This is a genomic window from Candidatus Thiodictyon syntrophicum, from assembly GCF_002813775.1.
Taxonomy (GTDB): Bacteria; Pseudomonadota; Gammaproteobacteria; order Chromatiales; family Chromatiaceae; genus Thiodictyon; species Thiodictyon syntrophicum.
Genome location: NZ_CP020370.1, coordinates 4640082 through 5101454 on the forward strand (window position 1 = coordinate 4640082; position 461373 = coordinate 5101454).

General features: G+C 65.4%; 402 protein-coding genes, 5 tRNA genes, 7 pseudogenes and 1 CRISPR repeat array (2 of these 415 running past the window's edge). Of the genes and pseudogenes, 229 read left to right on the forward strand and 185 right to left on the reverse strand.

Annotation, left to right across the window (positions count from 1 at the left end):
* The 3 genes from THSYN_RS19470 to THSYN_RS19480 all read left to right on the forward strand — a co-directional run.
* A protein-coding gene (locus THSYN_RS19470; protein WP_100920585.1) for a vWA domain-containing protein crosses the window boundary here: on the forward strand, window positions 1–258 show its 3' portion. Its footprint begins 408 nt before the window's first position; 258 of the gene's 666 nt are visible here — the last part of the coding sequence; its start codon lies beyond the left edge, outside the window; the stop codon is at window positions 256–258.
* A gap of 30 nt (window positions 259–288) precedes the next feature.
* The gene (locus THSYN_RS19475) at window positions 289–2544 is read left to right on the forward strand and encodes an SUMF1/EgtB/PvdO family nonheme iron enzyme (protein ID WP_100920586.1); all 2256 of its coding nucleotides are present in this window, start codon (window positions 289–291) and stop codon (window positions 2542–2544) included.
* 185 nt (window positions 2545–2729) lie between these two features.
* The gene (locus THSYN_RS19480) at window positions 2730–3668 is read left to right on the forward strand and encodes a formylglycine-generating enzyme family protein (protein ID WP_157817796.1); all 939 of its coding nucleotides are present in this window, start codon (window positions 2730–2732) and stop codon (window positions 3666–3668) included.
* A gap of 403 nt (window positions 3669–4071) precedes the next feature.
* Here THSYN_RS19480 and THSYN_RS19485 read toward each other — a convergent pair whose 3' ends face one another.
* The 4 genes from THSYN_RS19485 to THSYN_RS19500 form a co-directional block, all read right to left on the reverse strand.
* Window positions 4072–4647, reverse strand: a complete 576-nt coding sequence (locus tag THSYN_RS19485) for a hypothetical protein (RefSeq protein ID WP_157817797.1) — start codon at window positions 4645–4647, stop codon at window positions 4072–4074.
* An 81-nt stretch (window positions 4648–4728) separates the two neighbouring features.
* Window positions 4729–4965, reverse strand: coding sequence for a hypothetical protein (locus THSYN_RS19490; RefSeq protein WP_100920589.1), 237 nt, complete (start codon window positions 4963–4965; stop codon window positions 4729–4731).
* 79 nt (window positions 4966–5044) lie between these two features.
* A complete protein-coding gene (locus tag THSYN_RS19495) occupies window positions 5045–5812 on the reverse strand; it encodes a fibronectin type III domain-containing protein (RefSeq protein WP_157817798.1) in 768 nt (255 codons plus the stop codon).
* A 14-nt stretch (window positions 5813–5826) separates the two neighbouring features.
* Window positions 5827–9255: a carboxypeptidase regulatory-like domain-containing protein gene (locus THSYN_RS19500; protein WP_100920591.1), complete on the reverse strand. Its 3429-nt coding sequence runs from the start codon at window positions 9253–9255 to the stop codon at window positions 5827–5829.
* A gap of 230 nt (window positions 9256–9485) precedes the next feature.
* Between THSYN_RS19500 and THSYN_RS19505 the strand changes: the two genes are divergently transcribed.
* Window positions 9486–9899, forward strand: coding sequence for a helix-turn-helix domain-containing protein (locus THSYN_RS19505; RefSeq protein WP_100920592.1), 414 nt, complete (start codon window positions 9486–9488; stop codon window positions 9897–9899).
* A gap of 294 nt (window positions 9900–10193) precedes the next feature.
* Here the strand turns inward: THSYN_RS19505 and THSYN_RS19515 are convergent, their stop codons facing one another.
* The 5 genes from THSYN_RS19515 to alaC all read right to left on the reverse strand — a co-directional run bounded on the left by THSYN_RS19515 (window position 10194) and on the right by alaC (window position 14072).
* On the reverse strand, window positions 10194–10418 hold the full coding sequence (locus THSYN_RS19515) for a hypothetical protein (RefSeq protein WP_216644587.1): 225 nt from the start codon (window positions 10416–10418) through the stop codon (window positions 10194–10196).
* Entirely contained in the window at window positions 10415–10627 is a 213-nt protein-coding gene (locus THSYN_RS19520) for a type II toxin-antitoxin system HicB family antitoxin (protein ID WP_100920593.1), read from the reverse strand. Before THSYN_RS19520 ends, THSYN_RS19515 begins: the two co-directional genes overlap by 4 nt.
* A gap of 97 nt (window positions 10628–10724) precedes the next feature.
* Window positions 10725–10946, reverse strand: coding sequence for a type II toxin-antitoxin system Phd/YefM family antitoxin (locus tag THSYN_RS19525; protein WP_100920594.1), 222 nt, complete (start codon window positions 10944–10946; stop codon window positions 10725–10727).
* Between the two features lie 370 nt (window positions 10947–11316).
* Window positions 11317–12633: a homoserine dehydrogenase gene (locus tag THSYN_RS19530; protein ID WP_100920595.1), complete on the reverse strand. Its 1317-nt coding sequence runs from the start codon at window positions 12631–12633 to the stop codon at window positions 11317–11319.
* A 206-nt stretch (window positions 12634–12839) separates the two neighbouring features.
* Window positions 12840–14072 carry an alanine transaminase gene (gene alaC, locus THSYN_RS19535; RefSeq protein ID WP_100920596.1) on the reverse strand — a complete coding sequence of 411 codons (1233 nt, stop codon included), beginning with the start codon at window positions 14070–14072 and terminating at the stop codon, window positions 12840–12842.
* A gap of 230 nt (window positions 14073–14302) precedes the next feature.
* Here alaC and THSYN_RS19540 point away from each other — a divergent pair, with 230 nt between their 5' ends.
* Window positions 14303–16606: an NADP-dependent malic enzyme gene (locus THSYN_RS19540; RefSeq protein WP_100920597.1), complete on the forward strand. Its 2304-nt coding sequence runs from the start codon at window positions 14303–14305 to the stop codon at window positions 16604–16606.
* 170 nt (window positions 16607–16776) lie between these two features.
* Here the strand turns inward: THSYN_RS19540 and THSYN_RS19545 are convergent, their stop codons facing one another.
* The 3 genes from THSYN_RS19545 to THSYN_RS19555 all read right to left on the reverse strand — a co-directional run bounded on the left by THSYN_RS19545 (window position 16777) and on the right by THSYN_RS19555 (window position 19120).
* The gene (locus tag THSYN_RS19545) at window positions 16777–17553 is read right to left on the reverse strand and encodes a tRNA threonylcarbamoyladenosine dehydratase (RefSeq protein ID WP_236848618.1); all 777 of its coding nucleotides are present in this window, start codon (window positions 17551–17553) and stop codon (window positions 16777–16779) included.
* Complete coding sequence (locus THSYN_RS19550) at window positions 17550–18455, reverse strand: glycosyltransferase family 2 protein (protein ID WP_157817799.1); 906 nt, start codon at window positions 18453–18455, stop codon at window positions 17550–17552. The genes THSYN_RS19545 and THSYN_RS19550 overlap by 4 nt, the downstream gene beginning before the upstream one ends.
* A 242-nt stretch (window positions 18456–18697) precedes the next feature.
* A complete protein-coding gene (locus THSYN_RS19555) occupies window positions 18698–19120 on the reverse strand; it encodes a hypothetical protein (protein ID WP_100920600.1) in 423 nt (140 codons plus the stop codon).
* Between the two features lie 479 nt (window positions 19121–19599).
* Between THSYN_RS19555 and THSYN_RS19560 the strand changes: the two genes are divergently transcribed.
* From THSYN_RS19560 to THSYN_RS19575, 4 genes are all read left to right on the forward strand, one after another.
* Window positions 19600–19980 (forward strand): HEAT repeat domain-containing protein, encoded by a 381-nt coding sequence (locus THSYN_RS19560; RefSeq protein WP_100920601.1) that lies wholly within the window; start codon window positions 19600–19602, stop codon window positions 19978–19980.
* Window positions 19981–20317: 337 nt separating this feature from the next.
* Window positions 20318–20986 carry a PEP-CTERM sorting domain-containing protein gene (locus THSYN_RS19565; RefSeq protein WP_157817800.1) on the forward strand — a complete coding sequence of 223 codons (669 nt, stop codon included), beginning with the start codon at window positions 20318–20320 and terminating at the stop codon, window positions 20984–20986.
* A 290-nt stretch (window positions 20987–21276) separates the two neighbouring features.
* Window positions 21277–24048: an XrtA/PEP-CTERM system TPR-repeat protein PrsT gene (prsT, locus tag THSYN_RS19570; RefSeq protein ID WP_157817801.1), complete on the forward strand. Its 2772-nt coding sequence runs from the start codon at window positions 21277–21279 to the stop codon at window positions 24046–24048.
* Window positions 24049–24051: 3 nt separating this feature from the next.
* Window positions 24052–24909 carry a hypothetical protein gene (locus THSYN_RS19575; protein WP_100920604.1) on the forward strand — a complete coding sequence of 286 codons (858 nt, stop codon included), beginning with the start codon at window positions 24052–24054 and terminating at the stop codon, window positions 24907–24909.
* Between the two features lie 127 nt (window positions 24910–25036).
* On the opposite strand, the gene THSYN_RS19580 is transcribed toward THSYN_RS19575, so the two are convergent.
* Complete coding sequence (locus THSYN_RS19580; protein ID WP_100920605.1) at window positions 25037–25597, reverse strand: hypothetical protein; 561 nt, start codon at window positions 25595–25597, stop codon at window positions 25037–25039.
* 177 nt (window positions 25598–25774) lie between these two features.
* Between THSYN_RS19580 and THSYN_RS19585 the strand changes: the two genes are divergently transcribed.
* The 6 genes from THSYN_RS19585 (at window position 25775) to THSYN_RS19610 (ending at window position 31170) form a co-directional block, all read left to right on the forward strand.
* Window positions 25775–26092 (forward strand): BolA family protein, encoded by a 318-nt coding sequence (locus THSYN_RS19585; protein ID WP_100920606.1) that lies wholly within the window; start codon window positions 25775–25777, stop codon window positions 26090–26092.
* Between the two features lie 160 nt (window positions 26093–26252).
* On the forward strand, window positions 26253–27392 hold the full coding sequence (locus THSYN_RS19590; protein WP_100920607.1) for a branched-chain amino acid ABC transporter substrate-binding protein: 1140 nt from the start codon (window positions 26253–26255) through the stop codon (window positions 27390–27392).
* 21 nt (window positions 27393–27413) lie between these two features.
* Window positions 27414–28337 (forward strand): branched-chain amino acid ABC transporter permease, encoded by a 924-nt coding sequence (locus THSYN_RS19595; RefSeq protein ID WP_100920608.1) that lies wholly within the window; start codon window positions 27414–27416, stop codon window positions 28335–28337.
* Between the two features lie 205 nt (window positions 28338–28542).
* Entirely contained in the window at window positions 28543–29670 is a 1128-nt protein-coding gene (locus THSYN_RS19600; RefSeq protein ID WP_100920609.1) for an ABC transporter permease subunit, read from the forward strand.
* Window positions 29654–30463 (forward strand): ABC transporter ATP-binding protein, encoded by an 810-nt coding sequence (locus THSYN_RS19605; protein WP_100920610.1) that lies wholly within the window; start codon window positions 29654–29656, stop codon window positions 30461–30463. The genes THSYN_RS19600 and THSYN_RS19605 overlap by 17 nt, the downstream gene beginning before the upstream one ends.
* Entirely contained in the window at window positions 30460–31170 is a 711-nt protein-coding gene (locus THSYN_RS19610) for an ABC transporter ATP-binding protein (RefSeq protein WP_100920611.1), read from the forward strand. The genes THSYN_RS19605 and THSYN_RS19610 overlap by 4 nt, the downstream gene beginning before the upstream one ends.
* A gap of 127 nt (window positions 31171–31297) precedes the next feature.
* Here the strand turns inward: THSYN_RS19610 and THSYN_RS19615 are convergent, their stop codons facing one another.
* The gene (locus THSYN_RS19615; protein ID WP_100920612.1) at window positions 31298–32410 is read right to left on the reverse strand and encodes a glycosyltransferase family 2 protein; all 1113 of its coding nucleotides are present in this window, start codon (window positions 32408–32410) and stop codon (window positions 31298–31300) included.
* A gap of 265 nt (window positions 32411–32675) precedes the next feature.
* Between THSYN_RS19615 and THSYN_RS19620 the strand changes: the two genes are divergently transcribed.
* The 3 genes from THSYN_RS19620 (at window position 32676) to THSYN_RS19630 (ending at window position 34719) form a co-directional block, all read left to right on the forward strand.
* A complete protein-coding gene (locus THSYN_RS19620; RefSeq protein ID WP_100920613.1) occupies window positions 32676–33350 on the forward strand; it encodes an inner membrane-spanning protein YciB in 675 nt (224 codons plus the stop codon).
* A 1-nt stretch (window position 33351) separates the two neighbouring features.
* Complete coding sequence (locus tag THSYN_RS19625; RefSeq protein ID WP_100920614.1) at window positions 33352–33654, forward strand: YciI family protein; 303 nt, start codon at window positions 33352–33354, stop codon at window positions 33652–33654.
* 117 nt (window positions 33655–33771) lie between these two features.
* A complete protein-coding gene (locus THSYN_RS19630; protein WP_100920615.1) occupies window positions 33772–34719 on the forward strand; it encodes a peptidylprolyl isomerase in 948 nt (315 codons plus the stop codon).
* Window positions 34720–34957: 238 nt separating this feature from the next.
* Here THSYN_RS19630 and THSYN_RS19635 read toward each other — a convergent pair whose 3' ends face one another.
* Together THSYN_RS19635 and htpX are read right to left on the reverse strand one after the other, a co-directional pair.
* Entirely contained in the window at window positions 34958–36121 is a 1164-nt protein-coding gene (locus THSYN_RS19635) for a glycosyltransferase family 4 protein (RefSeq protein WP_100920616.1), read from the reverse strand.
* Between the two features lie 202 nt (window positions 36122–36323).
* Window positions 36324–37217: a protease HtpX gene (htpX, locus tag THSYN_RS19640; protein ID WP_172965312.1), complete on the reverse strand. Its 894-nt coding sequence runs from the start codon at window positions 37215–37217 to the stop codon at window positions 36324–36326.
* 180 nt (window positions 37218–37397) lie between these two features.
* Between htpX and THSYN_RS19645 the strand changes: the two genes are divergently transcribed.
* Both THSYN_RS19645 and THSYN_RS19650 read left to right on the forward strand, forming a co-directional pair.
* Window positions 37398–37473, forward strand: a tRNA-Ala gene (locus THSYN_RS19645).
* Window positions 37474–37564: 91 nt separating this feature from the next.
* Window positions 37565–37640 (forward strand) — tRNA-Glu (locus THSYN_RS19650).
* A 99-nt stretch (window positions 37641–37739) separates the two neighbouring features.
* Here the strand turns inward: THSYN_RS19650 and THSYN_RS19655 are convergent.
* Together THSYN_RS19655 and THSYN_RS19660 are read right to left on the reverse strand one after the other, a co-directional pair.
* Window positions 37740–38138: an acyl-CoA thioesterase gene (locus THSYN_RS19655; RefSeq protein WP_100920617.1), complete on the reverse strand. Its 399-nt coding sequence runs from the start codon at window positions 38136–38138 to the stop codon at window positions 37740–37742.
* A gap of 86 nt (window positions 38139–38224) precedes the next feature.
* Window positions 38225–39706, reverse strand: coding sequence for a helicase HerA-like domain-containing protein (locus THSYN_RS19660; protein WP_100920618.1), 1482 nt, complete (start codon window positions 39704–39706; stop codon window positions 38225–38227).
* Window positions 39707–40322: 616 nt separating this feature from the next.
* Here THSYN_RS19660 and THSYN_RS19665 point away from each other — a divergent pair.
* From THSYN_RS19665 to THSYN_RS19725, 13 genes are all read left to right on the forward strand, one after another.
* A complete protein-coding gene (locus THSYN_RS19665; RefSeq protein WP_100920619.1) occupies window positions 40323–41117 on the forward strand; it encodes an SDR family NAD(P)-dependent oxidoreductase in 795 nt (264 codons plus the stop codon).
* A gap of 158 nt (window positions 41118–41275) precedes the next feature.
* Window positions 41276–41719 (forward strand): rhodanese-like domain-containing protein, encoded by a 444-nt coding sequence (locus THSYN_RS19670; RefSeq protein WP_236848619.1) that lies wholly within the window; start codon window positions 41276–41278, stop codon window positions 41717–41719.
* An 8-nt stretch (window positions 41720–41727) separates the two neighbouring features.
* Window positions 41728–42249 carry a GspH/FimT family pseudopilin gene (locus THSYN_RS19675; RefSeq protein WP_100922502.1) on the forward strand — a complete coding sequence of 174 codons (522 nt, stop codon included), beginning with the start codon at window positions 41728–41730 and terminating at the stop codon, window positions 42247–42249.
* A gap of 203 nt (window positions 42250–42452) precedes the next feature.
* A complete protein-coding gene (locus THSYN_RS19680) occupies window positions 42453–43955 on the forward strand; it encodes an FAD-linked oxidase C-terminal domain-containing protein (RefSeq protein ID WP_100920621.1) in 1503 nt (500 codons plus the stop codon).
* A 14-nt stretch (window positions 43956–43969) separates the two neighbouring features.
* Window positions 43970–45067 (forward strand): Holliday junction branch migration DNA helicase RuvB, encoded by a 1098-nt coding sequence (gene ruvB, locus THSYN_RS19685; RefSeq protein WP_100920622.1) that lies wholly within the window; start codon window positions 43970–43972, stop codon window positions 45065–45067.
* A gap of 91 nt (window positions 45068–45158) precedes the next feature.
* Window positions 45159–45527 (forward strand): hypothetical protein, encoded by a 369-nt coding sequence (locus tag THSYN_RS19690; protein WP_100920623.1) that lies wholly within the window; start codon window positions 45159–45161, stop codon window positions 45525–45527.
* Window positions 45528–45857: 330 nt separating this feature from the next.
* Window positions 45858–46532, forward strand: coding sequence for a protein TolQ (tolQ, locus tag THSYN_RS19695; protein ID WP_100920624.1), 675 nt, complete (start codon window positions 45858–45860; stop codon window positions 46530–46532).
* A gap of 31 nt (window positions 46533–46563) precedes the next feature.
* A complete protein-coding gene (tolR, locus tag THSYN_RS19700; RefSeq protein ID WP_100920625.1) occupies window positions 46564–47007 on the forward strand; it encodes a protein TolR in 444 nt (147 codons plus the stop codon).
* Window positions 47008–47009: 2 nt separating this feature from the next.
* Window positions 47010–48359: a cell envelope integrity protein TolA gene (gene tolA / locus THSYN_RS19705; RefSeq protein WP_100920626.1), complete on the forward strand. Its 1350-nt coding sequence runs from the start codon at window positions 47010–47012 to the stop codon at window positions 48357–48359.
* A 327-nt stretch (window positions 48360–48686) separates the two neighbouring features.
* On the forward strand, window positions 48687–50000 hold the full coding sequence (tolB, locus tag THSYN_RS19710) for a Tol-Pal system beta propeller repeat protein TolB (protein WP_100920627.1): 1314 nt from the start codon (window positions 48687–48689) through the stop codon (window positions 49998–50000).
* Complete coding sequence (gene pal, locus THSYN_RS19715) at window positions 49997–50590, forward strand: peptidoglycan-associated lipoprotein Pal (RefSeq protein WP_100920628.1); 594 nt, start codon at window positions 49997–49999, stop codon at window positions 50588–50590. The genes tolB and pal overlap by 4 nt, the downstream gene beginning before the upstream one ends.
* Before the next feature lie 153 nt (window positions 50591–50743).
* On the forward strand, window positions 50744–51634 hold the full coding sequence (gene ybgF / locus THSYN_RS19720; protein WP_100920629.1) for a tol-pal system protein YbgF: 891 nt from the start codon (window positions 50744–50746) through the stop codon (window positions 51632–51634).
* 127 nt (window positions 51635–51761) lie between these two features.
* Window positions 51762–51837: transfer RNA gene (locus THSYN_RS19725), tRNA-Lys, on the forward strand.
* A gap of 226 nt (window positions 51838–52063) precedes the next feature.
* On the opposite strand, the gene THSYN_RS19730 is transcribed toward THSYN_RS19725, so the two are convergent.
* Window positions 52064–52288 carry a hypothetical protein gene (locus tag THSYN_RS19730; RefSeq protein WP_100920630.1) on the reverse strand — a complete coding sequence of 75 codons (225 nt, stop codon included), beginning with the start codon at window positions 52286–52288 and terminating at the stop codon, window positions 52064–52066.
* Between the two features lie 389 nt (window positions 52289–52677).
* On the opposite strand from THSYN_RS19730, the gene THSYN_RS19735 reads away from it, so the two are divergent.
* Window positions 52678–54000 carry a hypothetical protein gene (locus THSYN_RS19735; RefSeq protein ID WP_100920631.1) on the forward strand — a complete coding sequence of 441 codons (1323 nt, stop codon included), beginning with the start codon at window positions 52678–52680 and terminating at the stop codon, window positions 53998–54000.
* 175 nt (window positions 54001–54175) lie between these two features.
* Entirely contained in the window at window positions 54176–55012 is an 837-nt protein-coding gene (locus THSYN_RS19740; protein WP_100920632.1) for a shikimate 5-dehydrogenase, read from the forward strand.
* Window positions 55013–55092: 80 nt separating this feature from the next.
* On the opposite strand, the gene THSYN_RS19745 is transcribed toward THSYN_RS19740, so the two are convergent.
* The 3 genes from THSYN_RS19745 to THSYN_RS19755 form a co-directional block, all read right to left on the reverse strand.
* A complete protein-coding gene (locus tag THSYN_RS19745) occupies window positions 55093–55377 on the reverse strand; it encodes a hypothetical protein (protein WP_100920633.1) in 285 nt (94 codons plus the stop codon).
* A gap of 356 nt (window positions 55378–55733) precedes the next feature.
* Window positions 55734–55925, reverse strand: a complete 192-nt coding sequence (locus tag THSYN_RS19750; RefSeq protein ID WP_100920634.1) for a hypothetical protein — start codon at window positions 55923–55925, stop codon at window positions 55734–55736.
* Window positions 55926–56051: 126 nt separating this feature from the next.
* The gene (locus tag THSYN_RS19755) at window positions 56052–56369 is read right to left on the reverse strand and encodes an addiction module protein (protein WP_100920635.1); all 318 of its coding nucleotides are present in this window, start codon (window positions 56367–56369) and stop codon (window positions 56052–56054) included.
* 218 nt (window positions 56370–56587) lie between these two features.
* Between THSYN_RS19755 and THSYN_RS19760 the strand changes: the two genes are divergently transcribed.
* From THSYN_RS19760 to THSYN_RS19780, 5 genes are all read left to right on the forward strand, one after another.
* Window positions 56588–57991: a M16 family metallopeptidase gene (locus THSYN_RS19760; RefSeq protein ID WP_100920636.1), complete on the forward strand. Its 1404-nt coding sequence runs from the start codon at window positions 56588–56590 to the stop codon at window positions 57989–57991.
* Window positions 57992–58112: 121 nt separating this feature from the next.
* On the forward strand, window positions 58113–59486 hold the full coding sequence (locus THSYN_RS19765) for a M16 family metallopeptidase (RefSeq protein ID WP_236848620.1): 1374 nt from the start codon (window positions 58113–58115) through the stop codon (window positions 59484–59486).
* A complete protein-coding gene (gene rsmD / locus THSYN_RS19770) occupies window positions 59473–60081 on the forward strand; it encodes a 16S rRNA (guanine(966)-N(2))-methyltransferase RsmD (RefSeq protein ID WP_236848621.1) in 609 nt (202 codons plus the stop codon). The genes THSYN_RS19765 and rsmD overlap by 14 nt, the downstream gene beginning before the upstream one ends.
* Window positions 60082–60375: 294 nt before the next feature.
* On the forward strand, window positions 60376–60852 hold the full coding sequence (coaD, locus tag THSYN_RS19775) for a pantetheine-phosphate adenylyltransferase (RefSeq protein ID WP_100920638.1): 477 nt from the start codon (window positions 60376–60378) through the stop codon (window positions 60850–60852).
* A gap of 170 nt (window positions 60853–61022) precedes the next feature.
* Window positions 61023–61271, forward strand: a complete 249-nt coding sequence (locus tag THSYN_RS19780; protein ID WP_100920639.1) for a YfhL family 4Fe-4S dicluster ferredoxin — start codon at window positions 61023–61025, stop codon at window positions 61269–61271.
* Between the two features lie 248 nt (window positions 61272–61519).
* On the opposite strand, the gene THSYN_RS36730 is transcribed toward THSYN_RS19780, so the two are convergent.
* The 4 genes from THSYN_RS36730 to cysM all read right to left on the reverse strand — a co-directional run bounded on the left by THSYN_RS36730 (window position 61520) and on the right by cysM (window position 64492).
* Window positions 61520–61645 (reverse strand): hypothetical protein, encoded by a 126-nt coding sequence (locus THSYN_RS36730; protein ID WP_257791193.1) that lies wholly within the window; start codon window positions 61643–61645, stop codon window positions 61520–61522.
* Window positions 61646–61724: 79 nt separating this feature from the next.
* Window positions 61725–62192, reverse strand: a complete 468-nt coding sequence (locus THSYN_RS19785; protein WP_100920640.1) for a CYTH domain-containing protein — start codon at window positions 62190–62192, stop codon at window positions 61725–61727.
* Window positions 62193–62217: 25 nt separating this feature from the next.
* A complete protein-coding gene (rlmD, locus tag THSYN_RS19790) occupies window positions 62218–63540 on the reverse strand; it encodes a 23S rRNA (uracil(1939)-C(5))-methyltransferase RlmD (RefSeq protein WP_100920641.1) in 1323 nt (440 codons plus the stop codon).
* A gap of 49 nt (window positions 63541–63589) precedes the next feature.
* Complete coding sequence (gene cysM, locus THSYN_RS19795; protein WP_100920642.1) at window positions 63590–64492, reverse strand: cysteine synthase CysM; 903 nt, start codon at window positions 64490–64492, stop codon at window positions 63590–63592.
* 202 nt (window positions 64493–64694) lie between these two features.
* Here cysM and THSYN_RS19800 point away from each other — a divergent pair, with 202 nt between their 5' ends.
* The 5 genes from THSYN_RS19800 to THSYN_RS19820 all read left to right on the forward strand — a co-directional run bounded on the left by THSYN_RS19800 (window position 64695) and on the right by THSYN_RS19820 (window position 68402).
* Window positions 64695–65051, forward strand: a complete 357-nt coding sequence (locus THSYN_RS19800) for an Hpt domain-containing protein (protein WP_100920643.1) — start codon at window positions 64695–64697, stop codon at window positions 65049–65051.
* Window positions 65052–65363: 312 nt separating this feature from the next.
* Complete coding sequence (locus THSYN_RS19805; protein WP_100920644.1) at window positions 65364–66005, forward strand: NUDIX hydrolase; 642 nt, start codon at window positions 65364–65366, stop codon at window positions 66003–66005.
* 87 nt (window positions 66006–66092) lie between these two features.
* On the forward strand, window positions 66093–66410 hold the full coding sequence (locus THSYN_RS19810) for an ATPase (RefSeq protein WP_100920645.1): 318 nt from the start codon (window positions 66093–66095) through the stop codon (window positions 66408–66410).
* Window positions 66410–67456 carry a V0D/AC39 family V-type ATPase subunit gene (locus THSYN_RS19815; RefSeq protein WP_100920646.1) on the forward strand — a complete coding sequence of 349 codons (1047 nt, stop codon included), beginning with the start codon at window positions 66410–66412 and terminating at the stop codon, window positions 67454–67456. The genes THSYN_RS19810 and THSYN_RS19815 overlap by 1 nt, the downstream gene beginning before the upstream one ends.
* Before the next feature lie 103 nt (window positions 67457–67559).
* Window positions 67560–68402, forward strand: coding sequence for a Uma2 family endonuclease (locus THSYN_RS19820; protein WP_100920647.1), 843 nt, complete (start codon window positions 67560–67562; stop codon window positions 68400–68402).
* 27 nt (window positions 68403–68429) lie between these two features.
* On the opposite strand, the gene THSYN_RS19825 is transcribed toward THSYN_RS19820, so the two are convergent.
* The 4 genes from THSYN_RS19825 to THSYN_RS19840 all read right to left on the reverse strand — a co-directional run bounded on the left by THSYN_RS19825 (window position 68430) and on the right by THSYN_RS19840 (window position 75443).
* Complete coding sequence (locus THSYN_RS19825; protein WP_100920648.1) at window positions 68430–69266, reverse strand: hypothetical protein; 837 nt, start codon at window positions 69264–69266, stop codon at window positions 68430–68432.
* Window positions 69267–69296: 30 nt separating this feature from the next.
* Entirely contained in the window at window positions 69297–71642 is a 2346-nt protein-coding gene (locus THSYN_RS19830; RefSeq protein ID WP_100920649.1) for a 5'-nucleotidase C-terminal domain-containing protein, read from the reverse strand.
* Between the two features lie 208 nt (window positions 71643–71850).
* Window positions 71851–72423: a cohesin domain-containing protein gene (locus tag THSYN_RS19835; protein ID WP_157817803.1), complete on the reverse strand. Its 573-nt coding sequence runs from the start codon at window positions 72421–72423 to the stop codon at window positions 71851–71853.
* Window positions 72424–72479: 56 nt separating this feature from the next.
* A complete protein-coding gene (locus THSYN_RS19840) occupies window positions 72480–75443 on the reverse strand; it encodes an ExeM/NucH family extracellular endonuclease (RefSeq protein ID WP_100920651.1) in 2964 nt (987 codons plus the stop codon).
* A 492-nt stretch (window positions 75444–75935) separates the two neighbouring features.
* Here THSYN_RS19840 and THSYN_RS19845 point away from each other — a divergent pair, with 492 nt between their 5' ends.
* Entirely contained in the window at window positions 75936–78293 is a 2358-nt protein-coding gene (locus THSYN_RS19845; protein WP_100920652.1) for a PKD domain-containing protein, read from the forward strand.
* Between the two features lie 149 nt (window positions 78294–78442).
* Here the strand turns inward: THSYN_RS19845 and THSYN_RS19850 are convergent, their stop codons facing one another.
* The gene (locus THSYN_RS19850) at window positions 78443–79252 is read right to left on the reverse strand and encodes a hypothetical protein (protein WP_100920653.1); all 810 of its coding nucleotides are present in this window, start codon (window positions 79250–79252) and stop codon (window positions 78443–78445) included.
* Between the two features lie 268 nt (window positions 79253–79520).
* Here THSYN_RS19850 and THSYN_RS19855 point away from each other — a divergent pair, with 268 nt between their 5' ends.
* Window positions 79521–81326, forward strand: coding sequence for a diguanylate cyclase domain-containing protein (locus THSYN_RS19855; RefSeq protein WP_100920654.1), 1806 nt, complete (start codon window positions 79521–79523; stop codon window positions 81324–81326).
* A gap of 138 nt (window positions 81327–81464) precedes the next feature.
* Here THSYN_RS19855 and THSYN_RS19860 read toward each other — a convergent pair whose 3' ends face one another.
* Both THSYN_RS19860 and THSYN_RS34150 read right to left on the reverse strand, forming a co-directional pair.
* Window positions 81465–87266: an alpha-2-macroglobulin family protein gene (locus tag THSYN_RS19860; RefSeq protein WP_100920655.1), complete on the reverse strand. Its 5802-nt coding sequence runs from the start codon at window positions 87264–87266 to the stop codon at window positions 81465–81467.
* Window positions 87236–87532, reverse strand: coding sequence for a hypothetical protein (locus THSYN_RS34150; protein ID WP_157817804.1), 297 nt, complete (start codon window positions 87530–87532; stop codon window positions 87236–87238). Before THSYN_RS34150 ends, THSYN_RS19860 begins: the two co-directional genes overlap by 31 nt.
* Before the next feature lie 259 nt (window positions 87533–87791).
* Between THSYN_RS34150 and msrA the strand changes: the two genes are divergently transcribed.
* The 13 genes from msrA to THSYN_RS19925 all read left to right on the forward strand — a co-directional run bounded on the left by msrA (window position 87792) and on the right by THSYN_RS19925 (window position 98207).
* Window positions 87792–88445, forward strand: coding sequence for a peptide-methionine (S)-S-oxide reductase MsrA (gene msrA, locus THSYN_RS19865; protein ID WP_236848622.1), 654 nt, complete (start codon window positions 87792–87794; stop codon window positions 88443–88445).
* Between the two features lie 175 nt (window positions 88446–88620).
* Window positions 88621–88998 (forward strand): hypothetical protein, encoded by a 378-nt coding sequence (locus THSYN_RS19870; RefSeq protein WP_172965208.1) that lies wholly within the window; start codon window positions 88621–88623, stop codon window positions 88996–88998.
* 78 nt (window positions 88999–89076) lie between these two features.
* Window positions 89077–90975, forward strand: coding sequence for a V-type ATP synthase subunit I (locus THSYN_RS19875; protein WP_100920657.1), 1899 nt, complete (start codon window positions 89077–89079; stop codon window positions 90973–90975).
* Between the two features lie 120 nt (window positions 90976–91095).
* Window positions 91096–91476 (forward strand): clan AA aspartic protease, encoded by a 381-nt coding sequence (locus tag THSYN_RS19880; RefSeq protein ID WP_100920658.1) that lies wholly within the window; start codon window positions 91096–91098, stop codon window positions 91474–91476.
* A 146-nt stretch (window positions 91477–91622) separates the two neighbouring features.
* Complete coding sequence (locus THSYN_RS19885) at window positions 91623–92078, forward strand: ATP synthase subunit C (RefSeq protein ID WP_100920659.1); 456 nt, start codon at window positions 91623–91625, stop codon at window positions 92076–92078.
* 11 nt (window positions 92079–92089) lie between these two features.
* Window positions 92090–92464: a V-type ATP synthase subunit F gene (locus THSYN_RS19890; RefSeq protein WP_100920660.1), complete on the forward strand. Its 375-nt coding sequence runs from the start codon at window positions 92090–92092 to the stop codon at window positions 92462–92464.
* Complete coding sequence (locus THSYN_RS19895; RefSeq protein ID WP_100920661.1) at window positions 92461–93102, forward strand: V-type ATP synthase subunit E; 642 nt, start codon at window positions 92461–92463, stop codon at window positions 93100–93102. The genes THSYN_RS19890 and THSYN_RS19895 overlap by 4 nt, the downstream gene beginning before the upstream one ends.
* A gap of 4 nt (window positions 93103–93106) precedes the next feature.
* Window positions 93107–94903 (forward strand): V-type ATP synthase subunit A, encoded by a 1797-nt coding sequence (locus THSYN_RS19900; RefSeq protein ID WP_100920662.1) that lies wholly within the window; start codon window positions 93107–93109, stop codon window positions 94901–94903.
* A 104-nt stretch (window positions 94904–95007) separates the two neighbouring features.
* The gene (locus tag THSYN_RS19905; protein ID WP_100920663.1) at window positions 95008–95295 is read left to right on the forward strand and encodes a helix-turn-helix domain-containing protein; all 288 of its coding nucleotides are present in this window, start codon (window positions 95008–95010) and stop codon (window positions 95293–95295) included.
* A gap of 431 nt (window positions 95296–95726) precedes the next feature.
* On the forward strand, window positions 95727–97118 hold the full coding sequence (locus tag THSYN_RS19910; protein WP_157817806.1) for an ImmA/IrrE family metallo-endopeptidase: 1392 nt from the start codon (window positions 95727–95729) through the stop codon (window positions 97116–97118).
* A 109-nt stretch (window positions 97119–97227) separates the two neighbouring features.
* Complete coding sequence (locus THSYN_RS19915) at window positions 97228–97560, forward strand: DUF433 domain-containing protein (protein ID WP_100920665.1); 333 nt, start codon at window positions 97228–97230, stop codon at window positions 97558–97560.
* Window positions 97561–97562: 2 nt separating this feature from the next.
* Window positions 97563–97916, forward strand: coding sequence for a DUF5615 family PIN-like protein (locus tag THSYN_RS19920; RefSeq protein ID WP_100920666.1), 354 nt, complete (start codon window positions 97563–97565; stop codon window positions 97914–97916).
* A 33-nt stretch (window positions 97917–97949) separates the two neighbouring features.
* Window positions 97950–98207 (forward strand): hypothetical protein, encoded by a 258-nt coding sequence (locus THSYN_RS19925; RefSeq protein WP_100920667.1) that lies wholly within the window; start codon window positions 97950–97952, stop codon window positions 98205–98207.
* A 516-nt stretch (window positions 98208–98723) separates the two neighbouring features.
* Here THSYN_RS19925 and THSYN_RS19930 read toward each other — a convergent pair.
* Complete coding sequence (locus THSYN_RS19930; RefSeq protein ID WP_100920668.1) at window positions 98724–100430, reverse strand: IS1634 family transposase; 1707 nt, start codon at window positions 100428–100430, stop codon at window positions 98724–98726.
* 171 nt (window positions 100431–100601) lie between these two features.
* Between THSYN_RS19930 and THSYN_RS19935 the strand changes: the two genes are divergently transcribed.
* Window positions 100602–102968, forward strand: coding sequence for a DUF262 domain-containing protein (locus tag THSYN_RS19935; RefSeq protein WP_100920669.1), 2367 nt, complete (start codon window positions 100602–100604; stop codon window positions 102966–102968).
* 15 nt (window positions 102969–102983) lie between these two features.
* On the opposite strand, the gene THSYN_RS19940 is transcribed toward THSYN_RS19935, so the two are convergent.
* The gene (locus tag THSYN_RS19940; protein WP_100920670.1) at window positions 102984–103394 is read right to left on the reverse strand and encodes a hypothetical protein; all 411 of its coding nucleotides are present in this window, start codon (window positions 103392–103394) and stop codon (window positions 102984–102986) included.
* A gap of 304 nt (window positions 103395–103698) precedes the next feature.
* Here THSYN_RS19940 and THSYN_RS19945 point away from each other — a divergent pair, with 304 nt between their 5' ends.
* The 14 genes from THSYN_RS19945 (at window position 103699) to THSYN_RS20005 (ending at window position 117968) form a co-directional block, all read left to right on the forward strand.
* Window positions 103699–104838: an AAA family ATPase gene (locus THSYN_RS19945; protein ID WP_100920671.1), complete on the forward strand. Its 1140-nt coding sequence runs from the start codon at window positions 103699–103701 to the stop codon at window positions 104836–104838.
* A gap of 2 nt (window positions 104839–104840) precedes the next feature.
* Window positions 104841–105797: a hypothetical protein gene (locus THSYN_RS19950; protein ID WP_100920672.1), complete on the forward strand. Its 957-nt coding sequence runs from the start codon at window positions 104841–104843 to the stop codon at window positions 105795–105797.
* A gap of 51 nt (window positions 105798–105848) precedes the next feature.
* Window positions 105849–107483 (forward strand): DUF262 domain-containing protein, encoded by a 1635-nt coding sequence (locus tag THSYN_RS19955; RefSeq protein WP_236848623.1) that lies wholly within the window; start codon window positions 105849–105851, stop codon window positions 107481–107483.
* A 1-nt stretch (window position 107484) separates the two neighbouring features.
* Window positions 107485–108702: a type II toxin-antitoxin system HipA family toxin gene (locus tag THSYN_RS19960; RefSeq protein ID WP_100920673.1), complete on the forward strand. Its 1218-nt coding sequence runs from the start codon at window positions 107485–107487 to the stop codon at window positions 108700–108702.
* A gap of 291 nt (window positions 108703–108993) precedes the next feature.
* A complete protein-coding gene (locus tag THSYN_RS19965) occupies window positions 108994–109296 on the forward strand; it encodes a hypothetical protein (protein WP_335582465.1) in 303 nt (100 codons plus the stop codon).
* A 54-nt stretch (window positions 109297–109350) separates the two neighbouring features.
* Entirely contained in the window at window positions 109351–111060 is a 1710-nt protein-coding gene (kaiC, locus tag THSYN_RS19970) for a circadian clock protein KaiC (protein WP_100920674.1), read from the forward strand.
* Window positions 111057–111383: a circadian clock protein KaiB gene (gene kaiB, locus THSYN_RS19975; RefSeq protein WP_100920675.1), complete on the forward strand. Its 327-nt coding sequence runs from the start codon at window positions 111057–111059 to the stop codon at window positions 111381–111383. The genes kaiC and kaiB overlap by 4 nt, the downstream gene beginning before the upstream one ends.
* Window positions 111384–111396: 13 nt before the next feature.
* Window positions 111397–111738: a circadian clock KaiB family protein gene (locus tag THSYN_RS19980; RefSeq protein WP_100920676.1), complete on the forward strand. Its 342-nt coding sequence runs from the start codon at window positions 111397–111399 to the stop codon at window positions 111736–111738.
* The gene (locus THSYN_RS19985; protein ID WP_172965313.1) at window positions 111739–113925 is read left to right on the forward strand and encodes a putative bifunctional diguanylate cyclase/phosphodiesterase; all 2187 of its coding nucleotides are present in this window, start codon (window positions 111739–111741) and stop codon (window positions 113923–113925) included. It begins immediately after the preceding gene.
* Window positions 113926–114387: 462 nt separating this feature from the next.
* Complete coding sequence (locus THSYN_RS19990) at window positions 114388–115767, forward strand: V-type ATP synthase subunit B (protein ID WP_100920677.1); 1380 nt, start codon at window positions 114388–114390, stop codon at window positions 115765–115767.
* Window positions 115768–116000: 233 nt separating this feature from the next.
* Window positions 116001–116480, forward strand: a complete 480-nt coding sequence (locus tag THSYN_RS19995; protein ID WP_236848624.1) for a DUF29 domain-containing protein — start codon at window positions 116001–116003, stop codon at window positions 116478–116480.
* A gap of 49 nt (window positions 116481–116529) precedes the next feature.
* Window positions 116530–116733, forward strand: coding sequence for a hypothetical protein (locus THSYN_RS34155; RefSeq protein ID WP_157817807.1), 204 nt, complete (start codon window positions 116530–116532; stop codon window positions 116731–116733).
* 20 nt (window positions 116734–116753) lie between these two features.
* Complete coding sequence (locus tag THSYN_RS20000) at window positions 116754–117056, forward strand: YkgJ family cysteine cluster protein (protein WP_100920678.1); 303 nt, start codon at window positions 116754–116756, stop codon at window positions 117054–117056.
* Between the two features lie 282 nt (window positions 117057–117338).
* On the forward strand, window positions 117339–117968 hold the full coding sequence (locus THSYN_RS20005) for a V-type ATP synthase subunit D (protein ID WP_100920679.1): 630 nt from the start codon (window positions 117339–117341) through the stop codon (window positions 117966–117968).
* 197 nt (window positions 117969–118165) lie between these two features.
* Here the strand turns inward: THSYN_RS20005 and THSYN_RS20010 are convergent, their stop codons facing one another.
* Complete coding sequence (locus THSYN_RS20010; RefSeq protein WP_100920680.1) at window positions 118166–118792, reverse strand: Rieske 2Fe-2S domain-containing protein; 627 nt, start codon at window positions 118790–118792, stop codon at window positions 118166–118168.
* A gap of 215 nt (window positions 118793–119007) precedes the next feature.
* Here THSYN_RS20010 and THSYN_RS20015 point away from each other — a divergent pair, with 215 nt between their 5' ends.
* Window positions 119008–120147 carry an AI-2E family transporter gene (locus THSYN_RS20015; protein ID WP_100920681.1) on the forward strand — a complete coding sequence of 380 codons (1140 nt, stop codon included), beginning with the start codon at window positions 119008–119010 and terminating at the stop codon, window positions 120145–120147.
* Between the two features lie 153 nt (window positions 120148–120300).
* Here the strand turns inward: THSYN_RS20015 and THSYN_RS20020 are convergent, their stop codons facing one another.
* The 9 genes from THSYN_RS20020 to pepN all read right to left on the reverse strand — a co-directional run bounded on the left by THSYN_RS20020 (window position 120301) and on the right by pepN (window position 128403).
* Window positions 120301–120900 (reverse strand): DNA-3-methyladenine glycosylase I, encoded by a 600-nt coding sequence (locus THSYN_RS20020; RefSeq protein WP_100920682.1) that lies wholly within the window; start codon window positions 120898–120900, stop codon window positions 120301–120303.
* The gene (locus THSYN_RS20025) at window positions 120897–121589 is read right to left on the reverse strand and encodes a type 1 glutamine amidotransferase (RefSeq protein ID WP_100920683.1); all 693 of its coding nucleotides are present in this window, start codon (window positions 121587–121589) and stop codon (window positions 120897–120899) included. Before THSYN_RS20025 ends, THSYN_RS20020 begins: the two co-directional genes overlap by 4 nt.
* 11 nt (window positions 121590–121600) lie before the next feature.
* A complete protein-coding gene (locus THSYN_RS20030; protein ID WP_100920684.1) occupies window positions 121601–122167 on the reverse strand; it encodes an NUDIX domain-containing protein in 567 nt (188 codons plus the stop codon).
* A gap of 127 nt (window positions 122168–122294) precedes the next feature.
* Window positions 122295–123656 carry an ATP-binding protein gene (locus THSYN_RS20035; RefSeq protein ID WP_100920685.1) on the reverse strand — a complete coding sequence of 454 codons (1362 nt, stop codon included), beginning with the start codon at window positions 123654–123656 and terminating at the stop codon, window positions 122295–122297.
* Window positions 123653–124336 carry a response regulator transcription factor gene (locus THSYN_RS20040; protein ID WP_100920686.1) on the reverse strand — a complete coding sequence of 228 codons (684 nt, stop codon included), beginning with the start codon at window positions 124334–124336 and terminating at the stop codon, window positions 123653–123655. The genes THSYN_RS20035 and THSYN_RS20040 overlap by 4 nt, the downstream gene beginning before the upstream one ends.
* A 17-nt stretch (window positions 124337–124353) precedes the next feature.
* Window positions 124354–124587 (reverse strand): hypothetical protein, encoded by a 234-nt coding sequence (locus THSYN_RS20045; protein WP_100920687.1) that lies wholly within the window; start codon window positions 124585–124587, stop codon window positions 124354–124356.
* Between the two features lie 323 nt (window positions 124588–124910).
* A complete protein-coding gene (locus THSYN_RS20050; RefSeq protein WP_157817808.1) occupies window positions 124911–125399 on the reverse strand; it encodes a hypothetical protein in 489 nt (162 codons plus the stop codon).
* On the reverse strand, window positions 125396–125686 hold the full coding sequence (locus tag THSYN_RS34965; RefSeq protein ID WP_172965314.1) for a hypothetical protein: 291 nt from the start codon (window positions 125684–125686) through the stop codon (window positions 125396–125398). Before THSYN_RS34965 ends, THSYN_RS20050 begins: the two co-directional genes overlap by 4 nt.
* Window positions 125687–125745: 59 nt before the next feature.
* Complete coding sequence (gene pepN, locus THSYN_RS20060; RefSeq protein ID WP_100920690.1) at window positions 125746–128403, reverse strand: aminopeptidase N; 2658 nt, start codon at window positions 128401–128403, stop codon at window positions 125746–125748.
* A gap of 151 nt (window positions 128404–128554) precedes the next feature.
* Here pepN and grxC point away from each other — a divergent pair, with 151 nt between their 5' ends.
* The 3 genes from grxC (at window position 128555) to THSYN_RS20075 (ending at window position 130462) form a co-directional block, all read left to right on the forward strand.
* The gene (grxC, locus tag THSYN_RS20065; protein WP_100920691.1) at window positions 128555–128809 is read left to right on the forward strand and encodes a glutaredoxin 3; all 255 of its coding nucleotides are present in this window, start codon (window positions 128555–128557) and stop codon (window positions 128807–128809) included.
* Window positions 128806–129198, forward strand: a complete 393-nt coding sequence (locus THSYN_RS20070; protein WP_100920692.1) for an RNA-binding S4 domain-containing protein — start codon at window positions 128806–128808, stop codon at window positions 129196–129198. Before grxC ends, THSYN_RS20070 begins: the two co-directional genes overlap by 4 nt.
* A gap of 274 nt (window positions 129199–129472) precedes the next feature.
* A complete protein-coding gene (locus THSYN_RS20075) occupies window positions 129473–130462 on the forward strand; it encodes a hydrolase (RefSeq protein WP_100920693.1) in 990 nt (329 codons plus the stop codon).
* A gap of 494 nt (window positions 130463–130956) precedes the next feature.
* Here the strand turns inward: THSYN_RS20075 and THSYN_RS20080 are convergent, their stop codons facing one another.
* The gene (locus THSYN_RS20080) at window positions 130957–131412 is read right to left on the reverse strand and encodes a hypothetical protein (protein WP_100920694.1); all 456 of its coding nucleotides are present in this window, start codon (window positions 131410–131412) and stop codon (window positions 130957–130959) included.
* 793 nt (window positions 131413–132205) lie between these two features.
* Here THSYN_RS20080 and THSYN_RS20090 point away from each other — a divergent pair.
* From THSYN_RS20090 to THSYN_RS20110, 5 genes are all read left to right on the forward strand, one after another.
* Window positions 132206–133768 carry an ATP-binding protein gene (locus tag THSYN_RS20090; RefSeq protein ID WP_100920696.1) on the forward strand — a complete coding sequence of 521 codons (1563 nt, stop codon included), beginning with the start codon at window positions 132206–132208 and terminating at the stop codon, window positions 133766–133768.
* Between the two features lie 285 nt (window positions 133769–134053).
* Complete coding sequence (locus THSYN_RS20095; protein WP_100920697.1) at window positions 134054–134674, forward strand: hypothetical protein; 621 nt, start codon at window positions 134054–134056, stop codon at window positions 134672–134674.
* 174 nt (window positions 134675–134848) lie between these two features.
* Window positions 134849–135499 carry a CDP-alcohol phosphatidyltransferase family protein gene (locus THSYN_RS20100; RefSeq protein WP_100920698.1) on the forward strand — a complete coding sequence of 217 codons (651 nt, stop codon included), beginning with the start codon at window positions 134849–134851 and terminating at the stop codon, window positions 135497–135499.
* Window positions 135496–136137 carry a lysophospholipid acyltransferase family protein gene (locus tag THSYN_RS20105; protein ID WP_100920699.1) on the forward strand — a complete coding sequence of 214 codons (642 nt, stop codon included), beginning with the start codon at window positions 135496–135498 and terminating at the stop codon, window positions 136135–136137. Before THSYN_RS20100 ends, THSYN_RS20105 begins: the two co-directional genes overlap by 4 nt.
* 304 nt (window positions 136138–136441) lie before the next feature.
* Window positions 136442–137389, forward strand: a complete 948-nt coding sequence (locus THSYN_RS20110; RefSeq protein ID WP_100920700.1) for a phosphatidate cytidylyltransferase — start codon at window positions 136442–136444, stop codon at window positions 137387–137389.
* Between the two features lie 91 nt (window positions 137390–137480).
* Here THSYN_RS20110 and THSYN_RS20115 read toward each other — a convergent pair whose 3' ends face one another.
* Window positions 137481–137957 carry a universal stress protein gene (locus THSYN_RS20115; RefSeq protein WP_100920701.1) on the reverse strand — a complete coding sequence of 159 codons (477 nt, stop codon included), beginning with the start codon at window positions 137955–137957 and terminating at the stop codon, window positions 137481–137483.
* A 308-nt stretch (window positions 137958–138265) separates the two neighbouring features.
* Here THSYN_RS20115 and THSYN_RS20120 point away from each other — a divergent pair, with 308 nt between their 5' ends.
* Both THSYN_RS20120 and oadA read left to right on the forward strand, forming a co-directional pair.
* The gene (locus tag THSYN_RS20120; RefSeq protein ID WP_100920702.1) at window positions 138266–139684 is read left to right on the forward strand and encodes an acetyl-CoA carboxylase biotin carboxylase subunit; all 1419 of its coding nucleotides are present in this window, start codon (window positions 138266–138268) and stop codon (window positions 139682–139684) included.
* A 232-nt stretch (window positions 139685–139916) separates the two neighbouring features.
* A complete protein-coding gene (gene oadA, locus THSYN_RS20125; RefSeq protein ID WP_100920703.1) occupies window positions 139917–141740 on the forward strand; it encodes a sodium-extruding oxaloacetate decarboxylase subunit alpha in 1824 nt (607 codons plus the stop codon).
* Between the two features lie 267 nt (window positions 141741–142007).
* Here the strand turns inward: oadA and THSYN_RS20130 are convergent, their stop codons facing one another.
* Entirely contained in the window at window positions 142008–143579 is a 1572-nt protein-coding gene (locus THSYN_RS20130; RefSeq protein ID WP_216644588.1) for an efflux transporter outer membrane subunit, read from the reverse strand.
* 350 nt (window positions 143580–143929) lie between these two features.
* Between THSYN_RS20130 and THSYN_RS20135 the strand changes: the two genes are divergently transcribed.
* Both THSYN_RS20135 and THSYN_RS20140 read left to right on the forward strand, forming a co-directional pair.
* On the forward strand, window positions 143930–144166 hold the full coding sequence (locus tag THSYN_RS20135) for a DUF433 domain-containing protein (protein ID WP_216644589.1): 237 nt from the start codon (window positions 143930–143932) through the stop codon (window positions 144164–144166).
* 14 nt (window positions 144167–144180) lie between these two features.
* Window positions 144181–144528 (forward strand): DUF5615 family PIN-like protein, encoded by a 348-nt coding sequence (locus THSYN_RS20140; protein WP_236848965.1) that lies wholly within the window; start codon window positions 144181–144183, stop codon window positions 144526–144528.
* A gap of 308 nt (window positions 144529–144836) precedes the next feature.
* On the opposite strand, the pseudogene THSYN_RS20150 reads toward THSYN_RS20140, so the two are convergent.
* Both THSYN_RS20150 and THSYN_RS37390 read right to left on the reverse strand, forming a co-directional pair.
* Window positions 144837–145184, reverse strand: a pseudogene (locus THSYN_RS20150) (Rpn family recombination-promoting nuclease/putative transposase); the annotation flags it as partial.
* A gap of 70 nt (window positions 145185–145254) precedes the next feature.
* Window positions 145255–148349, reverse strand: a pseudogene (locus tag THSYN_RS37390) (multidrug efflux RND transporter permease subunit).
* Window positions 148350–150100: 1751 nt separating this feature from the next.
* Between THSYN_RS37390 and THSYN_RS20165 the strand changes: the two are divergent.
* Complete coding sequence (locus THSYN_RS20165; protein ID WP_100920707.1) at window positions 150101–150775, forward strand: histidine phosphatase family protein; 675 nt, start codon at window positions 150101–150103, stop codon at window positions 150773–150775.
* A gap of 203 nt (window positions 150776–150978) precedes the next feature.
* Here the strand turns inward: THSYN_RS20165 and THSYN_RS20170 are convergent, their stop codons facing one another.
* The 3 genes from THSYN_RS20170 to THSYN_RS20180 all read right to left on the reverse strand — a co-directional run bounded on the left by THSYN_RS20170 (window position 150979) and on the right by THSYN_RS20180 (window position 155754).
* On the reverse strand, window positions 150979–154119 hold the full coding sequence (locus THSYN_RS20170; protein WP_100920708.1) for an efflux RND transporter permease subunit: 3141 nt from the start codon (window positions 154117–154119) through the stop codon (window positions 150979–150981).
* Window positions 154116–155345, reverse strand: coding sequence for an efflux RND transporter periplasmic adaptor subunit (locus THSYN_RS20175; RefSeq protein ID WP_172965315.1), 1230 nt, complete (start codon window positions 155343–155345; stop codon window positions 154116–154118). The genes THSYN_RS20170 and THSYN_RS20175 overlap by 4 nt, the downstream gene beginning before the upstream one ends.
* A gap of 232 nt (window positions 155346–155577) precedes the next feature.
* On the reverse strand, window positions 155578–155754 hold the full coding sequence (locus tag THSYN_RS20180) for a site-specific integrase (RefSeq protein ID WP_236848626.1): 177 nt from the start codon (window positions 155752–155754) through the stop codon (window positions 155578–155580).
* Window positions 155755–156921: 1167 nt separating this feature from the next.
* On the opposite strand from THSYN_RS20180, the gene THSYN_RS34160 reads away from it, so the two are divergent.
* On the forward strand, window positions 156922–158049 hold the full coding sequence (locus THSYN_RS34160; protein WP_157817809.1) for a hypothetical protein: 1128 nt from the start codon (window positions 156922–156924) through the stop codon (window positions 158047–158049).
* Between the two features lie 282 nt (window positions 158050–158331).
* The gene (locus THSYN_RS34165) at window positions 158332–159237 is read left to right on the forward strand and encodes a hypothetical protein (RefSeq protein WP_157817810.1); all 906 of its coding nucleotides are present in this window, start codon (window positions 158332–158334) and stop codon (window positions 159235–159237) included.
* 132 nt (window positions 159238–159369) lie between these two features.
* On the opposite strand, the gene THSYN_RS20195 is transcribed toward THSYN_RS34165, so the two are convergent.
* Window positions 159370–160380 (reverse strand): IS1 family transposase, encoded by a 1011-nt coding sequence (locus tag THSYN_RS20195; RefSeq protein WP_100917404.1) that lies wholly within the window; start codon window positions 160378–160380, stop codon window positions 159370–159372.
* Window positions 160381–160615: 235 nt separating this feature from the next.
* On the opposite strand from THSYN_RS20195, the gene THSYN_RS20200 reads away from it, so the two are divergent.
* Window positions 160616–161098, forward strand: a complete 483-nt coding sequence (locus THSYN_RS20200) for a type II toxin-antitoxin system VapC family toxin (RefSeq protein WP_100920711.1) — start codon at window positions 160616–160618, stop codon at window positions 161096–161098.
* Window positions 161091–161264, forward strand: coding sequence for a hypothetical protein (locus THSYN_RS34170; RefSeq protein WP_157817811.1), 174 nt, complete (start codon window positions 161091–161093; stop codon window positions 161262–161264). Before THSYN_RS20200 ends, THSYN_RS34170 begins: the two co-directional genes overlap by 8 nt.
* Window positions 161265–161496: 232 nt before the next feature.
* On the opposite strand, the gene THSYN_RS20205 is transcribed toward THSYN_RS34170, so the two are convergent.
* The gene (locus tag THSYN_RS20205; RefSeq protein WP_100917404.1) at window positions 161497–162507 is read right to left on the reverse strand and encodes an IS1 family transposase; all 1011 of its coding nucleotides are present in this window, start codon (window positions 162505–162507) and stop codon (window positions 161497–161499) included.
* A 249-nt stretch (window positions 162508–162756) separates the two neighbouring features.
* On the opposite strand from THSYN_RS20205, the gene THSYN_RS20210 reads away from it, so the two are divergent.
* From THSYN_RS20210 to THSYN_RS37395, 5 genes and pseudogenes are all read left to right on the forward strand, one after another.
* Window positions 162757–162996 carry a hypothetical protein gene (locus tag THSYN_RS20210; RefSeq protein WP_216644591.1) on the forward strand — a complete coding sequence of 80 codons (240 nt, stop codon included), beginning with the start codon at window positions 162757–162759 and terminating at the stop codon, window positions 162994–162996.
* 52 nt (window positions 162997–163048) lie between these two features.
* The gene (locus THSYN_RS20215; protein ID WP_216644592.1) at window positions 163049–163624 is read left to right on the forward strand and encodes a DUF6398 domain-containing protein; all 576 of its coding nucleotides are present in this window, start codon (window positions 163049–163051) and stop codon (window positions 163622–163624) included.
* Between the two features lie 112 nt (window positions 163625–163736).
* Window positions 163737–163991 (forward strand): annotated as a pseudogene (locus tag THSYN_RS35435) (transposase); the annotation flags it as partial.
* Window positions 163992–164373: 382 nt separating this feature from the next.
* Window positions 164374–164589 (forward strand): DUF4160 domain-containing protein, encoded by a 216-nt coding sequence (locus tag THSYN_RS20225; protein WP_236848627.1) that lies wholly within the window; start codon window positions 164374–164376, stop codon window positions 164587–164589.
* Window positions 164590–164592: 3 nt separating this feature from the next.
* Window positions 164593–164823, forward strand: a complete 231-nt coding sequence (locus THSYN_RS37395; RefSeq protein ID WP_100920715.1) for a DUF2442 domain-containing protein — start codon at window positions 164593–164595, stop codon at window positions 164821–164823.
* A gap of 146 nt (window positions 164824–164969) precedes the next feature.
* On the opposite strand, the gene THSYN_RS20235 is transcribed toward THSYN_RS37395, so the two are convergent.
* Window positions 164970–165197, reverse strand: a complete 228-nt coding sequence (locus THSYN_RS20235; protein ID WP_216644593.1) for a hypothetical protein — start codon at window positions 165195–165197, stop codon at window positions 164970–164972.
* A 92-nt stretch (window positions 165198–165289) separates the two neighbouring features.
* On the opposite strand from THSYN_RS20235, the pseudogene THSYN_RS20240 reads away from it, so the two are divergent.
* From THSYN_RS20240 to THSYN_RS20250, 3 genes and pseudogenes are all read left to right on the forward strand, one after another.
* Window positions 165290–166107, forward strand: a pseudogene (locus THSYN_RS20240) (transposase).
* Between the two features lie 107 nt (window positions 166108–166214).
* Window positions 166215–167147 carry an Rpn family recombination-promoting nuclease/putative transposase gene (locus THSYN_RS20245; protein WP_100920716.1) on the forward strand — a complete coding sequence of 311 codons (933 nt, stop codon included), beginning with the start codon at window positions 166215–166217 and terminating at the stop codon, window positions 167145–167147.
* Window positions 167148–167499: 352 nt separating this feature from the next.
* The gene (locus tag THSYN_RS20250) at window positions 167500–167751 is read left to right on the forward strand and encodes a hypothetical protein (RefSeq protein WP_100920717.1); all 252 of its coding nucleotides are present in this window, start codon (window positions 167500–167502) and stop codon (window positions 167749–167751) included.
* A 335-nt stretch (window positions 167752–168086) separates the two neighbouring features.
* Here THSYN_RS20250 and THSYN_RS20255 read toward each other — a convergent pair whose 3' ends face one another.
* The 3 genes from THSYN_RS20255 to THSYN_RS36055 all read right to left on the reverse strand — a co-directional run bounded on the left by THSYN_RS20255 (window position 168087) and on the right by THSYN_RS36055 (window position 169083).
* Window positions 168087–168347 (reverse strand): BrnA antitoxin family protein, encoded by a 261-nt coding sequence (locus THSYN_RS20255; protein ID WP_100920718.1) that lies wholly within the window; start codon window positions 168345–168347, stop codon window positions 168087–168089.
* 227 nt (window positions 168348–168574) lie between these two features.
* Entirely contained in the window at window positions 168575–168919 is a 345-nt protein-coding gene (locus tag THSYN_RS20260; RefSeq protein WP_172965316.1) for an HVO_A0114 family putative DNA-binding protein, read from the reverse strand.
* Window positions 168916–169083 carry a toxin-antitoxin system TumE family protein gene (locus tag THSYN_RS36055; RefSeq protein WP_236848628.1) on the reverse strand — a complete coding sequence of 56 codons (168 nt, stop codon included), beginning with the start codon at window positions 169081–169083 and terminating at the stop codon, window positions 168916–168918. The genes THSYN_RS20260 and THSYN_RS36055 overlap by 4 nt, the downstream gene beginning before the upstream one ends.
* 373 nt (window positions 169084–169456) lie before the next feature.
* On the opposite strand from THSYN_RS36055, the gene THSYN_RS37400 reads away from it, so the two are divergent.
* The 3 genes from THSYN_RS37400 (at window position 169457) to THSYN_RS34175 (ending at window position 170566) form a co-directional block, all read left to right on the forward strand.
* Window positions 169457–169585 (forward strand): hypothetical protein, encoded by a 129-nt coding sequence (locus tag THSYN_RS37400; RefSeq protein WP_100920720.1) that lies wholly within the window; start codon window positions 169457–169459, stop codon window positions 169583–169585.
* Between the two features lie 247 nt (window positions 169586–169832).
* A complete protein-coding gene (locus THSYN_RS20275) occupies window positions 169833–170084 on the forward strand; it encodes a hypothetical protein (protein ID WP_100920721.1) in 252 nt (83 codons plus the stop codon).
* A 2-nt stretch (window positions 170085–170086) separates the two neighbouring features.
* Window positions 170087–170566, forward strand: a complete 480-nt coding sequence (locus tag THSYN_RS34175) for a hypothetical protein (protein ID WP_157817812.1) — start codon at window positions 170087–170089, stop codon at window positions 170564–170566.
* Window positions 170567–170740: 174 nt separating this feature from the next.
* Here the strand turns inward: THSYN_RS34175 and THSYN_RS20280 are convergent, their stop codons facing one another.
* The 5 genes from THSYN_RS20280 to THSYN_RS20300 all read right to left on the reverse strand — a co-directional run bounded on the left by THSYN_RS20280 (window position 170741) and on the right by THSYN_RS20300 (window position 175010).
* Window positions 170741–171121, reverse strand: coding sequence for a type II toxin-antitoxin system prevent-host-death family antitoxin (locus THSYN_RS20280; protein ID WP_100920722.1), 381 nt, complete (start codon window positions 171119–171121; stop codon window positions 170741–170743).
* Between the two features lie 44 nt (window positions 171122–171165).
* Window positions 171166–171585, reverse strand: coding sequence for a hypothetical protein (locus THSYN_RS20285; protein ID WP_100920723.1), 420 nt, complete (start codon window positions 171583–171585; stop codon window positions 171166–171168).
* 441 nt (window positions 171586–172026) lie between these two features.
* Window positions 172027–173238: a cysteine desulfurase NifS gene (nifS, locus tag THSYN_RS20290; RefSeq protein ID WP_100920724.1), complete on the reverse strand. Its 1212-nt coding sequence runs from the start codon at window positions 173236–173238 to the stop codon at window positions 172027–172029.
* Window positions 173239–173559: 321 nt separating this feature from the next.
* Window positions 173560–174435, reverse strand: a complete 876-nt coding sequence (nifU, locus tag THSYN_RS20295) for a Fe-S cluster assembly protein NifU (RefSeq protein WP_100920725.1) — start codon at window positions 174433–174435, stop codon at window positions 173560–173562.
* 251 nt (window positions 174436–174686) lie between these two features.
* Window positions 174687–175010, reverse strand: coding sequence for a HesB/IscA family protein (locus THSYN_RS20300; RefSeq protein WP_100920726.1), 324 nt, complete (start codon window positions 175008–175010; stop codon window positions 174687–174689).
* Between the two features lie 227 nt (window positions 175011–175237).
* On the opposite strand from THSYN_RS20300, the gene THSYN_RS20305 reads away from it, so the two are divergent.
* Window positions 175238–175513 (forward strand): nitrogen fixation protein NifZ, encoded by a 276-nt coding sequence (locus tag THSYN_RS20305; RefSeq protein ID WP_100920727.1) that lies wholly within the window; start codon window positions 175238–175240, stop codon window positions 175511–175513.
* A 138-nt stretch (window positions 175514–175651) separates the two neighbouring features.
* Complete coding sequence (locus THSYN_RS20310; RefSeq protein WP_157817813.1) at window positions 175652–176092, forward strand: EamA family transporter; 441 nt, start codon at window positions 175652–175654, stop codon at window positions 176090–176092.
* 162 nt (window positions 176093–176254) lie between these two features.
* On the opposite strand, the gene THSYN_RS20315 is transcribed toward THSYN_RS20310, so the two are convergent.
* Window positions 176255–176836 carry a hypothetical protein gene (locus THSYN_RS20315; protein WP_100920729.1) on the reverse strand — a complete coding sequence of 194 codons (582 nt, stop codon included), beginning with the start codon at window positions 176834–176836 and terminating at the stop codon, window positions 176255–176257.
* Window positions 176837–176928: 92 nt separating this feature from the next.
* Here THSYN_RS20315 and THSYN_RS20320 point away from each other — a divergent pair, with 92 nt between their 5' ends.
* The 3 genes from THSYN_RS20320 to THSYN_RS20330 are packed head-to-tail and all read left to right on the forward strand — an operon-like array spanning window position 176929 to window position 179033.
* Window positions 176929–177243, forward strand: a complete 315-nt coding sequence (locus tag THSYN_RS20320; RefSeq protein ID WP_100920730.1) for a GTP 3',8-cyclase MoaA family protein — start codon at window positions 176929–176931, stop codon at window positions 177241–177243.
* Window positions 177244–177263: 20 nt separating this feature from the next.
* The gene (gene murU / locus THSYN_RS20325; RefSeq protein ID WP_100920731.1) at window positions 177264–177950 is read left to right on the forward strand and encodes an N-acetylmuramate alpha-1-phosphate uridylyltransferase MurU; all 687 of its coding nucleotides are present in this window, start codon (window positions 177264–177266) and stop codon (window positions 177948–177950) included.
* Between the two features lie 36 nt (window positions 177951–177986).
* Window positions 177987–179033, forward strand: coding sequence for a M14 family metallopeptidase (locus THSYN_RS20330; RefSeq protein WP_100920732.1), 1047 nt, complete (start codon window positions 177987–177989; stop codon window positions 179031–179033).
* A 99-nt stretch (window positions 179034–179132) separates the two neighbouring features.
* Here THSYN_RS20330 and THSYN_RS20335 read toward each other — a convergent pair whose 3' ends face one another.
* From THSYN_RS20335 to THSYN_RS20390, 12 genes are all read right to left on the reverse strand, one after another.
* A complete protein-coding gene (locus THSYN_RS20335) occupies window positions 179133–179795 on the reverse strand; it encodes an AEC family transporter (protein ID WP_100920733.1) in 663 nt (220 codons plus the stop codon).
* A gap of 15 nt (window positions 179796–179810) precedes the next feature.
* On the reverse strand, window positions 179811–180404 hold the full coding sequence (locus THSYN_RS20340; RefSeq protein ID WP_100920734.1) for a hypothetical protein: 594 nt from the start codon (window positions 180402–180404) through the stop codon (window positions 179811–179813).
* A gap of 624 nt (window positions 180405–181028) precedes the next feature.
* A complete protein-coding gene (locus THSYN_RS20345) occupies window positions 181029–181712 on the reverse strand; it encodes a hypothetical protein (RefSeq protein ID WP_100920735.1) in 684 nt (227 codons plus the stop codon).
* 164 nt (window positions 181713–181876) lie between these two features.
* A complete protein-coding gene (locus tag THSYN_RS36060; RefSeq protein ID WP_100920736.1) occupies window positions 181877–182275 on the reverse strand; it encodes a helix-turn-helix domain-containing protein in 399 nt (132 codons plus the stop codon).
* Complete coding sequence (locus tag THSYN_RS20355) at window positions 182272–182559, reverse strand: type II toxin-antitoxin system HigB family toxin (RefSeq protein WP_100920737.1); 288 nt, start codon at window positions 182557–182559, stop codon at window positions 182272–182274. Before THSYN_RS20355 ends, THSYN_RS36060 begins: the two co-directional genes overlap by 4 nt.
* 42 nt (window positions 182560–182601) lie before the next feature.
* Window positions 182602–183663, reverse strand: a complete 1062-nt coding sequence (gene truD, locus THSYN_RS20360; protein WP_100920738.1) for a tRNA pseudouridine(13) synthase TruD — start codon at window positions 183661–183663, stop codon at window positions 182602–182604.
* Window positions 183664–183697: 34 nt separating this feature from the next.
* Window positions 183698–184186 carry a 2-C-methyl-D-erythritol 2,4-cyclodiphosphate synthase gene (ispF, locus tag THSYN_RS20365; RefSeq protein WP_100920739.1) on the reverse strand — a complete coding sequence of 163 codons (489 nt, stop codon included), beginning with the start codon at window positions 184184–184186 and terminating at the stop codon, window positions 183698–183700.
* Window positions 184180–184887, reverse strand: a complete 708-nt coding sequence (gene ispD, locus THSYN_RS20370) for a 2-C-methyl-D-erythritol 4-phosphate cytidylyltransferase (RefSeq protein WP_100920740.1) — start codon at window positions 184885–184887, stop codon at window positions 184180–184182. The genes ispF and ispD overlap by 7 nt, the downstream gene beginning before the upstream one ends.
* A gap of 6 nt (window positions 184888–184893) precedes the next feature.
* On the reverse strand, window positions 184894–185367 hold the full coding sequence (gene ftsB, locus THSYN_RS20375) for a cell division protein FtsB (protein WP_335582466.1): 474 nt from the start codon (window positions 185365–185367) through the stop codon (window positions 184894–184896).
* The gene (gene eno, locus THSYN_RS20380; RefSeq protein WP_100920741.1) at window positions 185348–186625 is read right to left on the reverse strand and encodes a phosphopyruvate hydratase; all 1278 of its coding nucleotides are present in this window, start codon (window positions 186623–186625) and stop codon (window positions 185348–185350) included. Before eno ends, ftsB begins: the two co-directional genes overlap by 20 nt.
* Before the next feature lie 366 nt (window positions 186626–186991).
* Window positions 186992–187828 carry a 3-deoxy-8-phosphooctulonate synthase gene (gene kdsA / locus THSYN_RS20385; protein ID WP_100922512.1) on the reverse strand — a complete coding sequence of 279 codons (837 nt, stop codon included), beginning with the start codon at window positions 187826–187828 and terminating at the stop codon, window positions 186992–186994.
* 17 nt (window positions 187829–187845) lie between these two features.
* Window positions 187846–189528: a CTP synthase gene (locus tag THSYN_RS20390; protein WP_100920742.1), complete on the reverse strand. Its 1683-nt coding sequence runs from the start codon at window positions 189526–189528 to the stop codon at window positions 187846–187848.
* Window positions 189529–189808: 280 nt separating this feature from the next.
* Between THSYN_RS20390 and THSYN_RS20395 the strand changes: the two genes are divergently transcribed.
* The 17 genes from THSYN_RS20395 (at window position 189809) to brxL (ending at window position 211640) form a co-directional block, all read left to right on the forward strand.
* Window positions 189809–190357 (forward strand): sulfur globule family protein, encoded by a 549-nt coding sequence (locus THSYN_RS20395; RefSeq protein ID WP_100920743.1) that lies wholly within the window; start codon window positions 189809–189811, stop codon window positions 190355–190357.
* Window positions 190358–190505: 148 nt separating this feature from the next.
* Window positions 190506–191264, forward strand: coding sequence for a fumarate/nitrate reduction transcriptional regulator Fnr (gene fnr / locus THSYN_RS20400; protein WP_100920744.1), 759 nt, complete (start codon window positions 190506–190508; stop codon window positions 191262–191264).
* Window positions 191265–191281: 17 nt separating this feature from the next.
* Window positions 191282–191893, forward strand: a complete 612-nt coding sequence (locus THSYN_RS20405; protein ID WP_100920745.1) for a DUF1819 family protein — start codon at window positions 191282–191284, stop codon at window positions 191891–191893.
* 143 nt (window positions 191894–192036) lie between these two features.
* A complete protein-coding gene (locus tag THSYN_RS20410) occupies window positions 192037–192612 on the forward strand; it encodes a DUF1788 domain-containing protein (protein WP_100920746.1) in 576 nt (191 codons plus the stop codon).
* 347 nt (window positions 192613–192959) lie between these two features.
* Window positions 192960–193241, forward strand: a complete 282-nt coding sequence (locus THSYN_RS34180) for a hypothetical protein (protein ID WP_157817814.1) — start codon at window positions 192960–192962, stop codon at window positions 193239–193241.
* Window positions 193242–193244: 3 nt separating this feature from the next.
* Complete coding sequence (gene brxC / locus THSYN_RS20415; protein ID WP_100920747.1) at window positions 193245–196829, forward strand: BREX system P-loop protein BrxC; 3585 nt, start codon at window positions 193245–193247, stop codon at window positions 196827–196829.
* Between the two features lie 188 nt (window positions 196830–197017).
* Entirely contained in the window at window positions 197018–197347 is a 330-nt protein-coding gene (locus THSYN_RS20420) for a UPF0175 family protein (RefSeq protein WP_100920748.1), read from the forward strand.
* A complete protein-coding gene (locus THSYN_RS20425; RefSeq protein ID WP_100920749.1) occupies window positions 197348–197860 on the forward strand; it encodes a PIN domain-containing protein in 513 nt (170 codons plus the stop codon).
* 67 nt (window positions 197861–197927) lie between these two features.
* On the forward strand, window positions 197928–198125 hold the full coding sequence (locus THSYN_RS20430) for a YgiT-type zinc finger protein (protein ID WP_216644595.1): 198 nt from the start codon (window positions 197928–197930) through the stop codon (window positions 198123–198125).
* Window positions 198126–198426: 301 nt separating this feature from the next.
* The gene (locus THSYN_RS20435; RefSeq protein WP_216644596.1) at window positions 198427–199353 is read left to right on the forward strand and encodes a BREX-1 system adenine-specific DNA-methyltransferase PglX; all 927 of its coding nucleotides are present in this window, start codon (window positions 198427–198429) and stop codon (window positions 199351–199353) included.
* A 125-nt stretch (window positions 199354–199478) separates the two neighbouring features.
* A complete protein-coding gene (gene pglX / locus THSYN_RS20440) occupies window positions 199479–202865 on the forward strand; it encodes a BREX-1 system adenine-specific DNA-methyltransferase PglX (protein WP_157817815.1) in 3387 nt (1128 codons plus the stop codon).
* Window positions 202866–202974: 109 nt separating this feature from the next.
* Complete coding sequence (locus THSYN_RS20445) at window positions 202975–204051, forward strand: Rpn family recombination-promoting nuclease/putative transposase (protein ID WP_236848629.1); 1077 nt, start codon at window positions 202975–202977, stop codon at window positions 204049–204051.
* 93 nt (window positions 204052–204144) lie between these two features.
* Window positions 204145–205380, forward strand: a complete 1236-nt coding sequence (locus THSYN_RS20450) for an AAA family ATPase (RefSeq protein ID WP_100920752.1) — start codon at window positions 204145–204147, stop codon at window positions 205378–205380.
* Between the two features lie 94 nt (window positions 205381–205474).
* On the forward strand, window positions 205475–205774 hold the full coding sequence (locus THSYN_RS20455; protein ID WP_100920753.1) for a nucleotidyltransferase domain-containing protein: 300 nt from the start codon (window positions 205475–205477) through the stop codon (window positions 205772–205774).
* A 159-nt stretch (window positions 205775–205933) separates the two neighbouring features.
* A complete protein-coding gene (pglZ, locus tag THSYN_RS20460) occupies window positions 205934–208540 on the forward strand; it encodes a BREX-1 system phosphatase PglZ type A (RefSeq protein WP_100920754.1) in 2607 nt (868 codons plus the stop codon).
* A 378-nt stretch (window positions 208541–208918) separates the two neighbouring features.
* Window positions 208919–209290 (forward strand): GxxExxY protein, encoded by a 372-nt coding sequence (locus THSYN_RS20465; RefSeq protein WP_100920755.1) that lies wholly within the window; start codon window positions 208919–208921, stop codon window positions 209288–209290.
* Window positions 209291–209615: 325 nt separating this feature from the next.
* Window positions 209616–211640 carry a protease Lon-related BREX system protein BrxL gene (gene brxL, locus THSYN_RS20470; protein ID WP_100920756.1) on the forward strand — a complete coding sequence of 675 codons (2025 nt, stop codon included), beginning with the start codon at window positions 209616–209618 and terminating at the stop codon, window positions 211638–211640.
* Window positions 211641–211661: 21 nt separating this feature from the next.
* Here the strand turns inward: brxL and dnaQ are convergent, their stop codons facing one another.
* The 3 genes from dnaQ to THSYN_RS20485 are packed head-to-tail and all read right to left on the reverse strand — an operon-like array spanning window position 211662 to window position 213632.
* Window positions 211662–212390 carry a DNA polymerase III subunit epsilon gene (gene dnaQ, locus THSYN_RS20475; RefSeq protein WP_100920757.1) on the reverse strand — a complete coding sequence of 243 codons (729 nt, stop codon included), beginning with the start codon at window positions 212388–212390 and terminating at the stop codon, window positions 211662–211664.
* A gap of 11 nt (window positions 212391–212401) precedes the next feature.
* Entirely contained in the window at window positions 212402–212833 is a 432-nt protein-coding gene (rnhA, locus tag THSYN_RS20480) for a ribonuclease HI (RefSeq protein ID WP_100920758.1), read from the reverse strand.
* Window positions 212826–213632: a methyltransferase domain-containing protein gene (locus THSYN_RS20485; RefSeq protein WP_100920759.1), complete on the reverse strand. Its 807-nt coding sequence runs from the start codon at window positions 213630–213632 to the stop codon at window positions 212826–212828. Before THSYN_RS20485 ends, rnhA begins: the two co-directional genes overlap by 8 nt.
* A 305-nt stretch (window positions 213633–213937) precedes the next feature.
* Here THSYN_RS20485 and THSYN_RS20490 point away from each other — a divergent pair, with 305 nt between their 5' ends.
* The 3 genes from THSYN_RS20490 (at window position 213938) to THSYN_RS34185 (ending at window position 216951) form a co-directional block, all read left to right on the forward strand.
* The gene (locus tag THSYN_RS20490; protein ID WP_236848630.1) at window positions 213938–215389 is read left to right on the forward strand and encodes a transglycosylase SLT domain-containing protein; all 1452 of its coding nucleotides are present in this window, start codon (window positions 213938–213940) and stop codon (window positions 215387–215389) included.
* Window positions 215390–215733: 344 nt separating this feature from the next.
* Window positions 215734–216300, forward strand: a complete 567-nt coding sequence (locus tag THSYN_RS20495; RefSeq protein ID WP_100920761.1) for a L,D-transpeptidase family protein — start codon at window positions 215734–215736, stop codon at window positions 216298–216300.
* A 333-nt stretch (window positions 216301–216633) separates the two neighbouring features.
* On the forward strand, window positions 216634–216951 hold the full coding sequence (locus THSYN_RS34185) for a hypothetical protein (protein ID WP_157817816.1): 318 nt from the start codon (window positions 216634–216636) through the stop codon (window positions 216949–216951).
* A 62-nt stretch (window positions 216952–217013) separates the two neighbouring features.
* On the opposite strand, the gene THSYN_RS20500 is transcribed toward THSYN_RS34185, so the two are convergent.
* From THSYN_RS20500 to THSYN_RS20510, 3 genes are all read right to left on the reverse strand, one after another.
* Window positions 217014–218777, reverse strand: coding sequence for a B12-binding domain-containing radical SAM protein (locus THSYN_RS20500; RefSeq protein ID WP_100920762.1), 1764 nt, complete (start codon window positions 218775–218777; stop codon window positions 217014–217016).
* Window positions 218778–219038: 261 nt separating this feature from the next.
* Window positions 219039–220304 carry a PilT/PilU family type 4a pilus ATPase gene (locus THSYN_RS20505; RefSeq protein ID WP_216644597.1) on the reverse strand — a complete coding sequence of 422 codons (1266 nt, stop codon included), beginning with the start codon at window positions 220302–220304 and terminating at the stop codon, window positions 219039–219041.
* A gap of 86 nt (window positions 220305–220390) precedes the next feature.
* Window positions 220391–221428, reverse strand: a complete 1038-nt coding sequence (locus THSYN_RS20510; protein ID WP_100920763.1) for a type IV pilus twitching motility protein PilT — start codon at window positions 221426–221428, stop codon at window positions 220391–220393.
* A 221-nt stretch (window positions 221429–221649) separates the two neighbouring features.
* On the opposite strand from THSYN_RS20510, the gene THSYN_RS20515 reads away from it, so the two are divergent.
* The 4 genes from THSYN_RS20515 to THSYN_RS20525 all read left to right on the forward strand — a co-directional run bounded on the left by THSYN_RS20515 (window position 221650) and on the right by THSYN_RS20525 (window position 224861).
* Window positions 221650–222459 carry a CBS domain-containing protein gene (locus tag THSYN_RS20515; protein WP_100920764.1) on the forward strand — a complete coding sequence of 270 codons (810 nt, stop codon included), beginning with the start codon at window positions 221650–221652 and terminating at the stop codon, window positions 222457–222459.
* A gap of 123 nt (window positions 222460–222582) precedes the next feature.
* Complete coding sequence (locus tag THSYN_RS20520) at window positions 222583–224127, forward strand: ATP-binding protein (protein WP_100920765.1); 1545 nt, start codon at window positions 222583–222585, stop codon at window positions 224125–224127.
* Entirely contained in the window at window positions 224108–224284 is a 177-nt protein-coding gene (locus tag THSYN_RS34190) for a hypothetical protein (RefSeq protein ID WP_157817817.1), read from the forward strand. Before THSYN_RS20520 ends, THSYN_RS34190 begins: the two co-directional genes overlap by 20 nt.
* A 1-nt stretch (window position 224285) precedes the next feature.
* Window positions 224286–224861: a hypothetical protein gene (locus THSYN_RS20525; RefSeq protein ID WP_100920766.1), complete on the forward strand. Its 576-nt coding sequence runs from the start codon at window positions 224286–224288 to the stop codon at window positions 224859–224861.
* A gap of 58 nt (window positions 224862–224919) precedes the next feature.
* Here THSYN_RS20525 and THSYN_RS20530 read toward each other — a convergent pair whose 3' ends face one another.
* From THSYN_RS20530 to THSYN_RS20550, 5 genes are all read right to left on the reverse strand, one after another.
* Entirely contained in the window at window positions 224920–225276 is a 357-nt protein-coding gene (locus THSYN_RS20530; protein ID WP_157817818.1) for a phospholipase D-like domain-containing protein, read from the reverse strand.
* A gap of 7 nt (window positions 225277–225283) precedes the next feature.
* Entirely contained in the window at window positions 225284–225505 is a 222-nt protein-coding gene (locus THSYN_RS20535) for a hypothetical protein (protein ID WP_157817819.1), read from the reverse strand.
* A 143-nt stretch (window positions 225506–225648) separates the two neighbouring features.
* Window positions 225649–226182: a 5-(carboxyamino)imidazole ribonucleotide mutase gene (purE, locus tag THSYN_RS20540; RefSeq protein WP_100920769.1), complete on the reverse strand. Its 534-nt coding sequence runs from the start codon at window positions 226180–226182 to the stop codon at window positions 225649–225651.
* Complete coding sequence (locus tag THSYN_RS20545) at window positions 226179–227333, reverse strand: 5-(carboxyamino)imidazole ribonucleotide synthase (RefSeq protein WP_100920770.1); 1155 nt, start codon at window positions 227331–227333, stop codon at window positions 226179–226181. The genes purE and THSYN_RS20545 overlap by 4 nt, the downstream gene beginning before the upstream one ends.
* A gap of 91 nt (window positions 227334–227424) precedes the next feature.
* Window positions 227425–228165 (reverse strand): superoxide dismutase, encoded by a 741-nt coding sequence (locus tag THSYN_RS20550; RefSeq protein WP_100920771.1) that lies wholly within the window; start codon window positions 228163–228165, stop codon window positions 227425–227427.
* 540 nt (window positions 228166–228705) lie between these two features.
* Between THSYN_RS20550 and THSYN_RS20555 the strand changes: the two genes are divergently transcribed.
* Complete coding sequence (locus tag THSYN_RS20555) at window positions 228706–229023, forward strand: Uma2 family endonuclease (RefSeq protein WP_157817820.1); 318 nt, start codon at window positions 228706–228708, stop codon at window positions 229021–229023.
* Between the two features lie 175 nt (window positions 229024–229198).
* On the opposite strand, the gene THSYN_RS36065 is transcribed toward THSYN_RS20555, so the two are convergent.
* The 8 genes from THSYN_RS36065 to THSYN_RS20595 form a co-directional block, all read right to left on the reverse strand.
* Window positions 229199–229714 carry a formylglycine-generating enzyme family protein gene (locus THSYN_RS36065; protein WP_100920772.1) on the reverse strand — a complete coding sequence of 172 codons (516 nt, stop codon included), beginning with the start codon at window positions 229712–229714 and terminating at the stop codon, window positions 229199–229201.
* Window positions 229632–230504, reverse strand: coding sequence for a hypothetical protein (locus THSYN_RS34970; protein WP_100920773.1), 873 nt, complete (start codon window positions 230502–230504; stop codon window positions 229632–229634). Before THSYN_RS34970 ends, THSYN_RS36065 begins: the two co-directional genes overlap by 83 nt.
* 91 nt (window positions 230505–230595) lie before the next feature.
* Complete coding sequence (locus tag THSYN_RS20570) at window positions 230596–231354, reverse strand: PP2C family serine/threonine-protein phosphatase (RefSeq protein ID WP_100920774.1); 759 nt, start codon at window positions 231352–231354, stop codon at window positions 230596–230598.
* Window positions 231351–231629: a hypothetical protein gene (locus tag THSYN_RS20575; RefSeq protein ID WP_100920775.1), complete on the reverse strand. Its 279-nt coding sequence runs from the start codon at window positions 231627–231629 to the stop codon at window positions 231351–231353. Before THSYN_RS20575 ends, THSYN_RS20570 begins: the two co-directional genes overlap by 4 nt.
* A 402-nt stretch (window positions 231630–232031) precedes the next feature.
* Window positions 232032–234338 carry a type I DNA topoisomerase gene (gene topA, locus THSYN_RS20580; protein WP_100920776.1) on the reverse strand — a complete coding sequence of 769 codons (2307 nt, stop codon included), beginning with the start codon at window positions 234336–234338 and terminating at the stop codon, window positions 232032–232034.
* A 62-nt stretch (window positions 234339–234400) separates the two neighbouring features.
* Entirely contained in the window at window positions 234401–234877 is a 477-nt protein-coding gene (locus THSYN_RS20585; RefSeq protein WP_100920777.1) for a Smg family protein, read from the reverse strand.
* Between the two features lie 50 nt (window positions 234878–234927).
* Window positions 234928–236091, reverse strand: a complete 1164-nt coding sequence (dprA, locus tag THSYN_RS20590; protein ID WP_100920778.1) for a DNA-processing protein DprA — start codon at window positions 236089–236091, stop codon at window positions 234928–234930.
* 212 nt (window positions 236092–236303) lie between these two features.
* Window positions 236304–237578, reverse strand: coding sequence for a LysM peptidoglycan-binding domain-containing protein (locus THSYN_RS20595; RefSeq protein ID WP_100920779.1), 1275 nt, complete (start codon window positions 237576–237578; stop codon window positions 236304–236306).
* Window positions 237579–237783: 205 nt separating this feature from the next.
* Between THSYN_RS20595 and def the strand changes: the two genes are divergently transcribed.
* The 6 genes from def to THSYN_RS20625 all read left to right on the forward strand — a co-directional run bounded on the left by def (window position 237784) and on the right by THSYN_RS20625 (window position 245047).
* Window positions 237784–238317, forward strand: a complete 534-nt coding sequence (gene def / locus THSYN_RS20600; protein WP_100920780.1) for a peptide deformylase — start codon at window positions 237784–237786, stop codon at window positions 238315–238317.
* Window positions 238318–239250: a methionyl-tRNA formyltransferase gene (gene fmt / locus THSYN_RS20605; protein ID WP_100920781.1), complete on the forward strand. Its 933-nt coding sequence runs from the start codon at window positions 238318–238320 to the stop codon at window positions 239248–239250.
* A 241-nt stretch (window positions 239251–239491) separates the two neighbouring features.
* Window positions 239492–240850, forward strand: coding sequence for a 16S rRNA (cytosine(967)-C(5))-methyltransferase RsmB (rsmB, locus tag THSYN_RS20610; RefSeq protein WP_100920782.1), 1359 nt, complete (start codon window positions 239492–239494; stop codon window positions 240848–240850).
* A 59-nt stretch (window positions 240851–240909) separates the two neighbouring features.
* On the forward strand, window positions 240910–241452 hold the full coding sequence (locus THSYN_RS20615; RefSeq protein ID WP_172965317.1) for a DUF4390 domain-containing protein: 543 nt from the start codon (window positions 240910–240912) through the stop codon (window positions 241450–241452).
* Window positions 241434–243683 carry a sensor histidine kinase gene (locus THSYN_RS20620; RefSeq protein WP_100920783.1) on the forward strand — a complete coding sequence of 750 codons (2250 nt, stop codon included), beginning with the start codon at window positions 241434–241436 and terminating at the stop codon, window positions 243681–243683. Before THSYN_RS20615 ends, THSYN_RS20620 begins: the two co-directional genes overlap by 19 nt.
* Complete coding sequence (locus tag THSYN_RS20625; RefSeq protein WP_100920784.1) at window positions 243680–245047, forward strand: sigma-54-dependent transcriptional regulator; 1368 nt, start codon at window positions 243680–243682, stop codon at window positions 245045–245047. The genes THSYN_RS20620 and THSYN_RS20625 overlap by 4 nt, the downstream gene beginning before the upstream one ends.
* Before the next feature lie 262 nt (window positions 245048–245309).
* On the opposite strand, the gene THSYN_RS20630 is transcribed toward THSYN_RS20625, so the two are convergent.
* A complete protein-coding gene (locus tag THSYN_RS20630) occupies window positions 245310–247016 on the reverse strand; it encodes an IS1634 family transposase (protein ID WP_100920785.1) in 1707 nt (568 codons plus the stop codon).
* Window positions 247017–247201: 185 nt separating this feature from the next.
* Between THSYN_RS20630 and THSYN_RS20635 the strand changes: the two genes are divergently transcribed.
* Window positions 247202–248047 (forward strand): FRG domain-containing protein, encoded by an 846-nt coding sequence (locus tag THSYN_RS20635; RefSeq protein ID WP_100920786.1) that lies wholly within the window; start codon window positions 247202–247204, stop codon window positions 248045–248047.
* A gap of 83 nt (window positions 248048–248130) precedes the next feature.
* On the opposite strand, the gene THSYN_RS20640 is transcribed toward THSYN_RS20635, so the two are convergent.
* Window positions 248131–249621 (reverse strand): ATP-binding protein, encoded by a 1491-nt coding sequence (locus THSYN_RS20640; RefSeq protein ID WP_100920787.1) that lies wholly within the window; start codon window positions 249619–249621, stop codon window positions 248131–248133.
* 111 nt (window positions 249622–249732) lie between these two features.
* Window positions 249733–250323 (reverse strand): class I SAM-dependent methyltransferase, encoded by a 591-nt coding sequence (locus THSYN_RS20645; RefSeq protein ID WP_100920788.1) that lies wholly within the window; start codon window positions 250321–250323, stop codon window positions 249733–249735.
* An 87-nt stretch (window positions 250324–250410) separates the two neighbouring features.
* Between THSYN_RS20645 and THSYN_RS20650 the strand changes: the two genes are divergently transcribed.
* The 4 genes from THSYN_RS20650 (at window position 250411) to hypE (ending at window position 254169) form a co-directional block, all read left to right on the forward strand.
* The gene (locus THSYN_RS20650) at window positions 250411–251589 is read left to right on the forward strand and encodes a Ni,Fe-hydrogenase I large subunit (protein ID WP_100920789.1); all 1179 of its coding nucleotides are present in this window, start codon (window positions 250411–250413) and stop codon (window positions 251587–251589) included.
* A gap of 156 nt (window positions 251590–251745) precedes the next feature.
* Window positions 251746–252018 (forward strand): HypC/HybG/HupF family hydrogenase formation chaperone, encoded by a 273-nt coding sequence (locus THSYN_RS20655; protein WP_100920790.1) that lies wholly within the window; start codon window positions 251746–251748, stop codon window positions 252016–252018.
* Window positions 252015–253133 carry a hydrogenase formation protein HypD gene (hypD, locus tag THSYN_RS20660; protein WP_100920791.1) on the forward strand — a complete coding sequence of 373 codons (1119 nt, stop codon included), beginning with the start codon at window positions 252015–252017 and terminating at the stop codon, window positions 253131–253133. The genes THSYN_RS20655 and hypD overlap by 4 nt, the downstream gene beginning before the upstream one ends.
* Window positions 253123–254169, forward strand: coding sequence for a hydrogenase expression/formation protein HypE (gene hypE, locus THSYN_RS20665; protein WP_100920792.1), 1047 nt, complete (start codon window positions 253123–253125; stop codon window positions 254167–254169). The genes hypD and hypE overlap by 11 nt, the downstream gene beginning before the upstream one ends.
* Window positions 254170–254290: 121 nt before the next feature.
* On the opposite strand, the gene THSYN_RS20670 is transcribed toward hypE, so the two are convergent.
* A complete protein-coding gene (locus THSYN_RS20670; protein ID WP_100920793.1) occupies window positions 254291–255373 on the reverse strand; it encodes an adenylate/guanylate cyclase domain-containing protein in 1083 nt (360 codons plus the stop codon).
* A 190-nt stretch (window positions 255374–255563) separates the two neighbouring features.
* Between THSYN_RS20670 and THSYN_RS20675 the strand changes: the two genes are divergently transcribed.
* Complete coding sequence (locus THSYN_RS20675; protein ID WP_100920794.1) at window positions 255564–256130, forward strand: hypothetical protein; 567 nt, start codon at window positions 255564–255566, stop codon at window positions 256128–256130.
* Window positions 256131–256439: 309 nt separating this feature from the next.
* Here the strand turns inward: THSYN_RS20675 and rpmG are convergent, their stop codons facing one another.
* The 3 genes from rpmG to radC all read right to left on the reverse strand — a co-directional run bounded on the left by rpmG (window position 256440) and on the right by radC (window position 257677).
* On the reverse strand, window positions 256440–256607 hold the full coding sequence (gene rpmG, locus THSYN_RS20680) for a 50S ribosomal protein L33 (protein WP_005222974.1): 168 nt from the start codon (window positions 256605–256607) through the stop codon (window positions 256440–256442).
* 11 nt (window positions 256608–256618) lie between these two features.
* Window positions 256619–256855, reverse strand: a complete 237-nt coding sequence (rpmB, locus tag THSYN_RS20685) for a 50S ribosomal protein L28 (protein WP_100920795.1) — start codon at window positions 256853–256855, stop codon at window positions 256619–256621.
* 147 nt (window positions 256856–257002) lie between these two features.
* On the reverse strand, window positions 257003–257677 hold the full coding sequence (gene radC, locus THSYN_RS20690) for a RadC family protein (protein WP_100920796.1): 675 nt from the start codon (window positions 257675–257677) through the stop codon (window positions 257003–257005).
* A 229-nt stretch (window positions 257678–257906) separates the two neighbouring features.
* On the opposite strand from radC, the gene coaBC reads away from it, so the two are divergent.
* From coaBC to argB, 4 genes are all read left to right on the forward strand, one after another.
* A complete protein-coding gene (coaBC, locus tag THSYN_RS20695; RefSeq protein ID WP_100920797.1) occupies window positions 257907–259154 on the forward strand; it encodes a bifunctional phosphopantothenoylcysteine decarboxylase/phosphopantothenate--cysteine ligase CoaBC in 1248 nt (415 codons plus the stop codon).
* Window positions 259138–259596, forward strand: coding sequence for a dUTP diphosphatase (dut, locus tag THSYN_RS20700; protein ID WP_172965318.1), 459 nt, complete (start codon window positions 259138–259140; stop codon window positions 259594–259596). The genes coaBC and dut overlap by 17 nt, the downstream gene beginning before the upstream one ends.
* A 70-nt stretch (window positions 259597–259666) precedes the next feature.
* The gene (locus tag THSYN_RS20705) at window positions 259667–262318 is read left to right on the forward strand and encodes a phosphomannomutase/phosphoglucomutase (RefSeq protein ID WP_236848631.1); all 2652 of its coding nucleotides are present in this window, start codon (window positions 259667–259669) and stop codon (window positions 262316–262318) included.
* Between the two features lie 547 nt (window positions 262319–262865).
* Window positions 262866–263762 (forward strand): acetylglutamate kinase, encoded by an 897-nt coding sequence (gene argB, locus THSYN_RS20710; protein ID WP_100920798.1) that lies wholly within the window; start codon window positions 262866–262868, stop codon window positions 263760–263762.
* 185 nt (window positions 263763–263947) lie between these two features.
* Here argB and THSYN_RS20715 read toward each other — a convergent pair whose 3' ends face one another.
* Together THSYN_RS20715 and pyrE are read right to left on the reverse strand one after the other, a co-directional pair.
* Window positions 263948–264928: a DUF4124 domain-containing protein gene (locus THSYN_RS20715; RefSeq protein WP_157817822.1), complete on the reverse strand. Its 981-nt coding sequence runs from the start codon at window positions 264926–264928 to the stop codon at window positions 263948–263950.
* A 138-nt stretch (window positions 264929–265066) separates the two neighbouring features.
* On the reverse strand, window positions 265067–265708 hold the full coding sequence (gene pyrE / locus THSYN_RS20720) for an orotate phosphoribosyltransferase (RefSeq protein ID WP_100920800.1): 642 nt from the start codon (window positions 265706–265708) through the stop codon (window positions 265067–265069).
* A gap of 219 nt (window positions 265709–265927) precedes the next feature.
* Between pyrE and THSYN_RS20725 the strand changes: the two genes are divergently transcribed.
* Window positions 265928–266608 (forward strand): sulfite exporter TauE/SafE family protein, encoded by a 681-nt coding sequence (locus tag THSYN_RS20725; protein WP_100920801.1) that lies wholly within the window; start codon window positions 265928–265930, stop codon window positions 266606–266608.
* Between the two features lie 60 nt (window positions 266609–266668).
* Here the strand turns inward: THSYN_RS20725 and THSYN_RS20730 are convergent, their stop codons facing one another.
* The 5 genes from THSYN_RS20730 to THSYN_RS20745 all read right to left on the reverse strand — a co-directional run bounded on the left by THSYN_RS20730 (window position 266669) and on the right by THSYN_RS20745 (window position 270206).
* Window positions 266669–267121 (reverse strand): DUF4426 domain-containing protein, encoded by a 453-nt coding sequence (locus THSYN_RS20730; RefSeq protein WP_100920802.1) that lies wholly within the window; start codon window positions 267119–267121, stop codon window positions 266669–266671.
* Between the two features lie 77 nt (window positions 267122–267198).
* Entirely contained in the window at window positions 267199–269166 is a 1968-nt protein-coding gene (locus tag THSYN_RS20735; protein ID WP_100920803.1) for a dynamin family protein, read from the reverse strand.
* A gap of 140 nt (window positions 269167–269306) precedes the next feature.
* Window positions 269307–269594 (reverse strand): DUF167 domain-containing protein, encoded by a 288-nt coding sequence (locus tag THSYN_RS20740; RefSeq protein ID WP_100920804.1) that lies wholly within the window; start codon window positions 269592–269594, stop codon window positions 269307–269309.
* Between the two features lies 1 nt (window position 269595).
* Window positions 269596–269745, reverse strand: a complete 150-nt coding sequence (locus THSYN_RS34195; RefSeq protein ID WP_157817823.1) for a hypothetical protein — start codon at window positions 269743–269745, stop codon at window positions 269596–269598.
* Window positions 269742–270206 (reverse strand): CBS domain-containing protein, encoded by a 465-nt coding sequence (locus THSYN_RS20745; protein WP_100920805.1) that lies wholly within the window; start codon window positions 270204–270206, stop codon window positions 269742–269744. The genes THSYN_RS34195 and THSYN_RS20745 overlap by 4 nt, the downstream gene beginning before the upstream one ends.
* A 202-nt stretch (window positions 270207–270408) precedes the next feature.
* Here THSYN_RS20745 and THSYN_RS20750 point away from each other — a divergent pair, with 202 nt between their 5' ends.
* From THSYN_RS20750 to THSYN_RS20805, 13 genes are all read left to right on the forward strand, one after another.
* Entirely contained in the window at window positions 270409–271221 is an 813-nt protein-coding gene (locus THSYN_RS20750; protein WP_100920806.1) for a hypothetical protein, read from the forward strand.
* 361 nt (window positions 271222–271582) lie between these two features.
* A complete protein-coding gene (locus THSYN_RS20755) occupies window positions 271583–274507 on the forward strand; it encodes a ribonucleoside-diphosphate reductase subunit alpha (protein WP_100920807.1) in 2925 nt (974 codons plus the stop codon).
* A 327-nt stretch (window positions 274508–274834) separates the two neighbouring features.
* The gene (locus tag THSYN_RS20760) at window positions 274835–275947 is read left to right on the forward strand and encodes a GIY-YIG nuclease family protein (RefSeq protein WP_100920808.1); all 1113 of its coding nucleotides are present in this window, start codon (window positions 274835–274837) and stop codon (window positions 275945–275947) included.
* A gap of 541 nt (window positions 275948–276488) precedes the next feature.
* Window positions 276489–277439 carry a hypothetical protein gene (locus THSYN_RS34200; protein WP_157817824.1) on the forward strand — a complete coding sequence of 317 codons (951 nt, stop codon included), beginning with the start codon at window positions 276489–276491 and terminating at the stop codon, window positions 277437–277439.
* 203 nt (window positions 277440–277642) lie between these two features.
* Window positions 277643–277972: a nucleotidyltransferase domain-containing protein gene (locus THSYN_RS20770; RefSeq protein ID WP_100920810.1), complete on the forward strand. Its 330-nt coding sequence runs from the start codon at window positions 277643–277645 to the stop codon at window positions 277970–277972.
* A gap of 154 nt (window positions 277973–278126) precedes the next feature.
* On the forward strand, window positions 278127–278345 hold the full coding sequence (locus THSYN_RS20775) for a hypothetical protein (protein WP_100920811.1): 219 nt from the start codon (window positions 278127–278129) through the stop codon (window positions 278343–278345).
* Window positions 278346–278760: 415 nt separating this feature from the next.
* Window positions 278761–278913 carry a plasmid pRiA4b ORF-3 family protein gene (locus tag THSYN_RS34205; RefSeq protein WP_157817825.1) on the forward strand — a complete coding sequence of 51 codons (153 nt, stop codon included), beginning with the start codon at window positions 278761–278763 and terminating at the stop codon, window positions 278911–278913.
* 16 nt (window positions 278914–278929) lie between these two features.
* Window positions 278930–279583, forward strand: coding sequence for a PBPRA1643 family SWIM/SEC-C metal-binding motif protein (locus THSYN_RS20780; RefSeq protein ID WP_216644598.1), 654 nt, complete (start codon window positions 278930–278932; stop codon window positions 279581–279583).
* A gap of 363 nt (window positions 279584–279946) precedes the next feature.
* The gene (locus THSYN_RS20785; RefSeq protein ID WP_100920812.1) at window positions 279947–280615 is read left to right on the forward strand and encodes a cysteine hydrolase family protein; all 669 of its coding nucleotides are present in this window, start codon (window positions 279947–279949) and stop codon (window positions 280613–280615) included.
* 18 nt (window positions 280616–280633) lie between these two features.
* Window positions 280634–281593, forward strand: coding sequence for an urea transporter (locus THSYN_RS20790; RefSeq protein WP_100920813.1), 960 nt, complete (start codon window positions 280634–280636; stop codon window positions 281591–281593).
* Between the two features lie 40 nt (window positions 281594–281633).
* The gene (locus tag THSYN_RS20795) at window positions 281634–281990 is read left to right on the forward strand and encodes a cupin domain-containing protein (RefSeq protein ID WP_100920814.1); all 357 of its coding nucleotides are present in this window, start codon (window positions 281634–281636) and stop codon (window positions 281988–281990) included.
* Between the two features lie 14 nt (window positions 281991–282004).
* Window positions 282005–282481, forward strand: a complete 477-nt coding sequence (locus THSYN_RS20800; RefSeq protein WP_100920815.1) for a hypothetical protein — start codon at window positions 282005–282007, stop codon at window positions 282479–282481.
* A 27-nt stretch (window positions 282482–282508) separates the two neighbouring features.
* Window positions 282509–283573, forward strand: a complete 1065-nt coding sequence (locus THSYN_RS20805) for an OmpA family protein (RefSeq protein WP_100920816.1) — start codon at window positions 282509–282511, stop codon at window positions 283571–283573.
* Between the two features lie 211 nt (window positions 283574–283784).
* Here THSYN_RS20805 and THSYN_RS20810 read toward each other — a convergent pair whose 3' ends face one another.
* The 6 genes from THSYN_RS20810 to gyrA form a co-directional block, all read right to left on the reverse strand.
* On the reverse strand, window positions 283785–284690 hold the full coding sequence (locus tag THSYN_RS20810) for a prephenate dehydrogenase/arogenate dehydrogenase family protein (protein ID WP_100920817.1): 906 nt from the start codon (window positions 284688–284690) through the stop codon (window positions 283785–283787).
* The gene (gene hisC / locus THSYN_RS20815) at window positions 284687–285802 is read right to left on the reverse strand and encodes a histidinol-phosphate transaminase (protein WP_100920818.1); all 1116 of its coding nucleotides are present in this window, start codon (window positions 285800–285802) and stop codon (window positions 284687–284689) included. The genes THSYN_RS20810 and hisC overlap by 4 nt, the downstream gene beginning before the upstream one ends.
* A 77-nt stretch (window positions 285803–285879) precedes the next feature.
* A complete protein-coding gene (pheA, locus tag THSYN_RS20820) occupies window positions 285880–287016 on the reverse strand; it encodes a prephenate dehydratase (RefSeq protein WP_100920819.1) in 1137 nt (378 codons plus the stop codon).
* Window positions 287017–287029: 13 nt separating this feature from the next.
* Window positions 287030–288199: a 3-phosphoglycerate dehydrogenase family protein gene (locus THSYN_RS20825; protein ID WP_100920820.1), complete on the reverse strand. Its 1170-nt coding sequence runs from the start codon at window positions 288197–288199 to the stop codon at window positions 287030–287032.
* 151 nt (window positions 288200–288350) lie between these two features.
* A complete protein-coding gene (gene serC, locus THSYN_RS20830) occupies window positions 288351–289433 on the reverse strand; it encodes a 3-phosphoserine/phosphohydroxythreonine transaminase (protein WP_100920821.1) in 1083 nt (360 codons plus the stop codon).
* A gap of 55 nt (window positions 289434–289488) precedes the next feature.
* Window positions 289489–292173, reverse strand: coding sequence for a DNA gyrase subunit A (gene gyrA, locus THSYN_RS20835; protein ID WP_100920822.1), 2685 nt, complete (start codon window positions 292171–292173; stop codon window positions 289489–289491).
* Window positions 292174–292534: 361 nt separating this feature from the next.
* Here gyrA and THSYN_RS20840 point away from each other — a divergent pair, with 361 nt between their 5' ends.
* The 13 genes from THSYN_RS20840 to THSYN_RS20900 all read left to right on the forward strand — a co-directional run bounded on the left by THSYN_RS20840 (window position 292535) and on the right by THSYN_RS20900 (window position 304063).
* Window positions 292535–293047, forward strand: a complete 513-nt coding sequence (locus THSYN_RS20840; protein WP_236848632.1) for a hypothetical protein — start codon at window positions 292535–292537, stop codon at window positions 293045–293047.
* A 2-nt stretch (window positions 293048–293049) separates the two neighbouring features.
* Window positions 293050–294327 carry a hypothetical protein gene (locus THSYN_RS20845; RefSeq protein WP_236848633.1) on the forward strand — a complete coding sequence of 426 codons (1278 nt, stop codon included), beginning with the start codon at window positions 293050–293052 and terminating at the stop codon, window positions 294325–294327.
* Window positions 294328–294849: 522 nt separating this feature from the next.
* A complete protein-coding gene (locus THSYN_RS20850) occupies window positions 294850–295914 on the forward strand; it encodes a linear amide C-N hydrolase (protein ID WP_216644599.1) in 1065 nt (354 codons plus the stop codon).
* Between the two features lie 483 nt (window positions 295915–296397).
* Window positions 296398–296760 carry a TIR domain-containing protein gene (locus THSYN_RS37405; protein ID WP_418219945.1) on the forward strand — a complete coding sequence of 121 codons (363 nt, stop codon included), beginning with the start codon at window positions 296398–296400 and terminating at the stop codon, window positions 296758–296760.
* A 17-nt stretch (window positions 296761–296777) separates the two neighbouring features.
* Entirely contained in the window at window positions 296778–297026 is a 249-nt protein-coding gene (locus THSYN_RS20860) for a hypothetical protein (RefSeq protein WP_236848634.1), read from the forward strand.
* 366 nt (window positions 297027–297392) lie between these two features.
* On the forward strand, window positions 297393–297656 hold the full coding sequence (locus tag THSYN_RS20865) for an FmdB family zinc ribbon protein (RefSeq protein ID WP_100920824.1): 264 nt from the start codon (window positions 297393–297395) through the stop codon (window positions 297654–297656).
* Window positions 297657–297900: 244 nt separating this feature from the next.
* Window positions 297901–298119 carry a YgaP family membrane protein gene (locus tag THSYN_RS20870; protein WP_100920825.1) on the forward strand — a complete coding sequence of 73 codons (219 nt, stop codon included), beginning with the start codon at window positions 297901–297903 and terminating at the stop codon, window positions 298117–298119.
* A gap of 117 nt (window positions 298120–298236) precedes the next feature.
* Window positions 298237–298470: a YgaP family membrane protein gene (locus THSYN_RS20875; RefSeq protein WP_100920826.1), complete on the forward strand. Its 234-nt coding sequence runs from the start codon at window positions 298237–298239 to the stop codon at window positions 298468–298470.
* Window positions 298471–298680: 210 nt separating this feature from the next.
* Complete coding sequence (locus THSYN_RS36070) at window positions 298681–299052, forward strand: hypothetical protein (RefSeq protein WP_236848635.1); 372 nt, start codon at window positions 298681–298683, stop codon at window positions 299050–299052.
* Between the two features lie 26 nt (window positions 299053–299078).
* Complete coding sequence (locus tag THSYN_RS20885) at window positions 299079–301853, forward strand: sensor histidine kinase (RefSeq protein ID WP_100922523.1); 2775 nt, start codon at window positions 299079–299081, stop codon at window positions 301851–301853.
* A gap of 46 nt (window positions 301854–301899) precedes the next feature.
* A complete protein-coding gene (locus THSYN_RS20890; protein WP_100920827.1) occupies window positions 301900–302295 on the forward strand; it encodes a response regulator transcription factor in 396 nt (131 codons plus the stop codon).
* 3 nt (window positions 302296–302298) lie between these two features.
* The gene (locus THSYN_RS20895) at window positions 302299–303795 is read left to right on the forward strand and encodes a DUF294 nucleotidyltransferase-like domain-containing protein (protein ID WP_100920828.1); all 1497 of its coding nucleotides are present in this window, start codon (window positions 302299–302301) and stop codon (window positions 303793–303795) included.
* 28 nt (window positions 303796–303823) lie between these two features.
* Window positions 303824–304063 (forward strand): DUF1289 domain-containing protein, encoded by a 240-nt coding sequence (locus THSYN_RS20900; RefSeq protein WP_100920829.1) that lies wholly within the window; start codon window positions 303824–303826, stop codon window positions 304061–304063.
* Between the two features lie 177 nt (window positions 304064–304240).
* Here the strand turns inward: THSYN_RS20900 and THSYN_RS20905 are convergent, their stop codons facing one another.
* The 16 genes from THSYN_RS20905 to THSYN_RS20985 form a co-directional block, all read right to left on the reverse strand.
* Complete coding sequence (locus tag THSYN_RS20905; RefSeq protein WP_100922524.1) at window positions 304241–304786, reverse strand: M48 metallopeptidase family protein; 546 nt, start codon at window positions 304784–304786, stop codon at window positions 304241–304243.
* Window positions 304787–304791: 5 nt separating this feature from the next.
* Window positions 304792–305553 (reverse strand): M48 family metallopeptidase, encoded by a 762-nt coding sequence (locus THSYN_RS20910; RefSeq protein WP_100920830.1) that lies wholly within the window; start codon window positions 305551–305553, stop codon window positions 304792–304794.
* Entirely contained in the window at window positions 305553–308675 is a 3123-nt protein-coding gene (locus tag THSYN_RS20915; protein WP_100920831.1) for a type I restriction endonuclease subunit R, read from the reverse strand. Before THSYN_RS20915 ends, THSYN_RS20910 begins: the two co-directional genes overlap by 1 nt.
* A complete protein-coding gene (locus tag THSYN_RS20920; RefSeq protein WP_100920832.1) occupies window positions 308672–309658 on the reverse strand; it encodes a nucleotidyl transferase AbiEii/AbiGii toxin family protein in 987 nt (328 codons plus the stop codon). The genes THSYN_RS20915 and THSYN_RS20920 overlap by 4 nt, the downstream gene beginning before the upstream one ends.
* On the reverse strand, window positions 309658–310266 hold the full coding sequence (locus THSYN_RS20925) for a DUF6088 family protein (RefSeq protein ID WP_100920833.1): 609 nt from the start codon (window positions 310264–310266) through the stop codon (window positions 309658–309660). Before THSYN_RS20925 ends, THSYN_RS20920 begins: the two co-directional genes overlap by 1 nt.
* A 178-nt stretch (window positions 310267–310444) precedes the next feature.
* Window positions 310445–310942, reverse strand: a complete 498-nt coding sequence (locus tag THSYN_RS36075) for a UPF0175 family protein (RefSeq protein ID WP_236848637.1) — start codon at window positions 310940–310942, stop codon at window positions 310445–310447.
* A gap of 799 nt (window positions 310943–311741) precedes the next feature.
* Window positions 311742–312329 (reverse strand): AAA family ATPase, encoded by a 588-nt coding sequence (locus THSYN_RS20940; protein ID WP_100920835.1) that lies wholly within the window; start codon window positions 312327–312329, stop codon window positions 311742–311744.
* On the reverse strand, window positions 312326–313510 hold the full coding sequence (locus THSYN_RS20945) for a restriction endonuclease subunit S (protein WP_100920836.1): 1185 nt from the start codon (window positions 313508–313510) through the stop codon (window positions 312326–312328). The genes THSYN_RS20940 and THSYN_RS20945 overlap by 4 nt, the downstream gene beginning before the upstream one ends.
* Window positions 313507–314649, reverse strand: a complete 1143-nt coding sequence (locus tag THSYN_RS20950) for a PDDEXK nuclease domain-containing protein (protein WP_100920837.1) — start codon at window positions 314647–314649, stop codon at window positions 313507–313509. Before THSYN_RS20950 ends, THSYN_RS20945 begins: the two co-directional genes overlap by 4 nt.
* Window positions 314646–317054, reverse strand: a complete 2409-nt coding sequence (locus tag THSYN_RS20955; RefSeq protein WP_100920838.1) for a type I restriction-modification system subunit M — start codon at window positions 317052–317054, stop codon at window positions 314646–314648. Before THSYN_RS20955 ends, THSYN_RS20950 begins: the two co-directional genes overlap by 4 nt.
* 303 nt (window positions 317055–317357) lie before the next feature.
* A tRNA-Ile gene (locus THSYN_RS20960) sits at window positions 317358–317433 on the reverse strand.
* A 56-nt stretch (window positions 317434–317489) separates the two neighbouring features.
* A complete protein-coding gene (gene rpoD / locus THSYN_RS20965) occupies window positions 317490–319364 on the reverse strand; it encodes an RNA polymerase sigma factor RpoD (protein ID WP_100920839.1) in 1875 nt (624 codons plus the stop codon).
* Window positions 319365–319516: 152 nt separating this feature from the next.
* Window positions 319517–321259, reverse strand: a complete 1743-nt coding sequence (gene dnaG, locus THSYN_RS20970) for a DNA primase (RefSeq protein ID WP_100920840.1) — start codon at window positions 321257–321259, stop codon at window positions 319517–319519.
* Window positions 321260–321314: 55 nt separating this feature from the next.
* Window positions 321315–321758 carry a GatB/YqeY domain-containing protein gene (locus THSYN_RS20975; RefSeq protein WP_100922526.1) on the reverse strand — a complete coding sequence of 148 codons (444 nt, stop codon included), beginning with the start codon at window positions 321756–321758 and terminating at the stop codon, window positions 321315–321317.
* 175 nt (window positions 321759–321933) lie between these two features.
* Window positions 321934–322149 carry a 30S ribosomal protein S21 gene (rpsU, locus tag THSYN_RS20980; protein ID WP_100920841.1) on the reverse strand — a complete coding sequence of 72 codons (216 nt, stop codon included), beginning with the start codon at window positions 322147–322149 and terminating at the stop codon, window positions 321934–321936.
* Window positions 322150–322277: 128 nt separating this feature from the next.
* Entirely contained in the window at window positions 322278–323447 is a 1170-nt protein-coding gene (locus THSYN_RS20985) for an ATP-binding protein (protein WP_100920842.1), read from the reverse strand.
* A gap of 381 nt (window positions 323448–323828) precedes the next feature.
* On the opposite strand from THSYN_RS20985, the gene tsaD reads away from it, so the two are divergent.
* Entirely contained in the window at window positions 323829–324863 is a 1035-nt protein-coding gene (gene tsaD, locus THSYN_RS20990; protein ID WP_100920843.1) for a tRNA (adenosine(37)-N6)-threonylcarbamoyltransferase complex transferase subunit TsaD, read from the forward strand.
* A gap of 73 nt (window positions 324864–324936) precedes the next feature.
* Here tsaD and THSYN_RS20995 read toward each other — a convergent pair whose 3' ends face one another.
* Complete coding sequence (locus THSYN_RS20995; RefSeq protein WP_100920844.1) at window positions 324937–326007, reverse strand: alpha/beta fold hydrolase; 1071 nt, start codon at window positions 326005–326007, stop codon at window positions 324937–324939.
* 66 nt (window positions 326008–326073) lie between these two features.
* Window positions 326074–326706: a glycerol-3-phosphate 1-O-acyltransferase PlsY gene (gene plsY / locus THSYN_RS21000; protein ID WP_100920845.1), complete on the reverse strand. Its 633-nt coding sequence runs from the start codon at window positions 326704–326706 to the stop codon at window positions 326074–326076.
* Between the two features lie 314 nt (window positions 326707–327020).
* On the opposite strand from plsY, the gene THSYN_RS35450 reads away from it, so the two are divergent.
* On the forward strand, window positions 327021–327245 hold the full coding sequence (locus THSYN_RS35450; protein ID WP_216644600.1) for a tunnelling fold family protein: 225 nt from the start codon (window positions 327021–327023) through the stop codon (window positions 327243–327245).
* A 21-nt stretch (window positions 327246–327266) separates the two neighbouring features.
* On the opposite strand, the gene THSYN_RS21010 is transcribed toward THSYN_RS35450, so the two are convergent.
* The 6 genes from THSYN_RS21010 to THSYN_RS21035 all read right to left on the reverse strand — a co-directional run bounded on the left by THSYN_RS21010 (window position 327267) and on the right by THSYN_RS21035 (window position 333053).
* Complete coding sequence (locus THSYN_RS21010; RefSeq protein ID WP_100920846.1) at window positions 327267–327851, reverse strand: phospholipase D-like domain-containing protein; 585 nt, start codon at window positions 327849–327851, stop codon at window positions 327267–327269.
* The gene (locus THSYN_RS21015; protein ID WP_157817827.1) at window positions 327814–328698 is read right to left on the reverse strand and encodes a hypothetical protein; all 885 of its coding nucleotides are present in this window, start codon (window positions 328696–328698) and stop codon (window positions 327814–327816) included. Before THSYN_RS21015 ends, THSYN_RS21010 begins: the two co-directional genes overlap by 38 nt.
* A 65-nt stretch (window positions 328699–328763) precedes the next feature.
* Window positions 328764–330479, reverse strand: coding sequence for a hypothetical protein (locus tag THSYN_RS21020; protein WP_100918684.1), 1716 nt, complete (start codon window positions 330477–330479; stop codon window positions 328764–328766).
* Between the two features lie 202 nt (window positions 330480–330681).
* The gene (locus tag THSYN_RS21025; protein WP_100920848.1) at window positions 330682–332346 is read right to left on the reverse strand and encodes a helicase-related protein; all 1665 of its coding nucleotides are present in this window, start codon (window positions 332344–332346) and stop codon (window positions 330682–330684) included.
* Between the two features lie 26 nt (window positions 332347–332372).
* The gene (locus tag THSYN_RS21030) at window positions 332373–332807 is read right to left on the reverse strand and encodes a type II toxin-antitoxin system VapC family toxin (RefSeq protein ID WP_100920849.1); all 435 of its coding nucleotides are present in this window, start codon (window positions 332805–332807) and stop codon (window positions 332373–332375) included.
* A gap of 3 nt (window positions 332808–332810) precedes the next feature.
* The gene (locus tag THSYN_RS21035; protein WP_100920850.1) at window positions 332811–333053 is read right to left on the reverse strand and encodes an antitoxin; all 243 of its coding nucleotides are present in this window, start codon (window positions 333051–333053) and stop codon (window positions 332811–332813) included.
* A 438-nt stretch (window positions 333054–333491) separates the two neighbouring features.
* Here THSYN_RS21035 and THSYN_RS21040 point away from each other — a divergent pair, with 438 nt between their 5' ends.
* The 4 genes from THSYN_RS21040 to THSYN_RS21060 all read left to right on the forward strand — a co-directional run bounded on the left by THSYN_RS21040 (window position 333492) and on the right by THSYN_RS21060 (window position 338235).
* Entirely contained in the window at window positions 333492–334085 is a 594-nt protein-coding gene (locus tag THSYN_RS21040) for a malonic semialdehyde reductase (RefSeq protein ID WP_100920851.1), read from the forward strand.
* Between the two features lie 157 nt (window positions 334086–334242).
* The gene (locus THSYN_RS21045; protein ID WP_100922527.1) at window positions 334243–334449 is read left to right on the forward strand and encodes a twin-arginine translocation signal domain-containing protein; all 207 of its coding nucleotides are present in this window, start codon (window positions 334243–334245) and stop codon (window positions 334447–334449) included.
* Window positions 334450–334855: 406 nt separating this feature from the next.
* Window positions 334856–335842, forward strand: a complete 987-nt coding sequence (locus THSYN_RS21055) for a hypothetical protein (protein ID WP_100920852.1) — start codon at window positions 334856–334858, stop codon at window positions 335840–335842.
* 326 nt (window positions 335843–336168) lie between these two features.
* Window positions 336169–338235: a glycoside hydrolase family 44 protein gene (locus THSYN_RS21060; protein ID WP_236848638.1), complete on the forward strand. Its 2067-nt coding sequence runs from the start codon at window positions 336169–336171 to the stop codon at window positions 338233–338235.
* Window positions 338236–338324: 89 nt separating this feature from the next.
* Here THSYN_RS21060 and rpsT read toward each other — a convergent pair whose 3' ends face one another.
* Window positions 338325–338588: a 30S ribosomal protein S20 gene (rpsT, locus tag THSYN_RS21065; protein ID WP_100920854.1), complete on the reverse strand. Its 264-nt coding sequence runs from the start codon at window positions 338586–338588 to the stop codon at window positions 338325–338327.
* Window positions 338589–338967: 379 nt separating this feature from the next.
* Here rpsT and murJ point away from each other — a divergent pair, with 379 nt between their 5' ends.
* Window positions 338968–340524 carry a murein biosynthesis integral membrane protein MurJ gene (murJ, locus tag THSYN_RS21070; RefSeq protein WP_100920855.1) on the forward strand — a complete coding sequence of 519 codons (1557 nt, stop codon included), beginning with the start codon at window positions 338968–338970 and terminating at the stop codon, window positions 340522–340524.
* A 423-nt stretch (window positions 340525–340947) separates the two neighbouring features.
* Here the strand turns inward: murJ and THSYN_RS21075 are convergent.
* Window positions 340948–341862 (reverse strand): annotated as a pseudogene (locus THSYN_RS21075) (Rpn family recombination-promoting nuclease/putative transposase).
* A gap of 227 nt (window positions 341863–342089) precedes the next feature.
* Here THSYN_RS21075 and THSYN_RS21080 point away from each other — a divergent pair.
* From THSYN_RS21080 to THSYN_RS21090, 3 genes are all read left to right on the forward strand, one after another.
* Entirely contained in the window at window positions 342090–342416 is a 327-nt protein-coding gene (locus THSYN_RS21080; protein WP_157817828.1) for a lipid II flippase MurJ, read from the forward strand.
* Window positions 342417–342672: 256 nt separating this feature from the next.
* Window positions 342673–343023 (forward strand): UPF0175 family protein, encoded by a 351-nt coding sequence (locus tag THSYN_RS21085; RefSeq protein ID WP_157817829.1) that lies wholly within the window; start codon window positions 342673–342675, stop codon window positions 343021–343023.
* Window positions 343024–343237: 214 nt separating this feature from the next.
* Window positions 343238–344569, forward strand: coding sequence for a PDDEXK-like family protein (locus THSYN_RS21090; protein WP_100920857.1), 1332 nt, complete (start codon window positions 343238–343240; stop codon window positions 344567–344569).
* A 393-nt stretch (window positions 344570–344962) separates the two neighbouring features.
* Here the strand turns inward: THSYN_RS21090 and THSYN_RS21095 are convergent, their stop codons facing one another.
* From THSYN_RS21095 to THSYN_RS21125, 7 genes are all read right to left on the reverse strand, one after another.
* The gene (locus THSYN_RS21095; protein ID WP_100920858.1) at window positions 344963–345922 is read right to left on the reverse strand and encodes an Rpn family recombination-promoting nuclease/putative transposase; all 960 of its coding nucleotides are present in this window, start codon (window positions 345920–345922) and stop codon (window positions 344963–344965) included.
* A gap of 549 nt (window positions 345923–346471) precedes the next feature.
* Complete coding sequence (locus tag THSYN_RS34975) at window positions 346472–346942, reverse strand: RpnC/YadD family protein (RefSeq protein ID WP_236848639.1); 471 nt, start codon at window positions 346940–346942, stop codon at window positions 346472–346474.
* Window position 346943: 1 nt separating this feature from the next.
* Complete coding sequence (locus tag THSYN_RS21105; RefSeq protein ID WP_100920859.1) at window positions 346944–347240, reverse strand: Rpn family recombination-promoting nuclease/putative transposase; 297 nt, start codon at window positions 347238–347240, stop codon at window positions 346944–346946.
* A gap of 217 nt (window positions 347241–347457) precedes the next feature.
* On the reverse strand, window positions 347458–348417 hold the full coding sequence (locus THSYN_RS21110) for an Rpn family recombination-promoting nuclease/putative transposase (RefSeq protein WP_100920860.1): 960 nt from the start codon (window positions 348415–348417) through the stop codon (window positions 347458–347460).
* Between the two features lie 212 nt (window positions 348418–348629).
* Entirely contained in the window at window positions 348630–351083 is a 2454-nt protein-coding gene (locus tag THSYN_RS21115; protein WP_100920861.1) for a bifunctional diguanylate cyclase/phosphodiesterase, read from the reverse strand.
* Between the two features lie 4 nt (window positions 351084–351087).
* Window positions 351088–352158 (reverse strand): polyamine ABC transporter substrate-binding protein, encoded by a 1071-nt coding sequence (locus THSYN_RS21120; protein ID WP_100920862.1) that lies wholly within the window; start codon window positions 352156–352158, stop codon window positions 351088–351090.
* Window positions 352155–352433, reverse strand: coding sequence for a hypothetical protein (locus THSYN_RS21125; RefSeq protein ID WP_100920863.1), 279 nt, complete (start codon window positions 352431–352433; stop codon window positions 352155–352157). The genes THSYN_RS21120 and THSYN_RS21125 overlap by 4 nt, the downstream gene beginning before the upstream one ends.
* A 345-nt stretch (window positions 352434–352778) precedes the next feature.
* On the opposite strand from THSYN_RS21125, the gene THSYN_RS21130 reads away from it, so the two are divergent.
* From THSYN_RS21130 to THSYN_RS36080, 4 genes and pseudogenes are all read left to right on the forward strand, one after another.
* Window positions 352779–355406, forward strand: a complete 2628-nt coding sequence (locus THSYN_RS21130) for a PAS domain S-box protein (RefSeq protein ID WP_172965319.1) — start codon at window positions 352779–352781, stop codon at window positions 355404–355406.
* A gap of 64 nt (window positions 355407–355470) precedes the next feature.
* Window positions 355471–357567 (forward strand): GAF domain-containing protein, encoded by a 2097-nt coding sequence (locus tag THSYN_RS21135; RefSeq protein ID WP_100920865.1) that lies wholly within the window; start codon window positions 355471–355473, stop codon window positions 357565–357567.
* Between the two features lie 305 nt (window positions 357568–357872).
* Window positions 357873–358841 (forward strand): bifunctional riboflavin kinase/FAD synthetase, encoded by a 969-nt coding sequence (ribF, locus tag THSYN_RS21140; protein WP_100920866.1) that lies wholly within the window; start codon window positions 357873–357875, stop codon window positions 358839–358841.
* 320 nt (window positions 358842–359161) lie between these two features.
* Window positions 359162–359644, forward strand: a pseudogene (locus THSYN_RS36080) (type IIL restriction-modification enzyme MmeI); the annotation flags it as partial.
* A 706-nt stretch (window positions 359645–360350) separates the two neighbouring features.
* On the opposite strand, the gene THSYN_RS37410 reads toward THSYN_RS36080, so the two are convergent.
* Window positions 360351–360560 (reverse strand): helix-turn-helix domain-containing protein, encoded by a 210-nt coding sequence (locus THSYN_RS37410; protein ID WP_157817830.1) that lies wholly within the window; start codon window positions 360558–360560, stop codon window positions 360351–360353.
* A 60-nt stretch (window positions 360561–360620) separates the two neighbouring features.
* Between THSYN_RS37410 and THSYN_RS21150 the strand changes: the two genes are divergently transcribed.
* From THSYN_RS21150 to THSYN_RS21210, 13 genes are all read left to right on the forward strand, one after another.
* The gene (locus THSYN_RS21150; protein WP_100920867.1) at window positions 360621–361589 is read left to right on the forward strand and encodes a DNA-methyltransferase; all 969 of its coding nucleotides are present in this window, start codon (window positions 360621–360623) and stop codon (window positions 361587–361589) included.
* Between the two features lie 166 nt (window positions 361590–361755).
* On the forward strand, window positions 361756–362502 hold the full coding sequence (locus THSYN_RS35460) for a hypothetical protein (protein WP_216644603.1): 747 nt from the start codon (window positions 361756–361758) through the stop codon (window positions 362500–362502).
* Window positions 362503–362648: 146 nt separating this feature from the next.
* On the forward strand, window positions 362649–364031 hold the full coding sequence (locus THSYN_RS21160; protein ID WP_100920868.1) for a DUF4139 domain-containing protein: 1383 nt from the start codon (window positions 362649–362651) through the stop codon (window positions 364029–364031).
* Window positions 364032–364140: 109 nt separating this feature from the next.
* Window positions 364141–365976, forward strand: coding sequence for an HIRAN domain-containing protein (locus THSYN_RS35465; RefSeq protein ID WP_100920869.1), 1836 nt, complete (start codon window positions 364141–364143; stop codon window positions 365974–365976).
* Window positions 365977–366619: 643 nt separating this feature from the next.
* Window positions 366620–366820 carry a DUF2283 domain-containing protein gene (locus tag THSYN_RS21170; RefSeq protein WP_100920870.1) on the forward strand — a complete coding sequence of 67 codons (201 nt, stop codon included), beginning with the start codon at window positions 366620–366622 and terminating at the stop codon, window positions 366818–366820.
* 244 nt (window positions 366821–367064) lie between these two features.
* Complete coding sequence (ileS, locus tag THSYN_RS21175) at window positions 367065–369896, forward strand: isoleucine--tRNA ligase (protein ID WP_100920871.1); 2832 nt, start codon at window positions 367065–367067, stop codon at window positions 369894–369896.
* A 90-nt stretch (window positions 369897–369986) separates the two neighbouring features.
* The gene (locus THSYN_RS21180) at window positions 369987–370238 is read left to right on the forward strand and encodes a type II toxin-antitoxin system Phd/YefM family antitoxin (RefSeq protein WP_100920872.1); all 252 of its coding nucleotides are present in this window, start codon (window positions 369987–369989) and stop codon (window positions 370236–370238) included.
* Window positions 370238–370408: a type II toxin-antitoxin system VapC family toxin gene (locus THSYN_RS21185; RefSeq protein WP_216644604.1), complete on the forward strand. Its 171-nt coding sequence runs from the start codon at window positions 370238–370240 to the stop codon at window positions 370406–370408. Before THSYN_RS21180 ends, THSYN_RS21185 begins: the two co-directional genes overlap by 1 nt.
* Window positions 370409–370444: 36 nt before the next feature.
* Entirely contained in the window at window positions 370445–371302 is an 858-nt protein-coding gene (locus THSYN_RS21190; RefSeq protein ID WP_157817831.1) for an FkbM family methyltransferase, read from the forward strand.
* Between the two features lie 58 nt (window positions 371303–371360).
* A complete protein-coding gene (lspA, locus tag THSYN_RS21195) occupies window positions 371361–371885 on the forward strand; it encodes a signal peptidase II (protein ID WP_100920874.1) in 525 nt (174 codons plus the stop codon).
* Complete coding sequence (locus tag THSYN_RS21200) at window positions 371882–372937, forward strand: hypothetical protein (RefSeq protein WP_100920875.1); 1056 nt, start codon at window positions 371882–371884, stop codon at window positions 372935–372937. Before lspA ends, THSYN_RS21200 begins: the two co-directional genes overlap by 4 nt.
* Before the next feature lie 9 nt (window positions 372938–372946).
* Entirely contained in the window at window positions 372947–373852 is a 906-nt protein-coding gene (rimK, locus tag THSYN_RS21205) for a 30S ribosomal protein S6--L-glutamate ligase (protein ID WP_100920876.1), read from the forward strand.
* A 209-nt stretch (window positions 373853–374061) separates the two neighbouring features.
* On the forward strand, window positions 374062–374667 hold the full coding sequence (locus tag THSYN_RS21210) for a hypothetical protein (RefSeq protein ID WP_100920877.1): 606 nt from the start codon (window positions 374062–374064) through the stop codon (window positions 374665–374667).
* Here the strand turns inward: THSYN_RS21210 and THSYN_RS21215 are convergent.
* Complete coding sequence (locus THSYN_RS21215; protein ID WP_100920878.1) at window positions 374664–375497, reverse strand: Fpg/Nei family DNA glycosylase; 834 nt, start codon at window positions 375495–375497, stop codon at window positions 374664–374666. The two genes, THSYN_RS21210 and THSYN_RS21215, sit on opposite strands and share 4 nt — an antisense overlap.
* 126 nt (window positions 375498–375623) lie before the next feature.
* Here THSYN_RS21215 and THSYN_RS21220 point away from each other — a divergent pair, with 126 nt between their 5' ends.
* Window positions 375624–375965, forward strand: coding sequence for an HPF/RaiA family ribosome-associated protein (locus tag THSYN_RS21220; RefSeq protein WP_100920879.1), 342 nt, complete (start codon window positions 375624–375626; stop codon window positions 375963–375965).
* Window positions 375966–376099: 134 nt separating this feature from the next.
* Here the strand turns inward: THSYN_RS21220 and THSYN_RS21225 are convergent, their stop codons facing one another.
* The 3 genes from THSYN_RS21225 to THSYN_RS21235 form a co-directional block, all read right to left on the reverse strand.
* Complete coding sequence (locus THSYN_RS21225) at window positions 376100–377221, reverse strand: general secretion pathway protein GspB (protein WP_100920880.1); 1122 nt, start codon at window positions 377219–377221, stop codon at window positions 376100–376102.
* On the reverse strand, window positions 377218–379137 hold the full coding sequence (locus THSYN_RS21230) for an ExeA family protein (protein WP_100920881.1): 1920 nt from the start codon (window positions 379135–379137) through the stop codon (window positions 377218–377220). The genes THSYN_RS21225 and THSYN_RS21230 overlap by 4 nt, the downstream gene beginning before the upstream one ends.
* Before the next feature lie 463 nt (window positions 379138–379600).
* Window positions 379601–383530 (reverse strand): beta strand repeat-containing protein, encoded by a 3930-nt coding sequence (locus THSYN_RS21235; protein WP_157817832.1) that lies wholly within the window; start codon window positions 383528–383530, stop codon window positions 379601–379603.
* Window positions 383531–384021: 491 nt separating this feature from the next.
* On the opposite strand from THSYN_RS21235, the gene THSYN_RS21240 reads away from it, so the two are divergent.
* On the forward strand, window positions 384022–385035 hold the full coding sequence (locus THSYN_RS21240) for a glycosyltransferase (protein ID WP_157817833.1): 1014 nt from the start codon (window positions 384022–384024) through the stop codon (window positions 385033–385035).
* On the forward strand, window positions 385032–386756 hold the full coding sequence (locus THSYN_RS21245) for an asparagine synthetase B family protein (protein WP_157817834.1): 1725 nt from the start codon (window positions 385032–385034) through the stop codon (window positions 386754–386756). Before THSYN_RS21240 ends, THSYN_RS21245 begins: the two co-directional genes overlap by 4 nt.
* A gap of 204 nt (window positions 386757–386960) precedes the next feature.
* Here THSYN_RS21245 and THSYN_RS21250 read toward each other — a convergent pair whose 3' ends face one another.
* From THSYN_RS21250 to ettA, 4 genes are all read right to left on the reverse strand, one after another.
* Window positions 386961–387965: a hypothetical protein gene (locus tag THSYN_RS21250; protein ID WP_100920885.1), complete on the reverse strand. Its 1005-nt coding sequence runs from the start codon at window positions 387963–387965 to the stop codon at window positions 386961–386963.
* A 227-nt stretch (window positions 387966–388192) separates the two neighbouring features.
* Window positions 388193–389053, reverse strand: a complete 861-nt coding sequence (locus THSYN_RS21255) for an ATP-binding protein (protein ID WP_100920886.1) — start codon at window positions 389051–389053, stop codon at window positions 388193–388195.
* 187 nt (window positions 389054–389240) lie between these two features.
* Complete coding sequence (locus THSYN_RS21260) at window positions 389241–391247, reverse strand: putative bifunctional diguanylate cyclase/phosphodiesterase (protein ID WP_100920887.1); 2007 nt, start codon at window positions 391245–391247, stop codon at window positions 389241–389243.
* A gap of 27 nt (window positions 391248–391274) precedes the next feature.
* The gene (gene ettA / locus THSYN_RS21265; RefSeq protein WP_100920888.1) at window positions 391275–392942 is read right to left on the reverse strand and encodes an energy-dependent translational throttle protein EttA; all 1668 of its coding nucleotides are present in this window, start codon (window positions 392940–392942) and stop codon (window positions 391275–391277) included.
* A gap of 230 nt (window positions 392943–393172) precedes the next feature.
* Between ettA and mobB the strand changes: the two genes are divergently transcribed.
* Window positions 393173–393712: a molybdopterin-guanine dinucleotide biosynthesis protein B gene (gene mobB / locus THSYN_RS21270; RefSeq protein ID WP_100920889.1), complete on the forward strand. Its 540-nt coding sequence runs from the start codon at window positions 393173–393175 to the stop codon at window positions 393710–393712.
* On the opposite strand, the gene THSYN_RS21275 is transcribed toward mobB, so the two are convergent.
* On the reverse strand, window positions 393691–394530 hold the full coding sequence (locus THSYN_RS21275) for a class I SAM-dependent methyltransferase (protein WP_100920890.1): 840 nt from the start codon (window positions 394528–394530) through the stop codon (window positions 393691–393693). The genes mobB and THSYN_RS21275 overlap by 22 nt on opposite strands.
* 174 nt (window positions 394531–394704) lie before the next feature.
* Between THSYN_RS21275 and THSYN_RS21280 the strand changes: the two genes are divergently transcribed.
* A tRNA-Ser gene (locus THSYN_RS21280) sits at window positions 394705–394795 on the forward strand.
* A gap of 93 nt (window positions 394796–394888) precedes the next feature.
* Here THSYN_RS21280 and zapE read toward each other — a convergent pair.
* Window positions 394889–395992, reverse strand: coding sequence for a cell division protein ZapE (gene zapE, locus THSYN_RS21285; protein ID WP_236848640.1), 1104 nt, complete (start codon window positions 395990–395992; stop codon window positions 394889–394891).
* Window positions 395993–396155: 163 nt separating this feature from the next.
* On the opposite strand from zapE, the gene THSYN_RS21290 reads away from it, so the two are divergent.
* Complete coding sequence (locus THSYN_RS21290; RefSeq protein WP_100920891.1) at window positions 396156–396494, forward strand: hypothetical protein; 339 nt, start codon at window positions 396156–396158, stop codon at window positions 396492–396494.
* Between the two features lie 329 nt (window positions 396495–396823).
* On the opposite strand, the gene THSYN_RS34215 is transcribed toward THSYN_RS21290, so the two are convergent.
* The 17 genes and pseudogenes from THSYN_RS34215 to THSYN_RS21370 all read right to left on the reverse strand — a co-directional run bounded on the left by THSYN_RS34215 (window position 396824) and on the right by THSYN_RS21370 (window position 417238).
* Window positions 396824–397237 (reverse strand): hypothetical protein, encoded by a 414-nt coding sequence (locus THSYN_RS34215; RefSeq protein WP_157817835.1) that lies wholly within the window; start codon window positions 397235–397237, stop codon window positions 396824–396826.
* A gap of 84 nt (window positions 397238–397321) precedes the next feature.
* On the reverse strand, window positions 397322–399055 hold the full coding sequence (locus THSYN_RS21300; RefSeq protein ID WP_100920893.1) for a hypothetical protein: 1734 nt from the start codon (window positions 399053–399055) through the stop codon (window positions 397322–397324).
* A gap of 83 nt (window positions 399056–399138) precedes the next feature.
* Window positions 399139–400518 (reverse strand): putative O-glycosylation ligase, exosortase A system-associated, encoded by a 1380-nt coding sequence (locus tag THSYN_RS21305; RefSeq protein ID WP_100920894.1) that lies wholly within the window; start codon window positions 400516–400518, stop codon window positions 399139–399141.
* Window positions 400519–400620: 102 nt separating this feature from the next.
* The gene (locus THSYN_RS21310) at window positions 400621–401832 is read right to left on the reverse strand and encodes a TIGR04063 family PEP-CTERM/XrtA system glycosyltransferase (protein ID WP_100920895.1); all 1212 of its coding nucleotides are present in this window, start codon (window positions 401830–401832) and stop codon (window positions 400621–400623) included.
* Window positions 401829–403745 carry an XrtA/PEP-CTERM system amidotransferase gene (locus THSYN_RS21315; protein ID WP_100920896.1) on the reverse strand — a complete coding sequence of 639 codons (1917 nt, stop codon included), beginning with the start codon at window positions 403743–403745 and terminating at the stop codon, window positions 401829–401831. Before THSYN_RS21315 ends, THSYN_RS21310 begins: the two co-directional genes overlap by 4 nt.
* A 132-nt stretch (window positions 403746–403877) precedes the next feature.
* Window positions 403878–405422, reverse strand: a complete 1545-nt coding sequence (gene xrtA / locus THSYN_RS21320; protein WP_100920897.1) for an exosortase A — start codon at window positions 405420–405422, stop codon at window positions 403878–403880.
* A 73-nt stretch (window positions 405423–405495) separates the two neighbouring features.
* Window positions 405496–406722 (reverse strand): TIGR03087 family PEP-CTERM/XrtA system glycosyltransferase, encoded by a 1227-nt coding sequence (locus tag THSYN_RS21325; protein ID WP_100920898.1) that lies wholly within the window; start codon window positions 406720–406722, stop codon window positions 405496–405498.
* A 22-nt stretch (window positions 406723–406744) separates the two neighbouring features.
* Window positions 406745–406906, reverse strand: a pseudogene (locus THSYN_RS36085) (FemAB family XrtA/PEP-CTERM system-associated protein); the annotation flags it as partial.
* Between the two features lie 50 nt (window positions 406907–406956).
* A complete protein-coding gene (locus THSYN_RS21330; RefSeq protein ID WP_100917404.1) occupies window positions 406957–407967 on the reverse strand; it encodes an IS1 family transposase in 1011 nt (336 codons plus the stop codon).
* Between the two features lie 11 nt (window positions 407968–407978).
* Window positions 407979–408977, reverse strand: coding sequence for a FemAB family XrtA/PEP-CTERM system-associated protein (locus THSYN_RS21335; protein WP_100920899.1), 999 nt, complete (start codon window positions 408975–408977; stop codon window positions 407979–407981).
* Window positions 408977–409807, reverse strand: coding sequence for an XrtA system polysaccharide deacetylase (locus THSYN_RS21340; protein ID WP_100922530.1), 831 nt, complete (start codon window positions 409805–409807; stop codon window positions 408977–408979). The genes THSYN_RS21335 and THSYN_RS21340 overlap by 1 nt, the downstream gene beginning before the upstream one ends.
* A gap of 138 nt (window positions 409808–409945) precedes the next feature.
* Window positions 409946–411127 (reverse strand): non-hydrolyzing UDP-N-acetylglucosamine 2-epimerase, encoded by a 1182-nt coding sequence (gene wecB / locus THSYN_RS21345; protein ID WP_100922531.1) that lies wholly within the window; start codon window positions 411125–411127, stop codon window positions 409946–409948.
* On the reverse strand, window positions 411114–412151 hold the full coding sequence (locus tag THSYN_RS21350) for an XrtA/PEP-CTERM system-associated ATPase (RefSeq protein WP_100920900.1): 1038 nt from the start codon (window positions 412149–412151) through the stop codon (window positions 411114–411116). Before THSYN_RS21350 ends, wecB begins: the two co-directional genes overlap by 14 nt.
* 6 nt (window positions 412152–412157) lie before the next feature.
* Window positions 412158–413693: a TIGR03016 family PEP-CTERM system-associated outer membrane protein gene (locus tag THSYN_RS21355; protein WP_157817836.1), complete on the reverse strand. Its 1536-nt coding sequence runs from the start codon at window positions 413691–413693 to the stop codon at window positions 412158–412160.
* 141 nt (window positions 413694–413834) lie between these two features.
* Window positions 413835–414794: an XrtA-associated tyrosine autokinase gene (locus tag THSYN_RS21360; RefSeq protein WP_100920902.1), complete on the reverse strand. Its 960-nt coding sequence runs from the start codon at window positions 414792–414794 to the stop codon at window positions 413835–413837.
* 217 nt (window positions 414795–415011) lie between these two features.
* The gene (locus THSYN_RS21365) at window positions 415012–416595 is read right to left on the reverse strand and encodes an XrtA system polysaccharide chain length determinant (RefSeq protein ID WP_157817837.1); all 1584 of its coding nucleotides are present in this window, start codon (window positions 416593–416595) and stop codon (window positions 415012–415014) included.
* 28 nt (window positions 416596–416623) lie between these two features.
* A complete protein-coding gene (locus THSYN_RS21370) occupies window positions 416624–417238 on the reverse strand; it encodes an XrtA/PEP-CTERM system exopolysaccharide export protein (RefSeq protein WP_100920904.1) in 615 nt (204 codons plus the stop codon).
* A gap of 894 nt (window positions 417239–418132) precedes the next feature.
* Between THSYN_RS21370 and dksA the strand changes: the two genes are divergently transcribed.
* The 3 genes from dksA to THSYN_RS21385 all read left to right on the forward strand — a co-directional run bounded on the left by dksA (window position 418133) and on the right by THSYN_RS21385 (window position 422021).
* Window positions 418133–418582: an RNA polymerase-binding protein DksA gene (dksA, locus tag THSYN_RS21375; protein WP_100920905.1), complete on the forward strand. Its 450-nt coding sequence runs from the start codon at window positions 418133–418135 to the stop codon at window positions 418580–418582.
* Between the two features lie 37 nt (window positions 418583–418619).
* Window positions 418620–419513, forward strand: a complete 894-nt coding sequence (gene gluQRS / locus THSYN_RS21380) for a tRNA glutamyl-Q(34) synthetase GluQRS (RefSeq protein WP_100920906.1) — start codon at window positions 418620–418622, stop codon at window positions 419511–419513.
* Between the two features lie 117 nt (window positions 419514–419630).
* Complete coding sequence (locus THSYN_RS21385; protein WP_100920907.1) at window positions 419631–422021, forward strand: phosphoketolase family protein; 2391 nt, start codon at window positions 419631–419633, stop codon at window positions 422019–422021.
* Here THSYN_RS21385 and THSYN_RS34220 read toward each other — a convergent pair.
* Complete coding sequence (locus THSYN_RS34220) at window positions 422000–422137, reverse strand: hypothetical protein (RefSeq protein WP_157817838.1); 138 nt, start codon at window positions 422135–422137, stop codon at window positions 422000–422002. The genes THSYN_RS21385 and THSYN_RS34220 overlap by 22 nt on opposite strands.
* Window positions 422138–422215: 78 nt before the next feature.
* Between THSYN_RS34220 and THSYN_RS21390 the strand changes: the two genes are divergently transcribed.
* Window positions 422216–424723: a glycogen/starch/alpha-glucan phosphorylase gene (locus THSYN_RS21390; RefSeq protein ID WP_100920908.1), complete on the forward strand. Its 2508-nt coding sequence runs from the start codon at window positions 422216–422218 to the stop codon at window positions 424721–424723.
* 171 nt (window positions 424724–424894) lie between these two features.
* On the opposite strand, the gene THSYN_RS21395 is transcribed toward THSYN_RS21390, so the two are convergent.
* A complete protein-coding gene (locus tag THSYN_RS21395) occupies window positions 424895–425170 on the reverse strand; it encodes a hypothetical protein (protein WP_157817839.1) in 276 nt (91 codons plus the stop codon).
* 101 nt (window positions 425171–425271) lie between these two features.
* Between THSYN_RS21395 and THSYN_RS21400 the strand changes: the two genes are divergently transcribed.
* The 3 genes from THSYN_RS21400 to THSYN_RS21410 all read left to right on the forward strand — a co-directional run bounded on the left by THSYN_RS21400 (window position 425272) and on the right by THSYN_RS21410 (window position 427991).
* Window positions 425272–425694 carry a hypothetical protein gene (locus THSYN_RS21400; protein ID WP_236848966.1) on the forward strand — a complete coding sequence of 141 codons (423 nt, stop codon included), beginning with the start codon at window positions 425272–425274 and terminating at the stop codon, window positions 425692–425694.
* A gap of 198 nt (window positions 425695–425892) precedes the next feature.
* Complete coding sequence (locus THSYN_RS21405; protein ID WP_100920910.1) at window positions 425893–426483, forward strand: Hsp20/alpha crystallin family protein; 591 nt, start codon at window positions 425893–425895, stop codon at window positions 426481–426483.
* A gap of 197 nt (window positions 426484–426680) precedes the next feature.
* Complete coding sequence (locus THSYN_RS21410; RefSeq protein WP_100920911.1) at window positions 426681–427991, forward strand: MiaB/RimO family radical SAM methylthiotransferase; 1311 nt, start codon at window positions 426681–426683, stop codon at window positions 427989–427991.
* A gap of 164 nt (window positions 427992–428155) precedes the next feature.
* Here the strand turns inward: THSYN_RS21410 and THSYN_RS37415 are convergent, their stop codons facing one another.
* A complete protein-coding gene (locus tag THSYN_RS37415) occupies window positions 428156–428578 on the reverse strand; it encodes a BrnA antitoxin family protein (protein WP_236848641.1) in 423 nt (140 codons plus the stop codon).
* A 441-nt stretch (window positions 428579–429019) separates the two neighbouring features.
* On the opposite strand from THSYN_RS37415, the gene THSYN_RS21420 reads away from it, so the two are divergent.
* The 7 genes from THSYN_RS21420 to tnpC (THSYN_RS21450) all read left to right on the forward strand — a co-directional run bounded on the left by THSYN_RS21420 (window position 429020) and on the right by tnpC (THSYN_RS21450) (window position 437735).
* Window positions 429020–431125 carry a type I restriction-modification system subunit M gene (locus tag THSYN_RS21420; RefSeq protein ID WP_216644802.1) on the forward strand — a complete coding sequence of 702 codons (2106 nt, stop codon included), beginning with the start codon at window positions 429020–429022 and terminating at the stop codon, window positions 431123–431125.
* 148 nt (window positions 431126–431273) lie between these two features.
* On the forward strand, window positions 431274–431945 hold the full coding sequence (locus THSYN_RS21425) for an Abi family protein (protein ID WP_100920913.1): 672 nt from the start codon (window positions 431274–431276) through the stop codon (window positions 431943–431945).
* Between the two features lie 70 nt (window positions 431946–432015).
* Window positions 432016–433344 (forward strand): restriction endonuclease subunit S, encoded by a 1329-nt coding sequence (locus tag THSYN_RS21430; RefSeq protein ID WP_157817840.1) that lies wholly within the window; start codon window positions 432016–432018, stop codon window positions 433342–433344.
* A complete protein-coding gene (locus THSYN_RS21435; protein WP_100920915.1) occupies window positions 433341–433751 on the forward strand; it encodes a Fic/DOC family N-terminal domain-containing protein in 411 nt (136 codons plus the stop codon). Before THSYN_RS21430 ends, THSYN_RS21435 begins: the two co-directional genes overlap by 4 nt.
* 272 nt (window positions 433752–434023) lie before the next feature.
* Window positions 434024–435613, forward strand: coding sequence for an IS66 family transposase (gene tnpC / locus THSYN_RS21440; protein WP_100920916.1), 1590 nt, complete (start codon window positions 434024–434026; stop codon window positions 435611–435613).
* A gap of 144 nt (window positions 435614–435757) precedes the next feature.
* A complete protein-coding gene (locus tag THSYN_RS37420) occupies window positions 435758–435925 on the forward strand; it encodes a Fic family protein (protein ID WP_157817841.1) in 168 nt (55 codons plus the stop codon).
* Window positions 435926–436148: 223 nt separating this feature from the next.
* Entirely contained in the window at window positions 436149–437735 is a 1587-nt protein-coding gene (gene tnpC / locus THSYN_RS21450) for an IS66 family transposase (protein ID WP_100918359.1), read from the forward strand.
* A 217-nt stretch (window positions 437736–437952) separates the two neighbouring features.
* A CRISPR array of direct repeats spans window positions 437953–445118; the repeat unit is 36 nt; unit sequence GTTTCCGCGGCGAATTCGCCGCGGCCTCATTGAAGC.
* Between the two features lie 80 nt (window positions 445119–445198).
* On the opposite strand, the gene THSYN_RS21455 is transcribed toward tnpC (THSYN_RS21450), so the two are convergent.
* A complete protein-coding gene (locus THSYN_RS21455; protein ID WP_100920918.1) occupies window positions 445199–445684 on the reverse strand; it encodes a phage virion morphogenesis protein in 486 nt (161 codons plus the stop codon).
* An 88-nt stretch (window positions 445685–445772) separates the two neighbouring features.
* Window positions 445773–446660: a PBECR2 nuclease fold domain-containing protein gene (locus THSYN_RS21460; protein ID WP_100920919.1), complete on the reverse strand. Its 888-nt coding sequence runs from the start codon at window positions 446658–446660 to the stop codon at window positions 445773–445775.
* Window positions 446661–446701: 41 nt separating this feature from the next.
* Here THSYN_RS21460 and THSYN_RS21465 point away from each other — a divergent pair, with 41 nt between their 5' ends.
* The 4 genes from THSYN_RS21465 (at window position 446702) to THSYN_RS21480 (ending at window position 448237) form a co-directional block, all read left to right on the forward strand.
* The gene (locus THSYN_RS21465) at window positions 446702–447115 is read left to right on the forward strand and encodes a structural protein (protein WP_100920920.1); all 414 of its coding nucleotides are present in this window, start codon (window positions 446702–446704) and stop codon (window positions 447113–447115) included.
* 57 nt (window positions 447116–447172) lie between these two features.
* Window positions 447173–447565, forward strand: coding sequence for a hypothetical protein (locus tag THSYN_RS21470; protein ID WP_157817842.1), 393 nt, complete (start codon window positions 447173–447175; stop codon window positions 447563–447565).
* A 6-nt stretch (window positions 447566–447571) separates the two neighbouring features.
* Entirely contained in the window at window positions 447572–447919 is a 348-nt protein-coding gene (locus THSYN_RS21475) for a hypothetical protein (protein ID WP_100920922.1), read from the forward strand.
* 81 nt (window positions 447920–448000) lie between these two features.
* Window positions 448001–448237 carry a hypothetical protein gene (locus tag THSYN_RS21480; RefSeq protein WP_157817843.1) on the forward strand — a complete coding sequence of 79 codons (237 nt, stop codon included), beginning with the start codon at window positions 448001–448003 and terminating at the stop codon, window positions 448235–448237.
* An 850-nt stretch (window positions 448238–449087) separates the two neighbouring features.
* On the opposite strand, the gene rnhB is transcribed toward THSYN_RS21480, so the two are convergent.
* Both rnhB and THSYN_RS21490 read right to left on the reverse strand, forming a co-directional pair.
* A complete protein-coding gene (gene rnhB, locus THSYN_RS21485) occupies window positions 449088–449678 on the reverse strand; it encodes a ribonuclease HII (protein ID WP_100920924.1) in 591 nt (196 codons plus the stop codon).
* Window positions 449679–449855: 177 nt separating this feature from the next.
* Window positions 449856–454493: an Lhr family helicase gene (locus THSYN_RS21490; RefSeq protein ID WP_100920925.1), complete on the reverse strand. Its 4638-nt coding sequence runs from the start codon at window positions 454491–454493 to the stop codon at window positions 449856–449858.
* 1822 nt (window positions 454494–456315) lie between these two features.
* Here THSYN_RS21490 and THSYN_RS21500 point away from each other — a divergent pair.
* Window positions 456316–457821 carry a GAF domain-containing protein gene (locus THSYN_RS21500; protein ID WP_100920927.1) on the forward strand — a complete coding sequence of 502 codons (1506 nt, stop codon included), beginning with the start codon at window positions 456316–456318 and terminating at the stop codon, window positions 457819–457821.
* 371 nt (window positions 457822–458192) lie between these two features.
* Here the strand turns inward: THSYN_RS21500 and THSYN_RS21505 are convergent, their stop codons facing one another.
* Window positions 458193–461373: the 3' portion of a hybrid sensor histidine kinase/response regulator gene (locus tag THSYN_RS21505; RefSeq protein ID WP_100920928.1), read on the reverse strand. 1478 nt of this gene lie beyond the right edge of the window; the window shows 3181 of its 4659 coding nt (coding positions 1479–4659); its start codon lies beyond the right edge, outside the window — the gene reads right to left on this strand; the stop codon is at window positions 458193–458195.

Here is a 461373-nt window from a genome sequence, read left to right on the forward strand (position 1 = left end):
GGCGACCTGTGGCAGGAGGCGGCGCGGCGCGTGCAGGCGGCGGAGGCGGCCAAGAAGGTCGCCTTCTTCGCGGTGGGGGTCGGCGGGGCCAACCTGGACATCCTGGCCCAACTCGGGCCGCGCCAGCCGCTGATGCTCAACGGACTCAAGTTCCGCGAGATGTTCCAGTGGCTCTCCACCAGTATGCGCAGCGTCTCCCACGCCGAACTGGACACCGAGGTACCCCTGCAGGCCCCCATCGGCTGGGCCAGCGCCTAGTCTGGCGCACCCGCGGGGCCGCACCGGATCATGACCCTGCTCACCGGCACGGACGGCGAGACCTACCGTACCCAGGACGAGCTGGCCCGCGGCGGCGAGGGCATCATCCTGACCCTGGAAGGACGCGCGGATTGCCTGGCGAAGATTTATCTGTCCGGGCAGGCCACCGAGGCGCGCGCGGCCAAGCTCCGGGCCATGCTCGCCGACCCGCCGCGCGACGAGATGCGCGAGCGCTTCAGCCACGCCTCCATCACCTGGCCGCTAGCCCTGCTCCAGGAGGACGGGCACTTCGTCGGCTATCTGATGCCCCGCATCGACGGCGGGCGCTCCCTGCTCAACGCCTACAATCCCCGCGCCCGCGACGCGCTGGAGCTGGACTGGCACGCCCGGCACCAGGTCGCGAAGAACCTCTGCACGGCCCTGCACGCACTGCATGTGAAGGGCTACGTCATGGGCGATGTCAATCCGCGCAACATCCTGGTCACCACCAGGGGCCTGGTGACCCTGGTCGATACCGATTCATTCCAGGTACGCGCCGGTCAGACCCTGTACCGCTGCCCGGTGGGGGTGCCCGAATACACCCCGCGCGAGTTGCAAGGGCTGCGCTTCGACCAGGTGGACCGCAGCCCGGAACACGACCGCTTCGGGCTGGCGGTGCTGGTCTTTCAATTGCTCATGGACGGCTTCCACCCCTTCGCCGGGGCCTTGCGCGACCCGCGGGACTCGCTGCCCGGCAAGGCAGACGAGTGGTGCATCCAGCACGGCATCTTCCCGTGGCGCAAGGACCGGCGCTTTCGCAAGCCACCGGCCGCGCGCGGCCTGGACACCCTCGACCCGACGCTGCGACACCTGTTCGACCGCTGCTTCGTGGGCGGCCACACAACACCGGCGCTGCGCCCGAGCGCGAAGGAGTGGCTGGACGTGCTCAACCTGGCCCAGCAGCGCCTGGTACGCTGCGCGGCCGGCACCCATTGGCGCTATCCGGAGGGCGAGTTCTGCCACGCCTGCCGGACGCCGTCCCACCGGCCGGCGCCACGGCGGCCGCGGGCGCGCGCCCCGGCGACGGCGCCGATCGGACCGACCGGGCCGGGGGCGGTGTCGGCGGTGCCAGTGACGCCGCCGCCGTCGGCGCCGATCCGCCCGCTACCGCCGCGACCCGCCGCGACGCCGGTCCCGGCCGTCGCCAGGGTCCTCCCCGCCTGGTGGCCGGTGTGGCTCAACCGCGAGCGGGTAGTCGCCGTCGGCGGCGCCCTGGCACTGACGGCCCTGGCCGCCCTCGTCTATTACCGCTGGAGCACCCAGCCCGCGGTGCTGGCCGCGTCCTATCTGGCCCAGGCACGCGCGGCACTGGCCGGCGGGTCCGCGACCGCCGCGGACCTTGCGCTGCAACGGGCCGCGGTGTCGGCCCCCGCGCAGGTGGCGGCCTTCGCCGCCGATCGGGCCGACCTCTATCGCGAGCTCGCCCGCCGCGCCCAGGCCGACGGCGAGACGGACAAAGTCGAACTGGCCCTGGACCAGGCCGGGCACTGGGACGCCAAGGCGCGCGCGGCCAAGCGTCTCTTTCTCGCGACAGGGCCGCGGCGCGGACCCGTCGGCGCCCTGGCACAGGAACTGGTCGAGGTCCCGGGCGGCAGCTTCCTGATGGGTTGCAGCCCCGGGGAGCCGCGCTGTCCGGACGATGAGAAACCGGCCCGCCGCGTCAACCTCCGACCCTTCCTCATGGGCCGCTACGAGGTCACCCAGGCCCAGTGGAAGGCGGTGATGGGCGAGGACCCGGCGCGCTTCAAACGCGGCGACCGGCCGGTGGAGGGCGTCTCCTGGGACGACGCCCAGGAGTTTCTGCAGCGCCTGAACGCTGAGGGCCAGACCCCGCCGTACCGTTTGCCCACCGAGGCCGAGTGGGAATACGCGAGCCGCGCCGACACCCGGACGATCTACTGGTGGGGCCAGGGTCCGGGCCAGGGCCAGGCCGACTGCACCGGCTGCGGCGGTCCCTGGGATGGCAGGAAGACCGCCCCGGTGGGGTCATTCAAACCCAACCCCTTCGGGCTCTATGACACGGCGGGCAACATCGCGGAGTGGGTACAGGACTGTTACCACGCAAACTACACGGGCGCCCCGGCGGACGGCACCGAATGGCGCGAGACCTGCGTCGAGTCGACCCGGGTGTACCGCGGCGGCTCCTGGGATGACCCGCCCGACCGGTTGGGCTGCGCCCGCCGCGCCTGGGGCCCACCGGCACTGCGGGGCGACCACCTCGGCTTGCGCGTGGCGCGGGATCTGTGATCCCGGAAAGAGCAGTCATCCACAGATGAACACAGATGAACACAGATGAATACAGATGATTCATTGGCTTACGCTTGGTCGCGGCTCATCTTGCAGGTGATTGTGACAGTACCGATAAGCGTATGACAATGCTAAAGGACATCTGTGTTCATCTGTGTTCATCTGTGGATTTTTGGGGTGACTGCATGATATCCCTGCCCGTCGCACTCTATCTGGCCTTGACCCTGGCCTGGCTGCTGCACCCGGCCCCGGCCGCCGCCTGGACGGAAGAGGAGCTAAAGGCGGCCGAGCGCCTCCTGGAGCGCGAGTTGGATCAACGTTGGACGGCCGAGGCGGACGCTCGCGACCGCACCGCGGCGGACGCCAAGGCGCGCGCCCAGACCGCAAGCGAGGCCGCGGCGCGGGCGGCAGTGGCGCGTCGGCAGATGATCGAGACGCTGGCGCAGACCCTGGTGGAGATCCCCGGCGGCAGCTTCGAGATGGGCTGCGGTCCTGGCGACGACGCCTGCGAAGGCGACGAGCGACCGGCCCACCGGGTCAGTGTCAAGCCCGTACGGATCGGCCGCCACGAGGTCACCCAGGCCCAGTGGACGGCGGTCATGGGCGCGAATCCGGCGCAAATCCAGGATGATCAGCGGCCGGTGGAGATGGTCTCCTGGGACCAGGTCCAGCAGTTTCTCAAGCGCCTGAACGTCGAGACCGAAGGCCCGCCCTACCGCCTGCCGACCGAGGCCGAATGGGAATACGCCGCCCGCGCCGGGACCCGCACGGCCTGGTGGTGGGGCGCGGAGATCGGTCGCGGCAACGCCAACTGCGACGGCTGCGCCGGACCCGCTGCCGACCGCGAGACCGCCCGCGTAGGGACCCTCACGCCTAACGCCTTCGGTCTCTACGACACCGCGGGAAACGTCGCTGAGTGGGTCCAGGACTGCTACCACGAGACCTACAGCGCGGCCCCGACGGACGGCTCCGCATGGCCCGGCCCCTGCCCCGACGGCTACCGGGTGGTCCGCGGCGGTTCCTGGCTCGGCCGCCCGGCCTCGGTGCGCAGCGCCGACCGCCAAAGCGTCTGGCCCTCGGACCGCAGCGGGGATCGGGGGTTTCGGCTGGCGCGGGACCTGTGACCCGCGCCCCAGGGCGCGGCGGCAATCGCCCCGCTCGGCAGCCCCGCGGTTGGCCGCACGCCCGTAGGGTCCGCTGTGCGGACCAACCACCGCGCCGGCGTGACACCGTCCCGTAGGGTCCGCTGTGCGGACCAATCCACCGCGCCCTCGTGACGCCGTCCCGTAGGGTCCGCTGTGCGGACCAATCCACCGCGCCCTCGTGACGCCGTCCCGTAGGGTCCGCTGTGCGGACCAATCCACCGCGCCCTCGTGACGCCGTCCCGTAGGGTCCGCTGTGCGGACCAATCCACCGCGCCCTCGTGACGCCGTCAGAGGTTAGGCAAGGATTCTCGTAGGTTGGGCTGAGGAACGAAGCCCAACAAGCCGCCCAACGCAAGCCTATGAGCCGCCCCCTGGCGAATCCTCAACGACCCCTGACCCGCCGCACGAGCCACGGCAAACCGCCGATCAACAACACCAACGTCCCAGGCAGCGGCGCCTGCCCCGCCCCCTGGATGGTCACTTGCGTGGCGGCAGTCAGATCACGCGCCGCCTCGGTCACGTAGATCAGCCCCTCGTTGAGGTCCCCAAGGTTCGAGAAGATCCCCAGGTCCAAGACCCCCTCCCCGGTCGCGACGAAATGCAGCACCGCCAGGGTAAAGGCCGGATCGGTGATGCCGGGCCCGGCGCCGACCAAACCCGCCACCCCCGTGTCGATCAAGTCAGCGCTGAGATCGTCCGAAAAGGGCGGCATCGCCACCTCCGCCCCGGTCCAGGACACCAGCAACGGATTGCCGATCGCCACATCGAAGCCGAAGGCAATCACCTCGTCAGCGGAGTAAACACCGTCCCGCGCGTCATTCACCCCGACCAAGAGATTGAAATGGTCGCCCACCCGGATCTGGCTGCTGGACGGGGTGAGGCTGATGCCCATGGCAAAGACCCCGGCCGACGCCAGCCCCAGCACCAAGGCGGCCATGGCCGCAACAAATGTTTTCATAGACACTCCGCCTGTTCCATTGAAATGAAAGAGTCGAAAAAAGACCTGCCACGCCCCAGCGCCCAACCGGAGGTCGAGGCTTTAGCCGGTCGCGCCCGCGCCTTGGCCGACGACAATGCGTGCCTCGATCATCGTTCCGGCCACCGCGGTGTGTCGGTCGGCCTTCAGGCCGACCGACTGGGAGCGCCGCACCCCAGTGCGGCCCGGCCTGTCCGCAACACGCAACGCCGCGCTCGCCAGCGAGATCGCGCCGCACTGGGGTGCGGCGCTCCCAGTGGCCGGGACTATGATCGAGGCGACAATGCGTAGTGCCGACATGTCCGACCGGCTAAAGCCTCGACCTCCGGTTGCTGATGCTCCGCGACTGCCAGGAACGATGGCCGGGCGCGCCAGATTGTCACGGCCGAACCAGGAAGCTGCGGTAGAAGCCATACCAGATCCGATAGTCGCCGGTCGTCACACACCCGTCACGGTCATAGTCGGAGGCCAATCGGTAGCGCGCGGCCCCGCTACAGGCCCCAAGCGCCGCACGAAAGACCGTGTAGTCGCCGTTGTCCACGTCACTGTCGCCATCCAGATCGGCCGCCAGGGTGAACCTGGCAATACAGCTCGCGTCCCCGGTCAGGGCGAAGGCGACGCCGCAACCGGTCGGCGTCCAGCCGGCGAAGCTGGACCCGGATGCCGCGCTGGCCGTGGCCGTGACGCTGGTGTCGACCGGCCAGGTCCCGCCGCCGCCGACCGCGCCGGACCCGGCGCCGCTCTTACTCACCGTCAGGGTGAAACTGGGGACCGCCGCGACGAAGTCGCCGATACTGCTGCTGGTCGCGTTACCCATCGGATCGACCGAGGTCACCTGGTAGTAATAGGTCGCGCCCGGCACCAGCCCGGCCAGCCTGACGCGATGCGCAAGGCCGTACTCGATATCCCCCGCCACCCGCGACAGCAGCGCCGGCGAGTCACCGAAGTTCACCCGCGAATCCGCCGCCTCATCGGTGGTCCACACCACCTCCATCAGGCCGCCGGGAATCGCCTGCACCTCCGGGGCCGTAGTCAATACCGGCGACGTGACATCCACGCTGGACGCCGTGACGAATGAGACTGCCCAGGCGGACGGCATGGACAGCACGCCGACGAGCGTTAGAATCGATCTGATCGTTGAAGTCATTGCCTGCGCCCCCTTTAGAAGTCACTCACCACCCGCTGACCATCGACATCGGTCGCGGTGACGCGGAACTGATAGGCCGTACCGGGGGCCAGGTTGGTGATCACCAGGCTGTGCCTCGTCAGCAGACGGCCGTCGCTGACCCGCAGGGGGAAGCCCCCCACGGTGCCCTCGACCAGCGCATGACAGGGGCGGTCGGTCTCCCATTCGATGACCACCCGGTCGCTGCCTTCATAGGTCACGGTCGGTGCCTGCACAAACACCGGGACGGGCCTGGCGCTGGCGAGCGTGGTCGCCTGGAACAGCGGGCTGATCGACTCGTTACCCGCCTGATCCCGCACCTTGGCGCGCATGAAATAGCTCGTCTTGGCCGTCAATCCGTTGATGGACAGACTGTGCTGGGGATCGAGCCGGGCGCGCGCCGCGGTCCAGGTCAGGGCGTCCGGCGCGAGGCCGTACTCGATCACCAGGCTGGCCGGTTCGTCGGTCCGCAGGCACACCTGAATGAGTCGATCGGTGACATTGCAGACCGTCGGCGGTTCGACGAAGACCGGCGGCTCGGTGTCGGCCGTGCCCAGGGTACGCACCGCCAACGGCTGGGACAGCGTGGGGCCGTTGCCGAAGGCGTCGGTGGACGAGACAGTCACCTGATACAGCGTATTCGCGTTCAGCCCGACCATGGACACGCTGTGGTTCTGGGTCAGGGCATCGTCGTTGAGCACACCATAGGCAACGCCGTCGTTGTAGGACACGCCGCTATTGGCTGGCTCATCGGTCTCCCAGGCGACGGTGGCACCGGTTTCGGTGACATCCACGAACCAGGGTCCCTTGGTAATCACCGGCGCAGTCAGGTCCGCCGCGGCGAGGGTCTTGAAACTGATCGCGCGCGTGGTGGGGCCGTTGCCGGCCTGGTCACTGGACGCCACACTGATCTGGTAGATCGTCAGCGCGGACAGCCCGGTCAGTTCGACACGATGCAGGGTGCGCAGGCCGGCGATCGTGGCCGACAGGTCGCCGCTCACTTGGGTCGTGGCCGGCTCGTTGGTCTCCCACTCCACCACCGCGCTCTGGTGGGTCAGCGTATTCACGGTTGGGCCCGCGATGATCAGCGGCGCCGTCGTATCGGCCGGGCCGGTCGTGAATGTCACGTTTGCCGTCGTGGGGCCGTTGCCCGCGTCGTCGGTCGAGGAAACCGTGACCGTGTAGGGTGTGGCGACCCCGAGTCCGGTCATCTGGATCGCGTGCTGGGTCTGATAGCCGGTCTCGCTGGCGCTGCCGGTGCCCCAATTGGCACTGCCGGTCGCGGGCTCGTCGGTCTGCCAGGCAACCGTCGCCTCGGTCGCACCGATCTGGGTGACCAGGGGGCCGGAGAGGATGCGCGGGGCGAAGCTATCGGATCGTTGCAAGATCACGCTTAGGAGGGTCGGGCCTGAGACGTTCAGACCGCTGAGTCTGGTCTGGCCAAAGCCGCTGCCGGTGGGCGGCAGGATGGTTATCGTGTATTCAAAGCCATCAAACAGAGCCATGCTGTAGTTGCCGCTGGCATCCGACTTGTTGTTGCCATTATAGTGTATGATCTCGTAATAGGCCCCATCGGGCTTCGTGCCATCGAAAGTAGTCCGCAACTCCACCCCGCCGACTCGCGCCCCGTTGCTGTCCGTGGTCTTACCACTCATCTGCGTCAGCGGTAAGATCAGGTCCTTAATGGTCGCCGCCGAGACGACCGTGTTCTCTGAGAAATTTGATATACTTAGACGGGAAGGACTCCCCGGAAAGCTCATTCCACCAGATTCGCTGCCGCTCAGAATGTAGCTATAAGTGCCCGGAGCAACGGAAAACGAATAAGCCCCATCGTTCCCCGTGGTCAGATATCCGACAGTAACCCCCTCGATCTGATCCTGCAAAAGGATTTGCACCCCCGCCACCGGCGTGCCATCCGGCAATCTGACGACTCCAGAAAGCGTGGTCCCGTTCCTTAAGGCAAAATCTCGCGCCGTGTTGCCTGACACTGCGACAGCATCAAAAGCCGTCTGCGCCATTCCGCTTCCTGTAGGGGGGATTGCTGTAATCGTATAGTTCAAGCCATCGAACAAGGTCATGCTGTAGTTGCCGCTGGCGTCCGACCTGGTGTTCCCATCATAGTGAGCGATCTCGTAATAGGCGCCATCGGGCCTCCAGCTACCAAAGAGAATGGTCTGCAACTCTACCCCGCCGACTTGCGCCCCGTTGCTGTCCGTGGTCTTACCACTCATCTGCGTCAGCGGCAAGACCAAGTCCTTGATGGTCGCCGCCGAGACGACCGTGTTCTCTGCGAAATTTGATATGCTTAGATAGGAAGGACTCCCCGGAAAGCTCATTGCACCAGAGTTGCTGCCGCTCAGAATGTAGCTATAAGTGCCCGGCGCAACGGAAAACGAATAAGCCCCATCGCTCCCCGTCGTCAGATATCCGACAGTAACACCCGCGATCTGATCCTGCAAAAGGATCTGCACCCCCACCACCGGCGTGCCATCCGGCAATCTGACGATTCCGGAAAGCGTCGTCGCGCTCCTTAAGGCAAAATCTCGCGCCGTGTTGCCAGACACTGCGACAGCATCAAAAGCCGTCTGCGCCATCCCGCTTCCTGTAGGGGGGATTGCTGTAATCGTATAGCTGAAGCCATCGAACAGGGTCATGCTGTAGTTGCCGCTGGCGTCCGACTTGGTGTTGCCATTCTGGTGCATGATCTCGTAGTATGCGCCATCGGGCTTCGAGCCACCAAGAATGGTCTGCAACTCCACCCCGCCGACTTGCGCCCCGTTGCTGTCCGTGGTCTTACCAGTCATCTGCGTCAGCGGCAAGACCAAGTCCTTGATGGTCGCCGCCGAGACGACCGTGTTCTCTGCGAAATTTGATATGCTTAGAGAGGAAGGACTCCCCGGAAAGCTCATTGCACCAGAGTTGCTGCCCCACAGGCTGTAGCTATAAGTTCCCGGAGCAACGGAAAACGAATAAGACCCATCGCTCCCCGTGATCATATATCCGACAGTAACCCCGCCGATCTGATCCTGCAATAAGATGCCCACCCCCACCACTGGCGTTCCGTCAAGCAACTTCACAACACCTGAAAGGGTAGTCGCCCCAGTGACCAACGCCACATTCTGAGTGACATTGGCGCCGGCAACCACGATGCCGTTCACCGGCGAGTTACCATAACCGACCGCACTGCTGGGCGGTTCTACCAGCAGGTTATAGGTGCCGTCATCGACCGCCAGGGTATAATACCCGCTGCCGTTCGTCGCGGTCTGCCCGACCGCGGACCCGTCCGACGCCAGAAAGAGCTTGACGCCGGCATTGGGCATCGGTGTCCCGTTGCCGAACACGGTCCCGGAGAGGGTCCAGGCAAAGGCCCCTTGCGAGACGAGCAGGAACCAGCCAAGCAACAAGAATCGAATGAACGGCATCATAAATGGGCACCCGTTGAACGAGCGGAGGTCTACTGGAACGAGATCGGGTCGCGCCCGTCGGCGTGCCGGGGGCGAGCCTCGGCGGGCGCGGCGGGTCGGCGCGCACCTGAGATCGGGCGCGCGGGAGATCGGGACTTGCGTCCCAAGCGGCCGTGTGGTGAGACTCGCATGGACACCAGCAAGATGACAGCCCCAAAGTTGGGGATTTCCACCACGTTTCGGGGTATCCGATGCACGTTCACGAAAAACTCAGGACGCTGCGGTTGAGCAAGAACTGGACGCAGGAGGGCATCGCCGAGAAGCTCGGGTGGGCGGTCAACACCTACGCCAAGATCGAGCGTGGCGAATCGGATGTGAAGCTGGAGAAGTTGAAGGAGATTGCCGACGTGATCGGTGTGGACGCCACCGAGCTATTGGACTGCGACGACAAGAGGATATTAAACTTCACGGGAAATTCCGGTCACAGCAATCTGGCGCAGAGCAGTCTTGCCAACTGCACTATCCTCCTGAGCGAGGCGCAATGCGCCCACCAACTGGACAAGGCGCTGTTGATTGCCGCGCAGCACGAAAAGGAGATCGCTTGGCTGAAAGAGGAAAACCTGCGCCTGAAAGAGATCATCGCCCTGCTGAAAAAAGATGGGTGAGTGCGTAGGGTGGATAAGCGCAGCGCATCCACCATACCGCCGGGGTCGGTGGATGCGGCGCGGGCCTTGATCATAACTCCGGCCACCCCCCTGGACGGGAGGTCGCTGGTCCGCACAGCGGACCCTACGGCCCCGCGCCCGTAGGGTCCGCTGTGCGGACCACAGACAGCGCCGCCACGTCCGGTCGGTTGGCGCCTCCGCCATGTTGGGCGGCACCCGCACCGCTGGTTGGCGCGAACGCCCATTTGGGCGTGTGCATGCGGTAGACGGTCAGGGCGTCCAGCCGGGTCAAGATCATCCCGCTGCCCCAGTCTCCAGGGACGCGATGTAGCGCAGGAGGTCGTCGGTGCGGCCATCGCTGACCAGTTGCTCAGCCGTCTTGTAACCGAACGGCGGCAGGGGCTCGTTGCGATACCAGAAAAGCGCTCGGTCCAGGTCCCCGCACTGATCCGCCGCCGCACGGATCGCGCGCAGCGCCTCGCGCAGGAAGCAGTGGCAAATGAGCTGGCCCCGCTTCATATCACCAAGACGACTTCTTCACAATCCGAATCTGCCTCTCTCAACGCGGCTAAACGGTGCAGGTCGATAATATCCCTGGCCGCCTCCCGGAGACTGATCATCAGCTCATCTTTGCTCTTTTCCTGGGCATTGACGCCGGGTATTTCCTCAATCCAGCCAACCCACCAATCACCGTCCTTTTTTACGATAGCCGTGAATTCTGCTTTCATTGCCGCCGATACCTCTGGTGTTATTTGGAGACAAAATCTGTCGCCAACTCATGCACATAGCGCGCGACCAGCACCGCGGAATCGAACAAGACCCGCATCAGGCATCGCGCCACGCCAGTATCAGGTCACTGACGGTGGCTCCATCAGTGGTTAAGGGCTTGGCCGCGCGCCGCTTCCAGGATGGGCGCCCCGGTTGGATCGGGCGGATCTCGGCAATCGGCTGGCCTTTTCGCAGGACCCTGACGGTCTCGCCGGCCTCAACCAGGTCGAAGTAGCGCCGGGTCTTGCTTCGTAGCTCGGAGAAGCTGGTCTCACGCATGGTCGTCGCCCCGCTTATCCCATTGAATTCTGTATGCTCATGGCCGTTCAGTTGCGGCCAACCCCTCCTTCACGGGCGGTCGCCCGGCCAACTCACCCCGTGCCGCGATCATAGTTCCGGCTGCGGCCGGTCGTCCCGCACTGGAGGTCGAGGCTTTACCGTGAAAGTCGCGCCGGGAGCGCGCTCTAAATCTCCCTCCCCCGCTGGGGGAGGGCCGGGGAGAGGGAACGGCCATGGCGCCCGCACTTTCATCTTTCGGGGTGGCGCGGGCGCCATGGCCGTTAGCCGGACCAGGGCCGCAGAAACGCACTGTCGACCGGCTAAAGCCTCGACCTCCTGTCTACCTGCGGCCGGAACGACGATCGAGGCCTCACCCCGCCAGGTTCTCCATCCGAATGCGCATCACCGCCCCCTGCACCGACCCCTGCGCCTCAATGCGGGCGATGGCCTGGTTCATCTGGCCCTCGCGTACCCGGTGGGTGAGCATGACGAGCGGGACATGGGTGTCGCCCTCGCCGGGCTCCTTCTGCTGGATCGCCTCAATGCTGATGCCCTGCTCGCCCAAGATGCTGGCGATGCGGGCCATGACGCCGGGTTCGTCGCGGGCCATCATGCGCAGGTAATAGGCGGTCTCCACCTGATCCATCGGCAGGATCGGGGTATCGGCCAGCTCGTCCGGCTGGAAGGCGAGGTGCGGTACCCGGTTGTTGGGATCGGTGGTCAGGGCCCGCACCACGTCCACCAGGTCGGCGACCACCGAGGAGGCGGTGGGGAGCGAACCGGCACCGGCACCGTAATAGAGGGTGGGACCGACCGCATCGCCCTTCACCAGGACGGCGTTCATCACCCCGTCCACATTGGCGATCAGACGCCGATGGGGGATGAGGGTCGGATGCACCCGCAGTTCGATCCCCTCCGGGCAGCGGCGTGCAATACCTAAGTGCTTGATGCGATAGCCGAGTTGTTCGGCATAGGCGACGTCCTGCGCCTCGATGCGCGAGATGCCCTCGGTGAAACAGCGCTCGAACTGGAGCGGGATGCCGAAGGCGAGCGAGGCCAGGATGGTCAGCTTGTGGGCGGCGTCGATCCCCTCCACGTCGAAGGTCGGGTCCGCCTCCGCATAGCCGCGCGCCTGCGCCTCCTTGAGTACGTCGGCGAAGTCCCGGCCCTTGTCGCGCATCTCGGTGAGGATGAAGTTGCCGGTGCCGTTGATGATGCCGGCGATCCATTCGATATGGTTGGCGGCCAGGCCCTCACGCAGGGCCTTGATAATGGGGATGCCGCCGGCCACCGCCGCCTCGAAGCCGACCATGACCCCGCGCGCCCGGGCGGCGGCGAAGATCTCATTGCCGTGGCGCGCGATCAGGGCCTTGTTGGCGGTGACGACATGCTTGCCGTTGGCAATGGCCCGCAGCACCAGTTCCTTGGCTGGGGAATAGCCGCCGATCAGTTCGACGACGATCTCGACCTCGGGGTCGTCGACGACTGCAAAGGCATCCTCCCCGATGCGCCCGATGTGCTCGATTCCGGTGATGGCATCGCGTTTGTATTCCCGCGCCGCGGCATGGGCGATCTCAATCCCGCGACCCGCGCGCCGCGCGATCTCCCCGGCGTTACGGGTGAGCACGATGACCGTGCCGCTGCCGACAGTGCCTAAACCCAACAGACCGATCTTGACCGGTTCCATACCTATCCCCTCTGCCATACAATCAATCGAAAAAGAAATTCAGCCGCAAATGAACGCAAATAAACGCAAATAATCCCTGGTGCGATTGCGTCAGCCTGCTCACAGCCCGAGTTTGGCAGGGGCTTCACCAAGCTGACGGACTATTTGCGCTCATTCGCGTTCATTTGCGGCCAAATGCTCTTCTTAGGCTGAGCGGTGCCCCGCCCTCAGGCCCCCGCCCGCGACTCGCGCCGGAACATCTCCTTGATCCCGCGCACCGCCTGGCGGGTGCGGTGCTCGTTCTCGATCAGGCCGAAGCGTACATACTCGTCACCATAGTCGCCGAAACCGATCCCCGGGGCCACCGCGACCTTGGCCTCGACGATCAGACGCTTGCAGAACTCCAGCGAGAGGGAGGCCCCGTCCTGAAGGTGCGGGCGGAGCTGCTCCTGGATAAAGCCGGGGATGCGCGCCCATACGAACATGGTCGCCCGCGGCAGCGCGACCTCCCACCCGGCCTCGTTCAGGCCCTTGCACAGGACATCCCGACGGCCCTGGTAGGTCGCGGCGATCTCGCGCACGCACTGCTGGGGGCCTTCCAGCGCGGTGATCGCCGCCACCTGGATAGGGGTGAAGGTACCGTAGTCGAGATAGGACTTGATGCGCGCCAGGGCCCCGACCAGGGTCTTGTTACCACACATGAAACCGACCCGCCACCCGGGCATGTTGTAGCTCTTCGACAGGGTGAAGAACTCCACCGAGATATCCTTGGCCCCAGGGACCTGGAGGATCGACGGGGCCTGGTAGCCGTCGAAGACGATGTCGGCATAGGCCAGATCGTGCACCACCCAGATGCCGTGCTCACCGGCGATGTCGATCACCCGCTGGAAGAAGTCCAGTTCCACGCACTGGGTGGTCGGGTTACCGGGGAAATTCAGCACCAGCATCTTCGGCTTGGGCCAGGACTCCAGGATGGCGCGCTGCAATTCCTCGAAAAAATCGGTGTCCGGGGTCAGGCGGACATGGCGCACGTCGGCCCCGGCGATGATGAACCCATAGGGATGGATCGGGTAGGCCGGGTTGGGCACCAGCACGGTGTCTCCGGCCCCCATGGTCGCGAGCGCCAGGTGCGCCAGGCCCTCCTTGGAGCCGATGGTGACGATCGCCTCGGCGTCCGGGTCCAGGTGCACGTCGTAGCGGTCCCGGTACCAGTTGCAGATGGCCCGGCGCAGGCGCGGGATGCCGCGCGAGACCGAGTAACGGTGGGTGTCCTTGCGCCCCGCCGCCTCGATCAGCTTCTCCACGATGTGCGGTGGCGTTGGCTGGTCCGGATTGCCCATCCCGAAATCGATCACGTCCTCCCCGCGGGCCCGGGCCTCGGCCTTCAACTCGTTGACGATGTTGAAGACATAGGGCGGCAAGCGCTTGATGCGGCGAAAATCCGAATCAGGAATGACCACGGCGACCTCGGGCTGGCGGCAAAGCCCGGAAGTTTACCGTTGCGCCCCGGGGATTGAAACCGCGGTCGGCGACAACGGCCTGCCGCGGCGCACCGCCACGCCGGGCGCCCCGGGTTTTTCCGGCAGTGACCTTGTGATTCCCGGGCTTGCGTTGCATATTGCCAGTCCGCGCGGCCCCCAGCGGACGACCCGATCGCGCCGGCCCATTCAGCATCAAGCCCGAGTTTTTTATGACCCAACATCTGTCCGCCGCCGAACAGGCCCTCCGCGACGCAGCCCTTGAGTATCATCGCAGCCCCAGTCGCGGCAAGATCTCAGTCACGCCCACCAAGCCGCTGTCGAACCAGCACGACCTGGCGCTGGCGTACTCGCCCGGCGTGGCCTACCCCTGCCTTGCCATCCAGGCCGATCCGGGGCTTGCGGCGGAATACACCTCACGCGGAAATCTGGTAGGCGTAGTGACCAACGGCACGGCCGTGCTGGGTTTGGGCGACATAGGCCCGCTGGCGGGCAAGCCCGTGATGGAGGGCAAGGGGTGCCTGTTCAAGAAATTCGCGGGGATCGATGTCTTCGATATCGAGCTGGCCGAGCACGACCCGGACAAACTGATCGATATCATTGCCGCGCTCGAGCCGACGTTGGGCGGCGTCAACCTGGAGGACATCAAGGCCCCGGAGTGCTTCTATATCGAGCGCGAGCTGAGCCGGCGCATGAACATCCCGGTGTTCCATGACGATCAGCACGGCACCGCCATCATCTCCAGCGCGGCCCTGCTCAACGGCCTGGAACTGGTCGGCAAGGCCATCGGCAGCGTGAAACTGGCGGTCTCGGGTGCCGGCGCGGCGGCCATCGCCTGTGTGGATGTCATGGTCGGCCTGGGCGTGCGGCCCGAGAACGTCTTCATGGCCGATTCCAAGGGCGTGATCTACGAGGGCCGCCCCGGCGGCTTCGACGAATCCAAGGCCCGCTATGCGCAGGCGACGCCGGCGCGCACCCTGGCCGATGTCGTCCGGGACGCCGACGTCTTCCTGGGCTGCTCCGCCGCCGGGGTACTGACGGTCGATATGGTCAAGACCATGGCCGCGCGGCCCATCATCCTGGCCCTGGCCAACCCCGAGCCCGAGATCCGCCCGGAACTGGCCAAGGCCGCGCGCCCCGACTGCATCATCGCGACCGGCCGCTCGGACTACCCGAATCAGGTCAACAACGTCCTGTGCTTCCCCTATATCTTCCGCGGCGCACTCGACTGCGGCGCCACCAAGATCACGCCCGAGATGAAGCTCGCCTGCGTCTATGAGATCGCGGCATTGGCCAAGCGCGAGACCACCGATGTCGTGGCCGCCGCCTATGCCGGGGAGGAGCTGAAATTCGGACCCGAGTACCTGATCCCCAAGCCGTTCGACACCCGCCTGATCCTGACCATCGCACCCGCCGTGGCACAGGCCGCCGCCGACTCGGGGGTGGCCACCCGCCCCATTGCCGACATGCAGGCCTACCGGGACAGCCTGTCGCTCTTTGTCTACCGGACCGGCATCCTCATGCGCCCGGTCTTCAATGTCGCCAAGGCCCTGCCTGACGCCGGAAAGCGCATCGCCTTTGCCGACGGGGAGGACGAGCGGGCGTTGCGCGCCGCGCAGATGGCGATCGACGGACAGGTCGCCCGGCCCATCCTGATCGGACGCCCGGCCGTGATCAACGCCCGCATCGAGAAGGCCGGACTGCGGATGCGCCTCGGGGTCGATGTGGAAAACGCCAACCCCCATGAAGACCCGCGCTTCCGCCAGTATTGGACCCATTATCACCAGCGCATGAGCCGCAATGGGGCGACGCCCGATGAGGCCAAGGCGGCGGTGCGTCGCTCCAATACCCGCATCGCCGCGCTCATGGTCACGCTCGGCGACGCCGACGCCATGCTCTGCGGCCTGGTGGGCACCTACGAGGCCCATCTCGAATGCATCGACAGCATCATCGGTCTGCAACCCGGCGTCAGCAATTACGCGGCCGTCAATGTCCTGATGACTGACCGCGGACCGCTCTTCATCACCGACACCTATGTCAATGAAGACCCCGGTGCGCAACAGTTGGCCGAAATCGCCTGGATGGCCGTGCAGGAGGTGCAGCGCTTCGGCCTGCCGCCCAAGGTCGCCTTTCTGTCGCATTCCAGCTTCGGCGGGTCCAGGCGCGCCTCGGCCAGGAAGATGCGTCTGGCGCGCGACCTGTTCGTCGCCGGCCACCCCGGCATTGAATGTGATGGCGAATTGCACGGCGACGCCGCGCTCGACGAGGGCATCCGCAACCGCTACCTGAGCGATTCGACCTTGAGCGGTTCGGCGAACCTGCTGGTCTGCCCCAACCTGGATGCGGCCAACATCCTCTACAACGTACTCAAGACCACGATCAGCAGCGGTGTGACGGTGGGCCCGATCCTGATGGGTGCCGCCGCCGCGGCCCATATCCTCACCCCCGCGACCACGCCGCGCCGGATGCTGAACATGACGGCCCTGGCGATGGCGAGCGCGGCGGCGGCGCGTTAGTACCACCTGACGCAATTGCCCGGACCATTGGCGTAGGGTGCGCCGTGCGCACCTTGAGAGGCTGCGGTTGATCGCCGCGGCCTAGGGTTTCGATTGGCGCGATGGTGCGCACGGCGCACCCTACGGTCGCGGTGCGGCGCGGCTTTCACGGTTAAGCCGCGGCCGCCGCTTCATTCGCGGTCGCTGCGCAGGAGCCGCAGCGCTTCGGCCGCGAGCGCCATGCCGAAGCTCGCGGTGACCATGACGCAGGAGCCGTAGCCATGGCAGTTCAGGGAGCCGTCGACCATGCAGTCGCCCGCGGCCGGCAGGGTGATGGGCTCACGCGAGAAGACGCAAGGCAGGCCGATCCTGCCGCGACCCGGGGCGCCGAGCTTGCGCAGGCGCTGGCGCAGCGCGGCCAACAGCGGGTCGTGCGTCACCAGCGCCAAGTCATCGACCTCAATGCGCTGCGGCTGCGACTTGCCGCCGGCCGCCCCGGCGCAGACCAATGAATGCCCGCCGCGCCAGGCCCAGTGCGCCATGGCGAGCTTGGCGTGCCCCTGGTCGCAGGCGTCGATTACGACATCCACCGGCCCCGGCAGCAGCGCCGGCCAGTTCTCCGGGGTAACGAACTCCTCCACCGCCGTGACCTCACAGTCGGGGTGGATGTCCGCGATCCGCCGCCGCAACGCCTGCACCTTGGCCGCACCCAGGGTGCTGTCGAGCGCCTGCACCTGGCGGTTGATATTCGACTCGGCGACCTGGTCCAGGTCGATCAGCACCAGCCCGGCCACGCCCGAGCGCGCCAGGGCCTCCGCCGACCAGGACCCAACCCCGCCGACCCCCACGACCGCGATGCGGGCCGCGCGCACCCGGGCATAGTGCGCGTCGCCCCAGAGGCGGCGCAGACCGCTGAAACGGCGTTGGGGATCGATCAGGCCCTCGGTCGCACCGATCGTTGCGCTCACCGCGTGCTCATGTCGAGCTGGCCCGCATAGTAGTCTTGCCAGAACTTGTTGATCCCTTGCCTAAAACTGCGTGCGGGATGCCCGTCGATCACGTCGTCATCATTCAGCGTATACAGGCGACCCGAGTACCACTGGTGGTAGACGACTGCATCCCGCACGTCGCGATAATAACCGACACAACCAAGTCCGTACTGGGTCGGATGGGTGTCCAGGTAGCCGATGCTGTGCGGGTCCTGGAGCAGGGCTTTGCAGCTCAGGGCATGGTAGGGTTCTTGCTGGCCGATCTCGTAACCCTCATATCCCGGTCGCTCGCCGACGAAGAATGGCGGCTGCAGGCGCGCGCTGCATCTCGTCTTGTTGATCAACAGAAAGGATGGGTGCACCATCCGGGGACTGTGGCGGTTGATATGCTGATCCCTCATGCCGATGAGAGTCAGGCGCAGATCGCGCTGGAATTCGTCAAGCAAGGTCTCCCATCGATTCGATAGCAGGAGGGTATCCTGATCAAGGATCAGGACGTACGGTGATCGGGCCTTGCGGTAGAGCCACTCGAGCACGAACGAATGCCCGTGCGGGGTCCGGAAACGGTAGAGTCTCAGATACGGTTGCCGAATCGCCAGCAATTCTGAAAACGCCGGCGCAGCGGAGCAGTCATCGGCGACGATGATCTCGTAGGTGGTCTGTATCGTGTGCGTCGCAATGCTTTGCAGGCATGCCTTCACGAACTCCGGGGCATTCTTGTGGGCAATTACGATGGTGCAGCAGGGACTGTTCCTGCGCCGTGTGCTTGTGTATTTCTTCGGCGAAGTCAACCAGAATTCTTGCGTTGCCACCCAGGTCCGCACCCGGCCGGCGACCCGCTGCGCAATAGTCCTAACCGTATCCCTCTCAAGATGGCTCATCCCCGGTGATCTCCTGTCCTCGGTCGTCTGCGGCGGTAGCGGTGCCGCGAACTGCCGGCTATCAGGTGACCATCGCCCGCCAGCAGCGCAGCCGCCCGAAGCCGATGCGGCGGTGCTGCTGGGGCGGGTCGGTCGTCGGTCATGGTCCTGGTTCCGGATGGCGGGCGCGCGTGGGGCTATCACATCGCAGGAGGACGGGATACGGACGCGACCGCCAGGTAATGGCATTTGGCGGCAGATTATCAGCAACGGCAGGCGCCAACAACGGGCAACTCGCAGACGATCTGCGGCACCTGCGTCACCAAGTCCATGCCGAAGCCGGCGGTGTCCATAACGCTGGAGCCGCGGCCGTGGCAGTTCAGCGTGCCGTCAAGCGCGCCGTCCCCAGCGCCCGGGGGTACGATCGGATCGCGCGAAAACACGCGGCCCACGCCGATCGTGCCGTTGGCGAGCGCCCCGAGGCTGCGTCGGGCGCTGGCGCGGCACGACCAGCAACGGAGCATGCAGCACCGCCGCCAGCTCGTCGATATCGATGCGCTGGGGCTGCGACCTACCGCCCGCCGCCCCGGTACCTGATCCGAGTGGTTGATATTGGACTCGACCGCTTGGTCCAGGTCGATCAGCACCAGCCGCTCGAATAATGCCTGGCCGGTACCGGGTTCCATACGTCGGAAATTTCTGACAGGTTTCAGGCCATTATCTGCGCTTGCCAGGGACTTTTTCACTATCGGGGGATGGGCGATGCAGCTATCTTTAGCCGCGACAGGACGGACACCGGGTCGGTCACTCATTGCGGCAGGTGAGCGGCCAGTAAGCTTCACTGCTGGTCAGGATAGTGCCGAGGTGCTCGATAGACCTGCCGCGGGGCGAGGTCTGGCGGCCACCGCGCCCGCCGGCGCGGCCGACCCGCAACGACGGAGTCTTTCTCGACCAACGCGATGTGACAGGAGACATCAATGTCAGATATCGACGTGAAATACGCTGCCCTGGGCGGCCCCGGGGGCTGGCTCGGTCCCGCGACCACGCCCGAATTGGTGGCACCGGACGGTGTGGGTCATTACCGGCACTTGCTGAAATCGACCGCGAGGAGCCCGACTACGCGGCCTTTCCGAAACTTGGACCCGCGGCCCTGCCCCATCTGCAGATGATCGCCGAGGCCACTGATCCGCTCAAGGCGGCCAAGGCGGCCTACGCGGCCAGCCTGATCGGCGGCCTCGCGGCGATCGAGCTGCTGCGGGTTGCAGCCCGACACCATGACCCGCAGGTGCGCATCGCCGTCGCGGATGGACTGAAAAACCTGGCGGCGGCAGCCCCCACTGACCTCGTGATGAATGCGCTCAATGACCCCGACGTGGGGGTACGCAAACTCGCCTTGAGCACGGCCGACCGACTCAAGCGCGCTGACTTCGCCCAACGGGTGGCCGAGATCGCCAAGGCCGATCCGGCCGAGCATCTGCGCAGCGCCGCCACCGTGACCGCCAAGCACCTGTCGACGCTCGCGCCGGGCACGCCGACGGGACCCTGACCGGCCGGGCGGGGCCCGGGCGCCGCGATGGCGTTCACCTCGCCCGCCAAGTCCGGGCGGCCGCCGCGGTATCCTCGATCAGGGGTTTCTTTGCGCCGACAAGCGCCGCTTGATCGCAGCTACCAGCTTCCCAGCCGTAAGGTCTTCGGTTATGATTGGACCTGGTATTTGTCGGCGCAGTCCCGGTGCGTCGTCGCTCGACTGGGTCAACCCCGCGCCCGGTGGCAGTCCGGGGGCCGCGCTACAAGCGTTAAGTGGCTCGAAATTTGCAGTGTCCGCGCGCAACCGCGGCCATCAATGTCCCCTGGTACGCACTGGCAGTGGAGCACATCGTTCGATGAAAAAGATTGATCTCGCGTTGGCCCTCTGCGGCGTTCTGGCAGCATGTAACGCCGGCGCCTTGACCATCGACAGCTTCGACACGACGCAGTCCAACAAGCGGGTCGCAAACGGGGCAAGCGTTGACATCCCCATCAACACCTCGGGCGCCGGGGTGACCTATATCGGCACCTCCCGTACCCTCTCGAGCCAGGCCGCCACCGGCGAGACCTCGTGGACGGACGCTCGCATCGCGACAGCGTCTTATCCGTCTGCGCTTTATGTTGCCAACAATGCATCGCCCGGGACCGTCTATGTCCAATGGAACGGGATTTCGGGGTCCGACAGGGATTTCACCGCCGGCAACGCACTTGGCCTCCGCATCAGCCTGCCCGCACTGGTCAATAACGCGTTGACCGTCACCTTTCTCGTGAACGGAACCTCCAGCGCATCGCGGACCTTCACCAGCAGCACGTCCGATGACCTCTTCACGTTCGCCTCGTTCACCGACCGGAGCGTTTTCGCCGACGTCAGCACGCTCAGGATGACCACGACCATGACCCTGGGCACGAGTGATCCGACGGGCTGGGCGGCCATCGGTCTTGTCGAGACCGTTCCTTTACCGGGCACCCTAATGCTGGTGGGCATCGGTCTGGCTGGGCTGGCCCGCAGCGTCAAGCGCGCCTGACCCCTGCCGTGGGTCGCCCGACCAGCCCTGCTGATCCGCATGGCCAACGACGGGACCCCGGAGCGGATCGGCGCCTCGATGGCATGTGCGCCGCACAACGGATGGTGCCGCAACCAATTGGGGGCCCCGTATACCACCCCTTCTCACTCGACCCCGGTGCTGACCGCGATTAGTCCTTTAGTTCTGCTGCCACAGGCCCGGGCGCCGCAAGCGGTGGTTCCGCGGGCATTGTCCAAGCGGCCTGACCCCAGCGTCGGGCACCATCGGGCATGACGCAGGAGATCCCTCCAATGACGAGCCAACGCGGTTTGCAGCCCGCTCTGGTGTCGGGCGTGCTCGCCTTATTGATCCTCATGCCGGTCGCTCAGGCGGACCCCCTCGCGGATGCCCGTAGCCAATGGCAGTCCGGGGATGGGCGCGCCGCGGTCCGGACCCTGAAGCACTATCTGAGGCAGGGCGGCAACGACCCCGCCGTACGGGCGCTGTTGGGGCAGGTCTATCTGGACCTGGCGTCCGGCGCTGCGGCCGAGCAGGAACTCAAGCGCGCCATCAAGGAAGGCCGCCTCAATGCCACCGAGTATCAGACGGACGTGGCCCAGGCGCAGTTGCTTCAGGGCAAGTACGCCGAGATCCTGGAGGACCCGGCGATCGGTTCACCAACGGACCCGCGCAAGCAGGCCGAACTGCACGCCATCCGGGGTGAAGCCTACCTGGCCCTGGGCCAGCCAGATCAGGCGAACCAGGCGTTTGACAAGGCCCTGGACCTGATTTCCACCTATCCCCGCGCCCTGCTCGGCCTCGCCAGGCTCGCCGCGCGCCAGGATGACATGACGCGCGCGCGCGCCCTGGTGGACCAGGCGATCACGGCCAACCCCGGGGACTCCACCGGGTGGGAGGCGCGGGGTGATTTAGCGCTGTCCAACCGCATGCCGCAACCGGCAGAGGAGGCGTTCGGACATGCGATCGAGACTGCGCGCGCCACCTGGATGCCACTCTATAAGCGCGCCCTGGCACGCCTGGAGTTGGAAAAGCTGGTGGAGGCCCAGGCCGATATCGACTTGGCCAGCCAACAGGTTCCGCAATTCCCCGGCCTGAATTACGCCCGCGGTTTGCTGCTGCTGAAGCAGAATCAACCGGAACCGGCCCTGGCGCAGCTCAATCTGTACCTCCCCTATCGCCCCGAGGATCCCCAGGCGCTCTACCTGGCGGGGGTGGCGCTGTTCCAACTTGCGCGCTACCAGGAGGCCGACGAGTACCTGACGCGCGCCTGCCGCACCGCCCCGGACTCGTCCACGGCGGCCACCCTGCTGGCGCGGGCGCGGCTCGCCCGCGGGGATCTCAAGGGCGCCGAAACCGCGCTGCGCCCGTTCGCGGACCAACAAGCCACGAATCCGGACGTGCTTGAGATTCTCGGCGATGTCATGGCGCAAGACGGCCGGCCGGGAGAGGCCGGGGCCTTGCTGCGTCAGGCACTCGCCGCCCGTCCGGACGATGCGCAGACACCGGTGAAACTGGCCGCCGCCCTGTTGGCCGACGGGGAGCGCGAGGCCGCGGAGCTGGAGCTGCGCGCGCTGCTGGAGAAGAACCCCGCGGACGAGACGGCCCAGGTGCTGTTGGTCCGACTGCTGCTGGCCAAGCCCGATGGCGCGGCCGCCCAGGCCCAGGCACTGGCCTATCTGGCGGCGGTGCCGGACAGCCCGCGCGCCCAGGTTGCCCTGGGCCTCGCGCATCTCGCCTTGGGCGACGAGCCCGCGGCGCGCCAAGCCTTCGCGCGCGCCCTGGAGCTCAAACCCGGGTTTGCCGATGCGGCCTTCAACCTCGCCACCCTGGAGCGACACGCCGGGCGGACGGAGGCGGCGCGCGCGCTCTATGGGCAGGTCCTGGCAGTGGACCCGCGCGATGCCGACGCAACCCTGCTGCTGACTCAGCTGGACGTGGACGCCGGGCACCAGGCGGCTGCGCTGGCCCGCGTGCGCGAGGCCGTGACCAAGGACCCCGCCAACCTGAACCTGCGGCTCAACCTGGCCCAGGGCTACCAGTCCGCGGGGCAGACGCAGGAGGCCCTGCGCACCCTGCAGGACGCCGTGCCGACGCTCGCCGACGACCCGCGCCTGCTGCTGGCGCGCGGCCAGTTGGAACTCGCCGCGGGGCAGCCATTCAAGGCCGCGACGACGCTGGAGACCCTGGTGAACCGGCAGCCCGGATCGGCGCAGACGCGGCTGCTGTTGGCAAACGCTTACGCGGCGGCCAAGCAGGCCGGCGCCATGCAGGGGCACCTGTTGGCCGGCTTGAAGGTCGATCCGAGTTCACCCCTGGTGGGCCCGACCCTGCGCAACGTCTACCCCGCCCTGCCGGACCCGGCGGCGAAGGCCGCGCTGATCGAGCGTTTGTTGGCATTGGGGGTGCCACTGCCCGGGCTGCCGCTGCTGCAGGCGCGCCTGAGCCTCGATGAGGAGAAATACGAGGAGGCCCAGAAACGGCTCGGCGCCCTGCTCCAGTCCGACCCCGCGGACCGGGAGGTGCTGCTGCTGCTGCTGAGCGCCCAGGTCAAGGCGCCGGCCCTGGAGTCGGCCACCGCGACGGCCGACACCTGGCTCGCGGTCCACCCCGACGATGCGGAGGTGCGGCGCCGCTTGGCCCAGATCTACGAACGGCGCGGACAGCCGCAACAGGCGATCGAAATTTACCGGTCCCTGCTGCAGGCGCAGCCCGACGACCCGGTGACCAACAACAACCTGGCGATGCTGTTGTTGGAGCAGGACCCCGCCCAGGCGCTGGACCATGCGCGGGCCGCGGCGCGCGCGGTGCCGGCCGATCCCGCGGTCGGCGATACCCTGGGGCAGGCGCTGCTGGCCAGGGGCGAGGCCCAGGCCGCCGCCCAGGCCTTCGCCCAAGCCTCACTGGCGGCGCCCAAGGACCCCACCATCGCCTACCATCACGCCCGCGCCCTGCTGGCCGCCGGTGAGCCTGAGCGGGCGCGCGCCGCGCTCCAGCCGATCCTGGGGCAGCCATTCCCCGAGGAGGAGGCGGCGCGCACGCTGCTCCTGCAGACCTGGCAATGATCCATGCCCAACCTGCGCGACAAGATGGCCCGCTACGGATTCGAGTCCAACGACGACTATGAATTCCAGGTCCGCTGCCTGCTCGAAGGCCCGACGCGCACCTTGCGTACGCTCAACATTGAGGGCGACTCAGAGCGGCGCAAGAGCGCCTTCGCCACGGCCCTGGGCCGGGCACTGGAGTTCCCCCATCTGCTGTATCTCGACTTCACCGAGGCCCACCCGCCCCTGCCCGACGTGCTGCTGCCGCCGAGCCAGGACGAGATGGGCCGCGCGGAGCCGCCCATCGACCCCTTGGACCTGACGGTGAGCGAGGCCTGCGCCCAGAGCGAGGGGGAGCCCACGGTGCTGATCCTGGATCAGTTGCAGGCGGCGGACTTCCGCGAGCACATCCGGCTGCACCGCTTCATCAACGACTGCTTCTGGGAGGTGCGCGGCGGGCGCTATTACGCCAACCCGCGGCATCTGCTGCTGTTCCTGATCTCGGAGTCCCCCCTCTACCACTCGCTGCAGAAGGAGAGCTTCCGGGTCTGGGTCGGGCGGATTTCCGAACACCAGGTGGAGTACCGGCCCGCCGATTTCGGGCTGGGCGCGGCGGCCGTGCCGCTGTTCGCCGCCCTGGCGGAGCTGTTCCGCGCCCTGGGCAGCGCCCCGACCCATAGCGAGTTCGGGCACATCCTGACCGACCTGCAACTGCATGTGCGCACCAGCGAGCACCTGCGCCTGTGCCTCTACGGCCGGGCGGAGGGGATTATGCGGGACGCGCTCGCCGCGCCGGCCCTGAGAGCGCCCCTGGACGCCGTGGTCGCGGCCGCCGCGACGCTGCTGGTGGCCGAGCACATCGAACTGCGCGGCGACTGCTGAAAACCGCCCGCCGGGCGACTTTTCAAGGGTTATTTGGGGTCCGCGAGCCGGGGGAGTTGCGCGAGTGCCTTCACCCGAAAGCTGCGCGCCGCCAGGATGCTGCACGGGACGAAGCCGACATCGTGGCTCATGGTCTGGAGCGGTTCACCGGGCGCAGATAATCGAGGTTCGCGACCGCCGCTCCCAAGAGCCGCGCCTGGACCACCTCGTCCGGCTGGGTCCCCGGCAGGAGTGCCGCCGTCTCTTGGGCGAACTGCGGACGCAGCAGGGCGCTGAGCGGCTGGCCGGTCACCTGCGCCGCGGTCACGCCCGCGAAGGCGATGAAAAAGGGCTTATCGATCAAATTGTCGACAAAATCCGGCTGCGCCTCCAGAAAGGAGTGCGCGGTGGCCCCGGTGATGTCGTAGGGCCCGGACATGGCCGTGATGAAACTCGGCCGCAGCGCCGGGTCCCGGGCCTCCTCCAGCAGGCGGCCGAGCCACAATGCGTTACCTCCGCCCTCGCTGTAACCGGTGACATAGAGCGCCGCGCCCGTCTTGCGCCCGAGTCGCGCCAGGAGTTCACGGGCGGCATGGATCAGGTCCCGGCCCGCCGGGGCATTGAGCCGGCCCAGGGCAAAGGGGTGCGGTCCGCGGTTCACCCCATAGCCGAGATAGTCCGTGGCCATCGGCAGTTCGGTGCCGGACAAAGAGCGGGTTCGGCCCGGATTGTAGGCCCCTGACGCCCTGCCCGTCTCCCGCCATAGGCACCGACCGGGGCACGCGCACGGGTACGGGGGAACAGGAACGCTTGCCGCAACGCCGGGGCGACCGCACCTAACGGGGCATCGGGGTGACGCCCCGCCCTCACGACCCGGGACCTCAGCATGAACCGACAGACCCGTATCACGACCGTCCTGACACAAGCCCTGGGGCCGCTGCACCTGGAAGTGGTCGACGAGAGCCACCTGCACGCGGTGCCGGTGGGGGCCCAGTCACACTTCAAGGTGTTGGTGGTCAGCGAGCAGTTCGCCGACCATGGGCTGGTCATGCGCCACCGGGTGGTCAATCGGCTGCTGCGCGACGAGTTCGACCACGGGCTCCACGCCCTGGCCCTGCACACCTGGACCCCGCGGGAGTGGTTTGAGAAGGGCGGTACGGCCCCGGAGTCGCCCCCGTGCCAGGGCGGATCGCACGCAGACTGAGGCGGGGGAACCGGCCGGCGCCAACATCGGCGAGGTAAGGAAGCGCCGCTATTGATACTATTGCCGCCCGGCCGGCCTGCACCTGGCCGGGCAAGTCTTAAAACGGGGGCCCTGCGCTTCCCATCGTCAATCCTGTCGGCACGGCATCGGGAGCAGACTCATGAGATCCAAGTTATTGATTGCGTGTATTCTTGGCGCCTCCTACTGGACGGCGCCCGCCGGGGCCGCCGATCCGGCGACGGTCAAGATCGGCTGCGTGGCGCCGCTGACCGGTCCCCAGGCGCACCTGGGAAAGGACATCGAGAACGGGGCCCGCCTGGCGGTGGACGCGATCAACGCGACCAATCCCCGGCTCGGCGGTCAGCCGGTCCAGTTCGTCCTGCAGGTCGAGGACGACGCGGCGGACCCCAAGACCGCGACCGTAGTGGCGCAAAAGCTGGTGGATGAGGGCGTCAAGGGCGTGGTCGGGCACCTGAACTCGGGGGCCAGCATCCCGGCCTCACGCATCTATGCCGACAACGACATCCCCCAAATCTCCCCCGCCTCCACCGCGGTGGCCTACACCCACCAGGGGTTTAAGACCACCTACCGGGTGATGGCCAACGACTCCCAACAGGGTCAGGCCTTGGGCAAGTACGCGACCAAGCTCGGCAAGCGGGTGGCGGTGATCGATGACCGCACCGCCTACGGCCAGGGCCTGATCGACGAGGTGGTGAAGGGGGTCGCGGCGGCCGGCGGGGAGGTCGTGGGCCGGGAATACACCACCGATAAGTCGACCGACTTCACCGCCATCCTCACCTCGCTCAAATCCAAGAAGCCGGACGTGGTGGTGTTCGGCGGCATGGACCCCCAGGCCGCCCCCATGATCCGGCAGCTGCGCACCCTGGGGATGAAGACCGCCTTCATGGGCGGCGACGGCATGCAGTCGGCCGAATTCCTCAAACTCGCGGGACCCGCCGGGGAGGGGGCCATCGGGTCGTCGCCTGGGCTGCCGCTGGCGAAGATGCCCGGGGGGGCAGACTTCAGAAAGCGCTTCAATGAGCGCTTCGGCAAGGTCCAGATCTATGCCCCCTTCGCCCACGACGCGGCCGTGGTGATGATCCAGGCGATGCTGCGGGCCGACTCGACCGAGCCTGAGAAGTACCTGCCGGAACTGGCCAAGACCCGCATCGACGGGGTCATCGGCCCCATCGCCTTCGACGACAAGGGGGATCTGAAGGACGGCCCCGTCACCCTCTATCAGGTCAAGAAGGGCCACTGGGAGCCGGTGGAGACCGTCGGCGGCCAGGCGGCGCAGTAGCAACCACCCGCCGCGCCGCGCATGGACGTCCTGCTCCAGCAACTCGTCAACGGCCTGATCCTGGGTAGCCTGTACGCCCTGGTGGCCTTGGGCTACACCATGGTGTACGGCATCCTGGAGTTGATCAATTTCGCCCACGGCGAGATCGTGATGCTGGGGGCCATGGTGTCGGTGACGGTCCTCGGCCTGCTGGTGGCGGCCGGGGTGCCGGTGCCGCTGGCCCTGGCGGTGGCCCTGGCCGCGGCCGTGCTGGTATGCATGGCGACCGGGGTCCTGGTGGAGCGGGTCGCCTACCGGCCCCTGCGCAATGCCCCGCGTCTGGCCCCGCTGATCACCGCCATCGGGGTCTCGATCGTCCTGCAGAACCTGGCGATGATCATCTGGGGCCGCCAATATCTCTCCTTCCCGCCGGTGCTGGCCCCCCATGTTTATGAGTGGCACGGGGCCACGGTGTCGAATGTCCAGTTGCTCATCGTGGCGGTGGCAGCCCTGACCATGGGCGCCCTGCTGCTGCTGGTGCAGCGCACCCGGCTGGGGCGGGCGATGCGCGCCACTGCCCAGCACCGGGAGGTGGCGGGGCTCATGGGGGTGGACGTGAACCGGGTGATTGCCGCCACCTTTGCGGTGGGCTCGGCGCTCGCGGCGGTGGCGGGACTGCTGATCGCCGCCTATTACGGCATCGCCCACTACAATATGGGCTTCCTCCTGGGGCTGAAGGCCTTCAGCGCGGCGGTGCTCGGGGGCATCGGCAACATCCCCGGGGCCCTGCTGGGCGGGCTGCTCCTGGGGGTGATCGAGAGCCTGGGGGCGGGCTATATCGGGGATCTGACCGGCGGCTTTCTGGGCAGCCACTACCAGGACATCTTCGCCTTCTTCATCCTGATCCTGGTGCTCGTCTTCCGCCCCTCCGGGCTGTTGGGCGAGCGCGTGGCGGACCGTGCCTAAGGGTTTTGTCCGCAAATGAACGCAAATAAACGCAAATTAAGATCTTGGCTGGGTTGTTGCGGTGCTCGCCCGAACCGTCACTCCCCTCCAGCGCTGCCACGGGTTTTGCAAGACGCGATGGATATGGCGAGGGCGTGCCGGACAGGGCACGGAATTTTCTTCATTTGCGTTCATTTGCGTTCATTTGCGGACAACAATTCTCAGTATGCCTGACCTGCTGCCCGAGCGTTTCTACCGCGACCCGCGCCTCGCCTGGGGTGCCTATGCGGCCCTGGCGGTGCTGCTGGTCGCCCTGCCCTTCCTGGTGGACGCCGGGATGGGGCGGTCCTGGGTGCGGATACTCGATTTCGCGCTGCTCTATGTGATGCTGGCGCTCGGGCTCAACATCGTGGTGGGGTTTGCGGGGCTGCTGGATCTCGGCTATGTCGCCTTCTATGCGGTGGGGGCCTATTTCTACGCCATCCTGGCCTCGCCCCAACTCGGCATCCACCTGCCTTTCTGGGCCTTGCTGCCGCTGGGGGCCGGGGTCGCCTGTCTCTTCGGGGTGCTGCTAGGCGCCCCGACACTGCGCCTGCGCGGTGACTATCTGGCCATCGTGACGCTCGGCTTCGGGGAGATCATCCGGATTTTTCTGAACAACCTGAATGCCCCGGTCAATCTCACCAACGGCCCCCAGGGCATCAACATGATCGACCCGGTGCGCATCGCCGATGCGTCCCTGCGGCGGCCAAGCGAATGGCTGGGGGTCACGCTGCCCGGCACACACACCCACTATTACCTGTTTCTCCTTCTCACCCTGGCGGTGATCTTCATGGCCCTGCGGCTACAGGGGTCGCGCATCGGGCGCGCCTGGGCGGCGATCCGCGAGGACGAGGTCGCCGCCGAGGCGATGGGTATCAACACCCGCAACCTGAAGCTGCTGGCCTTCGCCATGGGGGCGACCTTCGGCGGCCTGGGGGGCGGACTCTTCGCCGCCTTCCAGGGTTTCGTGAGCCCCGAGTCCTTCACCCTGATGGAGTCCATCATGATCCTGTGCATGGTGGTGCTGGGGGGCATGGGCCACATCCCGGGGGTCATCCTGGGGGCCATCCTGGTGACCGTGCTGCCGGAACTGCTGCGCTACATCGGCCCGCTGCAGGAGGGGCTGCTCGGACGGGTGCTGGTGGACCCGGCAGATCTGCGGATGCTCCTCTTTGGTCTCGCGCTGGTGGTGGTGATGCTGTTCCGACCCCAGGGGCTCTGGCCCTCGCCGGTGCGGGCGCGGGAGTTGCACCCGGACAACCCGGACCTGGTCCGGCAGGAACAAGAGGCACTCTATGACGCCGAACGCTGAGACCGCCGCCCGCCCGCCGCCGCTGCTCGACGCCCGCGCGGTGACCAAACGCTTCGGTGGGCTGACCGCGCTCAGCGAGGTCTCCATCGCGGTCCAGGCGGGCGAGATCGTCGGACTGATCGGGCCTAACGGGGCCGGCAAGACCACCTTCTTCAACTGTCTCACCGGGCTCTATCACCCGAGCAGCGGCAGCGTACACCTGGATGGCGTGCCGCTGGCCGGGCTCAAGCCCCACGCGGTGGCGGCCCTGGGGCTGGCACGCACCTTCCAGAACATCCGGCTGTTCGCCAACATGAGTGTCGTGGAGAACGTGATGGTCGGACGCCATGTGCGCTCGCGCGCCGGGGTCTTGGGGGCCGTGCTGCGCGGCGCGCGCACCCGTGCCGAGGAGCGCTCCATCCGCGAGCGGTCCCGGCAACTCCTGGAACGGGTGGGGCTCGCCGCACGCGCTGACCAACTCGCCCGGCAACTGCCCTATGGCGACCAACGGCGCCTGGAGATCGCCCGGGCACTCGCCACCGACCCCAAGGTCCTGGCGCTCGACGAGCCGGCCGCGGGGATGAATCCGATCGAGACCCAAGCCCTCAAGGGGCTCCTGGAGGCGATCCGCGCCCGGGGCCTGACCCTGCTCCTGATCGAGCACGACGTGCGTCTGATGATGGACCTGTGCGACCGGGTCGTGGTGCTGGACTACGGGCGCAAGATCGCCGATGGGCCGCCCGCTGCGGTGCAGCGCGACCCGGCCGTGATCGAGGCCTATCTGGGCGCCGGGGCGGGGGGGGCCGCGGCATGAGCCTGCTCGAAGTCCAGGGCCTCGAGGTGCATTACGGCGGCATCCGCGCCCTCAAGGGGATCGACCTTGCGGTCACGCAGGGGGAGGTCGTTTGCCTGATCGGCGCCAACGGGGCGGGCAAGACCACGACGATGCGCGCACTCGCGGGCCTCCTGCCGGCCGCCGCCGGGACCATCCGCTACGCCGGCAGCGAGGTGACGGGACTGCCGGTACACCGGCGGGCGCGGCTCGGGATCAGTCTGGTCCCGGAGGGCCGCGGGGTCTTCCCGCGCCTGACGGTGGCGGAGAACCTGCAAATGGGGGCCTATTTCCGTACTGATATGGCTGGTATTGCCGCGGATCTCGCGCGTGTCTACGGGCTCTTTCCGCGCCTGGAGGAGCGTCGCGCCCAGACCGGCGGCACCCTGTCCGGGGGTGAACAGCAAATGCTGGCCATCGCCCGCGCCCTGATGAGCCGCCCGCGCCTGCTGCTGCTCGACGAGCCCAGCATGGGGCTGGCCCCCCTGGCGGTGCAGACGATCTTCGCGACCATCCGGCTCATCGCCGACCAGGGCATGACCCTGCTCTTGGTGGAGCAGAACGCCCGCCTGGCCTTGGAGGTGAGCGGCCGCGGCTACGTCCTGGAGGGCGGGCTGATCGTCCACCAGGACGCCGCCGCCGCGCTGCTCGCAAGCCCCAAGGTCCGCGCCGCTTATCTGGGGGCCTGACCCGGGTTCCTTGCGCATCAGTCGTTGTCGTTGTCGTTGTCGTAATCGAATAATCCGACCACGATTACGACAACGACAACGACAACGACAACGACAACGCTTGGGGCGTCGGTCTGGCGGGAAGACGTCAGGCGCCCTTGACCTTGTTCCAGGTATACACGGACGTCACGGCATAGTTCCATACTGCCCCCACGATGATACCGGCAATGGCCGACAGGACCCAGGCAGTCTGGCCGACCAAGTGAGTCTCGAAGGCGTAGGTGGCGATGCCGACGTTGGCGACGGCGCCGAGCGAGCAGGCGAGCGTGAAGGAAACCCAGCCGCGCAGCAGCCCCCAGCCGCGCAGTTGTCGGTCGCGGTAGGTGACGACGTTATTGATGAAGAAGTTGAACGTCATCGCCACGACCGCGGCGACAGTCTGACCGACGGCAAAGCGGGCACCACCCAGGTCAAAGACCAGCCACAAGACGAACAAGTGGACAAAGACCCCGGCCCCACCGACCAAGGCAAAGGGGATGAAGCGGATCGGGACATAGCGCCCCAAGGTCTTGTCCAGCAGCATCATCAGAAAGTCCCAGAGGACCGCCGTATCGAACTTGCTCTCGCCCGCCTGCCGGGTCCGGAACTCATAAGGCACCTCAATGAACCGCAGGGGCTTGGGGCTTGAGGCGAACAGGTCCAACAGAATCTTAAAGCCGATTCCCGACAGGTCATGCACCGCCCCTTCCAGGACTCCGCGTTTCAGCAGGAAGTACCCGCTCATAGGGTCCTGCACCGCCGCCTTGAGGAGCAACCGGGACACCCGGGTCGCAAAGCGGCTGGCAAATTGCCGATCACCCGCCCATTGGCCCAGGCCGCCGCCGACGACATAGCGGCTGCCGATGGCAATCTCAAAGCCCCCCTCTTTCACCCCTCGCAGCATGGCGGGCAGGATCGACTCATCATGTTGCAGATCCCCATCCATCACCGCCAGGTAGGGGGCGGAAGAGGCCAGCATGCCCTCCACACAGGCGGTGGAAAGGCCCCGTCGGCCGATCCGCTGCAGCACCCGCACCCGCGGGTCCTGCCGCGCGACCTCCCGCACCAGCGCGGCGGTGCCGTCCGGTGAGTCGTCGTCCACGAAGATGACCTCCCAGGCGACGCCATCAAGGACCGCGGTGAGCCGTTTCACCAGTTCCTGGACATTCTCCCGCTCGTTGAAGGTCGGGACTATTACTGATAGCTCAGGGCTTGGGGACACGTTGACCTCGGGGGTTAGCGGTTAGGAGGACCGGTACTGACGCCGCGACGGGGCTCTTGCCGACCGGTCGGCTTGCCGGCGATTGTACTATTCGTCGGCGCAGGGCTCCTCTTTCCCGGATCGAGCCCGGCTTTACCTAGAACCCGGCAAGGGCTTATGCTCCGCGTCCCGCGCTGTCGGCGACGCCGGCAGGAGCACATCACCGCGTCGCTGCCGCCACCGACACCCAGCGGTCCCGGTTAGCCGCAACCCTTAAGGACTCCTCATGAAGATCCTGTTCGACCTGCTCCCGATCGTGCTCTTTTTCGTTGTCTACAAGTTTGCCGGCATCTACTGGGCGACCGGGGCGGCCATCGCCGCCGCGGGGCTCCAGGTCGCCTGGGTGTGGTGGCGCGAGCACCGGGTGGACAAACTGCTGCTTGCAACCCTGGGGCTGATCGTCGTCTTCGGCGGCTTGACCATCGCCCTGCGCGACCCGATCTTCGTGATGTGGAAGCCGACCCTGGTCAACTGGCTGTTCGGGGCAGCCTTCCTGGGTAGCCAGTGGATCGGCAAACGCCCCCTGACCCAGCGCATGATGGGCCAGGCGATCAGGGTCCCCGCCCCCGTCTGGCGCCAGCTGAACCTGACCTGGGCGCTGTTCTTCGTCGTCCTGGGGCTGACCAATCTCTTCGTGGTCTATTGGGCCAGCGGCTTCTACCAGGCCCAGCACGCGCTGCTCCAGGCGACCGGACTGGACGCGATCGATCTGGCGACCTGTGCCGCCCAGTTTTCCGACGCCCTGCTGGCGCTGTGCAACGAGGCCCATGTCCGCGAAGGGTACTGGGTCAATTTCAAGCTGTTCGGTATGATGGGACTCACCCTGCTCTTCGTGGTCGCCCAGGCCCTCTATCTGGGACGCCACCTCGAGGACGAACCCACGGCCGTGGAGACCGACTGACGTGCTGTATGCCATTATCGCCGCCGACGTGCCGGGCAGCCTCACCGCCCGCCTGAGCGCCCGTCCCGCCCACCTGGAGCGCCTGCGCGCCCTCCAGGAGGAGGGGCGCCTGGTCCTGGCCGGACCCCATCCCGCCATCGACAGTCCGGACCCGGGGCCCGCGGGCTTCACCGGGTCGCTCATCGTCGCGGAGTTTCCGGACCTGGCGACGGCCGAACGCTGGGCGGGCGCGGACCCCTATGTCACGGCCGGGGTCTACGCCCAGGTCCAGGTCAAGCCATTCAAACAGGTGTTCCCCGCCTGACCAATCGACACCGGCCGGTACCGCACCCCGGCGGCCAGACCGACGCTGCGCCGGTACGCAGCGCGGGCCGCGGCCTCTCACCTAACCACTGAAACCAACCTACGGAACCGTAACGACATGCTCAAGAATCGTATTTCACTCGTGGTCGGCGCCCTGCTCGCCTCCGGTCTGTGCCTGGCGGACGACGCCAAGGTGGCGCCCAAGGGTGCCGCGCCGGCCGCCGCCGCCGCCGCGCCGGCCGCCCCTGGGGCCAACGTCAACATTGCCACGGTCAACGGTGTCGCCTATCCCCTGGATCTCTTCCGCATGTTCTTCATGGAGCGGCTGCAGGAGACCCAGGCCCAGAATGACCCGGCCTTCCAGCAGCAGGCGTTCAATGAGTTCATGACCATGGTCGTCGCCGCCCAGGAGGCGCAGAAGCGCAAACTCCAGGACGCCCCGGACGTCACCGCGGCCATCGAGGTGCAGCGCCTGAAGGTCCTGTCCAACGCGGCCCTGGCCGCCATGGCCCAGGACCTGAAGGTCACGGATGACGAGTTGAAAAAGGCCTACGAAGAGGTCAAGAAAAACGCGGCCCGCACCGAGTTCAAGGCGCGCCACATCCTGCTCAAGGACGAGGCCGCGGCCAAAAAGGTCATCAAGGACCTGGAAAAGGGGGCGGACTTCGGCGAACTGGCGAAAAAGAACTCGGAGGTCTCGACCGCCAAGACCGACGGTGGCGTGCTCGATTGGTTCGACGCCAATTCGATGCCCAAGCCCTTTGCCGATGCCGTGGCGAAAATGAAAGCGGGTACCAACTCCAAGGAGCCGGTACAGACCCAGTTCGGCTGGCACGTCATCAACCTGCAGGAGACCCGCACCGGCGAGCCGCCCAGTTTTGAAGACGCCAAGCAAAAGCTCACCGCCTTGGTCCAGCGTCAGAAGCTGGCGGTTGAGGTCAACAAGCTGCGCGAAGGGGCCAAGGTGGACTTGAACGAGGAGGTGGTCAAGGTCACCCCCAAGACGGACGCGGCGGCACCGGACGCGGCACCGGCGAGCCCGGCCAAGAAGGACGACAAGAAATAGTCTGCACCCCAAGCGCGGTGCGATTTCCGGCCGCCCTGGTTGATCGGGGCGGCCCTTAATTTTATTAAAAAGAAGAAGTTTAGCCGCAAATGAACGCAAATTGACGCAAATAATCGAAGACTTAGCCTTTGGTGCGTGTTAATCATCCGGGTGACGCCCGCGACGATGCTAACCAGCAGATTTATTTGCGCTTATTTGCGTTCATTTGCGGCCAAATACTCTTTCTTGGTTCAGCGGATCAGCGCCGCTTGCGCTGCATCAGCTCAGCGTAGAGGGCCTCGTAGCGGGCCGCTACGATATCGATGTCGAAACCCGCCTGCACCATCAGCCGGGCCGCAGCCCCCATCCGGCGTCCGCAATCACCCTGCACCGCTTGCAGCGCCGCGGCCAGCCCGGCCGCGTCGTCCACCTCGAAGGCGGCGCCCGTGACCCCGTCGCTTACCAGTTCGTTGCAGCCGCTGACCCTGGTCGCCACCGCGGGCAGACCGCTGGCTATCGCCTCCAGCAGGGCGTTGGGAAGCCCTTCGTTGGCCGAGGGGAAGACAAAGCAATCGCTCGCCTGATAGTAGGGCACCACGTCCCGCACATGCGGATGGATTCGCAGCAGAGTCGGGTACGCCGCCGCCCACTGCTCCAACTTGCACCGCAGCTCGGCACCGTAGGACTCCCGACTGGTCGGGCCGACGGCCAGAAGCAACATGCCGGTGCCGAAGCCCTGGGTACTGATCCACCGCTCACACAGCCACTCGATACGCTTGCGACGGTCGAACACGCCGACGAACAGAGCGACCGCGCGCTCGGGCGGCAACCCGAGCGCCGCCGCCGCCTGTCGCTTCTGTTCTGGGGTGGCCGGATGGAAGCGCTGCATATCCACCCCGTTGGGAATGCGCCGAACCTTGGCGGTGGACAGCCCCCGTAGTGCGAATTCCTCCTCAAGATCGGCGCTGATCGCCACATAGGCGTCGATCATGCCGAGAAAGGCCCGGTGGATGGGGGCGACGCGTGAGCCGCTCAGGCTGCTCAGGTCGTCGTTGGCCAGGCTCGCCTTGACCAGACTCGGTTTGCCCAGCAGACGGCCCACGGGGCCCACGATGCTCTGGGTGTAATTGGCGCCCTGCCCATGCACGATGTCGATCTCCCGACGCCGCTCCCACAGGTGGGCCAGCAGCGAGCGCCACACGCTGAACTCCTGGTGGACCGCCCGCAGGTTGATGTGGACCCCGGTGACCTCAAAGCCGTCGACCTCATAGCGCCGGGGGACGCCGGTCCAGGCCGGCGACACAAACGCGATGCGATGGCCGCGCTCGCGCAACCGCCTGGCCAGCAGCAGGGCCTGGGACGCCGCGCCGCTGTATTCCGGCGGGAGATAGCGCGCGAACATCAGGATGCGGAAGCTGCTCACGGGGAATGGGGGCCTTCTCGTCGAGTTGGATAGGCGCACTGCAAACCCCGCGATGCTACACAAAAACCACCGCCGCCGCCCCTGGAGAACGCACGGCAGGCGCCGACGGCCGCCGGACGGTGATGACAGCGCCGACCCTCCCGGAGCCCGATTGCGCGCACCGACCGCTGCGGGGGGCCGCCGGACCTCGTCCGAAACAAGCTCAATCGCGACCGGACTCCAGGGCTGCGATGCGCACCTCCAGGGGCGGGTGGCTCATGAACAGGGCCGCGAGCCCCTGGCCGATGCCGCCGCTGATACCGAAGGCGGCGAACTCGCGCGACGGCAGGTCAGCTGTCGCATGGCCGCGCTGCAAGGCGCGCAGGGCATCGACCATCTGGCGCCGGCTGGTGAGCCGGGCACCACCCGCGTCGGCGTGGAATTCGCGGTAGCGGGAGAACCACATGACGATCATGGTCGCGAGGAAGGACAACAATACCTGTGCGATCATCGAGGCGACAAAATAGCCGATCCCGGGACCTGAGCGCTGATCGTTGGGACCGCGCAGGGCCTGGTCCACCAGGCTGCCGATGATCCGCGACAAGAACACCACGAAGGTGTTGACCACGCCCTGGATCAAGGTCAGGGTCACCATGTCGCCGTTGGCTACGTGGCTGATCTCGTGGCCGACCACCGCCTCCACCTCGTCCTTGGTCATGGACTGGAGGAGTCCGGTGCTGACCGCGACCAGGGCCGCGTTGCGGTTCCAGCCGGTCGCAAAGGCATTGGGGTCGGGCGAGTCGAAGATGCCGACCTCCGGCATCCTGATCCCGGCCGCCGCGCACTGGCGCGCGACCGTGTCCACCAGCCAGCGCTCGAAGGGGGTGCCCGGTTGCTCGATGATCTGCACCCCCATGCTGCGCTTGGCCATGGACTTGGAGAGAAAAAGCGAGATGAGGGACCCGGTGAACCCGATGACGGCGGACATCACCAGCAGGGACGTCAAGTCGAGGCCGCCGTTGGCATTGACGCCGCTCAGGCCAAGCAGGTTGAAAACCAGGCTGATGACCACCAGCACGGCGACATTGGTCGCCAGAAACAGGAAGATTCGCATCATGAGTCGAGACTCCGGCTTGAGGGTTGCGACGGTGTGCATACCATGCGCGCAAGGGCGGTCCGCACGCAATTGTGAGATGTTACTTGAGATCCGGCACTGAGGGCGATGCCGACTCGGCCAAGAAAAAACGGGCTGGACAAGCGGCACGCCCGCCGCTAAAATTTCCGTCTCGATGTGATCGGGGCCATAGCTCAGCTGGGAGAGCGCAACACTGGCAGTGTTGAGGTCGACGGTTCGATCCCGTCTGGCTCCACCAACCAAGAATCCGGTCTTCCACGGAAACACAGGAAGACCGGATTTTTTTCTGGTCCTGGACATGGACCGCCGAGACCAGAAAAGCCGTTTCAGTCCCCATCGTCTAGAGGCCTAGGACACCGCCCTTTCACGGCGGCGACCGGAGTTCGAATCTCCGTGGGGACGCCAATCAAACCAACGGGTTGCACCGGATTTCGGGCAACCCGTTGTGCTATCCGAGGGCCTGTTCCCGACGCAACGACCGGGTGGCATCGCAGGATCGATCCCCTAGGCCAACAGCGCCTCCAACTCAGCCGGCAGATGGGGTCGGCCGCGGGCATTGAGCGCGGTGCCGATGATCCGGGCGGCCAGCACCGGCTTCTCATCCGGGAGCCGCAGGATCGCCTGGTCGAAGGCAAACCGCAGCCGCGATTCACGCACGAAATCCAGATCGACACGGAACCGGTCCCCGCTGGTCAGCGGGAACTTGTAGTCCAGCTCGGCGCGCACCACGACCAGGTTGACACCGCTCCTGGTGTATTCGGCGAAGTCGATGCCGATGGACTTGAGATACAGGTGGCGGACGTGCTCCAGATAATTCTGGTAGACGCCGTTGTTGACGATACCCTGGATGTCGCACTCGTAATCGCGCACGGCCATCTCATGGCTGAAGGCATGGGAACCCATGGAACCTCTCCCGAGTCGTTATGTAAGTCAGTAATTTAGCCGCAACCGGCTGGTGCGCGGAAGCCCGCGCGCGGCCCCGCGGGCGCTCAACCCTTAGCGCCGGTCTTGCTCCCGAACAGCGAACCCATGACCCCGCGCAGTAACTGGCGCCCGACCTGGCTACCCAGGGCGCGGGCCGCGCTGGTCGCGAAGGCCTCCAGCGGGGTTTGGCGCCCGCGGGACCCGCCGCCCGTCCCGCGCGCCCCGCCCGGCAGGTCAGTCCCACCCGTCGGCACCGCCGCCCCGGTCGCACGTTGCGCCAGCATCTCATAGGCCGACACCCGGTCGATGGTGATGTCATAGACGCCCTTGAGCAACGATCCGTCCAGCACCGCCTGGCGCTCCGCGGCCGCGACCGGACCCAGCCGACTCCCCGGCGGGGCGACGCTCACCCGCTGCACCATCCCCGGGACCCCCTCCGCGTCCAGGGTCGAGACCAGGGCCTCACCGAGCGCGAGCGCGGTAATCACCGCCTCGGTGTCCAGGGCCGGGTTCGGGCGGAAGGTCTGGGCGGCCACCCGCACCGCCTTCTGGTCTTTCGGCGTGAAGGCGCGCAGGGCATGTTGAACGCGGTTGCCGAGCTGACCCAGCACCGCCTCCGGCACGTCGAGCGGACTCTGCGTCACGAAATAGACCCCGACGCCCTTGGAGCGGATCAGCCGCACCACCTGCTCGATCTTATTTAACAGGACCTTGGGCGCATCGTTGAACAGCAGGTGCGCCTCGTCGAAGAAAAACACCAGCCGCGGGCGGTCCGCGTCGCCCACCTCCGGCAGGGTCTCGAACAGCTCCGAGAGCAGCCACAGCAGGAAGGTCGAATAGATGGCCGGGGTGTGGATGAGCCGGTCGGCCGCCAGGATGTTGATGTAGCCGTGGCCCCGCGGGTCGGTCTGCATCAGGTCCGCCAGGCTCAGGGCCGGTTCGCCGAACAGGCGCGTCGCCCCCTGCTGCTCCAGGGCCAGGAGGCGGCGCAGGATGGCCCCGACGCTCGCCTTCGACACATTGCCCCAACGGGTCTGAAGCCCATCGGCGGTGTCCGCCGCATGGGTCAGGAGCGAGCGCAGGTCTTTGAGATCCAGCAGCAGCCAGCCGTTCTCGTCCGCCAACTGGAAGACGATGTTGAGCACCCCCTCCTGGACCTCGTTGAGCCCCAGGAGCCGCCCCAGCAACAGCGGCCCCAAGGCGCTGATGGTCGTGCGCACCGGGTGGCCCTGGACCCCGTGCAGATCCCAGAACTGCACCGGATTGGCGGCGTAGGTGAAGCCTTCGGCCTGTTCCAGACCCATCTCGGCCACCCGCTGCGTCACCTTCACGTTGGCCCCGCCGGCCTGGCTGAGCCCGGCCAGGTCCCCCTTCACGTCCGCCAGGAAGACCGGCACGCCAGCCCGGCTGAACTGCTCCGCCAGGCGTTGCAGGGTCACGGTCTTGCCGGTGCCGGTCGCACCGGCGACCAGGCCATGGCGGTTGGCCATGCGCAGGTTGATCGCGACCGGCACGGTACCGGTGCCGATGAGAATGGAATCGGTCATGGGGGCGCTCCGTTGGGGCTGGCGTCGATGGGGTGGCAGTGTATACCGAGCGGACTGACAAGTTTCGGTGCGCCCGGGCCGCGGGGGTGCCGACCCGTGGGGACCACACAAGGGGTCGATCGTGGGAACGATCAGAACTGATGTGGTGGCCGAAATCCCGGGTACGCTGTCGTTGTCGTGGTCGTGGGCGTGGTCGTTGTCGTAATCGAATGATCCGAGCACGATTACGACAACGACAACGACAACGACGCCCGGTCCGTGAGAACGTCCGGTCACCAGGGACGGGCAAGACGCCCGTCCCTCCGGCTTTGCCGTGAGGGGCGCGCCGGGACCCAGCCGGAGCGGCTTGCAGCCGCGACTGCGCCCCGTAAAATGCCGTGCGCCGCAGGTTACCGCGGCCTCGCAGCGCGGCTGCAAGCCGCTCCCACGGGGAGCCTTTATCTTCCGGGGACGAACGGGGAGTCTTCGGCTATACTCCGGCCGGGCCGGGGGGCGTGCCGCGAGGGGCCTTACGCCGCAGCGAGCGCGCCACCACCCTGGCACCGATTACAAACGGACGCCGTCTCTGACTGGGGCGGCGCATCGATCATCAAGAAGTAACGCGGAGGTTAACGACATGTTGGAAATCAAAGGTTCGGTCGCGGTCATCACCGGCGGCGGCGGCGGCATCGGCTATGCCATCGCTGAACACTGGGTCAAGAACGGCGGCAAGGTGGTGCTGGCCGACGTGGCGCAGGAGCCCTTGGAGAAGGCCGCGGCGGCGCTCGCCGCGCTGGGCGGTGAGGTGGTCACGGTGGTCGGCAACGTCACCAGCGAAGAGGACACCGCCCGGCTTGCCGATACCGCCATCGAGAAATTCGGTGCCATCAATCTGGTCGCGCCCTTTGCCGGCATCATCAAGGACGGCATGATGGTCTCCCCGGACCGGGAAACCGGCAAGGTCACGCGCAAGCTGTCGTTCGACGACTTCAAGAAGGTCATCGACATCAATCTGAACGGCGTCTTCCTGACCGTGCGCGAATGTGCCGCGCGCATGATCGACAACAAGTGCAAGGGGCTCATTTGTCTGGTCTCCTCCACCGGCTCACTGGGCACGGCCGGCCAGATCAGTTACTCCTCCACCAAGGCCGCCATGTCGGTGATGCCCAAGGTGATCACCGCGGAGTTCTTCCGGCGCGGTCTGTCCAATCAGATCCGCTGCGTGGCCGTAGCCCCGGGCTACGTCGGCACGCCGATGGTGAAGAACATGAATCAACAGGCCCTGGACAAGATCCTTCAGGACATTCCCATCGGCCGCTTGATCGAACCCGAGGAAGTGGCGCAACTGGTCGCGGACATCTACCGTAACGAGGCGCTGAGCGGCGACGTGTATTTCATCCACGGCGGCCTGCGCCTGGGCTCCAAGGGCTGATCCGGGCGGGACGCCAACCCCCCTGGAGCAGACCTCAGTCAGTGACTCCTGAGCCGCCGGCGGTTACCCACCGCCGGGGGACTTGGAGTCTCTTTCCGATTATGACGAGCGTGAAGACCCGCCGACGCGGCGGGTCCCCACGCCGATGGAGAAGCGCCGTGTCTGGTTACCTGCGATTGCCCGCGCTCGCCCTGGCGACGGTCACGCTGTTCTGCGGTTGCCTCGCGCAGCCCGGCCCCACGCTCACCGCCGCGGCGGCGCACGACCAGGCCAAGGCCGGCACGCTCACGCTGATCGACATCCGCACCCCCGCCGAATGGCGCGAGACCGGGATCGCCGCCGGCGCCGCGTCGATCATGATGCAGGACCCCAAGGGTCCGGACGGCTTCGCCGCTGCGGTCCTGGCCCAGGTCCGGGGTGACTACGCAGCCCCGATCGCGCTCATCTGCCGCACCGGCAACCGAAGCGCTCACATGCAACAAACGCTTGCAGATCATGGATTTACTCGGGTCTACAGCGTCGCCGACGGCATGGCGGGCAGCGCGGCCGGGCCCGGCTGGATCAGGCTCGGCCTGCCCGTGACTTCGTGCAAGGACTGCTGACCAGAGCGATGCGTGCCAAGCGCGGGGTCACGTTGATCGAACTGATGATCACGTTGGCCATCATGGTGATCGTGCTGATGTTCGCCGCCCCCCCGTTCGGCGCCTTGATGGCCCGCAACAGGATGTCCACGACGGTGAACAACTTTGTCGCGACCCTCAGCCTCGCCCGTTCGATGGCGGTCATGGGCACGGCGCCGGTCAGCATCTGTTCCGATGACGGAAATGGGGCCTGCGGCGGCACCGGCGATTGGGCCAAGGGTGCGCTACTTTTCAGGGATGATGATTCTAATCAAATACTTGATGGAACGGAAGCGGTAACGAAGCGCCTGAACGCTTCCGAGAGCACGACGATTGTCGCCAATGTCGCGGCCGTGACCTTCAGTCAGGACGGTACGGCGACGACGACGGCTGCAGGCGCCAACTCGACGTGGGTCTTCTGTGATCCTTCAGGCCGTGTCAGTCCACGACTCGTTGCGGTCCAAGGGGGTGGCTCCAACTACCTCTATCAACATGCCGCCTGTTCGCTATGACGCGATGGTCGACGCACGGCAGCAGCCCAGCGTACCGCCGGCGGGCGGGTGGACCCGCGGCAAGGCGCCCGGTGCTGGTGGGCCGCGGGAACCCGAGGGTCCGCCGACGGGCCTGATCGAGTGTCCGTGTAGGCGGTTGATGCGGCTCCTGATGTACCGCATCTTCAGACCTACCCGACCTGGTTTGTACGAGTGCCTGTCCGATGAGCCTGCTTGAATCCTCTCAGACCGATTTCCATGACCCCCGGCTGGCGACCTCCCGGGCCGACCTGTTAGCAGCGTTGCGTGCCTTCCTGCCGACGGACGCGGTACTGGAGCACGAGGAGCAGGTGCGGCCCTACGAGTGCGACGGGCTTTCGGTCTATCGACAGCTCCCCCTGCTGGTGGTGCTGCCGCGCACCGTCGCGGAGGTTCAGCGGGTCTTGCGTCTGTGCCACGAGCGCCAGGTGCCGGTGGTGGCGCGCGGGGCCGGCACCGGGCTCTCGGGGGGCGCGCTGCCGGTCGGTGATGGGATTGTACTCAGTCTGGCGCGGTTGAATCGCATCCTGGCCCTGGACCCGGCGGCGCGCACCGCGCGGGTGGAGCCGGGCGTGCGTAACCTGGCGATTACCGAGGCGGCGGCACCCCACGGACTCTACTATGCGCCGGACCCCTCGAGCCAGATCGCCTGCACCATCGGGGGCAATGTGGCGGAGAATTCGGGGGGCGTGCACTGCCTGAAGTACGGACTGACGGTCCACAATGTGCTCGCGGTGAAGTTCGTCACCATGGCGGGGGAATTGATCGAACTCGGCGGGGCGGCACCGGACGCACCGGGCTATGACCTGTTGGCCCTCTATATCGGTTCGGAGGGGATGCTGGGGGTGACGGTGGAGGTGACGGTGGCGCTGCTGCCGGTGCCCGAGCGGGCCCAGGCCCTGCTGGCCGCCTTCGATGACACCGAGCGCGCCGGCCACGCGGTGGGCGACATCATCGCGGCCGGCATCATCCCGGCTGGCCTTGAGATGATGGACGGACCGGCGATCCAGGCGGCCGAGGCCTTTGCCCACGCCGGGTACCCGACCGACGCGGCGGCGATCCTGCTGTGCGAGCTCGACGGCACCCTGGAGGAGGTGGCCGAACTGACGCAGCAGGTGCGGGACCTGCTGCTGGCGAGCGGGGCGACCCTGGTGCAGGTGTCGCGCGACGACGCCGAGCGCCTGCGCTTTTGGAAGGGGCGCAAGTCCGCCTTCCCGGCGATAGGGCGCCTCGCCCCCGACTATTACTGTATGGACGGCACCATCCCCCGCCGCAAGCTGCCGGAGGTGCTGCGCCGCACGGCGCAGTTGGCCGCGGAATATCGCCTGCCGGTGGCCAACGTCTTCCACGCGGGGGACGGTAACCTGCACCCGCTGATCCTGTTCGACGCCAACCGGCCCGGTGAACTGGAGCGCGCCGAGGCACTGGGTGGGCGGATCCTGGAACTGTGCGTGGAGGTGGGCGGCACCATCACGGGTGAGCACGGGGTCGGGATCGAGAAAATCAACCAGATGTGCGTCCAGTTCAGCCCGGCGGAGTTGGCCCAGTTCCGCGGCGTGAAACAGGCCTTCGACCCGCTGGGGCTGCTCAATCCCGGCAAGGGGGTGCCGACCCCGCGGCGCTGTTCGGAGTATCGGCAATTGTCTGGGAGCGCCGGGCACCAGCACGGCGCGGGCGCGTCGCACTGACGAATTCGCCCCCCATGCACGACAACCCGGACCGACTCATCAGCCCCCTGGCCGCGGGGGACGACGGCGCCATAGAGCGGGCGATCCGCCCGCGCCGGCTCCAGGACTATGTGGGCCAGCCGGCCGTCAGCGAGCAGATGGAGATCTTCATCGGCGCCGCCCGCGCCCGGCGCGAGGCCCTGGACCATGTGCTGATCTTCGGTCCCCCGGGACTGGGCAAGACGACCCTGGCCCACATCATCGCCCATGAGATGCAGGTCAACCTGCGCCAGACCTCGGGGCCGGTGCTGGAGAAGCCGGGGGATCTGGCGGCCCTGCTGACGAACCTGGAGCCGGGCGACGTGCTCTTCGTCGATGAGATTCACCGCTTGAGCCCGGTGGTGGAGGAGGTGCTGTATCCGGCGCTGGAGGACTTCCAACTCGATATCATGATCGGCGAGGGCCCGGCGGCCCGCTCCATCAAGCTCGATCTGCCGCCCTTCACCCTGGTGGGCGCGACCACCCGGGCGGGACTCCTGACCTCGCCGTTGCGCGACCGCTTCGGCATCGTCCAACGGCTGGAGTATTACTCGGCGTCGGACCTGGCCACCATCGTGCGGCGCTCCGCGGAGATCCTGGCGATCCCCACGGACCCGGAGGGGGCGGCGGAGATCGCGCGGCGCGCCCGCGGCACCCCGCGCATCGCCAACCGGTTGCTGCGGCGCGTGCGCGATTTTGCCCAGGTGCGGGCCGCCGGGCGCATCACGGTACCGGTGGCGGATCAGGCGCTGGCGATGCTCAAGGTGGATGCGCTGGGCTTCGACCACATGGACCGGCGGCTGCTGGCGGCGGTGATCCAGATGTTCGACGGCGGACCGGTGGGGGTGGAGAGCCTGGCGGCGGCGATCGGCGAGGAGCGAGGGACCATTGAGGACGTGCTGGAGCCCTATCTGATCCAACAGGGGTATCTGATGCGCACCCCCCGCGGACGCATGGCGACCCCGGCCGCCTATCTGCACCTGGGCCTGCGGGTCCCGGTACGGGTGCCGCCATCGGGCGCGGCGGGTCCCGGACCGGCCATCGGAGACCTCTTTGCGGGGGCAGGGACCGAGGGCCTCGGACCAACAATATAGAGCATTGAGACAGGACCGTAGATTCCGCGCCTCTTAACACTAAGAATTAAGTTAAGAGACAAGTGAGGACAACATCGAGGTTCCTAGTATCATGGCCACGCTGCACACCACTAACACGCTGCGACCGACCAAGATCCCGCTCGGCAATCCCTGGGAGGCGTGGCGGCTGGGCTGGGTGGCGTCCGAACTCTGGATGACGTCCGCCTATACCATGATGAGCCGCACCAACTGGCTCGCCGGCGCCGACCCGAGCCAGCGGGCGGTCCAACAGGAATGGCAGCGCCTGTGGGGCGAGAAGGTCGCGGCCGGGCTGGAGGTCGCCATGGAGGTCCAGCGGGCGGGTTATGACCTGTGGCTGGGCCAGTTCAATCCCTGGCGCAGCGGCCGCCGGGTGCTGCGGCCCCTGCACCGGCGCACGCTCGCCAATGCCCGGCGGCTGGCGCGCCGGGACTTGGCCTGAGAACACCGCCAAACGCGACGCCCGCTGCCGCTCGGCGGCCCGGAGCTGCGCGCTGCCGTTAAGTCAAGCGCCTGGAGTCCAAGGATTGCGCCTTGGCGCGCTCCAAGACGCAATCCTTGGACTCCAGGCAGCGGCGGCGTCGTCTGCGAGTGCGCCTTGACTTAATGACCCTGAGGTGCCCCCAGGGATCTTCTTCCGCCCATGATCCGCGGTTTGCGGTTAAGCTCCCCGCCCTAGCGACACCGGACTTCATGGCTCGCCGGTCCGCCCGCCCTGCCCCCGCCCCACGCCGGGGAGGCGATTGCCGCGCCCACTGCCCTGAGAGACCCGATGAGTTCCGACCTTTCCCTCCTCAACCTGATCCTGCACGCAAGCTTCGTGGTCCAGTTGGTCCTGTTGGTCCTGGTGCTGGCCTCGATCACCTCCTGGACCCTGATCCTGGACCGCGGCCGGGTGCTTGGCAATGCGCGCAAGGCCGCCAATGCATTCGAGGAGCGCTTCTGGTCCGGCGGGGACCTGAGCGTCCTCTACAAGGACTTGAGCGCGGACGATCAGGGGAACTTCGGCCTGGCGGCCATCTTCCGCGCCGGCTTCAAGGATTATGTGCGCCTGCGCAAGATCGAGGGCAGCGACATGATGGCGGTGCTGCAAGGCGCCGAACGCTCGATGCGGGTGGCCCTGAGCCGGGAGATGGACCGGCTGGATGCCAACCTGTCCTTCCTTGCCACGGTGGGCTCCACCAGCCCCTATGTGGGCCTGTTCGGTACCGTCTGGGGCATCATGCACGCCTTCCACGCCCTGGGTAATGTCGACCAGGCGACCCTGGCGCTGGTCGCCCCCGGGATCTCCGAGGCCCTGGTCGCCACCGCCATCGGACTCTTCGCCGCCATCCCGGCGGTCATCGCCTTCAACCGCTTCTCCAACCAGGTGGAGCGGCTCAACAACCGCTACGAGGAGTTCATGGAGGAATTCTCCACCCTGCTGCAGCGCCAGGGCCGCGGTTGACGCGCCCACCCCGCCGAGACCCTGAAAGCCAATGCTCAAGCGCTCGCGCCGCCACGGCCGCCGCCGCCCCATGTCCGACATCAACGTGGTGCCCTACATCGACGTGATGCTGGTGCTGCTGGTGATCTTCATGGTCACCGCGCCCCTGATCACCCAGGGCGTCAAGGTCAACCTGCCCCAGGCGCGGGCGGGCGGCATCCCCAGCCCCACCGTGGCCTCGGTGATCATCACGGTCGACCGCATGGGTGATTTCTATCTCGACGCCGGGCAGGACAAGCACCTGCCGGCGTCCGACAAGACGCTCTATGAGCGCATCCGCACCGTCCTTGCGTACAAGCCCGAGACGCCGGTGCTGGTGCGGGCGGACAACGAGGTGGACTACGGCCGGGTGGTGCGCGCCATGGTGGTGGCACAGGCGGCCGGGGCGCCCAACGTCGGCCTGATCACCGCCCCGCCGGCCCACCGTGAACCCTGACCATGTGGCAGGTCCTGCGCGAAAACCGGCGCGCCCTTTACTGGTCACTGTTGCTGCACCTGCTGTTCGGGCTGCTGCTCTTCGTCAGCGTCCGCTTTCTGGCGGACCCCTCGCTTGGCGGTCAGACGCCCAAGCTGGTGCAGGCGACCCTCCTGGGCGACCGCGCCATGGAGGAAATGGTCTCTCGCTTCCGGGCGGAGCAGACCCGGCGCGCCGCTGACAAGCAGCCCCAGGAGGCCAAGGCCCCACCGCCGCCACCCGCCCCTGACGCGACCACCCTGGCCGCCGAGGCGGCGGCCGCGCAGGCCAAGCGCGAGGCGGACGAGGCGGCGCGTCAGGTAGCGGCGCAGGCGCAGCAGCGCGAGGCCCAGCGCAAGGCCGAGGCCCAGGCTCAAGCCGCGGCTCAAGCTCAAGCCGCGGCTCAAGCTCAGGCCGCGGCTCAAGCCCAGGCCGCGGCTCAAGCCCAGGCGCAGGCCGCGGCGCAGCGCGAGGCGCAGGCCGAGGCCCAACGCCAGGCCGAGGCCCAGGCGCGCCGCGAGACCGAGGCCCAGGCGCGCCGCGAGACCGAGACCCAGGCGCGCCGCGCGGCCGAACTCGCCGCCCGGCAGTATGCCGCCGAGGAGGCCCGCCGCCAGGCCGCGGCCGCCGAACGCCAGGCCCAGGCCCAGGCGCGCCAACAGGCCGCGGCCGAGGAACGCCAGGCCCAGGAGGCCGCGGCCATGGCCGCGCAGATACAACGTCAGGCCGAAGAGGCGGCGCGCCGGATGCACTCCGAGCGCGAGCGCATCCGCCAGGAGCAGGCGCGCCTGGAGGCCGAGGCGCAACGCCGACAACAGGCCGAGTTGGCCTTGCAGCGCCGAGCGGAGGCGCAGCGCCTGCGCCAGATCGAGTCCGAGGCCGAACGCATGGCCGTGGAGGAAGAACGCCGTTTGGCGCAAGAGGAGTCGCAACAGCGCATTGAGGAGGAGGCGCGCGCCTTGGAGCAGGAGGACCGCGAGCGCCTGACGATGGCGCAGGCCCAGCGCACCCGTGAGTCCGACGCCGCCTCGCAGTCATCCTCCGAGCAGATCGCCCGAGAGGTGGACCGCTACATCCCGGTGGTCAGAGACCGGGTCCGCCAGTTCTGGACCCACCCGCCCGGCCAGTCCGCCGACCGGCTGACCAAAGTCTCGCTGCGGGTGATGCCGGGGGGCGAGGTGATACCGAACTCGGTGCGGGTGGTGCGCAGCAGCGGCAATACGGCCTTCGATCAATCGGTGATCGCGGCCATCTACAATGCCTCCCCGATCCCGGTGCCGTCCGGCCCCGCCTTCGAGCAATTCCGGGAGTTCGATTTCGATTTTTCCCCCTGATCCTGGAAAGAGCAGTCATCCACAGATGAACACAGATGAACACAGATTATTCATTGGCTTACGCTTGGTCGGGGGCTCACCTTGCAGGTGACTGTGACAGTAGCGATAAGCGCATGACAATTCAAAGAACATCTGTGTCTATCTGTGTTCATCTGTGGATTTCAGGCTGACACAGCACGGCCCGAGTCCAGCGTGCCGCGGCGCCGATCCCGGGCCTTCCGAACCATCCTGTCTTGTTTCCGACCGCCTTTTGCGGCCGTTGATTCTGGCACAATAGACAACTATCGCGGCGCTCGCGCGCTGATCCGGCCCGGAGACCACAGCCCCATGACCACCGGCAGATTACCCACCCTCATCGCCGCCCTCGTCGGCGCGGCGCTGGGCGTCCTGGGCCTCACCGCCCCCGCCCAGGCGCGGCTCACCATCGAGGTCACGGGCGGGGTCGCGGCCGCCCAGCCCATCGCCGTGGTGCCCTTCGGGGTCGCCGCGGGGCTGATCACCAAGGACGATGTGGCCGCGGTCATCAGTGCGGACCTGGTACGCACGGGCAAGTTCCGCGCCCTGCCCACGCGTGACATGATGTCCATGCCCAGCACCGCGGCCGAGGTGGACCTGCGCGACTGGAGCCTGCTCAACATGAACAGCCTGGTGATCGGCCAGGTGGAACAGGAGGGCAGCGGCTACCGTGTGAGTTACACCCTCTTCGATGTCTTCGGGGGCAAAGAGATCGCCTCCGGGAATCTCAGTACCACCGCCGGCGGGCTGCGCCTCACCGCCCACCGCATCGCCGATCAGATCTTCGAGAAGCTCACCGGTCAACCCGGGGTCGCCGCCACGCGCATCGCCTACATCACCTCCAGCGGCCGCGGCAACAGCCAGACGGTCACGCTGCGGGTGGCCGACGCCGACGGCTCCAACCCCCAGACCATCGTCTCGTCCAATGACCCGCTCATGTCCCCCGCCTGGTCGCCCGACGGGCGGCGATTGGCCTACGTCTCCTTCGAGAACCGGCGCGCCGCCATCTACCTCCAGGACTTGGCAAGCGGCAGCCGCGACCTGGTCGCGAGCTACCCGGGCATCAACGGCTCACCGGCGTTCTCGCCCGACGGCCAGCGGCTCGCCCTGACCCTGTCCAAGGACGGCAACGCCAATATCTATATACTGAACCTGCAGACGCGCGAACTGACGCAGGTCACCGACCACTTCGCCATCGACACGGAGCCCGCCTGGTCCCCGGACGGCACTCAACTGATCTTCACCTCCGATCGCGGCGGCAGCCCCCAGATCTACCGCATGGCCGCGGCGGGCGGGCCCGCCGAGCGCATCAGCGCCGAGGGCGACTACAATGCCCGGGCCTCCTATGCCCCGGACGGCAAGTCCGTCACCATGGTGAGTCGGGTCAATGACCAGTTCCGCATCGCCGTCCTGGACCTGGACCGCGGTTTGACCAAAGTTCTGAGCCAAGGCGACCTGGACGAGTCCCCAAGTTTCGCGCCGAACGGCAGCATGGTAATTTACGCGACGATTCAGGACGGACGCGGGGTGCTCGCGACCGCCGCGGTGGATGGCGGCGGGAGCCAGCGGCTCTCCCAGGACACGGGTGAGGTGCGCGAGCCCGCCTGGTCGCCGATGATGAAATGAAGAGGCCCTCCGTGATATCGACCCCGATCCGATCCCGCGCCGCGCCGCGCCGCGACCTGTCCGCACTGCCCGGCGCCCCGCTGGTGCTGGCCTTGCTCCTGGCTGGCTGTGCGAGCACCCAGCCGCAACCCGAGCCCCAGACCCTCGGGGCCGGCCTGCCGCCGCCCCTGCCCCTGAACGCCGCCCCGAGCGTCGCCGACACGGCGCGAACCGAGCCCGCGCGTCCCACCTACCGCGGCCCCTGGGAGGACCCGGCCAACCCGCTCTACCGGCGCACCATCTACTTCGACTACGACAGCACCGAGATCAAACCCCAATTTCTAGACGTCATTCGCACCCACTCGACCTACCTGGGCACGACCAAGGGCCAGCGTGTCACCCTGGAAGGCAACACGGACGAGCGCGGCACCCGCGAATACAACCTGGCCCTGGGCGACCGCCGCGCCGAATCGGTGCGGCAACTCATGGTGGCCGAGGGCGTCAGCGCGGACCAGATGGCCACCTTGAGCTACGGCGAGGAAAAGCCCGCCGACCCCGGCCACAGCGACGCCGCCTGGCGACTGAACCGGCGGGTCATCATCCACTACTGAGGCAAGGGGCCGGACGAGGACCAAGACGCTCGTCCGCCCATGAACGCGGCCAAACCTGCATGATCGCCACCCGCAACGCCTTCCGCCCGCCGCGGGGGCCGCAGAGCGGGCACGAACCTCATGACGACCTCAACCTCACACGCGAAACCCAGCATGAACCACGCCCACCCTGTCCCGCTCCTTCTCACCGCCCTGCTGGCGTCCACCCTGATCGGCGCCGCCGCCGCCGATCCGCTCCTGGAGGACCGCGTGGCGCGCATCGAACGCATCATGGACAACCAAAGCGCCTCCGGTCTCACGCTTCAGATGCAGCAACTCCAGCAGGAGGTGCAGGAATTGCGCGGTCTGGCGGAGACCCAGAAATTCGAGATCCAGAAGCTCCAGCGGCAACTGCGCGACCAGTATCTCGACATCGACTCCCGCCTGGGCACCGGCAAGGGCCTGGACACCCCGGCCGTCGGCACGCCCGCCGTCGGCCCCGCGGGCGCGGCACCACCCCCCCGACCCGGGGCCCTCGACCTGAGCGGCAAGGACCTCAAGCCGCCGGTCGGCAGCGAGACGGCGGCCCCGGTCACCGCCCCCAGCCCCTCCTCCCCCGGCGCCGTCGGCATCCCCTCCCTGCCGAGCCCGGAGACCACCGGCGGCAACGAGCGTGACGCCTACCGCGACGCCTTCGAGCTCCTCAAGCAGCGCAAGTACCCGGACGCCGCCGCCGCCTTCACTGACTTGATGGCCCGCTTTCCGCAGGGCCAATACACCGATCAGGCCCGCTACTGGCTGGCCGAAACCTACTATGTCCAGCGCAACTACCCGGCGGCCCTGGCTGAGTTCGACCGCCTGGTCCAATTGAACCCCACCAGCGCCCGGATCCCCGAGGCCATGCTCAAGATCGCCAACATCCAGTCCGAGTTGGACGCCCGCGAGCAGGCGCGCGCCGCCTATCGACTGCTTATCGCCAAGTACCCGAACAGCACCGAGGCACGACTCGCCCAGACCCGCTTGCAGAAGCTTGGAGCGGAGCGCACCGGGACGGAGCAAAAATAGTCCGGCGGCGCCCGGCCGGCAGTGCCGCAGCCAGGGCGGCGGCGGGGCGCAAGCGCCCGCCCCCGCGGGAGCGCCGCGACACCGGGCTTCAAAAGCAAGTCCAAGGCGTCTATACTGAGCGGTCTTCGCGCCCTTAGCTCAGTCGGTAGAGCATCTGACTTTTAATCAGGTGGTCGCGCGTTCGAGTCGCGCAGGGCGCACCAAAAAAAAACAACGGCTTAGGCGCTTCGGCCCTAGGCCGTTTTCTTTTGAGTCCCGTTAAAATCACCACGTCGGGGCAGGTTTCCGCCGACCTTGAGCCCATCGGCCGGAGCCATGAGACTGGCCCTCACGGGTGCCGCTGCCACCCGCCCGGGGCGCCGACGATCCGCCGGCCGGGTCGCGGACACAGTGGCCAGGCGGGGAGACGGACGCGGGCTTGGGGCTGGATCAACTCTCGGACAGTTCCAAGCGCCGCTCGATGCGCTCAACGCGCCGCCGCAGTCCGTCCAAGTCGGACTTGCCCGAGTAAACCGCCGTCGTCAGGGCGCCGACTTGCTGTCCGAGCGTGGCAAGGTGCAGTTCAATACTCGTGAGTCGTTCGCCGTGGTCGGCCTGAGTCGCGCGGATCGCGCGCAGATGCTCAAGGACCAGGCTTTCAATGTCTGCCGTCATCGTGGTGTCCTCTTGTGTTACACCAGCTTTGCCACCTTGAGCAATACGCCGATGATGATGCGTGTCTGCAATATCCCTGCACCAATAACCCAGCGCCTTAGCTCGCCTTTACTGCTTCATCAGTGACCCCTGAGTCACCACGCGGGGGCGAATCAGGCGGTATTATAGCGTAAAGGATAGCACGGGTCCGCGGGCTAAGGCGTTGTTGTAGCGTAGGGAAAAGCATACAGGAGGAACCGGGAGCAGGACTACTCGGTTTCGATCGCACCCGACCAAAGCCCGCCAAGCGCACCACACCCAGGACCCCGCATCGGCTTACAATCTGCGCCACCCGCTCACGGCCGCCCCGCGGCAACAGGCGCCGCCGACACCTTCGACACAGGGCTCACATGTCTCATCCCCTAACGCGCACCGCCTGGCCCCTGCTCGCCCTCCTGCTCAGCTCCCCGGGCGCCCCGAGGGGCGCGGAGGGCACCCCGCTCGCCCTCCCGCCCCCGCCCGGCGCGGCCCCAGCGCCCACCGCGCCGGCCCCGGACCGCACCGGTAACGCGGCCGACCTCTGGCAACGCACCCGCGACACGGCCGGGACCTGGTGGCAGCGCTCGCGCGACCTGGCAGGGCAGGCGGTCCAGGACGCGGGCGGCCTGATGGGTCCCAAGCCCCAGGGCTTTCCCCAGGTCTGGGAGGGCGTGGTCCCCAAGCTACAGGAGACCCTGGTCCTGGAGGAGCGCCGCGCGGCCCTGCCCGACAGCGCCTGGTTCAGCGCCGACAAGGTCTCCAACCAGGCGCAGATCGAGGCCCTGCTCGATGATGCCGTCACCATCCTCTCGACCTCGCCGGTGCAGCGCTTTCGCGAGCGCATCCGTGCCATCCAGGGCGAGATCGACGCCGCGCGCGCGGCCATCGCCGACTACCGGCAGAACCGGGTCGCCGCCCCCACCGAGTCCACCATCAAGCGCACGGTGGCCGACTACGACCGCCTGATCGCGGAGAAGGAGGCGCAGATCAAGCGGCTCAATGAGCAACTCGGCCAGGTGAAGCGTGAATTCGCCGCGGCGGTGCGCCAGTTGGGGGTGGACCTGAGCGATGAACAGGTGGAATTCCTGCTCTCCACCGTGGTCGGCGACAACATGGTCGATCTCGGCATCCTGTTCGACAATGTCAAATCAGTGACCAACCAATTGGAGCAACTGGTCGCGCAGAGCGGTGAGGACCTGCAGAGCGCGCGGCGCTATTACGGCATGTATGTGGTCCTGCTGCGCGCCCTGGAGCGGATGCACCAGAAGATCGAGGAGGCGATCGGCGAGCAGTATATCCCCCAGATCAACGCCATCATCACCCGTGCCGAGCAACTCACCGGCGAGACGCGCGACCTCCAGCGCAGTTCCCCGGGCAAGGGCGAGCTGCTCGCCGCCAACCTGGAGGCACAGCGGCTCACCATCGAGGCGGCCGGGGTCTATCGCCAATATCTCAACGACCAGAAGGCGCAGGTCATACGCGCCCGGCTGGAATTGGAAAAGGACATCGCCGCCGCCTGGAACACCTTCGAGACGGTGCGCGTCTCCGGCGAACTGGTCGGGCTCGTCAAGTCCAGCCGGCGGCTGCTGGAAGGGCTGATGAACCGCCAGGTACCGGCCCTGCGGCCCTTCGAGAACCTGGAGATGCGCCGCGAATTTGAAAAGCTCACCGAGCAATTGCGTCGCGGTGGGTGACGTGAAAGAGTAATTCTCTCACAGAGACACAAAGATCACAAAGATCTTCAAAGCGAAATGTTGGTCCAGAAGATTAGCCGGGCGATGATCGGCCCAATGCCTTCAATGATCTGTTTTTCTTTGTGTTCTTTGTGTCTTTGTGTGAGACGCTTCTTACCCCATCAGGAGCCACGCCATGCCCGCCAGACCCATCAGCAAAGACACCCTCCTGTGCATGTCACTCTCCGCGCGACCGGGGCAGTTCGGCACCCGCTTCCAGAACTTTCTCTATGAGGCCCTGGACCTCGACTACATCTACAAGGCCTTCACCACCACCGACCTGCCGGCCGCCATCAACGGCATCCGCGCCCTGGGCATCCGCGGCTGCGCCATCTCCATGCCCTTCAAGGAGGCCTGCATCCCGCTCTTGGACGAGGTGGACCCCGCCGCCGCCGCGATCGGCGCGGTCAACACCATCGTCAACGACGCCGGGCGGCTGCGCGGCTACAACACCGACTACATCGCCATCCGGCGCCTGCTCGATCGGCATCAGGTCCCGCCCAGCACCCGCTTCGCCATCCGCGGCAGCGGCGGCATGGCCAGGGCGGTGGTCTGCGCCCTGCACGATGCCGGATTCCGGCACGGCTGCGTCATCGCCAGAAACCGGACCGCCGGGCAGTCACTGGCCCAGGGCTATGGCCTGGAATGGCGCGCCGCCGCCGACCTCGCGGCCGGGCTATTGATCAACGCCACCCCCATCGGTATGACGGGCGGCCCGGAGGCGGCGGCCCTCGCCTTTGAACCCGCACAAATCGCGACCGCGACGACCATCCTCGACGTCGTCGCCATCCCGCCCGAAACCCCGCTCATCCGCGCCGCCCGCGACCTGGGCAAGCAGGTCATCACCGGCGCCGAGGTCATCGCCATCCAGGCCCTGGAGCAATTCGTACTCTATACCGGACAAAACCCGACCGGGGAACAGGTCCAACAGGCCATCGCCTATGCCGGGGAGGCGCCGGTCGCGCAGCGCTGATGCGATTGCGGTCGGTGAGGCCGCATTCAGGAGTCCCAGCCGCTACCCTGAACCTCAGGCCAGCCCCCGTGGGAGCGGCTTCAGCCCCCTGAAGCCTGTCCGGTGTGACCGCGCATTTGCCAGTGGCAGCCGCCGGCGGCGAGATGGTCAGCCAGGGCCTCGTGGAGCTTCAGCGCGTCATCGCGTTCCTTCTCGGCATAGATCAGCAGATAGGATGGCTCGATCCCCTCGGACTGGACGCTGACGTATTGGTCCTGAAGGTCCGCCGGGAGGCCCTGGATGGCGCCCTCGTTGAAGCGGGTGATGCACTCGACGGTGTCGTCGTCGATTGGTCGCGGGAGCGGCTCGGGTGTATCGGACGGCATGATTCACTCCGTATTCTCTGCGTCTCTGCGCCTTGCGTGATCGATCCAGGGTTCGGCTGGAAGCCGCGGATTGCATGCCTGTCTGCGAGACCGCACCCGGATTGTGCCGGCGCTTCATCCGTCCTGCGGGCTTCTGCGGTCGGGCAGCCTTGATCATAGCTGCGGCCATGCGCCCTTGCGGTAACCCGTCGCGGCCGGGGGGCCGCTCCTACGCGGTAGGAGCGGCCCCCTGGCCGCGGCGGATATCACCCTCGAAGGAGGAAGGTCCGCACAGCGGACCCTACGGGAGGCGTCGGCGGCCCACCGGACGGATGCGGCGTCGCGTAGGGTCCGCTGCGCGGACCGCTGCCGACGCATCAGTCGGCGCCCCGCGGTAAGCCGCCCCGCAGCTTGGCAAACATCGCGGCGACAAGCTGATCCGCGAAGGCCTCGCGGATGTGGCCGCCGGTCTGGCTGAACCAGCGCCCGCGGTCATCGCGGAAGACCTGGACGTGCTGTAGGCCCTTCAAATCCGCGCTGCCGTCGAGCGGGACCGGCTTGAGGCCCACCGGGACCAGGGGCTTGTGGATGGCGACGGTCCTGGGACCAAGGGGCTCGATGAAGTGAGGGATCTCGTTCGCGGCGATGAAGTCACTGGCGAAGAACTCCGGGGAGAGCAGCAGGAGTCCAAGGCTTCAGCCTTGGCGCGCTCCAAGGCTGAAGCCTTGGACTCCAGGCGCTTGGGCTGCGGCGCTTGACCTGACAGCAGTGGGGGCTGACTGGGGTCCGTATTTCGCCCGCAGACCGGCCAGCACCAAGTCTCCGGGGATCAGCGCGACGTCACCGGCGTCGATCTGGGCGCAACGGCGCGCGAGTTCCTGGCGCCATTTCTGAGAGACCTCAAAATGCGCTTTAATATCAATTCTTTCAAGCAATGTCTGCGCGATCGTCGCGCGTGCATGGGAGTCCAGTCGCAGGGCGTCGTCGATGATCTGCTGAGCCTTGGTTTGCATCACCTGGGCCTCCCTTGGGCGTGGTAGTCAGTTGGCAGCTATGACGTGTTCGGTTCGATCCGTTGACAAAGATACGCGCGGGCTCGCTGGGGGACAACCCGCGGACACCAGCCCCTCCAAGGCCGCCCCCATGACCAAACTGTCATCCGCAAACCTGGCAGGACCCGGCCGCCGCCCCCACCATGGGGAGCCAGTCAAGCCCGACACCGGAAGCCCCCATGCACCGACGACCCATTGCCCGCGCCCTCCTCGCACTACCCCTGATCCTGGCCCTGCCGGCGCCCCTGACGGCCCTGGCCGATCCCCCGAAGGTCTTCGAGCGGCAGCTCGGCAATGGCCTCAAGGTCCTGGTCAAGCCGGACCACCGGGCACCGGTCCTGACCTCCCAGGTCTGGTACAAGGTCGGCTCCAGCTACGAGTACGGGGGCATCACCGGGGTCTCGCACCTCTTGGAACACATGATGTTCAAGGGCACCGCGGCGCACCCGGCCGGTGAGTTCTCACGCATCGTGGCGGAGAACGGCGCGGAGGAGAACGCCTTTACCGGGTCCGACTACACGGCCTATTTCGAGAACCTGGCGAGCGATCGGCTGGCGATTGCCTTTGAACTGGAGGCCGACCGGATGCGCAACCTCCGGCTCGATCCGGACGACTTCGCCAAGGAGCGCGACGTGGTCACGGAGGAGCGGCGGATGCGCACGGACGATGACCCCCAGGCCCTGACCGGGGAGCAGTTCGAGGCGGTCGCCTTCGCCGCCTCGCCCTACCGCAACCCCGTCATCGGCTGGCCCGGCGACCTGGAACAGCTCAAAGTGGAGGACCTGCGCGACTGGTACCGGCTCTGGTATGCACCGAACAATGCGACGGTGGTGGTAGTCGGGGACGTGGACCCGGAGCAGGTCTTTGCCCTGGCCGAGCAGCATTTCGGCCCGCTCAAGGCGGAGACCGTGGCCCCGCCCAAGACCCAGGCGGAGCCGGAGCAGCGCGGTGAGAAGCGGCTGCAGGTCAAGGCCCCGGCCAAGGAGCCCTACCTGCTGATGGGCTACAAGACGCCGGCCGTGGTGGATGCCGCGGCGCCCTGGGAACCCTATGCACTGGAGGTCCTGTCCTCGATCCTGGACGGTGGCAGCAGTGCCCGTCTGGAGCGTGAACTGGTGCGGGGCAGCCAGATCGCCTCCTCGGCCGGCGCCTCCTACAGCGCCTTCAGCCGGCTGCCCGGGCTCTTCCAGCTTGACGGGGTGCCGGCCAAGGGGCACGACATCCCGGCCCTGGAGCAGGCCCTGCGCGCCCAGGTGGAGCGCCTCAAGCAGGAGCCGGTGGCGGCGGCCGAACTGGAGCGCATCCGCACCCAGTTGATCGCCAACAAGGTCTATGAGCAGGACTCGGTCTTCAACCAGGCGGTGAAGCTGGGGCAACTGGAGACGGTCGGGCTCGGCTGGGAACTGGCGGAGCAGTATGTGGAGCGACTCGCCGCGGTGACCCCGGAGCAGGTCCAGGCGGTGGCGCAGAAATACCTGACCCAGGACCGGCTCACGGTCGCCGTCCTGGACCCCCAACCGGTGGACGGCAAGCAATTGAAGAAGGCCCCGGCAGGGGTGGGAGGACATGGCAATGTACGTTGAGACCAGTCGCTTGAACCCGGTTCGCTGGAGCGCGGAGCAGCGGGGTGTTTGCGGGTCCGCTGGTCCGCGCAGCGGACCCTACGGGCGCGCGCAGCGGGCCGCTGTCTTGGTTGGCGTTCATTTGCGTTCATTTGCGGCCAATCTCTTCCCCGCCACCCTCACCGCCGCCCTGCTGCTGCTCGGCACCACCGCCCAGGCCACCCCCAAGATCGAGACCTGGCAGACGGCCAACGGCGCCCGGGTGCTGTTCGTGGCGGCGCCGCAACTGCCGATGGTCGATGTGCGGGTGGTGTTCGACGCCGGTGCGGCGCGCGACGGCGAGCGCCCGGGGCTGGCCGCCTTTACCGCCGGCATGTTGAACGAGGGCGCCCGGGACTGGAACGCCGACACCATCGCCGAGCGGATGGAGAACGTCGGCGCCTCGCTCAGCGCCGCCACGGACCGGGACATGACCTCGGTCGCCGTGCGCAGCCTGACCCGGGAGCCGGCCCTCACGACCGCGTTGGAAACCCTGGCCGGGGTGCTGGCAGCCCCGAGCTTCCCGGCGGACGCCCTGGAGCGCAACCGCGAGAACGCCCTGATCGGCCTGCGTCAGGAGCAGGAACAGCCGGCCAAGGTCGCCCAGAAGGCGCTCTACCGTCAGGTCTTCGGCGCCCACCCCTACGCCTCCGACCCGAGCGGGACCGAGGAGTCGGTGCGCGCCCTGACCGCCGCGGACCTGAAGGCTTTCCATGACCGCTACTACACCGGGGCCAATGCGGTGGTCGCCATCGTCGGCGCCCTGGACCGGCCGGCGGCGCAGGCCCTGGCGGAGCAGGTGGTCGGCACCCTGCCGGCCGGGGAGCGCGCGCCCCCCCTGCCGGCGGTCCCGGACCTGAGCGCGGCGGCCCTGGAACAGCTCGCCTTCCCCTCCAGCCAGACCCACGTCCTGGCCGGTCAGCCCGGCATGGCGCGGGGCGACCCGGACTATTTCGCGCTCTATCTGGGCAATCACATCCTGGGCGGGAGCGGGCTGGTATCGATCCTGATGGACGAGGTGCGCGAGAAGCGCGGGCTGTCCTACAGCACCTTCAGCTATTTCATCCCCCTGGCCCAGCCGGGGCCCTTCCTGATGGGGCTCCAGACCAAGAACGAGCAGGCGGGGCAGGCGCTCGGGGTCCTGGTCGATGCGCTTAAGCAATTCGCCGCCGCGGGACCGACGGACGCGCAACTGACCGCCGCCAAGAAAAACCTGACCGGCGGCTTTCCGCTGCGCATCGCCGAGAACGCCGAGATCATCCCGTATCTGGCGGTCATCGGCTTCTACGGGCTGCCGCTCGACTATCTGGACCGCTTCACCGACCGCATCAACGCCATCAGCGCGGAACAGATTCGTGACGCCTTTGCGCGGCGCGTCCACCCGGAGCGGCTCGCCATCGTCACGGTCGGGGGCGAGCAGGCGCCGGTTGCGGTTCCTGATCCGGCCGCGGCCCCGGCCGCCGGTGGGCCGGGTTAAGGGGGTCGCCGGCCGGTCCGGTCCCGGGCACCTGCGCATCATCGGCGGGCGCAACCGGGGCCGGCGCCTGCCCATCCCGGATCAGCCGGGGTTGCGGCCCACCGCCGACCGGGTGCGCGAGACCCTGTTCAACTGGCTCACCCCGGTGCTGCCCGGGGCGCGCTGTCTGGATCTCTTCGCCGGCAGCGGCGCACTGGGGCTGGAGGCCGCCTCCCGCGGCGCCGGCCGGGTGGTGCTGGTCGAGCGCAACGCGGCGGTGGCGCGGCAACTCCTTGCCAATGTGGAGACGCTCGCCGCCGCGAATGTGGAGGTGATCGCGGCGGATGCGCTCGCCTGGCTCGCCGGGGAGCCCAGGCCCTTTGATATCGTGTTCCTGGACCCGCCCTTTGCCGACGGGCTGCTCGCCCCCGCCTGCGCCCTGCTGGACGCGCGCGGGTGGCTCGCGCCCGGCGCCCGGGTCTATCTGGAGAGTGCCGAGCGGGCGGGCTTCCCGGCGCTGCCGCAGGCTTGGGAACTGGTGCGCGAGGGCACCGCCGGGCAGGTGCGGTATGGGTTGGCGCTGGTACGGGGGGGCTCGTCACCGCCTCCCGGCTGACCGTTACCCGACAGTCGCGCAGCGATGCTGTGGGAGCGGCTTTAGCCGCGACGAGGCCACGGCGGCCTGCGAGGTCCCTACGGCCTGGGCGCACGGGCAGCGGTCCGCGCAGCGGACCCTACGGGGTTTGCGCGAGCGGCGGTCCGCGCAGCGGACCCTACGGGCTCCCACAAGCGTCGCCGCGCGACGCGCCGGCCCCATGCGCCCAGGGGCACGCCTGTGCTATCGTTCGCACCCATTTGACGGTCGCGGCCCCGGGGCGCGCCGGTCCATCCCAGAACGGAGTGCCGCCTCGTGCGCAGTGTGGTCTATCCCGGGACCTTCGATCCCATCACCAACGGTCACGCCGACCTGATCGTGCGGGCCGCACAGCTCTTCGACCGGGTGGTGGTCGCGGTCGCGGCGGACACCGGCAAGACCCCGACCTTCACGACGCAGGAGCGCGTCGCCCTGGTCCATGAGGTGCTGGACGGCCAGCCGCGGGTGGAGGTCGTCTCCTTCAACGGCCTGCTGGTAAACTATGCCCGCGAACTGGGCGTCCACGTGATCATGCGCGGCCTGCGCGCCGTCTCGGACTTCGAGTATGAGTTTCAACTGGCCGGCATGAACCGCCGTATGGCCCCGGACATCGAGACCCTGTTCCTGACCCCGGCGGAACAGTATTCCTATATCTCGTCCTCCCTGGTGCGCGAGATTGCGCGCCTGCGCGGCGATGTCTCGTCCTTCGTCGCCCCCGGCGTGCAGGCTGCATTGCGGGCGCGCTTTGGGTAATATCTGCCGCCCGGGACCGCACCGGGCAGCTTGACAACAGGCCGCGTGGGCGCTTATACGCAACTGCGTTCCGCGCCGGGTGCCCGCCGCGGGTACCGATCGTTTCTCCACCACTCACCCCAACGACCACCAGGCGTGATCCCGCGCCTTTGAACTAGAGGAGTCTTCTCATGGCTTTGCTGATCACCGACGAGTGCATCAACTGTGACGTCTGCGAACCCGAGTGCCCCAACGGCGCCATCTCCCAGGGCGACGAGACCTATGTGATCAACCCCGACCTGTGCACCGAGTGCGTCGGCCACTACGAGACCTCCCAGTGCGTGAAAGTCTGCCCGGTCGACTGCATCATCAAGGACCCGGCCCACGAAGAGACCCATGACGAGCTGCAGGCCAAGGCCGACCGCATCAGCGCGGGCTGAGCCCCGCGGCCCGCGGCGGGCGCACGCTTAGATTCGGCTTGGACCAGGGGCGCCTCAGGGCGCCCCTGGGCGTTTGGGTGGTCTGTCTTCTCGTTCCCACGCGCAAGCAGCACTGCCATTGAGTTGAAGCGCCGCAGCCGAAGCCCCTGGAGTCCAAGGCTTCAGCCTCGGTAGATGTCAAAACACATTGGCGGCTGAGCGCCAACGCATCCTCACGCACGATCCACGCGCGCCGGGTGCTCGCAGGCTCAGTCCGGACTTTTTTTCAACCAGTCCAGTTCCATCTTCAGCCGCCCGATCTCGCTGCAGAGACACTCGGGCTCCGCCTGCTCGTCCACTTTCTGGCGTCCACGCTTGGTTTCAAACTGCCCCACCTGGGCTGCGGCGGCGCCGCAACGGCCACCGGCTGAAGCCTCGACCGCCGGTTGACCGGCGACTGACTGCCGTGCCCGTTTACCACTCCTTGAACGGCCGCCGCGCCAGGTTGGCGTTGGAGTAGCGGGGGTCGCCGGTGACCTCAAGCCCAGCCCAGTCGGGCAGGTCGAAGGGCTCGTGCTCGCGGGTCAGTTCGATCTCGGCCAGGACCAGGCCAGCGTTGTCGCCGGTGAAGACGTCGAGATCCCAATGGTGCTGGCCGCCGGGTATCCGGTAACGGACCTTCTCGACCACCGGCAGGATGGCGAGTTCGCGCAGCAGGGCCTCGCCGTCCGCGGGTGGGATCTGGTACTCGAACTCGGAGCGCGCCAGGCCCAGGGGCGGGCCCTTGAGGGTCAGGTAGGCGCTGTCTTCGGTCAGGCGCACGCGCACCGTCAGGGTCCCGGTGGTCGCCAGATAGCCCTGGCGGATGCGCGTCTCGCCCTGCGCGAGGGCGCGCCAGGTGTCGTTCCTGACGAGAAATTTACGCTCGATCTCAATCCCCATGATGCAAGACTCCCGTGGTGCGGGTTCAAGGGCGTTCGAACAGGGCCATGGACTCGACGTGCGCGGTGTGCGGAAACATGTCCATCACCCCGGCACTGACCAGCCGGTAACCCAGGGCGTTGACCAGGCGGTCAGCGTCCCGGGCGAGCGTGCTGGGATAACAGGAAACGTAGCAGATCCGCTGCACCCCCAGGCGCGGCAGCCAGTCCAGGACCGCCAATGCGCCACTGCGCGGCGGGTCCAGCAGGACCTTGTGATACTGACCCCGCAGCCAGGGGGCATCGGTGAGGTCGGCATAGAGGTCGGCCGTCTCGAAGCGGACATTGGTGATGCCGTTGCGTTGCGCGTTGGCGGCGGCGCGGGCGATGAGGCCCGCGTCGGCCTCGATCCCCAGCACCGCGGCGGCGCGGCGCGCCAGCGGCAGGCTGAAGTTGCCGAGGCCGCAGAACAGATCCAGCACCGACTCGTCCGGCTGGGGGTCCAGCAGGTCCAGGGCCTGGTCCAACATCAGACGGTTCAGTTCCAGGTTTACCTGGGTGAAGTCGGTCGGCTCGAACGCCATGCGCAGGCCATAGCGGGGCAGGTCATAGTGTAGTTCAACGCCCTGCCCCGGCAAGGGTCGGATGCTGTCCACCCCGCCCTCCTGGAGATAGATATGGTAGCCCCAGTCCTCCCCGAGGCCCTGGAGGACGCCCAAGTCCGCCGCGCTCGGCGGCGCCATCACCCGGAAGATCAGCACGCAGGGCGCCTCCCCCACCGCCATCTCGATCTGCGGGACCTGGTCGCGGATGCTCAGGCGCCCGACGGCCTCCGCCAGCACCTGCAGGCGCTCGCCCACACTCGGGTGCAGCACCTCGCAGCGGGTCAGGTCGGCCAGATAGGGCGTGCCGCGCTCGCGGAAACCGACCAGGGTGCGGCCCTTCTTGATGACGTGGCGCGCCCCCAGGCGCGCCTTGCGCCGGTAGCCCCAGTGACCGGCGACCAGCGGCGGGAGCCAGGCGGCGGGGCTGACCTTGCCGATGCGGGTGAAGACGTCCGCGAGGGTCTCCTGCTTGATGCGGATCTGGGCCGCGGGGTCGACATGCTGGAGGTTGCACCCGCCGCAGACGCCGAAGTGCGGGCAGCGCGGCGCCACCCGGTCGGGCGAGGCGCGCAGCACCGCGACCGCCGCCCCCTCGTCGAAGCGGCGCTGGACCCGGGTGTAGCGCATCCGCACCCGCTCCCCAGGCAGGGCATAGTCGACGAAGATCGCCTTGCCGTCGAAATGGGCCAGGCCGCGGCCCTCATGGGTCAGGCCCTCGATCTCGAGCTCGATCTCCGGCGGAAGCGGTTTGCGCTTTTTTGACAAGTGGCTGTTCCTATGCGTTCATTTGCGGACAAAAATCTTCACCGCCCGCTCAATCCGGAAAGACCCCGGTCGAGAGATAGCGGTCGCCGCGGTCGCAGGCGATGGCGACGATGACCGCGGCGCTGACCTCGGCCGACAGCAGGAGCGCCGCCGCCACGGCCCCGCCGGAGGAGACGCCGGCGAAGATGCCCTCGCGCGCCGCCAGGTCCCGGGTGGTCTGCTCGGCCAGGGGCTGCGCGATGTCGATGATCCGATCCACCCCGGCGGGGTCATAGATCCGCGGCAGATAGGCGGCCGGCCAGCGGCGGATACCGGGGATATTCGCGCCGTCCGCGGGCTGCACGCCGACGATCTGCACCGCGGGGTTCTGCTCCTTGAGATAGCGCCCGGTCCCCATGATGGTCCCCGTGGTGCCCATGGCACTCACGAAATGGGTGACGCGTCCGGCCGTGTCGTGCCAGATCTCGGGGCCGGTCGCGGCATAGTGGGCGGCCGGATTGTCCGGGTTGGAGAACTGATCGAGCCGCACCCCCTCCCCGCGCGCCTGCATGGCATTGGCCAGATCGATGGCCGCCTCCATACTGCCCGCGCGCGGCGTCAACACGATGGTCGCGCCGAAGGCACGCATGACCGCCCGGCGCTCCACGCTCATGTGCTCCGGCATGATCAGCACCATGCGGTAGCCCATGATGGCCGCGGCCATGGCGAGTGCGATCCCGGTGTTGCCGCTGGTGGCCTCGATCAGGGTATCGCCGGGCCTGATAGTGCCCCGCTCCTGGGCGCGGCGCAGCATGTTGAGCGCCGGGCGGTCCTTCACCGAGCCGGCCGGGTTGTTGCCTTCGAGCTTGACCAGGATCAGGTTGTCGGTGGGGCCGGGCAGGCGTTGCAGGCGCACCAGGGGGGTGGTCCCGACGCAATGCTCGATGGTGGAACCGATAGGACGCTTATTCATAGGGTTACCGGTGGGATCAATGGCCGGATGGGCGCGGCGGGCTGGGGCATGAAGGTGCGGGCGGACCGGCAGTGACTTCGGTCCCGCGATTGTGCACCAGCGCCGTCATGCAACCAAGCCGGAGCGCGGGTGGACGGCCCCGGGGCCAAGCTATAGAGTAGTCGGCAGAGTAGTCGGCGACCCACCCCGCAGGAGCCAGACCTTGGACCAAGCGCCCGTCACCCCCCTCTCCCAACTCCCCGCTCGCGACCGCGTGTCCGCCCTGGCCGTCGCCGGCGGTGATGCGGACCTGGCCGCCGAACTGTTCGCCGCCCTGCTGGCCGGACTGCCGGGTGAGCTGGCGGCCCTGCGCACCGAGGTCGCGGCGTCCGACTGGGAGGGACTCGCCGAACTCGCCCATCAGGTGCGCGGGGCCACCCGCTACTGCGGTGTCCCGGCCCTCGACGAGGCGGCCGAGTCCCTGGAGCGCGCCGCCCGCGCCGCCGACCCGCCGCGCGTCGCCGCGGCCTTCGCCAGCCTGGAGGCGGAGGCGCTGCGGGTGCAGCAGGCGGACGACTGACCTCAATGCCGGACGGGGCATTCGCCCCGTCCGCAAGGTTTTCGACGCCCCGCGAAGGCCACGGGCGGCTGCCGGGCCCGAAACGTTCAGGACGGGGTTGCAAACCCCGTCCCGCTCGCAATCGTTGTCGTTGTCGTTGTCGTTGTCGAGATCGTAATCGAAGAAGCGATGCAATTTGGCGTGCGAGAGAATCCCGGACGCTACGATAACCTCGATTACGACAACGACAACGACGCGACAAACCTTCCCTGATGGGCTTGTTTAACCTATTGTTGAACCGTTCCTTATCCACCCTGCAAGGTACCTGCTTCGTTGACAAAAGGTTTTCCGAGAATCGCTCTGGCACCAGATCGACTCACCGGCGAGCGCATCCGCGAGCGCCTGAGCCCGGACGCCTGTCGCGGCACCCCGCGGGCGGAACTGCCCGGGGCGGGCGCGGACGCGGCGGCGGAGCAGGCCGCCGTCCTGTTGCCGCTCTATTGCCGGGACGGCGCCTGGCACCTTATCTTCATCCGCCGCGCCGTGCGCCTCGCGGACCGGCACAGCGGCGAGGTCGGTTTCCCGGGCGGCCGCCGCCAGCACGCGGACCGCGACAGCACCGCCACCGCCCTGCGCGAGGCGCACGAGGAGATCGGCCTGGCGCCGGAGCAGGTGCGGGTCCTGGGCGCATTGCGGCCCTTGGCGACCGTCAGCCGGTTCCTGGTCACCCCGGTGGTGGGCGAATTCCCCTGGCCCCAGCCCTTGCGGCCCGACCCGCGGGAGGTCGCGCGCATCTTCAGCATCCCGCTCGCCTGGCTCGGGACCCCCGGCCACCATCGGGTGCGCGCCTACCCGGCCCCGGACCACCCCGAGGCCCGGGAGATCGCCTTTTTCGACCAGTACGACGGCGAACTGCTGTGGGGCGTCACCGCGCGCATCACACTCGATTTCCTGGGGTGTCTGATGGGGCCTTGAGCGCTGCCGATGATGACCAGCCCGCGCAATCCGCCGGTGCTTGTCGTAAGGTATGCAGGGCATAAACGAACGCGCGAGGTATCCCCGATGGAAGACACCCTGCAACGCCTGCTGGCCGCCGAGCTGCAGGCGGAGAAGATCGCGAGTCTGGCCGAAGAGGAGCAGGACCGCATCATCCAGACGGCGCTGGCGGACGCCAAGGCGGAGAACGAGCGCTTCACCGGGCGCCTCCCGGAGCTGCACCGCTCCTTCCTCGCCAAGGCGCAGGAGCGCGCCGAGCAGAACATCGCCGAGCTGCGCCGCCGCTACGACGAGCGCCATGTGCAGTTGCGCGACCAGGCCGAGCAGCGCGAGGAGCAGGCCCTGGAGGCCGCCTTCGCGATCCTGATCGACCCGCACCGCTGATGAGTACCGCCGCCGACCAGGCCTATCTGAACACCCGCGTGTCGGTGATGGCGACGCGCCTCTTTGATCCGGACAGCATCGGGCAACTGTCCCAACTGCAGCTGCCGGAGTTGGCCAAACGCTTCGGACTGGCGGCGCTGCTCGACGAGCAGCAGAGCGCCCAAGTCCGCGGTCGCGCGATCGAACAGTCCCTGATCCAGGTCCTGCTCGCCGAGTTGCAGGTCCTGGTGCGGCCCATGAGCGCGCCCGCGCGCGCCATCGTGGTCGCCTGGGGACGCAAGTATGCCCTGTTCAATTTGAAGACCCTGATTCGCGGCAAGCTCTACGACCTGGACCAGCAGACGATCCGCGACAGCCTGTTCGAGCTGCCGGCCATCGTCGCCCTGCCCGACGAGGAGATGCTGCGCGCCGAGAATGTCCTGGAACTGCTGCGCCAACTCGAGGCCGGACCCTTGCGCCTGATCGCCCGCCAGGCGCGCGAGGTCTACGAGCAGCGCCGCGACCCCTTCGCCCTGGAGGCCGCCATCGATCAGCGCTATTACACCCGGCTCGCGCGCGGCCTCCTGCAGTTCCACGACGCCGACCTGCACCCCCTGCAACAGTTGATCGGCGCCGACCTGGACCGGGTGGCCCTGCTGTGGCTGCTGCGCTTTCGCTTTTCCTACCAGCTCTCACCCTCCGAGACCTTCTACCAACTCGTGCCGTCCATGCGCCTGCTGCACCGCGAGCGGCTCCTGGCACTGGTCAACATCGAGACCTTCGCCGGGGTGCTGGCGGCCCTGCCGCCGCCGCTCGACACCCTGGCGGCCGACTGCACCACGGTCATGGACGTGCAGCGGCGCATGAGCCGCTACCGGGCGCACGCGGCGCGGCGGCTCCTGCACCAGAGCCAGTCGGGGGTGGCGCGCGCCCTGGCCTACCTGATGCTGCGCGAGATGGACCTCTTTTTCCTGTTCGCCCTGGTCCAGGGACGGCTCCTGAACCTCTCCGCGGAGGTGGTGGACATCGCCCTGGAGGTCGCCGAACCGACCTGTAGCACGCGTTAGGTCTACTGTCCCCGCCATTCCCCCGGTGTCGTTCCCCCTGGCCGCTGCTATTCTTAGCAGCGAGTCAGACCGACCCAGCGCCCCCCGGCCCGGAGCCAGCACCATGAACCCAGTGCCCCGTTTCGACCCCGCCGACCCCTATCCCGACAGCGACGGAGCCCCGATGGCGGAGAATACGCTGCAATTCGACTGGATCGTCAAGATCAAGGAGAACCTGGAAATCCTCTTCGCCGACCGGCCGGATGTCTTCGTCGCCGGTGACCTCTTCTGGTATCCGGTCCAGGACCGGCGCCTCGCCAACCCCATGGCCCCGGACGCCATGGTGGTCTTCGGCCGACCCAAGGGACCGCGCGGGTCCTACAAACAGTGGGAGGAGGACGGCATCGCCCCCCAAGTGGTCTTCGAGGTCCAGTCGCCGTCGAACGGGCCCAAGGAACTCAGGGACAAGCTGGAGTTCTACGACACCCACGGCGCCGCCGAGTATTACCTCTACGACCCCGAGCGAAACCGTCTGGAGGTCTGGCTGCGCCAGGACGGGCGGCTCGCCCCCGTGGCCTACGTCAACGGCTGGACCAGCCCCCGGCTCGGCATCCGCTTTGCCCTGCGCGCCGAGACCCTGGAGATCTTCGACCCCGCCGGCCGGCCCTTCCTGAGCCCGGTCGAACTGGCCCGCCGCGCCCGGCAGGCCGAGAAGCAGGCGCGAGAGGCCGAAGAGCAGGCGCGGGAGGCCGCTGCGCGCGCCGCGCAGGAACGCGCACTCGCCGCGCAGGAACACGCCCGCGCCGAGCAGGAACGCGCCCGCGCCGAGCAGGCGGATGCCCGTGCCGAGCAGGAACGCATCTGCGCCGAGCAGGAACGCGCCCTCGCCGGGCAGGAGCGCGCCCGCGCCGAGCGGCTTGCCGAGCGCCTGCGCGCCCTTGGCATCGACCCCGACGCCGTGGGCTGACGGCCGCCTTGCCCGCGCCGGTACCCTCTAGAGCCTCGACCGGCGGGCGCGGCGTGCAATGGCAGGGGAGGCTGCACCCGCTGTGCCGCCTTCAGAGGGTCGGCGACCGCTGCAAGCGGCGCCGAGATAGCCGAACAGCCCGGCCGCGATCAGCCAGATGCCGGCGGGCGCGGGCACGCCGCGGACGTCGTCGATCAGCAGCGCGGATGAGTTGACGTAGTCGTTGAGGTCGAGCACGCCGACGGCGAGGCGGTGCAGACCGCTGCTGGTGAAGGGGTCCGAGACGAAGGTCTTGAACCCGGTCTCGCCGCCGAATGGGCTGCCGCTCGCGATCAGGGTGGCACTCAGGCTGTCGGCGAGCAGCCGCACGATGCCATCCACGGCGACGAAGGCGAAGTCCGCGGCGCTCGTGTCGTTGCTCAGGAAGTTCCAGTCGAAGGCGATGCGGCTGCCGGTGTCGGCGGTGAAGGTCTGGACCAGCCCGGAGCCCTCGGTGGGGGCCGCGGCCAAGAGGGCGTCCAGGGCGCCGATGGCAAGGCCCAGTTGTTCCTCCAGCCCGCCGGCCCCGCCGACCTCCACCGGGGCATTGCCGGAGGCGTTGTAGTTCGTGCCGCTCAGGTCGTCGTCGGCGTTGAGGGCGTTGGTCAGCAGGGCCTGGTTGGCGCCCGCGCTGGGGCCGGAGCCGAAGGCGGCGGTGGCGACGCTGGCATCGCCCGCCGCGGTCCAGCCGTTGAGCCCGGCCTCGAAGCCGCCATTGGCGATCGACGCGGCGCTGGCCGTGGTGCCCAGGGTGATCAGACCCAGCGTGATCAGGCCGAGCCCAATCAAACCAGATGCGCGCAGGGTGTTCGGGGTGTGGTTCATGTGGGCGGTTCCTTGGTCGGTGCGGCGAATCTAAAGACCCAGGTCCCGCGCCGGGACCAGCTGGGCGGCGGTGAGGCCCCGCAGCGTCAGCAACGGGCGCGGGGCACCGCGGCCGGCAAGGCCGTCGGCGTCGATGCGCAGGCTGACCCCGCCGGTCACATCGGCAAAGACCAGATGGCCGTCGGCCACCGCGCGGGCCGGGGCGATGCCGAGGCTGCTGAGCAGCGCGGTCAGGTCGATACGGTCGGCATAGGGGGTGAAGTCGCTGATCACATCGCCGGCATCGCGCATGCTCTGGTAGACGAAGGTATCGCCGCCGGCACCGCCGGTGACCAGGTCACCGCCGACGCCGGGGGTGATCCGATCGTCTCCGGCCGTGCCCACCAAGGTGTCGCGCCGCGGGGTGCCGGGGATGATGTCGCCGGGGCTGGCCACGGCGACGGCCAGGTCCACCAGGCGTCCCTGCAGGTCAAAGGCGTTCTCGGTGCCGTAGAGGTTGGCGGTGACCTCGTCGCCGTCGGCCGCGTCCAGGCGCTGCAGGCCGCCCTGGGCCTTGGGGGTCTCGATCAGGTCGGCGAGGGCCTCCTGATACAGGATGGAGTTGGTCGCGTTCTCGAACACGACGCCGTTCGCGGCATAGGGATAGCCGTCGCCGCCGTTGGCCAGGAAGTCGATGGTGGCGAGTGCAAAGGTCGTGGCGGGATCCACCACCACGCCGTTATCGATCAGGAGGGTACCGTCGTCCAGCACCACGCGGCGGATGCGCTCGCCGGTGCCCAGCGTGGTGCGGGCGGTGCGGCTGCTGTCGTAGAAGACCTGCATCCCGGAGACCTGCGCGAAGCGGCCCTGGGTGGCCCCGCCCGGACTGGTTGCGTTATAGGCCTGCTCCAGGACGTCCTTGAGCTGGGCCGCGTTCACGCTGCGGGCGGTCTTCACCAGGTTGGTGAAGGGCAGTACGTTGAAGGTGTCGCCCATGGACAGGGTACCGGGGCCGGCGATGCTGGTGCGGATGCCGCCGCCGTTCTGCAGGGCCACATCGGCCTCGCCGGCGAAGCGGATCGCGTCGGCGACCAGGTTGCCGAGCCCGGTCTCGGCATTGCGCGTACCCTCGGTGTACTGACAGGGGGTCGGCGTGCAGGCGACGTGGGTGGGGCCGTTCAGGGTCATCGCGGTACTGCCGATGATCTCGGCGTTCAGGGCCGAGACATAGTCCAGCACCGGCTGCACCACCGCGGCGCTCAGCGTCGCATCGCCGGTGACGGCATCGGCGTCGGTGGCGAAGCGCCCGGAGACGCGGATCATCCGGCTGCCGGTGATGGTCAGCGCGCCGGTGGCGTCGTCGAGACTGGCGTTCAACTCACCCAGGTAGCGGTTGCCGAAGTGGCCGGTGACGACCGGCACCTGCGCACCGTCGGCGTCGCGGGCATAGACCGGGTGGCTGGTGAAGGTCGCCGCGACGCCACCATTGATGAGCTGATCATCCGGGTCGGTCATCAGCTCGTGGCCGCCCCCGGAGATGACCAGATCCACCCCGCGCAGGGCCGGCACCATCACCGTCAGCTCGTTGTTGGCGTTCTGCAGATGGCTCATGACGATGATGGTCTCGACCCCCTGCTCCGTGCGCAGACGGGTGACTTCGGCCTGGATCAGCGGCAGCAGGGCGGCCAGATTGGCCGCGTCGGTGGCGTTGGCATCCCAGGCCTTCATGATCCCGTCCGGCGGCGAGGAGATCTTCGGCAGCAGCGGCGTGGTGGCACCGATGATGCCGATCTTATTGCCGCCGGGCGTGGTGATGACCTTGGACGGGGCGACCTGGCCGACGGCGGCCAGCGCGGCGAACGCGGGCGTCACCGAGAAGTCCAGGTTCACCGACAGGTAGGTCGTCCCGGAGACCGCGGCGAAGCGGGCCGCGACCGGCCCGGTGTTGTCCAGGTCGAACTCGTGGTTGCCGAACACGGCGGCATCAAACTGCATCCGGCGCAACGCAATGGCGTCGTAGAAGTCCTGACCACCGTCCGGATGGGCGGTGACCAGGCCGTCGAGGCTCGCGCTCAAGCGCGGCCCGGGCAGGAAGGAATCCCCGGCGTTCAGCTTCAGCACCGCCCGTCCGGCGCCCGCGGCGGCCGTCTCGGCGTTGGCCATCACGCTGGCCAGGCGGTCGATCCCGCCGTAAAACGAGATGAGCTGGCTGGTGTCGTCACGCAGATTCCCCTGGGCCGACAGCAGCCAGGACTCTTGGTCGCCGAGGTGCAGGACGGTCACCTCCTCGGCACCGGCGCTGCTGAACAACCCGGCACCGAGGGCCAGGGCGAGGGCTGGACCGATGGCGTAGCGGCACAGGACCGGGCTGATCTTCAGGGGCAGGATGGGCTTCATCGAGGGCTCCTGGGTTGGGGCGGACAGGGAAGTTCGGCGTCGGCCGGGCAGCGGGAGCGCCGTGGGGCGGGGTCGGCGCGCTATCGAGGTAACCGCAGCGCCGGAGTCTGCGGTGAGCAGATGACGGCGATCTTAAGGTTCGGTGAATCTTTGCGGACAGCCGGCGTGGAGCGCTGCGGGCGCCGTGCTCAGCCGTCCGGCGACCGGATCACCGCGTCATCTCGCGACGGCGGGCGGCGAGGAGTCCGGCGCCGACCAGCAGGGCCGTACCGGGCAGCGGGATGTCGGCGGCGGTGACCAGGATCGCGGCGCCGCCAAGACTCAGGGGGCCATAGGCGACCCCCTGGCTGTCTGAGAGGGTCGCGTTGCCCAGGTCGAGTTGGCTCAGGCCCAGCCCGCCGGCGGTGAACCCGATGATGGCGATCAAGGTGTCGACATCGGCCGTAACGCCGCTGAGATCGAGGCTGTACTCGGCGAAGGTGATGGTCCCGTTGCCGATGGAACTGGCGGCGGTGTCGGTGAAGGGGTCGAAGACACCCGCTGAGAAGATGCCGGTGGCGGTGAGGATGGCGGGGTCGAAGCTGAGGTCGAATTGGAAGGCGGCCAGGTCCATCGCACCCGACGCCAGTACATTGACCGTGAAGCTGGTCCCCTGGATGAGGACGCGCGTCGGGTCGACCAGACCGCCGGGCACGGCGTCCAGCTTGATACCGGCCGCCCCGACGGCGTTGGCCCCGAGCAGCAGGGCGGCCCCGCACAGTGACATGAGTCGTTGATTCATGGAAAACTCCGCAAAGATCAGACATGGCCCCGCGGCCGTGATCATTGTTCCGGCCACTAGCGCGCGCACTTAGGGCGGTCGCACAGGAGTACCAGACGGCGGAGGTCGAGCACCGTGATACGCCCGTCGCCGTCCAGGTCGCCGGTCGCATTGGCCGCGGTGACATCCTGATTGAAGCTGAGCTTGAGGGTGTCCAGGTCGTCCTGGTCCACTGCCCGGTTGCCGTCCAGGTCGCCGGGACGCGGGGCGGGTGGGTCGAGCAGGAGCCCGACCAACACCGGGTCATGGTCGGCGATACGGAACTCGTCGCTGGCGAAGTAGGTGCTGTGTTGGTTGGTAGTCTTGAACTCGAGGTTGTAATCGAACACCACCGGCTCGTCGGCGTTGATGTGGTATTCCGCCGCGCCCGTCACCTGTTCGACCAGGCTCGCGCTGGCAAGTGCATGATCCAGATGACCCCAGCGTCCGTTGAAGGTGTAGGAATAGGCGCTCGGGTCGCCTGCAACCAGGTTGGCGTAGCCGCCGCTTTCCAGGGTGCGGAGCGGGTCCTCCTGGAGGTAGGAGTTGAGATCGCCCAGGATCAGATAGTCGGCATCACCGGCCCCGGTGGGATCGGTCGCCAGCCAGTCCACCAGTGCGTTGGCCATGCTGGTGCGGGTGAGGTTGCAGTTGCCCTGACCGTCGCCGGTATCCGGATCGACGATCTCATGGGTGCCGCCAGTGGCGGTGTTGCAGTCCGAACCCTTGGATTTGAAGTGATTGACAACTACCGTGAGCCGCGCCCCATCCGCGACCTGGGCGAACGACTGGGCCAGTGCCGGACGGTTCCTGGTGTCGATGGCGCGCGGGTCCACGCCGTCGTCGAGGATGGCAAAGTCACCCACCAGGGTTACCCGTGCCGGACGGTAGATAAAGCCGTTGCGGATGGCGTCGCCACCATAGACCCCGGTCTCCACATAGGCATAGGTGGGCGCCCCGGTCAGTTCATTGAGGCCATCCACCAGGTCGGCGAGCGGCTCCACACCGGGGGTGTTCTCAAGTTCCACCAGGGCCAGGATGTCCGCGTCGAGCCGGGTCAGGGCAGCGAGCTTCTTGGTGCGCTGCCGCTCCTGCTCGGTGAGGCCATCGATGTCCACCAGCGCATCGGCGCCGCGGCACTCCATGTTGGCGGTGGCCCCGCAGATGTCGTTGACCCCATCGTCGACGGTGACGAAATAGTTCTCCACGTTGAGCCCGGCGACCCGCAGGGTGCCGCCGACCGCCGGTGCCGCGTCCGGACGCGGGTTGCTGACGAAGACCGGCAGGTCGACCGTCGCGATCGATAGCGGGCGCACCCGCCAGGCGTTGGGGCTCGCGCTGTTGCCGCCCCAGGTGTAGGTGAGCACGCCGGTGAGGCCGGTGGTGGTGTCGCCGCCGCGGATCGGATTGGCGACGCTTAGACCCGGATCGGGAAAGACGACGGGGTCGGCATTCTGCGCCTGCGACAGGTCGTCGAGCCAGATCAGGTGCAACAGGTTGGCCGCCTCGAAGGCCTGGGCCGCGGCGCCCGGCAGCGCGGCCTCGGTGCCCTGCATCAGGCGCCCGTTGGCGGATAGCTCCAGGGTACCGAAGCGCCCCAGTTGGAAGTGATTGGTCACCGTAAGGGTCTGCGGGAAGCGCACCAGCATGCCCTCGTAGCGTTCCAGATAATCGACCCCGCCGACCGCTGCCGGGACCGGCAGGGCGACCTCCACCGGGGCGACGGTGGCCCCGACGCCACAGTCCAGGACCTCGGTCACGCCGCTCAACTGCGTCTGACCCTGATACTCACCCGCGCTGCCGACCACCCGGACCCGCTGGCCCAGGCTGACACTGTCGGTATCGCCGTGGAAGACAAAGATGGCGTCCGCGGTGGTCTCATCGCCATCCCCGACAGGGTCTTGGAGATAGAAGCCGCGCAGGGCCGGCGACGGACCCTCGTAGTCTCCGACCACAACCCCCTCGGTGGTGACGGCGCCGGTGATGGCGGCGGCGGACCCGCTGCCCTGGATGGCGGGGATGGGTGTGTAGGTGCCGCCACAACCGGCCAGGGCCTCGGCGGTGGTGAAGCTTAAGGCCGCGCTGGCCGCGGGATTGCCGGCCAGGTCAGTGACGGCCCCCGCCGGGACGCTGAGGCTGCACCCGGTGGCGGTCGGCAGGTCGCCGATGTCGATCAGCAGGCGACTGCCCTCGACCCTGGGTATTACGGGCTGGTACTCGGCCGCCGGGCATTCCAGGGTCAGCCCGGTCAGGTTGCCCGCCCGAATCGCCTCGCTATAGGTGAGCGTCAGGGTACCCAGGACGGGGTCGACACCGACCGCGCCCGACGCCGGGTCGGTGCCGGTGAGAACGGGCGCCTCGAGGTCCGGACCGGCGGTGCCGATGGTGCCGGTCAGGCGGATATCGCCGGTCGTGCTGTCGGCGACCAGCCGCAGGGTGCCACCCGCGGCCGTGTCCCCGCTCCCGTCGGCCTGGGTGTTGCCGATCTCGATCAGACGGAACTCGATGGTGCCGGTCAGACCGGCCAGACCGCTCAGGTGGGCCAGGGTATAGAGGGTGTTGGTGTTGTTCTGGGTGAGCGTGGTCAGCGCGGTCGTGAAGCCGTCGAGGCTGGTGTAGAGGCCCAGGGTGCCGGGCCCGGTGCCCGAGGCACGGGTGCCGATAGCCAGTTCGGTGAGGGTGACCGACTGCCCGGCGCCGACGCTGAGTCCAAAGCTGTAGTACTCGAGGGCGTCCGCCCCCGTGGCCGTGCCCTCCCAACCATTGCTGCTCATGCAGTCGCTGCACGTGCTGGTGCCCAGTCCAGTACCGCGGGTGATTGCCAGACCCGTGATGCCGGTGGCGGTGCCAGTGACGGGGGTGCTGATCTGGTTGCCACCCAAACCGCTGAGGTCCCAGGAGACCAGGGTGTCGGCCGCCACGGGGGAGACCGCGAAGGCGGCGAGCCACAGGAGCAGGGGTCGGCGCATCGACCGGACGCTGTAGGGGCTGGTGTCAGTCATGCTGCAAGCACTCCGGGACGCACCCGGACCATCGGGGCCTTCCCACTGTAAGGGGGGATGCAACCGTCTGGACCGGCGGTTACGCGCACCAGCAGTGTGACAAGGTTCAGTGACGGGAAATCGAAGCCGCGGTTAAGGCACCATGCCCGGTTGACTACAGCGCGGTTACGCGAACCCCGGCGCCGTCAGGCGCAGCGATCGTCGCGGGGTGGCGGTCCAGTGATCGGTCAGTGGTAAGCCCGGTAGTGGTCCCTGATTACCGCAACGGCTTGGGTGCGCGCCTCACGGCGCCACCGGGGCCGAGAAACAAGGGCGCTACGGGGTCCAAGTGCCGATCCGACGGACACAAATCTTTACCGATCAATACATGCTGATAGGCTAATATTCGACGGCGGCTGAGCGAACTCAGATTGTTCGTGGGTACCGGGGCTCGCCCCCGCAGGCCCCGCCCGGGAAGATCGCGGCAGTCGCGTCAACCTGGAGCCCACCAGCATGTGCTTGCGTCGTCCCCTGGCGGCCATCGCCGCGTTCACCATCGCGCTGTTGTCCATACCCATCGCTGCCCCGGCCGCGGACTGGCATGTGTCGCCCACCGGCAACGACACCGGCGACGGCTCCGCCGCCAACCCCTGGCGCACCATCGCCCGGGCCGCCGCCGCGGCCCTGCAACCCGGCGATCAGGTGCTGATCGCCCCCGGCACCTATGCCGAAGCGATCGCGCTGACCCGCTCCGGCGCACCAATCGTCCCGGTCACCACCGGGGTCGCGGTCGCCGGAACCGATAGCATCCGCTTCCCGGTCGGCACCGACCTGTCCGGGATCGATCTGGCGGGGCATCCGGGTGAATACCGGCTCTATGTCTATCGCAGTTGGCGTGCCAACAACGGCGTCTTCGTGATCCTGGCGACTGGCAGTGACGCGGCCGGACCCTGGGTCCGGGTCGCCGGGGCCGCCTTCAACGACGAGTCCGGCACCGCCGGCGATACCCGCTATCTCAGCGCCGCGGTCGGCCGGCCGATCGTGCTGCGCAATGCCTCCCCGGACCCGGCGAATCATCGGGTACTGCTCGATGCGAGCACCAAGCCCGCCATCTATACCATGATCTATATCGGCCGCTATCTCGATGACGACGATGCGCTGCCGGTCGACTGGAACATCATCGACGGCATCGACGCCACCGGCTCGCACCAGGGCGGCGGCGTGCATATCCAGGATTCGAGCTTCAATGTCGTCATGAACGGCCGGTTCTATGATCTGCAGGGGGCCGGTATCCTCATCGCCGGCAACCAGGGTGAGCCGTCGCGCTACAACCTGATCTGGAACAACACCCTCTACAACACCCCGAGCGAAGGCATCTATGTCGGGGCCGGCGGCCATGGCCCGGCGGCCAATCACGACTATTACACCCATGTGATCGGCAACGACATCTCCACCCAGGGCAGCTCCGCCAACGCGATCATGGAGAACGCGATCGACTTGAAGGAGTACAACTTCGGCGATGTAGTCGCGGGCAATGTCATCCATGACTATGCCCTGATCAGCCAGTCCAACGGCGCCTTGGACATCCGCGACGGCAAGCGCGACGTACTGGTCTACCACAACCGCTTCCGCAACATCGGCAAGGCCAACACCGGTACCAACAGCCTCATCCATCTGTATGCGGACAGCGACGACATCTACATCTTCGATAATGTCCTCGTCGATACCACCGGCGTGGGGGCCGGGATCTATGCCTTCAACGTAGACGGCGGCGGGTCGAGCGGCGTGCTCATCGCCCACAACAGCGTGAGCGGACTCACGCGCGGCATTCTGCTGGAGCAATACGGCGGCATCACCGATGTGCGCTTCGTCAACAACGTCTTCGATTTCGGTAGCGGCGGCATCGTCGAATGGGGTACGGCCGGGCGTTTCACCTTCTCCCATAACCTTTATGCCGCCAACCCCGGGGCCTATGCGAGCGAGCCGCAACGCCTGATTGCCAATCCCCAGTGGCTCGCGCCGACCGCCGGCGACCTGCGCCTGACCGCCACCAGCCCGGCGGTCGATTCAGGTCTGGATCTGCCCGCCGTCGCCATCGATCTGGCGTCGGCCCCCAGGCCCTCCGGCAGTGCCTGGGACCGCGGTGCCTATGAGTTCCAGGGCGGACCGGTGCCGCCGCCGAGCGCGGGATTCAATGCCACACCGACCGCCGGGCCCGCCCCGCTCCTCGTCCAGTTCAGCGACCTTTCCAGCGCTGCCGCCACCTGGTCCTGGACCTTCGGCGACGGCGATAGCTCCACCCTGGCCGCGCCGACCCATGTCTATACCACCCCAGGTGTCTACAGCGTCACCCTGACGGTCGGCAACGGCAGCGGCAGCGACAGCCTGACCCGCACCGGCCTGATCCAGGTCGCCCCACCCGCGGCCCGCCAAACGGTCTTCGCGACCGGCTTCGAGACCGGGCTCGCGGGCTGGTACCGGCAGGGCAAGGTCACCTGGTACGCGGGCGACCCCAAGCACGCCACCCACGCCATGCGCTTCACCGGCAACAATGTCTGGGTCGAGCGCGGCCTGTCCACCGCGGGTTATCGGGATCTCGTGCTGTCGGTCTACCTGGGCGCCAAGTCGTTCGAGAATTGGGAGTACCTGGTTCTTTATTGGACCGACGGCCAGACCTGGTACGAACCAGTGACGATCGACAACCACCACCCGGCCAGCGACGGGCAATTGCACCTGATCGAGGTCACCCTGCCGGCCGCCGCCGCCAATAACCCGGCGTTCAGCATCGCCTTCGGCATGTGGGATACCGACACCAGCGACTTCGCCTACATCGACGACGTGCTGCTGACCGGCGTGCCCATCAGCCCCTAGGCCGCGACAGACATCCTCCATCCACTCCGCGGAGGGCGGAACGCGATGGCGGTTCCGCCATGTTGATGGCAAGCGGCGGCGGATCGCCCTGCGGGCATCCGCCCTGCGGCGCTGGAACATACGGCCTTGCCAGGCCGTACTGTCCCCTCTCAGGCCGCGACCTGGCCCGGCGGCAGCACCGCCGGCTGGGCCTCGCAGCCGATGGCACCGCAGATGCACTCCAAGACCTCGAGCAGCGTGTCCTCGTCCATGCTCGCGTGGGCGCTGCTTGGGCGCCCCCGATACCGGTTGCTGAGGTCGCGGTTCTGGACCAGCGTAGCGCGGGTATTGTGGGCCTCGTTCGGTCCCCCGTGGGAGCCGATGCTGGAGGGGTGGATCTGGTGGAGGTTGAGGTTGCGGCGCACGTTGGGTGGGATGCGCCGGAACATCAGGGACGAGGTCGGACCCACCGCGCCGTCCACCGTGATCAGGCGATCAACGCGCACGTAGCCCACCGTGGCCGAGCCGCCGCCGGCGAACATGCCCAGGAAACGCCGCGCTCCGGTGTCGTAGAAGGTACGGTTCTGCCACAGGCTCCAAACGAGATTGAGCGCATCGGACACCCCGGCGCTGTAACCGTAGACGATTAGCTGGGCGCGCGGGTCGAAGCGGGCGGCGATGTCGCGGTCGGCGCCGGCCGCTCCCGAGGTGAAGACCAGCGACCCCTGGTAGGCGCGCACCAGCAGGTCCATACCGAGCATGCGCTGGCCGAGTGCGACCTGGCGCACCTGCTCGGCGAGGCGCGCCGCGCCGCTGGGGTCTTGCTGCGGCAGGGGGTCGCCACCGTCGATGACCCCGCCCCAGCCGCCGAACAGCACGATGGTGTGTCGGAGCGGGCCGCTGCCCGGGACGCTGGGGCTGGTAAGCGGCGGCTCCGAGCGTAAGTCGGAATAGCTTGTGACACCGAGATCGACCGACATGGCGATTGCTCCTCGCGCGGCCCGACCGCAGCCGTGCAGCGCTGGGGGATGGGGATAGATGTGCCTAAGTATAGAAGCGGCTGGGGCCGCCGGTCACCAGGAGTCAGTCGGCAGCTTACCGACCAACGCTGACGATCCGGCCACGGTCATCATCCGGTAAGCGATCAGTGAGATAGTGTGCGATAGCCCACTGCCGACGCGGCGCCGACCCCCGGTCGCCAGGGGTGCAGCGTTTCCCCCACCAGACCGCTCTCGGTCTAAGTCGACCATGCCCGAACCCCTGCCCCCCGTCGTCTTACCCAATGTTTGCGAGGCCTGCGCCGGCGGGCTTGCGGCACTGTTGGCGGCGCCGGAGGGGGCGGGCCTGGTCGCGCGCTTTCGTCCGCTGGCCGATCTCACTGCCGGCGGGCTGTTCGGCCACCTGGCCGATCTGCACGGGCCGCCGGATGCGCTGCTGCGGACCTGGCGCCGGCTGTTCGAGACCGCCTGTCTCAGCGGGCTGGCGGAACCGCTGTTTCGCTGCTACTGCCGCACGGTGGTCGAGACCTTTGTGTCGCAGCGGGGCCAGGGCCTGCTGCTGCTGCCCCTCGGTGCCGCCGCGGGGGTGCTTGGGGAGGGGGCGATCCGCCTGATCGTAGCGGTCTGCGAGCGCCATGGCCTGCCCGTCGGGCGTGTGCTGCTGGTATATGACGGCCTGCCATCCATGGCGGCGGAGCCGTTGCGCCGCGTCATCGATGCCGCTGTCGCCGCGCGGCGCGCCGGCTTCCCGCTGGCCGCCGGGGTGTTGCACTGCCCGCGGGCCGAGACCCTGCTGTGGGGCCAGGTGCGCCCGGACTATGCCCTGATCGAGGACGGGGTGCTCAGCCTGCTCGACGCCCATCTGATCGCGGGCAGCGGCTACGGGGCGCTGATCCACGCGGTGGCCGCCGACGGGCGCCGGGTCCTGGCACTGGGGGTGGATTCCGCCGCGCGGCTCGAGGCGTTGCAGCGCCTGCCGGTGACCGCCGCGGCCGGGGACTTCATCGGACGCCCGGCGGCGGTGCCGACCCGCACCCTGTCCGCGGCGGCGCACCGGGCCATCGCCGCGCGGGTGAGCCCGCCCGCCGGCGAGACGCGACCGGGCCCGCACCTGCTGGAGCGGCTGCTCCAACCGGTTCCGCCGGTCTCCCCCCAGGCCAAGGCCGACGAGGTGTTCGCGCTGTTCGAGCAAAACCCTGATCTGCGCGGCGTGGCGGTGGTACGCGATGGCACGCCGCTCGGCATGATCTCGCGCTACGACATGATCGATAATATGGCCCGGCCCTATCGCCATGAGCTCTACGGGCGCAAGTCCTGCACCCGCTTCATGGATGCCCAGCCGCTGATCGTCGATCTGCACCTGCACCTGGCGGACCTCTCGGACCTGCTGGTGCAGGCCCATCCGCGCCATCTGATCACCGGTTTCGTGATCTGCGATCAGGGCGCCTATCTCGGCATCGGCTCGGTGCAGGACCTGGTGCGTGAGGTCACCGTGATGCAGCTGGAGGCGGCCCGCTACGCCAATCCGCTGAGTCAGTTGCCAGGCAATGTGCCGATCAACCAGACCATCGACCGGCTGCTCGCCAGCGGGCGGGATGGCGCCATCGCCTGGTGCGATCTGGACCACTTCAAGCCCTTCAACGATGTCTACGGCTACGCCCGGGGCGATGAGGTGATCCGCCTCACCGCGCGCCTCCTGGGCGAGGTCTGCGACCCGGAAGCGGACTTTCTGGGCCACATCGGCGGGGACGACTTCGTGCTGGTGCTGCAGAGCGCGGACTGGCAGGGGCGCTGTCGGCGGGCGCTGGCGGCCTTTGGGCAGGAGATCTGCGGGTTCTTCTCCAGGGACGATGCGGAGCGCGGCGGCTACGTGACGGCCAACCGTCAGGGCCGCCCGGAGTTCCATCCCCTTACCTCGCTGTCCATCGGCGTGGTGCTGGTGCGCCCCGGGCGTTTCGCCTCCCATCTCGAGGTCTCGGCGGTGGCCGCCGAGGTCAAGAAGATGGCCAAGGGCCTCACCGGCAACAGCCTGTATGTGGATCAGCGCCAAGGCTGATAGCGCATTCGCTTGGACCCGGCCGACAACTTCAGGAGCCCCGCGATGCCCTTAGCACCGACCCCGGCCGCCCCCGCGGCGGTACCTCTGGTCTGGACCCGCTCACATCTCGACCGTCTTCGGTGCCGCGACGCGGGCTCATTCAGTGACCTCAATCGGCGCATTGGGCCACTCGGCGAACAGCTCCGGCAGGTAGAGCGCCTCCACCCGGGTCGGCGGCAGGGAGAAGTCCCCCGCGTTGTTCAGACGCAGGCGGTAGCTGAGCGTCCAGTGCCCGGCCGGAACCTGGGCGTAATAGGCCCGCAGGCCGTCGAAGCGCCGTTCCTCGTAGGTTGGCGTCGGCCGCCACTCGGACGCGTCGCGCGACGGCGCCGGGGTGTCCCCACCGAACCCGCTGCCCAGGATCGTGGCCCCGGCCGGGATCGGGTCATTGACCACCACCCAGCCCATCGGGGCGGCGGCGGTGAGGTCGAGTCGCACCTCGGCCAAGTCGCCGCGGCTCCATTGGCCCGGCCGACGCTGCGCGACCGGGGTCAGGGTCCGCGCGATCGTATAGCCGGCGAAGAGCGGGGCCTTGAGCGGGACTGCGGCGCGGCTCTGGATCAGCGCCCAGGGTTGCCCCTGGCCCTGATGGGTCAGGGCCAGGGTCAGGGTCGGGCGCGCGGGGCCGTCCGGCCAGGGGAACAACCAGTCGGCCGCGGAGCCGGACCCGGCCCCGGACCCGGACCCGGGGCCGCGCTGGGTCCAGGTATGGCCGCGGGTCTCGCCACCCAGGACCGCCTCCGTGCGCCCGGTGACCGGTTGCTGCTCGAACGCGGCGCTGAAACGCTCCAGTGCGAGCCGCCCCCAGGCGTTGGCCGTGGTGAGGTCCCAATGGCCCTGCCGCTGCCGGGCCAGGGCACCGCGCAGGAGGCGCGGCAGGTCGGCGCGCCAGTCCGCCTCCGGCAGCAGGGTCAGGACCGCCCGCACCGCATCCACATCCTGCGAGCCCATGAGCCACCACAAGGGATCGGCCTGCGGGGTCGTGAACACGAGTCCAGCACCCTGCACCACGCGGCGGGCGCGCAGCAGCCGCTGCGCCTGCGCCCGCCTGGCCGCGTGCTCCGGGATGCCATCGACGCGGCCGAGGATCGCGATCCAGTCGAGCAGGGCCGAGGTCGGCCAGTGCTGCGGCTGCCAGTCGAGATCGGCCACCAGGTCCGGCGTGGCCGCGCCATAGCGCGACAGGGCCTCGATGACCAGGAGGCGGCGCAGGGTCCGGTCGGCGAACGCCGAGTGGCGGGGGCCGCCGTCGCCGGCCTTGAGGAAGGCATTGAGGCCCGCGATGAGGGTGTCCCGGGTGTCCGTCGGCAGCGGCCAGCCGGCCTCGTCCGCGATGGCCAGGACATAGGCGGTCAGCACCTCGTCGCCCGGCAATGCGCCAGGGAAAAACCTGAGCAACGCGCCCCTGCCCTGGGTGTCCAGGTAGTCGCCGAGCCGCCCCACGATCGCGTCCCAGCGCGCGTGATCGCGCAGTGCGACCGCCACCGACACCTGCTGCTCCAGGCAGCCATAGGGGTAGTGCGACATATAATCGACGAGGCCATCGACCCCGTCGCCCAGCCGGCCCCGCAGGGCGACGCCAAGACCCCCCTGACCCGGGACGGCATCGGCCGGTGCCTGCACCGCGAGCACGAAGGGTTGTTCCAGCGACGCGAGTGTCGCCTGGTAGGTGCGCACCGGCACGAGCGCCCGCACCTCCTGCGCGACCCGCAGGCGGTCCGTGGCGCTTGCCCCGAGCGCCTGCAGACCCGCCTCCCAGGTCAGCGCCGTGCTGTCGGCGGGGACCGCGATCGGCCAGCTGAACTCCCGCGAGGCACCGGGCGCGAGGCGCAATTGCTGCTCCGGCAGGGCGGGCAGGTCGCCGGTCGGCGTGCCGACCCGCGCCGTCGCGGCGACCGTCAGGGGCCGCGGCCCGCCGTTGTGGGCGGTGAAGACCGCGGCGAAGCGGTCGCCCGCGCGCACCACCGGGGGCAGGCCCGCGTAGAGTGCCAGGTCCTGGGCGGTGCGGACTCTGGCCTCGCCGGTGCCGAAGAGGCTGGTCCCCGCGGTGGCGACCGCGACGATCCTGAAGGCGCTGAGCGAGTCGTTCAGCGGGACCTCGATGTGCGCCTCACCCCGGTCGTCGAGCCGGACCCGGCCGCGCCAGAGCAACAGCGTATCGAAGCGCGAGCGGACCGTCCCCAGTCCGGTCGGCACGTCCGGGCCGCGCATCATGATCTTCTGGTACATCCGGTCGAGCCGCTCCGAGAGGGTCTCGAATAAGTCCGTCGCCTCGCGCTCGGCCGGTCCCTGGCGCCGCAGGCCCAGGACGCGACCGAACGCAACGGCGGTGTCCACCCCCATCGTGTGGCGCCGGGACAGCATGGCGTCCTCGATCGCCCAGGAGCGGTTCGGCACCAATTGCAGCAAGGCCTCGTCCACCGCGGCCACGGCCACTTCGGCGTCATGCGGGAGCGGCCCGCCGTCGGCCTGCCGGACCTGGATACGCACCGGGACCCGGGCGCGCACCGGATAGACCTCGGCGGCCGGGTGGACCTGGACCTCCAGGCGATAGGCGCGCGGATCGACCCGCAGTTCGATGGTGCCGCGGACATAGTCCGGTTTACCCGGATCGGAGAGTCCGGTGGGCGGAGCGGCATCGGCCTGCCGGCCATGCACCGCCAGCACCGATACCCGGACATTGGGGGCATCGTGGGCCTTGATGGGGATCGAAAGTGTCGGCCGCTCCCCGGCGAGCCGCGTGACGAAGGCGCGCATGATCCCTTCCCGCTCGACGGTCACCAGTGCGGTCGCGCTGGGGAAGGGCATGCGCAGCACCAGGCGTGCGGTCTCGCCCGGGGCATAGTCGGTCTTGCCGTTGTCGGCCTCCAGGTCCCCGCGGTCGAAGACCTCCGGGGCCCACTCGGCCATCCGTTCGAGCCGCTCGACCACGGCCTGTTCATCGGGGGTGACGGCCCGGTCTCGCACTGCCTGCAGGTCCAGGTCGTCAAAGGGGTCGCTGGCGCTGTCTCGCACTGCCCTCAGGTCCAGGCGCGGCCAAGGTTTCCGGGGGCTGGTCTGGCTCAGTGGTCGGGCAGTGATCGCGGGCCGCTGGCGCGCATCGCGGGTCGCGGCGCGCAGGACCAACCCATCGCCGATCGCGGTCGGCGGGAGACGGGATTCGCACCGCATCAGTCCCTGCCGGTCGGTGCGGCCGGTGCATAGGGTCGCGACCTGCTCCACCCAGGCCTCCCCGTGATCGCGGAAGAGACCGTTGCCGAGCGCCTCGCGCTGGTGGCGGGACTGGCGCCGCAGCAGGTCCAGGGTGATCGTCTGTCCGGCGGCCGGTTGTCCCGCGTGGACCAGGGCCAGGACCGCGACACGCAGCGGGTCGCCGGGTGCCCGGGGTTCGTCCTCGAGGTCCAGACTCACTGCGGCCGGCCACAGGCTCAGACTGTGGGTCGCCGTGAGCTGCTGCCCGTTCGGGTCCTGGTAATCCAGCATCGCCAACAGCGTGCGCGGCTTGCATACCTGGGGCAAGGGCGGCAGCGACACCCGGGCCCGGCCCGCGGCGTCCAGCGTCGTCCGGACGGGTGGCGCCGCGTCGCGCTCCGGGTCTGGGTCCGGGCGGCACAGTGCGGCGGCGGGATCATCCCCGGTCTCGCCGGAGGGTCCGTACAGGTAAAAATCGAACCCGTCGCGGTGCGCGTCCTCCAACCGGGTGCTCAGGCTGACCGGCCAGTCGGCGGCGGGCGCCCCCGAGAGATACTTGACCGAGAGGTCGAACGCCGGCGCGTCGCCACTCACCAGGGTCCCGCCGGGCGCATCAATCCGTGCCGTCATGGCCGGGATGCGGAATTCCGCCACCTCGAATTGACCCTCCTCGTCGAATACCGTTTCCGGGTCATCCACGCCGACCGAGTAAGGGCCCAGCGGGGCATCGGGAGGGATGGTCCAGGTACTCTCGGCGATCCCCTGGGCGTCCCACACCAGCGGCAGTTCGTACGCGGAGTCGCTGCCGAGGTGCGTGATCTTCAGGGTGTCCGGCCAGCCCGATGGAACGACCAGACCGTCCATCACCGGACGGCGCAGGATATGTTTCATGGACAGGGTCTCGCCCGCCCGCAGCAGGGTCCGGTCATAGACGGTGTGCAGGATCGGCGCCGCGCCCGAGCGGTCGCCGCGCGACTGCCGCTCGCTGAGCAGCGTAAAGCTCAGGTCCTCGCCGGTGCGTACACTCACCAGAATGCGGCAGCGGTCGTCCGTGGAGTCGGACGGCCGCCGTGGATCGATGCGTGCGATCCCGTCCGGGTCCGTGCGCCCCTCGCCCAGCCGGGTGCCGGTACAGGCATCGGTCAGGGCGATGCTTGCGTCTGCGACCGGCTGGGCCTCGTCGAGCGTGGTCACCCAGACCAGCCAGGACCCTTCGTCGGCCGTCTTGACGTTCACCGCCAGGTTCGTCACCAGCACCAGGGTCGCGGGATAGGGGTCCTGCGTCTCGACCCAGGGGGTGTCCGCCTCCACGACATAGACCCCGGGCCCAGGCAGCGGGATGCCGGCCCTGATGAGCCCCCGGTTGCTCGGGACCTCGATCGCGAAGGGCTCGGTCGGCGCACCCGCGGCGAAGGGCGAGGGCCGCACCCCGGCCGCGCTCGCGGTGGGTTCGGCGAGCCGCCGCACCCCGTCGAGCAGCGCGCCATCCTCCTGCGCCGGGTCCGGCGGAGCCCCAGCGGCGGGCGACAGCCGCAGGCGGCGTCCGCGTAGCGGGCCGTCGAGATCGCGCACCATGACCGGCAGGACCGCACCCGTGCGCGCCTCCAGGATATCGCCCGCCGGGAACCGGACCAGGGGTGAACGCGGCACCTGCCCGGTCCTCACCGTCAACGCCGCGGGCGGCGGCTCGACCAGCGGGCGGCCGGTGGCGTCGGTGAGCCCGGGCGGGACCTCCACCCGCAGGGTGGTCTGCTCCGCGAAGGGGGCGGCGAACCAAAGGGTCTCGATAAACTCCCCCGCCGGTTCGTCCGGCACCGGTGTCCGCACGCCCCCGGGACCACGCAGGCGCAGCCCCGCCGCGGCCGCGGCAGCGACCGGGACGCTGAAGCGCACCCCGATGCGCCACTCGGGGTTGCAGCGGTCGATGGGCTCCCCGTCGGCCTCACACTCGGTGTGCAGGGTAAAGGGCGGGCGCACCCGGAACGGCAGCGGCTGCGCCGTGCCCATCGCGATCCCGCCCGGCGTGCGGATGCCTGCCCCCCAGGACAGCGTGACATCAGTATCGGCGGGCAAGTCCCCGGTACACTGCACCATGACGAGCCGCGGTTCGTCCGTCCGCCCCAGCCGCGCCAACAGGTCTGTGCGCCGCTGACCGGTCAGCAACTCGATGCGGCGCGGTGCCGGCTCACCCGCGACGACACAGCGCGCCTCCTCGCGGATGCTGTCGGCATCCGCCTCGGCCGCGAGGGTCAGCAGGAAGATCTGACGCTCGTCGATGGGCTCTCTGATATCCGGCAGAGTTCCTGTGATGCGCGGACCGCCGGTATCGAAGGCGTAGTCGTTCTCACCCTCGACCGGGTGTCCGGCCAGTGTGCGCAGCCCTTCCCGCAGCCGCAGCCGACAGGCGATGCCGGCCGGCAGCGGTCCATCGAACCCATAGGCCCAGGTCGTGGGATCGACCCAGCGCGCGGCACCCGGCACCGGACAGTCGACGACGAAGGGCTCTGGCCCCCGCGGATCGCCGAAGGCCACCATGGGCTCGGAGAATCCGGCCTCGATCTGCGCCACGCCATCGACCCGCCCGGTCGGCGAGAAGCGCTCGATCCGCGCGGCGGGCGGTGCCGCGAGCACGACAAGCGCCGCGATCAGCCCGCCGCAGATCGCGGCGGCAACCGTCAACCATCGTCCGATGCGACCGATCGACATGACAGGATCACCCGCGGCACCGGCCAAGCAGGTAATCCCCAAGCAGATGATCCAAGCGATGAGCCATCGCACTCATGAGGAATCTCTCGGTGGGGTTGCGAATTCGGGACTGATGCGACGGCCCCCGCACCCAACCACCGCGGGAGGGCCTGGGCGGGATCGAAATCCGGGTCGGCGTCAAGGCCCTGCTCCAGGGCCTCGCCCAGGGTCGCGCCCTGCTCGATCGCACGCAGGGCCGCCGGCTCCGGCTCGCGCGTCTCTTGCATCTCATGCCTCTGGCCGCCATGAGGGTATGAGGGCGAAGGCCCTCGATTGCGACCCGGGGTGCGCGGCCCGGGCCGCCACCCGCACCCGCTCGCGACCGTCGCCGATCGGTCGATCGGAGGATCAGGGTCTGCCCGCGCGCCCTGCCCCCTGAGGTAGAGCCCGGGCCTTCGATCTGAACCGGTTCCGTGCCGACCATGGTACCCCGCGACATGTCGCGGGACCACCGCTATCCATTCACCGACCGAGAGATCTCTTTTCATGATCAAGCCGATCATTGCAGTGGGGCTACTTCTTTTGTCATCACTGGCGAACGCGGAAACCATTGTCCTCGGCATGGGATGCTTCTGGGGCGCAGAGAAGCGGATGGCAGAGCTACCCGGCGTGCTCGACGTCGAGAGCGGCTATGCCAATGGGGATGTGCCTGGCACCTATGAGGCCGTGATCGTCCATGAACGGCGGCTCAAGATGGGTAAGGCCAGCGGTCGCAACCATGCCGAGGTGATCAAGGTGACGTTCGATCCGCAAGCGGTCGGACTGGAACAGGTGCTCGCGCGGTTTTGGGAAAGCCACGATCCCACCCAAGGCGACCGGCAGGGTAACGACATCGGCAGCAACTACCGCAGCGCGGTATACACCTACGATGACGCACAACGGGTGATCGCGCAGAAAACCCGCGACACCTACCAGGCGGCGCTCAAGGACGCTGGTCGCGGCGCCATCACCTCCGAGATCGCGCCGCTGCAGACCTACACTCGGGCCGAGGACTACCACCAGGACTACCTGAAGAAGAATCCGAGCGGCTACTGCGGTCTCGGCGGCACCGGCGTAAAATACCCCGGCTTGGTGTCGGCGGCCAAGGCGCCCGCGCCGGCCACGCCGCTCGACCCCAAGGCGCTCGACGCGCAACGCTAGTTGATTGTCTTCGAGGCCGGCGACTGTGCCTACTGCAGGCAGTTCAAGGCCGAGATACTTGACGGCTGGCGGTCGGAGGTCGTTCCGGCCACCGAACGGGTGGGGTGCGCGACGCGCACCTGTAACGCCCGCGCAGTTCGGAGTCGTCGATTCATCAACATGCGGGGAGATTGCGATGCGGCCTCTGATCAGATTTTCCGCCCTTGCGCTGCTCGGCAGCCTGGTTGCCGCCACCGGCGTCGCGCTGCAGGAGACGGTAGTCCTTGACTCCCAAACCCAGGTGCGCGTGACACGCGCACCCGGGGATGGCCTGGACGAACTGGCGGGGACGCGGGTCGTTTTTGGGCCGCCGCCGGCCCTGGCGGCCTGTGCGTCCTGGGACGTGGAAGAAAACTGTTGTCCGGCCGGATGCGCCGCAAAGAATGGCACCCACTGGGCGAAGGCCGACGACATCCTGCGCGGCTGCATGCGCGGCCTGGGTTGCAACGAGAGTGATATCCAGGGTGCCACGGTCTTCATGCGCTGCAATTGCGACCAGAAACCGGCGCGATGACGGGCGACCCACCGCCCGAATCCGCGTATATTAGCCGATCATGTTGTTCCTGGTCCTGGGTCCCCGAAGGTCACGCCGATGCTGCGCCCGCGTCTCATGAAGCATGTGCGCCTGCTGGTCCTCACCGAGGACCTGCCGCAGGCGTCCCTGGCCCTGGCGCAGACGGAGAGCTTCCACCCCGACACCCGGGCGCCGCTGGCGGCCGCACTCTGCGGCCTGCCCGCCCACGACTATCGTGACGCCTACACCCAGGCCCACTCCCGCCTGGAGAAGGTCGCCAAACTGATCGCGCTGCCGCGCTTCCCGGCGCTGGAGACGGTGCGGGTGGTGCCCTACCCGGAGCTGACCGAACTCAACCGGTGGCTCGGTGAGATCTGGGACCAGGCCTCGCGCTATGAGGAGGACCTGCGGCGCCTGGACGACCAGGACCGGCTGATCCGGGAGCAGGAGGCGGCCCTGGTCAACTTCCAGCATCTCGACATCGACCTCAAGCTGCTGCGCAGCAAGACCCGCTTTCTGGACTTCTATGTCGGCATAGTCCCGCGCGAGAACCTGCGCCGACTCGAGGGGGCGGTGGGGCTGGCCGACCACCTGCTGCACGTCTATATGCAGCGCGGCGACCATGTACATGTGGTCATCGTCGGCCCCGCCGGCGACACCGAAGCCCCGCTGGCCGCGGTGCTGCGCGCCGCCGGCTTCCAGGCCCTGGCGATCCCGGCGGACCTGGACCAGGAACCGGAGCAGTTGCGCCAGACCCTGAGCACCCGCCACGCGCAGGTCGGGGCCGAACGCCAGGCGCTGCACGCGCGGCTGGCGGACTGGTCCGACCCCTTCCGCGAGCGCCTGCTGGAGGCCCGCCGCACCCTGCTGATGGCGGAGCCCCTGGTCACCCTGGACCCGTCCATCCGCAGTTCGGGACACCTGGCGCACCTGGCCGGCTGGGTCCCGGCGCGGTGCGTGGCGGCACTGAGCGAGCGCCTGGCGGGCTCACTCGCCCTCCCCTTCGATCTGCTGGCCCGGGACCCGCTGCCCGCCGAGCGCCTGCTGGTCCCGACCGTGCCGGTCAAGAACCGGCTGCTGCAATCCTTCGCCCTCCTGGTGGCGCCCTACGGTACCCCCGAATACGGTGAGATCGACCCGACGCCGCTCTTCGCCGTCACCTTTCTCGCCATGTTCGGTGCCATGTTCGGCGATGTGGGCCAGGGGGCGGTGATCGCAGTGCTCGCCTGGGTCTTTCGCGCCCGCCTCGGCCGTCTGTGGCCCTTCGGGCTGCTGGCGGGTCTCTCCTCGGTCGGGTTCGGCCTGCTCTACGGCAGCGTGTTCGGGTACGAGAAGGTGCTGCCGGCCCTGTGGATGAGCCCCATCCGTGACCCGATCCTGATGCTCAAGCTCGCCCTGGGCTATGGGGTGGTCTTTCTCACCATTGCCTGCCTGCTCGCCATCTACAACCGGCTGGCGATCGGCAACTGGTGGGGGGCGCTCTTGGGGCAGCACGGCATGGTGAATCTGCTGTTCTATCTCTCATTGATCTGGGGCGGGTTGAATGTCGGACGCGGCGAGTCGTTCGGGACCGCCCCGCTGCTGCTGGTGGTCGCCGCCCTGCTGGCACTCGCCGGCTTCGCCTGGCGGCACTTCAGCGCCCCCTTCGGGGAAAAGGTCCTGGTGGTCTCCATCGAGACCCTGGAGACCGTCGTCGGCTATGTCTCCAATACACTCTCGTTCCTGCGGGTAGCCGCCTTCAGCCTCAATCATGTCGCCCTGTCGATCGCCGTCTTTACGCTGGCCGAGATGATGGGGCACTTCGGCCAGGTGGTCACGGTGGTCCTGGGCAACGTCTTCGTGCTGGTCCTGGAGGGCGGGATCGTCATGATCCAGGTGATGCGTCTACAGTATTACGAGGGATTCTCGCGCTACTTCTCCGGCGAGGGGCATGAGTTCGCACCGCTGCGGCTGCGGCGGGGACCGGCGGCACCGTAGGGTCCGCTGTGCGGACCAAAAGATCGCGTAACGGCCAAGAAATTGGACAGGATTAACAGGATTTTGCAGGATTTACAGGAAAACCAGCTTTTCCAGACAATGATTGATCGAGAACCAGCCATGGGTCAGGTATTCGCAGACATCGAACTGAGCAACCCCCGGGAACCCGGGCTGCGCCCGGTATCGGTACACGCCACGATGGACTCGGGGGCCATTACGCTATGCATCCCTGAACACGTCGCCTTGCAGCTCAACTTCGCGGAACTCGAGAAACGGGAAGTGACCATCGCGACCGGCCGCGCAAGCCTGGTCCCCTATGTCGGTCCGGTGCAGATTCGCTTCGACAACCGCAATTGCTTCACCGGTGCCCTGGTGCTCGGCGATTCGGTATTACTCGGCGCCGTGCCCATGGAGGATATGGACCTGGTGATCAACCCGCGGCGCCAGCAATTGACGGTCAACCCGGCGAGTCCGAATATAGCGGCCGCGGCCGTGAAATAGCCGCGTAATCACCAATTCAGCCGCGCGAGTGGTCCGCACAGCGGACCCTACGGGCCGACAGTGACCCCGGCAAGTCCGACTGGACCGGCGGCGGTTGTCAACCAGCCTGCCATCGCACCACATTATCAACCGGAGATCTGCATCCTATGTACTGGCTCGTCGCCCTCATGTCCATCGCCATCCTCGGCCTCGTCGTCTCCGGCGTCCTGCTGGAGTTGCGCCCAACCCTGGCCGGCCGCATCCGGCCCTGGTACAGGCCCGCGCTCGGGACCCAACTCCTGGTCTTCGTCGGTGCCCAACTCGGCCTCTTGCTGCTCGGTGTCAATGAGGCCCTGGCCGCACCCGAGGCCGCGGCGGCCGGCGCCGGACACCTGGCGGAGATGTCGACCGGCATGGGGCTGGCCATCATCGGTGCCGGTATCCCCACCGCGCTGTCCACCATCGGCGCCGGGATCGCCGTCGGTCCGATCGGCGCGGCCTCCCTCGCCGCGATCACCGAGAAACCGGAGACCCTGGGCCGCACCCTGATCTATCTGGGTCTGGCCGAGGGTATCGCCATCTACGGCCTGGTCATCTCGATCCTCCTGCTCAACAAGATCTGAACGGGCCCGCCATGACCACCGCACACGAATCGGTCCGCCCGACCCGGATGCTGTTCCTGGGCGAGCAGAGCCTGGCGGACGGCTTTCGGCTGATCGGCTTCGAGACCCTCGCCGACCCGACCCCCGAGGCGGCCGATCAGGTCTTCCGCGACCTGTCGCGCAACCGCGAGAAGGCCTTCGTCATCCTGGACGACCGGCTGATGCGCGCGGACTGCCCGAACCTCAAGCGGGTGCGCCGGGAGGGCGGGCGGGTCGTCGTGATCTCGGTCCCGCCGTTGAGTGCCCCGACCCTGCTGGCCAGCGAGGTCGCGGACCGGCTGACCGCCCTGTTCGGGGCCGGCGCCGTGCCGGACGGGCAGCCCGGGCACGCGGGGGGTGCGACGTGAATCAGGTCGAAGCCCTGGAACAGGCGATCCTGAGCCGGGCGGAGCGCCTGGCCGAGGAGTTCCGTGAGCGCGCCAACCGCGGTCGCGACAGTATCCTGCGGGAGGCGGCGGAGCGGCTGCGCCTGCGCGAGGAGCGCGAAGAGGCCCTGGCCCGGGCGCTCACCGAGCGCAGCTTCCGCCAGCAAGTCCAGGCGAGCGAACTCAAGATGCAGAGCCACTTGGATCTGCTGCGCTGGAACCTGGTGCAGGGCGTGGAGCGGCGCCTGCAAGCGCGGATGCAGCGCTTCATGCAGGACGAGGCGGCCTACTTCCAGTGGCTCCTGGCCCTGATCGGGGAGGCTGCCGGGCGGATCGAGCGCGAGTCGCTCATCGTGCGCGTCAACGCCCGCGACCACCAGCGACTCTTCGCCCGTTGGGACGACGTGCTCGAACGGCTGCCCAAGGGCCATAGCGCCACGCTGGCCGATGACCACCTCGAGACCCTGGGCGGCTGCCTGCTCCTGAGCGACGACGGGCGCATCCGCGTGGACCAGACCTTCGAGGGCCGACTCACCCGGCTGAGCGCGCGCGTCCAGCAGGTGATCCTGGAACGCCTGCTGCCCGGCGGCCTCGACACCGGCAACCTCTTCTGCGGATGAGACTATGACAGAACCCAGCAGAATCGGCGTCATCCGCGACATCAACGGACCCATCGTCACGGTCGAGATGCCCGGCGCCCGCAATGGCGAGCAGGTCAAGATCGGTGAATTGGGGCTGTTCGGGGAGGTGATCTCGCTCAGCGGCCTGCGCGCTGTGGTCCAGACCTACGAATCGACCGACGGGGTGCGCCCCGGGGAGGTCTGCGTGGGGCTGGGCTTCCCGCTCTCGGTAGAGCTTGGCCCCGGCCTCATGGGCGGGATCTTCGACGGGGTGCAGCGCCCCCTGGAGAAGATCGCCCTGCAATCGGGCGACTACATCCGCCGCGGCATCAACGTACCGGCCCTGGACCGCGCCCGCCAGTGGGCCTTTACACCCAATCCCGACCTGGAACCCGGGGCCCAGGTGGGGAGCGGCAGCGTGCTGGGCACGGTGCAGGAGACCCTGGCGGTCCTGCACCGCATCCTGGTCCCGCCGGGGATCGCGGGTGAACTGGAGGACCTGGCACCCACCGGCAACTATGACATCGAGGCGTCGATCGCCCGGGTGCGCACGGCCAAGGGCCATAGCCTGACGCTCAGCATGTACCAGCGCTGGCCGGTACGCAAACCCCGCCCCTATCGCAAGCGCGACGACGGGATCGCGCCGCTCATCACCGGGCAGCGGGTCATCGACTCCTTCTTTCCCCAGCTCAAGGGCGGCAAGGGCGCCGTCCCCGGCCCCTTCGGCGCCGGCAAGACCGTGGTACAGCAGCAGATCGCCCGCTGGTCCAACGCCGACATCGTCGTCTATGTCGGCTGCGGCGAGCGCGGCAACGAGCTGGTGGACGTACTGGAAACCTTCCCCCAGCTCACCGACCCCTACTCAGGGCGCAAGCTGATGGAGCGCACCCTGCTCGTCGCCAATACCTCCAACATGCCGGTGGTGGCGCGCGAGGCGTCCATCTATGTCGGCATCACGATGGCCGAGTATTACCGCGACATGGGCTATGACGTCGTGATGCTGGCCGACTCCACCAGCCGCTGGGCCGAGGCCCTGCGCGAGGTCTCGGGCCGGCTCGGACAGATGCCGGTGGAGGAAGGCTATCCCGCCTATCTCGCCTCGCGCCTGGCGGCCGTCTATGAGCGTGCCGGACGGGTGGAAACCTACGGCGCCGGCTCCGGCTCGGTCACCCTCATCGGCGCCGTCTCCCCCCCGGGCGGGGACTTTTCGGAGCCGGTAACCAGCCACACCAAGGACATCATCGAGACCTTCTGGGCCCTGTCAAAAGAATTGGCCGACGCCCGTCACTACCCGAGCATCGACTGGGTCACCAGCTTCTCCGGCCATGTCCACACCGCCGCTACCTGGTGGCACCAGGAGGTCGACCCCAACTGGGAACGCCACCGCACCGCCGCACTCGCGCTGCTGGCGCGCGACGCGGAACTCTCGCGCATCGTCAACCTGGTCGGCCCCGAGGCCCTGTCCGACGCCCAGCGCTGGGAACTGGAGGGCGCCTCACTGGTCAAGGAAGGCGTCTTGCAGCAAAGCGCACTGGATGAGGTCGACACCTTCTGCTCGCCGCAGAAGCAATTCGCGCTGCTGGATCTCGTCATCGCCATCTACCGCGACGGTGCGGCCCTGATCGAATTGGGCGTGCCGGTCGCCGAACTGCAGAATCTGCCGATTCTGGCCAAGATGCGGCGTATCAAGTCCATGTACAGCAGCGAACAGATGGATCAGATCCAGGCGTTTCGGGCCGAGGTGAATACCGCCATGGAGGAGATCCGCGGGGAGTATGCCAAGCAGGGCGATGCCGCGTAGGGTCCGCTGCGCGGACCTTGGCCCGGCTACCGGCCGCCGCAGCGGCGTCCCCGTAAGGTGCGCCGCGCGCACCCGTGACGGCAGGAACCTGATAAGGCGCAGATATGAGCAAAGCCTACACGGACATAGCGGCGGGACTTGCAGATGCCCTGGTTCACGCCAAAGGCGAGGCTACCGGCGTGGTTGAACACCAACCGGAACCTTTGGATGTCAGGGCGATTCGCGAGAAAACCGGAATGACCGAACAGCGTTTTTGTGCCACGTTCGGAATCTCGCTCGGCACGCTACGGCATTGGGAGCAAGGGCTGCGCGCGCCGCGCGGGCCGGCCAGAGTGCTACTCAAGGTGGTGGCGAGCGACCCACAGGCCGCAGTCAAGGCAGCGACCCAATAGTTTCGATAGTTCACTGCGCGGTTACCCTTGCGCGGAAATTCTCGGTCGCGATACCGGAAGCCCCGCGCGCCCTCAAGCGACCGCGGCGTCGCGTCCTGCGGATAGGCTGGGCCGCACTGGGGTACGGCGCCCCCAGTCGGTCGGCCTGAAGGCCGACCTACACGCCTTGGTGGCAGAAATGATGATCAGGGCGCCGGGGCGGCGTCCGCGTAGGGTGCGCCGCGCGCACCCGCCACGGCGCCAACCTGATAAGATCCCGATCTTGACTTTGGATGATCAAAGCTGTCCTGGACACGAGCGTCAACAGCAAGTCGAATCCACCGATGACATGCAAGCATTCAACCAATGGCTAAGAAAGTACGGGGGCGGCAGAATTGATCGGCCCTGCCGAGGGCCTGCAATTCGAGCTGGCGCTGGAGACCGGTCCGACGATGGACCTGGCCTGGGGTCATTGTGTGCTCCGTTTTCAGGCAGAAGCGGTCTGGTCCGGCGAAGACGCGGCGGGCCGAGAAACCGCGTTGCGCTGGACCTGGGTCGATCTGTTGGAGTTCCTCGCCCGCAATTGGCCCTGGCTGGTGCTGGAGGAATCCTACCCGATCCCCGTGACCCCACTATTCCCCGGCTCGCTGCGACGCGAAGCCGAGCACCGTTGGGAGAGCGGCGACCTCCCGGAGGAGACCATCGACCGGGAAGACGAGGCAGTCTATCGCTTCCTCTGCCGACACGACCTCGCGATGGCATTGACGGGCCTGTTCGTGCCATCCCTGATCTTGATGCGCCAAGGTAATCAATATCTCGTGTCCTGCCCGGCACTGGGGTTCAACGTATTGCGACCCTATCGGGAGATTATCGACACCTTGACCGCGTTAGGGGATCGCTTGGCAGCAGCGGTCGCGGACAGTCCGCAGCCGCGCGCCAAACTCGCGAACGCCCTCTGGCAAGAGCGTAGCGCGCGCCTATGGGCACAAGTCGTTCCGCTGCGTACCGGGCTGCAACCCGCTTGGCTCGAGCAATTGGCTGGCGACACTGCGGCCAACGACGACTGGGAGATCGACCCCGAGCAACCGGACGCGGATACTGAACTGCTCGCCGCCGCGCGCATGAGCACCGGCCACATCAGCATCGACAACCAGCGCACCCTGCTGCAACGGCTGCGCGCGGCGCCGCCAACTCAGAGCCCAGCACTCGACGCCCTCAGTGCGCGGCTAAGCAGCGACTTCTCCGAGATCGGACGCCCCTTCGAGCAAGGCTACTGGCTGGCCGATTGGCTAAGAGGCGCGCTAAGCCTTGCACCCGACGAACCAGCACATCCGGCAGAGCTACTCAAGCAATGGGGTGTCACCGTGGACCCCATTTCGCTCCCTCAGTGTGCGTTGGAAGCCATTGCTGCCTGGGGGCCGCGACATGGCCCGGTGATCCTTCTCAACCAGGCCGCGAACCAGCAGACCGAGCAGGTCAAGCCCGCCAATCTCTATCGCGAACGCTCGACGCTCGCCCATGAGATTTGCCACCTGCTGATCGACCGGGAGCGCGCGCTGCCGGTGGCCGAGGTACTGGGCGGCGGCGCCCCCGAATATGCGGAGAAACGCGCTCGCGCCTTCGCGGCTGAATTCCTATTACCGCGAAAATCCGCTGCGGCTGTCATCCGCTCCGCGGCGACGCTCACCGCAGCCATCGGGCAACTGCAACAACGGTTCCAGGTCAGCCGCGAACTGACCGCCTGGCAAGTGACTAATTCCAGTGCGTTTACGGCCTTAAGTCCCGAAGAACAGGCGCTGTTGAGCGAGATTCGGCTGGCCGGAAGCGCCGAATACCGGCACTGAGAGGCCGCAAGACCGCACGAACCTGCTAAGATTTCCCCCCGAAGCGCAGGAGTCCCGGCTCATCCGCCGTTCTCCGGTCCCTCGTCCTAACAAATTCGCAGGTACCCCGATGTCCATTGTACTCAAGGCCGAACCCTTGCCCTTGGTCGCCGATGCAGAGGGCCTGATCCGCGTCGGCACGACGCGCGTCACCTTGGACACCGTCGTCGCCGCGTTTAAGGACGGTTTAGCGGCCGAAGAAATCGCGGAGCAGTACCCCTCGCTGCCGCTGGGCCAAGTCTACGCCGTCATCGGCTATTACATTGACCACCAGGCCGAGGTAGACGCCTACCTTGCTGCCAGAGAAGATCGCGCCAAGGAAGTCCGTCAAGCAAACGAAAGGCTGTTCAGTCCGGTAGGGGTCCGAGCCCGTCTCTTGGCCCGCCAAGCGTCGCAGGGCTGAGGATGTTACCGCTGCTCGCCGACGAGAATTTCAACAACAACATCGTTCGCGGTGTTCTGCGGCGGGCCGATGACACCGACATAGTCCGCGTCCAAGACGTCGGGCTTTCCGGGGCCGACGATCCGACAGTGCTGGAGTGGCCCGCTCAGCATCAGCGGGTATTACTAACACATGATGTGAGCACGATCACTGCGTTCGCCTATGACCGCATTCGCAAGGGCAAACCCATGCCGGGTGTCTTTGAAGTCAATCGTAAAGTCGCCCTGAGTTTAGCCATTGAGGAAATCCACGCGCTGTCAACATGCAGCGAGGAAGGTGAGTGGGAGGGGCAGGTTCGGTATTTGCCGCTCAGGTAGTCTGAGAGAAATGAAGCGCAAGTGTTACCTGGAATGACTATAAGCAAGCACACCGACAAAGCCCCAGCGTATGTTGTCTGTATCGACAACTCCGATTATCCCGCATCCCTGGAATTGCATAAAATTTATCGTGTCCTTCCCGACGAAGATGCCGGCACGGACGCCGACCTGAGGATCATCGACGAGAGCGGCGAGGACTTTCTCTATTCTGCGGATCGGTTCGTTCCGATTGCCGTACCAATCGCGGCAAGGAAATCCATCGAACTGACGGTGCTTCCCATGAGGCTCTGATGAATAAAGTATACTGTGCCCAGAACTCCCCCTGTCCCCAGAACTCCCGAGCAAGTATGCCTTCCTGGCACGCGATACCGTCGCCCCTTATGTCGACAACCGGCCCCTGCGCGACTCCACCAAGCCGGGGTTGCGGCGCTATACGGCGGTGTATGTCGTCGGGGATGAGGAAGTGGGGCAGTATAGCGATGAGTTGGTGATGAATTGCGCCCCTTGAGGGCGGGCACTTCGATTGAGTCGGGCGCAATTAGGGTGTCCGGGAATAGTACCTGCTGAAAAGCCAGGTATAGATTTCCCACCTAATGCGCCCTATGTGCTGAGCGAATTGAAGCGGAAACAATGCGATCCTGCCCCCTTTATCAGTGTTGCGCCGGTTTCGCGCCCACTTCCCGAAGTTGGATGCAGACATCTACTTGCCCACACTACGCGATGCTCTAGTCCGAAGTTCCAGCATCGCCTAAGCGATAGGCTATTGATTCTCTTTATTTTTCAGAAAATCGTCGTGCAAACGTCTGGCTACACGCGGATCGTTTTGATCAAATCGAATGCCGTCTGCTGCTTGGGGTTAGGAGTGGTGTCGATGTTGAACAGCGCCTCATCGGCACTGGCCTGTTTACGTCGGCAGGTATTGCGAACGATGGTGGCTAGTTCATTGAGAAGGGTCCGGAAGCTGTGCGCCGGTGAGCCGTCGGCGAGTCGCTTGCTCGCCACTTTTTCCAAAGCCGCGTCCGAACGGGTCGCGGGCGCCACGGGATCGCGCTGGGTGAGACGCTCCTGATCTTCATCGGCGAACAGAAGACTGCGCCACGCCTCGCCCATGTGCCATTTGACGTAATAGGCGAGCATGCATAGAAACAGATGGGCACGCACCCGCTCTTCGGTATGGTGGTAGATCGGACGAATCTGTAGATCATCGCTTTTCAACGAGCGGAACGCCGCCTCGACGTGACTCAACCCCTTGTAATGGAGTACGACCTCGGCGCTGCTGACCTGCGCGACCGGCAGGGGCGTGCGAATGACGTAGAGCCCGTCCAGCGCCGCCTCTGCGGCCACCGACTCCTCATCGATATGGAAAACGAACTGCGTGGCGGTGATGTCCAGCACGACATGCTTGGCCATCTTGTACTTGTTGATCACGCGCCCGACCCGCACGCCGATCTTGTCCGGATCCTTCAGTCGGCCATTGGCGACCATCCGTTGTACCGTCTCTAATTCGGTGGTGGTGGCCGCGAGGAGCTGGCGCCGCTTAGCCGCACGCAATTTCGCCAGTTGCGGATTGCGACACGCGATCAGCCGCTCGCCGGGAAAGTCCTCGTCGGTGCATTCAAAGAGATTGCGCTCGTCGAATAAATCCATCTGGAGCGTACCGGCCGCCGCCAGTTGGCGAATCGCCCCGCTCTTGAGTGCCGTGATCCACGCCACTCCGGCACGCTCCCGCAGGGCCTCAACCTGGGTTTGCGAGATCATTCCGCGATCCCCCACCAGGATGACCGATTGCAGGGCAAAGTCGTGTTGCAGCTGATCCACCTGCGCCATCAAGGTCTCGGGGTCAGTGGTATTGCCCGCAAAGGCCGAGATGGCCACCGGACAACCGCGCGCATCAGTCAGCAAGCCGTAGTTGACTTGCAGCAGCCCCTTCTTCCCGTCACGGGAGTAGCCACGCGCGGCCAGGGGGCAGGACTCACCCTCGAAATAGCTCGACGAGAGGTCGTAGAGCACGCGGCCCCCCTCGTGCAGGTGGCGCTTGGCCAATCGTTGCTCAATGACCGCCTGACGCTCCCGCAGCCAATCCAAGGCCGCGTACAGCTCATTTTCATCAGCATCACTGACCCCGAACAGCTCGCCCAGGGTGCTGTGCTCCCAACTGCGCGTGGTCGCCAGTTTGCTTTGCGGGTCTAGCACCCGGGCGGCGATCATCGCCAGCACCAGATCCCGCTCTCGGCAGGCTTCGCGCCCCAAGAGCGCACTCAGCCGCAGGTGCTCCATCGCCAGCCTGATCGCATTGACCGCACCATGCGCGCGCGAGCGGATGATTTCAAAGACCTCATCAACGGCGGCCAACGGCTTGCCTTTGAGAACGGCACGAATCGCCTCGGCTTGTGACAGCGACAAGGCCGAGAGGTTGGCGATGGTGCGCTTAAGGATCTTCTTGCCTTCGCGAAACGACTCGCGGAGCAAGATGGCAGGGGGCGAGCTGCGGTTTGGAACGATGTCGATGTACATGGGAAAAAATATAGCAGGAAAACTCGAAATAACAAGCTATCTACGACCGTTTACATGGGTACACTTTAGAGCGGAATGACGGCAACAAGTACCTATTGAACAAAAATTTCAAGGGCTTGCGACGAAGATGAGAATGGTTCTCGCTGGAACTTCGGTCTAGTAGAGGAAACTATGCCCTGGTTTGACGAGCGCGGAATTGAGGAAGTCGGGCTTTTTGATGTTCGTAAAGCATATTCTAATAAGACGCTTATGCTACCCTTGTATCAGCGCAACGCGGTCTGGTCGGAAGGCCGCATCTGTGTCTTATGGGATTCTCTATTGAGAGGCTTCCCACTGCCTTCATTTTTGCTGACAAGAGGAAACGGTACCAGCCGACGTCTCAGCGAAAATGGAGTTATAGGGACGGTCATCGAAAAAATAGAAAACAAATATTTTGATGTACTGGACGGGCAACAGCGGCTTGCGGCTATTATTGCGGGTATTGAGCCAAATCCAAGCATCCGCTTGTGGATCGATCTCGCGCCACCTAGCGGGGCCGCCCATCCTTTACGGTTCAACTACTGGTTGCACCCCTGCACAAAGATATTCCCGTTTGGGTTTCACATGCTGGCAAGTGGCGAACATGACTTTGAAGCTCCGAGCGATCGCACACTTCGAGAGATATGGCGAGCAATCCAACCCATAGGGGACTTGCAGGGTAAAGATTATTACCAGTTACCCCTGGGGCGCACCTTTCCTTGGGAGGCGAAGTGTCCGGTCCCTTTAGCTGACTGCCTTGGCTTATGCCACTTGCAAGATTTAGAATTGGCATTGGAAATTCGAGTACTTGTTCGCGAGCATCAACAAGCGATGCATATCTTTAATAGGCCAACATTAACCGAAGACGAGATTCAAGCCCTCGATCTCGCGCCTCTGACCCGCGGTCTGAGGCGCGTGAAAAATGCAAAATTGGCTCTTCAGTTAATTTGCCTTGAGAACATAATCGAACAAGGCGAAGGCGAATATGAAGACGTTAGCTACGAGATTTTTCAGCGGATTGGCCGTGGCGGTGTGTCGATAACCCCTAGGCAACTCGCAGTTTCAAAGCTAATGCTGATGCTCGGCAAACCAGGCCATGATGCTCTTGCTGGCTTTCAGCGGTCTTATTATGGGCAAATGATCGAAGCGGAAGATGTCATCCACGCGCTGACCCGCGTTGCCTTGGCAAGCGCCTTGGCAAACAACCCGGTAGCAAATAATCACGAAACCGCCGATGATTGCGACATGCTTCACCTGAGTGCGGGTCGCTTGCACACGATAAAGAGTAAACACGCGGAAATCTGGCGAAAACTCGAAAATAAACTGAACGATTATTGTGAGCCTCTGAATGGTGCCAATGAAACCCGACTAAGCCACGGGCTCACGCATATTTTCGATCTATTGAGGTTTCGTCCCGATACCGACGCCGCCTCCAATCCCAACGGTTTTTCACTGCTTCAGCTTTCCTGCTCTACGGATAGCGAGGAAGGCATTGCACCGATCACGCTCCACCCGCTCTTGCTACGGGAATTGGAATTTTTCAATGGTGAACCGCCGGACATACAGCAGCAGGACGATATGCGTCGTTGGATTCTTTTTGCCAATGGAATTACTCGCGCCCGGCGAGATGACGCATTAAATCGCAAGGTATTCGATCAAGTCAGGAACGGCCCGCGGTTTTCTTTCCAGGCGATGAACGCCCTGGTTTTTGATGGTGTTGATGAGAATGGTCGTTGGCGTGAAACGCTAGGCTTCCGATGGAGTGAGCCCACGTTGAACGCAGATCAAACGGTCGGCGACATAAGCCGAGATCATCCGTTGTCGCTGCCTACGCCACGGGACATGGCAGTCCGGTCTGCCAGGCGTCTATTACTGAGAAGTGGGGCAGACTCCAGCGTGAACCGTTTTCTTTTGATGTGGAACCAGCGGGTCGGACTGGAGGCGATGTATGGCGAAACCGCGCATGAAGATATCCCCGCCCTTTTCGGCAAAGGCAGTCCATTCGAGGCAGATCACATCGTTGCGCGTAATCAGCTTCTTGGTAGAGGTATGACGATAGATGACGCCATATTGCAGCAAGGATGCAGTGCATTCTTCGGGAATGACGCCGATGTCGTCAATCATTTTGTTAGGGACTGGTGCTTTCGGAAGCATCTCCCTTCTATGCAAGGCAATTACCGCTTCTGGCCAAAGCGATTAAATCGTGCGGATCGAGACGATGAAGTAGCTACAAAAATGGATATGGAACAGATCCTTAGTCACCTTCAAGGGCATCCTTTACATGATCGCTTCAACCAAGCGCAAGACGCCAGCCGCCCTTGGCGTTGGAGCGGGATACCTCCGGAAGATCACGTGGAATGGAGCCCATTGCCACCGCACGGTAGGATTTGGACCGCTGATTTAGTAGAGCAATTTATCCGATGCGTGCTGAAACGTGAACATTTTCTCTACGGGAATGCGTACGGATTTTTGACCGGCAATGCGGTTGATGAGCTTAACTGCGAGGGAATCATTGACTGAATTATTTGAGGCGCACTAGGTCCCCATCACCCTATGAGTCGGCGTAGTACGGCTGACGCGCAGCGGAACCCGGCTACGCGACGTCACCAAAGAGTCAACACCGCCTAACAGGCGCCCAACCGTTCGTCGCTCTTCACCAACGGCGTCCTTGTAAGCGTTGCGGAGATTCGGGAGCTCCGGGAACAGTATGCTTAATTCGCCGGGAATCCAAGATAGCCTAACGGACGGCCCAAGAGCGAGCGCGCGCCATCGGGGTTCGTGGTAACTGATGCTGGCCGCACCCTGGAAATGGCCGTCTTTCCAGGCCCCGTCCAGGAGTTCGATGGGGCGCACCCCAAGGTTGAAGTTGTAGTGGGTGGAGAGGAATTGCTGGAAGTGACCGGAGACCGTGTTAAAGGCGAGCAGGGCGATGTAGGAGGGGTCCATGACAGGGTTGGTCCCTTGGCTGATCCGGGTTGGCAATTATAGTCCGAGCGGCGTTGCAGAGCACGATCCGCAACACCGACGGCGCTGGGACGCTCGCGTCGATGTCTGCCGCTAGCCGTTTTACAACAGTCGGTTGCAAAATGTGTCGTGCTCGCCCATCACGTCAGGGACAATGCGGGCTTCCAGCCAACCGCGACGGGCGGCTCTGATCGCCCAGGGTGCGCCGCGCGCACCCGTGGCCACACGAACCTGATAAAATTCCGGGAGAAACCCAGGAATTCCTGCCGAATCCGGAAGCCGACTCATGAGCCAAGTGACACTCAGCGCGAACAGATTCCGAGTCCTTGAGAACCTGAACTGGTCTCCGGACGGCCTCTGCCTCCTCGTCGGCGCCAATGGTTCAGGCAAGACGACGACGCTTGATCTGCTGCGCTTCCTGCGTAATTTCTTCGAGCGAGGGCAGGAGAATGCCTTCCTCAGTATCGACGGCGGCCATATCCGAACCCGTGGTCTGGCGGAAGGCGAGCCGGTCGAACTGGAGTTCGCGATCGGCGAGATCCGCTGGCGATTAAGTTTGCCGCTCTCCGATTCGGGCTTCACGGGCACTTATGGCGAGACCCTGCTGCGCGGTGACGAGACTATCCTGCATACTGAAATGTTTTCCGATTATTGGCTTCTCGGCCAGACGCGGATTCCACGCGACGGGCAGCGCTGCGGTGCCGCTTTGTATTGGGATCGTCACGAACCGGAGTCGAAATGGATGCAACCATTGGCGTCTGCCTTGAAGGGCACTCGCGTCTACAAGTCGTTTTCTCTTAATAAGGTTCAGCATCCGGACAGCCGGGACCATCCGATACAATTTCTGCACGGAACCGGCATTAATTTATGGTCGGTTCTAAATAGCTGGAAAGGCGCGCCGATGATGTACGGCGGACAATACGAATGGGTAATGACGCAAGCCCGCAAAGCGTTTCCGGACCTGATCGGTAGCATCGAGTTCGACCGAGGGTTACCCTATCTCTTCCCACCGGACTCCACCGACCCGGCGGATGGGCTGCCACCGGCCCGCGCAGCCGATGGCCTACTGACCGGATTGCTCCAACTAACCGCGGTAGCCGGCGCGCAGCGGGGTGCGCTCATTGCATTCGACGAGATCGAGAACCAACTGCACCCGCACGCGATCCGTAAGATCCTGGGCGCGATGCGCGAGCGCGCCGAAGAACATGACTTGACGATCATCATCACTTCGCACTCACCGGTCGTCATGAACGCCTTTCGACGTGAGCCGGACCAGTTCTACGTCTTCGAGCCGGGCGCGGCGCGGATGCCGGTCGCACTGACCGATCTGCACGACGAGGATTGGCTGTCGGCATTTATGTTGGGTGATCTCTATGATCGACTGGAGTTTGCCGCACCGGCGACTCTGCACGCCGGAGATGATTGAGCGTGCGCATTGCGATCCTACCGACCGGCCGCATGGAATGGCAGGCACTCCCGGGCGCCCTGGGTCGGCTTTTCCCCGAGCATGAGTTCTACAGTCTGCCGACGCAAGAGGAAGTTGAGTCGAATGAGGCAATCGACTTTCCCGTACCGTCTTTTACCTCCTGCGACGTGTTGCGCCTCGCCGGTAAGCTTTGCGCAGCAGATAAGCTGATCGAGCGTGCAGTTGCCGAGGCGATCGGGGACCGGCGATCCCAACCCGCCGACCTGGTCCTGATCATCGACGACCTTGAACTCGATAATATCCACCAGCCCGCCGCGGTAGTTGGCATCATTCGCCAAGCCGCTCAACGATACCTGGAACGGATTGCAGCCGACGGTGTGAATACTTACCGCCATACAGAGGCCCTGCGCGAGCGGGTTTCGTTTCACCTGGCCAAGCCGATGATTGAAGCCTGGCTTTTCGCTGACCCGGCCGGACCAACCAATGCCGGCGTATCCGTATCGCGGATACCGAGACTGAAGACCCCGAACGATCCGGAGTGCTTTTGCAGCGATGACCCGGCGTTCGCGGCCGACTCAGGTGCCGACTGCATGGCATGGCATGCATTACCCGACGACACGCTGAAACAGCGGAAGAAAAAGCAAGATTCTCGACCAATCTGGCTGAAGTGCAGCAGTCGGCGGTCCCTGCACCCGAAGGCGTACCTCGCCTGGCTGTGTCTGGATGGTGCCGAAAAGAAGTGCAGCACCTATTCCGAGAGCAAAGGAGGTGCCTATGCACTGGAGCGAATTGCTTGGGACAGCCTGTTGGCCGAGATCGACCACTGCTGCTTTGTCCGGTCCATGGTCAACGATATCGCATCTTGCTTAGGCGTTACCCCAGCGTTCGCGGGCGCCTGCGCACCGGAAACCGATCTCGCCGACAAGCGTCGCCGGAATCGGCTGCTGCGCAATGTTTGAAACATTCAGTGCTGTCCCATCTATCCACCAACAGGCCGATACCGCCCATCAATGACCCACATGCTGGAAGAACGCCACGACCCCGAGCCCCTGGAGCGCCGCCCCGAGGCGCGCACCTTCAAGGTCGAGGACCTGCTGGCCGAACTGCGCCTCGGACGGGTACGCATTCCACCCTTTCAGCGTGGCATCAGATGGAAGTGGCAGGATGCCGCCAAGTTCTTCGATAGCCTCTACCGCGGTTATCCGGTCGGTACCCTGTTATTCTGGGAGACTGGCGCGGAGCCGGCGGACGTGCATTTCGGCTCGGTCCACATCAGCGCGCAGGCACGCACCGACGCACTCTGGGTCGTGGATGGTCAACAGCGGCTCGTCTCGCTCGCCCGGGTGATGCTGGCGCCGGAGCCCAACCTGGATGACTTTGCACTCTATTTCGATCTCGATCAGCGCAGCTTTGTTCGACCGCCGGAAGACCTTACCGAGGACCCCTCCCGCTGGCTGCCCATGACCGAGGTCTTGGATTCGGAACGGCTGATGCAGTGGGCCTTCGAGCATGTCACGAACAACTCGGTGCGACGCGAGCGGGCCTTCACCCTGGGCCGGCGTATCCGGGATTACGAAATCCCCGCCTATCTGGTCCGCACCACCAGGGAAGAGACCTTGCGCGAGGTCTTCGGGCGTACCAATTCGAGCGGCGTGAGCCTGAGTCAGACGGAGGTCTTCGACGCACTGCACAGTGCGCGCGGGCCGGTGCGACCGGCGACACTCGGCCAGATCGTTTCCGCTCTGGAGGCACTCGATTTCGGCCGGGTCGAGGAGAAGTTGCTTTACCGGCTGCTGCGGACCTTACGGGGATTGGATGTGATCGAGCGGGCGGACGACGGGCCGCGGCACCTGTCCGAGGCCGAAGCCCTGGCCGCCTATCGCGAAACGGCTGAAACGGCCGAGCGGGTCATCCAGTTCTTCAGGGCCGACGCCGGCATCCCCCGCTATGAACTGCTGCCTTACAAGAAACCCTTCGTGCTGCTCGGGAAATTCTTCAAGCACTATCCCAACCCCCGGCCGCGCTCGCGCGACCTGCTGGCACGCTGGGTCTGGCGCGGGGCCCTCAACGGCGCACACCGGGGCGACACGGTCTCCACGCGGGCAAGCCTCGAGCGCATCGTCTCAGGCAGCGAAGACACGTCCGTCCAGCGGCTATTGGAGTTGGTGAAGGCACGCCCAAGGGCCTTGCCGGACGCGGCCGACCCCTTCAATTTCCGACACGCCACCAGTAAGTTGCAGGCCTTGGCCTTGCTGGATTTGAAGCCCCGCGACCTGGAAAGCGGGGCACCGATCGGCCTGGACCTGCTCGCCGGACCGCAAGAACAGGTCTTATCGATGCCCGCGATCACCGAGCGCGACTCGGGGGCACTGGCGAAGTCCGTCGCGAACCGGCTGCTTCACCCTAAAGGTCCCGGGCTGCGGCGACTCCTGGTCGAGGTGGTCGACCCTGTCATCCTGGCCTCCCACGGCATCTCCGAGGATGCCATCGAGGCCCTGCGCCGCGACGATATAGACGGCTTTTTCGCGGCACGGGCGCGGGTCCTGCGCAACCATTTCGACCGCTTCTTCGCCCGCCACGCCCGCTGGAACGAGCCGGACCGCCCGTCGCTCGCGGCCTTGATGGTCGATGACGAGGAGGTCTAAAGTGGCTGCATCGCTGCGCGTGCTGCTGAACGCCCTGCCGGTCGGCACCCTGAGTCAGGATCGCAACGACGGCTGCGAATTCCGGCTGCTCGAATCCTACAAACAGGCTTACCCGAGGCCAGTGCTGGGCCAGGCGTTCCTCGATGACCTGGAGCAGGTCCAGCGCACCCGCTCGCGGGTCCCTTCCTGGTTCTCCAACCTACTGCCGGAAGGACCCTTGCGCGAGTTGGTGGCTCAACGCGCCGGCGTCGTTCCATCGCGTGAGTTCTTCCTCTTGCGGCATCTGGGCGAGGACCTGCCGGGCGCAATACGGATCGTCGCTGATCCGTCAGAGGGAGAGTCCGAGGAGACGCAGGCGCCTGGAGAGAAACCGAGCGGGCAGGACAGCGACTCCTGGCATTTTTCGCTGGCGGGGGTGCAGCTGAAATTTTCCGCTCGCCGGGGCGAACGCGGACTCACCATCCCGGTCAGCGGACGGGGCGGAGACTGGATCGTCAAGCTCCCGGACTCCCGCTATCCCCGGGTACCGGAGAACGAATACGCGACCATGCGCTGGGCCGAGGCGAGCGGAATCCAGATTCCCGAGCTGGCGCTGGTCGATGTAGCAGATATCGCGGGTTTGCCGGACTCCATCGGACGGTTTCACGAGCGTCGAGCGCTGGCGGTTCGGCGTTTCGATCGCCGCGCCGACGGCGGTCGCATCCATATGGAGGACTTTGCCCAGATACTGGGTCTATATCCCGACGAGAAATACCGAAAATTCAACTATGAGACCCTGGCAAAGGTGATCTGGTCGCTGGTCGGAGATGAAGGGCTGGAGCAATACGTGTTGCGACTTGTCTTCATGGTCGTCTCGGGTAACGGCGATGCCCATCACAAGAATTGGAGCCTGCTTTACCCGGACGGTATTCGGGCAATTCTTTCCCCTGCCTATGATCAGGTCGCGACTATCCCCTATAAGGCCAACGACACCCTGGCGCTCAATCTCGCGACCTCCAAACGCTGGGAGGCGGTGAACCTGGAGTCGTTCCGGCGCATGGCGCGCCGAATCGGGGCCGACGAGTCACAGATGGTGCAGCGCGTTCAGGCAGCAGTCGACGCCATCATCAATGTCTGGAACCAGTCAGGCACGCAGTTCGGCTATGATCGCGAAACACGCGAGGTCCTTGCCATGCATATGACGAGAATCCCCCTGGTGAAAGGAATCGCAGGGTCCTAATACGATCAGCGTCCTGGAATAGGTGCCAAGCCCCCAAGCCAGTTTGCGGACCATCAGGGCCTCGGCGCCGCCCCTCCAACGGAATCTGGCCCGAGCCAAGCCGGCCGCGCGTCCAGGCCCTATAATTGCCGTACCGCTCCCACCAGGAACCTGCCATGTCCCTGAAGCCAAAGCCCCACCTCCAGTTCGCCGACTGGCTGGCCGCCGAGCGCGCCGCGGATCAGGGCCGTACCGAGTATCTGGACGGCGAGGTGTTCGCCATGGCGGGCGGCACCGAGGCCCATAATCTGATTGCCGGTAACGTCTTCGGAGGCCTTCGACCGCGGCGACAAATTCGCCTACTACCGGACGCTCCCAAGTCTGCGCGCCTGTCTGCTACTGTCCCAGCAGCGGGTCAGCGCCGAACTCTTTCTGCGCCAACCGGGCGGCGACTGGTTGCTGTCGACCTACACCGACGGGCGCGACCAGATACCGCTGGTCGCCCTCGACGCCGCACTCCCCCTTGACGAGGTCTACGCTAAGGTCGAGTTTGCTCCCGGCACCGAAACGCCGGAGCATCCGCCCCCGGCCCGAACCCAGCCGCGCCCCGACTGAACTGCCCCACGGCAGCGGTCCCGGACACCCCTCGAATCTCCTGGAGACCAGGATATGAACCCAGAGAAACCACTGCCCAAGTCGCCGACCGGCATCCAAGGCCTCGATGAAATCACCGGCGGCGGCCTGCCCACCGGTCGGCCGACGCTGGTCTGCGGCGACGCCGGTTGCGGCAAGACGCTGCTGGCCATGGAATTCCTGGTGCGCGGCGCGACCAGGTTCGACGAGCCGGGCGTCTTCATGGCCTTTGAGGAGACCGGCGCCGAACTGGCGCAGAACGTCGCCTCGCTGGGGTTCGACCTGGACGCGCTGATCGCCGCGGGCCGCCTGGTCGTGGACTATGTCTACATCGAACGCAGCGAGATCGAGGAGACCGGTGAATTCGATCTGGAGGGGCTGTTTGTGCGGCTCGGCTACGCGATCGATTCGATCGGGGCGCGGCGCGTGGTGCTGGATACGGTCGAAACCCTGTTCGCCGGGCTGCCCAATCCGCTCATCCTGCGCGCCGAACTGCGCCGGCTCTTTCGCTGGCTGAAAGAGCGCGGCGTGACCGCCATCATTACCGGGGAGCGCGGCGCGGGTTCGCTGACCCGCCAGGGCCTGGAAGAATACGTTTCAGACTGTGTCATCATGCTCGACCACCGCGTGAAGGACCTGATCAGCACCCGGCGCCTGCGCGTGGTCAAGTACCGCGGTTCGACCCACGGCACCAACGAATACCCCTTCGTCATCGACTCCGACGGCATTGCGGTACTGCCGATCACCTCGCTTGGCTTGGGGCATAGCGCCTCCACCGAGCGGGTCTCGTCCGGCATCCCCCGCCTCGACGCCATGCTGGCGGGTGCCGGCTTCTACCGCGGCAGCAGCATCCTGGTCTCGGGGACCGCCGGGACGGGCAAGACCAGTCTGGCCGGTCACTTTGCCGCCGCCGCCTGCGGCCGGGGTGAGCGCGTACTCTTTTTTGCATTCGAGGAGTCCCCCAGCCAGATCATGCGCAATCTCGGCTCGGTGGGGATCGACCTGGCGCCCTGGGTCGATGAAGGTCTGCTCCAGTTCCAGGCCGCCCGCCCCACGGTCGCGGGCCTGGAGATTCACCTGACCACCATGCACAAGGCGATCCTCGAGTTCCGGCCGCGCATCGTGATCATCGACCCCTTGAACAGCTTCATCAGCGGGGGCAATGAGATCGAGGTCAAGGCGATGTTGCTGCGCCTGCTGGATTTCCTCAAAATGAGCCAGATCACCGGATTCTTCACCAATCTCACCGCGGGCGGCAGCGCGCTGGATCACACCGATGCTGCCATCTCCTCCCTGATCGACTCTTGGCTCGTGCTCCTGGCCATCGAGTCGGGCGGTGAACGCAATCGCGCATTCAGCATACTCAAGTCACGCGGTATGGCACACTCCAATCAGACCCGCGAGTTCCTGCTGACCGCGCAGGGGGTGGAGTTGCGCGATGTCTATGTGGGTCCGGGCGGGGTCCTGACCGGCTCGGCGCGACTGACCCAGGAGGCGCAGGACACCGCCGCACAGTTGGCCCGTCGGCACGAGATCGAGCGCGGCCAACGTGAACTGGAACAACGGCGCGCGACCCTGGAGGCACAGATCGCCGCCTTGCGCACCGAGTTTGCGATCCAGGAGGCCGATACCCTGGCCCTGATCGAACGCCACCGGGCGCAGGAGGCGCAATTGGAAAGGGAGCGGGCGGACATGGCGGCAAGCCGCAAGGCCGACGCGCCGGGTACCGACGGGGGGCAACCATGAACACGCCACCGACCGGGCCCCAGACCCCGGACCAGGACACACCCGACATCTGGACCCTGCGGCTCTATGTCGCCGGGCAGACCCCGAAGTCCATCACCGCCTTCGGCAACCTCAAGCGCATCTGTGAGGAGCACCTGCAAGGGCGCTACCAAATCGAGGTGATCGACCTGCTGGAACACCCCCAACTGGCGCGCGGCGACCAGATCCTGGCGATCCCGACCCTGGTGCGCAGGCTCCCCGAGCCGGTCCGCAAGATCATCGGCGACCTGTCCAATACCGAGCGGGTCCTGATCGGGCTGGACCTGTTGCCGCGTGTACCCTAAAGGAGTACGACCGATGTCAACTGAAAGCGTGCCCGATTGGCCCCCGGCGTTGGCGGGCAGCGCCGCCGGTGCGCCGGATGAGACCTATCTCCTGCGCCTCTATGTGACCGGCGTGACCCCGAACTCGGTCCGTTCGATCGCCAACATCAAGCGGATCTGCGAGGAGCACCTGCAGGGGCGCTACCAACTGGAGGTGATCGACATCTACCAGCAACCGGAACTCGCGGCGCACGAGCAGGTCATCGCCGCACCGACCCTGATCAAAGAACTCCCGCTCCCCTTGCGGCGGATCATCGGCGACCTGTCGAACACCGAGCGGGTCCTGGTCGGGCTGAACCTGCGCCGGAGGGACTAAGTGGAGCAATCCGATCGCGATGACACACTGGCCGCCGAGAACCGGGACCTGCGCGCCCGCCTGAGCGAGGCCGAGGAGACGCTGCGCGCCATCCGCAATGGTGAGGTGGATGCGCTGGTGGTCGCGGGGCCCGGGGGCGATCAGGTCTTCACCCTGCGCGGCGCCGACTATGCCTACCGGGTACTGGTCGAGGAGATGAGCGAAGGGGCGCTCATCCTGACGGCGCAGGGGGTCATCTTCTATGCCAATCGGCGCCTGGCGCAGATGCTGAAGGTCCCGCTGCAACAGGTGATCGGGGCGAGCTTCGAGCGCTGGGTCACCGCGGTCGACCAGGCCCTGTTCCGCGCCCTGATGAACCGCGCGAGCCCGCAGACGCATCAGCGCATGGAGCTCACCCTGCGCGCCGATGACGGAACCGGCGTGCCTTGCTATTTGTCGGTCAGTTCGCTGCAACTCGGCGAGGTCGTAGGGTCTTTTTGCCTGGTGGCCACCGACCTGACCGAACAGAAGCGCAGTGAGGCCATCGTCGCCGCGGAGAAACTGGCGCGCCTGATCCTGGATCAGACCGCCGAGGCGATCGTGGTGTGCGACAACGACGCCCGGATCATGCGCGCCAGCGAGGTGGCCCACACCCTCTGCGGGGAAAACCCGCTCGAGCAGCCGTTCGAGCGCGTCTTTCCATTGCAGGAGGCCAATGGCGCGCCTTTCTCTCTCGCCCGGTTCCGCAACACCGGCCACCGGCGCCGGATCGAGACCAGGCTAGAGCGTCAGGGGGCGGTCTTCTACCTGCTGGTGAGCGTCGGCCCGCTAGTGGGTTCGCAGGGGGAGCGCCTGGGCAGTGTCGTCATCCTGACCGACATCACCCAGCGCAAGGCGGCGGAGGAACAGATCGAGCAACTCGCCTTCTATGACCCGCTGACCCGGCTGCCCAATCGACGCCTCTTGCGCGACCGGCTCCATCAGGCGGTCGCGACCTGTACCCGCACTCGGCGGCAGGGGGCGCTGCTCTTCATCGACCTGGACGATTTCAAGACGCTGAACGACACCCTGGGACACGACATCGGCGATCTGCTGCTCCAACAGGTGGCCCAGCGCCTGATCGACTCGGTGCGTATGCGCGACACCGTGGCCCGCCTGGGGGGCGATGAATTCGTGGTGATGCTGGAGGACCTAGGCACCCAGCCACAGGAGGCCGCCGCCCAGGTGCAGGTCGTGGGGGCCAAGGTCCTGACCGCACTGACCCAGCCGTATGAACTCGCCGGTCACCACTGCCACAGCACCCCGAGCATTGGCGCCACCCTGATCGGCGAGTACCCAGTGAGCGTGGACGAACTGCTGAAACGGGCGGATCTCGCCATGTATCAGGCGAAGGCGGCGGGCCGCAATACGCTGCGTTTCTTCGATCCGGAGATGCAGGCCGCCCTGGAGGCGCGCACCGCGTTGGAGTCGGAACTGCGCGAAGCACTGCGGGAGGGGCAGTTTCTGCTCTGGTACCAGGCGCAGGTGGACAGTGAGGGCCGCCTGACCGGGGCCGAGGCCCTGGTGCGCTGGCTGCATCCCCGGCGGGGACTGGTCGCGCCCGCGCGGTTCATCCCGCTGGCCGAGGAGACCGGGCTGATCCTGCCGCTGGGTCGCTGGGTGTTGGAAACGGCCTGTTCCCAACTGGCGCGCTGGGCGCAACGGCCGCAGACCGCCGGGCTGACCCTGGCGGTAAACGTCAGCGCCCGCGAGTTCCGCCACCCGGGATTCGTGGCGCAGGTCGAGGCCGTCCTCGAGGTGTCCGGTGCCGACCCGCACCGGCTCAAACTGGAACTCACCGAGAGCCTGCTGCTGGAGGACATCGCCGACACCATCGCCAAGATGACCGCGCTCAAGGCCCTGGGGGTGGGCTTTTCACTCGATGACTTCGGCACTGGCTATTCCTCCTTGAGCTATCTCAAGCGCCTGCCCCTGGATCAGTTGAAGATCGATCAGTCCTTCGTCCGCGACGTGCTGACAGACCCCAACGATGCAGCGATTGCCCGTACCATCGTGGCCTTGGCCCACAGTCTCGGGCTCGCCGTCATCGCCGAGGGGGTGGAGACCGAGGGGCAGCGGGCCTTCCTGCTCGAGAGCGGCTGCCGTGCCTTCCAGGGCTATCTGTTTGGTCGGCCAGGGCCGGTGGAGGGGTTGTGGCAATGCTGCTGAATCAACCATTTATCGGCCACGGGTGGGCTTCTCGTCCCCCCGTACCGCGACACTGCCATTAAGTTAAGGCGTACTCGCTGACCGCGTCGGCTCTGCCTGGAGTCCAAGGCTTCAGCCTTGGCGCGCTCCACGGCTGAAGCCTTGGACTCCAGGCGTTTGGGCTGCGGCGCTTAACTTAACTGCAGTGACGCGCCGCGACCCTGCGGGTATTCCCGTAGGATAGGCAGAGCGAGAGCGATGCCCATCGTTTGCGCTTGGTCCGCACAGCGCTTGGTCCGCACAGCGCCTGATCCGCACAGCGGACCCTACGGTGGTCCGGCCTCGCCGCCTCGGACTGGGGACAGGGATCGAGGTCCTGCGCAAGTCCGAACCACGGCGTATCCTAGTCAGTCGGGGCGCGCCGGCGCGGCACCCCCGGGGACGGCGCGGCGGTGAGATTGAATCCCAAGGGGTTGAGGCAGCATGAGCATCAAAGAATACCGGACGGCAACGCAGGCCCGCGGGGGGCTGCTGGTGGTCAGGGAGGCCCCGGGTATCGCCTTCGGCGACCGGGTGCGGATCGAGGACCACGCGGGCGGGGTGCGCAACGGGCAGGTGATCCGCAGCGCCGACAGCGAGGTGCTGATCCTGGTCTTCGAGGGCACCGACGACCTGGATCTGGACCATACCTGGGTGCGCTTTCTGGACGAACCGGTGGAGATCGCCCTGTCGCCGGAACTCTTGGGCCGCGAGTTCAACGGCTTGGGAGAGCCCCGGGACGGCCGCCCGCCGATCCTCGCCAACCTGCGTCGGCCGGTCAGCGGCTCCGCTATCAACCCCGCCGCCCGTACCTATCCGCGCGAATTCATCCAGACCGGCATCTCCACCATCGACGGGCTCAACAGCCTGGTGCGCGGCCAGAAGCTGCCGATCTTCTCCGGCTCCGGGCTGCCCCACAACCGCCTCGCCGCCCAGATCGTGCGGCAGGCGAAGTTGAAGGACGAGGACACCAGCTTCTCCGTCGTCTTCGCCGCCATGGGCGTGTCATACGCCGACGCCCGCTTCTTCCGCGAGGAGTTCGCCGGCTCCGGCGTGCTGCGCAACGTCGTCATGTTTATCAACCTGGCGGATGACCCGCCGGTGGAGCGCCTGACCCTGCCGCGCACCGCACTCACCGCCGCCGAATACCTGGCCTATGACCTGGACCGTCACGTCCTGGTGGTCATGACCGACATGACCTATTACGCCGAGGCCCTGCGCGAGGTCGCCACCGCCAAGGGCGATGTACCGGCGCGCAAGGGTTATCCCGGCTATCTCTATTCGGATCTGGCCGAGATCTACGAGCGCTGCGGGCGCATCCACGAGCGCCACGGCTCCATTACCATGATGCCGGTGGTCTCGATGCCATCGGATGACATCACCCACCCGATCCCCGACCTGACCGGCTATATCACCGAGGGCCAGATCGTACTCTCGCGCGAATTGCACAACCAGGGCATCTACCCCCCGGTGCACATCTCACCGAGCCTGTCGCGCCTGATGAAGGACGGCATCGGCAAGGACGACACCCGCGAGGACCACCCGCGGGTCGCCGGCCAGATCTACGCCCTCTATGCCCGCGCCCAGGAGACCCGCAACTTGGCCTCCATCATCGGCGCCGATGAACTCTCCGAGCGCGACCGCCGCTTCCTTGCCTTCGCCGACGCCTTCGACCAGCGCTTCGTCGGCCAGGGCGAGGCCGAGGACCGCTCCATCGACGCGACGCTCAACCTCGCCTGGGAGCTGATGAGCGCCTTTCCGCGCGACAGCCTTACGCGGATGAATGAGACCGATTTGGCGAAGTACTATACGGGGACGGATTAGGAACGGTTCACTAATCAGCTAAACAAGCGCATTAGGGATGCCTGTCGCGTCGTTGTCGTTGTCGTTGTCGTTGTTTAGCCTATTTCTGACTCGTTTCCTTAGCGCCCCGTGCCGCTTGCCCCGGCGGGCATCTCAAGCCCCGCAGGGGCGCGACATACCAGCCCAGGGCAACGCCCTGGGGTAACGCCAGCCCACCCATCAGCCCTGAAAGGGCGTGACATTTGGTGTCGACCATGACCCTGCCCCCAACCCCCGCGACCATCAGCGACCTCTACGAGACCGACTTCAGCCGCTGGCTGTTCGAGAACGCCGCCCTGCTCCGCCAAGGGCGATTCGCCGAGGCGGACATCCCCAACATCGCCGAGGAGTTGGAGTGTCTGGGACGCGGCGAGAGTCGGGCCGTCGAAAACCACCTCGCCGTGTTGCTCCTGCACCTGCTCAAGTGGGAGCTTCAGCCGGAGCAGCGCAGCAGCGGTTGGCGGGACTCAATCTACCATGCCCGCCACGCCGCCAACCGCCTGCTTAGGGACAGCCCGAGCCTGGTCAGCCACGTCCCCGAGCTGGTCGTCGACGGGTACGAGGAGGCCCGTTACAAGGCCATCCTCGAGACGGAGTTGCCGGAGTCCTGCTTTCCCGAGGTTTGCCCCTATACTGTCGAACAGGTGTTGGACAAAGCATTCTGGCCGGGACCGGGCGAGACCAGTCGGCCATAGCCGCTTGCCGCGGACGGTTCTACCCGCCAAGAAATGTAGGAGACCAACAATGAATCCAAGAGCCGTCACTGCATTACGGTCGCCAAAACCTGAAACAGCCTTGGATCTCTACCAGACCGACCTCCAGCGTTGGCTGTTTGAAAACGCGCGCCTACTGCGGGAGGGCCGTTTTGATGAGTTAGACGCTTTTCCCGATCGCTGTCCTTACACCCCGGAACAGATTCTCAGCCATGAATATTTGCCGGATGCGTGAAAGCGGAAGCGCATGACACCATGGACCAAGAGTGCAGCCGCCAGGCGCAAACGCCGCCGCCCGTCACCTGCGCCAACTGCGCCGCCGTCTGCTGCCGCCTGGAGGTCCTGTGCATCACCGAGACCGGTGTTCCCCGCCGCTTCACCAGGCCCAACCCCGGCGGCGTACCGTCGATGGATCGCCTGGCGGATGGCTGGTGCGCCGCGCTGGATCGCGACACCTTGCGCTGCCGCATCTATGAACAGCGTCCGCTGATTTGTCGGGAATTCGAGGAGGGTGGAGCCGACTGTATCGCGGAGCGCGCGGCCTGGAGTGGCGGCTGACCCACGCAGAAAGAATGATATGCCGCAATGCCGTAGGTTGCCGAGGAACGCACCCCAACATTTCAGGGCCTTCTATTCGGCGGCTCGTTGGGCTTCGTTCCTCAGCCCAACCTACAATGCTGGCGTTGTCGTTGTCGTAATCGAGGTTATCGCAACGCCCGGGATTCACTCGCAACCAATTTGCAGCGCTTCTCCGACTACGACTACGACTACGACAACGACAACGGCAACGATTGTGTCTAACTTGTTCTTGACTCGATACCAACCACTCGCCGAGACACCATGGCCCAACCCCTGATCAAGGTCCCGCCCACCAAGAACACCCTGCTCAAGCTCAAGAAGCAGGTGAAATTCCTGGAGGAGGGGCACGACCTGCTGGAGCGCAAGCGTGAACTGCTCACCCGCCTGGTCTACGAGCGCATCGGCGAGTACCGCAACCTGCGCGCCCAGGCGCAGCAGGCGCTGGCGCAGGCCTACCGGTGCCTGAGCCTCACCCATCTGCGCATGGGCAGCCGGGGCATCCGCCAGGCGGCGCTGGGGGCCGAAGCGGCGCTGCGGGTCGACATACTCCCGCGCCGCGCCCTGGGCGTAGAGTACCCCGCGGTCACGGCCGAGCGGCTGCCGCTCAAGCCCGTGGGACTGCTCGGCACCGATGCGAGCTTCGACACCAGCCGCGACAACCTGGCCAATGCGGCCGTCCTGCTGGCCCGCCTGAGCGAGGTGGAGACCGCCCTGCACCGCCTGATGGAGGAGCAGCGCAAGGCACAGAAGCGGGTCAACGCGCTCAAATACAACATCATCCCGCGCTACCGCCGAACCATCCATTTCATCGCCTCGGCGCTCGAGGAGGAGGAGCGCAATACCCTGTTCCAGGTCAAGCTCTTGCGTGAGCGCGGGTGCGATCAGAACTGATGTGATGGCCGAGATCCCGGGTACGCTGTCGTTGTTGTTGTCGTTGTCGTTGTCGTTGTCGTGGTCGTAATCGAATAATCCGACCACGATTACGACAACGACAACGACGCCCGGTCCGTGAGGACGCCCGGTAGCTGTAGGGTACGCATCGCGCACCCGGCTCCGGCGGTCGTGGCAGCGACGTCGGATCACACCCCCTACCAAAGGGCCAGCAGGCGCCCATCCTCCACCCGGTTCTCGAACGTCTTCATGGGGTGTTCGCCCTTCTCGATGCAGGCCCCGGTGCGGATGTCGAACTTCCAGTGATGCTTGGGACAGGTCAGGGTCAGGCCCTCCAGGGCCAGGTGGGGGATATTGGTGACCTGGTGCGGACAGTGCGAGTCATAGACCTGGTAGGCCTCGCCCGCACGATAGACGAACACCGTGCGCGTGCTGCACTCGACCCGCTGGACCTCGCCGTCGGCGAGGTCCGCCACCGCCATGACATCGCGCCACTGGGGCGCGGCGGCGATCAGCTCGGGCGAGAACTCGGGGATCCCCATCTCCAGCAGGATGTCCGTGGCCCAGACGATCTTAGCCAGGCCCAGGGCGGGGAAGGCCATGAGCAGGGCGTCGACAATCTCCATGGGGGTGCAGCCGTCACGCAGCGCCCGCATCAGGTACTGCTTGAAACCGGCCTCGGTCTGGGAGTGGACCTTGGTGATGACCGAGATCAGGTCACGGGTCTTGGGGTCGAGGTGCTTGCCCGTGTCCTTGAGGAACTTGAAATAGTGTCCGAGCGCGTCGCCGCGCACCGCGATGAGATAATTCAGAGCGTCGCTCATGGTGACTTACCGATGCTGACCGATGGAGGATAAGGGGATGTTCGGGCCGCCGGGGCCACAAACCCGGCGATTATCCACCAGAGCGGCCCCCGTTTCATTGACGAAGGCCCCGCTCCCGCCCCAATCCGCTTGCACCGCACCGCGAACGGGGCGACAGTGCCGCCCTGATCCCGGCGCGGGCCCCGCCCACGCCCTCGAAGCCCCGCGGTAACTTCATGCAACAAGATACGATCAGCAAGGCGGTGGTCCTGGTCCTGGCACTGGGGATCTCCGCCCTCTTTATGACCATGATCGCGCCCTTCCTGATGGCGCTCTTTCTGGCGGGCCTCGCGAGCGCCCTGGCGCAACCCCTGTTCCTGCGCCTGACGGACCTGTTCGGGGGCCGCCGGGCGCTGGCGTCGCTCGCGAGCCTGTCGCTCATGACGCTGGTGGTGCTGATCCCGCTGGTTCTGCTGGCGGGCGTCCTGGTCTCCCAGGCCCTGGACGTGAGCCAATTGGCGGGCGTCTGGGTGGGCGAGACCCTGACCCAGCCCGAGGCCTTCGCCGGACTCCTGCGCCGCCTGCCCTTCTATGAGCAGTTGGCCCCGCACTGGGGCAAAATCGCGCAGCAGGCAGGCGACGCGGCCGGGGCCTTGAGCAAGATCGCGGTGGAGGGCCTGTCCTCGCTCACCCTGGGGACCGTAAACTTCATCTTCATGCTCTTCGTGTTCCTCTACAGCCTCTATTTCCTGCTGATGGACGGGGACCAACTGGTCGACAAGTTGCTCTATTACCTCCCGCTCAAGACCACGGACGAGCGCATGATGCTCGCGAAGTTCACCTCCGTGACCCGGGCGACACTGCGCGGCTCGCTGCTGATCGGTCTGCTGCAGGGGACCCTGGCCGGCATCGCCTTCGCCGTGGCCGGCATCCCCAACGCGATCTTCTGGGGCTCGGCGATGGCGATCTTCTCCATGATCCCCAACGTCGGCTCGGCCCTGATCTGGGTACCGGCGGTGGTGCTCCTGATCGTCCAGGGGCAGGTGCTCACGGGCGTCCTCCTGGCCGCCTTCTGCGGCCTGCTGGTGGGCAGCCTGGACAATGTGCTGCGCCCCATCCTGGTCGGCAAGGACACCAAGATGCATGAGCTGATGATCTTTTTCAGCACCTTGGGCGGCCTCTTCATGTTCGGTTTCCCGGGGATCTTCATCGGCCCGGTGATCGGCTCACTGCTGGTCTCGATCTGGGAGATCTATGGCGTCGAGTTCGCCGATTCGCTGCCGGAGGTGGAGGGGAGCATGGGCAGCCAGGGGGAGACGGGGTTCATCCCGGGGGAGACCCCGGCCAGCCCGGCGGATCAGGGCGAGGCGCCCTAAGGAACTAGAGAATGCCTCTAGCGCCGTTGTCGTTGTCGTTGTCGCAATCGAGGTTATCGTCGTTCCCCGGATTCTCTCGCACCCACGTCGCATCGCTTCTCCGATTACGACAACGACAACGACAAAGATTGTGTTTAGCTTGTTCCTGACTCGCTACTTGAGGAGTCGGGGCGGGACGCCCCCGCTCCTTTGCTGCGTGAAGCAATCCAGGGTGTGGTCGTTGACCATCCCCACTGCCTGCATCAGGGCATAGCAGATGGTACTGCCGACGAAGCGAAAGCCGCGCCGCTTGAGCTCCCGGCTCAGCCGATCCGACTCAGGCGTTTGGGCCGGGACCTGCGCCAGACTGGCCCAGGCGTTTTGCCGCGGTACCCCATCCACGAACCCCCAGAGCAGGTCCGACAGGGTCTCGCCCCGTTCGTACAGGGCCAGGACGGCGCGGGCGTTGCCCACCGTGGACTCCACCTTGAGGCGGTTGCGGACGATCCCCGGATCGGCGAGCAGTTCGGCGAGCCGTGCCCCATCGAAACGGGCAATGGCCTGCGGGTCGAAGCCCAGGAAGACCCGCCGATAGCCCTCACGCTTGCGCAGGATGGTGAGCCAGGACAGGCCCGCCTGGGCGCCCTCCAGGGTCAGCATCTCGAACAGGTGCCGTTCGTCGCGGTTGGGGACGCCCCATTCGCGGTCGTGATAGTCGACATAGAGCGGGTCTGCCGTGCACCAGGCGCAACGGATCAGGCCGCCATCGCTCATTGGGGCAGCCGGTCCAGGATGCCGAACAGGGCGGCCCTGAGTTGCGCATAGTCCGCGGGCGCTGCGGCCAGCATCCGCGCGGCGCTCTGGACATAGGTGCCAGGGACCAGCTCGTCGGCACACTGGACGCAGATGCCCGCGACGCTTTCCGCGGTGGATTCCAGGTGGAATTGGAGCCCGAGCACGCGCCCTTCGTAGAGGAATGCCTGCTGCTCGCAGGCGCGGCTGCGGGCCAGGTGGAGCGCGCCCGCGGGCAGGTCGAAGGTATCACCGTGCCAGTGGAACACCGTAAGGGTGGCCGGCAGAAAGCCGCAAACCGGGGACGCCTGCCCGGCCGCGGTCAGTTCGATCGGCATCCACCCGATCTCGGGCTCCCGGTTGCGATAGACCCGCGCGCCCAGCACCGCGGCAATCAACTGGGCCCCGAGACAGACCCCGACCAGGGTCTTGCCGGCCGCGATAGCGCGGCGGATGAGGGCCTTCTCCGCGGCCAGCCAGGGGTACCGCGACTCGTCGTTCGCGCCCATGGGTCCACCCATGATGACCAGCCAATCGAAGTCCGCCGGCTCCGGCGCCGCGGCGCCGGCATAGAGCGGGGTTGTGGTCAGTGAGTGACCACGGGCAGCGGCCCAGTCGGCGATACCGTAGGGGCCCTCGAAGGGGACGTGCTGCAGGACCTGGATACGCATGTCGTCTAACCTCAGCAGCCCGGGTCTTCGGGCGTCAGTTCCAGCGCGCCCCTGATCAGGGCGCCGGCCCGATAGAGCCCGACCAGGGTCTTGGCATCGGTGATGGTCCCATCGCTACACCAGTCCAGGGCCTGACCCAGGGGCAGCCAATGGATCTCCATTACCTCGTCGCGCTCCTGGGCGTGGTCCCGGAGCTCCAGGTCCCGCGCCAGCCACAGATAAATGACCTCGGTGAAGACCCCGGGTGAACTGTGCATGAAACCCAGATCGATCCAGTCCGCGGCGCTTACCCCCGCCTCCTCCGCCAACTCCCGGGTCGCCGTCGCCAGCGGGGCCTCACCCGGGTCGATCTTGCCCGCCGGCAGCTCCCACAACCAGCCGCCCCCGGCATGACGGTACTGGCGCAGCAGACAGACCCGCTGCTGCTCGTCGAGCGCCACCGCCGCGGCACCGCCGGGGTGGCGGATGATCTCCAGGTCCACCCGGTTGCCGTTGGGGAGTTCCACGGTTTCGATGGCGACGTCGATCACGCGCCCCGCAAAGATCGGCTCGCGCTTCAGGATGGGTGTTTCGGTCATGACGATATCTCAGCGGCCGGGGGCAGTCGCTTGCAGGTGCCCCGGATTCTAACTCAAAGCCGACCGCTGAAAGCTGACCACTGAAAGCTGAACGCTGAACGCTGAACGCCAAAAGCTGACCGCTCGTTCAGGCCGGCAACCGCACCCGGATCAAGGCACCACCCAGGGGGCTCGCGACGATCTCCAGGTCCCCGCCATAGGCGCGGCAGATCTCGGTCACCACGGCCAGTCCGATACCGTGGCCGGGGGTCGCCAGGTCCGCCCGGGCGCCGCGCCCCAGCACCTCGCGGGCGCGTGCCGCGGGGATGCCGGGGCCATCGTCCTCGACCCAGAGTACCAGGTAGGTACCGGCGCGCCGACCGCCGACACCCACCCGGGTGCGGCACCACTTGTAGGCGTTGTCCAGCAGGTTGCCCAGGACCTCCAGCAGGTCGCCCTCCACCCCGCGGAAGCTCAGGCCCGGCTCCAGGTCCAGGGTGACTTGCACCGCGCGCCCGGCGTGCAGCTTGGCGAGCGAGGCGCGCAGCCGCTCCACCGCCTGGGCCACCGGGACCGGCGGGGCCAGGGTGGCGACCGGGCGGGGGCGGGCACGCTCCAGTTGATAGGCGACGATCTCCTCCATGCGCCGCACCTGCTCGGCCGCCTGTTCCGACCAGGGCCCGGCCCCGGACGGCGCCGCGCCCGGCCCCGGGGTGCGCGCCTGCGCCAGGGCCCCGCGCAGCACCGCCAGGGGCGTCTTGAGGCTGTGGGCCAGGTCGGCCAGGGCGTGGCCGAGACGGGTCTGGCGCGCGGACTCGTGGGCGAGGAGCGCGTTTAGATTGTCGGTCAGCGGCCGTAGCTCCCGGGGGTAGCGGCCGTGCAGCCGGTCCTGGGTGCCGGCCTCCACCGCGGCCACCTCGTCCGCCGCCCGCCGCAACGGGGCCAGGCCCCAGCGCAGCGCGGCCAGCAGGGCAACGAGCAGGAGCGCGGCCATGGCCCCCAGCCAGCGGGCCAGGCTGGTGCGAAAGCGATCCAACTCAAGGGCATAGTCGGTCAGGTCCTCCGCCACGCTGAAGGTGTAGCCGCGGGGCACCGGGCCGATGGTCCAGGTGACACCGTAGTCCTCCACGAAATAGGCGCGGCCGGTGTCGTCCTGCGCCTCGCGGAAGCGGCGCTGGCCGGGCGCGAGCCCGGTACCGAAGGGCACGGTCTGGCCCAAGGCCGAGGGCGAGCGCCAGATCGGGGTCCCGGCGGTGTCGCTCACCTGACCATAAAGCCCGGACCCGGGCAGGCTCAGGCGCGCCTCGGCCAGGCCCGGCGGCAAGGTCAAGCCATCCTCCTGCGCGTCCGCCGCGGCCATCAGCAGATAGACCTGGCCGAGCAGACGCTCCTCCCGGGCGGAGCGGGCGGCGGCCTGGAAGGCGCGCTCCAGGGCGAGGCTCGTGAGCACCACGAAGACCAGCAGCACCAGGGCGGCGACCAGCGTCACCCGCGTCTGGAGCGACGTCACACCGGCCTGTCTGCGTGGACGAAGCGGTAGCCGCGCCCGCGCAGCGTCTCGATCGGGCCCCAGGTGCCATCCGGGTCCAGCTTGCGGCGCAGCCGCCCGACCAGGACCTCCAGCACATTGCTGTCGCGGTCCTCGTCGTGGGGATAGAGATAGTCCGCCAGTTCACGCTTGGACAGGACCCGGCCCGGCTGAGACATCAGCCGCTCGAGGAGCCGGAACTCGAAGGCCGTCAGTTCCACCGGGGCGCCCTGCACCCAGACCCGTTGTCCGGCGCGGTCCAGGCGCACCGGCCCCAGCGCCAGCACCTGCTCCGCCGCCCCGGCCGCCCGGCGCAGCAGGGCGCGCAGCCGGGCCAGCAGTTCCTCGATCTCGAAGGGCTTGGCCAGGTAGTCGTCCGCGCCTGCCTCCAGCCCCTCGACCTTGTCCTGCCACCGGCCGCGGGCGGTGAGCACCAGCACCGGGAGACGGTTCCCGGCCGCCCGCAGGCGCCGCAGGATCGCCAGTCCCGGGGTCCCGGGCAGGCCCAGATCCAGCACCAGCGCGTCGAAGGGGTACTCGCTCGCCAGATACAGCCCCTCGTCCCCGTCCCCGCTCTGGTCCACCCGGAACCCCTCGCGCAGGAGCCGCGCGACCAATTGGGCGCGCAGGGCCGGCTCGTCCTCGATCACCAGCAGGCGCATCGGCGCGGCCGACCGGCTCAGCCGCCGGCCGCGGGGATCACGACGACACGGACCTCCCCCGCCGGGGTCAGCACCTTGACCTGCCAGCCCCCACTGCCCCGCTCCACCGACAGCACCCGCCCGCCGGTCTGGCGGCGCGCCTGCTCCGCCGCCTCGGCCGCCGACGCGGCCCCGGCCACCAGGACCCACGGGGGCGCGGCGCGGGGCGCCGGGCACCCGACCGGCGCCTGACAGGCCCCCAGGGAAAGCACAAGAAGCGAAGCACCACTGGTCAACATCGATGAATCACGGATCTGAACGTCGGGCCGGGCCGGGTGCGGATGAATCTAGCACAAGGCCGCGGCGCGCGCCGGGTGCGATCAGAACTGATGTGGTGGCCGAGCTCCCGGGTACGTTGTCGTTGTCGTTGTCGTAATCGAATAATCCGACCCACGATTACGACAACGACAACGACAACGACGCCCGGTCCGTGAGAACGCCCGGTCGCTGTCGCTGTAGGGTACGCATCGCGTACCCGGCTCCGGCCGTCGCGGCAGCTTGGCGAGTTCTAATCGCGCCCGCGCCGCGCCGGCCCCTACCAGCGCCCGCTGAGGATCACCGAGAGCCCCGGCAGCGGACGCGCCGGAACATAGCGCCGCTCATAGACCGGCCGCTCCACCACGACCACATCGCGCCCGCCCCGGCGCCCATCGCCATACCCCCGGCGATACCGATCGCCGCGCCCCCAGCCGTGTCCATGGTTATGCCCCCAGCCCCGCCGGTCGTCGCCATGTCGCGGCCCGCCACCCCAGCCGCCGCCGTGGTAACGCTCGCCGCGGTACCCACCGCCCTGGCCGCCGCCACGGGGTCCACCGCCTTGGTAGCCCCCGCCGCCCTGGCCGCTGCTACGGGGTCCGCCGCCTTGATCGCGCCCGCCGCCCTGGCCGCCGCCATACTGCGCGCCCCCCGGCGACCCGCCGCCCCAACCGCGCCCGCCGTCCGCCGCGGCCAACCCGGGCAGGGCCAGGGCGCCCGCCAGCAGGGCCGCCAGCACCAATCGGTTCGGGGTGTATCGCTTGCTCATCGTCGCTGCCCTCTGAAGTCTGGCGGGGCCCAATGCCCTCGCTTGGCACCCATACTAGGCCGGGGACCCTGAACGCAGCCTGAACCGGGCGCCTCGTCAAGGCGACGCCCCGACCCCGCGCCGGGCCAGGGCCTGTTCATTAGCCCGCGCCCTGACCCGTCGTCGTTGTGGTTGTCGTTGTCGTTGTCGTTGTCGTTGTCGTTGTCGTTGTCGTTGTCGTAGTCGTAGTCGTAGTCGTAGTCGAGGTTATCGTAGCCCCGCGGATTCTCCCGCACCCCAGATTGCATCGCTTCTCCGATCACGACAACGACAACGACAACGATTGCCTCGTGTTCCTGACTCGTGCCTAGGTGCCCTCCAAGGCCTTGGACGCGACCTCATAGGCATCCTTGGACAGGGCCTCGGCGGCGAGTATGCGCCCGAGTTCCGCGCGCATCAGGCCTTGCCGCTGCGGATCGAAGCGCCGCCAGCGGATCAGTGACTTGAGCAGCCGCGAGGCGATCTGCGGGTTCAGCGGGTCCAGTTCCAGGACGCGCTCGGCGAGAAAGCGGTAACCGCTGCCGTCGGCGGCGTGGAAGCGCACCGGGTTGGCGGTGCAGAAGGCGCCGATGAGACTGCGCACGCGATTGGGGTTGCGCAGGGAGAAGTCGGGGTGGTCCATCAGGTGCACCACCTGCTCCAGGGTGTCCGCCCGGCTGCTGGTGGCCTGGATACTGAACCACTTGTCGATGACCAGGGGCACGGCGGACCAGCGGCGGTAGAACTCGACCAGCGCCGCCGCACCGGCGGGGCCGCCATGGTCGACCAGCAGGCGCAGGGCAACCATCACGTCCGTCATGCTGTGCGCGGCGCTGAACTGGTCATTACACAGGGTGATGGCATCCTGACCCCCGCCGGCCATGAGATACCCGAGCGCCAGGCCCTTCAGTGCCCGTCGGCCGGTCCCCTCGGGGGTGAAGGCATAGGGGCCGGTCTCGGCCTGGGCCGCGTAGACGCGGCGCAGATCCTCGCCCAATTCCTCCCCGATCCGGCGGCGCAGATGCTCCCGGGCGGCATGGATACCGTCCACGTCCACCACCGCCATCTGATCCGCCAGGTAGGACTCCCCGGGCAGGATCAGGACCTCGGCGCGCAGCGCCGGGGCACTTTCGGTGTCCAGCAGGGCGAGCCGGCAGGCCGCGAAGAAGGCCCCCGGCACCTGGATCTGCGGCTGCGCGACGGTGCGGAGCAAGACCCGCTGCATCAGGGTCTGGGCGGCGTCCCAGCGGGCGAAACCGTCGGTATCCCGGGCCATCAGGAACTCCAGATCCTGATCGCTGTAGTCGAAGCGCAGCTTGACCGGGGCCGAGAAGCCGCGCAGCAGCGAGGGCACCGGCCGCTCGGGCAGCCCGACGAAACGGAACTGCTCCACCGCGGCGCGCACCTCCAGCACCCGGGTGCCGACCCGCGCCGCGTCCGCACCCGCGACGACCGGGTCGTCGCTCAGACGCAACGGCAGTTCCTGACCGCCCGCATCGAGCAGCCCGACGGCCAGCGGCAGGTGCAGGGGCCCCTTCTGCGGCTGACCCGGGGTCGCCGGGGTATGCTGGCGCACGCGCAGTCGGTAGCTGCCCTGCGCCGGGTCATAGTCGCCCTGGACCCAGAGCTCGGGGGTCCCGGCCTGCTCATACCAGCGGCGGAACTGGGTGAGGTCGCGTCCGCTGGCGACCTCCATGCAGGTCACGAAGTCGTCGGTGGTCACCGCCTGGCCGTCGTAGCGGGTGAAATACAGGTCAGTGGCCTTACGGAACAGCGCGGGGCCCAGCAGATTGGCCTGCATCCGCACCACCTCGGCGCCCTTCTCGTAGACGGTCGAGGTGTAGAAGTTGTTGATCTCGATATAGGCCGTGGGCCGCACCGGGTGGGCCAGGGGGCCCGCGTCCTCGGCGAACTGATGCGCGCGCAGGCCGCGCACGTCGTGGATGCGTTTGACCGCGCTCGACCCCATGGCGGCGGAGAATTCCTGATCGCGGTAGACGGTGAAGCCCTCCTTCAGGCTCAACTGAAACCAGTCGCGGCAGGTAATGCGGTTACCCGTCCAGTTGTGGAAATACTCATGCGCGATGACCCCCTCGATCCCCGCGAAGTCCTGATCCGTGGCGATGTCCGGGCGCGCCAGGACATACTTGTCGTTGAAGACGTTGAGCCCCTTGTTCTCCATCGCCCCCATGTTGAAGTGGCTGACGGCCACGATCATAAACAGATCGAGGTCATATTCGCGCCCGAAGCGCTCCTCGTCCCAGCGCATGGCCCGCTTGAGCGAGCGCATGGCGTGGTCGCACTGGTCCAGGTTGTGGGGCTCGACATAGATCCGCAGCCCCACCTCGCGCCCGGAGGCGGTCGTGAAGTGGTCCGCGACCAGCCCCAGGTCCCCGGCGATCAGGGCGAACAGGTAGCAGGGCTTGGGAAAGGGGTCCTCCCAGTGCACCTCATGGCGGCCGTCCCCCAGGTCGCGCGGCTCACCCGGATTGCCGTTGGACAGCAGCACCGGAAAGCGCCCCCGGTCGGCCGCCAGGGTGACCCCGTAACGGGCCATGACGTCCGGGCGGTCCAGAAAATAGGTGATGCGCCGGAACCCCTCCGCCTCGCACTGGGTGCACAACATCTCGCCGGACTGGTAGAGTCCCTCCAGGGCCGTGTTGCGGGCCGGGTGGATGTGGACCCAGGTCTGCAGCAGGAAGCGGTCCGGCACCCGCTGCAGGGTCAGGGACTCGGCGTCGACCCGATACTCGGCGGGGGTCAGGGGATACCCGTCGATGCTGACCCGGTCCAGTTCCAACTGCTCCCCGTGCAGGGTCAAGCTGCCGTCCCCGCGGGTCGCGGCCGGGTTGCGGCGCATGTGCAGGTCGGCGGCGACCCGGGTCAGGTCCGGGTCCAGGTCGAAGCGCAGGTCCACCCGGTCGATCAGGAACTCGGGCGGGCGATAGTCCTCCAGACGGATCGGGTGCGGGGCATCTCGGTACATGCTGCTCTCGGTGGGCCATGGCAGGGGGTCTCCTGCGGATAGCGTCGATTGTATTCCGGCGACGGCCATTTGATTCAAAGGCAAACATAAAACATGATCCCGGCGGCCGGCCGCGCGCGGCGCGGGCCGCGGCAAGCACGAGAGAGCGACGATGCCACAAGTCCTGATGTACACAAAAACACCCTGCAGCTACTGCTCCCGCGCCCGGAAGTTGCTCCAGCGCCGGGGCATCGACTTCACCGAAGTCCCGGTAGACCGCGACCCCGAGCAGGAACGACAGATGATCGAGCGCAGCGGCAGCCGCAGCGTGCCCCAGGTCTTCATCGACGACCGCCACATCGGCGGCTATGCCGACCTGGCCGAACTCGACGCCGACGGGGAACTGGACCCCCTGCTCGGGCGATGACCGCGCCCGCACCGGCGCCCGAGGTCCGCCTCGATAAATGGCTGTGGGCAGCACGCTTTTTCAAGACCCGCCACCTGGCGGTGGAGGCCATCGCCGGCGGCAAGGTCCAGGTCGACGGCCACCGGGCCAAACCCGGGCGGGGCATCCGACCCGGCGCGCGGATCTCCATCCACAAAGAGTCGCTGGCCTGGGAAGTCGAAGTCCTGGCGGTGACGCTGCAACGCCGCCCGGCCGCCGAGGCCGCGCTCCTGTACACGGAGGACGAGGCCAGCCTGGCACGGCGCCTCGAACAACTGCGTCAACGCCGTGAGGCCGGTCCCCAGGACCAGGTCGGCGAACGCCCGACCAAGCGCGACCGGCGGCAGTTGGAGCGGTTCAAAGCGCCATGAGGGGTCGATTACCAGTACCGATGAGCGCGGATCCCGATACCATTAGAAAACGCCGCTGAACGCGGGAAATGGACAGGATTAACAGGATTTCTCAGGATTTACAGGAGGTCTTATTGCTGCGCGCGGCGCCCTGCTTATCTTGTTAATCCTGCAAAATCCTGTTAATCCTGTCTAATTTCTTGCTCCTTGCGCAAGCGTCGGACTTTCATCGGGGGCGCAAGTGACGGGGACAGGCCGCCAAGCCCCGCTAACACCAACCACCGGAACCAACGCCATGGGTCGCATCGTCGCAAGCAGTTTCCGCCCGGCCTGGTGGCTGCCCGGCCCCCACCTCCAGACCGTCTGGCCGAGCCTGGCGCGGCGCCGACCCGAACTGCCGCTCATGCGCCGCCGCATCGAACTGGCCGACGGCGACTTCATCGACCTGGCCCTGGGCGCAGGCGGCGGACCCCGCGTCCTGGTAATCCACGGACTGGAGGGGGACCTCCAGTCGCACTATGCCGGCACCCTGCTCCAGGTCTTGGCCCAGGCGGGCTACTGCCCCGTCTTCATGCACCTGCGCGGCTGCTCCGGCGAGCCCAACCGACTGGCCCGCAGCTACCACTCCGGCGCCAGCGAGGACCTGCACGAGGTCCTCACCCACCTGGCGCACGACCCGGCGGGCCCGCCGCTCGCCGCCATCGGCTTCTCCCTGGGTGCCAACCTGCTGCTCAAATACCTGGGCGAACGCGGCGGCCACCCGGCCGGCGACCCGCGAGCGCCCCTGCTCGGCGCCGGGATCGCGGTGTCGGCCCCCTTCGTCCTGCGCGACGCCATGCTGCGCCTGGATCAGGGTGCCTCGCGCATCTACCGGACCTATCTCGTCGACCGGCTCAAGCTCGCCTTCCGGAGCAAATTCGCCACCCTCCCCTGCCCGCTGTCCATCGACATCGCCGCGATCCACGGATTCAACGAGTTCGACGACCAGGTCACCGCCCCCCTGTGCGGCTTCACCGGTGTCTTCGACTACTACAGCCGCGCCAGTTGCCGCGGCTACCTCCCCGCCATCAGCACTCCGACCCTGATCATCCACGCCCGCGACGACCCCTTCATGTTCCCGGCCACCGTCCCCTTCGAGCACGAGCTCGGCCCCGGCATCACGCTGGAGCTCAGCGCGCACGGCGGCCATGTCGGCTTTGTCGCCGGCAGTCGGCCCTGGCGGCCGGAGTATTGGCTGGAGGGGCGGATCATCGGGTTTCTCCGGGACCTCCAGCCAAGCACCTGAAAGCCCGGGCGTGCCGGACCAGGGTGCCTGCCCCCCAACCACCGTCCGGTGCGAACCCCACGGGCTTCAGGCGAGTACCGCACGATGAAAATACCCGCGCCATTGACCGCACCGCGACCCTAGGGTGCGCCGTGCGCACCATGGCGCCCACCGAAACCCTGGCCGCGGCGAACAACCGCAGCCTCTCAAGGTGCGCACGGCGCACCCTACGCCAATGGTCAGAGCTATTGTGTCAGGTGGTACTACTCCCGGTTTCAGCTTAGCTTGCGTATCGACCCCAACGGGGTCGAACATACCAGCCCAGGGCAACGCCCTGGGTCTGGGTCATCGCAGCACTCAGCCCTGAAAGGGCGTGACATAAAGACGTGGCTCCTGATGTCACGCCCTTTCAGGGCTAGGCCGACATAAATTACGCGATCCCAGGGCGTTGCCGTGGGCTGGTATATCGCGCCTCTGCGAGGCTTGAGCAGGCGCAAGAATAGCTGCAACGGGTACTACCCGCCGGTTCGATCAAACTCCAACCTGCCGGCCTCCTGATACAGCTCGGCGAGGGCGGTCTCGGCCTTGTCATAGAGGGCGCACAGACTTGGTTCCTTCTTGATCAAGGGGTGACTGCCAAGGAATTGATAGACATAATCCGTGGCCACCGACGCACGATCCATGAACTCGAAATAGTGCCCGGGGTTGATCGGGTCATCGCCGTCGTCCGCCACCAGCACGGGACGACCGTCGACCTCCCGCTCTTCGAGGACCGGCCGGCGGCAGGCATGAATGAAATGGCGGATCTCCTCGCGCAGTTCCGCAAGCGTCTCGCCGTAGACGGTAACCGGCGCCGCGGTCCAGCTTTGGATGCTGCCATCCTCGTCATAGAAGACCTCATGGATCTGATAAGACACCTCATCCGCGTCGGCACCAGCCTTGCGCAGGACCCTGTTATTCCAGCTTGACATTGGCTCTTACCTTTAGTGGTAGCGCTCCACGCCCGATCCGTAGGATGGGCAGAGCGCAGCGATGCCCATCATTCAGCACCGCGGTGACTCGTCGTCGCCGTTCCAGGCGGCAATCAGGACATTGTCGGAGTGATCGCTGGGCCGGCGGTCCACGCCCCGGCCGCGTCGGCTGGGTCCACGCTGACCGCCAACCGATGTCGACCAGGTAACACGCTGGACGGCAAGCGCAACACCACGCCGCGGTGGGCATCGACGTCGCAATCGAAGGTGAAGGTCTGCATGTCAGTCGCTCGTTCGGGTTGCGGGCAAGGCCTATGCTGCCCCGAATCCGCGGCGTCGTCCATCCGCACGGACAGCTGCATCTTACCGTGAAAGTCGCGCGGCGACGCTGTGGGAGCGGCTTTACCGTGAAAGTACGTAGTCAGGCCATCCTGGCCTGACGGCGTCGGGGCTGGAAGCCCTGACTACGCCGCCCCGCACGCTGGCCATCGAGCTAGCGGTCGAGAGGACTTTCATGTTCCGGGGTGGCGCGGGTGCCATGACCGTTAGCCGCGACGAGGCCTCGCGAGTTGCCGCAACGTCGCAGGTTACCGCGGCGCCGCATCGCGGCTGCAAGACGCTCCCACGGGAGGACTTTCATCTGCCGGGGTGCCTGAGGTTCCTTCCATGGCCGTTAGCCCCGGTTCACGAGCGCCGAAACTGGGCTATTATGCCGATCAAGCGGGGGCACGAGGCAAACCGCCGCCCTGTCCCCTCCGTCCACCGCCCGGCGACTTATAGCGACTCCAGACCCATGACGACCGCCACTCGCCGCAAACGCCTGCCCATCGGCATCCAGACTTTCGCGAAGATCCGCGAGGACGACTGCTATTACGTCGACAAGACCGGCTTTGCTCTGCGGCTGATCGCGCAAGGCAGCCACTATTTCCTGTCGCGCCCGCGGCGCTTCGGCAAGTCGCTGTTCCTGGATACGCTGGCGGAACTGTTCGCCGGCAATGAGCCGCTGTTTCGGGGGCTCGCAGCCCATGGGCGCTGGGATTGGAGTCGGCGCTTCCCGCTCATCCGGCTGAGCTTCGGCGGTGGCCTGGTCCGCAGCCGCGCCGAGCTCGACCGGCGCATCCGCGCTCTGCTGCACCGCAACGGCCGGGCACTGGGCGTCAGGTGCCGCGACGAGGGTGACATCGCGGACTGTTTCGTAGAGTTGATCGAATCTGCCCATGGCATCGGCGATGAGCGGGTCGTGGTGCTGGTAGATGAATACGACAAGCCGATCCTGGACAACCTGTCGCATCCCGAGACGGCACGCGAAATCCGCGACGGATTGCGTGATCTGTATTCGGTCATCAAGGACGCCGACGCCCATATCCACTTCGCGTTCCTGACCGGGGTCTCGAAATTCAGCAAGGTCAGCCTGTTTTCGGGGCTGAACAATCTCAACGACATTACCGTCGATACCGCCTATTCGGCGATCTGCGGCTATACCGAGGCCGATCTGGAGGCGGTCTTTGCGCCTGAGTTACCGGGCCTCGACCGGGACCAGGTACGCGCCTGGTACAACGGCTACAACTGGACCGGCGAGTCGGTCTACAACCCTTTCGACCTGCTCCTGCTATTCGAGAAGCGGCAATTCCGCCCCTGGTGGTTTGAGACCGCCACCCCGAGCTTCCTGATCGACCTGCTGGTGGAGCGGCAGGTGTTCATCCCCCATCTCGGGCAGACGATCGCAAGCGAAGCGCTGCTCTCGACCTTCGACGTGGAGCGGATCGGCACCGAGGCGCTGCTGTTTCAGACGGGCTATCTCACCATCGACTCGGTGTCGCAACGCGGGGCACTGATCGAGTATCGGCTGCGCTGGCCGAACCTGGAGGTCGAGGCCAGCCTGACCGGGGCCCTGCTGGAGCAGCTCGCCCCGCGCTCGGACGATGGCAGTGCCAGGCCCGGGCGGCTCTATGACCTGTTGCTCACCAATGACTTCGCCGGGATCGAGCGGCTGTTCGCGGCCCTGTTTGCCGGTATCCCGCCCGACTGGTACCGCAACAACCCGATCGCCCGCTACGAGGGCTATTATGCGAGCGTCTTCTATGCCTGTTTCGCCGCCCTGGGCCTGGACCTGACCCCGGAAGAGGGCAGCAACGCCGGGCGGCTGGATCTCAGCGTGCGCTTCAACGCCCAGGTCTATCTGTTCGAGTTCAAGGTGGTGGAATTGGCCCCGCAGGGCCGCGCCTTGCAGCAGATCAAGGACCGGGGCTACGCCGATCGCTATCGCGCCGGGGGGCTGCCGATTCATCTCATCGGGGTCGAATTCAGCCGCGAGCGGCGGACCCTGGTCGCCTTCGAGGTCGAGACGCTGACCTGATGACAGGGGGCCTTGATCATAATTCCGGCCAGCGGCGATGGGTCCGCACAGCGGACCCTACGGGCGCGGCGCAAGCCGTAGGGTCCGCTGTGCGGACCACCAACCTCGCGGTTGGCACAACGGCCGGGATTATGACCAAGGCCTGACAGGGTCCTGTCGGCAAGGCCGCAGGTCGTCGTCGCGCCCCCAGCACCCGGCGTGCCGTCCGACCCTGGCGCAACCGGCTTGCCCGATGTCCTTGAGTGCGGCTAAGATCGGGCACCTACCCAATCTTGAAGTGATTGAATGACCTCCCCGCTCACGGAGCCGCCGGCGCCACCCGCGGCCCAGGTGACCCAGCCCGCGCCGAACCCGCACGACCAACAGCAGTGGCTCCAAGCGACCTGCGAGGTCGTGGTCGATTACGTGCCGCTGGTGGTCCGGGATCAGGCGCAGTGCGAGGGCATCTATACCAACCTCCTGAGCATCATGGTGTGGGTGCTGCCCAGCATCCTCTTGACGTTGGTGCTCCTGATCGCCGGCCTCGTGCGTCACCGCCGGAATCAGCCGCCGGCGGCCGCGACCGACCCATCCACCCCTATCACCGATACCCCGACCTCCGCCCTGGGCTGCCTCACGGGGGGCATTACCGGCCGCCGCCCGGAGGCGCTCGCCACCTGGTTGGACCCGCCCGCGGCGGGTGTGGAGCCGCAATCCGCACAAGCGACAACGCAACCTGCCCGGGGATCGGCCCTACCGCCGCCAGCCGCCCCGGCCTATGCCCGGGCAGTAGCCGCCTGGCGCAAGAAGCTCGAGTTTCTGCTAGAGCAGAAGGCACTGACCAGCAACCCCGCCCAGCGTTTTGAGCTGTCCGAGCAGATCGATGAATGCCGCGCCAAGCTGCTTTGTGGCTTTGTGCCTTTGTGAGAGCATTCTTACTTTGTGCCTTTGTGAGAGAATTCTTACTTGGAGCAGAGCGCCAAGGCGCAAGCCTTGGACTCCAGTCGAACGCGTTGATTCTCCGGCGTCTGCCTCCAGTGTCCGCGTCTGCGCTACACTGCCCCCGATCAACAGTCAGTCGCTCATCAGGACCCTGATCCGATGCCGTCACCACCCGCCCGCCGCCCGCTGAAGACCCGCGACACCGCCTGGGCGCGTGCCCTGGCGCGTTGGCTTGTGGCCCGGCGCGTCGCGCCCAACCACATCTCGCTCGCGAGCCTGGGCTTCGCCGCACTCGGGGCGGCCGTCATGCTGCTGGCGCCGACCGCATCATCCGGGGTGCGGGCGGCACTGTACCTGGCCGCCGCCGGCTGCATCCAGTTGCGGCTTTTATGTAACCTGCTCGACGGCATGGTGGCGGTGGAGGGGGGACTGGGTTCACGCTCCGGGGATCTCTACAACGAGATCCCCGACCGCCTGGCCGATCCGCTGCTGATCGTCCCGGCGGGCTATGCCTGCGGGCTCGCCTGGGGGCCGGAACTGGCCTGGACGGCGGGCTGCCTCGCACTGCTGACGGCCTATATCCGTGCCTTGGGCGGCAGCCTGGGTCTGGCCCAGGACTTCCAGGGACCCATGGCCAAGCCGCACCGCATGGCCGCGATGACCAGCGGACTCATCACCGCCGCCTTGGGCGTTGCCTGGGGGCTGGACGGGCCGGTGCTGTTCCTGACGCTGCTCCTGATCGCGGTCGGCGCCGCGCTGACCGCCATCCGCCGCGCCCGCGCGATCCGGGCGGCCTTGGAGGCGCGATGAGCACAGCGCCCGCCGCCGCCCGGCTGCTCGCCTTCCTGACGCGGCTGATCACCGGGGTGCGGGCGCGCTGGGTGGGCGCCGCGCCAAGCGGCGCCCAACGGGTCTATTACGCCAATCACAGCAGCCATTTGGATACCCTGGTGATCTGGGCCTCACTGCCCCCATCCATCCGTGCCCGCACCCGCCCGGTGGCCGCGGCGGACTATTGGGACCGACCGGGGCTGCGCCGCTGGCTGGCCGGCGCGGTCCTGAACGCCTTGCTGGTCGAGCGTGCCGGGGGCTGCGGCAGCCGCGAGGCGCTGCGCCGAATCGACGCGGCGCTCGCGGCGGGTGACTCGCTGATCCTCTTCCCCGAGGGCACCAGGGGCGACGGCAGCAGCGTCGGTGACTTGAAGCCGGGGCTCTATTTCGTCGCGCACCAGCGGCCCACGGTGGAACTGGTGCCGGTGTATCTCCAGGATCTGAGCCGCATCCTGCCCAAGGGCGAGGTACTGCCGGTGCCGCTCCTGGGCAGCGCCACCTTCGGCGCACCGCTGGCCCTGACGCCGGGGGAGGATCGGCACGCCTTTCTGCAACGCGCCCGTGAGGCATTGATCGGTTTGAGTCCCCCGAAAGAGCATTCAGCGATAAGCGCATGAAAATTTCCGGAACATCTGTGTTCATCTGTGTCCATCTGTGGATTTTAAGATCATGAAAGTGCTCGGACCATTGGCGTAGGGTGCGCCGTGAGCACCTTGAGAGGCTGCGGTTGATCGCCGGGGCCAGGGTTGCGGTTGGCGCTATGGTGCGCACGGCGCACCCTACGGTCGCGATGCAGTCAATGGTCTGAGCATTTTCATCGGGCGGTAGTGGTGCCGGTGGCAGCATCGCAAATTTCCTGTTAATCCTGAGAAATGCTGTTAATCCTGTCCATTTTTTCGCGGACCAAGCGGAGACTGCACGATGACCCTACTCGCCGACCCGCAGATGTTGCTCCTGCTTGGTGGCATCGGCGCCCTGCTGACAATCGCAAGCCTGATCGGCTGGGTGCTGGACCGGCGGGTGCGCGACGATCAGGCCCGCCTGGTCGTGGCCAACCTCAATGCGCGCATCCGCTCCTGGTGGGTGATGACGGCGGTCTTCGCGGCGGCGCTCGCGACCGGCGGGGTGGGGTCGGTGATCCTGTTTGCCCTGACCTCCTTTATCGCGCTGCGCGAGTTCGTCACCCTCACCCCCACCCGCCGGGGCGACCACCGGACCCTGTTCTGGGCCTTCTTTGTCTTTGCACCGGTTCAATATCTGCTGGTGGGCATCCAGTGGTACGGGCTCTTCGCCATCTTTATCCCGGTCTACGCCTTTCTGTTCATCCCGGTGCGCAGCGCCCTGGCCGGCGACACGACGGATTTTCTGGCCCGAACCGCCACCATCCAGTGGGGCCTGATGATCGCCGTCTATTGTGTGAGCCACGCCCCGGCGCTCCTGATGCTTCAGATTCCGGGCTACCAGGACCAGGGGGCCAAGCTGCTGCTCTATCTGATCATCGTGGTGCAGTTGAGCGATGTACTCCAATACGTCTTCGGCAAGACGCTGGGCAAGCACCGGATCGTCCCCAAGGTCAGCCCCAACAAGACCTGGGAGGGCACAATCGGCGGGATCGGCAGCGCCAGCCTGGTGGGCGCCGCGCTCTGGTGGGTGACGCCCTTCAGCCCGGGTGAGGCCTGGCTCATCGCCTTGCTGATTTGCCTGGCGGGCTTCGCCGGCGGGCTCGTGATGTCGGCGATCAAACGCGACCGGGGGGTGAAGGACTTCGGCACCCTCATCGAGGGCCACGGCGGGGTGCTGGACCGGATCGACTCACTGTGCTTTGCCGCACCGGTGTTTTTTCACCTGGTCCGGTATTTTTACACCTGAGGCGATTTGCTGAAGGTCGCGTGCCAAAGGAGCGGGGGCGTCCCGCCCCCGCTGGCGAAAAACCCGGGGCGGGACGCCCCGGCTCCTTTGGTCAGGCGTCGCTCCCCTCCGCAAGCTTCACGCACAGCACGTCGCAGGTGACGCTGCGCAGCACCGCCTTGGCCGTGGAGCCGAACAGCCCCAGAAACCCGTGGTGCCCGTGGCTGCCGATGACGACCAGCTCGGCCCCGACCTCGGCGGCCACGGCGTCGATGGTGGGTCCCGGCGGCCCGACCCGCACCAGGCGATCCGCCGCGGGGACCCCCAGACTCTCACCCACCAGGTCCAACTGGCGGCCGGCCAGTTCCAGCAGTTCCTGCTCCAGGCCGAAGTCGTCCGGGACCGGCAGGTCCCCGCCGAACCCCAGCGGCAGGAATTCCTGGGCCGCGGTCACATGCTCCAGCACATGCAGCAGGGTCAGCCGCGCCCCGAACAGGGTGCGCAACTGCCGGGCGCGCTCGATCACGGGCGCACCGCTCGGCTCAAAGTCCACTGCCAACAACAGATGTTTGTAGTTCCCCGTGTCCACCGCGCACCTCCGATTTGGTTACTGGTCTTGACTCAAAGATTATCGTGTAAAGCGCACGGGGCCGTCAGCCTTCCGGCGCGGGCGCAGCACGGGTCGCGCGCCCCTGACCCTTGCAGATCCCCAAGCATCCGGTATATTGCCTGAATATGGGAATCGCTGCCCGCCGCCCGGTCCCGCGCACCGCGCCCTGAACCCTGAACCCTGAACCCTGAACCCTGAACCCCGAACCCCGAACTCCGAACTCCGAACCCCGAACCCGGCCATCCATCTGCTTGCTTTTCACTGACTAATCCCCTCAGAGCCTCCCCATGCTGCGAAAGATCCTGATCGCCAACCGCGGCGAGATTGCGGTGCGCGTGATCCGCGCCTGTGCCGAAATGGGGATCCGCTCGGCCGCCGTCTATTCTGAGGCGGACCGCCACTCGCTGCACGTCAAGAAGGCCGACGAGGCCTACAGCCTGGGCGCCGACCCCCTGGCCGGCTATCTCAACGTCCACAACCTCGTGACGCTGGCCCTTTCGACCGGGTGTGACGCCATCCATCCCGGCTACGGTTTCCTCGCCGAGAATCCGGAACTGGCCATCGCCTGCACCCGCCGCGGCATCACCTTCATCGGCCCCACCGCGGAGGTGATCAGCCGCATGGGCGACAAGACGCAGGCGCGCTTTGCCATGCAGAAGGCGGGGGTACCCATCACCCCGGGCAGCGCCGGGAACCTCGAGGACCTGGAGCAGGCGCTGCGGGTCGCGGCGGAGATCGGCTACCCGATCATGCTCAAGGCCACCTCCGGCGGCGGCGGGCGAGGCATCCGCCGCTGCGACGACGCCGCGGCCCTGCGCCGCAACTTCGAGCGGGTGATCTCGGAGGCGACCAAGGCCTTCGGCCGCGCCGAGGTCTTCCTGGAGAAGTGCGTGGTCAACCCGCGCCATATCGAGGTCCAGGTCTTGGGCGATCATCACGGCCACTGCATCCACCTCTTCGAGCGCGACTGCTCCATCCAGCGGCGCAACCAAAAGCTGATCGAGATTGCCCCCTCCCCCCAGATCGACGAGGCGCAGCGCCAGTATGTCGGCGGACTCGCGGTACTGGCCGCGCGCGCGGTCGGCTACACCAATGCCGGGACCGTGGAGTTCCTGCAAGACACGGACGGGCGTTTCTATTTTATGGAGATGAATACCCGTATCCAGGTCGAACATACGGTCACCGAGACCATTACCGGGGTAGACCTGGTCGAGGAGCAGATTCGCGTGGCCGCCGGTTTGCCGCTGCGCTTTCAGCAGCACGAGATCAGCCGGCGCGGCGTCGCTATGCAGTTTCGCATCAATGCGGAGGATCCCAAGAACAACTTCCTGCCGAGCTTCGGGCGGATCTCGCGCTATTACGCCCCGGGCGGCCCAGGGGTGCGCACCGACACCTGTATCTATACCGGCTATACGGTGCCGCCCCATTACGACTCCATGCTCGCCAAGGTGATCGTCTGGGCCCTGTCCTGGGAGGACGTACTCAACCGCGGCGCCCGCGCCCTGAAGGACATGGGCGTATTCGGCATCAAGACCACCATGCCCTTCTACCAGGAGATCCTGCGCCATCCGCAGTTCCGCTCCGGGCACTTCGACACCGGCTTCCTGGACGCCCACCCGGAGTTGTTGACGTACTCCGAGAAGCGCCGCAAGGAAGACATCGCCGCCGCTCTGGCGGCCGCCATCGCGGCCCATGCGGGGCTCTAATAAGAATTCAGCCGCAAATGAACGCAAATCAACGCAAATTCATTCGGGACGGCCGGCTGGCCTGGCTGCTTTACGACTCCGACCGCGATCGACGCGGCTCACACCAATCGCGAGTGAATCGCATCACGGAGACACGAACGCCGATCGCCTGACGGTCTATCGCTCGGACGAATGGCTTTTCCTTTTGCGTTTATTTGCGTTCATTTGCGGCCATATTTTCCGGATTCCAGACATGCCGAAGATCAATGTTACCGAGGTGGTCCTGCGCGACGCCCACCAGTCGCTGTTGGCGACGCGCCTGCGCCTGGAGGACATGCTGCCCATCTGTCCCCAGCTCGACGCCATCGGCTATTGGTCCCTGGAGTGCTGGGGCGGGGCCACCTTCGATGCCTGCGTGCGCTTCCTCAAGGAGGACCCCTGGGAGCGGCTGGGCAAGTTCCGCGAGGCCCTGCCCAAGACCCGGCTGCAGATGCTCCTGCGGGGGCAGAATCTGGTCGGCTACCGCCACTACTCGGACGATGTGGTGCGCGCCTTCGTGCGACGGGCCGCCGCCTACGGCATGGACGTCTTCCGGATCTTCGATGCGCTCAATGACCTGCGCAACATCAGGACGGCGGTCGAGGCGACCAAGGCCGCGGGCAAGCACGCCCAAGGCACCATCTGCTATACGCAAAGCCCGGTCCACGACCTCGCGGGCTTCGTGCGCATGGGTCAGGAACTGGCGCAGATGGGCTGCGACTCCATCGCCTTGAAGGACATGGCGGGACTCCTGACGCCCTATGTCACCGCCGAGCTGGTCCGAGCCCTGAAGGACACCCTCGACCTGCCGCTGCACCTGCACTCACACGCCACCTCGGGCCTGGCGGAGATGTGTCACCTGAAGGCGATCGAGAACGGCTGCGATACGATTGATACCGCCATCTCGTCGCTGGCCGGCGGGACCTCCCATCCGCCCACCGAGAGCATGGTCGCGGCGCTGCGCGGCACCCGGTATGACACCGGGCTGAATCTGGAGCTGATCCAGCAGGTCGGCATCTATTTCTATCAGGTGCGCAAGCGCTATCACCAGTTCGAGAGCGAGTTCACCGGGGTCGACACCCGGGTTCAGGTCAATCAGGTGCCGGGCGGCATGATCTCCAACCTGGCCCACCAATTGAAGGAGCAGCAGGCCCTGGAGCGCATGTCCGCGGTGCTGGAGGAGATCCCCCGCGTCCGCAAGGACCTGGGCTACCCGCCATTGGTGACCCCCACGTCCCAGATCGTCGGCACCCAGGCGGTCATCAATGTCCTGACCGACCAGCGCTACCAGACCATCACCAATGAGGTGAAGCTCTATCTCCAGGGCCGCTACGGCCGCGCCCCGGGGCCGGTCAACCCCACCCTGCAACAGCAGGCGATCGGCAACGAGGAACTGGTGGAGTGCCGGCCCGCGGACCTGCTGCCGCCCGAGTTGGAGCGGCTCACGCAGGCCATCGGCCCGCTGGCCCTGACCGATGACGACGTTCTGACCTACGCCATGTTCCCGGAGGTCGGGCGCGCCTTCCTCACCCAGCGCGCGGCCGGGACCCTGCAACCGGAGCCCCTGGAGCCCCCACCAGGCCCCGCCGCCGGCGAGCACGCACCCACCGAGTTCAACATCGCCGTCCATGGCGAAACCTACCACGTCAAGGTCACGGGCGCCGGGCAAAAGGGCCAGACCGACCGGCATTTCTATCTTTCCATCGACGGCGTGCCCGAGGAGGTGGTGGTCGAGACCCTGGACCACGTGGTCCTGACCGGCGGGGCCCAGGGGGCGATCAAGAAGGCAATCGCCGGCCGCCGGCCCAAGCCCGACAAACCGGGCCAGGTCACCACCGCCATGCCCGGCAACATCGTCGATGTGCTGGTCAAGGAGGGGGCAACCGTGACCGCCGGCCAACCGGTCCTGGTCGCCGAGGCGATGAAGATGGAGACCGAGATCCAGGCCCCCATCGCCGGGACCGTGAGCGCGGTCTACGTCATCAAGGGGGACGCGGTGAACCCGGATGAGGTACTGCTGGAGATTACGCCGGCCTGAACCGGCGTGACGGCGGCAACGATGGGTTTCGCTGCGCTCTACCCATCGTCGTAGGAGCGGCCCCCCGGCCGCGACGCTTTGCCGCGAGCCTCAACCTAGAAAGAGCAGTTCTCACACAAAGACACAAAGAACACAAAGATTTTCAACATTTAGGTCGAGGAAATCACCCGCACGGCGATCGGCTAAACGCCTTCAATTATTTGTTTTTCTTTTTTTTCTTTGTGTCTTTGTGTGAGCAATTCCCGGATTTAGGCTCAAGGGAGCGGTTCAGCGACGGGCCGTGGGACTCGCCGACGTGCCCTCCCAACCGCCGCCCAGGGCCTTGATCAGGCCCACGCTGGCCGTGAGGCGCCGGCCCAGGATGTCCAGGGCGGTGCGCGCGTTGGCGAGTTGGGCGGCCTGGGCCGTGACCACGTTCAGATAGCTCACGGTGCCCGCCTTGTATTGGTTCAGGCTCAATTGCGCGGCGCGGCGGCTGGCCTCGACCGCGGCCTCCTGGGCGAGCGCCTCCTGGGCGAGGATGTGCAGCGCCGAGAGGTTGTCCTCGACCTCCCGCAAGGCAACCAGCACGCTCTGGCGGTAGGCGGCCACGCTGGCGTCATAGGCGGCGACGGCCTGGGCGCTCTGGGCGCGGCGCAGACCGGCGTCGAACAGCGGCCCGGCCAGGGTCGGACCCACGGACCAATAGCGGGTGCCGGCGGAGAGCAGCTTGGAGAAGTCGGTGCTCTGGTAACCCAGGGTGGCAGAGAGGCTCAGGGTCGGGAAGTAGGCGGCGCGGGCGACCCCGATCTGGGCGTTCGCGGCGGCGACCCGGCGCTCGGCACTCGCGATGTCGGGCCGGCGCTCCAGCAGGGTCGAAGGCAGGCCGGCGGGGATGACCGGCAGGCTGGTCGGCGGGTCCGCCGGGGCGAGCGCCAAATCCGCCGGCGGCCGGCCGATCAGCACGGCGATGGCGTGCTCGAGCTGGGCGCGCCGGACCCCCAGGTCGATGGCCTGGGCCTGGGTCGTCTTCAGTTGGGCCTGCGCCAGTGCCACGTCGACCTGGGCGACGACCCCGGCCGCGTAGCGGTTTTGGGTAATCGTCAGGGCCCGCTCGTAGGCCGCAACGGTTTCGTTGAGCAGCCGCTGTTGGGCATCCAGGACGCGCAGCAGGAAATAGTCCTGGGCCAGGGTCGCCTGGGCGCTCAGGCGCACCGACTCCAGGTCGGCCGCGCTCGCCTGCGCGCTCGCCCGGCTGGATTCGACCTGACGCGCCACCTTGCCCCAGAGGTCGATCTCCCAGGGCAGGCTGAGCCCGATGTTCTCGGTGGTCTCCGGGGCGCGGCGGCCCACCGAGACCGGCACGCTCCCGCTGCCGATGGTGGACTGGGAGCGGATCACCGAGGCACTGCCGGAGAGGCTGGGGAAGAGCCCGGCGCGGGCCTGCTGCACCAGCGTCTGGGCCTCGCGCAGCTTGGCCGCGGCGGCGGCCAGGTCCTGGTTGGAGACCTCGACCTGGACCACGAGCGCAGTGAGCGGCGGGTCGCCGAAGACCTCCCACCAGGGCCCCCGCGGCGCTTGGTCCTGGGGCGTGGCGGGCTTCCAGTTGGCGTCCGCCTTATAGGCGGCCGGGACCTGCGCGCTCGGGCGCACGTACTCCGGCCCCAGGTTGCAGGCCGCCGTCAGGGCCGCCGCGCCGAGCGCCAGGGTCCGCATCAGCGGATACATGCCCAAGGCTTTGGTCATGGTTCCGGCCAGCCGCGGCGCCGGCCCGCTGGAGTCCAAGGCTTCAGCCTTGGATCGGCAGGCCAAGGCTGAAGCCTTGGACTCCAGGCGGATGAAGACCTCGGTAAAGTGCATTGCAACCCTGATGAGCGAGGCCCTGCGTCAGACCCGTGCGTGTAGCGCAGATTCTAAGCCGAAGCGCGGATCGATGCGTGCGCCGCGAGCGGCCGGGGAGGCGCCCGCTCCACAAGGCACAACCGAGGGCCGCTGAGCCACCCGTAGGGTCCGCTGTGCGGACCAAGAGCATCGCAAACCGCTGGATGGCCGGAGCAACCCCCGCGACACGGTAACGCCTGAAGGCCCCAAAAAAGTGGAAAAACCGAGAATCCCGGTAACCCGGCGCGAACCCGGACAAGTTGGCGGAAGGCGCGCGTGGGCCCATGCTATCCTTCAAGAACAGTTGAAAACTACTCGCGGGTTCCACCATGGAGATGAAGTGCCTCGACCGAATCACCCTCGATCCCGCGGTCATGGGGGGCAAGCCCTGCATTCGCGGGATGCGCGTGACGGTCGGCATGATCGTCGGCATGATCGCGAGCGGCCATGACCGGGCCCAGGTGCTTGCGCTCTATCCCTACCTGGAGGCGGAAGACATCGCCCAGGCCTTGAGCTATGCCGCCTGGCGCGCCGCCGAGGTCGAGACCGCCATCGGCTGCGCATGAAACTGCTCCTGGATATGAATCTGTCCCCGGCTTGGGTGCCGGTGTTGACGACGGCGGGATGGCAGACGGCACATTGGTCCTCGGTCGGGGACGCCACCGCGTCGGATCTTCGCATCATGAGTTGGGCGAAGGAGCACGGCTACTGCGTCGTCACCAACGATCTCGATTTCAGCGCCATCCTCGCCGCGACCCGCGCGGAGGGTCCGAGCGTGATCCAGATCCGCGGCCAGGACCTCGCCCCGGACGCCTTGGCGGAGACGCTCATCAGCGTGCTTCGCGCCCACGCCGATGCGCTGACCGAGGGCGCCATCCTCACCCTGGACCTGCGCACCGCGCGCGTACGCAGACTGCCGCTACGCTGACGGTCAATGGATGGAGACCGCGGACTCGGGAACCGCACCGCGAGACGCCTTTGGGACGCTGCCCGCTCGCCGTTCCGGACCGGCCACCCGCAAGTGCAGGCATTGTCACACCAAAATCCACAGCTGACGCCACGCACGTCGCTCTCGCGACAATCTCGCAGTGCGAGATCATTGTCAAACGGAACGGCTGCGTGCGCGCCAGGTTCAGCAACAGATCAACGAACATCTGGCAACGAGCATGCTTAAGAAGTTAAGCTGATTTTGCGTCGAAAATGGGGTGGGCAAAGGCTACAGTGCCTTTTACGGGTCTACGGCGTCCCGGTCCCAGACGACTCGGATTTGTCCGCGAGCAATCGCTTCAGCCGCTCATTCTCGGCCAGCGCCTCTTCCTTGGCCACCCGCTCCCGCTCCTGCGCCGCACGGGCCTCGTCTTCGGCCGCACGCGCCTGCTCAACCTCAGCGCGCAGATCCTCGAATTCGAGTTGGATGCTCTGCTGTTCACGCAGAAAGTCCTGCCGCGCCTGGTACGCATAATAGGCGTGCTCTTTCTCGGAAAAGGCCTTCAGTGTGTTCATGGCTCGCCTCATCTCTGGGGTCTGCATCCACCCGGGCAGGGCGTTCTCGTCCAGGCGCTCGGCCTCGTTGAAGAATTTCAGATGCAAATCAATGCCAAGGTCTCCAAGGCTGAAGCCTTGGACTCCGAATGCGCATCGCTGGCCGAAACCATTAAGGCCCGCCCGCCGGCCCAAGGCGCCTGCTCGCCCCCCAGCCCCGGCACCAGAGCCGAAAGCGATCCAGATACAGGTAGACCACGGGCGTGGTATAGAGGGTCAGCAATTGGCTGAGCATCAGGCCGCCGACGATGGCGACACCTAGGGGGACGCGCAGCTCGGCCCCCTCGCTGCCGCCCAGCGCCAGGGGCAGCGCGCCCAGCATGGCCGCCAGGGTCGTCATCATGATCGGGCGAAAGCGCAGCAGGCAGGCCGCAAAGATCGCCTCATCCGGCGGCAGTCCCTGGCTACGCTCGGCCTCGAGGGCGACGTCGACCATCATGATGGCATTCTTCTTCACGATGCCGATCAACAGGATGACCCCGATCAGGGCCATGATCGTGAAGTCCAGGCCGAAGGCGAGCAGGGCCAGCAGGGCGCCGACGCCGGCCGAGGGCAGGGTCGAGAGGATGGTGAGCGGATGCACATAGCTCTCGTAGAGGATGCCGAGCACCAGATAGACACTCACCAGCGCGGCCAGGATCAACCAGGGCTGGGTGTTCAGTGACTCCTGGAAGGCGCGCGCCGTGCTTTGGAAGGTGCCGCGCACCGACGCCGGCAGACCGAGCTCGCGACTGGTCTCCTCGATTGCCTTGACCGCATCGCTCAGGGCCTTCCCCGGCGGCAGATTAAACGAGATGGTGCCGGCGACGAAGGCCCCCTGGTGATTGACCGCCAGCGCGGTCGGTGTCTGCTCATGACGGCTGACGGCGGCCAGCGGCACCTGCTCCCCGGACGGGCTGCGGATCTCGATTGCGGCCAGTGCGCTCGGGCGCTGCGCATACTCGGGGGCGACCTCCATGACCACGCGATACTGGTTGAGCGGGGCATAGATGGTCGAGACCTGGCGCTGACCGAAGGCGTCGTAGAGGGTCGCGTCGATCAGCCTGGGGGTCAGCCCCAGGCGGCTCGCGGTATCCCGATCGATGGTCAGGGTCGTCTGCTCGCCCTTGTCCTGCTGGTCGCTATTCACATCGGACAGTTCGGGGCGTTCGCTCAGTGCCCGCTCCAGCCGCGGGATCCAGGTCTTGAGCTCAGCCGCATCGTCGCCCTGGAGACTGTACTGATACTGGGCCGCACCGCGCCGCCCGCCCATGCGGATATCCTGGACCGATTGCAGATAGAGGCGCGCGCCGGGTTCATTCCCGAGCTTGCCGCGCAGCCGCGCGATGACCTGATCGGCCCCGACCTTGCGCTCCGCGAGCGGCTTCAAGGTAACGAACAGGTTACCCGAGTTGCCCTGCCCGCTCCCGGTAAAGCCCACCACCTTGGCCACTGCCGGATCGGCTCGCACGATCGCCATGAAGTCCGCAAGCTTACCGCTCATGGCCTGGAATGAGATCCCCTGGTCGGCCTGAATGAAACCGTTGAGCCGACCAGTGTCCTGCTGGGGGAAGAAGCCCTTGGGGACTATCACGTACAGATAGACGTTCAGGGCCACGGTGGCGCCCAGCACCAGCATGGTCAGGCGCGGGTGCCGCAGGGCCACGCGCAGACTGCGGCCATAATGTCTATGCAGCCAGTCAAAGGCGCGCTCGACGCCATTCATGAACCGGCCTTGGCGCCGCTCCGATTGCGGCCGCAACAGGCGCGCGCACATGGCGGGCGTGGTCGTCAGGGACACGACGAGTGAGATCAGGACCGCCACCGACAGGACCACCGCGAATTCGCGGAACAACCGGCCGACGATCCCCCCATCAGCAGGACCGGCAGGAACACCGCGATCAGTGACAGGCTCATGGCGAGCACCGTGAAGCCGACCTCGCGCGCGCCCTGGATCGCCGCCGCAAAGGCCGACTTGCCGCGCTCGATATGGCGCGAGCAGTTCTCCAGGACCACGATGGCGTCATCGACCACGAAACCGGTGGCGATGGTGAGCGCCGTCAGCGATAGGTTGTCGAGGCTGTAGCCCGCCAGATACATGACGCTGAAGGTACCGACCAGCGACACCGGCACGGCCACCGCCGGGATCAGGGTGGTGCGCACATCGCGCAGAAACAGAAAGACCACCAGGATCACCAGGACGACCGAGACCCCCAGGGCCAACTCCACGTCATGCAGAGAGGCGCGGATGGTGGGCGTGCGGTCCATGACGACTTCGAGGTCGATCGCCGGCGGGATGGCGGCGCGCAGGCCCGGCAGTGCCGCCCGCACGCGCTCGACCGTCGCGATGATGTTCGACCCCGGCTGCCGGGTCAGGATCAGCAGTACCGCCGGGCGCCCGTCCGCCAGTCCGGTATTGCGCAGGTCCTGCACCGAATCCAGGACCCTGGCGACATCACGCAACTGCACGGCGGCCCCGTTGCGATAGGCGATGACCAGGGGCTCGAACTGCGCGGCCGTCGTGGCCTGGTCATTCGCTTCGATCTGCCAGCGGCGCTCGCCGGACTCGACGACCCCCTTGGGCCGGTTGGCGTTGGCGCTCGCCAGTGCCGCGCGCACATCCTCCAGTCCGATGCCATAGGCGTTCAGCGCCTTGGGGTTCAGTTCCACCCGTACCGCGGGCAGTGAACTGCCCCCCACGCGCACCTCACCGATACCCTTGATCTGAGAAAGCTTCTGGGCCAGGATCGTGGATGCCGCGTCGTACATCTGACCGCGGTCGAGGGTATCCGAGGTCAGGGACAGGATCATGATCGACCCATCGGCCGGGTTGGACTTGTGGTAGGTCGGATTGCCGGGCAGATTGCTCGGCAGGTCCGCCCGCGCCGCGTTGATCGCCGCCTGCACGTCGCGGGCCGCGCCGTCGATGTCCCGGTCCAAATCGAATTGCAGCGTGATCCCGGTGCTGCCCTGCGAACTCGAGGAGGTCATCTCGGTCACCCCGGCGATGCGCCCCAGCCGCCGCTCCAGTGGAGTCGCCACGGTGGCGGCCATGGTCTCGGGGCTGGCACCGGGCAGCGACGCACGCACCGAGATAGTCGGAAAGTCCACCTGCGGCAGCGGCGCGACCGGCAGCAACGGGAAGGCGAAGGCCCCGGCCAGAAAGAGGCCCAGGGTCAGGAGCGTGGTCGCGACCGGGCGGCGGATGAAGACCTCGGTAAAGTGCATTGCAACCCTGATGAGCGAGGCCGTGCGTCAGACCCGTGCGTGTAGCGGCGATTCTAAGCCGAAGCGCAGATCAATGCGTCCGCCGCGAGCGGCCCCGGATGCGCCCGGTCCACAAGGCGCAACCAAAGGCCGCTGCGCCACTCGTAGGGTCCGCTGCGCGGACCAAGAGCCTCGCAGGACACTGGATGGCCGAAGCAACCCCCGCAACGCTCCTGTAGGGTCCGCTGTGCGGACCGATGGCATCGCAGGGCACTGGATGGCCCGAACAACCCCCGCGACACGGTAACGCCTGAAGCCCGCAACAAAATGGAAAAACCGAGAATCCCGGAAGCCCGTCCGAACCTGAGCAGTTCATCGGGAAGCGCCCATAGGCCCTGGCTATCCTGCAAGAACGGCTGAAAACCACTCGCGAGCCCCACCACGGAGACGACGCGCCTCGACCGAATCACCCGCAATCCCGCGGCCATGAAGCCACCAGCGTCAGAGCAGGCAACTTGACCGGCCGCGGTCGCCACCGCACCAACTGGAGCGCCGCGACACCGAGCTGTTCTGCCCGCTCCAGGCGGGCGCGGCGCTTCACCGTGCACCGCCGCTCGCCGGCCAGGCACGGGTGGGTGGCGAACGCCTGGAATCTGGGCTACAGTCGCCCGCGGCAGGACCTTCGGACATCTTTCACTACCCTGGGTTAGATTGCACTTCCAATGGTATGAAAATTCAGAGATCCTGCCAACCTACCCGACACTTATGGCCGAATCCGGCACTTGGTCTTGGGGAGACTAATGATCAAGGCCCCCGTTATTCGCCCTACCGCTCAGGCGTCACAAACGAAACCATGCCGCGCTCCCTGCTTCTCCCACTGGCTGCTCTCCTTCTCGCCGTTGGCGGCTGTGCTTCAACGATCACCTCGCAACTCAGCCCCTCACCCCAGGAACCGGTCTGCGCGCCATCCACGACCGCACTGGTCTGGTGGCGGCCGCGGTGGCGAGCGGATCAAAAAGATGCGGTTGCCAGAGAGGCCGCGGCTGCCGCCGGACTCGACCAGTTCTTCAAGAATTCGGGATGCTTTCAATCTGCTTCACTCGAGCGCCTGCCACCGAGATCAGACGAGTCCGCCCAGGCTGCTGCCGCCGCGCAAGCGACGAAACGAAACGGGAAGGTCGTCTTGATCAGGGTCCGCGAGCTGGGCCCGACCGTCAAGATCGGCGCGTCGCCGGCGCTGCTTGAAGGCGGAACCGAGGTTGTTCTCGACGTTTCGGAGTTCCTACCGGGCAGGACCACGCCACGGACATTCACTGTTGAGTGGCGCAACGGTGGGCCCGGCGTACTCAAAGGCGTTGCCAGCCTCCCGCAAGACATGCAGGCAGCACTCGCGGCAGGCCTTCAGCCCCCCGTGCGGTGACGTCTGACCCCTCGCTCAAGCGGTGCGCCAACGTCAGACCGGTGGTCAGGTCGGCCTCGATCATAATCCCGGCCACTGGGAGCGCCGCACCCCAGTGCGGCGCGATCTCGCTGGCGACCGCGGCCTTGCGTGCTGCGGACAGGGCGGGCCGCACTGGGGTGCGGCGCTCCCAGTCGGTCGGCCTGAAGGCCGACCCCGACACACCGCGGTGGCCGGAGCGATGATCGAGGCCGTCAGGTCTCACGCCGACGGTGAATGTGCCCGGGTCGGGCGATACGCGCCCTCCCCTTCCCTGCGAGCGACCAGGCTTCAGCCCCCGTCGACCGCTACCCGCCCCCAACGGAGATTTCATATGCCAACCCGAATCTATCTGGTGCGCCACGGTGCGACCGACCTGACCGCCGAGGACCGGTTTGCGGGCTCCACCGAGGTCGCGCTGTCCGACGAGGGGCGCACCCAGGTCGCGGCGCTGGCGCAGCGCCTGCGCTGCGACAGCCTGGACGCGGTCTACACAAGCCCCATGCACCGCACCATCGAGACGGCACGGATCATCGCTGCACCGCATGGGCTGGAGCCGCTTGCCGAGCCCGGGCTGCGCGAGATCGACTACGGGCACTGGGAGGGCCGCTCCCGCGACGAGATCGAGGCGGCCTACGGCGCCGAATACGACGCCTGGCAGGAGGACCCGCTCACCGTCGCGCCGGCGGGAGGCGAGTCCGGTATCGACGTGCTGGCCCGGGCCTTGCCGGTGCTTCGCCGCATCGTGCAGCACCATCGACACGGAGCGGTGCTGGTGGTCTCCCATAAGGGAACCAATCGGCTGCTGGTCAGCAGTCTGCTCGGCTTCGATGCCCGCGGCTATCGCGACCGACTCGACCAGAGCCCGGCGGGCCTGACCATCCTCGATTTCGCCACCGACGTGCGCGCGCGGCTGCGGCTGTTCAACGACGTTTCGCATTACGAGGGAGTACCGACCCGGGTGCTGCAAAAGCGGCTGTCGCGCTGGTGGAGCCGCCCGGCCTGCTGACGGGAATGGCGGCCCCGGTGCATTGCCGGCGCAAGCCGAGTAACGAGTCAAGAACACGTTAAACACAATCGTGGTCGATGTCGTTGTCGTTGTCGTTGTCGTAATCGTAAAAGCGATGCACTTTAGGATGCGAGAGAATCCGGGGCGCTACGATAACCTCGATTACGATTACGACAACGACAACGACAACGAAAATGGCGCGATCAGGTCTCCGCGCTCTGCGGGGCCGGCGCGAACCAACCGCTGATCCGTTCATGGGCCGACTCATGCAGCGACAGCAGGGCCGGGGTGAAGATCAGTACCAGCACCGTCGCGAAGGTGATGCCGAAGGCCAGCGACACCGCCATGGGGATGAGGAACTGCGCCTGGAGGCTGGTGGCGAAGATGAGCGGACCCAGGCCCACCACCGTGGTGGCGGAGGTGAGCAGCATGGCGCGCAGGCGCGAACAGGCGGCCTCCTCCAGGGCGGGGTTGACCGCCATCCCGGTCATGCGCAACTCCTGATACATGCTGACCAGGATGATGGCGTTGTTGACCACGATCCCGGACAGCCCGAAGAGCCCGAACATGGACAGGAGCGTCAGGTCGATGCCGAGCAGCCAGTGGCCGAAGATGGCCCCGATCAGCCCGAGCGGGATGGCGGTCATGACCACCAAGGGCCAGCCCCAGGAGGAGAAGACCGCGGCCAGGATGATATAGATCAGCCCCAGTCCGATGTAGAGGCCCAGTTTCATGTCGCCCAGGGTCTCGCGCTGATCGGCGGCGCGGCCCTCGAAGCTGAAATTGACCCCGTAGCGCTCCACCAGGTCCGGCAGCAGGCCCTCGCGCAGGACCCGATTCACGTTGTCCGGGGTGTTGAGCGCCCGGTTGATGTCCGCCGAGACCTCGACCGCCAGTCGCCCATCGGCGTGGCGCAGCGCCTCGAAGCCGCGCCGGCTCTCCCAGTCCGCCACCGTGTCGAGCGGCACGAACTCCCCGCTCGGGACCCGGATGTTCAACTGCTCCAGTGCATCGAGGCGGGTGCGCTCGGCGCGCGGCAGCAGCACCCGCACCTCCAGTTCGTCCTGACCGACCTGCACCAGTTGGGCGAGGTAGCCGTCGAACGCGGCACGCAATTGCCGGCCCAGCAGTTCAGTCGTCACGCCCAAGGCCTGCCCGGCGGGCGAGACCCGGTAGATCAACTGCTCGCGCCCGAAGGGCATGTCGTCGACCATATCGGACACCCCCCGGACGGACTCCAACCCCTGGGCCAGGTCCAGCGCCGCGGATTTCAGCCGCTGGGCGTCGTCACCGGTGAGCCGCACCGTGAGATCCCGCCCCGGCGGACCGGAGCGGCGCGAGGAGATCACCAGGCTCTCGAGGCCCGCCGACACCCGGACCCGCTCCCGCCACTTGGCCAGGAACGCCTCGTTGCGCACGCTGCGGTTTTCAGACGGGACGAGCTGGACCAGGACCGAGGCGAGTTGGTCCCCGCGGGCGCCGGCCCCCACGTCCACCGCCACCGTTGCCCCCAGGCGCGCGACCGCCTCCTCCACCAGGCCGCCGCCCAACTCCCGCTCGGCCGCGCGCAGTGCCTCCTTCAGGTCCTCCAGAAAGGCCGCCGTCTGTTCGCGCGGGGTGCCGGCGACGAAGGTGGCATTGGCAAAGACGATCTGCGCCTCCGGCGTGGGGAAGAAGACGAAGGCGATGCGCCCGCCCGCGAGCAGCCCCACCGACAGGATCATCATGACCGCCACCGCGCTCACCGTCACCCCGCGCCAGCGCAGCGTGGCCACGACCACCGGCCGGTACCAGTGATCACGGAAGCGGTCGAATCCGGCATCCACCCGCTTGCGCCAGCGCGGCGTGGCCTGCCGCACCTGGTGACTGAAGGCCGAACGCAGGTGCGCCGGCATGATCAGGAACACCTCCATGAGCGACGCCATCAGCACCATGATCGCCACGAAGGGGATGTCCCGCAGGATGTTGCCCATGATCCCCCCGACCAGCATCAGCGGCAGGAAGGCGGCGATGGTGGTCAGGGCGGAACCGACCACCGGCCAGAACATCCGCTTGGCCCCCGCGATGGCCGCCTCCGACGGCGGCATGCCCATGCGGAAACGGGACTCCGCGTATTCGCCGATCACGATGGCGTCGTCGTCGATCACCCCGAGCGTGAGCAGCAACGCGAACAGGCTCATCATATTGATGGTGCCGCCGAAGGCCCACAACAGCGCCAGGGCCAGCAGATAGGCGGTCGGGATACCCATCGCCACCCACAGGGCGACCCGCCCCGGCAGGAAGATATAGAGCAGGATCAGCACCAGGACGAAGCCCTGCAGGCCGTTGCTGACCAGCAGATCGATGCGGTCACGGATGAGTTGCCAGGCCTGGTCGAAAACCGTCAGTTGGATCGACGGCGGCAGGGTCGGGCGGGTGTCGGCGAGCCATTGCTCGAAGACGCGCGCGGCGCGCAGCGAGTGACCGGTCTCCGCCCGCTGGATCAACATCTCGACGGTGACCGCGCCATGGGAGCGGGCCAGCTCGGTCTCCACCTCGGTCATGGTCAAGGCCGCCGGGCGCGATTCGCGCACGATGACCGCCACGTCTCCCAGGCGCACCAAGCCGCGCTCGTCGCTGACGATACTCAGGTTCTCGAAGGCGACCGGGTCGCGGCGCTGCTCCAGGCCGCGCAGCTCGCGCGCCCCGTCGGCCTCGCCGGCGACCCCGGAGGGCAGGTCCTGCGCCAGCCGGCCCACTTGCTGGCCGATCCCATCGAGCGACAGCCCCAGGGTCTCCAGGGTCCGGCCCGGAACCTCGATGGCGATGCGCTCCTGCGGCAGCCCGGCGATATCCACCCGGTCGACGCCGCGCGCCAGGAGTTCGCGCTCGAACTGACGCACCCAGGGGCGCACGTCCTGCAGGCTCGGCCCCGAGACCAGGACCCGCGCCACCGATTCATAGCGTGAGATCCGGCTGACCTGCGGCGTCTCCGCGTCCTTGGGCAGGTTGCGGAATTCATCCACCCGCTGGCGCACCTGGTCCAGGGCCAGCAGGGCATCGGTGCCCTCCTGCAATTCCAGCGACAGGCTGGCGATGCCCTGGGTGGAGGTCGAGGTCATGCGTTTGAGGCCATCGACGGTCTTCAGGCGCTCCTCGAACGGAATGGTAATACCGTTCTCCACGTCCTCCGCCGAGGCCCCGCTCCACACCACCTGCACCGCGATGTAGTCCAGGGCGAAGCTCGGGAAGAACTGGATGTTCATTCGCGTGAGCGCCACCGCACCCAGGACGAACACCATGACCGTCAACAGGTTGGCGAGCAGTTTGTGGCGGGCGAAGACGGTGATCAGGCCGCGTTTCATCTGACCTTCTCCGTGCCGGCGGCGGAATCCTGGGCGGCGGCCGTCTTGCGCTGCGGCACCTCCTGCACCTTGAGCCCGTCCACCGCATTCGGCAGGTGGGTGATCATCACCCGGGACCCGGCCGTGAGCCCGGGGGCCCGCACCAGGACCTCGCTCACCCCGTCCTGCGTCAGCTCGCCGACCCGCTCGATCTCGATCCCCTTGAGCCGGCCCTCGTTCAGCACAAAGACCCGGTCGCCGCCGTTCAGCGCGGCGAACGGCAGGGCGATGGTGTCCGGCATGGCGGGGCGCTGGAGCACCAGATCGACGAAGGCCCCCACCGGCAGATTGGCATCGCCATCCACCTTGAGCAGTGCGTCCACCCCGCGGGCGTCGGCCTCGCCGGCCAGACGCTCCAGGGTCGCCGTGAAGGTCCGCCCCGCGTGGTTGACCTGGGCGCTCAGGCGTTGGCCGGCCGCCAGGGCCGCGCGCAGTTCCTCGCCCCGGTCGCCGGGGACCTTGGCGCGCAGATAGAGCCCGTCGACCGGAAACAGGGTGAGGATCGTCTGATTGGCCTGCAGTTGATCGCCGGCGCCGGCCTCGACCCGGCCGATGCGCGCCGCGAAGGGGGCGCGGATCTCGGCGCGGCCGGCGTCGCGCTCTGCCTCCTGGAGCTTCGCCCCGAGCGCGGCCAGCCGCGCCGGGTGCTCGGCGAGCGCCTGCTCGCGCAGGGTGACCGCCAGTTGCGCCCGCGCGGCCTGCTCGCGCGCCTGATCGACCTCGGTGGCCGTGCCCAGCTTCTGGGACTGCACCTTGTCCGCCCGCCCCAGGGCCGCCCGCGCGAGCGCCAGCAGGGCGCGTTCCTGCTCGATCGCCTGGGTATCGTGCGAGAGCTTCAGCCGTTCGCGCTCCAACTCGGCCCGCGCCTGGGCGAGCCGCGGCTCCAGGTCGGCCGGGTCCAGCCGCGCCAGCAGCGCACCCTTCGCCGCCAGCTCACCGTCGCGCACCTTGACCTCCAGCAGCCGCCCCGCCACCGGGGCCGCCGCCCGGATCCGATCCGGCGCCTCCACGCGCCCGAACAGGCGCAGTTGCGGGCTGTACAGCCCCGGGCTCACGGTCATGGTGTCGATCCGCCAGACGCGCTCCTGCGGCACCGCCGGCGCCGGCCGCGGATGGGTGGCCTTCAGGACCAGGAAGCCGCCGACCCCGAGGGCCAGGATCACGAGAGGTAGGAGTTTGCGCAGCATAGCGAGTCTGTGGGCGTGAATCTGGACAGCGGATGAAATAACCCGTGAGCCTAACGTGGGGTGCGCGGCTTCCAGCGCAATCCGTGGCTGGTCGGGCGCATCCGGTGAACTACGCAACATCGTCGTCCGGCGGCGCCGCTCGTCGGCCGGATGCCCCCGGCGATCGTCGAGGCAGTTGCCCAAGTAGTCGCGCAGCGACGCTGTGGGAGCGGCTTCAGCCGCGACGGGCCTCTCAGACCACCGCGGCCTTGCAGAGGAACACCAGAGCGCATAGGCCCTGGTTCTGCGTGGAAGCCGAGACCCCGTGTTGGGTCGCCAGGCTCGATAGAAAAGGCTCCACCTCCGACGCACCCATCTCCTTGGGCTGCCGGTTGTTGTGAAACCAGATATAGCGCTTGATCCAGCCCACGTAGGTATCCTCGGTGGGCGGGAGCGTCGCCGCGTAACGCGCTAAGGGTCCAGCACGACGACTCGCCCATGACATTGACAAATCGTGCATTTCTGGCGCGATTCGCGCACCGTCTCCAGTTTATGAGGTAGTGTTGTGGCCGAATCCGGGACGAGGCGGCGAAGTTGCCGGATAACGGCCGGATGGTGCGGGGGGCATCGCGTTAAGGTCATTGACAGGGGCGGGGATTTTTGATGGACTATGGTAGGTCAGACGGTTTATGGGGTAGTTTTCCGGCGAAATCTAGTTAGGGGGCTGCTTGTACAAATCCACCGTTCGCAACGCTCAAAACAGAGCCAGAAACGCTAGCGAACTCACTGGCAAGGAGCGCAAGCGAAGGAAATGCATACGCCCCACCACAGTTGCCAAGCTCGCTAAGCAGAAAGCCACTCCCAAGGCAAGCTGCAAGTGCCCTCACTGCGGGGAGCGCCTACATCTTGTGCCAAGGCTAATACGCGAGCATATGCGTAAAGCACACGCTCTTGTCATTAGTCCTGGTGAGGCAAATCAAATCGCAACCTCCGGCACAGCAAGGTACCCTGTACCGTCTGCTGATCGTGATTTGATGAAACCCCGCGTGGAGGTTTCTGGCGGCCTTCCGTCTCTGGGGAGGCGCCGCTAACCCGTCGCAGGCAGCTCCCTAATTCAAGCGTTAGGCCACAGGATAAATACCATGAATGTTGATAAATTCCAACGGATGCAACGGATGCAACGGATGCAAACGGATGGGGTCAGGTCTTGACTTATTCCTCCGGGCATAAGTCAAGACCTGACCCTATTTTCCCTCAGTATTTTCCCTCAGCGCCGGAATTTGCAGTCCATTTCCAGGCCAGCGCCCCCCGGGGAGCGCTGATGACGATTTCCTGATCATCAACACCGAGCCGAACACCGCCGACTTGAGCCCGCTACCGCCCCCGCCACAAGCACGGCCTGGCGATACAAGACCAGCGATCGCCTCCATGATGAACAACTGGGGCAGTGGAGCGATGCGGTCAGCATTGCGGTTGGTGGATAGAAGCAGCGAGTCCTACCGGGCCAGGACTAAACAGGCGCGAGATATTCGACTTAGGTCCATCGTTCCCTCTTCCACTCCCCTTTGCCCGCGTTTTTCTTCAATACGAGTGCGCAATGATATACGGCTATTCTGTTATCTTCTTTTCTTATTTCCTACCTATGCTAGCGATGCTATCTATGGGTATTGCCGCGGGCGCAGCTGATTCTAGGCTAATAGTTTGCTTGGTGCCAGTCTTTAACTGGATCATATCGCTAATCATGCTTTTCAAGGGCGGGTCGGAGGGGAGCACTCTATCCAAATGGTTAATGTTTTGGAGCGTTGTTTGGGCGGTTATTTATATAGTGTATAAGACATTAGAAGCGGAGCGTGCTCGACTCGAAGAGGCGAACAGGATGCGTCAAAGGGAAGAGCGCCAGCGCGAAGAGGAAGAGCGCCAACGCATCCAGAATACGATTGCAGATGAGCGTCGGCGCGTCCAGAATGCGATTGCGCGAGCACAGGCACTAGCGGCTATATCTCAACTTGTATCTGGCGCTCAGCTATCCGCAGCCAAATTATCTCTGCTAATGGCTGAAGCCGAGTCAGCGCTTGATCTGGCAGAAAGAGAATTTTCAGACGGGCTATATTCGCCGTTCTGGGAGGCCATGGAGAGCGCCGCGCAGTCTATGCACTCATTCGATAAAACGCTTGAAGCCATAACCTCCGCACAACAGCGCTATGCGGTCGAAGCGCCGCCATTGAGGCCTGATGCGGTAAGCTTTTCATTGGGGATAACGGTTCTCCCGAGTCCTTCCTCCACGAGTGGCCGAATGAAAGAGCTATACCGCAAAGCCCAGAAAGATTCTCATTTCGCGCAAATTTATGAGCAACGCAGGACAATATATGAGCAACGCAGGACAAATGAAATTCTCATCGAAGGTTTCAGATCACTCGGTGACGACTTAACTTATTTAGGAGACCGGATTGAATCTAAATTGCAATCCGTGGGGAGCCGTATGGAGTTGCGCTTGGCGGACATTGACTCGGCGTTGCGGGACTCGAGCAAACAGATGGAGGGACAACAACAAGCGCTCCTTCAAGAAGCCAAGTCCTGGAGAGAAGAGGCGCGAAGCGGAAATGCTGAATTAGCTGCAATTGCTCGCAGAAATGCAGAGCAAGCCGAAAATAGTGCACGGGAACGTCGCGCTATGCTTGACAACATCCAGCACCATAGAAAACCGTCGCTTCTTACCGGACATTAAGGATACTCGTAACATACAGATTCCGAGGTACCAGGTTAATGATTACCGTGAGTGCAGCAGAGTTTCAGCGCAACGTTGGGCGCTACCAGGACGTGGCCCTAACCGAGCCCGTCGCCGTCACGCGCGACCGGGGGATGGGGTCAGGTCTTGACTTATTCCTCCGGGCATAAGTCATGATAAAGGGGTCAGTACCCTTTTCGGATAAAGGGGTCAGTACCCTTTTCGGGAGCTCCGGGGACAGTTTCGTTAATTCTTGAACCTTAGGCACGGGAATCGCGGTAAATGCGTGAACAACTGGTTCTGTCGAAACGGCTTTTTACTATCGGCGCCGGGTACGCTGATAGCGATGACCCTGTATCTGCTGGCTTAGCCATTTCGCTGTTCCAAGATGCGGTCGAAATATTTATTTGGCCGCTTCTGAAAAACCTGGACGCACAAGCGAAGGAGAAGGCAAACTTTACTTCCTATTTTGATCTTGTCGCAACTGCCCCGAACAACAAGGACGGCAAAGGTCTTCCGCTAAAAGCTAAGATGATGGAGTTGAATACGGCGAGAGTGAACTTTAAACACTATGGGAACTTGCCTGATTGCTCCCAAGCAAGAAAATTCAGAGCATACTCCGAAGAATTTCTAGTTCTTTCTTTTCTCAAATTTTACGAAATTGATTTTGAATCTGTTTCTTTGGTTTATTTAGTCAATTTTCCTAACGTCAGAGGTAAGCTAAAAGATGCCGAAAAGATGCTCTCTGAGAGTGATTACTCTGGAACTTTAGCGGAGTGTGCAATAGCAAGATCCATGCTCTTTTCAAGGCTTGAAGAGTTCTTTCCAACAGTAGACAGGAATCTTGTTGACGGCGATCGTGTTTTTCGTGATATTCCGGGAATGCCACGTTTCCAGTATTTTTCTTACATATCGGAATACCTGAGCAGGTCAAGAGAATCGAACATCATTGCAATGCTCGGCGTGCCCATGCGCGACTACATTGTGATGCAAAGGTTCTTCCCCGCCGCTACCAAGATGAGTTCAGGCGACTGGCGTCTAAGGTATTTCAAGAAACCCGACCTCGACGAATCCATCGCACAGAAGGCAATACAGATGGTCACGACTTTATCGCTGAGAGCGCAGGAGATATTGGGAGTGAAAGAGGAGCCTGAATTTGCGGGGGCAAAGGATGGGGGCAGGTCTTGACTTGTGCCTTGCAACCCACGAAGCGCCTAACCTTCGGTGGAAAATAAAAAGGGGTCAGGAAAATATAGGAAACGGATGGGGTGGCACTGGTTCAGTTTGGTTCTTCCTTATCCTTATGTTTTTGTAGTATTTTTATAACCTGGGCTGTCGAACTCTAAGGACCTCATCCCACGAGAGTCCCTGCTGGAGAATCCCCAGAGCCACCGCAGGAACCTGTTTTGTCGTGAAGTGGCTGCGAATAAAGTTATGGACAATCCACAACATATCCAATGTTCTTTGCAAACCAGAAATGCTCTTCGCGTACGTATTCGTTCGGCGGCGATAAGCAGAATTCTTTCGCCGAAATGAAGCGTTCGATGCTTCCAAATGATTAGCATGAATATCGGCTGGCGTCACATCTTGATCGGTTTCTGGATGCTCCGGATGAGGGGTTTCGTATTTGGGACGCGAGTGCCCCGTTCTATCAGTTCCTTTCCCTTTATTCTTAAGGCGCACCTTCACACCGCGACGAAGCACTTTCGGTGGGCGGCCGCGTTTTCCGGTTCGCAATACTTCGTGGCAAATTTCAAACAGGAGATTGCCATACCGACGTTCCCCGTCGGTGACTAGAGTGACATCGCCAGTACGCAGGATGACATCTCTAAGTATTTGTATGGCATATGAAAATAGGCTGCGATCCTTTTTCCCGCACTGAAGCGCCCAGATAAATCGACTTGCCCTTTCCATCAGTACGATCGTCCAGCCTTCACAATCCTCCGGGGGGACATTCCTATTCACTTTCGTATAAAGCTCATCACCTTCGATCAGTTGCTCAATAAAGGTGTGCGTCAGGGCATATATGACCAGCACATCCTTGCAATCGGCCAGGCGACGCTCCCATAGGAGCAACGTATTCTTCGCAATCGCGAAGGCCCGGCAGGCGGCGTTCAAGCCGATCCCCTCAGTGCGCGTTTTGAGCACTTGAATGATGAAGCTGGTCGGTTTCCTGAGCCCCTCGATAAGGGTGGCTTTGGTCTCGGAAAAGAGCCTATTGCAACTTTGACATCGCCACAGCAAACGCGTACCGTTATGACCGGTTTGATACGTCTTGTGATGCCGACAATTCTGTGAATTGCAATGAGGGCATGTCCATTGTCCGTTCAAGAAGTTCTCACTTATTCAAAAAGTGACGGAAACCCGCGCCGAACTAGATATATTACATATATTTCAATGTCTTGTAAACAGGAATTAAACTGAACCAGTGCCGATGGGGTCAGGTCTTGACTTATTCCTCAGGGCATAAGTCAAGACCTGACCCCTTGCCCCTGTGACCCCTTGCCCCTGCCTTGCCCCGGACCCCTTGCCCTAGAAACCTCTCCTTGGACAACGGAGAATCAAGATGGCCAAGGTCTACATTGAAACTTCGATCGATTCCTATCTTACAGCCCGGCCATCCAGCAACCTGATCGCCGCTGCTTGGCAAAAGGAGACGACTGATTGGTGGGAATCTCAACGACACAGGTTTTCCCTTTGCGTATCTGACCTTGTAATAGAGGAAGCAGGGCGGGGAGACAAAGGGGCTGCGAGAAGGCGTCTTGCCAAGCTGGCCGGCGTAGAGGTTTTGCCACTGAACGAACAGGTCCTTATTTTGTCCAAAGCCCTGATCGGCGAAGGCGGCCTACCCGAGAAAGCAATAGATGACGCGTTGCACATAGCGATTGCTGCCGTTCATGGTGTCGGCTATCTATTAACCTGGAACTGTCGGCATATCGCCAACGCTGAGACAAGGCCGAAGATCAGAAGTATATGCCTGACGCACGGCTTCCAGTGCCCGGAAATTGCAACTCCAACTGAGCTTATGGGAGTTACCGAAGATGACTGATCAGACGCTAAGAGAGCTTTGGAAAATTAAGGACGATATCGCCAAAGAGCACGGCTACGATTTGGATTCCCTCGTCCGCTACCTCCGTTCCAAACGTACAGCAGGAGATGCTGGTGCTTCCCGATCCGATCAAAGAGGAGGCGCAGAACACTTGACTAAAGATTAAGGGGGATGGGGTCAGGTCTTGACTTATGCCTTTCCTGAACTATCTTTACGATCATGGCTAGGCCGTTACGGCTTGAGTTTGCCGGTGCGCTGTACCATGTCACCTCACGCGGTGACGGACGGGAGGACATTTTTCGGGCCGTCGGGGACCGGCGGGTGTTTGTCGACGTGCTCGCGGGCGTGGGCACTGGTTCAGTTTGGTTCTTCCTTATCCTTATGTTTTTGTAGTATTTTTATAACCTGGGCTGTCGAACTCTAAGGACCTCATCCCACGAGAGTCCCTGCTGGAGAATCCCCAGAGCCACCGCAGGAACCTGTTTTGTCGTGAAGTGGCTGCGAATAAAGTTATGGACAATCCACAACATATCCAATGTTCTTTGCAAACCAGAAATGCTCTTCGCGTACGTATTCGTTCGGCGGCGATAAGCAGAATTCTTTCGCCGAAATGAAGCGTTCGATGCTTCCAAATGATTAGCATGAATATCGGCTGGCGTCACATCTTGATCGGTTTCTGGATGCTCCGGATGAGGGGTTTCGTATTTGGGACGCGAGTGCCCCGTTCTATCAGTTCCTTTCCCTTTATTCTTAAGGCGCACCTTCACACCGCGACGAAGCACTTTCGGTGGGCGGCCGCGTTTTCCGGTTCGCAATACTTCGTGGCAAATTTCAAACAGGAGATTGCCATACCGACGTTCCCCGTCGGTGACTAGAGTGACATCGCCAGTACGCAGGATGACATCTCTAAGTATTTGTATGGCATATGAAAATAGGCTGCGATCCTTTTTCCCGCACTGAAGCGCCCAGATAAATCGACTTGCCCTTTCCATCAGTACGATCGTCCAGCCTTCACAATCCTCCGGGGGGACATTCCTATTCACTTTCGTATAAAGCTCATCACCTTCGATCAGTTGCTCAATAAAGGTGTGCGTCAGGGCATATATGACCAGCACATCCTTGCAATCGGCCAGGCGACGCTCCCATAGGAGCAACGTATTCTTCGCAATCGCGAAGGCCCGGCAGGCGGCGTTCAAGCCGATCCCCTCAGTGCGCGTTTTGAGCACTTGAATGATGAAGCTGGTCGGTTTCCTGAGCCCCTCGATAAGGGTGGCTTTGGTCTCGGAAAAGAGCCTATTGCAACTTTGACATCGCCACAGCAAACGCGTACCGTTATGACCGGTTTGATACGTCTTGTGATGCCGACAATTCTGTGAATTGCAATGAGGGCATGTCCATTGTCCGTTCAAGAAGTTCTCACTTATTCAAAAAGTGACGGAAACCCGCGCCGAACTAGATATATTACATATATTTCAATGTCTTGTAAACAGGAATTAAACTGAACCAGTGCCCGGGCGTGTGGGGACGGTTTAATTGGATCATCCACGCCTACTGCCTGATGACCAACCATTACCATCTCCTCGGGCAAGGGACAACCTTCGCCCTGGGAGCACCTCAAGCAGCAGGTCTATCTGGGCTCAGACGCCTTCGTGGAGGCCATGCAACGCAAGGTCCCGCACGACCGCGACCTGCGCGAAGTGCCCCAAGCCAAACGTCGGCCCGTCCCGCGATCGTTGGCGGAATACGACCAGACGCATGCGGATCGAGATCAGGCGATCAAGGCCGCCTACGCCAGCGGCGGGTATACCATGCAGGAAATTGGCGACTACTTCGCGCTGCATCAGTCGCGTATCAGCAAGATCGTCTGCGGTCTACCTCGGCGTAGCGGCGAGGAATAAGTCAAGACCTGACCCCATCCGCGCCCATGAGTCAAGACCTGACCCCATCCGCATGCATCCGCATGACCCCATCCGCATAAAGACGCCAAAGGCGGGCACATCGGAAGAAGAAGATATGGCAAAAGGCGAGACAAGTAAATCGACACAGGTGCCGGCGGCACTCCAGGGTCACTATGACGAGATCATCACGCTCACCGATGAATTCTGCAAGCAACATTTGAACAAGGAGTATCGGGATCTCTGCCGGCTCCTCACGGCTAAGTTGTGCCGCAAGCGTCCATCACCGTTAGTCACCGGCAAACCCCAGACGTGGGCCTGTGGGATCGTCTACGCGATGGGTCGAGTCAACTTCCTGTTCGACAAAAGTCAGAAACCGTACATGCGGGCGGATGACTTATGCTCACACTTCGGCCTCAGCGCGAGCACAGGATCGGCGAAATCCACGGCGATCATGAAGATATTAAACTCGGGACAGGCCGATCCCGAGTGGACTCTTCCGAGCCAGCTCGCAAATAACCCAATGGCTTGGTTTATCCGGGTAAATGGCTTTCTCATGGACGCTCGACAAGCGCCTCGTGAGGTACAAGAGGAAGCCTTTCGGCTTGGCCTGATCCCGTATCTGCCATGAGCGAAAAGTCGAAGAGGCCCTTGCCCCCGCGCGAGGGGATGGGGTCGGGGATTGGGTCACGGGGATGGGGTCAGGTCTTGACTTATGCCTTTCCTGAACTATCTTTACGCTCATGGCTAGGCCGTTACGACTTGAGTTTGCCGGCGCGCTGTACCATGTCACCTCACGCGGTGACGGACGGGAGGACATTTTTCGGGCCGTCGGGGACCGGCGGGTGTTTGTCGACGTGCTCGCGGGCGTGTGGGGACGGTTTAATTGGATCATCCACGCCTACTGCCTGATGACCAACCATTACCATCCCCTCGTGGAGACGCCGGACGGGAATCTCGGCAAAGGCATGCGGGAACTCAACGGAGTTTACACGAGGCTCCAGGGTCAAGGCTCCAGGGTCAGGTCGTGCAATCATGCATTCCGCCGTCTTGTAGCCGATGCTGGATTGCAAGACCTGACCCCTTATTTTTCTTATTTTTCTCCCTCGCAAAGTGCCCTCAGTGTAATGCTTTTGTTCAAGAGGATCGCTTGGTCAGTCATATCCAGCGGGTTCATGTTCTTCGTACACCGAAGAAAAGGTCTCAGCAAGGGATCGGTGGCTGGACATCCCAGACTAATTCATCGTTCCGAAAATGTATGGTATGCGGAAGGCCAGCAATCCCCGGTGATAACGTCTGCTACACTCACTCTCGATAACGCTTTGTAGGAAGATATGACCGATGCCTGAGATATCCCGATTTTATGGAATAGTTATCAGAATGTATTTGATCGACCGGGAGCATCCGCCGAAACACATTCATATCAAGTATGGCGAACATGAAGCCGCCATGGAACTGGTGAATCTTAACGTCATTGAGGGCGACCTTCCGAAAAAGTGTCGCCAGCTAGTTCGGGAATGGGCAGAGATTCACCAGAAAGAGCTGATAGAAATGTGGGAGACGCAAGATTTCCACTCCATTCAACCTCTGGAGTAACGTATGAAGCTAAAGCATTTCGAGCATCAAGATGCGTATCGGTTCTTGCTAACATTCGAGAACGGGGAAATAAGAGACGTTGATCTTCTGAATTTGGTCGGTCAGCATGTCGCTGAGGATCTCTTGCATACTGCACGTATAGATCCTGAGTGGGGATGCTTAGAATTCTTAAATGGCAGTGTAGATGTAGAACCTAGGACACTTTACCGGTATGCCAACGCTATTGAAAACTAGAAGGCAGCATGAAATATTCCGCGACCCGAACAAGGGGGATAAGGGGATAAAGAAAAGGGGTCAGTACCGAATAGCACTGACTTAAGCTAATTCTCCATTTAAATCTTACTGTTATGCCTGACGACCCGATGCAGTTCTGTGCCCTTTCACTTCGCTTTCTTGGGGTGCCCGTGGAGTCGAACGTCCTGCCGGGCCAGTGCCCGGGGCTCCATAAGCAGCGGGAAGTTGCGCGGTCGTCGTTTCAGTGCCCGTGGCTCGATGCGGCCGGGACGCAGACCGACCCGCTGCTCAGCCATCATGACCAGCAAGGCCATCAGATCGGACGCCGTGGCGAGGGCGTCGCGGTACGGTTGCCACAGGGTCCACAGTTGCACGGCGGGGGATGGGGTCAGGTCTTGACTTATGCCTTTCCTGAACTCTCTTTACGCTCATGGCTAGGCCGTTATGACTTGAGTTTGCCGGTGCGCTGTACCATGTCACCTCACGCGGTGACGGACGGGAGGACATTTTTCGGGCCGTCGGGGACCGGCGGGTGTTTGTCGACGTGCTCGCGGGCGTGTGGGGACGGTTTAATTGGATCATCCACGCCTACTGCCTGATGACCAACCATTACCATCTCCTCGTGGAGACGCCGGACGGGAATCTCGGCAAAGGCATGCGGGAACTCAACGGAGTTTACACGCAACGGTCCAATCGGGTCTGCCAAAGGGTGGGCACGTCTTCCAGGGGCGGTATAAGGCGATTCTGGTGCAGAAGGAAGCCTACCTTCTCGAAGTCGCGCGGTACTTGGTCCTCAACCCGGTCCGCGCGCGCATGGTTCGAGCGGCGAGCGATTACCCTTGGAGCAGTTATCGGGCCATGACCGGCGAGGACCCGGCCCCCGAGTGGCTGGAAACGCGCGCGATCCTGGCGGCGTTCGGCCAGACCGAAGCGCAAGCCGTGGAGGGTTACCAGTCCTTCATCGCCGCGGGCAAGGGACAACCTTCGCCCTGGGAGCACCTCAAGCAGCAGGTCTATCTGGGCTCGGACGCCTTCGTGGAGGCCATGCAACGCAAGGTCCCGCACGACCGCGACCTGCGCGAAGTGCCCCAAGCCAAACGTCGGCCGGTCCCGCGATCGTTGGCGGAATACGACCAGACGCATGCGGATCGGGATCAAGCGATCAAGGCCGCCTACGCCAGCGGCGGGTATACAATGCAGGAAATTGGCGACTACTTCGCGCTGCATCAGTCGCGGATCAGCAAGATCGTCTGCGGTGTACCTCGGCGTAGCGGCGAGGAATAAGTCAAGGCGTGACCCCATCCGTGGCGTGACCCTGTCCGTGGCGCCGGGCACGGTTCCCCAGGACCACGCCCCTTGTCGCGCCGACTACGCCTGCCTACACTGCCAACATGCGCCATCCCATCGATCCCAAGGTTGACTGCGTCTTCAAGGCCCTGCTGGGGGCCGAGTCCAATCGTGACCTGCTGATCCATTTCCTCAACGCCGTCCTGGGTGCCGAGCTGTCCCGTCCGATCGTCGCGGTGGAGATCCTGAACCCCTATAATGAAAAGGAATTCCTCGATGACAAGCTCACCGTCGTCGACATCAAGGCCCGCGACGCGACGGGGCAACTGTTCCAGGTCGAGATCCAATTGCTCAATCACCGCGACCTGCCGGCGCGCATCCTCTACGGCTGGGCCGCCCTCTATCGCGGCCAGATCAAGGAGGGCGAGAGCTACCGCAAGCTACGCCCCACCTACGCCATCTGGCTGCTGGGTCAAACCCTGCTGCCGGAGGTCCCGGCGTACGCCCACGAGTTCCGGTTGCGCGACCGGCACGGTCGCGTCTTTCTGGACCACGGCGGCATCTGGCTGCTGGAACTGAGCAAATTCGCCGCCGACGCGGTCGAAACCGAGCAGCAGCGCTGGCTGAAGTTCTTCAACGAGGCGGAGCGCCTGGACGAGGACGCCCTACCGGCCTGGATGCAGACCCAAGAGATGAGGCGAGCGATGAACACACTGAAGGCATTTTCCGAGCAAGAGCACGCCTACCACGCCTACCAGGCGCGGCAGGACTATCTGCGCGAACAGCAGAGCATCCAGCTCGAATTCGACGACCTGCGCGCGGAGGTCGAACAGGCGCGGGCGGACGTGGATCAAGAGCGGGCGGCGAAGGACCAGGCGCGGGCGGACGCGGAGCAGGAGCGGGCGGCCAAGGAGCAGGCGCGTGCCGACGCGGAGCAGGAGCGGGCCGCCAAGGACGAAGCCTTGGCCGAGATCGAGCGGCTGAAGCGCTTGCTCGCCGACCAGCCGGAACCGTCTGACCCCGAGACGCGGCAGTGATTTCGGGTGGGTGGGGTCAGGTCTAGCGGGTGGGTGGGGTCAGGTCTTGCCTTTTGCCCCGGGAATGAAGAACCGAACAAGCGGGCTCAACAGTGAGCGTGGGCCTTGATCATCGTTCCGGCCAGCGCCGCTCACCCCTGGTCCAGGAATTTCTCTCACGGAGACACAGAGACACGGAGAAAGACACGTCCGGATCTCTGCGGGACAATACCACGGTTTCCTTTCTCGAGCAGGACCGTAGGGCGGATCCCTGCCGGGCGATCCGCCATCGCCCGCGCACCGGGATGGCGGAACCGCTATCGGGTTCCGCCTTATACGGGCTCAAACCATTATCGATGCGTGGCTTAGTCACATGCTTGCGATTGAGATCGACACCGAAATTGCCCCCGACCGCGCCATTCATGTGCAGCTTCCCCAGGGGATACCTGCCACGCGGGCGCGTGTGATTGTGCTTTACGAGAGTGACGACATGTCGCGGTTGGACCCTGAAGGCCAGCATGGAAATCTCGATGACTTCCTGGCGGCGCTCCCACGCAATACCCTAGGGCGTGATCGCGAGGAGATCGCGGCCTTGGTCGAGGCCGAGCGGGCAAGTTGGGATTGACCATGACGCGTATCTTCCTCGACGCCTGCATCGTTATCGACCGGTTCGAGGCCAAGCCCGAGCAGTAGAAAGTCCTCACCGACGAGAAGAATAGCCATTCACACCAAGCGAGGGCGATAATGGGATTATTTAATTCTATACAGATGATCAAAGTAGGCATGTTATTTTTGTGAGACTCGAAAGCGGTAAAATCTGTGAAATCCTCTCGGAAGAGGACTTCTATAAAATCGGAGTGAAAACTTTTGTCGATTATTTATAATTCGCCTCGGCGATCTGCCGATTTTTCCAGCACACAGATTGCGATATTCCCACGAATGTCCCCCATCAACGGGCGGTCAGTTGGCGTGCTGGCCGTGCTCGATAGCGTGAGTCTTGATCCAGTCGCGCAAGGCCGCATCGATGCGCGTCTGCCAGCCGGGGCCGTCGGTCTTGAAGAAGTCCAGCACCTCAGGGGAGAGCCGGATGGTGATCGGGACCTTGGGGAATTCGGCTTTGGGGCGACCGGGCCGCACGAGCGGGCGCAGTTCGGCCAGTTCTTCGTCGGTTAATTCGTAGGTGTCGGGATCGGCGGCGATCCCCGCGCGGGCCTTGATCATCGTTTCGGCCGCGGCCCCGAGGTCTCACACCGGAGGTCGAGGCTTTAGCCGGACCCGGGGCGCGCTGACGCGCCGTCGACCGGCTTAAAGCCTCGACCTCCTGTCCCCTGCGGCCGGAACGACGATCAAGGCCGCGAGGATGCGCGCCTCTTCCTCCTCGCCGTTCAAGAGAAAGACGCGGCCGGATTTAGATGTGACATGCATAATCTCGAACATTTCTCGGGTGGCTAGGCCGCCACACGCCAACCAAGCTCGATGCGTACCGCCTCGTAGGGAAAGTGCAACTTTCCGTCGGCGGTCTTCTCGATCACGCCTGCCTTGGCCAGCGCCTGTGTGTCTGTGTGCGTGCCCTTCACATCGCGCCCGAGTCGCCGCGCCAACTCGCGCACCCCCACCGGCCCGGCGCCGGTCAACGCGCGCAGCAGCGGCCAGCGGCGGGCAGTCAGCACCGTGAACAGCAACTCCTCAGATGGGAAGGACAGCACAGCGTCAGATCCACGGTCTTGCAGCGCGTCCAACATGCGCGCCTTGGTGGTCTCAAGATCGCAAACATCGATCATCAGGGTTCTCATCGTTCGGTCCTCATCGCGAGCCATGTGGCGACATCGGCAAAGAAATCGTCCAGCAACTGCTGTCGCGAGACGAAGTGGTACGGCTTTTCCAGTTCGTCCGCGCCGACGTGCTTGTAGTCGCCCTTGCCGGTTTCGTTGTCGTAGCCGCAGCACGCAGCGATCATTCACGACCAAGACCAGTCGATATTTGTACTGATGATCGCTTCCCCGCACCGGTTCCGGGACCTCCCATACTTTCAGTTCGACGAACGCCTCAGCGCTCAGGGTACGGCGGATGTCATGGATGGCGACGGCTGGCATGTTGTCATTTTAGAAACACCCGCAAGTGTTGTCAATATAGAAACACGTTGACACCCTGCCCGCCCCCGCCGGGTCTGGCGCTGCGCCCGGCGCGGCGAGGCACGCAGGGGCTATCCAAGAAGCAAACTCCGCCACTCCAAGCACGGGAAAAGGGGTCAGTACCGAATGGCACCGAGTTAGGCTTTAAGAGCAACAACCGCATAAGGAGAGCAGCTATTGGTAATTGAAAATGTCCCTATGGTAAGCTGTCCACATTGTGGCGAAAGCTATTTGACGGCCGCCACTATGCACGAGATTGAGCGGATAAAGCTCCATAGGAAGAATTTGGCCGTTGAACGCCCCGTTTGCGTTGCCGAGTATGCGTAAGTCCTAGCCGCGGGAAAAGGTAAAGGGGTCAGAATACTTTAATTAAAAAGGTAAAGGGGTCAGAATACTTTAATTAAGGGACAATAGGGGGCAATAGGCTACAGACCACGGTTTCCTCTCTCGAGCAGGACCGTAGGGCGGATGCCCGCCGGGCGATCCGCCATCGCCCGCGCACCGGGATGGCGGAACCGCTATCGGGTTCCGCCTTACACGGGCTCAAACCATTATCGATGCGTGGAGTAGTCACATGCTTGCGATTGAGATCGACACCGAAATTGCCCCCGACCGCGCCATTCATGTGCAGCTTCCCCAGGGGATACCTGCCACGCGGGCGCGTGTGATTGTGCTTTACGAGAGTGACGACATGTCGCGGTCGGACCCTGAAGGCCAGCATGGAAATCTCGATGACTTCCTGGCGGCGCTCCCACGCAATACCCTAGGGCGTGATCGCGAGGAGATCGCGGCCTTGGTCGAGGCCGAGCGGGCGAGTTGGGATTGACCATGACGCGTATCTTCCTTGACGCCTGCATCGTTACCGACCTGTTCGAGGCCAAGCCCGAGCAGCAGAAAGTCCTCACCGACGAGAAGAATAGCCCTTCACACCAAGCGAGGGCGATAATGGGGTTATTTAATTCTATATTTGCAGATCTCTATTGCCCAAAAACGGGCAGAATGAGCATGGATACGGAGATACAGATAAAATGGCAAGATCCAAGAGTCAGAGGGGCGAGTTCTTATCACGTAGGAGACATCCTTGAAGAAGTCGAAGATGAATACAATAATACTTGGATAAGGACGGATTTCATTTGCAATGTATGCTCAAGATTTACCAGAGGCTGGAAAGGAATAGAATATATTAAATCAGACGATCAAAGTAGGCATGTTATTTTTGTGAGACTCGAAAGCGGCAAAATCCGTGAAATCCTCTCGGAAGAAGACTTTTATAAGATCGGCGTGAGAATTTTTGTCGATTGTTTATAGTTTGCCATAGAGGATTCTCAGGAAGTTGCCTTTCCGTAGAGCCCTCTGTCCCAATCCAGCCTGGCCTTTTGCTCCCCGGACATCTGAACGGTCGGCTCACTCCCGCGGGCGCGGGGAATACGGGCGCTTACGGATAGTAATGGGGCCAAGGTCTTGGGTGATGGGGTGCACACCTCATTTCGATGCCTCTCCAGCTAGCCGTAGCGCGTCCTCGACCACTCGGCTTCCAAGGTAGCCAAAGGCTTGCAGCTCCTGCTCCAACTCTCCGGATCGCGGCCGCGCGACCGGGATGCGCAACCGGCCCAGATGATCAATGAAATCGGGCAGGCTCATCCCCGCCAACCGGGCCGCCTTGCCCACGGAGATCGCCTCTTCATCGAACAATTTGGTCGCCAGGGCGAGCGCCACACCGCCCCGCAGGAGTTCCTCCTCGAAGGGCACCGCCACGAACACCGGCTGGCCGTGTCTGGTGACGATCGAGAGCTTGCCGGACTCGGCCGCCTGTACCAGGTCACCGGTATGGTCGCGGAGTTCTCGGATGCTGAAGGTTTGCATGGCGGTCTCTGTATTTTCGTCCGGGGTGATTGGGACAATCTAGCCTAAGCGGCGAGCCAATAGCAGCCTTGGATGGACGGGGCGAGGGTCTGGATGACTGGCGCGATCTGCGCCTCCCGGCCGATGACGTAGTCGAGCACGATCAGATGGGGCTGTCTGGGCTGCCAGCGCGCCCAAGCGTCGCCGCAGGCCGCGAGGTCTTGGCCGCTTTCCAGGAAACCCGCTGGCCAGCCCTGGCCCCGCGCCCGCAGAGTCAACTCGCAGCCGAGTCGGCTCTTGCCCTGGCCGCCGACGCCAGCGATCTGCATCCAGGCGAAACCGCCCTCGCAGGCGAGAAAGGCTCGCCGCCGCATCATCGCCCTGCCCCGGACCAGGCGTTCCACGGCGCGGGTGCTGCAGCGGGTAAGCCTCTGTTCGGCGACGGGCGGGACACTGAGCTTGGACTCGGGCAGTCTGGCTTCCACAGCGCAGCTTGCCCTTGAGACACTTCAGCGCCAGGAGCAGAAAGCCGACGACGGCTCCCACCGCGATAAGGAGATCCGGGAGGTCCCTGTGCGCCGTTGCAATCTGTTCGAGCCAGCGAGGCAAGTCCAATACCGCGTCCATCAGGGGCCCGGTTCGTTCGTCGATTGGCGGTATGCCAGGCTACCAGGGTCCGCAAGCTCCTGTCACGGTCGGTTCGGGCCTCGGCTGGGGACAGCCGTTGTCCATCCGGCCAACGGTCATGAAGGCTCGTCCGTCACCCCGAAACATGTAAGTCCGGTGTGGGAGCGGACTGCGGCCGCGCTGCGGCGACCGCCGATGCCGCGCTCCCCGCGCGGCCCGTCGCGGCTGAAGCCGCTCCCGCAGCTTCGCTGCGCGACTTTCACGGTCAGGCTGAAGCCTGAGACTCCAGGGGACTGGCCTCAGGCGTAAGCGGGTGCGAAGGCCTTCTCTGGGTCGGCGACCGGGCCATCGACGCCCCAGTAGGGCGAGAGCTTGCGTAACTGGGCGACGATGGGCGGGACGGCGCGGATGACCGTGTCGACCTCCGCCATGGTGTTGTAGCGGGAGAAGGAGAAGCGCACGGTGCCGTGGGCGGCGGTGAAGGGGATGCCCATGGCACGCATGACGTGGGATGGTTCAAGCGATCCGGAGGTGCAGGCGGAGCCGGAGGAGGCGGCGATGCCCTGCTTGTTCAGGAGCAGGAGGATCGCCTCGCCCTCGATGTACTCGAAGGCGATGTTGCAGGTATTGGGCAGGCGGTTGGTCGGATCACCGGTGACGAAACAATGGGGGACGGCGGCCAGAATGCCTTGCTCCAGCCGGTCGCGCATCCGGCGCACCGAGGTCTTCTCGTCGTCGATGTGCGCCAGGGCCATGTCACAGGCCTTGCCCAGGGCGATGATGGAGGCGGTGTTCTCGGTGCCGGCGCGCCGGCCGCGCTCCTGGTGTCCGCCGCGCAGCAGCGGGCGAAAGCGGGTGTTGCGGCGCAGATAGAGGACCCCGACCCCCTTGGGGGCGTGGAGCTTGTGGCCGGAGAGCGACAGCATGTCGATGCAGGTCTCCTTCAGATCGATGGGGATCTTGCCGACCGCCTGGACCGCGTCGGTATGGAACATGACCCCGGCGGAGCGCGCCAGTTCGGCCATCTCTTCCACGGGGAACAGGGTGCCCGATTCATTGTTGGCCCACATGATGGAGACGATGGCCACCCGCTCGGACAGCAGGTCCATGTATTCGCGGATGTCGAGCCGTCCCTTGCCGTTCACCTTGAGGCGGTGGACCTTGTAGCCCTCCTTCTCCAGTTGATCGCAGAGCGCCAGAATGGCCGGGTGTTCGACCACTGTAGTAATAATCTCTTTGCGGTCCGGCTGGGCCTTGAGCGCCGAGAGGATGGCGGTGGAGTCGGACTCGGTACCGCAGGAGGTGAAGACGATTTCGGAGTCATGCTCGGCGCCCAGGAGTTGCTGCACCTGTTGGCGGGCCTGCTTGATGGCCAGCCCGACCCGATTGCCGAACTGGTGCAGCGACGACGGATTGCCGAATTGCTCGGTGAAATAGGGCAGCATGGCGTCCACCACCTCCGGCGAGACCATGGTGGTGGCGTTGTTGTCCAGATAGATGCCTTGGGTCATGGGCGTGCCTCGGTAAAGATGGAGCAGGAAAATCGAAAAATGAACCGCCGGGGGCGTTAAGCGAGGAAGCCCATAAAAGTTACGGGGCTGGACAAGCCAGGAAGAAGAATTCGTCCGCAAATGAACGCAAATGAACGCAAATAAGAAGCTTGATCTCCGGCGATGATAGACTGGAACGAGGAGCGCCGCTCGCCTTCAGGCTGACGCTGGCCCCGCCATCAAGCCATTCTCCCATTTGCGTTCATTTGCGTTCATTTGCGGACAATACTCGTTTCGTATTTCTCCCCCGGCCCCTTTGCCCTGGTGACGGTACAGTCGCGCTTAGGCCCGCGCCCGCATCGCGCTCGCCGGCAGGACGCGCACGAATTCACCCAGGTCCTCGACGATACGCTGCTGTATCCCCTCGATGGTGGTGGAGGCCATCTGGCAGCCGGCACAGGCGCCGGTCATGTTCACATAGATGTTCTTGCCGTCGATCTCTACCAGCTCCACGTCGCCGCGGTCGCGCTTGAGGTTGGGACGGATCGCCTCGATGGCGCTCTCGATGCGGCGGATGCGCTGCAGGGTGCCGAGCTTGGGGCGCTTGGCCGCGGGCGGCGGGGCGCCGGTGGGGTCGAAGGTGCGGCCCTGGTCCTTGAGCACCCGGGTCAGGATCTCCTCCACCCCCTCATGACAGGCGGAACAGCCGCCGCCGGCCTTGGTGTAGTTCGTGACCTCCTCGACGCTTGAGAGCCCATTGGCGCGGATGGTCTCCTCGATCAGGACCGCATCGACCGCAAAACACTTGCACACCAGCGCGCCTTCCTCATGGTCGTCCTTCCAGACCTCACCGCGGAAGTTGGCGACCGCCGCCTGGAGCGCCTCGCGCCCCATCACCGAGCAGTGCATCTTCTCCGGGGGCAGGCCGTCGAGATAGTCCGCGATGTCCTGGTTGCTGACCTTGAGCGCCTGATCAATGGTCATCCCCTTGACGATCTCGGTCAGCGCGGAACTCGAGGCAATCGCCGAGCCGCAGCCGAAGGTCTGGAAGCCGGCGTCTTTGATGACCAGCGTCTCGGGATCGACCTTGAGTGAGAGCCGCAAGGCGTCCCCGCAGGACAGGGACCCCACGTCCCCCACGGCGTTAGCGTCCGCCAGGGCACCGGCGTTACGGGGGCTGAAAAAGTGGTCTTTGACCTTTTCCGAGTAATCCCACATGGCGTGTCTCCGGGGAAATGAAGTAATGATCTGCGCTTCGCGGTACTTAACGGCGCGACCTCAGGTAGCGGGGTGCTCCGGCAGCCCAGAAAGAGGAGTTATCCACAGATGAACACAGATTATCACAGATAATTCATTGACTTATGCTTGGCCAGGGACTCAGCTTGCCGGTGCTTGCGACAATGACGATAAGCGCATGACAATCCGAAAGAAATCTGTGTCCATCTGTGTCCATCTGTGGATTCTCAGGATCAAGCACTGAACGACTTGCCGCAGCCGCAGCTTTGGGCGGCATTGGGATTCTCGAATCGGAAGCCGTTACCCTCCATGCTGTCCCTGAAGTCGACGGTGACGCCGTCCAGCATCGGCGCGCTGGCGGGGTCGACGAAGACCTTCACCGGCCCGCACTCGACGATCGCGTCGTCGGCGCGCGCCGCCCCCTCCAGGGCCACAGCATATTGCAGGCCGGAACAGCCGCCGCCGGTGACTGAGATGCGCAGCCCGGCGACCGGGTCAGCGGACCCCTTGATGAAACGGCTGACGGCCTTCAGGGCGCTGGGGGTCAGGGTCAACATGGTCGGATGCTCCAAATGGCTTGAGTCTTGCTTCGCTGTTGAGGAGGAAAAAAGCAATCCCCATGCCATGCAGTGAAGAGACTGTATGTCATTGTTGTTGAAGATCTCATAACCCACTGCCGCCGGGCTTGTCGGCTCTGCCACAGCCCTGCGCAGTATTTTGGTCGGATTACCGACAGACCCGCCCAGCCAACCACTGCGCCTGCCAAAAAAGGGAGCAAGCCCCCATGACGCTCGACCAACCGACCCTCGATCAACTCAACCCCGGCGACCTGGTCTATGCCGCCGCCGCCATCGTCAACGACGGGGGCATCCCGGACCTGGCGGCGGACGCCCTGATCGCCGCCCCCGGGACACGCGGCGTCATCCTCAAGATCGGGCACCTGGAGGAGGACCCGGAGCGCACCCTTTATCTGGTCCGCTTTGAGGGACCCGACCTGGTGCTGGGACCACCGACCGGGTGTTGGGCGGAGGAACTCGGCACCGAGCGGCCCGCGGCCTGATCTCCTCGCGACCCTGAGGCACCGATGGCGGAGCGCCCTACGGCGTCCGCCCGCCGCGGGTTTCCGCAACCCTGGTCGCCTTGTCCGGCGCGTGCGGCCGTCGTAGACTCCGAGCCTGGACTCGAATGGTGGCCAGCGATGTGGATCCTGTATGCAGTAGCGGCGTCCGTCATCTGGGGTTTGAGCTACGCCTCAAGCGGGCGCGTAATCGAGCATGGCATGGCGCCGCTCACGTTCTTCTTCTATTACGCCTGCTTCGGGGCCATCGCGGGCGCACTCGCGCTGGCGGCGGGCGGGAGACTGGGCGACCTGACGGGCGAGCTGCGGGCACTGGGGTCGGACTGGCCCTGGTTCGCGCTCGCCCTGATCAGTTCCGCCGCCGGCACCCTGCTGATCTACATGGCCATCGGCGAGAAGAACGCCACGCTGGCCTCGCTGATCGAGATCTCCTACCCGATCTTCGTCGCCCTCTTCGCCTGGCTCTTCTTTCGGCAGAACCAGATCAACACCCTGACCCTCGTCGGCGGCGCCCTGATCATGGGCGGCGTCGTCGTGGTCTTTCTGGCGAATCGGGGCTGATCGGGGCGCCGCGGATCGGCTCAACCTGGCAGAAGTAATTGTTTCACGCAAAGACGCAAACATTGACCAGCGTCGCTTGCGCGGCACCGCCCGGCCCCAGAAGCAGCGCCCCCAGTAGCAGTCCCGCGTCCGTCGGTGTCGTCCTCATCGCTTGCCTCCGCCTTACAAACCACAGTCAAGCCACCGCCTGATGGCGGCCTCGGTCGTCTGATCGATCAGTATTTGTTCACGCAGGCACAGCGCCTGTACGTTGTCGATCGTCTTTCGACTCAGCGTCCGTGCGTCATCCTCACCCGTGCCGAATTCGTGTCCCCGCAACAGCAGTCCGCGCAGTACCCAGTTGACCTCCACTCGACTCACGGAATGGCCGAGTGCGCGAATATTGTCGCGAACCCGCTTGCCGGTTCCCTTGAGATCAAAGGGGTGTTTAACCAAGTCGGATGCGATTAGTTTGAACAGCACACGGTAATCGGCCGGACTCAGCAGGGGCACGCTGGTGACATCGTGGATCTGGGTAGCAAGCGGAAGAAGATCGCGATCCGTGCCCCAGTCGAAAACCGAGGTGCCATTGCCACCTGCCTTATTGTCTCGATCGCTGACAAGCGCATGTCGGCGCGGGTCGTAAATGCGGCCACCCGACCCGTTCCAGTCGACCTTCAGCGGTCCGATGTTCAACGAATCGAGGAACCTGCGGAAACTACCCATGCCGTTCCAGTCGAAATCGACGAATAGGGCACTTTTCAAACCAATACTCCATCTCGAACCGGGCATCACCTCAGGGGTTACCCCGGGCTGGTATCTCACGCCCCTTCGGAGCCTAAGTCAAGGCGCAGGAGATGCCGCTGGGGGAGCCGGGCGACCAGGACCGGGCCGCGGTCTGTTACCCGAGCGACGCCATCCGCCGTGACCTGCAACCCCACTGGGAGCTGATCCCCACCACCGAGACCACCGGCGGCCCGGCGCGCTATTTCCGCGTGGCCGGGAGCCGGTTCCGCATCGGTTTAATCTCCCCCCACAGCCACGACTTCTGCGCCGACTGCAACCGGGGGCCAGGACCGGCGCGGTGCCGCACAGGTCAGGCGGGGCCCCGGTGGGAGCGGCTTCAGCCGCGTCGGGGACCGCAAAGCCCGGTACACTTGCGTCATTCGTGAACCCAGCCCCGGACTCCCCGATGCGCGCCATGATCCTCGCCGCCGGACGCGGCAACCGCATGCGCCCCCTGACCGACCGAGTGCCCAAGCCCCTGCTGCCGGTCGGCGGCAAGCCGCTGATCCAGTACCACATCGAGCGGCTGGCGGCGGCCGGGGTGCGCGAGGTCGTGATCAACCACGCGCACCTGGGCGAGCAGATCGAGGCCGCGCTGGGGGACGGCGCCCAGTGGGGCGTGACCTTGCATTACTCCCCGGAAGGCGAGGGCCGGGCGCTGGAGACCGGCGGCGGCATCTTCAAGGCCCTGCCGCTGCTCGGCCCCGGCCCCTTCTTGGTCGTCAACGCCGACATCTGGACCGATTTCCCCTTCATGGACCTGGACCTGCCCGAGGGCGACTTGGCCCACCTGGTGCTGGTCGCGAATCCACCCCAACACCCCGCGGGGGACTTTGCCCTGGACGGCGACCGGGTCCGCCGGGACGGCGAGCCGCGTTACACCTTCAGCGGCATCGGGCTCTACCGCCCGGAACTGTTCACGGGCTGCGCGCCCGGGGCCTTTCCCCTGGCCCCACTGCTGCGCCGGGCCATGGACCAGGGCCAGGCGGGCGGGCACCTCTATCGGGGCGACTGGTTTGACATCGGCACCCCGCAGCGGCTCGACGAATTGAACCGACGCCTTACCGGCGGCCAGCTGGGGCCTTGCCCTTGACCCCCCGTTACATTACTTTTAGTATTTGAGACGACCATGCTCCAGGAACTCGACCAACTCCCCGCCGGCCTGCTTGCGACCGACAGCCGCGACCTGGCCGGCGCACTCGGCGGCCCGACCCTGATCCACCTGCCCGGGGGGCGGCAACCGCCCCTCTTCGTCTCGGTGCTGCTGCACGGCAACGAGACGGTGGGCTGGGACGCGGTGCGCGTGCTGCTCGCCGAGCGCATCGCGCGCTTCGGCGAGCCGCGACTGCCGCGCAGCTTGAGCCTCTTCATCGGCAACGTGGCGGCGGCCGCCCAGGGCCTGCGCCACCTGCCGGGGCAGCCGGACTACAACCGGATCTGGCCCGGGGGCGAACTGCCCCAGTGCGCAGAGACGCAACTGGCGGCCACGGTGCTCGCGCGCATGACCGAACGCGGGGTCTTCGCCGGCATCGACCTGCACAACAACACCGGGGCTAATCCACACTACGCCTGTGTCGATCGGTTGGACAGCCGGTCCCTGCAACTGGCGACCCTGTTCGCCCGCACCGTGGTCTATTTCACCGGCCCCACCGGGGTGCAGTCGCTCGCCTTCGCGGACCTGTGCCCGACGGTGACGCTGGAGTGCGGCAAGGTGGGCGAGGCGGCCGGGGTGGCGCGCGCGCGGGCCTTAGTGGACGCCGCCCTGCACCTGGCGGCGATTACCGACCATCCGGTGGCGCCCCAGGACATCGACCTCTTCCATACCGTCGCCCGGATGTTCGTCCCGCCCGACCTGAGCCTGGGTTTCCCGCCGGCGGAGGCCGACCTGGTGCTCGATCCGGACCTCGAGCGCTTCAACTTCCGGGAACTGCCGCGCGGGACCGCCTTCGCGCGGCTGCGCGACCCATCACTCGGGGTTGGCCTGCAGGTGCTCGACGAGGGCGGACGGGATGTCGCGAGCCGGTACTTTCACCACGAAGACGGCGAAGTCCGGCTGCGCCGCCCCGTGATGCCCGCGATGCTCACCCACGACCTCACGATCATCCGCCAGGACTGCCTGGGCTATCTGCTGGAGCGTTACAACGACCAGGTCCCGGGGCGCGGCGCCGGACTCTGAGGGCCGACCGGTCGGCCTGGCTGATGGTCCTTGCCATCACCCGGCGCCGCGGCCCGGTCAGTCATCAGGGGGTGCCGGAATACTCGCTTGAGTTACGCGCTATGGCGAGCCGGGGTGGCCGGCACCAATGCCCAGTGCCCAGAGGCCCAGGTTCAGTGTCACAAAGGACAGGAGCGTGGTCACCAGGAGCGCCGAGGCGCACTGCTCGCCCTGCCCATAGCGCTGGGCGAGCAAGGGAAAGATCGTCACCATCGGCAGGCCCGCGATGACCAGTGCGGCCTGGGTCAGCGTGGGGTCGAATGGCGGGACCAGGGCGAGCATGAGAAGGACCGCGAGCGGGTGGACGATCAGCTTGCCCAGCGCGATGCCCGCCGCCGCGCCCAGGCCGCGGTGCAGACGCTCCCCGGCCAGGCTCCCGCCGACCGCGAACAGGGCGACGGCCGCCGCGGAGGCGGCCAGCAGGTCGATGGTGCGCCCGAGCATCCTGGGCAGGGTCACCCCCAGCCAGGCGCACAGCAGACCGGCCGCGATGGCCAGCAGGATCGGATTCTTCACCACCAGGAGCGCGACGTTGCGCAGCGGGCGCAGCACCCCGCCATGGCGGCCCTGGGCGTTGAACTCCGCCAGGATCAGCGTCAGGGGCATGATCAGCAGGATCTCCACCATCATGGTCATGGCCACCGCGATCAGGGCCTCGGCACCGAAGAGTTGACCGACCAAGGCATACCCGATATAGCCGCTGTTGGACATGGACAGGCCCATGCCGAAAAAGGCAGGTCAGACCGCGATCCCGCGCGTGCGCAGTTGGGAACGAATTATCGGGTCGGTCCGATTCTTGGATGTCGCCGCCTTCATAAAGACGACGAGGCGGTCGATGTCGCGCACCACCCCCAGCAGTTCATCATGGTCTTCATTGCTGGAACTGATCGAGCCGAAGGCCAGTTCCATCAGCGCCTCGTCATGGCGGGCAATGCCGATCGCGTAGGCCACATAGCAGGCGAGACCGGGGTGCCGATAATGAATATGGACCGCGAAGCTGCGCCAGGCCTTGAGCCATCCGGCCCACTCGGCGTCGGAGATATCGCGGCGATCGGTGCGCAGGAACAGGATGGTCTTGAGGAACTCCTCGCGCCAGTTCCACTGCGGCGTCACCCCTTGCACCCGCAGACGCTCGATCGCGTGGCTATGGTGCACCTGGCAGTGGTCGCACTGATAATAGAGGGCAAGGGCGTAGGCGATATACTCGCGCTCCAATTCGTCCAGGACGAAGGGGTCCGACTCGTCCGGCACGCCGGTGATCGCGTGCGCATGCAGTTCGTTCAGCACGTCGTTGAACGGCTGGCCCTGGATCGGTTTACGGATGGTTGCCATGAGTACTTCTCGATAAGAAAAACAGCATTCTCTAATATAGTACAACAAAATCTTGTGCAGTGCAACAAAATCCGTCTTGTTGGGTCCATCCACCCCTGAAACCAGACTTGGCGCGCTCCACGGCTGAAGCCTTGGACTCCAGGCGCTTGGGCTGCGGCGCTCAACTTAATGGCAGTCGGCTGCCGACTGGGGTCGCAGGCTGATGCCTTCGCCCTCGCTACCGAGCCCCGAGACGGTGCAGGTAGTCCTGTAGGATGGGTAGAGCGCAGCGAAACCCATCGGTTGCGCGTGCCTGAAGCCTTGCCTGCTGGGTTTCGCTGCGCCCTACCCAGCCTACAGATCGTGCGCGGTCGGGGCCGAAACGTTACCTTAAGAGTCAGGCCGGGACCCGGTGGGAGCAGCTTCAGCCGCGACGCGATCTGGCAAGGTGCCGTGGCCTCGTCGCGGCTGAAGCGTCGACAAGCCGATCGCGAAAATCCAACAATTCGGCTGGCCGAAGCAGCCGATTGCCGCTCCCCTGCAGGTGACCCGCCACCGCGGCGCAGATGCGCCATAGCGTCGCCTTGCCCGGTGCGTTGTCCAGTTGGCCGCGCAGCTTGACCTCCTCCCGCGCCAGCCAACGGTCTACCAGGACCTCGTAGAGGGTGTAGCTGTCCCAGTCACGCCCGCCTCCATGATGTCCTGGATATGCGCTAGCAACAACGGCCGGAAGCGCAGCGACTCCATGGAGCGGACCACCGCGGCGGCGCGCAGCCGCATCGGATTGTCGCGCGCCAGGAGCCGCTGACCCAGGGTGTCCGGGAAACGTCGGCGCAGATAGGCATCCACCTGGTCGTCGTCGAAGAGCGAGAGGAAGACCATCGGGCAGGTATAGCCGCCGACCTGGACCCGCCCCGGGCGGCCGAAGGCATCGGCGGCGGTCTCAGGGAAGAACTGGGTCCGGCAGGAGAGGATGACCCGGCGGTAGTTCCTGGTGGCGTCCAGGATCTCGGTGAGCCGCCCCTCGATGCGGCTCCAGGCGGTCGGGTCCTCGTCCAAGGCATCGAGCAGCAGGACCGTGCGCGCCTGGTTGGGCTGGGCGCGCACCGTTTCCAGGGTGTCCGAGCCGAGCTTGAGCAAGCGACAGTCGTAGCCCTTCGGCCAGAAGGCCGTCAGGTGCATGAGCCGGATCATCATGAGGAGCGAGGTCTTGCCCATCCCGGCATCGGAGAGGATGAACAACTGGGTGCGCCCGTCCCCGAGGGGCGCGAAATCGCCCTTCAGGAAGGCATCGATGACCTCGAAGGCCGGCTGGCGGACCTGGGCCATGGGCTCCTGGTCCTCACGGCGGTCGGCGGGGTTGTGGTGCTGGCAGTAGGCTTGAAGTAGTAGCGGGCCAGGAGTTGGGGGTCGCCGAAGACATCGCCGATACGGACGAGTTCCTGAGCGCGCCCGGCCGGCACGATGATCAAGACCGCTGCCGCGCCGCCCGGTTACAGGAAGTTGGCCGCCGGGATGCCGAAGCGCGCAGCCAGTGCCTTGACCTGCCGGACATTCAGGCTGCGCCGACCCGCCAGGATGGCGCTGACCACGCTCTGGGCGCCGATCTCGGGCAGGTCGGACTGGCGCAGGCCGTGCACGTCCATCAGGTGCCGCAGCATGGCGGCGCCGTCGGCCGACTCGGGCATCGGGTCCCGACGCTCCCATTCGGCAACGGTCTCGCCGATCTGCTGGGCGAGGGCGGCGAGCGGGTGCGACTCGTCCGCGCCGCCGGCATCCAGCACCGCGTCCAGGGTCTTGACCACCTCCAGGTACTCGCCATCGGTGCTCGGCGGGCGCAGTAGGGGCGCCACGTAGGGCCAGTGGGCGATGGCCTCTTCGACTCGGTTCATGACTGCCAACCCCCTTGATCGTACTCGGCGTGGGTCAACACCGCACGCACAAAGACCTTCTGCCGATTGAAGTGGATGGCGGCGATCAGTCTGAGCTTGTTGCCGCCGATGTTGAACACGAACAGGTCACCGACCTTGTCGACCCCCGGAAACAGGTGACGCAACTGGCTGAAATTCAGAACCTGGGCGCGCCTTGCGATCCGGTACCAATGGTCCAAGGCCCCCGCGCACTCCGGATGTTCGCGGGCCGCGTCGGCGATACGGCGCTGAGTGATGATATGCATTTACCCTAAATATAGCAGATTGCTATGAAGCGGGTGAACATATCAGTCTTCGCCGGCCTGCCCCCAGTCCATCAGTTCGCGCAGAACGGCGGTCGCGTAGGCCCCGGCCGGGAGCTCAAAGGCCAACTCGCAGCCGCGGTCGGTCAGATCCCAACCCAGGTCCGGCACCAGCAACCGCAGGGCCCGGCGGTCCTGCTCCAGGCCGAAGCGGGCGAGGCCGGCGGGCCAGCCAGGGTGGGCGGCGGCCACGGCGTCCTCCAGGGCGCGGACCTCGCCTTGGCTGGGCGGGTCGCCGCGGCCCCAGAGGGGGCCGGTGGGGTGCAGGTCCAGGCGGGCGGTGCGCCCGCGCAGGGTGTCGTCGATGGTGTCGGCGGGAAACCAGGAGTGGCTGCCGTCCAGGTTGAGACAATCCCCGGGGAGCGGCCGGTCCCAGTCGCCGCGGGTCAGGCGTGCGGCCAGGACCTGGTTGAAGACCTGGGAGCGGGCGGCGGAGAGCCAGAGGCCCTGCTGGTGGCGCGAGGGGCGGCGGATGGCGCCGTGAAAGAGGGCGTCGGCGCGGGCCAGGTTGGCGCCGTTGCGGCCGAAACGCTGTTCGCCGAAGTAGTTGGGGACGCCCAGGGTGCGGATGGCGGTGATCCGCTCGGCGAGTCGGTCCGGGTCAGGCGCCCAGTTGCGCACCCGGATACGGAAGCGGTTGCCGGCCAGGGCGCCGCGGCGCAGTTTGCGGCGGTGGGGGTGGACCGCCAGGACCTCGATGCCCTCGACGGCCAGGGCGGACCAGTCGGGTTCGCGCTCGCGCGGGCGCGGCAGGGAGAACCACTGGCTGGTGACGGCGCGGCGGTCCTTGAGCCCGGCGTAGCCCAAATCCTTCGGGTCGACCCCAGCGGTCGCGGCGAGTCGGCCAGCGACCCATTCGGTGTTCTGGTCGGTCTTGCGCACCCAGAGCAGGAGGTGGTCGCCGTCACCGTCCGGCGGGAAGCCCAAGACCTCCTCGACTTCAAAGTCTGCGGGTTCGACCCGCAGGCGGCCGGTGCCCAGGGGGGCGCCGTGGGCGCGCGGGAGGGCGTGGAAGGGGCTCCAGGTCGGTCCAGTCGGGTGCGTCATCTCTTCATTTGCGTTTGTTTGCGTTCATTTGCGGCTAATCATCTTTCGGCCTTCCTTCCTCCAACAGAACCACGGCGCAGGCTGCAATCCCCTCCCCGCGCCCGGTGAACCCCAGCCGCTCGGTGGTGGTGGCCTTGACGTTGACGCGCGCCGGGTCACAGCGCAGATCCGCGGCGAGCAGGGCGCGCATGGCGGCGATATGGGGGGCCATCTTGGGGCGCTCGGCGACGATGGTCACATCGGCGTTGTGGACCTTGAGCCCGAGCCCGGTCAGGCTCTCCAGGACACGGCGCAGCAGGATGCGGCTGTCGATCCCGGCGTAGGCGGCATCGGTGTCGGGGAAGTGGTGACCGATGTCGCCCAGGCCCGCGGCCCCCAGCAGGGCGTCGCACAGTGCATGGATGGCGACATCGCCGTCGGAGTGGGCGACCAGTCCCTGGTCGTGGGGGACCGTTACCCCGCACAGGATCAGGGGGCGCCCGGGGGCGAAGCGGTGGACGTCGAAACCCTGGCCGATCAGCATGAGGATGCCTGTGTGTCGAGATAGAAGCGGGCGAGCGGAAGGTCCTCGGCCCTGGTGATCTTGAGATTGTCCGCATGTCCCTCGATGAGGCGCGGGGCGAGCCCCATGCGCTCCATGGCGCCGGCGTCATCGGTCACGAGATCCCCGGCCGCGATGGCGTCCTGCAGCGCCGCGCGCAGGGCGCCCAGGCGGAACATCTGGGGGGTGTAGGCGTGCCACAGGGTCGTACGGTCCAGGGTACAGCGGATGCGCCCGGCGGCATCGGCGCCCTTCATGGTGTCGCGCACCGGCACGGCGAGGATGCCGCCCACCGGGTCGGCGGCCAGTTCGGTGATCAGCCGGTCGAGATCGGCCCGGCGCAGACAGGGACGGGCGGCGTCGTGGACCAGCACCCAGTCGGCCGGATCGGCCTCCGCGGCCAGGGCCTCCAGGGCGTTCATCACGGAGTGACAGCGCTCGGCGCCGCCCGCCACCCGCCGCACCTTGGGGTGATCGGCATAGGCGGTCGCGGGCCAGAAGCCGTCCTCCGCGCCCAGGGCGACCCAGACGCCACTGATGCGCGCGTCCTCAATGAAGGGGGCCAGGGTCCAGTCGATGACCGGGCGACCGGCCAGGTCCAGGTATTGTTTGGGGATGGCGGCACCCAGACGGCGGCCGACACCGGCCGCCGGGAGCACGGCCCAGAAACGCTGATCAGTCATTCGTGTTCATTGGCGTTCTTCGCGGGCTGGCGGCTCTTTCTTCGGTCCGGCCGGACTGCTTTTCTTGTGGCGTGGTGCCGGTGTCGCAGGCTCGGTATCGGGCGGGGCCGGGACCGCGGGGAGCGGGGAGCGCTCGATGACCTGGATGAAGGCCTCACCGCCCTTGATCATGCCCAGTTCGTCGCGCGCCCGCTCCTCTAGGGCGGCCTCACCGGAGCGCAGGTCCTCGACCTCCGCCTGGAGTTCCTGGTTGCGGGTGCGCAGCCGCTCAAGCTCGGCCTTCTGGGCGACGATCTCCAGATTCAGCCCGTGCAGGTCCGCACGGCTCCCCGGTCCGACCCAGAGCCGGTATTGGAGTGCCGCGAGCAGCACGATCAGTACGAGGATCAGCAGGCGCATGGACGGGAGCGGCAGGGCACTGACCGCCGACCGGAGGGTACCGGCCGGCGGTGCGTCGGCCTCAGAGCCAGCGGAAGGCATTGCGGCCGGCATAGACGGCCTCGTCGCCCAACTGGTCCTCAATGCGCATCAACTGGTTGTACTTGGCGACGCGGTCGGAGCGCGACAGGGAGCCGGTCTTGATCTGACCGGCGGCGGTGGCGACCACCAGATCGGCAATGGTCGTGTCCTCGGTCTCGCCGGAGCGGTGGGAGACCACCGCGGTGTAGCCGGCGGCATGGGCCATGGCGATCGCCTCCATGGTCTCGGTCAGGGTGCCGATCTGGTTGACCTTGATCAGGATGGAGTTGGCGATACCGCGGTCGATGCCTTGCTTCAGGATCTTGGTGTTGGTGACGAAGAGGTCGTCACCGACGATCTGAATGCGGTCCCCGAGCCGCTCGGTCAGGCGCTTCCAGCCGTCCCAATCGCCCTCGGCCAGGCCGTCCTCGATGGTCAGGATGGGGTACTGGTTGACCCAGCCCTCCAGCATGGCGATCACGCCGTCGGAGTCGAGCTTGACGCCCTCGCCTTCCAGGTCGTAGACGCCGTCCTTGTAGAACTCGGAGGCGGCCACGTCCAGGCCGATCCAGATGTCCTTGCCCGCCGTGAAGCCGGTCTTGCCGATCGCCTCCAGGATCGCCTCCACCGCGGCCACATTTGAGGGCAGGTCGGGGGCGAAGCCGCCCTCGTCGCCGACGGAGGTGGCGAGCCCGCGGGCCTTGAGCACCGATTTCAGGGCATGGAAGACCTCGGCACCGTAACGCACCGCCTCGCGGATGCTCGGGGCGCCCACCGGCAGGATCATGAACTCCTGGAAGTCGACGCTGTTGTCGGCGTGCTGACCGCCGTTGATGATGTTCATCATCGGCACCGGCAGCCGGTAGGGGCCGGCGCTGAGCGAGCGATAGAGCGGCAGGGCGCGCTCTTGGGCGGCGGCATGGGCGGCGGCGAGCGAGACCCCCAGGAGCGCATTGGCGCCGAGCCGGGACTTATTCTCGGTGCCGTCCAGTTCGATCATGGTGCGGTCGATCGCGCCCTGCTCGGTCACCTCCATGCCGACCACGGCGTCCTTGATCTCGCCCTCGATGCGCCCGACGGCCTTAAGCACGCCCTTGCCGCCGTAGCGGCCCTTGTCACCGTCGCGCATCTCCAGCGCCTCGCGCGAGCCGGTGGAGGCCCCGGAGGGGACGATGGCGCGGCCGATGGCGCCGTCGGCGGTGATGACGTCGGCCTCCACGGTGGGGTTGCCGCGGGAATCCAGGACTTCACGGGCACGGACATCGACGATTTCGGACATGGTGGCTCTCTCTTGGTCAGTTATAAGGTTAACAAGGGTAACGAATCGGGAACATCGTCAGCGCAGCGGAGGGCACCTTCACAGGCTGGAAATTAGATAGGATTAACAGAATTTTTCAAGCTTTACAGGATGATGACCCTAGAAAGAGCAGTTATCCACAGATGAACACAGATTATCACAGATGATTCATTGACTTACGCTTGGCCGGGGGCTCACCTTGCCGGTGATTGTGACATCAGCGATAAGCGCATGACAATTCAAAGAAAATTTGTGTTCATCTGTGTTCATCTGTGGATTTTAGGATTACTGGGCAGGACCCAGGATCGGAAAGGCCTGCGAAATCCTGTCAATCCTGACCATTTATTATCATGTAATCGCATCTTCGGCGAAAGGAGCGGACTTGACCAGTCGGTCGATCGCGACCAGGGTGGCGAGCAGGTCACGCATCTGGCCCAAGGGCCAGGCGTTGGGGCCGTCGCTCATGGCCTGATCCGGGCGCGGGTGCGTCTCCATGAAGACGCCGGCCACTCCCGCGGCCACCGCCGCGCGCGCCAGCACCGGGACGAACTCGCGCTGCCCGCCCGAGCGGTCCCCCTGCCCCCCCGGCAACTGCACCGAATGGGTGGCATCGAAGACCACCGGGCAGCCGGTGGCGCGCATCACCGCCAAGGAGCGCATGTCCGAGATCAGGTTGTTATAGCCGAAGGAAACCCCGCGCTCGCACACCATGATCCGGTCGTTGCCGGTGGCGCGCGCCTTGTCCACGACGTTGCGCATGTCCCAGGGGGCGAGGAACTGGCCCTTCTTGATGTTGACCGGCAGTCCCAGCGCCGCCACGGCCTGGATGAAATTGGTCTGGCGGCAGAGGAAGGCCGGGGTCTGGAGGACATCGACCACCGCCGCCACCTCGTTGAGCGGCGTGTCCTCGTGCACGTCGGTGAGGATCGGGACACCGCAGCGCGCACGCACCGATTCCAGGATTTTGAGCCCCGCCTCCAGCCCGGGCCCGCGGAAGCTGCCGGCGGACGAGCGGTTGGCCTTGTCGAAGGAAGACTTATAGATAAAGGGGATACCGAGCGCGTCCGTGATTTCCTTCAAGGTCCCGGCCGTCTCCTGCGCCAGGGTCTCGCCCTCGATCACGCAGGGCCCGGCGATCAGGAACAGGGGCCGGTCGAGCCCAACCTCGAAGCCCGCGAGCGGCATGAAGCCCCCGAGCGGGATCATGGCGTGGCCCCCGCGACCGGTGCCGGTGCAGGCCCGGCCCCGCCCCCGGCCTGATGCTCCAGCGCCGCGCGGATGAAGCCGCAGAAGAGCGGGTGCCCGTCACGCGGCGTGGAGGTGAACTCCGGGTGGAACTGGCAGGCGATGAACCAGGGATGATCCGGGATCTCGATGATCTCCACCAGCCGGTTGTCGAGCGACCACCCGGAGAAGCGCATCCCCGCGTCCTTCATCAGGTTCAGGTAGCGGTTGTTGAACTCGTAGCGATGGCGGTGACGCTCGCGGACCTGGGCACTGCCATAGACGGCGCGCGCCAGGCTCCCCGGCTCCAGCCGGCAGTTCTGTCCGCCCAGGCGCATGGTGCCGCCTAAGTCAGACCCCTCGCTGCGGGTCTCGAGCTGCCCCTGCTCGTCGCGCCACTCGGTAATCAGGGCGATCACCGGGTGCGGGGTCTGGCGATCGAACTCGGTGCTGTGGGCGCCCTCCAACCCGGCCAGGTCCCGGGCGTAACCGATCACCGCCACCTGCATCCCCAGACAGATCCCGAGATAGGGCACCCGGTGCTCCCGGGCATAGCGCGCCGCCTGGATCTTGCCCTCGATGCCGCGCTCGCCGAAGCCGCCGGGGACCAGAATCGCATCCAGTCCGGCCAACTGACCGGGCCCCTCCTGCTCGATCTCCTGGGAGTCGATATACACCACCTCCACCCGCGTGCCCGTGTGCACCCCGGCGTGGGCCAGGGCCTCGGACAGTGACTTGTAGGCCTCGGTCAGGTGCATGTATTTGCCGACCATGCCGATCCGCACCTGTCCCTGGGGTTGGTCGAAGCCCGCGAGCACTCGATCCCACTCGCGCAGATCCGCCGCGCCCACCTCCAGGTGGAACTGGCGGACCACCAGTTCGTCGAGCCCCTGGGCGTGGAGCAGGCGCGGGATGCGGTAGATATTGTCCGCGTCCACCGCCGAGATGACGGCATCCTCGGCCACGTTGGTGAAGAGCGCGATCTTGCGCCGCTCCTCGTCCGGCAGGTCGGTCTCGCAGCGGCACAGGAGCACATCGGGCTGGATGCCGATGGAGCGCAACTCCTTGACCGAGTGCTGGGTCGGCTTGGTCTTGATCTCGCCGGCGCAGCGCAGATAGGGGACCAGGGTCAGGTGCATGAAGAGCGCGTTCTCGCGGCCCAACTCCACCCGCATCTGGCGGATCGCCTCCAGGAAGGGCAGCGACTCGATGTCGCCGACGGTCCCGCCGATCTCCACCATCGCGATGTCGGAACCCTGGGCGCCGAGCCGGATGCTGTCCTTGATCTCATCGGTGATGTGCGGGATGACCTGCACGGTGCGGCCCAGGTAGTCGCCGCGGCGTTCCTTGCGGATCACCGTGTCGTAGATCTGGCCGGTGGTGAAATTGTTGTTGCGCCCCATCCGGGTGCGCAGAAAACGCTCGTAGTGGCCCAGGTCCAGGTCGGTCTCGGCGCCGTCGTCGGTGACATAGACCTCGCCGTGCTGGAAGGGGCTCATGGTCCCCGGGTCCACGTTGATGTAGGGGTCGAGCTTGATCATGGTGACCGCAAGCCCGCGCGCCTCCAGCAGGGCCGCCAGCGAAGCCGACGCGATGCCCTTGCCGAGCGACGAGACCACCCCGCCGGTAATGAAGATGAACTTAGTCTTAGAGGGGGTCATGAGGGGATCACTGGGGTAGGACAGGTTCCTGGACTTAAGGCCGCTGGCCCGACACGCTACCAAATTCGCCGCGCCCCCTCAACGCGGCAACGCGCCGGTCGGCGACCCAAGGCCCCTGCCGGACCCGAGCGCACACCGGTTTGCCTATCAAAGTCAGGGGTTCGCGCGTATAGTCGGCGAGGACCTCGCAAACGCGAGACACACGGCCGACGCAGGATCGCGGTGGATCGACGCTGGCTGCCCAATCTGAACGACAACCCACTGCGGAGCATCCATCCTAATGCATTCTTTTGCCAAGCTGATCAGCGTCGCCGCCATCGTCGGCACCGCCGTCTTTGCCGCCAACCCCGCGCAGGCCTGGGGCGGCCCCGGCGGCGGCAACGGCTGGGGTAACGGCAACGGCAACGGCGTCGGTGACATGTGGAACGACATGCTGGGCGACGGTTCCGGTGATTTCAACATGAACATGAGCGGCCGCGGCAACGGCAACGGCCGTGGTTACGGCAACGGTCGCGGTTATGGCGACGGGCGCGGTTACGGCGACGGACGCGGTTACGGCGGCTACCCGGGCTACGGTGGTGGCTACCCGGGCTACGCCGCACCGGGTTACGGTTACGGCGCACCGGGTTATGCAGCCCCGGGCGGCGGCTACCCGGGCAACGGGGCGCCGGGCTACGGCCCTGGAGCACCCGGCTATGGAGCGCCTGGTTACGCGCCCCAGGCCAACGCCTACGGCGGCGGCTACCCCGGCTATGGCTACGGGGCCCCGACTGCCCCCTACGGTGCACCCCCGGCGCCGCCCGCCCCGCCGGTCGGCGAAGCCAGGTAAGACGTCCAAGGTCCTGAGGGACACCCCAGGCCGCGCCCCCCGGGCGCGGCCTTTTTTTTCGTCGTCGCACCCCCGGCGGCATCCGTGACTTGATCCAGATCAAGAATCGACCCAATATAGAGTATTGAGAAAAGCGGGGGATGTCGTCTTGAGTCAACCAACCATCATTTCCATCGAGACGATGCGGGTTGCGTGCAAGAGTTGCTCGCTCTCAACCCTCTGTCTGCCCATGGGGCTCTGCCCCCAAGACGTGGAGCGGCTCGAAGATATCGTCAAACACGCCCGGCCGCTGCACCGCGGGGACCTGCTGTTTCGCAGCGGTGATCGCTTCCGCTCGCTCTACGTGGTCAAGACCGGCTCGCTCAAGAGCTTCGCGCCCAGTCCGGAAGGCGGCGAGCAGGTGCTGGGCTTTCACCTGCCGGGTGAGGTCATCGGACTCGACGCCATCGACCGACGCACCCACAGTTGCTTCGCCAAGGTGCTGGAAACCTCCTCAATCTGCGAGGTCCCCTTCCAGCTACTGACGCAACTGACGGCGATCATCCCCGGCCTCCAGCATCACCTCTACCGACTGCTCAGCAAGGAGATCGGCCACGACACCGACATGCTCCTGCTGCTCGGCAAGAAGAACGCGGAAGAACGCCTGGCGGCCTTCCTGCTCGACATGTCCAAGCGGCTGCAACGGCGCGGGCTGTCGCCGACCGATTTTTATCTGAGCATGTCGCGCCACGAGATCGGCAACTATCTGGGGCTCGCGGTGGAGACGGTGAGCCGCATCTTTACCCGCTTCCAGGACGACCGCCTCCTGGGAGTGGAGCGCAAGCACATCGAGATCTTCGATCTGGACGCGCTGGCGACCCTGGCGGATGGTATGGGCACGATGCGGCAGCAGCAGCAGCGGACCTGAGGTATCAGGTTTCCCAAGTGACCCATGACGGACGCTACCAGGCCAACTTCACCAAGGGCGGACTCATGGTCCCGGAGAGCCGCCGCGTGGCCGAGCTCCTGCTCGCGGGCGTCGATGCGGCCGGCTGGAAGCAGGCCATCGAAGGGGACAACCTGCTGCGCAAGCGCTCGCCCACCACGGCATCGACCAAGGCCCTGCTGATCCGCGCCCGGCTGCGGACCATGACTGAGGGTTTATGGCGCCTGGTACGTGACGGCGACAGGCCGGTAGCGACCCAGGCGCTCTTCGCCGCAACCATCACCTACTCCCCCCTGGTCGGAGACTTTATGGACCTGGTCGTCCGCGACCTCTACCGGCGCTTCGAGGAACGGCTCAAGGCCCAGCACTGGGACCGCTATGTCGAGGACTGCCACACCCGCGACCCCCGCACACCTGACTGGTCCGCCGGGACCCTGACCAGCCTGCGCACCCGCGTCTTCGGCATGCTGACCGAGGCCGGTTACCTGTCCGACGCGCGCACCCGGACCCTGAGGCCCCTGACGGTCGCGCCGACGGTGGCGGGCTACCTCAGGACCCACGGCCGGGACTATGCCCTGCGCTGCATGGAGGTTGACCCCCGGGCGAGTTGAAGAACAGGAATTGTCCACAGATGAACACAGATGAAGAAACCAGCGAGGCTTCGGCAATCGATGACGAATAATCAACCCTTTAAGAATTCGTTTTTCTTATCTGTGTTCATCTGTGTCATCTGTGGACATCTTGAGGGCGAAGCATGAGCGGCGTCTTCAACCAACGTCTCGACCAGATCCTGGAGCGCGTCACCGCCGACGACTTCCTCCAAGGCAAGGGCCTGGGCAACGAGATCCCGTTCTACGCCTTCGACTATCCCGCCGAACGGGAGTTGGAGGTGCGCGGGCACCTCGCCTTCCTCCTCACCCAGATCCCCAAGCGTCGGCCCAGCTTGCGCTTCACGCACATCAACCTGTTCGACCTGATCATCCGCCACCTGAAGGACCGCGGGTTTTATGACAAGGCCCTGGCCCTCCACCAGAAGCAAGGTGATGCGGCGCTACGCAAGGCGCTCGCCGCACCGCTGGACGCGGGCAAGCTGGCGGCCGTGCTCGCCACCGAGGTCAAGCCCGCGCAACAGGACCTGGTGCTCGTCTCCGGAGTCGGCGCAGCCTACCCCTTGCTGCGCACCCACAACCTGCTGAACAATCTCCACCACCGCATGGGCAGCACGCCGCTCGTGCTGTTCTACCCCGGCGACTACGACGGTCAATCCCTGCGGCTGTTCGGCACCTTACAGGACAAACCCTATTACCGCGCCTTCAGGCTCGTGAGCTGATCCACAGATTCACCGGATGAAGAATGGTCCACAGATGACACAGATTGACACAGATGAAGAAATCAGCGAGGCTGCCGCAGCCGATAACGAATCATCGATCCTCCGAGATCATTTCTTTTCTTATCTGTGTTCATCTGTGTCATCTGTGGACAACTCTTCCGATCAGCCGGATGAAGAATATCCATAGATGACACAGATTAACACAGATGAGGAAATCAGCGCGGCGGCGGCCGATAACGAATCATCGATCCTCCAAGATCATTCCTTATTATTATCTGTGTTCATCTGTGTCATCTGTGGACAACTCTTCCGATCAGCCGGATGAAGAATATCCACAGATAACACAGATGAACACAGATGAAGAAATCAGCGAGGCGGCGGCAGTTGATAATGAATCATCGATCCTCCAAGATCATTCTTTTTCTTATCTGTGTTCATCTGTGTCATCTGTGGACAACTCTTCCGATCAGCCGGATGAAGAATATCCACAGATGACACAGATTAACACAGATGAGGAAATCAGCGCGGCGGCGGCCGATAACGAATCATCGATCCTCCAAGATCATTCCTTTTCTTATCTGTGTTCATCTGTGTCATCTGTGGATAACTCTTCCGCCGCAGGAGTGTAGGTCATGTTGATCAAGGATCTGTTCACCAAGCCGATCGACCGCCCCATCAACGGCGTCATCAAGGCCGATCAGGCCGACAGTGCGTCGGTCTGGCAGGAGCTCGACGAGTACGTCGTCACCAAGGAACTCGACATCCATTTCCGCCGCTTCTTCGGCGCCTACCTGGATGCGATCGACCACGCCGGGGACCCCCAGGTGGTCGGCAAGGTCGGGGTCTGGATCTCCGGGTTCTTCGGCTCCGGCAAGTCCCACTTTCTCAAGATCCTTTCCTACCTCTTGGAGAACCTTGAGATCAGCCATGCCGGGCAGACCCGGCGTGCCATCGCGTTCTTCGACGGCAAGATCCAGGACGCCATGTTGGCCGCCGACATCAAGCGCGCCGTCGGCACCGCGGTGGATGTCTGCCTGTTCAACATCGACAGCAAGGCCGACACCGCCAGCGGGCGTGACGCCATCCTGCGGGTCTTCCTGAAGGTGTTCAACGAGAAGCTCGGGTTTTGCGCCGATCATCCGCACATCGCCGACCTGGAGCGGCACCTCGCGGCGTCGGGCAAGCTCGACGCCTTCAAGGCCGCATTCCGCACCATTGCCAAGTGCGACTGGGAGCAGGAACGCGACGGCTACAGCTTCTACGCCGACGAACTGGTGCTGGCCCTCTCGCAGGCCCTGGGCAAGACCCCCGAGGGTGCACGCGCCTGGCTCGAACGCTGCGAGGACGATTTCAAGTCGCTCCTGACCGTCGAGAACTTCGCCGGCTGGATCAAGGCCTACCTGGACAGTCGGGGCCCCGCGCACCGCATCTGCTTCCTGGCGGACGAGATCGGCCAGTTCATCGGCCAGGACACCCACCTGATGCTCAACCTCCAGACCATCGCCGAGAACTTGGGCACCGTCTGCGGCGGCCGGGCCTGGGTCGTGGTCACCTCCCAAGAAGACATCGACGCGGTGCTGGGCGAGGTCCGTGCCGCCCGCGCCAATGACTTCTCCAAGATCCAGGGTCGTTTCAAGACCCGCCTTTCGCTCTCCAGCGCCAACGTGGATGAGGTCATCCAGAAGCGCCTGCTGGACAAGACCGACGCCGCCCGCGCGACCCTGGCGGCCCTCTACCGCGACCAGGCCGACATCCTCAAGAACCAGCTCAGCTTCAGCAATGTTGGCATGACCTTCAAGCCCTATGCTGACGCACTGGATTTCGTCAGCGTCTACCCCTTTGCCCCCTACCAGTTCCAACTGATCCAAAAGGTCTTCGAGGCCATCCGCCGCCACGGGGTCACCGGCCTGCACCTGGCTCGCGGCGAGCGGTCCATGCTGGACGCCTTCCAGTCCGCCGCGATCCAACTCGCCGCCGAGCCGGTCGGGGTGCTGGTCCCGCTGCACCGCTTCTACCCGGCCATCGAGAGTTTCCTCGAAGGCGTCGTCAAGTCGACCCTCGACCACGCCGCCGGCAACGACAAGCTCGAACCCTTCGACTCGCAGCTTCTGCGCACCCTGTTCCTGATCCGTTATGTCGAGGAGATCCGGGGCAACGTCGACAACCTGGTGACCCTGTTCGTCGACCGCATCGACGCCGACCGCCTGGCCCTGCGCCGACAGATCGAGGCCAGCCTCCAACGCCTGGAGCGCGAGACCCTGATCGGACGCAATGGCGAGGACTTCTTCTTCCTCACCAATGAAGAGCGCGACATCAGCCGCGAGATCAAGGACGTTGACCTGAGTTCCGCGGAAGAGGCCAAGTTCCTGGGCGAGCTGATCTTCGATGACCTGCTCAAGGGGCTGCGCAAGCAGCGCTTCCCCGACAACAACAAAGATTTCGGCATCAACCGCCTGTGCGACCTGCACCCGCACGGCACCCGCACCGACGGCGACCTGGTCCTGTCCCTCGTCACCCCCCTGGCCGACGATTACCCAATGTACGAAGAGGCCCGCTGCATCCTGCAAAGCGCCGCCGAGGGCGGCCAGCTCATCGTTCGGCTCGACGACGACAAGACCCTGGGCCGTGAGCTACGCACCTGGTTGCAGACCGACCGGTACATCGGCCGCAAGAATGACGGCACGGCCGCGACCACCACGGTCAAGATCCTGCGCGAGCGCCAAGAGGAGAACCGGGAGCGCCGCGCGCGCCTGGTCCTGCAACTGGAGCGCCTCTGCAAGGAGGCCGCCTACTACGCCGCCGGCCAGCCGGTCCGGCCCAAGGGCGGCACCGCCGCCGCCTCCTTAAGTGATGCCCTGAACTATCTCATCCGCAACAGCTTCAACAAGCTCGGCTACCTCGCGCACCTGTCCGCCAACCCCCAGGCCGAGATCAAGGCGGTACTCAGCGCCACCGACGTGGACGATCTGGGCTTCTCGCTGGAGGCCGGTCAGGGCAACCAGCAGGCACTCGCCGAGGTCGAGGGCCATGTCAACCTCATGGCCGGCGCCAACCGTCAGGTGATCCTGCAAGACCTCGTGGAAGACCGGTTCGGCCGGCGGCCTTACGGCTGGCCGGAGTGGGAGGTCGTCCTGCTGGTGGCCCGCCTGGTCCGCAAGGGCGCCATCAGCCTGGTGATGGACGGTGCGACCCTGTCCGCGGACAAGATCTTCGAGGCGGTCGTCACCCCCAGCAAATGGCGCCGCATCACGGCCATCAAGCGCCAGACGGTCGATCAGGGCCAACTCCAGGCCGCCCGCCAACTGGCCAAAGAGGTCTTCGGCCAGATCGCCCCCGATGGTGAGGACGCGCTCGCCGCCTGCCTGCGCGAACACCTGGGCGGTTGGCGCACCAACCTCGGCCAATACAAGACCCTGGCCGACACCGACGCCTACCCGGGCCGGCAGGAGATCGCCGATGCCGCGGGTGTCATCGCCAAGCTCCTGGCGGAGACCGAGAGCTTTGGCCTGATCGGCACCTTCCTGGAGCGCAAGACCGACCTGCTCGACCTGTCCGACAATGTCCATGAGCTGACGAACTTCTACGAGACCCAGCGCCCCACCTGGGAGCGGCTGCGCAAGGCCGCCGCCCGCTTCCAGCCCAACCGCACCTGGCTCGACAAAGACCCCAAGGCGGCCGCGGCCCTTGCGCGCATCCAGACCATCCTCGACGCCGCCGCCCCCTATGGCATGATCAAGGACGCCGAGTCGTTGATTCAGACCGTCGAAGGCATCGACACCGCCCTGGTCGCGGAGCGCCGAGCCCAGGTCCTGCAAGGCATCGATGCCCAACTCGGCAAGGTCCAGGTGGAGCTCGACGAGGCCAAGGCCGCAACCGATCTGCGCAACCTGTGCCTCCTGCCGCTGCAAGTCCTCAGACGCCAGGTCGAGACCCAAGCCAGCATTGCCCACCTCGACCAGGCCGGGCAGGCCGCCATCGACGCGGCGGACGAGGCGTTCGCCAAGATCGAGGCCGCGGCCAGTCAACGGAAAGACCCTGGTACAGTCGGCGAGCAAGACAAGCCGGTCTACGTCAAGCCGCGGCGTGTCGTGAAGGTCGCGGCCCTGGCACCGGCCGGGTATCTGGAGACCCAGAGCGACGTGGACGGCTACCTGGATCGGCTCCGCAAGGCGCTGGAGAACGCCATCAGCGCGGGGGAGCGCATCGAGATCCGGTAATCAATTATCCACAGATGACACAGATGAACACAGATAAGAACGTTTTCTCTTCATCTGTGTTCATCTGTGTCATCTGTGGATAAATCCGAGCGGTTGCTCCGGTGGGTCTTGTCTGGAGAGACGTTCATCGTTCCGGTCGTGGCGCGCGGATGTTATGCTAGATGTACCCCTTAAGCGGAGTAACTTCCATGCAGACCGTCGGCATCAAAGCGCTGCAAACCAACCCAGGCGTCCTCAGCAAGGCGCTCGACAGCGGCGACTACCTGCTGATCACCCGGCACGGCAAACCGATCGGGATCGCCGCCGCCTTCGACGACAGCCTGCTCGATCTGGGATTTCGCAAATGGATCGCCGTGCGCTCCTTCCAGGCGGGCGATCTCAGCCTGGGGCAGGTCGCGCAGGTGTTCGAGAAATCAAAGGAGGAGACCATGCGGCTACTGTCCGAGCTGGGGATAGCCATCGCCGACTACGACTTGGCCGAAGACCTCGAAACCCTGGAGTTGCTCGGCAGTCATTGAATGGACGCCATCGTCAGCGATACGACCGCCCTGATCGTGTTGGCGGGCCGACAGCGCTTGGACCTGCTCGGGGCCTGTTTCGAGCGCGTCTTGCTGCCGCGGGCGGTTTACCGGGAGTGGTTGGCAGGCGACGCGTCCGTTGAGAACACAGTCGCGCATCTCAGCTTCCTGGAAGTCGTCGCGGTGGAGGACTTCCCATTGCTCGGTGAACTGCGCACGCTGCTCGACGCGGGCGAGGCGGAGGCCTTGGCGCTCGCCCGAGCGCGAGGACTGCCGCTGTTGGTGGACGAAAAAAAAGCGCGGACCATCGCACGGATGATGAAGATCCCGATCTTGGGACTGGTCGGCGTCCTGTTACTCGCGGTGGAGCGCGGTATCCTGGAGCCGCAGGTGGCCAGCGCACTCCTGCAGGAATCGATCGACCATGGATTTCGCTTGTCCGAGCGGCTCCATCAGGTGTTCCTGAGCCGGCTGGCGTTGTCGGCCGATCCGCAGATGAACAACAAGGCTTGAAAGGCGATCTTTGCCGGGAAATGCGAGAGCATGATCGCTGAAATCCAGAGGCATCATGAGAGAGACAATGGTTGAAACGATGGTGACCTACACGATCGAGTATAACGGCAAGCTGTATGTCATCGACGACGTGCCGGCGCGCGTCTGCCGCGAGACCGGTGAGGAGTTCTTCGCACCAGAGACCGTTGAGCACATCCAAGCACTGGTGAAGGGAAGCAAACCGCCGGTGCGAATGATACAGACTCCGGTTTTTCAGTATGCCTGATATCTGCACCATTCTGTGGTTGGCGCACGACGCTCAGTCCCTTTTGCCAACGGCACGGAAGATTATCCACAGATGACACAGATGAACACAGATGAAGAGAAGAAGGTATTTATCTGTGTCCATCTGTGTCATCTGTGGACAATCATTCTTCCCCCGCCCCCGCAGGTATCATTCATGCCGCAAGAGAAGAATCCACAGATGACACAGATGAACACAGATGAAGAGAAGAAGGCATTTATCTGTGTTCATCTGTGTCATCTGTGGATAATCCGAATCTGTGGACAATCCGAATCTGTGGATCATGAATACTAACAAGATCAAGACCTACGCCCCCAAGGCCCGGCGCGACTTCATCGCCGCCGTTACCCGCCGCGCGGGCACCTTCGGCCTCAGCGCCAAGGGCACCGCGCCCGTACGGGAGGAGGGGCAACTGGTCTTTATCGAGGGGCAGCCCTACCCGCGGTCGGTCGGCACCCAGCGCCAGAAGCTCGCCGCGCGGGTCACGCAGCACGGCTTCGAGCAGACCATGGAGGCGGCGGCCTACACCTGGTTCAACCGCCTCGTCGCCATCCGCTTCATGGAACTGCACGGGTACCTGGACCACAGCTTCCGGGTGCTGAGCCATCCCGCGGGACTGCTCCTGCCGGAGGTCCTGGGGCACGCCGAGCATCTGGACCTGCCCGGTCTGGATCGGGAGCGGGTCATCGAGCTCAAGATGGACGGTAACCGTGACGAAGAACTCTACCGCGACCTGCTGCTGGCCCAGTGCCGGGCCCTGCACCGGGCCATGCCCTTTCTGTTCGAGCGCGTGGACGACGAGACCGAACTGCTGCTGCCCGACAACCTGCTTCAGACCGACTCACTGATCCGCGACCTGGTCAGCACCATCCCGGACGAGGACTGGCAGGAGGTCGAGATCATCGGCTGGCTCTACCAGTTCTATATCTCCGAGAAGAAGGATCAGGTGATAGGCAAGGTGGTGAAGAGCGAGGACATCCCCGCCGCCACCCAGCTCTTCACCCCCAACTGGATCGTCCAATACCTGGTGCAGAACAGCGTCGGGCGCCTGTGGCTCATGGCCAACCCGGCGTCCACGCTCAAAGACCAGTGGCCTTATTACATCGAGCCGGCGGAGCAGACGCCGGAGGTGCAGGCGCAGTTGGATGCGTTGATTGCTGCGAGAATTGCTGAAGATGATCCACAGATGAACACAGATGAACACAGATGAAGACTTCGCCGATTCCCAAGCTCCGCTTGGGAATCCGCTCCGGGAAGCTCCGCTTCCTGAAAGCCCAGGGCGATATGGATTGCTATTGATGCATTACGTCGATACCAGCGTCCCGCAAGATGATCATGCTGAATCCTGAAACCATCACGGTATTGGACCCTGCCTGCGGCTCCGGGCACATCCTGGTCGTGGCCTATGACGTGCTCAAGGCCATCTATCTGGAGCGCGGCTACCGCCCCCGGGACATTCCACGGCTGATCCTGGAGAAGAACCTCTACGGGCTGGATATCGACGACCGGGCCGCCCAGTTGGCCGGCTTTGCCTTGTTGATGAAGGCGCGCGCCGATGACCGGCGGTTGCTCAACGATCCGCCCAGGCTCAATGTATTGGCCTTGCAGGAGAGCAAGGGCTTGAATGCGGACGAATTGACCCGTTCTTTGCAACCGATCGGCGCAATGGTAGGTCGGGCTAACCCTGCGGGTGTAACCCGACAACAAGCCGCCGGGTTCGCTCAAGATGACCTCTTCCCCGACACCCTCCCGCAGATGAACCTCGGCGAATCGGTTGCGCCGGACGCGTCAGGTAACGCTGCGCTGACCCGATCGACGATTGCCGCCCTGATCGACACCTTCGCCGAGGCCAAGACCTTTGGGTCGCTGATTCCGATTCCGCCCGCGCTGGCTAAGGTGTTGCCGGAGATGGAGTCGGGCCTGTTGCAGGCGCTGGATAGTGGCGACGTCTTCGCGTGGGCGGCGGCGGAAGGGCTGTTGCCGCTGGTGCGACAGGCCCGGGTGCTGGCGATGCGGTTCGATGCGGTGGTGGCGAATCCGCCGTATATGGGCGGCAAAGGGATGAACGCCGCGTTAAAGGATTACGCCAAGAATGTCTTTCCGGATAGCAAATCCGATCTGTTCTCGATGTTTATTGAGCGCGGCTTTGACTGGTGTAGGTCTTGCGGCTTCAACAGCATGGTGACGATGCAGAGTTGGATGTTCTTGTCGTCGTTCGAGGCGATGCGGGAAAAGATCCTTCAAAGGCGAACCGTCGTCACGATGGCGCATTTGGGCGCACGGGCTTTTGGCGAAATCTCTGGGGAAGTAGTTCAAACTACAGCTTTCTCCCTCCAAATTTGCCATTTCAATGGATTCAAGCCGGTGTTCTTCCGGTTGGTTGATGGGCAGGAAGAAAAAAAGGCAATGGCGCTACGCGCTGGGCAAAACCGTTTCGATAACGCGATTCAGGATGACTTTAAGATAATCCCAGGAAGCCCTGTAGCGTACTGGGTCAGCGAGAAACTAAAGCAGAGTTTTGCTTCGTATCCCGCACTGTCGGATATCGGAAAACCCCGCCAAGGTTTAGCGACTATGGATAACGAGCGTTTTCTCCGGTTGTGGCATGAATGTTCTATTAGCAATACTTTATTTGATGCAATATCTGCGGAAGAAGCCTTTAGCTCCAGAAGGCGCTGGTTTCCCTGTCAAAAAGGCGGGGCATTTAGGAAGTGGTATGGTAATCATGAATATCTCGTTGACTGGGAAGATAACGGCGAAAGAATAAAAGCGCTCGCGGTCGCAAGATACGGAAGCGCCTCAAAACGCGTCGTTAATGAAGCGCTCTATTTTAAACCAGGCATCACTTGGTCAACGATCTCTGGCGGATTGTTTTCGATGAGATATGTTCCGGCAGGTTTCATATTTGAAACCAAAGGTGCCATGTGCTTTTTTGATAGAGAGGATATTCTCAAGCGCGTACTTGGATTCTGCAACTCTGCTATCGTTAGTCAAATATTGAAGTGCATAAGCCCAACCCTTGATTTTCATGAAGGTCCGGTAGGAAAAGTCCCGGTTGCTGAGATTGAGAGTGAAGTCTTGAGAAGCGGTGTGAGCCAATGCGTAAGAATCGCGAAGAATGACTGGGATGCTGCTGAATGCTCATGGGGATTTCAATCTTTTCCGTGGATTCGTTCGGGGGCGCATAATCCTCCAGCTAACTCTAATGCCAGGAAGCAATTTGGCTCGCGCCTAGAAAATGATTGGGAAACTTGGGAAGCCAATACGGCATTTCAAATAGCCCAAATAAGAGAAATAGAAGGCGAAAACAACCGCATTTTTATCGAAGCCTATGGCCTGCAAGACGAACTCTCCCCGGAAGTCCCCGAAGACCAAATCACCCTCGCCCGCGCCGACCGCGAGAAGGATTGCCAGCGCCTGATCTCCTACGCCATCGGCTGCATGATGGGCCGGTATCGCCTGGATCGGCCGGGGCTGATTTACGCGCATAGCGGCAACCAGGACTTTGAAGCAATCTATAATGTCGTAAGAGAAAAATCCACAGATGACACAGATGAACACAGATCAAGAAATGACTATCTGTGTTCATCTGTGTCATCTGTGGACAATTCCTCTTCCCCCGCCGCCAACGGTATCACTGACGCCGTAAGAGAAAAATCCACAGATGACACAGATGAACACAGATCAAGAAATGACTATCTGTGTTCATCTGTGTCATCTGTGGACAATTCCTCTTCCCCCGCCGCCGACGGCATCACTGATGCCACAAGAGAAAAATCCACAGATGACACAGATGAACACAGATCAAGAAATGACTATCTGTGTTCATCTGTGTCATCTGTGGACAATTCCTCTTCCCCCGCCGCCGACGGCATCACTGATGCCACAAGAGAAAAATCCACAGATGACACAGATGAACACAGATCAAGAAATGACTATCTGTGTTCATCTGTGTCATCTGTGGACAATTCTTCTTTCCCCGCCCCCGACGGTATCACTGATGCCACAAGAGAAAAATCCACAGATGACACAGATGAACACAGATCAGGAAATGAACATCTGTGTTCATCTGTGTCATCTGTGGACAAAAATCCCTTCCCCCCCGACGCCGACGGCATCGTCCCCATCACTGATGCAAACTGGTTCGACGACGACGCCTCGAACCGCATCCGTGAATTCCTGTTGGCCGTCTGGGGCACGGAGACACTGAACGAGAACATGGCCTGGCTGGCGGAGAGTCTGGGGCCAAAGTCCGGCGAGACCCCGGACGAGACCATCCGCCGCTATCTCTCGGCCAGCTTCTTCAAGGACCATCTGCAAACCTACAAGCGGCGGCCCATCTACTGGTGCTTCTCAAGCGGCAAGCAGAAGGCATTCGAGGCCCTGGTCTACCTGCACCGCTACCACGAGGGCACCCTCGCGCGCATGCGCATGGAATACGTGGTCCCGCTGCAAGGCAAGATGGCCGCCCGCATCGACCGGCTCGCCGATGACATCGCGTCCGCGTCCACCACGGCCCAAGCCAAGCGGCTGCAAAAGGAGCGCGACAAGCTGACCCGCCAGCTCGACGAATTGCGCCGCTACGACGAGCAACTGCGCCACTACGCCGACCAGCGCATCGCCCTGGACCTGGACGACGGCGTCAAGGCCAACTACGCCAAGTTCGGCGACCTGCTCGCCGAGGTCAAGGCCGTAACCGGGCAGAAAGAATCCACAGATTGACACAGATGAACACAGATAAGAATCGTTCTCTTCATCTGTGTCCATCTGTGTCCATCTGTGTCATCTGTGGATAATAAATAGCTTTACGGAGTCCTGAGCCCCCGCCGCCATGCCCCGCCCCCCTCGCCAACGTCCGCCTGTTCGCCAGCCTGCCGCGTCGGCACGCGCGCCGCAGGACGGCTCTTACAAGCACCTGTTCTCCCATCCCGAGATGGTCGAGGGCCTGCTGCGTGACTTCGTGCAGGAGGACTGGCTGGGGCTGATCGATTTCACCACCTTGGAGAAACAGGGCGGGAGCTATGTCACCGACGACCTGCGCGAGCGCGAGGATGACATCATCTGGCGGGTACGGGTAGCCGGGGAATGGCTCTATGTGTATTTGCTGATCGAGTTCCAAAGTCAGGTCGACCCTTGGATGGCGGTGCGGGTGATGGTCTACACCGGGTTGCTTTACCAGGACCTGATCAAGAGCGGTGCGGTGGCGGCGGGTGAACGCCTGCCGCCGGTGTTTCCGCTGGTGCTCTACAACGGCACCGGGCGTTGGACGGCGGCGCGCGACATCGCCGAGCTGATCGTTCCGCTGCCGAACGCTTTGGCACGCTACTGTCCCCAGCACCGCTATCATTTGATCGACGAGGGCCGGATTGGCGTGGAGACCTTGGACCAAGCCGGCAGTGTGGCGGCTGAACTGGTCCGATTGGAGGTCCTGGCAACCGACGGCCCGGACGCGGTGCGCCCGATCCTGCGTCGGCTCAGCGCCCGGTTGCAGGGGCCAGGCTACGCCAGCCTGCGCCGGGCGCTATCTGTATGGTTCGCGCGGGTCTTACTCAGGCGACTGATGCCTGACGAGAAAATTCCGGAACTGCATGATTTAGTGGAGGTTGAGACGATGTTGGCCGAACACGTTGAAGAGTGGACGCAGAAGTGGAAGCGGGAGGGCATCCAAGAGGGCATACGGGAGGGCATTCTGGAAGGCGAGCGCAGAGGCGAGCTGCAAGGCAAGGCCGATGCCTTGAAGCGCCTGCTCCGGCGTCGTTTTGGTGAGCTGCCGCAGTGGGCGGATGCCCGCATTGACACAGCAACCCTCGACCAAGTTGACGGCTGGCTGGACGGTATGCTCCAGGCCTCGACTCTGGAGGGTCTGCTCGGCGGTCAGCCTCCGGAGTCTCGACGGCCCGCAGGCTGACCAATGGAAGTCCAACGCAAGCATCCCGGAGGGCCAGTTCGACGCGCTCCCGCCCGCGCGGGAGGAGATGGGGAAATTCGGGGAAGACAGCCCATGAAATCCACTGACAGCGGGACTCGAACGCGCCCCGATGACGGGGAGAGCGTGGCTATCCCCATGCGCTTGACCGGGCTCAGCGTTGACAACTTCAAGTCGCTGGTCGATTTCAAGCTCGCTTTGGCGGACTTCACCTGTCTGATTGGTTTGAATGGTTCCGGGAAATCGACCGTCATTCAAGCCGTTGATTTCATCGCCTGCTTGTTCAAAGGGCGGATGTCGCGGTGGCTGGAGCAGCGCCAATGGAGTCCCGCCGACCTGAATTCCAAGCTGATCCGAAAGAGCAATATCACTGTCACCACCGGATTGCGGCAAGGGGACGAGGTGCTGAACTGGGCGGCAAGATTTAATCGCACGTCGCTGAAATGCACTCAAGAAGTGGTCAGGACCGACCAGCGCATCATCTTCGCCGTCGATGACGGCAGCTATGCGATTGCGGACGAGCACGGGCAAATGGCCCGGACAAAGATCACGTTCGAGTACGAAGGGTCCCTGTTGTCCCAACTCAAGGACGAAATGCTTACTCCCCAACTTCTTGCTCTCAAGCTGTTTTTGCAGAACACTGTAGCACTGGACGTGCCGGCGCCACAATTCCTCAGAACGAAGACGTCATCGCGCCATGGGGGCCGCGGTTCGGCTGGCGAGTGCCTGCCGGCGTTCCTTCACGAACTTTCGGCGGCGCAGCGAACGGCGTTGTTGGCGCAACTTCAGGCGTGCTATCCGCGATTGACCCACTTCGTCATCCGTTCACTAGGTGCCGGCGGGAAGGAGTTGAACATCAGTGAGCAGTTCGGAAACACCCAGCTTTACACCGAGGCCAAACACGTCAACGACGGCATGTTGCGGCTTATGGCAATACTTGCTGAGATTCTGACGAAACGCGAGTTTGTGCTTTTCGATGAAATCGAGAATGGTATCAACCACGAATTGGTGGAATTTCTGCTCGACACCCTTGTGGGCTCGCGGCAGCAGGTACTGATAACGACCCACAGCCCGATGATCCTCAATCATCTGGATGATGGTGTGGCGCGCGCGGGTGTCCACTATCTCTATCGAACGCCGGAGGGCTACACAAACTCAGTTCCCTTCTTCTCGATACCCTCAGTCTCGGAAAAGCTGGATTTCATGGGGCCGGGGGAGGCATTCGTCGATACCAACTTGACCCGACTGTACGAAGAAATCCAGGCGATGCAGGAAAACGAACTGGGGCCGGACAATGCTGATTCTCGTTGATGCGGTATTCATCTACAAGGTGAGTTTTCTCTTCATCTGTGAACATCTGTGTGCATCTGTGGATAATCTTTTCCTCACTTTGGGGCATTGAAACATGCGCCTGACCGAAGCACAGATCGGCTCGATTCGCCGCATCATCGGCGACGCCGCAGGACCGGCGGCCCAGGTGCGGGTTTTCGGGTCGCGCCTGCACGACGACGCGGCCGGCGGGGATCTTGATCTCTTGATCGAGTTCCCCGCCGCGGTCGAGCACCCGGCCGCGCTGTCGGCTCGGTTGTCGACGCGCATCTCTCGCTCGCTGTATGGCCGCAGGGTCGATGTGCTGCTCCTGGCTCCGAACCTGCGCCGATTACCCATCCACGAGATTGCGCCGCATGAGGGACAGCCGTTATGACCTTGCCACCTGCCACCGCCCAGCGTCTGCGATTTCGGACTTATCCACAGATGTCACAGATGTTCACAGATGAAGAGAAAGAATCTTATCTGTGTTCATCTGTGACATCTGTGGATAACGAATTCCTCCTGATCGACGAATAGGCGTAGCGGTTTACCAATGGATAGTCAACGTATCGAAAGCGCGCTGAAGGATCAGTTCGTCGCGCAAGGCCATCGCATCGTGTTCTGGAACGACCCGGAGCGGGAGTTCGAGGAGATCCTGCCTGAACTCGAGCTGGATGATGTGACCCTGTTGCGCCTCGACCAGGTCTGCGGGCTGGAGGTCAAGGTCCGCCTGGAGTTGACGGATACCCGGGGCCGCTATCTGCTCTATGCCCCGTGCGAGCCGCCCGAGGTCGAACAGGACTGGCTGCTCGACGTCCGCCTGTACAGCGCGAGCTTCCGGGCGGACCGCGCCTCAATGATGCTCAATGAACTTGGTTTGACCCAGCAGTCGTTGCGCCTGCACCTGGCGGAGCGGGCGCGGTTCTTCACCAGCCGGGACCGGCTGGAGCGGCTGAAGCGGCTCGTGAACCCCACTGACAACGCGCTCGACATCGACCGCAAGATCATCGCGGTGCTCGCCAAGTCCGATCAGCCGGAGTTCTTCAATGTCCTGATCGCCTTGTTCGATGCCCTCCCGGAGGGCCAGTTCGACGCGCTCCCGCCCGCGTGGGAGGAGATGGGAAAATTCGGCGTCCAGGCGGCCTTCTGGGACCTGGCCGGGGGCCAGTTCGGTTACCAGGAAGGGGCGCCGACACTCAAGAACCTGCTGATCCGGCTCTTGGTGTCGGATCTCAGTCACGCCTGCCGCGGGCCGCTTCCGGAGGGCCTCAAGCCGCTCACGCTGGGGCGCCAGGGGGCCGCCAATGCGGTGGTCTGCCTCGCCCAGTGGCGTGACAGCAGCACCCGGGGGCCTTCCTATGAACGCCTCTCGGCCGGTGTGGCGGATGCGGTGAAGCTCACGCAACACTTGGGGGCCTTGGAGATCGAGGCCCTGGCCGAGGTGAAGACCTTCCTGCTGGTCGAGCAGGTCATCGCCAGTCGTTTGCGCGACCGGGTGCTGGAGACCGCGCAGAGCATCAAGCCCCAGGCCGTCCGGGCCATCGCCGCGCACCGGCAGGACGGTTACTGGGCGTCGCGGGCGCTACCGGACACCCCCCATGCGCCACGCCGCTCACTGTACGCGGTCTACGAGGCCCTGCAGACCGCCGCGGACCTGTTCGACCTGCGCAACGCGCACCTCGGCGGTTTGGCGCAACCGAACGCGCAGGCGCTGCTGACCGCCTACACGGGGGGCCTGTATCGCTTCGATCAGCTCTATCGCCAGTTCTGCGAGGCCGCGGATTACGCGGAGTCCCACGACTGGGATATCCTCAAGTCCTTGCGCAAGGAGGTCGAGCAGGTCTATGGCGCGGGCTTCGTGGCGGAGTTGGCGCTGGAGTGGAACAAGCATCTGGGGACGGGTCTGCTCGGGTCCTGGCGGATCGACGGGCTACCCAATCAGCAGACATTCTTTGACCGGGAAGTCGGGCGTGTGCTGGCAAAAGGGACCGACCGCCGGGTCTTCGTGATCATCAGCGACGCCCTGCGCTTCGAGATCGCGCAGGAACTGAACGGCCTGCTCAACGGCAAGTACCGCTTCGACGCGAACCTGTCCGCCCAGCTTGGCGTGCTGCCGTCCTACACGGGACTCGGTATGGCCGCCTTACTGCCCCATCAGGCGCTCGACTATGACGAGGGCGGCACCGTGCGGGTCGATGGCCTGCCGTGCGGTTCGCTGGAGCAGCGGGGTCGAGTGCTGGAAGCGGTGCAGGGCGTGGCGGTCCGGGCCGAGGTCTTCATGGCCATGAAGAAGGACGAGGGGCGCGCCTTCGTCAAGCCGTACCGGGTGGTCTATGTCTATCACGACCAGGTGGACGCGGTCGGCGACAAGGCATCGACCGAGGGGCAGACCTTCGGCGCGGTGCGCAAGGCGATCAATGAACTGTGCGATCTGGTGAGCAAGATCATCAACAGTCTCAATGGCAATCACCTGGTCATCACCGCCGATCATGGCTTCCTGTTCCAGGAAACACCGCCTGGTGAGACCGACAAGAACACCCTGGCCAGCAAGCCCGCCAGCACCCTCCTGGCCAAGAAGCGCTATCTTCTGGGTCGAAACCTGCCTGCCAGTGACCAAGCCTGGCACGGCACCACCGCGGTCACCGCCGGGGCCGGCGGCGGCATGGAATTCTGGGTGCCGAAGGGCGCCAACCGCTTCCACTTCGTCGGCGGCTCGCGGTTCGTGCATGGCGGGGCCATGCCGCAGGAGGTCGTGGTGCCGATCATCCGCGTGCACCACATCAAGGAGACGGGCAGCGCGGCCAAGACGCGGACGCGCACCGTCGGCGTGAGCGTCCTCGGCAGCAACTTCAAGGTCACGACCAACCGCTGTCGCTTCCAGTTGATCCAGACCGAGCCGGTCGGCGAGCGGGTCAAGCCGGTCACGCTGAAGGTGGCGATCTACGACGGCGCGGACCCAGTCACCAATGTCGAGACCCTGACCTTCGACAGCCCCTCGACCGACATGAACCAGTGGAAGAAGACGGTGAGCCTGACCCTGGAGGGGCGGCGTTTCGACAGCAAGAAGGTCTTCCAGTTGATCCTGCGCGACACCGAGACCGGGGTGGAAGAGGCGCGCTTCGACGTGACGATCGACCTGGCCTTCATTAACGACTTCTGATCCACAGAGGGTAACGATGGAAGGAAGAATTTTGTCCACAGATGAACACAGATAAGAGGGCTTGCCAGGCTCCGGCCAGTATCCGCCGGGTATTCCGGTAGACAAGTTTTTCAAAGATGACACAGATGAACTCAGATATTTCTCTTCATCTGTGAACATCTGTGTCATCTGTGGATAATGATCTTCACTTACGAATCGTCGGCGACAAGAAAGAGATTGTCCACAGATGACACAGATGGACACAGATGAAGAGACGGGCGCTGCATTTATCTGTGTTCATCTGTGTCCATCTGTGGATAAATTCTTCGTCTTTCTTTGCCTGAACCCGGAACCTCTGTGGATAATCATTCTTCTTTACCCCATTTGGAGAGAATATCAGTGGATAGAGAAACGGACCCGCAGACCTTTGCGATTATTGGTGCGGCGATGGCTGTTCATTCGGAGTTGGGGCATGGCTTCCTGGAACGGGTTTATCATGAGGCTTTGACCTTGGAGCTTCGGCGAAGAGATATTCCGTTTCAGACGGAATGTCCGATCCCGATTTTTTATAAAGGCGAAAAGCTGTCTGTGGTCTACCGCGTTGACTTGGTATGTTTCGAGGCAGTGCTCGTCGAAATCAAGGCACTGTCCGCAATCAGCGGCGGGGAGAAAGCCCAGTTGCTCAACTATCTGAAAGCGTCAAGACTCAAACGCGGCCTCATCCTCAACTTCGGCGCGGCCAGACTCCAATACGAGCGCTTGATATTCTGATCCGCAGATGACAAGAAAGAGATTGTCCACAGATGACACAGATGAACACAGATGAAGAGACGCGCACTGAATTTATCTGTGTTTATCTGTGTCCATCTGTGGATAAATTCTTCGTCTTTCTTTGCCTGAACCCGGAACCTCTGTGGATACCGTCGATCTTGACGGCGTGGTGGCGTCATCATGCGTCCATCGATGATAAGAAGGAATCGGTCCACAGATGACACAGATGAACACAGATGAAGAGAAGAATTTATCTGTGTTCATCTGTGTCATCTGTGGATAAACTCTTAATCTTCATTCGCCTGACTGTACAGCTTCTGTGGATATGAATGACTTAGATGGCTTGTTGAACCGGCATTTTGCCGGCAAGGTCGTGCGCAAGGATCTCACCAAGCTGATCAAGGAGGGGGCGAACGTCCCTGTCTACGTGCTGGAGTACCTGCTCGGCATGTACTGCGCGTCGGACGACGAGGCGATCATCCGCGATGGCATGGAGACGGTGAAGACGATCCTGGCCGAGAACTATGTGCGGCCGGATGAGGCGGAGAAGGTCAAGTCCAAGATCAAGGAGCGGGGCAGCTACAAGGTCATCGACAAGGTAACGGTGCGGCTCAACGAGCGCCGCGACCTCTACGAGGCCCTGCTGTCGAACCTGGGGGTCAAGGATGCCGTGATCCCGGGAAGTTACGTGAAGCAGTTCGAGAAGCTGCTGGTGGGCGGGATCTGGTGCATCGTCACGGTTCAATATTTCTTTGAAGAGGGACAGAAGGGTTCGCCCTTCACCATCGGCGACCTCAAACCGATCCAGATGCCCAACATGGACCTGGCGGGGCTGTTCGAGGGACGCCTGGCGTTCTCCGAGGCCCAGTGGATCGATGTCCTGTGCCGTTCCACCGGGATGGAACCGGCGAATCTGACCGAGCGGGTCAAGTGGCACCTGCTGGCGCGGATGGTCCCCTTCGTCGAGAACAACTACAACTGCTGCGAGCTGGGACCGCGGGGGACCGGCAAGAGCCACATCTACAAGGAGATCAGCCCCAACAGCATCCTCATCTCGGGCGGCCAGACCACGGTGGCCAACCTGTTTTACAACATGGCGCGCCGTCTCGTGGGGCTGGTGGGCCTGTGGGATGTGGTGGCCTTCGACGAGGTGGCGGGCATCTCCTTCAAGGACAAGGACGGCGTGCAGATCATGAAGGACTTCATGGCCTCGGGGTCCTTCGCCCGCGGGCGCGATGCCATCCAGGCCTCGGCGAGCATGGTGTTCGTGGGCAACCTCAACCAGCCGGTGGACACCCTGGTGAAGACCAGCCACCTGCTGGCGCCATTCCCGGAGTCGATGATCGACTCCGCCTTCTTCGACCGTTTCCATGCCTACATCCCCGGCTGGGAAGTCCCGAAGATGCGCCCGGAGTTTTTCACCAATCAGTACGGGCTGATCACCGACTACCTGGCCGAGTTCATGCGTGAGATGCGCAAGCGCAACTTTTCCGATGCCATCGACCGGTATTTCAAGCTCGGCAACAACCTGAATCAGCGCGACACCATCGCCGTGCGGCGCACCGTCTCGGGCCTGCTCAAGCTGCTCTATCCCCACGGGGCCTACGACAAGGAGGCGGTGCGCCGCTGCCTGGAGTACGCGCTGGAGGCGCGCCGCCGGGTGAAGGAGCAGCTCAAGAAGATCGGCGGCATGGAGTTCTTCGATGTGCACTTCTCCTACATCGACCAGGAGACGCGCGACGAGCGATTCGTCAGCGTACCGGAGCAAGGGGGCGACAAGCTGATTCCGGATGGCCCGCTCAATCCGGGCGTGCTGCATACCGTGGCTACCGGCGCCAGCGGTCATCTGGGTCTCTACCGACTGGAGACCCAGACCACGGCCGGCAACGGCCGGTTCAATGTGTCCGGCCTGGGATCGAACAGCGGGGCCAAGGAGGCGGTGAAGGTCGCGTTCGACTACTTCAAGGCGAATCTCAGCCGGGTCAGTGGACTGGCAAGGGCCGGCGATCACGACTATCACCTGCATGTCGTCGAGTTGCACAACACGGGGGCCACCAGGGCGATGACTTTGCCGAGCTTCGTCGCCTTGTGCTCGGGGATCATGCAGAAGCCGCTGCAAGGGCAACTGGTCGTCCTCGGCGACATGAGCCTGGGCGGGAGCTTGATCCCCGTGGAGAACCTGGCCGAGTGCCTGCAAGTCGCCTTCGACTCCGGCGCCAAGCGGCTCCTGTTGCCGATGGCGAGCGTACGCGACATCGCGACCATCCCCGGCGAGCTGTTCGCCAAGTTTCAGACCTCGTTCTACGCGGACCCGGTGGATGCGGCGTTCAAGGCGTTGGGGGTGGAGTAGGTAGCGCAAAGGAACGGTTCACTAACCGACCGGTTCCTCCGCCAGCCACAGACACCCCTCGCTACTCGCCCTGTCGATGGCAGCCAGGCGGGCGCCGTGGGCGGTCTGGGCCTGGGCATCGGCCGCCACCACCCGCAGCCGCGGTCGCAGCGGGTCCAAACGCCCGCGTTGCGTCACGGCCTTGCGGCCCCCGGGCTCGAACTGCGGCTCCCCGCCCAGATGCATGACCACCTGCCCGCCGGTCATGGCCAGATAGACGTCGGCCAGGATCTCAGCGTCGAGCAGCGCGCCATGCAGGTCCCGGTGGGAATTGTCCACACTGTAGCGCTTGCACAGCGCGTCCAGGCTGTTGCGTTGGCCGGGGTGCAGGCGGCGCGCCAGCGCCAGGGTGTCGGTGACCGCGCACAGGGCATTGATTCGCGCCCCGTCGTCGCGCCAGCGCTTGAGTTCGCTGTCGATAAAGCCGCAGTCGAAGGCGGCGTTGTGGATGATCAGCTCGGCCCCCGTCACATACTCCAGGAAGGCCTCGGCAATCTCCGCAAAGCGGGGCTTGTCGCGCAGCGACTCGTTGGTGATTCCATGGACTTCCACCGCCGCGGCGTCGATCTCCCGATCCGGTTGAAGATATTGGTGGAAATTGTTGCGGGTCAGCCGGCGATCGATCAGCTCGATACACCCGATCTCGATCAGGCGGTGGCCTTCCCGGGGGTCCAACCCAGTGGTCTCGGTATCCAGGACGATCTGACGCATAGTTCAGCCTCTCAGCGCGGGATGCCCTGGTTGGCCAGGCGGTCGGCGCGCTCGTTCTCGGCGTGACCGGCGTGGCCCTTGACCCAGTGCCAACTGACCTGGTGGGGGGTCAGGGCGCCGTCGAGCCGCTCCCAGAGGTCCCGGTTCTTGACCGGCTGGCGCCCGGCGGTGAGCCAGCCGTTGCGTTTCCAGTTGGTCATCCACTCGGTCACGCCGCGTTTGACATACTGGGAGTCGGTGGTGACCTTGATGCAGGTTGGCCGCTTGAGCGACTCCAGCGCGGCGATCACGGCCATGAGTTCCATGCGGTTGTTGGTGGTCGCACGCTCGCCCCCGCACAGTTCCTTCTCGATCGCACCGTAGCGCAGCAGGACGCCCCAGCCCCCGGGCCCGGGGTTACCCTTGCAGGCGCCGTCGGTAAAGGCCAGAACCGGCTCAGACATCGTAACCACCGCGGGCACAAGGGCCGCCCCGGCCGGCCCCCGACAGACCCTGGCGGGTGCTCGGCTCCATCGCCCCGCCGGCCAGCAGCGCGTGGCGGGCGCTCCACGACGGCCGCAACGGGGTCAGGGTAGAGACACGCTTCACCGCCTTGATCGCGTAGACACCACCCAGGGCCGGCCACAACCCCCGCCCGAGGGCATCGAGCACCGCCAGGCGGCGCCCCTGGGCGCCGCGCATGGGCGGCCTGAACATGAGTTGTTTGCGCACTTCCACATCGAACCCCAAGAGTGACAACCAGTCTTCGACCCGGTACGTGGTAAGAAAGCGCCCGCACCAGGGCACGCGCCGGCGCGACCGGTACAGCAACCGCAGCAGGCCCCAACTGCTGAGCGCATTGAACCCCAGGATGATCACACGCCCCTCGGCGATCAGCACCCGCTCCACCTCGCGCAACACCAGCCGCGGGTCCGCCGCGAAGTCCAGGGTGTGGGGCAGCAGTATCGCATCGACGGCGTCGGCGGCCAGCGGCAGCGCCTGCGGATTCGCCACGACTTCCAGGCCGTGCGGTCCGTTCGGCAACTGGGCGGGCACCAGCACCCGATGGCGGATGCGGCTCGCCGCCAAGACCTCAGGGAAGCAGGCGCCGACGCCGATCTGCACCAGGTAGTAGCCGAAGGTATCGTGGAGCAGTTCCATCAGGCAGTCCCCCTCCCTGGCCGCCACCTCCCGGCCAAGGGGCGTGCGGTACCAGTGCTCGAGACTTGCGAAGGAAGAGCCTGGGCCTCTGCAACCGGTCATTCAATTGCCTCTATGAGGGCGCGGTAAAACGTGAAGGGGCCGCAAGCGCGCGAACCCGGCCCGCGCCGGCGCCCCCCAACGTCAGGCGCAAGACCACGGCGCACCGGCGCTCGCAGGTCCCCGAAGGCCGCCCATGGTAGCCGGTAACGGGCGCCCTGTCCCCGTACCCCCAGCGCTCATGCCCGGGTCTAAGGTCTGGTAATGACCGCCAGGTTTGCGTATCATGACCCGTATAACTCGTGAGAAGCGATTTAAACCAAGCACTTACGCTTGGCTCCGGGGGTTCGATGAGATCTTTTACACGCATGGCGCGTCGCTCAGGCACGCCTTTTTCCATTTTTCTTGCCGCGCTTGCCGTCTCCGGCTGCGCCACCAAAGAGGCCCGCTACACCGCCGGTGAGGACGGCTACGGCAGTCTCGTTTCCGCCCGCGAATATGGTTACGTCCGCCCCGCCGGGGAGGCACCACGCGGCACCCGCCCGGGGCGCAGCCCCCAGGGGTCGGGCGCCGATTTGTGGACGCGTGTACGCGCCGACATGAAGCTCAATCTCCACGCCAACGGGCGCATCGACGAGAAGGTCAGCGCCTTCCGCCGCGACCCGCAATTCCTGGCGAAGCTCTCGGAACGGGCCAAACCCTATCTCCATGTGGTCATCGGCGAGATACAACGGCGTGGGCTGCCGGCCGAACTGGCCCTGCTCCCCCACATCGAGAGCCGCTACAACCCAGCGGCCACCTCCCCGGTGGCGGCCGCCGGCATGTGGCAGTTCATGCCCTACACCGGCCGCGAGATGGGCTTGCGCCAGGACGCCTGGCAGGATGAGCGGCGCGACGTCATGGCCTCCACCCGCGCGGCCATGGACTATCTGCAACAACTCCAGCGACGCCTGGGCGGCGACTGGGAACTGGCCATGGCGGCCTACAACTGCGGCCCGGGCCGGGTCGAGTCCGCGCAGGCGGCCAACCGTGCACGCGGCCTGCCCACCGACTTCTGGTCCCTGAACCTGCCCAACGAGACCAAGAACTACGTCCCCCAGATCCTGGCGGCCGCCCGCATGGTGGCAGAGCCGGCGCAAAACGGGGTGCACCTGCCGCCGGTGCCGAGCGCGCCCCAATTGGAGGTGGTGCGCACGGATCGGCCCGTGGACCTGGCGCGCGTCGCCGCGGCCAGCGGTATCGGGCTCGCACAGTTGCAGACGCTCAATGCCGGGCTCAAGCGCGGCCAGACATCCCCGCAGGGTCCGGGACAATTGGTGGTCCCGGCCGGAACCGGCACGCGCGTCACCGCCGCGCTGCCCCAGTCCCGGGTCATGGCGGCCACGCCGCTCGCCGTCGCCAACCCAAGGGCGGTCGCCCAGGCACTTGCCCGACCGAGCACACCAGCACCGACGGCTAAGTCCGCGACCACCGTCTATGTGGTCAAGGGCGGTGACACCCTCGCGTCCGTCGCCCGCGCCCGCAAGGTGGACCTGACCGAACTCGCCGAAGCGAACGCGATGCAGCCGCGCGAGCCCCTGCTCCCTGGGCAGAGCCTGCGCATCCCAGGCCGGGACAGCGCCGACCCGGGCGGCGGCATGACGGCCGCCAACCTGGTCAACCACCGGGTGCGCAAGGGCGACTCCCTGGATGGCATCGCCCGCCGCTACGACGTGAGCGTCGGCGACCTGATGCGTTGGAACCCGGTCGCGGCCAACGACCTGCGCCACGGCGGGGTGATTCGGATCTATCGGCATGGCCCGGAGTTCGCGTCCTTGTAATGGGCGATCAGACGGGGCGGTCGGCTCCCCAACGGGGGAGGCCGAAACGGCCGCTCCGGGAGCGCGGGCGCAACGCCCGCGCTTGCAACCCGGAACCGACCAGGTTGCCACACCGGCGGTCGCGGTAGGGAACAGCTACCGGACATTCTCACGGACCGGTTGTCGTTGTCGTTGTCGTTGTCGTAATCGTGGTCGGATTATTCGATTACGACAACGACAACGACAGCGCACCCGGGATCTCGGTCACCACGTCAGTTCTGATCGCACCCTGGCGATAGCGCCAGCCGTGCCAGGTGGGTAAACTAGGCAACACCTTAACTTCCCCTCGCAACCAGCTGGTCAACATGCGCAATTTCTACCGTTCACTGCTCTTGCTCGGCGCCCTTGTCAGCCCACTCGCCGCCCACGCCTTCTCCCTGCCCTGGCTGAGCAAACCCGCCCCGCGGCCGCCCGCGCCCGCCGCCGCACCGGCCGCGGCTGAGCGCACGGACGCACTGCCGCTCGCCGACCGGATCCTCGTCAAGAAATCGGCACGGCGTCTCTATCTGATGCGGGGCAACACCGCCTTGCGTACCTACAAGGTCGCGTTGGGTTACCAGCCGACCGGCCACAAGCGCTATCAGGGAGACGGGCGTACCCCAGAGGGGCGCTACTTCATCGATCAGCGCCGCGACCGGAGCAAGTACCGCAAGGCCTTGCGTATCTCCTATCCAAGCCCGAGCGATCGCCTGCGGGCACGGGTGAAAGGCAACGACCCGGGCGGTCTGATCATGATCCACGGCACCCCCACGGCGGGCAGTGAGAAGCGCTCCGGCGATTGGACCTTCGGGTGCATCGCCGTCACCAATATGGAAATCGACGAGATCTGGTCACTCACGACCCAGGGTATCCCGGTCGAGATCCTGCCCTGACGGCCGGCACGCATCGGCACGCATCGACAATCCCGGAAAGCGCAGTCATCCACAGATGAACACAGATTATCACAGATGATTCATTAACTTACACTTGACCGGGGACTGACCTCGCCGGTGCCTGAAACAATAGCGATAAGCGCATGACAAGCCGAAGAAAATCTGTGTTCATCTGTGTCCATCTGTGGATTATAGGATGATGCGCCCGCGTCGCCCGCCCGCTGATCCGCGGGGCACTGTTGGGTTTGTGACGCCCTACCGCCGCTTGCGGTCCCGCTTTGCTGTGGTTTGACTATCCGCATCCAGGGCCGGGCGGACTGCCGCCGGAGCGAAATGTACGACCGTAACGATAGCGCACAGACCATCGAGCCCAAGGTCCTGTACCTCGGTACCGACCCCAAGCTACCCAAGCGTCTCGCTGCGCTGCTCGCAGAACAGGGGATCGATCTGCGCACCGCCGACGACCATGACGCGGCGGCCCGGCCTGCTACGGGACCCAAGTACCTGGCGCTGATCCTGGAGACCGCGCTGCTCGCGCCCGGGCCTCGACGACCCCGCCCTGATCGGCCCGGTTTGGGCCAGCGGCGTGCGCTATGCCCAGGGCACCCTCATCCAGCCCCCGCTGGCCCAGCCGATCTTCGACTGGGATGAGGTGGTGGTCGGGTAGTGCCGGGCCTGACCTGATCGTGCAGGAATAGGCCGCCGGCAAGCGCCTAGGTGCCGCCGAGGACCGCCTTACGCGAGCGCCGCTTCTGCACAAACTCTCGGGCCGCCGCGGTGGCGGTAAAGAGCGCCAGGTGTTCGTCGCCCGCCTCATCCACGGGTGCCATGGCGGCGTCCGTATAGGTACCGGCCGGCTCTGCCAGGACCTGGGCCAGGATGCGTTGGTAGCGCCGGTGCATCAGATAGGCCCCCGCGTACTTGCGGACGAACTCCAGCGCGAGTTTGGGGTAAAAGACGGCCGGGTGCTCGATGGGCAGTCCCGGGCGTCGCTCGCGGCGGCGCTTGATGCGCAACAGGCCGCCCTCCAGGGGGTGGAGGCGCTCATAGACGATCGGGGCGTGGAAGGCGAACAGCTTACTCATCATGTGCTTGGGGTCGTAGCCCCAGACGCGGGCGCGGCGCAGCACCGTGGCCACATGCGCGGGGCTGTAGAAGCGGTCCCAGGCCTCGCGATAGATGCCCAGCCATTCGTCCGCGCTCATGAGCGGGTGGTCCGTGGTGACGTGTTGGGTGTCGTAGTTGTTCATGTCCGGGTCCAGCCGGACCCCGGCCTCCACCAGGCGCTGGTGGTCCAGGGAGCCGGGCAGCGGCGTGAGGATAAAGAACTCCAGGATATCCACGGGCAACTCGCGCTGGATGATGGCCAGGTCGCGCCGAATGGTCTGCGGGGTGTCGTTGGGGAACCCCAGGATATAGCCGGCATAGGTCAGGACCCCGGCGCGGTGCCAGGCCTGGAGCATGGCGCGGTAGTCGGTGATCTTGTTCTGGCCCTTCTGGGCGCTCTTGAGCGCATCCGGGTTGATACTCTCCATCCCCATGAAGATGCGCGTGACGCCGGCCTTGCCCGCCTTCTCGATGAAATGGGGGATGCGGTGCGATTGGGTGTCGGCCTGGATGACCAGCTGCAGGACGATCCCCTGCCCCTGGAGCGCAATGAGCCGGTCGAAGATCGCCTCCCACTGGGTGTTGCGGGCGAAGTTGTCATCCGTGATGAAGAAGTTCGTGATGCCCTGGGCCCAGTTGGCGCGCACCAGGCGCTCCACGTCGTCGGCGTCGCGATGCCGGGACTTGCGGCCCTGGACGTTGATGATGGTGCAGAAGCTGCATTGGTAGGGGCAGCCGCGCCCGGCGTCGAAGCTTGCCCGCCGGCCCATGGTCAGGCGCACCCGGTCGGCGGGCAGGATGGGCGTGGGCGTACCGGTCATGTCCGGCAGGTCCAGGAGATAGTTGTAGAGCGGCTTGAGCCCCGCCCCCATCAGGTCCTGTAACATCCCCTCCAGGCGCCCTTCCAACTCCCCGGCGAAGAGCGTGATGCCGCCGTCCAGGGCCTGCTGTAACTCCACCGGCCGCTCCTTCAACATCGCCAGACAGCCGCTCACATGGAAGCCGCCGATCGCCACCGCCACGCCCAAGGCGCGGAAGCGGCGGGCCAGGTCCAGCGCCCGGGGATACTGGTTGGTCTGCACCCCGACCAGCCCCACCAGCACCCGAGCGCCGCCGGCCTGAAGCTCCCGCACCAGGCGGGCGGGGTCGACCCGGCTGTTGGTCTCGTCGAGCGCCCGCACGCGAATCTCGACCTCGGGGCCCAGGACGCGGCGCTGCGCGCAGTCCAGGGCGATGCCGTAGACCGTGGCCAGGCTGTTGGCCGGCAGAGAGGAGCGCCACCACTGGATCACATAGCCGTCATCGTCGTAATGCGACGGCTTGATCCAGAGAATGTGGACGAGGTTGGGCGGTGTCGTGCGCGCGGCCATAGCGGAACCATTGAGTTGAGGGGCGGCGGATGCGCCGGAGGAAATCGGGGGGGTGAGGTAACAAGTCAAGCACAAACGCCATGGTTGTCGTTGTCGTAATCGGACAACAGATGCAATTCGGGGTGCGAGAGAATCCAGGGCGTTACGATAACCTCGATTACGACAACGACAACGACAACGACAACGACGCTGCAGCTACTCCCTAATGGATTTGCCCTGATAGACGTGGTTAACCTCTTAGTGAACCGTTCCTCGGGGGTACTAATCACCCAGCCGCAACGGCATCCCGTCGTCCTCCTGCTCGATGAGCGAGATCTCCGAGATGGCGCGCGTCATGGCGTCGTGCTGCTCGCCGCCGCCCTGCAGCTTGATCATGAGCCGGACCTCGTTCGCCGAGTCGGCCAACCGTAAGGCCTCCTCGTAGTTGATCTCCCCCTCCTGATAGAGGTCATAGAGGGCCTGATCAAATGTGACCATCCCCTGCTCACGGGATTTCTTCATCAGTTCCTTGAGCTTATGGACCTCGCCCTTGCGGATCATGTCGGCGGCCAGCGGGGTATTGATGAGGATCTCGATCACGGCGCGCCGCCCCTGACCGGACTTGCGCGGGACCAACTGCTGGGCGACGACCGCCTTGAGGTTCAATGACAGGTCCAGAAAGAGTTGATTGTGCGCCTCCGAGGGGAAAAAGTTGATGATGCGGTCCAGGGCCTGGTTAGCATTATTGGCGTGCAGGGTGGCGAGCACCAGGTGCCCGGTCTCGGAGAAGGTGATGGCATACTCCATCGTCGCCCGGGTGCGGATCTCGCCGATCAGGATCACATCGGGCGCCTGGCGCAGGGTATTCTTCAGCGCCACCTCGAACGACTCCGTATCGACGCCGACCTCGCGCTGGGTGATGATGCACCCGTCGTGGTCGTGGACGAACTCGATGGGGTCCTCGATGGTGATAATGTGGCCGGTGCTCAGATGGTTGCGGTAGCCCACCAGGGCCGCAAGCGAGGTCGACTTGCCGGTCCCGGTCCCGCCGACGAAGATCACCATGCCGCGCTTGGTCAGGGCGAAGTCCTTCAACGTCTTCACGACCGGCGGAAAGGTCGGTTCCTCCTTCGGCGGCGGCGGGCGAACGCCTCCCTCCTGCACCTGTGGGGCACGCCGGGGTGCCTCCCGCGGCGCCGGCGGCGGCATGAGTTCCTCCAGCGTGGGAATCTTGGTTTCGATCCGGCGCAGCACCATGGCGGCGGCGTCGCGCTGCACCAGGGCACTGACGCGGAAACGCCCGAGCGTGGGCCGATCGATGGCGAACTGGCACTCGTTGGTCTTCAGAAACTCGGCCTTCTGACGCTCGTTCATGAGCAGGAAGACCAGGTCCCGCACCTGCTCCGCGGTGAGCTTGTCCTTGGCCGCCGGGCGCACCACGCCGTCCACCTTGATGCTTGGGGGCCAGCCGACGGTGATGAACAGGTCCGACGCCTTCTTCTTCACCATCATCGACAGCAGTTCTTCCATCGCCTGTTTCAGGTCCATGGTCAGTACCTTGAAGCGTTTAGGGTTAGGCAGGCGGCCGCCGGTGCGCGCGCGGGTGGCAGGGTGAACCGAGGGCGGCGGCGCGCCTACATGAAGTCGTCCTTATTCTGGGCCTTGGTCTTGGCATCCTTACGAGAAATCAAGCCCTTCTGCACCATATCCTTGAGATTCTGATCCAGGGTCTGCATTCCGTGGGCCTGGCCGGTCTGGATGGCCGAGTACATCTGCGCCACCTTGGCCTCGCGAATCAGGTTACGGATGGCCGGGGTGCCGATCATGATCTCGTGGGCGGCGCAACGCCCGCCGCCGATCTTCTTCAGGAGCGTCTGGGCCACGACCGAGCGCAAGGACTCCGAGAGCATGGAGCGCACCATGTCCTTCTCCGCCGCCGGGAAGACGTCGATGATACGGTCGATGGTCTTGGCCGCGGAGGTGGTGTGCAGGGTGCCGAAGACCAGATGGCCGGTCTCGGCGGCGGTCAGCGCCAGCCGGATGGTCTCCAGGTCACGCATCTCACCCACCAGGATGATATCCGGGTCCTCGCGCAGCGCCGAGCGCAGGGCCTCGCTGAAACCCAGGGTGTCCTTGTGCACCTCGCGCTGATTGACCAGACACTTCTTGCTGGTGTGCACGAACTCGATCGGGTCCTCGATCGTGAGGATGTGGGCGTACTCGTTGTCGTTTAAGTGGTCCACCATGGCCGCCAGGGTGGTGGACTTGCCGGAGCCGGTCGGCCCCGTTACCAGCACCAGGCCGCGCGGGACGTTCACGATGTCCTTGAAGATCGGCGGGGCCTTCAGGTCCTCCAGGCTCAGGACCTTCGACGGGATGGTGCGGAAGACCGCCGCGGCGCCCCGTTTCTGGTTGAAGGCGTTGACGCGGAAGCGCGCCACCCCTGGGATCTCAAAGGAAAAGTCGGTCTCCAGGAACTCCTCGTAGTCCTTGCGCTGCTTATCATCCATGATGTCGTAGACCAGCGAGTGCACGGTACGGTGTTCCAACGCCGGAACATTGATGCGACGCATATCCCCATCCACCCGGATCATCGGCGGCAGGCCGGCCGAGAGATGGAGGTCGGAGGCGTTGTTCTTGACGCTGAAGGCGAGTAATTCTGCGATGTCCACGGCTAACTCCGGTTCGGTCCAGGGGACGCCGGCACGGGTCGGAGAGGCCCGACGCGGCCCAGTTCCCCAAGCATAACCTGAAATCGACGCTGATCGCTGCCGGGAAGGCACCGCAATCTTGACGGACACGCCAAGCCCGGCTATCGTGGGGGCTTAAGCCGTCGCGCTTTTAGTCTTAGTCGCTCGGTGATCGATATTACTGGCTCTGGGAGTGCCCGCACTTGCAACCGTCCCCATCTGCTAACGGTTCCGTCGCCGCGGGCCTGCTGCCCACGACCCTGGCGGACATCATGACATCCCCGGCCACGGCGGTTCCCGCGGACTATTCGGTCCAGTGGGCGCTGTCCGTGATGCGCGGGCAACGCATCAGCGCCTTGGTGGTGACGGACGCCGAGCGCCCCGTCGGCATCTTCACCGAGCGCGACGCGGTGCGCTTCGCCGCGCAGCACCGGGACCCCGAGGCGGTACCGGTCAGTGAGGCGATGCGCACGCCCCCGCTCACCGCCCCGACCGACACGGCCGTTCGCGACGCCTACCACCTGCTGGCCGAACGGCGGGTCCGCCACCTCATCGTCACCGACCAAGCTGGCCGGGTGGCGGGGATCATCAGCGAAGCGGACCTGATCGACCGCCTGACGACGAAGGACCTCCTGGCCGATACCGACGTGAACGCCATCATGACCCGCGGGGTGGTCACCCTGCCCGAGGACGCGCTGGTGCGCGAGGCCGTCCGCGTGATGGCCGACCGGCACCTGGGCAGCGTGATCGTCGAGCGTCACGGCCGCCCGGTCGGGATCGTCACGGAACGCGACCTGGTCCGCCTGGGCGACGAGGGCGTCGACCTGGTCGTGACCCATATGAGCGGGATCATGAGTCACCCGGTCCAGACGGTGACCGGCGCCACCCCCCTGACCGAGGCGATCGCGCGCATGGAAGAGGCGCGGACCCGCCGACTGGTGGTGGTCGACGAGTCCGGCACCACGGTCGGCATCGTCACCCGCCACGACATGTTCAAGGTGGTACACGACTGATCAGGGTGGCCCCGCCCGCGCACTGGCGGGGTCCGTCGCGACCACGATGACCTCGGACCCGGGGCGGGCACCGCTACCGTGGCCGCCGACTCGTCGGTCTGAGGGGCCTCGCTAAGCGTCACCATGACCCGTCGCATCCTCCCCATCGGCATCCAAACCTTTCGCGAGATCCGCGAGAGCGACTGCTACTATGTCGATAAGACCGGCTTTGCCCTGCAGTTGATCGAACAGGGCAAGTATTATTTCCTGTCGCGCCCGCGCCGCTTCGGCAAGTCACTGTTCCTGGATACGCTCGCCGAGGTCTTCAGCGGCACCGAGGTACTGTTTCGCGGGCTCCAGGCGCACGGACGCTGGGACTGGGGGCGGCGCTATCCGGTCGTCCGGCTGAGCTTCGCCGACGGCGTCCTGCGCAGCCGCGTCGAACTGGACGAAAAGATCGGTGAACTGCTGACCGACAACGAGACCAGGCTCGGCGTCAGGAGCCCCCACCGCAGCATCTCCGGACGCTTCCACGGCCTGATCAGCGCGGCGCACGCCCAGCACGGTGAGCGCGTGGTGGTCCTGGTGGACGAATACGACAAGCCCATCCTCGACAACCTGACCGACCCGGACGCCGCGCGCGAGATTCGCGACGGGCTGCGCAACCTCTACTCGGTGATCAAGGGCGCCGACGCCGACATGCGCTTTGCCTTCCTGACCGGGGTCAGCAAATTCAGCAAGGTCAGTCTCTTCTCGGGGCTCAACAACCTGCGCGATATCACGGTTTCGCGCGACTACTCGGCCATCTGCGGCTATACCGAGGCGGACCTCGACCAGGTCTTCACCCCCGAGCTCGCGGGTCTCGACCGCGACCTGATCCGCACCTGGTACAACGGCTACAACTGGACCGGCGAGGCAGTCTACAATCCCTTCGACCTGTTGTTGCTGTTCCAAGAGCGCCAGTTCCGGCCATGGTGGTTTGAGACCGCAACACCGACCTTTCTGATCGATGTCCTGACCCAGCGCCAGGTCTGGCTCCCCGAACTGGGCCAACTGGAAACCGACGCCGCACTGCTCTCAGCCTTCGATGTCGACCGCATGAGTACCGAAGCCCTGCTGTTTCAGTCGGGCTATCTCACCATCGATCGCGAGGAGTTCATCAGCGGAAGCTATTTTTACCGCCTGCGCTATCCTAACCGCGAGGTCTACCAAAGCCTCAACACCGCCCTGCTGGAGGCTTGGACCCCGGCCGCCGCGGCTGACGGACGCCAGCGCAAGTCGCTCTACCGCCTGCTTGAAGCCAACGACTTCGCGGGCCTTTCGCAGCACTTCACCGCCTTCTTCGACGGCATCCCGGGCGACTGGTATCGCAACAACCCCATCGCCCGTTACGAGGGCTATTACGCCAGCGTCTTCTACGCCTGCTTCGCCTCGCTCGGTCTGGACCTGACCCCGGAGGAGAGCAGCAACGCCGGACGCCTGGACCTGGCCCTGCGCTTCAATGACCAGGTGTATCTGTTCGAGTTCAAAGTCGTCGAACTGACCGCCGCGGGGGGCGCGCTCCAGCAGCTCAAGGACCGCGGCTATGCCGACCCCTACCGGGCGAGCGGCCAGCCGATCCACCTGATCGGCGTCGAATTCAGCCGCAAGCGGCGCACGGTGGTCGGGTTTGAGGTCGAGAGTTTGTGAGGTCCGGATCACCGCGGATGAGCAACAGCCCCTGTGGGACCTGGCCTTCGACAGCTTCAACCGCAAGCTCGATGCCGGTGAGCGGGCCCTGGGCCAGGCATTCGTCGATGTCCTGACGCTGTTGCCCGAACTGTCCCTGAACCTGGTGGAGGTTTGAGATGCTGGAGATCCTGGCACTGATCCCCGAGGAGGGCTGGGCACTGGTGCGCGATGGCGGCCGAACCCTGCTGATACGGCCGCCCTACACCCTGGCCGGGCGGCGTGCGGTGGACTCCGACGAGGTCGGCCGCGCCATCGCTGTCCATGGCTTCTCGGTCCCCACGAGACAATCCCAGTTCGCGGGCCGGTCCAGTCTGGTGGCCCGTCTGAACGCTCAGGTCGAACAGTCCCGGGCGCAACAAGGCCAGGCATTGGAGGCGGACGGGCTCGGGGAGCGGCTGCTGCCCCATGCACCGGCGCCGATACTCCAGCGGTTTCTAGATCGCATCGAGTGCGAACTGTTCCCGAACCCCGCCTCCTGGGACGCGGCGAACTGGCTGGTGCTGGCGATACTGCCGCTTCCCCGCGTACGTGAATCAACAGAACTAAACCAACGGGCAGTGGGCTTGTTGAGTCGCGTATTGGCAGCGGAAGCCGCCCGCAAGGCAGCATTGTCCAGTCCCGTAGGATGGGTAGAGCGCAGCGAAACCCATCCTCTGCGTGGCATGACGCACTCAAATCTGACGCACTCTTGAACCGCAGTAGCATAGGACTTTGGTGGTGCGTCCATTAATGATTGGCAACTCCTCTCGGTTACACCAACCAATGAGTTATTGGATATTGGCTTGGCCGAACTCTTTGAGTGCCCCCGAGCTTGTCGAGCACCTTTTGGCCGAGGGCCTCCGCTGCCGCGTCGTGTTTGGCGAATTGCTTATAGAATTCTCTGTAGATCGCCAATTGGGCGTCGGTGGGCACGTCCGCCCCGTTCCAATAACCTTCAAAGATCGCCCTGAGTTCGACAAACCGGTCGTCGCTCGAATCGACGCTGATGACGACCTCTTGGTTTTCCCTGAGTGCGGACCGCGTGAGATTGGCGGACCCGACCAAGGCCACTACGTCGCCGAAAATGTAGAGCTTTGGGTGGAAGCGGGGGCTCGTGTAGACACGCAATTGGATGTTAGGTTGCTTGATTGCCCGCGCGATATTCGGGGCAGGTAGGAAAGCCCAGGCGAACCACCATAAAGACCTTACAACCCTTGGCTAGCAGGCGCTCGACAACCTCGAAATTAGTGAAAAACGCGGAGGCAATGTAGACATCACACTCATTCTCGGCGCGCAATTCAAACTCGTTGATAACGAAGTCCCGCTCCACGTTGCGGTTGGCAAACACTCCAAGCATGATTTCTCCTTCGGGAGGGACAGAGCATTCGCCCCGTCCGCAACGCTTTCTCAGGACTCACAGGCCCACGGCAGTGATCAGGGACAATAAACACTCGGGACGAGGCGAATGCCCCGTCCCGCCCGAGGATCAACCGAATCTAATCAGCTCGCCCCCGCCTCCATCCGCCCCGCCTTCTCCAACACCATCGCCTCCAGCCCCTGCTTGTACGCGACCATCCGCGCCCGCAGGGCCGGGTCCGCGGTCCCCAGGATCTGGACGGCGAGGATGCCGGCGTTCCTGGCGCCGTTGATGGCGACGGTGGCCACCGGCACCCCGGCGGGCATCTGCACGATGGAGAGCAGCGAGTCCTGACCCGAGAGGGCGGAGGTCTTGATCGGCACCCCGATGACCGGCAGCGGGGTGAGGGCCGCCGCCATGCCCGGCAGGTGGGCGGCGCCGCCGGCCCCGGCGATGATGACCAGCAGGCCGCGGGCCGCCGCGCTCTCGGCATAGTCATAGAGACGCTTGGGGGTGCGGTGGGCGGAGGCGATGGTCATCTCGTAGGGGATGCCGAACTCGCGCAGCAGGTCGGCCGTCTCCTGCATCACCGGCAGGTCCGAGTCGCTGCCCATGATGATCCCGACCAGCGGCCGGGCGCCCGGGCCGGGCGCCGTTGCATTCACAGTGGTGCTCATGGATGGTCCTCGGCGGTAATCTCGATGATGGCGCGGACCCGCTCGGCCTTGTGCCGGGCGCTCGCCAGATCCCGGTCGAGCACCGTCACATGGCCCATTTTGCGCAGGGGCGCGGCCGCGGCCTTGCCGTAGATGTGCACGCAGACCCCGGGGATGGCGAGCGCGGCGGCCAGCCCCTTGATGACCGGGCGCCCGCGGTGCCCGGGCGCGCCGAGCAGGTTGATCATGACGGCGGGCGAGAGCTGATCGGTGGCGCCCAGCGGCAGGCCGAGCACGGCGCGCAGGTGCTGCTCGAACTGGTCGGTCATGTTCGCCTCGATGGTGTGGTGGCCGGAGTTGTGGGTGCGCGGCGCCACCTCGTTGACCATTAGGTCCCCGGTCTCGGTCAGGAACAGCTCGATCCCGAAGACCCCGACGCCATCCAGGGACTCCACCGTGCGCTGGGCCAATGACGCGGCGGCGGCGGCGGTCACCCGCGAGACCTCGGCCGGGGCCAGCAGCATGTCGAGCATGTTGCCCGCCGGGCGCATCTGCATCTCCACCACCGGGTAGCAGCGGCAGTCCCCGTCGCGCCCACGCGCCACCAGCACCGCCAACTCCTTGGTTGCGGGGATGAAGCGCTCCACCAGGGACGGCACCGGGAGGTGCTGGGGATAATCGGCCGCGCTGCGCATGACGACCACCCCGCGCCCGTCGTAGCCGCCCCGGCGTGCCTTCTGGACCAGCGGATAGCCGAAGGCGGCAAAGGCCTCAGGCGTGGGCTCCGGCATCGGGATGAAGGGCGCGGTGGCGATACCGGCGTCCGTCAGGGCCTGCTTTTGGGTCAGCTTGTCCTGGATCACCGCCAGCACCCGGGGGGACGGATAGATCCGGCGGCCCTCGCGCGCCAGTTCCTCCAGGGTGTCGCTGTCGATGTCCTCGATATCGAAGGTGGTGACGTCGCAGGACTCGCAGAGTTCCCGCAGCTTCGCCGGATCATGATAGTCGCCGACGATCTGGTGCCCGGACACCTGCCCGGCGGGCGAGCCGGGGGTCGGGTCCAGCACCACGCAGGTGCAGCCCAGGCGCTTGGCGGCCTTGACCATCATGCGCCCGAGCTGGCCGCCGCCGATGATGCCGATACGGGCTACTGGGTAGGGAAAGACATCCATCGGCTAATCATGTCCGTTATCGATGCGATTGAGAAGCCCTGGGGGCACGGGTTGCCACCCGCGCCCCCGCCGAAGGGGGTATTGTGGCCGCCTACCCCGCCGCCGCGTCGAAGAGCCCGTTGACGCGGGTCCAGTTCACCACCGGCCACCAGCCCTTGAGGTAGTCCCCGCGCTTGTTCTGGTGCTTCAGATAGTAGGCGTGCTCCCAGACATCATTGGCGAGGATCGGCTGGCCCTTTACCTCGGCCACGTCCATCAGGGGGTTATCCTGGTTCGGCGTGGAGATGATCCGGAGTTTGTCCCCGGTCCAGATCAGCCACACCCAACCGGAGCCGAAGCGCTTCAGGCCCGCCTCCTCAAAGGCCTTGGTGAAGGCATCCCAGGAACCGAAATCCTTATCGATCCGGGCCTTCAGCGCCGCCGATGGCTCGCCGCCCTGACCCACCGGGGCCATCAGGGTCCAAAACAGGGCGTGATTGTAGTGACCGCCGCCGAGATTGCGCACCGCCGTCGACTTGGAGGCACCCGCCAGCAAGGCCTCCAGGGTCTTGCCCTGAAGCTCCGGGGTGGCGGCCACGGCCTCGTTCAGGGCCTTCACATAGCCGGCGTGGTGGCGGTCGTGGTGGATCTCCATGGTCGCCTGGTCGATCACCGGCGCCAGTGCGTCGGCGGGATAGGGCAAGGGGGCGAGGGTGAAGGCCGGCGCCGGGACCTGGGCCGGGGCGGCGGCCGGGGCCGGGACCGGCGGATCGGCCGCCAACGCGGCACCGCCGCAGGGCGCCAGCGTGGCGAGCGTTACGGCGATGGTCAAGGCCAGTGCTCTGGGCTGCATAGCGTTCTCTCGGTGGTTGGATGAATCGGGATCAGGCAGGAGACGGGCGCATCCGGCGGACGCAACCGCCGCAAGAACCGCTTAACTTGGGGCTGACCAGCGGCGGCTCCAAGCCCTCGGGCCTCAGTCAGGCGGTCGGTGCCACTTTCGCTGCGCCACGCCCGACGCGCTCGACCACTGGATAACGCTCAGGATCGCTCATTCGTCATCTGCGCTGCCGAATTTCACCCGTTGCCAGCCAGGGGTACCACAACCGGAGACTGAGGCTTTACCGTGAAAGTCGCGCAGCAACGCTGTGGGAGCGGCTTCAGCCGCGGCGAGGCCACGACCGTTCGAGACCCCATGAGGGAAAACATGGGGCTGCGTTAACCTGCGAAGCTGCGGCGGCTTGCCGGAAAAAACGTTCAGGACGGGGTTTCAAACCCCGTCCCGCGCGGTGCCGCAGAGTGCCGCGGAGTCGCACCGGCAGGTCGGCGGAACCATGGGGCACCACGGGTCCGGGTCTATAATCCCCCATCCCCAACACCGGCAGACGCCCCCATGTCACTGCAACCCAAACCCCATCTGAGCTTCGAGGACTGGCTGGAAGGCGAGCGCGCGGCCCTGGAGGGCCGCAGCGAGTATATCGGCGGCGAGGTCTTCGCCATGACCGGGGGGAGCGCGGCCCACAACGCCATCGTGATGAATGTCGGCGGCCAACTGTGGACGCAGATGCAGGGCCGCCCCTGCCAGGTCTACGCCAACGACATGAAGGTGCGGGTGGGCGCGGCCAATGCCGGGACCTATAGGGTAAGAGTCATAAGAAGAGTTGCACTGGAGTCCAAGGCTTCAGCCTTGGCGACCCACTTCCAAGGCTGAAGCCTTGGACTCCAGGTGGCGGGTCGGCGGCGTATTTCGGTACAACCTAAGCACCTAGGCCACGAGGGTCAAACCTCAAGGGCCGGACGGGGCATTCGCCCCGTCCGGAAAATTTTTTCCGGGACTGCCGGCTCCCACCCGTGGTCGGCACCGAAAAAACATTCGGGACGGGGTTTCAAACCCCGTCCCGCGCGGAGGCCTCGCTCGGCAGGCGATAGGGCCGACCCTTGCCGTCGGCATTCAAGCGGTCGAGGAAGTCTTGGATCTCATTCCAAGAGACGCTCTCTACCGGCCGGTCATCGCCTTTGAAGCGCGCCGGATTAGCGTCCATCACCGCCACCCATTGCGCGCGGGTCACCTCACACCGGCCCATGCGGAAGGTCTTCACACTGACCTGGTGCGGCTCTTTCTCGTTAAGATAGCACTGGCTGTCGTCGGGGCTGCAACCCATCTGGAAGTCGCCGCCGGGGATCTCGACCATCTCCTGTTCGATGGTGCCGACCGGGCACTGGCGGGGCCCGAACCGCTTCTCGGCCTGCGCTTCACCCGGCACCTTGGCCGCCGCTTGTAGCTTCGTATCCCAGCGCCCCGCCTCGGCCAGCGCCAGGTCACGCAGGTTGCCCTCGTCCGCCTTGGCCCCTTTGGCCAGCGCGCGGAGCCGTTCGGCGCGGTCGCGCGCGAAGGCGGACACCAGGTCTGGGGCCTGCCCGGCGGCCTGCCGCAGCAGCCCATCCGCCGCCGCCTCGTCTCCGCGGTTCAATGCCTTCCCGGCGCGGGCGATCAAGCGGGCCGGTGAGTCGTTCCACTGCCGGTACAGCGTGATAGCCGTCCATGAGCAACTGGAACAGCAGCACGACCAGGCCGAAGCGGTCGTGCTCCGGCGTGCGGTCCACCTGGTCGAAGCGCTGGCCCTGCAACTCGCGCGGGGTGTACTCGGGTACCCCGACCGGGCAGCGGTAGAGGGTGCGCCCGGCGCGGACCTGGAAGGAGTCGGTATCGACCAGGGTTACCAGGCCGCGGGCGGTGACCAGGATGTTGCGCTGGTTGACGTCGCCCATGACATAGCCCTTGAGGTGCAGGGCGTGCAGGGCGGTACAGAGGTTTTTGGCGACGTGGTGCTGACCGCTCCAGTCCAGGCCCAGGAACTCCCGGGCGCGAGGGTTGTAGGCGTTGAGCAGCGAGGAGCCGCCGTCGATGCGGGGCATCAGGAAACCGGCGAAACGGCGGCCCTCGTGGAGCATGGCGAGCGGCCAGGTGATGGAGGCGTGTTTGAAGCGCTCGCGCATCTCGTCGCGGGGCGGGTCGGCGAGCATGGCGCGCAGTTTGGCCGCGCGCTCCGGGGTCGCCTGGCCGTCCAGATAGCGCTTGACCACGACGTCGGTGCGGCCCGCGACGGTGAGGATGATGCCCTCGCCACCGCGGGCCAGTTCGGTCTGGGTGCGGTAGGTCTGGCCATCGGAGCCGGTGAACTGGGCGATCAAGGGGGCGGGGCGGCGCGGGATAGGTCCGCGCGGCGGGGATGGTCCGCGCAGCGGGGATGGTCCGCGCAGCGGACCCTACGGGGCTTCATGGTCAGGCGGGGTCCGGGAGGCCGGCCACGAGCAGAGTCTTGTCGTCGTCGGTGCGGGCGCAGACGCGCGCGGACTCGAGGAAGGCGGCGAGGCGGGCGCCGATCGCGTCGGCATCGAAGGGTCCGCTGAGGGCCTGCAGGAAGGGGGCGAAGAAGCGCTCGAAGGGGGCGCCGGTGGTCAGGTTGATGCACAGCCCCTGCAGCCCGTCGCTGAAGAGCGCCAGGGCGCGCAGGGGCGCCGGCCAGACACGAACCTGGAGGCGTGCGCCGGCGTCCGGGCTGGTAAGCGGGGTGGTCTCATTGGCATATTCGCCGCGCTGCGGCAGGCTCAGGGTCTCCAGGCGGCCGTCGGGCCAGTGTCCGACCACGGCCCCGTCGCCGATCTGCCCGACCGCGGTCCAGTCGGGGGTGACGGCGGCCAGCAGCAGGGTGGTGGCGTAGTCCCGCAGGGGGTTGGGGTCGGCGTTGCGCTCCAGGGCGGCGCGGGCGGCGGCGAAGGCGGCGCGCAGGTACCCCGCGATGGCCGCCTCGTCCAACGCGGCCGGCGCGGCGGCCAAGGCCGCCTCCAGGGCGTCGAGGGCGGCGGCGACGGCACGCTGCGCCCCTTCATCGGCGCGGGGGGCGGAGCCCAGGCCGTCGGCGACGGCGCACAGCAGACCGCCGGCCGGAAGCGCCCGCCAGCCGTGGGCGTCCTGACAGGGCAGGCCGCTGCGCTGGTGGCTGGTGCCGCGAACCGAGGCGCCGTAGGCGCGCCAGGTCATGCCTTGGCCCAACCGATGGGGGTCTGCAAGGGGACCTCGGCGTCCACCTCGGCGCGGGAGACGGTGCGCATGCTGGTGGAGAGCCACTGGAACATCTCGCGGAACGCGAGCCCGTTGAGCGCCAGCGGCTGGCGCGGGCCGATCTGGGCCAGGACCTTGAGTGCCTTGATCCGCTCGCCGTCCATAGAGCCCGAGGTGTCCAGGAGCAGAACACCGGGGCAGCGGGGCCCGGGGTTGCTGTCGTCGATTTCGGCGGCGTCGAAATCGGTGCTCATGGGGCTCTCCGGGTGGGGTGGCGTGGGTCCCGGGCAGCGCAAAGCGTGGCTCGACCGTGCCCGGGATCTCCATATCTTCGCCGGGTAATCCAGAGGATGCAAGCGGTTAAGGGGTGGCTCGCCAGACCGGGGGGCAACGCGTCAGAAACATGTCGGACGGGGCGAATGCCCCGTCCGGCGCGGGAGTGCATAGCCACCCACGATGAGATACTCAACCCCGCGGCTGTTGAATAAGGCGAGCAGTTCTCTGAAGTCTGGCTGTATCACCATGGGCTTGGCGCCTCAATACCTCGACGGCGGAGAGCCGCTCCTCGGCGCTGCGGCTGCGCCAATAGTCCAGGTCCCGCCGCGCCGCGTCGGGGTCGGTCAATGGGTGTCTGGTGACGCTCTTCTGCATCGGACCTAGCCTTCCACCTCTTCCGGAGTCCCCACCCCCTCGTACGGCTCACTGAAGGTACAGTCCTTCTGCGGACAGACCTTCTCGGTCCCATTGCGCTTGGTGGTCTTGATGGTCAGCACCGGCCAGCCGCAGCGCGGGCAGGGTTCGGCGATGGGGTCGTTCCACACGGCATAATCGCACTTGGGATAGGTCGAGCAGGAGAAAAAGACCTTGCCGCGGCGGGATTTCTTTTTCTGCAACGTCCCCTTGGTGCACTTGGGGCAGGTGACGCCGGTATCCTCCGGGCGCTCCAGCGGCTCGATGTGTTTGCACTTGGGATAGCCGCTGCAGCCGATGAACTTGCCGTAGCGCCCATTCTTGACCTCCAGAGGGGAGCCGCAGTCGGGACAGACGCGCCCCTCGATGACCTCCTTGGGCTCGGCCGCCGCCTTGTCGGCGTTCAGATCGCGGGTGTAGTCGCACTCCGGATAGTTGGTGCAGCCGATGAAGCGGCCGTTGCGCCCGAGCCGGATGGAGAGGGGGCCGCCGCACTTGGGGCAGATCTCGGCGATCGGTTCCTGGGTCACGTCGCTGCGCTTCACCGTCTCCTGGGTGTGGTCGATGCGCTCCTTGAACGGCCGCCAGAACCGCTCCAACAGCGGCACCCATTCCGCCTCGCCGCGGGAGACGGCGTCGAGATCGTCCTCCAGCCGGGCGGTGAAGTCGTAATCGACATAGGTGGCGAAATATTCGGTGAGGAACTTGTTGACCACCCGGCCCACGTCGGTGGGCAGGAAGCGCTTCTTGTCCAGCACCACGTATTCGCGCTCTTGCAGGGTGGTGATGATGGAGGCGTAGGTGGAGGGCCGGCCGATGCCGAATTCTTCCAGGGCCTTGACCAGGGTCGCCTCGCTGAAGCGCGGCGGAGGCTCGGTGAAGTGCTGCTCGGCGCGGATGGCCTTGAGCACGATGAGGTCGCCCTCCTGCATCGGCGGGAGGTTGCTGTCCTCGTCGTCATCGGCGGCGGTGGCGTCGTCGCGGCCCTCCAGATAGACGCGCATGAAGCCCGCTTCCGCCACGGTGGAACCGGTGGCGCGAAAGCCGTTGCCGGGGCCGGCGCTTAAGGAAACCGAGACCTGGTTGATGAGGGCATGGGCCATCTGACAGGCCACGGAGCGCTTCCATACCAGTTCATAGAGCTTGAATTGCTCCACGCTCAGGAAGGCCTTGACCGCCCCCGGTTCGCGCAGGACCGAGGTGGGGCGGATCGCCTCGTGGGCCTCCTGGGCGTTTTTGGCCTTGGTCTTGTAGAGGCGCGGCTGCTCGGGCAGGTACCCCTCACCATAGCGCTCGGTCACATAGGCGCGGATCTCGGCGATCGCCTCCTGGGCCAGGTTGACCGAGTCGGTGCGCATATAGGAGATGAGACCGACGGCGCCGCCGCCCACGTCGACGCCCTCGTAGAGCTGCTGGGCCACGCGCATGGTGCGCAGCGCGGTGAAGCCGAGCTTGCGCGCGGCCTCCTGCTGGAGGGTGGAGGTGATGAAGGGCGGGGCCGGGAAACGCTTGCGCTGCTTGCGCTCCACCTGCTCGACGCGCAGTTTGCCGTCCGCGGCCTGCTCCAGGGCCGCCTGGACCTCGGCCGCGCGTGCGGCGTCGGTGATGGTGAACTGCTCCACCTTCTCGCCGCCGAACTCCACGAGCCGGGCGGCAAAGGGGCGCGTCTCGCCCTGGCAGTCGGCCTCGATGCTCCAGTATTCCTGGCTCAGGAAGGCCTCGATCTCGGTCTCGCGCTCGCAGATCAGGCGCAGGGCCGGGCTCTGCACGCGCCCGGCGGAGAGCCCGCGGCGGATCTTTTTCCACAGGAGCGGCGAGAGGTTGAAGCCCACCAGGTAGTCGAGCGCGCGCCTGGCCTGCTGGGCGTTGACCAGATCGTAGGCGAGTTCGCGCGGGTTGGCCACGGCCTCCTGGACCGCACGCTTGGTGATCTCGTTGAAGACCACCCGGTAGACCGGCCGCTTGCCGAGCTGGCGGCGCGCCTTGAGCAGCTCGTAGAGGTGCCAGGAGATCGCCTCCCCCTCGCGGTCCGGGTCGGTCGCCAGGTAGAGTGCGTCGGCGTCTTTCAGCAGCTTGGCGATGGCCTGGACGTGTTTCTCGTTGCGCTCGATGATCTGGTACTTCATCTCGAACCCGTGCTCCGGGTCCACCGCCCCCTCCTTGGGGATCAGGTCCCGCACATGGCCGTAGGAGGCGACCACCTCGAAGTCCGGTCCCAGGTACTTCTTGATGGTTTTGGCCTTGGCGGGGGATTCGACGACGACGAGATTCATGGGCGGTGAGGGCCTGCTGGGGTTCGATGCTCGGGCGAGCGGGACGCTAGGGTATACCGAAGTCAGTGCAGATAGGCCGAGGAATCGCTGTAGATCAGGTCTTCCATCCGGGTGAAGGCGGCCTCCAGGCCCGGCCGGTTCAGCAGCACCAGCAGGACCACCCACTTGAGCTCGTCCACCCCGACCCAGGGGTGGTCGATCGCCAGGGCGCGCTCGACCACCAACTCGCGACTGCTCGGGTCGAGGATGCCGATCTGCTCCAGGAACAGCAGAAAGCCGCGGCCCTCCCGGTCCAGCTTGTCGCACTCGGCGTCCGTGTAGATGCGGATGGAGCCCACCGCATGGCCGTGCGACACGGGCGCCTCGGCACCGGCCGCCAGCTCATCGAGCCAGTGCAGGGCCTTGGCGACCTCGCCCGCGCTGAATCCGGCCGCGGCGAGCTCGCCCTCCAACTCATCCTGATCGGTCGGGGGCTGAGCGTCCCCGTCCATATAGTGCTCGAACAGGTAGATCAGAACATCGACCATGCTGTCATCCATCAGAACCTCCTGCGCGGCGCCAGCCCGGGGGCTGACTGGAACGGCGGCCATCAGGCCCGGGAACGGCAGTAGCGGCCGCCGGGACAGGATGATACATGACCGCCCAACTCCAACACCAACAGCATGGAGGAGACGGCCGCCGCGGGAAGCCCGGTGCGGCGGATCAATTCGTCCGGCGCGACCGGATCGAAGCCCAGGGCCGCGAACAGTTGCTGGTAATCCGGGTCCGGCCCCGCGGCGGCGCCCGCCCCGCCCGGGTCCGGGTCGGACGCGCTGCCGCCCGCGGCGGGGGGCGGCGGGAGCGCCCCCAGGTGGCCGCGCAGTTGCGGTGCCAGGACGGCCAGGACCTCGGCGGCCTCCTCCACCAGAACGGCGCCGTCGCGGATCAGGGCATGGCAGCCCCGCGCCAACGGATTGCGGATGGAGCCCGGCACGGCAAAGACCTCGCGGCCCTGTTCGCCCGCCTGCCGGGCCGTGATCAGCGAGCCGCTGCGCAACGCCGCCTCGGTGACCAGGGTGCCCAGCGATAGCCCCGCGATAATGCGGTTGCGACGCGGGAAATTGCGCGCGAGCGGTCCCTGGCCGGGGGCGAACTCGCTCACCAGCGCCCCTTGCCCGGCGATCCGCCGCGCGAGATCCCGGTGGCCGGCCGGGTAGACCCGATCGGGTCCGGTACCGAGCACCGCGATGGTCTTGCCGGTCTCCAGGGCCCCCGTATGGGCCTCCCCATCCACCCCGGCGGCCAATCCGCTGGTGATGACGAGCCCGCAGGAGGCCAGCCGGTGCGCGAACTCCCGCGTGATCTCGCGCCCCGCGGGGGTCGGATTGCGGCTGCCGACGATGGCGACCTGGGGTTCGGCGAGGAGCCGCGGGTCGCCGCGCACATATAGCAGGGTCGGCGGGTCGGCGATCTCCAGGAGCAGCGGGGGATAGCGCGGGTCGTCGCGGGCCAGGATATGGGCATCGGGCTGGTCCGCCCAGGCGCGCACCGCGGCGATCCAGTCGCGGTCCGGGCGCGCCAGCGCACTGATCGCCGCGGGCTTGAGCCCCAATTCGCCGAGCACCCCGGGGGCCGCCGCGAGCACCCCCGCGGGGCTGCCGAAGCGCGCCACCAGACGGGCACAGGTCCGGGGTCCGATCCCGGGTGCCGCCGCCAGGGTCAGCCAGGCGTCCAGCGAAGACCAGGAAGCCTCAGGCTCGTTTTTCGCACTCATTACCCCGCCCGCAATAAGTAACGAGTCAAGAACAGGTTAGACACAATCGTTGCGGTTATCGTTGTCGTTGTCGTTGTCGTGGTCGGAGAAGCGATGCACTTTGGGGTGCGACAGAATCCGGGACGCTACGATAACCTCGATTACGATTACGATTACGACAACGACAACGACAACGACAACGACAGCGACGCTCTAGGGCCTCAGGAAACCACTCAGGTCGGCGGCGGCGCAATCCGGTCGCGGATATGCATCGCCCGGTTGGCCTCCAGGACGATGGCGAAGCTCAGCCGCTCGAAGGTGCGGAAGACCATCAGGAGACCTGAACGTTCAAAGGGTTGGATGAAGGATGGGCGCAGCGGGCGGACATCGACCGTCGGCGGCAACGGCATGTTGGCATCCGGCTCGTCGTGGCGCCACGCGCGGATTTTCTGGTTGTCGCCGTACCAGAACCGGGTGGACAGTGGCGTCTCCTGCTTCCAGTCCCAGTTGAACCCACCCTGACGCACCTGGTCCGTCTGCTTGATCCCACCCTGGTAGACCTCGAACACATGGCCGGGCTCGACCCGCTCCCGGGTCCCGGCGTTGATGATGACGAGGTCATTCTGGCCGACCTGGGTGACACCATTGAGCACGGCCAGGATCTGGGCGCGCAATCCGGCTGGCGCCGGCCGCGGAAAAAAGTTGCTGAGCGGCTCATCCAGCGAGGCCGGGATCACCCGGTCGCCGATGGAGACCTCACGCTCGGAGCGCAACACCCGCAGCTTGGCCGGGTCGCCGGTGCGCTCCAACGCCACACTGGCGACGAAGAGCGCCAAGAAGCCCAGGGTTTCGTTGGTCTTGGGGTCGCGCAGGGCCTCCCCGGGGCGCAGGATCTGGAAGCGGTCACGCTCAGCGCTATCGATCCGCCGCACATAGATCGCGTCCCCGAGGCCCGCGACGATATGCTCTTCCGGGAAGCCAACCACATAAGGGGCACTGTTGATTTGGTTGGACTCCGCCACGTAGGGCTGGCTGAGGAAGGGGCCGATGGCGGAGATGGGGATGGTCGGAATCGCCGCCTTGAGCGGCGACACCCGCACCCGGGGGCTGAGCTTGACCACCCGCATCCCGCCCCGGTGCCCGACCACCGTCTCGCCGCCGCGATCCACGCCGATCTGCACCCGGCCGTTGACCCTCGTGACCCGCAGGACGTCGCCCGGGTAAATCAGGTTCGGGTTGGCGACGTCGGCGTTGGCCTGCCAGACCTCACGCCAGCGCCAGGGATCGCGCAGGAAGCGGGCCGCGATGCCCCACAGGGTATCGGCGGGGCGCACCGTGTAGGTGTCCGGCGCGCCGGGCAGGAGTTCCGCGGCGTGCAGGGCGGGCGCGCCCCCCGGCAGGGCTGCCAGGATGACCCAGAGGCATAGGCCGACCGCGGCCCGATGCAGGGTTCGGGCGCGGGAGTTTGCCGCGGCGGCGGCGCTATGGCAGACGAACTGGGGACGCATCGCTCCTCCCTCGGGGTCGATTCCGGATTCACCCGGCCCCATTGCGGGGTGTAGTATGGGCCGGATAGTAGCGCATCGAACCGCGGCGCTTCCAGCGAGTCGGCAAGAAAGCGCCGCCGCCCACGCGCGCCGGGCCTCCGTAAGGCCCGGCGCGTGTCCACTTGCCCCCTTAAGCCGCCCGCGGCGCCGTCATTTGCGATTACTCATGGCAAAGCTCGACATTCTCACCTTTCCCGATCCGCGTCTACGCCACCGCGCCGCCCCGGTGGCGCAGGTCGATGCCGGCGTCCGGCAGATCGTCGCGGACCTCTTCGAGACCATGTACGCCGCCCCGGGCATCGGGCTGGCGGCGCCCCAGGTGGATATCCACCGGCAGATCATCGTCATCGATATCTCCGAGCAGAACGACCAGCCGCTGTGTCTCATCAACCCGCGGATCCTGGAACTGCGCGGGGAGGAACAGATGGACGAGGGCTGTCTGTCGGTCCCCGGGTTCTACGAACCGGTCACCCGCGCTGCGTCCGTGCGGGTGACCGCCCTGGACCGGGACGGGCAGCCCTTCACCCTGGACGCCGACGGCCTGCTCGCCGTCTGCATCCAGCATGAAATCGACCACCTGGAGGGGAAACTGTTCGTCGACCATCTCTCGTCCCTGAAGCGTCAGCGCATCCGCCACAAACTCGAGCGCGACCACCGCACCGGCAAGGCGGCCGAACCGCCGCGGCGGCGGGCCATCTGAGTGCGCATCATCTTCGCCGGAACCCCTGAGTTCGCCATCCCCGGCCTCACGGCACTGATCGGTGCCGGCCATGACCTGGCGGCCGTCTACACCCAGCCGGATCGCCCGGCGGGGCGCGGGCGTCTGCTCCAGGCAAGCCCGGTCAAGCAGTTGGCCATGGCCCATGGCATCGCGGTCCGCCAGCCCGAGTCACTCAGGCGCGACCGGACCGCGGTGGCCGCACTACGCGACCTGGGCGCGGACCTGATGGTGGTGATCGCCTATGGCTTGCTGCTGCCGACCGCCGTGCTGCACGCCCCGCGCCTGGGTTGCCTCAACGTCCACGCCTCACTCCTGCCGCGCTGGCGCGGAGCGGCCCCGATCCAGCGCGCCCTGCTGGCGGGTGACACGCACAGCGGCGTCTGCATCATGGGCATGGAGGCGGGCCTGGACACCGGGCCCGTCTATCATCGGATCAGTATCCCCCTGGACCCCCGGGAGACCGGCGGGGGGCTGCACGACAGACTCGCCGCCCTCGGCGCCCGCGCGCTGCTGGAGGCCCTGCCGGGGATCGGCGACGGCACCCTGGCCGCCGCACCCCAGGACCCTGCGCTCGCGACCTACGCCCACAAACTCAGCAAGGAGGAATCCATCATCGACTGGACTCAAGCCGCCGCAGCCATCGAACGCCAGGTGCGCGCCTTCGACCCCTGGCCCGTGGCCCAGACCCGCTTGCACGACCAAACCTTGCGGATCTGGTCGGCACAGGTCGCCGCGGCGCCGACCGCCGGGGCCGCCCCGGGGACCGTCGTCGGCGCCGACCGCACGGGCATCCGGGTGGCAACCGGCGCCGGGCTGCTCGTCATCAGCCGCCTGCAACTGCCCGGCAAGCGCCCGCTGGACGCCGCCGACTTCCTCAACGCACGGGCGCTGCAGGGTGTGCGTCTTGGCTGAGCACGGCCCCCAAGACCCCGCGGACCCCGCCGGCCGCGCGACCAGGCCTCCGGATCGGGGGGACCGAACCGCCGCCGATAATCCCTGGAGCCGTGCCCGACCGGCCCCGGAGCGTGCCCGCGGGCGGGCCGGCGCGGGCGGCCCCCCTGCGCGAGAGCAAGCCCAGGCCCCGCGAGACCGCTCCGGGCCCCCACGCGAGCGCGGCGGCCCGCCGCGGGACAGGCCCCGCCCTGCGGCCGATGTGCAACGCGGCGAATCGTCCGTCTGGGGCCAGCCCGACACACCGCGGCAACCCGGCGCGGACGCCCGTGCCGCCGCGGCCCTGGCGATCCACCGCGTGCGCGACCGCGGCCAGTCGCTGACGCGGGTCCTCAACCAGTCCGCCCTGCCCCGCCCGCCGGCGGATCGTGCCCTCACCCAGGAGCTGATCTACGGCACCCTGCGCGTCCTGCCGCGCCTGGAGGCCCTGGTCGGCATCCTGCTGCACCACCCGGTCAAGCCGGCTGACCGCGACCTGGAGGCCCTGATGCTGGTCGGGCTCTACCAACTCACCGTGCTGGGCACCCCTCCCCACGCGGCGGTCGCCGCCACCGTGGAGGCCGTGCGCCTGCTCGGCAAGCCGGACAAGGTTGGCCTGCTCAACGCCCTGTTGCGACGCTTCCTGCGCGAACGCGAGACCCTGCTGGCGCAGGCCGACCAACTTCCGAGCGCCCGCTGGCTGGTCCCGGAGTGGCTGCTCGCCGCGTTGCGCCGGGACTGGCCCCAGGACTGGGAGGACATCGTCACCGCCGGCAACGAGCGCCCGCCCATGAGCCTGCGGGTCAATGCCGCGCGCACGGACCGGCTGGCCTACGCCGGCCTGCTGGCGGCAGCGGGGATCACCGCCCGCCCCATCCCGGGCACCGAGGCCGGGCTGATGCTCGATCACCCGGTGCCGGCCCAGACCCTGCCCGGCTTCGACGCGGGCCTGGTCTCGGTGCAGGACGGCGGCGCCCAGTTCGCCGCCCAGCTCCTCGACGCCCAACCCGGGCAGCGGGTGCTCGACGCCTGTGCCGCCCCCGGCGGCAAGACCGCCCACCTCCTGGAGCGTGCCGGCCCGGGACTGGAACTGGTGGCCCTCGACTCGGCAGCGGCGCGCCTCGACACCCTGCGCGAGAATCTGGCCCGTCTCGGGCTGCAGGCCCGGGTGGTGCGCGCGGACGCCGCCGCCCCACTCGGCGACTGGACGCGCCCGCCCTTCGACCGCATCCTGCTCGATGTCCCCTGCTCCGCCACCGGCGTCATCCGCCGACACCCGGACATCAAATGGCTGCGCCGCGCCACGGACATCCCCGAACTATGCGCCCTGCAGGCGCGCATCCTGGACGCCATCTGGCCCCTGCTGGCCCCCGGCGGGCGGCTGCTCTATGTCACCTGTTCCGTGCTGGCCGCCGAGAACCAGGACCAGGTGGCCGCCTTCCTGGCACGCCAGCCGGCGGCCCGCGAGGTCCCGATCGCCGCCGCGTGGGGGCGCAAGCGTAGCCATGGCCGCCAGTTGCTGCCCACGAACGGCGGGAGTGACGGCTTCTATTTCGCCCTGCTCGAGAAGATAGCCCCGTGACGCTGGGGGCGACGGGAGTCGGTACAGCGGCGCGACCGCGGCCCACTCGCCGCCGGGAATTGACCTGGTGGCTGGCCCTGTCGGCGCTCCTGTTGGCCTGGACCACCCTGGCCAGCGATTTTCGGGTGACCCAGGTGCAAACCCGCCTGGTCGAGGGAACCTATACCCTGGATGCCACGGTCGACTACGGCTTTTCGCCCGAGGCCCTGGAGGCCCTGGCCAATGGCGTCCCCCTGACGATTCTGATGCAGTTGCAGGTCCGGCGCGCCGATGCCTGGATCTGGGCGAGCAGCGTGACCGATCTCCAGTTGCGCTATGCCATCCGCCACAAGCCCCTGTCGGAAACCTATGAGGTCTACCGGCTGCCGGGGACGACCGGCCGCACCTTCGTCACGCGGGAGGCGGCCATCGCGGCCCTAGGCGAGATCAAGGGGCTGCAACTGGTCGATCAGAACCGCCTCGAACCCGGGGTCGCCTACGAGGTCCAGTTCAAGGTCTCCCTGGATATCGAGGCCTTACCCCTGCCGCTGCGCCCCACGGCCTACCTGAGCGGGGCCTGGAAGCTCGCGAGTCGCTGGACCAAATGGCCGCTAACCCACTAAGAAATCTGCGCCTGCTGGGTACCATCCCGATCGCGGCGCTGGTCGTGGCACTGTTCATCGCGCTGGTGCTGATGCGCGATGCGATCCAGAACTCCGAGGATCTGAGTCGCGCCTTCGTCCCGCTGCTCTTCATCGTCTTAGGCGGCCTGCTGATCCTGGCCGTGCTGGTGGTGGTGAACATCGTCAAGCTGTTGCGCCGCTACCGCCGACAGGCGGCCGGGTCGCGCCTGACGCTGCGCATCGTCGTCCTGTTCGTGCTGATCTCGCTGTTGCCGGTCGGGGTGGTCTACTATTTTTCGCTCGGGTTCCTGCTGCGCGGGATCGACAGTTGGTTCGACGTGGAGATCGGCCGCGCCATGCAGGACGCCCTGACGCTCAATCAGGCCTCGCTGGATCTGAACCAACGCGTCCTCACCAAGTACACCGAGGCCCTGCTCGCCGGCATCCAGGACCGCTCCTCCACCGCCATCGCCCTGACCCTGAACAGCCTGCGACGCCACGCGGGGGCCGAGGAACTGACCATCTTCGGGCCGGGCGGCCAGGTCCTGGGCACCGCCAACCAGGACCCCGCCAAGCTGGTCCCGAGCTACGCCGACCGCGAGATCCAGCAAGGGGTGCGCGCCGGTAAGAACTACGTGGGGACCGAGACCGGGCCGGCGGAGGAACTGGTGGTACGGGTGGTAGTGCGCGACCCGGGCGGGCGGCCTATGCAGATGCAGGCCATCTTCCCCACCTCGAGCCGCATTACCGAGCTCTCGGCGGGGCTGGAGACCGCGTACAATCGCTATACGGAACTCGCCTACCTGCGCCGCTCACTCAAGACGAGTTTCTCCCTGACCCTGCTGCTGGTGCTCCTGTTCGGTGTGATGGCGGCCCTGATCGGCGCCTTCCATACGGCCCGGCGCCTGGTCGCCCCGGTGGCCGACATCGCCCGCGGCACCCGTGCCGTCGCCGAAGGCGACTACGAACAGCAACTGCCCCTGCCCAAACACGACGACGAGTTGGCCTTCCTGGTGGCGTCCTTCAACACCATGACCCGGCGCATCGCCCAGGCGCGCGACGCGGCGGCGCGCAGCCAGGAGGCGGTGGAGACCCAGCGGACCTACCTGGAGACGGTGCTCGGGCGGCTGTCCTCCGGGGTAGTCGCCTTCGATGCCGCGCAGCGCCTGCGCACCGCCAACCCGGCCGCCCGCCAGATCCTGGGCCTGGACCCCGGCGCCGCGTCGGCCCTGACGCTCGGCGACATCGAACGGGCGCAGCCCGGGCTCACCCCCTGGACCGAGGCGGTGCGCAGCCACCTGGACGCCGGCCAGGACTGGCGCCGGGAGATCGTCCTGCAGCGCACCGCCGGGCGCCAGACCCTGATGTGCCGGGGCAGCACCCTGCCCCTGCCGGGCACCGACGGGCGCGGCCACGTCGTCGTCTTCGACGACATCACCACCCTGATCACCGCTCAGCGCAACGCCGCCTGGGGCGAGGTGGCGCGACGCCTGGCCCACGAGATCAAGAACCCGCTGACCCCCATCCAACTCTCCGCCGAGCGGCTGCGCCACAAGCTGCTGGCCAAGGCCAACCCCCAGGATGCGGCGCTCATCGACCGCTCGACCCGCACCATCGTAGCCCAGGTCGAGGCCATGAAGGCCATGGTCAACGACTTCTCGGACTATGCCCGCACCCCCCAGTCCCAACCCGTGCCGCTGGCGTTCGACCGCCTGGTGCAGGAGGTCCTGGACCTGTACCGCAGCGCCGGGGCGGGGGCCCTGGTGGTGAACCTGGAGGCGCCCGAGACCCTGGTCCGCGGGGATGCCACACGCCTGCGCCAGGTCATACACAATTTGGTCAAGAACGCCCAGGAGGCGCTGGAGGGTCGCCCCGAACCCCACATCAAGGTCAGCACACGGCGCCTCGACGGCCCCCTGGTCGAACTCCCGGGCGAGGGCGACACCAACGGCCACGAGCACGACGCCGGACTGGTGCAGTTAGAGGTCACGGACAACGGCCCCGGATTCGACGCGGAGATTCAGGAGCGGATGTTCGAGCCCTACGTGACCAGCAAGCCCAAGGGGACCGGGCTCGGGCTTGCCATCGTCAAGAAGATAATTGAGGAACACGGCGGTATGATCGGCGCCGAAAACACCGGCAGCGGGGCCACCATCCGGATTCGCCTGCCAATCTGTCTCGGGGGTCCGCCGGCCGCGGCAAAGGAGCGAGGACTGAACGCACAGTTATGAGCGCCACACACATCTTAGTCGTCGATGACGAACCCGACATCAGGGGTCTGGTCCAGGAGATCCTGGAGGACGAGGGCTACCGGGTGAGCGGTGCCGAGAGCGGCGCCGCCGCCCGTCTGGCGCTGCGCGAGCGCCGCCCCGACCTGATCCTGCTCGATATCTGGATGCCCGACCTGGACGGCATCAGCCTGCTCAAGGAGTGGGCGCAGGACCAGGGCCTGCCCTGCCCGGTCATCATGATGTCCGGCCATGGGACGGTCGAGACGGCCGTGGAGGCGACCCGCCTGGGCGCCTACGACTTTCTCGAAAAGCCCCTGTCCATGGCCAAGCTCCTGCTCACCGTGGGGCGCGCCCTGGAGGCGGAGAAGCTCCAGCAGGAGAACATCGGACTGAAGCGGCGCGCCCCCCTGGTCCAGGAACCCGTGGGGCGCAGCCCGGCGATGCAGCGGCTGCGCGAGCAGGTCAAGCGCATTGCCCAGCACGACACCTGGGTCCTGATCACCGGGGAGTCCGGCAGCGGTCGCGAGACCTTCGCCCGCTATCTCCACGCCCAGAGCCCGCGGCGCGACCGGCCCTTCGTGGATCTGAGCGTCTCGGCCCTGACCGGCGGCAGCGCCGCCCGCGAACTCTTCGGCAGCGAGGAGCCGGGGCTCACCCACTACGGCAGCCTGGAGAAGGCAGCCGGCGGGACCCTGCTGATGGACGAGGTGGCGGACATGGACCTGGAGGCCCAGGCGCTGCTGCTCGGGGCACTGAACAACGGCTCCTTCCTGCGCGTCGGCGGGGCCGAGCCGGTCGCCATCGACGTGCGGATCATCGCCGTGACCCAGCGCAACCTGGAGGACGAGGTTCGCGCCGGCCGCTTCCGCGAGGACCTCTTCTATCACCTGAACGTGGTCCCCCTGAACATCCCGGCCCTGCGCGACCACGCCGAGGACGTCTCCGACCTGCTGAACTTCTATCTCGACTTCTTCGCCACCCACGAGAAGCTGCCCTACCGCCGCTTCAGCGTCGGCGCCCAGAACTTCCTGCGCAACTATACCTGGCCCGGCAACGTGCGCGAGATCAAGAACCTGGTCCAGCGCCTCCTGATCCTGGGCAGCGGCGACGAGATCACCCAACAGGAGGTCGAAGGCACCCTGGGCGCGCCGCCGCCACTCCTGGCCCAGCCCCTGGAGGGCCTGGTCTCCTTCGACCAACCCCTGCGCCAGGCGCGCGAGCAGTTCGAGAAAGCCTATCTCGACTACCAGCTCGAAAAGCACCTGGGCAATGTCAGCAAGATGGCCAAGGAGGCCGGGATGGAGCGCACCCATCTGTATCGCAAACTGCGCTCGCTGGGGGTGGAGATCAAGGAGCGGCGGTAGGGGGGGGGATTTGGCCGCAAATGAACGCTAATGAACGCGAATAAGAGGGATGCTTGTCGGCGCGAACCGCGTCATTCCTGTGGAGTCCAAGGCTTCAGCACTTCAGCACTTTAGCCTTGGGCGTGCGCCGCCATGCCAAGGGTATAAATATCGGGGCGGCAGAATCGCTGGATCTGCATTTTAATCCGAAGTTCCAGCATCGCCTAAGCGATAGGCTATTGATTCTCTTTATTTTTCAGAAAATCGTCGTGCAAACGTCTGGCTACACGCGGATCGTTTTGATCAAATCGAATGCCGTCTGCTGCTTGGGGTTAGGAGTGGTGTCGATGTTGAACAGCGCCTCATCGGCACTGGCCTGTTTACGTCGGCAGGTATTGCGAACGATGGTGGCTAGTTCATTGAGAAGGGTCCGGAAGCTGTGCGCCGGTGAGCCGTCGGCGAGTCGCTTGCTCGCCACTTTTTCCAAAGCCGCGTCCGAACGGGTCGCGGGCGCCACGGGATCGCGCTGGGTGAGACGCTCCTGATCTTCATCGGCGAACAGAAGACTGCGCCACGCCTCGCCCATGTGCCATTTGACGTAATAGGCGAGCATGCATAGAAACAGATGGGCACGCACCCGCTCTTCGGTATGGTGGTAGATCGGACGAATCTGTAGATCATCGCTTTTCAACGAGCGGAACGCCGCCTCGACGTGACTCAACCCCTTGTAATGGAGTACGACCTCGGCGCTGCTGACCTGCGCGACCGGCAGGGGCGTGCGAATGACGTAGAGCCCGTCCAGCGCCGCCTCTGCGGCCACCGACTCCTCATCGATATGGAAAACGAACTGCGTGGCGGTGATGTCCAGCACGACATGCTTGGCCATCTTGTACTTGTTGATCACGCGCCCGACCCGCACGCCGATCTTGTCCGGATCCTTCAGTCGGCCATTGGCGACCATCCGTTGTACCGTCTCTAATTCGGTGGTGGTGGCCGCGAGGAGCTGGCGCCGCTTAGCCGCACGCAATTTCGCCAGTTGCGGATTGCGACACGCGATCAGCCGCTCGCCGGGAAAGTCCTCGTCGGTGCATTCAAAGAGATTGCGCTCGTCGAATAAATCCATCTGGAGCGTACCGGCCGCCGCCAGTTGGCGAATCGCCCCGCTCTTGAGTGCCGTGATCCACGCCACTCCGGCACGCTCCCGCAGGGCCTCAACCTGGGTTTGCGAGATCATTCCGCGATCCCCCACCAGGATGACCGATTGCAGGGCAAAGTCGTGTTGCAGCTGATCCACCTGCGCCATCAAGGTCTCGGGGTCAGTGGTATTGCCCGCAAAGGCCGAGATGGCCACCGGACAACCGCGCGCATCAGTCAGCAAGCCGTAGTTGACTTGCAGCAGCCCCTTCTTCCCGTCACGGGAGTAGCCACGCGCGGCCAGGGGGCAGGACTCACCCTCGAAATAGCTCGACGAGAGGTCGTAGAGCACGCGGCCCCCCTCGTGCAGGTGGCGCTTGGCCAATCGTTGCTCAATGACCGCCTGACGCTCCCGCAGCCAATCCAAGGCCGCGTACAGCTCATTTTCATCAGCATCACTGACCCCGAACAGCTCGCCCAGGGTGCTGTGCTCCCAACTGCGCGTGGTCGCCAGTTTGCTTTGCGGGTCTAGCACCCGGGCGGCGATCATCGCCAGCACCAGATCCCGCTCTCGGCAGGCTTCGCGCCCCAAGAGCGCACTCAGCCGCAGGTGCTCCATCGCCAGCCTGATCGCATCGACCGCACCATGCGCGCGCGAGCGGATGATTTCAAAGACCTCATCAACGGCGGCCAACGGCTTGCCTTTGAGAACGGCACGAATCGCCTCGGCTTGTGACAGCGACAAGGCCGAGAGGTTGGCGATGGTGCGCTTAAGGATCTTCTTGCCTTCGCGAAACGACTCGCGGAGCAAGATGGCAGGGGGCGAGCTGCGGTTTGGAACGATGTCGATGTACATGGGAAAAAATATAGCAGGAAAACTCGAAATAACAAGCTATCTACGACCGTTTACATGGGTACACTTTAGAGCGGAATGACGGCAACAAGTACCTATTGAACAAAAATTTCAAGGGCTTGCGACGAAGATGAGAATGGTTCTCGCTGGAACTTCGGTTTAATCGATAAGCACACGAGGCATTACGCATGATTACAGACATCCCTTCTCTGCTTGCTAAGATCACATTGATAGAGGGGCAGCACCCTAATGAGACCCTATTTTTTCGCGGTCAAGTTAAGCGTTATCGGCCGATAACTCCATCGATTGACCGCAACGGGTATTTGAGCAACGAAAACGTATTGTTCAGGGAATTCATCCTGAGAAATCCAGATGAGTTTTCGGGAGAAAAAAGCACATTTGAAAAACTTGTAAAAATGCAGCATTATAAGTTGCCAACGCGCCTCCTGGATATCACCACGAATCCACTAATTGCGTTGTTTTTTGCTGTCGCCAATAATGACTCGGAGGACGGCGATTTCATTGTTTTTGCAATTCCAGATGAGAAAATAAAATATTATGACTCTGACACCATCAGTGTTGTCGCAAACATAGCAAGACGCCCCATCGACACGCTCGACTTGAGAGCACTACTCAAGACCAAAATAGAGTCGAACGACCAATTCCGCACTAGGTTCAACGGCACCAAGGAGATCCAGTATTTGCTTCACGAGATAAAGGAAGAAAAGCCCTATTTTAAGGACCTGATCGAACGTGAACACCTTGAAGACATCTGGTGCGTGAAGCCGCTCTTGAAGAATCGACGCATTATTAAACAAGACGGAGCGTTCTTGCTATTCGGCATACACGGAACAAAAGAACATATGGCGACTTACAGCAGCTTCACGCCGATTGACGTTCCGGTCCTAGCCACAGAAAAAGAGAAGCTGAGGAAAGATTTGAAACTTCTCGGAATCTCAAACGACAAAATATTCCCAGAGCTTGATAACACAGCGGAATATTTGCGGAGCATTTACGCACGGCCGCATCCCTAAATGGGCAGTCCTCGCGGCCACTTTAACGAACAGGTAGTTGCAGCGTCCAGGTTGCGGGATACTCCAAGCGCCGCCACCCGGCGCTATGTTCGCGGCAAGCGCATCCGCTGGTCCGCCGTGACCGGGGCCGCACTCGGCTCCATGCACCTCAAGATATTTGACCCCAGCGTGTAGGCGTAAACGCTGGATGGCACAAAGGTGAACTGCACTCCGCGATATTCCACGCTGTCTGCCGCGACGGTGCGCGTCGTTATGACAATCGGCTGTTCTATCTGGGGATTTTTGGAGACGAATTCCACGCAGTTGTCCAACTCTCCGCGCGCCTTGAAAGGCCGATCGGTCCACTTGACCTCGACAACCCATTGCGGTTTTTGCTCCGCGCTGGCCAGCGACACGATGTCGATCTCACCGGTATTCCAGCGGGCATAATAGAGCTGGTTCGCCTGACGCTGTTGCCATTGACTGTAAATCGCCGTCTCGGTCAAGGGTCCCATCGCCTCAGAGTCGGCGCCGATTTGCCCGAACAAGGCCGCGCGCATTGATGGATTCGTCAGATAGACCTTGAAGTACAGCGCGCGCTTGAAGCGTTTGGCATTCTGGTCGATCCGCTCGACCCGGCGAATGAGGAAGGCGGCTTCGAGATACTCCAGATAGCGCTTGATGGTGTTCTTGGCGACACCCGATGACTGCGAGAGGCCCTCCAGGCTGACTTCATTGCCGGTGTTGTAGGCCAGGGTGGTGAACAGCCGATTCAATTCCTGGATATCGTTGATCCCATAGAGACTCGGCAGATCGCGCAGCAATACCTTGTCGATAATGTCGCTCTTGATATATTGCCCGGGATCGCCGCGGATCGTAGCCGAGAAGACGGCTTCCGGATAGCCGCCGAAATTGAGATAGTTGACGAACTCGCCATTGAGTCCGACAATATCCTTCGCGCGGTACCCGGGCGCGTCATCGCGGTTCGGATGGCTTGCCGGAACCACCTCGACAAGCTCGCTGTCGCGCTTGATGAACATGAGATATTCCGCGAAGGTCAGCGGCGGCAACACATAGTCACTGAACCTGCCGGCACCCGATTCCGTGCTCTTGAGCCGCAGCGCGGCGGCCGCCGAACCAGTAACGACGAACTTGTAGTCCGGGTACGAGTCGACGAGGGACTTCAGGTGGACCTCCCAGTCCCGCAGATATTGAATCTCGTCGAAGAAGATATGCAGCGGACTTTCCCGCCGGTGTCCGAACGTCTCCAGGAAAAACCCCAGTAGTCGCGCGAGCGGCAGCCCGGTATAGATAGGCGTTTCGAGCGAGAGGTACAGAATCCGATTGGCCGGCGTCCCACCGTCGAGCAATCCGCGAATGGCCTGATAGACCATCACCGTCTTGCCGACGCGGCGCGGCCCCATCAGCACAATGGCGCGCCGGACGCTGGTGTCCAAGACCGTTCTGAAGAAGGAAGCAAAACAGGTCCGCCGCGGTGTGTCCTGAAATGCGATTTTCGTCGCCGGCCCCGTGTCCCACCATGGATTATCAAAGGCCAGGCGGGCGACAATGTCCTCTTTCGCAATCTCGAGCATTTAAGAATCGACTCCGCCTAAGATCAGGGCGCTGATCTTACGCCCAGCACGACCCCAAGACAAGATCAAACGACTGATCTTGATTGACGCGGTGTGCACCCACCGCGCGGCTCACCCCCGCTCGGCCATCCCGACCGTGTAATGCGCGCCCTGCTTGAGCTTGTCGTAATTGCCGAAGACCTCACGCAGGTTGCGCTTCATGAATTCGCGCAGGCCGTTGATGGTGACGACATAGAGCCGTCCGCCCGGGCGCAGCCGGTCGCGGGCGTCGTGCAGCAGGATCGACAGCAACTCCTTGCCCACCTTGGCGGGGATGTTGCTCGCGATGCGGTCGAAGCGCTGGTCGGCCGGCACCTGGTCGAAGCCGTTGCTCAGCAGCGCCCGGGCGTTGTCGAGCCGGTTGCGGCGCGCATTGCGCCCGGCGTAGTCCACCGCGACGAAATCCTTGTCGACCATCAGGGTTTGCCCCTGGGGGGCGAGGGCCGCGAGGGCCAGACCGATGGCGCCATAGCCGCACCCCAGATCCAGGCAGTCGGCGGCGGGCGCGACCTCCAGGTGCGCGAGCAGCAGGCGCGTGCCCTCGTCGATCTCGCGCGGGGAGAACAGCCCCCAGGTGCTCGCAAAGCGCAGCGTGCGGCCGGCGAGTTCGGCCTCGAAGCGGATGGGCTCGCGCAGACGATTCACTTGGTCCTTGGTGAGCATGGGCGACGACCTGGAGGGTTCTTGGACGACCCGATTGACGGGCCCGGGACCCGGTATTCTAGCCCCTGGTTGGGGTACACTCACCCGATGACCGACCCTGCCGGCAAGCTGCATATCCGTCTCGACCCGCACGGGGTCCGCATCGACTCGACCCGCCCGGTGGGGGCGGCCAGCCTGTTGGTGGGCCGCGACATCGCGCACGCCACCCGCCTGCTGCCGGTGCTCTTCAGTATTTGTGCGGTGGCCCAGGCGGCGGCCGGGGCGGCGGCCATCGAAGGGGCGCTGGGGCTGGCAGTGGCCCCGCGGATCGCGTCCCGGCGGCGACGACTGGTGGCCGCCGAGACCTTGCGCGAGCACCTGTGGCGCATCCTGCTCGACTGGCCGGGCATCATGGGCGAGCCGGCGGACGCCGCTGCCATGGCCCGGGTGATGGCAGGCTATGGCGACTGGCGTGCGGCCCTGACCGCGGGGGTCGACCTGTTCGCCCCGGGCGCGGCCCTGCCCGCCGCTGAACCGGCCGCGGCGCCGGCCGCTGAATGCGCCCGGCGCGCGCTCGCCGACCTGGGCACCCTGCGGGTCTTCGGTCGGCCGCCGGATGTCTGGCTGGAACAGGTCGCGGGGCTCGAGGCCCTGGCAGCCTGGGCCGGGCAGACCGACACGGCAGCGGCGCGGCTGGTGCATCGGACCCTGACGGCGGGACAGGCCGGGTTCGGACGCGCGGGTGTCGGCGCCCTGCCCCCGCTCAGCGCGACGGACCTCGATCGCTGCCTGGACGGTGCGGACCCGGCGGTCGATGCCTTCGTGGCCAGGCCCACCTGGGACGGCCAGCCGCGGGAGTCGAGCCCGCTGACCCGGCAACTGGAGGCACCCCTGGTGCAGGACCTCCGCCGCTCCTTCGGCAACGGACTCCTGCCGCGCCTCGCCGCCCAACTCGTCGAGGCGGCCCGGATCATGGCGGGCGCTGAGGCGAGCGCGGCGGAGCCGGCGCCGGGCGACCTCCCCGCGGGCCTCGGACTGGCCCAGGTCCCGGCCGCCCGTGGGCTCCTGGTCCACCGGGTGCGCCTGTGCGACGGGCGCGTCACCGGATACCGCATCCTGGCCCCGACCGAATGGAACTTTCACCCCGCAGGCGTCGTGGCGGTCGGTCTCGCCGGGCTCATGGCGCACGCCGACCCGGTTGATCTTGGGCCCCTGGCCCGGCTCTTCATCACCGCCGTGGACCCCTGCGTGGACTTTGAACTGCAACTCCCGGGGCGGCCTCAATGATGGCCCCGGTCGGCGGCAATCGGTCCGTGCCGCGACCATCGGTCCACACAGCGGACCCTACGCGGACCAACGACCCCACCGCCGCACGCTGGGGGCTTTACGACCAAGGCCCCCCACCACCAGCCCCAGACTTGCATCCCCACAGGACCTGTACCCATGTGCCTCGCCATCCCCGCCCGCATCACCGCCATCGACCCCACCGGACAGTCGGCCACGGTCGCCTTGGGCGCCGTGACCAGGGACTGCTCGCTTGCCCTGATCGAGGACGCCGCCGTCGGCGACTATGTCCTGATGCATGTGGGCTATGCCTTGAATCGCATCAGCCCACAGGAGGCGCAGCAGACCCTGGCCTTGATGCGTGAGGCCGGGGTCCTGGTCGATCAGGACGGGCCAGCCCCGGCACTCGCCGACACCGCGGGGCCGGCATGAAATACATCGACGAGTTCCGCGACCGGGACCTGGCCCGGGGCCTGGCCGCGGCCATCGCCGCCGCGGCCGACCCGACCCGACAGTACCGGCTGATGGAGTTCTGCGGCGGCCACACCCACGCCATCTTCCGTTATGGCCTCGCGGACCTGATGCCCGCCAATGTGCGCTTCATCCACGGCCCGGGCTGCCCGGTCTGCGTCCTGCCCATGGCGCGTATCGACCACGCCATCACGCTCGCCACCCAGCATGGGGTGACCCTGTGCACCTATGCCGACCTGATGCGGGTGCCCGCCGGCGAGCGCCGGAGCCTGCTCAAGGCCAAGGCGGCGGGGGCCGACATCCGCATGATCTACTCAACGAGCGACGCCCTGCGCATCGCCCGCGAGGACCCGGGGCGCCAAGTGGTCTTCTTCGCCATCGGCTTCGAGACCACCACCCCGCCGACGGCGGTGGCGGCCAAGGTCGCCCGGGCGGAAGGGCTCGAGAATTTCTCGATCTTCTGCAACCATGTGCTGACGCCGCCAGCCCTGCGCACCATCCTCGCCACGGCCGGTCCGGATGGGGTCCGACTCGACGGTATCCTGGGTCCCTCCCATGTCAGCACCGTCATCGGCAGCCAGCCCTACGGCTTCGTGCCGCAGTTGTTCGGCAAGCCCGTCGTCATCGCCGGCTTCGAGCCCCTGGACGTGATGCAGTCCACCCTGATGCTGATCCGCCAGCTCAACGAGGGACGTTGCGAGGTCGAGAACCAGTACACCAGGACCGTGACTGCAGAGGGCAATCGCAAGGCCCAGGCCCTGATGGCGGAGGTCTTCAGGCCGCGCGAGACCTTCGAGTGGCGGGGGCTCGGCTTCCTGCCGGACAGCGCGCTGCGGCTCGCCGACGACTACGCGGACCTGGATGCGGAGCGGCGCTTTGCCGTCACGATCGGTGAGGTGCGGGAGGTCAAGGGGTGCGAGTGCCCGGCCATCCTGCGCGGGGTCAAGGAGCCGACGGACTGCAAGCTCTTCGGCACCGTCTGCACCCCGGACAACCCCATGGGCTCCTGTATGGTCTCCTCGGAGGGCGCCTGCGCCGCCTATTGGAGCTATGGACGCTTTCGTTATGACCACTGACCGCCGCTTTCCCGTTCGGCTGGACCTCCGGCACGGCACCGTCGATATGAGCCACGGCGCCGGGGGGCGGGCCATGGCGCAGCTCATCGCCGAGGTCTTCCAGGCCCACCTGGACAATGACCTGCTGCGCCAGGGCAACGACCAGGCCCTGTTCACCCCGCCCCCGGGGCGGCTGGTGATGAGCACCGACGGGCATGTGGTCTCACCGCTCTTCTTCCCCGGCGGGGACATCGGCTGCCTGTCGGTCCACGGCACCATCAACGATGTGGCCATGGCCGGCGCCCGGCCCCTCTATCTGGCCGCCGGCTTCATCCTGGAAGAGGGCTTTGCGCTCCAGGACCTGGTGCGCATCGTCGTCAGCATGGCCGCTGCCGCCAACGCGGCCGGCGTACCGGTCGTCACCGGGGACACCAAGGTCGTGGAGCGCGGCAAGGGGGACGGCGTCTTCATCACCACCACCGGGGTCGGCGTGGTCCCGGCGGGTGTCACCATCTCCGGTGACCTGGCCCGCCCCGGCGACGCCATCCTGGTCAGCGGCAGCCTGGGGGACCACGGGGTCGCCGTCCTGTCACGGCGTGAAAACCTTGGATTCGAGGTGAAGATCGCGTCCGACACCGCCGCCCTGCACGGTCTGGTGGCAGCAATGGTGGCCGCGGTGCCGGATCTGCACTGCCTGCGCGACCCCACCCGCGGCGGGCTGGCCACCACGCTCAATGAGCTGGCCCACCAGTCCGGGGTGGGGATGCGCATCCGCGAGTCCGCCATCCCGGTCCACCCGGCCGTGGCCGCCGCGTGCGAACTCCTGGGGCTCGACCCGCTCTATGTCGCCAACGAGGGCAAGCTGATCGCCATCTGCCCGGCGGCCCGGGCGGCCGAACTGCTGGCCGTCATGCGTGCGCATCCCCTGGGTGCAGCGGCCAGCCTGATTGGCGAGGTAGTGGCCGACCCCCACCGCTTCGTGCAGATGGAAACCGCCTTCGGCGGCAGCCGCATCGTCGATTGGCTGGCGGGGGAGCAGTTGCCGCGGATTTGTTGAACCCGCGTTGGCGAGGAACGGCTGACTGATAAGCCAAACAAGTCCGTTAGGGACTGCTTGTCGCGTTGTTGTCGTTGTGTTTAACTTGCTCTTGACTCGATACTGAGCTACCCGCGGTACCCTACCGCCCCCACAACACCGCGTCCACATACCGCTTGACCTGGAGGTGGGCCGGGGTGTCGATGTTGGTGAATTGCAGGCTGGTCTGAACGCCGTCCGCACCGGCCTGCGCCCGCACCACCTTGGCGTAGAGATCGCCCAGCGACTCCCCGTGGAGGCTCGGCGCGAGATCCACCACCAGATCGGTACCGCGCCCCAAGGCGAACGGGAGTTCGACCAGGAAGCCGTGGTAACCGAGATCCAGCGCCCGCCCCGACAGCGGCTCCGCGACTATGTGCTTACCGACGAGCCGCCGCAGTTCCACGGGAAAGTCGACCCGCACCCGCGGCGAGCGGCGCACCTCCACCTGCGGCACCACCAGGCGTCGCGGGTAGTTCACGCAGTGCAGTTCATAGAGGACCACGGGCGCCGATTTGCCCTTGACCCGTACCTCATTGACCGCGCCGACCTCGATGTGGTCACGCGCCGCGGCGTGGCACGACTCACTGAGGAGGACCTGACCGCGCAGGCTGAAGGACTCCATGCGCGCAACCACATTCACGGTGTCGCCGATCACGGTGTACTCGCTGTGCTGACGGGAGCCGAAACTGCCCGCCATCACCTCCCCGGTGTTGACCGCGATGCCTACATAGAGCCGGGGCTCCCCGCGCGCCACCGACTCCAGGTTGAATTCCACCATGGCGTGCTGCATCTCCACCGCGCAGGCCAGGGCGTGCAGCAGGTCATCCGGGCGGCGCTCGGGGGCGCCGAAGAGCGCCATCACCGAGTCGCCCATGAACTTGTCGATGACGCCCCCGTGACGCTTGATCACCCGCCCCATCACCGAGAAGTAGCGGTTCAGCAGACCGATGACGGTCACCGCGGGCAGGGTTTCGGTCAGCGCCGTAAAGCCGCGGATATCGGCCAGCACGATGGTCGCGTGAGTCCCGGTGATCGGCTGGGATTCCAGCAGGAACTCATCGATCAGCCCGTCCAGGCGATGGCGCAAGGCGCCATGCCGGAACGCGGCGCCGGACTTGTCGCAGAGCTCGGCGACCACGCGCGCGACCCCGGCGAGGAACAGTTCACGATTCTGGTGCAGCATCTTTAGGTTCGGTTCTTTGCGGTAGGTCGTTGAGCTTCAGCATGACACATGGGTGAGCACGCGCCTTGTGTCTGGTTGGCAGTTCGCACAATCGAAAAACGGCCTACACTCCCCGCGACGACAAGCCCAGCGCAACAACCGCGCTCCCCGGCCTGAGCACCGCCACAAGACAGACCCAGCGAGGCCCTTCATGACCCATCAACCCGCCCCCCACGGCACCGACCCGTGGCGCCCGCGTCGCGCGCACGCACGGTTGGCGCCGCTGTGCCTGGCACTCGGCCTGAGTCCGGGCCTGGTCGTCGCCGCCGAGAGCCGCATCGAGTTGCGCGACGGCAGCGTCATCAGCGCCGACCTGGTCGGGGTCGGCAATGGTGTCTACCGGGTCCGCAGCGCGACCCTGGGCGAGGTTACGATACCCGAGTCCGCGGTACTCGCGATTCGTCCCGCGACCGCCGGCGCCGCGGCACCGACCAGCGCCGCGACGAGTGCTGCGGCACCAAACCCGGCCCCCGGTGCCGGTGCGCAGACGGTCGACCTCGCGGCCATCCAGCAGCAACTGCTGGACAACCCGCAGACCATGGAGGCCATCACCCGCCTGCAGAGCGACCCGGGCATCCAGGCGGCCCTCGCCGATCCGCAGTTCGTGGCGATGATCATGTCCGGCAATGTCGAGGCACTGCGCACGGACCCGCGTTTCCAGCGCCTGCTCGAGAACCCGGCGATCCGGGCCCTCATCGGCCAGGTGCTGGGACCCTAAGTAACGAGTCACAAACAAGGTACACCAGGGATACCGTCGTTGTCGTTGTCGTTGTCGTTGTCGTTGTCGTTGTCGGGTTATCGTAGCGGCACGGATGCTTTCGCACCCCAAAGTGCATCGCTTCTACGAATTCGATTACGATTACGACAACGACAACGACAATGCTTGTGTTTAGCTTGTAGCTTGTTCTTGACTCGTTACCAATACCGCGAAGCGCACATCCCGACCCAACCCGGAGGACTGCAAAAAAAGCGAGAAAACAAAAAAAAAAGCCCGCTACTGCGGGCTTTTTTTCGGTGCACCGGGGCACTACTTGATCTTGCCTTCCTTGTACATGACGTGCTGGCGGACGACGGGATCGAACTTCTTGATCTCCATCTTCCCCGGCTGATTGCGCTTGTTCTTGGTGGTCGTATAGAAGTGACCGGTGCCGGCGCTGGAATTGAGCCGAATCTTTTCACGTGCTGCCTTGGCCATGGACCTTCCCCTTAAACCTGTTGACCACGGGCACGCAGGTCGCGGATGACCATGTCGATGCCTTGCTTATCGATCAGCCGCATCCCGCTGGTGGACAGGCGCAGCCGCACCCAGCGCTTTTCGCTTTCGACCCAATACCTGTGATAGTGCAGATTGGGCAGAAAACGGCGCTTGGTCTTGTTGTTCGCGTGCGACACATTGTGGCCGCTCATCGGCCCCTTACCGGTGACCTGACATACCCGAGACATGGCAGAGATCCTTACGAGAAAGATAAAATGGCTGGGACCGGCAACGCATGGGGGCCCAAAAAAGAAGCGGAAGGCTACCACGGGCCTCGGGCGGGACGCAAGCGGCGGCGCCGTAGAGCACTGGGACGGGACGCCCCGGCTCCTGTGTCACAGGAGCCCCCGCTCCGCCAGCGAGGTCCCCGGCCCTTCGCCGATGATGAGGTGATCGAGCACCCGCACCTCAATGAGGGCGAGCGCGTCCTTGAGCCGCTGCGTAATGCGCAGGTCCGCCTGGCTGGGCTCCGCCACCCCGGATGGGTGGTTGTGGGCGAAGATCACCGCGGCGGCATTGGTCTCGATCACCCGGCGCACCACCTCGCGGGGGTGGACACTCGAGCCGTCGATCGTGCCCTGAAACAGCTCCTCGTAGCGGATCACCCGGTGGCGATTGTCCAGGAACAGGCAGGCAAAGACCTCGTGGGGCAACCCGTAGAGCTTGAGTTTCAGAAAGTCACGGGTCGCCTCCGGACTGGTCAGGACGTCCTGGTCGGCGACGCGGGTCAGCAGATAGCGGCGACTGAGCTCCAGGACCGCCTGGAGCTGGGCGTACTTGGCCCGGCCCAAACCCTTGACGGCACAGAATCGCCGCTCGTGCGCTGCCATCAGGCCAGGCAGCCCGTCGAAGGTCGTGAGGAGGTCCCGTGCCAGATCGACCGCGCTCTTGCCCGGGATCCCGGTGCGCAGGAAGATGGCCAGCAATTCGGCGTTGGACAGGGACGCGGCGCCCTGGTCCAGGAGTTTCTCCCGCGGGCGCTCGTCCGCGGGCCAATCGGTAATCGCCATGGCGCCTCCGCCTGTGTGGTACCAGCCAACCTTAGCGCGATTCTGCCTCAGACCGGCGAGCCGCTTCACAAAAACTGCGAACTGCTCACCCAACCTCAGGCCAAATCCGGACAGACTCTGCGGCGGTAGCGGGCACGCGTGCGCAACGCGGGGGCGGATCGCGACGAGGCAAGGTTGAATCGGGTACACTTTCGGCCAGTTCCAGCCCAAGGCCCAAGTCACATCCGCGATGGCTCCACTACCCGACGTGCAGGTTTTGCTCGGCGTCAGCGGCGGGATCGCTGCCTACAAGGCGGCGGACCTGGTGCGCCGCCTGCGTGAGCGCGGCTGCGCGGTCCGGGTGGTGATGACGGCCGCGGCCACCGCCTTCGTCAGCCCGCTGACCTTCCAGGCACTCTCGGGCCACCCGGTGGGCACCGGCCTGCTCGATCCGGCGGCCGAGGCCGGCATGGGCCACATCGAACTGGCCCGCTGGGCGGACCTGGTGCTGATGGCACCCGCCACCGCGGACCTGATCGCCCGCCTCGCCGCCGGCCTGGCGGACGACCTGCCGACCACCCTGGTGCTCGCCACCTCGGCCCCGCTGTACCTGGCCCCGGCCATGAATCAACAGATGTGGCGTCATCCCGCGACCCAGGAGAACCTGGCGCGCCTGCGCGGCCGTGGCGTGCGTATTCTGGGCCCGGCACAGGGTAGTCAGGCGTGCGGCGACCTGGGCCCCGGGCGTATGCTGGAGCCCACGCAGATCGTCGAGGCCTTGCTCGCCGACCGGTCTGCGGCCGGTGCCGAGACGGGCACCGATCCGCGGAGCGCACCCGGCCCGGGTCCGCTCGCGGGGGTCCGGGCGCTGGTCACGGCGGGCCCCACCCGGGAGCCCCTGGACCCGGTACGCTATCTGGGCAACCGCAGTTCCGGACGCATGGGCTATGCGGTGGCCGCGGCCCTGGCGGGCTTGGGTGCCGTCGTGACCCTGGTCAGCGGCCCGACGGCCCTGCCCACCCCGGCAGGGGTCGCGCGCATCGACGTGGAGACGGCCGCCGAGATGCACGCCGCGGTGCTGGGGCGCGTCGGCGCGGCGGACCTGTTCGTCGCCGCGGCGGCGGTGGCCGACTACCGACCCGCGGCACCCGTCGCGCAGAAGATCAAGAAGGCCGATACGCAACTGATCGTGCACCTGGTGCGCAACCCGGATATCCTGGCCGCGGTCGCGGCGTTGCCGGACCCGCCCTTCACGGTCGGCTTTGCCGCCGAGACCGAGCGGGTGGAGGAGCAGGCGCGCACCAAGTTGCTCGCCAAAGGGCTGTGCATGATCGCCGCCAACCAGGTCGGCGCCGAACAGGGCGGTTTCGAGCGCGACGAGAACGCGCTGATCGTGCTGTGGGCCGACGGCCGGCGGGACTTTCCCATGATGCCCAAGACCCGGCTCGCCGGGGAACTGGCCCAATTGATTGCCGAGCGCTATGTTGCATCGCCTTGAGGTCAGGATCCTGGACCCCCGCCTGGGCACCGAGTTTGCTCTGCCCCACTATGCCAGCGCCGGTGCCGCCGGGCTCGACCTGCGCGCAATGATCGATCTCCCGCTGGCACTGCAGCCGGGCGCCTGCGAGTTGATCCCTACCGGCATGGCGATCCATATCGCGGCCCCGGGGGTGGCTGGTCTGATCCTGCCGCGCTCCGGACTGGGGCACCGCCACGGGATCGTACTGGGCAACCTGGTCGGGTTGATCGACGCGGACTATCAGGGGCAACTGCTGGTGTCCTGCTGGAACCGGAGCGCCGAACCCTACCTGGTCGCGGTCGGCGAGCGGATTGCCCAACTGGTCCTGGTCCCGGTGCTCCATGCCCAATTGGCCCTGGTCACTGACTTCGCCGCGTCGGCGCGGGGGGCTGGCGGGTTTGGTCACACGGGACTCAAATGAACGGGCCCCGGCGGATCCGGGGGCTGTTTCGACATCGACACCATTCAGTCGCGCGGTGAGGAGGCACGGCATGGCATCTGGACGGAGCGAAGACACACGGCGTAAGGCCGCCGAAGGCGATCATACCTCCGGACTCAAGGGATTCTGGATCCAGAGCTTTGTCGGCATCGCCCTGGTATTGCTACTGGTTGTCGGCCTGCTGCTGTACCTGTGGGTCGCCCGCGAGAGCGCAAGCGACCGGCTTGACCTGGAGAAGGCAACGCAGGCACTGGCCGAGCAGGTGACGGCGGCGATGGCACGCATCCGCAGTCAGGTCGACACCTGGCGGACCGAACCGAACCTGCGCGCCGCCTTCCGCAAGGCCGGCGACCCCGAGGCCCTGCGTCACGAGGAGGAGGCGTTGCTGCGGACCCTGCCGGGGGCGCTCAGCATCCACCTGTTCGCGCCGGAACAGACCAGTTCAGTCGAGGGTATCCCGTTCATGAGCTACGCGGGGCTGGACTTGGCCCGCAAGGCGGCCCAAGACCGCGCCGCGACCCTGATCGAGGTCCACAAGGTGGGCCAACCGGATATGCATCTGGCCATGGCAATACCGGTACTCGACGAATCCGGGGAGCGCACGGTCGGGGTGGTCCATGGGGCCCTGCCGATGACGCTGCTGCCGAGCGCGCTCAAAGCCGCCACGGGGCATGGCCTGGTCCTCTACCAGCAAGTGGTGGGGGAGACCGCGGCCAACTTGGGCGGCGCCGCCGCACCCACCAGGCCGCCTGACCACTCCGCCCCGATTGTCGGCACCCGCCTGCGCGTCGCCGCCTGGCTGGACAGTTCCAGCGGCCTGGACCCCTGGCTGCTGGGAGCGGTGGGAGCCCTGTACCTGGTGCTGCTGGGCAGCATCGGCGGCGTGCTGATGCTCGGCTATGCCGCCCAACGCCGGGCCTTGCTCCTGGACTGCAAGGGCTTCACGATCCTCATTGAGGACGCCGTGCACCGCCGCCCACTGCGGCGCATCCGCTCGCGGATCAGCGAGGTCCAGGACGCCCATCAGGAGACCCTCGCCCTCTTGCGCGGCCTGCAGCCGACCCGCGCCCCGTTACGCAGCAGCACCGTGCCCCCGGTGCTGATCGAAGCGCAGGAGTCGGCGAGTGCCTCCGCGGCCCTGGACGACAGCCCGAGCCCGACCTCGGCGCTGAGTGCATCGAGCATTGAGGTGGCGGAGATCGACCTGCCGGAGAGCCTCGACCCCTGTTCTGAACCGCTTGAAGAGGCCACTGCTGCCGCCGCCACCCCGGCGCAAAGCCCCCTGGAGGCGCTCGCGGCGGGGCTAGAGTCCTATGGCAACCCGCTTGCCGAGATTCCCGCCGAGGTCTTTCGCGCCAATGACATCCGCGGCCTGGTTGCAGACCAGTTGACCAGCGAGGCCATGCACGCCATCGGCCAGGCGATCGGCAGCGAGGCCCTGGAGCGCGGCGACCGCGACCTGATGATCGGGCACGACTGCCGGACCACGAGCCCCGCCCTCGCCGCCGCGCTGATGGACGGCATCCGGTCCGCCGGAGCGGACGTGACGGACCTGGGCCTGGTCCCCACCCCGCTGGTCTATTTTGCCTGCTGCCAACCGACCGTCAGCAGCGGCGCGATGGTCACTGCCAGCCATAACCCCAGCGACTATAATGGCGTCAAGGTGGTTCTCCACGGCGCGAGCGCACAGTCCGATGAACTCCAGGGGCTACGGCAGCGCATCCTGGTGGGGGCGGTCGCCACCGGCCGCGGCGGCTATCAAACGGCGGACATCATCCCGAGTTACTGCGACTACATTGAGCGGGACGTGGCCCTGGCCCGCAGTCTCAAAGTGGTCATCGACTGCGGCAACGCCACGGCGTCAAAAGTAGCCCCAATGCTGTACCGTGCCCTGGGCTCCGACGTGATTGAACTCAACTGCGATCTGGAGTCCGGCCTGCCTGAGCGCCGCTCGGACCCGGCGGCCCCCGAATACACACGCGACCTCGGGGACCTGGTGGTCAACCAGGAGGCGGACCTGGGCCTCGCCTTCGATAGCGACGGCGACCGCCTGGGCGTGGTCGACTCCCTGGGCCGCTTCATCGCCGCGGATCGGGTCCTGATGCTCCTCGCCGCAGATGTCTTATCCCGCCACCCGGGCACCGACGTCATTTTCGATGTCAAATGTTCCCGCCACCTGGCCGACGAGATCCGTCACGCGGGTGGGCGACCGATCATGTGGCGCTGTGGACATGCCTCGCTCAAGGCCAAGCTGCGTGAGAGCACGGCCCTGATCGCGGGCGAGCTCAGCGGCCACTTCGTCTACCGGGAGCGCTGGTTCGGCTTCGACGACGCGATCTATGCCGGGGTGCGCCTGCTGGAGGTCCTGTCACTGGATCCGCGACCGAGCAGTGAGATCTTCGGCGCGCTGCCCGGCGGGCTCGCCACCCCGGAACTGGCACTGCCGCTGGCCGAGGGCGAGCCGGCCCGCATCATGCGCGCGGTGATGCAGTTGGCGAGCCGACTCGAAGGGGTCGACGTGATCCGGATCGATGGCCTGCGCGCCGAATTCGACCACGGCTTCGGCGTGGTGCGCGCCTCCAACACCGAGCCGAAACTGACCTTCCGCTTCGAGGGCGATGACGCGGAGGCGTTGGAGAAGATTCAGGCGCTGTTCCGGCGGCTGATGGAGAAGGCGGCGCGCGGTCTGACCATGCCTTTCTGAGAAATCGCCCTCGGGGCGATTTCTCAGAACTGTAATTGAAGAAGCATGGATGAGGATCGGCGCCAAGTTTCGGGGAGACTGGTCTGGACCTCGCATCCGCGGCTGTCCGAGCCCCAACGGGGCGTAACATACCAGCCCAGGGCAACGCCCTGGGATAGGCAGATCAGTAATCCCAGCCCTGAAGGGGCGTGACATAGGGCGTTCAGCTACCCCGTAGCGGCCGGCAGCCAGGCCGGGCATGTGGAGCAAACGATGGACGACATTCGCATTACTTGATCAGGATAATGTCACTGAAAGGTCTGCTGATCTTCCGTAGGCAGTAAACGTGAAAGGCGCGGAGCCATCCCGCGCCTTCCCCGATTGGCTCCTGTTCAAACCGATGGCGGCTCGTCGACCAATCGTTACACCGCTAATTTTAGTATCATTTCTGATCAAACACAACAGATCAGCGCAAACTTGCCGCTTTTTCGGTACCCTTCACCCTTCGACCGGTGTCGGCATACGAACGGCCGCACCAACCCAACCCAGCCTGCCGCGGTACCCCAACATGTCCCTGCCAGTCGAACGTGCACAAACCATCGCGCATGTCCTCATTGAGGCCCTGCCCTATATCCGCCGCTTCAGCGGTAAGACGATCGTGATCAAGTATGGCGGTAACGCCATGGTGGACCAGGGCCTCAAGCAGGGCTTTGCCCGCGATGTGGTCCTGATGAAGCTGGTGGGGGTCAACCCGGTGGTGGTGCATGGCGGCGGACCGCAGATCGGCTCCTTGCTCAAGCGCCTGGGCAAGGTGAGCGAGTTCGTGCAGGGTCTGCGGGTCACCGATGCGGAAACCATGGACGTGGTGGAGATGGTCCTGGGCGGGCTGGTCAACAAGGAGATCGTCAGCCTGATCAATCGGCATGGCGGGTCCGCGGTAGGGCTGACCGGCAAGGACGGCGACCTGATCCACGCCCGTAAACTGCTCCTGCGCCGCGATGCACCGGAGTTGAAGGAGCCCGAGATCATCGATCTGGGCCATGTCGGCGAAGTCGAGAGCATCGATGTCGCGGTGGTCGATCTGCTGGTACGGGGTAATTTCATCCCGGTCATCGCCCCGATCGGGGTGGGTGTCGATGGCCGCTCTTACAACATCAATGCGGATCTGGTCGCCGGCAAGGTGGCCGAGGTCCTGAAGGCGGAGAAACTCCTGCTGCTGACCAATACCCCGGGACTGCTGGATGCGGACGGGAAGCTGATTCCGGAACTGGACGTGGGGCGGGTCGAGGAGTTGATCCGGGCGGGCGTCATCACCGGCGGGATGCTGCCCAAGATCCAATGCGCGGTCGATGCCGTCCAGGGTGGCGTGAAAAGCGCCCATATTATCGACGGGCGGGTCGAACATGCGGTAATGCTGGATCTGTTCACCGACGAGGGGGTCGGCACCCTGATCCGGCGCCGTTGATCCCGGAAAGAGCAGTTTAGCCGCAAATGAACGCAAATTAACGCAAATAGTCAGAGACGCAGCCTTTACTGCATGTACGCCGTCCGGGTGACGCTGGCGACGATGCTAACCAGCAGATTTATTTGCGCTTATTTGCGTTCATTTGCGGCCAAGAACTCTTTCTGGGTAAATTCGTTCTTGACTCGTTACTTAGGTGGACCCACAGGCCCCGCGGGGACCGGAGGGGGCGCCGGGGGCGCGGTCACCGCGTCATGGAAGGCACTCAAGACCTTCAGGGCGCGCTCGTCACCGCAACCGGTGTCATTGGACGCCGGGTTCTTGCATTGCAAATCCAGGAAGATCGAAGCCGCCGCCCCGTCCTTTTCCTGGATGCGGGAGAGGGTAAGACTCAGATCGTCGCGGGTCTCCGGGGGCGCGGTGATCAGAATATTGGCACCCAGGGTCTGGATCGCGGTCGTCGCGTGGGCCTTGGCATAGGCGACGGCCAGTGCCCAATACTGGTCGCATTGGGCACTGCTCTCGCAGGTCACCAGGTTGCGCAAGGCGAGCCGGGACGGCTCCTTGGGCCGCTCTGCCTTATCCTCAGGGATGTCTTTCAACTGACGGAAGCGCTTCAGATCACGGTCAAAGTCGGCCCTGACCCCCTCTTTCTGCTGCTCACGATCGACGATCGTCGCGTAAGACTCGCGGATATAGCGCTCGCTCTTGCCGATGCCCTCGGTGACATGCTGGGGGACCGATTTGCCCGCGCGCTCCATGTCGGCAGCCTCGGTACGCAGATTGCGCAGCCACTCCTGTTGACGACGAATGTTGCCGCGAGCGACCTGAATCACGACATCGATCGCCGCGAGTTTCCCATCCCGGGCCATCAACAGATCGTCCACCGAACGAAAGGTCCGCAGGAGCACCCGATCGGCCGCCTTCTGTTGATCGACCAGACGCTCCTGCTGGGCGCGCAGACGCTCCAACTCCCGTTCACGCTGGATTTCCTCGATGGTCTGGGCCGGCGGCACCACCTCAACCCGCAAACCCTGATTGGTCAGTTCGGCGTGTCCCTTGTCAACTTGATTCGGCGGGATCTGATCGGTGTAGTGGACCACCCCGTTCTCGTCGACCCACCGGAACATCTTGGCGGCGTTGCTACCGCCCACTGCCGAAAACAGCACGCACCACAAGCTGATCCCGGCCACAGCCAAGAGCCTGACCGACAGCCGCGGGACGCGACGCGTGATGGACGGCCGCAGGGCGCAGACCAGCAGCTGAGTTGGCGCCTTGGCGTCGAGCGGGAGGCACATAGTTCTCAGTTAGACCCCATAGCAGGCCCGGTAGGTCCTTACCGCGGCACGCGACGCGTCATCGATCGCGAAATCACCCAAACAGTCGATCAAGTGATCCAGCGTAACAATGCTGAACACGGGAACGCCGTAGAGTTCCTGAACCTCGGCCACGGCGGACCCCTTCCCGGCACCACGCTCCAGACGATCCAGGGCGATCACCACGCCCACGGGTTCGGCGCCGGCGGCACGGATCACCTCCATCGACTCCCGCACCGAGGTACCGGCGGTAATCACGTCATCGATAATCAGCACCCGCCCAGCCAGTGGGCGCCCGACAATCACGCCGCCCTCCCCGTGATCCTTCGCCTCCTTGCGATTGAAGGCGTACGCCAAATCCCGCCCGGTGTCGCGCGCGAGCGCGATACTGGTGGCCGCCGCCAGCGGGATGCCCTTGTAGGCCGGGCCGTAGAGCACGTCGAAGGCAAGCCCGCAGTCGATGATCCGGCGGGCGTAGGCGTCGGCCAGACGTGCCAGGCGCACACCGGTATCGAACCGGCCCGCGTTGAAAAAATAGGGACTGTGCCGACCGGATTTCAGGGTGAAATCACCGAAGCGCAGGACCCCGGCGGCGGCCGCGAAGCGAAGGAACTCACGCTGGTAGGCTTGCATAATCACGCAACGGTTGTGAAACTGTTAAGTATGATACACCGACCTTCAAACCAAGATCGGGAACCCCGTTCCTACCTGGCGACACGGACTCGCACCACCGGCCCGGTCGGTGTCACCGGGCGCCGCCGCGGCCCCCGGTAACACCGACCGGCGGCAGTCCCCGACCGCCGCAAACCCCTTGCAACGCATCGCGCTGACCCGGCGCCGCAGGCCCACCCAGTGATCGCCCAGGCACCCTATGTCACCGCCTTCTTAGTCGGCCTGCTGGGCGGCGTGCATTGCCTGACCATGTGCGGCGGGCTGGTCAGCTCATTGACCCTGGGTCTGGACCCGCGGCGGCGCCGCGACCCCTGGCGGCTGCTGCCGCTGCAGGCGGGCTATAACCTCGGACGGGTTGCGGGCTATGCGCTCGCCGGGGCGCTCGCCGGCGGCCTGGGCGCGGCTCTGCTGCAACTGGACTCGCTCCAGCTCGCGCAGCGCACCCTCTACGCCCTGGCCGGGGTGGTCATGGTCCTGCTCGGACTCTATCTGGGCGGTTGGGGGCAGCAGCTGGCGTACGTCGAGCGCCTGGGACTGCGCCTCTGGCGTCGCCTCGCGCCGCTCACGCGCCGCTTCTTGCCGGTCAGGCGGGTACCGCAGGCGGTCGCGATCGGCCTGATCTGGGCCTGGGTACCCTGCGGGCTGGTCTACAGCGTGTTGATCACGGCGGTGTCGACCGGTGATCCCGGCCGCGGCGCCCTCCTGATGCTCGCCTTTGGCGCCGGGACCTTGCCGAACCTGCTCGGCATCGGGCTGCTGGCGGGCGCCGCCGCCCGCCTGGCAGGGCACCACCGGTGGCGGCAGGCGGCCGGCCTCATGGTCGTCGGCTTCGGTGTCCAGGCCCTCTGGCAGCTCACTTGAGAAATCGCCCGCTGGGCGATTTCTCAAGTTGTTCAAGAAATAAGGCGATTGGCGGGGCGTTCACGGTGATTCGGTGAAGAACTCCTGGCGTAGTCGCAGGGTGGTGGTTTCGGCGGCACCGGCGGGGCGGACACGGATCTCAAAGTCGAGTTCCTGCCCGTCGGCGATCGGAAATTGCCCCAGGTAAGAGACGGCGCCGCTGGCCTCGACCTCGTGCATGGCGACCGGGCCTTTGGGTGACTTGTCGTTGACCAGGTCCACATCCACCAAAGCCTTGACCGAGGTGCCGGCGGCTCCGGGCCGGTCTTTGATCACGCTTACATTCAACACGCCGAGACCCTTGCTGCGTTGGATCGCGTTCGCTCGGGCGATCTCCGGGGTCAGGGTATCGGCAGTAAAGGCGTTATACTGGATCGTAAAAGCACCCGCCCGGGTGCTCTCGGCGACCACCGCTTGGACGCCTTGGAGTAGGGCAGCGCCCACACAGGCCGCGAGGGCCATCGGCTTGAACATTGGATCTTCTCCTGACTCGGTGCGCACACCAGGCGCCGCCGGCCCGGCACTTGGCCCCCTCCCGTGCAAGCGCCCCGTCAACCGGCGACCAACCGCGGCTTCTGGGGCGCATCCTGCTCGGTCAAGGGATCATAGTGCAAGGCGTTGTGGATGTTGCGCAGGGCCGTCAATTCCTGGGCAAAGCCCAGGTACTGCGCCTGCATGTCGTCGATGCGCTTCTGCACCGCGTCCTTCGAGCGGCCGATCCGCTGGAGATTCTCGAGCCGCTTCTCCATCATCAGCTTGTGCTCCTGGATCTCTTCCGCCAGGGGCGCCAGGGTATCGCGAATCCAACCGTCATAGGCGACCCGCAGTTGGTCGAACAGGACCTGGGCGCGGCTCACCATCTGTTGATGGAAACGCCGGATCACCATCCTCTGTCCGGACAGGGCCATACCGGGGCTGCGCCGGAACGCCTCCACCTCCTGATACAGCAACTCGATTTCCACCCGGTACTTCATCGGGACGAAGACCTTGGGCGTGGCCAGATCGAACTCGAAGTCCTCGCGGAACACCTGATAGATTTCGCGCACCAGCTTGCGGATGCGCTCACTCTCGGTCGCCACCGTCTGCATGGCGCGGCGCAACTCGTCGAACAGCCCCTTCATCGCGCGGGTGAGACCGGCGGTGGTCCAACTGCGCACCAGTTCACCATGGGCACGCTCGACCATGGCCTCGATGCTCTCGCTCTCCAGCAGCCGACGGCAGTGCCGGGTCTGCGTGAGCAACTCCTCGCGTCGCTGCTGGAACTGCTGGACGCCTTTGAGATAGTGCTCCTGTTCGCGCCGGGTCCGCTCCAGCAACTGGGCAATCACGTCCTGACTCTTATCGCGCAGTTGTTCGAGCTCCTCCAACTGGGACTTGACGCGCGTAATGCGTGAGGCGACCCGATTGCGGTTACGGTCCAAGACCTGGCCCACGCCGGCGTCGATCGCATCGATCAAGAACTGGTGCTTGGTCTCGAGCATCTTGGTGGCCAGGTGCCGCTCCAGGGCCGGCAGGGCGCTGCGCCGCAGCATGGCCTCGTCCGAGCGGCCCTTAGCCGCGCGGGCCTGCTGGGCCGCGACCAGGAAGACCACATCCTCGCTGATCCCCAGCGCCAGGGCGGTGTTACGGCGTTGGGCAGCGGTCACGGCAGTGGGGTCGGCGCCGTCGCGCGGTCCGTCCCGGCGCACGTCACTCTGGTTCAGGGCGACCAGCATGGCCCGCTGACGGCCGGTCTGGAAGCCCTTGAGGTGGTGCTGCCAAATTTCCAGGTCGCTACGCGTCACGCCCGTGTCGGCCGACAGCACGAACAGCACCGCTTGGGCCGCGGGCAGCATGCTGATGGTCAACTCGGGTTCGTTACCCAGCGCGTTGACCCCGGGGGTATCGAGGATCACCAGACCCTGTTTGAGCAGGGGGTGCGGAAAGCTGACAATGGCATGACGCCACTTGGGTATCTCCACCATCTCCGTCGTCGGCTGCCCCTCGGGGGTCAGACCGGCACTGGACAGCCCCAGGCGTGCCGCCTCCGCCATGGAAACCTGCTTAGTCTGAAGGATCTCTTTCAAGGTACCCGCTACCTGCTCCGAACCCTGCAGATTCAGCGGGTAGTGGACCCACTGCTTGGGGTTGGACTTGAACTGCGCAAGCGAGGTTTCCTGGGCGCGCGTTTCCACCGGCAACAGGCGCAAATACGCCTCGTTACGCTCGGCGTCCCATAGCAGTTCGATCGGGCACCGACAGGTGCGCCCCGCCACGCAGGGCAGGAGCCCCCCTGCCAAATCGGAGAAGAAGATCGCGTTGATCAACTCGGTCTTGTCTGCGGTGGACTCAGCGACGAACGCGACCGTAAGACGATCACCAGCCAGGGCGTCCAGCGCGGCGTGCAGTTGCTCCCGGGCGCGCGGGGTCGCGCGCCGGTGCTCTTCCAGCCACGTCTCCAGCTCGGCCACGGCGCGCGCGACCCGCGTCTTCCATTGCTGGTAGGTGGTGAGCCGCCGTTGTACTGCCGGGGTTTGCATCACCCAAAGCACCTTGAGGGTTGAGTAGCCGCTGGGACCGGATCGCCAGACCGTCTGATCGTCGCAAGTCCAGGCTGGGCAAGAACCGCTTTCCCGGCTCCTCCGCCGCCCCCGCCGCGTCGCCGAACCCGCGGCAAGGGTCACGCGGCCGGAGGCGCGATCGGCACGGGAAAACGTCGGGGCGAACGGATCACCAGTCGCTTGCGACGAGACTGCTCGCCGCTCAGGAACGCAACCTGGGACTGGGGTACGCCGAACGCCCGGCCAAGGAACCGTCGCAGGGCCTCATTCGCCTTGCCGTCGACCGGCGGGGCCTGGAGGCGCACCCGGTAGCTGTCGCCCTGATCCTCCACAAAGGCATCCTGAGTGGCGCGGGGCTGCACCCGCAAGGTCACCTCCAGGTCGTCACCGCACCAGCGATACCACATGCTATTGGTCCTTGGCGAACAGCGTGTCACCGGCGGGGACGCAGCGCACGGCGGTGTCCAGGCCCGCTGCCGCGCGCCCCCGGACCCTTGCCGCGCCGCGCAACGCGACCCGGGCCTCAAGCTGGGCAGGGGCCTGGGAAGGGGTGTTCAACTGCTCTTCAGACTCCCACTGATGTTGGCATGGAAAATCGCCTTGTGAACGTCACCCAGGCTCAGCATGCCCACCAGGAGCCCGTTCTCGACCACCGGAATCCGCCGAAAGTTGTGCCGGACCATGACGGTGGCGGCGCGCAACAGGTGCATATCCACATCGACCGAGATCGGCTCGTGCGCCATCAGGTCTTCGACATGGAGTTCCAGCACCTCGCCGTAACGGCCCATCTGGCGGTCCAGGTCCACCGAGTGCATACCCTCGGAGACCAAGTGGTCCATGGTCGGAAACAGACTGTGCAAGACGTCCTTCTCGGAGATCACCCCGATCAAGCGCCCCGCATCGTCCACCACCGGCAGCCCATGGAAGCGGTAGAGGCACATCAGGGAGGCAACCTCCATGATCTTGGTGCCGGGGGTGACGGCGCGCACCGAACGGCTCATTGCGTTTCTGACATTCATCGGTGAAGTGCTCCTGAACGGACTCGTGGCCCCGTCTTGGTATGCCCGGGCATGGCCGGGCCTGCGGGAGTTTGCGAAGTATAGCGAGCCCATCGCGCCGACGCGACGCACGCTCGGCACGCCGGGCCCATGGTTTGCCTCGATCTTCCGTGCTGAGGTATGCTAAATAATATTAATGCTTGGGGTTTCAAGTAGAAAAATTATGGAAAGCAGCAACGAGCCGACACCCACCACCGGCTCGGCCCAGGTCAGCGACCCGCCAAGCGAGCCGACGCTTGCGGTCGTCGCCGACCAAACAGCGGCCACGACCGCGACTGGCGAGCCCGAACGTCGCGGCGACAGCGCGCGCGGCAGTCGCTCGTCCCGCCGCGGTTCCAGGTCGCACCGCAGTGGCCACCGCGACGGCAATTCGGCGCATGTCAGCAGCAGCGACAGCAGTCGCAACAAACTCCGGCGCCACGTGTGGGCGGCGCGCGGGCTCGCCCTCGCGGCAACCGTCGCGGCCGTCGTGCTGTCGATGCTGCTGATTCAGGCCAGGGCCAAGGTCGCCACCCACGCCATGGAGAAGGGGACCCTGGCGAGCGAGCTCAACCGCGCCCAGGGCGAACTGACCCAGACCAAACAACTGGTCGCCGCCCAAGAGGTCGAACTAGGGGCACTGCTGAAACAGCGCATCCCCGGCGTCACCAACCTGGAAGTTGAAAAACTCTACGAGATCAATACGAAACAAGTCAAGAAGCTGAGCTTCTCCGAGGCCGGGGTGGGAGCCGGCAAGCGCCTCGCCTACTACATCGTGCTCAAGAACACCGACGTGACACCGGTCATCCCGGCCGTGACCATCCTGCTGTTCGATCGCAAGGGGCTCCAGACCGGCATGGCCCGGGTGACGCGCGAGGCCGCCACCACGCCGACCGACCACGAACAATTACAGCCCGGCGAGACCCGCGCCTACTCGGCGTCGATCGACAAGATCCGCGACGACCCACCGGCGTATTTCATGGTCGAGGCGCGCTGAGCGGCGGACTGCATACCGTCGTCGCCGGCAGCGCTTGAGGCAGCGCCCGGCTCGCCCGGCGGCGCTGCGCTTGCGCCTTTCGCTCCCCAACCACCGCATCCCCTGGCCCGCGAGACGCGTGCAGCACACTGCACCCGGCTCGGGGCGCGCGCCCGCGCGCCGGAGCGGGCGCACCGGGCCGGGCCTCGCAGCGGGTCACCACAGTCGAGAACCGGCGCCCCCTTACACACAACATATAGTAGTTGACTGATCGTCGCCAGCGTATATATTGCGTCTTGCCCCCGCCTGCGTCGACACCTGTCGACCCCGCACCGGGCGCCCGCCGGAGCACCCGCAATTCAAGGCCCGATCAGGAGCTAGCATGTCCGCACCAGACCAGTCCCAGGCGTCCCCACCCACGCGCGGCGCCACCGCGCGCCCTGCGACACCGGCAGCCGCGAGCCAACCCACCGGCGCCGAGCTCACCGCCCTCACGCCGGGACGGGTCCAGGTCATCCGCCGCAACGGCAAGGTCACCCACTTCGACCCCAACAAGATCATGGTCGCCCTCACCAAGGCCTTCCTCGCCGTAGAGGGCGGCAACGCCGCCGCCTCCAGCCGCGTCCACGACCGCGTGCATGAACTGACCGGGCAGGTGGTCGCCGCCCTCACCCGCCGCCTGCCCGGCGGCGGCACCGTCCACATCGAGGACATCCAAGACCAGGTGGAACTCGCCCTGATGCGCGCCGGGGAGCACAAGGTCGCCCGCGACTATGTGCTCTACCGCGACGAGCGCGCCCGCGAGCGCGCCCACAAGGCCGCCACCGACAGCGTGCAGCCGGCACCGGTCACACTCACCGTCACCCTGGCCGACGGCAGCATCCGCCCGCTCGACCTGGAGCGCCTGGGCCGCCTGGTGGCCGAGGCCGCCCAGGGACTCGCTGCGGTGGACGCCGCCGCCATCCTCACCGACACCACCCGCAACCTCTTCGACGGCGTGCGCGAGGCCGACGTGGGCCAGGCATTGGTGATGTCCGCCCGCGCCATGATCGAGCGCGACCCCGCCTACAGTCAGGTCGCCGCCCGGCTCCTGCTCGACCTGATGCGGCGCGAGGCCCTGGGCTATCTGGACCTGGCGCAAGGTGTGGAGACCCAGGCGGACCTCACCGAACGCTACGGCGACTACTTCGGCGCCTATGTGCGCCGCGCTGGTGATCTCGAGCTGCTCGACCGCCAACTCGCCCGCTTCGACCTCCACCGCCTGGGCGCCGCACTCAAGCCCGAGCGTGATCTCGACTTCAGCTATCTCGGGCTTCAGACCCTCTATGACCGCTATTTCATCCACACCGCCGAGGGCATCCGCTTCGAGTTGCCCCAGGCCTTCTTCATGCGTGTCGCCATGGGGCTCGCCATCAACGAGATCGACCGCGAAGAGCGGGCGATCGAATTCTATGAACTGCTCTCCAGCTTCGACTTCATGTCGTCCACCCCCACCCTCTTCAACGCCGGCACCCTGCGGCCCCAGTTGAGTTCCTGCTTCCTCACCTCGGTCCCGGACGACCTGGACGGCATCTACAGCGCCATCAAGGACAACGCCCTGCTGTCCAAGTTCGCCGGCGGACTCGGCAATGACTGGACGCGGGTGCGCGGGATGGGGGCGCATATCAAGGGGACCAATGGACGCAGCCAGGGCGTCGTCCCATTCATGAAAGTCGCCAATGACACGGCAGTCGCAGTGAATCAGGGAGGAAAGCGGCGTGGCGCCGTCTGTGGATATTTAGAGACCTGGCACGTCGACATCGAGGAATTCCTCGATCTGCGCAAGAACACCGGTGACGACCGCCGCCGCACCCATGACATGAATACCGCCAACTGGGTGCCGGACCTTTTTATGAAGCGGGTGGCCGAGGAGGCGCACTGGACCCTCTTCTCGCCGGACGAGACCCCCGACCTGCACGACCTCATGGGGCAGCCCTTCGAGGCGGCCTATCTCGCCTATGAGGCGCGCGCCGAGCGCGGCGAGATGAAGGTCAGCAAGCGCCTCAAGGCCGTCGACCTGTGGCGCAAGATGCTCGCCATGTTGTTCGAGACCGGGCACCCCTGGATCGCCTTCAAGGACCCCTGCAATCTGCGCTATACCAACCAGCACGTCGGCACTGTGCATTCCAGTAATCTCTGTACTGAGATTACCCTGCACACCAATGACCAGGAGATCGCCGTCTGCAACCTGGGCTCGGTGAACCTGGCCGCGCATGTCACCGACAAGGGGCTCGATACCAAGCGCCTGCAGCGCACCGTGAGCACCGCCATGCGGATGCTCGACAACGTCATCGACTACAACTTCTACAACGTCCCCCAGGCGCGCAAGTCCAACCTGCGCCACCGTCCGGTCGGGCTCGGCATCATGGGCTTCCAGGATGCACTCTATAAGCTGCGCATTGCCTACGGCAGCCAGGAGGCGGTCCAATTCGCCGACACCAGCATGGAATACCTGAGCTACTACGCCATTCAGGCGAGTTCGGACTTGGCCGAGGAGCGCGGGCGCTATCCGAGCTTCCCTGGCAGCCTGTGGAGCCGCGGTATACTCCCTATCGACAGCATCGCGCTCCTGGCCGAGGGCCGCGGCGGCTATCTCCAGATGGACACCGGCGGCACGCTCGATTGGGCCACCCTGCGCACCCGCGTCCAAACGGTCGGCATGCGCAACTCCAACACCATGGCCATCGCCCCCACCGCCACCATCAGCAACATCGTCGGGGTGAGTCAATCCATCGAGCCCACCTATCAGAACCTTTTCGTCAAATCCAACCTCTCCGGCGAGTTCACCGTCGTCAACCCCTACCTGGTCGCGGATCTCAAGGAACTGGGCCTGTGGGACGCCGTCATGGTCAATGATCTGAAGTATTTCGACGGCTCGGTGCAACCCATCGACCGCGTCCCGGAGGAGTTGAAGGCGCTCTACGCCACCGCCTTCGAGGTCGACCCCCGCTGGCTGATCGAGGCCGGCAGCCGCCGCCAGAAGTGGCTCGACCAGGCGCAGAGCCTCAACCTCTATATGAGCGAGCCGAATGGCAAGAAGCTCGACAACCTCTACAAACTCGCCTGGGTGCGGGGGCTCAAGACCACCTATTACCTGCGCTCCATGGGGGCGACCCATGTGGAGAAGTCCACCATGGCGGACGCGACCGCGGCCAATCGGCTGAGTGCGGTGGGGGGGAGCTATAACCTCCTGGACAAGGGGAAGGGGAACGGGGCGGCGCCGCAGGTTTGTTCTATACTCGATCCGGAGTGTGAGTCCTGTCAGTAGGAAGAGGTCTCACGCCAAAGCGCCAAGCACGCCAAGAGAAGAGGTTTATGCGGGTGCACTCGTGACACCGCTTTGCGGTGTCACGCATGTGTCAGGCGCTCTGCGCCGCGAGGCCGGCAATCGCGAACTGAGTCACGGCAACCCTGAGAACGAAGCTCTTCAGTGAAGCGGATATCAAATTATGTTGAGAACACTGCATCGCCCAGACGGATAGGCAACACATGAAAACGTCAAGCAAAATCGTACCGTCCTTTTCCTTGCGCGAATAGAATTCTCATATTATTCGTGTCGAAGATGAAAGCTTGATCACTAGAGAAATACTTCACTATGTCTGGAAACATCTACATTCTAACAGATGGGGCAAACACGAAAATTGGTTGCACAATTAGCCTGGACAAGAGGCTTTCTGCCTACAGCACACACAATCCGAACTTCAGCACCTATAAAGCCTATGAATGTTCCATTGAGGAGGCCAAAAGAATTGAGGGAGTGATTAAATTCTACTTCAAGGATAAATTGTCTGGGCCGTCAAAAGAGTGGTTCAGTGTTCCGCCAGAAGAAATAGATAAGATTGTCGCTGTCCTGTTGGAACCGTCAACGGAACAAGCCATTATTCCCGCTATGCACGGAGTGACAATCCCCAGAGATATCTATGACTTGAAGGAAATGCTTCTTGCTGCGCTCGCCAAGCAAGACCTTGCTGCTTTCGCCCGGAAGAGGTCAAAATCTGATGAAATTCATCAATTGAAGAACCAATTTGCAGAACTGTTCGCCAGATCACTCCAATTGGGTACTCCCGAACATAAATTGCCCCCGGATATTGTAAAAAAGGATTATCTTGGGCTCGACCTCTACCATTGCGATAAGAATTCAGAGATCGCAATTATGGCCATCAAGAACCAGCGTTTTCAACTGCCGCACGATGACCATATAATCAACTTCTTCCATCTCGTTAGGTTGTCCTCGGGCAGTTATATCGCAATCTGCACTTCACGGGTGTCGATGCCCTACTTGAGAGCAATAGCGGGAAAAAATACTGTCATCCTTGAAGCAGCAGGCAATCTTGGCTTATATGCCTTCAACTACGATGAATGGTCTTGGCATTCGCCCGATGAAACCGGGCTTTTTCTGTATATGCACAAGACACCAGTTAAGAAGAGATTGAGCCTTTGGGCCGGTTCTTTCCGCAAGTGGGTTATTGAGCGGTCAAAATTGCTGGCACAACAGCGAGTTGGCAACAAGAACGATCAGGAGACCTATCTTAAGACGATTGAGACTATTTGCGAAGACACCACCTTCCCGTTGCATGTTCGGTCAGCAGAAGAATTCTTTGATGAATATATGGAGCCGTTTTGGGGCTTTGCTTGGAACGATGAAGATTTGCACTTTATGCAGCATTCCTACGACTACTTGTTTGAACAATGGCGGACTATGCAGTGATTGAGTCGGCGCGGGGTTCGGTGGACGGCGCTATCGCTTGTCCACCCTACGGCCGGAACTATGATCAAGGCCCCGCACGGCGAGTGCGAAACCAAGACAATTTGACAAGATTTACAAGATTTACAAGATTTACAAGATGTTATTCCTTATTTAATCTTGTAAATCTTGTTAATCTTGTCAAGAAAATTCGGAACCGGTCAGGATCGCGGCCAGAACCATGATCAAGGCCACTGCGCAGATCGATGACCTCGCGGACGGACCGGTACGCGGGGCCATCCGCAAGGCCCGCAGCGGCGAAAAGTCGGGACGGGAATTTCTTACGCAGACGCATAGAGAAATCTCCCGCAGTGGACCGGGGACAGCCCCAACCTGAAAGGCATCGCGGAGCGCTTCAACAGGAAGGAGCCTTGGCGTAAACTTGCGCTTGCTCCCACGCTCAGACGTCGGAGTAAGTGCAAACGCTTTAGCGTCGCGAATGATCTGGCCACGGGCGTATTTCCACGCGGCAGTGGGAAGCGACAACCGTTCGGGAACAACAAAGATGAAGTACTTCTTTTGCTCCGATGAAGATTTTTTTGAGCCGCGAACGATTGAACTTCTGCGCAAATTGCCTTCGGGGCGAAACAACTTTCTTGACGCGGGGTTAAGGCATCCAGCGGACATCTATAATACATCGTCGTCCGAAGTCTGGAAGACGATTGACGCACTGCTGACGCAAAAATCGTTGATTACAGACGAATGCCTATACCTCTCCAGCAAAGGAAACGACTGGCAGACCAACTTAGCTCTCGCTATCGACCATGTACTTGATGCGGTTGCACAGCATATCGAAGCGTGCGAGAGCATCGTTTACCACGTCGCAAGGGGGAACAGCGAAAAAGATGCAGTCAAGAAGCGACGTCAGTTTTGCCACGCGATTGAGCCCTATCGCGGCCATGTAAATAAGATCGTCAACTACATCAAGCACCGCCATTGCCCGTTACGAATATTGCATTTTCACACCATTGGTTTCTTCACACCAGGTTACTTCTTAGAGGGACCGATTAATGAAGAGATGATCGGCCCGAATCCGGACATCCACAGTGGGGCAAATGTCGCGATATCCCTGAACCGCGACATCCCGTATCATATTATCCACATGTTCTTCCTCGCTCGCGCATTGCATTCCGCATTGAACAAACAGATTGAGCAGAGTTCGTTTACCCAGCCTCCTAAACCGCAGAGAAACCATTTAGTTAGCAGAGTATTAAAGGCAACATCGCTGTTACCGCTGCAATTTTTCCCGGATGAACTCTCGAAACCTGTTCCGCTTGTAAAATATACACAGGACACAGTGAATCCCGAGATCGGCAAGGTATTATTGGAGTTTCCTAGTCGTCGCGTCAAAGTTCAGAGCTTACCTCACCCAGCTGAGATTAGCTGCTCTGTCGATTTCTCAGAGCACTCGAGAAAGTACAAACTCCCCTACTTCGGAAATGACACGAGAAGTTAGGCCGCAGCCGTAGCCTGGATGGAGCCCAGCGGAATCCAGGTTACCGCTGCAATATTGATATATAATTTTTCTGCGAGGATGCCCCCCCGGATCTCGCTGCGGTCCATCCGGGCCATGCAGAGGCCGCAGCGAAGACTGGCCCAGCCTCGAGGCGTGGGAACGAAATGAAGCGAGAAGATAACTGCTACATCCCCGGAGACGACATGGATACCGAGACCGAACGTACCGCTCGCCTGTTCCTGAAGTTCGTCAGTAATCACTATGACTTGACTGGGGCGCTGCTGTTCGGCAGCCGGGCCAGGCACGACGGGGACAGCGACAGCGACGCGGACATTGCGGTGCTGCTGCGTGGGGTGCCGGGTGCTCGGGCCGATGCAGCGGTGGCAATGGCCGGGATTGCCTTCGACGTGATGCTGGAAACCGGTGTTCTGATCGATCCGATTCCGCTTTGGGAGGAGGAATGGAACCACCCGGAGCGGTTCAGCAATCCGGCGTTGATTGCGAATATACGTCGTGACGGAGTGATCCTGTGAGCCCTGACGAGCATGTAGGTTGGCGTGAGCAACGAACCCCAACATCCCCGCGCCGCACTTCAGTGCGCCCCTTACCCCATCCTACGATCGTCAATAGCAGTGATGCGACGCGCGGAAACCAGCAATGCCTTAATCGCCCGCACGACTCCCAGCCATGGCCAAGCAAAAAAGAAAACTGACGACCGCCGAAAAGGCAGCAAAGAAGCGCCGAAGGGAGCAATATATGTGCGTTTTCCTGAATGGCAAGCAGAAAATGGTTCGCCGACCACAGATGATCGACGGCTTGCCGGAGGAAGAATTTGTCCTCCGCAACGCCGACCCCATCTGGCTACATGAGAACGGGATGTGGGAATATCTCGACGGCGGGGCTTGAAGACTGAGGGGCGACAGCCGGGCCTTGAACGTCGTTCCGGCCAGCATCGGCAGGAATGAGTTCATACGGGGGCGGTCCCAAACCGCACAGCGAGCGCGAAGCCAAGATATTTAGACAGGATTAACAAGATTTACAAGATGTTATTTGTTTTGAATCTTGTAAATCTTGTTAGTCCTGTCAAAAAGAATTTCGGAACCGGCTCAGGGTCGCGGCCGGAACCATGATCAAGGCCGACAGCCGCGATTATGGCCGCGTCGACTGACTCTCAGCGCGCGAAGCGTCTGACACAGGCGTGGCACGGCGTAGCGGTGTCATGAGTACGGTGGAGCTTGGCCCGACTGGTGCGATAAGGAGGACTCCTGATTGCGCATAGTCGTTCGTTCCTGTTTTATTAATAAAAAGCGGAGAATTGAGGATGATCTGGAAGCTCTTCTATTATTTCGACTACGGCGATAGCTGGACCTTTGAGATTTCGCGTACGCGCAAGGCACCCTTCGCGGCGGTTCCCGGCATCAAATATCCCGTACTGATCGAGAAGATCGGAAAAAATCCGAAGCAATATCCATAGGTCGAGGAACAATGCCATGGCAAAATTGGGCAGTAAGGCGCGTCCGCTCATGCTGCGCGTCCAATCGGAGGATCGGGCCTATTTCGTGGCCGCGACCTGTGCGAAGCACGGCTGGGAGTACATCATGGAGATCGCGCCGTACGAACGGGAGGATCTCGGTGACCTGGATCAGGTGGTGACTCCCGTTGCGCCGGTCAGATCGGCCAAGGTCGAGCGCAATGGCCCCTGCCCCTGCGGCAGCGGCAAGAAATACAAGAAGTGCTGCGGTTCCGCCACGGCAGTGACAGGACCCGGGGAACCGAAGCTGTCGGCGGTGATCTGGGACTACGCGGAGCCCCTGACCAACGCGGTGACCAGCGCTGCGGATACCAGGAAGGCCGCCCAAATGGCGATCCTCTGCTGGAACGCGGCCGTGCTTCCGGGAGTCGAGCAGCGGGTAAATGCCGAGGATTCAATGCGCAAGCTCGCGAATGGTGATCCGACGATGGAGCAGGAACTCTTGGCGATCTTCGAGATGATGACCAAACGCAAGCAGCGCTATTTCAGGGACGATGACCGAGTGATCGCGGAGTATTCGATCACCGACCGCGAGGACGGACTACACCTGATGGTCAAGTCGACGCACATCAAACCCGATGACCGATCGCCCCGGGTTCCTGTCCGGGGTTAGCGTATGGCCGCGATGCGGCGCCGCGGCGAACTCCGACGCCGCGTTTCCTGGGCCGCCGTCGCGGCTGAAGCCGCTCCCACAGCGTCGCTGCGCGACTTCCACGGGTAAAGCCTTGAACTCCAACCCGCAGCGGCCGGGACGATGCTCAATTCCCGCTGCCGCGTCGCGCGATTATGATGCGTCGGGCCCTGCCGATCCCGGCATGGAGCCCATGCCCAACCAAGACGCTCAAGATATTTTCGGGCGGCCGTTGCAATCGCTCGCCACCATCCTATGTTGCGAGGAAATGGGCTGATTCTCCGTCACTCGGCGGTGCGTTGTGCCTGCGTAGGTCAAAAATTCGACGAGGGGGACACCAGGGCCATGCCAACACTTAACGCAAATCCGTTCGGCTACGAGTTCGATATCGACCACATCGCCCTGCTCTGCATCGACATGCAGCGCGATTTCTGCCTGCCGGGCGGGTTTGCGGAATCCCTGGGCAACGATGTCAGTCTGATCGCGCCCTGCATCCCGGTCATCGCGAAGCTCCAGGCGGCGTTCCGCAAGGCCGGGTTGCCGGTGATCCACACCAAGGAGTGTCACAAGCCGGACCTGTCCGACCTGCCGACGGCAAAGCGCAACCGCGGCAACCCGAAGCTCAAGATCGGGGACATGGGGCCGCTGGGACGAATCCTGATCGACGGCGAGCCCGGATCGGAGTTTGTCGACGACTGTAAGCCCCTGGAGGGGGAACTGGTAATCTCCAAGCCAGGCAAGGATTCCTTCTACCGCACCGGTCTGCGCGACTATCTGGTGACGCGCGGTATCACCAATCTCGTGATCACCGGGGCCACCACCGACGTCTGCGTCCAGACGACGATGCGCTGTGCCAATGATCGCGGCTATGACTGCCTGCTGATCGAGGACGGGACCGAAAGCTATTTTCCCGAGTTCAAGGCCTTCACGCTCAAGGCCCTGACCGCGCAGGGCGGCATCGTCGGGTGGACCTGCAAGGCGGAACCGGTATTGGATTTGCTGGCGCGGCTCTGAGCGACCCGGGGGCCGTCCATGATGGCACCGGTCGAGGCGCTGTTTGGGCCCGTAGCGCCGGGGCAGGTCCCGTACTGGCGGCTGGTCCTGCGCGGGTGCTCGCAGCTGTGCTTTCAGACCAACGAATTGACGGCCCTGTTCTTCCTGGCCGCGGTGGCCCTCGCCTCTCCCATCGCCGCAGCCTATATGCTCACGGCGGCGGTCATCGCACCCGGGGCACGTATGGTGTTGGGTGAGCGGGGGCCGGTGCTCGAGACCGGGCTTCCCGGTCTCAATCCCTGTCTGATCGCACTTGCGCTGCCGGCCTTCTTTCACACCGGCTGGACCGACGCCGCGATGTGGGGTCTGCTGATTGTCGCGGTCCTTAGCACCGTGGTCCTGACACGGCTGCTGGTTGCCTTCCTACCGCTCCCGACGCTCGCGCTGCCCTTCTTGATCACCTTCTGGATCATCTTCGCCTTGACGCCAATTCTCGGCTTCTTGCAGCCGATCGCTTTCGGGGTGGCCGGGCAGACGACGCTGCACCCCGTGGAGGCGGTGCTGCGCGGACTGGGCGAGGCGCTATTCAGCCCCACTGTCTGGTCTGGTTTGCTCGTACTCGCGGGGGTCTTGCTCAGCAATTGGCGACACGGGGTGCTTGCGCTCCTCGGCGCTGTCATCGCCATGGTCGTGGCCTATTATCATCGCGACCTGGCCGACCCGGCCACGATCAATCTTGGTCTCTATGGGTTCAATGGCGTCCTGGCGGCCGTGGCGGTGTTCGTGTGCTGCGGTGGGATGCTCAGGCTTGCCTGTTTCGGGGCTATCCTCGCGACGCTGCTGATCCCGGCAATCCCCGACTTCGGTGTCAGCGCACTATCGGCGCCGTTCGTGCTTAGCACCTGGCTTCTGGTTACGCTGGGCTGGATCGAGCGCAACTGGTTTGATCTGCCATCGACGCGCGCGGCGTCGGCCGCCCGCGAAACTGAATCGGCGTGACCGCGCGCCGCGCCCGTCCATCCCTCCTGGAGGTAGCCGAATGATGACGCTGACCGCTCCGCTCGTATTTGCCGATCTCTTGGCCCAGGCGAAAAAGCTGCGCGAGACGAACGCCTGGAAGCCCTTTCGCCCAGGGGTGGGCGCCCACTGGCTTTATGAGGACGAGGACGGCGCCGCGGCGGTGCTGCTCCACTATGAACCCGGCGCGCAGGTGGCGCTGCACGAGCATGTCGGATATGAGCAGATGCTCGTCCTCGAAGGGGAGCAATCCGACGAGGCGGGCAGCTATCCCGCGGGCAGTTTCGTCATCAACCCGCCCGGCACCAGCCATTCCCCGCGCAGCGCCGCAGGCTGCGTGGCGCTGCTGATCTACGAGAAGGCCGTTCGGTTCCCATGAAAAGCAGAGAATTGATGGCCTGCGAGACCAAGGTCTTCGCGGCCAGGATCAGGGCACTGAAGCCAAAGGAGGTCCAACGCCACATCACCTGGGCGGCGGCTCACCTGGGCGTGCAGGATATGGAGGCGCTCACCCGGGCGGTGCTGGAGGCGGTGTTCAACGACGGCGACCTGCCGGCGGACAGCGGTGAGGAGATGCGGCGCGTACTCGCTGCCGTCGCGCCCTGGGTGACGGACCCGCGGGAACAGGCGGACCTGCTGCTGCGCTTAGTGGCACTCTATGTAACCTACGTGCGTCAGGGGGTCCAGGACCTGGTGCTGGCCAAGCGCCGTCAGGACAGGCAGGCACCGCCGGCGCATGACCGCAGCAGGCACCATGAGCACACCCACTGCGATGACCCGGACTGCCGGGACCATGGCCACCCCCATGACCCGGGTCCCGCGCCGGCACAGACTCCGCTGGCCCGGGGGATTCGCGCGGTCATCGCCTAGTCAATTGTCGCCCCAGGAGTTTTGCCCATGCTGCGCACCATTCTGACCACCCTGACCCTGTGCCTGTTCACCGCCGGGGCCTGGGCCGATGCCACCGTCCCGACCAAGGACCAGGACGGCGCCCGGGACCATCCGCTGCTCAAGCGCTATGAGGGGTCCTTCATCGTCGCCCACGACGGCAAGGCCTTCGATGAGTTCGTGCTGCCGGTGGCGCCGCTGAAGGCCGACCGCGAGCGGCGCGATCAGCACAACAACATCTGGTTCGCACCGGAGCAGGCGCTGGCACTGGAGGGTCGCACGACGCGCCTGGTCTATCTGGTGCCGGAGGGCCGCTCACCCCTGGAGGTGGTGAGCAATTACCAGGACGAGGTGGAGGCAGCCGACGGCAAGGTACTGTTCGTATGCAAGCGTGAGGAGTGCGGTGGCGACCCGGGACGGTCAAGCGAGGGCGGTGGCGGTCAGATGAGCCTCGCCATGGTCCTCTACCCCAAAGAGCGCATCAACGAGCCGGATTTTTCCAATGGCAACTGCGCTATGACGGAGCGCATCAAGGACCAACGCTATCTGGCCGCCGAGTTGCCGCAGCAGCAGGCGCATGTCTCGGTGCTGGCCTATATCCTTAAGGCCGACAACTATTGCAAGGCGCTCGATGGGCGCACGGTCGCGATCGTGGACTTCGTGGAAGCCAAAGGGCGAGAGCAGAAGATGGTGAAGGTGGACGCGGCGCAGATGGCGCGCTCCATCGCAGCGACCGGGCGGATCGCCCTCTACGGTATCCTGTTCGATGTCGATAAGGCGACGGTAAAACCGGAATCGACACCGGCCCTGACCGAGATCGCGGCGCTGCTCAAGGCAGACCCGGCCCTCAAGCTGCTGGTCGTGGGCCATACCGACACGGCCGGGGCCTTCGATTACAACCGCCAACTCTCCCAACGGCGGGCGGACGCGGTGGTGGCCGCCCTGGTGCGTGACCATCAGGCGGACAAGGCACGGTTGCTGCCGGTAGGGGTGTCATTCGCCGCACCGGTGGCCTCCAATGCGAGTGAGGAAGGACGGGCGCAGAATCGGCGGGTGGAGTTGGTGCAGTATTAGGAACGGCTCACTAATAAGTTAAAAACGTCCATTAGGCAAGTCCATTAGGAAGTGCGTTCAGCGTCGTTGTCGTTGTCGTTGTCGAGGTTATTGTAGCGCCTCGGATTCTGTCGCGCCCCAAATTGCATCGCTTCTCCGATTACGATTACGATCACGACAACGACAACGATTCCCAGACCACTCCGACCGTGCGGCTTTGCGAAGCGCCGATTTATTTGCGTTTGTCGGCGTCCGATGACGGACTGTCCTTGGGCGACGCAACCTCCACATACCGGTCCCGCGCCGCCTTGGCGCGCTCGAAGACCTCCAGCAGGGTATTGCCGTCGCCCAGGCGAATAGCCTGGGACAAGTCCGTCAATTCGATGCTGAAGCGCGCCAGCATGGCGGACAGGGCCTCGCGGTTGGCCATGCAGATGTCCCGCCACATGACCGGGCTCGATGAGGCGATGCGGGTGAAGTCGCGAAAGCCCCCGGCGGCATAGCGGAAGATCTCGTCGGTTTCGTCCATGCGCGCCAAGGCGTCCACCAGGCCGTAGGCAAGCATGTGGGGCAGGTGGCTGGTGGCGGCCAGGACCTCGTCGTGGTGGGCCACGGACATGCGGCTGACCTCGGCCCCGCAGGTGCGCCACATCCAGTCCACCCGCGCCAGGGCCTCCGGGTCGGTCTCCGGCAGGGGTGTGAGGATGACCCGGCGCTGACGGTAGAGGGTCGCAAAGGAGGCATCGACCCCGCTGTGCTCGGTGCCGGCGATCGGGTGCCCCGGGACCAGGCGCGGCGGTATCCGGCCGAAGGCGGCCAGGGCGTCGGCGACCACGCTGCCTTTGACACTGCCGCCGTCGGTCACGATGGCGTCCGCGCGCAACCGGTCCTTGATCGCCGTGAAGACGGCACGGATCGCGCCCAGGGGAACGGCGATGAACACCAGGTCCGCCCCCGCGACCGCGGCGGCGGGGTCCTGGTCGAAGCGGTCGATCACCCCGATTTCCACCGCCCGCTCCAGGTTAGGCAGGGCGCGCCCGCAGCCGACCACCTCGTTGACCGCCCCGGCCGCGCGCAGGGCGCGGGCCAGGGAGCCGCCGATCAGGCCGACGCCGATGATGGCAAGTCGTTCAATCATAAGACCTTGACAATATCCTCAAGGGCCGCGAGCAAGCGGGCGTTGTCCGCCTCGAGGCCGATACTGATCCGCAGATGATTGGGCAGGCCGTAGTTGGCGATGGGCCGCACAATAATACCCCGGCGCAGCAGGGCCTCATTGATCGGAGCGGCGGTGCGGCCCAGGTCGACGGTGACGAAATTACCGACGGACGGAATATAGCCCAGCCCCAAGCGCTCGAAGCCGGCGGTGAGTTGGCGCATCCCGGCGCGGTTGAGTTCCACTGAGGCCCGCACGTGTTCACAATCGCCGATGGCCGCCGCCGCCGCCGCCTGGGCCAGGCTGTTGACGTTGAAGGGGTGACGCACCCGGTTGAGCAGGTCCGCGAGGCGCGGGTCGCTGAGCGCATAGCCGACCCGCAGGGCCGCGAGCCCGTGGGCCTTGGAGAAGGTGCGGGTGACGATCAGGTGCGGGTGGGCGTCGAGCCACTGGGTGGCGTCCGGGAAGTCGGGCTCGCTGACGTATTCGGTGTAGGCCTCGTCGATCACCACCACACAGGTCTTGGGCAGCCCCTCGATGAAGGTCCGCAAGGGGTCCGCCGCGAGCCAGGTACCGGTGGGGTTGTTGGGGTTGGCAATCCAGACCACCCGCGTGTGCTCGTTCACCAGGGCAGCCATGGCCGCGAGGTCATGGCCGTAGTCGCGCGCCGGGGCGATGCGGGCCGTGGCGCCCACTGCCTGGGTGGCGATCGGATAGACGGCGAAGGCGTGCGCGGAGAAGAGCGATTCGGTCCCCGGCTGGAGGAAAACCCGCGCCACCATGTCCAGCACATCGTTGGAGCCGTTGCCGATGGTGACCGCCATGGGCGACACCCGATGGTGGTCGGCGATGGCCCGGCGCAGTTCAAAGGCGGCACCGTCCGGATAAAGACCCAACTCAGGCAGGGCCGCGGCGATGGCCTCGCGCGCCCGATGCCCGGGGCCTAAGGGGTTTTCATTGGAGGCGAGCTTGATGGTGCCGCTGATGCCCAGTTCGCGCTCCAACTCCGAGACCGGCTTGCCGGGGACATAGGGGGTAAGGCCCGCGATACCGGGGGCGGCAAGGGCGAGAAAGGGGTTTTCTTGGTTGGTCATGCACTGGGTCCGGATGGGGAAAAGGGACTGCCTATAGCGCCATTTTCATTGTGTTTAACTTGTTCTTGACTGGTTACTTACAGCACCGCGACCGGGTAGGACCCAAGCACCTTGAAGAGCAGCGATGCCTGCTTGAGATGTTCCAATGCCTCGGCCACCTTGGGGTCGGCCCGGTGGCCGATGATGTCGATGAAAAAGACATAGTCCCAGATCCCCCGGCGGGAGGGCCGGGACTCGATCCGGGTCATGTCGATGCCGTGCTCCGCCAACGGTGACAGCAATGCGTGCAGACCACCGGAGGCGTTGCGGCAGGAGATCAGCAGACTGGTCTTGTCCTGGCCGCTGGAGGGAGCGTCCTTGGGGCCGATCACCAGGAAGCGGGTGGTGTTGCCGGGTTCGTCCTCAATGCTCTGCTCGAGCACCGTGAGGCCGTAAATTTCGGCCGCCGGGAGCCCGGCCACCGCGGCACTCCCCGCCTCCAGGCTCGCCAGGCGCGCCGCCTCCGCGTTGCTGCCCACCGCCACGCGCTGCGCCTGCGGCAGGTACCGGTCCAGCCAACCCCGGCACTGGGCCAGGGACTGCTGGTGAGAGTACAGGGTGCCGATGGTCGTGGTATCCGCCTCCCGGCTCATCAGGTGGTGATGGATGCGCAGGCTCACCTCGCCGGTGATCAAGAGCGGCGAGGCGAGGAACATATCCAGGGTGTGACTGATGACGCCCTCGGTGGAATTCTCCACCGGCACCACCCCGTAGTCGCAGGAACCCGCCTCCACCTCCCGGAAGATCTCGCCGATGGTCGCCATGGCGATGGTGCGCACCGAGTGGCCGAACTGCTTGAGCGCCGCCGCCTGGGTGAAGGTCCCCGCGGGCCCCAGATAGGCGGCCCGCATGGGCTGCTCCAGAGCCAGGCAGGCGGACATGATCTCGCGGAAGAGCCGGGCCACCTCCTCGCCGTCCAGGGGGCCCGGGTTCTTCTCCTTGATCCGCCGCAGGATCGCCGCCTCCCGCTCCGGGCGATAATACTGGACCGGGCCCTCCTCCGGACTCAGTGCGGGCAGCGCACCCGCCGTGCCCGCCAGGGCGTTCTTGATGCGACCCACCTGCTGGGCACAGCGGGCACGCTCGCTGATCAGGCGCATGAGGTCCATGTCGATGGAGTCGATGCGCTCGCGTACCTCATGAAGTTGATCCGCGGGGCGGGCGGGTTGGTCCATGGCTTGAGTCCCGTCAGTTGCCGAGACAGCGCACCGAGAGGACCCCCCCGATGGCGCGCAGTTGCGCGACCGTGGCCTCCGGGCAGCGCTGGTTCACGTCGATCAGGGTCACCGCCACGTCACCGCGGGAGCGATTGAGCATGTCCAGGATATTGAGCTTGGCGGCGGCCAGGTCGGTCGAGATCTGACCCACCATGTTGGGCACGTTGCTGTTGACGATGGCCATGCGATAGCCGCCGTTGCGCGGCAGACAGATGTCCGGGAAGTTGACCGAGTTGACGACGTTGCCGTCCTCCAGATAGTCGCGCACCTGATCGGCGACCATCACGGCGCAGTTGTCCTCGGCCTCCGCGGTCGAGGCCCCCAGGTGGGGCAGGGTCACCACCCGCGGGTGGTCCTTCAGCAGGTTGTTCGGAAAATCGCAGCAATAGGCGTACAGATGACCCTCGTCGAGGGCGGCGACCACCGCCTGATCGTCCAGGATACCTTCGCGGGAGAAATTGAGCAGCACCGCGCCTTTTTTCATGATCCTCACGCGCTCGGCGTTGATCATGTGCCGCGTCTCATTGGTGAGCGGCACATGGAAGGTCACGAAATCGGAGCGCGAGAGGAGGTCATCGATACTGAGCGCCGGCTGCACGTCGCTCGACAACTGCCAGGCACGCGCGATGGTGATGGTCGGGTCATAGCCGACGACCTTCATCCCCAGGGCGCGGGCGGCGTTGGCCACCTTGACCCCGATGGCCCCCAGACCGATGACGCCCAAAGTACGGCCCGGCAACTCGAAACCGACGAAGTGCTTCTTGCCCGCCTCGACCGCCTTACCGATGGACGCGTCGTCACCCGTGAGGCTCCGGGCGAAGTGCCAGGCCTGGCCGATGTTGCGGGCGGCGATCAACATACCGGCGACGACCAGTTCCTTCACCGCATTGGCGTTGGCCCCAGGGGCATTGAAGACCGCAATCCCCCGGGCGGTCATGGCCGGCACCGGGATATTGTTGGTGCCGGCCCCGGCACGGCCGATGGCCTGCACCGTGTCCGGGATCACGAGGTCGTGCATCTTGGCCGAGCGCACCAGGATCGCGTCCGGGTGGGCGATCTCGGAGGCCACCTCGTAGCGGTCCCGCGGCAGCCGGTCGAGCCCGGCCACCGAGATGTTGTTGAGCGTCTGGATCTTGAACATAGTTAATCAGGCATATCGAAAGCGGTAAGAATGATTAGCCGCAAATGAACGCAAATTAACGCAAATAAACAGCGAGCGGTAAGTGCGCTGCTGGATTTATTTGCGTCCTTTTACGCTCATTTGCGGCAAAATTATCTTCTCTTCTCTGCGCTCAGCCGTGCGTGCGCTCGAATTCCGCCATGTAGGCGACCAGCGCCTGCACCCCCGCCTCCGGCATGGCGTTGTAGATACTCGCGCGCATTCCGCCCACCGAGCGGTGGCCCTTGAGCGTGGTGAGGCCCGCGGCCTTGGCGCCCTTGAGGAAGGGATCGTCCAGGTCCGGCGTGGGGAGCGTGAAGGGGACGTTCATCCAGGACCGGGCGTCCGGTGCCACCGGGTTCGTGTAAAAGCCGGAGGCGTCGATGACGCCATAGAGCATTTGCGCCTTACGCTGATTGATGACCGCCATCGCGTCCAGACCGCCCAGGTCCTTGACCCACTGGAACACCAGCCCCGCCAGATACCAGGCATAGGTGGGCGGGGTGTTGTACATGGAGTCGTTATCGGCCTGGATCTTGTAATCGAGCATGGTGGGGGTGCCGGCCAGGGGTTGGCCGATCAGGTCCTCACGCACGATGACGATGGTCAGCCCCGCCGGACCGATGTTCTTCTGGGCCCCGGCGTAGATCACACCGAAGCGCGACACGTCGATGGGACGCGACAGGAGCGTGGAGGACATGTCCGCCACCAGGGGCGTGCCGCCGCAGTCCGGCACATAGGGGAACTCCACGCCCTCGATGGTCTCGTTCGGGGTGTAGTGGAGATAGGCGGCAGCGGACTTGAGCTTGAGCTCGGACTGCTTTGGTGCGCGGGTGAAATGCTCGTCCTCGGTGGTGGCGGCCACGTTGACACGGCCGTAGCGGCGCGCCTCGGCGATCGCCTTCTTGGACCAGGAGCCGGTGTTGAGATAGTCCGCCCCCTCGGCCCCGCGCAGCAGGTTCATCGGCACCATGGCGAACTGGGTGGAGGCCCCGCCCTGGAGAAACAGCACTTTGTAATTGGCGGGGACGCCGAGCAGTTCACGCAGGTCCGCCTCGGCCTTGGCTGCGATGGCCATGAACTCCTTGCCGCGATGGCTCATCTCCGCCACACACATGCCGCTGCCCTGCCAGTCCAGCATCTCGTCCCGGGCCCGCAGGAGCACGGACTCGGGCAACATGGCCGGACCGGCGCTGAAGTTATACACGCGTGACATGTTAAATCTCCGCTCAACTGTCTGAAATGGTGGCCCCGCAAGCACGGGGCCGGGCCTAATCGGCAGGCGTTTCGCCCGCTTCGTCGTCCCCATCAGCGCCCGGCTCGGTGTCCGGGTCGTCTTCGTTGTCCAATTCGTCGCTCGCAACGCCGCCCGGGTCGCCGTCGGCCGCCTCCCCGGTCTCGTCCGGACCTGTCCCATTCTCGCCCTCCAGGGCAACGATGCGCTCGACATACCGCAGTTTCTCCCCTGACCCCAGGCTGATCAGCTTCACCCCCTGGGCGGGACGGCCCACAACCGGGATCTGGTCGACCGGCGTGCGGATCAGGGTACCGCCCTCCGTGATCAGCATGATCTCGTCGCCGGGACGCACCAGCACCGCGCCCACCTGGGCGCCGTTGCGATCACTACCGGCGATGGCGATGACACCCTTGGTCCCGCGGCCCTTGGTGGGGAACTCGGCCACCGTGGTACGCTTACCATAACCGTTTTCGGTCACGCACAGGATGGTCCCGGGCTCCGGTACCACGAGCGCGATGACCCGCTGGCCCTCGTCCAGCATGACCCCGCGCACCCCGTGGGCACCGCGGCCCATGGCCCGGACGTGGTCTTCGCTGAAGCGCACCGCCTTGCCGGCGGAGGTGAAGAGCATCAGGTCGCGCTGCCCGTCGGTAATGGCCACGCCGACCAGAACCTCGTCTTCATGCAGGTCGATGGCGATGATGCCGCGCGCGAGCGGCCGCGAGAACTCGGTCAGCGGGGTCTTCTTGACTGTACCGGCGCTGGTCACCATGAAGACGAAGTAGCCCTCCTCATAGGCACGCACCGGCAGGACCGCGTTGATGCGCTCCCCCTGCTCCAGGGGCAGCAGGTTGACCATGGGCCGACCGCGCGCCCCGCGCCCGGCCTGCGGCAACTCGTAGACCTTGAGCCAATAGACCCGGCCGCGGCTGGAGAAGCACAGCACCGTGTCGTGCGAGTTGGCGACGAAGATCCGGTCGATAAAGTCCTCTTCCTTGAAGGAGGTCGCGCTCTTGCCCTTGCCGCCGCGCCGCTGCGCCTGATAGTCGCTGATCGGCTGGGCCTTGACATAGCCCTGGTGCGACATGGTCACGACCACGTCCTCGGGGGCGATCAGGTCCTCCAGCGTCAGGTCCGTGTGGTCCACCAGGATCTCGGTGCGGCGCGCATCCCCGAACTGGTCGCGGATGGCCGCGAGTTCCTTGCGGATCACCCCCATCAACTGGTCCGGGTCCGAGAGGATCAACAAGAGGGCGGCGATCTGCTCCAGGATCTCGCCGAACTCGCCGAGGATCTTCTCCTGCTCCAGGCCGGTCAAGCGCTGCAGCTGCAGGTCCAGGATCGCCTTGGTCTGACGCTCGCTCAGCCGATAGCCGCCGGCGACCATCCCGAAGGCGGCCTCGAGTTCCTCGGGCCTGGTCTGCTCCGCCCCGGCGCGGGCCAACATGCCGGTCACCGCCCCCGGCGGCCAGGTGCGGGCCATCAGGCCCTCGCGCGCCTCGGCCGGGTTGGCCGCGGCACGGATCAGCGCAATCACCTCGTCCAGGTTCGCGAGCGCGATGGCATAGCCTTCCAGGATATGGGCGCGATCACGCGCCTTGCGCAGTTGGAAGAGGGTGCGGCGGGTCACCACGTCGCGGCGGTGGCGCAGGAAATACTCCAGCATCTGCTTGAGGTTCAGCGTCCGCGGCTGGCCGTCCACCAGCGACACCATGTTGATGCCGAACACACTCTGCATGGCGGTGTGCTGATACAGGTTGTTCAGCAGCACCTCGGGGTAGGCGTCCTTCTTCAGCTCGATGACCATGCGCATCCCGTCCTTGTCGGACTCGTCGCGCAGCCCGTCGTGGGCGATGCCCTCGATCTTCTTCTCCTTCACCAACTCGGCGATCCGCTCCAGGAGCTTGGCCTTGTTGACCTGATAGGGGAGTTCCGTGACGACGATGGCCTCGCGCCCGCTGCGCTTCTGGGTCTCGATCTCGGTGCGCGCGCGCATGACGCAGCGCCCGCGCCCGGTCCGGTAGGCCTCGCGGATACCGCGCACGCCGTTGATCGTGGCCGCCGTCGGAAAGTCCGGACCCGGCACCAGGGCCATCAGGTCCTCGATGGTCGCCAGCGGGTTGTCGATCAGGGCCAGACAGGCGTCGATGACCTCGCGCAGGTTATGCGGCGGGATATTGGTGGCCATGCCGACCGCGATGCCGGAGGAGCCGTTCACCAGCAGGTTCGGGAAGCGCGCCGGCAGGACCGTGGGCTCCTGCTCGGTGTTGTCATAGTTCGGGATGAAATCGACGGTGTCCTTGTCCAGGTCGTCCAGCAAGGCGTCCGCCATGCGCGTGAGGCGCACCTCCGTGTAGCGCATGGCCGCCGGCGGGTCCCCGTCCACCGAGCCGAAGTTGCCCTGGCCGTCCACCAGCAGGTAGCGCAGCGAAAAGGGCTGCGCCATGCGCACCATGGTGTCGTAGATGGCCGAGTCGCCGTGGGGGTGGTACTTACCCATCACGTCGCCGACCACGCGGGCCGACTTGCGGTGGGCACGGTTCCAGACGTTGCCCTGTTCGTTCATGGAGAACAGCACCCGGCGGTGCACGGGCTTCAATCCATCGCGCACGTCCGGCAGGGCCCTACCGACGATCACGCTCATGGCGTAATCCAGGTAGGACTGGCGCATCTCGTCTTCCAGATTGATCAGGATAACTTCGCGGGCGAAATCAGGCATGGGTAGGACGGGCTTCCAGGCTGCGCAACGGCCGCGGCGGGACTTGCCCCGGGCGGCGGCTAGGGGGGTACGGACAAGACCGGGCATTGTAGCACGGGGCCGCGCTCGGCCCCAGTGGGGTTGTGAGCGCAATGGCCGGGGAGGAATCAGCCGCCAGGCGAGGATTCCGCCGCGTGGTCTGCGCCCACCCCTGGGTGGCTGATGGCCCCCGAGACAGTGGCCCCCGAGACATTGATGGAGTGACGCGGTTAGGTTAGTCTTAGACGAAGTCTAACCTAATCACCCACTGCCCAGGCGCGGGCGGCGGGGCCGCGTATGCAGTGCCCCCAGCGGCTCGTCCGAGCCCAGGATACCGGTTTCTATGGGCCGCCCACCAAGCCCCGCCACCGCCAGATCGACGACACCGATACCGCCCGGGCGCTTGGACTCGGCGCCCCGCCAGGCCAAGAACGTAGGTCTCGCGGCTGTCTCGCTGCTCTGTGGGCTGGTCTGTGCCTTGTGGCCGCCCGCGGCCGCGGTCCAGGAGTTGATCGTCAACCAGGATTCTGCCCATCGCCAAGTGACCCAAAACGAGGCCCGGCTCTACTTCACCCTACGCCTGCAACGGTGGCCCGACGGCCAGCCCGTGCAGATTTTCGTGCTGCCTGACGAGGACCCGCTGCACGTCGCCTTCACCAAGAATCTGCTCGGGTTGTTCCCCTACCAATTGCGTGGCGTATGGGATCGGCAGGTGTTTTCCGGCACCGGCCAGGCCCCGACCAGGGTCGCCGACGAGTCGGAGATGATCCGACGGGTGGCGACGACCCCAGGCTCCATGGGCTATGCACACTCCGCGCCCCAGGACCCCCGGGTCCGCACGCTGGAGGTGCACTGAACATGGGCGTCCGGCGCTCCATCACGGCCTGGAAACGCCGCGCCCCAGCCGGGCGGCGAGCGTTGCCCGCACACCAGCGTGCCCGGGGCCTCTGCGCGGCGCTGCTCGCCCCCCTCCTGACGCTGCACCCCCTGTCCTCAAAGGCCGCAGAATCCGTCTGGACCAGCCTCCAACTCCATGGCTTCGCCGCCCAGGCCGTCCTCGGCACCAGCGACAACCGCTGGTTTGCCCGCTACGACGGGGCCTCGTTCGACTTCACCGAGGTTGGCCTCAACGCCTCGCTACGCCCCCAGCCCTGGCTCCTCCTGGCGGGCCAGGTACTGGCGCGGCGCGCCGGTGAGATGTACGACGGCACCCCGGCCATCGACTTCGCCTTGGCCGATGTCAGCCTCCTGTCCACGCCGCGGCAGCGCGCCGGCCTGCGGCTGGGGCGCATCAAGAATCCGCTCGGCCTCTACAACGAGACCCGCGACGTCCCCTTCACCCACCCCGGCATCTTCCTCCCCCAGGTGGTCTACTTCGACAAGGTGCGTAATCTGGTCCTCTCCACCGACGGGGCCATGCTCTACGGCGAGACCGACACCGCCCTCGGGACCCTGAGCCTGAACCTGCAGGGCGGGCAAGCGGTCATCGACACCAACGTCGAATGGGCCTACTTGGGCGCTGACTTCCCGGGAAGTCTGGAGCCGGACGGTAATTCCTGGCTCGCCGGCCTCTGGTTCAACTCCCGGTTAGAGCGCCTGAGACTCGGCGTCAGCGGCGTCTCGACGGCGCTGCGTTTCGACCCGTCCCGGCACGCGGGTTTCACCCTAGGCCCCGGTACTACCGACATCCGCTACTTGATCCTGTCGGCCCAATACAGTGCGGAAAACTGGACACTCACCTCCGAGTACGCCCGCGAGCCCTTACAGTGGAAGGGGTTCGGACCCTATTTCCCCGATCTGCGGATCACCACCGAAGGCTATTACGTCCAAGGGACCTGGCGCCCGCACCCCGCCATCGAACTGCTGCTCAACTATCAAGAGGGCTTTGCCGATCGCACTGACCGTAACGGCCGCGCCTACGCGGTCGCCTCCAAGGGGCTAAGCACGGCATCCTCCAGGTTCTCCCGGATCTTGAGCGTCGGCATCCGCTGGGATATCAATGAGCACTGGATGCTGCGCGCCGAATACCAACACCATCAGGGGGCCTTCGTCCTGTCCCCGCGCGAGAACCCCGACCCCGGGCAACTCGTCGAGCACTGGGATCTGTTCGCGGTGCAGGCGGTGTTCCGGTTCTGAGCTGGAGTCCAGGGCTGAAGCCTTGGATCCCAGACGTTTTCTCTCATTCCAAAGATCCCCTTGGGGACGCGACCGGATTCGCAAGCGTAGCGCATCCACCACACCGCCGGGGTCGGTGGATGCGGCGCGATCCAACGTCGTGCCCGTCCCAGGCACCGTGCTGCGCGCCTTATCCACCCTACAGGACTCGGCTGTCTCGCGGGAGTGTCGCCGCCTAACGCACTAAGAGTCCAGCACGATGCACCATCCATCACATTGATAAAAAATGATTTCTTAGATCGACTCCCGAACGGTTCCCAGTTTATCAGACAGTATTGCCGCCGAATCGGGGACGAGACGGCGAAGGTGCCGTATAACACCCGACGGTGCGGCGGAACATCGCCTCAAGAGCATTGACAGGCGCGGGAATGTTTGATCCACTGTGCCAGGCCAGACGGTTTATGAGGTAGTTCGTCCGGCGAAATCTAGTTCGACGGCATCACCTCACCAACGCCAAAGGAAGCAGAGACGAAGATGAGACACATGAACCAATACACGACGATGAAGACTGTGGTCAGCACCTTGGTCATCGCGACCATCGTATTCGGCCCTTTGCACAACGCACAGGCTTGCACACGTCTAGTTTATGAGACGGGCAATCAGTCCTACATCACCGGACGGTCCATGGATTGGATGGATACTTCCGCCAAGACGGCGCTGTGGGCCTTTCCCAGAGGGATGAAGCGCGATGGAACGGTCGGTGCCGACCCGATCAAGTGGGGCGCCAAGTATGGCTCAATTGCTGTCTCTTTCTATGATGCCGGAACGGCCGATGGCATGAACGAGAAAGGACTCGTAGCGAACCTGCTTTATCTGAAGGAAGCCGAATGGGGTGATGCGACCAAGTCAGGAAAGCCCACTCTGACCGCTGGCGCTTGGGCACAGTACTTCCTCGACAACTTTGCAACAGTGGGGGAGGCGGTTGCCGCCATGGCCAATCCCCCATTTGCCATCATTGCTCCTCCACTGCCGAATGGTCACGCAGCGGGCCTGCATCTTTCACTTTCTGATGCGACGGGCGACTCTGCGATCCTTGAATACATCAATGGCAAACTCGTGATTCACCATGGCTCGCAGCACAGGGTGATGACCAACTCACCAACGTTCGACCAACAGCTCGCGCTGAATGTCTACTGGGAAAAGGTTGGGGGCGACCGTTTCCTTCCGGGCACAATCAGTGCCGCCGACCGGTTCGTTCGCACGAGCCACTATCTCAAATTGTCACCGAAGTACAAGGATCCCGAGCTGGCGCTCGCATCGGTGTTTTCGCAGGTACGCATGATCAGTGTTCCACTCGGCATGGCCGATGCGAGTAACCCGAATATCGCGATGACACTGTGGCGGACCGTGGCGGATCATCGGGCCAAGATCTACTACTTTGAGTCCGCGATCTTCCCCGCCGTGTCGTGGATCGATATCAACAAGGTTGATCTGACTGAAGGTGCTGCACCGAAGGTCGTCAGGATTGAGCGTGGCCAGCCTCTCGCGGGCGAGCTTTCGGCAGCGCTCAAGCCAGCTGAGCCCTTCAAGTGGCTTGGGGCAGAATGATCGGGTGCGTTGAGGCTGGCAAGGCAATACGCGACTCGTTAACTCGGTGCGGAAGAAACCGTCGAACAAGTCGCTGCAGCGGACGGCCCTTAGGGGCCGCCGCTGACCTCCAACGTTAGGCCTCACAACAACCCCCCGGCTTTGATCATCGTTCCGGCCAGTGGCGGTCCGTCCACAACCGGACGTCGAGGCTTCAGCCGGTGGCGGTTCCCGAGATATCCAAGCGAAATCAGTGGCGCCTGCACGCTGGACCGGCTAAAGCCTCGACCTCCAGTGGCCGGAAGGACGATCGAGGCCAACCCCCCTTAAGCGCACCCACAGAAGAACATGCGACGATTGAGCGTTGAACGACTGGCACCCAGCAAATGAGCATTGAGTTTCTGAAGACTGACTTCGATAAGGTGAGCTACCTGCTCAACTTAGCGGAAGGTCTTCATAGTTCACGGCCGTAACAACGAAGTCAAGCAAGAAGTCAGTCGCTTCATTGAGCACCAAGGAATCGAAGCCATCGTCCTCCACGAGCAGGCGAGCGCCGGAATGACTATCATTGAGAAGATTGAGCACTACTCGAATGATGCAGACTTTGCTTTAGTTCTCTATACCGCCTGCGATCATGGCCGCGGAGTCCATGAGACAGAGATTCCGGCGAAGAATCGTGCCCGGCAGAACGTCGTATTCGAACACGGATACCTTATGGCCAAGCTCGGCACGAGAACGTTTGTGCCCTGGTCCAGGGCGACATCGAAAAGCCAAACGACATCAGCGGAGTTGTCTACGTCGGTTTCCCGCAGATATGGCGATCCGCTCCTCAGCCTGATCTGGGGGCCGACTCACGGGGGCTTATGATGCTGACAACAATAGAAGTGGAAATCGACAGCAGCGGGCACGTTCGTGCCCTTGAACCCTTGCCCTTTGTCCTGCGCGGGCGTGCCTATCTGACCATGCTGTCGGACCCGGATGAGCGGCCTGACGTCGCACCTGCCGCCAGCCCCACCGCCGCGCGGGCACTGGAACTCCTTGCGTCACCGCGCTTCGCCCGGCGTCCACAGGCGGCGCCGGAGGAGGTACGGCAACGCATCGATACACTGCGTAACGACTGGGATGACCGCTGATGAGGCGCGCTTACCTCGATTCGTGCAGCGTGTGCTCGACATGCAGTCGCCCACTCCAGCCTAGACCCCTTGGCGCTCGTCGTGACTGGCGCCGTTGATCTCGGCGAGGATATCGTCTATCGCAAGATGGTCGAAAAGTGCCGCGCACTCCTCCGTGTAGTTTCCTGTACCGGTGGAAAACTGACCGATAAAGCGCATGGTATCGGCGACCCCGATCTCACGGCAAACGGTTCGGGTACGCCGCCCGTCAGGCCGACGATCACCTGCAGACCAGCGGCCACGACCGCGTCGGCCTGTTTTCAGGCCGACGGGCAGCGCCTATAATCACCAAATATCAGAGATTACCGATACACCGAGGAGCATCCCATGCCGACCTACGACTACCGCTGCAGCACCAACGGCCGCGTGCTGGAGGTCAGCCACCGCATGAGCGAGAACCTGAGCACCTGGGGAGAACTGTGCCGCCAGGCCGGGGTGGAGACCGGGGACACCCCGGCGGAAGCGCCGGTCGAGCGCCTGGCGACCGGCGGCACCATCATCTCCAGCACCAGCCGGGGCAGCGGCGCGGCACCCATGCCGCCTTGCGGGAGCGGCGGTTGCTGCGCGGGCGGGGTGTGCCCGATGCACTGACGTACCGCCACCGGGACCGGCGCCGCACCGTCGCGCGGCGCCTCCGGGAGCGCCTTCGTTTTTTCGCTTTGACGACGCGGCGGTATTACCCCTAGTATGGCACGGCTTCCAGGGCGCGATCCCGCGCCCGGGAAGGACCGCGGCCGGGTGTCGGTACCGACCGACCCGGCTGCTGACTGCCGCCGCCGCGGCCTGCACCGGCAGCGGGATGGCAGCCCACCGTTACCAACTGGAGTAATCCCTGATGAGCTTCGATTTCCGTAAGGCCAACGTCGGCGATTCCGATCGCGCGATCCGCTTCCTCCTCGGGTTCGGTCTGATCCTGGTCGGCTTCGTCCACCATAGCCGGACCGTCGGTGTGATCGGCGTCCTGCTGATCCTCACCGCCTATCTGCGCACCTGCCCGGTCTATACCCTGATCGACTTCAAGACCAACAAGGGCGAGGCCCCGGCCGGCAAGTAGGCCCGGGAGCGCCCGCCGCCGCGCGCCGGATGGATCACGGCGCCCGGCGGCGGGCACGCAACGGACCTCGGCCATCTCAGGACCCCGGCCCCGTCACCCTCAACCGGAATAATCGCCATGAAATTCGACATCAAAAAGATCATGAAGGTCAACGTTGGCCAGAAGGATCGCGTGATCCGCGTGATCGTCGCCATCTTCCTCCTGATCGGCTTCTACAACAGCGGCTTCCAAAGCTGGATCTCGGCGCTGATCGCCCTGGCGCTGCTCGCGACCGCCTGGTTTCGCTTTTGCCCGGCCTACCTGGTCGGCGACATCAACACCTGCAAGGACCAGCCGCCGGCCGCCGGCTAGCGCGCAGGACCAGCCCCGGCCGGGTCAGCGGACCCGGTTCGGCGCCGGGTGCGATCAGAACTGATGTGTTAACACCTATCTCGTAGGGTACGCATCGCGTACCCGCCGAGCTGCGGCGACCGCCGGAGCCAGGTACGCGATGCGTATTCGACAGCGACCGGACGTTCCCACGGACGGGGCGTCGTTGTCGTTGTCGTTGTCGTTGTCGGATTGTTCGATTACGACAACGATCACGACAACGACAACGACAACGACAACGACAGCGTACCCGGGACCTCGGTCGCCACATCAGTTCTGATCGCACCCATCGGCGCCGGACGCTTTCCCTCCCAGCCGCGGCCCCCCTATACTCCCGACCACCACCACCCACCGGGCCCCGCCATGCCCCGCGCCACCCTGCTGCGACAACGCCTGCTGGCCCTGTTCCTGGCGGCCCTGTTCGCCTTCTTCTCGCCGCTGCCGGGCCGCTTCGAGTCGCTGCCCGACCTGCACGGCATCCCCGCGCTCGATCTCTATCTCTTCGGCGTCTGGGCACTGGTGATCGCGGCCGCCGCCTGGACCTGCTCGCGGGGCCGGGATTGAACCCGCCCGCCGCGGGTGAGGCGCTCGTGATCACCGGGCCGCTCATCATCGGCGTCGCCTGCGTCTATCTGGGCCTGCTCTTCGCGCTCGCCTTTTGGGCCGACCGGCGGGCCGACCAGGGCCGCTCGGTGATCGGCAATCCGACCGTCTACGCCCTCTCGCTCGCCGTCTACTGTACCGCCTGGACCTTCTACGGCAGCGTCGGGCGCGCCACCGGCGCGGGCCTGGGCTTCCTCGCCATCTATGTGGGTCCGACCCTGATCGCGCTCCTGTGGGGCTCGGTGCTGGTGAAGATGGTGCGGGTGAGCAAGGCGGAGCGCATCACCTCGATTGCGGACTTCATCGCCTCGCGCTACGGCATGAGCCAGTTGCTCGGCGGCCTGGTGACGGTCATCGCGGTGTTCGGGGTGGTGCCCTATATCGCGCTGCAGCTCAAGGCCATCGCCTGGAGCTTTACCATCCTGGTGCACTACCCCCAGGTGCGGATGCCCCAGGCCCAAGACCTGCCCTTTTGGCAGGACACCGGCTTCATCGTCGCCCTGCTGCTCGCCGCCTTCACCATCCTCTTCGGCACCCGCCACCTGGACGCCAGCGAGCGCCACGAGGGGATGGTGGCAGCGGTGGCCTTCGAGTCCATCGTCAAGCTCGTCGCCTTCATGGCGGTGGGGCTCTGGGTGACCCTGGGGCTCCTGGGTTTCGACGGGACCCTCGGCGCCCCGCTGCTGCCCCCGGCCGGCGGCGACCCGCACCTGGCCCCGCTGCTGGACCCGGCGATCCGCTCACCCACTGACTGGTTCGCCATCTCGCTCCTGGCCGCGCTGGCGGTGATGCTGCTGCCGCGCCAGTTCCAGGTGGCGGTGGTGGAGAACAGCGACGAGCGCCAGATCCGGCGGGCGATCTGGCTCTTTCCGCTCTATCTGTTCCTGATCAACCTGTTCGTGATCCCGATCGCGATGGCCGGGCTCCTGGTTTTCCCTGACGGCCAGGTGGACCCGGACACCTTCGTCCTCACCCTGCCGATGGCCTTCGGCCACCCGTGGCTCGCGTTGGCGGTCTTCATCGGCGGACTTTCGGCGGCCACCGGAATGGTGATCGTGGAGGTCATTGCCCTGACCACCATGGTCAGCAACGACCTGGTGCTGCCGGTGCTGCTGCGCCGCTGGCACCAGCGCCCCGAGAGCATGGACCTGGGCCGCCTGCTGCTCATCATCCGCCGCGCCGCCATCCTGCTCATCCTGATGCTCGGCTGGCTCTATTACCGGCTGGCGGGGGAGGCCTATGCCCTGGTGGGCATCGGGCTCATCAGCTTCGCCGCGGTCGCCCAGTTCGCGCCGGTGGTCTTCGCCGCGCTCTACTGGCGCGGCGGCACCCGGGAGGGCGCCCTGGCCGGACTCTCGGCCGGCTTCCTGGTGTGGCTCTACACCCTGCTGCTGCCCTCCTTCGCCCGCTCTGGCTGGCTGCCGTCCGCGTTCATCGAGTCCGGGGCCTTCGGTATCGACATCCTCAAGCCCCAGAGTCTCTTCGGGCTCGCCCACTGGAACGAGGTGACCCACTGCCTGTTCTGGAGTCTGTCCGCCAACATCGGCGCCTTCCTGGTGGTCTCCTCGCTGCGCGCGCCCAACGCGGTAGAGGCCACCCAGGCGAGCGCCTATGTGGACGCACTCAAGCACGGCCGGCGCACCAGCCTGCCCCTGTGGCGCGGCAGTGCCGAGGTCGCGGAACTGCGCACCCTGGCCGAGCGCTTCCTGGGGACCGAGCGCACCCGGCGCGCCTTCAGCGGTTATGCCGCCTCACGCGGGATCACGACCCCGGAGAGCCTCCCGGCGGACGCCCAGACGGTCGATTTCGCCGAGACCCTGCTATCGGGGGCCATCGGCGGGGCCTCCGCCCGGGTCATGGTCGCCGCCGTGACCGAGGAGGAGGCCCTGGGGGTCGACGAGGTCCTGGACATCCTGGACGAGGCCTCCCAGGTCCGCGCCTACAGCCTGGAACTGGAACAGAAGTCCCGGGAACTGGAGGCGGCCAGCGCGGAGCTGCGCGCCGCCAACGAGCGGCTCCAGGAGTTGGATCGGCTCAAGGACGACTTCATGTCCTCCGTCACCCACGAGTTGCGCACCCCGCTGGCCGCGATCCGCGCCTTCTCCGAGATCCTGTTCGACGACCCGGAGATCGAGGTCGGCGAGCGCAAGCGCTTCCTCGGCATCCTGGTGAGCGAGACCGAACGCCTCTCGCGACTGGTCAATCAGGTCCTGGATCTCGCCAAGATCGAATCGGGCCACGCCGACTGGCTGATCGAGCCGGTCGATCTGCGGGAGGTGATCGAGCAATCGGTGGCCGCGACCGGTCAGTTGATCCAGGGGCGCGGGGCGCAAGTCGCCGTCGCCTTCGAGGTCGACGGGGACCCGCCGCCCGCGCCCCTGGTCCTGGCCGACCGGGACCGGCTGGTGCAGGTCCTGGTCAACCTGCTCTCCAACGCCGCCAAGTTCGTCCCGCCGGCGGGCGGACTGGTGCAGGTGCGACTGCGGCGGCGGGGAGACTGGCTGCGGGTATGCGTCGCGGACAACGGGCGCGGCATCCCGGCGGCGGACCTGGAGTTGGTGTTCGAGAAGTTTCGCCAGGCCGCCGACGGCGGCGAGAAGCCCGTCGGCACCGGTCTCGGGCTGCCCATCAGCCGCCAGATCGTGGAGAATTTCGGCGGCCGGATCTGGGCCGAGGCCGGCACGCCCGCGGGTGCTACCCTATGCTTCGAGCTGCCCGCACTCGCTGACACCGCCGCCCGGCACGGCGAAGAAGAACAATGAACCCGTGCACCACGCGAATGAACGCGAATCAGAGTGAGAGTCCACCATGAGCCACCATGTCCTGATCGTCGATGACGAACCCAACATCGTCATCTCACTGGAATTTCTCTTGAAACGGGAGGGCTTCACGGTCACCGTGGCACGCGACGGCGAGGAGGGCCTGGCCGCCATCCGCGCCGCGCGCCCGGATCTCGTGATACTGGACGTGATGATGCCCAAGCTCGACGGCTACGCGGTCCTGCAGGCGGTCCGGGGGGACCCGCAACTGGCCGCCACCCGCATCCTGATGCTCACCGCCAAGGGGCGCGAGGCCGAGCAGAAGAAGGGCCTGCTGCTCGGGGCCGATGCCTACATGCCCAAGCCCTTCTCCACCCACGATCTGATCGCCAATGTGCGCAGGCTGTTGAGTGCCGACGCCGCGACCGCGCCGACCGGAAACTGAGCCATGAGCGACACCAACGACTTTTCGCCCACTCAGGGCCTGGACGAGTCCCAACTCAACATGGGCATGGAGCAGACCGGGGGTGCGGATCAGGCGCTCCTGCGCACGCTGGCCCGCCGCCGCCCGCCGGTGGTCCCGCCCGAGGCGACGCTGCGCGACACCCTCTACCAGATCAGCCAGCGCCAGGAGGACGCGGCGGTGATCGCCGACCCGGCCACCGGCCTGCCGCTGGGGCTCGTCACCCTGCGCGAGATGTTGCACGTCATCAGCTTCGAGGGGGGCGGACTCGACGACCCGGTGGCCGCCCACATGATCGGCGCACCGCTGACCATCGCCGCGGACTCCCCCGCCCACCGGGCCAAGGTCCTGATGACCAGGCGCGGGGCCAAACACCTGCTGCTCATCGAAGGCGACGGGCGGCTCTTCGGCCTGGTCGGCCAGGCGGACCTGCTGGGGCTGCGCGCCGGCGGGGCCGAGGCCCTGATCGAGTCCATCGGCACTGCCCGCGACCTGCCCGCCATGACCCTGGCCGCGGATCAGGTGCGCAAACGCGGCGCCGAGCTGTTCCGCTCCGGCATGGGAGTGGAGGCGCTGTGTCAGTGGGTCTCCGGGCTCCATGACCTGATCGCCATGCGGGTCATCGAGATCATGGAGGACGAGGTCGACCTCCCGGCCGTCCCCTGGTGCTGGCTGGTCTTCGGCTCCGAGGGCCGGCTGGAACAGACCTTCGCCACCGACCAGGACAACGGGCTCATCTTCGTCCCGCCGGAGCCCGCCGCCACCGAGAGCCTGCGCGCCGCCTTCCTGCCCTTCGCCCAGGCGGTCAACCAGGCCCTGCACCACTGCGGGTTCGAGCGCTGTCGCGGCAACATCATGGCCGGCAACCCGAGCTGGTGCCTGAGCGAAGGGGAGTGGCGGCGGCGCTTCGCCGACTGGCTGGCCGAGCCCGACCCCCAGGCCGTGCTCAACGGCGCCATCTTCTTCGATTTCCGCCCGCTCTACGGCAGCTTCGAGGCCGCCGACCGGCTGCGCGCCTGGCTGCTGGCGCAGACCGGCAGCGAGGTCCGCTTCCTGCACCACCTGGCGCAACAGGCCGTCAACGTCCCGCCCCCGGTCGGCTGGGCCGGCCAATTCAGCTACGACCGCAACCGCGACTTCCCCCACACCATCGACCTCAAGCTCCAGGGCGCCCGCCTCTTTGTCGACCCGGCCCGCGTCTGGGCGCTCAAGCACGGTGTCTGGGCGACCAACACCGCCGAGCGCCTGCGCGCCGTCGGCGCCTGCCTGGGACGCGGCAGCGCCGACACCGCGGTCGAGATCGAGGCCTTTCATCTCATCCAACGCTTCCGCATCAACCAACAGCTCCAGACCACCGACCTGGACGCCGTCAACCGCGTCGACCCGGACGACCTCAATGAACTGCATCGCCTGATGCTCAAAGAGGCCTTCAAGCAGGCCAAGAAGATGCAGGCCCGGCTGCGCCAGCAGTTCTTGTCGTAACCCAGACTCCGACCCCGGCCGGCACACCATGAGTGACCCGCAACCCCGCGGCCAGCCGCGCGCCGTGGTCAGTTCCCCATGCATCGACGTCTGCCGGCTGGACCCCGCCGCCGGCCTGTGTCTGGGCTGCTTTCGCACGCTCGATGAAATCGCCGCCTGGAGCGGCGCCGCCGATGACCTGCGGCTGCACATCCTGGCCGCCGCGGCCCGTCGCCGCGAGGAACAGGACCCCTGGCAGGGCGATCTGCGTTGTGACTGCGACCACTGATGGACTTTCCGAAAATTGCCGGACCAGCGTAATCATCGCACTCTGAATTCAGGTCTTACCGCGATCATCGGCGACTGGTACCGCACGCTGGAACTGCTCGGACCATTGACCGCACCACGACCGTAGGGTGCGCCGTGCGCACCATGGCGCCAACCGAAACCTGGCCGCAGCGATCTCTCAGGCGCGACCCGCGTCCGCCGCCCCGGCGAGGCCCGGTCGCGGTACGGACCACAGCGTCGCGCCGCCCGCCTCCAGGTGGCACAGGTAGGCCCGCAGGTCGAATTCGTACTGACCGTAGTTCGGCTCCAGGTGCGCACAGAGCTGGTAGAAGGCCCGGTCGTGCTCGCGCTCCTTCAGGTGAGCGAGTTCGTGCACGACGATCATGCGTAAAAACTCCGTCGGCAGGTCGCGGAACAGGCCGGCGATACGTATTTCCCGTTTGGCCTTGAGCCTCGTGCCCTGTACCCGCGAGATCGTGGTGTGGGTCCCGAGCGCGTGCCGAACCACATGCAGCCGGTTGTCGTAACTCACCCGCGACAGCGGATCCGCCTTGCGCATGAAGGCCGCCTTGAGTTCGCCGACATAGGCGTACAGCGCCGCATCGGTGCGAACCGCGTGCACCGTCGGATACCGCTTTACCAGCAGCGGGGCGAGTTGGCCCCCGTCCATGAGTCGGCGCACCTGGGCGACCAGCGGCGCGGGATAGGCTGAGAGGTATTTCATCGTCGTCATCGCGGCGGCCGCGGCCCGGGTGCGCGCCGTGCCGCCCGCGGACGGGACCCCCACGCCTCATGGGCCAGCGGCAGGCCGTTCAACAGCGCCCGGTACTGCGCCCACTGCGGCAGGTGGTCGTCCAGCAGCGTCTTGAACCGCTCATTGTGATGCCGCTCCAGCAGGTGCGCCAACTCGTGGGCCACGATATATTCAAGGCACTGCACCGGCTTCTTGGCCAGTTCGGCGTTGAGCCGGATCGCACCTGAGTCGGGATTGCAGCTACCCCACCGCGTCTTCATGCGCTGGATGAAAACCCTTCCCACCTGCACCCCGAGGATGGCTTCCCACCGGGTGATCAGCCCCGTCGCGGCCTCCTTGAGCTGCCGGCGATACCACGCGGCAATGATGGCCTGCCGCTTCTCCTCGCTGGTCCCGGGCCGGACCCGCAGCACCAGGGAGCGGGGAGTGAGCACCACGGTCGGGGCGGCGTCCTCCTCGATCACCTTGAGCAGGTAGCGTGTGCCCCAGAGGAAGTGACTCTCGCGGTCGAGGAACTCGCGCGGCGTCTCGCGCGCCTGCTCGCGCAGCCGGCGCTGTTGCTGCTTGATCCAGGCGAGCCTGGAGACGGCGAAGATGCGCAGGGTGTCCAGGTCCATGCGCGCCGGCGCGGCAATTCGGACCTTGCCGTCCGGCGGATAGACACTGAGATGGATGTTCTTGATGTCCTTGAAGACGACCTCCACCGCAATGTCGCCCAGGTGAAACTCGGCCGCCATCAGTATTCGGTCTGCGCCTTGATGATCAGAAACATCCGCTCGACCTCGGCCGCGTCCTGCAACACGCCGTAGAGCGCCGCCTTGATGACCAACTCACGGGCCTGAACACCCCGCCAGCCATCGGGGCGGACCGTCCTGACGACCGCATCGATCTTGAGCGCCAGGTCCAGGGCCGCACCACCGGAGGCGACGTAGACCTCTGGCTCTTCGTCGATGGTCGTAGCAGCGGCCGGTCCTCTGCTTGCCGGCTTCAGGTTGTTGTAGAGGGCGCGCTTGCCGGGGGTATCCAGCGCCGCGGGCGTATCCTGCGGCTGGCCGGCGGCCACCCGCTGCGCCAGCTCGGCGATGCGCTCCAGGTACTCCTCATACTCCATCGCCTGCGCCTTGCGCCGCTCGATGATCTCCTGCAACTGCGCCGACATGGTCGCGTAGAAGGCCGGGTCGGTCAGGTGTTCCTGGATGATCTTGCGGCGGACGTTGTTCTCGATGGTCTCCGCGATGGCGTTCTTATTGCCCTTCATGCGGCCGAGCCGCGTGGCGATGGCCTCGGCGATCCCGGTCTTCACGATCAGATCCAAAAGGCCAAGCTGGTCGAACGGCGAGATGGTCCGCGGCTCGTCGGCCTCGATGTAGGTGTCGATCAGGTGGCGCATGTCGGCCTCGTACGGCTTGAGGTCGAGGCTCTCGCCGCTGGCCTTGCGAATCAGCTCGCGGAGGTTCAGATAGTAGTCGAGGCTGCGCTTGACACGGGCGCTGTCGGTCGCTCCGTAGCCCGCGGCCTCCAGTTCGTCGGCGATGTTGGCGTAGGCGCGCACCAGGGCGACGGTCGCTTTGTAGAGCGCGACCCGCTGCGGCTCGCGTTCCTCGAGGGCCGTCGGGACCTCGGTGTTACCGCAGAAGTAGTGGATGTGCTCCAGCTCGCCCTTGGGGGGCTGCACCGGCTCGCACAGCAGCGCCAGGGCCTCGAGCGCAACGTCCAGGCGCTCCCTACCCTTCTTGAGCCGGTCCTGCAGCAGCACCTCGGGGTCCGACCCGCCCGCGCTATGGTCCAGCTCGGAGGTATAGACCGCGATAGCGTTCTCCAGCTTCTTGAAGAGGTCCTTGTAGTCGACGATGTAGCCGAATGCCTTGTCGTCGCCATCGAGCCGGTTGGTGCGGCAGATCGCCTGGAACAGGGCGTGGTCCTGCATGGACTTGTCGATGTAGAGCCAGGTGCAGGGCGGCGCGTCGAAGCCGGTGAGGAGCTTATCCACCACCACCAGCAGCTTCATTGTGGCCGGCTCCCTCGTGAACAGCGCCTTGGCCCAGGCCTCATAGGTCTCGGTCTTCGTCATGCCCGGCTTGGCGTCGACGACCTTCAGCAGGTCGGTGTAGGTGTTGTAGATGAACTGCCGGTCGGTCTCGGTGTTGGCGCCGGTCTCCTCCTTGGTCACGTCCTGCGCCTGCGGGTTGTAGGAGGTGACCACCGCGCATCGGCCCTTGAGCGGCGTCTTCGCAAAGAGGGTGAAATACTTGCACGCCTCATAGATGCTGGAGGCGACCAGGATGGCGTTGCCGCGCTCGCTCGCCAGGCGCGGCTTCACGCTGAAGTCGAAGAGGATGTCGTTCACCACGCGGTCCATGCGTGACTTGGAGCTGAGTACGCTCTGCATGGTCACCCACTGCCGTTTCAGCTCCTCCTTCTGCCAGTCATTCAGGCCCTTCGTCTTGGCCGCGAACCAGGCATCGATCTTGTCCTTGGAGCCGAGCCGCTGGTCGATGTCCCGCGCCTCGTAGATGAGGTCGAGGACGACGGCGTCCGCCACCGCCTCGCTGAACTTGTAGGTATGGATATAGCCGCCGAACACCTCCAGGCTGGTCGCCTTGTCCTTCTTGAGCAGCGGCGTGCCGGTGAAACCAATGAACACCGCGTTGGGCATCATCGCCTTCATCACCCGGTTCAGCTTGCCGCTCTGGGTACGGTGGCACTCGTCCACGAAGACGAAGACCTCGCCCACCGTGTGGCTCGGCCGACCTTCCAGGTCCGCGATGAAGGCGTCGAAGTCATCGACATCCCGGCGGCCGAACTTGTGGATCAGGGAGCACAATAGCCGCGGCTTGGCCTGGGCGAGCTGGTGCATCAGGTCACGCCCGCTGCTGGTGCGGTAGATGGTCTCGCCGGCCTCGGTGAAGACGCCCTCGATCTGGCTGTCCAGCTCGTCGCGGTCGGTGATGATGACTACACGGGCGTTGGGGAGGTTCTCCAGTATCCAGCGGGCAAGCAGCACCATGACGATGCTCTTGCCGCTGCCCTGGGTATGCCAGATGATGCCTCCCATCATCTCGCGCACGTACCGCTGGGCCGCCGCGATGCCGAAATACTGGTGCACGCGGGGCAGCTTCTTGATGCCGCCGTCGAACAGCACGAAGTCGTGCATCAACTCGATCAGGCGGTGCTTGTCGCACAGTTTGAGCAGGTACTTGTCGAGCTTGAAGCGGCTGTCGTCGGCCTCGTCCTCTTTCCACTGGAGGAAATAGGTCTCCGGCGTGCCGATGGCACCGTATTTCAGCCCCTCCGAGTCGTTGCCGGCAAAGACGAACTGCACCGTGCTGTAGAACCAGGCATTGAACTCCGGCTGCTGATTCGAGAGGCCTTGCCGGATGCCTTCGCCAATGGACACCCGGCTGTTCTTCAGCTCCAGGGTCCCGATGGCGATGCCGTTTACATAGATCACGCCGTCCGGCCGCCGCTCCTGGTTGCCTTTGAGCGTCACCTCCTCGGCGATGGCGAAGTCGTTCTTCTCGGGCGCGTGCCAATCGATGAGGTGGACGGTCTCAGTGACCTTGCCGGCCTCCGTCTTCACCGGCACGCCGTAGCGCAGCAGCTTGTAGACCGCCTGGTTGTTGCCGTAGAGGGTGCGGTTGGGGTTGCCCGCCTCGGTCCGCAACTGGTGCAGGGCCACGGCGATCTGGGCCTGCGTGTAGCCGCTCTTGGCCAGCCAGGCCGAGAGCAGACCCTCCTCGATGTTGCTGTTGCCGGCGCGCTCGGTCCAGTCGCCCAGGTGGCGATAGCCCAGTTCGTCGCGGAACAGGGCGATGACGCGGTCCTGGGTGGCGCGTTCGGGTTGGCCGATGTTGCTCATGTCGCGGTCCGATTGATTTCTTCTTGGAGGCCGTGCAGGATAGTCAAGATGTCAGCGAACGCGGGCCTGTCGCCAAAAATCATTTCCGCCATTGCCCGATAATCCGCCTCGACTGTGGCGCGAACTGTCCCCGAGGGCACCAACCGAAGACTGCCCGGTTTGGCCAACTCATAGCGTGCCCAACCACGAGGATAGAAGCGCTGCTTAAATGCCACCACACTGGCCAAGAGCTCGGTATCAGCCAGTGCCAGCGCCTTGACGGGCGCCCCGGCCATCTTGGCGAGGTCGTAATAGTGGCGCGAGTAGCGCGGTGGTTGCGGACTTCCCTCTGGGCGATACGCCTCATGATGCAGGATTGTCGCCTTCTCCCAGAAAGTTCGCTCCGCCTTGATCACCCGGACTGAAGACTCTCTCCGCTCGAATACTGTGGGGAACATCTCAGCGGCATAGCAGCCAATCTTTCGGTCCTCATGAGGCAGCCAGGAGGCCAGCGGCCCTATTTCCAGCCGCACCTCGGGGCGTAGATACGCGGCAGAAAAAGCGGCAGGATAATTAACCGCGATCACATGAGGATCATGGGCGTCCACTTGACAGGTGCAAACTCCATCCATTGCCGCAGCGACCAGCTCCAAGAACGGGCCGCCGATATAGGTCAGGGCCGCCACATCGATCGCATCGTTCAGTTTTGCCTGCTTCGACTTGGAGCGAACGGCCAACGGGTCTTCCCCATTCAATACTCGCCAATCGAGAATCAGGTCAATATCTTCCGAGAATCGCTCGATCAATCGGTAGACTTTAGAAAGGCTGGTGCCGCCCTTGAACATCAGCAGACGGGCAAGTTTCGGCTCTCGAAACAGCCGGTCGAGTATCCAGGTTACCCAAAAGTCCTTTTCTGCCACTGCTGGGGTCATACCCATTTTGGCCGCTGTCTCGGAAAAGAGGTCGCGACGCTGATCAGGGGGAAACCGAGCAACCTTATCCATCAATCATGCTCCGCGCATACCTGCTTGATGACCTGATAAATCCAGCCAGTCACTGTTCGGGTATCCTTGAGGATACGCTCGCAGTTTACCGTGACCAGCCGCTGACGCAGCGTCTCAATGACTGCCGGATCGACCCGATTTTTGCCCAAGGCCTTAAGCGACTGTACCAACAAGCCGCTCTCCCGATATTTGAAACCGGCGTCTTTCAACACCGATCTCCTGAAGACCAGCGCTTGGTTACCGATCTCATATTGGCGGCTCGGACCATCCGAAAGATAGACCCAGCGCCCCGGGATTTGGGTAGAAAGCCCCAGCAGATTTAGGGCTGCATCACCGGACGGCTGGATGCGCCAGTTGAACTTGCGCGCTAACGCCTGAGCCACCGCATCGATATCCGGACTCAGGTTCTGCCCGAGCAGTTCGCTGTAGCGGGGATAGTCATAGACACCGTGACAGACGCGTCGGATCTTGCCCGCCCGGGTCAGGCTGGAGAGTGCCTGATGGATGTTGGTTTCACCGAACTCCGATACAAAATCAGTCTTTGTGAACGCCCACCCCCTTCCGCGCCCAGAAATTCTAGAAAGAATTTTTTGATCAATCGGTTGCATTTTTATTAAGGGGCATAAATTTCAGGAAAAGTTAATATTTTTTCTGAAAAAACTGTGCCGTAGTGGCGGCGCGGCGCTACCGCCAACCGTCACCTTGGGAACGCGAGTATCACGCATGGCGGGCCGACTCGGCTGGACCGCCCGGTGGTCCGTCGGGAATCGTGTTCGCAAACGAATTTCATGGCAATTTAGCGACATCCGCAAGAATCTCGCCCATCTTATCGTCTCTATAATCGAAAATGGCTTCGTTCTCCAGCTTCATTCGCTCGATAAAATCCAACTTGTTGTAGCCGGCCAGCTCCGCCGCTTTGCCCAGTGAAAGTCTATCTTTCCGATACCACATCAATGCTGACAGAAAACGAACGTCCTGCGTGAACTCCTCGGCGTTTTCTTTCAATGAAAGTAAAATATCGTCATTGACGGAAAACGAAATATTCACGGCTTTCCGCTGGATCAAAGATTGATCGCCCGATTCGGCCACGTCATCTGGTGACCGATCCGGTTCGCTGCGCGGCTGATCACAGTCCGACGGCGCATCGGGGCCGATGCACACAGGCCGATCACCGCGCCATACCACCGCATAGTGACCCAGCCGGCGTTTGCGCTCCAAGGTCTCGGCCACGACCTTGCGCAACGCGTCCAACATTTGCTGGCTGTCCCGATCAGGTGCGCTCATGTCATTCACTGGTACCCAATTGGAAACGCGGGCTTTCTCGTTCCCACGCTCCAGCGTGGGAATGCCGTCTTGGACGCTCCAGCGTCCCGCGTCATCACGCGACGCTGGAGCGTCGCAGACTTGCTCCCACGCTGGAGCGTGGGAGCGAGCACAACAGCATTTTCACGCTGCCATCGCCTTTTCCTTCTCGTTCCCACGCTCCAGCGTGGGAATGCCGTCTGGCCGCTCCAGCGGCCCGTAACGAGGCGGGACGCTGGAGCGTCCGGACTTGCTCCCACGCTGGAGCGTGGGAGCCAGAGTAAGATAAGAATTCTCTCACAAAGGCACAAAGCCACAAAGAAGAATAGGAATGATCACGCCAAGGCGCCAAGCTCACCAAGGAAGACCGCAGGAGCGTCACTGCCATTAGGTTAAGGCGCGCTCGCCGACCGCGGGGCTCCGCTTGGACTCCAGGCGCTTGGGCTGCTGCCGGGCGGGACGGGGCATGCGCCCCGTCCCTAACGTTTATTCCGTGGCTGGTCCGCCGCGCAGGTCCGCAAGCCCGCAGAAAACCTTGCGGACGGGGCGAATGCCCCGTCCGGCCAGGTGCAACAGTCACCTCAGGGGTCGAACCGAGTCGGAGTCGTGGGTTGTCCTGGGCCGTCAGGCTCTCGCCGCGGCGGCGTTTCTCCAATAAACTCCGGCTGACCATTCCGCCATACCACCGCATACTGCCCCAACCGCCGTTTGCGCTCCAAGGTCTCGGCCACGGCCGCGCGCAATGCGTCCAACATCTGCTGGCTGTCGCGATCAGGTGCACTCATATCATTGCCTCCTTCGATAACGTCTCGAGCCAATCAGGCAGGAAGACCTGGCGTTGCTCGCCGGCTTGCTGAAAGACCAGTTCCGGCGACTCACCGGTATTCAAGAAGCAGCGCGTACGAGTCACTCCGGGAGCATAAACATAGAGAAGATGGTGAAGGCTCCTTGGAAACCGCCGACTGATCGCGTCCAACGGAACCGAGTGTCCGCCATGTGCGACCCGTTCCGCCACCCTCAAGACCGACATTTCGGCGCTGGGTAGCGCCAGATAAACCAACTCGACGCGCCAACCATCCCGCAACAACCGCTGAACCAGGCGCAGATAGCCGCGTCCGGAGAGGGTCGTCTCGAATCCGAAGGTTGCCCGGCGTTCGATATGCTGTTGCATCTGTCTCAGAAACAAGCGGCTGGCCGCCATCAGGCCAGCCTCCGGGTCGAGGGGCGAGAGACCAGCCGCGATCAGGTCGGCATTCACAAAGACGCGACAACCCGCAATCGCGGGAAGATACTTGAGGGCAAAGGTGGTCTTACCTGCACCGTTCGGCCCGGCGATGATCCAGCAGGTTGGCTGACCCTCGCCGCTCATACCAGGCGAGTCCTGCCGGTGAGCAGTTCTTGCATCATGCCCTGTTTGAGGTTGCAAGCCTTGGCGAGCTTGTCTTCCAGTGCAGTGATCTCGGCGTCAATGTCTGAGAGGATGGCGGCGATGGCGGTTTGTTCGGCCAGGGGTGGAAACGTGCCTTGAATGTCTGCCAAGGCGGCAGCACCAATATGAACAACCGCATCCCCCTGACCTCGGCTCGCCTTCTGCTGGTTGATTGGCGCGGTGTTCAAGTAGTAACCGAGAAACAGTGGATCGGCGTCTTCGCTTCGGAGTATGACTATGTCCCCACCTGCATAAGCCTCCACATCATCGACCAAGGCCACACACTTGCCGATTTCATCCTTGGTCTCGCCAGACCCCGCAAATAGGATATCTCCTTGCTTTAGGAGCGTTGCAGTCGATGCAACGTCGCGCGAAATCCATGAGTGGAACATCCGGATATAGTCGTTATGTTGCGTATAGATCTCACCGTATCGCACGCAGGCCAAACTGCCGCTGATCGATTGCTCCCTGGTGACTCCTTTTCCTTTCACGAAAACACCCAGGCGCCCTAACCGCTTCGCCTCCCACTCTCCGCTGAAGCCCGGCAGACGTGTGATACCGGTGAGCAATTGCTGCACCGAGCCTTGCTTGAGTTGTCGTTTCTTGGTGAGGAGTTGCTCCAGGGATTCGATTAAGGCATCCGCGTCGCTCAACGCCCCGGCGATGGCTTCTTGTTCGGCTTTCGTCGCTGGAATCGCTACCCTGTAGCCAGACAGGTTATTTCGGTTTAGCGTTGGTACAGATGTCGCTGCGTCTAGACGCTCAAGATGAAAATGCTGGAGAACAAGAGCAACGAAAGCCGGATCATTTCCCCTGAAATCCTTGACCCATAGCGTGGTGTCGTGAGGCCAAAACGGCTCGTTGATCAAGAATACTTTCCCTAACAATCCTTTTCTTCCGGTAACAACCCCCGGGGGATTGATCATCGCTTTGTTGTGATAATAAGAAATGCCGGATGAGGAATAGACGGGAACGGTTCCCGGCACTCGCGTTATTTCGGTAATGTCAAAACCTCTCTGTAGAGTACAGAGTTGCAGCATATCGATTACTTGCCAATCCTGCGGAATCACCCCCACCTCGGCCTGCTTATACCCCTTCGGGATCTGAGTGCCGTCTTTCATTTACCGCTCTCCATTTTCCACTCCCCACTCCCAGCCAACTCCGCCTCAATCTTCTCCAATTCCGCCTTCAACTCCTCCTTGGATGGCAGATAGAGCTGGTACTTGGTGGCGAAGATGTTGGCATCCTTGGGCAGGGTGAGTTCGACCAGCGCGTCCTGCTTGCGGTGGCAGAGCAGTATGCCGATGGTCGGTAGCTCCTCATCCAGCTTGACGTGGCGGTCGAAGTAGTTGACGTACATCTGCATCTGCCCCAGGTCCTGATGGGTGAGCTTGCCGCGTTTGAGGTCGATGAGGACATAGCAGCGCAGCAGGCGGTTGTAGAAGACGAGGTCGACATAGTAGTGGTCGTTGTCGAAGGTAAAACGCCGCTGCCGAGCCTCGAAAAGGAAGCCCTTGCCAAGTTCCAGGAGGAAGGTCTCCAGCTTGTCGATGATGGCGGATTCCAGGTCCTGCTCGCTGTAGGCGGGCCGCTCCTCCAGTCCCAGGAACTCCAACACCAGCGGATTCTTGATGAGGTCCGCGGCCTTCTCGACCACGAGCCCCTGCTCGGCCAGCTTGCGGACCTCGTCTTTGTCACGGCTCAGTGCCAGGCGCTCATAGAGCGAGCTGGCAATCTGACGCTCCAGTTCCCGCACACCCCAGTTCCCGGCCAGGGCCTCGATCTCGTAGAAGCGGCGCTCGTCGGGGTTGCCGATGCTCAAGAGGGCGATGTAGTGCGACCAGCCGAGGGCAAACCGCTTGAGCAAGGCGTCGACCGGAAGGCCGGACGGCGGCGGGCCGGGGTTGGCTTCCAACAGGTCAGACGGCGTCTGACCGGTTTGGGGGGGCGGCAAAAGGTCAGACGCTGTCTGACCAATCCCCTTGTAGCTGAGATAGAAGGTGCGGCATTGCTTGAGGTTGGTCGAGGAGCAACCGCTTACCCCCTGGCCGCGGAGGCATTCGGACAGCGATGCGATCAATCGGCGGCCGTACTCGGCGCGATCGGAGCCGCTCTGTTCATACTCCACGATATGGCGGCCAATCAGCCAGTTGCGCACCACCAGGAAGAGGTTGACCGTCCTGGCCGCCTGTTGCTGCAACTGCTCATGGGTTTGCCGACAGAGCCTGACCAGGGCGCGGAAATCGAACGGATCGCTCATAGTGCAAACCCCATCCGCTCCAGGTGCCGGTCCACCCTGGCCTCCAACTCGGCCACGCGGGCGGCCATCTGGGGTTTTGGGGTCTCATAGCGCTCGGCCAGTTCCTTCACGCGCCGCGTGAGTTGCTGGCTGACGCGGTCCATCTCACCGTGGATGGCGGCGGCGAGCGCGGCGAGCCACTTGTCGTCCACGACCAGAGACTTGATCTCGTCCCCGGTGAGCTTGGGATAGTGCTGATAGGCCGAGACATCGAGGCCGGACTCGGCATCCTTCAGTCGCTTCTTGAGGTCAGCCTCTTCGCCGTTGAACTTGAGCCAATCATCGAGTACGGCCGCCTCGTCCTTGGCCTCCTTATCATTCTTGATCTCCCTTAGGCGGGCGGCAACGTTGATCTTGTTGACCTTGTCCAACTCGGCAAAGGCACCCTCCTCCCCGCCGTTCTCTTCCTCCAACTCGGCGAGCCTCGCGCCGACGGCCTCCAATTCGGCGGCGAGCCGGTCGATGGCCGCCTGTTCCTTGGCGTAGTAGCGGGCGACGATCAGGGCCTTGGGGATCAGGTCGCAGGTCCAGCCCTTGTCTCTGTGCTTGCCCTTTTTGTCGGTCTCGATGACACGGTAGGTCTCGGCCTTCCAGCCGTCGGCGGCGATCAGATACAGGTCGTCCTGCATGGTCTCGGCCCAGTAGTCCATCAGGTACTGGTAGATGTGGTAAGGATCGATGAGCGGCTTGTCCTGGTAGTGGGCCAGCAGGCCCTCGGACAGCCGGACGATGACCTCCTTCGGGTGACAGCCGGCCGCGAGGACCTTGAGCGCGGCGGCGCTCTGCCCCTGCCAGGCGGCAAAATGGGCCTGCATCCCAATGATGAAGGCGGCGAACTCGGGGTGCTCGTAGATGGCGGTCTTGATGGCCGCCTTGTTCTCGATCAGATGGGGGGCCAGATCCAGATAACCTGGCCGGTTGGGCCTGAACAGGGTCTGCCGCAGTTGCGGGCAGACGGCCCAATAGGGCGCCAGGGCATCGAGATCGGCGGCGGGGATGCCGCCCTGCAGGTGGCCGGCGATGTCCTGCACGTCCTCAGGCGTCTGGCTGTCGATATAGCGCGGCAGGTTCAGGTTGAAGTCGTTGCGCTCGATCTCATCGACACCGACCAGTCGCGCGTAGCGGGGCACTTCGAGCCGGCGGGTGAAGCAGTCCACGATCTTGTGGATATCCTGGGCGCGCAGCCGATTCTTGGGTCCGTCCTTCATGAAGCCGGCGCTGGCGTCGATCATGAAAATGCCCTTGCGCGCCTGGGCGTCCTTCTTGTCGATGACGACGATGCAGGCGGGGATGCCGGTGCCATAGAAGAGGTTGGCGGGCAGGCCGATGAGCCCGGCGATGTAGCCCCGGCGCACCAGGTTGCGGCGTATCTCGGACTCGGCGTTGCCGCGGAACAGCACGCCGTGCGGCAGGATGCAGGCCCCGGTGCCGGTGGCCTTGAGCGAGCGGACGATGTGCAGCAGGTAGGCGTAGTCGCCCTGCTTGGCCGGTGGTACGCCGAAGTGCTTGAAGCGATCGAATGGGTCCTGGAGCGGGTTGAGCCCGGTCGCCCAGCGCTTGTCGCTGAAGGGGATATTGGCGGCGATATAGTCGAAGGTCTTGAGGTAGTCGCCGGCCAGGTATTTGGGGTCGGTCAGGGTGTTGCCCTGCATGATCAGCGCGGTGGGGTTGTTGTGCAGGATCATGTTCATGCGGGCCAGGCCGCTGGTTGCGGCATCCTTCTCCTGGTCATAGAGTGTGACCGGGGTGCGCGCCGCGTCGGCGATCTTGAGCAGCAGTGAGCCGGAGCCGCAGGTGGGGTCGTAGACGGTGGTGTCGGCGCTGGTCTGCGCCTCGCGGATGCCGAGGATCTGGGCGACGACCCGGCTGACCTCGGCGGGGGTGTAGAACTGGCCCTTGCTCTTGCCGCTCTCGGTGGCGAAGTGCCGCATCAGGTATTCGTAGGCGTCGCCCAGGATGTCGTCGCCGTCGGCGCGGTTCTTGGAGAAGTCGAGCGCCTTATTCTCGAAGATGCTGATGAGGTTGGTGAGCCGCTCCACCAGCTCCCTACCAGAGCCGAGCTTGGAGGCGTCGTTGAAGTCCGGCAGGTCGGACAGCCGGTTGGCGTTCGCCAGCGGGGCGATGATCCGCTTGTTGATCTGGTCGCCGAGGTCGGGCCTGCCCTTGAGTGCGACCATGTCCTTGAAGCTCGCGCCCGCGGGGATGGTGATCGGGGCGAACGGCAGATCGGCGTACTTGTCGCTGACGTATTTGATGAACAGCAGGACCAGGACGTAGTCCTTGTACTGACTGGCGTCCATACCGCCGCGCAGCTCGTCGCAACTGGACCAGAGGGAGGAGTAGAGTTCGGACTTCTTCAGGGCCATGGACAGGTTTCTTGTAGGTGGGCGCAGGCAGCCTGAGACGGTGGCGACTGGCCCGGAGCGCCGAGACGGGGCGGGCAGGCTCCCGGGCGGTGCACCTGAACCGGGTAGGCCAATGATACGCCGAAGCCCCGACACCCTGCGCCCGTCCACCTTGACCCAGCGCGGCGCGGTCGCCAGGGTCCATCACCAAGCAACCCCCAAGAGCGCGTGCGCGCAAGTGGACCAGAAATGGACCGGAAGCCGCAACCGGCGGGCATAAAAAATCCCCGCGTCGGCTGAAACGCGAGGATCTTCATGTTCTTATGGTGGGCCGTCTAGGATTTGAACCTAGGACCAAGGGATTATGAGTCCCCTGCTCTAACCGCTGAGCTAACGGCCCGAATCGATGTTGTGAGCGATGCGCGCCGGGGCGGGGCGGGACGCCCCGGCTCCTTTTCAATCGGTATCCAAGAAGCTCTTGAGCTTTTCCGACCGCGTCGGGTGGCGCAGCTTGCGCAGGGCCTTGGCTTCGATCTGGCGGATGCGCTCGCGCGTCACGTCGAATTGCTTGCCGACCTCCTCGAGCGTGTGGTCGGTGTTCATGTCGATGCCGAAGCGCATGCGCAGGACCTTGGCCTCGCGGGAGGTGAGGCTCGCCAGCATGTTCTGGGTCGCCTCGCGCAGCCCTTCCATGGTGGCGGATTCGACCGGGGAGATGACGCCGGAGTCTTCGATGAAGTCCCCCAGGTGGGAGTCCTCGTCGTCGCCGATCGGGGTCTCCATGGAAATCGGCTCCTTGGCGATCTTGAGCACCTTGCGGACCTTGTCCTCGGGCATCTCCATGCGCGTGGCGAGTTCCTCCGGGGTCGCCTCGCGGCCCATCTCCTGGATCATCTGCCGGGAGATGCGGTTGAGCTTATTGATGGTCTCGATCATGTGCACCGGAATGCGGATGGTGCGCGCCTGGTCCGCGATGGAGCGGGTGATGGCCTGGCGAATCCACCAGGTGGCATAGGTCGAGAACTTGTAGCCGCGGCGGTATTCGAATTTGTCGACCGCCTTCATCAGACCGATGTTGCCCTCCTGGATCAGGTCGAGGAACTGGAGGCCGCGGTTGGTGTACTTCTTGGCGATGGAGATGACGAGGCGCAGGTTGGCCTCGACCATCTCTTTCTTGGCACGGCGGGCCTTGGCCTCGCCGATGGACATCTTGCGGTTGACTTCCTTGATCTCACCGATGGTGAGGTAGTTCTCGCGTTCGACCTCTTGCAGCTTGCGCTGGGCGCGGCGGATGTCATGGGCGCAGTCGCCCAGGCGCGCGGCATAGCGCTGGCCGCCGGCGAGTTGCTGGTCGAGCCAGGCCGGGTTGGTCTCGTTGTCCGGGAAGCTCTCGATGAACTGCTTGCGGGTCATCCCGGACTGCTCGACACAGAGCCCCATGACGACCTTTTCCTGGCTGCGGATGCGCTCGATGGTGGCGCGCAGGATCTGCGCCAGTTCCAGGAACACGGCGGCGACCAGCTTGAACTGGAGGAAGACCTCGGAGACCTCGGCCATGGCGGCGCGGGAGCGGGGGTCGTCGCGCCCGTACTGCTCCAGGTGGGTGGTGAGCACGGCAAAGCGCTCACGCAGCAGCCGCACGCGGCGCGCCACCTCTTCGGGGTCGGGCCCGGTGTCGACCACGGCGACCTCATCTTCCTCCGCCGCGACCGCGGCCTCCTCGACTTCGGCCTCGGTGTCGCCCTCCGCGACCGGCTCCTGGGCCTCGACGACCGGGGCGGCGGCGGCCGCCGCGGCGGGCGGCGGCGCCAGGTCCGCGTCGGGGTCGTGGAACCCGGAGATGACGTCGGCCAGGCGGGTCTCCTCGCGCTCGACCCGCTCGAAGATCTCGATCAGCTTCTGCACCGACTTGGGGTAGACGGAGAGTGAGGACAGGACCTGATTCAGACCCTCTTCGATGCGCTTGGCGATCTTGAGCTCACCCTCGCGCGTGAGCAGTTCCACCGTGCCCATCTCGCGCATGTACATGCGCACCGGGTCGGTGGTGCGACCGAACTCGCTGTCGACACTCGCGATGGCGGCGGCGGCGGCCTCGGCCGCATCGTCGTCCGACACCGCATTGTCGCTTAGCGTCTGGTCGATCATGTCGGGGGCGGTCTCGTGAACCGCGATCCCCATGTCATTGATCATCCGAACGATGTCTTCGATCTGTTCGGGCTCGACGATGCCGGGCGGCAGGTGGTCGTTGACCTCGGAATAGGTCAGGAAACCCTGCTCTTTGCCCTTGGCGATGAGCTGCTTCAGCTGGGACTGTTGCTGTTCTTGATCCATGGGTAACCTTGCCATTCTCGGGTGAACTTATCAGGCGAACATGGCCGGCCGGACATGCTCAGCGAGACGTTTTTAGGCCGTGCGGTGAACTGATCATTGTAGCACGAAAATCCAACTTTTGGTAGGTCGATCGAGCCTTTCAACCCCCACCATCAACGTCGGCGCGTCCGCGCCTGTTCGGCCTCGCGGTCCATCTGCTCGCGCACCTCGTCACTCCAGTCCGCGGTGCTGCGCCGATTGAGCGGACGCAGGCGCTCTGAGTCCCGCACGTCCTTGCCCAGGCCCTGCAGGGCGCCGGTCAGCTCGGCCGCCAGTCCCTCGACCGGAATGTCGTCCAGAAAGGGCGCCACACTCAGCCGCTGGAGATAGTCGAAATGCGGGTGGTCGCGCCAGCGCTCGATCAGCGTCGCCTTGTTGATGGCCGGATAGGCACTGACGGCGTCCACCAGTTGGGCCAGGATCTCCACCCCGGGACCCTCGCAGCGGCGCCAGTCATCCTCTTGGGCCAGCGCCACGGGCGCCAGCTCAGGGTGATCGAGCAACAGTGCAATCGCCAGGGCGACGCGGGTCGGACGGGCGGGACGCGCGAGCAGGCGGTCCCCACCGCGGCGGGCCCCGGCCCGGGCGGCGCGTCTGGGCTCGATCCCCGCCAGGGCCGCCAGACGCCCTTCCAACATATCCCGGTAGATGCCGTCTGGTACCTTCGAGATCAATGGCTTTGCCAGGGTCACGAGACGGGCGCGACCGTCCCGGCTGACCATGTCGACCTGACCGGACAGATGGTCGAAAAAGACCTCGGAGAGCGGCGTCGCGGACCCCAGACGCCGCTCGAAGGCCGCCTGGCCCTCGGCGCGAACCAGGGTGTCCGGGTCCTCCCCCTCCGGCAGGAAGAGGAAGCGCAACGACTGGTTGCCGGTAGCCAACGGCAGGATCGTCTCCAGGGCCTTCCAGGCGGCCCCGCGCCCGGCATTGTCCCCATCGAAGCAAAACACCAGTTCCGGGGCCGACCGCAACAATACCTGTAGATGCTCCAAGGTGGTGGCGGTCCCCAGGGTCGCAACCGCGTAGTCGATGCCGAATTGGGCCAGCGCGATGACGTCCAGATACCCTTCCACCACCAGCAACCGCGTAAGCTTGCGCCGCGCCTGCTGTACCTCATAGAGACCGTAGAGTTCGCGGCCCTTGTGGAAGACCGGCGTCTCCGGTGAGTTCAGATACTTCGGCTTGCCGTCCCCGAGCACCCGGCCGCCGAAGCCGATCACGCGCCCCCGGCGATCGCGGATCGGGAACATGATGCGGCTGCGGAAGCGGTCGTAGCGCTTGCCGTCCTGCTCCGTAATGAGACCGGCCTGTGACAGACGCTCGCGCGCCGCCGGGTCGGCCCCGAGGCTGGCCAGCAGGAAATCCCACCCGGAGGGGGCGAAGCCGAGGCCGTAGCGGGCGGCAATCTCCCCGCTCAGGCCCCGGCCCTTCAGGTAGTCGATGGCCTGAGGCGCCTCCGGGTGCTCGCGCAGTTGGCGGCGGTAGACCTGGGCGGCCTGCTCCAGCAGGGCATAGAGCGGCGTCTGGTCCGGGCCGGTCGGCGTCGCGGTCCCCTCGGTCGGGACCTCAAGCCCGGCGCGCCTGGCCAGGTCCTCGATCGCCTCGCGGAAACCCAGACGGTCGTACTCCATGAGGAAGCCGATGGCGGTCCCATGCGCACCGCAGCCGAAGCAATGGTAGAACTGTTTTTCACGGCTGACCGTGAAGGACGGGGACTTCTCGTCGTGGAAGGGGCAGCGCGCCTGATAGTCCTTCCCGCCCTTGCGCAGTTGGATGCGGCCGGCGATCAGCTCGACGATGTCGGTGCGGGCGAGGAGGTCGTCGATAAACTGCGGGGGGATTCTGCCGGCCATGCGTTCGCGTCAGGGCAGTCGCGGGAGACCCGTGGTGGGCGTGGGGCGAACCCCGTCAGACCCCGAGACGGCGCTTCACCTGGGCACTGACGGCCCCCATGTCCGCGCGGCCCTGGACCTGGGGCTTCAAGAGCGCCATGACCTTGCCCATATCGCTCATCGCCGCGGCGCCGCTCTGCGTGACTGCCGCCTCGACCAGCGCGGCCAACTCGGCCTCGTCCAGTGCCTGCGGCAGGTAACCCTGGATGACCTCGACCTCGAAGCGCTCGACATCGACCAAGTCCTGACGACCGGCCGCACCGAACTGCTCGATAGAGTCGCGCCGCTGCTTCATCATCTTATCGAGCACGGCCAACACCTGGGTGTCGTCCAGTTCGATCCGCTCGTCCACCTCGCGTTGCTTCACCGCCGCCAGGATGAGTCGGATGACCCCGAGGCGGGTCTTCTCGCCCGCCTTCATGGCGGTCTTCATGTCGGCCTGGATTTGCGCCTTGAGCATGGTAGCGAAGCTCTGCGGTTGGAGAGAAAATTCCAGGTCACCAGCCCCGGCGGCGAGCCACGGGCGCATGACCGGCAGTTACGCCGGCGCAAGGGATGACGCTGGTGGAACGACTCCCCTGGGGTAGCCCAGGGGGCGCTGTGCGCGGGGGACCGGCGAGGCCGATCGGGCGCGCTCAGTAAGGACGTTCCCAGCGGCGCGACTCGCGCTGCAACTTCTTGTGGTGACGCTTCACGGCGGCCGCCTTCTTGCGCTTGCGCTCGGAGGTGGGCTTCTCGTAGAACTCACGACGACGGACCTCGGCGAGCACACCTGCCTTTTCGCAGGAGCGCTTGAACCGCCGCATGGCGACTTCGAATGGCTCGTTTTCTTTGACGCGGACGCTGGGCATGGGGTCCTTGTGTCTCCAGAGGATGTGTTGGGATGAAATTTAGCCTTAGGATTTTAGCCGAAGGTGACGGGTGATTGCAAAGGGAGAGAAGCTGCCGGGTGCGATCCACAGATGAACACAGGCGTGCCTCAGGACCCCGCGAGGGCGGCGCCCAGGGACCGCCAGCCGACGACGCGCACGCCGCTGCGTTCATAGGTGTCCTCGCCGCCGTGGACGAGCCAGGGCAGGCGGCCGGCGTCGCCCAGGATACGCCCGGCCTTCTGGGCGGCGCGGATGTAATCGGGGGTGACGGTGCGGCCGGACTTGATCTCGACGGGCTGCAGGGCGGCCCCCTCCTCGATCAGCAGGTCGGCCTCCAGGCCGTTGTTGTCGCGCCAGAAGTACAGGTCCGGCGGGGCCCCGGCGTTGCGCCTGTGTTTGAGCACCTCGGACACGATCAGCGTCTCGAACAGGGCGCCGCGCAGCGGGTGCAGGGCCAGGGTCGTGGGGTCGCGGATGCCGAGCAGCCAGGCGGCAAGCCCCGCGTCCAGAAAATACAACTTGGGTGTCTTGACCAGGCGCTTGCCGAAATTGCGGTGATAGGGCGGCAGCAGGTGGACCAGATAGCTCGCCTCCAGGACGCCGAGCCAGGCTCGGGCAGTGCCCGCGGAGATCCCCGCCTCCCCCGCCAGCGCACTGAGGTTGAGCAGTTGTCCGGTACGCCCGGCACAGAGCTTGAGAAACCGCTGAAAGGTGTTGAGATCCACGATGTTCACGAGCTGCCGCACATCGCGCTCCAGGTAGGTCTCGACATAGGCGGCGAGCCAGTCGCCGGGCGGGATGGCGTGGGCGTGAATCGCGGGGTAGCCGCCGGCGAGCAGCACCCGGTCGAGTTCCAGGGGCGGCAGGGGGGGCGCGGACAGTTCGGTGACGGAGAGGGCCAGCAGGTGGGCAACGCCCACGCGCCCGGCGAGCGACTGCGTGATGTGCGCGAGCAGCCCGAATTGCTGGGAGCCGGTGAGCACGAAGCGGCCCGGGACCCGCACCTCGTCGACCATGCCCTGGAGCCAGGAAAAGAGGTCCGGCCAGCGCTGGGCCTCGTCGAAGACCGCGCCCGCGGCAAACCGCGCCAGGAAACCCCGGGGGTCCTCCTGCGCAAAGGCGCGCTCGGCCGGGTCCTCCAGACTGACATAGGGCCGGTCGGCGAAGAGCGCGCGGGCGAGCGTGGTCTTGCCCGACTGGCGCGGGCCGGTCAGGGCGAGGATCGGGAAGCCGGCCGCCAGGCGGCGCAGCGTGGGTTCGATCTGGCGATAGATCATCCGGCTATTATACAAATCGACAGTCTGATTATCAATTAGTATAACAATGTCCGGCATCAGCCGACGATCGGCCGCGGGCCCGCACGCCAGGACTGCTCCATGCGGGACCGCCGCGGGCGCCCTCGTCCCTGGAAAGAGCAGTTATCCACAGATGAACACAGATCCACACAGACTATTCATTTGCTTACGCTTGGCCGGGGACTCACCGTGCCGGTGATTGTGACAATAGCGATAAGCGCATGACTATTCGTAGAAACTCTTGGTTAATCTGTGTTCATCTGTGTTCATCTGTGGATTCTGGGTTGTCCCAGGCCCCCGGCCGGCATAACATCGATACCATCCGGGGACCCTACGGTTCTCGGCAATCCGGAGCAGCAAACCATGCGCGTCCTCGGCATCGAGACCTCCTGCGACGAGACCGGCGTGGCCATCTACGACTCGGTCGGCGGGCTTCTGGCCCACGCGCTCTACAGCCAGATCGCGATCCATGCCCAGTACGGCGGCGTGGTGCCGGAACTGGCCTCGCGCGACCATGTGCGCAAGACCCTGCCGCTGATCCGGGAGGTACTGGAGAGCGCCGGACTGGCCGCGGGCGCGATCGACGGGGTGGCCTACACCGCGGGTCCGGGGCTGATCGGCGCCCTGCTGGTGGGCGCGGCCCTGGGGCGCAGCCTGGCCTGGGCCTGGGGGGTGCCGGCGATCGGGGTGCACCACATGGAGGGCCACCTGCTGGCGCCGCTCCTGGAGGACCCGGCCCCGGCCTTTCCCTTCGTCGCGCTCCTGGTCTCCGGCGGTCACACCCAACTGGTGGACGTGGCCGGGGTCGGCCAGTACCGCATCCTTGGCGAATCCCTGGACGACGCGGCCGGCGAGGCCTTCGACAAGACCGCCAAGATCCTGGGGCTGCCCTACCCCGGCGGCCCGGAACTGGCGCGCCTGGCCGAACAGGGCGACCCGCGGCGCTTCCGCTTCCCCCGCCCCATGACCGACCGCCCGGGACTGGACTTCAGCTTCAGCGGGCTCAAGACCTTTGCGCTCAATACCCTGCACAACGAGATCCCGGGCGCTGCCGACCCCGCCCAGACCCGCGCCGACATCGCCCGCGCCTTCGAGGATGCGGTGGTCGACACCCTGGTGATCAAGTGCCGCCGGGCACTGAAGGCGAGCGGGCACCGCCGCCTGATCCTGGCCGGCGGGGTCAGCGCCAACCGGCGCCTGCGCCGGGAGATGGACAGCGCCATCGCGGCCGTCGGGGGTGAGACCTACTACCCGCGCCCGGCCCTGTGTACCGACAACGGGGCCATGATCGCCTACGCCGGCTGGCAGCGGCTGCGCGCCGGCCAGCACGAACCCCTGAGCTTCGCGCCCCGGGCACGCTGGGCGATGGAGTCGTTGCCGGGGCTGGGGGAGGCGTAGACACCGAGCAGGTCGGCGCGGCGTTTCGACCACCCTACCCGCGGCGAGGTCGCGTCGGTCCGCGCAGCGGACCCTACCGCCGCCCCCGCAGGAAGGGGATCAACACTGCCGCCGTCTCCGCCGGGCGCTCCATCATGGGCAGGTGTCCGGCGCCCGGCAGGGTGATCCGGGTGCTGCCGGGCAGGCGCCGGTGCAGTGTCTTGGCGCCCGCCACGGGGTAGATCCCATCGGACTCGCCCCACAGGATCAGCACCGGGACCGACACCTTCAGCGGACGGTCCAACACCCGGTCGTACAGGTTCACGCTGTCCCAGACCTGCTGGTAGTGCCGGTTGCGCGCCACATAGTCCTTGATCAGGGCCTCGCGGACCGGCGCGGGAACCGGCGGCGGCGTGGCGAACAGCAGGCGCAGTTCCAGGTCCAACTGGTTGTCATCGATGGGAATGAAGGGATTGATCCCGTCCTGGATCGCCTGCCGGACCCCGGGCGCCCAGTCCACCACCCCCAGCGGCGGGCCGACGAAGGCCAGGCGGCGCACGCCCCGCGGGTGACGCTGCACATAGAGTGCCGCAATGGTCCCGCCCATGGAGTTGGCGGCCAGGGCGAATTCGCGCAGCCCCAGGCCGCCGATGAACCGGTGCAGCAGGTCCACCTGGTGCTCCAGGTCGTAGTCGGTAACGGGGAAGTCGGTACTCTCACCAAAGCCCGGCAGGTCGGGTGCCAGCGCGTCGAAACCGGCCGCCGCCAGGGCGCACAGCAGCGCGTGCCACTGCTGCCTCTGGGCGAAGAGCCCGTGCAGCAGCACAACCGTCGGCCCCTGACCGGCACGGCTGTAGTGGACGACCCCGCCGTCCAGCGGCAGGGAACCGGCGGCAATCTCACAGGCCGGCGGCGCGACCTGGGTATCGGCCAGGGCCGCCCCGCCCCAGAGCAGCACCCCCAAGAGCCAGACCGCCTTGATGGTCGCTCCGGCCGCCGGGAAACCGGAGGTCGAGGCTTCAGCCGGTCGACCGCGCAGTCGCGCGGCGCTGGTCCGGCTAACGCCTCGACCGCCAGTGCGCAACGCCAGGGCAGCGACCGAAACGATGAGCGAGGCCAGCCAGATGAACAGAGACAGGGCACGAACGCGGGAGGCAATCGTCATACCGTGACCTCGGTTACGGCGGCCCGGCAGGCATCCCAGGGCGCCCGCCGCACCGCGGATGAAGGTTCAGTCCTGATCCGATGGGCCCGGCTGCCCCGTCAGGCGCCCCTCGCGCCCGGTGAGCAGCTTCTCGATATTGCTGCGGTGCCGCCAGATCAGCAGGCCCGTCATCACCAACTGCATCCCGATCAGCACCGGCGGCAGGCCCATGAGCCAGACGATGAGCGGCGCCAGGGGCATGGAGATCAGGGCGGCGAGCGAGGAGAACTTCAGGACTTTCGCCACGAAGAGCCAGATCAGGGCGACCGGCAGGCCGACCGGCACCCAGAACCCGAAGACCGCGGCCCCGAGCCCGAACTGCACGCCCAGGGCGGTGGCCACCCCCTTGCCGCCCCGAAAGCCGAAGAAGACCGGGAACAGGTGCCCGATGAAGGCCGCGAGCCCGGTCATCGCCAGCACCGCGGGGCCGACCCCCAGCAAGTGCGCGACCAGCATCGGGATCAGCCCCTTCAAGCTGTCCCCGAACAGGGTGATCGCCGCCGCCTTCTTCCCGCCGATGCGCAGGACATTGGTCGCCCCCGGGTTGTTGGAACCCTGGGTGCGCGGGTCCGGCAGCCCCATCAGTCGGCAGACGATGATGGCGCTGGAGATGGAGCCCAACAGGTAGGCGGTGACGACGAGTGCGGCGGCGATAATCATGGACGCGCATTGGAACCGGGAAGCCGCACCGGGTCAAGGACCCTGAGAGCCCCCCGCGGCGTCGCCTACCGGTGGGCCTCGCTCAACGTACCGACTGGCAGCAACCGGTCCGCACCGGGGGCCTTGCGGCGACGCCCCGTAGGGTCCGCTGTGCGGACCAGCGGACCAGCGGACCAGCGACCTCGCGCTCGGCACGCCGACTGGGCCGCGACTGCGCCCGCGCCGCCGCCACTGAGCGCATCGGCGACGCCTTGGACTAAGACGCCGTCACCCCTCCCCTGCCCCAGTTCGTCGGCGCGAGCCGCTTCAAACTGGTGGAGACGCCGGCCACGGGCTGTGCCGCCTTCCCGCGCGAGGAGTTCGGCTGCCCCTGGGTGCGCCTGACGCTGAACAAGCCCGGCGCCGTCGGCGCCGCGGTAGACGAGGGGGCATCATCGAGCGGGGAGCCGCGCTGCTTAGGTCTTTTCGCTCGGGCCATCGGTGTCTCGCCACTGACCGCGGCGGCCGCGACGCCGCTCACACTTGGATCGGCGAGCTGATCGAGTAAGCATCGGGCCCCCTCAGCGGCGGCGCCGGGACCGGGCGATAACAAACGACCCCTGCACCTCCTTGAGTTTTGCCGCAGCCACAGGATCGCTGACCTCGCTCGTATAGCCGCGAGCGACCTCTGTGGTCTTGATTGTTTCGTTCGCTACGGGTCCACTTGTTGCCTGATCCCAGATCAATTGCACCTCATCGAGAAGTCCCTGTGCACTCGCAACTGGCCCGCGGAGCACGATCTCGCGGCTTTCCTCCAGACTGTAGCGGTACCAGTTGGCGCTGCCGCAATACCCAATTTCATCGTCAATGACGATCACCTTTGCATGGAGTTTGGGAAGCAGTCTTACGAGGGTGTTCGGGCGCGCCTCAAAACAGGCGCGAGCCGCGAACGCGTGCGCTGCGAAATCAGGAGTGGCACCGCTCGGCGGACGCGTTACGATATACAGTGCGGCGGTTTTCGGAAGGATGCCGAGAACGAATTCGGCGAAGAAACCGTCGACCCAAGGTCCAACGATCCAGACACTGGACTTGGCGCGCTTCAAATCGGCACGCAGAAAGCCCAGTACGTCACCCGTTCCAAGCGCGCGCCATGTGCTCGATTGCATCGACGATCTCCTTCGCAGCGATCTCAGAATCGATCCGACACTCTTCAGCGAGGTACCGCCGGAAGGACTTGGCTGATTTGCGTCCCTGAGCCTTGACCTGTTTAGCAGCAGCCTTCAATGCCGATGCGACCCGGCCGTCGGTCAGCAATGCCTCGCTCAAGCCGTTTCCGCCAGGGGTGCCGTCGACGACTCGAAGCTCTCCTGTTTGAGCATCGAGCGTAGCCTGAAGATCGCACTGCGAGCACTCGACCGCATCGCAAAAAAACCCCTGCAGGAGCGGACCCAGAATCGGCGCCAGAGTATTCCGGGCAGATGCGTCAATTACTCGGGAAACAACCCATTTCCAACCCTTTGTACGATATGAGAAATTATGGAGAAAGGGAAAATCGTCGCCGTCCTCCATAGCCTCTACAAACCGTCTGGCAATCTCTGCCAGCGATACAGTCTTCGTCTTGGCTCGCCCGCGTAGATCGATCTCCTGATAGCCGTCGAACTTCCGGATGAATGTGAAAATCCCAAACGTCAGTGTCCTGTTCGCGGGATAGTCGCAGTCGTTTGGCAGGTCCTTCGGCTCATCAAGCTTAAAACTGTCGTTCCAGCGACCGCGTGTCGCGACGGTCGGCTCCTCCTTGCTAACTTCAATATACTTTAGCCCTTTCATGTACTTACCGAGAACGATCCCGGTCGGGCTGGTCCATGTGGCCAGATCCCAGTTACCGACATATCGCTTGATGCGATAGCTGGCGCCACGATGCCCGAGGTAGACACCTTCCGGGTGGGCATCACGGAAAATCGCGATGTCCTCGATAGTCGCTACTACTGTCTTCCAGTCGTTTTCGAGACGCAAGCAGCGCTTACCCTGTGACGCACTGGCTAGGGTGTTCAATATCGGACCTATTTCACAAATTATCTTCATACAGTTTTAGTGTTTGATAACGAATCAATGAGAGCATGCCGACGCCGGGCCAGCATCGACGCACCGATATGCGCTTGCGCCCAGTGCTCGACATCAATCGTACGCACCGATTCCATCGCCTCCCGAATCAACGGAGTCGCCAGGTCGGCGATGAAGGCAGGAATCGCAAGCAGCAGCTTGCCGATCTCCTTGAGTGGCCCCCTGGCGGTGAAGCATTTGTATTTCCCGAAGACCGATTCGATGATATCGGAGGATGCCAGCCAGACATTATCAGTCGGGATCTTGGCGGCTTCCACTGCCACCTTCGCGAGCATCTGTTGGGTAAAGGCCGCCGTGCGTGGGGTGAGCGTTGACTGCGGTGGCAGCGTGGCCTGGAGTGATTCCTGGGAGCCCCGCTGGAGGCCCTTGGATTTGAGGTGCGACTGAATCAGCTTGGATTGCGCCATCATTTGCGCGTAATCCACCAGGTCATCCCGGTAGGACAGTAGCCAGGCAAAGCCGTCAAGGAAGCGGCTGTACCCAGCGTCCGCTTGCTGCCAGAACACATCGTCGAGCGTATCACTCTCGAGGTCTGAGTGTGTCTGCAGTGCCTGGCAAAAAGCCGCCCGGTCGGGATAGCGAATGCCGACGATGGCCCGCAATGGGTGCGCCCGGGCGGCGCCGAACCGCGCGCACAGGTGCTCCCATGCCGGCCACTTCAGGACGTATTGCGCGCGGATCGCGCTGAAGTCGCCGCGATCATGGTAGGCGAGGAGCCGTTGTGCCCACCGCACCTGGACATCCAGATTCATGAAACGCGCCTTGAGGCGCTGCCGAGGCGGCAGCAAGAAGGCCAGATCGGTCTGCTGCAAGGCTGACCAGGCGTTGCGACAGTGCGCCAGCAAGGACTCCCAGCGCGCGTCCCGGCCCATCTCGGCCTTGAGCAGCGTCGCGATCAGATGAGAAATATCATAAGTATAGACGCAGGCAGTGGCGTGCTCCTGAAACAAGGCGATGCCCTTGCGCAGGTCGCTGCCGTGGTCGGCAACGATCTGGACCGGGGGACCGGTGCGTTGCGCAACGCGCCTGAGCACGTTCGCGACCCACGCCCCCGTGCTGTGTGTGGTGATCTCCACGGCCAGCACCTGCATGGCGCCGTGACCCGGACTGTAACCGCTCCGAGCCAGTGCATTCACCGGAATACCCAGGATTACCAGGCACTTGGATGCCCCCAAGGCGATGGTATGATCAGCGACGTAGATCCAATCCGTGCGCCATTCCGGTTGGCGATTGAGGATCGCGAGACCGCAGCGATAGATCCAGTTCAGCACCGTGGTGTGGGCTGGCGCCGCCACCGGGAATGTCGCGCCGAACAGATTCAAGACCCGCGCCACGCCGCGACTGCCAAGCCCCGCGTGCAGATACAGCCGCATGGTCAACTGCATGACCATGACCGAATAGTGATGGCCGACCGGCGGGGACAGCGCAAGCTGTGGTGGCTCATCCACTGGTTCGTCAGCCGCCGGCGCCGCGGCCTCTTCGGCGCCCGTTCGCCCACGCTCCGCCTTTAGCGCACGCGCCTTCCACTGCGCGCGGCTGTGCTCCAGATCCCGAATCTTGACCTCCGCGGCCCGCAGGCGCTGCTGCCGCTCCAACGCTTTCGCCTTCCAGGCATCACGTGACCGCTGGAACAGGTTGGCCAGACGGCTCACTGGGCTCTTGAATGCGTTCATCACGTCGTGCGCGCTCCGGCAAGGCGGTCAGATCACCGCGCCAGTAGGCTGGCCAACCGTTCGCCGTTTGTCAAGGGCTGGGCATGAGCTAGTGTCGCACCGTCATCGTACCCACCCGAGCACAGAACCGACAGCCGGGCCTTCCCGGCAACACGCTTCTTGCATGGGCTTTTCAGCGCCTTTTTGGGTCAGATTGAACATCCTACGCACTGGCCCGGAAGCCTTTGTAATACCAAGCACCATCGTCGAGATCGACAACGTCGCCTAGGACCTCATCACAACGCTGTTTCAACTCACGGATATCTGGCGCCCACTGGAAGTAGCGTTCCAGTGCAACATTGAAGTCGTCCCACGTTGCTTGCCGCATCTTAATACGCCAACGCCACTCGTCAAACGCCGCAGACATTGCACGCAGGCGCACGACTTCAAGGTGTAATGGCAATGGCAGCGGTTTCATTTCATCGACGGCGAAGGTCGCTAGCGGCTCCTCGATCAGGCGCTCGTCACTCGGTGAATAGCCGAGACAGAGGATTGCAAGTCCGGGACGATCCGACGAGCGGCCGACACGGCCAAGCCGTTGAATCAGGTCGGACCGACGCGGAGGTAAATCGTCCATCAGCACCACGTCGAGCGTCGGGAGGTCTACTCCCAGTTCAAGTGCGCTGGTTCCAACGATGATTTTTGGATTTCCGTCTTCTTTGAACAGATCGTCTTCAACCTTGCGTCGCTCCTTCGGCGGCAAATCACCGTCATAAGCGATGACGTCCCTGCCACTGAGGGCGCGGTGGAGATCCTCGCGTAACCGATGGCCGACGAATTTGCTCTGCACGAAACACAGCGCGTTTGCCTCTTGGCCGAGATGATCGGAGTTCCCAAGCACTTCCCGCGCGGCGAGCGGCGCGGGGTCGGGCTGCATGAGGAGCACATACCTGCGCAGCAACCCGGGTTTAGCGGGCGCCATAAGCAACGCCGGCACGTCCAGCGCGCGGACGAGAGATGCCTTGGCGGCTCCCCGGTCGTCGACTTCCAGAAAGGATGAGGCCGGTTCACCGGTGAGGGATTCGGCAAACGCGGCGGCCCCAGCCAAGGTTGCCGATGCGAGAAAAAAGGCGGGATGATCGCTGCCGAGCATGTCCATCGAGAGTCGCATACGATCGATCATGGCCCGAACACTGGCCCCGGCCAGTCCGTGCCAGGAATGCGCCTCGTCCACGACAATACCGGTCAGGCACGACAGGAAATCGGCTTCTTTGTCCCGCATCAAGCTCCAATGAACCTTATCGAGCGTGCTTACCCTGATGCGCGCCTGGGTAAATGCCGGATGCTTTGCATGGGCCTCCATATAATTGCACCCGCTTGTTCCGTACCATACGGACCACGGAATGCCAACACCGCCGAGCGCGATAGTCCCGGCGAAACAGACGCCCTCCAACCCATCGTACCGCACGCGGCTCGTGGGCTCGGACATCCTTGCCAAACGATTCGCCTGGCCCCATAAGAGTGCCTGGGTCGGGAAGGTTGCGATAGCCGTGGCATCCCCGTCGCGCGACAAGATCTCAAAGACCCAGGCCCAGAATGCCAGGCTCTTCCCCGAGCCCGTCGCGGTCGTCATGACCACGTTCGGGATCGTCCCTGCCCTGAGGGCCGCGATGACCTGTGCCTGGTGTTCGTACAGGCCACTCGTGGCGACGCGCGGCTCGTAGGCTTTGAGAAATCCGCGAAGCGACTGCCCCGGCTTGGCCGTGACGAGACTCACCAATTTTGGGACCGGCGTCGTAAGGCATACCGCCTGCTCATGCAGGCGATCACCGTACTTGGCAATCATCATTTCGGCCACGTAGGCGGCGGGGGGTGACAACTTCGTCATGCGTTTCTCCCTGTGTGGCCTCGGCGCTACCTGCTGTCGCGTACCGGGGTAAGATCGTCTAACCAATTCTCCACCCGCAATCTGGAAACCCGCGTGAACTCGTCCACATTGTCGGTAACGAGGGTGAGCCCCAGGTCCAGTGCGTGTGCGGCAATCGGCAGGTCGTTGGGTCCGATGGGCGTCCCGGCTCGCTCCAACTGAAGGCGGGACTGGGCATAGGTCTCATCGACCCCGGCCTCCAGGGGCAGGACGGGCAGTGATGCCAGCAGTTCATCGACCTTCCGGGTGAGCACGCTGGAACCGAGCTTGCGGGCACCGAAGCACAGTTCCGCGGCGACGACGATGCTGGTGCAGACGGTGCCGTAACCACGCCGGGCGAGCATCGCGGCGACCGGCCCTTGGGGTTGGCGGATCAGCGCGGACAGGATGTTGGTGTCGAGGAGGTAGCGCAGCCCGTCCATGGCTTAGAGGCGGATGTCGTCCAGGGGCACCAGACCTTGATCCACGTCGGGGAAGGGCTCATCGAGCGGCTCCCATCCGGCAAGGAGGCTTGCGAGGTCAGGCCGGCGCTTCACCGGTTCGACCATCAGACACTTGCCGTCCCTGCGGATAGTGGCCTCGTCCGCGTCGAGTTCGAGTTCGCGCGGGATGCGAAGTGCTTGATTGCGTCCGTTGCGAAACAGGCGGACGTGGCGTTCAGGCTGCATGGGACAGGGCTCCAGGCAATGACCGACACGCAAGCATAGGCCAAATTGTCAGGCGACGCGAGACGGCTCTGATCACGGCAAGAGCCGGCCAATAGGACGTGCTTGTCAGGCTCGAGGCATCGTCGCGGCTGAAGCCGCTCCCACCGCGTCGCTGCACGACTTTCGCGGTAACGCCTCGATCTGCCGATGTGGAACAGCCGGGCGGACGGAACCGCGATCAACGGCGATACGCCGGGCAACCAGGGTCTCGAGTCGGCCGGCGGGCCGATCCGCAGCGCAAGGTCCGCACGGCTCTTTGTGGGTAGCGACCCATTTTTTCGGGCGGGCGCCGCAATTATGTTCCTGACCAGGCGCGAACCGTTAGCATGGATCAGCGCCGTGCGGCCGCCGCCGGCCGCCCCCGATTGTCCGCCAACCACCACGACAGAGCACTCACCCATGCCCCAACCCCTCGACGCCCAAGCCCTCGATCAGCTCTTCCGCACCGCCCGCACCTATCCCCGCTGGCAGGACCGGCCGGTGAGCGAGGCGCAACTGCGCGAACTCTATGACCTGACCCGGTTCGGCCCCACGAGCATGAACGCATCACCGGCCCGCTTCGTCTTTCTGCAGAGCGCCGCGGCCAAGGAACGGCTGGTGCCGGCCCTGATGGAGGGCAATGTGGCGAAGGTGCGCGAGGCCCCGGTGACGGTGATCCTGGCCCATGACACCCGGTTCCCGGAGCTGATGGCCGAGCTGTGGCCCCATACCCCGAACGTCGCGGCCATGTTCGCCGCCGACCCGCCCTGGGCCGAGATGACGGCCTTTCGCAACAGTACCCTGCAGGGGGCCTATCTGATCCTGGCGGCGCGCGCCCTGGGGCTCGACGTGGGGCCCATGTCCGGATTCGATAACGCCCGGGTGGACGCCGAGTTCTTCCCCGACGGGCGCTGCCGGTCCAATTTCCTCATCACCCTGGGCTACGGTGAACCGGGCGCCTTGCACCCCCGCGGGCCGCGGCTGTCGTTCGAGCGGGCCGCGACCCTGCTCTGACGGCTGGGGTACGCGGCCAAGGGTCGGCAGGCCCTGCGATGCGTCCTTTGTGACCCCCTTCTCGTCGGGCGGCGAGGCGCGGCTATACTTTGTCGGAGCTATCTGTAACACGCTCGCGATCTGGTGCAGACGCGAGCCCAGCGACCGGAGGCATCCAATGGACCGCCGCGACTTTCTCAAGTTGTCCGCCATGGCGCCGGTAGCCGGCGGCCTGTTGTTGCTCCCGCAGGGTGTCGGCGCGCGCGGCATCCCCGCCGCGGCCTTGGGCGAGCGGCCCGCGGGCCTGTGTTACCAGGCACCGCCGGCCGGGGTGATCGCCGCCACCCTCAAGGAGGCGCCATCAAGGCCTATAACGCCTGGCTGATCGCCAAGAACGAGATCGCCTCCCAGCACTGGGAAGACCTCGATCGCGTCATTGCGGCGATGGCCGAGGCCGGCCGCGCCATGCCGGCGCGATTGCGGGAGATGGGTACCGGCGGTCTGGGCGTTACGCTGGTGGAATGCTGAGTAACGAGTCAAGAACAGGTTAAACACAACACAATCGTTGTCGTTGTCGTTGTCGTAATCGTAATCGGAGAGCCGCTGCAAATCGGCTTGCGAGAGAATCCTGGGCGCTACGATAACCTCGATTACGACAACGACAACGACAACGGCGCTGTGCCACTTGCCGGCGCGCACTGCCGCTCGCGGTTGATACCAAGCACGGCGGTGTCGACGCCCGGCGAAACCGATCCAACAACGGCCCGTCATCGGGCATCATCGAGGCTGATATGCTAGACCCTATCTTTTTCGCCAACTCCAAAGCCAAAATCTATTACCAGGACGCCAATTTCAACATCTGGAAATTCGCGACCGAGGTGGCCGCCGACAAGCGACAGAGGCGGCCGGTCATCTTGAATTATTCAATCATGACCAGGGCCTACGGCACCTGCTTCAACAAGGAAAATTTCATCGAGTTCATCAACCGGCAGGGCTTTGATGTCTTTCTGATGGACTGGGGTAAGGAATCGCTCTTCACCCTCAGCGGCTGGACCCTGGACCGGCTGGCCGACGCCCTCTATGACAAGGCCGTAAAGCCCCTGCTCGAAGAATACGGGGTGGATAATCTCAACGTGTTTGCGATCTGCATCGGGGGGCTCATCACGTCATATCTCATCAACCGCGAACTGAAGAAAGACAAGGACTTCGCAAAAAAATTTCATAAGCTTGCCTACTACGGATCACCCATTCTCGGCAGCCGTGACCTGGGCATGGCCAGAAGCTTCATGGGCTTCTATGAAGCCATGAAACCGTTTCGCCCGGCATTGGATCATACCGGAATTTCCCTGTATGCCCTCGACCTGCTGATCTCGCAGAGTACCAGCAATACGATGATCGGGGGGTTCTGGCAACACTTCTGGGAGGCGGGGCCCGAGACGTTCTCCAAGGCACTCGCACTCACTGGCGATGACCGGCTGGTGCCGTTCGCCGCTTTCATGGACATCCTGGAACAGGCCTTTGCGCCAAAACCCGGAAAAGAAGAAGAGTCGTTTCACTTCGACGGCGATGTGACGAATATCCACTTCTTCAATCTGGTGGGCGAACATGATTTTCTGGTCATGCCCTCGGCCTCCATCGTAGAGTGGAACTCCCCGATACCCAAACAGTTTGCCTCTTTTGACCAAACCATCTTCCCTGGCGGTCACTTTGTCTTTGCGCGGCCGGGATTCCAGGAGGTCAAGGAAAAACTGGCGGTGTGGTTCAGCGAAGGCCCCTGATAGATAATACGGGCGGGCATAAAAGAACCGGCTTGTCAGCCGGTTTTTTACCTGAGCCCCACGGGCTGGCCACGAGACGCGCGCCCAATCGGCCCTTGGCCATCGCCTTTACTGAGAGATACCAGAACGTTACCCCCAGGTTTGCGATCTTGAGACCGGCACGTCATGACCTGGTGGGACTGATCTGGGGTTGAGCAAAGGTCCTGACCATCCGCCCGGGACTTCCCGCAAGTCCCTCGCCCACGAGGAAAAACACCATGCGTCCAACGGCCTGCAACGGCTCCCTGACAAGACGGCCAGATCTGCGGGAATGGCTGATAGTATTGATGATTGCGAGTTTGATCCCGGCCTTCGCGGCACGCGCAGCCGATTTGATGGTTTATGAGGATGCCCTGGCGGGCGGTTGGCAAGACTGGTCGTGGAATACGATGCGTGCTACCGACACGGCGCTCAAGGCGACCGGCGCCGCGTCCCTGGCGGTGACCTATACCGCGGGCTGGGCGGGGCTATCGTTGCGCACCAGCCCGGCGATCAGCACCGCCGGGTACTCATCGATCCGCTTTTCCGTTTACGGTAAGCCGAACGGCGGCAAGCTGTCTCTATTCACCCAACCGACCGACAACGGCACCAATAGCACCGCCTTTTTGTTCACGCCCACCCCGAACGCCTGGAGTGTGATCGATGTACCCTTGAGCGCCCTGGGCAATCCCGCCCAGATCGCCCGGCTGACGATCATGGACTGGACCGGCACCATCCAACCGACCTACAATCTGGACGCCCTGCGTTTGATCGGCAAGACCTTGCCGGCGCTGTCGCTGAAGGTCGATGCCACCGCGGCGCGCAAGCCCATCAGCCCGCTCATCTACGGCATCAACGGCAGCAGCGCGACCACCGCCGACGCGGACTTCATGAAGGGCCTGGGCGTGTCGGTGCGGCGCTGGGGCGGCAACAATACGTCGCGCTACAACTGGCAGCTCGACGCGAGCAACACCGGAGCCGACTGGTATTTCGAGGATGTCAGGATGAGTGACGCGGTCAATCTGCCGGCCGATTCAGGCGCCAACTGTGTCATCGCCCAGGATCGCCGGGAGGGGGTGGCCACGGTGCTGACCATGCCGTTGATCGGTTATGTGGCGAAAGACGCCGCGTCCTGCGGATTCGGCATCGCCAAGTACGGCGCGCAGACCGACAAGGACTGGCAATGGCGCCCCAACTGCGGCAACGGCGTCAAGACGGGCGGCAGCCTGGTGACGGGCAACAACCCGACGGACACCAGCCTCGCGGTCGGTCCCAGTTTCGCGCAGGCCTGGGTGAGCGCACTGGTCAGCCGCTACGGCAACGCGGCCAACAGCGGCGTGCGCTATTACGATCTGGACAACGAGCCGGACCTCTGGTGGGACACCCACCGCGACGTGGCACCCACCGGCCTGAACTACGACCAGTTGCGCGACCGCACCTATCAATATGCCGCCGCCATCAAGACGGCCGACCCCGGGGCCCAGACCCTGGGGCCGGTGGTGATGGGCTGGACCTATTATTGGCATTCACCTTACGACGGACAGCGGCAGGATTGGCAAACCCCGGACGACCGCAATGCCCACGGCGGTACGCCCCTGGTGCCCTGGTATCTGCAACAGATGAAGGCCTATGAGCTGGCCCATGGCAAGCGCATCCTGGATTTTCTGGATCTCCACTATTACCCGGCCGCGTCCGGGGTCGCCTTGAGCCCGGCCGGCAACACCGCCACCCAGGCGCTGCGGCTCAACAGCACCCGCTCGCTGTGGGACCCGAACTATGTGGATGAGAGCTGGATCGCGTCCGCCGGCCCGGACGGCGGTATCGTCAAGCTGATCCCGCGTATGCGCGAGTGGGTGAGCGCCAATTATCCCGGCACCAAGCTTGCGATCACCGAGTACAACTGGGGGGCACCCGAGCACATCAACGGCGCCCTGGCCCAGGCCGACGTGTTGGGCATCTTCGGGCGCGAGGGACTGGATCTCGCGACCCTGTGGGCGCCGCCCCAATCCAGCCAGCCGCTCGCCTTCGCGTTTCGCATCTACCGCAACTATAACGGGAGCGGCGGGCGCTTCGGCGAGACCAGCGTGAGTGCCGCCAGCAGCGCCCAGGACCGGCTGGCCATCTATGCCGCCGAGGAAGCCGCTACCGGCGCCCTGACCCTGGTCGTCATCAACAAGACCGCCGGCAATCTGTCCGCGCCCCTGACCCTGAGCCACTTCACGTCCGGCGGTCTCGTGCAGGGCTGGCGCTACAGCGCCGCCCGGTTGACCGGCATCACGCGCCTGCCCGATCAGGGCCTCAGCGGTGTCACCTTCACCAGCACCTACCCGGCCAATTCGATCACTCTCTATCGGATACCGGGTCGACGCCTGTGACGGGCACAAAAAAACCGGCTCTTGAGCCGGTTTTTTTCACCGAGTCCCGCGGACAGTGCACGCGGGAACCAGGGGGTGACCGATTGGCCTTACGCCATCGCCTTGATATGGGCGTTCAGCCGGCTCTTGTGGCGGGCGGCCTTGTTGGCGTGGATGATCCCCTTGGTGGTGGCGCCGTCGATCTGCGGCACCGCACTCTTGTACGCCTCGACCGCGGCCGCCTTGTCGCCCGACTCGATGGCCTTGACGACCTTCTTGACGAAGGTGCGGAAGGTGCTGCGCTGAGAGGCGTTCTGCTGACGACGCTTCTCGGCCTGACGGGCGCGTTTTTCGGCTTGTGCTGAGTTCGCCAAGGGTGGGTCTCCTGGGATCCATTGGGCAAGAGCCCACGACGGGGGCTCGGATAAAGACCGCGCATTTTCCACAGTCGCGGGGCCGCTGTCAACCGGGATTCACCTCGCCGCCAAGGCACAGTTACCACAAGAAAACAGTTTAGCCGCAAATGAACGCTAATTAACGCAAATAATCAGAGACTTGGGTTTTACTGCATGTACACCGTCCGGGCGATGCCCACGACGATGCTAACCAGCAGATTTATTTGCGCTTATTTGCGTTCATTTGCGGCCAAATACTCTTTTTGGGGTCACAGCCGCCGCGGTCGCTCGAGATGAGCATCGCTCTCGCTCTGCCCATCCTACGTCTATACTCGCGCACTTTCTGCGGAGCCCCGCCGTGTCTTCCCTCGCCGCATCCATCGCCAAGGTGGGCAGTCTGACCTTCGTCTCGCGCCTGCTGGGGTTCCTGCGCGACCTGGTGATCGCCCGCGTGTTCGGGGCGGACGCGGGCACCGACGCCTTCTTCGTCGCCTTCAAGATCCCCAACCTGATGCGCCGGCTGTTCGCGGAGGGGGCCTTTTCCATGGCCTTCGTGCCGCTGCTCAACGAGTATCGGCAGCGGCGCGGGCTGCCGGAGGTCAAGGGCTTCGTCGACGCCATGGCGGGCGCCCTGGGGGCGGTCCTGGTGGTGGTGACCCTGGTCGGCATCCTGGCCGCCCCGCTGCTGGTGCTGCTCTTCGCCCCCGGGTTCGCGGATGAGCCGGGGCAGCGGGAGCTGACCGTGGCGATGCTGCGGCTCACCTTCCCCTATGTGCTCTTCATCTCGCTGACCGCCTTGGCCGGCGGCATCCTCAACACCTATGAGCGCTTCGGGGTCCCGGCCTTCACCCCGGTCCTGCTCAACCTCAGCCTGATCGGCGCGGCCCTGTGGCTCGCACCGCGGATGGGCGAGCCGATCGTTGCCCTGGCCTGGGGGGTGCTGATCGCGGGGGCGGCGCAGTTCGCCTTCCAACTGCCCTTCCTGGCGCGCCTGGGGCTGCTGCCGCGCCCGCGGCTGGACCTGCGCGACCCCGGGGTGCGGCGCACCGTGCGGCTCATGGGGCCGGCCCTGTTCGGGGCCTCCGTGGGCCAGCTCAACCTGCTGCTCAACACCATCCTCGCCTCCTTCCTGGTCAGCGGGAGCATCTCCTGGCTCTATTACTCGGACCGGCTGATGGAGTTCCCCATGGGCCTCCTGGGCGTCGCCCTGGGCACCGTGATCCTGCCCCGGCTCTCGCAGCGCCACGCGGCCGAGGACCCGGCCGCCTTCTCCGACACCCTGGACTGGGGCCTGCGCTGGCTCCTGTTGCTCGGGGTCCCGGCCGCGCTGGGGCTCCTGGTGCTGGCCGGTCCGATCATCGCCACGCTCTTTTACGCGGGCGAGCCCACGGGCGCGGTGGGTGCGGGCTTCAGTGCCCAGGACGCGCGCATGACCGCCCAGAGCCTGATGGCCTTTGCCCCGGGCCTGATCGGCTTCATCGGCGTCAAGGTGCTGGCCCCCGGCTTCTATGCCCGCCAGGAGATGATGGCCCCGGTGCGGATCGCCCTCATCGCCATGGCCGTCAATGTCGTCGCAAGCCTTCTACTCATGGCGCCCCTGGGGCACACGGGGCTGGCGCTCGCGACCAGCCTCTCGGGGCTCGCCAACGCCGCGCTCCTGCTGCGCGCACTGAGGCGCGCGGGCATCTACCGCCCCCGGCCGGGATGGGCGCCGCTGCTCGCCAAGGGCCTGGGCGCCAACCTGCTGATGGGCCTGGTCCTATCCCTGGGCCCCGGGCAGCTCGACGACTGGCTTGCCATGGGCGGCGGGGCGCGGGCCCTGGAACTGTGCCTGTGGCTGCTCGGCGGCGGCGGCGTCTACGCCGCGACCCTGTTCGCCAGCGGCATCCGGCCGCGGCACCTGCTCCAGGTCTGAGCGCCGCTCTCGGGGGATGCCCCTGCTCCAGGCCGGTCGGGCGCGATCTCGGGTTCCGTGAGCGAGATCCATCGTGATCGGATGCGGGCGCGAGCACCGGCCGAACCGGCAGCGCAAGCCAAGTTCCGGCGCTTGCCCCAGGTGCAGTCGGATGCTGGATTGCGAGACCTGACCCGGCGACCACGGCGACCACGGCGACCAATAAACCTGAAAAATGCATTTGTCCGCAAATGAACGCAAATTAATCCGACGTTTGGCTTCAGTTCCGTCATCGCCCGCGAGGTGAACTGGCAGTCTAGGCCAAGTTACTGATTATTGGCGTTCATTTGCGTTCATTTGCGGACAAACTGCTCTTTCTAGGATAAACCAGCGTCTTCCCCCGGTGTCCCCGCCCGGTTTCCCCCACGGGCGCGACCGGTGCGTTCAGGATGTCCCCGGTTGCGCGCCCAACAACCGCTTAAGCCGTTCGATTTCGGCCAAGGCGGACGCCTCGCGTTGCAGGGCGGCCTCCTTTTCCGCGCGTTCTTGCTCTTTCGCAGCGCGCTCTCGCTCTTTCGCGGCCCGCTCGCACTCTGCCGCCGCCCGCGCCTGCTCGCCCGCTGCCTCGAGTTCATCGAGACGGCGGCGGATGCTGCGCTGCTGGCGCAGATAGTTCTGGCGCGCCTGGTAGGCGTGGTACTCGCGTTCTTTCTCGGAAAAGCCGGTCAGGGTACTCATGGCTTGCCGCATCTCCTCGGTCTGCATCCACTCCGGCAGGGCGTCCGCATCGAGCTGCTCGCCCTCGTTGAAAAATCTGAGCCAACGCTCGAGCTCGGTCGCTACCTCAAGGTCCTCGGTACAGGTTCGACCGGCGGCGAACTTGCCCAGTTCCAGGAGCCAGATGCCCCCGTGATCGATCAGCGGGCGGCCCTGCTCATCGCGCATCCGGAAACAATGCCGGTATTCCGGCACACCCACCCTGAGTGTTTCACCCAAGAGCCAGATGGAATAGGTCGGCTTGAGTTCCCGGTACTCCTGACCGCTCGCCAGTTGCGAGGCGTAGAGGTCGCTCCAGCCGTAGAGGATGCGGGCCGCCAGGTCCGGCAGGACGAGCAACTGGATCTCGACCTAGAAGACCCGCCCCAGCCGGTCGCGGGCCTTCACATCGACCACCGAGAGCTTGTCGTCCAGGAACTCCCGCTCGTTGTACGGATTGAGGATCTCGACCTCGATCACCAAAGCGGGCAGGTCGGCACCGAGTACCGCGTTCAGGAAGTGGATCAGCAGCCGACGGTTGGCCTCGGCCCCCAACAGGGCCTTGAACACACAGTCGATCTTGGGGTCGATGGGGTGGCGCATGACCAGACTATAGCCCAGCGGCGGCGGTGGACCAACCCTCGTGGTGATTTGCGTCGAAGCTCAGCCGGTGGGTCGATGGGTAGGTCGGGTTAGCGCAGCGTAACCCGACAGCCAGGGCGCCCTGTCGGGTTACGCCGCGCGCCGCGTTCAGCGCCGATGGCACGGGCGTAAGGGCGCGCCTAACCCGACCTACTGGCTGTCCCCGGAATTCCGAAGCCTTCTTACTCATGGCGCCCCTGGGGCACACGGGGCTGGCGCTCGCGACCAGCCTCTCGGGGCTCGCCAACGCCGCGCTCCTGCTGCGCGCACTGAGGCGCGCGGGCATCTACCGCCCCCGGCCGGGGTGGGCGCCGCTGCTCGCTAAGGGCCTGGGCGCCAACCTGCTGATGGGCCTGGTCCTATCCCTGGGCGCCGGGCCGCTCGACGACTGGCTTGCCATGGGCGGCGGGGCGCGGGCCCTGGAACTGTGCCTGTGGCTGCTCGTCGGCGGCGGCGTCTACGCCGCGATCCTGCTCCTCGGCGGCATCCGGCCGCGGCACCTGCTCCAGGTCTGAGTGCCGCTCTCGGGAGATTCCCCTGCCCCAGCCCGGTCGGGGGCGATCTCCGGTTCCTTGAGCGAGTTCCATCGTGATCGGATGCGAGCGCGAGTACAGGCCGAAGCGGCAGCGCAAGCCCAGTGCCGGCTCTTACTCCAGGTGCAGTCGGGTGCTGGATTGCAAGACCTGACCAGGCGACCGCAGATCCGTTGCAGGAGCGATCCGCACGGTTCAGAATCCCTGCAACGAGCGAATGCCTCCGCACGAGACCGCCATGTATTCGACCAACGTCCGCGACCTCAAGAAAGATCCCCGCCGGGCATTGCGCCAGGCGCAGGATGCGCCGGTGTTGATCATGGAAGAGAACGAGCCGAACGCGCTCATCCTGCATCTGGATTCCGCGACCATGGATGCGCAGCGCTCGCTACGCCCCGCCCTGGCCGCGGCGCTGTTCAAGGATGGGGCCTTGTCGACGGGCGCGGCCGCCGAGCTGAGCGGGCTTGGGCATGCGGCGTTTCTTCACCACCTGGATTGTCTGGGGATTGCGGTCGTGGATGCCGACGAGACGAGCGATGCGGACGCGAGCGATCTTGAATCGTGGACCTTATCGTCATCGCGGAGTTAAGTATACTGTCCCCGGAATTCCGGCATTGCGCGACCAGCTCAAGGTGGATATCGAGGTTCACACCGGCGATGCGGCTTAAGTCCAGCCGTGCCTGACCCATCGACAGGCTAATCCGTGCAGAAACCGTAGTACTTCCCCGATTTCTGCCGATTTCTGCTCCAATAAGCCATAGCGCGACGATTCAACTCAAATACTCAACCGCGAGGAAAGACGAATGAACCCCCTTGAATGGTTGCTTTCGCAAGTCGCCAGTATCAATCTGAAGTATCAGAAGATTGAGGAAGCGGCCAAGACGTCGTTTAATATCTTCGCTGTCTTACGCGCCGATGCCGACGAAGTTAGACTGCACTCGAACTTTATTGCTGAATTGTTGGACCCGAGAGGTTCGCACAAATTGGGAGATCTTTTTCAAATCCTTTTCTTTGAAACCCTCGACGGGCCACAGCAGTCACACCAAGCATTCCCTGTCGTTCAACGCGAAGTGTCTGGAACGCACGGCCGGATTGATATCCTGATGCGAGGGAAATGCAGTGGCCTGGTTATCGAGAACAAGATTTACGCACCGGACCCACCAAAGCAACTTCAGCGTTATTACGAGTTTCTCAAGTCCAGATACCCGCAGGGCAAACGACGACTTCTCTATTTAACCCTTTTCGGAACTCCACCATCGAATGAAAGCCGGGGAAACGTCCCCCGAACAGAGATTGAGCCTATTTCCTACTCCCGAGATATTCTGAATTGGTTGGAAAGATGCGCGCAAGCGTCTTACCAAATACCCCATTTGCGGGAGTCGCTCATTCAGTACATCTCCCTTGTCAAGAAACTTACCGGTCAAACGATATCCGAGGACCACAAGATGGAAATAACGAACCTGCTGCTCGAAGGCGATCACCTCGAGTCCGCGCTGACGCTGGAGAACGCGCTTACAGAAGCAAAGATCGAGGTACAAAGACTTGTGTGGCAGGACCTTCTCCAAGAGCTCTCCCTCAAAGGCTATGTTTTTAACCCTGTAGATAATGTTTTTACCAAGAAGGACCTGGCGAGTTATTGCAAGAATTTCTATGCCCCACAAAAAAGAGCGAAGAATTATGGGATCGAGTATAAGGTAGCCGATTACGATGATTATAGTGTTCACCTCCACCTCTCAGTTGATCACAACCTGTGCTACGGATTCACTGCGGCAAAAAGGAACGAAAGAGGCGAATACGTGCGAGGCCCATATGCGCAAGAGGTCACAAGATTGCATCCGTGGCTGCAGGATGTTATCGCGTGGCTCACCGAGTGGAAGGGGATACCTGGGAACGGCTGGGCATTTGCCTGGAGGCATACGGACCCGAGGGTCAACTTCAGGAATTTTCACGAAGCCTATGCCGCGAAGCTTGCAAATCCTGATGAGAGAAAGAAATGGGTGGGGGAGGTCACCGCGGAGCTTATTCGTTTAATCGTGCAATTCCGCGCCGAAGAGGCGAAGATCGCCAATGAGCGACCGAACGTTGACGAGCCTCTGCTCACGGAAGATCCGGTCAGCTCGACGCTCGGGATGTGACGTCGATCACCTTCTACTATTACGCCAAACAAAATCCGGCAACTGATCACGCCAAGGCGCCAAGCTCGCCAAGCTCGCCAAGCTCGCCAAGCTCGCCAAGAAAGACAACGGGATGCGGTCAATATCGAAATCACCCGCCGGGTGAATCGCCGGGCACCGATCGGGTACTGAAAAGCCTTGGCGAGCTTAGCGCCTCGGCGTGAGAAGTGCTCTTTCTCGGGTTAATGGTTGGAGCAACTCCGCCTGGCGCACTGACTGCCGACCTATTTGCAGCGCTTGAGGATGGGGTTAGCCGCACCCGCGGCCCGTTGAACCTGGGATAATCGGGGGATAATCGGGGACGTACCACGAAAAAAGCTTGCCGTAGATCCCGGCACCCGACGACCCACTCCGTCAATCCGATCCGCCAAAGACCTCCTTCAGGCTCCGGCACTCCAGCACGCGATCAACCCACTCCTCAAGCTCGGTCTCGCTGGCTTGACCCAGGCGCTCCTCAGCCCATGACGGGAGGGGGCCAAAGCGGCGAGTGAGTTGGCGACGCAGCACCTTAGTCTCGCCCTCCTGCCTGCCCTGATCCTTCCACTCCTGGGTCCAAGTCTTGACGCGTTCGGCCAGCATGTCGTGAAGCTCCTCTAGCTCGCTGAAATTGGGTATCTCGACGCCGGGTACGCGCGCCGGAAGCAGCACGCGCTTGAGCCAGACGACGAAGGCACGGCGCAGGCTCGCATTCTCCGCCCCGGCCAGCCATTCGACCAGGCATGCGATGACCCGCTGGATGTTCTCCGGCGCCTGGGCATTCTCCAGGCGGAACAAGGCGGCGACGACGTTGGGAAGACGCGCGAGGTCGGTCTCGGGGTAGCGGCGTTCTTCCAGGAGAAGATAGCGCAGTTGGGGCTGCCAGCGGCGCAGTTGCGGCGGCAGGCTCGGGTCGATCAGGTCCGCCAGGTCGGTCTTGGCGGTCCAAGGCTCGGCGCCGTTGTAGAGCACGATCGGGAGCACCGGCGGGAGCGGGTCATCCGGCCCGATCTCTTTCGACCGGTGCAGGTCCTCGTAGAGGAGGCCGATGTAGGTGAGGAGCCGAGCGGCCATGATGCGGTCGACGGTGGACTGAAACTCCAACAGGATGTAGACATAGAGCCAGCGCGCCCGTCCGTCCTCGATGATCCGCAGACGCCAGATGACATCGTCGATGCGCTGGCGGAGGTTCTGGCTGATGCCGACCTCGCGCACACGCTCCAATGTGTTGAAATCCAGTCGCTCCGCCCACTCCTCGTGCACGAAGCCGCGGAGCAGGTCGGAAACCATCTTGCGATGGGAGAACAACAGCTTATAGGAAGGGTCGTGCGTCGCCATAGGGGTTTGGCCCGCGGGGTCCGGTGTTACAAGGATACCCATTTCGTGGGCCTGATGCAGCCCCGTCGGCAAACGCAGACGGGAACCGTCGGAGCGCGCCTGCGGCCGGCAAGTCTGACGCCTGTATCCCCGGGGCGGGCTGGCATTGGCCCCGTCCGAAACGTTTTCGGCACCCCGCTGACCCCTTGCCATAGCACCGTCCACTGGCTGCCAAACCCGCATCCAACCGACCGCCGGGCTAGGGTGTTCATTCTGCGCCTCTGGGAGCACAAGTCCGTCATGCGTTTTCTGTCGCGCCAAGAGGCATAAGTACCATTTGTAATCAGTTGCTTACGCCCAATGTGCGCACCGGAAGGCGGGGGACGAAAAACTGCATGAAATGGCTCAGATTGAACAGCCTACCGCCGGGCAGCCAGACTTCTCGATCCGAGCCCGCCCGGCTAAGATGACCATGCCCGTAGTCATCGCACCACCCCTTGCCCGCGGAGGCTGATTCCAAGGATACCTCAGGGACGTACCACCATTATCCCGCGGCGCCCCCCTGCGCGCTCAATGCCAGAGCCCGTCCAGGCTCTGGGCAGTGAGGATGCGATCCGACCACTGAAGAATTGTCTCGGCATCCGCGCCGGCGATGCGCAGGCGAACCGCTTCGCTAGGCGGACCGAACTTGCGCTCAATCTGCCGTAGCAGCACAACAGTCTGGCCCTCCTGCCGGCCTTCTTGCCGTCCACGTGCCAGGCCGAGTTCCATCCCCTGTTGTTTGCCTTGTTCGATGTACCGCTCGATAAAGGTCTGCATGGTCGAATCTCCGTCGGAGTGCTGTTGCAGCAGAGCGTAGGCGGTGGGCTCGTCCACCCGCCGCGTGCCTTGGACATAATAGCGGAGCAGGGATTCCAGGATTTCCATGGCCGTGGTCCGATCCTCGATCAGTGCGATCAGCGCAAAGAGTTCGGTCAAACGCTCGACGGGTGCCCCGCTGAAGATCCCGCGCATCGCCAACTGGACCAGCCGCGTCTGCACCTTACCCTTGACTTCGGTGTCGCTGGAGTTGGGTCCAGTGTTCGGGCCGGCTCTTGTGCTCAAACAGAACGTAGACCGCAAGCGGCTGCTCCCGCCAGCGCACACGATAAACCAGATCGGAGTAGATCGCGCGCAGGTCGGGCGACACGTAGGTATCTTTACTGATCTCCAGGCTGTCCAGATCGACCTCGGCGAGCACCTCTTCCGGCAGGTGGACGCGCAGGAAGTCTTTCGCGATCTCGGAGCGGCCGAAGATCTCGCGGGAGTAGGTGTCGTGCGGGTTGGCGATTTCGTCCATAAATCAGAGAGTAACCGTCAGCCCCGGTCCGCGCAAGACCGGGGCGACACGCAGTCCGTGAGCCTGTAGCTCTTGTCCGGGCGGGCGCAGCAGAGTCGCAGGCCAGTGAGCAAGCCGTCCAGGGTCGGCGTCTTCCTGGGGCGGCGACAACAGGGAAATAGGGGACGTACCACTAAAGAAGCTTGCCGTTAGCTCCCCGCACCCGATGCCCCCTCACTCAAGCCGATCCCCCAAAGACCTCCTTCAGGCTCCGGCACTCCAACACGCGATCACCCCACTCCTCAAGCTCGCTCTCGCCGGCTTGACCTAGGCGCTCCTCAGCCCATGACGGCAGCGGGCCGAAGCGGCGAGTGAGTTGCCGGCGCAGCAACTTAGCCTCACCCTCCTGCCTGCCCTGCTCCTTCCACTCCTGGGTCCAAGTCTTGACGCGTTCGGCCAGCATGTCGTGAAGCTCCTCTAGCTCGCTGAAATTGGGTATCTCGACGCCGGGCACGCGCGCCGGAAGCAGTACGCGCTTGAGCCAGACGACGAAGGCACGGCGCAGGCTCGCATTCTCCGCCCCGGCCAGCCACTCGACCAGGCAGGCGATGACCCGCTGGATGTTCTCCGGTGCCTGGGCATTCTCCAGGCGGAACAAGGCGGCGGCGACGTTGGGCAGACGCGCGAGGTCGGCCTCGGGGTAGCGGCGTTCTTCCAGGAGAAGATAGCGCAGTTGCGGCTGCCAGCGGCGCAGTTGCGGCGGCAGGCTCGGGTCGATCAGGTCCGCCAGGTCGGTCTTGGCGGTCCAGGGCTCGGCGCCGTTGTAGAGCACGATCGGGAGCACCGGCGGGAGCGGATCATCCGGCCCGATCTCTTTCGACCGGTGCAGGTCCTCGTAGAGGAGGCCGATGTAGGTCAGGAGCCGAGCGGCCATGATGCGGTCGACGGTGGACTGAAACTCCAACAGGATGTAAACGTAGAGCCAGCGCGCCCGTCCATCCTCGATGATCCGCAGACGCCAGATGACATCGTCGATGCGCTGGCGGAGGTTCTGGCTGATGCCGACTTCGCGCACGCGCTCCAAAGTGTTGAAATCCAGCCGCTCCGCCCACTCCTCGTGCACGAAGCCGCGGAGCAGGTCAGAAACCATCTTGCGATGGGAGAACAGCAGCTTATAGGACGGGTCGTGCGTCCCCATAGGGATTTGTCCCGCGGGGTCCGGTGTTACAAGGATACCCATTTCGTGGGCCTGATGCAGTACCGTCGGCAAACGCGGGCGGGAGCACTCGGCACGCGCTTGTGGCCGGCGAGTCTGACGCCTCGATCGCGCCGAAGTGCGCGAGATAAGCCCGCCGGGTAAGGTCCCGGGCGATTTCCGGCCAGATCGCCCGCGCGCCCACTGCGCCAGCCTCAACCCGCCGCCATCAACACCTGCGGGGTCGCCCCCGCCAACAGACGCGCCGCCTCGGCGGCCGCGGCGGGGCGGGCGAACAGATAGCCCTGACCCAGGTCGCAGCCCAGGGCGCGCAGGGCCTCCAACTGATCCTGCGTCTCGATCCCCTCGGCGATGACCCGCAGGTGCAGGGCGTGGGCCAGGCTGATCATGGCGGTCACGAGCGTCGCGTCGCCGTCGCGCCGGCACAGCCGGGCGACGAATCCCTGGTCGATCTTGATGCAGTCCACGGACAGGCGCTGCAGGTAGGCGAGCGACGAGTAGCCGGTGCCGAAGTCGTCGATGTGGATGGCGAGCCCCAGGGCGCGCAGTGCCTGGAGCCGGCCGGTCTGGTGCAGGGTCCGCTCCATCAGGACCGATTCGGTGATCTCGATCTGGAGGTCCGCGGCCGACAACCGGTGCTCGGCCAGCAGGGCGCGCACGGGCTCCACCAGGCATTCGTGTTGGAGCTGGACCGCCGAGACATTGACCGCGACCGGTACCGTCGCGTACCCGGCGTGGCGCCAGGCGGCGACCTGACGGCAGACCTCGGCGAGGACCCAGCGCCCGATCTCGCCGATCAGCCCGGTCTCCTCCGCGAGCGGGATGAACTGCGCGGGCCCCACCCAGCCCAGGGTCTCGCTGTGCCAGCGCAGCAGGGCCTCGAAACTGACCAGGCGTCCGCTCGCCAGCTCGACGATGGGCTGATAGTGCAGGCTCAATTCGCCGTGCGGCAGTGCCAGACGCAACTGATTTTCCATCTGCAGGCGCGCCGCCACCCGGCTGTCGAGGTCGGCGGAGAAGAATTGCAGCGCATTGCGGCCCCGCGCCTTGGCCCCGTACATGGCCAAGTCCGCGCAGCGGATCAGGTCGTCGGCATCGTCGGCGTCCTGAGGGTAGAGGGTGATGCCGATGCTGGCGGTGACGACATACTGGGCGCCCCCCAGGTCGAAGGGCTCGGCGGTTGCCGCCAGGATGCCTTGGGCCAGGTCGGCGGCCTGTTCCAGGGCGCTCAGGTGATCGGCGACAAGGAGGAACTCGTCCCCGCCGAAGCGCCCGATATGGATCTCTGCCGCGGGGGGTGCCGCGACGCCCGTGAGGCGCCGTGCCAGGCTCTGCAACAGGGTGTCGCCCAACCCGTGACCGAGTGCATCATTGATCTGCTTGAAGTTGTCCAGGTCGATAAAGAGCACCGCCAGGCCGCGACCATCCCCCGCGGCGGTCGTGATGCGGGCGGCGAGCAACTCGCGGATCAGGCGGCGGTTGGGCAGCCCGGTGAGTGGGTCATGGAAGGCGAGGCGCTCGATCTCCTCCTGATGGTCGGCCAGGTGCTCACCCATGGCCCGCACTGCCGCCGCCAGGGCGCCGATCTCGTCGGTGGGGGCGATCGGGATGGCGGTGCGCAGTGCCCCGGTGCCGATGCGCTCCGCCGCGTCGCGCAGGATCGCCAGTGGGCGCAGGACCAGGCGCCACAGCCAGGCGATCAGCACCGCGCAGAGCAGCGCAACGGCGAGCCCGGTCAGGGCCAGGGTGGTGAGCCCCAGTCGGTTCAGGGGGCCGGCGAGGGTCTGCGCCGGGAGGGCCGCCAGGGCCAGGAACCCGGGCTCGCTGCGGCGAACCTTGAACAGCCAGGGACCCGGGGTCCAGGTCTGGAGCTCGGCCTCGGGGTCTTCTGCGGGTCCGGGCCGGGCCGGCTGGGCGCACAACGCGGGCGGCAGGCGCCGCCCGGTCCAGGCACCGCTGGAGTCGAACAGGACCTCACCCTCGGGTGTTGCCAGGATCAGGACCCCGGGGAACCCGGACGGCAGGTTGCGCAGCCGCGCCCAGAGCGGCTCGAACGAGACGCGCAGCGCGAGATACCCACGGACGCGCAGGCTGTCGTCCCGACGGGTCAGGAAGTTGTCCGGCAAGGTGACGCGGCGATAGACGAGCAGTGCGGTGTCGTCGTCGGGGTTCGCGCCGGGGTGCAGGCTCAGACTGACCGGCTCGGGGTCGGCGCTGACCGCCGCGAACCCGGGGTCCGCGGCCCCGGATGGCTGCCGATCCGGCAGGCCGGGGGCCGCCACCCGGATCTCCCGGGTCCCGTCCGGACGCAGAAAGCGCAGCTCCTGGTACTCCGGATAGGCGTCGCGGTATTGGTAAAAGAGCCGCAGCAGGGGCGCCTGCAACAGGGCGGTGCGCTCCTGCTCGTCGGTGCTGCGGGCATAACGCTCCACCGGGCCGGCCGCGGCGAACAGCGCGCTGTTGGTGCGCGCCGACTCGACCAGGGTGCCCAGTCCGGCCGTTGCCGCCTCCAGGGTCGAATCCAGACTCCTGGCCACCGCCTCTTCCAGGTCCTCGCCCAAGGCCTGATAGGACAGCCAGCCCAGCGCCAGGACCGGCCCGGCCACCAACGGCGCCAGGACCAGGGCGAGTTTGGCCCACAGGCGCACCGTCCTAGTCCCCGTGCACCAGGGCTGCGTAGGCCTGCTGCCTGGCACCGATGGCGGCTGCCGGCAGCCGGGTATAGGACTCGCAGCGGGCCAGCGTAGCCGCGTCCGGATAGATCAGCGGGTCCTGGGTGATCTTCGCCGGCAGCAGGCGCTCGGCGGCCAGGTTGGCGGTCGCATAGGAGAGGTCCGCGGCGTTGCGGGCGGCGACCTCGGGGCGGTTGATGAAGTCGAGAAAGGCGGCGGCCAGCGCCGGGTGCACGCCCTGGGCCGCTATAGCGAGGTAGTCGAGCCACAGGGCCCCGCCCTCGCGCGGGATCACATAGACGACCTGGTCGTTGCGGCGGCGCAGCGCGGCGGCGTCGCCGTTGTAGGTAACCGCGGCGGCGACCTGTCCGGTCAGCAGTTCGGAGCGGGCGTCGATCGCCAGTGCGCCATAACGCCGGACCGCCGGCCGCTGGGCCCGCAGCAGGTCGGCCGCGGCCTGGATCTGGGCGCCGTCGATGGTGTTCATGGAAAACCCCAGTGCCTTGAGTGCAACGGCAAAGAGGTCGAAGTGGTCGGCGACCATCAGGAGCCGGCCGCGCAGGGGCGGGGCCGGGCGCAGCAGGTCCATCCAGGAGTCCAGGTCGCGCCCCACCAGGTCACGCCGGTAGGCGATGCCCATGGTGCCCCAGAGATAGGGCACCGCGGCGTCCTGACTCTCGGGATAGGCGGCGGCCCAGCGGGGATCGAGGAAGCGCCGGTTGGGCACGGCGGCCGGGGCCAGGGGACTGATCCAGCCGCGCTTGCGATAGACCGTCAGGGCCGTGCCGTCCACCAGCAGGAGGTCGTAGCCGGCCCCCTCCGTTTCGCTCAGCGCCTGGTCGCGGGCATCGTCCGTCTCGAAATAGACCTGGCGGACCCGGGCGCCGGACTCGGTCTCGAAGGCCTGGATCACCGCCGGGGAGAGATAATCCTGCCAGGTCAGAATGACGAGTTCCGGACCGGCCGCGGCCGGCGGGTCAACCAGGGCCGGGGCAAGGCCGCTCGCCAAGGCGAAGAGCAGAACGAGAAAGGACAGGGTGGTCCTGGTCATGGCGGGACGGCAGGGGTGTCGGCCGCATCCGCTATGTCCCCCGCGCCCGCCGTGACGTCGGGCTCGCCCGCGGGCGCTTCCTGACCGCCATTGCCCTCCCACGGCAACCGCGTGCTCGGTGGTCGCGAACTGTTGGAGGGGTTCTGCCCAAGCCGCTCGCGCGCCGCCTTCAGATCCGCCAGCGCCTTGCCCAACAACGCCCGCGCCTGCGCCGACGTGAGCGTCTCCAGGTAGGCGTCGTCGAATTGTCTGAGGTCGTGATCGCTCAGGTGCATGGCGGTGGCGTGGCGGCGCTTGCGCGATCTCGTTTAGGAGCTTGTGCCATAGTTTGCCAGGACCGTCGAGCTTTGTCGCGTAGGCTTATGATCGCCGGTGAGGCATTGATCATAATCCCGGCCACCCCGCTGGCCGCGCGGTCGCTGGTCCGCACCGCGGACCCTCCGGGCGCGGAGCCTTCCCGTTGTCGTTGTCGTAATCGTGGTCGGATTATTCGATTGCGACAACGATTGCGCCAACGACAACGGCAACGTACCCGGGATCCCGGTCACCACATCAGTCCTGATCGCACCAGCACCGGCTGCCGTCTGCTGGATGGGGCGGCGCGGGTGTATCCTTCGGCGATGGAAAAGCCGCCGCACCACCGCCGCACATCACGACCCCTGCCGCCCCGCGACAAGGCGCAGAGCAAGGCATTGGTGCGGGAAAACAAGGCCCTGCTGGACAACGACTTCGTCGGTGTCGTCTTCGTGCGGGGGCGCCGCATCATGCGCACCAACCACCACGCCGAAACCCTGTTCGGCTATGCGCCCGGCGAACTGATCGGCCACTCGACCGCCATCCTCTACCCTGACCATGCGGCCTTTCTGGCGCTGGGCAACCGCGCCGGTCCCGTCATCGTGCGCGGCGAGGTCTTCAGCGACCAGGTGGAACTGGCACGCAAGGACGGCAGCCGGTTCTGGTGTCTGCTGCGCGGTCAGACCTTGGCGCCGGCCGCACCGCTGACACAGACCATCTGGATCCTGGAGGACGTCACCGAGCGCAAGCGGGCCGAAGCGGTCATCCAGGCCAGTCTCGCCTTCCAGAAACAGCTGCTCGAGGCCATCCCCACGCCGGTCTTCTTCAAGGGCCTGGACGGGCGCTATCAGATCGCCAACCGCGCCTTTATCGAACTCGCCGGCGGGTCCGAGACGGCGCTGATCGGCAGGACGATCTATGACTGCTGGCCGCTTGAGACCGCCGACATCTTCGCCACCCGGGATCAGGCGCTGTTCGACCATCCCGGGGTACAGGTCTATGAAACCCAGATCAAGAACCGGCGCGGCGAACGACGCGACGTGGTCTTCCATAAGGCGACGCTGAACGCCCCCGACGGCCACCTGGCGGGCCTGATCGGTTTCGTCTTGGATATTACCGAGCACAAGGCGGCCGAAACCGTGTTGCGCGCCAGCGAGGAACGCTACCGCTCGGCGCTGCTGGCGTTGACCGAAGGCGTCACGGTCTACGACCGCCAGGGCACCTTGGTGACCGCCAACCCGGCGGCCGAGCGCATCCTGGGCCTCAGCACCGACAAGTTCCGGGAGCGGTCCATTGATGCCGCGGACTGGCGGATCATCCGCGGCGACGGCACGGCGTTTCCGCCCGACGAGTGGCCATCGGTGGTCACCCTCAACACCGGTATCGCGCAGCGCGAGGTGCTGATGGGCGTGTTCAAGTCCGATGGGCGTCTGAGCTGGATTCTGGTCAATACCGAACCGATCCGTGATCCGCTGACCGGGTCCCTGCAGGCCGCGGTCGTCTCATTCGACGACATCACCGCCCGCAAGGGCGCCGAGGACGCCCTGCGCGCGAGCGAGGAACGCCTGCAACTGGTGCTCGAGGGCGCCAATGACGGCTTCTGGGACTGGGACCTGAGCACCGGGGCCGTGCTGTTCAGCCCGCGCTGGGCGCGGATGCTGGGCTATGAGCCGGCCGAGGTCCAGCCGCATATCCGCATTTGGCGCCGCCTGATGCACCCCGCCGACCACAGGCGCGCCCGGGCGGCCCTGCTGGCCCATTTCGCGGGCGCGACCCCGCGGTTCGAGATCGAACACCGGATGCTCACCAAGCACGGCGACTGGCGCTGGTTTCTGCATCGCGGCAAGGTCACGGCCCGCGACGCCGCGGGCCGCCCGTTGCGCATGGCCGGCACCCACACCGACATCACCGAGCGCCGCGACATGGAAGAGGCGCTGCGGGTCGGCCTGGCCGGACTGCAGCGCCACGACAGCCAGATGGTCGGCCTCAACCGCATGAGCGAACTGCTGCTGTCCTGCGAGACCCGCACCGAGGCCTACACGGTGATCGCGCGCAGCGCCGCCCGGCTGTTCGTCGGCCTTGGCGGCGCCCTGGCGGTGCTGGGCGAGGCGGCGGGGTCGGACCTGCGGGTGGCGGCGTCCTGGGGCGAGCCCGGCGCCCTGCCGACCACCTTCCCGGCGGGCCACTGCTGGGCCTTGCGGCGCGGCGCTATCCATGAAGTCAACGAGCTGACCCCGGGTGCCCGCTGCCGCCACCTGTCCGACCCGCCGCCACCCGCCCACCTGTGCCTGCCCTTGACGGTGCGGGGCGATACGCTCGGCCTGTTGCACCTGCGCGCCCCGGCGGCGCTCACCGCGGCCGCCTTCGCCGACCTGCGCACCCTGGCCGTCGCCTTCAGCGAGGCGGCCAAACTGGCTTTGTCAAACATCCGGTTACAGGAGACCTTACGCGAACAGGCGATCCGCGATTCGCTCACCGGCCTGTTCAACCGCCGCTATCTGGATGAGACCCTGCCGCGCGAACTGCAACTCAGCCGCCGCCGGGGCGAGCCGCTGGCCGCGGCCATGCTGGATCTCGACCACTTCAAGCGCTTCAATGACGCCTACGGTCACGAGGCCGGCGATGCCGTACTGCGGGCGGTCGGCGCCCTGCTGGCCGGGTCCGTGCGCGGCGGCGACGTCGCCTGCCGCTACGGCGGCGAGGAACTGACCCTGATCCTGCCCGGCGCCACCCTGGCGGCCGCCAGGGAGCGGCTGGAGGGCCTGCGCCAGGCGATCATGCAAACGCGGGTCCTCTATCAAGGCGGGGAACTGCCGGCGATCACCGTCTCCATCGGGGTCACGGTCGCCGGGGGGCAGGAGACGGACGCCGCCGCCGTGCTGACCCGGGCCGACGCCGCCCTGTTTCGGGCCAAGGCGTCCGGGCGCAACCGGGTCGTCGCCGTCGCGCCGTAGTGAACCGTTCCTAACCCGACCTCCGGGCTACGACTGCCTCCCATCCAATCCCCAGGAGATTCCCGTGCCACCTGCAATCGACACCGCCCCCCCGCTCCCCGACCTCAGCCAATGCGAGGCTGAGCCGATCCACATCCCCGGCTCGATTCAGCCGCACGGCGTACTGCTGGCCTTACACGGGCCGACGCTGCGTATCACCCAGGCGAGCACGAGCACTCAGGCACTGCTGGGTGTCGCGGCGCAAGACCTGCTGGGGCGCGACCTGGCGACGGCGCTCGACCCGGCGCTGGCCGCCGCGCTTGGCGAGGCCCTGGCCCGCGACCTGGACCAGGTCGCCCCGGCCGCGTTCGACTGGCAGCCGCCGGGGGGTGGGCAGGTGTTTGTCGGTTATGTCCACGAGTCCGGTCCCTTGACGGTGCTGGAACTGGAGCCCGCACCGGCCGCGCCGCCCGCCCTCGGCGATACGCTGGCCCGCGCCGTTGAGCGATTCAGCGAGGTACGCGCCCAGCCGGACTTGCCGACCAAGCTCCAGCGCGCGGCGGCGCTGTTCCGGCACCTGACCGGGTATGACCGGGTGATGATCTATCGCTTCGACGCCGACTGGCACGGCGAGGTCATCGCCGAGGACCGGCGCACCGATCTGGAGGCCTTTCTGGGACTGCACTACCCGGCCTCGGACATCCCGCCCCAGGCGCGGCGCCTGTATCTGATCAGGTCGCCGCGCGTCATCGTCGATATCGACCACACACCGTCCCCGCTCCTGCCGACGGTCGATCCGGTCAACGGGCAACCGCTCGACCTGTCACGCAGCCTGTTGCGCAGCATCTCGCCGGTGCATCTGGAGTATCTCCGCAACATGGGGGTGCAGGCTACACTGACGGTATCGCTGGTCCGCGACGGGCAACTCTGGGGGCTGATCGCCTGCCACCACTATGCGCCCAATCCGGTTTCGGGCGTTGTGCGCCGGATCGCGGCCTGGATGGCGCTGGATCTCGCCAACGAGATCGCGCTGGCCGACGAGGTCCGGGCCCGGCGCTACGCGACGCATCTGAAACAGTCCCGCGACCGCATCCTCGCCGCCATGCGCCAAGGGGTGCGGCTGCCGGGCCTGCTCCGCGGCCCGCAACTGGCCGATATCCTGGGCGTGGTCGGGGCCGATGGCGCGGCCCTGATCCGCGCCGCCGAGGTCACCACCGGCGGTGTGACCCCGGACCCGCGGCGCATCCTCGCCATCGTCGCGGGCCTGAGCGCCCGGCACCCGCCCGGCCCCTTGCAGTTGTTCGCCACCGACTGTATCAGCGAACACCTGCCCGAAACGGCCGACCTGGGCGCGACCGCCGCCGGGGTGGTGCTGTTCCCGTTGGACAGTGCGCGCTCGCTCACGCTGATCTGGTTTCGCGGCGAACAACTGCGCCAGGTGTCCTGGGGCGGCAATCCCGACAAGGCGGTGGAGATGACCCCGGACGGGCGTCTGACCCCGCGTCGGTCCTTTGCTGCCTGGGCCCAGTTGGTCGCGTTGCGCAGCCCGCGCTGGGACCCGGTGGAACTGGAATCGGCCAGGGAACTCGGGGTGCTGATCGATATCGAGTGGCGCCGGGTCGCCGAGGACGCCTTGCGCGCGAGCGAAGAGGCGCTCAAGGTCAGCCTGGCCGAACTGCAGCGCCACGATGCCCAGATGGTCGCCCTGAACCAGATGAACGGCCTGCTGCTCTCCTGCGAAACCCGCGCCGAGGCCTACGCCGTCATCGCGCACGGCGCCGCGCTCCTGTTCGCGCCCTCTGCCGGCGGCTTGGCGGTCATCGACGGCGCACCGACCGAGTTGCGCCGGGTCGCCGCCTGGGGCGCCCCCGAGCGCCTGGCCGCGGATTTCTCACTGCGCGATTGCTGGGCCCTGCGGCGCGGCCAACCGCATGAGGTCGACCCGTCCCGCGAGGAACCCGACTGCCAACACTTCCCGGGGCGGGCGCCGACGAGCTATGTCTGCGTCCCCTTGAACGTGCGCGGGACCACCCTGGGCCTGCTGCACGTCGGTGCCGATGAGGCGCTCAGCGCGGCGCAGTTCCGGGAACTGCGCACCCTGGCCGTCACGGTCGGCGAGTCGATCAAGTTGGCCCTGTCCAATCTGCGGTTGCAGGAGGCCTTGCGAGGCAACAACCCGTGAGCGGGGCGCCCAAACGCGGCCGACCGCGGCGTCGGCCGCCCGGTCGGCGCGCGGCGGAGTGCGATCAGAACTGATGTGGTGACCGAGATCCCGGGTACGCTGTCCTGGTCGTTGTCGTTGTCGTTGTCGTGATCGGATGGTTCGATTACGACAACGACGCCCGGTCCGTGAGAAGGTCCGGTCGCTGGAGGGTGCGGGATCGGCATCGACACATCAGTTCTGATCGCACCCCGTGGCGGGACACCGCCCCCACCGGGGCAGGACCCGCGTATACTTTGCCGTCCCTTCGCCAGGGCACCCATCGCATGAGGCTGATCCGCGGTCTACACAACCTGCGCCCCGCCGACCGGGGCTGCGTCGCCACCATCGGCAACTTCGACGGGGTCCACCTGGGGCACCGCGCCGTCTTCCGGCGCCTGCTCGCGCGCGGGCGCGCCCTCGGGCTGCCGGCCACGGTCATCACCTTTGAGCCTCAGCCGATGGAGTTTTTCGCCCCGGACCGCACCCCGGCGCGGCTCACGCGCCTGCGCGAAAAGCTCAAGGCGCTCGCCGACTGCGGGATCGCGCGGGTCATGGTCCTGGAGTTCGGGCCGCGCCTGGCCGCCGTGACGCCGCCGGACTTCGTGCGCCGCCTCCTGCTGGAGGGCCTGGGGGTGCGCTACCTGCTGGTCGGGGACGACTTCCGCTTCGGTCAGGGCCGCGGCGGTGACTATGCCCTGCTGCGCAGCATGGGCGCGGCGGCCGGCGCGGCCGGCTTCGAGGTCGAGGACCAGCACACCATCACCCAGGGCGACGAGCGCATCAGCAGCACCCGGGTGCGCGAGGCCCTGGCCCGCGGCGACCTGGACCAGGCGCGGCGCCTCCTGGGCCGCCCCTACCGGATGCAGGGCCGTGTCGGTCACGGCGACCAGCGTGGGCGCACCATCGGCTTCCCCACCGCCAACCTCGACCTGCACCGCCGGGTCAGCCCGCTGCGGGGCGTCTTCGCCGTCCGGGTCCACGGCCTGGGCGGCGCCCCCCACCCCGGGGTCGCCAACATCGGCACCCGCCCGACCGTCGGCGGCCAGGGGTGCCGGCTGGAGGTCCATCTGTTCGACTTCGACCAGGACCTCTACGGTCGCCACCTGGAGGTGGAATTCAGCCTCAGGCTGCGCGACGAGCAGCGCTTCGACTCCTTTGAGACACTGCGCCGCCAGATCGCCCTCGACGCCGCCGCGGCACGGGCGTTTCTCGCCCGCACCGAGGCCGCGGACAACTGGAGGTCGACGCTTTAACGGGCGGCCCTCCCGCTAAAGCGTCGACCTCCAGTTGGGCGCAAGGCCCCTGGTCGAACGCGAGAGGGTTGGTGGATACGCGCCACCCCGGTTAGCAGCGGGCGGGACGGGGCATTCGCCCCGTCCCGAACGTTTGGAGACGGGCACCGACCCGCCGGACCAGCGGTTCCACACGGCATCCGAAGGGTTCCGGACGGGGCGCTACGATAACCTGGATTACGACAACTACAACGAAAATGGCGCTATAGGCAGTCCATAATGGACGTTCCTCAGCATCCACCGACCAACCCCATCCCCCGCGCCCCGAGAGCCCCCTGCCGATGGACGACACCGCCCGCGACGCCCCGCCCCCCGACGACGGCCTCGCCCCTGAACTGATCGACGCCTTCATCGCCCGCTGGTCCGCCGCCACCGGCACCGAGCGGGCCAACTACCAGCTCTTTCTGACCGAGCTGTGCAGCCTGCTCGGGCTGCCCCAGCCGGACCCGGCGCGCGGCGACACCCAGGAGAACGCCTATTGCTTCGAGCACCGCGTCATCTTCCAGCACGGCGACGGCACCCAGAGCCAAGGCTTCATCGATCTCTATCGGCGCGCCTGCTATGTGCTGGAGTGCAAACAGACCGGCCTGACACTCGACACCGGCGGCTGGGACAAGGCCATGCTGCGCGCCCACGGTCAGGCGGTGCAGTATGTGCGCGCCCTGCCGCCGCCCGAGGGGCGCCCGCCCTTCGTCGTGGTGGTCGACGTGGGGCGCAGCATCGAACTCTACAGCGAGTTCAGCCGCAGCGGCGGGGCTGACGTCTGCTTCTCCTTATCTTGGAGAACAGGCGATGACTTCGGTCTTTCCGCTCCGCAACCACTGGACGCATTCCAAGAGGCTGCTGGTCCAATCCTGGTTCGGAGCACGGGCGACCGGCTGATACTTGAAAATCAATCCCGAGTTCGTCTGATCCGCAATGAGGCAGGCACCGAGTGTATACAGAAACCGACCCCAGTCCTGCGTCGATGGATGCAGACAAACCGCAAGAATATCGAAGTCTCCGTACCTGTAGGGCCGAGTGCCTTCACCGCTGCGACTCGTTCCGCCCCGTGTTCGCTGAGTTTCGACAACCCACATTTCTCCGGCGTCGGCGAACCGCCTCCTACTTGCTTCCTGTGCAGTCATTGGGCGCTGCAGTTTCTGGCGCTGCATCTTCACTTGTACGCTAACATTACCGATCGCATCCGATAGCAGGAAATCGAACGCTTGATCTCCCGTGATCGGCTCCTCTTTCCACCCCTGTCGCAGCAAGCCCGTAATGACCGTTTCCTTGAACACCGCTTCCGCAATAACGCCGCGAACGCCGCGTAGGGTCAGGTCCGAACTTCTGGCGATTGCCTCGAGAATCGTTTCCGCAGATATATTGAGCCTCCGCTCGAGTGGATGAATTCCAAACTCTGCCCGTAGATGTTGAAAGATTGCCCGGCGTACCTCGGCATTCTGCTCGCCAAGCAGTGTGGTTATTTCTTTAATCTTCTCGGGATTCATTTCTCGGCCTCCCTGCGGGTTTTATCTGGTAATTCTCAACCTCGGTGCGACTGACCAAGATCCGGCCAGCGACTTCGTAGCCGCGCAATTTTCCTTCTTTCACGAGCTTCGCGATTGCCTGCCGGGACACCCCTCGCAAACGGGACGCCTCGGCTTGGCTGACTAGATCGGACAAAAAATCGGTTGACACTGTGAACCCTTTTCTCTAAGCTTCCACATCATGCGAACACTAGGCGCGCGGAGCATCCAGATGCAAGAACCCTGCACTTTACCCCTTGACTTCGGCGGAGAGCAAGCAGCGCGCGACCTCGTGTCAGGGCAAGAACCACTCTACTCGACTTCCCTTGGTTGCGCTTACTGCGCCGACTCGCTCGAGATCATGCGTGGGATTCCCGATGAATCCGTCAACCTGGTGTTCACTTCCCCCCCCTATGCCCTTCATTTCAAGAAAGAATATGGCAACGCGGACAAGGCAGATTATGTCGAGTGGTTTCTGCCCTTCGCGCGGGAGATCAAGCGCATCATCCGCAACGATGGTTCTTTTGTGTTGAATATCGGCGGGAGTTGGAATTCCGGACACCCTACACGGTCGATCTACCAGTACAAGTTACTCATTGCCCTGGTCGAAGAGCTAGGTTTTCAATTGGCGCAAGACTGCTACTGGTATAACCCGGCAAAAATGCCTGCCCCAGCCGAATGGGTCACGGTCAGGCGCATCCGCGTCAAGGATGCCGTCGAGCATGTTTGGTGGTTTTCAAGAACAGAATGGCCCAAGGCCGATAACCGAAAGGTCTTGCGTCCGTACTCTAAAGACATGATTCGCTTAGCGAAGCGCGGGGTCAAGAACACCGTCAGGCCGTCCGGATACAACATTAAGGATAGCTTCACGGCAATTGCGTCCGGCGGATCAATTCCCCCCAACGTGATCGACGATGAAACACCATCGGAACTGCTGAAGTTCGGCAATAACGCATCCAACGACAGCTACACCAAGAGATGTAAAGAGGTCGGCGTCAAGATACATCCGGCGAGGTTTCCGGCGATGTTGCCCGAATTTTTCATTAACTTTCTCACGGACGAGGGAGATCTTGTGCTCGACCCCTTTGCCGGCTCGAATACCACCGGAAAAGTGTCGGAAGACCTTGGCCGCAGGTGGATTGCGGTAGAACGCATAGAGACTTACCTGGAGGCGAGCAAGTTCCGGTTCGGCATGGCGTAATCTCCCGTCACTTGGAAAGCTGGCACCAGGCGCGCGCAGCCATCCCTGTCGCCAGCGACCGCCTAAGGCTGTCCCCAGCCCGGCTCCTGACGGATGGTATCGCCGCCTAGCCAAGTACCAGGACGCCCACCGCAAGGCGCGGCAGGCGCTGTACCCGGGTCTGACCATGAGCGGCCTGTACAACGTGCTGGAGCAACTGCGCCGCGGTGAGTCCTTGGGGCCGAAAGTGCGGCAGGTCCAGGAACAGGGCTTGGTCTCGGTGCTGCGCCAACTCCACGACGAACTCGACGCCGCCGTCCTCGCCGCCTACGGCTGGGCGGATCTGACCGGCGCCCTGCTCGCCGGGTCCGCCGCGCGGACCTCGCCCCCGGGCAGGACGGGGCATTCGCCCCGTCCCGAACGTTTGGAAACGGGCACCGACCCGCTAGACCCGCAATTTGACGCGGCATCCGAAACCTTGCGGACGGGGCGAATGCCCCGTCCGGCCCAGGGTATGGCCCGTCCAGCCCAGGGGGGCGATGACCGCGTCGAGGCGGTGATCCTGGAACGCCTGGTAGCCCTGAACGCCGAGCGCGCGGCCGAGGAGCGCCGCGGCCTGATCCGCTGGCTGCGCCCGGCTTTACAGAACCCCGGCGGCCAGGCCGCCGACGATGGCGCCGTCCAAGCCGAGACGCAACTCGGGCTCGCCGCGCCCACCGCGAGCGGCCCCAAACCCGACTGGCCCAAGACCCTGCCCGAGCAGTTCCAGGCCCTGCGCGCCGCGCTCGCCGCCCGCCCCGGCCCCGGCAGCGCCGCGGACCTGGCCCAGTGCTTCACCCGCGCGCCGCGTGCCCGGGTCGCCGAACTCCTGGAGACCCTCGTGAGCCTCGGCCACGCCCGCCGCTTGGAAGATGCCCGCTACCTTCCCGGCTGATCCTTGCTACCCTCGCATGGTCCAACGGGGACACCGATCGCACAACACCGTCCAGTTGACCCTAAATCCGGATCATGCGTCGGGCCCCAGCCCAATCGTGATGCCGATCGGTGTCATTCCTTGCCAATCCGGGAGTCGCCTTGGAGATGAATAACGTCACCATGAGTATTCAGGAACAACGGATCGATGACTCGGCCCAGCAGGCGCTGGCCGTGACCATCTACAATGACGACCTGGCCCTGGTGAAGGACCTGCGTCGCCTGACCCTGACCCTGGGCGAAAACCGCCTCGCCTGGCGTAATGTCTCAGGCCGTATCCGCCCCGAGACCGCCCTCTTATCCGAAACCTCGGGGACGCTCCAGGTCAGTCTGCTGGAACAGAATTTCGACTTCGACCTGCTCACGCCCCAGAGCCTGCTCAGGAAATATCTCGGCCGCAGGGTCCAGGTCATCCGCACCAACAACGCCGGGGAGCGCACCGTGGAGGAGGCCACTGTCCTCGCCACCAACGAGGGCGTGATCCTGCGCTATGCCGATCGCATCGAGACTGGCCTGGTCGGACACCTCGCCTTCCCCGACCTGCCGGCGGACCTGCGCGATCAGCCCACCCTGGTCCTGCATCTGGAGGCGGCCCAAGCCGGGGCCGGGACCTTCGAGCTGTCTTATCTCACCGGCGGTCTGAGTTGGCGCGCGGACTATGTGGCCGACCTGTCAGCCGACGGTCTGACCCTGGACCTGAGCGGCTGGGTCACCCTGACTAATGACAGCGGGGTGGCCTACCGTCAGGCGCGGGTGCAACTGGTGGCGGGGGAGATCAACCAGGTCGAAATGGATACTCACTATTGTTTGTGCGATGAACCCCCGCGGCCGTGCCCGATGGAAGGACCGCCAGAGGAGGAAAGCCTGGACGAGTACCACCTCTATACCCTCCAGCGCCCCACCGATATCCTCAACAACCAGACCAAACAGGTGGCGCTCCTCTCGGCCCCGCGGGTGCCGTTGACGCGGGAACTGCTAGTTCGGGGCGACCCCTACTACTACCGGTCCAAGTCATCGGACGGCTGGGACAAATTTCCAGTCGAATCGACCCTGAGCTTCACGAATGCGGACGGGAGCCTGGGCATCCCACTGCCGAAGGGTGTGGTGCGGGCCTACTCCAAAGACAGCCGCGGCAACGCCCAGTTCATCGGCGAGGACCGGATCGAGCATACCCCCAAGCACGAGACCGTCACCCTGAAGCTCGGGGAGAGCTTTGATGTCAGGGTCCGCCGCAAGCAGACGGAGTTCAACAAGCTGTCCGGTACCGGCCGCTACAACTATGCCTATGAGGCCGCCTTTGCCCTGGAGCTGAAGAACGCCAAGGCCGATCCGGTTACCGTCAAGGTGATGGAACCCATTCCAGGTGACTGGACGATGCTCCTGGAAAGCCAACCGCACACCAAGGATGCGTCAAACCTGGCCTTCTGGCTGGTTCAGGTCCCGGCAGAGGGTGCCGTCACCCTGACCTGGCGGGTACAGGTCCGGCATTGACGGGAGCGGGGCTAGCGCGCAGTGGGCCGTTGCGACCCGCAGACCTGCCGACTTGACCCAGCACTTACCCCCGCCCGTTACGCGATGCCCGGATGACCTCCGCTGCGCGGTGCGCGCGCGCCTATGGCTGCGGGGCGACTGGCTCGGCCAGCGCAACGAGGAGTCGCTCCTGTGGCTGCACCTCAACGACGCTCGGGTGCTCGCCTTCCGCCTTCCGACCGATGCCTTTGAAGACGATGAGGCCATTGGCGAGTTGGTGGAGCAGGTCGCGCAGGACCACCGCGGCACCCTGCTGGAGGCGCGCCTCGGCACTGGTGTCGCGATCCCGCTCTATGCCGCGCCCGCCGCCCCGCTTCCGGCGCTGCCGTGGGGCGACCCGCGACATCACGCCGCCCGGCGCTTTGCCGAGGGGCTCGATCAGGCGGTCTTGAGCCTGTTGGCGAGCCTCAACCGCCACCGTCAGTGGGACTCGCTGCGCAATTATAACCGCCTCGCCGCCCTCGACCCGGACCTGCGCGAGCGGCGCCTGCAGGCCCTGACCCGCTTCCCGCTGCTGGCCGCGCCGGTCCTGCTCAGCGCCCATCACCGTCTGGATTTTGCGGGCGGCAAGCGCCATGCGTGGCGCGACCACGACGGCGCGATCCTCGACGCGATCGATCGGGGACGCGACCTGGCGGGCGCACTCGCGCGCCACTACGGCATCTCCAAGGGATTGGTTCGCGCACCCATCTGCGCGCGGATGTGGGGCAACACGGCGCTGTCCCATCGGCGTCTGCTGCGGCTCCTGGACGGTATCCCGGCCCATCGCCGACCCAGAGATCCGGGCGAGTTCGCGCCGGCCATGGATCTCTTCATCTCCATCAACCTGCTCACCGATGACGACGCCGATCTCGGGCGCCTGGGCGGTCGCGCGTTTCGCGCGGGTTTGACGGCGGTCTGCACGCCGTTGCAGGCGCGCTTCGCGCCCTTGGGTCCCGCGTTCGCGGACTGCCTCGACTTCGTCCGGGCGGCCGCTGAGCGGGCGGCACAGGCCCACCCCGGCCCGTGTGGCTTGACCCCACACCGGCTGCAATTGGCCTGGATCGAGACCCGCGGCTTTGCGTCGTTGCTTGCGGCCTCGCGGCGCTGGCACGGACGCGATTGGGGCGCACCGGACCCGGGCACTCAAGACCAGCCACTCGCGGCCATTCTCGGCGAGCACCGGGAGGGCGAGGCCCATGGGCGCGAGCTGTGCGAGGCGGCGGACCTGGTGCGCGAGGGCGAGACCATGCACCACTGCGTCGCCCAGTATTGGGCCGAGTGCCGCGACCGCGGTACCCGCATCTTCACCCTCGAGATGGGGGCCGAGCGGGCCACCGCCGAGTACCGCTTCGCCTTGTCCGAGGCGCGTTTTTCGCTCAGTCAACTGCGCGGACCGCACAATGTCGAGGCCAGCCGACCGCTGGTGGCGTTCGCGCGCGCCATCCTGGCCGAACTCAATGCACTCGGGCGCACCCCGGCGCGCGCCGAGCTGGCCCTTGCCCTCGGCGCCCGGCGGGTCGATCAAGGTTCCGGACCGCGCCAGGCGAGGCGGCTCGACCCCGCGAGCGAGCGCGAGTTGGCGGCGGTGCTCGCGCAGTTGCGCCCGAGCGTCGTTGACGGCGAGTTGCTGCGCGAGTTCGTCGCCGGTTACCAATTCCACGCCGGGACGCAGCTTGAGCCCCGGATGGGCGTGGGTGACAGGCTGGAGCTGGTGCGCGAGCCCGACAATCCGCATGACCGCCAGGCCGTGGCCATCCGTTGGGGCGGCGAGCGCATCGGCTATGTCCCGCGCCGGGTCAATGCCGACATCGCCCGGCGGCTCGACGCCGGAGACCGCCTGAGCGGCCATCTCACCCGACTCGACGAGCGGGCCGACACCTGGCAGCGGCTGGAGTTCGCCATCCGCCAGGTCCCGGCGCAATGATCGCCGGGGGCGGACAAGGCCAGACGGTGCGGGAGGCCCACCCGCGTAAGCCCCGACCTGCGGTGGACGATCGCCGGGTGCGCCTGACCGTCACTGCCATTAGGATAAACTTCACTTCCAGTTCGGCCTGGGAGCGCCGCACCCCAGTGCGACGCGATCTCGCAGATAACCCCGGCGGTGCGGGTTGCGCAGAGGCCGCGCCGCACTGGGGTGCGGCGCTCCCAGTAGCCGTTGCGGCGCAACGAAATGGCAGTGACGCCGGAGCCTGGGAACGAGAGACCGCGCCGGCACCGATCTTTGAGATCGGCGGTCCGAAGCGACCTCTGACACGCCCTGCCGTAGGAACGGATATACTCCGGGAAGCGCACAAGGCGAGACACGGCGCACTCGACCGGACTAGACTTGACGTAGTTTTTCCCGAAGGCCCCCGCCATGCCGACCACCAAGACCCGCGCGGCCACAACGACACCCACGCCAACATCCCGTAGCGCGGTCGCCACTGCCGCGTGCGGCACGCTCGACTCAAGCGCCCTTGACGCGCGGGATTTTTTTGCCTTGGCCAATACCCAAGCATGAAGCGATCGGCGCATTTTCAGGATATGCCGGCAGAACGCGGCATTCGATCGGAGGCTGCGACTCAGACATGAAAATCAAAGTGGATAAGGAGGCTGACGCCCTCTACTTTCGATTCAATGATGCCGCGACCGTCGAGTCCGAGGAGGTCGAACCGGGGGTAATACTGGACTTCGACGCCGGCGGGCAAGTGGTCGGCGTGGAGTTTCTGGGGATATCCAAGCGGGCCACTCCCGTCGATCTCGCGTCGGTTGAATTCCAGGCGGCATAGTAACGAGTCAAGAACAAGTTAAACACGACCGAATCGTTGTCGTTGTCGTTGTCGTAATCGAAGAAGCGATGCAATTCGGCGTGCGGGAGAATTCGGGTCGCTACGATAACCTCGATTACGACAACGACAACGAGGCAAGCACTCCCTAATCGACTTGCTTATTAGTGAATCGTTCCTAAACAGACCAACACAGCGTACCTGGCGCGTCTCCCCCCCGTGCCATCATCCCGCGGAAACAAATCAAGTGCCTGACTACAAACACACCCTGAACCTCCCCACCACCGCGTTCCCGATGAAGGCCAATCTGGCCCAGCGCGAGCCGGCGCTGCTCGAGCATTGGGAGCAGTTGGATATCTACGCCAGGATCCGCGCCGCCCGGGCGGGTGCGCCGCGCTTCATCCTGCACGACGGCCCGCCCTACGCCAATGGCGAGATCCATATCGGGCACGCGGTCAACAAGGTGCTGAAGGACATCATCGTCAAGGCCCGGACCCTGGACGGTCTGGATGCGCCATTCGTGCCGGGCTGGGACTGCCACGGGCTGCCGATCGAACTCCAGGTAGAGAAGAAACAGGGCAAGCCGGGGCACAAGCTGACGGCGGCGCAGTTTCGCGTCGCCTGCCGGGACTTCGCGGCCAGGCAGGTCGCGGGTCAGCGCACCGACTTCAAGCGCCTGGGGGTCTTCGGGGATTGGCAGCACCCCTATCTGACCATGGACTTCGCCAACGAGGCGGACATCATCCGCGCGCTGGGGCGCATCATCGCCAAGGGTCATGTGGTGAAGGGCGAGAAGCCGGTCCATTGGTGTATCGACTGCGGCTCGGCCCTGGCCGAGGCGGAGGTGGAATACGCGGACAAGCAGTCCATCGCCATCGACGTGCGCTTCCCGCTGGTCGAGCCGGGGGTGTTGGAGGGGCGCTGCCACGGCTCGCCCAACGGCTGCGGCGAGGGTCCGGCCTCGCTGGTCATCTGGACCACCACGCCCTGGACCCTGCCGGCCAATCAGGCGGTGGCCCTGAACCCGGAGTTGGAGTATGTCGTCGTGGCGGTCGAGTCCGGCGGCCATCAGGAACGCCTGATCGTGGCCGAGGGCCTGCTCAAGGACACCATGGACCGCTGGGGCTTCGAGCGCTATCGCGTCCTGGGCTATGCGCGCGGCGCGGACTTCGAGGGGATGCGTCTGCGCCATCCCTTCTACGATCGTGAGGTGCCGGTGATCCTGGGGGGGCATGTGACCCTGGAGGCGGGCACCGGCGCCGTCCATACCGCCCCCGGTCACGGCCTGGAGGACTATATCGTCGGCAGCCGCTACGGGCTCCCGGTGGACAACCCGGTGGGCGCGGACGGACGCTTTCTGCCCGGCACGCCGCTCTTCGCGGGCGAGAACGTCTTCAAGGCCAACGAGAGCGTGGTGGAGGTGCTCAAGGCCCACGGTGCCCTGCTGCTGGAGCAGCGCTTCACCCACAGCTACCCGCATTGCTGGCGCCACAAGACACCCGTCATCTTCCGCGCCACGCCCCAGTGGTTCATCAGTATGGACAAGGAGGGGCTGCGCGCGGCGGCCCTGCGCGAGATCGAGCAGGTCACCTGGACGCCGCAGTGGGGCCAGGGGCGCATCGAGGGCATGATCGAGGGCCGCCCGGATTGGTGCATCTCGCGCCAGCGCACCTGGGGGGTACCGATGACGCTCCTGGTCCACAAGGTCACGGGCAAGCTGCACCCGCGCACGGCGGAACTGATCGAGGAGGTCGCCCGGCGGGTGGAACTCAAAGGCATCGAGGCCTGGTTCGAACTGCACCCCTCGGGACTCCTGGGGGAGCACGAGGGCGCCGAGTACGAGAAGGTCCAGGACACGCTCGACGTCTGGTTCGACTCGGGCGTCACCCACGCCTGCGTGCTGGAGCGCAGGGCGGACCTGGGCTTCCCCGCGGACCTGTATCTGGAGGGCTCGGACCAGCACCGGGGCTGGTTCCAGTCCTCGCTCCTGACCTCGGTCGCCATGCACGAGCGGGCACCCTATCGGGGGGTGCTGACCCACGGCTTCACGGTGGACGCCAAGGGCGAGAAGATGTCCAAGTCCAAGGGCAATGTGGTGAGCCCCCAGGACGTGATGAAGACCCTGGGGGCCGACATCATCCGTCTCTGGGTGGCGGCCACGGACTATCGCGGGGAGATGAGCGTCTCCGATGAGATCCTGAAGCGCACCGCGGACGCCTACCGGCGCATCCGCAACACCAACCGCTTCCTGCTCGCCAACCTCGCCGGCTTCGATCCGGCCGCCAACCAGGTGGCGCCCACCGACATGCTGGCCCTGGACCGTTGGGTGATGGACCGGGCGCGGCAACTGCAGGAGGAACTCATCGAGGCCTATCGCGGCTACCAGTTCCACCTGATCTACCAGAAGGTGCACAACTTCTGCGCGGTGGACCTGGGCGCCTTCTATCTGGACGTCATCAAGGACCGCCAGTACACCACGGCGACCGACGGTTTGCCGCGGCGCTCCTGCCAGACAGCGATGTACCACATCGCGGAGGCGATGGTGCGCTGGCTGGCGCCGATCCTGTCCTTCACCGCGGAGGAGATTTGGGGCTATCTGCCGGGCGCACGCGCCGAGTCCGTCTTCACGGCGGCCTGGTACACGGGACTCACCCCATTGGACCCGACGGGCGCCCTGGACCAGGCCTTTTGGGATCAGGTCCTGGCCGCCCGGATGGCGGTGGGACCGGCCCTGGAGGACGCCCGCAAGGACAACCTGATCGGCTCCGGTCTGGACGCGGAACTGGACCTCTACTGCGATGCCGGGCTCGCTGAGACGCTGGCCCGCCTGGGCGATGAGTTGCGCTTCGTGCTGATCACCTCGGAGGTCCGGCTGCACCCCGCGGCCGAGCGGCCCGACACGGCGCTCGCCACCGACCTGGCCGGGCTGGCGGTGCGGGTCACCGCGGCCAGGCACCCAAAGTGCGTACGCTGCTGGCACCACCGGCCCGACGTCGGCACCAACGCGGACCATCCGGAACTATGCGGGCGCTGCGTGGAGAACGTGACCGGGGCGGGCGAGGTCAGGCGCTTTGCCTAACGGCATCGGCATGGGCTATTGCCGGGGTTTGGGTTGAAGCGGGCGCCAAGAGCGGTTAGCCTATCGTTAGCTAAGACCAAGATCAAGACCATGCATACCGCACTGCCGACCCAGGTCAACATCCACGAGGCCAAGACCCGCCTCTCCCAGCTCATCGAGCAGGTCGAAGCCGGGGGTGAGGTCGTGATCGCCCGGGCGGGGTCGCCCGTGGTCCGCCTGGTGGCGGTCGCGCAGCCTCGTCCGCGCCGGGTGCTCGGCGCCTTGGCGGGACACCTGCCGAGCCCGGGCGACTATAACGCACCGCTCCCCGATGAACTGCTTGACGCCTTCGAGGGGCACTAGTGCGGCTCCTGTTGGATACGCACATCCTGCTCTGGGCGCTGATCGAGCCGGGACGCCTGCCGAGCGCCGTCGGCGAGGCCTTGGAGGCGCCCGAAAACCGCATCTTCTTCAGCGCCGCGAACATCTGGGAGATCGCCATCAAACGCGCCTTTGGCGTTGGTTTCGGCTAATACGCGATGATCCTACCCCGCCCTGACGACCCGGATTTGCCCATCGGTTTCCGTCTGGCAAGGGCGATCTACGCCCTGCGGCGCGGCGGCCGCGGCGCCTATTTCCTGTACACTTGGCTAGGTCGGACCGGGCGCCTGCGCCGGGCCGGACGTTTCCCGTATTTCGAGCAGCAGATCCTGGTACCATTACAGGTTACGGCCACGCTGTTTCGTGCCGATTTTTCCTTGTTTCACGGTAAGCGTGAAGTCAATCTCGCGGCACAGATCAATCGCACGCTGGATCGGTTCACGCTGATCGACTGCGGTGCCTATTACGGCCAGGTCAGCATGCGGCTGCCGCACCTGTGCCCACGGTTGGACTCTATCATCGCCATCGAACCGAATCCGGAAAGCGCTGAGGTCCTGGCCGCCAACCTTGCGACCGCACAGGTTCCGTATCGCGTCTTCCATGCCGCGGTAGCGGACCATCACAGTCGTGGCGACCTGATCTTTCCCCACGGCCCCAACGATCCCGATGCCGCGTACATCAAGGAATCACCGCAGGGCGCCATTCGTATTCTACCGATCGACGACCTGGTAGAAGAAGCGGGTATCACCGCCGCCGGAAAGGACTTCGTACTGAAGATCGACGTGGAAAGCCAGGAAGCCGCCGCCATCGCCGGGGCCCGCAAGCTGATCGGCAGCGCCCGGCGGGTCTGCTTCTTTATCGAAATCCACCCGGAGACGCTCAAACGCACCGGGACAACGGCGGAGGCCTTGCTCGGTGCAGTGTCGAGTATCAGACCGGTCGACTGGTATGTGGCCGATCGCCTTGATTGGACCATCGATCCCAGCCAGGGCGTTCTCGACCAGATCGGCGGCGGCATCCGCGATCTGATCGGCGTCGCCAACTGAAATCACGCGACCGGCCCCCGTCTCGCATCACTCGTCACACACTCACAGGTCAGCCGGAATGAAGCAGTGGCTTTGGCTCTCGCTTGTCGTCGTCCTCCTGGACCAGGCCACCAAGTGGCTGGTGATGGGCTCACTACAACCCTTCCAGACGCTGGAGGTGATCCCCAACCTGAACCTGACGCTGGCCTTCAACACCGGCGCGGCCTTCAGCCTGCTGGCCGCGGCCGGGGGCTGGCAGCGCTGGCTGTTGGCCGTCGTGGCGCTCGTCATCACCGCCATACTGACGGCCTGGCTGCTACGGCTGCGGCCCCACGAGCGGACCATGGCGGCGGCCCTGGCTCTGATCATCGGCGGGGCGCTCGGCAACCTGATCGACCGGCTGTTGCTCGGTCATGTCATCGATTTTATCCAGGTCTATCTGCCCTGGGTCCCGCTGGCGTTGTTCAACCCCTGGCCGGCCTTCAATATCGCCGACAGCGCCATCAGCATCGGCGTGGTCGTCCTGCTGCTGTACACCCTGTTCACCAAGGAGGACGCGACCGGCCCCGGCACCGGGCACGCCGCGGACACCCCCAACCGATGAGCAATCCCTGGCAGGACCTCAGCGCCTTCGTTCACGACCAATGGTCGCGGCTGCGCGTGCGGGGGGCGCGCAACCAACTGCGCGAGGATGCGATCCGCAACGCCATCGAGCGTGCCGTCGACCTTGCCAATCCCCGCATCCGTGGGCTCAACGGTTACCGGCGCCTGCTGCGCGAGCCCATCGCCCGCTGCCTCGACTACAGCGAGGAACTCGCCCGGCGCGTCCCCGGGCCCGTGCGGCTCAACCGGCAGACCTGGTCTGAGGACGCCCTGCTCAACTCACTGTTCGGCGATCCGAGCCGCATCCGCTGGGCGGTCTCCAGCGCCGACTGTCGCGACTACATGGGAAAGACGGCCCTCATGACGGGGGATTGCTACGCCATCCTGCTGGCACTGCCGGTCTTCCGTCACCAACTCGGCATCGAACTCAATGGGGACACCTTACAGCGCGACATCGCGCAGACCACCCTCTCCTTCGACAATATCGAAGTGATCCTGGCCGCGGGGAATCCGGAGACGGTCCGGGCCAAGACCGCCGGGGCCATCATGGATGCCTTGGTGGAGTTCGCCGCGCAGGAGATCGGGCGCCAGCAGGCGCGGATCGAAGAGCTGCAGGAAAGCCTGCGCATCGTGCGCATCAAACAGAAGGTCGTGAGCCCGGCGGCCCATGGGCTGGAGATCCTGCGCGACGACGGCGCCGCCCATACCACCGAATACCAGATTATCGGAAATGAGATCAAGGACCTGGAACGGGCACTAGCGGCTGCGCACCAGGGGCTGGCGACGCTCAACGACTACCTGGACCGCTTCGCGGCGCTGCTGCGCACCCCCGAGACCCTCATCGCCGCCAGACCGGAGCGCACCCGCCTGGACCGCATGAACGTCGTGCGGCAAGAGCGCGAAGAGGACCCGCAATCGGCGGAGATCGAATACCTGCGCGCCTATCACGGCGAGCGGGCCGGCCGGATGGTGCTCATGGTGCGCTTTGCCCGCGCGGAACTCGTCAGCGACCAGGAGCGACTGACGCAGGTGGAGCGCTTTTTCAGTGCTTAAGACCCAGGGATGAAGATCGCACTCCTGTCGCGCGACCCGACCCTCTATTCCACCTGCCGCCTGGTAGCGGCGGCGCAGGCGCGCGGGCATGAGGTCCAGGTCATCGACGTGCTGCGCTGCTATATGAACATCAGCACCCAGGCCCAGTCCATCCACTACAAGGGGGAGGAACTCAAGGGCTTCGACGCGGTGATCCCGCGCATCGGCGCCTCCGTCACCTTCTACGGCACGGCAGTGCTGCGTCAGTTCGAGATGCTGGGGGTATTCGCCCTGAACGAGTCGGTGGCCATCGCCCGCGCCCGCGACAAGCTGCGCTCACTGCAACTGCTCTCGCGCAAGGGCATCGGGCTGCCCATCACCGGCTACGCCCATGCCCCGGACGACATCGAGGACCTGCTCAAGATGGTCGGCGGGCCGCCGCTGGTCATCAAGCTCCTGGAGGGGGCCCAAGGGATCGGGGTGGTGCTGGCGGACACCGAGCCCGCCGCCAAGGGCCTGATCGAGACCTTCATGGGGCTGCGCGCCAACATCCTGGTCCAGGAGTACATCGCGGAGGCCCAGGGGGCAGACATCCGCTGCTTCGTGATCGGGGAACGGGTGGTCGCCGCGATGAAGCGCCAGGCCAAACCCGGGGAGTTCCGGTCCAATCTGCATCGCGGCGGCAGCGCCAGCCCCATCCGCATCACCCCGCAGGAGCGTTCCACCGCCACCCACGCCGCCCGCATCATGGGGCTCAACGTGGCCGGCGTGGACATCCTGCGCTCGCAGCGCGGCCCCTTGGTGCTGGAGGTCAACTCCACCCCGGGCCTGGAAGGGATCGAGGGCGCGACCGGCAAGGATATCGCCGGTCTGATGATCGAGTACCTGGAAAAGAACGCCGCCCTGGCCAGGACGCGGGTCTATCGCCAGGCCTGAAGACCCAATCGTTGTCGTTGTCGTGATCGTTGTCGTGATCGTTGTCGTTGTCGTTGTCGTATTCCGAGAGGCGATGCAGTTTAGGGTGCAAGAGAATCCGGAGTACTACGATAACCTCGATTACGACAACGACAACGACAACGGCGCTCAGCGCATTCTCTAATGGACTTGCTTAAGTCATCAGTGAACCGTTCCTTGAGGAGTCAACCATGGCAATACGCATCAAGAGTCATTGGTCGAATGCCGGGACCGGGCGGGCGCTGCCCGAGATCGCCGGGGCCCTGGCCTTCATCGCCTGGCGCATCGCCTTGGACAAGGCCATCAACCTGCACTGCGAGCGCTTCGTTTACCGCGACGACGCCCAGCGCCTGGGCGTGATCCAGGAGTATCTGGCGTTCCTGATCCAGGTCGCCGACCGCCTCGCCCAGGCCCAACCGGCCACCGCCGACGAGGCGCCGGACGACGCGGCCGACGGGCCGGCGCCGGACCGCGCTGCGCGGCGCCGCTTGCTGATCACCGCGCTGGCCCGCAAGCTGATCGAGCACGTCGAGGACAACAGCGCGGACCTGCTGGGCCCTGGGGACTATGCTCAGGCGTTCATCACCTTGCTCAACCAGCGCTCCGATGAATACGCACAATACCAACTCGACGCCCAGGGGCCGAGCTATGCCTTCCTGCGCCACCTGGGGTACGAGGTCCAAGGCCTGATGGGCGGGGGCCAGGAGAACCGCTGGGTGATCGATCAGGTGATGGACCGGGACGGCTGGGACGCCTATCGCTCCTTCGCCAAGGCGTTCCGGGACCTGTTCGACTAAACCGCCTGGTCGGTCGCAGCGCCGCGGACGGCGCCGCGCGCCGGGCTGGCCTGACAGGTGGGACACCAGTAGGTCGAGCGGGGATGGCACCCGAGTTGGTCGCGCCGAATGGACCCGCCGCAGCGCAGGCAGGGCCGGGCGGCGCGCCCATAGACCCAGAGCGGACCCCGGCCATCATCGGGCCAGCGGGTACGGCGCGGCCCGCCGTGCAGATTTTCGTTGAGTAAAGACCCCGCTATGCTGTACAGTTGCGCAATGTCTTTATGTGACAGGTCGGCAAATCGCAGCAGTGGCGAATAGCGGCCGATAAACAGCACCTCAGACTTGTAGACGTTGCCGATGCCGGCCGCGACCCGCTGATCCAGCAACAGGTCCACGATCGGCGTGTCACCCGCGAGCAGGTCCCGGGCGCGCTCCCACAGGCGCTCGGGTTGCACCGACTCACGGGTCAGGTCCGGCCCCAGGCGGTGGTGCTGATCCAGGGCCCGAAACCCTTGGGCCCACATCAGTTCCACCTCGCGAGCGTTGAAGCAGACGTACACCCGATCTCCCAGTTCCAACACCAGTGACGCCTGGCCCGGCGGCTTCTGCCAGGGCTCACCCCGCCCATAGTGATGCCAAGCGCCATAGAGCCCCAAGTGGCTGCGCAGGCGGTGACCATCGTCCAGATCGATGTAGAGGTGTTTGCCACGGCTGGTGACACACTGGACCCGGCACCCGCCCAGTTGCGGCAGGGCCTGCCGCGGCACCCGGACCGCCGTCAGCCGACGCCCGGTGAGCCACCGGCCCAGCATCACGGCCAGGGTGTGAATCGTATCTCCTTCAGGCATTGGGCGACTCCGGCCACTGGGGCGCGAGACCCACATGCGACGGGGCTTGCAGAGCAGTCCGATTGAAAAATTTCACTGACATCCGTTCACCAACCACCAGACAATGAAGTCTCGGAGCATTCACCCATGCCGATAAAGATCAGCGGCGACACCCTGGCCCTGGATAAGGCGATCTGCCGACAGATCGAAAACGAGGCCAAGAAACTCGCCCTGCGTTTCCCGGATGAGCAGATCGACGCCCTGGCGCGCATCAACGAAGAATTCGACCCCCTGTATGGTCATCGCGTGCGCTGTGAACTACGCGCCAACCTGGGCCAGGGCCGCCAACTCCTGGTGCGGGATGCCCGTAAGGACGCGGCTGAGGCGATCACCGAGGTCTTTGGGGCCGCCAAGCGCAGCATGCGCCGACTCCGGCGTCGTCTGATACCCGCGCCCGCAGCGGGGATAGCGAGCATCGGCGTGGTCTAGCCGCAGGCCCCCTGAGAGCGATATGGGAGCGCTGAGCATCCGCTCGGCGCAAACGCCGACCGCAACGTCTGTACCGACGCCGGCCCCTGATCCCGGCACCGCGATGCAAGGACCGGCAGGCCCCGGCTGCCCCCTCAGCGGTGCACGAAAAAGGGGTGCCCCTCATGCATCAGCACGGCCCCGTCCACCCTGATCCGCTCGACCGTCAAGCCCTCACGGGTCTTGGCCCCCTCGGCATACTTGAGTCCGTTGATCAGGACGAAACGGCGGTCCGGCTGCGCGTCATAGACGTGCACGCTCATCACGAATTTGGGCAGGGCGGCCTCCTGTTCATGGGTCAGGCGCAGCTGGGTGGCCGGGTCGCCAACGTCGGCCGGCGCCCCAGGCGGCCGGGGCGTCGGCGGGACCACCGGCAGGTCCGCTGCCTTCTGCGCGCCCTTCTCCTTTGCCTTGTCCTTTCCCGGGCCGCCCTGGACCTGATGCTTGAAGTCTTCGATCGCGGCGATCAGGTCCGGCGGCACCGGGGTCGGTCCTGGGTCCTCCCGAAGTGTCGGCAGCGGCGCCGACTCGGAGTCCGGCACCACGGCCCCATCGGACTCGAGTTGGCGCTCGAGTTCCAACTGCAATTGGGCCGCCGGGTCGTCCGGCGGCACGGCTTGGGACTCCGCCAGGTCCGGCACGGGGACCGCGGGGATCGGGGGGACCGGGGGCGCGACGCGGGCCTGGGCCTTGGGCGGCGGGGCCTCGATCAGGGGCGCGCCGGCCGACCCCGGAGCGAGGGCACCGACCGGCACTGAGCCCTCCGCGCCCGGCGTCGTCGCCAGGCGCGGGGCCGCCGCCGGGATCCCGGGCGCTGACCGCGGGTCGCGGTCGCCCGGGTCCGCCCGGGGGCCGACAACGGGGTCGGGGCCGACGCCCGCGGGGGACGCTCCGAGCACGCCCGGGGCGGACCGACGCTCAGCAATCGACGGCGGCGAAGACGGCACCGGTGCGGGCGCAGCCGGGACCGCGCCCGCCTGACCGGCCGCGCTGGTGCCCGGGGCCACCGCGTGCGGGTCGTCCGGCGCGCGCAGGGCGGCATAGAGTGCGATCAGCACCGCGGCGGCCGCCATGACCACCGGCGCCACCGCCCAGGGCCCGCGCCGCGGCGCGTCCGCGGGGCCCGCGGCCACCAGTGCGGCACCCTCCAGGGTCGGCACGCGCCCGAGTTCGCGCTGCGCCTGCGATCGTCTCAGGGCCTCCAGGATGTAGCTCATGGCAGGCCGGCGCCGGTCGCCGGGACCCTGGGGAGCACGGCAGCGGACCCGGCCGCGAGCGCGGCGGCGCCTTGGGCGGCGGCCTCCGCGGCCAGGGTTGGGGTCATCAGGTGAGGCATGTCCGGCAAGGCCACGGCATTCTCGAGCTGGACCAAGGTGCGCGGCCCGGCGATGCCATCCGGCGCCAGCCCGCGCGCGGCCTGGAACCGGCGCAGGCCAGCCGTCAGGGCCGCGTCGAACCGGCCCGATCCGTTGTCGGTCAGCCCGCTTGCCGGGACCTCGGCGAGCAGCCGCCGCAGCCAGCGGATGGACTCCTCGGCGGCCCCCGGTCCGATCTTCGAGGCCCCGGTGGGGGGCGGCTGCCAGACCACCGTATAGTCGCCGCTCCAGAGGGCATCGATCCCGGCGAGGGGAACGCGTTCGCTGCCGTCCGGCAGGTCAAAGGTCGCGTGAGACTCATCGAGCGCCCCGAGCACCGCATAGCGGCGGTCCCCGCCCGCATCCTTCACCCGCAGCAGGACGGGCCGGTCATAGAAGCGCACATGGCTGAGCTTACCCTGCTCGCGTTCGCAGCGCAGCCCAAGCACGGCCAGCTGGCGGCAGGGATCACCCGACCCCAGGTCCTGGATCGCAATGCCCCACCGACGCAGCAGCACGCGCAGGGCGGTCTCCTCCGGCAGGCCCAGGGCGTCCGCCACGGCAGCATCCGTGCTGCCCGCCAGGGACACGCGCGGCAGCGCTCGGGAGTCGCCCCCGGGCGGCGTCGGGATGGACCCCGGCGGGGGCACGACCGGGAGCGCGGTCGCACCCGGCGCCGCGCCCACCGAGCCGGCGGCGGTCGGCGCGGCCGCGGCGTCAGCCGGGTCCGCGGCGCCGGCGACCCGCAGCGACGGTGCACCCACACCTGGTCGCGCGGCAGGCTGCCCCGGCGCGGACTCCGGGCCGGTGCCTACCCCCCATGGCGAGGCCCCCAGCCAAGCAGCGATCAGGTCCAGCGGGTCCCCCTGCACCCGGCCGTAGATCAACCACGCCGCCGTCAGCAGCAGCGCCAAGGCCGCCGCGGCCGCGATGGCGGGCCGCGCCGCCGGCGGGGGCGCGGTCCTGACCCCCTCGCCGCGCACCTCGCCGGCGGCGCGCACCACGACCCGCGTGGTCACCTGATTGGCGCCGGTGACACAGGCCCCGAGCAGGGCGCGATCACACAGGATATTGATTACCCGCGGCACCCCGCCGGAGACCTGATGGATGCGCCGCAGCGCGCCCGCCGTGAACAAGGGGCGATCCACCCCGGCCACTGCCACCCGGTGCCGGATGTAGGCCGCGGTCTCCGCGGCGCTCAGCGGACGCAGGTGGAAGCGGGCGGTGATGCGCTGGTTGAGCTGGCGCAGACTTTCGCGCTCCAGCATCCGCCGCAGTTCCGGCTGACCGATCAGGAAGATCTGGAGCAACTTGGCCTTGGTGGTTTCCAGGTTGGTCAGCAGCCGCACCTGCTCCATGACCCTGGGGCGCAGGTTCTGCGCCTCGTCGATCATCAGCACCGGACGCCGCCCCGCGGCGTGGGCGGTCAGCAGATAGTCGTTCAGGCCGTCGACCAACCGCTTGATCGAGTGCTCACCCGCCGGGATCGGGACGCGGAACTCGTCGCAGATCGCGCGCAGGAGTTCATCCGCCGTCAGGGCCGGATTGACGATCAGGGCCACGTCCACCGCGTCCGGCAACTGCTCCAGGAAGGCGCGGCAGACGGTCGTCTTGCCGGTGCCCACCTCGCCGGTCAACAGCACAAAGCCGCCGTGTTCACCAGCGCCGTACAGCAGATGGGCCAAGGCCTCCCGGTGCTGTTCGCTGAGGAACAGGTAGTGGGGGTCCGGGGCGATGGAAAAGCTCGGCTCCTTGAGTCCGAAGTACTTGGGATACACGATAACGCCCTGAGACTGAATAAGGCTGCGTGAAAAGGCTGGGTGGTGCGGCGGGCCGACAGGGCCCGCGGCGCGCGCGTGCCGCGCAAGCGGCTGAGCCTTGCAGACCCGTCAGGGTAGTGAAGGGCTGCCCCAGCGTCAAGGACCGTCGGCCGGCTGGACCAGCCACGGAACCCGCGCGGATTCAAACGGCTGCATGATGAGCCGACGAGCGGTTGCGCGGCCCGGAGCGCTGCAACGGCCAAGCGGGCGGCCACCCGCGCAGAAAGGCCGCTGGCCCACAGCAAAAAACCCCGCCGCAGCGGGGTTCGGTGCGGTCAGCCCCAGCACTCCAGGGGGGACGGGGCATTGACCCCACCCCGAGCATTCGAGGCTGCCGCCGAGCCACGCCGTCGGCGGGTCTGATGCGGCATCCGTAGCGCTCCGGGCGGGGCTCAGGCCCAACCAGTCTCCCCGCCCGGCTTCAGGCAGCCGGCGCTGCACGCCCGCGTACCCGGCGCCAGCCCCAGAGTCCAGCGCCCAGGAGCAGCCAGGTGCCGGGTGCGGGGACCTCCGCCTGACCGTCACTGTCGGCCGTGATCACGAAGGACCCACCCACGCTGCTGACCGAATAGCTGAAGCCACTCGCAAGCCCGGTGTACTGTACACTCGTTGGGTTGAAGGACAGCAAGCTTGCGTACTTGAGGAAGGTCCAGGTGTCGTCCTTGGTCGGCAAGAACCCGTTGATGAAGGCAAAGAGGATGGTCCCGCCGGTGAAGTCGGCGCTGCCGCCGATATCGAGCAGGTCGTACTCGCCGGCGCTGGTACCGCCGATTTCAATCTCCAGCATTCCGCTGTTGAACGTGAAGTCGCCATTGACCGTGAGCGTCCCGGGCGAATGGCCCGGGGCCACCAGGGCACCCGCGACGATCACATTCCCGTTGATGGTTCCCGTACCATTAAGGGTACCACCGGTCAGATTGAAACCTCCGGTCTGCGCCAACACGCCATCCGCGGTCAAGAGGCCGTCGGATTGCGTGAAGCTGCCGCCCCCGTCCAACTTGGCGCTCGCCTTGACATTGAAGTTGCCGGTGTTGATGATCTGACCCGCGCTGGACAGGATCGTGTCCGCGGCCACCTCGACCTGCCCCGTGTTGACCAGCTTCGCATTGAGGGCATGGGTTACGGGTATTGCGGACACCCCGCCGCCGACGTTCACCCGACCCGCGTTGGTCAGGGTCCCGCTACCCGCCGTCCCCAGCGTGAGGGTGCCGCCCGTCCAGTTGAAGGCGCCGCCGCCGTTGACGTTCAAGTCGGCGGCCGTGAGCGAGCCCCCCGAAAGGTTGTAGGTCCCGGTACTACCGACCGCCTCCGCCACATTGACGCTGGTGGCGACCGTGTTGGTCCCGCCGGTCTGGTTGAAGACGCCGACCCCGCCGGGGACCGCGCCCACGGCGATGCGGTCGGCGGCCTGCAAGGAACCAGTCCCGGACAGGTTGTAGGTACCGTTGCCGCCCGGCCCAACCAGGGGGCCGGCCCCGAGTCCCAGACGACTTAGGCGATGGGCTCCGCCACTGTTGTTGAATACACCGGTACCGCCGGCAGTGGCACTGCTGCTGCCGACCACGGTAACAGCGGAATCCAGGCTGCCACCCGTGAGATCGTATCGGCCCGTGGCCCCCTCGGCGCCGCCGACGGTTAAACGGGTGTCGACCGTATGCGTACCCTCGCTCTGCGTGAACTGCCCGGTGCCGCCGTTCACGCCCACGATCTCGTTGGCGCCGCGCACCCGCAGAATGCTTGCGGCCCCGCTCAGGGTATAGGTGCCGCTGCTGCCGGCCTTCTCGCCAAGATGCAGGTTTCCGTCAAAATCGACGGTACCGCCCGTCTGCGTAAAGATACCCTGCCCCTCATAGCCCACCACCAACCCGGTGGTCGTGGTGAGTGTGCCGCCCGCAAGATTGTAAGTGCCTTTCGAGGTGGGACCAAACACGCCAAGCACCCCGCCGGCGGCGGTGACGGCGCCGCCGGTCTGGGTGAAGGTGCCCTGGCCGCCCTCGTTGTGGCCCACTCGGAGTTCATTCGTGATATCCAGGGTACCGCCATCCTGGGTAAGAGTACCGATGCCGGAATCCCCGATGGTCATGCCGCCGGCCGTCACGGCTACGGCCGGCACACCGGACAGCGTGAAATCACCCTGGCCCTGAGCGCCGACGCTGATCAGGCCAGTCACCGCCAGGGAGCCCGTATCGCTCAGGTCATAGGTGCCGTGACCCGTCGACTCATTGCCCAGCACCAGGTCGTTGCTGACCGCCTGAGTACCCCCACTGTGCGTAAAGGTGCCGCTGCCGAGGTTCCCGATATAGGTGCTGCCCTTAACGGTCAGGTCGCCGCCGCTAAGGCTGTAAGCCCCCTGCCCGGTTGCGCCTCCCTGCCCGCCGACGTTCAGGTCATTAACCACGGTGTTGTTGCCGCCTGTTTGGTCAAACAACCCCGTGCTTCCATTATAGCGCCCGACGGTTTCCCAGCCGGCGTTTAACTGACCATCATCCAAGTGATAACTTCCGTCTCCTCCAGCATCCTGCCCGACGACCACCGTCGTGCCAACCGTATGGATACCGCCGGTCTGGGTGAATACACCAGTGCCCCCCATGCCGATACGATCCCAGTCGGACGTCAAGGTGCCGGCGACCAACCGGTAGTCACCGGAGCCCCCCGTATTGTACCCCAGCAATACGCTGTCCACCTGATTCTGGGAAGCGGTGCCATTCTGGGTGAAGGTGCCGGCGCCAAAGGCACCGACGACCAACTCGCCCGCTTGGAGGCTGGCGTCCCCCTGCAGCGCATAGGTACCCTTGGCTTCGGCGTCACGACCCAGGACCAGATTGTAAGTTACGGTATTGGAACCGCCGGCTTGCTGATAGTCGCTGGCGGTGGGGTTGGCTTGGATGCCGACGTCCATCCAAGCGGCCGCGACCGTACCGCCATTCTGGGTGAAGTGGCCCACCCCGGCATCGCCAACACTGACCACGCCGGTCCCGGCGCCCCCGTCGTCAGGGCCATGCACCGTCAAGCTGCCGCTGCTCAGCGTGTAGGTACCGGTGCTGCCGAGCGCTTCCGCCAGGCTGAGGTTGCCGGTTACGGTGTTGGTCCCGCTGAACTGCTCGAAGATACCGACACCTTGGATGCCGACGCGCTCGTTGCCATTGACGGTGAGGCCGCCGTTGCTCAATTCATAAGTGCCTTGGCTCAGGACCGGGATACTCTGGCGCGCCAACGAGAGTTCATTGACAGTGACACTGCCGCCGGTCTGGATGAATTTGCCCTGCCCGCCCCATTCGCCCAAGGCGATCGAACCGCCATTGACAACGCCGGCACTCAGATTGTATTCCCCGTAACTGCCCTGTTGGTCACCTAGGTACATGGCCGTATTGACGAAGTTGTGCGTGCCGCCCGTCTGATTGACGTATCCTTGACCGGCGGCACCGATTTTTTGCTCATTGGTGGTGACGTTGAGCACACCGCCGGATAGGGCGTAGGTTCCGCTCGCGCCCCCCAGTTCACCGACATGCATTGTGTTGGCGGTGTTGACGTTGACGGTGCCACCCGCCTGGCTGAAGGTGCCGCTGCCCCCACTGCCGACGGTCAGGCCGTTTGTGGTCAAGGTCGAGGTCAACGGATCGCCGCTCAGCGTGTAATTGCCGCTGGTGCCGCCAATTGCCTTGCCATCGACGGTCAAGGTACCGCCAACACCCACCGTACCACCGGTCTGGGCGAAGGTAGCGTCGCCATCACTGCCGACCCCCATGTTGGAGTTGACGGTCACCGCTCCACCGGAGAGGTCATAGTGGGCAGCGCTGCCGTCGATGACGCCCACGTTGAGGTAGTTCGTGGTGAACTGGGAGGTGCCGCTTTGCGTGAAATCGGCGGTCCCGCCTTCGCCGACATAGGTCACGCCATCGCCGGGCCCAGTGACGTCCAGTATACCGGTGCCGCTGAGATGATAGGTGCCGGTGCCGCCGCCCGAACCGATGAACAACTGATTGGTGGTCTGGGTACCGCCGCTCTGGTCGACGGTACCGGCGCCGGTGCCGCCAACCACCAGGGCGTTGCTGGTCAGGGTGTTGGCACCTTGCGCAAGCGTTGCCCCGCCATCGATGCTCAAGGAATTGAGCGACGGGTCCAAGGTTACATTGAAGTTCGTCGTCGCACCGGACACGGCGAGGAAGGCATCGTACCCGGAGCCCGGGACCCCGTTATCCCAGTGCGTGGGATCGTCCCAACTCCCGCTGTTGCCAATCCAGTAGGTCTCCGGGGGTGCGACGCCGCCGGCACGGGCGCCCACCGGCGCCAAAACCGCAAGCACGGCCGCCGCGATGGGCACCAAGGTCCACACCTTTGGTCTTACGTTCATAGCTGACTCCAAACGTAGGGTAAGGTAACGGGCTCCGACCGGGACTCCAACGATCGATAAAACTGCTCGGTGAAAAGCCCGCTGCGTACTCGTCTCGTCGTTTTTTCAAAAGCAATACCCATACCATTGCATCAATATGCTAAAAGAACAATGGTATAGGCAATTTCTAACTCTGGGGCAGGGGCCTGGGTGTAAAAAAAACTGACAACCCTTTCTGGTTGCCGGGGAGGCGATCAACACCGCTATCCCCCACGGCGGCGCCGCTACGCCATCCATCCATCCGGGGCCGAGCGCAAAAGCTCCAGCGGAAACGGGACGCCTGGGCGACCTCGAGATTCCAGCACCGACCGCCCGGTACGGTTGCGCTGGTCACGCCGATGCACCGATACTTCCCCCGCGGGTCCGACTCGGCCCGACTCGGCGCCCAGCCCGCCGACCCCCTGGGTCGCGGGTCATCCGCCCGCCGCACGACAAAACCAACCGGACCGGTGATGCCCCTGCCCCCACCCATCAGCGTCATCATCCCCGCGTACAACGCGGCGACCCACATTGGTGAGGCCCTGGCAAGCGTTGCCGGCCAAGGGGGCGGGTTCCGGCTGGAGGTCATCGTGGTGGACGACGGCTCGACCGATGCAACCCGGGAGCAGGTCGCGGCCTTCGACCTGGCGGTCGGCACTGGGTTGGCGCCCGCTCCGGTGGCGGGGTGCCGGGACGGCGGCGGCCCGCTCCAGATGCGCCTGATCGCCCAGGCGAACGCCGGGCCCGCGGCGGCCCGCAACCGCGGTATCCGGGCGGCCACCGGGGAGTTGATCGCCTTCCTGGACGCGGACGACCGCTGGCCCGCGGACCGGCTGCGGGTACAGGTGCCGATCCTCGCGCAGTTCCCGCGGGTCGGCCTGGTCTTCGGTGACTGCCGGGGCTTCGATGCGCGGGGCGAGCGGGCGCTCACCCAGTTCGAGACCGACGGGCTCGACCTGGGGTTCTGGGGCGCCCCGGTGCTGGTCGAGGACCCCTACGGCAAGCTCCTGCGCAACAATTTCATCCCCACCGGCGCGGTGCTGGCCCGCAAGGACGCGCTGCTGGCCGTCGGGCTCTTCGATGAATCGCGCCGCCTGGTGGAGGACCTGGACCTGTGGTTGCGCCTGGCCCTGCACTGTCCCTTTGCCTATACGCGCGAGGTCTGCGAACTCAAGCGGACCCACGGGGCCAACTGCTCGGCGGATCGCGACGCGATGGCGCTCGCCTATATCGAGGTGCTGCGCGACCAGGCGCGCCGGGTGCCGGGGGCGCTGCGCCGCCGCGGGTTGCGCGTCGCCCCGCTGATGGCCTTTGAATACTGCCTGATCGGGGACCGCCGCGAGGGCCGCGGCGACCGGGTGGGGGCGCGCGGCGCCTACGCCGCGGCCCTGCGGACCAGCCCGTCCCTGCGGCCGCTCTATTATTGGCTGCGGACCTGGCTGCGCGGGCGGGACGCCGGTCAGGCCCCGCCGCGTGGCCGGACATGACCGGTCCCCGTCTCTTCGGTTGGCTGGACCCGCCAGGCACCGCGTCGCCCCGGCTCGCGGCCTGGTGCGCCGCCATGGGGGCCGGCCGTGCCGCGTCCGACGGACCCTTCCAGGTCTGGTGCTGGCCGGGCGAGCGGGTGCGGATCACCGAGTCGCCCGCGCAGGTCCTGGCAGTCTCCGGCGTCCTGTTCGGCGGCCCGGCGACGCCGGACGCCGCCGGGCGCGCAGATCCGGACGGGCACTACCTGCGGGTGCGCTGGGAGCGGGCCGGCCGGCGCCTGTGCCTGTTCCGGGACGACTCCGCCTCCCAGGACCTTTACTACCGGGCACTTCCCGGGGGCGGTATCGCCTTCAGCGATGACCTGGATCTATTGGTCACGAGCCCGGGGGGGGCGCCGCACCTCAGCCGGCGCGGGCTGCACGAGTATCTGCGCTTCCTCGACATCGCCACCCCGAACACCCTCTACGAGGGGGTCTGGTCGCCGGAGCCCGGGACGGAATTGATCGTCGAGCCCGGCCGGGCGCCGCGGTCCGTGCCGCGGTCCCCACCCCCTCCCCCACCGGTGCCAGCGGACCTGGAGACGGCCGCCACCGCACTGGACCGGCTCTTGGACGACGCGGTGCGCGCCCGGCTGCCGGCGACCGGGACCGTCGTCGCCTTCCTGAGCGGCGGGGTGGACTCGGCCCTGATCGCCGCGCTGGCGGCCGCCGCCGCGCCGGGGCGCATCCTCGCCTATACGCTGGGCTTCGAGGATAGCGCCTGCGACGAGACCCCGATCGCCGCTCGCATCGCCGCGCACCTGGGTCTGCCCCACCGGGTCCTGCGCCCGAGCATGGCCGAGTATCGGGCGGCCTTCGATGACTGGACGGCGGCCATCAGCCACCCCTTCGCGGACCCCGCCGCGCTCCCCACCCTGCTCGCCTTCCGCGACGCCCACCGCCTGGGCGCGGTCGCACTCGACGGCACCGGTGCCGATGAGCTGATCGGCATTCTGCCGGCGCCCCACCGCCGCAAGGCGGTCTGGCTCGCGACCCTGGCCCCGCGCGTCCTGCGCCGGGCCGCCGCCCGTCTGTGCGGCGCCCGCGGTCCGCTCGCCGGACTGTATCCCCTGGTGGAGTTCGACGACCCGCAGGAGTTTCTGATCCGCTGGCGCGGCTGGCCCCGCCGGGAACTGGAGCGCCTCTGCGCCGAACCCGTCTCGCTCGCCCACACCCGCTTCTATCGGACCTATCGCGACTTCCGGCCGGGCCAGCACTTCGCCCGCTTCAGCCGCCTGATGGCCACTCAACCGGACGATCGGATTCATGAGGCGAGCCGCCTGACCGGGCTCGCGGTGCGCTTTCCCTTCTTCGACGCGCGCCTGGGTGCCTTCGTGCGCGCCCTCCCCCTAGCCATGCGCTACCCGCCCGCGCAGCCCAAGCGCATCCTCAAGGCGGCACTGGCGCGCCGCGTACCCCGCGACCTCTGGGATCAGCCCAAGCACGGCTTCGATTTCCCCTTCGCCGACTTTCTGGCGCTGGACGACTACGCCCTGCCCCGGCACTACCTGAGCCCGGAACGGGTGCGCGCACTCGGCCAGGCGGGCGCCGGACTGGAACCGCGCGTGGTCTCCGCGACGCTGGAACGCCTGTGCGCCGGCGGGCGCGAGGTTGCCTTCCGGATCTGGGCCCTGACCGTGCTGTCCGCCTGGGTCGAGAACCACTGGCGGCGGCTGGGCTGAAGAGAGAAATGTAACGCAAAGACGCAAAGGCGCAAAGAAAAACGACACAGGTCCTATAGGCATCCTGGGTCAAACTCTCGCCAGTCGATTCCCAGTTGCCGGATCGCTCCGCGGATCGTGCCCAGCTTCAGATCCCGATTGCCCCAGTCCGGCAAGGAGGTGACTTGTGCCGTTGCCGGATTGAACCTACCCTCCGTCAGAATCTCACGATGCGCTGACTGTTTCGTGAGACAGAAAATCATCGAATCTCCGCTCACCCTCAACGAGATCGACGACACCCGTCGGCACCGCGTCTATTGGCAGCAGCCAGCGGCTAGTTGTGGCTCCACGGTCCACCACCACGTCGACCGTAAAAAATAATTCTCCCGACGGGGCAACTGGATACGCCCGCACCATCATGTCGCGAAGCAGGTCAAAGTCAATCCTCACGGTTAATGGCGCGAGGTTTTGAATCTGCTCTGTTGGAACCTTTACTACGAGCCCCTCGACGCGAGCGTGCCGGACGCGAAGGCCCCGGACCGAATGATAGCCTACGAGGCCCGCCAGGTCAGACTCGATAAGCATCTCAAAATGCGGATTGATCGTGACCCGTCCGACATGATGATTCGCAATTAGGCACATTGCGCGAATATAAGACGACTGCTCGACGTCCGTCAGCCTTAGAGGAGGCGCAGGCGGCTGATGCGGCTTTGACCGCTTTGTGATCTCGACGGTCCCGTCAGTCGCAACGAGCACTCCGCCGGAGTGGATAACCGTGCCCCGATACGGTACGAAATAACGATAGAGTTCCCAGAACGCCTTACTTAGGATCGGTCGCTGGGCCAGAAAATCCGGTTCAACCAGGGAGCTATTGAGGATGAGACTATCATAATTTTCCAGCTTCTTCTTAAACGCCCAGTCATTGCGCCCGTTAGCACGAAGAATCCATTCCACAATCATATCGTGCAACTTGAATCCGGCGCTAAAAGCAAGCGGACGCAGCCGGGACAGAGCCGACCGCAAAGCGTCGTCGCAATCACCGTCTCGCATAACAGAAGAGAACTGAATTTGTTGGCGACCTTCACGATTCAAGTTGCCAAGCGTCAACTCGATGCCATGACAGGACGATGCAGACTGCCCGAAAAGGCTTCCGCGCAGGTATTCCAGTGCCTGAAATTCATAGGCAACCATCTCGTCCAAGTCGCTTGCTACGCCGGTAAAGGTACTCATCGACATCCTCCTAGACCGGGATCAGTTGTTGATGTACGCATCAACCCAAGACCATGTTAATTGAGCGCAATCTTCCGGACGCAGCGAATGCGCCGTCCGGCCGGGAAATAATAATACCGAGGCATTACCCCGGGGGCGACGCACTCTAAACCATCAAGTTCCTGAGTCCATTTGCGTTCAGCCGCGGACAATCACTCTTTGCGGGTCTACTGCGCCGCGTCCTGGTCTTACCCACCGCGCCCCACCCAATCCCGGGCAAACTGCCAGGCGGTGCGCCCGCTGCGCGAGCCGCGGCGCAGGGCCCATTGCAGGGCCGCCGCCTCGACCGGTGCCCACTCCAGAGGGGTGGTAGCGCCGAGGCGCGCGCACCAGTGACGGACCAGGGTGAGGTATTGGGCCTGGGTGAAGGGGTGGAAGCTGATCCAGAGGCCGAAGCGGTCGGAGAGTGAAACTTTTTCCTCCACCGACTCGCCCTGGTGCAATTCACCGTCGACCAGATGCGCCTCACGGTTCTCGGCCTGGAACTCGGGCATCAGGTGGCGGCGATTGGAGGTGGCGTAGATCAGCAGGTTGTCCGGGGTGGCAGTGATGGACCCCTCCAGCGCGGCCTTGAGTGCCTTGTAGCCGGGTTCATTGGCCTCGAATGAGAGGTCGTCGCAAAACAGGATGAAGCGCTCGGGGCGGGGGCGGACCAGGTCGAGAATGTCCGGCAGGTCCGTCAGGTCATCCTTGTCCACCTCGATCAGGCGCAGCCCCCGGTCCTGATTGGCCGTGAAGACGGCCTTGATCAGGGATGACTTGCCGGTCCCGCGGGAGCCCCACAGGAGCAGGTTGTTGGCACCGCGCCCGGCCAGGAATTGGCGGGTATTGCGCTCGATCTCGGCCTTCTGGCGCTCCAGACACAGCAGATCGGCGGGGTCCAGACGGTGGGGCCTGTGCTCCGCCGCCAGCCAGGCCCGGCCGCCGCGGCTACGCCAGCGAAAGGCCCGCGCGCCCCAATCGGTGGGCGGCGGCGGCTCCGGGAGCAGGCGCTCCAGCCGGTCAATGAGCGATTCGGCCCGCTCGATCAGGTGCTCGGTGTGGTGCATCAGGGTAGTCCGGCGCGAAGGAAGATAATGGTCCGCAAATGAACGCGAATGAACGCAAATAAGAACAATGAACAGGGCTGCCGACCGCCGCCGGGGTTAGGGGCTTGGCGCCGCCGGGGGTCCGCTGCCCGGGACACAAGCAGTGCCGCGACCCTCAAGGAAGCAATCGTCCTTCTTCCATTTGCGTTTATTTGCGTTCATTTGCGGACAAATCCTCTTCTTCTTCGTCGTCGTCGTCAAACCGCAGGTCGCCCAGCGCCACCGGCACGCCGACCCCATAGCCCTGGGCGAAGTCGACCCCCAGGCCCCGCAGGACCTCCACCACCGCGGGGGTCTCGGCCCATTCCGCGATGGTCTGGAGCCCAAGCACATGGCCGATGTGGTTGATGGACTCGACAAAGGCGCGGTCCACCGGTTCATCGATCAGGTGGTGCACAAAACTGCCGTCGATCTTGAGATAGCGGATCGGCAGTGACTTCACATAGGTATAGGAAGCGAAGCCGGTGCCGAAGTCATCCACCGCGAAGCAACTGCCCAGGTCGCAGAGGCGCTGCATGAAGGCGCGCGCGCGCCCCAGGTCGGAGACCGCGGCGGTCTCCGTGACCTCGAAGCAAATGCTCGGATAGGGCACGCAATAGTCGCGGAACTGGCGCTGCAGGTAGGGAAGGAAGCCCTCGTCCACCAAGGTGGTGGCGGAGAGATTGACGGCGAACAGAAACCGGTCCGGGTACCGCGCGTGCCACCGGCGCAACCGCGGCGCCTGACTGCGCAGGACATGAGCCAGGATCCAGCGATCCACCGTCGGCATCAGCACGTAGCGCTCGGCGGCGGGAATGAAGTCGTCCGGGGCCACCAAACGGCCCTGGTCGTCCTGCATCCGTACCAGGATCTCGTAGTGGGTGGGTGCGCCGGGGTCCAGCAGCGGCCTGATGGGTTGCGCCACGACGCGAAACCGGTCAGCGTCCAGGGCGCGACCGATGCTGGAGACGAGTTCCAGGTCCCCCTGACAGCGCATGCTGCCGGTATCCTCGGGGCTGTAGCGATGCAGCCGCCCCCCACCCTGGGTCTTTGCCACCTGACAGGCGATGTCGGCCCGACCGAGCGCGATCAGTGCCCCTTGCGTCGGCTCAAAGTCGGCGATCCCAACGCTGATCGTGAGATCGTAGGAACGCCCCTCCCAGGTAAAGGGGAAACTGCGCAGGGTCCGCACCAAGGCCTCGCAGGCGGCCGGCGCGTCGGCGACGGCGTCGCCCACGAACAGGGCCGCGAACTCGTCGCCCCCCAATCTGGCCATGGCGGTGGCGGTGGGGAGCCTGGCGGCGATGATCCGGCCCAATTGCTTGAGCAGCTTGTCCCCCGCCGCGTGACCACAGGTGGCGTTGATGATCTTGAAATGGTCCAGATCGATCAGGCAGAGGGCGTGCGGACGCTCGGCGCGCTCGGGATCGGCGATGCTGGCCCCGATCAGCCGCTCGATGGTGCGCCGGTTGCTGAGACCGGTGAGCGGATCATGATGCTCCAGGTAGTCGAGCCGCGCCTCGGCGCGTTCACTCTCGGTCAGGTCCTCGACCAGGATCAGGAGCCAGGGCGCCCCGTCGAGGGTCAGGTTGCGCAGCAGCAGCCGCGCCGGAAACTCCACCCCGGCACGCACCCCGTGGCAGTGACGCACGCGCGGACTCTCCGCCGCCTCGCCGGCGGCCGGCGCCACCGCGGCCGGGGTCGCCAGGCTGGGGATCAGGGCCGTCACCGGGACCGACAGGGTCTCGTCGCACAGGCGCCGGAAGAGGATCTCGGCGGCCGGATTGAAGATCCGGATGCGCAACCCCGGGTCCGCCAGGATCACCCCTTTGCCGGTGGTGCCGAGGATGGCGCGCAGAATCTCGCCGGCCGCGCGCAGATCGCCCAGCTCCGCCGTTTGCGCGCGGGCGAGTCGCCGCAACCGGACGAAGACCCCGAGTGACAGCGCGGCGGCGCTGCCGGCCAAGGCCAGGGCGAGCGTCAGGCCCGCGCCCGCGGGAGCGGCGCCGACCCGGCCGGGATAGCCGTGGGGCCAGACCCAGAGGGCGAGGGCGACCAACACCCCGAGCGCCGCGGTGACCAGGCCAAGACTCGCCAGTTGCAGCGCCGCCGGCCGCCGCGGCGCTCGGCCGCGGTGGCGGCGGTGCGCCAGAAGGCGATGGAACCGGACGGCCATCTCAACGCGTGCCGGAGCGCCGACGCCTCAAGCGGAGAGCCGACGGTACTTGATGCGGTGCGGTTGGTCGGCCTCGGTACCGAGTCGGCGATGGCGATCGGCCTCATAGTCGGCGTAGTTGCCCTCGAACCAGACCGCCTGGGAATCCCCCTCGAAGGCCAGCATGTGGGTGGCGATGCGGTCCAGGAACCAGCGGTCATGGCTGATCACCACGGCACAGCCGGGGAAGGTGAGCAGGGCCTCCTCCAGGGCGCGCAGGGTCTCCACGTCCAGATCGTTGGTGGGCTCGTCAAGCAGGAGCAGGTTGCCGCCGCTCTTCAACAACTTGGCCAGATGGACGCGGTTGCGCTCGCCGCCGGAGAGGTCGCCGATGCGCTTCTGCTGATCCGACCCCTTGAAGTTGAAGCGCCCGCAGTAGGCGCGCGACGGCATCTCGTAGCGGCCGACGATGATGTTGTCGAGCCCGTCGGAGATCTCCTCCCACACCGTCTTGGTGTCGTCGAGGGCATCGCGGCTCTGGTCCACGCAGGCGACCTGGACGGTTTCGCCGAGCCGAAACTGCCCGGCGTCCGGCTGCTCCTGACCGTTGATGATACGAAAGAGCGTGGTCTTCCCCGCCCCGTTGGGACCGATAACGCCCACGATGCCGCCCTTGGGCAGGTTGAACGAGAGATTGTCGTAGAGGAGGTTGTCCCCGAACGCCTTCTTGATCCCCACCGCTTCGATCACCAGGTCCCCCAGGCGCGGACCCGGCGGGATATAGATCTCGTTGGTCTCGTTGCGCGCCTGAAATTCAGTGGTCTGCAACTCATCGAAGCGGGCCAGACGCGCCTTGCTCTTGGCGTGGCGCCCCTTGGGGTTAGCGCGCACCCATTCGAGCTCTTGCTTCATGGTCTTGACCCGGGCCGCCTCGGTCTTCTCCTCCAATTCCAGACGGCGCTCCTTCTGTTCCAGCCAGGAGGAGTAGTTACCCTCCCAGGGGATACCGTGGCCGCGGTCCAACTCCAGAATCCAGCCCGCCACATTGTCCAGGAAATAGCGATCGTGGGTGACGGCGACCACAGTGCCGGGGTACTCGTGGAGAAAGCGCTCCAGCCAGGCCACGGACTCCGCGTCCAGGTGATTGGTCGGCTCATCCAGCAGCAACATGTCGGGCTTGGACAGCAGCAGCCGGCACAGGGCGACCCGCCGCCGCTCGCCCCCGGAGAGGGTGGCAACCTGGGCGTCCCAGGGCGGAAGGCGCAGGGCGTCCGCGGCCACCTCCAGGGTACGGTCCAGGTTGTGACCGTCGGTGGCGTCGATCAGGTGCTCGAGCTCCGCCTGTTCCTTGGCCAAGGCATCGAAGTCGGCGTCCTCATCGGCGTAGGCGGCATAGACGGCGTCGAGGCGGACCAAGGCCTCCTTGATATGCCCCAGGGCGCCTTCCACGTTACCGCGCACGTCCTGCGTCGGGTCCAAGTGCGGCTCCTGGGGCAGAAAGCCGACCTTGATGCCGGGCTGGGCGCGCGCCTCACCCTCGATCTCCGTGTCCAATCCGGCCATGATGCGCAGCAAGGTCGACTTGCCCGAACCGTTCACGCCCAGGACGCCGATCTTGGCCCCGGGGAAGAAGGACAGTGAGATGTCGCGCAGGATCACGCGCTTGGGCGGCACGACCTTGCCGACCCGATTCATGGTGTAGATATACTGAGCCATAGCGTTGAGTGTTTGGGGCTTGGTTCGGGGTTGGGGTTGGGGGGACCTGGGCGCCGACTGCTGACGAAAAAGGGCGGCGGCGTCTCGGTGGGGGCAGCGCCGTCAAGCGCTGCGCCCGCACCTGCATTACCCATTGTGGGGCGCTGCCCACGAAATGTCCAAGTGCCACTGGGCGTCGCCCGGGGCGCGCTTGGGCTTAAAATCGCAGCAACCCCCGGAGCACCCTTACCATGCCCTTGCACCCCATCCCCGTCATCGGCTTCGTCGCCCCCAGCGGCGGCGGCAAGACCACCCTGCTGCGCCGACTGGTCCCCATCCTCAAGGACCGGGGACTGCGGGTCGGCTATCTCAAACACGCCCACCATTGCTTCGACCTGGATCGACCGGGGAAGGACAGCTTTGAACTGCGCGCGGCCGGGGCCGACCAGGTCCTGCTGGCGTCGTCCGAGCGCTGGGCGCTGCAGGTGGAGAACCGGGTGCGGGGCGCGGACCCGGACCTGGAGGAACTGCTCACGCGCTTCGCCCCCGGGGACCTGGACCTGGTGCTCGCGGAGGGCTTCAAGTATGCCGATTATCCGAAGATCGAGGTCTACCGCGCCGTGTTGGGTGAGCCGCCCCTCTATCCGCGCGACGCGCGGATCATCGCCGTGGCAACGGACGACGCGCTGCCCGCGGGCGAGCATCCACCGCGCCTGCCGCTGCACGCGGGGGAGACGATCGTGGACTTCATCATCGCCCGTTGCGGCCTTCACGGCTCTGCCGACAGGTAGGCGATCCACCCGGCGTCCGGCTCCCCGGTCGCCACCGGCTGGAAGTGGCCGTCCGGGCGACCGTCCGGGTCCCAGCCCTGCCAGTAGACCAGCACCCGGGAGAATCCCGCCTCGGTCAGCAGTTCCCGGATCTCCGGCAGGGACCACAACCGCCAGTCGTAGGTGAAGGCACGCTCCAGGCGGGAACCGTCCGCGAAGTTGAAATGGATATAGCAGACCAGCCGGCCGCTGATCGGGTCATACAAGGCCTGCTCCCATTGGTAGGCGAAGCGCCCCAGTTCGGGGTCATCCACCGGCCGTTCCTCGATGATCCGCCGATAGGCGTCGTAGCCCCCGTAGGCGTCCAGCAGAAAGACCCCGTCCGGTGCCAGGGCCGCGCGCACCTGCGCAAAATAGGCCCGCAAGGCGGCGCGACCGGCAAGGAGCCAATAGCTGAAGTTCATGGCCAACACCAGGTCCAGGGGGCGGCTGGCAGCGGTCGCGACGTCCTGCTCGAGCAATTGGACGCGGGCGCGCTGGCTGGCCGGCAGCGCCGCCAGGTTGTGGCACCGCCCCCAGTCCAGGACCACCGGGTCCAGGTCCACTCCGAGGGCACGGTTGGTCTTGCGCCGACGGACCCACTCGCAGCAGACCGCGGCAGTGCCGCAAAAATCCTCCCGCAACCAGCGGGCACTGCGGCCGCGCAGTTGCCGGTAGGTGCGGTCGATAAAATCCACCTCCGAGCGCGGATTCTGCACCGCGCATTCGTAGAGCCGGTGACGATCGGCCGACTCGGCGAGCGTCGGCCGGGCGGCGGGGACAGGGTGTGGTATGGGCATCAGGGGATCAGGTGGGGCATCAGGTGGCTGGCCGGCGGAGGCGGCCGGCAGGGAAAAAATCGGCGATTTGAAAGTGGCGCCGGGTTGCTGTATTGTGCCTGGCTCGCGAGCGACGGGAAACGAGTGATCCACGGAGAAATCCTTGGAAGTCCGCCCCGCGCCCGCAAACACCCCGGAGAGGTGTCCGAGTGGCTTAAGGAGCACGCCTGGAAAGTGTGTATAGGTTAACAGCCTATCGAGGGTTCGAATCCCTCCCTCTCCGCCAATAGACCGGTCGCAATTGCCTGCGCCGACCAACGCTGACCCGGTGCCCGGAACCCAAGGCGCGACCCGCCCGGAGTTGCGCCGGGCCGACCTGCTAAGCTGTGCCGGGGGCCGCCAGGTAGGCGTGGGACTGCATCTCGACCAAACGGCTTCGCACCCGCTCAAAGGGAAAGTCCACGAACCCCCCAGGGTATAATTGTGCGATCGGCGCGGCAGCGGCGATGACGAGCTTCACGCGCCGGTCGTAGAATTCGTCGATCAGATGCACGAAGCGCCGCGCCGCCGCCTCCTGCCGGTGAGTAAACACCGGCACGCCGGACAACAGCACGGTGTGGAACAGACGGGCGATCTCGATGTAGTCCGCGACGCAACGCGGGGTGGCGCACAGGTCCTGGAAGTCGAACCAAGCGACATCCGGGCCGACACGACGGGCGGGAAAGGTCCGTCCGTTGACGCTGAAGCGCTCCTCGACCGCCCCGTGCCCGCCCGTCAAATGTTCAAAGTGCTCGGCCAGCCTGACGACCCCCTCGGCGCCGACGAAGTAGACCCCGGCCTGGGACAGGTTACGCAGTCGATAGTCGAGCGTGCCGGCCAATTCAAACACACGCGTGTGCGTTTTCAGCAGCTCGATCGCCGGCAGAAACGATTGGCGTTGCAGGCCGTTGCGATAGAGTTGCTCAGGGTGGGTGTTGGAGGTGATCACCAGCGTCATGCCGCGCCGCAGCAGCGCGCCCAGCAACCGATGCAGGATCATGGCGTCCGCGATATCGGTCACCACGAACTCGTCCAGGCACAGCACCCGCACACCCTCGCGCCAGCGGCCACCAATCACCTCCAGCGGGTCCGGCTGGCGCGGCAGCTTGGACATGGCGTCATGGACTTCACGCATGAAATGGTGAAAATGGACCCGACGCTTCTGCGCCACCGGCAGGGCGTCGCAGAACCAATCCATCAGATAGGTCTTGCCGCGGCCAACGCCGCCCCATAGATAGAGCCCGACGACGGGCTGCGCAGGCATTACACGGCGCGTCCGCAGCCGTCTCAGAAGCCCCCGCGGGGGCTCCTGCGCGGCGGTGGGCTCCACCAAACGGGCCTGGAGGTCCAGAAGGTGCCGCCGGGCTTGCTCCTGGACGCCATCCAGGGCCTCAAAGTTGGTCACCGCGGTCGGCGCGGACAGGGGGTGGGGGCTGAAAGACACGTGACGACAAACTCCGAATTGAAGCGGTTTGCGCCGGACGGGCAGCAGCCGCGTTGACAGGCCCCGCGGCTGGGACTCGCGCCGCGCTGCCCGGCAGCAGCGCCCGACCGACACCGCGCATGCAAATCCCGATCGGTCGCCGCCGGCCAGGGGTCGATATCATATGTTTACCGCGGTAGGCCGCGTCGATGGGTACGAATCTTTCGCCACGATCAAGGAGATCACCGCCGGCCGTTACAAGCTCACAGGCTACATCCGCGGCCAGGAGGCCTACGCGACGCTGTATCGGGTCCGCGACGGGGAGTACAACATCACCGGCCACATCGCCGGATTTGATTCCTACGGAACCGCAACCCAGCTCAACCAGCACGAGTGGATGGTCCAAGGCTATATCGGTGGACACAACATGGTCGCAAATATTACTGCGATGCACCAGGGTCAATGGATTTTCAACGAAAAGACTGCCCAGCACCAAGCCCAGGCGACGATTACGTCGACTTGAGAGACTTGGAGAGCGACTCGCCCGCCCCCATCCGAGGGGGCGGGCGCGCGCGAACCGCCGCGAGCCTCCGCCCGCCGCAGCGCCGGGGCGAAGCCAAACAAGCGGTTACGCGCACGCCGACAGCGCCGCACCAGCAACGCTACCAGGCAGGCCGCGGGACGCAGCCCCTAATAGTACAAATAACAAGGTTTTGACCGCACCCCACCCAGTGACAAGAGCAGCCCTTTCTAATACTGTACGCGTCTATATGCCCTGCCCCATTGCGGTCATGAGCCCTCAGGAGCCCCCTCCGGATGCTAAATAAACTCAAGCGCTTAACTACTTCTCTCCTACCGATTGACGCCACTCGCCAGGGTGAGTGCAACCGTTGCGGCGCCTGCTGCAAGCTCCCCTATCCTTGCCCCTTCCTGCGTTTCGACGATCAGGGGCTGAGCAGTTGCGCGGTCTACCATGTACGGCCGCCAAGTTGCCGCAAATACCCACGGACGGCCGCCGAGAATTTGACACCAGAACAGTGTGGTTTTTACTTCGTCAGCACGGAAGAGGTCGGGACCGACCCCACCGGACTGGAGCCGGCGGCCAGTCCATGAGGCCGGAAAAAGCAGTTTAGCCGCAAATGAACGCAAATTGACGCAAATAATCGAGAGACTCGGCCTTTGCCGCATATTCACCGTCCGGGTGATACCCGCGCCAATGCCAACCAACAGATTTATTTGCGCGTATTTGCGTTCATTTGCGGCCAAATACTCTTCTTAGGGCACTAGCTCCGCGCGGTTTTCCAAGCGTCCCTGAACGGACATCTTGCGCGGCAGGATCGTCGCCACGCATCAGTCAAGTGACAGTTCCCGACAGAGGTATTCCAGCGCCCAGATACGGTGCCACTGAGCATCGCTGCCGACCCGCTCGAGCCGGAACAGCCGGGACATGCCGCATGGTTGATCGCCGAACAGCGAATGAATATAAGCCGGGGCACCGTAGCCGTGGAACTGATGCCGGCCCCGACGCGTGCGGGCACGCAGTCGGAACATGACGCGCCGCAGCCTGGGGCTACGCCACTGACCCAGTTGGTAGGCCGCGCGATATGGCCACGGCGGGTCGGCGGTGAAGGAGTGCCCATAGGCCGAGAGGTACGCGGCCAAGCGCGGATTGACCCGCCTGATCAACTCGGCCTCGAACCGACCCAGGTTTTTCAGGTCGATGGAAAGAGAACCGGCCCATTGCGAAATCCGGTCGTCGAGAAAAGGATTCAACTGCGTGCCCGCCCGGTTGCCGAACTGCATCTCTTTAGCAACCCAGGAGCGACAACGGAAATGGGGATATAGCCATTCGATTACATGGCGCTCAAGGTTGGGGTTGCTATCCCCAAGGGTTTCGGCAAGCTTCGACTCCAAGGCGGTAAAATGGCTGTCTTCATCAAATTCGGCGGTGGTCCAACGCGGCTCGAACTGTCCGTAAAATGACCACAACAGTTGACGCATGGTAAAGCGGCGGTTCGGAAGATAGAAAAAGTTGCGAAAGACCTCACCGCCCCCGCCATTCAAACAGGCGCGCCCATCGGCGGTGCGGCGGCGGACCTCCGAGGACTCGGAATCCCAATTGAGCAGTCCCCCATAGGAGCCGCCATCGCTGCCATAGAAATTCCGTCTGACCTGTTCGGGAAATGCATCGGGTCCACATCGGTCGCGGGTAGAGCGATCAAGAGTGAGGAGGCCCAGCCCTTCGCCGGCGGCGATGGTCTTGGCAACGACGACGTCGTCGTCGGTGTCGCGACCGTAAACAAAAAGGTTAGGCGCGGCACCCTGCTCCAACAGGAGGCCAAGAATGAGCCGGGAATCGTACCCGCCGGATAATGCACAGTTGAAACCGGCGGGGAAGGCCGCGACGAGTTCCCGAAAATACCCCCGGAGCAGCCGCAGGGACTCCTCCAGAAGTTCTTCGCGCGAGCCGCGCGGCGGACGTGGAATGACCGGGGACCGGATAATCAGGCGCGGCGCCCCTGATCCGAATTCGACATGGCTGTTGAGGGCGAGCAGTTCGACTTCCCGGACCAGGGTACAGTTGCCCAGCACCGAACCATTGAATACGTACTCGTAGGCGCTTTGGGTCGACAAGGTCAGGTGGTCGGCCAAACAACAGACAGCCAGCCAGCTCGACGAAAACACGCGGCGATCCGCGTTGAAATAGACTGACAGCAGGCCGGCGGCGTCATTGACGAGATAAAGGATGCCCTGTTTGCGCAGGATCAGGTGAAAGACCCCGCGCACGCTCGGCGCAACGCCAGTGCCACCGCCGAATCCGTCATAGATTTCCCGCAGCACCACGGTGCCGCGCCGCCCCCGGCTGAACAGGGTTCCGGTGGTACACACGAAGTCGCCGTTACCGCAATCCAGATAGCTGATCTCGGTCTGGCCCAGTTTTGGGAACAACCACAAGCCGCAGGCGCCCTGGTCAATGTACCGGGGCGCGGCGAACCCCATCTGCCTGAAGATATCGAGTCCGCGTTCCAGGCGCCCGCCTTCACGCAGCCGGTGCGGTTCCACTATCAACAAAAATGCGCCCATTGTCGTCAACCTTCAGTGAGTATGGCTGCCCAAAGACAAACGCTGGGCCCCGTCCGCGCGTACCGCAAGCGTCGGCGTGGACCTCATAGCTTCCCAAACCATCCCGCGATGGCGCCCAGGAGCCAACGCCGCGGCGGTGCGAAGCGATTGGCAGCAGCGCCGACAGCCCCAACCGCAACGCCGATCACAGGACGCGGGGCCACCTCTGCAATCTCCGGCACACCCTGCGCGGCATAGCGATGCGCAACCGTCGTCAGTCCGATCGTGATCGCCACCAGCGTGTAATAGTAGTCGAACATCGCCAGCCCCAGAAAGGCCCCACTGGTCGCGTAGCCGATAATACTTACGAACACCATTGACGACAGGTCTCCCATCCACTGCAATTGCTCATGCGAGCGCGCGAACTTCCTTATCCGGTTCAAGCTGACAAACGAACCGAACATGATCCCGAGAAAGGTAAAGAGACCGACAAATCCCTGCTGACCCAGCACCTGGAAATAGATGCTGTGGGCGTCGTGTACATCCCGCGGGTTCGGGGCATATTGGATAAAGGTCGGCCGCAGGAAAACATTGAAGCCGCCGCCCACAAACGGGTGTTCGAGGGCGAGGTACCAGGCCGTCCACCAGGCATTGATACGCCCCAGCGCGGAGGCGTCCTGATCATACGCCTGTATCGTATCCATCCGGCTGTACCAGCTCTCCGGCATGATCATGAACGCCAGCGGCAGGGACAGCGCCAGCAATAGCAACAGCCCCGCCCGGTTGCGAGTCTTCACCGCCAGATACAGGATCATTACCATCAATCCCAGCAGGGCGCCGCGCGATTGGGTACCGAGGACGGCAACGACGCACAGGCCCATGGCTGCCATCATCGCGTACCTGACCCATCGGTTCGTACTTGTCAGCTGGAGATAACGTATCAGCGGGATGGTCATGACCAGCGCAAGTCCGATCTCGTTATTGCCTCCGATAAAGGTACCGGCCGGTCCGTTGACATGACTGGCACCACCACCCAACAGGGTAAAGATGCCGCCCTTGACACCATAGAATCCGAGCGAAATGACACAGGTCCAGACCAGGGCGTCGATGCGCTCGCGCGACGTCAACAGCACGATGGTGAGAAACGTCAGGAGCATGATCCGCCAGGCCCGATCCCAATAATCCCAGGCAGTATCGGGGTAAAAGGCGGTCAGGGTCGTCACGAACAACCAGAACCACCAGAATCCCAACAGCCCAACGAGTGCCGACGCGGGCAACCGCTTCGGCTCCTTGGAAATCAGGAAGGACAGGATCAGCGTCAGCGCGACGATAAGCGCAAAGGGCTTTCCAGCCGCGAAGCTCCAACACAGAATATGCGGGTTCATCAGCCCGAGCCAGCTCCCGATCAGCACGCCGAAAAATGGCTTGCGCAGAATCAGCGGGATGCTGCCGAAGACCACCAGTGTGACGAATAAGTCGCGCATCCGGCGATTACCACCTTGCTGACCACAAAAAAACGACCGAGTGATGCCGTACCAAGTCGGCCCGGGACCCGACCGCCATTACCCCGCCCGCACCGCGTGTCTTCACGCCCGCGACAATAGCAACCCGTCATAAACGCAGCGGTAGCGCTCCACGCTCAGTGGCCAACCACGCTCACGCTCGACCGCGGCACGCGCCCGCCGCCGCAGACTATCCCATGCGCCCCGTCGACTTAGCAAGTCGAGCACGGCCCACGCCAAGGATTGCGCATCACCGGCGGGAAACAAGGTTCCGGTCTCGCCATCGCGGATCAGTTCCCGATGCCCCCCGACGTCCGAGGCCATGACCAGGATGCCTTGGGCCATCGCCTCCAAGGGCTTGAGGGGAGTGACGAGATCCGTCAGTCGCATGGGCAGGCGCGGGTACAGCAGGACATCGACCAAGCGGTAGTAGCGCTCGACCTGGTCGTGCGGCACCCGCCCGGAAAAAATGACATAAGCATCGAGGCCAAGTTCGCTGGTCAGGCGCTTCAGTGCGGACTCTTGGGGACCGCCACCCACCAGCAGCAAGCGGATCCGCGGTGCCTCGCGAATAATCAGCGGCAAGGCCCGCAGCGCGAGCGACAGCCCCTCATAGGAATAGAAAGAGCCGATGAACCCGAAGACGACGTGATCAGTCAGTCCCAGCTCAGCGGCCAGGGCCGGGTCCCGCGACAGACCATATTGAAAGCGGGCAAGGTCGACCCCGTTGGGAATGACAGTCACCTTGGAGGCGGGAATGCCGCGCGCGCAGATATCCGTGCGTAATCCCTCACAGATGCAGGTGACCGCGTCGCAATGCCGAAAGACCCAGGTCTCCAGACGCCTGGAGAGACGATAGCGTAGACCCCACGACGAGTTGGTGCCATGGTCGGTGGCGGCATCCTCCCAGAAGGCGCGGCACTCATAGACCACCGGCAGCGCGCAGCGCCGACCGGCCCGGATCGCCGCCACCCCGTTCAGACTCGGCGAGTGCGCGTGCAAGAGGTCCGGACGCTCCTGCTCGATCACCTGCGTCAGCCGCCTTTCCAAACCGCGGATCACGTCCCACTGATTGATCAACGGCAGCCGTGCAAGCAACCCCGCTCCGGCCGTGGTCCGGTAAAATTCAAGTCCATCGACGACCTCCACCGCGGCACCAGCGCCGTGGTGCTTCGCCGATGTAACCTGGGCGGTCTCCCAGCCCAGCGCCCGCTGATGCTCCAGGATCGCGCGCGTCCGAAAGGTATAACCGCTATGCAGAGGAATCGAGTGATCCAGAACATGCAGAATCTTCACGCCGCGACCCCGCCCGGCCCCAGTCCGACCCGCCGCAGAAAGGCTTCAAACATCAGTAGACTCCACAGCGACGCACTGTAATCCCTAGCCCCGCACTGATGCTGCGCCAGCAACTGGATCAAATAGTCCCGATCGAAGATGTTCGATTCGGCAAGCACCGGACCCAGGACCGCAGCGCGTAAGCGCTCCCGCAGGGGCCCGCGAAACCAACCGGCGAGCGGCACCGCAAATCCCATCTTGGCACGGTACAGGAGATCTTCGGGCAAATAAGGGGCCAGAGCCCTCTTGAACAGATATTTGCCCTCGGCGCCATGGAGCTTGAGCGGCGGCGGCAGGCCGGACAGCCACTCCACCAGCGTATGATCCAAGAGCGGAACCCGCACCTCCAGGGCATGCGCCATGCTGGCGCGGTCCACCTTCGTCAGGATGTCGCCCACCAAGTAGGTTTTTATGTCCAGATATTGCACCAATGACAAAGCGTGATCGGTGGGGGCCCGTTGCGCATGGCGGCGCATCACCTCCACCGCACGGTAGCCTTGGAGTTCCCGCTGGAAAACCGCGCTGAAAAGCCGCGACCGCATCTCATCGGGTACGACGGCGACCGTATGAAAGTAACCCTCCACCGTGTCACGGGCCAGGGCCTGCAAGGTCGACTTCGCGCGCAACGGCCGCGGCGCCCACGCAAGCCCCGGATAGACACGGCCGAGCGTGCCGAAAAGCGGACGTCGCAAACGCAGCGGCAGAGCCGAACGCAGCCGTTCCTCAAACCGGTGCCAGCGATAGCGGCGATAGCCAGCCAGATTCTCGTCACCGCCGTCGCCCGAAAGGGCTACCGTCACCTGCCGTCGCGCCAGTTCACAAACACGGTAGGTCGGCATCGCGGAACTGTCGGCAAAGGGTTCGTCATAGAGGTCGGCAAGCTTATCCACCAACGCAAAATCATCCGGCTCCACCTGCTCGACCCGATGGTTGGTGTGATAGCGGCGCGCCACCGCGGCAGCAAACGCAGACTCGTTGAACCGGGGATCACCGAAGGAGATAGAGCAGGTGTTGACCGGGTCTGCCGACAGGCTGGCCATCATGGCCACCACGGCGCTGGAATCGACACCGCCGGACAGGAAGGCCCCCACCGGCACCTCGGCAATCAACCGGATACGGACCGCCTCGCGCAACCGCTCTATCAGTTCTGCCTGTAGGTCCTGTTCCCGTGCGGGGGCCGCGGGGATAAAGGGCACATCCCAATACTCCTGGGGCGCAACCGGGGTCGTCGCGCCGCGCCGTAAGGTCAGATGATGGCCGGGCGGGAGTTTCAGGGCGTGCGTCAGAATGGTCCGCGGCTCGGGCACATAACCATAGGCGAAATAATCCTCAACGGCCCCGGGATCAAGTTGCCGCGGCAACCCCGGATGCAGATAGAGCGCCTTCAACTCAGAGGAGAAAATCAGGTGCCCATCCGGCAGAAAGGCATAGTAAAGCGGCTTGACCCCGAGGCGGTCACGGGCGAGAAACAGCGTCTCCCGGTTACGGTCCCAAATGGCGAAGGCGAACATTCCGCGAAAACGCTGCACACAGGCCACGCCCCACTCCTCCCAAGCATGCACGATCACCTCAGTATCGCAGTGGGTGCGAAAGAAATGACCAGCCGCCTTCAACTCCTCGGACAGATCCGCAAAATTGTAGATCTCCCCGTTATAGACGACCACCACACTGCGGTCTTCGTTGAACAGTGGCTGTGCACCGCCTGAGAGGTCGATAATCGCAAGACGGCGGTGTCCGAACCCCACGCCGGGTTCAATGTGCAGCGCGCCCTGGTCCGGTCCGCGATGAAATTGGCTGTCGTTCATGCGCGCAAGCAAGTCGCGTGACGGCTCCCGCCGCCCGCGGCAATCAAAGATCCCGATTACACCACACATCGCGTCTGCACCATCAGGGTTGCACAATCCGGAATGCCGGTGGCTCGACCTTCGGCCAGGCCACGGACAAACGAACAATTTCAGCCGCCGTCCACGCTCCCGCGCATCGTCTCGGCATCCCACGAAGCGCAATCACCGCCCGTGTCCCGTGGCACGCTGGATTTCCGCCTCCAACGACGGCCACATGGCGTCGATGAACACCGTAAGGACCGCCGCCGCCTCGTCCGGACTCTCCCGGTAGGGCGCCGCCAGCACAATCACGGCGCCGCTTGGCTGGCGGCCAACGAGGCGGTAGGCCGCCTCCGCGAACTTTGCAACAAAGGGGTTGCTGGTATTGACGGCACCGATACGGTACCAGTTCCAAACCAGCAGACGCTGGCCACCCAAGCGACCCGCGAGACGGTCCTGCTTCACCTTGAACTCACCGATGGGAGAGGCAATCCTGCGCGTTGTAATCTCCTTATCACTCCATTCCAGGTCACTCGTCGGCACCATCTGGTTTTGCACGTTCACCACCTCGGCGCCCTCCCGCTGACGCCGATAAATCCCCAGATACAACCCGACCGGCGCTGCCTCCGCGCGATAAAAGCCATACACTTCACCATCCGTACCAACGATATGCGGGCGCCAGCTCCAGAGATTCCCTCCCTCGCTCTGCCACCCCCCCACCGGTGCCGGCGAACGCAACTCGACCCGCTCATCCCCGCCCGCGGGAGCCCGCTCCAGTGCCAGCAGCAAACCCGGACCGACGGCGCTCGCCAGCAGCACCGACAGCGCGGCAACGATGGTCGAGCGACCGGCACCCGAATCGGCTTGTCGTGGAGCCTTGTCAGGCTCCGGATCGCGCCAGATGGCGCCCACTGCGAACATGATCGCGATCACGATGCCGAAAAAGACCCATCCGTAGACCAAGTGGTCGACCCCCGTCGCGAGTTTCATGCCGCTCAGGTGGCCGATCATCACAATCATGTAGGCCCTCAGTCCGTTGGCGAGGATCGGAACCAAGGCCGACAGCGCGATGAACAGGACACGTTTCCAAATCTTGCTGTAGGTGAGGTAAGAAAAGAGCACGCCGAGGGTGACTGAGGCCAGGAGATAGCGAATCCCGCTGCACTCTTCAATGACCGACCAATCCCCGGTCGGCAAGGAAAAGAAAGTGCCGTCGCGATAGACGGGGATACCCGTGAGCCGCAACATATTAACGCTAAAATCCGCCGTAAAATTCATCAAGGGGTAGGTGAGCCCGTCTCCCACCGGCACGGCGAGCAACAGAAAACCGAGCGGGAAGGCCAGGAAGCGGGCCGTCGCGGTGCCAATCATCGCCCAGATCGCGAGGATCAGGAGACAGACAAAGGCATACTCCTGCACGACCCGTACGTCCACGAGTTGCGCCAGCAGCCACACCAATCCCACCGGCAACATCAACAGGGCCGGCAGCAGCGTCGGCTGCGGCACCGTGACCCTCAGGGCCGCCCGTTTTTCCCAGACCAGCCACAAACTGATCGGGACGATAAGGAACCCGTGGGCATAGGTTTCAGACCCCATCCAGGTCGACACCAGGGCCCGGAGCGTGTCGGCGAACAAAGCTGACACCAGCGCCAAGACGAACACGAGACCGACCAGTACCGGGCCCCACGCCGATTTCCCCGGGGCAACACGAGCGATGGAAGCAACCATACTATTCTATTACACCTAATGTAACGCGGTGAGCACGCGCCGCGTGTTTGACTTCGGTACGCGTGTTTGACTGTCAGGCCGGCGCAACCCGATCGCGCCCCAGCAGCAACGCTATCAGCTGTTGGGTCGACACCGCCCAATCATATTCCCTTTCCACGAGCCGCCGCGCCCGCGATCCCAGGCCCTCGTCGCCCGCGCCGAGTACCGCCAGGACCGCGTCCGCAAAAGCCCCGGGCTCGTCGGCCAACAGCAGGTCACGCTGCGCCACCGCGGCGATGCCCTCGAGTGCCTTGGACGTAACGACCACGGGCTTAGCCATCGCCATGCCTTCCAATACCTTATTCTGGATGCCGCGCGCCACGCGCATCGGCGCCACCACCGCAACGGCAGCCTGGAGATAAGGACGCACATCTGGTACCCGGCCGGTGACCACAATGTCACCGCAACCCAGTGCCACAAGCGCGGGGGATGGCCGCGAGCCGACGATCGCAAAGAGTGCCCGCGGCCGCTGCGCCCGCACCCTGGGCCAAACCTCACGGATGAACCAAAGGACCGCGTCCACATTGGCCCAGTAGTCCATCGCACCGGTAAAGACCACCGGTTCACAATCAACCGGGAAGGGCGATGCGCACCCGGCCGCCGGCCGAAAATACGCGGTGTCCACGCCATTGCGAATGGCGTGGACGCGCGCTCCGAGCGCCGCGACGCGCTTACGAAACAGTGCCGCCTCCGGTTCGCTGACAAACAGGCTGGCGGCGAAGGTCCGCGCCAGCCCCTCCTCCGCCTGCGCCAGCCGCAGGGCCTCCCGCCGATAGACCCAGTTGGTCGGCCAGGGGCGTGTCTGTACATATTGCTGCCACTTATCCGAGTCCAGATCCACGAAGTCCATGACGCGCCGTGCGCGCGACCAGCAACCACCTTGGACGTACTGACCCATCGCCGATGAAAACACCAGCACATACCCAATGTCGCTGGTTGTCCGTTGCGCCTCCACCCACCGCGTCATTCTCGCGTCGCGGTAATAGGGGAGGGTCAAGGCCGTGCCGCGCCAGAGGCCGCTCAGGCTTCTGAGTGACGCTAAGCTCCGGGGCAGGGGCACAAAGAGCGAGGATGCACACTGCGCCTGCAGCTTCTCGACGTGCACCCAATCCGCCGGGTCATCGATGAAAGCCCCAAGGTGAACACGGAAACGCTCGACCAAGGCCGCCCACCAATGATACGAACGAATCTTGTCCCCCTTCTCCGGCGGGTAAGGAATCCGATGACAGAGAAACAACAGATGGGGTCGCGCGTCAACCATGGGTTCGGGTAGCCAGCCGGGATCAACCGAGATTGCGGGAAAAAAAAGGGCCGCAGACGTTCGCCAGCGGCAACGGCAAGTGTTTCCAGGCCGCGATGAACCAGCGATAACGGGGATTAGTGGGATTGATCTGCGGCATGACCCGGGCGCGCACCAGGTGATACTCATAGTGGAGCGGCGCCGGGGCACTGGTTCAGTTTGGTTCTTCCTTATCCTTATGTTTTTGTAGTATTTTTATAACCTGGGCTGTCGAACTCTAAGGACCTCATCCCACGAGAGTCCCTGCTGGAGAATCCCCAGAGCCACCGCAGGAACCTGTTTTGTCGTGAAGTGGCTGCGAATAAAGTTATGGACAATCCACAACATATCCAATGTTCTTTGCAAACCAGAAATGCTCTTCGCGTACGTATTCGTTCGGCGGCGATAAGCAGAATTCTTTCGCCGAAATGAAGCGTTCGATGCTTCCAAATGATTAGCATGAATATCGGCTGGCGTCACATCTTGATCGGTTTCTGGATGCTCCGGATGAGGGGTTTCGTATTTGGGACGCGAGTGCCCCGTTCTATCAGTTCCTTTCCCTTTATTCTTAAGGCGCACCTTCACACCGCGACGAAGCACTTTCGGTGGGCGGCCGCGTTTTCCGGTTCGCAATACTTCGTGGCAAATTTCAAACAGGAGATTGCCATACCGACGTTCCCCGTCGGTGACTAGAGTGACATCGCCAGTACGCAGGATGACATCTCTAAGTATTTGTATGGCATATGAAAATAGGCTGCGATCCTTTTTCCCGCACTGAAGCGCCCAGATAAATCGACTTGCCCTTTCCATCAGTACGATCGTCCAGCCTTCACAATCCTCCGGGGGGACATTCCTATTCACTTTCGTATAAAGCTCATCACCTTCGATCAGTTGCTCAATAAAGGTGTGCGTCAGGGCATATATGACCAGCACATCCTTGCAATCGGCCAGGCGACGCTCCCATAGGAGCAACGTATTCTTCGCAATCGCGAAGGCCCGGCAGGCGGCGTTCAAGCCGATCCCCTCAGTGCGCGTTTTGAGCACTTGAATGATGAAGCTGGTCGGTTTCCTGAGCCCCTCGATAAGGGTGGCTTTGGTCTCGGAAAAGAGCCTATTGCAACTTTGACATCGCCACAGCAAACGCGTACCGTTATGACCGGTTTGATACGTCTTGTGATGCCGACAATTCTGTGAATTGCAATGAGGGCATGTCCATTGTCCGTTCAAGAAGTTCTCACTTATTCAAAAAGTGACGGAAACCCGCGCCGAACTAGATATATTACATATATTTCAATGTCTTGTAAACAGGAATTAAACTGAACCAGTGCCGGCGCCGGCGCAAAGCCCCAATTCCGCTTGAAGTCGTATGACCCGGTGCCGACCTTGCTGCGACCGAAGTCGAAGGTCCGCACACCCCGCGCCGCCGCGCGCCGCATCAGGTCCCAGTACATGAAATCATTACCCTTCACTGCCCGGGCGGTCGGCCGACTGCCGCCGTAATAAGGCAGGACCTCGTCGCGAAAGTAGAAGCTCAACACGGCGGCGATATCGCAATCCCCGGCAACGATGATCGACATTTCCGTCTCGGCGCTGAACTCTTCCAGAAGACTCCTGAAAAAACGCCGCGCAAACATCGGCGTACCGAGATTGCGCATGGACTCGGCATAAATCCGAAAAAACCGGTCGGCATCGGCACTCTGACATGACTGCAAGCCGGCCGTGAGGCCCTTGCGGACCATGGCCCGCTGTTTGCGGGGAATTGCCCGGAGATTAGCGTCCTCGTCCGCGCAGATCCGGCGCCGGAATGTGGCATAGAGGTCCTTCGTCGGCCACTCGGGGCACACCGCCTCGCGATTACGAATCTCCAATGCATCGACCCGCAGCCGCTGCGCCAGCCGCACGGATTCATCCGTCAACGCCCGCCGTGCCTCCTCGCTCGTGGTCGCCGCGCCCCCATAGACGCAACATGGAGTCGAGATCAGGCCATGGCCGAAGAGGCGGCTTCGGACCTCGGCGAGCGGCAGCACGCCCTCGATCTCACCGTCACGCTCGGCGAGCAGATACCGGCATTGATGGCCCAGGCCCCGCGTAATCACGCGCTCCCAGCCCGCGCGATGAAAGAAGGTGGCCGCGGGGCAGGCCGCAACGAACGCATCCCAGCGGGTGCGGTCGGCCGCAACATAGGCTCGCACCCGCAGCGCAGAGGGCCCACCGCCGACCACGTCACGCTCGACCATCAGCGCCCGCCCCGATCAATTCCGAAAACCTCATCCATTCGCCCCCATCGAAAGTCACCCAGCAAGGAAACCAGCCGATCCTCCATACGATGGAGATTCAAGTAGTGACGTAGCCGGGTCTTGGTCGCCAAGCCTGGTTGCCGTGGCTGCTGCGGATCGATCTCCCAGGGATGAAAGTAAAAAATGCAGCTCTGCCGCTCCCGGCGATTCACTCGTCGTATTGCCCAGCGCGAGAAGGCATAAGGAAACAGTCGAAAATAGCCACCCCCGCCACAGGGCATCTTGCGCCCCGCAATCTCCAACGTGGTCACTGGAATCTCCAAAAACGGCGAATCACCGCAGGGCCTGAAGCGGAAGCGATTCGCCTCCGGCATCCCATACAGGTCATGATGGATCGGATAGATGCTCGACGAATAGCGGTAACCTGACTCGTCCAACACCTGCAAGGCCCAAAGGTTACGCCGACCGATGGAGAAACTGGGCGCACGGTAGCCGATTACCGGACATCCACCGAGCTGCTCCAACGCCGACTTCGTGCGACTGACGTCGGCACGAAACTGCTGCTGACTCTGCTGGGTGGCGCGGATATGCTCCCAGCCGTGACTCGCGAGTTCATGCCCCTGCCCGACGATGCGTCTAACCATCGTGGGATAGCGCGCCGCCACCCACCCGAGCGTGAAGAAGGTAGCCGTCACCCCATGATCCGAAAAACGCTCAAGAATACGATCCACGCACCCTTCCACGCGCTGGGGCAGTCGCTCCCAATCGTTGCGGCTGACATGCCGCTCAAATGCACTGACCTGGAAATAATCTTCCACATCGACGGTCATCGCATTGACCAGCATCGCCGGGTCGGCACGCGCGGCATCACGCCCGTCGTCAAGGGCGCAAGTGTCTGAATAAGCCAGCGTACCCTCATTCATGATCCGCGACCAGGTGACAACGAAGAGCGGCGCAAGGACGGTGGACTAGGACCGACCGCGGATGACCTGCGCCTGGTTGGACGGCACTGCCAGGGGGCGGCGCCCGGCGGCCCAGATCACCACCTCATCGCGGATTCGCTCCGCCGCTCGTCCGTCCCACAACTCGGGCACCCGCCCCCGCTTGCCCCCGCCGGCCAGGACCGCGCGAACCCCGCCGCGGATCAGCACCGGGTTGGTTCCGACCACGGTGTTGGTGCCTTCCTCGACCGTGATCGGGCGCTCGGTATTCTCACGCAGCGTCAGGCAGGGCACCCCCAAGGCAGTGGTCTCCTCCTGCAATCCACCGGAATCCGTCAATACCACCCGGGCTGCGCCAACCAGCGCAAGCAGTTCCAGATATGGCAGCGGCGGCATCAACAACAACCCCCGTGCCGCCGTGTCCAGCAGCCCGAATTCGCCCAGCCGCGCCCGTGTTCGCGGGTGAACCGCAAAGACCAGTGGCAAATCCGCCGCAACCTCGCAGAGCACGTCCACGATCCTGGTCAGGCTGTCCGCAGTGTCGACATTGGCGGGCCGGTGCAACGTGACGACGCCGAAACCGGCCGCGCCGAAGCACCGGGCCGAACCCGTGACCACCGACAATACGTCGACCGCCCGCGGGCACCGCGCCCGATTCCTCAACAGGGTGTCGATCATAACATTGCCGACGAATCGCACGCGCTCGCGGCTGATCCCTTCACGCTCGAGATTGACCGCGGCGCTACGCTCAGTGGTGAACAGTAAATCAGACAGTTGATCAGTAAGGATACGATTGATCTCTTCCGGCATCGACCGATCGAAACTGCGCAGTCCCGCCTCGACGTGGATGACCGGAACACCTTCCTTGGCGGCCACCAAGGCACACGCGATCGTCGAATTGACATCGCCGACCACCAACACCGCGTCGCACGCCCGGGCCGCGAGCACGGGCTCGAAGCGCTTCATAATATCGGCCGTCTGCACCGCATGACTGCCGGAACCCACCTCAAGGTCGACATCCGGCGCGGGAATCCCAAGCTGCGCGAAGAACGACGCCATCATCGCCGCGTCGTAATGCTGTCCGGTATGGACCAAGACCGCGTCGATCGCGTCGCTGTCCGCAAACGCGCGCATAATCGGCGCAATCTTCATGAAATTGGGTCGGGCCCCCACCACGCACAGCAGGTGCAGCCGGTCAATCGAGGTCATCATAAGCATCAAGCTCAAGTTGCAGCAGCACCGCCTTGCGGAGCAGTTTTCGCTCTTGCATGACGATCAGTCGCAGCCGCGACACCTCCGCCTCGAGTGACGACAGGCGCTCCCCAAGGCCTCCCGGGGTCAGGCCGCCGCCCCCCGGGTCAGTCGCCGCGGCGGTCCCGGACTCCGCAACCGCGGCACCGACCTCGCCCCCCGCGGGGCGACCGGATTCCTGCTCCAACTCCGCCGCCACGACGCGCACATCCTCGCGCGTGAGTTGATGCCGCTCCTCGATGCAGCCGAACAGCATCAGCCGATCGCAGAGGGTATTGATGCGACGCGGCACACCGCCGGTGCGGGCGTGAACCAGTTCAAACACCTCGGGCGCGAACTGCGGATCCCCTGACCAGCCGACCCGGTTCAAGCGAAACGCGATATAGGCGCTCGTTTCCTCCAGTGACAGCGGGTCCAGGTGGTAAGCGGCGATGATGCGTTGCCGCAGTTGCTCCATATTGGGCAATTGCAAAGTCCGCCGCAGTTCTTCCTGACCCAACAGAAAACTCTGAAACAGGGAGCGTCCGTCGACCTGAAAATTGGCCAACATCCGCAGTTCCTCGAGGGATCTCGGCGGAAGATTCTGCGCCTCGTCGACCACCAGGAGGATGCGCCGCCCCTCCGCAAACCGGGTTCTGGCAATAACTTCCAAGTTGTGCAGCAGCGTGGCCTTGTTCATACCCTCATGCGCCAGCCCGAATGACGCGCAGACCATTCGCAACATATCCTCGGGTTCGACTTGCGTCGTCACCAATTGGGCGGCCATGATATTTCGCCCTTCGAGTTCGCTGAACAGCGCGCGCACCAGGATGGTCTTCCCGGTTCCTATACCCCCGGTGATCACAATGAAGCCTTCCCCCTGCTCCAAGCCGTAGCGCAGGTAAGCCAGGGCTCGGTGGTGGCCCTGACTGTCGAAAAAGAACCGATGGTCGGGGGTCAACTGGAAGGGTTTGCCGGAGAGGCCATAGAATTCGTCGTACATGCCGCCTTACATGCTCCAGTTGAGGGTCAGCCAGAGCTGGTTCTCACCGAAATTCTGGCTCGACGTGGCCGAGTCCTGCTGACTGAAAGTATAGGTGGCGCTTCCCTGCGTCCGTCGGCTGACCTGATAGGTGTACCCGGTCGCGACGCTGATCTGGGAGAAATCCGCGCCGACGCCCGCCGACTGATTATAGGTCCAATATTGGAGGCTCAGGCTCGCGCTGCTGCGCGGCGATAAGGTGCGGCTGAATGTCAACGTTCCTTGGTTCTGATCGACCTGATTGCCGGTAGCCTGATAATCCCAATGCCAGTTATTGACATTCAGGGACACGGAAGTCCGCCCGAATTGGGAGGTAATACCAAGGAGCAACTGATTCTGAATGAAAAAGCCGGAGGTCAGCGCCGGATTGGCGATCGAGCCCGAGAGGGTCTGACTGGCAAGCGGGTTCGTGATCGGTTCTCCGTACGGGTCTTGGAAATTGACCGCGTTACTGTTGAGAATGGCGGTGCGCGCATTCGTCACATTGATCTCATAGCTGGCCGTGACGACCGTCTTGCGGTGTCGATGCTGGATATTCGCATAATAGTCCGCACCAAAAAAGCGATAGCCGTAGCCGAGGCCGATGGTGGTGTTCCGCGACGGCGACCAGTAGGGTGTCACCCGCCAGCGCAGGCCATCCGGCTGCGCCAGCGAATCATAATTCCCCCAATCGTAGCCGATCAGCCCCTGGATCTGCCACTGATCGCTGATTGGGTAAGTGACGGTACCGCTGACGGTGCTCGTCCCCGATCCGGAGCCAGTGCCGTAATCCGACCCGGAGCTGTTGCCGACGTTGAAGACGTTGCTCGATGCGGCGATCTGCCAGGGCATGCGGGAAAAATAGTCACCGCTGGTAATGGTGAGTGAACTTTGGGACCCCGTCGTACCGCTATTGTCGGTGCCGCCTGCGGTTTTCGCCGCGAAGACATAGTTGATGCCGGGCGCGAACTGGACCGTTGCGAAATTGCCGCGCAGCACCGGAAACGCGAACACGGGAGTGATCTGGATCGAGGCGGTCTGACCGAAGGCGTCGGGATTTCCCAGCGCCGTGAAACCGGCGTTTCCGACATTGGGATCGACCAGGTTCTGATTGGCATTGGCACTCAATTGCAGCGAAAAATAGCCGTCAATCACCGTCACCGAGGCGTTGGCCTGGAGGACGTGGAAGATACGATCGAGATCAGAATGCCCCTCGCCGTAGAACACGGCGCTCGGGCCGTAGAAAAAACGATAGGAGGAGCGGCTACCGCCGCCGCCGCCGGCAATGTTGGGCAGCAACTGCAAGATCGTCCCGAATTCTCTTCCCTGATTCGTGGCGCGGCGTTGTCCGCCTGCACTCAACGCGGGTGACTGCGCGGCCGTCCCGGACACTGCGCCGGCGTTCGTCAGAAAGAGATTATCGGTAAAAACCAGTCTGCTCAACAGGCCGACAGATGTGACCAGCGGCGCGGCCACAGCGCCCTGCGCGAAGATACCAAGCGCGAAAAATGCCCAACGCAGCAACCGGGGGCGAGGCCCGACCCGCCGCCAATGCGTCCCGCCGGATAATGAAACCGGCGCCCCCCGGCGCCGGGGCGGGGGTGCCAGGGACGGCGCCGACCACGACCGCAAGCGCGCGAGACTCAAGCTAACGCCCACCCATACTTAATTTTCTTTGGCATCGACTTCGCCGTAGGAACCGTATCCATAGCCATACCCATAACCATAGCCGTACCCATAGCCATAGCCGTACTTGCCGGTAAACAGGCCGCCTTTGCACTTATTGAGAATCAAGAACACATTGTCCTTTGACTCCAAATTGGCCAGCGTCTCGCGCACGATGCCCTGGGCAGTGCTGTCCTGCTCCACCACAATCACCACTTGTCCCATCAAGGACGCCAAAACCCCCGCCTCCGTCGTCTCCAGGACCGGCGGTGAATCAAACAAGACAATACGATCGGGATAGCGCGAGGCGACCTCCGCCAACAGCCGACGCATACTTCCGCTTGCCAACAACTCGGTTGATCGCTTGTGGGAAACACCCGCGGGAAGGACCGTCAACTTGGGGATATCGGTCTTGAGCAGCACCTGTGACAGATCAATCGATTCGTCGACGAGTCGATTGATCAGTCCAGGGCGGTCGCGGATACCCAGTCGCCGGGACAGTCCGGGCTTGGCAACGTCCGCGTCGATCAACAGCACGGTGCTGTCCATCTCCATCGTGATGGAAATGGCCAGGTTCAGGGAGGTAAAGCTCTTACCCTCACCCTGCACCGAACTGGTCACCATGATCAGGTTTGGGTACTTCACCCCCGGCAGTGACCGCTCGAAGGCGTTGACCAACAGCGGCCGCTTGATCACGCGGAACTCTTCCGCGGTGCGCGAGCGGCCACCCTCGGGGGACAGCAGAAAGTCGCTTTCATGGCTGGTGAGCAAAATCGCCGGATTCACCACGCTGGTCGGCGGCACCGGGACCTGACCGGCAGCCCTGGGTTGGGAGCGAGGCGGGAGCGGCTCAATCGCCTCCGGCGACGGGGCGCGGGGGGAATCCGCAACCTGCAGCTCGTCGGCGGCCGCCTGACGTGACGCCGACAACCGCTCGGCTGCCTTTTCAATAATACTCATCTGCACCTCGCACTGCGATCCCAAGGGAAACGAGGATCGAAATCTGCGTTGCCCGTGCCGCGGCACTCCCGACCGGGTCGGCGAGCGCGCCCGGTCGGTCCGACCGCGAGCAGTCCGTGCGGCGCGAGCACGGTGCTGCGGGGATGGCCGACCGGTGCTCCGGGGACGCACCTTACGAGGTCCCGCAAATCGTGTCCGGGGCGCATCCGCGGCGATCTCACAGGGGCAGTTTCGACATGATGTCGATATGAAGAGAGAAGACTGTCAACACCGCGGCGAACAGGCCGATCAAGCCGATCAGTACCGTGCCGAAGGCGATGTCCCCCCACAATTTCTTGCGCCGCTCAGCGACAGTCCAAACCATGTTTACGCTGCCGAGTACCGGCAGACCGATCGCCTCCGTCAACTGCCGCCGGTCGCCGAATACGGGGCGCAGCAGCGAGAGCAGAAAGGCGAGTCCAAGACCGGCTGCCCAAGCGCTGCCGAACACGGAAGAGGCGAGCAGGAGGCGATTGGGTGCGCTCGGTTGGCTTGGTACCTTGGGCGGATCCAGGGTCCGAAACTTGACGGTATCCACACTCGTGTCCGCTTCCCGCGTCATCCGGGCCTTCTCGATCCGCTCCATCAACTGGGAGTGGTTCGCGCGCAGAATCGAATAGTCGCGGTTGAGCTGCTGTTGTTCCGTCTCCACCTGCAGTACTTGGTCGACGGAGGCTTGATATTTTTCGATGTCGCCCTTGAGATTCTCGACCATCGACTGCTGATTGGCAATTTCGGACTCCGCCTCGGACAGACGCATGCGCAACTGCTGGTAGATCGGGTTGCCCGAGAGTGATTTGACGACGGCGTGGCGATCCTGCTTCGCAAGAAACTCGGTCTTGGCCGTCTCGCGCTGGGCCTTCAGCCGCTCCAGGGCGGCCTTGGCAGCGACGATATCCGGATGGATATCGGTGTAACGCAAAAGGAACTCATCCAGTTGCTTCTGCATGTCGCGGATGCGTAGGTCGTATTCGGCGAGATGGCCTTTCAGCGCATCGCCGAGATAGTCGGAATAGTCGACACTCTCGGCGCCTTGGTCTTCGGCGATGGCGATCTGATCGGCAAGCTGATCGCGGCGCCGGGTCGCCGAGCGCACGCCGTCTTCAGCGCGTTTGAGCGAGGCCCGCGCCGCCTGCAGGCGCGTATAGTAAGACCCACGATCGGAGAGGATGTCCATATTGCGTATCTTGAAATCCTTCACCTTGCGCTCGCCGTCGATCAGACGGCGCTCGTAGTCCTTGACTTCCCGCTGCAGAAAGCGTTCGGCAGAGTCCTGATCCTGCCGGGAGGAACCGAGATTCGACTCGACAAAGATCGTCAGCATCGATTGCACGACGCGCTTGGCGAGATCGGGCGAACGATCCTCGAACGCGATGGTGTAGATGTTGTCGCCTTGACGCACCAGCGACACCCGATCCTTCAGGTCTTTGACCAGGTCGTCCATTTGCTGCGGCGTCTTGGCGGTCAGGTCCATGTCGGTCATGCGCGCCAACTTTTCCATGTTCTCGCGGCTGAATAACACATTGGTCATCATGGTCACGCGGCGACTGTCGCTGGTCTGGATGGCCAGCCCGCTCAGCAGCGGCGTCAATACCGAGTCGGTGTCGACAAAGACCCGCGCCTGCGCGACATACTCGTCGGGCAGGCTGGCGGTGTAGAACCAACCAATCGGGCTGGCGATCAGTGCCACCGCCAATGCATACCAACGGTGACGCCAGATGCCATCCAGGTACTGAAAGGCGAGGCGGAGAATTTCTTGCATAGGATCAGCGTGATAATGACGGCACGAACTAGAACCAGGATTCGGGAATGATGAGGATATCGCCGGGGCGCATGTCGACATTGGCAGCCATGTCGGCGCGCTTGATCAAGTCGTCGAGCCTCACCGTGTAGCGCTTGCGCTCCCCTTTCTCAAAGCGCATCAAAACTGCGCGGTTGCCGGCCGCGAACTGGGTCGTGCCGCCGACCGCAATCATCAAGTCAAGCAACGTCATACCGTCGATATAGCGTAACGACTGGGCATGGGCCGCCTCGCCGAGGACGCGTATCTGTTCCGGGTAAATCCCCTGAAACCCCTGCACGATGACCGTTACCAGGGGATCGCGCAGGTACACCGACAAGGCCTGCTCCAGGTCGCGGGCAAGCTCGGTTGGGGTCTTCCCGGAGGCGGGAATATCCTCAAGCAGTGGCGCCGTGATATAGCCGTCGGGGCGAACCGGCACGGTGGTGCTGACCTCGGGATAGCGCCAAACGAAAATCTGGACCGAGTCCCCGGGGCCGATCTTGTACTTGCTGGCCGAGCGCAGCTCATAAGTTGCCTCCGGTAACGAAGAAAACTTCGGCGTGGAGCAACCGGTCAAGGCGACCGACAGAATCGCAGCCCCGAGGATACCTAACTGACGCACGAGTCTCTATACCCCCAAGAAGCTATGAATTGACGCAACGAAGAGCGCGATGGTCCGATCTCGCCGGCTGCACCACGCGGCGTGATTCCGGCTGGTCCGGGTCCAGCCGACGGCGCACCCGTACACGGACTCCAACCCCCGCGGTCCCCGAGTTTAGCGGCGTAACGCGAGGATTATCGCACAACCGGAAAAGACGCGAACCGCCGACTCTCAGAATCGGAACCAACACCAATAGACGGGTAATCGCCACAATCGGTGCCGATCCCCAGCGGCTACCTCGCCTGCCCCATGGCTGTGCAAACCAGACGCCGTTCGACCAGTTCAAGCATCGACGCTTGGCGTACCACCCCGGCACACCGGTCCCCGCAGGGGACGCTTGGGACAGCCATCGTTGCGCACCCCCGCCTGGCGCGACGCGCAGTGGCCGCGCCCCCGGCACCAGCCTTGTAACAGGATCGCACGGCCGTTCACACCGAAGCAATTGCCGCGATTCCATGGCGAGCGCCGCGAGGGCCGACGACGGCGTGCCGCCAGGGTGGCGGCCGAAGCCCGTGGGGTGGCCCGCCCTCGCGGCGCGCACAGCGGCCTCGAGCACCCGCATGGCGAACTAGGCAAGCCCGCGGCCCGTGGCCTGCCGGAAAGATCCCGTCGGTTTCAGCCGGACACCAAGCGTAGGAGGATCGCGGTCGAATGGCGACTTTTCAAGTTCCCTCAAGGCGCAAATCAGGGGTGGCGGGCCGGTCTTGCGCCCGCGCGCGGTGCCTCTCGAGGCCCGGCGGGTTGCCCATAGCGCCTCAATCTGGTACTAAAGGGCGCTTTTCGCGGCCCAGCCCAACGACGGGGCTGGGGATCGGGTCGCGACTCATCCCACTGCGAGCCTGCGGGAGCACGTTCATGGCCGAGACAGCATCCAACCCAGCCAACCATCAGGAGCCCAAGGCCTTCGGCTTTGAGCCCTACAAGGCGGCGAGCGACGAAGAGTATATGAGCCCGGGACAGGAGGAACACTTCCGCCTGATCCTGCTGGCCTGGAAGCAATCGCTGATGGAAGAGGTGGACCGGACCGTCCACCACATGCAGGACGAGGCGACCAACTTCCCGGACCCGAACGACCGCGCCACCCAGGAGTCGGAGTTCAGCCTGGAACTGCGCACCCGGGACCGCGAGCGCAAGTTGATCAAAAAGATCGAGGAGGCCATGACCCGTATCACCGAACACGAGTACGGGTATTGCGAGGCGTGCGGGGTGGAAATCGGCATCCGCCGACTGGAGGCCCGCCCCACGGCCACGCTCTGCATCGACTGCAAGACCCTGGACGAGATTCGCGAAAAACAGCGCGGCTGACCCCGCCGCGCCCGCGACCGGGCCGCGCGCGCCACCCATGGCCTACCGGGGACGCTTTGCCCCCTCCCCCACGGGCGCACTGCACTTCGGCTCACTCGTCACGGCCGTTGCGAGCTGCGCCGACGCCCGCGCCCACGGCGGCGAGTGGTTGGTGCGGATCGAGGACCTGGACCGCCCCCGGGAGGCCCCGGGGGCAGCCGACGGCATCCTGCGCACCCTGCTCGCCTTGGGTCTGCGGTGGGATGGCGCACCCCTGTTTCAGAGCCGTCGCGCCGCCGCCTATGAGGAGGCGCTGGCGCGGCTCGGCGCACTTGGCCTGACCTATCCCTGCGCCTGCTCGCGGACCGAGATCGCGCGCAACGGCCGCCGCGGCAGCGTTGGCCCCATCTACCCCGGTACCTGCCGCCACGGACTCCCGCCCGGGCGGCAACCCCGCTCCATCCGCCTGCGCACCAGTCCCGCGCCGGTGCAGTTTCGCGACCGTATCCAAGGCGAACAGCGGCAGGACGTCGCGGCCGTCATGGGTGACTTCGTGCTGCGGCGGGCCGACGGCATCCACGCCTACCAACTGGCAGTCGTCGTCGATGATGCCTGGCAGGGCATCAGCCAGGTGGTCCGCGGCGCGGATCTGCTCGCCAGCACGCCGGCCCAGTGCCTGCTGCAACAGGCCCTGGGACTCCCCACCCCGACCTATGCCCATGTGCCGCTGGCGGTCGATGCCGCGGGCCGCAAGCTCAGTAAATCACTGGCGTCGGCCCCGGTGGACCCTGCCGACCCCATGCCCGCCCTGCGGCGCGCCTGGGCCTGGCTGGGGCAGACCCCGGGGCCGACCCCCACCTCGCCGGCGGACTTCTGGCGGCATGCAACCCGCGCTTGGCGCATCGAGCGGGTCCCCGCGCTCACCCGCGCTTGCATCGCTCCCGATCCTTAGGCGAGTATCGCCCGGCGAAGCCGCAGCGTCGGGCCGCCCCCAGGCCGCGAGGTTCACGGCGCGGTAAGGTTTCGACGTTACACTACACGCAAAAAGTCACCCTTGGAGGACCCGTCCATGACCGCCCAACAGCCCGACTCGACGACCCCAGACCCCTTGTCTGCCGACCTTCTGCGCAAGATGAACGCCTACTGGCGCGCCTGCAACTACCTGGCCGCCGGCATGATCTATCTGCGGGACAACCCCCTGTTGCGCGAGCCCCTGCAAGAGGCGCACATCAAAGAGCGGCTGCTGGGCCATTGGGGCGCAAGCCCGGGTCTGTCCTTCATCTGGGTCCACATGAACCGGATTATCCGGGCACAGAACCAGGAGGCCATCTTCCTGGCCGGCCCCGGTCATGGCGCCCCGGGCGTGCTGGCCCCAATCTACCTGGAGGGGACCTACTCCGAGGTCTACCCCAACAAGAGCGAGGACGAGGAGGGCCTGCAGGCCTTTTTCAAGCAGTTCTCCTTCCCCGGCGGCATCGGCTCCCACTGTACCCCCGAGACCCCCGGCTCCATCCACGAGGGGGGGGAACTCGGCTATTCGATCTCCCACGCCTTCGGCGCCGCCTTCGACAACCCCAACCTCCTGGTGGTCGTGGCGGTGGGCGACGGCGAGTCGGAGACCGGCCCGTTGGCCACCTCCTGGCACTCCAGCAAGTTCCTGAATCCGATCCGCGATGGGGCCGTGCTGCCGGTCCTGCATCTCAACGGCTACAAGATCAACAACCCCACCCTGCTCGCGCGCATTCCCAACGAGGAACTGGCGAGCCTGATGCGCGGCTACGGCTGGACCCCCCACTTCGTCGAGGGCGATGACCCGCTCACGATGCACCAACTCATGGCCGCCACGCTCGATCGCTGCCTCGGCGAGATCCATGGCATCCAGCAGGCCGCGCGCACCAGCGGTGAGGCCACCCGCGGCCACTGGCCCATGATCGTGCTGCGCTCGCCCAAGGGCTGGACCGGCCCCAAGGAGGTGGACGGTCACCGGGTGGAAGGCTTCTGGCGCGCCCACCAGGTCCCGCTCGCGGGCCTGCACAACAACCCGGCGCATCTGAAGCAGCTCGAGGACTGGCTGCGGAGCTACAAACCCGAGGAGCTGTTCGACGACGCCGGCCGACTGATCCCCGAACTGAAGGAACTCGCCCCCACCGGCAACCTGCGCATGAGCGCCAGCCCCCACGCCAACGGCGGCATCCTGCGCCGGGCGCTGCGCATGCCGGATTTTCGCACCTATGCGGCGGACGTCGGCACCCCGGGGACCACCCGCGCCATGAATACCAAGCCCTTGGGCGCCATGCTGCGCGACATCATGGCGGATAACATGCGCAATTTCAGGGTCTTCGGCCCGGACGAGAACAGTTCCAACAAGCTCGACGCGATCTATGCGGTCAGTAAGAAGCTGTGGCTGTGCGATTACAAACCGGAGGACGCCGACGGCGGTGAGCTCGCCCCCGACGGGCGCGTCCTGGAGATGCTCTCCGAGCACACGCTCGAGGGCTGGTACGAGGGCTATCTGCTCACCGGCCGCCACGGCTTCTTCGCCACCTACGAGGCCTTCGTCCACGTCATCGACAGCATGTACAACCAGCACGCCAAATGGCTGGCCATCTGTAACGAGATCCCCTGGCGGGCGCCCGTCTCCTCGCTCAACCTGCTGATCACCTCCACCGTCTGGCGCCAGGACCACAACGGCTTCACCCATCAGGACCCCGGATTCCTGGACGTGGTGGTCAACAAGAACCCGCACGTCACCCGCATCTACCTGCCCCCGGACGTGAATTGCCTGCTGTCCACGGCGGACCACTGCCTGCGCAGCATGAACAACATCAACGTCATCGTCTGCGACAAGCAGGACCACCTGCAATATCTCAGCATGGACGAGGCGGTCAAGCACTGCACCAAGGGTCTGGGGATCTGGGAATGGGCGAGCAACGACCAGGGCGCCGAGCCCGACGTGGTGATGGTGGGCTGCGGCGACATCCCCACCAAGGAGGCCCTGGCCGCCACGGCGATGCTGCGCGAGGCCTTCGCGGACATCAAGATCCGCTTCGTCAACGTCGTGGACCTCTTCCGGATGCAGCCGGCCGGCGAGCACCCCCACGGCCTGTCCGACGCCGACTTCGACTCCATCTTCACCAAGAACAGGCCGATCATCTTCAACTTCCACGGCTACCCCTGGCTGATCCACCGCCTGGCCTACCGCCGCACCAACCACGCAAACCTGCATGTGCGCGGCTACAAGGAGAAAGGCAACATCAACACCCCCCTGGAGCTGGCGATCAGCAACGAGATCGACCGCTTCAGCCTGGCCATCGACGTGATCAACCGGGTCCCGCGCCTCCAGGCCACCGGCGCCCATGTCAAGCAGCGCCTGCGCGACCTCCAGATCGAGGCACGCGCCTACGCCTTCGAGAACGGGATCGACAAGCCGGAGTTCGATCAGTGGACCTGGCCCTTGTAATGGCGCGGAAGCGCTGAACCCCAGACCCGGCAATTGCCTAAAGCGTCGTTGTCGTTGTCGTTGTCGTAATCGAGGTTATCGTAGCGTCCCGGATTCTCTCGCACCCCAAAGTGCATCGCTTCTCCGACAACGACAACGACAACGACAACGATTGTGCTTAACTTGTTCTTGACGCGTTACTTAAGAGGCGCCCAATGTCCCCCGAGAAGACGCTCGAAGCCCCGGACCCGGCAGCGACTCCGACCCACGAGCACACCCGTACCGGCATGTCGAAGGACGCGCTCAACCGCGCCTTCATCGACAACCTGTTCTATGTCCAGGGCCGCTTCCGCGAGGTCGCCAGCCCCAACGACCTCTACATGGCGGCCGCCTACACGGTACGCGACCGCCTGCTGGGGCGCTGGATCAAGTGTGCCGAGACCTACCGGGACTCCAAGGCCCGCACGGTCTGCTACTTTTCCGCCGAGTTTCTGCTCGGACCCCACCTGCTCAACAACCTGGTCAACCTCGGGATCACCGATGTGGCCGGCGAGGCCGGCGCCGAGTTGGGACTCGATCTGCACGAACTCATCGAGACCGAAGAGGAACCAGGTCTGGGCAACGGCGGCCTGGGCCGGCTCGCCGCCTGTTACATGGACTCGCTCAGCACGGTGCAGATCCCCGCCATCGGCTACGGCATCCGCTATGAATTCGGCATCTTCGACCAGGTGATCGAGGACGGCTGGCAGGTGGAGAAGAGCGACACCTGGCTCAAGAACGGCAACCCCTGGGAGATCCTGCGCCACGGGCTGCGCTTCCCGGTCAAGTTCGGCGGCCGCACCGAGCAGTACCACGACGAGCACGGCACCTTGCGCGTGCGTTGGCTGGCGGACATGGAGGTCATCGGGGTCGGCTATGACACCCCGATCCTGGGCTACGGGGTCGGCAACGTCAGCCTGTTGCGACTGTGGAAGTCCGAGGCCTGCGAGTCATTCGACTTCCAGTCATTCAACGTCGGCGACTACTATGGCGCGGTCCAGGCCAAGATCGAGGCCGAAACCATCTCCAAGGTCCTCTATCCCAACGACGAGCCCTCGGCAGGCAAGGAACTGCGCTTGAAGCAGCAGTATTTCTTCGTCTCCTGCTCGCTCCAGGACATGATCCGGCTGCAGTTGCATACGGTCGGCCCGCTCGATGGCCTGGCCGACAAGTTCGTCGCCCAGCTCAACGATACCCATCCGGCCATCGCGATAGCGGAATTGATGCGGCTGCTGATGGACGAGCACGGCATGGGCTGGGACCAGGCTTGGGGCATCACCCACAAGACCTTCTGCTACACCAATCACACCCTGCTGCCCGAGGCCCTGGAGACCTGGTCCGTGCGGCTCTTCGAGAAGCTACTGCCGCGTCACCTGGAGATCATCTACGAGATCAACCGGCGCTTTCTGGACGAGGTGCGGGTGCGCTTCCTCAACGACGAGGGGCGGGTCGCGCGGATGTCGCTGATCGGTGAAGAGGGCGGCCGACGGGTACGCATGGCCAACCTGGCGGTGGTCGGATCGAGCGCGGTGAACGGCGTGGCGCAACTGCACTCCGAACTGGTCAAGACCACCATTCTCAAGGATTTCTACGACCTGTGGCCCGAACGCTTCCACAACGTCACCAACGGGGTCACCCCGCGCCGCTTCATCGCCGTCTGCAACCCCCGCCTGGCCGCCCTGATCACCGAGACCTGCGGCGACGACCGCTGGCTGACGGACCTCAACTGCCTGCGCGAATTGGAAAACTATGCGGACGACGCCGACTTTCAGGGGCGCTGGCGCGCGGTCAAGACCGCCGCCAAGCGCAACCTGGCCCGGTGGCTCACGAAACATGCCTGGGTCACGGTGGACCCGGAGAGCCTGTTCGACGTCCAGGCCAAGCGCCTGCACGAATACAAACGCCAGCACCTGAACCTGCTGCACATCGTCAGCCTCTACCAGCGCCTCAAGCAGGACCCGAACCTGCCCATGGTCCCACGCACCTTCATCTTCGGGGCCAAGGCCGCGCCCGGCTATCACCTCGCCAAGCTGATCATCAAGCTGATCAACGCGGTGGCCGATGTCATCAATCACGACCCCCAGGTCAACGACAGCCTGCGCGTCGCCTTCATGCCCAACTTCAATGTCCAGAACGGCCAGCGGCTCTATCCCGCCGCCGACATCTCGGAGCAGATCTCATTGGCCGGCAAGGAGGCCTCGGGGACCGGCAATATGAAGTTCTCCATGAACGGCGCCCTGACCATCGGCACCCTGGACGGGGCCAACGTGGAGATCCGCGAAGAGGTCGGGGAGGACAACTTCTTCCTCTTCGGCATGACCGCCGAGGAGGTCAGCCGACGCCAGGCAGAAGGCTATCGACCCTGGGATATCTGCCGCGACGACCACGAGTTGAAATCGGTGCTCGATCTCATCACTTCGGGCCTCTTCTCCCACGGCGACACCACCCTGTTCCGACCGCTGATCGACAACCTGATCCACCAGGACCCCTTCATGGTACTGGCCGACTACCGCGCCTATCTCGACTGCCAGGAGCGCGTCAGCCGCGCCTGGGCGGACCGGCCGCGCTGGGAGCGGATGTCGATACTCAATGTCGCGCGCATGGGAAAATTCTCCTCCGACCGGGCGATTCGGGAATATGCCGAGAAGATCTGGAAGGTCAAGCCGCTGCCGGTTTCACTCTAGGTCGTCGGTCCGCGCAGCGGACCCTACGGGCGCGGGGTCTTAAGTATCGCGAAGCGAAGATCCCGCTACCATTCGAGACTATCCGTGAGCTTGAGAAATGGACAGGATTCACAGGATTTCTCAGGATTTACAGGATGTGTTGCTGATGCGCGTCGCACGCTATTTGTCCTGTTAATCCTGCAAAATCCTGTTAATCCTGTCCAAGGCTTCAACCTTGGATCGGCAGGCCAAGGCTGAAGCCTTGGACTCCAAATGGGCATCGCTGGCCGGAACGATGATCAAGGCCGATGGCTGATGAGCCGGGCTTCTGATCGAGGTCTCCGACAACGCCTGCCGCCCGAGGCGATAGGAGAAACGTGCCGCGGCACCGCCGGGCAGCCGATCGGTTATCATGACCGCCCATTTTCCGCTGCCATTCTTCACCAGCCATGCTACCCGATCAGCCATTACCTCACCGCTTGCCCGCACCGGCCGCGAACGCCGACACCACCCTCGCCTGGTCCGAGACGGACCAGGGTGCGGCCGGCGCCGTGCTCGCGCGTTACGGGATGCAGATCGTCGCGTGCCCCGCCGACACCCCCATCCCCGGGAGCTTCTTCGGCGACTCCGAGGCCGGGCTGATCGGCGACCGGCTCTATCTGCGCGCCGACACGCCGCTGCACTCGGTCCTGCACGAGGCCAGCCACTACATCTGCATGGACCCGGCCCGCCGCGCCGTCCTGCACACCGACGCGGGCGGCGACTATCCGGAAGAGAACGGTGTCTGCTACCTGCAGATCCTGCTGGCCGACCAGATCCCCGGTATGGGACGGGCGCGGATGCTCGCCGATATGGATGCCTGGGGCTACAGCTTCAGGCTGGGCTCGGCCCGGGCCTGGTTCGAGCAGGACGCGACCGACGCCCGCGACTGGCTGCGTGAGCACGGGCTGACCGACGACCTGGACCGCCCCACCTGGGCCCGGCGCGGCTGAACCCGGCAGGCGCCGCCACCTCCCTTAGGGGCTGCCGATGAACCTAAGAGGAGCAGTTATCCACAGATGAACACATATTATTCATTGACTTACACTTGGCCAAGGGGCCTACCTTGCCGGCGACTGTGATATCAGCGATAAGCGCATGACAATTAAAAGACAATCTGTGTTCATCTATGTTCATTCGTGGATTTTAGGATGACCCACCGCCGCCTCGCAATCGCCCTCGCCGGCGCGCTGGCCGCGGCCAGCCCGGCCCTGGCCTGGACCGGCTACGGCCCGGGAGGCGCCAAGGAACCTGGCCGTTTTCCGCCGCCATCGGCCGCTGACGCGCCCGTCGCGGCCCCCAAGGCGGGAACCGGCACCGAGCCCCCGGTCAACGGGGGCGGCCGGCAGGCGCTCCCCGGGGGGCCGCCGCGCCTTGATGTCGTAGGCGACACCGAGGCCAACGGCTATCTGCTCCGGATCAAGGTCAGCGGCGGCCGACCGGACGCGGTCGAGGTCACCCCGAGCGGCCAAAGCCTCAACCTCTCGCTGCGCACCGGCGGCAGTTCGATTGAGCAGGGCAGCGTCGGCGACGGCGGCTACCGGCAAGGCTCCAGCGCCGCCCAGGGGTCGGTCAGACGGCGCGTGCCGCTACCGGCCGACGCCGACCTGCGCCGCCTGACCCGGGAGGTCAAGGACGACACCCTGCTGCTGCACATCCCGCGGGTCACGGGACGCCGCGCCGCCCCCGGCGGGCCGCCCGACCCCAAGCCAAACCTGGACAGCGGCCAGGGCGCCCGCTGACCACGCCAAGGCCCGGCGACCCGATCATCCCAGAAAAATGCAGTTTAGCCGCAAATGAACGCAAATTGACGCAAATAATCAGAGGCTTGGCCTTTGCTGCATGTTCACCGTCCGGGTGCCCCCCGCGACGATGCTAACCAGCAGATTTATTTGCGCTTATTTGCGTTCATTTGCGGCCAAATACTCTTTCTAGGATCATGCGCACCCGCCCCCGCGTCCTGCTCAAGTCATTCGGCTGCCGCCTCAACGAGGCCGAACTGGAGGACTGGGCGCAGGGCTTTCGGGCGCGCGGCTTCGACCTGGCCGGGGACGCGGGGCCGGCGGACCTGGTGGTCATCAACACCTGCGCCGTCACCGCGGAGGCGGCACGCAAGTCGCGCCAATGGTTGCGGCGCGCCCACCGCGCCCACCCGCACGCGCGCCTGGTGCTCTCCGGCTGTCTGGCGTCACTGGAGGCGGCGGACCTGGCGCGCGAATCCGGGGTGGCGCTCCTCATCGACAACCGCGACAAGGACCGGCTGGTGGCGCTTGCCGCGGCGGCCCTGGACCTGCCGATCCTGGCGCAAGGCTCCACCGGGACAGCGCCCAACCCCCTGTTCGCCCGCGGCCGACAGCGCGCCTTCATCAAGGTGCAGGACGGCTGCCGCCACGCCTGCACCTTCTGTGTGACCACCTTGGCGCGGGGTCCGGAGCGCGACCGCCCGCTCTCGGCGATCATCGCTGCCATCAACCGGTCCGTCGCCGACGGGGTGCGCGAGGTCCTGCTCACCGGGGTCCATCTGGGCGGCTACGGCAGCACCCTCGGGGGCGACCTGGCCGTGCTGGTGCGCGCGGTGCTCGATGAGACCCAAATCCCACGCCTGCGCCTGGGCTCGCTCGAACCCTGGGACCTGCCGGACGGCTTCTGGGACCTGTTCGCCGACCCGCGCCTCATGCCCCACCTGCACCTGCCGCTGCAGAGCGGCGCCGACACCGTACTGCGGCGCATGGCGCGGCGCTGCAAGACCGAGGAGTTCGCCCAGTTGGCCTCACTGGGGCGGGCCGCGGTGCCGGGGCTCAACCTCAGCACCGACATCATCGCCGGTTTCCCCGGCGAGACCGAAGCGGAGTGGCAGGAAACCCTGGGCTTCGTCGCCGCCATGGGCTTCGGCCAGGTCCATTGCTTCGCCTACTCACCGCGGGCCGGCACCCGCGCGGCCGCGCTTGCCGACCAGGTGGATGCCGACACCAAACGGGCGCGGGTCATGGAACTGAAAGACCTGGCGGATCAGTTGCAACGGCAGGTCTTCGCGTCCCAGGTCGGCCGCGACTGCCGGGTCCTGCGCGAGGCCCAGCCGCGCGGGGGACGGCCCGGGGACCTGTTCGGCTATACGCCCAATTACCTGCCGGTGCGCATCGACGGGCATCCGGACGCGGCGGCGGTCGGTGAGATCCTGGAGGTCAAGATCCGCGGCATCGACCCGGACGGCGGGGCCTTGCGGGGGAGTCTTCGCGATCAGGCCGGGTAAGGGCCTGTTTGCGCGGGTGCGACACCCAATCGATGGAGGACAGCATCTCGTCGCCGTGCGTTATCTGCCATTATCGCTAGCCACGCCGGGCCGCCAGACCAACAAGAGCCGACCGCTGCCAGGGGCCGCTGATGGGTCATTATCCGCCGCTCGGCTGGCCGACGTCACTCCGGACGGGGGCGCTGGCGCGCGTCTTGAGCCAGTCTCAAGGCATTGTCCATGAGCGTCTGCCAGCCGGGTCCGTCGGCGCGAAACGCGGCCAAGACCTCGGGGCTGAGCCGGATCGTCGTCGAGACCTTGATGGCGGCCCGGCCCGGACCGCGGCGGCGCGCCGCCCGGGTCTCGCGCAACTCGGCAAGTCCGTGGCTCGTGATGGCCCCCTGCCAGTACGCGGCCACGGCAGCCGGTTCATTGGGCTCGTAGGGGCAGTCCGGGTCCTCGACGCGCTCCGGGGCCGCGGCCATCTGCTCAGGGCTGATGGATGGCTTGGAAGTAGCGTTACGTTTCATGTTTGGTTCCGGCGCGGCAAGGTCGATGCCATGGTCGGCGAGATTGGCGCGGCACTTGACCGCGCCGAAGGTGATCATCAATCGAAGTGTAGTAACGGACAGGTTCGCAGTCCAGCAACCTGTTACTACGCGACTGCCGGGTCTTGCGCACGGTTCAACCCCGCGGCGGACGGCCCGGGGACCTGTTCGGCTCTAACCTCAACGACCTGCCGGCCCGCGTCGACGGGCACCCGGACGCGGCGGCGGGCGGCGAGGTCATGGACGTGAAGATCCGCGGTCTTGATCCGGACGGGGGGCCTTGCGGGGGTCGCTGGTCCGCACAGCGGACCCTACGGGGCCCGCGCGCCCGCCGGCTGAGACGGGCGGCGGATCAGGTTCGACCAAGCCCCGCGGGCAGGGGCCCGCGGACTGTGGCATTCTGCGGCCGGTGCGGCGCCCCGCTGCGCGCGCCGCCGACCATCGAGCCCCGGACCGACCGCAAGGTCCGCCGGGCGAGCGCGCACAAGGAAATAAGATCACCTGTCCATGAACAATTTCTCCGAAAAGGTCAGCTTCATCTGGGGGGTGGCCGACCTGCTGCGCGGCGATTACAAACCGTCTGAATACGGCCGCGTCATCCTCCCCTTCATCCTGCTGCGGCGCCTCGACCAGGTCCTGGCCCTGACGCGCGAGGCGGTCTGGAACACCGACGGCGCCGGCGACAAGCTGCCGGCGGCCCTGCGCGAGCGGATGCTGATGAAGAGCGCCGCCTGCGGCTTCTACAACCTGGACCGGCTCGACTTCCCCAAGGTCTTGCAGGACCCGGACAATATCGCCGCCAATCTCACGCGCTTCCTGCACGGTTTCTCGGCCAATGTGCGCGACATCCTGGAGCGCTTCCGTTTCGAGACCCAGATCGCCCGGCTCGACCACGCCAACCTGCTGTTCCTGGTCGCGCGCCGGTTCATCGAACTCGACCTGCACCCCTACCGGCGCCATCCCGACGGCAGCCTGCTGCTGGGGCCGGACGGTCAGCCCGAGCCCAATGTCACCAACCACGAGATGGGCTCGATCTTTGAGGAGCTGATCCGCCGCTTCTCGGAGCAATCCAACGAGACCGCCGGTGAGCACTTCACCCCGCGCGAGGTCATCGCCTTCATGGTCAACCTGCTGTTCGCCGAGGACGATGAGGCCCTGCAACAGCCCGGCCTGGTGCGCACCCTCTATGACCCGGCCTGCGGCACCGGCGGTATGTTGTCGGTGGCCGAGGACCATCTGGGCCGACTCAACCCGCAGGCGCGGCTCGAGGTCTTCGGCCAGGAACTGAACGACGAGTCCTATGCCATCTGCAAGGCCGATATGCTGGTCAAGGGCCAGGCGGCCGACAACATCAAGTGCGGCAACTCCTTCTCGGCGGACGCACTGCCGGACTTGAAGGCCGACTATCTGATCAGCAATCCGCCCTTCGGCGTCGACTGGTCCAAGGCCGAAAAGGCCGTCAAGGACGAGCACGAGACCCAAGGACATGGCGGGCGCTTCGGCCCCGGCCTGCCGCGCAAGAACGACGGCTCGCTTTTGTTCCTGCTGCACATGCTGAGCAAGATGAAGCGCCCGCACCAAGGCGGCAGCCGGCTCGCCATCGTCTTCAACGGCTCCCCGCTCTTCACCGGCGCGGCCGCGTCCGGCGAGAGCGAGATCCGCCGCTGGATCATCGAGAACGACTGGCTGGAGGCCATCGTCGCCCTGCCCGACCAGATGTTCTACAACACCGGCATCAGCACCTACGTCTGGCTCCTGACCAACCGCAAGGCGCCCGCACGCCGCGGTAAGGTCCAGCTCATCAACGGCGTCAACCGCTTCCGCAAGATGCGCAAGTCGCTCGGCGACAAGCGCAAGGAACTGGGGCCGGACGACATCGACACCCTGACCCGACTCTATGCGGACTTCACCGCAGGCCCCGAGGTCAAGGTCTTCGACAATGCCGACTTCGGCTTCCACCGCATCACGGTGGAGCGCCCCCTGCGGCTCAATTTCCAGGCAAGCCCCGAGCGCATCGAGCGTCTGAAGGAGGAGAAGACCTGGCAGGCACTCTTGACCAGCAAGAAGAAGGGCGGCGGCGCCGCGGCCGAGATCCTGGAGGGCGAGGCCACCCAGAGGGCCGTGCTCGACCTGCTCAAGACCCTCGCCGCCCCCCTAGACCGGACCAGCGCAGCGCCGTCCACCGAGCCGACCGCACCGCTCTACAAGAACCGCGACGTCTTCACCAAGTCACTCAAGTCCGCCGCCAGGACGAGGGGCCTCAAGCTCGCCGCCCCGGTCCTCAAGGCCATCCTGAGCGCGCTGTCCGAGCGTGACGAGAGCGCCGATGTTTGCACCGACAACGGCCAGCCGGAGCCGGACCCGGACCTGCGCGACTACGAGAACGTACCGCTCAAGGACGACATCGGCGCCTACCTGGAGCGCGAGGTCCTGCCCCATGTGCCGGATGCCTGGGTGGACCATTCCAAGACCAAAATCGGTTACGAGATCCCCTTTACCCGGCACTTCTATGTCTACCAGGCGCCGCGGCCGTTGGCGGTGATACGTAGCGAAATCGAGGCGTTGGAAAGCGAGATTCAGGGGTTGCTGGGGAGGGTACTCGGATGAGTCCGCAAACCAGGGCAGACAGGATCGGCGCTTGCGAGGGCTTTACTATCGCGACCACAGCCTCCATAATCTGTGGCAACAACACCCGCCAAGGCTATGCCCCTCGGGGTACCCTCAAACTGGCGGGTTACTTTTTTCCGGGGCTCGCATGAGATACGCGAAACCCCACACCTCCCTCCAAAAGCAGATTGAGTTGTTGACCAACCGCGCGATGGTCATCGCCGACTCGGCCTCTGCGCTCAACGACCTATCCCATATCGGCTACTACCGGCTCCGGGGATACTGGATACCCTTCGAGACGACCGATGCCACCGGAAGCGACCACCGATTCCTCGCTGGTACGACCTTTGAGCAGGTTCTGAACCTTTATACTTTCGACCGGGCACTACGCCTGCTGGTAAACGATGCGATCAAGCGCATCGAGATTTCTGTGCGCAACCAGTGGGTTGATGTGCTCGCGGATGCCCACGGACCGCACGCCTACCTGGATTCCTCGCTCTTCTCCAGCCACCGCCAATATGGTCGCAGTCTCTGCGCCCATCATGCGCGCTTGTGGAACCGCGAGGTCACTGTGACGATGCAACTCCCGCGCACCAAGCCTGCTTCGCTGATCCCCAGCCTTGACCCCGGCCCTGATGCCAATCAGGCCCCGCGCCGCATCTATAACACGCTCGTGATGCTGGCCTACTTTATGGACTGCATCAACCCCGGCCACGACTGGAGGGAGCGGTTGTTCGCATTGCTTGAACGCCATCAGGTCGATGTGCGACAGATGGGGTTTCCTGAGGATTACACGGAGCGGGCGATATGGAGAAGCTGAGGATGGCGACCAACTATGACATCAGGGAGTTGGAGGGCGAGACTCAGGGGTTTTTGGGGAGGGGCTTGGCGTGAGCGATTTGCATTGGGTAGGCGCACTACCGTCTGGCTGGCGCCTTCTTCGTCTACGGCACGTTGCATCGATCACCAACAGCAACGTCGATAAGAAATCGTATGACGATGGTCAGCCGGTACGTCTCTGCAACTACAACGATGTGTACAAGAACGAGTTTATCACTGATCGCATGGAGTTCATGGAAGCGACTGCTACGTCGAATGAGATTCTCCGCTTCACACTAAGACCAAGCGATGTTGTAATCACCAAAGATTCCGAGTCCTGGAATGACATAGCGGTCGCGGCCTGCGTGGCCGAGCTGCTGCGGGACGTTGTCTGCGGGTATCACCTCGCTGTACTGCGCGCTGATGCCGAACTGCTTCAGGGCCGTTTTCTGCATCGCGCCATTCAGGCGACGGGCGTTCGCGAACAGTTTTGGATGGCCGCAAACGGCGTGACACGCTTTGGATTAGGTCAGCAGGGGATAAAGGAAGCCTTGTTGCCAATCCCCCCGCTTGCCACACAAGAAGCCATCGCCGACTACCTCGACGAAAAGACCGCCGACCTCGACGCGCTGATCGAGAAGAAGCGCAAGCTGCTGGACCTGCTGGCCGAGGAACGCACCGCCCTCATCAACCAGGTAGTGACCAAGGGTCTTGACCCCAGCGTACCGATAAAGGAATCCGGTATCCCGTGGATTGGCGAGATACCAGCACATTGGGAAATAGGACGTCTCAAGGTATTCCTGGATTTCAAGACATCCGGATCAAGAGGGTGGGCCGATTACTACACAGATGACGCGGATTCACCGATTTTCATTCAAAGCGGCAATCTCGGAAGACATTTGAACCTGGACCTAACAAATATTCAACATGTGAATCCGCCGATGGGATCGGAAGGGGAGCGCACCCTGGTTAAGGACAATGACGTTCTTGTTTGCATCACCGGTGCTCGAACCGGAGCGGTCGCGTTCGTTGACGTGACTCTGCCGGTCTCCGCCTATATCAACCAGCATGTTGCATTGCTACGCCCCAACCCACTGATCGCTGACCCGCATTTCATCGCCATGGCATTGACTTCCGAGGTCGGCGCAAACCATTTCCAGATGGCACAGTACGGAGGAACCAAACAGGGTCTCGGGCTGGATGATGTTGGCAATACGTTGTTACCGCTTCCCCCTCTTCGTGAGCAGCAGTCGATTTCAACTTATGTCGATGAGGGGCTCTGTCAGGCACGAGCGACCCAACTTAGCATCTGTAGGCAACTCGACCGCCTCCAAGAATACCGCCAAGCCCTCATCACCGCCGCCGTCACCGGCCAACTCGACATCGGGGCCGCGGCATGAATCCATACAGCCCAGACCCGCTGCCGCCCGAGAACATCGACTACGGCGCCCTGGTGGGCCTCGTTGGACGAGCAAATGCCGCACTTGCCCGCTACGATGGGCTGTTGCAAGGCATCGTCAACCCAGGCCTGCTCCTGTCTCCATTGACAACGCAGGAGGCGGTGCTGTCGTCCCGGATAGAAGGCACTCAGGCGACGCTGGACGAGGTCCTGGAGCATGAGGCTGGTCAGCCGATGCCACCTGAGAAGGCCCAGGATATCCGAGAGATCGCGAATTATCGCGCCGCTTTGATTCGGGCCTCCGAAGAACTGCAACACCGCCCGCTCAGCCTGTCGCTGGTGAAACAGATGCATTCCCTGTTGATGGACAGCGTTCGCGGCGCGGATAAAGAGCCGGGGCGGTTGTAACCGTTTAGCCCCCCTGTTCCTAGCCCCCTCGCGGACGGCCTTGACGTAGTACCGGCCAGCCACGCCCGGTCCGCACCGCAAAGCCTACGGGAAGGCTCCGCGCCCGAAGGGTCCGCGGTGCGGACCAGCGACCGCGCGGCCGGCGGGATGGCCGGGAGTATGATGAATGTCTCTTAAGCGATCATCAGCCTACGCGACAAAGCTCGACGGTCCTGGCAAACTATGGCACAAGCTCCTAAATCAGCGCGCGCAAGCGCCGCCACGCCACCGCCATGCACCTGAGCGATCACGACCTCAGACAATTCGACGACGCCTACCTGCAGACGCTCACGTCGGCGCAGGCACGGGCGTTGTTGGGCAAGGCGCTGGCGGATTTGAAGGCCGCGCGCGAGCGGCTGGGGCAGAACCCCTCCAACAGTTCGCGACCACCGAGCACGCGGTTGCCCTGGGAGGGGGTTGGCGGTCAGGAAACGCCCGCTGGCGAGCCCGAGGTCCCCGCGGTGTCGGGGGACGTCGCCGCTGTGGCAGACACCCCCGGCGCCGCTGCTGAGCCGGAGGAGACGGCGGATCCCCGGCCGCGCCGCCAGGGCTCGCGCCGCCCGCTTAGCGGCGCCCCGCCCGGTCGGCGCCCGGGGACCCCGGGTCACAGCCGCACCCAACACCTGCCGGTCGATGCCGAGCAGTCCCACCGGCCGACCTGCTGTGCGGGGTGCGGCCAAGCGTTGACGGATGCTCATGCGTCGCGGGCACACAACGCCCGCTACGAAATCGAGCTGATCCAGCCCGGTGTCGGCGCGACTGGACTGCTGCTGCACCAGACCAAGCACACCTATTATGAATGCGCCTGCGATTGCGGGCACTGGACGCAGGCGCAGCCGGGGCGCGCGCAGGCCGAGGTCGAGTGGACGGTGGCCCTGACCGAGTGGCATCTGGCCGGACCGTTGCTGGTGGCCTTCATCTGCGCCTTGAGCCAGCGCATGCGCCTGTCGCGGGCGCGGGTCCGAGAGTTTTTGTCCGACTGGCTGGGGCTGGAGTTGTCCACCGCGACCATCAACCAATGCCTGCACGAAGCCGGACGGGCGGTCGCCCCGGTGGTGGAGGCGGAACTCTACGCGGCGGTGCGCAATGTCGAACTGCGCTATGCCGATGAAACCAGTTGGAAGGAGCATGGTCGGCTGCGGTGGCTGTGGGTGTTCACCTGTGCCACCGCCACGCTGTTCGTCGTTGGCAAGCGCTCGGTGGAGGTCGTGCGCCAGGTGCTCGGCGAGACCTTCAACGGCTGGTTGATGAGCGACGGCTTCTGGGCCTATCGCGACCTGGACCAACGGCTGCGCTGCCTGGCCCACCTGATCCGCAAGGCCCAGGCGCTGGAAGATGGCTTGGAACCAGCGGCCCAGCGCTTTGGCATCGAGATCCTGACAGTCATCGCGACGGTCATGGCCGCCGTTTACGACGCCCGCGGCGCCCCGCCCCCCGCCGGGGCGCTGCGCGCACGCCACGCGCCGATGCTCAATGCCCTGCTCAATGAGTGCCTGCGTCAGCGCGATGCGCCGCATGAGAAAACGCGCGCGCTGGCGCGCGAGTTGCTCAACGACTGGGACACCTTCTGGGTGGTGCTCGACCATCCGGAGCTGCCGTTGACCAACAACGAGGCCGAGCGCGCCCTACGCCACTGGGTCATCGCCCGGCGCATCGGCATGGGGACCCGCACCGCGCAGGGCACCCGCGCCTTCGCCCACCTGGCCAGCGTCATCGAGACCTGTCGCAAACGCGCCGTCTCGCCCTGGCCGTATCTGGCCGAAGTGGTCCGCCAGCGGCGCCAAGGACTTCAGGCCCCGCCGTTGCCCTCACCAGCCAGCTGATCAGGGCGACCCCCGCCAGGGCTGCTTAGCAACCAGGGGGGGCTAAACGGTTACGGGCGGTTTCGCGTCGATTAGAACTGGATCGGCTCGCCGGGCTGCGCGATCGGGGATGCAACCTTCGTCCCACCGAGCCCGTTACGACTGTTGGATCACCTGGAGGATTGGGAGCGGTATCTCGCGACCCAGGATCGCGATGGTATCGCCCAGACAGCCATCGTCCACGCCCAATTCGAGTTGATTCACCCCTTCAAGGACGGCAGTAACCGTTTAGCCCCCCCTGTTCTTAGCCCCCTCGCGGACGGCGTGACGTAGTTTCGGCCAGCCACGCCCGGTCCGCACAGCGGACCCTACGGGGAGGCTGCGCGCCCGTAGGGTCCGCTGTGCGGACCAGCGACCGCGCGGCCAGCGGGATGGCCGGGAGTCGGATGAATGCCTCGCCGACGATCATAAGCCTACGCGACAAAGCTCGACGGTCCTGGCAAACTATGGCCCAAGCTTCTATACGAGAGTGCGCCAGCGCCGCCACGCCCCCGCCATGCACCTGAGCGATCACGACCTCAGACAATTCGACGACGCCTACCTGCAGACGCTCACGTCGGCGCAGGCGCGGGTGCTGTTGGGCAAGGCGCTGGCGGACCTGAAGGCGGCGCGCGAGCGGCTGGGGCAGAACCCCTCCAACAGTTCGCGGCCACCGAGCACGCGGCTGCCGTGGGAGGGCACGGGCGGTCAGGACACGCCCGCTGGCCAGCCCGACGTCCCCGCGGGGTCGCAGGACGGGGCCGCTGCGGCAGACACCCCCGGCGACGCTGAGCCGGCGGGGCCGGCGGCGCCCCGGCCGCGCCGTCAGGGCTCGCACCGGACGGTCACCGGCCAGCCCCCCGGTCGGCGCCCGGGCAGCCCGGGGCACAGCCGCACCCAGCACCTGCCGGTGGACGCCGAGCAGCCTCACCGGCCAACCTGCTGTGCGGGGTGCGGCCAGGCGTTGACGGATGCTCATGTGGCGCGGGCACACAACGCCCGCTACGAAATCGAGCTGATCCAGCCCGGTGCCGGCGCGACCGGACTGCTCCTGCGCCAGACCAAGCACATCTATTTTGAATGCTGCTGCGATTGCGGCCACTGGACGCAGGCGCAGCCGGGGCGCGCGGCGGGCGAGGTCGAGTGGACGGTGGCCCTGACCGAGTGGCATTTGGCCGGACCGTTGCTAGTGTCCTTCATCTGCGCCTTGAGCCAGCGCATGCGGTTGTCGCGGGCGCGGGTCCGTGAGTTTCTGTCCGATTGGCTGGGTCTGGAGTTGTCGAGCGCGACCATCAACCAGTGCCTTCACGAAGCCGGACGGGCGGTGGCCCCGGTGGTCGAGGCGGAACTCTACGCGGCGGTGCGCAATGTCGAACTGCGCTATGCCGATGAAACCAGTTGGAAGGAGCATGGTCGGCTGCGGTGGCTGTGGGTGTTCACCTGTGCCACCGCCACGCTGTTCGTCGTTGGCAAGCGCTCGGTGGAGGTCGTGCGCCAGGTGCTCGGCGAGACCTTCAACGGCTGGTTGATGAGCGACGGCTTCTGGGCCTATCGCGACCTGGACCAACGGCTGCGCTGCCTGGCCCACCTGATCCGCAAGGCCCAGGCGCTGGAAGATGGCTTGGAACCGGCGGCCCAGCGCTTTGGCAGCGAGATCCTGACGGTCATCGCGACGGTGATGGCCGCCGTTTACGACGCCCGCGGCGCCCCGCCCCCCGTCGGGGTGTTGCGCGCACGGCATGCGCGGATGCTCAACGCCCTGCTCGACGAGTGCCTGCGTCAGGTCGATGCGCCGCATGAGAAGATGCGCGCGCTGGCGCGCGAGTTGTTCAACGACTGGGACACCTTCTGGGTGGTACTCGACCATCCGGAGTTGCCGTTGACCAACAACGAAGCCGAGCGCGCCCTGCGCCACTGGGTCATCGCCCGCCGCATCGGCATGGGGACCCGCACCGCGCAGGGCACCCGCGCCTTCGCCCACCTGGCCAGCGTCATCGAGACCTGTCGCAAACGCGCCGTCTCGCCCTGGCCGTATCTGGCCGAGGTAGTCCGCCAGCGCCGCCAAGGGCTTCAGGCCCCGCCGTTGCCCTTACCTGCCATCTGACCGATCGCCGCGACCGGCCGTGATCATAATTGCGGCCCGGCCGCGGCTGGCACGCGTCGCAGCCGGGGTCGCTCCTACGGCGTCGGAGCGGTTCCCGGCCGCGACGGGCCGCCGCAAGGGCTGATGGCCGGATTTATGATCAAGGCCGCCGCGACCCGCCGGGACTCCTTGGCACCCAGCACCCAGGGGGGGCTAAACGGTTACGGTGGCGATCGAAGTTTCCGCGGCGAATTCGCCGCGGCCTCATTGAAGCGTCGACGCGGATATCCGACACGGCGAGCTCGACCACGTTTCCGCGGCGAATTCGCCGCGGCCTCATTGAAGCCGGGAGGTCGCGTGATGGGCGGTAAGCGTGGCGGTGGGGTTTCCGCGGCGAATTCGCCGCGGCCTCATTGAAGCCCAGTCTTTCGCTTCCGTTTTGGTCCGGAAGCTGCGCGTTTCCGCGGCGAATTCGCCGCGGCCTCATTGAAGCCATTCGGGCACCGCCGCGATGGACGCGCGGGCGGCCTCGTTTCCGCGGCGAATTCGCCGCGGCCTCATTGAAGCTTCTCCCAGGCGATATGCCGCGCATGATGCCGCCGCTGGTTTCCGCGGCGAATTCGCCGCGGCCTCATTGAAGCCTGCACGCCCACCGGGTTGGTCCATGTGCCGACAGCGTTTCCGCGGCGAATTCGCCGCGGCCTCATTGAAGCGTTATTTGCTGCGCACGGATGAATACGGGCGAAGCACTGTTTCCGCGGCGAATTCGCCGCGGCCTCATTGAAGCCATCATTTAGCCGCTTCGTCACAAAATCCCCACCCGGGTTTCCGCGGCGAATTCGCCGCGGCCTCATTGAAGCTCGGTAGCGATGGCTCGTCTGTGCTAACCGATCGGGGTTTCCGCGGCGAATTCGCCGCGGCCTCATTGAAGCTCCCCGGACTTTAGCAACCCCCACCCAAGCGGCGCAGGTTTCCGCGGCGAATTCGCCGCGGCCTCATTGAAGCTGCACCCGCGCCGCGCCGCCCTCGGCGCTGGTCATGGTGTTTCCGCGGCGAATTCGCCGCGGCCTCATTGAAGCCTGGCGACTGCGGCCGATGGGTCGGTGCTGTTGGACCGTTTCCGCGGCGAATTCGCCGCGGCCTCATTGAAGCTCTGGGGCGGTTGGGTGAGTGCCTGAACGGTCAAGATGTTTCCGCGGCGAATTCGCCGCGGCCTCATTGAAGCCCTTACTATTTCGATTGGTTGACGACTCAGCGGGTGTTTCCGCGGCGAATTCGCCGCGGCCTCATTGAAGCGAATCTATTGCGCGCGGTTCCTATGGGGGCCAAGGGGTTTCCGCGGCGAATTCGCCGCGGCCTCATTGAAGCCTTGTTTGACGAGGCCCGCGACTACGTGTCCACCTTCGTTTCCGCGGCGAATTCGCCGCGGCCTCATTGAAGCACGAAGTCGGTGGCGTCGGCGATGGTGATGGTGAGCCGTTTCCGCGGCGAATTCGCCGCGGCCTCATTGAAGCGTTGCTCGCCGTCGCAGGGACTTCCGCAGTCTCGACGTTTCCGCGGCGAATTCGCCGCGGCCTCATTGAAGCCGCCTCGGTCGCCGCGCGCTACCGCGGTCGCGTCGTGTTTCCGCGGCGAATTCGCCGCGGCCTCATTGAAGCCTCGTGGATGAAATAGCAGGACGCTCAAACCGAGCCTTTTGTTTCCGCGGCGAATTCGCCGCGGCCTCATTGAAGCCTTGATCGAGTGAAGCCTTCGGAGATCCTTTGGTTGTTTCCGCGGCGAATTCGCCGCGGCCTCATTGAAGCCACGAGACCGACCGGCACCGCCGTGCTATTCCCTGGGTTTCCGCGGCGAATTCGCCGCGGCCTCATTGAAGCGATCAGGTATTGGGACCGCGCCGCCACCATCCCGGTTTCCGCGGCGAATTCGCCGCGGCCTCATTGAAGCGGGTGCTAGAGTGTGCTTACTATGCGCAGCCACCCAAGTTTCCGCGGCGAATTCGCCGCGGCCTCATTGAAGCAGCACTTCGCCGCTTCACCCGCCTCGATCAGCGCGGAGTTTCCGCGGCGAATTCGCCGCGGCCTCATTGAAGCATCGCCACCCTGGCCCTGACCCGGGCCGCTCCGTGAGGTTTCCGCGGCGAATTCGCCGCGGCCTCATTGAAGCCCGGTCAGCGTTGCGTTACCGGCGGCGAGCGCCGCGGTTTCCGCGGCGAATTCGCCGCGGCCTCATTGAAGCGCGCCGGCGCACTGCGCAAAGGAGGATAAGTCCATGGTTTCCGCGGCGAATTCGCCGCGGCCTCATTGAAGCCGGACCCCGGCCCGGCGCTGCTGGAGATCGGCGAAGAACGTTTCCGCGGCGAATTCGCCGCGGCCTCATTGAAGCTTCACGATCGGCGCGGCCGGCACCGTGTCGACCACGTTTCCGCGGCGAATTCGCCGCGGCCTCATTGAAGCGCGACCGGCGCGTCCGACCATCCCACCATGGCGGTGGTTTCCGCGGCGAATTCGCCGCGGCCTCATTGAAGCCGTTTATCGGGTGAGTGGTGATTTATGAGCGTGCTAGTTTCCGCGGCGAATTCGCCGCGGCCTCATTGAAGCCTGGCCTGGCACGGGCAGCAGGTCAAGGTGGGGGTGGGTTTCCGCGGCGAATTCGCCGCGGCCTCATTGAAGCACCCCGCGACAGACGCGGCTGCCGAACTGGCCCCGCTTGTTTCCGCGGCGAATTCGCCGCGGCCTCATTGAAGCAGGACGATCCAGGGTTGGCCGGGGGATGTCTGGCTGTTTCCGCGGCGAATTCGCCGCGGCCTCATTGAAGCGTTGGGGGGCAGTGCACGGGCTGCGCGGTGGGCTCGGCGTTTCCGCGGCGAATTCGCCGCGGCCTCATTGAAGCAAGAACTCACGGGCGCCGAAGAATGACGGCAACCGCGGTGTTTCCGCGGCGAATTCGCCGCGGCCTCATTGAAGCGTCCCGTTGCAGGTGGTGGAGATCGGCGCGGCCGACCGGGTTTCCGCGGCGAATTCGCCGCGGCCTCATTGAAGCTTCGGTGCGGATAAGGCGGCGGCGGAACTGGCGGCGTTTCCGCGGCGAATTCGCCGCGGCCTCATTGAAGCACGCCAATCGTGACCGGATGCCGATTGCGCACGGGGTGTTTCCGCGGCGAATTCGCCGCGGCCTCATTGAAGCTCCCAGGTCCCCGGCTGGACCGCTGGAGATCGGATGAAGTTTCCGCGGCGAATTCGCCGCGGCCTCATTGAAGCTTCCTCGCTGAAGGCGTAGAGTAATGCGCGATCATGTTTCCGCGGCGAATTCGCCGCGGCCTCATTGAAGCGGCCGGCGGGTATCCGGCAAAGCGATATTCCCAAAGAGTTTCCGCGGCGAATTCGCCGCGGCCTCATTGAAGCCCGGTCACCGGCGCACGCGCGGCGACCACATGACCCTGTTTCCGCGGCGAATTCGCCGCGGCCTCATTGAAGCCGCAACGATGGTGGTCGACTGGGGTCGACCTAGCGCGGTTTCCGCGGCGAATTCGCCGCGGCCTCATTGAAGCGGCCTTCTCGAGTACCCGATGGGTGATGATCAAGAAGTTTCCGCGGCGAATTCGCCGCGGCCTCATTGAAGCTCACGTTCGACGGTCCGCCCATCCAGATACGCACGTGTTTCCGCGGCGAATTCGCCGCGGCCTCATTGAAGCAACTGGCCTTTAAGGGCTTTTCGTGGCAATAAGTGATGTTTCCGCGGCGAATTCGCCGCGGCCTCATTGAAGCATGCGCCGCGGCTTCCTTGTCGAAGACCGCCATCAGCGTTTCCGCGGCGAATTCGCCGCGGCCTCATTGAAGCCCGGCGCCAACGCTTGATTATGCCAAGCGTGTTGCGGGTTTCCGCGGCGAATTCGCCGCGGCCTCATTGAAGCAATCGGCGTCCCGGGAGCGAACTGGGAAATCAGCAGGTTTCCGCGGCGAATTCGCCGCGGCCTCATTGAAGCGCTATGAGTGGATCGAGTGGGCGCTGACCGCGCCCGGGTTTCCGCGGCGAATTCGCCGCGGCCTCATTGAAGCCTGCCCATCGACGAGGCCGGCCAGGTCGACCTGCCGTGTTTCCGCGGCGAATTCGCCGCGGCCTCATTGAAGCGATCGGCATCCTGGTCGGCGCGCTGCATGTCTACGAGGGTTTCCGCGGCGAATTCGCCGCGGCCTCATTGAAGCGAGCGGCGCACCTGGCCGTCGATGACCACCGCCATGGGTTTCCGCGGCGAATTCGCCGCGGCCTCATTGAAGCCGTCACAGGCTTATCGCCCCCCTGACACCGCCCATCAAGTTTCCGCGGCGAATTCGCCGCGGCCTCATTGAAGCGCTGACGTGCCCGCGGGCCTCGCGGCCATCGTCGCGGTTTCCGCGGCGAATTCGCCGCAGCCTCATTGAAGCGTCCCGCAGCGGGTATTCGTGGGTCGCGATGCGGCGGTTTCCGCGGCGAATTTGGCGAGGCCTCATTGAAGCGAGGTCGCGGCCGGTGGATTCTCGAAGGTGGCGAAGGGTTTCCGCGGCGAATTCGCCGCGGCCTCATTGAAGCGGGGCCTTCCGCGGGCAGGTGCTCGACGGGGCGCTGTTTCCGCGGCGAATTCGCCGCGGCCTCATTGAAGCTAGGTGAAGGCGGGAAATAGCTCGAGTTGCCCATGGTGTTTCCGCGGCGAATTCGCCGCGGCCTCATTGAAGCTCCTGCAGTACGGACTGGCAGGCGTCGGCCTCGCCAGGTTTCCGCGGCGAATTCGCCGCGGCCTCATTGAAGCCAGTGCGGTCAGGGCTGCCAGGATGGCCGTCTCGTCGGGTTTCCGCGGCGAATTCGCCGCGGCCTCATTGAAGCCGCCGCGCCGGAGGCCGCCGCCGCCCTGGCCGCCCGCGTTTCCGCGGCGAATTCGCCGCGGCCTCATTGAAGCTCCTCGAAGCGCGCGGTGAACTCCGTGATCGTCATCGTTTCCGCGGCGAATTCGCCGCGGCCTCATTGAAGCCAGGCTGGCGGGCTCGGGCACGCCGAAGGCGTCCGGTTTCCGCGGCGAATTCGCCGCGGCCTCATTGAAGCATCTACTTCCGGGCCTACACCCGCCCCAATCCGATGCAGTTTCCGCGGCGAATTCGCCGCGGCCTCATTGAAGCTGGGTTCGGTGCTGACGATGCGTCCGGTGTGTGATGTTTCCGCGGCGAATTCGCCGCGGCCTCATTGAAGCGTCAGGCCGCCCAGCGTGCCGGCCACCGCCACGGTCAGTTTCCGCGGCGAATTCGCCGCGGCCTCATTGAAGCACCGCCCTCGGCCTGCTGATCCGCGACGGTGCCTACTGTTTCCGCGGCGAATTCGCCGCGGCCTCATTGAAGCGCGGCCGTCTGACCCGCCGCTGCCGGTGCTGTACGCCGTTTCCGCGGCGAATTCGCCGCGGCCTCATTGAAGCGGTGCCGCCCGGGGCTGAGGGTAATCTGCTCAGGTGGCGTTTCCGCGGCGAATTCGCCGCGGCCTCATTGAAGCACCTCCGCAATTAAATCCCGCGTCGCCCCCGGCGCATGTTTCCGCGGCGAATTCGCCGCGGCCTCATTGAAGCCGGGGCCGCACACTGCACGCATTGGTTATCGCTACCCTGTTTCCGCGGCGAATTCGCCGCGGCCTCATTGAAGCTGTCGTTAATCCCTTTAGCTTCTCGAATTGCGCAAACGTTTCCGCGGCGAATTCGCCGCGGCCTCATTGAAGCGCCGACCGCACCGCATTCCTCAAGGAAAAGGTAGAGTTTCCGCGGCGAATTCGCCGCGGCCTCATTGAAGCACCGCGTACCGCTCGATTTCCCGCTCAATCCAGGGCGTTTCCGCGGCGAATTCGCCGCGGCCTCATTGAAGCCCGCTTTCGCTTAGTCCGAACAGCGAGATTAGGAGTTGTTTCCGCGGCGAATTCGCCGCGGCCTCATTGAAGCGCCGCCATCGACACGGGACCAACCGATGTGGTGAGGGTTTCCGCGGCGAATTCGCCGCGGCCTCATTGAAGCGCTGCGCACGGTCGGCGCGAAAAAGATTGCAGCGCCGGGTTTCCGCGGCGAATTCGCCGCGGCCTCATTGAAGCGACGGCGACCGACATTTGATCCTTGGCCTGGGTCCGGTTTCCGCGGCGAATTCGCCGCGGCCTCATTGAAGCGAGGCGGGCGGTGAGGATCTGGTCGCGGCGGGCTTGGTTTCCGCGGCGAATTCGCCGCGGCCTCATTGAAGCTGCACGTACTGATTAGCGATGCTTTCGCGCGTCAGGGTTTCCGCGGCGAATTCGCCGCGGCCTCATTGAAGCGTCGCAATCTCCGGGTGGTGATCCTCGATCCAGGCAGGTTTCCGCGGCGAATTCGCCGCGGCCTCATTGAAGCGGCGAAGGCTTCCGCCAGGGCGCGCTCCTGCTCCGGTTTCCGCGGCGAATTCGCCGCGGCCTCATTGAAGCATGGCCAGCGTGAGGGCCTCGCCAGCGATGGCGGTCGTTTCCGCGGCGAATTCGCCGCGGCCTCATTGAAGCGACAGGTTGGACGGGACCAACAACGGCGCGGGTTGTGGTTTCCGCGGCGAATTCGCCGCGGCCTCATTGAAGCACAACTACGGGAGGGGATACTAGCGGGTGTGTTGAACTGTTTCCGCGGCGAATTCGCCGCGGCCTCATTGAAGCGTCCTCAGACTGGTTGGACGAAGCAACGCGAAGACCGTTTCCGCGGCGAATTCGCCGCGGCCTCATTGAAGCTCCAGGGCGGCGAGCAGGCGCTTCAGGGTCGCGTCGTGTTTCCGCGGCGAATTCGCCGCGGCCTCATTGAAGCATTTGCAGCGGGGTCGCGGACAGCGGCGCGCTGCTGTGTTTCCGCGGCGAATTCGCCGCGGCCTCATTGAAGCAAACGGGGTTCTGGGTTAGGGACGAAGATAGTCCGTCGTTTCCGCGGCGAATTCGCCGCGGCCTCATTGAAGCGGAGATCATGGCCGTTTCCAAAGCGCGTATCTCGGCGGTTTCCGCGGCGAATTCGCCGCGGCCTCATTGAAGCAAGGTGAAGTGCTCAAGGTCGGTCAGGACGCTCAGGGTTTCCGCGGCGAATTCGCCGCGGCCTCATTGAAGCCATACGCTCGGCCAACTCCAGATAGTCCCGGGCGTTGTTTCCGCGGCGAATTCGCCGCGGCCTCATTGAAGCCGACCCCTTGACCTCGCACCCATAGGCCATGATGTAGGGTTTCCGCGGCGAATTCGCCGCGGCCTCATTGAAGCATTAGATGATCCAAGCTCCGGGAACTCCCGAAGCAACGTTTCCGCGGCGAATTCGCCGCGGCCTCATTGAAGCGCGGGCGCCGCCTTGGCTTCGTTCGTGAAGTATGGCAGGTTTCCGCGGCGAATTCGCCGCGGCCTCATTGAAGCAACGGGGTTTAAACGGGGTCCCAGGCCGCGGTGTCGGTCGGGGTGCGGGGTGCGGGGTGCTGAACCCTGAACCCTGAACCCTAACCCACGGCCGACTCCAACGCCCGCGTCAGGATCGCCAGCACCTCGGACTGCGCCGCCGGCAGCAGCCCGCCGTCCTGGATCGGCAGATACGGCCGCGGCGGGATATCCCCCCACGGAATCGGCGCCCCGCGGCGGGTCCGGCCCGCGTACCCCTGCGGCATCCCGAACTGCTGCGCCGCCGCGTATACCTTAGATGCGCCCACCCACGCCTTGGTCGCATCCCCCCCATGAGTGATGCTCCCCGCCAGCCCCCCCGACACCTGCAGGATCGGCGCCGCACTCCCGCGCCGCGCCACCGTCACTGGCCGCAGCGCCGCCCACCCCGGCCCGGACGCCTGGAAGGCATCCTCCGTCAGGTTCCCCAGCGTCCGCCCGATGTCCTCCATCACCGGTGCCATGTTCCCCAACTGCGCCAGCACCCGCGCCAGGCCCGCGCGGACCTCGGCGTCATCGATCGTGACGGTGATGCCGCCTTCGGCCATGGGCTATACTCCAGATGTCATCGGGGACTGAGTGCGGCGAACACCCCCTAGGATTCCCCGGGCAGAGCCGAGCGACGCCGCGCTCGGCTCACTCACGATAGCGCAACAAGCCTTGCCGCTGGTCAGCAACATAGGCATTCAAATCAACACCCTGCGCACGTTGCATGGGAAAGGCAGTGATGCCCCCCCACCACTGGCTAGACCACTCGAACACCGCCAGGCCGGGCTGCTCATCGGCCCCCAACAGCCACCACGCCAGATAGCGGCGCCGCAGCACCGTCCGGCCGGCCGCGGCGTTCCATTCCACCCGCTCCCAGATTTCTTGAGGCCGCTTGAGCGTCTCCGCCAGCAGCGGCAAGAAGGCCTCGCGTCCGTTCTTTTGCACCTTATAGACAGGCACCCCGGCCCGGGCACTCTTACGCCGCTGCACAAACAAGTCCGCGCTGATCAGCAGCGCCTCGTCCGTCACGTCCTCGAACACCACCGCCCGGGTCGCACTCGCCCCGAACTCGGCCAGGAAGCGGTCCACGTACCAGGCGTCCGACTGTCCGCCCGGCAGCAACCGCGCGCGCTCGAACGGCCGCGGCAGCGGCAGCGGCCCGGGGCAGTGTCCGGCCGCCAACTCAGTCGGACCACGCTCCGGGCACTGCGCGCCATCGCTCGGCCACGCCGGCAACTCCTCGCGCAGCACCGGATTGAGCCGCACCCCCGCCGCGGCCGCCTGGGCCACGACGGCTTCCAGGATGCCGCCGCCGCGCTGTACCGCCCCCTTCAACACCCGCTGCGCCAGCGCCCGCTCCGCCCCATCCGACCCCGGGATATGGTCCCACCCTGGATCGGCATACAGCACCGCCCGCCCGCCCTCGCGCGTCGGGTCCGCCACGCTCACCCCGCGCTGCACCCAGCGCGCGGGCGTCTCCCCGGTCAGCGGATCGACCGGGCGCCGGCCGGGCGGTTCGCGCTCGAGGATCTGCACGTCGGCCGCGGGGTTTCCGCGGCGAATTCGCCGCGGCCTCATTGAAGCAATGGTGGATCTATGACCGGCAACTCTATGCCCTGCGGCGCATCGCGCGCACCGAGATGGCGACCGCGCATCATCAGGCAGTGATTGCGGTGGGGCTGGAGGACCCGGACGTGACGGGGTTCCGGTGGCGGCTGTCGGCCTCGCATCCAGTAGCGGATATCTGCGACTACTACGCTGACCTGGATCTGGGGATGGGGGCCGGGGTGTTCCCCAAGGACCAGGTACCGCGGGGCAACTCGCATCCGCATTGCATGTGCAGCTTGACGCCGACCATGCGGCAGATGCGTAAGGATGGGGTGCGGGGGTCCACGGACTTCGGGGCCTTCGTTGACCGCTTGCGCCCGGAGCAGCGCGCGGGCCTGGTGCCGGCCTGCGCCGAACAGGCCAGGTCGGCAGGGGTGCCGTGAGCGGAGCTGCTGCGGGCGGATGGGTTTGGGTTGAAGACGCGGACGCAGACGGCTGGGGTGGCGGGCCAGACCGGCGCCGACAGCCAGGCAGACCCGGCGGCGGAGGCGGCCTATGACGGCATTCGGGCGAGTACCACCGATGTGGCGGCGATTGCGCAGACGACAGGCATCAAGCCGGAGAACGTGCAGCAGGTCAAAGATCACACATTCATGCAGGCGCACCTGCTGGACCGCTTCGTGCGGCAGGGCATCGCGCCGCAGGTGCGACGCTTCCACGCGTCCGCCGGCATCGCCGCGGCCTGGGAACGACTGGCGGCCGGCCAGGGTACCGCGCATGATCTACAATTGCTGAGGCACGAGGGGGCGGAGGCGTGGTTCATGCGCCGCCACGGCCCGAGTTTCGACGCCGCGCACACCGCGGCCCATGCGCGGTATCCGTGGAAGGGGTAAGCAGGTATGTTGTTCGGTCGACGCGATGATTGGTGGCTGGCGGCCCGGGTCACGGGACCGACGCATCAGTTCCTGGGGCTGCGGTTCGCGGGTGCCCCGTCCCCGCGGCGGGGCGTGGCGCCGGACGCGGCGCAGGCGGCTGAGATTGCGGCGGGGGTGGCGCGGGCCAATCAGGCGCTGGGTACCGCCTACGCGGTGGCCGACAGCGAGGTGGACCCGCGCGATGATTTCGAGGCCGGGATCTATGCGTGGCTGGCCCAGACGCTGGTGGAGCGGGCGCACGCGGCGGGGGTGGCGTCGGCCCCCGCGCCGAAGCTACCTGAGCATCTGCGCGCGGTCTATCGATCCGGCTAAAGCGGGCGCGCCCCGCACGGCCTATGGAGTTTCCGCGGCGAATTCGCCGCAGCCTCATTGAAACCACAACGGTTTTTCATCATGAAAGAAGTCGTCGACGAGACCAAGACCCCGGCACGCCGCAAGTTCGCCGATGGTGGGCAGTCGCAAGAAATGGCGGACTTCATCGCGGCAGTCGAGCAGCGCCGCCGCGACGGCCCGCCGCCGACCCCGGCCGAACTGGACCGCTACGAGCGGATGCAAGTCGAAGCCGGCGGGCCGATCCCGGAGCGCTTCAAGCATCTTCAGTACATCAATAAGGCGCGGGGTAGGGGATGACGCCCTGGATTGAGCAGCGGGAGATTGGGCCTTGTACCCTCTATCTGGGGGATTATCTGGCGATGCTGGCCGCCGGGCAGATTCCCACGGAATTTTCGCGGCGAATTCGCCGCGGTCTCATTGAAGCGACGCCATGGACCCGCTGTTCGCCGCGCTCCAAGCCTTGTCTTCCTTGGCGAGCTTAGCGCCTTGGCGTGATCATTCCTTTTCTTCGTTTCTTCTTTTCTTCTTCGTGTCTTTGTGCCTTTGTGAGAGAATTCTTATACTTCCTCGCGTCTTGGTGTGAGCGTGACCGCGATCGTGGTGGGCGCCGGCCGTCACCCCGGGCCGCACAGCGGCCAACACATGGGTGACACCGCCGCAGCGGTGTCACCAGCGGGTCCTCTGCGTGGGAATGCCGTGCGGGCGCTCCGCGTCCGGTCTTGGCATTGGACGCGGAGCGCCCGCACTTGCTCCCACGCGGGAGCGTAGGCGCCAGAAGGGCTTAACTTAACGGCATTGGGTTGCAGTGGGGACCTGGATTGCGCTGCGCTCCATCCAGGCTACGCGGCACAGGTCTCTGCGCAATACTCACCCAGTCTTGAGGCGTCACTGCCATCAGGTTAAGCCGCAACGGCTACTGGGAGCGCCGCACCCAAGTCACGGCGCGGACTCTGCTCAACCCACGGCGGCGGGGTGATCTGCGAGATCGCGCCGCGACTTGGGTGCGGCGCTCCCAGCCCGTGCCGGACTGGAAGTGAGGCTAACTTATCTGCAGTGAGTCTGCGGAGCGCGGAAACGAGAGAGGCACTTCATCAGGACCCCAGGTTGCCATCGATTATCCCGCGCAACCCTCGCGCACCTTCATCCCTCATCCCTCATCCTTCATCCCACGCACCGGCGCGAAGCTGCGGCGGTGCTCCGGGCAGGGTCCGAGGCGGCGCAGGGCGGCGCGGTGGACGGCGGTGGGATAGCCCTTGTGGGCGGCGAAGCCGTAGCCGGGAAAGTCCAGATCCAGTCGGCACATGAGCCGGTCGCGCGCGACCTTGGCGAGGATGGAGGCGGCGCCGATGGCGGGGACCAGGGCGTCGCCACCGATGATGGTCTGCACCGGGCAACCGCAGTCCGGGGCGCGGTTGCCGTCCACCAGGACACGGTCGGGGCGGCGCTCCAGCGCGGCGACGGCGCGGGCCATGGCGAGCAGGGTGGCCTGAAGGATATTGATGGTGTCGATCTCCGCGGCACTCGCCCAGGCGACGGACCAGGCGAGCGAGCGCGATTGAATGGCAAGCTCCAAGGCCTCGCGCCGCTTGGGGCTCAATTGCTTGGAGTCGCCGAGCCCGGGGATGGGGCGCGCGGGGTCCAGGATGACCGCGGCGGCACAGACCGGGCCGGCCAGGGGGCCGCGGCCGGCCTCGTCCACCCCGGCGATCAAGAGCAGTCCAGCAGAGTCAGCAATCATCAGGGTTCATCCGATAAAGAGTAGTCATCCACAGATGAACACAGATGAACACAAATTATTCATTGGCTTATGCCTGGTCGGGGACTCACCTTGCAGGTGCTTGTGACAGTAGCGATAAGCGCATGACGATTCTGAAGAACATCTGTGTTCATCTGTGTTCATCTGTGGATTTTAGGTTCATTGACTCGTGCGCGACGGAACCAGGGCATCGTAATCGGACGCGAAGCCGGCGGCGAGCATGGTCTCGCGCAACGGCGATTGGAGTGCCGGTCGGCCGTCGATCGTCTGGATGAGGAGCCGCCGCCGGCCACCGGCGGGCAGGCGGCACAGGGCGGCCAGGGCCAGGTGCAGTTCCCCGCCGGTCTCGCTCAGGGACGATGGGAAGCTCAGCAGCGCACGGGCGCTGCTGCCCAGATAGAGGACCGGCTTGCCGGCCACCAGGATGACCCAGGCCCCGCCGATGCGGCGTGGGGCGGCTTCGCCACCGGCCGCCGTCTGCGGCCAGGGTAGCAGGGCACCATAGGGGTTGGCCGGGTCCAGGGCGGCCAGGACGCGGACCTCCTCCTGCGTGAAACCGTCGAGCGGCGACTCCTCCAGACGCGCCGCCCGCAGGCGTTCCAGGGCCCCGGCCAGGGCGAACTGGGCCCCGGACAGCCCCGCGACGAACCAACCCCGGCGCACCCGCCCGGACTCCTCCATTTGCTTCAAAACCCGGTAGAGCGGCGCGAAGCCGCCGGGCAGCCCCTCTGCCTGGACCGCCTCCCGACTCACCACGCCATAGCGTTCGAGCAGTCGGCGGGCCTGGGCGAGCAGGCGCTCCGTCTCACTGGGCGGCGGCGTGTCCCGTCCGGCGAGGTCCGCGACCAGGGACCAGCGTCCGCCGGTCAGGGCCGGTTCCCGCCCGCGATGTCGGGTGCGGACGCCGCCGGCCCCACCCGCAGCCAGGCCGCGCAGGGGGGCGAAGGTGTCGTTGGTGATGAGCCCGGCCCAGACCAGGTCCCAGACGGCCGACTCGAAGGCATCGCGCGCACCTGCGAGCCCCGCGCGCTCGGCCGCCGCCGTCAGTTCCATCAGGAAGCAAGCGCCGCGTTCGCGCAGGTGCTCCAGCAGGAGGCCCGGCAGCGGTGCCGACGGCTCCCCTGCCCCGGTGTCGGCCGTGCGCCATTCGCCGCCCGCGCGCGGGTACAGGGCGACCCGGCCGTCCTTGGGCCCCAGGGCGCCCCGCCCGATCCAGACGATCTGACCGGTGGCCGCCAGCAGGTCCAGGTCCTGGGGGCGGTAGCCCGGGACCCGGGCGGGCAGCAGGACGCGATCCAGTTGGGACCAGGGCAGGCTCAGACCGGCGAGTTGCGCGACCGCCTCCAAAAGCCGCTCCGGACCCTTGCGGTCCTCGCCGATGCCGTGCCAGGCGGGGAGAAAGCGCCCCAGGGCGGCCCCGTCGACCGGCGCCACGGCATCCCGGGCACGGGCCAGGGTGCGGCGGCGCAGGCGTTGCAGGACCTCGACCTCGCACCACTCGGGCTGGGTGCCCAGCGGGCGGATCTCGCCGCGGACCAGGGCGCCCTGGGATTCGAGCAGGCGCAGGACCGGTTCGACCTGGGCCGGACGCAGGCCCAGGCGCGCGGCGGGCTCGCGGGTGAGGAAGGGGCCATGGGTGCGACCATAGCGCCGCAGCAACTGTTCGAGGGGGGCCTGGGTGGGGGCGATGCAGGCCTCGGGCAGCCCGGGGGATGGGACCAGGCCCAGGGCGTCGCGATAGAGTCCGGCGTCTTCGGCGGCGATCCAGCGGTGTTCACCGTCGATGCGCAGCGGGACGGCGCGGCGCTGGTCTTTCAAGACCCGCAGCCAGGACCCGGAATCGGCGGGGTCGCCCGCCGACCCGGTACCCGTCCCATGCGTCGCGGTCGTTGTCGTTGTCGTTGTCGTTGTCGTTGTCGTTGTCGTAATCGTAATCGCAGCGGATTCCCCCGCCGCATCGGTACCCGCCCCGTACCCAACACACCGCTCGGCGATCTCGCCCTCGCTCAGATCGCCCAAGCGCCGCAGCAAATCGTGCAGTTCATCCGCATCGCGGGCGCGGCGCCCGTCCACCCGATGCTGCAACTCGGCCTCCAGGTCGGCAAGGACCTCCGGGTCGATCAGTTCGCGCAGTTCGGCCTGACCCAGCAGTTCCGCCAGCAGGGCGCGGTCCAGGGTCAGGGCCTGGGCGCGGCGCTCCGGCAGCGGGGCGTCCTGCTCGTAGAGATAGGCGGCCACATAGGCGAAGACGAGCGAGCGGGCGAAGGGTGAGGCGTGCGCCGTCTCGACCTCATGCACGCGGATGGTGCGGGTCTGGACGGCGCTCAGGACCTCTTTCAGGCCCGGCAGGTCAAAGACATCACCCAGTGCCTGCCGATAGGTCTCGATCACCATCGGAAAGCCCGGGTAGCGGCGCACCGTGGCGAGCAGGGCCTGGGCGCGCAGCCGTTGCGCCCAGAGCGGCTGGCGGCCCGTGGCCCGGCGGCGCGGCAGCAGCAGTGCCCGTGCCGCATTCTCGCGGAACAGACCGGCGAAGAGGGCCGTGGCGGCGAGTTGCCCGGTCACCTCATCCGTCACCTCCGCCGGGTCCGGCAGCAGGTCGTCCAGGGACGGCAGGTCCTCCCCATCCGCCAGGCGCAGCACGATGCCGTCGTCGGTGTACATGACCTGGACTTCAAACCCCTCGCGGCGGCTCAGCCGGCCTTGCAGGGCCATGGCCCAGGGGGCATGGATCGGCGCGCCGAAGGGGGTGAGGATACAGACCCGCCAGTCCCCCAACTCGTCGCGAAAGCGCTCCACGACGATGGTGCGGTCGCTCGGGACCTGACCGGTCGACTCGCGCTGCTCGCGCACATAGGTGGCCAGATTGAGCGCGGCCAGGTCGTCGAGCGGGGCCTGTGCCTGGACCCAGGCCGGGGCCTCCTCGCCCTCGATGGCCGCCAAACGGCGACAGAAGACGCCGATCGCGCGCCCCAGTTCCAGCGGCCGTCCGGGGCCCTCGCCGCGCCAGAAGGGGAGCTTGCCGGGCTCACCGGGGGCGGGTGAGACGATGACCCGGTCGCGGGTGATCTGCTCCACCCGCCAGGTGGAGGCGCCGAGCAGGATGCAGTCCCCGGCCTTGGTCTCATGGACCAGCTCCTCGTCCAACTCGCCGATCCGGGGGCCCTCCGCGCCCAGGTGGACCCCGTAGTAGCCCCGGTCCGGGATGGTACCGGCGTTGAGCCGGGTGATCAGGGCCGTGCCGCGGCGCGCACTCAGGGTCGCGCTCGCTCGGTCCCAGGCGAGGAGCGGCTTGAGATCCGCGAAATCGCCGCCCGGGTAGAGGCCCGACAGCATCTCCAGCACCGCCTCCAGGGCCGCCCGCGACAGCTCCCGATAGGGCCCGGCGCGGGTTACCAGGGCGTGCAACTCGCCCACCGTCCGGTCCGCCGCCGCACAGTGGGCGGCGACCTGCTGGGCCAGGACGTCCAGGGCGTTGCGGGGCATGCGGAAGGGCTCCAACTCACCCTGCAGCATCCGCCCGGCGATGACGGCGCACTCCAGCAGGTCGCCCCGGAATTTCGGGAAGATACGCCCGCTGCTGACCTCCCCCACCCCGTGCCCGGCCCGCCCCACCCGTTGCAGACCGCGCGCGACCGAGCCCGGGGACTCCACCAGCAACACCTGGTCCACCGCCCCCATGTCGATGCCCATCTCCAGCGAACTGGTCGCGACGATGGCCTTGAGGTCGCCGCGCTTCAGGCCCTCCTCGATCGCGCTGCGCTGCTCGTGGCTGACGCTGCCGTGGTGGGCGCGCACCAGGTCGGGGACCGGCTCGGGGGCCGGGTCCGGGTCGGGGGCCTCGTCGCCCCCGGCCGCCAACTCGTTCAGGCGCCGGCACAGACGCTCGGCCAGGCCCCGGCTGTTGACGAAGAGGATGGTGGAGCGGTGGGCGCGGATGGCGTCCAGCAGGGCCGGATAGAGGGCCGACCAGATACCCTTCTCGGCCGGCGGGCGGGCGGCCTGCTGGGCGTAGAGGGCCCCGAGGATGGAGCCGCTGCGCAGTTCCGGCGTCGGCGTCGGCGGCTGCGGCGGGCGCTCCATGTCCGGCACCGGTACGCAGACCCGCAGGTCCAGACGCGGCGGGGCGGCGGCATCGACGATCTCCACCGGCCGGTCGCCGCCCAGGTAGAGCGCCGCCTCCGCCAGGGGCCGCAGGGTCGCCGAGAGCCCGATCCGCTGGGGGTCGCGCCCGCACAGGGCGGCCAGGCGCTCCAGCGACAGGGCCAGGTGCGCGCCCCGCTTGGTCGGCGCCAGTGCGTGCACCTCGTCGATGATCAGGGTATGGACCGAGCGCAGGTTGCCGGCCGCGCGGGAGCCGAGCAGCAGATAGAGCGACTCCGGCGTCGTGACCAGGATCTCCGCCGGGTCCTGCAACTGCCGGGCGCGCTCCTTCGCGGGCGTGTCCCCGGTGCGGATGTCCACCCGCGGCGGCGCGACCGCCAGCCCCAGGTGCTCCGCCGCCCGGGCGACCCCGGCCAAGGGCGCGCGCAGGTTGCGCTCGATGTCATAGACCAGGGCCTTGAGGGGGGAGACATAGAGGACCTGGACGCCGGGAACCCGCGGACCCTCACCGCCCGCCATCAGCCGGTCGATCGCCCACAGGAAGGCGGCGAGCGTCTTGCCGCTGCCGGTCGGGGCCGTGATCAGGCAATGGTGCCCGGCGGCAATCAGCGGCCAGCCGCGCGCCTGGGCCGGCGTCGGCGCGGCAAAGTTCTGCGCGAACCAGCGGCGGGTGGCGGGAGTGAAGTAGTCCATGTGACCGGGATGCTAGCCGCACCGGTCGGACTCGGCAAGGGCGCCGAGGCCCAAGGCTTCAAGCTTCACGACCATTAAGTTAAGGCGCACTCGCCGACCGCGTTGCCTCTGCCTGGAGTCCAAGGCTTCAGCCTTGGCGTGCGCCAAGGCTGAAGCCTTGGACTCCAGGCGCTCCGGCCCGGCCTGGGAGCGCCGCACCCCAGTGCGGCGCGATCTCGCAGATAACCCCGGCGGTGCGCCTTGACGAGAGGCCGCGCCGCACTGGGGTGCGGCGCTCCCAGTAGCCGTTGCGGCTTGACGAAACGCGCCGACCCCGGGCCGGACGGGGCATGTGCCCCGTCCGTAACGTTTTTTCCGCTCTACCGGCTCGCTCCAATGATCGAGGCCGGAGAAAACGCCGGGGGCGCCGCACCCCAGTGCGGCGCGATCTCGCAGATAACCCCGGCGGTGCGCGTTGACGAGAGGCCGCGCCGCACTGGGGTGCGGCGCTCCCAGTAGCCGTTGCGGCTTGACGAAACGCGCCGACCCCGGGCCGGACGGGGCATGCGCCCCGTCCGTAACGTTTTTTCCGCTCTACCGGCTCGCTCCAATGATCGAGGCCGGAGAAAACGCCGGGGGCGCCGCACCCCAGTGCGGCGCGATCTCGCAGATAGCCCCGGCGGTGCGCGTTGACGAGAGGCCGCGCCGCACTGGGGTGCGGCGCTCCCAGTAGCCGTTGCGGCTTGACGAAACGCGCCGACCCCGGGCCGGACGGGGCATGCGCCTCGTCCGTAACGTTTTTTTCGGGCTACCGGCTCGCTCCAATGATCGAGGCCGGAGAAAACGCCGGGGGCGCCGCACCCCAGTGCGGCGCGATCTCGCAGATAGCCCCGGCGGTGCGCGTTGACGAGAGGCCGCGCCGCACTGGGGTGCGGCGCTCCCAGTAGCCGTTGCGGCTTGACGAAACGCGCCGACCCCGGGCCGGACGGGGCATGCGCCCCGTCCGTAACGTTTTTTCCGCTCTACCGGCTCGCTCCAATGATCGAGGCCGGAGAAAACGTCCGGGACGGGGTTTCAAACCCCGTCCCGCCGGGGATTACGACAACGACGCCCGGTGCGTGAGAACGTCCGGCCGCGCAAGCAGCCCCCGGCCTGGGAGCGCCGCACCCCAGTGCGGCGCGATCTCGCAGATAGCCCCGGCGGTGCGCGTTGACGAGAGGCCGCGCCGCACTGGGGTGCGGCGCTCCCAGTAGCCGTTGCGGCTTGACGAAACGCGCCGACCCCGGGCCGGACGGGGCATGCGCCCCGTCCGTAACGTTTTTTTCGGGCTACCGGCTCGCACCAAGGATCGAGGTCGGAGAAAACCTCCGGGACGGGGTTTCAAATCCCGTCCCGCCGGGGATTACGACAACGACGCCCGGTGCGTGAGAACGTCCGGCCGCGCAAGCAGCCCCCGGCCTGGGAGCGCCGCACCCCAGTGCGGCGCGATCTCGCAGATAGCCCCGGCGGTGCGCGTTGACGAGAGGCCGCGCCGCACTGGGGTGCGGCGCTCCCAGTAGCCGTTGCGGCTTGACGAAACGCGCCGACCCCGGGCCGGACGGGGCATGCGCCTCGTCCGTAACGTTTTTTTCGGGCTACCGGCTCGCTCCAATGATCGAGGCCGGAGAAAACGTCCGGGACGGGGTTTCAAACCCCGTCCCGCCGGGGATCGCACCCCACCCGTAAAGATGGCTTTACAGGACGGCCAGGCACGCCCTAGGCTACCGAATCCGCAAAGACTGCCCAGCGCGCCGGAGACCGATGGGCGCGCCGGTCAAAGACCGCGCCCGCAGAGGCCTTGCCGATGACCGAATCGACTGAGTCAGACCTGTTGAGCGGCTGCGAACGCGAGCAGTTGCATCGCATCGGCGCCATCCAGCCCTTCGGGTTGCTGCTGGCGGGCGGCCCGGACGATGACCGGGTCCGCGCCGCCAGCGCCGACGCCGCCGACTGGCTGGGCCTGGGCGCGGGCCCCGTCCTCGGGCGGGCGCTGGCGGACCTGGTGCCACTCTCCCGCGACGATTTCCCTCCTGAACCCGGCCGCAAGCGGGTCATCGCCGGGCTGATCGGCACGCCGCGCGGGCCGCTGGACGCGCTGCTCAGCAATACCGGCGCCGGCTGGCTGCTGGAGTTGGAGCCGGCGGGCGCAGACGACCCGCCCCCGCGGATCGCCAATCCGCTGCTGCGCCAACTGTTGCAGGCACCCACCACGGACGGGGACTGGGCCGATTATTGCGACACGCTGGCCGCCGCGGTGCGCCTGGCCAGCGGCTACGAGCGGGTCATGGTCTATCGTTTTCTGACCGACGGCTGCGGGGAGGTCATCGCCGAGTCCACCGTGCATCAGTACCCGCGCTATCTGGGTCTGCGCTTCCCCGCCTCGGACATTCCCAAGATCGCCCGCAACCTCTTTCGGATCAACAGCCACCGCCAGATCCCGGACATCGGGGCCGCACCCGTGCCCATCGAGGTCCTGCCAGGGACCGATCCGGATCTGAGCCTCTCGGACCTGCGCGCCGTCTCCCCGGTGCACCTTAAGTACCTGGCGAACATGGCTGTCACCGCCTCCTTGACCATCCCGATCCTGGTGGGGGACAGCCTCTGGGGCCTGGTCGCCTGTCATCACCGCCGCCCGCGCCTGCTCTCCTTGACGATGCGCGAGCAGTGCGTGGCGTTGGCCCAGACCTATGCCCTGGGCGTCGGTTCCTTCCTGGCCCGGCAACGGCTGCGGCGGGTCAGCGGCCTGGACGCGCGCCTGGAGGCCTTGGTGGAGCTGGTCCTGGACGTGCAGTCCGGGCATTCTCCCGCGGCGCTCCTGGAGCCTGCGATCCTCGACCTGGTCCAGGCCAACGGGGCGGCCCTGCTCGACGCCCAGGGGCTCCACCGCTTCGGCCTGGTACCGAGCGACGCAGAGGTCCACGCCATCGATCGCTGGTTCACCCAACAGGTGGAGCACCAGGTGTTGGCGACCGACCGCCTGGCGGCCGACGGCGCGGTGGCGGTGGACCTGGAGCGCGCCGCCGGGGTCCTGGCCGTGCGCGCCCGCTCGCGGCCGGCGGCCGGCGTGCAGCAGCGTCTTTACTGGTTCCGCGGCGAGCAGGCGCGTAGCGTCAACTGGGCCGGGGACCCCAGCAAGCCGGTCGGCACGGCCGCTGCCGATGGTGTCCTGAATCCGCGTCACTCCTTTGACCTGTGGATCGAGCACACCCACGGACACAGCGCCCCCTGGGATGACCTGGACCTGATGGCGGCCCGCAAGCTGCGGCTCCTGCTGCTGAGCAGCGGCATGCGCGCCGGCGCCCGAGGCTGAGGGGACGATCGGCGTAGGGTGCGCCGTGCGCACCTTAGAGAGGCCGCGGTTGATCCTAAATCCGGCAATTGCTCTCACAAAGACACAAAGAGAACTGCTCTTTCCGGGTTGATCGCCGTGGCCAGGGTCTCGGTCGGCGCCATGGTGCGCACGGCGCACCCTACGTTTGCCGCGGCGACCCGTGATGATGGGCATCGCTCTCGAGACTGGGCAAGTATTCGCTGCCGGCCCGATCCGCGTGCGATTTGTAGGCTGGGTAGAGCGCAGCGAAACCCAGCAATCAACGCCTTAGGCGCGCGCAAACGATGGGTTTCGCTGCGCTCTACCCATCCTACGGGAATACTTGCCCAGTCTCTCTCGCTCTGCCCATCCTAAGAGCTGCCCACCACCGCGCCGCCGCGCGCACGCCCGCCGGTCTTGGCCAGGATCGCGCCGCGCAGGACCGCCGGGTCCAGCGGCTTGCGCAGGACCGTCGGGCGTTCGCTCAGTTCGTCGAGCGCGCTCAAGGCGTCCTTCTGACCGGTCATCAGGATGACCGGCAGTTCGGGGCGCCCCTGCGCCAGGCGTTGGTAAAGTTGGATACCGTCGAGCACCGGCATGGCAATGTCGGAGAGCACCAGGTCGAAGGCGGCGTCGCGCTCCAGGAGCTCGAGGCAGGCCTGACCCTGTTCCGCCAGGCCCAGGCGGGCGCCGTCCAGGGTCAGGAGCCGGCCGACCGCCTCGCGCACCCGCGGGTCGTCTTCCACCACCAGCACCCGCAGGCCGGAGAGCGGCGCGGGCGCCGCGCCGTCCGCGCCGTCCGCGGGGGGCGCGGGCGGGACCGGGGGCGGTCCAACTGGGTTCGGACCGCCGGGGGCCTCGATGACCCCAACGGCGGGGGCCTCGCGGGGCAACAGCAGGCTGAAGCAGGTCCCGTGCCCGGGTTGCGACTCGACCGCCAGACCGGCCCCGGAGCGCGTGACGAACTCCTGCACCATGAAGAGCCCGAGGCCGTGACCGCGCTGGCGCGCCTTGGTGGAAAACAGGGGGTCGAAGATCCGGGTAAGCAGGCTCGGCGCAATGCCGCTGCCGGTGTCGCTCACCCGCAGCGCGATGCAGTCCATGGACGCCACGGCGCCCACCGCCAAGGGGAGGCGCCCATCCCAATGGATGGGCTGCGCCGCGATGGACAGGACGCCGCCGTCGAGCATAGCGTCACGCGCGTTGAACGCGAGATTGAGCAGTGCCGACTGGAGAAAGGCGCCGTTGCTCCAGGCCAGGGTCCCGGGGGCGACGGCGACCCGCAGGTCGATCGCGGCGGGGAGGACCTGACGCAGGATGCGCTCCAGTTCGGCGACCGTCGGCGCCAGGTCCACCGACTCCAGGGGCACCCCGCCGGCGCGGCTCAGCGAGAGCATCCCGGAGGTGATGACCTTGGCCTGACCCAGGGCGCTTTGGGTCTCCTCCATGACCTGACGCAACTCCGGATCCGCTGGGGCCAGGTCGCCCAGGCGCGCCTCGAGATAGTAGACATTGGCGTCGATGACACCGAGCAGGTTGTTGAAGTCATGGGCGATACCGCTCGCCAGGTGGCCGATGCTCTCGCGGCCCTTGGCCTGCACCAGGTCGTGCTGGACCTGCTCCTGGTAGCGGATCGAGGCCACCCGCTGGGCGATGAGACGGATGATCTGACGCCCGGGTCCATCCAGGTCCAGGGACGGCTCGGGCCCCCACAGCGACAGGATCAGGGTATCGGCCTGTCCGTCCGGGCGCGGGCAGGTGAAGGCCATGGCGACACAGGAGCGCAGGCCCGCGCTGAGCGCCGCGGCGGGCAGCCGCTCCGCTGCCAGGACGCAGGGGCTGCCCAGGTGCGTCAAGGCCTCGACGACCAGGGCGCGGCTGAGCTCGGGCGTGAACCCGTTGCCGGGGTCGCCGTTGGCCGCGAACAGCACGCGCTGGCCGCGTTCCTCGTCCATCGTCACCAGGACCGCCGCGCCCACCCCCGAACGATGGCAGCCCAGCCACAGCAGGCTGCCGATCTGTTCGGCGGGCGGCAGCGGCAGGCTGATGAGGTCCGCGAATTCCTCGAGCTGAAGGTTGTACCGGGTCAGGGCCGCCTCGAGCGCCTGCTGACGCTGCGTCGCGGCACGTTGCTCGGTAATGTCCTCGACCATCCCCAGGGGTAGGGGCGGTTCGCCGGGGCGGCTCGGCAGCAGGGTCGCCCGCAGGTCGCCCCAGACCACGCTGCCATCCGGGCGCAGGTAGCGTTTGGCCATCCGGTAGGAGGTCCGGCGGCCAGCCGTCAGTTCAGTGAACTGGGCGGCGTCCGCGCCCAGGTCATCCGGGTGGGTCACCGCGGCAATCGACATGCCGATCAGCGCCGCCGGCGTCCGCCCGAGAAAGTCCGCCAGCGCGCGATTGACCCGGCTGATCCGCAGGTCCGGCTCCACCAGGGCCATGCCGATGGGTGCATTTTCGAACACTGAGGCGAGCCGCTCCTCGCTCTCCTGGAGCCGCACCTCGGCGAGGCGGCGTTCGGTGATGTCCTGTACCGTGCCCCGCGAGCGCAGCGGCGTGCCATCGGCGGCGTAGTCGGTCTCGCTGCGCTCATAGACCCACTTGACCCGACCGTCCGGCGTCAGCAGCCGGTGCTCCAGTTCGTAGGGGATACGCTTGGCGACCGACTCCCGATACACCCGGTCGAGCAGGGCCCGATCCTCCGGGTGGATGGTGGTCAGCATGCCCTCGTAGGAGGGTTCAAAGCGCTCCGGGTCCTGTTCAAAGATGCGGAACGCCTCCGGCGACCAGGACACCCGGTCATTGACGATATCGAACTCCCAGGACCCCAGCCGGGCGATCTCCTGGGCCTTGAGCAGTGACTCCTGGCTGAGTTCCAGGGCGCGGCGCGCCGCGCGCTCGGCGGTCACGTCGGTGAAGAAGGCGACGAGGGTCGAGTCCCGGCCGAGCCGCATCAGACCGGGGGACACCTTGCAATAAAAGGTGCCGCCGTCGCGGCGGCGGCAGGGCAGTTCCAGGGCGGTCGCCAGATCGCCCTGCGCCATCCGGGCGAATTCGGCCGCGACCCGGGGCAGTGACTCCACCGGGTGCAGGTCCTCCACCCGCAGCCCCTCCCACTGGGCGAGACCATAGCCGAAGAGGCGCAGCATGGACCCGCTGCACCACAGCAAACGCCGGGTGACCGGGTCCGCCTCGACGATGCCGTGGGGCGAGGCCTCGATGATCGCCCGCAACCGCCGCTCGGTCTGCTGGAGCCGGGTGATGTCCGCGAAGCTGGTGAAGACCCGGAAGGGCCTGGACTCACCGGGCCTGACTTCAGGGCGTGAGTGGACCAGCAGCCAACGGGTATCGCCGGTCAGGGGGGCGATGACGCCCATCACGGCCTCACCCGGGTCCCGACCGGTGCACAGCGCGACCATGGCCGGGTGCTCCGCGGCCGGGAGCGGGCTGCCGTCCTCGCGCAACACCTGCCAGGGCAGGTCCGCGATACCCGTGCCAAAAAGTCGCTCGGGCGACTGCCCGAGCAGGCGCAGGGCGGCCGGATTGGCGTCCGTG

Excerpts from the sequence above, each read along its gene's own strand:
- radC (WP_100920796.1), bottom strand. The coding sequence starts at position 257,677 with ATGGCGATTACCGATTGGCCCGCGGACGAGCGCCCGCGGGAGAAACTC.
- rpsU (WP_100920841.1), bottom strand. The coding sequence starts at position 322,149 with ATGCCCAGCGTCCGCGTCAAAGAAAACGAGCCATTCGAAGTCGCCATG.
- brxC (WP_100920747.1), top strand. The coding sequence starts at position 193,245 with ATGTTGATCAAGGATCTGTTCACCAAGCCGATCGACCGCCCCATCAAC.
- THSYN_RS19560 (WP_100920601.1), top strand. The coding sequence starts at position 19,600 with ATGATCGCCGAGGCCACTGATCCGCTCAAGGCGGCCAAGGCGGCCTAC.
- THSYN_RS19860 (WP_100920655.1), bottom strand. The coding sequence starts at position 87,266 with ATGTCGATCGGTCGCATCGGACGATGGTTGACGGTTGCCGCCGCGATC.
- THSYN_RS20520 (WP_100920765.1), top strand. The coding sequence starts at position 222,583 with ATGACCCGTCGCATCCTCCCCATCGGCATCCAAACCTTTCGCGAGATC.
- THSYN_RS19680 (WP_100920621.1), top strand. The coding sequence starts at position 42,453 with ATGAGCCTGCTTGAATCCTCTCAGACCGATTTCCATGACCCCCGGCTG.
- THSYN_RS20015 (WP_100920681.1), top strand. The coding sequence starts at position 119,008 with ATGCAACAAGATACGATCAGCAAGGCGGTGGTCCTGGTCCTGGCACTG.
- THSYN_RS20865 (WP_100920824.1), top strand. The coding sequence starts at position 297,393 with ATGCCGACCTACGACTACCGCTGCAGCACCAACGGCCGCGTGCTGGAG.
- xrtA (WP_100920897.1), bottom strand. The coding sequence starts at position 405,422 with ATGGTTGCTTCCATCGCTCGTGTTGCCCCGGGGAAATCGGCGTGGGGC.
- THSYN_RS20825 (WP_100920820.1), bottom strand. The coding sequence starts at position 288,199 with ATGTTCAAGATCCAGACGCTCAACAACATCTCGGTGGCCGGGCTCGAC.
- THSYN_RS19980 (WP_100920676.1), top strand. The coding sequence starts at position 111,397 with ATGTCAACTGAAAGCGTGCCCGATTGGCCCCCGGCGTTGGCGGGCAGC.
- THSYN_RS20260 (WP_172965316.1), bottom strand. The coding sequence starts at position 168,919 with ATGAGAACCCTGATGATCGATGTTTGCGATCTTGAGACCACCAAGGCG.
- THSYN_RS19820 (WP_100920647.1), top strand. The coding sequence starts at position 67,560 with ATGAACCCAGTGCCCCGTTTCGACCCCGCCGACCCCTATCCCGACAGC.
- THSYN_RS19845 (WP_100920652.1), top strand. The coding sequence starts at position 75,936 with ATGTGCTTGCGTCGTCCCCTGGCGGCCATCGCCGCGTTCACCATCGCG.
- THSYN_RS20025 (WP_100920683.1), bottom strand. The coding sequence starts at position 121,589 with ATGCGTATCCAGGTCCTGCAGCACGTCCCCTTCGAGGGCCCCTACGGT.
- THSYN_RS19555 (WP_100920600.1), bottom strand. The coding sequence starts at position 19,120 with ATGGAACCCGGTACCGGCCAGGCATTATTCGAGCGGCTGGTGCTGATC.
- THSYN_RS19755 (WP_100920635.1), bottom strand. The coding sequence starts at position 56,369 with ATGCAAACCAAGGCTCAGCAGATCATCGACGACGCCCTGCGACTGGAC.
- THSYN_RS20780 (WP_216644598.1), top strand. The coding sequence starts at position 278,930 with ATGGCAAAATTGGGCAGTAAGGCGCGTCCGCTCATGCTGCGCGTCCAA.
- THSYN_RS20130 (WP_216644588.1), bottom strand. The coding sequence starts at position 143,579 with ATGCACTTTACCGAGGTCTTCATCCGCCTGGAGTCCAAGGCTTCAGCC.
- THSYN_RS20555 (WP_157817820.1), top strand. The coding sequence starts at position 228,706 with ATGTCACTGCAACCCAAACCCCATCTGAGCTTCGAGGACTGGCTGGAA.
- htpX (WP_172965312.1), bottom strand. The coding sequence starts at position 37,217 with ATGATGCGAATCTTCCTGTTTCTGGCGACCAATGTCGCCGTGCTGGTG.
- THSYN_RS34160 (WP_157817809.1), top strand. The coding sequence starts at position 156,922 with ATGATATACGGCTATTCTGTTATCTTCTTTTCTTATTTCCTACCTATG.
- THSYN_RS19955 (WP_236848623.1), top strand. The coding sequence starts at position 105,849 with ATGACCCACATGCTGGAAGAACGCCACGACCCCGAGCCCCTGGAGCGC.
- THSYN_RS20550 (WP_100920771.1), bottom strand. The coding sequence starts at position 228,165 with ATGCAGCCCAGAGCACTGGCCTTGACCATCGCCGTAACGCTCGCCACG.
- THSYN_RS21250 (WP_100920885.1), bottom strand. The coding sequence starts at position 387,965 with ATGAGTACCTTTACCGGCGTAGCAAGCGACTTGGACGAGATGGTTGCC.
- THSYN_RS21030 (WP_100920849.1), bottom strand. The coding sequence starts at position 332,807 with ATGGACGGGCTGCGCTACCTCCTCGACACCAACATCCTGTCCGCGCTG.
- THSYN_RS20280 (WP_100920722.1), bottom strand. The coding sequence starts at position 171,121 with ATGCAAACCTTCAGCATCCGAGAACTCCGCGACCATACCGGTGACCTG.
- THSYN_RS20075 (WP_100920693.1), top strand. The coding sequence starts at position 129,473 with ATGGGTCGCATCGTCGCAAGCAGTTTCCGCCCGGCCTGGTGGCTGCCC.
- THSYN_RS20875 (WP_100920826.1), top strand. The coding sequence starts at position 298,237 with ATGAAATTCGACATCAAAAAGATCATGAAGGTCAACGTTGGCCAGAAG.
- THSYN_RS21215 (WP_100920878.1), bottom strand. The coding sequence starts at position 375,497 with ATGCCTGAAGGAGATACGATTCACACCCTGGCCGTGATGCTGGGCCGG.
- THSYN_RS20895 (WP_100920828.1), top strand. The coding sequence starts at position 302,299 with ATGAGCGACACCAACGACTTTTCGCCCACTCAGGGCCTGGACGAGTCC.
- THSYN_RS20675 (WP_100920794.1), top strand. The coding sequence starts at position 255,564 with ATGACCCATCAACCCGCCCCCCACGGCACCGACCCGTGGCGCCCGCGT.
- ybgF (WP_100920629.1), top strand. The coding sequence starts at position 50,744 with ATGAACCACGCCCACCCTGTCCCGCTCCTTCTCACCGCCCTGCTGGCG.
- THSYN_RS21085 (WP_157817829.1), top strand. The coding sequence starts at position 342,673 with ATGTATTCGACCAACGTCCGCGACCTCAAGAAAGATCCCCGCCGGGCA.
- THSYN_RS20120 (WP_100920702.1), top strand. The coding sequence starts at position 138,266 with ATGCTGCGAAAGATCCTGATCGCCAACCGCGGCGAGATTGCGGTGCGC.
- THSYN_RS19910 (WP_157817806.1), top strand. The coding sequence starts at position 95,727 with ATGGACCTGGCCTGGGGTCATTGTGTGCTCCGTTTTCAGGCAGAAGCG.
- THSYN_RS19475 (WP_100920586.1), top strand. The coding sequence starts at position 289 with ATGACCCTGCTCACCGGCACGGACGGCGAGACCTACCGTACCCAGGAC.
- THSYN_RS21055 (WP_100920852.1), top strand. The coding sequence starts at position 334,856 with ATGCTAGACCCTATCTTTTTCGCCAACTCCAAAGCCAAAATCTATTAC.
- THSYN_RS21260 (WP_100920887.1), bottom strand. The coding sequence starts at position 391,247 with ATGGCCGTCCGGTTCCATCGCCTTCTGGCGCACCGCCGCCACCGCGGC.
- pheA (WP_100920819.1), bottom strand. The coding sequence starts at position 287,016 with ATGGACCAACCCGCCCGCCCCGCGGATCAACTTCATGAGGTACGCGAG.
- THSYN_RS19780 (WP_100920639.1), top strand. The coding sequence starts at position 61,023 with ATGGCTTTGCTGATCACCGACGAGTGCATCAACTGTGACGTCTGCGAA.
- THSYN_RS20640 (WP_100920787.1), bottom strand. The coding sequence starts at position 249,621 with ATGCTCGAGATTGCGAAAGAGGACATTGTCGCCCGCCTGGCCTTTGAT.
- THSYN_RS20535 (WP_157817819.1), bottom strand. The coding sequence starts at position 225,505 with ATGCTTGGAGTGTTTGCCAACCGCAACGTGGAGCGGGACTTCGTTATC.
- THSYN_RS20005 (WP_100920679.1), top strand. The coding sequence starts at position 117,339 with ATGGCCCAACCCCTGATCAAGGTCCCGCCCACCAAGAACACCCTGCTC.
- THSYN_RS21225 (WP_100920880.1), bottom strand. The coding sequence starts at position 377,221 with ATGAGCTACATCCTGGAGGCCCTGAGACGATCGCAGGCGCAGCGCGAA.
- THSYN_RS19870 (WP_172965208.1), top strand. The coding sequence starts at position 88,621 with ATGCGGCCTCTGATCAGATTTTCCGCCCTTGCGCTGCTCGGCAGCCTG.
- topA (WP_100920776.1), bottom strand. The coding sequence starts at position 234,338 with ATGAATCTCGTCGTCGTCGAATCCCCCGCCAAGGCCAAAACCATCAAG.
- THSYN_RS34150 (WP_157817804.1), bottom strand. The coding sequence starts at position 87,532 with ATGCAAGAGACGCGCGAGCCGGAGCCGGCGGCCCTGCGTGCGATCGAG.
- THSYN_RS20450 (WP_100920752.1), top strand. The coding sequence starts at position 204,145 with ATGAAATCCACTGACAGCGGGACTCGAACGCGCCCCGATGACGGGGAG.
- lspA (WP_100920874.1), top strand. The coding sequence starts at position 371,361 with ATGAAGCAGTGGCTTTGGCTCTCGCTTGTCGTCGTCCTCCTGGACCAG.
- plsY (WP_100920845.1), bottom strand. The coding sequence starts at position 326,706 with ATGATTATCGCCGCCGCACTCGTCGTCACCGCCTACCTGTTGGGCTCC.
- THSYN_RS20090 (WP_100920696.1), top strand. The coding sequence starts at position 132,206 with ATGACGACCGCCACTCGCCGCAAACGCCTGCCCATCGGCATCCAGACT.
- THSYN_RS20000 (WP_100920678.1), top strand. The coding sequence starts at position 116,754 with ATGGACCAAGAGTGCAGCCGCCAGGCGCAAACGCCGCCGCCCGTCACC.
- THSYN_RS34155 (WP_157817807.1), top strand. The coding sequence starts at position 116,530 with ATGAATCCAAGAGCCGTCACTGCATTACGGTCGCCAAAACCTGAAACA.
- THSYN_RS19540 (WP_100920597.1), top strand. The coding sequence starts at position 14,303 with ATGACCCAACATCTGTCCGCCGCCGAACAGGCCCTCCGCGACGCAGCC.
- THSYN_RS21300 (WP_100920893.1), bottom strand. The coding sequence starts at position 399,055 with ATGGGCGCATTTTTGTTGATAGTGGAACCGCACCGGCTGCGTGAAGGC.
- THSYN_RS21315 (WP_100920896.1), bottom strand. The coding sequence starts at position 403,745 with ATGTGTGGTGTAATCGGGATCTTTGATTGCCGCGGGCGGCGGGAGCCG.
- THSYN_RS21390 (WP_100920908.1), top strand. The coding sequence starts at position 422,216 with ATGTCCCCCGAGAAGACGCTCGAAGCCCCGGACCCGGCAGCGACTCCG.
- THSYN_RS19530 (WP_100920595.1), bottom strand. The coding sequence starts at position 12,633 with ATGGAACCGGTCAAGATCGGTCTGTTGGGTTTAGGCACTGTCGGCAGC.
- THSYN_RS20985 (WP_100920842.1), bottom strand. The coding sequence starts at position 323,447 with ATGATCTATCGCCAGATCGAACCCACGCTGCGCCGCCTGGCGGCCGGC.
- rpmB (WP_100920795.1), bottom strand. The coding sequence starts at position 256,855 with ATGTCTCGGGTATGTCAGGTCACCGGTAAGGGGCCGATGAGCGGCCAC.
- THSYN_RS19585 (WP_100920606.1), top strand. The coding sequence starts at position 25,775 with ATGAACCGACAGACCCGTATCACGACCGTCCTGACACAAGCCCTGGGG.
- THSYN_RS20300 (WP_100920726.1), bottom strand. The coding sequence starts at position 175,010 with ATGTTGACCCTGACCCCCAGCGCCCTGAAGGCCGTCAGCCGTTTCATC.
- THSYN_RS19900 (WP_100920662.1), top strand. The coding sequence starts at position 93,107 with ATGACAGAACCCAGCAGAATCGGCGTCATCCGCGACATCAACGGACCC.
- THSYN_RS20755 (WP_100920807.1), top strand. The coding sequence starts at position 271,583 with ATGTCCGCACCAGACCAGTCCCAGGCGTCCCCACCCACGCGCGGCGCC.
- rpmG (WP_005222974.1), bottom strand. The coding sequence starts at position 256,607 with ATGGCCAAGGCAGCACGTGAAAAGATTCGGCTCAATTCCAGCGCCGGC.
- THSYN_RS34200 (WP_157817824.1), top strand. The coding sequence starts at position 276,489 with ATGAAGTACTTCTTTTGCTCCGATGAAGATTTTTTTGAGCCGCGAACG.
- THSYN_RS34220 (WP_157817838.1), bottom strand. The coding sequence starts at position 422,137 with ATGCACTTTGGGGTGCGAGAGAATCCGGGACGCTACGATAACCTCGAT.
- THSYN_RS20320 (WP_100920730.1), top strand. The coding sequence starts at position 176,929 with ATGCCGCTGGGGGAGCCGGGCGACCAGGACCGGGCCGCGGTCTGTTAC.
- THSYN_RS20175 (WP_172965315.1), bottom strand. The coding sequence starts at position 155,345 with ATGCTGCGCAAACTCCTACCTCTCGTGATCCTGGCCCTCGGGGTCGGC.
- purE (WP_100920769.1), bottom strand. The coding sequence starts at position 226,182 with ATGAGCACCACTGTGAATGCAACGGCGCCCGGCCCGGGCGCCCGGCCG.
- oadA (WP_100920703.1), top strand. The coding sequence starts at position 139,917 with ATGCCGAAGATCAATGTTACCGAGGTGGTCCTGCGCGACGCCCACCAG.
- THSYN_RS20070 (WP_100920692.1), top strand. The coding sequence starts at position 128,806 with ATGACCGCGCCCGCACCGGCGCCCGAGGTCCGCCTCGATAAATGGCTG.
- pglZ (WP_100920754.1), top strand. The coding sequence starts at position 205,934 with ATGGATAGTCAACGTATCGAAAGCGCGCTGAAGGATCAGTTCGTCGCG.
- THSYN_RS20595 (WP_100920779.1), bottom strand. The coding sequence starts at position 237,578 with ATGCGTCCCCAGTTCGTCTGCCATAGCGCCGCCGCCGCGGCAAACTCC.
- THSYN_RS19610 (WP_100920611.1), top strand. The coding sequence starts at position 30,460 with ATGAGCCTGCTCGAAGTCCAGGGCCTCGAGGTGCATTACGGCGGCATC.
- THSYN_RS19605 (WP_100920610.1), top strand. The coding sequence starts at position 29,654 with ATGACGCCGAACGCTGAGACCGCCGCCCGCCCGCCGCCGCTGCTCGAC.
- THSYN_RS21090 (WP_100920857.1), top strand. The coding sequence starts at position 343,238 with ATGAACCCCCTTGAATGGTTGCTTTCGCAAGTCGCCAGTATCAATCTG.
- THSYN_RS19930 (WP_100920668.1), bottom strand. The coding sequence starts at position 100,430 with ATGTACATCGACATCGTTCCAAACCGCAGCTCGCCCCCTGCCATCTTG.
- THSYN_RS21035 (WP_100920850.1), bottom strand. The coding sequence starts at position 333,053 with ATGCAGCCTGAACGCCACGTCCGCCTGTTTCGCAACGGACGCAATCAA.
- THSYN_RS20310 (WP_157817813.1), top strand. The coding sequence starts at position 175,652 with ATGTGGATCCTGTATGCAGTAGCGGCGTCCGTCATCTGGGGTTTGAGC.
- THSYN_RS20455 (WP_100920753.1), top strand. The coding sequence starts at position 205,475 with ATGCGCCTGACCGAAGCACAGATCGGCTCGATTCGCCGCATCATCGGC.
- THSYN_RS34965 (WP_172965314.1), bottom strand. The coding sequence starts at position 125,686 with ATGCAATCTGGGGTGCGGGAGAATCCGCGGGGCTACGATAACCTCGAC.
- THSYN_RS20575 (WP_100920775.1), bottom strand. The coding sequence starts at position 231,629 with ATGAGCACCGATTTCGACGCCGCCGAAATCGACGACAGCAACCCCGGG.
- THSYN_RS37400 (WP_100920720.1), top strand. The coding sequence starts at position 169,457 with ATGGTAAGCTGTCCACATTGTGGCGAAAGCTATTTGACGGCCGCCACT.
- THSYN_RS21335 (WP_100920899.1), bottom strand. The coding sequence starts at position 408,977 with ATGGTCGAGCGTGACGTGGTCGGCGGTGGGCCCTCTGCGCTGCGGGTG.
- pglX (WP_157817815.1), top strand. The coding sequence starts at position 199,479 with ATGCTGAATCCTGAAACCATCACGGTATTGGACCCTGCCTGCGGCTCC.
- THSYN_RS21130 (WP_172965319.1), top strand. The coding sequence starts at position 352,779 with ATGGAAAAGCCGCCGCACCACCGCCGCACATCACGACCCCTGCCGCCC.
- THSYN_RS19520 (WP_100920593.1), bottom strand. The coding sequence starts at position 10,627 with ATGAAAGCAGAATTCACGGCTATCGTAAAAAAGGACGGTGATTGGTGG.
- THSYN_RS21110 (WP_100920860.1), bottom strand. The coding sequence starts at position 348,417 with ATGGGGACGCACGACCCGTCCTATAAGCTGCTGTTCTCCCATCGCAAG.
- THSYN_RS19590 (WP_100920607.1), top strand. The coding sequence starts at position 26,253 with ATGAGATCCAAGTTATTGATTGCGTGTATTCTTGGCGCCTCCTACTGG.
- THSYN_RS19595 (WP_100920608.1), top strand. The coding sequence starts at position 27,414 with ATGGACGTCCTGCTCCAGCAACTCGTCAACGGCCTGATCCTGGGTAGC.
- hypE (WP_100920792.1), top strand. The coding sequence starts at position 253,123 with ATGACCACTGACCGCCGCTTTCCCGTTCGGCTGGACCTCCGGCACGGC.
- THSYN_RS20430 (WP_216644595.1), top strand. The coding sequence starts at position 197,928 with ATGGTTGAAACGATGGTGACCTACACGATCGAGTATAACGGCAAGCTG.
- ettA (WP_100920888.1), bottom strand. The coding sequence starts at position 392,942 with ATGGCTCAGTATATCTACACCATGAATCGGGTCGGCAAGGTCGTGCCG.
- THSYN_RS20955 (WP_100920838.1), bottom strand. The coding sequence starts at position 317,054 with ATGGCCCTGAAGAAGTCCGAACTCTACTCCTCCCTCTGGTCCAGTTGC.
- THSYN_RS19945 (WP_100920671.1), top strand. The coding sequence starts at position 103,699 with ATGAGCCAAGTGACACTCAGCGCGAACAGATTCCGAGTCCTTGAGAAC.
- THSYN_RS21025 (WP_100920848.1), bottom strand. The coding sequence starts at position 332,346 with ATGACGAAGTTGTCACCCCCCGCCGCCTACGTGGCCGAAATGATGATT.
- THSYN_RS21435 (WP_100920915.1), top strand. The coding sequence starts at position 433,341 with ATGAATCCATACAGCCCAGACCCGCTGCCGCCCGAGAACATCGACTAC.
- THSYN_RS20355 (WP_100920737.1), bottom strand. The coding sequence starts at position 182,559 with ATGCATATCATCACTCAGCGCCGTATCGCCGACGCGGCCCGCGAACAT.
- eno (WP_100920741.1), bottom strand. The coding sequence starts at position 186,625 with ATGTCCGAAATCGTCGATGTCCGTGCCCGTGAAGTCCTGGATTCCCGC.
- THSYN_RS19565 (WP_157817800.1), top strand. The coding sequence starts at position 20,318 with ATGAAAAAGATTGATCTCGCGTTGGCCCTCTGCGGCGTTCTGGCAGCA.
- THSYN_RS34175 (WP_157817812.1), top strand. The coding sequence starts at position 170,087 with ATGACGCGTATCTTCCTTGACGCCTGCATCGTTACCGACCTGTTCGAG.
- THSYN_RS21365 (WP_157817837.1), bottom strand. The coding sequence starts at position 416,595 with ATGCAAGAAATTCTCCGCCTCGCCTTTCAGTACCTGGATGGCATCTGG.
- THSYN_RS20650 (WP_100920789.1), top strand. The coding sequence starts at position 250,411 with ATGACCGACCCTGCCGGCAAGCTGCATATCCGTCTCGACCCGCACGGG.
- ruvB (WP_100920622.1), top strand. The coding sequence starts at position 43,970 with ATGCACGACAACCCGGACCGACTCATCAGCCCCCTGGCCGCGGGGGAC.
- THSYN_RS21455 (WP_100920918.1), bottom strand. The coding sequence starts at position 445,684 with ATGGCCGAAGGCGGCATCACCGTCACGATCGATGACGCCGAGGTCCGC.
- THSYN_RS20585 (WP_100920777.1), bottom strand. The coding sequence starts at position 234,877 with ATGGATGACAGCATGGTCGATGTTCTGATCTACCTGTTCGAGCACTAT.
- pal (WP_100920628.1), top strand. The coding sequence starts at position 49,997 with ATGAAGAGGCCCTCCGTGATATCGACCCCGATCCGATCCCGCGCCGCG.
- THSYN_RS19785 (WP_100920640.1), bottom strand. The coding sequence starts at position 62,192 with ATGGGGATTGAGATCGAGCGTAAATTTCTCGTCAGGAACGACACCTGG.
- THSYN_RS20805 (WP_100920816.1), top strand. The coding sequence starts at position 282,509 with ATGCTGCGCACCATTCTGACCACCCTGACCCTGTGCCTGTTCACCGCC.
- THSYN_RS20010 (WP_100920680.1), bottom strand. The coding sequence starts at position 118,792 with ATGAGCGACGCTCTGAATTATCTCATCGCGGTGCGCGGCGACGCGCTC.
- THSYN_RS20050 (WP_157817808.1), bottom strand. The coding sequence starts at position 125,399 with ATGAGCAAGCGATACACCCCGAACCGATTGGTGCTGGCGGCCCTGCTG.
- THSYN_RS20525 (WP_100920766.1), top strand. The coding sequence starts at position 224,286 with ATGCTGGAGATCCTGGCACTGATCCCCGAGGAGGGCTGGGCACTGGTG.
- THSYN_RS20950 (WP_100920837.1), bottom strand. The coding sequence starts at position 314,649 with ATGAGCGATCCGTTCGATTTCCGCGCCCTGGTCAGGCTCTGTCGGCAA.
- THSYN_RS21240 (WP_157817833.1), top strand. The coding sequence starts at position 384,022 with ATGCCCCTGCCCCCACCCATCAGCGTCATCATCCCCGCGTACAACGCG.
- THSYN_RS20420 (WP_100920748.1), top strand. The coding sequence starts at position 197,018 with ATGCAGACCGTCGGCATCAAAGCGCTGCAAACCAACCCAGGCGTCCTC.
- THSYN_RS21120 (WP_100920862.1), bottom strand. The coding sequence starts at position 352,158 with ATGACCAGGACCACCCTGTCCTTTCTCGTTCTGCTCTTCGCCTTGGCG.
- wecB (WP_100922531.1), bottom strand. The coding sequence starts at position 411,127 with ATGACCTCGATTGACCGGCTGCACCTGCTGTGCGTGGTGGGGGCCCGA.
- THSYN_RS34170 (WP_157817811.1), top strand. The coding sequence starts at position 161,091 with ATGACTGATCAGACGCTAAGAGAGCTTTGGAAAATTAAGGACGATATC.
- THSYN_RS21045 (WP_100922527.1), top strand. The coding sequence starts at position 334,243 with ATGGACCGCCGCGACTTTCTCAAGTTGTCCGCCATGGCGCCGGTAGCC.
- THSYN_RS21235 (WP_157817832.1), bottom strand. The coding sequence starts at position 383,530 with ATGAACGTAAGACCAAAGGTGTGGACCTTGGTGCCCATCGCGGCGGCC.
- grxC (WP_100920691.1), top strand. The coding sequence starts at position 128,555 with ATGCCACAAGTCCTGATGTACACAAAAACACCCTGCAGCTACTGCTCC.
- THSYN_RS36060 (WP_100920736.1), bottom strand. The coding sequence starts at position 182,275 with ATGAACCGAGTCGAAGAGGCCATCGCCCACTGGCCCTACGTGGCGCCC.
- THSYN_RS20275 (WP_100920721.1), top strand. The coding sequence starts at position 169,833 with ATGCTTGCGATTGAGATCGACACCGAAATTGCCCCCGACCGCGCCATT.
- THSYN_RS21170 (WP_100920870.1), top strand. The coding sequence starts at position 366,620 with ATGAAAATCAAAGTGGATAAGGAGGCTGACGCCCTCTACTTTCGATTC.
- THSYN_RS20915 (WP_100920831.1), bottom strand. The coding sequence starts at position 308,675 with ATGAGCAACATCGGCCAACCCGAACGCGCCACCCAGGACCGCGTCATC.
- THSYN_RS21425 (WP_100920913.1), top strand. The coding sequence starts at position 431,274 with ATGAGATACGCGAAACCCCACACCTCCCTCCAAAAGCAGATTGAGTTG.
- THSYN_RS21385 (WP_100920907.1), top strand. The coding sequence starts at position 419,631 with ATGACCGCCCAACAGCCCGACTCGACGACCCCAGACCCCTTGTCTGCC.
- THSYN_RS19515 (WP_216644587.1), bottom strand. The coding sequence starts at position 10,418 with ATGAAGCGGGGCCAGCTCATTTGCCACTGCTTCCTGCGCGAGGCGCTG.
- THSYN_RS21080 (WP_157817828.1), top strand. The coding sequence starts at position 342,090 with ATGGCGCCCCTGGGGCACACGGGGCTGGCGCTCGCGACCAGCCTCTCG.
- THSYN_RS21060 (WP_236848638.1), top strand. The coding sequence starts at position 336,169 with ATGATTGCGAGTTTGATCCCGGCCTTCGCGGCACGCGCAGCCGATTTG.
- THSYN_RS21180 (WP_100920872.1), top strand. The coding sequence starts at position 369,987 with ATGCATACCGCACTGCCGACCCAGGTCAACATCCACGAGGCCAAGACC.
- THSYN_RS20620 (WP_100920783.1), top strand. The coding sequence starts at position 241,434 with ATGGCCGCTAACCCACTAAGAAATCTGCGCCTGCTGGGTACCATCCCG.
- THSYN_RS20655 (WP_100920790.1), top strand. The coding sequence starts at position 251,746 with ATGTGCCTCGCCATCCCCGCCCGCATCACCGCCATCGACCCCACCGGA.
- THSYN_RS20760 (WP_100920808.1), top strand. The coding sequence starts at position 274,835 with ATGTCTGGAAACATCTACATTCTAACAGATGGGGCAAACACGAAAATT.
- THSYN_RS20445 (WP_236848629.1), top strand. The coding sequence starts at position 202,975 with ATGCCCCGCCCCCCTCGCCAACGTCCGCCTGTTCGCCAGCCTGCCGCG.
- THSYN_RS21395 (WP_157817839.1), bottom strand. The coding sequence starts at position 425,170 with ATGGCTGATCGGGTAGCATGGCTGGTGAAGAATGGCAGCGGAAAATGG.
- THSYN_RS20435 (WP_216644596.1), top strand. The coding sequence starts at position 198,427 with ATGAATACTAACAAGATCAAGACCTACGCCCCCAAGGCCCGGCGCGAC.
- THSYN_RS21095 (WP_100920858.1), bottom strand. The coding sequence starts at position 345,922 with ATGGCGACGCACGACCCTTCCTATAAGCTGTTGTTCTCCCATCGCAAG.
- hisC (WP_100920818.1), bottom strand. The coding sequence starts at position 285,802 with ATGACCAACCAAGAAAACCCCTTTCTCGCCCTTGCCGCCCCCGGTATC.
- THSYN_RS19905 (WP_100920663.1), top strand. The coding sequence starts at position 95,008 with ATGAGCAAAGCCTACACGGACATAGCGGCGGGACTTGCAGATGCCCTG.
- dksA (WP_100920905.1), top strand. The coding sequence starts at position 418,133 with ATGGCCGAGACAGCATCCAACCCAGCCAACCATCAGGAGCCCAAGGCC.
- THSYN_RS21405 (WP_100920910.1), top strand. The coding sequence starts at position 425,893 with ATGACCCACCGCCGCCTCGCAATCGCCCTCGCCGGCGCGCTGGCCGCG.
- THSYN_RS19495 (WP_157817798.1), bottom strand. The coding sequence starts at position 5,812 with ATGACTTCAACGATCAGATCGATTCTAACGCTCGTCGGCGTGCTGTCC.
- THSYN_RS19525 (WP_100920594.1), bottom strand. The coding sequence starts at position 10,946 with ATGCGTGAGACCAGCTTCTCCGAGCTACGAAGCAAGACCCGGCGCTAC.
- THSYN_RS20040 (WP_100920686.1), bottom strand. The coding sequence starts at position 124,336 with ATGCGCCTGCTGGTGATCGAGGACGAGCCGGCCCTGCGCGCCCAATTG.
- THSYN_RS20170 (WP_100920708.1), bottom strand. The coding sequence starts at position 154,119 with ATGAAACGCGGCCTGATCACCGTCTTCGCCCGCCACAAACTGCTCGCC.
- THSYN_RS20975 (WP_100922526.1), bottom strand. The coding sequence starts at position 321,758 with ATGCTCAAGGCGCAAATCCAGGCCGACATGAAGACCGCCATGAAGGCG.
- tnpC (WP_100920916.1), top strand. The coding sequence starts at position 434,024 with ATGCACCTGAGCGATCACGACCTCAGACAATTCGACGACGCCTACCTG.
- ispF (WP_100920739.1), bottom strand. The coding sequence starts at position 184,186 with ATGCTGATCGGCCAGGGTTTCGACGTCCACCGCTTCGCCCCCGGGCGC.
- ribF (WP_100920866.1), top strand. The coding sequence starts at position 357,873 with ATGAGGCTGATCCGCGGTCTACACAACCTGCGCCCCGCCGACCGGGGC.
- kaiB (WP_100920675.1), top strand. The coding sequence starts at position 111,057 with ATGAACACGCCACCGACCGGGCCCCAGACCCCGGACCAGGACACACCC.
- THSYN_RS21105 (WP_100920859.1), bottom strand. The coding sequence starts at position 347,240 with ATGGACGAAATCGCCAACCCGCACGACACCTACTCCCGCGAGATCTTC.
- THSYN_RS21475 (WP_100920922.1), top strand. The coding sequence starts at position 447,572 with ATGTTGTTCGGTCGACGCGATGATTGGTGGCTGGCGGCCCGGGTCACG.
- THSYN_RS20810 (WP_100920817.1), bottom strand. The coding sequence starts at position 284,690 with ATGATTGAACGACTTGCCATCATCGGCGTCGGCCTGATCGGCGGCTCC.
- THSYN_RS21325 (WP_100920898.1), bottom strand. The coding sequence starts at position 406,722 with ATGGTTGACGCGCGACCCCATCTGTTGTTTCTCTGTCATCGGATTCCT.
- THSYN_RS19660 (WP_100920618.1), bottom strand. The coding sequence starts at position 39,706 with ATGACCGATTCCATTCTCATCGGCACCGGTACCGTGCCGGTCGCGATC.
- THSYN_RS20490 (WP_236848630.1), top strand. The coding sequence starts at position 213,938 with ATGGCGCGTCGCTCAGGCACGCCTTTTTCCATTTTTCTTGCCGCGCTT.
- THSYN_RS20925 (WP_100920833.1), bottom strand. The coding sequence starts at position 310,266 with ATGCAACCGATTGATCAAAAAATTCTTTCTAGAATTTCTGGGCGCGGA.
- THSYN_RS20425 (WP_100920749.1), top strand. The coding sequence starts at position 197,348 with ATGGACGCCATCGTCAGCGATACGACCGCCCTGATCGTGTTGGCGGGC.
- THSYN_RS21200 (WP_100920875.1), top strand. The coding sequence starts at position 371,882 with ATGAGCAATCCCTGGCAGGACCTCAGCGCCTTCGTTCACGACCAATGG.
- THSYN_RS19575 (WP_100920604.1), top strand. The coding sequence starts at position 24,052 with ATGCCCAACCTGCGCGACAAGATGGCCCGCTACGGATTCGAGTCCAAC.
- argB (WP_100920798.1), top strand. The coding sequence starts at position 262,866 with ATGTCCCTGCCAGTCGAACGTGCACAAACCATCGCGCATGTCCTCATT.
- coaBC (WP_100920797.1), top strand. The coding sequence starts at position 257,907 with ATGGCTCCACTACCCGACGTGCAGGTTTTGCTCGGCGTCAGCGGCGGG.
- THSYN_RS21255 (WP_100920886.1), bottom strand. The coding sequence starts at position 389,053 with ATGCACCACACCGAGCACCTGATCGAGCGGGCCGAATCGCTCATTGAC.
- rimK (WP_100920876.1), top strand. The coding sequence starts at position 372,947 with ATGAAGATCGCACTCCTGTCGCGCGACCCGACCCTCTATTCCACCTGC.
- cysM (WP_100920642.1), bottom strand. The coding sequence starts at position 64,492 with ATGAATAAGCGTCCTATCGGTTCCACCATCGAGCATTGCGTCGGGACC.
- THSYN_RS19760 (WP_100920636.1), top strand. The coding sequence starts at position 56,588 with ATGCACCGACGACCCATTGCCCGCGCCCTCCTCGCACTACCCCTGATC.
- THSYN_RS21040 (WP_100920851.1), top strand. The coding sequence starts at position 333,492 with ATGCCCCAACCCCTCGACGCCCAAGCCCTCGATCAGCTCTTCCGCACC.
- THSYN_RS36075 (WP_236848637.1), bottom strand. The coding sequence starts at position 310,942 with ATGAGCGCACCTGATCGGGACAGCCAGCAAATGTTGGACGCGTTGCGC.
- dprA (WP_100920778.1), bottom strand. The coding sequence starts at position 236,091 with ATGAGTGCGAAAAACGAGCCTGAGGCTTCCTGGTCTTCGCTGGACGCC.
- THSYN_RS20495 (WP_100920761.1), top strand. The coding sequence starts at position 215,734 with ATGCGCAATTTCTACCGTTCACTGCTCTTGCTCGGCGCCCTTGTCAGC.
- THSYN_RS20390 (WP_100920742.1), bottom strand. The coding sequence starts at position 189,528 with ATGACCCCCTCTAAGACTAAGTTCATCTTCATTACCGGCGGGGTGGTC.
- pepN (WP_100920690.1), bottom strand. The coding sequence starts at position 128,403 with ATGTACCGAGATGCCCCGCACCCGATCCGTCTGGAGGACTATCGCCCG.
- THSYN_RS20630 (WP_100920785.1), bottom strand. The coding sequence starts at position 247,016 with ATGTACATCGACATCGTTCCAAACCGCAGCTCGCCCCCTGCCATCTTG.
- THSYN_RS20410 (WP_100920746.1), top strand. The coding sequence starts at position 192,037 with ATGAGCGGCGTCTTCAACCAACGTCTCGACCAGATCCTGGAGCGCGTC.
- THSYN_RS20890 (WP_100920827.1), top strand. The coding sequence starts at position 301,900 with ATGAGCCACCATGTCCTGATCGTCGATGACGAACCCAACATCGTCATC.
- THSYN_RS19690 (WP_100920623.1), top strand. The coding sequence starts at position 45,159 with ATGGCCACGCTGCACACCACTAACACGCTGCGACCGACCAAGATCCCG.
- THSYN_RS19600 (WP_100920609.1), top strand. The coding sequence starts at position 28,543 with ATGCCTGACCTGCTGCCCGAGCGTTTCTACCGCGACCCGCGCCTCGCC.
- THSYN_RS20215 (WP_216644592.1), top strand. The coding sequence starts at position 163,049 with ATGCATCCGCATGACCCCATCCGCATAAAGACGCCAAAGGCGGGCACA.
- kdsA (WP_100922512.1), bottom strand. The coding sequence starts at position 187,828 with ATGCCGCTCGCGGGCTTCGAGGTTGGGCTCGACCGGCCCCTGTTCCTG.
- THSYN_RS19835 (WP_157817803.1), bottom strand. The coding sequence starts at position 72,423 with ATGAATCAACGACTCATGTCACTGTGCGGGGCCGCCCTGCTGCTCGGG.
- THSYN_RS34165 (WP_157817810.1), top strand. The coding sequence starts at position 158,332 with ATGCGTGAACAACTGGTTCTGTCGAAACGGCTTTTTACTATCGGCGCC.
- THSYN_RS20545 (WP_100920770.1), bottom strand. The coding sequence starts at position 227,333 with ATGGATGTCTTTCCCTACCCAGTAGCCCGTATCGGCATCATCGGCGGC.
- THSYN_RS21360 (WP_100920902.1), bottom strand. The coding sequence starts at position 414,794 with ATGAGTATTATTGAAAAGGCAGCCGAGCGGTTGTCGGCGTCACGTCAG.
- THSYN_RS20645 (WP_100920788.1), bottom strand. The coding sequence starts at position 250,323 with ATGCTCACCAAGGACCAAGTGAATCGTCTGCGCGAGCCCATCCGCTTC.
- THSYN_RS19490 (WP_100920589.1), bottom strand. The coding sequence starts at position 4,965 with ATGTCGGCACTACGCATTGTCGCCTCGATCATAGTCCCGGCCACTGGG.
- THSYN_RS20920 (WP_100920832.1), bottom strand. The coding sequence starts at position 309,658 with ATGGATAAGGTTGCTCGGTTTCCCCCTGATCAGCGTCGCGACCTCTTT.
- THSYN_RS20020 (WP_100920682.1), bottom strand. The coding sequence starts at position 120,900 with ATGAGCGATGGCGGCCTGATCCGTTGCGCCTGGTGCACGGCAGACCCG.
- THSYN_RS20900 (WP_100920829.1), top strand. The coding sequence starts at position 303,824 with ATGAGTGACCCGCAACCCCGCGGCCAGCCGCGCGCCGTGGTCAGTTCC.
- THSYN_RS20395 (WP_100920743.1), top strand. The coding sequence starts at position 189,809 with ATGCATTCTTTTGCCAAGCTGATCAGCGTCGCCGCCATCGTCGGCACC.
- nifU (WP_100920725.1), bottom strand. The coding sequence starts at position 174,435 with ATGTGGGATTACTCGGAAAAGGTCAAAGACCACTTTTTCAGCCCCCGT.
- tolQ (WP_100920624.1), top strand. The coding sequence starts at position 45,858 with ATGAGTTCCGACCTTTCCCTCCTCAACCTGATCCTGCACGCAAGCTTC.
- brxL (WP_100920756.1), top strand. The coding sequence starts at position 209,616 with ATGAATGACTTAGATGGCTTGTTGAACCGGCATTTTGCCGGCAAGGTC.
- THSYN_RS19890 (WP_100920660.1), top strand. The coding sequence starts at position 92,090 with ATGACCACCGCACACGAATCGGTCCGCCCGACCCGGATGCTGTTCCTG.
- THSYN_RS35460 (WP_216644603.1), top strand. The coding sequence starts at position 361,756 with ATGAGCGGCCTGTACAACGTGCTGGAGCAACTGCGCCGCGGTGAGTCC.
- THSYN_RS34185 (WP_157817816.1), top strand. The coding sequence starts at position 216,634 with ATGTACGACCGTAACGATAGCGCACAGACCATCGAGCCCAAGGTCCTG.
- serC (WP_100920821.1), bottom strand. The coding sequence starts at position 289,433 with ATGTCACGCGTGTATAACTTCAGCGCCGGTCCGGCCATGTTGCCCGAG.
- THSYN_RS19745 (WP_100920633.1), bottom strand. The coding sequence starts at position 55,377 with ATGCCGTCCGATACACCCGAGCCGCTCCCGCGACCAATCGACGACGAC.
- THSYN_RS20100 (WP_100920698.1), top strand. The coding sequence starts at position 134,849 with ATGCCGTCACCACCCGCCCGCCGCCCGCTGAAGACCCGCGACACCGCC.
- THSYN_RS20910 (WP_100920830.1), bottom strand. The coding sequence starts at position 305,553 with ATGGCGGCCGAGTTTCACCTGGGCGACATTGCGGTGGAGGTCGTCTTC.
- gluQRS (WP_100920906.1), top strand. The coding sequence starts at position 418,620 with ATGGCCTACCGGGGACGCTTTGCCCCCTCCCCCACGGGCGCACTGCAC.
- THSYN_RS21275 (WP_100920890.1), bottom strand. The coding sequence starts at position 394,530 with ATGCCCATACCACACCCTGTCCCCGCCGCCCGGCCGACGCTCGCCGAG.
- THSYN_RS20730 (WP_100920802.1), bottom strand. The coding sequence starts at position 267,121 with ATGTTCAAGCCGATGGCCCTCGCGGCCTGTGTGGGCGCTGCCCTACTC.
- THSYN_RS19830 (WP_100920649.1), bottom strand. The coding sequence starts at position 71,642 with ATGAAGCCCATCCTGCCCCTGAAGATCAGCCCGGTCCTGTGCCGCTAC.
- THSYN_RS21125 (WP_100920863.1), bottom strand. The coding sequence starts at position 352,433 with ATGCACCTGAGCGATCACGACCTCAGACAATTCGACGACGCCTACCTG.
- THSYN_RS21245 (WP_157817834.1), top strand. The coding sequence starts at position 385,032 with ATGACCGGTCCCCGTCTCTTCGGTTGGCTGGACCCGCCAGGCACCGCG.
- THSYN_RS20635 (WP_100920786.1), top strand. The coding sequence starts at position 247,202 with ATGATTACAGACATCCCTTCTCTGCTTGCTAAGATCACATTGATAGAG.
- THSYN_RS20790 (WP_100920813.1), top strand. The coding sequence starts at position 280,634 with ATGATGGCACCGGTCGAGGCGCTGTTTGGGCCCGTAGCGCCGGGGCAG.
- THSYN_RS20705 (WP_236848631.1), top strand. The coding sequence starts at position 259,667 with ATGGCATCTGGACGGAGCGAAGACACACGGCGTAAGGCCGCCGAAGGC.
- THSYN_RS19735 (WP_100920631.1), top strand. The coding sequence starts at position 52,678 with ATGTCTCATCCCCTAACGCGCACCGCCTGGCCCCTGCTCGCCCTCCTG.
- rnhB (WP_100920924.1), bottom strand. The coding sequence starts at position 449,678 with ATGATTGCTGACTCTGCTGGACTGCTCTTGATCGCCGGGGTGGACGAG.
- THSYN_RS19925 (WP_100920667.1), top strand. The coding sequence starts at position 97,950 with ATGACTATAAGCAAGCACACCGACAAAGCCCCAGCGTATGTTGTCTGT.
- THSYN_RS20770 (WP_100920810.1), top strand. The coding sequence starts at position 277,643 with ATGGATACCGAGACCGAACGTACCGCTCGCCTGTTCCTGAAGTTCGTC.
- ispD (WP_100920740.1), bottom strand. The coding sequence starts at position 184,887 with ATGACTGATCAGCGTTTCTGGGCCGTGCTCCCGGCGGCCGGTGTCGGC.
- THSYN_RS20750 (WP_100920806.1), top strand. The coding sequence starts at position 270,409 with ATGGAAAGCAGCAACGAGCCGACACCCACCACCGGCTCGGCCCAGGTC.
- def (WP_100920780.1), top strand. The coding sequence starts at position 237,784 with ATGGCAAAGCTCGACATTCTCACCTTTCCCGATCCGCGTCTACGCCAC.
- tolR (WP_100920625.1), top strand. The coding sequence starts at position 46,564 with ATGCTCAAGCGCTCGCGCCGCCACGGCCGCCGCCGCCCCATGTCCGAC.
- THSYN_RS20850 (WP_216644599.1), top strand. The coding sequence starts at position 294,850 with ATGAACCAATACACGACGATGAAGACTGTGGTCAGCACCTTGGTCATC.
- THSYN_RS20200 (WP_100920711.1), top strand. The coding sequence starts at position 160,616 with ATGGCCAAGGTCTACATTGAAACTTCGATCGATTCCTATCTTACAGCC.
- THSYN_RS20670 (WP_100920793.1), bottom strand. The coding sequence starts at position 255,373 with ATGCTGCACCAGAATCGTGAACTGTTCCTCGCCGGGGTCGCGCGCGTG.
- THSYN_RS19915 (WP_100920665.1), top strand. The coding sequence starts at position 97,228 with ATGTCCATTGTACTCAAGGCCGAACCCTTGCCCTTGGTCGCCGATGCA.
- THSYN_RS21500 (WP_100920927.1), top strand. The coding sequence starts at position 456,316 with ATGACCGAATCGACTGAGTCAGACCTGTTGAGCGGCTGCGAACGCGAG.
- rpoD (WP_100920839.1), bottom strand. The coding sequence starts at position 319,364 with ATGGATCAAGAACAGCAACAGTCCCAGCTGAAGCAGCTCATCGCCAAG.
- THSYN_RS19485 (WP_157817797.1), bottom strand. The coding sequence starts at position 4,647 with ATGAAAACATTTGTTGCGGCCATGGCCGCCTTGGTGCTGGGGCTGGCG.
- THSYN_RS19995 (WP_236848624.1), top strand. The coding sequence starts at position 116,001 with ATGACCCTGCCCCCAACCCCCGCGACCATCAGCGACCTCTACGAGACC.
- THSYN_RS19825 (WP_100920648.1), bottom strand. The coding sequence starts at position 69,266 with ATGAACCACACCCCGAACACCCTGCGCGCATCTGGTTTGATTGGGCTC.
- THSYN_RS21160 (WP_100920868.1), top strand. The coding sequence starts at position 362,649 with ATGAATAACGTCACCATGAGTATTCAGGAACAACGGATCGATGACTCG.
- THSYN_RS20845 (WP_236848633.1), top strand. The coding sequence starts at position 293,050 with ATGGGCGTCCGGCGCTCCATCACGGCCTGGAAACGCCGCGCCCCAGCC.
- THSYN_RS20340 (WP_100920734.1), bottom strand. The coding sequence starts at position 180,404 with ATGGCAACCATCCGTAAACCGATCCAGGGCCAGCCGTTCAACGACGTG.
- THSYN_RS19875 (WP_100920657.1), top strand. The coding sequence starts at position 89,077 with ATGCTGCGCCCGCGTCTCATGAAGCATGTGCGCCTGCTGGTCCTCACC.
- prsT (WP_157817801.1), top strand. The coding sequence starts at position 21,277 with ATGACGAGCCAACGCGGTTTGCAGCCCGCTCTGGTGTCGGGCGTGCTC.
- hypD (WP_100920791.1), top strand. The coding sequence starts at position 252,015 with ATGAAATACATCGACGAGTTCCGCGACCGGGACCTGGCCCGGGGCCTG.
- THSYN_RS20250 (WP_100920717.1), top strand. The coding sequence starts at position 167,500 with ATGCTTGCGATTGAGATCGACACCGAAATTGCCCCCGACCGCGCCATT.
- THSYN_RS21480 (WP_157817843.1), top strand. The coding sequence starts at position 448,001 with ATGAAAGAAGTCGTCGACGAGACCAAGACCCCGGCACGCCGCAAGTTC.
- THSYN_RS21350 (WP_100920900.1), bottom strand. The coding sequence starts at position 412,151 with ATGTACGACGAATTCTATGGCCTCTCCGGCAAACCCTTCCAGTTGACC.
- THSYN_RS20740 (WP_100920804.1), bottom strand. The coding sequence starts at position 269,594 with ATGTGGTATCGCTGGTGCGGTGACGACCTGGAGGTGACCTTGCGGGTG.
- THSYN_RS20330 (WP_100920732.1), top strand. The coding sequence starts at position 177,987 with ATGCTCCAGGAACTCGACCAACTCCCCGCCGGCCTGCTTGCGACCGAC.
- THSYN_RS20905 (WP_100922524.1), bottom strand. The coding sequence starts at position 304,786 with ATGAAATACCTCTCAGCCTATCCCGCGCCGCTGGTCGCCCAGGTGCGC.
- THSYN_RS20945 (WP_100920836.1), bottom strand. The coding sequence starts at position 313,510 with ATGAAAGACGGCACTCAGATCCCGAAGGGGTATAAGCAGGCCGAGGTG.
- nifS (WP_100920724.1), bottom strand. The coding sequence starts at position 173,238 with ATGACCCAAGGCATCTATCTGGACAACAACGCCACCACCATGGTCTCG.
- THSYN_RS19885 (WP_100920659.1), top strand. The coding sequence starts at position 91,623 with ATGTACTGGCTCGTCGCCCTCATGTCCATCGCCATCCTCGGCCTCGTC.
- tolA (WP_100920626.1), top strand. The coding sequence starts at position 47,010 with ATGTGGCAGGTCCTGCGCGAAAACCGGCGCGCCCTTTACTGGTCACTG.
- tnpC (WP_100918359.1), top strand. The coding sequence starts at position 436,149 with ATGCACCTGAGCGATCACGACCTCAGACAATTCGACGACGCCTACCTG.
- THSYN_RS36055 (WP_236848628.1), bottom strand. The coding sequence starts at position 169,083 with ATGATCGCTGCGTGCTGCGGCTACGACAACGAAACCGGCAAGGGCGAC.
- THSYN_RS20245 (WP_100920716.1), top strand. The coding sequence starts at position 166,215 with ATGCGCCATCCCATCGATCCCAAGGTTGACTGCGTCTTCAAGGCCCTG.
- THSYN_RS19935 (WP_100920669.1), top strand. The coding sequence starts at position 100,602 with ATGCCCTGGTTTGACGAGCGCGGAATTGAGGAAGTCGGGCTTTTTGAT.
- THSYN_RS20735 (WP_100920803.1), bottom strand. The coding sequence starts at position 269,166 with ATGCAAACCCCGGCAGTACAACGGCGGCTCACCACCTACCAGCAATGG.
- THSYN_RS20095 (WP_100920697.1), top strand. The coding sequence starts at position 134,054 with ATGACCTCCCCGCTCACGGAGCCGCCGGCGCCACCCGCGGCCCAGGTG.
- THSYN_RS20165 (WP_100920707.1), top strand. The coding sequence starts at position 150,101 with ATGCCAACCCGAATCTATCTGGTGCGCCACGGTGCGACCGACCTGACC.
- gyrA (WP_100920822.1), bottom strand. The coding sequence starts at position 292,173 with ATGCCTGATTTCGCCCGCGAAGTTATCCTGATCAATCTGGAAGACGAG.
- THSYN_RS21150 (WP_100920867.1), top strand. The coding sequence starts at position 360,621 with ATGCAAGAACCCTGCACTTTACCCCTTGACTTCGGCGGAGAGCAAGCA.
- THSYN_RS20795 (WP_100920814.1), top strand. The coding sequence starts at position 281,634 with ATGATGACGCTGACCGCTCCGCTCGTATTTGCCGATCTCTTGGCCCAG.
- ftsB (WP_335582466.1), bottom strand. The coding sequence starts at position 185,367 with ATGCCTTCCGCTGGCTCTGAGGCCGACGCACCGCCGGCCGGTACCCTC.
- THSYN_RS20745 (WP_100920805.1), bottom strand. The coding sequence starts at position 270,206 with ATGAATGTCAGAAACGCAATGAGCCGTTCGGTGCGCGCCGTCACCCCC.
- THSYN_RS19500 (WP_100920591.1), bottom strand. The coding sequence starts at position 9,255 with ATGATGCCGTTCATTCGATTCTTGTTGCTTGGCTGGTTCCTGCTCGTC.
- kaiC (WP_100920674.1), top strand. The coding sequence starts at position 109,351 with ATGAACCCAGAGAAACCACTGCCCAAGTCGCCGACCGGCATCCAAGGC.
- THSYN_RS19480 (WP_157817796.1), top strand. The coding sequence starts at position 2,730 with ATGATATCCCTGCCCGTCGCACTCTATCTGGCCTTGACCCTGGCCTGG.
- THSYN_RS20210 (WP_216644591.1), top strand. The coding sequence starts at position 162,757 with ATGCAACGCAAGGTCCCGCACGACCGCGACCTGCGCGAAGTGCCCCAA.
- THSYN_RS19850 (WP_100920653.1), bottom strand. The coding sequence starts at position 79,252 with ATGTCGGTCGATCTCGGTGTCACAAGCTATTCCGACTTACGCTCGGAG.
- THSYN_RS37415 (WP_236848641.1), bottom strand. The coding sequence starts at position 428,578 with ATGATCACCTTCGGCGCGGTCAAGTGCCGCGCCAATCTCGCCGACCAT.
- THSYN_RS20080 (WP_100920694.1), bottom strand. The coding sequence starts at position 131,412 with ATGTCAAGCTGGAATAACAGGGTCCTGCGCAAGGCTGGTGCCGACGCG.
- THSYN_RS20030 (WP_100920684.1), bottom strand. The coding sequence starts at position 122,167 with ATGACCGAAACACCCATCCTGAAGCGCGAGCCGATCTTTGCGGGGCGC.
- THSYN_RS20840 (WP_236848632.1), top strand. The coding sequence starts at position 292,535 with ATGGGCCGCCCACCAAGCCCCGCCACCGCCAGATCGACGACACCGATA.
- THSYN_RS21490 (WP_100920925.1), bottom strand. The coding sequence starts at position 454,493 with ATGGACTACTTCACTCCCGCCACCCGCCGCTGGTTCGCGCAGAACTTT.
- THSYN_RS21400 (WP_236848966.1), top strand. The coding sequence starts at position 425,272 with ATGCAGATCGTCGCGTGCCCCGCCGACACCCCCATCCCCGGGAGCTTC.
- THSYN_RS20140 (WP_236848965.1), top strand. The coding sequence starts at position 144,181 with ATGAATCTGTCCCCGGCTTGGGTGCCGGTGTTGACGACGGCGGGATGG.
- THSYN_RS20225 (WP_236848627.1), top strand. The coding sequence starts at position 164,374 with ATGTATTTGATCGACCGGGAGCATCCGCCGAAACACATTCATATCAAG.
- THSYN_RS19855 (WP_100920654.1), top strand. The coding sequence starts at position 79,521 with ATGCCCGAACCCCTGCCCCCCGTCGTCTTACCCAATGTTTGCGAGGCC.
- THSYN_RS21210 (WP_100920877.1), top strand. The coding sequence starts at position 374,062 with ATGGCAATACGCATCAAGAGTCATTGGTCGAATGCCGGGACCGGGCGG.
- THSYN_RS20570 (WP_100920774.1), bottom strand. The coding sequence starts at position 231,354 with ATGACCTGGCGCGCCTACGGCGCCTCGGTTCGCGGCACCAGCCACCAG.
- THSYN_RS19740 (WP_100920632.1), top strand. The coding sequence starts at position 54,176 with ATGCCCGCCAGACCCATCAGCAAAGACACCCTCCTGTGCATGTCACTC.
- THSYN_RS20135 (WP_216644589.1), top strand. The coding sequence starts at position 143,930 with ATGGAGATGAAGTGCCTCGACCGAATCACCCTCGATCCCGCGGTCATG.
- THSYN_RS37395 (WP_100920715.1), top strand. The coding sequence starts at position 164,593 with ATGAAGCTAAAGCATTTCGAGCATCAAGATGCGTATCGGTTCTTGCTA.
- THSYN_RS19630 (WP_100920615.1), top strand. The coding sequence starts at position 33,772 with ATGCTCAAGAATCGTATTTCACTCGTGGTCGGCGCCCTGCTCGCCTCC.
- THSYN_RS21220 (WP_100920879.1), top strand. The coding sequence starts at position 375,624 with ATGCCGATAAAGATCAGCGGCGACACCCTGGCCCTGGATAAGGCGATC.
- dnaQ (WP_100920757.1), bottom strand. The coding sequence starts at position 212,390 with ATGCGTCAGATCGTCCTGGATACCGAGACCACTGGGTTGGACCCCCGG.
- THSYN_RS20775 (WP_100920811.1), top strand. The coding sequence starts at position 278,127 with ATGGCCAAGCAAAAAAGAAAACTGACGACCGCCGAAAAGGCAGCAAAG.
- THSYN_RS34180 (WP_157817814.1), top strand. The coding sequence starts at position 192,960 with ATGAACACAGATGAAGAAATCAGCGAGGCGGCGGCAGTTGATAATGAA.
- THSYN_RS19920 (WP_100920666.1), top strand. The coding sequence starts at position 97,563 with ATGTTACCGCTGCTCGCCGACGAGAATTTCAACAACAACATCGTTCGC.
- THSYN_RS20785 (WP_100920812.1), top strand. The coding sequence starts at position 279,947 with ATGCCAACACTTAACGCAAATCCGTTCGGCTACGAGTTCGATATCGAC.
- THSYN_RS19810 (WP_100920645.1), top strand. The coding sequence starts at position 66,093 with ATGGAAGACACCCTGCAACGCCTGCTGGCCGCCGAGCTGCAGGCGGAG.
- THSYN_RS20995 (WP_100920844.1), bottom strand. The coding sequence starts at position 326,007 with ATGACGATTGCCTCCCGCGTTCGTGCCCTGTCTCTGTTCATCTGGCTG.
- THSYN_RS19730 (WP_100920630.1), bottom strand. The coding sequence starts at position 52,288 with ATGACGGCAGACATTGAAAGCCTGGTCCTTGAGCATCTGCGCGCGATC.
- THSYN_RS19655 (WP_100920617.1), bottom strand. The coding sequence starts at position 38,138 with ATGGGTTCCCATGCCTTCAGCCATGAGATGGCCGTGCGCGATTACGAG.
- THSYN_RS21410 (WP_100920911.1), top strand. The coding sequence starts at position 426,681 with ATGCGCACCCGCCCCCGCGTCCTGCTCAAGTCATTCGGCTGCCGCCTC.
- THSYN_RS19990 (WP_100920677.1), top strand. The coding sequence starts at position 114,388 with ATGAGCATCAAAGAATACCGGACGGCAACGCAGGCCCGCGGGGGGCTG.
- THSYN_RS19550 (WP_157817799.1), bottom strand. The coding sequence starts at position 18,455 with ATGAGCCATCTTGAGAGGGATACGGTTAGGACTATTGCGCAGCGGGTC.
- THSYN_RS19505 (WP_100920592.1), top strand. The coding sequence starts at position 9,486 with ATGCACGTTCACGAAAAACTCAGGACGCTGCGGTTGAGCAAGAACTGG.
- THSYN_RS21340 (WP_100922530.1), bottom strand. The coding sequence starts at position 409,807 with ATGACCGTCGATGTGGAAGATTATTTCCAGGTCAGTGCATTTGAGCGG.
- dut (WP_172965318.1), top strand. The coding sequence starts at position 259,138 with ATGTTGCATCGCCTTGAGGTCAGGATCCTGGACCCCCGCCTGGGCACC.
- THSYN_RS19840 (WP_100920651.1), bottom strand. The coding sequence starts at position 75,443 with ATGACTGACACCAGCCCCTACAGCGTCCGGTCGATGCGCCGACCCCTG.
- THSYN_RS19815 (WP_100920646.1), top strand. The coding sequence starts at position 66,410 with ATGAGTACCGCCGCCGACCAGGCCTATCTGAACACCCGCGTGTCGGTG.
- THSYN_RS20625 (WP_100920784.1), top strand. The coding sequence starts at position 243,680 with ATGAGCGCCACACACATCTTAGTCGTCGATGACGAACCCGACATCAGG.
- THSYN_RS20305 (WP_100920727.1), top strand. The coding sequence starts at position 175,238 with ATGACGCTCGACCAACCGACCCTCGATCAACTCAACCCCGGCGACCTG.
- THSYN_RS20345 (WP_100920735.1), bottom strand. The coding sequence starts at position 181,712 with ATGGCCCAGGTCCGCCAGCCGGCCTTCGAGGTCATCGATGCCTTCCTG.
- msrA (WP_236848622.1), top strand. The coding sequence starts at position 87,792 with ATGATCAAGCCGATCATTGCAGTGGGGCTACTTCTTTTGTCATCACTG.
- THSYN_RS21305 (WP_100920894.1), bottom strand. The coding sequence starts at position 400,518 with ATGCGCGACTTATTCGTCACACTGGTGGTCTTCGGCAGCATCCCGCTG.
- THSYN_RS21020 (WP_100918684.1), bottom strand. The coding sequence starts at position 330,479 with ATGAACGCATTCAAGAGCCCAGTGAGCCGTCTGGCCAACCTGTTCCAG.
- mobB (WP_100920889.1), top strand. The coding sequence starts at position 393,173 with ATGCCCTTGCACCCCATCCCCGTCATCGGCTTCGTCGCCCCCAGCGGC.
- THSYN_RS21290 (WP_100920891.1), top strand. The coding sequence starts at position 396,156 with ATGTTTACCGCGGTAGGCCGCGTCGATGGGTACGAATCTTTCGCCACG.
- THSYN_RS20870 (WP_100920825.1), top strand. The coding sequence starts at position 297,901 with ATGAGCTTCGATTTCCGTAAGGCCAACGTCGGCGATTCCGATCGCGCG.
- rnhA (WP_100920758.1), bottom strand. The coding sequence starts at position 212,833 with ATGTCTGAGCCGGTTCTGGCCTTTACCGACGGCGCCTGCAAGGGTAAC.
- THSYN_RS20505 (WP_216644597.1), bottom strand. The coding sequence starts at position 220,304 with ATGGACCTGAAACAGGCGATGGAAGAACTGCTGTCGATGATGGTGAAG.
- THSYN_RS19675 (WP_100922502.1), top strand. The coding sequence starts at position 41,728 with ATGCGTGCCAAGCGCGGGGTCACGTTGATCGAACTGATGATCACGTTG.
- THSYN_RS20800 (WP_100920815.1), top strand. The coding sequence starts at position 282,005 with ATGGCCTGCGAGACCAAGGTCTTCGCGGCCAGGATCAGGGCACTGAAG.
- THSYN_RS20485 (WP_100920759.1), bottom strand. The coding sequence starts at position 213,632 with ATGACCGGTTGCAGAGGCCCAGGCTCTTCCTTCGCAAGTCTCGAGCAC.
- THSYN_RS19620 (WP_100920613.1), top strand. The coding sequence starts at position 32,676 with ATGAAGATCCTGTTCGACCTGCTCCCGATCGTGCTCTTTTTCGTTGTC.
- pyrE (WP_100920800.1), bottom strand. The coding sequence starts at position 265,708 with ATGCAAGCCTACCAGCGTGAGTTCCTTCGCTTCGCGGCCGCCGCCGGG.
- tolB (WP_100920627.1), top strand. The coding sequence starts at position 48,687 with ATGACCACCGGCAGATTACCCACCCTCATCGCCGCCCTCGTCGGCGCG.
- dnaG (WP_100920840.1), bottom strand. The coding sequence starts at position 321,259 with ATGGCCGGCAGAATCCCCCCGCAGTTTATCGACGACCTCCTCGCCCGC.
- tsaD (WP_100920843.1), top strand. The coding sequence starts at position 323,829 with ATGCGCGTCCTCGGCATCGAGACCTCCTGCGACGAGACCGGCGTGGCC.
- THSYN_RS19880 (WP_100920658.1), top strand. The coding sequence starts at position 91,096 with ATGGGTCAGGTATTCGCAGACATCGAACTGAGCAACCCCCGGGAACCC.
- THSYN_RS20110 (WP_100920700.1), top strand. The coding sequence starts at position 136,442 with ATGACCCTACTCGCCGACCCGCAGATGTTGCTCCTGCTTGGTGGCATC.
- THSYN_RS34205 (WP_157817825.1), top strand. The coding sequence starts at position 278,761 with ATGATCTGGAAGCTCTTCTATTATTTCGACTACGGCGATAGCTGGACC.
- THSYN_RS20335 (WP_100920733.1), bottom strand. The coding sequence starts at position 179,795 with ATGGGCCTGTCCATGTCCAACAGCGGCTATATCGGGTATGCCTTGGTC.
- THSYN_RS21010 (WP_100920846.1), bottom strand. The coding sequence starts at position 327,851 with ATGCAATCGAGCACATGGCGCGCGCTTGGAACGGGTGACGTACTGGGC.
- truD (WP_100920738.1), bottom strand. The coding sequence starts at position 183,663 with ATGACGCACCCGACTGGACCGACCTGGAGCCCCTTCCACGCCCTCCCG.
- murU (WP_100920731.1), top strand. The coding sequence starts at position 177,264 with ATGCGCGCCATGATCCTCGCCGCCGGACGCGGCAACCGCATGCGCCCC.
- THSYN_RS19665 (WP_100920619.1), top strand. The coding sequence starts at position 40,323 with ATGTTGGAAATCAAAGGTTCGGTCGCGGTCATCACCGGCGGCGGCGGC.
- THSYN_RS20255 (WP_100920718.1), bottom strand. The coding sequence starts at position 168,347 with ATGATCAAGGCCCGCGCGGGGATCGCCGCCGATCCCGACACCTACGAA.
- THSYN_RS19940 (WP_100920670.1), bottom strand. The coding sequence starts at position 103,394 with ATGGACCCCTCCTACATCGCCCTGCTCGCCTTTAACACGGTCTCCGGT.
- THSYN_RS20500 (WP_100920762.1), bottom strand. The coding sequence starts at position 218,777 with ATGGCCGCGCGCACGACACCGCCCAACCTCGTCCACATTCTCTGGATC.
- THSYN_RS20940 (WP_100920835.1), bottom strand. The coding sequence starts at position 312,329 with ATGAGCGGCGAGGGTCAGCCAACCTGCTGGATCATCGCCGGGCCGAAC.
- THSYN_RS20105 (WP_100920699.1), top strand. The coding sequence starts at position 135,496 with ATGAGCACAGCGCCCGCCGCCGCCCGGCTGCTCGCCTTCCTGACGCGG.